The organism is Neobacillus niacini (assembly GCF_023715785.1).
In the GTDB taxonomy this organism is placed as follows: Bacteria; Bacillota; Bacilli; order Bacillales; family Cytobacillaceae; genus Neobacillus; species Neobacillus niacini_E.
The window spans coordinates 115,343-576,715 of the sequence record NZ_JAMBOX010000001.1; the positions used below are offsets into that span (position 1 = coordinate 115,343).

At 43.2% G+C, this 461,373-nt stretch carries 416 protein-coding genes, 9 pseudogenes and 2 riboswitches (2 of these 427 only partly in view); of the genes and pseudogenes, 134 read left to right on the forward strand and 291 right to left on the reverse strand.

The window, feature by feature from the left end:
* Positions 1-101 carry the 3' end of an HXXEE domain-containing protein gene (locus tag M3234_RS00620; RefSeq protein ID WP_285858177.1) on the forward strand. 319 nt of this gene lie to the left of the window's left edge, so 101 of the gene's 420 nt are visible here — the last part of the coding sequence; its start codon lies off the left edge, out of view; its stop codon occupies positions 99-101.
* Positions 102-123: 22 nt separating this feature from the next.
* On the opposite strand, the gene M3234_RS00625 is transcribed toward M3234_RS00620, so the two are convergent.
* The 21 genes from M3234_RS00625 to M3234_RS00725 form a co-directional block, all read right to left on the reverse strand.
* Positions 124-288 (reverse strand): hypothetical protein, encoded by a 165-nt coding sequence (locus M3234_RS00625; RefSeq protein ID WP_262302820.1) that lies wholly within the window; start codon positions 286-288, stop codon positions 124-126.
* Between the two features lie 51 nt (positions 289-339).
* Complete coding sequence (locus M3234_RS00630) at positions 340-720, reverse strand: hypothetical protein (protein WP_262302821.1); 381 nt, start codon at positions 718-720, stop codon at positions 340-342.
* A gap of 50 nt (positions 721-770) precedes the next feature.
* Entirely contained in the window at positions 771-1,166 is a 396-nt protein-coding gene (locus M3234_RS00635) for a beta-sandwich lipoprotein (protein ID WP_262302822.1), read from the reverse strand.
* A gap of 26 nt (positions 1,167-1,192) precedes the next feature.
* Positions 1,193-1,705: a DUF5651 domain-containing protein gene (locus tag M3234_RS00640; protein WP_262302823.1), complete on the reverse strand. Its 513-nt coding sequence runs from the start codon at positions 1,703-1,705 to the stop codon at positions 1,193-1,195.
* A complete protein-coding gene (locus M3234_RS00645) occupies positions 1,702-2,100 on the reverse strand; it encodes a hypothetical protein (protein WP_262302824.1) in 399 nt (132 codons plus the stop codon). Before M3234_RS00645 ends, M3234_RS00640 begins: the two co-directional genes overlap by 4 nt.
* A 3-nt stretch (positions 2,101-2,103) precedes the next feature.
* Positions 2,104-3,789 (reverse strand): hypothetical protein, encoded by a 1,686-nt coding sequence (locus tag M3234_RS00650; protein WP_262302825.1) that lies wholly within the window; start codon positions 3,787-3,789, stop codon positions 2,104-2,106.
* 2 nt (positions 3,790-3,791) lie between these two features.
* Complete coding sequence (locus M3234_RS00655; protein WP_262302826.1) at positions 3,792-4,025, reverse strand: nucleoside triphosphate pyrophosphohydrolase family protein; 234 nt, start codon at positions 4,023-4,025, stop codon at positions 3,792-3,794.
* Positions 4,026-4,077: 52 nt separating this feature from the next.
* Positions 4,078-4,566 carry a DUF669 domain-containing protein gene (locus M3234_RS00660; RefSeq protein WP_262302827.1) on the reverse strand — a complete coding sequence of 163 codons (489 nt, stop codon included), beginning with the start codon at positions 4,564-4,566 and terminating at the stop codon, positions 4,078-4,080.
* Positions 4,566-4,877, reverse strand: coding sequence for an organic solvent tolerance protein OstA (locus tag M3234_RS00665; protein WP_262302828.1), 312 nt, complete (start codon positions 4,875-4,877; stop codon positions 4,566-4,568). The genes M3234_RS00660 and M3234_RS00665 overlap by 1 nt, the downstream gene beginning before the upstream one ends.
* Complete coding sequence (locus M3234_RS00670) at positions 4,877-6,739, reverse strand: AAA family ATPase (protein ID WP_262302829.1); 1,863 nt, start codon at positions 6,737-6,739, stop codon at positions 4,877-4,879. The genes M3234_RS00665 and M3234_RS00670 overlap by 1 nt, the downstream gene beginning before the upstream one ends.
* A complete protein-coding gene (locus tag M3234_RS00675) occupies positions 6,736-7,017 on the reverse strand; it encodes a VRR-NUC domain-containing protein (RefSeq protein WP_262302830.1) in 282 nt (93 codons plus the stop codon). Before M3234_RS00675 ends, M3234_RS00670 begins: the two co-directional genes overlap by 4 nt.
* Entirely contained in the window at positions 7,018-7,335 is a 318-nt protein-coding gene (locus tag M3234_RS00680) for a hypothetical protein (protein WP_262302831.1), read from the reverse strand. It lies immediately after the preceding gene.
* Positions 7,336-7,563 (reverse strand): hypothetical protein, encoded by a 228-nt coding sequence (locus tag M3234_RS00685; RefSeq protein ID WP_262302832.1) that lies wholly within the window; start codon positions 7,561-7,563, stop codon positions 7,336-7,338.
* Positions 7,560-7,841, reverse strand: a complete 282-nt coding sequence (locus tag M3234_RS00690) for a hypothetical protein (RefSeq protein WP_262302833.1) — start codon at positions 7,839-7,841, stop codon at positions 7,560-7,562. The genes M3234_RS00685 and M3234_RS00690 overlap by 4 nt, the downstream gene beginning before the upstream one ends.
* Entirely contained in the window at positions 7,841-8,251 is a 411-nt protein-coding gene (locus M3234_RS00695) for a YopX family protein (protein ID WP_262302834.1), read from the reverse strand. Before M3234_RS00695 ends, M3234_RS00690 begins: the two co-directional genes overlap by 1 nt.
* Positions 8,248-9,477 carry an SNF2-related protein gene (locus M3234_RS00700; RefSeq protein ID WP_262303544.1) on the reverse strand — a complete coding sequence of 410 codons (1,230 nt, stop codon included), beginning with the start codon at positions 9,475-9,477 and terminating at the stop codon, positions 8,248-8,250. The genes M3234_RS00695 and M3234_RS00700 overlap by 4 nt, the downstream gene beginning before the upstream one ends.
* A gap of 73 nt (positions 9,478-9,550) precedes the next feature.
* Positions 9,551-10,057, reverse strand: a complete 507-nt coding sequence (locus M3234_RS00705) for an FmdB family zinc ribbon protein (protein WP_262302835.1) — start codon at positions 10,055-10,057, stop codon at positions 9,551-9,553.
* A gap of 113 nt (positions 10,058-10,170) precedes the next feature.
* The gene (locus tag M3234_RS00710; protein WP_262302836.1) at positions 10,171-10,512 is read right to left on the reverse strand and encodes a hypothetical protein; all 342 of its coding nucleotides are present in this window, start codon (positions 10,510-10,512) and stop codon (positions 10,171-10,173) included.
* Between the two features lie 236 nt (positions 10,513-10,748).
* Complete coding sequence (locus tag M3234_RS00715) at positions 10,749-11,054, reverse strand: hypothetical protein (protein ID WP_262302837.1); 306 nt, start codon at positions 11,052-11,054, stop codon at positions 10,749-10,751.
* Between the two features lie 2 nt (positions 11,055-11,056).
* Positions 11,057-11,251 carry a hypothetical protein gene (locus M3234_RS00720; RefSeq protein ID WP_262302838.1) on the reverse strand — a complete coding sequence of 65 codons (195 nt, stop codon included), beginning with the start codon at positions 11,249-11,251 and terminating at the stop codon, positions 11,057-11,059.
* A 64-nt stretch (positions 11,252-11,315) separates the two neighbouring features.
* Positions 11,316-11,507, reverse strand: coding sequence for a helix-turn-helix domain-containing protein (locus tag M3234_RS00725; protein ID WP_262302839.1), 192 nt, complete (start codon positions 11,505-11,507; stop codon positions 11,316-11,318).
* A gap of 154 nt (positions 11,508-11,661) precedes the next feature.
* Here M3234_RS00725 and M3234_RS00730 point away from each other — a divergent pair, with 154 nt between their 5' ends.
* The 3 genes from M3234_RS00730 to M3234_RS00740 are packed head-to-tail and all read left to right on the forward strand — an operon-like array spanning position 11,662 to position 13,926.
* Positions 11,662-12,081, forward strand: a complete 420-nt coding sequence (locus M3234_RS00730; protein ID WP_262302840.1) for a helix-turn-helix domain-containing protein — start codon at positions 11,662-11,664, stop codon at positions 12,079-12,081.
* A gap of 22 nt (positions 12,082-12,103) precedes the next feature.
* A complete protein-coding gene (locus M3234_RS00735; protein ID WP_262302841.1) occupies positions 12,104-12,541 on the forward strand; it encodes an ImmA/IrrE family metallo-endopeptidase in 438 nt (145 codons plus the stop codon).
* A 35-nt stretch (positions 12,542-12,576) separates the two neighbouring features.
* Positions 12,577-13,926 (forward strand): recombinase family protein, encoded by a 1,350-nt coding sequence (locus M3234_RS00740; RefSeq protein ID WP_262302842.1) that lies wholly within the window; start codon positions 12,577-12,579, stop codon positions 13,924-13,926.
* On the opposite strand, the gene M3234_RS00745 is transcribed toward M3234_RS00740, so the two are convergent.
* The 5 genes from M3234_RS00745 to M3234_RS00765 all read right to left on the reverse strand — a co-directional run bounded on the left by M3234_RS00745 (position 13,847) and on the right by M3234_RS00765 (position 18,949).
* A complete protein-coding gene (locus tag M3234_RS00745; RefSeq protein WP_262302843.1) occupies positions 13,847-14,497 on the reverse strand; it encodes a hypothetical protein in 651 nt (216 codons plus the stop codon). The genes M3234_RS00740 and M3234_RS00745 overlap by 80 nt on opposite strands.
* On the reverse strand, positions 14,475-15,515 hold the full coding sequence (locus tag M3234_RS00750) for a nuclease-related domain-containing protein (RefSeq protein ID WP_262303545.1): 1,041 nt from the start codon (positions 15,513-15,515) through the stop codon (positions 14,475-14,477). Before M3234_RS00750 ends, M3234_RS00745 begins: the two co-directional genes overlap by 23 nt.
* A gap of 453 nt (positions 15,516-15,968) precedes the next feature.
* Complete coding sequence (locus M3234_RS00755; RefSeq protein ID WP_262302844.1) at positions 15,969-16,808, reverse strand: DegV family protein; 840 nt, start codon at positions 16,806-16,808, stop codon at positions 15,969-15,971.
* A 140-nt stretch (positions 16,809-16,948) separates the two neighbouring features.
* Positions 16,949-17,632: a response regulator transcription factor gene (locus M3234_RS00760; RefSeq protein ID WP_262302845.1), complete on the reverse strand. Its 684-nt coding sequence runs from the start codon at positions 17,630-17,632 to the stop codon at positions 16,949-16,951.
* A 174-nt stretch (positions 17,633-17,806) separates the two neighbouring features.
* Positions 17,807-18,949 carry a sensor histidine kinase gene (locus M3234_RS00765; RefSeq protein ID WP_262302846.1) on the reverse strand — a complete coding sequence of 381 codons (1,143 nt, stop codon included), beginning with the start codon at positions 18,947-18,949 and terminating at the stop codon, positions 17,807-17,809.
* A gap of 262 nt (positions 18,950-19,211) precedes the next feature.
* On the opposite strand from M3234_RS00765, the gene M3234_RS00770 reads away from it, so the two are divergent.
* On the forward strand, positions 19,212-19,856 hold the full coding sequence (locus M3234_RS00770) for a YigZ family protein (protein WP_262302847.1): 645 nt from the start codon (positions 19,212-19,214) through the stop codon (positions 19,854-19,856).
* A gap of 129 nt (positions 19,857-19,985) precedes the next feature.
* Here M3234_RS00770 and M3234_RS00775 read toward each other — a convergent pair whose 3' ends face one another.
* From M3234_RS00775 to M3234_RS00835, 13 genes are all read right to left on the reverse strand, one after another.
* Positions 19,986-21,524: an LTA synthase family protein gene (locus M3234_RS00775; RefSeq protein ID WP_262302848.1), complete on the reverse strand. Its 1,539-nt coding sequence runs from the start codon at positions 21,522-21,524 to the stop codon at positions 19,986-19,988.
* Complete coding sequence (locus tag M3234_RS00780) at positions 21,511-21,834, reverse strand: hypothetical protein (protein ID WP_262302849.1); 324 nt, start codon at positions 21,832-21,834, stop codon at positions 21,511-21,513. Before M3234_RS00780 ends, M3234_RS00775 begins: the two co-directional genes overlap by 14 nt.
* A 156-nt stretch (positions 21,835-21,990) precedes the next feature.
* The gene (locus M3234_RS00785; protein WP_262302850.1) at positions 21,991-23,052 is read right to left on the reverse strand and encodes a glycosyltransferase family 4 protein; all 1,062 of its coding nucleotides are present in this window, start codon (positions 23,050-23,052) and stop codon (positions 21,991-21,993) included.
* Positions 23,053-23,206: 154 nt separating this feature from the next.
* Positions 23,207-24,304, reverse strand: a complete 1,098-nt coding sequence (locus M3234_RS00790; RefSeq protein ID WP_262302851.1) for a glycosyltransferase family 4 protein — start codon at positions 24,302-24,304, stop codon at positions 23,207-23,209.
* Positions 24,305-24,628: 324 nt separating this feature from the next.
* Entirely contained in the window at positions 24,629-25,468 is an 840-nt protein-coding gene (gene rfbD, locus M3234_RS00795; protein ID WP_262302852.1) for a dTDP-4-dehydrorhamnose reductase, read from the reverse strand.
* Entirely contained in the window at positions 25,468-26,490 is a 1,023-nt protein-coding gene (rfbB, locus tag M3234_RS00800; RefSeq protein WP_262302853.1) for a dTDP-glucose 4,6-dehydratase, read from the reverse strand. Before rfbB ends, rfbD begins: the two co-directional genes overlap by 1 nt.
* Positions 26,491-26,501: 11 nt before the next feature.
* Complete coding sequence (gene rfbC / locus M3234_RS00805) at positions 26,502-27,062, reverse strand: dTDP-4-dehydrorhamnose 3,5-epimerase (RefSeq protein ID WP_262302854.1); 561 nt, start codon at positions 27,060-27,062, stop codon at positions 26,502-26,504.
* Positions 27,063-27,076: 14 nt separating this feature from the next.
* Positions 27,077-27,955, reverse strand: coding sequence for a glucose-1-phosphate thymidylyltransferase RfbA (rfbA, locus tag M3234_RS00810; RefSeq protein ID WP_262302855.1), 879 nt, complete (start codon positions 27,953-27,955; stop codon positions 27,077-27,079).
* Between the two features lie 122 nt (positions 27,956-28,077).
* Positions 28,078-28,785: a glycosyltransferase family 2 protein gene (locus M3234_RS00815; RefSeq protein WP_262302856.1), complete on the reverse strand. Its 708-nt coding sequence runs from the start codon at positions 28,783-28,785 to the stop codon at positions 28,078-28,080.
* Positions 28,786-28,797: 12 nt separating this feature from the next.
* The gene (locus M3234_RS00820) at positions 28,798-29,634 is read right to left on the reverse strand and encodes a glycosyltransferase (RefSeq protein ID WP_262302857.1); all 837 of its coding nucleotides are present in this window, start codon (positions 29,632-29,634) and stop codon (positions 28,798-28,800) included.
* Positions 29,603-30,838: an O-antigen polymerase gene (locus M3234_RS00825; RefSeq protein ID WP_262302858.1), complete on the reverse strand. Its 1,236-nt coding sequence runs from the start codon at positions 30,836-30,838 to the stop codon at positions 29,603-29,605. The genes M3234_RS00820 and M3234_RS00825 overlap by 32 nt, the downstream gene beginning before the upstream one ends.
* Positions 30,839-30,898: 60 nt before the next feature.
* Positions 30,899-31,516, reverse strand: coding sequence for a YveK family protein (locus M3234_RS00830; protein ID WP_262302859.1), 618 nt, complete (start codon positions 31,514-31,516; stop codon positions 30,899-30,901).
* Positions 31,517-31,577: 61 nt separating this feature from the next.
* Positions 31,578-32,363: a glycosyltransferase family 2 protein gene (locus tag M3234_RS00835; protein ID WP_262302860.1), complete on the reverse strand. Its 786-nt coding sequence runs from the start codon at positions 32,361-32,363 to the stop codon at positions 31,578-31,580.
* Between the two features lie 311 nt (positions 32,364-32,674).
* On the opposite strand from M3234_RS00835, the gene M3234_RS00840 reads away from it, so the two are divergent.
* Both M3234_RS00840 and M3234_RS00845 read left to right on the forward strand, forming a co-directional pair.
* Positions 32,675-33,745 carry an LCP family glycopolymer transferase gene (locus tag M3234_RS00840; protein WP_262302861.1) on the forward strand — a complete coding sequence of 357 codons (1,071 nt, stop codon included), beginning with the start codon at positions 32,675-32,677 and terminating at the stop codon, positions 33,743-33,745.
* Between the two features lie 161 nt (positions 33,746-33,906).
* Entirely contained in the window at positions 33,907-35,268 is a 1,362-nt protein-coding gene (locus M3234_RS00845; protein ID WP_262302862.1) for a DUF6056 family protein, read from the forward strand.
* Positions 35,269-35,322: 54 nt separating this feature from the next.
* Here the strand turns inward: M3234_RS00845 and M3234_RS00850 are convergent, their stop codons facing one another.
* The 12 genes from M3234_RS00850 to galU all read right to left on the reverse strand — a co-directional run bounded on the left by M3234_RS00850 (position 35,323) and on the right by galU (position 54,357).
* Positions 35,323-35,718 (reverse strand): GtrA family protein, encoded by a 396-nt coding sequence (locus M3234_RS00850; RefSeq protein ID WP_262302863.1) that lies wholly within the window; start codon positions 35,716-35,718, stop codon positions 35,323-35,325.
* Positions 35,719-35,757: 39 nt separating this feature from the next.
* Complete coding sequence (locus M3234_RS00855) at positions 35,758-36,735, reverse strand: glycosyltransferase family 2 protein (RefSeq protein WP_262302864.1); 978 nt, start codon at positions 36,733-36,735, stop codon at positions 35,758-35,760.
* Position 36,736: 1 nt separating this feature from the next.
* Positions 36,737-39,265 carry a YfhO family protein gene (locus tag M3234_RS00860; RefSeq protein ID WP_262302865.1) on the reverse strand — a complete coding sequence of 843 codons (2,529 nt, stop codon included), beginning with the start codon at positions 39,263-39,265 and terminating at the stop codon, positions 36,737-36,739.
* Positions 39,266-39,440: 175 nt separating this feature from the next.
* A complete protein-coding gene (locus tag M3234_RS00865) occupies positions 39,441-45,116 on the reverse strand; it encodes a PA14 domain-containing protein (protein WP_262302866.1) in 5,676 nt (1,891 codons plus the stop codon).
* A gap of 285 nt (positions 45,117-45,401) precedes the next feature.
* Positions 45,402-46,337 (reverse strand): glycosyltransferase family 2 protein, encoded by a 936-nt coding sequence (locus M3234_RS00870; RefSeq protein WP_262302867.1) that lies wholly within the window; start codon positions 46,335-46,337, stop codon positions 45,402-45,404.
* A gap of 38 nt (positions 46,338-46,375) precedes the next feature.
* Positions 46,376-47,356 carry a glycosyltransferase gene (locus M3234_RS00875; RefSeq protein WP_262302868.1) on the reverse strand — a complete coding sequence of 327 codons (981 nt, stop codon included), beginning with the start codon at positions 47,354-47,356 and terminating at the stop codon, positions 46,376-46,378.
* A gap of 174 nt (positions 47,357-47,530) precedes the next feature.
* The gene (gene gmhB / locus M3234_RS00880; protein WP_262302869.1) at positions 47,531-48,799 is read right to left on the reverse strand and encodes a D-glycero-beta-D-manno-heptose 1,7-bisphosphate 7-phosphatase; all 1,269 of its coding nucleotides are present in this window, start codon (positions 48,797-48,799) and stop codon (positions 47,531-47,533) included.
* A 30-nt stretch (positions 48,800-48,829) separates the two neighbouring features.
* Positions 48,830-49,474: a D-sedoheptulose-7-phosphate isomerase gene (locus M3234_RS00885; RefSeq protein WP_262302870.1), complete on the reverse strand. Its 645-nt coding sequence runs from the start codon at positions 49,472-49,474 to the stop codon at positions 48,830-48,832.
* 34 nt (positions 49,475-49,508) lie between these two features.
* Positions 49,509-50,540, reverse strand: coding sequence for a GHMP family kinase ATP-binding protein (locus M3234_RS00890; RefSeq protein WP_262302871.1), 1,032 nt, complete (start codon positions 50,538-50,540; stop codon positions 49,509-49,511).
* A 46-nt stretch (positions 50,541-50,586) separates the two neighbouring features.
* Positions 50,587-52,050, reverse strand: coding sequence for a flippase (locus M3234_RS00895; protein ID WP_262302872.1), 1,464 nt, complete (start codon positions 52,048-52,050; stop codon positions 50,587-50,589).
* 42 nt (positions 52,051-52,092) lie between these two features.
* Positions 52,093-53,319 carry a glycosyltransferase family 4 protein gene (locus tag M3234_RS00900; protein WP_262302873.1) on the reverse strand — a complete coding sequence of 409 codons (1,227 nt, stop codon included), beginning with the start codon at positions 53,317-53,319 and terminating at the stop codon, positions 52,093-52,095.
* A 162-nt stretch (positions 53,320-53,481) separates the two neighbouring features.
* Positions 53,482-54,357 carry a UTP--glucose-1-phosphate uridylyltransferase GalU gene (gene galU / locus M3234_RS00905; RefSeq protein ID WP_262302874.1) on the reverse strand — a complete coding sequence of 292 codons (876 nt, stop codon included), beginning with the start codon at positions 54,355-54,357 and terminating at the stop codon, positions 53,482-53,484.
* Positions 54,358-54,656: 299 nt separating this feature from the next.
* Between galU and M3234_RS00910 the strand changes: the two genes are divergently transcribed.
* The gene (locus M3234_RS00910) at positions 54,657-57,269 is read left to right on the forward strand and encodes an Ig-like domain-containing protein (RefSeq protein WP_262302875.1); all 2,613 of its coding nucleotides are present in this window, start codon (positions 54,657-54,659) and stop codon (positions 57,267-57,269) included.
* Between the two features lie 84 nt (positions 57,270-57,353).
* On the opposite strand, the gene M3234_RS00915 is transcribed toward M3234_RS00910, so the two are convergent.
* Together M3234_RS00915 and M3234_RS00920 are read right to left on the reverse strand one after the other, a co-directional pair.
* Positions 57,354-60,089, reverse strand: coding sequence for a bifunctional 2',3'-cyclic-nucleotide 2'-phosphodiesterase/3'-nucleotidase (locus tag M3234_RS00915; protein WP_262302876.1), 2,736 nt, complete (start codon positions 60,087-60,089; stop codon positions 57,354-57,356).
* A gap of 231 nt (positions 60,090-60,320) precedes the next feature.
* Positions 60,321-66,365 (reverse strand): 5'-nucleotidase C-terminal domain-containing protein, encoded by a 6,045-nt coding sequence (locus tag M3234_RS00920; protein ID WP_262302877.1) that lies wholly within the window; start codon positions 66,363-66,365, stop codon positions 60,321-60,323.
* 362 nt (positions 66,366-66,727) lie between these two features.
* Here M3234_RS00920 and M3234_RS00925 point away from each other — a divergent pair, with 362 nt between their 5' ends.
* Entirely contained in the window at positions 66,728-67,351 is a 624-nt protein-coding gene (locus M3234_RS00925) for a hypothetical protein (protein ID WP_262302878.1), read from the forward strand.
* Positions 67,352-67,617: 266 nt separating this feature from the next.
* Here the strand turns inward: M3234_RS00925 and M3234_RS00930 are convergent, their stop codons facing one another.
* The gene (locus M3234_RS00930) at positions 67,618-68,529 is read right to left on the reverse strand and encodes a CPBP family intramembrane glutamic endopeptidase (protein WP_262302879.1); all 912 of its coding nucleotides are present in this window, start codon (positions 68,527-68,529) and stop codon (positions 67,618-67,620) included.
* 346 nt (positions 68,530-68,875) lie between these two features.
* On the opposite strand from M3234_RS00930, the gene M3234_RS00935 reads away from it, so the two are divergent.
* Positions 68,876-69,178: a DUF4359 domain-containing protein gene (locus tag M3234_RS00935; protein WP_262302880.1), complete on the forward strand. Its 303-nt coding sequence runs from the start codon at positions 68,876-68,878 to the stop codon at positions 69,176-69,178.
* Positions 69,179-69,212: 34 nt separating this feature from the next.
* Here M3234_RS00935 and M3234_RS00940 read toward each other — a convergent pair whose 3' ends face one another.
* The 3 genes from M3234_RS00940 to M3234_RS00950 are packed head-to-tail and all read right to left on the reverse strand — an operon-like array spanning position 69,213 to position 72,087.
* A complete protein-coding gene (locus tag M3234_RS00940; protein WP_262302881.1) occupies positions 69,213-70,997 on the reverse strand; it encodes a hypothetical protein in 1,785 nt (594 codons plus the stop codon).
* Positions 70,998-71,012: 15 nt separating this feature from the next.
* Entirely contained in the window at positions 71,013-71,945 is a 933-nt protein-coding gene (locus M3234_RS00945) for a hypothetical protein (protein ID WP_262302882.1), read from the reverse strand.
* Positions 71,938-72,087 carry a hypothetical protein gene (locus M3234_RS00950; protein ID WP_262302883.1) on the reverse strand — a complete coding sequence of 50 codons (150 nt, stop codon included), beginning with the start codon at positions 72,085-72,087 and terminating at the stop codon, positions 71,938-71,940. Before M3234_RS00950 ends, M3234_RS00945 begins: the two co-directional genes overlap by 8 nt.
* A 217-nt stretch (positions 72,088-72,304) precedes the next feature.
* On the opposite strand from M3234_RS00950, the gene M3234_RS00955 reads away from it, so the two are divergent.
* The 11 genes from M3234_RS00955 to M3234_RS01005 all read left to right on the forward strand — a co-directional run bounded on the left by M3234_RS00955 (position 72,305) and on the right by M3234_RS01005 (position 90,244).
* On the forward strand, positions 72,305-74,074 hold the full coding sequence (locus tag M3234_RS00955; RefSeq protein ID WP_262302884.1) for a VWA domain-containing protein: 1,770 nt from the start codon (positions 72,305-72,307) through the stop codon (positions 74,072-74,074).
* Positions 74,075-74,174: 100 nt separating this feature from the next.
* Complete coding sequence (locus tag M3234_RS00960) at positions 74,175-77,567, forward strand: tubulin-like doman-containing protein (RefSeq protein ID WP_262302885.1); 3,393 nt, start codon at positions 74,175-74,177, stop codon at positions 77,565-77,567.
* 97 nt (positions 77,568-77,664) lie between these two features.
* Complete coding sequence (locus M3234_RS00965) at positions 77,665-80,022, forward strand: tubulin-like doman-containing protein (protein ID WP_262302886.1); 2,358 nt, start codon at positions 77,665-77,667, stop codon at positions 80,020-80,022.
* A gap of 15 nt (positions 80,023-80,037) precedes the next feature.
* On the forward strand, positions 80,038-81,312 hold the full coding sequence (locus M3234_RS00970; protein WP_262302887.1) for a vWA domain-containing protein: 1,275 nt from the start codon (positions 80,038-80,040) through the stop codon (positions 81,310-81,312).
* Positions 81,313-81,367: 55 nt separating this feature from the next.
* The gene (locus tag M3234_RS00975) at positions 81,368-82,006 is read left to right on the forward strand and encodes a beta-mannanase (protein ID WP_262302888.1); all 639 of its coding nucleotides are present in this window, start codon (positions 81,368-81,370) and stop codon (positions 82,004-82,006) included.
* A gap of 14 nt (positions 82,007-82,020) precedes the next feature.
* Positions 82,021-83,289, forward strand: coding sequence for a TRAFAC clade GTPase domain-containing protein (locus tag M3234_RS00980; RefSeq protein ID WP_262302889.1), 1,269 nt, complete (start codon positions 82,021-82,023; stop codon positions 83,287-83,289).
* Entirely contained in the window at positions 83,286-86,114 is a 2,829-nt protein-coding gene (locus tag M3234_RS00985; protein WP_262302890.1) for a GAP1-N2 domain-containing protein, read from the forward strand. The genes M3234_RS00980 and M3234_RS00985 overlap by 4 nt, the downstream gene beginning before the upstream one ends.
* A gap of 387 nt (positions 86,115-86,501) precedes the next feature.
* Entirely contained in the window at positions 86,502-88,298 is a 1,797-nt protein-coding gene (locus tag M3234_RS00990; protein ID WP_262302891.1) for a vWA domain-containing protein, read from the forward strand.
* A gap of 270 nt (positions 88,299-88,568) precedes the next feature.
* Positions 88,569-88,925 (forward strand): hypothetical protein, encoded by a 357-nt coding sequence (locus M3234_RS00995; protein ID WP_262302892.1) that lies wholly within the window; start codon positions 88,569-88,571, stop codon positions 88,923-88,925.
* Positions 88,865-89,431, forward strand: a complete 567-nt coding sequence (locus tag M3234_RS29140) for a hypothetical protein (protein WP_285858179.1) — start codon at positions 88,865-88,867, stop codon at positions 89,429-89,431. The genes M3234_RS00995 and M3234_RS29140 overlap by 61 nt, the downstream gene beginning before the upstream one ends.
* 195 nt (positions 89,432-89,626) lie before the next feature.
* Complete coding sequence (locus M3234_RS01005; protein WP_262302893.1) at positions 89,627-90,244, forward strand: LysE family translocator; 618 nt, start codon at positions 89,627-89,629, stop codon at positions 90,242-90,244.
* A gap of 76 nt (positions 90,245-90,320) precedes the next feature.
* Here the strand turns inward: M3234_RS01005 and M3234_RS01010 are convergent, their stop codons facing one another.
* The 7 genes from M3234_RS01010 to M3234_RS01040 form a co-directional block, all read right to left on the reverse strand.
* Positions 90,321-91,613: a UDP-glucose dehydrogenase family protein gene (locus M3234_RS01010; RefSeq protein ID WP_262302894.1), complete on the reverse strand. Its 1,293-nt coding sequence runs from the start codon at positions 91,611-91,613 to the stop codon at positions 90,321-90,323.
* Between the two features lie 258 nt (positions 91,614-91,871).
* Positions 91,872-92,474, reverse strand: coding sequence for a response regulator transcription factor (locus M3234_RS01015; RefSeq protein WP_262302895.1), 603 nt, complete (start codon positions 92,472-92,474; stop codon positions 91,872-91,874).
* Positions 92,471-93,604 (reverse strand): sensor histidine kinase, encoded by a 1,134-nt coding sequence (locus M3234_RS01020; protein WP_262302896.1) that lies wholly within the window; start codon positions 93,602-93,604, stop codon positions 92,471-92,473. Before M3234_RS01020 ends, M3234_RS01015 begins: the two co-directional genes overlap by 4 nt.
* Positions 93,605-93,610: 6 nt before the next feature.
* Positions 93,611-94,348, reverse strand: coding sequence for an ABC transporter permease (locus M3234_RS01025; RefSeq protein ID WP_262302897.1), 738 nt, complete (start codon positions 94,346-94,348; stop codon positions 93,611-93,613).
* The gene (locus M3234_RS01030; RefSeq protein ID WP_262302898.1) at positions 94,349-95,251 is read right to left on the reverse strand and encodes an ABC transporter ATP-binding protein; all 903 of its coding nucleotides are present in this window, start codon (positions 95,249-95,251) and stop codon (positions 94,349-94,351) included.
* A gap of 488 nt (positions 95,252-95,739) precedes the next feature.
* A complete protein-coding gene (locus M3234_RS01035) occupies positions 95,740-95,880 on the reverse strand; it encodes a hypothetical protein (protein WP_262303581.1) in 141 nt (46 codons plus the stop codon).
* A 207-nt stretch (positions 95,881-96,087) separates the two neighbouring features.
* A complete protein-coding gene (locus M3234_RS01040) occupies positions 96,088-96,252 on the reverse strand; it encodes a hypothetical protein (RefSeq protein WP_262302899.1) in 165 nt (54 codons plus the stop codon).
* Between the two features lie 49 nt (positions 96,253-96,301).
* Positions 96,302-96,385: riboswitch (cyclic di-GMP riboswitch) on the reverse strand.
* A gap of 178 nt (positions 96,386-96,563) precedes the next feature.
* Here M3234_RS01040 and M3234_RS01045 point away from each other — a divergent pair.
* Positions 96,564-97,340, forward strand: coding sequence for a M15 family metallopeptidase (locus M3234_RS01045; protein ID WP_262302900.1), 777 nt, complete (start codon positions 96,564-96,566; stop codon positions 97,338-97,340).
* A 132-nt stretch (positions 97,341-97,472) separates the two neighbouring features.
* Here M3234_RS01045 and M3234_RS01050 read toward each other — a convergent pair whose 3' ends face one another.
* The 4 genes from M3234_RS01050 to M3234_RS01065 all read right to left on the reverse strand — a co-directional run bounded on the left by M3234_RS01050 (position 97,473) and on the right by M3234_RS01065 (position 100,506).
* The gene (locus M3234_RS01050; RefSeq protein ID WP_262302901.1) at positions 97,473-98,657 is read right to left on the reverse strand and encodes a toxic anion resistance protein; all 1,185 of its coding nucleotides are present in this window, start codon (positions 98,655-98,657) and stop codon (positions 97,473-97,475) included.
* Positions 98,654-99,316 (reverse strand): 5-bromo-4-chloroindolyl phosphate hydrolysis family protein, encoded by a 663-nt coding sequence (locus M3234_RS01055; RefSeq protein ID WP_262302902.1) that lies wholly within the window; start codon positions 99,314-99,316, stop codon positions 98,654-98,656. The genes M3234_RS01050 and M3234_RS01055 overlap by 4 nt, the downstream gene beginning before the upstream one ends.
* A gap of 252 nt (positions 99,317-99,568) precedes the next feature.
* A complete protein-coding gene (gene gloA2 / locus M3234_RS01060) occupies positions 99,569-99,955 on the reverse strand; it encodes an SMU1112c/YaeR family gloxylase I-like metalloprotein (protein WP_262302903.1) in 387 nt (128 codons plus the stop codon).
* A gap of 398 nt (positions 99,956-100,353) precedes the next feature.
* Positions 100,354-100,506, reverse strand: coding sequence for a hypothetical protein (locus M3234_RS01065; protein WP_262302904.1), 153 nt, complete (start codon positions 100,504-100,506; stop codon positions 100,354-100,356).
* Between the two features lie 170 nt (positions 100,507-100,676).
* Here M3234_RS01065 and M3234_RS01070 point away from each other — a divergent pair, with 170 nt between their 5' ends.
* The 3 genes from M3234_RS01070 (at position 100,677) to M3234_RS01080 (ending at position 104,206) form a co-directional block, all read left to right on the forward strand.
* Complete coding sequence (locus M3234_RS01070) at positions 100,677-102,221, forward strand: S1C family serine protease (protein ID WP_262302905.1); 1,545 nt, start codon at positions 100,677-100,679, stop codon at positions 102,219-102,221.
* Between the two features lie 476 nt (positions 102,222-102,697).
* Positions 102,698-103,549 (forward strand): zinc transporter ZupT, encoded by an 852-nt coding sequence (zupT, locus tag M3234_RS01075; protein WP_262302906.1) that lies wholly within the window; start codon positions 102,698-102,700, stop codon positions 103,547-103,549.
* An 84-nt stretch (positions 103,550-103,633) separates the two neighbouring features.
* Positions 103,634-104,206, forward strand: a complete 573-nt coding sequence (locus tag M3234_RS01080; RefSeq protein ID WP_262302907.1) for a glycerol-3-phosphate acyltransferase — start codon at positions 103,634-103,636, stop codon at positions 104,204-104,206.
* A 136-nt stretch (positions 104,207-104,342) separates the two neighbouring features.
* Here the strand turns inward: M3234_RS01080 and M3234_RS29630 are convergent.
* Positions 104,343-105,879, reverse strand: a pseudogene (locus M3234_RS29630) (YifB family Mg chelatase-like AAA ATPase).
* Entirely contained in the window at positions 105,864-106,502 is a 639-nt protein-coding gene (locus M3234_RS01090) for a transposase (protein WP_262302908.1), read from the reverse strand. The pseudogene M3234_RS29630 and the gene M3234_RS01090 overlap by 16 nt, the downstream one beginning before the upstream one ends.
* A gap of 390 nt (positions 106,503-106,892) precedes the next feature.
* Between M3234_RS01090 and M3234_RS01095 the strand changes: the two genes are divergently transcribed.
* Entirely contained in the window at positions 106,893-107,144 is a 252-nt protein-coding gene (locus tag M3234_RS01095; RefSeq protein ID WP_262302909.1) for a hypothetical protein, read from the forward strand.
* A 127-nt stretch (positions 107,145-107,271) separates the two neighbouring features.
* Here the strand turns inward: M3234_RS01095 and M3234_RS01100 are convergent, their stop codons facing one another.
* Positions 107,272-107,712, reverse strand: a complete 441-nt coding sequence (locus tag M3234_RS01100; RefSeq protein WP_262302910.1) for a ferritin-like domain-containing protein — start codon at positions 107,710-107,712, stop codon at positions 107,272-107,274.
* A gap of 163 nt (positions 107,713-107,875) precedes the next feature.
* On the opposite strand from M3234_RS01100, the gene M3234_RS01105 reads away from it, so the two are divergent.
* Genes M3234_RS01105 through M3234_RS01115 form a run of 3 tightly spaced genes read left to right on the forward strand, consistent with a single transcriptional unit; the run spans position 107,876 to position 109,669 of the window.
* The gene (locus M3234_RS01105) at positions 107,876-108,496 is read left to right on the forward strand and encodes a penicillin acylase family protein (RefSeq protein ID WP_262302911.1); all 621 of its coding nucleotides are present in this window, start codon (positions 107,876-107,878) and stop codon (positions 108,494-108,496) included.
* A complete protein-coding gene (locus tag M3234_RS01110) occupies positions 108,493-109,290 on the forward strand; it encodes a penicillin acylase family protein (protein WP_262302912.1) in 798 nt (265 codons plus the stop codon). Before M3234_RS01105 ends, M3234_RS01110 begins: the two co-directional genes overlap by 4 nt.
* 16 nt (positions 109,291-109,306) lie before the next feature.
* Positions 109,307-109,669 (forward strand): penicillin acylase family protein, encoded by a 363-nt coding sequence (locus M3234_RS01115; protein ID WP_262302913.1) that lies wholly within the window; start codon positions 109,307-109,309, stop codon positions 109,667-109,669.
* 450 nt (positions 109,670-110,119) lie between these two features.
* Here the strand turns inward: M3234_RS01115 and M3234_RS01125 are convergent, their stop codons facing one another.
* Together M3234_RS01125 and M3234_RS01130 are read right to left on the reverse strand one after the other, a co-directional pair.
* Positions 110,120-111,079, reverse strand: a complete 960-nt coding sequence (locus M3234_RS01125) for an N-acetylmuramoyl-L-alanine amidase (protein WP_262302914.1) — start codon at positions 111,077-111,079, stop codon at positions 110,120-110,122.
* Between the two features lie 131 nt (positions 111,080-111,210).
* Positions 111,211-112,044, reverse strand: a complete 834-nt coding sequence (locus tag M3234_RS01130; protein WP_262302915.1) for a YitT family protein — start codon at positions 112,042-112,044, stop codon at positions 111,211-111,213.
* A gap of 284 nt (positions 112,045-112,328) precedes the next feature.
* Between M3234_RS01130 and M3234_RS01135 the strand changes: the two genes are divergently transcribed.
* Positions 112,329-112,865 (forward strand): 5'-nucleotidase C-terminal domain-containing protein, encoded by a 537-nt coding sequence (locus M3234_RS01135; RefSeq protein WP_262302916.1) that lies wholly within the window; start codon positions 112,329-112,331, stop codon positions 112,863-112,865.
* Between the two features lie 12 nt (positions 112,866-112,877).
* On the forward strand, positions 112,878-113,297 hold the full coding sequence (locus M3234_RS01140; protein ID WP_262302917.1) for a VanZ family protein: 420 nt from the start codon (positions 112,878-112,880) through the stop codon (positions 113,295-113,297).
* A gap of 60 nt (positions 113,298-113,357) precedes the next feature.
* On the opposite strand, the gene M3234_RS29480 is transcribed toward M3234_RS01140, so the two are convergent.
* From M3234_RS29480 to M3234_RS01150, 4 genes are all read right to left on the reverse strand, one after another.
* Positions 113,358-113,768 (reverse strand): ADP-ribosylglycohydrolase family protein, encoded by a 411-nt coding sequence (locus M3234_RS29480; protein WP_396953912.1) that lies wholly within the window; start codon positions 113,766-113,768, stop codon positions 113,358-113,360.
* Positions 113,765-114,052, reverse strand: coding sequence for an ADP-ribosylglycohydrolase family protein (locus M3234_RS29485; protein WP_311315615.1), 288 nt, complete (start codon positions 114,050-114,052; stop codon positions 113,765-113,767). Before M3234_RS29485 ends, M3234_RS29480 begins: the two co-directional genes overlap by 4 nt.
* Complete coding sequence (locus M3234_RS29490; RefSeq protein ID WP_311315616.1) at positions 114,000-114,242, reverse strand: ADP-ribosylglycohydrolase family protein; 243 nt, start codon at positions 114,240-114,242, stop codon at positions 114,000-114,002. The genes M3234_RS29485 and M3234_RS29490 overlap by 53 nt, the downstream gene beginning before the upstream one ends.
* A 120-nt stretch (positions 114,243-114,362) precedes the next feature.
* Positions 114,363-114,827: a hypothetical protein gene (locus M3234_RS01150; RefSeq protein ID WP_262302918.1), complete on the reverse strand. Its 465-nt coding sequence runs from the start codon at positions 114,825-114,827 to the stop codon at positions 114,363-114,365.
* Between the two features lie 277 nt (positions 114,828-115,104).
* Here M3234_RS01150 and M3234_RS01155 point away from each other — a divergent pair, with 277 nt between their 5' ends.
* A complete protein-coding gene (locus M3234_RS01155; RefSeq protein WP_262302919.1) occupies positions 115,105-116,406 on the forward strand; it encodes an NCS2 family permease in 1,302 nt (433 codons plus the stop codon).
* 49 nt (positions 116,407-116,455) lie between these two features.
* Here the strand turns inward: M3234_RS01155 and galE (M3234_RS01160) are convergent, their stop codons facing one another.
* Positions 116,456-117,427 carry a UDP-glucose 4-epimerase GalE gene (galE, locus tag M3234_RS01160; protein ID WP_262302920.1) on the reverse strand — a complete coding sequence of 324 codons (972 nt, stop codon included), beginning with the start codon at positions 117,425-117,427 and terminating at the stop codon, positions 116,456-116,458.
* 366 nt (positions 117,428-117,793) lie between these two features.
* Between galE (M3234_RS01160) and M3234_RS01165 the strand changes: the two genes are divergently transcribed.
* Positions 117,794-119,425, forward strand: a complete 1,632-nt coding sequence (locus tag M3234_RS01165; RefSeq protein WP_262302921.1) for an N-acetylmuramoyl-L-alanine amidase — start codon at positions 117,794-117,796, stop codon at positions 119,423-119,425.
* Between the two features lie 294 nt (positions 119,426-119,719).
* On the opposite strand, the gene M3234_RS01170 is transcribed toward M3234_RS01165, so the two are convergent.
* Positions 119,720-120,712, reverse strand: a complete 993-nt coding sequence (locus M3234_RS01170; RefSeq protein WP_262303546.1) for a zinc-binding dehydrogenase — start codon at positions 120,710-120,712, stop codon at positions 119,720-119,722.
* Between the two features lie 228 nt (positions 120,713-120,940).
* Here M3234_RS01170 and tagU point away from each other — a divergent pair, with 228 nt between their 5' ends.
* The 4 genes from tagU (at position 120,941) to M3234_RS01190 (ending at position 126,079) form a co-directional block, all read left to right on the forward strand.
* Positions 120,941-121,864: a polyisoprenyl-teichoic acid--peptidoglycan teichoic acid transferase TagU gene (gene tagU, locus M3234_RS01175; protein ID WP_262302922.1), complete on the forward strand. Its 924-nt coding sequence runs from the start codon at positions 120,941-120,943 to the stop codon at positions 121,862-121,864.
* 124 nt (positions 121,865-121,988) lie between these two features.
* Entirely contained in the window at positions 121,989-122,492 is a 504-nt protein-coding gene (locus M3234_RS01180) for an Lrp/AsnC family transcriptional regulator (RefSeq protein ID WP_262302923.1), read from the forward strand.
* Complete coding sequence (locus M3234_RS01185; RefSeq protein ID WP_262302924.1) at positions 122,489-123,685, forward strand: aminotransferase; 1,197 nt, start codon at positions 122,489-122,491, stop codon at positions 123,683-123,685. The genes M3234_RS01180 and M3234_RS01185 overlap by 4 nt, the downstream gene beginning before the upstream one ends.
* Before the next feature lie 201 nt (positions 123,686-123,886).
* A complete protein-coding gene (locus M3234_RS01190) occupies positions 123,887-126,079 on the forward strand; it encodes a bifunctional 2',3'-cyclic-nucleotide 2'-phosphodiesterase/3'-nucleotidase (protein WP_262302925.1) in 2,193 nt (730 codons plus the stop codon).
* 39 nt (positions 126,080-126,118) lie between these two features.
* Here M3234_RS01190 and M3234_RS01195 read toward each other — a convergent pair whose 3' ends face one another.
* The 27 genes from M3234_RS01195 to M3234_RS01325 form a co-directional block, all read right to left on the reverse strand.
* The gene (locus M3234_RS01195) at positions 126,119-126,571 is read right to left on the reverse strand and encodes a PilZ domain-containing protein (protein WP_262302926.1); all 453 of its coding nucleotides are present in this window, start codon (positions 126,569-126,571) and stop codon (positions 126,119-126,121) included.
* Positions 126,572-126,730: 159 nt separating this feature from the next.
* On the reverse strand, positions 126,731-127,450 hold the full coding sequence (locus M3234_RS01200) for a sigma-70 family RNA polymerase sigma factor (protein ID WP_262302927.1): 720 nt from the start codon (positions 127,448-127,450) through the stop codon (positions 126,731-126,733).
* A 16-nt stretch (positions 127,451-127,466) separates the two neighbouring features.
* Positions 127,467-128,417, reverse strand: coding sequence for a MinD/ParA family protein (locus M3234_RS01205; protein ID WP_262302928.1), 951 nt, complete (start codon positions 128,415-128,417; stop codon positions 127,467-127,469).
* On the reverse strand, positions 128,371-129,489 hold the full coding sequence (locus M3234_RS01210) for a flagellar biosynthesis protein FlhF (protein ID WP_262302929.1): 1,119 nt from the start codon (positions 129,487-129,489) through the stop codon (positions 128,371-128,373). Before M3234_RS01210 ends, M3234_RS01205 begins: the two co-directional genes overlap by 47 nt.
* Entirely contained in the window at positions 129,490-131,538 is a 2,049-nt protein-coding gene (flhA, locus tag M3234_RS01215) for a flagellar biosynthesis protein FlhA (protein ID WP_262302930.1), read from the reverse strand.
* Between the two features lie 68 nt (positions 131,539-131,606).
* Positions 131,607-132,659, reverse strand: a complete 1,053-nt coding sequence (gene flhB, locus M3234_RS01220) for a flagellar biosynthesis protein FlhB (protein ID WP_262302931.1) — start codon at positions 132,657-132,659, stop codon at positions 131,607-131,609.
* Positions 132,659-133,435, reverse strand: coding sequence for a flagellar biosynthetic protein FliR (gene fliR / locus M3234_RS01225; RefSeq protein WP_262302932.1), 777 nt, complete (start codon positions 133,433-133,435; stop codon positions 132,659-132,661). The genes flhB and fliR overlap by 1 nt, the downstream gene beginning before the upstream one ends.
* Positions 133,436-133,444: 9 nt before the next feature.
* Positions 133,445-133,714 carry a flagellar biosynthesis protein FliQ gene (gene fliQ, locus M3234_RS01230; protein ID WP_262302933.1) on the reverse strand — a complete coding sequence of 90 codons (270 nt, stop codon included), beginning with the start codon at positions 133,712-133,714 and terminating at the stop codon, positions 133,445-133,447.
* Positions 133,715-133,790: 76 nt separating this feature from the next.
* Positions 133,791-134,528 (reverse strand): flagellar type III secretion system pore protein FliP, encoded by a 738-nt coding sequence (fliP, locus tag M3234_RS01235; protein ID WP_262302934.1) that lies wholly within the window; start codon positions 134,526-134,528, stop codon positions 133,791-133,793.
* Positions 134,529-134,545: 17 nt separating this feature from the next.
* A complete protein-coding gene (locus M3234_RS01240; protein ID WP_262302935.1) occupies positions 134,546-135,145 on the reverse strand; it encodes a hypothetical protein in 600 nt (199 codons plus the stop codon).
* A 16-nt stretch (positions 135,146-135,161) separates the two neighbouring features.
* Positions 135,162-135,503, reverse strand: a complete 342-nt coding sequence (gene fliN / locus M3234_RS01245) for a flagellar motor switch protein FliN (protein WP_066321088.1) — start codon at positions 135,501-135,503, stop codon at positions 135,162-135,164.
* Positions 135,504-135,535: 32 nt separating this feature from the next.
* Positions 135,536-135,979, reverse strand: coding sequence for a flagellar export protein FliJ (fliJ, locus tag M3234_RS01250; protein ID WP_262302936.1), 444 nt, complete (start codon positions 135,977-135,979; stop codon positions 135,536-135,538).
* Positions 135,976-137,304 carry a flagellar protein export ATPase FliI gene (fliI, locus tag M3234_RS01255; RefSeq protein WP_262302937.1) on the reverse strand — a complete coding sequence of 443 codons (1,329 nt, stop codon included), beginning with the start codon at positions 137,302-137,304 and terminating at the stop codon, positions 135,976-135,978. Before fliI ends, fliJ begins: the two co-directional genes overlap by 4 nt.
* Before the next feature lie 25 nt (positions 137,305-137,329).
* Positions 137,330-138,103, reverse strand: a complete 774-nt coding sequence (locus tag M3234_RS01260; protein WP_262302938.1) for a FliH/SctL family protein — start codon at positions 138,101-138,103, stop codon at positions 137,330-137,332.
* Positions 138,093-139,094, reverse strand: coding sequence for a flagellar motor switch protein FliG (gene fliG, locus M3234_RS01265; RefSeq protein WP_262302939.1), 1,002 nt, complete (start codon positions 139,092-139,094; stop codon positions 138,093-138,095). Before fliG ends, M3234_RS01260 begins: the two co-directional genes overlap by 11 nt.
* Position 139,095: 1 nt before the next feature.
* Positions 139,096-140,703: a flagellar basal-body MS-ring/collar protein FliF gene (fliF, locus tag M3234_RS01270; protein ID WP_262302940.1), complete on the reverse strand. Its 1,608-nt coding sequence runs from the start codon at positions 140,701-140,703 to the stop codon at positions 139,096-139,098.
* Positions 140,704-140,707: 4 nt separating this feature from the next.
* Positions 140,708-140,998, reverse strand: coding sequence for a flagellar hook-basal body complex protein FliE (gene fliE, locus M3234_RS01275; RefSeq protein WP_262302941.1), 291 nt, complete (start codon positions 140,996-140,998; stop codon positions 140,708-140,710).
* A gap of 12 nt (positions 140,999-141,010) precedes the next feature.
* A complete protein-coding gene (gene flgC / locus M3234_RS01280; RefSeq protein ID WP_396953920.1) occupies positions 141,011-141,451 on the reverse strand; it encodes a flagellar basal body rod protein FlgC in 441 nt (146 codons plus the stop codon).
* A gap of 16 nt (positions 141,452-141,467) precedes the next feature.
* Complete coding sequence (gene flgB / locus M3234_RS01285; protein WP_262302943.1) at positions 141,468-141,854, reverse strand: flagellar basal body rod protein FlgB; 387 nt, start codon at positions 141,852-141,854, stop codon at positions 141,468-141,470.
* Between the two features lie 99 nt (positions 141,855-141,953).
* A riboswitch (cyclic di-GMP riboswitch) is annotated at positions 141,954-142,041 on the reverse strand.
* A 173-nt stretch (positions 142,042-142,214) separates the two neighbouring features.
* Positions 142,215-142,595 (reverse strand): flagellar export chaperone FliS, encoded by a 381-nt coding sequence (gene fliS / locus M3234_RS01290; RefSeq protein ID WP_311315617.1) that lies wholly within the window; start codon positions 142,593-142,595, stop codon positions 142,215-142,217.
* Between the two features lie 12 nt (positions 142,596-142,607).
* Entirely contained in the window at positions 142,608-142,958 is a 351-nt protein-coding gene (locus tag M3234_RS01295) for a flagellar protein FliT (RefSeq protein WP_262302944.1), read from the reverse strand.
* A gap of 2 nt (positions 142,959-142,960) precedes the next feature.
* Entirely contained in the window at positions 142,961-144,520 is a 1,560-nt protein-coding gene (gene fliD / locus M3234_RS01300; protein ID WP_262302945.1) for a flagellar filament capping protein FliD, read from the reverse strand.
* Between the two features lie 104 nt (positions 144,521-144,624).
* Complete coding sequence (fliN, locus tag M3234_RS01305; protein WP_311315618.1) at positions 144,625-144,993, reverse strand: flagellar motor switch protein FliN; 369 nt, start codon at positions 144,991-144,993, stop codon at positions 144,625-144,627.
* Positions 144,986-145,912 (reverse strand): flagellar motor switch protein FliM, encoded by a 927-nt coding sequence (gene fliM / locus M3234_RS01310; RefSeq protein WP_262302946.1) that lies wholly within the window; start codon positions 145,910-145,912, stop codon positions 144,986-144,988. Before fliM ends, fliN (M3234_RS01305) begins: the two co-directional genes overlap by 8 nt.
* 62 nt (positions 145,913-145,974) lie before the next feature.
* Positions 145,975-146,805 (reverse strand): flagellar hook-basal body complex protein, encoded by an 831-nt coding sequence (locus M3234_RS01315; protein WP_262302947.1) that lies wholly within the window; start codon positions 146,803-146,805, stop codon positions 145,975-145,977.
* A 67-nt stretch (positions 146,806-146,872) separates the two neighbouring features.
* Positions 146,873-147,316: a flagellar hook capping FlgD N-terminal domain-containing protein gene (locus M3234_RS01320; RefSeq protein ID WP_262302948.1), complete on the reverse strand. Its 444-nt coding sequence runs from the start codon at positions 147,314-147,316 to the stop codon at positions 146,873-146,875.
* A gap of 15 nt (positions 147,317-147,331) precedes the next feature.
* Positions 147,332-148,399 (reverse strand): flagellar hook-length control protein FliK, encoded by a 1,068-nt coding sequence (locus M3234_RS01325; RefSeq protein WP_262302949.1) that lies wholly within the window; start codon positions 148,397-148,399, stop codon positions 147,332-147,334.
* 126 nt (positions 148,400-148,525) lie between these two features.
* On the opposite strand from M3234_RS01325, the gene M3234_RS01330 reads away from it, so the two are divergent.
* Positions 148,526-149,197 (forward strand): glucosaminidase domain-containing protein, encoded by a 672-nt coding sequence (locus M3234_RS01330; protein ID WP_262302950.1) that lies wholly within the window; start codon positions 148,526-148,528, stop codon positions 149,195-149,197.
* Between the two features lie 74 nt (positions 149,198-149,271).
* On the opposite strand, the gene M3234_RS01335 is transcribed toward M3234_RS01330, so the two are convergent.
* The 6 genes from M3234_RS01335 to flgM form a co-directional block, all read right to left on the reverse strand.
* Complete coding sequence (locus M3234_RS01335; protein ID WP_262302951.1) at positions 149,272-153,099, reverse strand: OmpL47-type beta-barrel domain-containing protein; 3,828 nt, start codon at positions 153,097-153,099, stop codon at positions 149,272-149,274.
* 86 nt (positions 153,100-153,185) lie between these two features.
* A complete protein-coding gene (locus tag M3234_RS29145; RefSeq protein WP_285858183.1) occupies positions 153,186-154,790 on the reverse strand; it encodes a flagellin N-terminal helical domain-containing protein in 1,605 nt (534 codons plus the stop codon).
* A 202-nt stretch (positions 154,791-154,992) separates the two neighbouring features.
* A complete protein-coding gene (gene flgL / locus M3234_RS01350) occupies positions 154,993-155,871 on the reverse strand; it encodes a flagellar hook-associated protein FlgL (RefSeq protein WP_262302952.1) in 879 nt (292 codons plus the stop codon).
* A 24-nt stretch (positions 155,872-155,895) separates the two neighbouring features.
* Positions 155,896-157,344, reverse strand: coding sequence for a flagellar hook-associated protein FlgK (gene flgK, locus M3234_RS01355; RefSeq protein ID WP_262302953.1), 1,449 nt, complete (start codon positions 157,342-157,344; stop codon positions 155,896-155,898).
* 15 nt (positions 157,345-157,359) lie between these two features.
* Positions 157,360-157,827: a flagellar protein FlgN gene (locus M3234_RS01360; protein ID WP_262302954.1), complete on the reverse strand. Its 468-nt coding sequence runs from the start codon at positions 157,825-157,827 to the stop codon at positions 157,360-157,362.
* Complete coding sequence (flgM, locus tag M3234_RS01365; RefSeq protein WP_262302955.1) at positions 157,824-158,087, reverse strand: flagellar biosynthesis anti-sigma factor FlgM; 264 nt, start codon at positions 158,085-158,087, stop codon at positions 157,824-157,826. The genes M3234_RS01360 and flgM overlap by 4 nt, the downstream gene beginning before the upstream one ends.
* A 348-nt stretch (positions 158,088-158,435) precedes the next feature.
* Between flgM and M3234_RS01370 the strand changes: the two genes are divergently transcribed.
* Positions 158,436-158,876 carry a PilZ domain-containing protein gene (locus M3234_RS01370; RefSeq protein WP_262302956.1) on the forward strand — a complete coding sequence of 147 codons (441 nt, stop codon included), beginning with the start codon at positions 158,436-158,438 and terminating at the stop codon, positions 158,874-158,876.
* A gap of 54 nt (positions 158,877-158,930) precedes the next feature.
* Here M3234_RS01370 and M3234_RS01375 read toward each other — a convergent pair whose 3' ends face one another.
* Genes M3234_RS01375 through M3234_RS01390 form a run of 4 tightly spaced genes read right to left on the reverse strand, consistent with a single transcriptional unit; the run spans position 158,931 to position 161,456 of the window.
* Positions 158,931-159,707, reverse strand: coding sequence for a flagellar hook-basal body protein (locus M3234_RS01375; protein ID WP_262302957.1), 777 nt, complete (start codon positions 159,705-159,707; stop codon positions 158,931-158,933).
* A 15-nt stretch (positions 159,708-159,722) separates the two neighbouring features.
* Positions 159,723-160,553 carry a flagellar hook-basal body protein gene (locus M3234_RS01380; protein ID WP_262302958.1) on the reverse strand — a complete coding sequence of 277 codons (831 nt, stop codon included), beginning with the start codon at positions 160,551-160,553 and terminating at the stop codon, positions 159,723-159,725.
* 27 nt (positions 160,554-160,580) lie between these two features.
* Positions 160,581-160,985: a flagellar basal body-associated FliL family protein gene (locus M3234_RS01385; RefSeq protein WP_262302959.1), complete on the reverse strand. Its 405-nt coding sequence runs from the start codon at positions 160,983-160,985 to the stop codon at positions 160,581-160,583.
* A 30-nt stretch (positions 160,986-161,015) separates the two neighbouring features.
* Positions 161,016-161,456, reverse strand: coding sequence for a YaaR family protein (locus M3234_RS01390; RefSeq protein WP_262302960.1), 441 nt, complete (start codon positions 161,454-161,456; stop codon positions 161,016-161,018).
* A gap of 83 nt (positions 161,457-161,539) precedes the next feature.
* On the opposite strand from M3234_RS01390, the gene motA reads away from it, so the two are divergent.
* From motA to M3234_RS01410, 4 genes are all read left to right on the forward strand, one after another.
* Positions 161,540-162,331: a flagellar motor stator protein MotA gene (motA, locus tag M3234_RS01395; protein WP_262302961.1), complete on the forward strand. Its 792-nt coding sequence runs from the start codon at positions 161,540-161,542 to the stop codon at positions 162,329-162,331.
* 47 nt (positions 162,332-162,378) lie between these two features.
* The gene (locus M3234_RS01400) at positions 162,379-163,104 is read left to right on the forward strand and encodes a flagellar motor protein MotB (protein ID WP_262302962.1); all 726 of its coding nucleotides are present in this window, start codon (positions 162,379-162,381) and stop codon (positions 163,102-163,104) included.
* Between the two features lie 43 nt (positions 163,105-163,147).
* Positions 163,148-163,324, forward strand: coding sequence for a hypothetical protein (locus tag M3234_RS01405; RefSeq protein WP_262302963.1), 177 nt, complete (start codon positions 163,148-163,150; stop codon positions 163,322-163,324).
* A gap of 175 nt (positions 163,325-163,499) precedes the next feature.
* Positions 163,500-163,637 (forward strand): hypothetical protein, encoded by a 138-nt coding sequence (locus tag M3234_RS01410; RefSeq protein WP_262302964.1) that lies wholly within the window; start codon positions 163,500-163,502, stop codon positions 163,635-163,637.
* 127 nt (positions 163,638-163,764) lie between these two features.
* On the opposite strand, the gene M3234_RS01415 is transcribed toward M3234_RS01410, so the two are convergent.
* On the reverse strand, positions 163,765-164,151 hold the full coding sequence (locus tag M3234_RS01415; protein ID WP_262302965.1) for an FxsA family protein: 387 nt from the start codon (positions 164,149-164,151) through the stop codon (positions 163,765-163,767).
* 147 nt (positions 164,152-164,298) lie between these two features.
* Between M3234_RS01415 and M3234_RS01420 the strand changes: the two genes are divergently transcribed.
* The 4 genes from M3234_RS01420 (at position 164,299) to M3234_RS01435 (ending at position 166,218) form a co-directional block, all read left to right on the forward strand.
* On the forward strand, positions 164,299-164,784 hold the full coding sequence (locus M3234_RS01420; RefSeq protein WP_262302966.1) for a hypothetical protein: 486 nt from the start codon (positions 164,299-164,301) through the stop codon (positions 164,782-164,784).
* Positions 164,785-164,881: 97 nt separating this feature from the next.
* Complete coding sequence (locus tag M3234_RS01425; RefSeq protein WP_262302967.1) at positions 164,882-165,082, forward strand: hypothetical protein; 201 nt, start codon at positions 164,882-164,884, stop codon at positions 165,080-165,082.
* Positions 165,079-165,315: a hypothetical protein gene (locus M3234_RS01430; RefSeq protein ID WP_262302968.1), complete on the forward strand. Its 237-nt coding sequence runs from the start codon at positions 165,079-165,081 to the stop codon at positions 165,313-165,315. The genes M3234_RS01425 and M3234_RS01430 overlap by 4 nt, the downstream gene beginning before the upstream one ends.
* A gap of 207 nt (positions 165,316-165,522) precedes the next feature.
* A complete protein-coding gene (locus M3234_RS01435; protein WP_262302969.1) occupies positions 165,523-166,218 on the forward strand; it encodes a DUF421 domain-containing protein in 696 nt (231 codons plus the stop codon).
* Positions 166,219-166,268: 50 nt separating this feature from the next.
* Here the strand turns inward: M3234_RS01435 and M3234_RS01440 are convergent, their stop codons facing one another.
* On the reverse strand, positions 166,269-166,997 hold the full coding sequence (locus M3234_RS01440) for a polysaccharide deacetylase family protein (protein ID WP_262302970.1): 729 nt from the start codon (positions 166,995-166,997) through the stop codon (positions 166,269-166,271).
* A gap of 242 nt (positions 166,998-167,239) precedes the next feature.
* On the opposite strand from M3234_RS01440, the gene M3234_RS01445 reads away from it, so the two are divergent.
* The 3 genes from M3234_RS01445 (at position 167,240) to M3234_RS01455 (ending at position 169,622) form a co-directional block, all read left to right on the forward strand.
* Complete coding sequence (locus tag M3234_RS01445) at positions 167,240-167,767, forward strand: RNA polymerase sigma factor (RefSeq protein WP_262302971.1); 528 nt, start codon at positions 167,240-167,242, stop codon at positions 167,765-167,767.
* Complete coding sequence (locus M3234_RS01450; RefSeq protein ID WP_262302972.1) at positions 167,760-168,518, forward strand: hypothetical protein; 759 nt, start codon at positions 167,760-167,762, stop codon at positions 168,516-168,518. Before M3234_RS01445 ends, M3234_RS01450 begins: the two co-directional genes overlap by 8 nt.
* A gap of 159 nt (positions 168,519-168,677) precedes the next feature.
* A complete protein-coding gene (locus M3234_RS01455; RefSeq protein WP_262302973.1) occupies positions 168,678-169,622 on the forward strand; it encodes a DMT family transporter in 945 nt (314 codons plus the stop codon).
* A gap of 93 nt (positions 169,623-169,715) precedes the next feature.
* Here the strand turns inward: M3234_RS01455 and galE (M3234_RS01460) are convergent, their stop codons facing one another.
* The 21 genes from galE (M3234_RS01460) to M3234_RS01555 form a co-directional block, all read right to left on the reverse strand.
* On the reverse strand, positions 169,716-170,729 hold the full coding sequence (galE, locus tag M3234_RS01460) for a UDP-glucose 4-epimerase GalE (RefSeq protein ID WP_262302974.1): 1,014 nt from the start codon (positions 170,727-170,729) through the stop codon (positions 169,716-169,718).
* A 193-nt stretch (positions 170,730-170,922) separates the two neighbouring features.
* Positions 170,923-171,054, reverse strand: a complete 132-nt coding sequence (locus M3234_RS29150) for a hypothetical protein (RefSeq protein WP_285858185.1) — start codon at positions 171,052-171,054, stop codon at positions 170,923-170,925.
* Positions 171,055-171,525: 471 nt separating this feature from the next.
* A complete protein-coding gene (locus M3234_RS01465) occupies positions 171,526-177,051 on the reverse strand; it encodes an Ig-like domain-containing protein (protein ID WP_262302975.1) in 5,526 nt (1,841 codons plus the stop codon).
* Between the two features lie 51 nt (positions 177,052-177,102).
* A complete protein-coding gene (locus tag M3234_RS01470) occupies positions 177,103-177,705 on the reverse strand; it encodes a hypothetical protein (RefSeq protein ID WP_262302976.1) in 603 nt (200 codons plus the stop codon).
* A 15-nt stretch (positions 177,706-177,720) separates the two neighbouring features.
* Positions 177,721-179,409, reverse strand: a complete 1,689-nt coding sequence (locus M3234_RS01475; RefSeq protein ID WP_262302977.1) for a serine/threonine protein kinase — start codon at positions 179,407-179,409, stop codon at positions 177,721-177,723.
* A gap of 15 nt (positions 179,410-179,424) precedes the next feature.
* Positions 179,425-180,195 (reverse strand): PP2C family protein-serine/threonine phosphatase, encoded by a 771-nt coding sequence (locus M3234_RS01480; protein WP_262302978.1) that lies wholly within the window; start codon positions 180,193-180,195, stop codon positions 179,425-179,427.
* A 647-nt stretch (positions 180,196-180,842) separates the two neighbouring features.
* Positions 180,843-181,583: an ABC transporter permease gene (locus tag M3234_RS01485; RefSeq protein WP_262302979.1), complete on the reverse strand. Its 741-nt coding sequence runs from the start codon at positions 181,581-181,583 to the stop codon at positions 180,843-180,845.
* 12 nt (positions 181,584-181,595) lie between these two features.
* Positions 181,596-182,318, reverse strand: coding sequence for an ABC transporter ATP-binding protein (locus M3234_RS01490; protein ID WP_262302980.1), 723 nt, complete (start codon positions 182,316-182,318; stop codon positions 181,596-181,598).
* A 180-nt stretch (positions 182,319-182,498) separates the two neighbouring features.
* A complete protein-coding gene (locus tag M3234_RS01495) occupies positions 182,499-182,972 on the reverse strand; it encodes an SPASM domain-containing protein (RefSeq protein ID WP_311315623.1) in 474 nt (157 codons plus the stop codon).
* Positions 182,867-183,199: a hypothetical protein gene (locus M3234_RS01500; RefSeq protein ID WP_262302981.1), complete on the reverse strand. Its 333-nt coding sequence runs from the start codon at positions 183,197-183,199 to the stop codon at positions 182,867-182,869. Before M3234_RS01500 ends, M3234_RS01495 begins: the two co-directional genes overlap by 106 nt.
* Positions 183,200-183,365: 166 nt before the next feature.
* Positions 183,366-183,575 carry a hypothetical protein gene (locus tag M3234_RS01505; RefSeq protein WP_262302982.1) on the reverse strand — a complete coding sequence of 70 codons (210 nt, stop codon included), beginning with the start codon at positions 183,573-183,575 and terminating at the stop codon, positions 183,366-183,368.
* 306 nt (positions 183,576-183,881) lie between these two features.
* Positions 183,882-184,148, reverse strand: a complete 267-nt coding sequence (locus tag M3234_RS01510; protein WP_262302983.1) for a phosphocarrier protein HPr — start codon at positions 184,146-184,148, stop codon at positions 183,882-183,884.
* A 19-nt stretch (positions 184,149-184,167) separates the two neighbouring features.
* Positions 184,168-184,878, reverse strand: a complete 711-nt coding sequence (locus M3234_RS01515; protein ID WP_262302984.1) for an L-ribulose-5-phosphate 4-epimerase — start codon at positions 184,876-184,878, stop codon at positions 184,168-184,170.
* Positions 184,850-185,836 carry an L-ribulose-5-phosphate 3-epimerase gene (locus M3234_RS01520; RefSeq protein ID WP_262302985.1) on the reverse strand — a complete coding sequence of 329 codons (987 nt, stop codon included), beginning with the start codon at positions 185,834-185,836 and terminating at the stop codon, positions 184,850-184,852. Before M3234_RS01520 ends, M3234_RS01515 begins: the two co-directional genes overlap by 29 nt.
* Positions 185,736-186,374: a 3-keto-L-gulonate-6-phosphate decarboxylase UlaD gene (locus M3234_RS01525; protein ID WP_262302986.1), complete on the reverse strand. Its 639-nt coding sequence runs from the start codon at positions 186,372-186,374 to the stop codon at positions 185,736-185,738. Before M3234_RS01525 ends, M3234_RS01520 begins: the two co-directional genes overlap by 101 nt.
* 96 nt (positions 186,375-186,470) lie before the next feature.
* Positions 186,471-186,764 (reverse strand): PTS sugar transporter subunit IIB, encoded by a 294-nt coding sequence (locus tag M3234_RS01530; RefSeq protein WP_262302987.1) that lies wholly within the window; start codon positions 186,762-186,764, stop codon positions 186,471-186,473.
* A gap of 30 nt (positions 186,765-186,794) precedes the next feature.
* Positions 186,795-187,859 (reverse strand): L-ascorbate 6-phosphate lactonase, encoded by a 1,065-nt coding sequence (gene ulaG, locus M3234_RS01535; protein ID WP_262302988.1) that lies wholly within the window; start codon positions 187,857-187,859, stop codon positions 186,795-186,797.
* Between the two features lie 26 nt (positions 187,860-187,885).
* A complete protein-coding gene (locus M3234_RS01540) occupies positions 187,886-189,397 on the reverse strand; it encodes a sulfatase (RefSeq protein ID WP_262302989.1) in 1,512 nt (503 codons plus the stop codon).
* Between the two features lie 6 nt (positions 189,398-189,403).
* Positions 189,404-189,724 carry a PTS sugar transporter subunit IIB gene (locus tag M3234_RS01545; RefSeq protein ID WP_262302990.1) on the reverse strand — a complete coding sequence of 107 codons (321 nt, stop codon included), beginning with the start codon at positions 189,722-189,724 and terminating at the stop codon, positions 189,404-189,406.
* 23 nt (positions 189,725-189,747) lie between these two features.
* Positions 189,748-191,070: a PTS sugar transporter subunit IIC gene (locus M3234_RS01550; RefSeq protein WP_262302991.1), complete on the reverse strand. Its 1,323-nt coding sequence runs from the start codon at positions 191,068-191,070 to the stop codon at positions 189,748-189,750.
* A 22-nt stretch (positions 191,071-191,092) separates the two neighbouring features.
* Positions 191,093-191,533, reverse strand: coding sequence for a PTS sugar transporter subunit IIA (locus M3234_RS01555; RefSeq protein ID WP_262302992.1), 441 nt, complete (start codon positions 191,531-191,533; stop codon positions 191,093-191,095).
* 235 nt (positions 191,534-191,768) lie between these two features.
* Here M3234_RS01555 and M3234_RS01560 point away from each other — a divergent pair, with 235 nt between their 5' ends.
* Positions 191,769-192,716: a formylglycine-generating enzyme family protein gene (locus M3234_RS01560; RefSeq protein WP_396953913.1), complete on the forward strand. Its 948-nt coding sequence runs from the start codon at positions 191,769-191,771 to the stop codon at positions 192,714-192,716.
* Positions 192,717-192,788: 72 nt separating this feature from the next.
* Here M3234_RS01560 and M3234_RS01565 read toward each other — a convergent pair whose 3' ends face one another.
* Both M3234_RS01565 and M3234_RS01570 read right to left on the reverse strand, forming a co-directional pair.
* Complete coding sequence (locus tag M3234_RS01565) at positions 192,789-194,897, reverse strand: BglG family transcription antiterminator (protein WP_262302993.1); 2,109 nt, start codon at positions 194,895-194,897, stop codon at positions 192,789-192,791.
* A 35-nt stretch (positions 194,898-194,932) separates the two neighbouring features.
* Positions 194,933-195,820, reverse strand: a complete 888-nt coding sequence (locus M3234_RS01570) for a LysR family transcriptional regulator (RefSeq protein WP_262302994.1) — start codon at positions 195,818-195,820, stop codon at positions 194,933-194,935.
* 204 nt (positions 195,821-196,024) lie between these two features.
* Between M3234_RS01570 and M3234_RS01575 the strand changes: the two genes are divergently transcribed.
* Complete coding sequence (locus M3234_RS01575) at positions 196,025-196,855, forward strand: sulfite exporter TauE/SafE family protein (protein ID WP_262302995.1); 831 nt, start codon at positions 196,025-196,027, stop codon at positions 196,853-196,855.
* Between the two features lie 96 nt (positions 196,856-196,951).
* Here M3234_RS01575 and M3234_RS01580 read toward each other — a convergent pair whose 3' ends face one another.
* The 4 genes from M3234_RS01580 to M3234_RS01595 all read right to left on the reverse strand — a co-directional run bounded on the left by M3234_RS01580 (position 196,952) and on the right by M3234_RS01595 (position 203,111).
* Entirely contained in the window at positions 196,952-197,911 is a 960-nt protein-coding gene (locus tag M3234_RS01580; RefSeq protein WP_262302996.1) for an aldolase catalytic domain-containing protein, read from the reverse strand.
* A 190-nt stretch (positions 197,912-198,101) separates the two neighbouring features.
* Positions 198,102-201,323 carry an EAL domain-containing protein gene (locus M3234_RS01585; protein WP_262302997.1) on the reverse strand — a complete coding sequence of 1,074 codons (3,222 nt, stop codon included), beginning with the start codon at positions 201,321-201,323 and terminating at the stop codon, positions 198,102-198,104.
* 126 nt (positions 201,324-201,449) lie between these two features.
* Positions 201,450-202,172: a CBS domain-containing protein gene (locus tag M3234_RS01590; protein WP_262302998.1), complete on the reverse strand. Its 723-nt coding sequence runs from the start codon at positions 202,170-202,172 to the stop codon at positions 201,450-201,452.
* A gap of 159 nt (positions 202,173-202,331) precedes the next feature.
* Positions 202,332-203,111 carry a Cof-type HAD-IIB family hydrolase gene (locus M3234_RS01595; RefSeq protein ID WP_262302999.1) on the reverse strand — a complete coding sequence of 260 codons (780 nt, stop codon included), beginning with the start codon at positions 203,109-203,111 and terminating at the stop codon, positions 202,332-202,334.
* Between the two features lie 173 nt (positions 203,112-203,284).
* Here M3234_RS01595 and M3234_RS01600 point away from each other — a divergent pair, with 173 nt between their 5' ends.
* Positions 203,285-203,989 carry a DUF421 domain-containing protein gene (locus M3234_RS01600; protein WP_262303000.1) on the forward strand — a complete coding sequence of 235 codons (705 nt, stop codon included), beginning with the start codon at positions 203,285-203,287 and terminating at the stop codon, positions 203,987-203,989.
* 103 nt (positions 203,990-204,092) lie between these two features.
* Here M3234_RS01600 and M3234_RS01605 read toward each other — a convergent pair whose 3' ends face one another.
* Both M3234_RS01605 and M3234_RS01610 read right to left on the reverse strand, forming a co-directional pair.
* Positions 204,093-205,121 carry an NAD-dependent epimerase/dehydratase family protein gene (locus tag M3234_RS01605; protein WP_262303001.1) on the reverse strand — a complete coding sequence of 343 codons (1,029 nt, stop codon included), beginning with the start codon at positions 205,119-205,121 and terminating at the stop codon, positions 204,093-204,095.
* A gap of 112 nt (positions 205,122-205,233) precedes the next feature.
* Positions 205,234-206,367 (reverse strand): annotated as a pseudogene (locus M3234_RS01610) (glycerate kinase).
* Between the two features lie 406 nt (positions 206,368-206,773).
* Here M3234_RS01610 and M3234_RS01620 point away from each other — a divergent pair.
* The gene (locus M3234_RS01620) at positions 206,774-208,243 is read left to right on the forward strand and encodes a sensor domain-containing diguanylate cyclase (protein WP_262303003.1); all 1,470 of its coding nucleotides are present in this window, start codon (positions 206,774-206,776) and stop codon (positions 208,241-208,243) included.
* Between the two features lie 153 nt (positions 208,244-208,396).
* Here the strand turns inward: M3234_RS01620 and M3234_RS01625 are convergent, their stop codons facing one another.
* From M3234_RS01625 to M3234_RS01680, 12 genes are all read right to left on the reverse strand, one after another.
* Entirely contained in the window at positions 208,397-209,740 is a 1,344-nt protein-coding gene (locus tag M3234_RS01625) for a 6-phospho-beta-glucosidase (protein ID WP_285858186.1), read from the reverse strand.
* A 75-nt stretch (positions 209,741-209,815) separates the two neighbouring features.
* Complete coding sequence (locus M3234_RS01630; RefSeq protein WP_262303551.1) at positions 209,816-210,679, reverse strand: MurR/RpiR family transcriptional regulator; 864 nt, start codon at positions 210,677-210,679, stop codon at positions 209,816-209,818.
* Between the two features lie 16 nt (positions 210,680-210,695).
* Positions 210,696-211,592, reverse strand: a complete 897-nt coding sequence (locus M3234_RS01635; protein ID WP_262303004.1) for an N-acetylglucosamine kinase — start codon at positions 211,590-211,592, stop codon at positions 210,696-210,698.
* Between the two features lie 25 nt (positions 211,593-211,617).
* The gene (locus M3234_RS01640) at positions 211,618-212,703 is read right to left on the reverse strand and encodes a DUF871 domain-containing protein (protein WP_262303005.1); all 1,086 of its coding nucleotides are present in this window, start codon (positions 212,701-212,703) and stop codon (positions 211,618-211,620) included.
* A gap of 19 nt (positions 212,704-212,722) precedes the next feature.
* Positions 212,723-213,055: a PTS lactose/cellobiose transporter subunit IIA gene (locus M3234_RS01645; RefSeq protein ID WP_262303006.1), complete on the reverse strand. Its 333-nt coding sequence runs from the start codon at positions 213,053-213,055 to the stop codon at positions 212,723-212,725.
* A gap of 19 nt (positions 213,056-213,074) precedes the next feature.
* Positions 213,075-214,223, reverse strand: a complete 1,149-nt coding sequence (anmK, locus tag M3234_RS01650) for an anhydro-N-acetylmuramic acid kinase AnmK (protein WP_262303007.1) — start codon at positions 214,221-214,223, stop codon at positions 213,075-213,077.
* A 17-nt stretch (positions 214,224-214,240) separates the two neighbouring features.
* A complete protein-coding gene (locus M3234_RS01655) occupies positions 214,241-214,537 on the reverse strand; it encodes a hypothetical protein (protein ID WP_262303008.1) in 297 nt (98 codons plus the stop codon).
* A 73-nt stretch (positions 214,538-214,610) separates the two neighbouring features.
* Positions 214,611-215,888, reverse strand: a complete 1,278-nt coding sequence (locus tag M3234_RS01660) for a PTS sugar transporter subunit IIC (RefSeq protein WP_262303009.1) — start codon at positions 215,886-215,888, stop codon at positions 214,611-214,613.
* A gap of 42 nt (positions 215,889-215,930) precedes the next feature.
* Entirely contained in the window at positions 215,931-216,236 is a 306-nt protein-coding gene (locus M3234_RS01665) for a PTS sugar transporter subunit IIB (RefSeq protein WP_262303010.1), read from the reverse strand.
* 37 nt (positions 216,237-216,273) lie between these two features.
* Positions 216,274-217,167 carry an N-acetylmuramic acid 6-phosphate etherase gene (murQ, locus tag M3234_RS01670; protein ID WP_285858187.1) on the reverse strand — a complete coding sequence of 298 codons (894 nt, stop codon included), beginning with the start codon at positions 217,165-217,167 and terminating at the stop codon, positions 216,274-216,276.
* A 309-nt stretch (positions 217,168-217,476) separates the two neighbouring features.
* Positions 217,477-218,352, reverse strand: coding sequence for a MurR/RpiR family transcriptional regulator (locus M3234_RS01675; RefSeq protein WP_262303012.1), 876 nt, complete (start codon positions 218,350-218,352; stop codon positions 217,477-217,479).
* 294 nt (positions 218,353-218,646) lie between these two features.
* The gene (locus M3234_RS01680; protein ID WP_262303013.1) at positions 218,647-219,795 is read right to left on the reverse strand and encodes a serine hydrolase domain-containing protein; all 1,149 of its coding nucleotides are present in this window, start codon (positions 219,793-219,795) and stop codon (positions 218,647-218,649) included.
* A 230-nt stretch (positions 219,796-220,025) separates the two neighbouring features.
* Between M3234_RS01680 and glcD the strand changes: the two genes are divergently transcribed.
* On the forward strand, positions 220,026-221,438 hold the full coding sequence (glcD, locus tag M3234_RS01685; protein ID WP_262303014.1) for a glycolate oxidase subunit GlcD: 1,413 nt from the start codon (positions 220,026-220,028) through the stop codon (positions 221,436-221,438).
* Positions 221,435-222,772: a (Fe-S)-binding protein gene (locus M3234_RS01690; RefSeq protein ID WP_262303015.1), complete on the forward strand. Its 1,338-nt coding sequence runs from the start codon at positions 221,435-221,437 to the stop codon at positions 222,770-222,772. The genes glcD and M3234_RS01690 overlap by 4 nt, the downstream gene beginning before the upstream one ends.
* A 20-nt stretch (positions 222,773-222,792) precedes the next feature.
* Here the strand turns inward: M3234_RS01690 and M3234_RS01695 are convergent, their stop codons facing one another.
* The gene (locus M3234_RS01695) at positions 222,793-222,978 is read right to left on the reverse strand and encodes an aspartyl-phosphate phosphatase Spo0E family protein (RefSeq protein ID WP_262303016.1); all 186 of its coding nucleotides are present in this window, start codon (positions 222,976-222,978) and stop codon (positions 222,793-222,795) included.
* A gap of 352 nt (positions 222,979-223,330) precedes the next feature.
* On the opposite strand from M3234_RS01695, the gene M3234_RS29495 reads away from it, so the two are divergent.
* The 13 genes from M3234_RS29495 to M3234_RS01760 all read left to right on the forward strand — a co-directional run bounded on the left by M3234_RS29495 (position 223,331) and on the right by M3234_RS01760 (position 236,991).
* On the forward strand, positions 223,331-225,562 hold the full coding sequence (locus M3234_RS29495; protein WP_311315624.1) for an EAL domain-containing protein: 2,232 nt from the start codon (positions 223,331-223,333) through the stop codon (positions 225,560-225,562).
* 250 nt (positions 225,563-225,812) lie between these two features.
* Complete coding sequence (locus tag M3234_RS01705; protein ID WP_262303017.1) at positions 225,813-226,718, forward strand: Ig-like domain-containing domain; 906 nt, start codon at positions 225,813-225,815, stop codon at positions 226,716-226,718.
* 26 nt (positions 226,719-226,744) lie between these two features.
* The gene (locus M3234_RS01710) at positions 226,745-227,761 is read left to right on the forward strand and encodes a FecCD family ABC transporter permease (RefSeq protein ID WP_262303018.1); all 1,017 of its coding nucleotides are present in this window, start codon (positions 226,745-226,747) and stop codon (positions 227,759-227,761) included.
* A 54-nt stretch (positions 227,762-227,815) separates the two neighbouring features.
* Entirely contained in the window at positions 227,816-228,625 is an 810-nt protein-coding gene (locus M3234_RS01715) for an ABC transporter ATP-binding protein (RefSeq protein ID WP_262303019.1), read from the forward strand.
* A 17-nt stretch (positions 228,626-228,642) separates the two neighbouring features.
* Entirely contained in the window at positions 228,643-229,740 is a 1,098-nt protein-coding gene (locus tag M3234_RS01720; protein ID WP_262303020.1) for an ABC transporter substrate-binding protein, read from the forward strand.
* A 13-nt stretch (positions 229,741-229,753) separates the two neighbouring features.
* Positions 229,754-230,503, forward strand: a complete 750-nt coding sequence (locus M3234_RS01725) for a hypothetical protein (protein WP_262303021.1) — start codon at positions 229,754-229,756, stop codon at positions 230,501-230,503.
* 12 nt (positions 230,504-230,515) lie between these two features.
* Positions 230,516-230,761, forward strand: coding sequence for a hypothetical protein (locus M3234_RS01730; RefSeq protein WP_262303022.1), 246 nt, complete (start codon positions 230,516-230,518; stop codon positions 230,759-230,761).
* Complete coding sequence (locus M3234_RS01735) at positions 230,758-232,002, forward strand: Ig-like domain-containing protein (protein WP_262303023.1); 1,245 nt, start codon at positions 230,758-230,760, stop codon at positions 232,000-232,002. The genes M3234_RS01730 and M3234_RS01735 overlap by 4 nt, the downstream gene beginning before the upstream one ends.
* A gap of 397 nt (positions 232,003-232,399) precedes the next feature.
* Entirely contained in the window at positions 232,400-233,284 is an 885-nt protein-coding gene (locus tag M3234_RS01740) for a DMT family transporter (RefSeq protein WP_262303024.1), read from the forward strand.
* Between the two features lie 239 nt (positions 233,285-233,523).
* The gene (locus tag M3234_RS01745; RefSeq protein WP_262303025.1) at positions 233,524-234,354 is read left to right on the forward strand and encodes an amino acid ABC transporter substrate-binding protein; all 831 of its coding nucleotides are present in this window, start codon (positions 233,524-233,526) and stop codon (positions 234,352-234,354) included.
* Between the two features lie 63 nt (positions 234,355-234,417).
* The gene (locus M3234_RS01750; RefSeq protein ID WP_262303026.1) at positions 234,418-235,080 is read left to right on the forward strand and encodes an amino acid ABC transporter permease; all 663 of its coding nucleotides are present in this window, start codon (positions 234,418-234,420) and stop codon (positions 235,078-235,080) included.
* A complete protein-coding gene (locus tag M3234_RS01755) occupies positions 235,077-235,799 on the forward strand; it encodes an amino acid ABC transporter ATP-binding protein (RefSeq protein WP_262303027.1) in 723 nt (240 codons plus the stop codon). Before M3234_RS01750 ends, M3234_RS01755 begins: the two co-directional genes overlap by 4 nt.
* A 13-nt stretch (positions 235,800-235,812) precedes the next feature.
* A complete protein-coding gene (locus tag M3234_RS01760; RefSeq protein WP_262303028.1) occupies positions 235,813-236,991 on the forward strand; it encodes a M20 metallopeptidase family protein in 1,179 nt (392 codons plus the stop codon).
* 200 nt (positions 236,992-237,191) lie between these two features.
* Here M3234_RS01760 and M3234_RS01765 read toward each other — a convergent pair whose 3' ends face one another.
* The 3 genes from M3234_RS01765 to M3234_RS01775 all read right to left on the reverse strand — a co-directional run bounded on the left by M3234_RS01765 (position 237,192) and on the right by M3234_RS01775 (position 240,343).
* The gene (locus tag M3234_RS01765) at positions 237,192-239,264 is read right to left on the reverse strand and encodes a peptidoglycan D,D-transpeptidase FtsI family protein (protein ID WP_262303029.1); all 2,073 of its coding nucleotides are present in this window, start codon (positions 239,262-239,264) and stop codon (positions 237,192-237,194) included.
* An 84-nt stretch (positions 239,265-239,348) separates the two neighbouring features.
* Positions 239,349-239,840 (reverse strand): CBO0543 family protein, encoded by a 492-nt coding sequence (locus tag M3234_RS01770; protein WP_262303030.1) that lies wholly within the window; start codon positions 239,838-239,840, stop codon positions 239,349-239,351.
* Entirely contained in the window at positions 239,831-240,343 is a 513-nt protein-coding gene (locus M3234_RS01775) for a CBO0543 family protein (protein ID WP_262303031.1), read from the reverse strand. Before M3234_RS01775 ends, M3234_RS01770 begins: the two co-directional genes overlap by 10 nt.
* A 1,133-nt stretch (positions 240,344-241,476) precedes the next feature.
* Between M3234_RS01775 and M3234_RS29885 the strand changes: the two are divergent.
* From M3234_RS29885 to M3234_RS01815, 7 genes and pseudogenes are all read left to right on the forward strand, one after another.
* Positions 241,477-242,984: pseudogene (locus M3234_RS29885) on the forward strand (reverse transcriptase domain-containing protein).
* A gap of 269 nt (positions 242,985-243,253) precedes the next feature.
* Positions 243,254-243,796 carry a signal peptidase I gene (gene lepB / locus M3234_RS01790; protein ID WP_262303033.1) on the forward strand — a complete coding sequence of 181 codons (543 nt, stop codon included), beginning with the start codon at positions 243,254-243,256 and terminating at the stop codon, positions 243,794-243,796.
* Between the two features lie 125 nt (positions 243,797-243,921).
* Complete coding sequence (locus M3234_RS01795) at positions 243,922-244,197, forward strand: hypothetical protein (protein WP_285858189.1); 276 nt, start codon at positions 243,922-243,924, stop codon at positions 244,195-244,197.
* Between the two features lie 111 nt (positions 244,198-244,308).
* Positions 244,309-244,605, forward strand: a complete 297-nt coding sequence (locus tag M3234_RS01800; RefSeq protein WP_262303034.1) for a DNA-binding protein — start codon at positions 244,309-244,311, stop codon at positions 244,603-244,605.
* Positions 244,606-244,757: 152 nt separating this feature from the next.
* On the forward strand, positions 244,758-244,973 hold the full coding sequence (locus M3234_RS01805) for a DUF6366 family protein (protein WP_262303035.1): 216 nt from the start codon (positions 244,758-244,760) through the stop codon (positions 244,971-244,973).
* A 175-nt stretch (positions 244,974-245,148) separates the two neighbouring features.
* A pseudogene (locus tag M3234_RS01810) lies at positions 245,149-245,897 on the forward strand (polysaccharide deacetylase family protein).
* Between the two features lie 402 nt (positions 245,898-246,299).
* A pseudogene (locus M3234_RS01815) lies at positions 246,300-247,479 on the forward strand (IS110 family RNA-guided transposase).
* A 240-nt stretch (positions 247,480-247,719) separates the two neighbouring features.
* On the opposite strand, the gene M3234_RS01820 reads toward M3234_RS01815, so the two are convergent.
* From M3234_RS01820 to M3234_RS01885, 14 genes are all read right to left on the reverse strand, one after another.
* The gene (locus M3234_RS01820; RefSeq protein WP_262303036.1) at positions 247,720-249,372 is read right to left on the reverse strand and encodes a sulfatase-like hydrolase/transferase; all 1,653 of its coding nucleotides are present in this window, start codon (positions 249,370-249,372) and stop codon (positions 247,720-247,722) included.
* 670 nt (positions 249,373-250,042) lie between these two features.
* Positions 250,043-250,291, reverse strand: a complete 249-nt coding sequence (locus tag M3234_RS01825; RefSeq protein ID WP_262303037.1) for a hypothetical protein — start codon at positions 250,289-250,291, stop codon at positions 250,043-250,045.
* Positions 250,264-250,413 carry a hypothetical protein gene (locus tag M3234_RS01830; RefSeq protein WP_262303038.1) on the reverse strand — a complete coding sequence of 50 codons (150 nt, stop codon included), beginning with the start codon at positions 250,411-250,413 and terminating at the stop codon, positions 250,264-250,266. The genes M3234_RS01825 and M3234_RS01830 overlap by 28 nt, the downstream gene beginning before the upstream one ends.
* 11 nt (positions 250,414-250,424) lie before the next feature.
* Positions 250,425-250,835 (reverse strand): MaoC family dehydratase, encoded by a 411-nt coding sequence (locus M3234_RS01835; RefSeq protein ID WP_262303039.1) that lies wholly within the window; start codon positions 250,833-250,835, stop codon positions 250,425-250,427.
* A 161-nt stretch (positions 250,836-250,996) separates the two neighbouring features.
* Positions 250,997-252,337, reverse strand: a complete 1,341-nt coding sequence (locus M3234_RS01840) for an acetyl-CoA hydrolase/transferase family protein (protein ID WP_262303040.1) — start codon at positions 252,335-252,337, stop codon at positions 250,997-250,999.
* Complete coding sequence (locus M3234_RS01845; RefSeq protein WP_262303041.1) at positions 252,321-253,361, reverse strand: 3-oxoacyl-ACP synthase; 1,041 nt, start codon at positions 253,359-253,361, stop codon at positions 252,321-252,323. The genes M3234_RS01840 and M3234_RS01845 overlap by 17 nt, the downstream gene beginning before the upstream one ends.
* 13 nt (positions 253,362-253,374) lie before the next feature.
* Positions 253,375-254,172 carry an alpha/beta fold hydrolase gene (locus tag M3234_RS01850; protein ID WP_262303042.1) on the reverse strand — a complete coding sequence of 266 codons (798 nt, stop codon included), beginning with the start codon at positions 254,170-254,172 and terminating at the stop codon, positions 253,375-253,377.
* A gap of 173 nt (positions 254,173-254,345) precedes the next feature.
* On the reverse strand, positions 254,346-255,593 hold the full coding sequence (locus tag M3234_RS01855; RefSeq protein ID WP_262303043.1) for an ABC transporter substrate-binding protein: 1,248 nt from the start codon (positions 255,591-255,593) through the stop codon (positions 254,346-254,348).
* A 116-nt stretch (positions 255,594-255,709) separates the two neighbouring features.
* Positions 255,710-256,411, reverse strand: coding sequence for an ABC transporter ATP-binding protein (locus tag M3234_RS01860; RefSeq protein ID WP_262303044.1), 702 nt, complete (start codon positions 256,409-256,411; stop codon positions 255,710-255,712).
* Entirely contained in the window at positions 256,404-257,186 is a 783-nt protein-coding gene (locus tag M3234_RS01865; protein ID WP_262303045.1) for an ABC transporter ATP-binding protein, read from the reverse strand. The genes M3234_RS01860 and M3234_RS01865 overlap by 8 nt, the downstream gene beginning before the upstream one ends.
* A gap of 2 nt (positions 257,187-257,188) precedes the next feature.
* A complete protein-coding gene (locus M3234_RS01870; protein WP_262303046.1) occupies positions 257,189-258,190 on the reverse strand; it encodes a branched-chain amino acid ABC transporter permease in 1,002 nt (333 codons plus the stop codon).
* Between the two features lie 3 nt (positions 258,191-258,193).
* Positions 258,194-259,066, reverse strand: coding sequence for a branched-chain amino acid ABC transporter permease (locus M3234_RS01875; RefSeq protein WP_262303047.1), 873 nt, complete (start codon positions 259,064-259,066; stop codon positions 258,194-258,196).
* Between the two features lie 303 nt (positions 259,067-259,369).
* Positions 259,370-260,800: a sigma-54 interaction domain-containing protein gene (locus M3234_RS01880; protein ID WP_262303048.1), complete on the reverse strand. Its 1,431-nt coding sequence runs from the start codon at positions 260,798-260,800 to the stop codon at positions 259,370-259,372.
* 303 nt (positions 260,801-261,103) lie between these two features.
* Positions 261,104-262,282 carry an acetyl-CoA C-acetyltransferase gene (locus M3234_RS01885; protein WP_262303049.1) on the reverse strand — a complete coding sequence of 393 codons (1,179 nt, stop codon included), beginning with the start codon at positions 262,280-262,282 and terminating at the stop codon, positions 261,104-261,106.
* Between the two features lie 239 nt (positions 262,283-262,521).
* On the opposite strand from M3234_RS01885, the gene fabG reads away from it, so the two are divergent.
* Positions 262,522-263,262 carry a 3-oxoacyl-ACP reductase FabG gene (gene fabG, locus M3234_RS01890; protein ID WP_262303050.1) on the forward strand — a complete coding sequence of 247 codons (741 nt, stop codon included), beginning with the start codon at positions 262,522-262,524 and terminating at the stop codon, positions 263,260-263,262.
* A gap of 70 nt (positions 263,263-263,332) precedes the next feature.
* Positions 263,333-264,145 carry an alpha/beta fold hydrolase gene (locus M3234_RS01895; RefSeq protein ID WP_262303051.1) on the forward strand — a complete coding sequence of 271 codons (813 nt, stop codon included), beginning with the start codon at positions 263,333-263,335 and terminating at the stop codon, positions 264,143-264,145.
* Between the two features lie 472 nt (positions 264,146-264,617).
* On the opposite strand, the gene M3234_RS01900 is transcribed toward M3234_RS01895, so the two are convergent.
* The 4 genes from M3234_RS01900 to M3234_RS01915 form a co-directional block, all read right to left on the reverse strand.
* The gene (locus tag M3234_RS01900; protein WP_396953914.1) at positions 264,618-265,226 is read right to left on the reverse strand and encodes a DedA family protein; all 609 of its coding nucleotides are present in this window, start codon (positions 265,224-265,226) and stop codon (positions 264,618-264,620) included.
* Between the two features lie 22 nt (positions 265,227-265,248).
* Complete coding sequence (gene pssA, locus M3234_RS01905; RefSeq protein WP_396953915.1) at positions 265,249-265,758, reverse strand: CDP-diacylglycerol--serine O-phosphatidyltransferase; 510 nt, start codon at positions 265,756-265,758, stop codon at positions 265,249-265,251.
* Positions 265,759-266,036: 278 nt separating this feature from the next.
* On the reverse strand, positions 266,037-266,453 hold the full coding sequence (locus M3234_RS01910; RefSeq protein WP_262303052.1) for a DUF1259 domain-containing protein: 417 nt from the start codon (positions 266,451-266,453) through the stop codon (positions 266,037-266,039).
* Between the two features lie 65 nt (positions 266,454-266,518).
* Positions 266,519-267,127, reverse strand: coding sequence for a lysozyme inhibitor LprI family protein (locus tag M3234_RS01915; protein ID WP_262303053.1), 609 nt, complete (start codon positions 267,125-267,127; stop codon positions 266,519-266,521).
* 240 nt (positions 267,128-267,367) lie between these two features.
* On the opposite strand from M3234_RS01915, the gene M3234_RS01920 reads away from it, so the two are divergent.
* Both M3234_RS01920 and M3234_RS01925 read left to right on the forward strand, forming a co-directional pair.
* Positions 267,368-267,466: a YjcZ family sporulation protein gene (locus M3234_RS01920; protein ID WP_262303054.1), complete on the forward strand. Its 99-nt coding sequence runs from the start codon at positions 267,368-267,370 to the stop codon at positions 267,464-267,466.
* A gap of 44 nt (positions 267,467-267,510) precedes the next feature.
* Complete coding sequence (locus M3234_RS01925; protein WP_262303055.1) at positions 267,511-267,612, forward strand: YjcZ family sporulation protein; 102 nt, start codon at positions 267,511-267,513, stop codon at positions 267,610-267,612.
* A gap of 386 nt (positions 267,613-267,998) precedes the next feature.
* Here M3234_RS01925 and M3234_RS01930 read toward each other — a convergent pair whose 3' ends face one another.
* The 3 genes from M3234_RS01930 to M3234_RS01940 all read right to left on the reverse strand — a co-directional run bounded on the left by M3234_RS01930 (position 267,999) and on the right by M3234_RS01940 (position 271,713).
* The gene (locus tag M3234_RS01930; RefSeq protein ID WP_262303056.1) at positions 267,999-268,514 is read right to left on the reverse strand and encodes a DoxX family membrane protein; all 516 of its coding nucleotides are present in this window, start codon (positions 268,512-268,514) and stop codon (positions 267,999-268,001) included.
* A gap of 281 nt (positions 268,515-268,795) precedes the next feature.
* Positions 268,796-271,030, reverse strand: coding sequence for a YhgE/Pip domain-containing protein (locus tag M3234_RS01935; protein ID WP_262303057.1), 2,235 nt, complete (start codon positions 271,028-271,030; stop codon positions 268,796-268,798).
* A gap of 110 nt (positions 271,031-271,140) precedes the next feature.
* Positions 271,141-271,713, reverse strand: coding sequence for a TetR/AcrR family transcriptional regulator (locus M3234_RS01940; protein WP_262303058.1), 573 nt, complete (start codon positions 271,711-271,713; stop codon positions 271,141-271,143).
* Positions 271,714-272,022: 309 nt separating this feature from the next.
* Between M3234_RS01940 and M3234_RS01945 the strand changes: the two are divergent.
* The 3 genes and pseudogenes from M3234_RS01945 to M3234_RS01955 all read left to right on the forward strand — a co-directional run.
* Positions 272,023-272,142 (forward strand): annotated as a pseudogene (locus M3234_RS01945) (excalibur calcium-binding domain-containing protein); the annotation flags it as partial.
* A gap of 184 nt (positions 272,143-272,326) precedes the next feature.
* Positions 272,327-272,884: a manganese efflux pump MntP gene (locus tag M3234_RS01950; RefSeq protein WP_262303059.1), complete on the forward strand. Its 558-nt coding sequence runs from the start codon at positions 272,327-272,329 to the stop codon at positions 272,882-272,884.
* Between the two features lie 166 nt (positions 272,885-273,050).
* Positions 273,051-273,587, forward strand: coding sequence for a cadmium resistance transporter (locus tag M3234_RS01955; protein ID WP_262303060.1), 537 nt, complete (start codon positions 273,051-273,053; stop codon positions 273,585-273,587).
* A gap of 39 nt (positions 273,588-273,626) precedes the next feature.
* Here the strand turns inward: M3234_RS01955 and M3234_RS01960 are convergent, their stop codons facing one another.
* A complete protein-coding gene (locus M3234_RS01960; protein ID WP_262303061.1) occupies positions 273,627-278,420 on the reverse strand; it encodes an Ig-like domain-containing protein in 4,794 nt (1,597 codons plus the stop codon).
* Positions 278,421-278,885: 465 nt separating this feature from the next.
* A complete protein-coding gene (locus M3234_RS01965; protein WP_262303062.1) occupies positions 278,886-279,401 on the reverse strand; it encodes a DoxX family membrane protein in 516 nt (171 codons plus the stop codon).
* A gap of 296 nt (positions 279,402-279,697) precedes the next feature.
* Here M3234_RS01965 and M3234_RS01970 point away from each other — a divergent pair, with 296 nt between their 5' ends.
* The gene (locus tag M3234_RS01970; RefSeq protein ID WP_262303063.1) at positions 279,698-279,847 is read left to right on the forward strand and encodes a hypothetical protein; all 150 of its coding nucleotides are present in this window, start codon (positions 279,698-279,700) and stop codon (positions 279,845-279,847) included.
* Between the two features lie 66 nt (positions 279,848-279,913).
* On the opposite strand, the gene M3234_RS01975 is transcribed toward M3234_RS01970, so the two are convergent.
* From M3234_RS01975 to M3234_RS01985, 3 genes are read right to left on the reverse strand one after another with little or no spacing between them, the layout of a single operon-like run.
* Positions 279,914-280,654 carry an ABC transporter ATP-binding protein gene (locus M3234_RS01975; RefSeq protein WP_262303064.1) on the reverse strand — a complete coding sequence of 247 codons (741 nt, stop codon included), beginning with the start codon at positions 280,652-280,654 and terminating at the stop codon, positions 279,914-279,916.
* A 16-nt stretch (positions 280,655-280,670) separates the two neighbouring features.
* Entirely contained in the window at positions 280,671-281,447 is a 777-nt protein-coding gene (gene ssuC, locus M3234_RS01980) for an aliphatic sulfonate ABC transporter permease SsuC (protein WP_262303065.1), read from the reverse strand.
* 9 nt (positions 281,448-281,456) lie between these two features.
* On the reverse strand, positions 281,457-282,458 hold the full coding sequence (locus M3234_RS01985) for an aliphatic sulfonate ABC transporter substrate-binding protein (RefSeq protein ID WP_262303066.1): 1,002 nt from the start codon (positions 282,456-282,458) through the stop codon (positions 281,457-281,459).
* Positions 282,459-282,648: 190 nt separating this feature from the next.
* Here M3234_RS01985 and M3234_RS01990 point away from each other — a divergent pair, with 190 nt between their 5' ends.
* Positions 282,649-283,170, forward strand: a complete 522-nt coding sequence (locus M3234_RS01990) for a DsbA family protein (protein ID WP_262303067.1) — start codon at positions 282,649-282,651, stop codon at positions 283,168-283,170.
* Positions 283,171-283,279: 109 nt separating this feature from the next.
* Here the strand turns inward: M3234_RS01990 and nhaC are convergent, their stop codons facing one another.
* Positions 283,280-284,704 (reverse strand): Na+/H+ antiporter NhaC, encoded by a 1,425-nt coding sequence (gene nhaC, locus M3234_RS01995; protein WP_262303068.1) that lies wholly within the window; start codon positions 284,702-284,704, stop codon positions 283,280-283,282.
* Positions 284,705-286,492: 1,788 nt separating this feature from the next.
* Between nhaC and M3234_RS02000 the strand changes: the two genes are divergently transcribed.
* Both M3234_RS02000 and M3234_RS02005 read left to right on the forward strand, forming a co-directional pair.
* Positions 286,493-287,365 carry a hypothetical protein gene (locus M3234_RS02000; protein WP_262303069.1) on the forward strand — a complete coding sequence of 291 codons (873 nt, stop codon included), beginning with the start codon at positions 286,493-286,495 and terminating at the stop codon, positions 287,363-287,365.
* Between the two features lie 84 nt (positions 287,366-287,449).
* Positions 287,450-288,358: a hypothetical protein gene (locus M3234_RS02005; RefSeq protein WP_262303070.1), complete on the forward strand. Its 909-nt coding sequence runs from the start codon at positions 287,450-287,452 to the stop codon at positions 288,356-288,358.
* 291 nt (positions 288,359-288,649) lie between these two features.
* Here the strand turns inward: M3234_RS02005 and M3234_RS02010 are convergent, their stop codons facing one another.
* From M3234_RS02010 to M3234_RS02020, 3 genes are all read right to left on the reverse strand, one after another.
* A complete protein-coding gene (locus M3234_RS02010; RefSeq protein ID WP_262303071.1) occupies positions 288,650-289,165 on the reverse strand; it encodes a DoxX family membrane protein in 516 nt (171 codons plus the stop codon).
* A 264-nt stretch (positions 289,166-289,429) separates the two neighbouring features.
* Entirely contained in the window at positions 289,430-291,637 is a 2,208-nt protein-coding gene (locus M3234_RS02015; protein ID WP_262303072.1) for a beta-N-acetylhexosaminidase family protein, read from the reverse strand.
* Positions 291,638-292,555: 918 nt separating this feature from the next.
* On the reverse strand, positions 292,556-293,104 hold the full coding sequence (locus M3234_RS02020; protein WP_262303073.1) for a DUF3231 family protein: 549 nt from the start codon (positions 293,102-293,104) through the stop codon (positions 292,556-292,558).
* Positions 293,105-293,368: 264 nt separating this feature from the next.
* On the opposite strand from M3234_RS02020, the pseudogene M3234_RS29635 reads away from it, so the two are divergent.
* Positions 293,369-293,527, forward strand: a pseudogene (locus tag M3234_RS29635) (Crp/Fnr family transcriptional regulator); the annotation flags it as partial.
* A gap of 361 nt (positions 293,528-293,888) precedes the next feature.
* Here the strand turns inward: M3234_RS29635 and M3234_RS02030 are convergent.
* From M3234_RS02030 to M3234_RS02055, 6 genes are all read right to left on the reverse strand, one after another.
* A complete protein-coding gene (locus M3234_RS02030) occupies positions 293,889-294,404 on the reverse strand; it encodes a DoxX family membrane protein (protein ID WP_262303074.1) in 516 nt (171 codons plus the stop codon).
* 254 nt (positions 294,405-294,658) lie between these two features.
* On the reverse strand, positions 294,659-296,395 hold the full coding sequence (locus tag M3234_RS02035; protein ID WP_262303075.1) for a CocE/NonD family hydrolase: 1,737 nt from the start codon (positions 296,393-296,395) through the stop codon (positions 294,659-294,661).
* A gap of 431 nt (positions 296,396-296,826) precedes the next feature.
* Entirely contained in the window at positions 296,827-297,513 is a 687-nt protein-coding gene (locus M3234_RS02040) for an ABC transporter permease (RefSeq protein ID WP_262303076.1), read from the reverse strand.
* A 5-nt stretch (positions 297,514-297,518) separates the two neighbouring features.
* The gene (locus tag M3234_RS02045; RefSeq protein ID WP_262303077.1) at positions 297,519-298,445 is read right to left on the reverse strand and encodes an osmoprotectant ABC transporter substrate-binding protein; all 927 of its coding nucleotides are present in this window, start codon (positions 298,443-298,445) and stop codon (positions 297,519-297,521) included.
* Positions 298,446-298,460: 15 nt separating this feature from the next.
* Positions 298,461-299,114, reverse strand: a complete 654-nt coding sequence (locus tag M3234_RS02050; protein ID WP_262303078.1) for an ABC transporter permease — start codon at positions 299,112-299,114, stop codon at positions 298,461-298,463.
* A gap of 12 nt (positions 299,115-299,126) precedes the next feature.
* The gene (locus M3234_RS02055; protein ID WP_262303079.1) at positions 299,127-300,266 is read right to left on the reverse strand and encodes a betaine/proline/choline family ABC transporter ATP-binding protein; all 1,140 of its coding nucleotides are present in this window, start codon (positions 300,264-300,266) and stop codon (positions 299,127-299,129) included.
* A 256-nt stretch (positions 300,267-300,522) separates the two neighbouring features.
* Between M3234_RS02055 and M3234_RS02060 the strand changes: the two genes are divergently transcribed.
* Complete coding sequence (locus M3234_RS02060) at positions 300,523-301,059, forward strand: GbsR/MarR family transcriptional regulator (RefSeq protein ID WP_262303080.1); 537 nt, start codon at positions 300,523-300,525, stop codon at positions 301,057-301,059.
* A 128-nt stretch (positions 301,060-301,187) separates the two neighbouring features.
* Here the strand turns inward: M3234_RS02060 and M3234_RS02065 are convergent, their stop codons facing one another.
* Both M3234_RS02065 and M3234_RS02070 read right to left on the reverse strand, forming a co-directional pair.
* The gene (locus M3234_RS02065; protein WP_262303081.1) at positions 301,188-301,703 is read right to left on the reverse strand and encodes a DoxX family membrane protein; all 516 of its coding nucleotides are present in this window, start codon (positions 301,701-301,703) and stop codon (positions 301,188-301,190) included.
* A gap of 257 nt (positions 301,704-301,960) precedes the next feature.
* A complete protein-coding gene (locus tag M3234_RS02070) occupies positions 301,961-302,422 on the reverse strand; it encodes a hypothetical protein (protein WP_262303082.1) in 462 nt (153 codons plus the stop codon).
* Between the two features lie 290 nt (positions 302,423-302,712).
* Here M3234_RS02070 and M3234_RS02075 point away from each other — a divergent pair, with 290 nt between their 5' ends.
* Positions 302,713-303,198 carry a sigma-70 family RNA polymerase sigma factor gene (locus M3234_RS02075; RefSeq protein WP_262303083.1) on the forward strand — a complete coding sequence of 162 codons (486 nt, stop codon included), beginning with the start codon at positions 302,713-302,715 and terminating at the stop codon, positions 303,196-303,198.
* A 210-nt stretch (positions 303,199-303,408) separates the two neighbouring features.
* On the opposite strand, the gene M3234_RS02080 is transcribed toward M3234_RS02075, so the two are convergent.
* Entirely contained in the window at positions 303,409-305,055 is a 1,647-nt protein-coding gene (locus tag M3234_RS02080; protein WP_262303084.1) for a matrixin family metalloprotease, read from the reverse strand.
* 275 nt (positions 305,056-305,330) lie between these two features.
* Between M3234_RS02080 and M3234_RS02085 the strand changes: the two genes are divergently transcribed.
* Entirely contained in the window at positions 305,331-305,471 is a 141-nt protein-coding gene (locus tag M3234_RS02085) for a hypothetical protein (RefSeq protein WP_262303085.1), read from the forward strand.
* A 411-nt stretch (positions 305,472-305,882) separates the two neighbouring features.
* The gene (locus tag M3234_RS02090) at positions 305,883-306,221 is read left to right on the forward strand and encodes an SDR family NAD(P)-dependent oxidoreductase (RefSeq protein WP_262303086.1); all 339 of its coding nucleotides are present in this window, start codon (positions 305,883-305,885) and stop codon (positions 306,219-306,221) included.
* A 337-nt stretch (positions 306,222-306,558) separates the two neighbouring features.
* On the opposite strand, the gene M3234_RS02095 is transcribed toward M3234_RS02090, so the two are convergent.
* From M3234_RS02095 to M3234_RS02115, 5 genes are all read right to left on the reverse strand, one after another.
* Positions 306,559-307,152 (reverse strand): hypothetical protein, encoded by a 594-nt coding sequence (locus tag M3234_RS02095; protein ID WP_262303087.1) that lies wholly within the window; start codon positions 307,150-307,152, stop codon positions 306,559-306,561.
* 271 nt (positions 307,153-307,423) lie between these two features.
* Positions 307,424-308,368 carry a mannose-6-phosphate isomerase, class I gene (gene manA, locus M3234_RS02100; protein WP_262303088.1) on the reverse strand — a complete coding sequence of 315 codons (945 nt, stop codon included), beginning with the start codon at positions 308,366-308,368 and terminating at the stop codon, positions 307,424-307,426.
* Between the two features lie 50 nt (positions 308,369-308,418).
* The gene (locus M3234_RS02105; protein WP_262303089.1) at positions 308,419-309,282 is read right to left on the reverse strand and encodes an ROK family protein; all 864 of its coding nucleotides are present in this window, start codon (positions 309,280-309,282) and stop codon (positions 308,419-308,421) included.
* A gap of 330 nt (positions 309,283-309,612) precedes the next feature.
* Positions 309,613-311,544: an NAD-binding protein gene (locus M3234_RS02110; protein WP_262303090.1), complete on the reverse strand. Its 1,932-nt coding sequence runs from the start codon at positions 311,542-311,544 to the stop codon at positions 309,613-309,615.
* Between the two features lie 10 nt (positions 311,545-311,554).
* Complete coding sequence (locus M3234_RS02115) at positions 311,555-311,833, reverse strand: RyR domain-containing protein (RefSeq protein ID WP_262303091.1); 279 nt, start codon at positions 311,831-311,833, stop codon at positions 311,555-311,557.
* 145 nt (positions 311,834-311,978) lie between these two features.
* Between M3234_RS02115 and M3234_RS02120 the strand changes: the two genes are divergently transcribed.
* From M3234_RS02120 to M3234_RS02135, 4 genes are all read left to right on the forward strand, one after another.
* Entirely contained in the window at positions 311,979-314,306 is a 2,328-nt protein-coding gene (locus M3234_RS02120) for a toll/interleukin-1 receptor domain-containing protein (protein ID WP_262303092.1), read from the forward strand.
* Positions 314,303-315,295 (forward strand): hypothetical protein, encoded by a 993-nt coding sequence (locus M3234_RS02125; protein WP_262303093.1) that lies wholly within the window; start codon positions 314,303-314,305, stop codon positions 315,293-315,295. Before M3234_RS02120 ends, M3234_RS02125 begins: the two co-directional genes overlap by 4 nt.
* Before the next feature lie 6 nt (positions 315,296-315,301).
* Complete coding sequence (locus M3234_RS02130) at positions 315,302-316,132, forward strand: SH3 domain-containing protein (protein ID WP_262303094.1); 831 nt, start codon at positions 315,302-315,304, stop codon at positions 316,130-316,132.
* Between the two features lie 240 nt (positions 316,133-316,372).
* Positions 316,373-316,567 carry a hypothetical protein gene (locus tag M3234_RS02135; protein ID WP_262303095.1) on the forward strand — a complete coding sequence of 65 codons (195 nt, stop codon included), beginning with the start codon at positions 316,373-316,375 and terminating at the stop codon, positions 316,565-316,567.
* Between the two features lie 154 nt (positions 316,568-316,721).
* Here M3234_RS02135 and M3234_RS02140 read toward each other — a convergent pair whose 3' ends face one another.
* From M3234_RS02140 to M3234_RS02165, 6 genes are all read right to left on the reverse strand, one after another.
* Positions 316,722-317,969, reverse strand: coding sequence for a TerD family protein (locus tag M3234_RS02140; RefSeq protein WP_262303096.1), 1,248 nt, complete (start codon positions 317,967-317,969; stop codon positions 316,722-316,724).
* A 672-nt stretch (positions 317,970-318,641) separates the two neighbouring features.
* Positions 318,642-320,015 (reverse strand): right-handed parallel beta-helix repeat-containing protein, encoded by a 1,374-nt coding sequence (locus M3234_RS02145; RefSeq protein WP_262303097.1) that lies wholly within the window; start codon positions 320,013-320,015, stop codon positions 318,642-318,644.
* Positions 320,016-320,304: 289 nt separating this feature from the next.
* The gene (locus M3234_RS02150) at positions 320,305-323,040 is read right to left on the reverse strand and encodes a beta-glucosidase (RefSeq protein ID WP_262303098.1); all 2,736 of its coding nucleotides are present in this window, start codon (positions 323,038-323,040) and stop codon (positions 320,305-320,307) included.
* An 847-nt stretch (positions 323,041-323,887) separates the two neighbouring features.
* Positions 323,888-324,637: an SDR family NAD(P)-dependent oxidoreductase gene (locus tag M3234_RS02155; protein WP_262303099.1), complete on the reverse strand. Its 750-nt coding sequence runs from the start codon at positions 324,635-324,637 to the stop codon at positions 323,888-323,890.
* A 243-nt stretch (positions 324,638-324,880) separates the two neighbouring features.
* Positions 324,881-326,794, reverse strand: coding sequence for a PhoX family protein (locus M3234_RS02160; RefSeq protein WP_262303100.1), 1,914 nt, complete (start codon positions 326,792-326,794; stop codon positions 324,881-324,883).
* Positions 326,795-326,988: 194 nt separating this feature from the next.
* Positions 326,989-328,167: a DUF2515 domain-containing protein gene (locus M3234_RS02165; RefSeq protein WP_262303101.1), complete on the reverse strand. Its 1,179-nt coding sequence runs from the start codon at positions 328,165-328,167 to the stop codon at positions 326,989-326,991.
* Positions 328,168-328,237: 70 nt separating this feature from the next.
* On the opposite strand from M3234_RS02165, the gene shc reads away from it, so the two are divergent.
* A complete protein-coding gene (gene shc, locus M3234_RS02170; RefSeq protein WP_262303102.1) occupies positions 328,238-330,154 on the forward strand; it encodes a squalene--hopene cyclase in 1,917 nt (638 codons plus the stop codon).
* Positions 330,155-330,277: 123 nt separating this feature from the next.
* Complete coding sequence (locus M3234_RS02175) at positions 330,278-330,820, forward strand: HXXEE domain-containing protein (RefSeq protein WP_262303103.1); 543 nt, start codon at positions 330,278-330,280, stop codon at positions 330,818-330,820.
* Between the two features lie 34 nt (positions 330,821-330,854).
* On the opposite strand, the gene M3234_RS02180 is transcribed toward M3234_RS02175, so the two are convergent.
* The 4 genes from M3234_RS02180 to M3234_RS02195 form a co-directional block, all read right to left on the reverse strand.
* Positions 330,855-332,141 carry a sensor domain-containing diguanylate cyclase gene (locus M3234_RS02180; RefSeq protein WP_262303104.1) on the reverse strand — a complete coding sequence of 429 codons (1,287 nt, stop codon included), beginning with the start codon at positions 332,139-332,141 and terminating at the stop codon, positions 330,855-330,857.
* A gap of 192 nt (positions 332,142-332,333) precedes the next feature.
* Positions 332,334-333,110 carry an ABC transporter permease gene (locus M3234_RS02185; RefSeq protein ID WP_262303105.1) on the reverse strand — a complete coding sequence of 259 codons (777 nt, stop codon included), beginning with the start codon at positions 333,108-333,110 and terminating at the stop codon, positions 332,334-332,336.
* Complete coding sequence (locus M3234_RS02190; protein ID WP_262303106.1) at positions 333,107-334,078, reverse strand: ATP-binding cassette domain-containing protein; 972 nt, start codon at positions 334,076-334,078, stop codon at positions 333,107-333,109. Before M3234_RS02190 ends, M3234_RS02185 begins: the two co-directional genes overlap by 4 nt.
* A gap of 191 nt (positions 334,079-334,269) precedes the next feature.
* Positions 334,270-334,467, reverse strand: coding sequence for a DUF378 domain-containing protein (locus M3234_RS02195; protein WP_262303107.1), 198 nt, complete (start codon positions 334,465-334,467; stop codon positions 334,270-334,272).
* A 223-nt stretch (positions 334,468-334,690) separates the two neighbouring features.
* Between M3234_RS02195 and M3234_RS02200 the strand changes: the two genes are divergently transcribed.
* A complete protein-coding gene (locus M3234_RS02200) occupies positions 334,691-335,572 on the forward strand; it encodes a MerR family transcriptional regulator (protein ID WP_262303108.1) in 882 nt (293 codons plus the stop codon).
* A 38-nt stretch (positions 335,573-335,610) separates the two neighbouring features.
* Here M3234_RS02200 and M3234_RS02205 read toward each other — a convergent pair whose 3' ends face one another.
* From M3234_RS02205 to M3234_RS02245, 9 genes are all read right to left on the reverse strand, one after another.
* Positions 335,611-335,829, reverse strand: a complete 219-nt coding sequence (locus M3234_RS02205; protein WP_262303109.1) for a hypothetical protein — start codon at positions 335,827-335,829, stop codon at positions 335,611-335,613.
* Between the two features lie 880 nt (positions 335,830-336,709).
* Positions 336,710-337,837 (reverse strand): ABC transporter permease, encoded by a 1,128-nt coding sequence (locus M3234_RS02210; RefSeq protein ID WP_262303110.1) that lies wholly within the window; start codon positions 337,835-337,837, stop codon positions 336,710-336,712.
* Entirely contained in the window at positions 337,824-338,543 is a 720-nt protein-coding gene (locus tag M3234_RS02215) for an ABC transporter ATP-binding protein (protein ID WP_262303111.1), read from the reverse strand. The genes M3234_RS02210 and M3234_RS02215 overlap by 14 nt, the downstream gene beginning before the upstream one ends.
* A 425-nt stretch (positions 338,544-338,968) precedes the next feature.
* Positions 338,969-341,641, reverse strand: a complete 2,673-nt coding sequence (locus tag M3234_RS02220; RefSeq protein ID WP_262303112.1) for a penicillin-binding protein 1A — start codon at positions 341,639-341,641, stop codon at positions 338,969-338,971.
* A gap of 340 nt (positions 341,642-341,981) precedes the next feature.
* Positions 341,982-343,142, reverse strand: a complete 1,161-nt coding sequence (locus M3234_RS02225) for an ABC transporter permease (RefSeq protein WP_262303113.1) — start codon at positions 343,140-343,142, stop codon at positions 341,982-341,984.
* A 12-nt stretch (positions 343,143-343,154) separates the two neighbouring features.
* Positions 343,155-344,375, reverse strand: a complete 1,221-nt coding sequence (locus M3234_RS02230) for an ABC transporter permease (protein WP_262303114.1) — start codon at positions 344,373-344,375, stop codon at positions 343,155-343,157.
* 13 nt (positions 344,376-344,388) lie between these two features.
* The gene (locus M3234_RS02235; protein WP_262303115.1) at positions 344,389-345,318 is read right to left on the reverse strand and encodes an ABC transporter ATP-binding protein; all 930 of its coding nucleotides are present in this window, start codon (positions 345,316-345,318) and stop codon (positions 344,389-344,391) included.
* A gap of 138 nt (positions 345,319-345,456) precedes the next feature.
* Entirely contained in the window at positions 345,457-346,146 is a 690-nt protein-coding gene (locus tag M3234_RS02240; RefSeq protein WP_262303116.1) for a response regulator, read from the reverse strand.
* Positions 346,143-347,396 carry a sensor histidine kinase gene (locus tag M3234_RS02245; protein ID WP_262303117.1) on the reverse strand — a complete coding sequence of 418 codons (1,254 nt, stop codon included), beginning with the start codon at positions 347,394-347,396 and terminating at the stop codon, positions 346,143-346,145. Before M3234_RS02245 ends, M3234_RS02240 begins: the two co-directional genes overlap by 4 nt.
* 226 nt (positions 347,397-347,622) lie before the next feature.
* Here M3234_RS02245 and M3234_RS02250 point away from each other — a divergent pair, with 226 nt between their 5' ends.
* Positions 347,623-348,789: a serine hydrolase domain-containing protein gene (locus tag M3234_RS02250; RefSeq protein WP_262303118.1), complete on the forward strand. Its 1,167-nt coding sequence runs from the start codon at positions 347,623-347,625 to the stop codon at positions 348,787-348,789.
* Between the two features lie 54 nt (positions 348,790-348,843).
* On the opposite strand, the gene M3234_RS02255 is transcribed toward M3234_RS02250, so the two are convergent.
* A complete protein-coding gene (locus M3234_RS02255; protein WP_262303119.1) occupies positions 348,844-349,749 on the reverse strand; it encodes an NAD(P)/FAD-dependent oxidoreductase in 906 nt (301 codons plus the stop codon).
* A gap of 265 nt (positions 349,750-350,014) precedes the next feature.
* On the opposite strand from M3234_RS02255, the gene M3234_RS02260 reads away from it, so the two are divergent.
* Positions 350,015-351,406: a VWA domain-containing protein gene (locus M3234_RS02260; RefSeq protein ID WP_262303120.1), complete on the forward strand. Its 1,392-nt coding sequence runs from the start codon at positions 350,015-350,017 to the stop codon at positions 351,404-351,406.
* A gap of 98 nt (positions 351,407-351,504) precedes the next feature.
* Here the strand turns inward: M3234_RS02260 and M3234_RS02265 are convergent, their stop codons facing one another.
* The 5 genes from M3234_RS02265 to M3234_RS02285 all read right to left on the reverse strand — a co-directional run bounded on the left by M3234_RS02265 (position 351,505) and on the right by M3234_RS02285 (position 356,099).
* Positions 351,505-352,164: an AraC family transcriptional regulator gene (locus M3234_RS02265; RefSeq protein WP_262303121.1), complete on the reverse strand. Its 660-nt coding sequence runs from the start codon at positions 352,162-352,164 to the stop codon at positions 351,505-351,507.
* Between the two features lie 52 nt (positions 352,165-352,216).
* Positions 352,217-353,440: a serine hydrolase domain-containing protein gene (locus tag M3234_RS02270; protein ID WP_262303122.1), complete on the reverse strand. Its 1,224-nt coding sequence runs from the start codon at positions 353,438-353,440 to the stop codon at positions 352,217-352,219.
* A 74-nt stretch (positions 353,441-353,514) separates the two neighbouring features.
* On the reverse strand, positions 353,515-353,946 hold the full coding sequence (locus tag M3234_RS02275; RefSeq protein WP_262303123.1) for a PaaI family thioesterase: 432 nt from the start codon (positions 353,944-353,946) through the stop codon (positions 353,515-353,517).
* Positions 353,947-354,309: 363 nt separating this feature from the next.
* A complete protein-coding gene (locus M3234_RS02280) occupies positions 354,310-355,110 on the reverse strand; it encodes a prohibitin family protein (RefSeq protein ID WP_262303124.1) in 801 nt (266 codons plus the stop codon).
* A 389-nt stretch (positions 355,111-355,499) separates the two neighbouring features.
* Complete coding sequence (locus tag M3234_RS02285; RefSeq protein ID WP_262303125.1) at positions 355,500-356,099, reverse strand: DUF418 domain-containing protein; 600 nt, start codon at positions 356,097-356,099, stop codon at positions 355,500-355,502.
* A gap of 221 nt (positions 356,100-356,320) precedes the next feature.
* Here M3234_RS02285 and M3234_RS02290 point away from each other — a divergent pair, with 221 nt between their 5' ends.
* Complete coding sequence (locus M3234_RS02290) at positions 356,321-357,511, forward strand: MFS transporter (protein WP_262303126.1); 1,191 nt, start codon at positions 356,321-356,323, stop codon at positions 357,509-357,511.
* Between the two features lie 20 nt (positions 357,512-357,531).
* Here M3234_RS02290 and M3234_RS02295 read toward each other — a convergent pair whose 3' ends face one another.
* Complete coding sequence (locus tag M3234_RS02295; protein ID WP_066316229.1) at positions 357,532-357,867, reverse strand: L,D-transpeptidase; 336 nt, start codon at positions 357,865-357,867, stop codon at positions 357,532-357,534.
* Positions 357,868-357,937: 70 nt separating this feature from the next.
* Here M3234_RS02295 and M3234_RS02300 point away from each other — a divergent pair, with 70 nt between their 5' ends.
* Positions 357,938-358,138: a hypothetical protein gene (locus M3234_RS02300; protein WP_262303127.1), complete on the forward strand. Its 201-nt coding sequence runs from the start codon at positions 357,938-357,940 to the stop codon at positions 358,136-358,138.
* 153 nt (positions 358,139-358,291) lie between these two features.
* The gene (locus M3234_RS02305) at positions 358,292-359,269 is read left to right on the forward strand and encodes a hypothetical protein (protein WP_262303128.1); all 978 of its coding nucleotides are present in this window, start codon (positions 358,292-358,294) and stop codon (positions 359,267-359,269) included.
* 24 nt (positions 359,270-359,293) lie between these two features.
* Here M3234_RS02305 and M3234_RS02310 read toward each other — a convergent pair whose 3' ends face one another.
* From M3234_RS02310 to M3234_RS02320, 3 genes are all read right to left on the reverse strand, one after another.
* Positions 359,294-359,488, reverse strand: a complete 195-nt coding sequence (locus M3234_RS02310) for a cysteine-rich CWC family protein (protein WP_262303129.1) — start codon at positions 359,486-359,488, stop codon at positions 359,294-359,296.
* Between the two features lie 377 nt (positions 359,489-359,865).
* Positions 359,866-360,267: a VOC family protein gene (locus M3234_RS02315; RefSeq protein WP_262303130.1), complete on the reverse strand. Its 402-nt coding sequence runs from the start codon at positions 360,265-360,267 to the stop codon at positions 359,866-359,868.
* Positions 360,268-360,533: 266 nt separating this feature from the next.
* Positions 360,534-366,356 carry a cadherin domain-containing protein gene (locus M3234_RS02320; RefSeq protein WP_262303131.1) on the reverse strand — a complete coding sequence of 1,941 codons (5,823 nt, stop codon included), beginning with the start codon at positions 366,354-366,356 and terminating at the stop codon, positions 360,534-360,536.
* 281 nt (positions 366,357-366,637) lie between these two features.
* Between M3234_RS02320 and M3234_RS02325 the strand changes: the two genes are divergently transcribed.
* On the forward strand, positions 366,638-367,096 hold the full coding sequence (locus M3234_RS02325) for a staygreen family protein (protein ID WP_262303132.1): 459 nt from the start codon (positions 366,638-366,640) through the stop codon (positions 367,094-367,096).
* 104 nt (positions 367,097-367,200) lie between these two features.
* Here the strand turns inward: M3234_RS02325 and M3234_RS02330 are convergent, their stop codons facing one another.
* Entirely contained in the window at positions 367,201-369,258 is a 2,058-nt protein-coding gene (locus M3234_RS02330; protein WP_262303133.1) for a sensor domain-containing protein, read from the reverse strand.
* 466 nt (positions 369,259-369,724) lie between these two features.
* On the opposite strand from M3234_RS02330, the gene M3234_RS02335 reads away from it, so the two are divergent.
* The 3 genes from M3234_RS02335 to M3234_RS02345 all read left to right on the forward strand — a co-directional run bounded on the left by M3234_RS02335 (position 369,725) and on the right by M3234_RS02345 (position 371,744).
* Complete coding sequence (locus M3234_RS02335) at positions 369,725-370,492, forward strand: helix-turn-helix domain-containing protein (protein WP_262303134.1); 768 nt, start codon at positions 369,725-369,727, stop codon at positions 370,490-370,492.
* A 653-nt stretch (positions 370,493-371,145) separates the two neighbouring features.
* Positions 371,146-371,394, forward strand: coding sequence for a hypothetical protein (locus M3234_RS02340; protein ID WP_262303135.1), 249 nt, complete (start codon positions 371,146-371,148; stop codon positions 371,392-371,394).
* Entirely contained in the window at positions 371,325-371,744 is a 420-nt protein-coding gene (locus tag M3234_RS02345) for a tetratricopeptide repeat protein (protein WP_262303136.1), read from the forward strand. The genes M3234_RS02340 and M3234_RS02345 overlap by 70 nt, the downstream gene beginning before the upstream one ends.
* Positions 371,745-372,201: 457 nt before the next feature.
* On the opposite strand, the gene M3234_RS02350 is transcribed toward M3234_RS02345, so the two are convergent.
* The 8 genes from M3234_RS02350 to M3234_RS02385 form a co-directional block, all read right to left on the reverse strand.
* Positions 372,202-373,128, reverse strand: coding sequence for an aminopeptidase (locus M3234_RS02350; RefSeq protein ID WP_262303137.1), 927 nt, complete (start codon positions 373,126-373,128; stop codon positions 372,202-372,204).
* Between the two features lie 18 nt (positions 373,129-373,146).
* Positions 373,147-373,908, reverse strand: coding sequence for an IclR family transcriptional regulator (locus M3234_RS02355; RefSeq protein WP_262303138.1), 762 nt, complete (start codon positions 373,906-373,908; stop codon positions 373,147-373,149).
* A 213-nt stretch (positions 373,909-374,121) separates the two neighbouring features.
* Positions 374,122-375,390: a M20 family metallopeptidase gene (locus M3234_RS02360; RefSeq protein WP_262303139.1), complete on the reverse strand. Its 1,269-nt coding sequence runs from the start codon at positions 375,388-375,390 to the stop codon at positions 374,122-374,124.
* The gene (locus tag M3234_RS02365; RefSeq protein WP_262303140.1) at positions 375,387-376,337 is read right to left on the reverse strand and encodes a DUF1177 domain-containing protein; all 951 of its coding nucleotides are present in this window, start codon (positions 376,335-376,337) and stop codon (positions 375,387-375,389) included. Before M3234_RS02365 ends, M3234_RS02360 begins: the two co-directional genes overlap by 4 nt.
* A 100-nt stretch (positions 376,338-376,437) precedes the next feature.
* A complete protein-coding gene (locus tag M3234_RS02370) occupies positions 376,438-377,406 on the reverse strand; it encodes an ABC transporter ATP-binding protein (protein WP_262303141.1) in 969 nt (322 codons plus the stop codon).
* Positions 377,399-378,412 (reverse strand): ABC transporter ATP-binding protein, encoded by a 1,014-nt coding sequence (locus M3234_RS02375; RefSeq protein WP_285858195.1) that lies wholly within the window; start codon positions 378,410-378,412, stop codon positions 377,399-377,401. The genes M3234_RS02370 and M3234_RS02375 overlap by 8 nt, the downstream gene beginning before the upstream one ends.
* A 20-nt stretch (positions 378,413-378,432) precedes the next feature.
* Positions 378,433-379,326: an ABC transporter permease gene (locus tag M3234_RS02380; RefSeq protein WP_262303143.1), complete on the reverse strand. Its 894-nt coding sequence runs from the start codon at positions 379,324-379,326 to the stop codon at positions 378,433-378,435.
* A complete protein-coding gene (locus tag M3234_RS02385) occupies positions 379,326-380,288 on the reverse strand; it encodes an ABC transporter permease (RefSeq protein ID WP_262303144.1) in 963 nt (320 codons plus the stop codon). The genes M3234_RS02380 and M3234_RS02385 overlap by 1 nt, the downstream gene beginning before the upstream one ends.
* A 297-nt stretch (positions 380,289-380,585) precedes the next feature.
* Here M3234_RS02385 and M3234_RS02390 point away from each other — a divergent pair, with 297 nt between their 5' ends.
* The 4 genes from M3234_RS02390 to M3234_RS02405 all read left to right on the forward strand — a co-directional run bounded on the left by M3234_RS02390 (position 380,586) and on the right by M3234_RS02405 (position 385,296).
* Positions 380,586-382,202, forward strand: coding sequence for an ABC transporter substrate-binding protein (locus tag M3234_RS02390; protein WP_262303145.1), 1,617 nt, complete (start codon positions 380,586-380,588; stop codon positions 382,200-382,202).
* 165 nt (positions 382,203-382,367) lie between these two features.
* Complete coding sequence (locus tag M3234_RS02395) at positions 382,368-383,456, forward strand: amidohydrolase family protein (RefSeq protein WP_262303146.1); 1,089 nt, start codon at positions 382,368-382,370, stop codon at positions 383,454-383,456.
* 8 nt (positions 383,457-383,464) lie between these two features.
* Positions 383,465-384,640, forward strand: a complete 1,176-nt coding sequence (locus M3234_RS02400) for an amidohydrolase (RefSeq protein ID WP_285858197.1) — start codon at positions 383,465-383,467, stop codon at positions 384,638-384,640.
* Entirely contained in the window at positions 384,625-385,296 is a 672-nt protein-coding gene (locus M3234_RS02405; protein ID WP_262303147.1) for an AroM family protein, read from the forward strand. The genes M3234_RS02400 and M3234_RS02405 overlap by 16 nt, the downstream gene beginning before the upstream one ends.
* Before the next feature lie 733 nt (positions 385,297-386,029).
* Here the strand turns inward: M3234_RS02405 and M3234_RS29500 are convergent.
* From M3234_RS29500 to M3234_RS02420, 3 genes are all read right to left on the reverse strand, one after another.
* Positions 386,030-387,796 carry a DUF5011 domain-containing protein gene (locus M3234_RS29500; RefSeq protein WP_262303148.1) on the reverse strand — a complete coding sequence of 589 codons (1,767 nt, stop codon included), beginning with the start codon at positions 387,794-387,796 and terminating at the stop codon, positions 386,030-386,032.
* Positions 387,797-388,202: 406 nt separating this feature from the next.
* Entirely contained in the window at positions 388,203-389,147 is a 945-nt protein-coding gene (locus M3234_RS02415; RefSeq protein WP_262303149.1) for an aldo/keto reductase family protein, read from the reverse strand.
* Positions 389,148-389,233: 86 nt separating this feature from the next.
* Positions 389,234-391,363, reverse strand: coding sequence for a helix-turn-helix domain-containing protein (locus M3234_RS02420; RefSeq protein ID WP_262303150.1), 2,130 nt, complete (start codon positions 391,361-391,363; stop codon positions 389,234-389,236).
* 594 nt (positions 391,364-391,957) lie between these two features.
* Here M3234_RS02420 and M3234_RS02425 point away from each other — a divergent pair.
* Positions 391,958-393,253, forward strand: a complete 1,296-nt coding sequence (locus M3234_RS02425) for a hypothetical protein (protein WP_262303151.1) — start codon at positions 391,958-391,960, stop codon at positions 393,251-393,253.
* A 471-nt stretch (positions 393,254-393,724) separates the two neighbouring features.
* On the forward strand, positions 393,725-396,031 hold the full coding sequence (locus M3234_RS02430) for a beta-N-acetylglucosaminidase domain-containing protein (RefSeq protein WP_262303152.1): 2,307 nt from the start codon (positions 393,725-393,727) through the stop codon (positions 396,029-396,031).
* 221 nt (positions 396,032-396,252) lie between these two features.
* Here M3234_RS02430 and M3234_RS02435 read toward each other — a convergent pair whose 3' ends face one another.
* The 7 genes from M3234_RS02435 to M3234_RS02465 form a co-directional block, all read right to left on the reverse strand.
* Positions 396,253-396,747 carry an acyl-CoA thioesterase gene (locus M3234_RS02435; RefSeq protein ID WP_262303153.1) on the reverse strand — a complete coding sequence of 165 codons (495 nt, stop codon included), beginning with the start codon at positions 396,745-396,747 and terminating at the stop codon, positions 396,253-396,255.
* A 38-nt stretch (positions 396,748-396,785) separates the two neighbouring features.
* Positions 396,786-397,712, reverse strand: a complete 927-nt coding sequence (locus tag M3234_RS02440) for an alpha/beta hydrolase (protein WP_262303154.1) — start codon at positions 397,710-397,712, stop codon at positions 396,786-396,788.
* A 118-nt stretch (positions 397,713-397,830) separates the two neighbouring features.
* Positions 397,831-398,133 (reverse strand): muconolactone Delta-isomerase family protein, encoded by a 303-nt coding sequence (locus M3234_RS02445; protein WP_262303155.1) that lies wholly within the window; start codon positions 398,131-398,133, stop codon positions 397,831-397,833.
* A gap of 14 nt (positions 398,134-398,147) precedes the next feature.
* Positions 398,148-399,350 (reverse strand): acetyl-CoA C-acetyltransferase, encoded by a 1,203-nt coding sequence (locus tag M3234_RS02450; RefSeq protein ID WP_262303156.1) that lies wholly within the window; start codon positions 399,348-399,350, stop codon positions 398,148-398,150.
* 30 nt (positions 399,351-399,380) lie between these two features.
* On the reverse strand, positions 399,381-401,087 hold the full coding sequence (locus tag M3234_RS02455; RefSeq protein ID WP_262303157.1) for a class I adenylate-forming enzyme family protein: 1,707 nt from the start codon (positions 401,085-401,087) through the stop codon (positions 399,381-399,383).
* Between the two features lie 51 nt (positions 401,088-401,138).
* On the reverse strand, positions 401,139-402,557 hold the full coding sequence (locus M3234_RS02460; protein WP_262303158.1) for a carotenoid oxygenase family protein: 1,419 nt from the start codon (positions 402,555-402,557) through the stop codon (positions 401,139-401,141).
* Positions 402,554-403,564 carry an NAD(P)H-dependent flavin oxidoreductase gene (locus tag M3234_RS02465; RefSeq protein WP_262303159.1) on the reverse strand — a complete coding sequence of 337 codons (1,011 nt, stop codon included), beginning with the start codon at positions 403,562-403,564 and terminating at the stop codon, positions 402,554-402,556. Before M3234_RS02465 ends, M3234_RS02460 begins: the two co-directional genes overlap by 4 nt.
* A 202-nt stretch (positions 403,565-403,766) precedes the next feature.
* Here M3234_RS02465 and M3234_RS02470 point away from each other — a divergent pair, with 202 nt between their 5' ends.
* Together M3234_RS02470 and M3234_RS02475 are read left to right on the forward strand one after the other, a co-directional pair.
* Positions 403,767-405,101: a sigma-54 interaction domain-containing protein gene (locus tag M3234_RS02470; protein ID WP_262303160.1), complete on the forward strand. Its 1,335-nt coding sequence runs from the start codon at positions 403,767-403,769 to the stop codon at positions 405,099-405,101.
* A gap of 131 nt (positions 405,102-405,232) precedes the next feature.
* On the forward strand, positions 405,233-406,465 hold the full coding sequence (locus M3234_RS02475; RefSeq protein WP_262303161.1) for an acetyl-CoA acetyltransferase: 1,233 nt from the start codon (positions 405,233-405,235) through the stop codon (positions 406,463-406,465).
* Positions 406,466-407,024: 559 nt separating this feature from the next.
* Here the strand turns inward: M3234_RS02475 and M3234_RS02480 are convergent.
* From M3234_RS02480 to M3234_RS02495, 4 genes are read right to left on the reverse strand one after another with little or no spacing between them, the layout of a single operon-like run.
* Entirely contained in the window at positions 407,025-408,581 is a 1,557-nt protein-coding gene (locus M3234_RS02480; protein WP_262303162.1) for a PDDEXK-like family protein, read from the reverse strand.
* Between the two features lie 3 nt (positions 408,582-408,584).
* Positions 408,585-409,535 carry an ADP-ribosylglycohydrolase family protein gene (locus tag M3234_RS02485; RefSeq protein ID WP_262303163.1) on the reverse strand — a complete coding sequence of 317 codons (951 nt, stop codon included), beginning with the start codon at positions 409,533-409,535 and terminating at the stop codon, positions 408,585-408,587.
* 13 nt (positions 409,536-409,548) lie between these two features.
* The gene (locus M3234_RS02490) at positions 409,549-410,955 is read right to left on the reverse strand and encodes an SIR2 family NAD-dependent protein deacylase (RefSeq protein WP_262303164.1); all 1,407 of its coding nucleotides are present in this window, start codon (positions 410,953-410,955) and stop codon (positions 409,549-409,551) included.
* A gap of 45 nt (positions 410,956-411,000) precedes the next feature.
* Positions 411,001-411,654 carry a hypothetical protein gene (locus tag M3234_RS02495; RefSeq protein ID WP_262303165.1) on the reverse strand — a complete coding sequence of 218 codons (654 nt, stop codon included), beginning with the start codon at positions 411,652-411,654 and terminating at the stop codon, positions 411,001-411,003.
* Positions 411,655-411,879: 225 nt separating this feature from the next.
* Here M3234_RS02495 and M3234_RS02500 point away from each other — a divergent pair, with 225 nt between their 5' ends.
* Positions 411,880-412,095, forward strand: coding sequence for a hypothetical protein (locus M3234_RS02500; protein WP_262303166.1), 216 nt, complete (start codon positions 411,880-411,882; stop codon positions 412,093-412,095).
* Here M3234_RS02500 and M3234_RS02505 read toward each other — a convergent pair.
* Both M3234_RS02505 and M3234_RS02510 read right to left on the reverse strand, forming a co-directional pair.
* Complete coding sequence (locus tag M3234_RS02505; RefSeq protein ID WP_262303167.1) at positions 412,092-413,306, reverse strand: helix-turn-helix transcriptional regulator; 1,215 nt, start codon at positions 413,304-413,306, stop codon at positions 412,092-412,094. The two genes, M3234_RS02500 and M3234_RS02505, sit on opposite strands and share 4 nt — an antisense overlap.
* Positions 413,307-413,378: 72 nt before the next feature.
* Positions 413,379-413,615, reverse strand: a complete 237-nt coding sequence (locus M3234_RS02510; protein ID WP_262303168.1) for a hypothetical protein — start codon at positions 413,613-413,615, stop codon at positions 413,379-413,381.
* Positions 413,616-413,832: 217 nt separating this feature from the next.
* On the opposite strand from M3234_RS02510, the gene M3234_RS02515 reads away from it, so the two are divergent.
* Positions 413,833-414,795, forward strand: a complete 963-nt coding sequence (locus M3234_RS02515; RefSeq protein WP_262303169.1) for an ankyrin repeat domain-containing protein — start codon at positions 413,833-413,835, stop codon at positions 414,793-414,795.
* Between the two features lie 83 nt (positions 414,796-414,878).
* Here M3234_RS02515 and M3234_RS02520 read toward each other — a convergent pair whose 3' ends face one another.
* Positions 414,879-415,328, reverse strand: coding sequence for a hypothetical protein (locus M3234_RS02520; protein WP_262303170.1), 450 nt, complete (start codon positions 415,326-415,328; stop codon positions 414,879-414,881).
* A 280-nt stretch (positions 415,329-415,608) separates the two neighbouring features.
* On the opposite strand from M3234_RS02520, the gene M3234_RS02525 reads away from it, so the two are divergent.
* On the forward strand, positions 415,609-416,586 hold the full coding sequence (locus M3234_RS02525) for an NAD(P)H-quinone oxidoreductase (protein ID WP_262303171.1): 978 nt from the start codon (positions 415,609-415,611) through the stop codon (positions 416,584-416,586).
* A 307-nt stretch (positions 416,587-416,893) separates the two neighbouring features.
* Here M3234_RS02525 and M3234_RS29170 read toward each other — a convergent pair whose 3' ends face one another.
* Positions 416,894-417,088: a nucleoside transporter C-terminal domain-containing protein gene (locus tag M3234_RS29170; RefSeq protein ID WP_311315619.1), complete on the reverse strand. Its 195-nt coding sequence runs from the start codon at positions 417,086-417,088 to the stop codon at positions 416,894-416,896.
* Between M3234_RS29170 and M3234_RS02530 the strand changes: the two genes are divergently transcribed.
* A complete protein-coding gene (locus M3234_RS02530; RefSeq protein WP_262303558.1) occupies positions 417,055-417,354 on the forward strand; it encodes a hypothetical protein in 300 nt (99 codons plus the stop codon). The two genes, M3234_RS29170 and M3234_RS02530, sit on opposite strands and share 34 nt — an antisense overlap.
* Before the next feature lie 168 nt (positions 417,355-417,522).
* Positions 417,523-417,999, forward strand: a complete 477-nt coding sequence (locus M3234_RS02535) for a GNAT family N-acetyltransferase (RefSeq protein ID WP_262303172.1) — start codon at positions 417,523-417,525, stop codon at positions 417,997-417,999.
* Positions 418,000-418,181: 182 nt separating this feature from the next.
* Here M3234_RS02535 and manA (M3234_RS02540) read toward each other — a convergent pair whose 3' ends face one another.
* Complete coding sequence (manA, locus tag M3234_RS02540) at positions 418,182-419,129, reverse strand: mannose-6-phosphate isomerase, class I (RefSeq protein WP_262303559.1); 948 nt, start codon at positions 419,127-419,129, stop codon at positions 418,182-418,184.
* A gap of 57 nt (positions 419,130-419,186) precedes the next feature.
* A complete protein-coding gene (locus M3234_RS02545; protein ID WP_311315620.1) occupies positions 419,187-420,344 on the reverse strand; it encodes a glycerate kinase family protein in 1,158 nt (385 codons plus the stop codon).
* Positions 420,345-420,425: 81 nt separating this feature from the next.
* On the opposite strand from M3234_RS02545, the gene M3234_RS02550 reads away from it, so the two are divergent.
* The 3 genes from M3234_RS02550 (at position 420,426) to mngB (ending at position 425,932) form a co-directional block, all read left to right on the forward strand.
* Positions 420,426-421,154, forward strand: a complete 729-nt coding sequence (locus M3234_RS02550) for a MurR/RpiR family transcriptional regulator (RefSeq protein ID WP_262303173.1) — start codon at positions 420,426-420,428, stop codon at positions 421,152-421,154.
* A gap of 143 nt (positions 421,155-421,297) precedes the next feature.
* Positions 421,298-423,244, forward strand: a complete 1,947-nt coding sequence (gene mngA / locus M3234_RS02555; RefSeq protein WP_262303174.1) for a PTS 2-O-a-mannosyl-D-glycerate transporter subunit IIABC — start codon at positions 421,298-421,300, stop codon at positions 423,242-423,244.
* 72 nt (positions 423,245-423,316) lie between these two features.
* Positions 423,317-425,932: a mannosylglycerate hydrolase gene (gene mngB, locus M3234_RS02560; protein ID WP_262303175.1), complete on the forward strand. Its 2,616-nt coding sequence runs from the start codon at positions 423,317-423,319 to the stop codon at positions 425,930-425,932.
* Between the two features lie 106 nt (positions 425,933-426,038).
* On the opposite strand, the gene M3234_RS02565 is transcribed toward mngB, so the two are convergent.
* The 6 genes from M3234_RS02565 to M3234_RS02590 form a co-directional block, all read right to left on the reverse strand.
* Positions 426,039-426,590, reverse strand: a complete 552-nt coding sequence (locus tag M3234_RS02565; RefSeq protein ID WP_262303176.1) for an NUDIX domain-containing protein — start codon at positions 426,588-426,590, stop codon at positions 426,039-426,041.
* A 416-nt stretch (positions 426,591-427,006) separates the two neighbouring features.
* Positions 427,007-427,879, reverse strand: a complete 873-nt coding sequence (locus tag M3234_RS02570) for an ROK family protein (protein ID WP_262303177.1) — start codon at positions 427,877-427,879, stop codon at positions 427,007-427,009.
* 65 nt (positions 427,880-427,944) lie between these two features.
* Entirely contained in the window at positions 427,945-429,387 is a 1,443-nt protein-coding gene (locus tag M3234_RS02575; RefSeq protein ID WP_262303178.1) for a glycoside hydrolase family 32 protein, read from the reverse strand.
* Between the two features lie 12 nt (positions 429,388-429,399).
* The gene (locus tag M3234_RS02580) at positions 429,400-430,233 is read right to left on the reverse strand and encodes a carbohydrate ABC transporter permease (protein ID WP_262303179.1); all 834 of its coding nucleotides are present in this window, start codon (positions 430,231-430,233) and stop codon (positions 429,400-429,402) included.
* The gene (locus tag M3234_RS02585) at positions 430,230-431,174 is read right to left on the reverse strand and encodes a carbohydrate ABC transporter permease (protein WP_262303180.1); all 945 of its coding nucleotides are present in this window, start codon (positions 431,172-431,174) and stop codon (positions 430,230-430,232) included. Before M3234_RS02585 ends, M3234_RS02580 begins: the two co-directional genes overlap by 4 nt.
* Before the next feature lie 126 nt (positions 431,175-431,300).
* Positions 431,301-432,686, reverse strand: a complete 1,386-nt coding sequence (locus M3234_RS02590; RefSeq protein WP_262303181.1) for an ABC transporter substrate-binding protein — start codon at positions 432,684-432,686, stop codon at positions 431,301-431,303.
* Between the two features lie 259 nt (positions 432,687-432,945).
* Between M3234_RS02590 and M3234_RS02595 the strand changes: the two genes are divergently transcribed.
* A complete protein-coding gene (locus tag M3234_RS02595; protein WP_262303182.1) occupies positions 432,946-433,938 on the forward strand; it encodes a LacI family DNA-binding transcriptional regulator in 993 nt (330 codons plus the stop codon).
* A 401-nt stretch (positions 433,939-434,339) separates the two neighbouring features.
* On the opposite strand, the gene M3234_RS02600 is transcribed toward M3234_RS02595, so the two are convergent.
* Positions 434,340-435,305: a quinone oxidoreductase family protein gene (locus M3234_RS02600; protein WP_262303183.1), complete on the reverse strand. Its 966-nt coding sequence runs from the start codon at positions 435,303-435,305 to the stop codon at positions 434,340-434,342.
* Positions 435,306-435,470: 165 nt separating this feature from the next.
* Positions 435,471-436,094 (reverse strand): TetR/AcrR family transcriptional regulator, encoded by a 624-nt coding sequence (locus tag M3234_RS02605; RefSeq protein WP_262303184.1) that lies wholly within the window; start codon positions 436,092-436,094, stop codon positions 435,471-435,473.
* A 102-nt stretch (positions 436,095-436,196) separates the two neighbouring features.
* On the opposite strand from M3234_RS02605, the pseudogene M3234_RS02610 reads away from it, so the two are divergent.
* A pseudogene (locus M3234_RS02610) lies at positions 436,197-437,126 on the forward strand (YhgE/Pip domain-containing protein); the annotation flags it as partial.
* A gap of 381 nt (positions 437,127-437,507) precedes the next feature.
* Here M3234_RS02610 and M3234_RS02615 read toward each other — a convergent pair.
* Positions 437,508-437,996: a DinB family protein gene (locus M3234_RS02615; RefSeq protein WP_262303185.1), complete on the reverse strand. Its 489-nt coding sequence runs from the start codon at positions 437,994-437,996 to the stop codon at positions 437,508-437,510.
* A gap of 297 nt (positions 437,997-438,293) precedes the next feature.
* On the opposite strand from M3234_RS02615, the gene M3234_RS02620 reads away from it, so the two are divergent.
* The 4 genes from M3234_RS02620 (at position 438,294) to M3234_RS02635 (ending at position 440,531) form a co-directional block, all read left to right on the forward strand.
* On the forward strand, positions 438,294-439,388 hold the full coding sequence (locus M3234_RS02620) for a mechanosensitive ion channel family protein (RefSeq protein WP_262303186.1): 1,095 nt from the start codon (positions 438,294-438,296) through the stop codon (positions 439,386-439,388).
* A 245-nt stretch (positions 439,389-439,633) separates the two neighbouring features.
* A complete protein-coding gene (locus tag M3234_RS02625; protein ID WP_262303187.1) occupies positions 439,634-439,936 on the forward strand; it encodes a hypothetical protein in 303 nt (100 codons plus the stop codon).
* A gap of 30 nt (positions 439,937-439,966) precedes the next feature.
* Positions 439,967-440,197, forward strand: coding sequence for a hypothetical protein (locus tag M3234_RS02630; RefSeq protein WP_262303188.1), 231 nt, complete (start codon positions 439,967-439,969; stop codon positions 440,195-440,197).
* Between the two features lie 151 nt (positions 440,198-440,348).
* On the forward strand, positions 440,349-440,531 hold the full coding sequence (locus M3234_RS02635; RefSeq protein ID WP_262303189.1) for a hypothetical protein: 183 nt from the start codon (positions 440,349-440,351) through the stop codon (positions 440,529-440,531).
* A 98-nt stretch (positions 440,532-440,629) separates the two neighbouring features.
* On the opposite strand, the pseudogene M3234_RS02640 reads toward M3234_RS02635, so the two are convergent.
* Together M3234_RS02640 and M3234_RS02645 are read right to left on the reverse strand one after the other, a co-directional pair.
* Positions 440,630-441,168 (reverse strand): annotated as a pseudogene (locus M3234_RS02640) (polysaccharide deacetylase family protein).
* Positions 441,169-441,207: 39 nt separating this feature from the next.
* Complete coding sequence (locus M3234_RS02645) at positions 441,208-441,504, reverse strand: YjgB family protein (protein ID WP_262303190.1); 297 nt, start codon at positions 441,502-441,504, stop codon at positions 441,208-441,210.
* A gap of 164 nt (positions 441,505-441,668) precedes the next feature.
* On the opposite strand from M3234_RS02645, the gene M3234_RS02650 reads away from it, so the two are divergent.
* The gene (locus M3234_RS02650) at positions 441,669-441,968 is read left to right on the forward strand and encodes an RNA polymerase sigma factor (RefSeq protein WP_262303191.1); all 300 of its coding nucleotides are present in this window, start codon (positions 441,669-441,671) and stop codon (positions 441,966-441,968) included.
* Positions 441,969-442,267: 299 nt separating this feature from the next.
* On the opposite strand, the gene M3234_RS02655 is transcribed toward M3234_RS02650, so the two are convergent.
* The 10 genes from M3234_RS02655 to M3234_RS02700 form a co-directional block, all read right to left on the reverse strand.
* A complete protein-coding gene (locus M3234_RS02655) occupies positions 442,268-443,095 on the reverse strand; it encodes an aldo/keto reductase (RefSeq protein ID WP_262303192.1) in 828 nt (275 codons plus the stop codon).
* A gap of 96 nt (positions 443,096-443,191) precedes the next feature.
* Positions 443,192-444,178 carry a 2-hydroxyacid dehydrogenase gene (locus M3234_RS02660; RefSeq protein ID WP_262303193.1) on the reverse strand — a complete coding sequence of 329 codons (987 nt, stop codon included), beginning with the start codon at positions 444,176-444,178 and terminating at the stop codon, positions 443,192-443,194.
* A 170-nt stretch (positions 444,179-444,348) separates the two neighbouring features.
* Positions 444,349-445,497, reverse strand: a complete 1,149-nt coding sequence (gene dgoD / locus M3234_RS02665; RefSeq protein ID WP_262303194.1) for a galactonate dehydratase — start codon at positions 445,495-445,497, stop codon at positions 444,349-444,351.
* Positions 445,498-445,541: 44 nt separating this feature from the next.
* Positions 445,542-447,044, reverse strand: a complete 1,503-nt coding sequence (locus tag M3234_RS02670) for a tripartite tricarboxylate transporter permease (protein ID WP_262303195.1) — start codon at positions 447,042-447,044, stop codon at positions 445,542-445,544.
* Positions 447,045-447,059: 15 nt separating this feature from the next.
* Positions 447,060-447,506, reverse strand: a complete 447-nt coding sequence (locus tag M3234_RS02675; protein WP_262303196.1) for a tripartite tricarboxylate transporter TctB family protein — start codon at positions 447,504-447,506, stop codon at positions 447,060-447,062.
* A 98-nt stretch (positions 447,507-447,604) separates the two neighbouring features.
* Positions 447,605-448,612, reverse strand: coding sequence for a tripartite tricarboxylate transporter substrate binding protein (locus M3234_RS02680; protein WP_262303197.1), 1,008 nt, complete (start codon positions 448,610-448,612; stop codon positions 447,605-447,607).
* Between the two features lie 44 nt (positions 448,613-448,656).
* Positions 448,657-449,739: a 2-dehydro-3-deoxygalactonokinase gene (locus M3234_RS02685; protein WP_262303198.1), complete on the reverse strand. Its 1,083-nt coding sequence runs from the start codon at positions 449,737-449,739 to the stop codon at positions 448,657-448,659.
* Positions 449,690-450,343, reverse strand: a complete 654-nt coding sequence (locus M3234_RS02690) for a bifunctional 4-hydroxy-2-oxoglutarate aldolase/2-dehydro-3-deoxy-phosphogluconate aldolase (protein ID WP_262303199.1) — start codon at positions 450,341-450,343, stop codon at positions 449,690-449,692. The genes M3234_RS02685 and M3234_RS02690 overlap by 50 nt, the downstream gene beginning before the upstream one ends.
* A gap of 78 nt (positions 450,344-450,421) precedes the next feature.
* The gene (locus M3234_RS02695) at positions 450,422-451,318 is read right to left on the reverse strand and encodes a sugar phosphate isomerase/epimerase family protein (RefSeq protein WP_262303200.1); all 897 of its coding nucleotides are present in this window, start codon (positions 451,316-451,318) and stop codon (positions 450,422-450,424) included.
* The gene (locus M3234_RS02700) at positions 451,318-452,145 is read right to left on the reverse strand and encodes a sugar phosphate isomerase/epimerase family protein (RefSeq protein WP_262303201.1); all 828 of its coding nucleotides are present in this window, start codon (positions 452,143-452,145) and stop codon (positions 451,318-451,320) included. The genes M3234_RS02695 and M3234_RS02700 overlap by 1 nt, the downstream gene beginning before the upstream one ends.
* Before the next feature lie 295 nt (positions 452,146-452,440).
* On the opposite strand from M3234_RS02700, the gene M3234_RS02705 reads away from it, so the two are divergent.
* Together M3234_RS02705 and xylB are read left to right on the forward strand one after the other, a co-directional pair.
* Positions 452,441-453,640: an ROK family transcriptional regulator gene (locus M3234_RS02705; protein WP_262303202.1), complete on the forward strand. Its 1,200-nt coding sequence runs from the start codon at positions 452,441-452,443 to the stop codon at positions 453,638-453,640.
* 116 nt (positions 453,641-453,756) lie between these two features.
* Positions 453,757-455,250, forward strand: a complete 1,494-nt coding sequence (xylB, locus tag M3234_RS02710) for a xylulokinase (RefSeq protein WP_262303203.1) — start codon at positions 453,757-453,759, stop codon at positions 455,248-455,250.
* A 497-nt stretch (positions 455,251-455,747) separates the two neighbouring features.
* On the opposite strand, the gene M3234_RS02715 is transcribed toward xylB, so the two are convergent.
* The 3 genes from M3234_RS02715 to M3234_RS02725 are packed head-to-tail and all read right to left on the reverse strand — an operon-like array spanning position 455,748 to position 458,656.
* Positions 455,748-457,031, reverse strand: a complete 1,284-nt coding sequence (locus M3234_RS02715) for a TRAP transporter large permease (RefSeq protein ID WP_262303204.1) — start codon at positions 457,029-457,031, stop codon at positions 455,748-455,750.
* Positions 457,032-457,047: 16 nt separating this feature from the next.
* Positions 457,048-457,626 carry a TRAP transporter small permease gene (locus M3234_RS02720; RefSeq protein ID WP_262303205.1) on the reverse strand — a complete coding sequence of 193 codons (579 nt, stop codon included), beginning with the start codon at positions 457,624-457,626 and terminating at the stop codon, positions 457,048-457,050.
* Between the two features lie 19 nt (positions 457,627-457,645).
* Positions 457,646-458,656 carry a TRAP transporter substrate-binding protein gene (locus tag M3234_RS02725; protein WP_262303206.1) on the reverse strand — a complete coding sequence of 337 codons (1,011 nt, stop codon included), beginning with the start codon at positions 458,654-458,656 and terminating at the stop codon, positions 457,646-457,648.
* A gap of 363 nt (positions 458,657-459,019) precedes the next feature.
* Here M3234_RS02725 and M3234_RS02730 point away from each other — a divergent pair, with 363 nt between their 5' ends.
* Positions 459,020-459,724, forward strand: a complete 705-nt coding sequence (locus M3234_RS02730; RefSeq protein WP_262303207.1) for a FadR/GntR family transcriptional regulator — start codon at positions 459,020-459,022, stop codon at positions 459,722-459,724.
* Positions 459,725-459,776: 52 nt separating this feature from the next.
* On the opposite strand, the gene M3234_RS02735 is transcribed toward M3234_RS02730, so the two are convergent.
* Complete coding sequence (locus tag M3234_RS02735; protein WP_262303208.1) at positions 459,777-460,844, reverse strand: Ldh family oxidoreductase; 1,068 nt, start codon at positions 460,842-460,844, stop codon at positions 459,777-459,779.
* A 154-nt stretch (positions 460,845-460,998) separates the two neighbouring features.
* A protein-coding gene (locus M3234_RS02740; RefSeq protein ID WP_262303209.1) for a UxaA family hydrolase crosses the window boundary here: on the reverse strand, positions 460,999-461,373 show its end. The gene runs 783 nt beyond the window's last position; 375 of the gene's 1,158 nt are visible here — the last part of the coding sequence; the start codon falls outside the window, past its right edge; its stop codon occupies positions 460,999-461,001.

Sequence of the window (461,373 nt, forward strand, 5' to 3'; positions counted from 1 at the left end):
TCATACAAACACTCATTTTGAGATCTTATACCCCTGGTCTTTATACGGCTATTGGACTTGTTACACCATATACAATCTATCTATTTTACAGATTAGTATAATTGTATTGCTGCACTGTTTTCGTCAAATTTCTTCAACTTCGCTATGTGAAAAGACCACTGTTTCATTTTCACCTTCGGGTATTCTCACCCTTAATGTGATTGTAGAATCAGTTATTGCAACTAAAGAACCTTCACGACCAAAATACAAATTGTCCTCATTGCAAACCAAAAACTCTCTGATTTCCATTTTAGATCTCTCCTTACTTTTAAATTTGGGTCAATTGATTCGAACTTCGCCTTAATTAACTTTCTTTCGCAGGTCAAAAATGAACGATTGTATTTTAGGTTTATTGAATTGATACAGCTTATCTACTGACCAATACGGAGCGATAATTTCAATACCATCTTCCTTAATTGATAGGTTGCCATTAGCGTCATATTTGCGGTCATAGTATTCATCATAATCCGAGCCAAAGTTGTCGGCTTCCTTTGGTACAATACTTAACCATGCTTCATTAGCTACTTCTTCGATATAATCAGCAAATTCTTTAAATCCTTCTTTTGTAAATTCATAATAAAAACGTTCCTCACGTTCCTTTTTACCATTGCCATTTTCAAAGATGATTGCTGATTTTCGATGTTTAACGACTAAACCGTTATCAAATACTTTAGTTTTCATAAAAATCGCCCTTTCACTACGTCGCATTTTTGTCGTTTGTGCACTGAAATTTAATTACTAGTTTGAAGGTCAATGTCTGGAATAATTGCCTCTGGACGAATAATGACTTTGTAGTGGAAAGGGTCCTCTTTCTTTGCGTCCAGCTGTTCAGCAAAGAAACTCACATTGTCACTTAAACCGAGATAATGTTTTTTGTACTTGTCTTTTCCGACTTTACAAGTAACTGTCATTCTTCTGTCACTGTCACCGTTTCCGAGAGAGCAAAGACCTTCAATGACCAACAAGTCTCTGTCTGTAATTCCATTGAAGAAAACAACCTTTCGTTGAACCTCAAAAGAATCAGCTGACTTTGATAAGTTTTGTGAAACGGTATCTGCTTCAGTGCATCCAACTAGAGCAACAACAGCCGTAAATCCTAAAATTAACATTCCAATTTTCTTCTTCATTTTCATCAACCTTTCGATTTTTGTGTCTATTCCGTATAAGCAAACTTGCAGTTAGTACAGTCAAACCCGCTTTCCGGGACAAAATTATCCTCAAACACTTCGTACAACGGGCATGTATTCCAATCCTTTGTGCAGCCATTACATTTAACCGCCATAATCTCCGAGCACCAATCGTAGAACTGCTGGCGAGGCATTACCGCGTTTTGTATTTTGTCTTTGATGTCCCGATTCACCTTTTGTAGTGTGAAATCATCGACCAATTTAAAGTCATATTTCATCAGTTTTTTGTTGATCTGTTCCTGCTCTTTCTTACTGAGGCGATTATATACAGACATAATAAATTTACTTAAATACGTTTCTGCCATTTTCAAACTCTTATGTTCACCCTTAGTCATGTTGTCCCGTTTGGTCCATTCTTCCCGCATTGTCTGTAGTTTCGGACCATCCATACCCTGATTTCGAATTCCGATCGCCATTTGCAAAACAGAGTTCATAACCAAAAACTGATTTTTTTCTATTGAATTCAAATAGTCTCTCATTCTTCATCCTTCCTTTTTCTATTCTCAAAATATTGCTGCTTTAATTGTTCGATTTGTTCAATGGTCGGCTTAGGATTAATCTGTTGCATAAAATCAGCTAGTTTTTTCTTAAAGAGTTGATGATCTTCGTCCACAAATATTGTTGATTGTTTGCGCTCTAATTCCTTAATCTGTGCTTTAGCCCGCATTAACTCTCCAGTAAGCTCAGCAATTCTACGGACCAAATACTTTTGCAAGTCGGCTGTTTCTTCCAGGGCCATGAGCTCCCAGTTATAATCCTTGTTATTAGCCTGGTCAATTGTGGTTCCGTACTTTTTAAAACCCTTTTCATCCTGTGAATCTATGATTTTGGTAAACTCATCTATAACTATTTGACTTGTTAAAGGTCTGTTCATGATTTACTCCTTCCCCAAAAACGCATTTATCCGTTCATTTGCTAAATCCAAATACCACCAGTAATCTAGCTTCCCAGGTATCGACATCCCGGTTACATCGTCATTGATAATAAAGCAGCGTTCCGGTGTGTATGATATTTTTTCTGGTGATCCATCCTTTACCCTTCGAAGTTCTTTATCCTTCGTATCAATGCTGGCAAAGACCCGGAAAACTTTTTCATGCATACGTTTGGATCCGTACACTGCATGATCATATTTATTGGATATCTTCACGATTTTTTGAAACTTAATAAGGTCCTTGCATCCAAAGATGGTTTCCTCAGGATCTATTCCTTTAACGAACCAATTCACTATCGCTTCATTGACGATAGGAAGGTCATAGTCCAAACTGTTAAGCTTTTTGACATAGGAACCCTTGGATTTATATTTGCCATCGGCATCCACCAAAATATAGTTATTAACGTCCTTTTGAATGACTTTGACAAACTCATCAAACTCGAGCTCCATTTTGGTCCGCTGCTCCCACTCATAGCAGATGTCATCGATTAAGTCATAATCATTATAGTGCCGTAATTTAACCAGGATACCGTCTGTATTGGATTGGATAATGTCACAATAAGGCTCAAGCTTTTCAATTAAATCCAGCAGTAATGTCATACCACCAATACAAACATTGTTGGCTTGTAACGGGTCATAAAGTCCGTTATATTTATCCTTCATTGCTCCGTATGTGCCGTTAATGACGATTTTCAGCGGCGCCTGACGTTTATCTTTGGCAGCCTTATATCTTAGCCTGGTATCACGAATTTCCCGAAATTTTTCCGGATTCTTTACGTTACGACTTAAATATCCGTACTCGATCATTAAAGCAGGGTAATAGCTGGCAACATCGATATTAATAAAGTGACCGGTGCCAAAATAATTACTTCGCGCCCCATGTAGACCGCCCCAGGCAAACAAGTGCGGTACCCCGGCAACCTCTATCTCTAAAACCTTGTTATAGTCCCGATTATCCCAATAGAAATCCAACACTTCGGTATATTTATGGATTTTCAATGTGGGTGGAAAAGTAAAATCGAATTCATCGTGTCTTGGTGTCTGTGGCTGTCTCGCTTCCAGAATGACAGCTGACAGCTGCGCTTTCGTCTTGGATATATTCCGTAAAGGCAGGTTGAACATTTTCAATAGCTCAATTTGGGACTCAAACTCTTCAAGATTGGCCATGAAAATATGCATTGTTTCATGGACATCATGCCGGCAATATCTAATAACGTCTTCAATTTCATCATCTGTCAGTTCTCGATCAATCGTGAAATCTACCGAGGATTCACGAATATCATGACCTTGAAAACCTTCCAGCTGCTTCAATGACCTTAATTTATTGGTCATCACATCGTAGTTATAAAGCTGTATCTTCCAGAAATCCTTGTAGAATTTCCATCCTGGCTCCCGTTTATTGATAATCCACTCGTTAATTTTTTGAGGTGTAAAACCACAAATTATAGCTTTCAAAATATATTGGTCATAGTGCCGACTGTTATAGCCAATCCATATATCGGATTTATGTTGATTGTAGTAATCTATTAACGCTTGAGTATTATTCACAAAAACCTTTTCCGATTTTGTGTCAGTATCCGTTATGACCACTAACCAATCATATTTAAATACCTCAAAGTCGTAGAAAAGCATTTTCAATCACCTTTTAAAACTTGTTCGGCCATTCTTATACACGATGCTGCTGTATCAATTAATTCTCGGTAAACACTATCCATATCATTTTCCTGTAAAGCTTCAGCCACTTCACCGGCTTCTTCCATAATAGTGATAAAGCGCATTGGAAGTGGTAATTTGTTTGGATGGAGGCGATCCTGTCTTTCACGCTCAAGGTTAATATCGTTAAAAATTTTGGCCCTTTGTTCATTCATATTTGATTCTCCTTAAAACAAAAGGGAAGGTCAGAACCTCCCCTTTATTCAATTATTCAACTTCAAAGACTTCCTCGATTTCTAACGTGGTGTATCCCTTTTTATCAGTGCCCTTTACAATCAGGTACTCAAATTGCCCGTCAATGTCCTCGTGGATGTCGAGAACTAGGTCAGCATAATCTTTAAATCCGGTAAATTTAACATCTTCCTTTTTGCAATCCCAAAGGGACCGGAGCATTTCATTATTGCGGTGTACCTGAAATCCAAAAGCACTATCATTTTGCGGCTGCATTACACCGTTGTAGAAAATACGTTTATTTTCATATTCGCCGGCCACGACTTTAAATTGAATTTTTAGCATTGGGTCACCTTTTTTAGAAGTACCCAGTTCCATCTTTTCTACTTCCACTTCATATGAACCATCGGGTAGTTCCTCGAAATTGCCACCGCCATTTTTTTCAACTTCTTCAACATCGGATTGCAAAGCCTCTAAATCTACCTGCTTATCAAACTTGCTCCAATCAAACTTATTTTCTGCCATTATTCTTCATCCTCCTCATCTTGATTTACAGAAACGGTGCCATCCTGGTTAACGGAATATTCGATTTGGCCCTTAGGTGGTTCTTCAGCTGGTGCAGGCTTCTTAATTGGTTTAGATTCCATAAATTCTTTTGGTGTGTCATAGCTGAATGCCAGGTCAACCAAGAAATATGTGCCTAATTTATTGTGCTTTTCGCTAATTTTGAAGGATGTTAGATAAACATCATCCTTCGCTTCTTCAACGATTGATTCTGCCTCTTCACGAGTGTCAGCGTAATGCTGCTCTTTTACATTTAGCTCTTTAATTGCCATTATTCCTCACCTCTGTTTCTACGTGTCCTACGAGTACGGGCCGGCTGTTCTTCGGTAGCAGTATCTTCCCCAGGAGGCGTATCTTCTCCCTCTACAGCCTTACGTTCCCGGCGTTTACGCTCACGCGGTTTTTCTTCTTCAGCAGGTGCTTCTTCGGATTTCCGTGATTTGCGTTCCCGCTTTGGTTTTTCTTCCTCTACCGGCTGTTTTTCATCAACCACTTCTTCAGATTCCTGATTATCTTCTCGGCGGCGTCTGGATCGTTCAGGCTTAGATGGGGAATCCGATTTCTCAGTTCCTCCACCATCTGGAGCAGATTGGGGTTCTTCAGTTTTTACCCGACCGGTACGCTTGTCCTTTTTCTTGGTTGATTTCCCTTCCTGGGCAGCTTTTAACTCTTCGATAAATGCTTCCATTTCTAATGGAATAGTTTCAACTTGGAAATCGAAACGACCACCACCAAAAACGTTTTGCTTCTTGGCCAGCTGCAGGAATCTTTCATCCTCGGAATTTACGAAAGCACGTAATGTTAAATCCACGGTACCCGTAAGGAAATTGGCAACCTTATCATTGATGTTCGGCTTGAATGTGGTCCGCTTAGAACCGCCTTTGAGAGTGATTTCTTCAACTTTTTCTTTGCTGATATAAATGATTTGGTAACCCAATGCTTTTAAACGCTTCATAGCGTTATTAAACTCGGTAGTAACCTTGGACCATCCTTTACCATAGGAACCATCTGATTCATGCTCCCATCCGTTTTTCTCGAAAACGTAAACCCGGCAGTGTTCATAAATGTCCTCTACAAGGTCCAGAGCAACAGCTTCAAAATCATTTTCTTCTGTTTCTAAATCGGAAATCGTTTCAAGGAAAACATCCCAGGCCAATTTACGGGTTGTCACGCGGCCAGACTTGGTGACAACATCCTTAATCGGTTGTACTGGTGCTGTGGTATTATCGGTATTACCATCCGTGTTAAGGAATAACACATTGTCCACATGATCCACAAACGTACTCTTTCCAACATATGAATCTGCATAAATCCAAAAGTCCGGATTGGTGTCAATCTTGCGCTCGCGGCGCTCATTTTTCGGTAGTGCCATTACAATCTCTCCTTTTTCGTTATAAATAGCTTCCAAGTAATTTGGTGCAAAACGCGGGTTGCAGCTGAAGCACTTCCCGCTCGTGTTTTTCGGAAAATCCTTTGCTCTTTCGATATCGGTAATTTTATTTTTGAAATAGACTGTTTCCATTTCGTCGAAAGTGATAGGCACTAATTTAACCTCTGAATCGGCTACTGCCTGTACAATCCTTTTCCGAAAATGGAATAGATCCTCGTTGTTCTCTTGTTTTAAAGTGGTCTTTGGAACAAACAAGTATGCTAATCTTTTTACATCAAATCCATCTTGCTCCAGGTAATCTTTGTAGATATGCAGCTGGCCGGATTCGAGATAATTCTTAACGTTGTTGGAATACTTGAAATCCATTACCATACAGGACCCGTCTGGTGCTTTCAGGATTAAATCGACAAATCCAAGATAATTTGGAAAATCTAGTTTGTACTCATGGATAAACTCAAATTCTCCAAAGTTTTTATTCAAGAAATCTTTAACCTTAGGAATCAAGATTTCGAGCTTCATTGCTTCTTCAATTATCCGATCAGTGCAGACCGGGAAGGAATTGTAATACTCCTTTAAAGCTGTTTCCACATCAGTTTCAATTCCAGTATGGAGAGCATGTCCAATAATTAAAGGGTTATCAGCATCATACTTAGGTAATTCTGTCAGCTGATCAATGTATCTCAGCTTAAAATGATACGGACAGTCATTGAATAGTGACACTCGGCTGTAGCTGTACTGGGTCACTTAAACCACCTTTCTTTCCAGGCTTCAAAATCCTTAGGCCTTAAAATATAAGCCTCACCACCCGAATCCTTTATTTTCTGGATGTTATGTAGTTGAAGCTTGGTAGGTTGTCCAACATCCGTTTTTAATTCAATTCCATGAAAAGTTCCATCGATGCATGCCAGTATGTCCGGTATGCCCTGTTTGGTGTACTGACTGCCGGCCCAATATTTAAGGTGCCAAGCATTTTTTTGTTTCAGAAAATCCATGACTTTCTTTTGAAAGGCTGATTCACGCATTTACTTCACCTTAAACATCACGTAGGCTTTTTTATTGGTCACTTTCGGATAATCTTCCAGTAGTTCCCCGTACAATGCCGGCTCTTTTTCTTGAAGCTTTTTCAAATCAATCGATTTAGAAGAACTGGCAGCAACCCTGGTGATTTTCAAAAACTCATTATCAATAGATTTAATTTCGTGCTGATCCATTGCCGCTTCTAATTCAGCTTTCAGGTTCTTTTGCTGTTCGGTTAATTGTTTAATTTGCTTTTCAGCCGCCGCAATACCGGCCATTACCGCTAAATACTTATTTTCAAACTGAACTACTTCATTAGACATTTATTTTTCCTCCTCAATTAAGTTCCAATGGATAGAATCAACATTCTCCAAAAACACAACTTTGTTATCAACAATGAAATATGCATTTTTCTTGTCTAAGAGTGGTATAGATTCGAAAACTTCAACTAACGCTTTGATTGTTTCAACTTTTGATGAGATTACAGACTCCCCATTACTAAAAGTGAAACGTATAAAATTTTTGGTTTGTGGTACTGCCGGCGGTTTCACTGGGCACCATCCTTTTTATCTCTGGCTTCAGCCAATCGTTCAGCTGCGGCTCGTTTTTGTTCATCGGACATCATACGCTCGGCCCTCATACCCACCTGTTTCTCGGTGAGGACACCTTTAACACAAATCGGCTTGCCATCTTCCTCTTCTATGGTGAATAATTCTGTGATTTTACTAAGTTTTCGAATGTGTTTTGGAACATTGGAGTAAACGTTCCATGTCCCTTTTACAGGGTCGAAAACCAAACAGGTTTCTTGCTCTTCTCGGGAATATGCCATTAATGTTTATCCTCCAACGGTTCAATAGTTTCTTCCAGCAATCCCGGATTTTCAAACTTATTCCCAACAATTTCAACCAAATGTCCATAAGAGGGATTCCAGTAATCATCAAGGAACATGTCCCCCGCCATAAATCCACCACAATCGAAACGCACTTCATAGAGTTCATCTTGGGCAACCTTTATAATGTCAGATTCAAAGATCTCTTTTCCGTTCTTATCCTTCATACCGGTGTATTGCATCAGGTTAAAACAAAGTGTACCTGGAATAGTACCTTCTACATCCGGAAACTCTTTATCAAAGGCAAAATCAAAACCATCATTACCGTCATAACTAAGGGCGAGGTTTTCTGGTAGAACCATCTTGTTCTCTCTTTCAAACCAAGCCCGAAACTTAGACTCTCGACTCACGACATCTCCTCCTTCTCAAATAAGGCATCCGTATAATCTTTCCGTTCTTTCAGTACTTCAAGCATCCGCCATTCAATGGATCCATCCGTCAGCAGATAATAATAGAAACATGCTCTATCCTGCCCAATCCGGTGGGTCCGCTTTTTTGATTGCTCGAACAGTTCACTCTTATCGGTCAGGGAGAAATACACAATCTTATTGGATTTCTGTAAGTTAAGCCCCATGGCACCGGCTTGATACTGTATCAAAGTCACTGAATTATCATGCTGCTCGTATGCAGTAAGGTCCTTTAAATCACCGTTAATTGTCGATACAGGCTTATCAATCATGTCTACCAATGCTGCATACTCTTTTTTGAAGTTGTAGAAAATAATGATGCGGTCATTGGTGCTGTCGATTAGATCCTTCACATACTGAAGCTTGTTGTCGTTGTAAACCCCCGCCAGCTGACGCAAGTACAACTTCTTACTGGTGGCCGTATCCCCAATTAACTCTTCGCCGTTCAAGGTTACAATGCTATGCTGTTTAAATTCCTTGTACTGCTTGGTAGTCGGAATCTTAACCGTCACATCATTGACTGCCGGTAAATTGAAAACTTCCTCGGTCTTCATAAACACCGCGCCATATTGCTTTAATTTGGCTTTCAAGCGGTCCACATTTTTGTAACCAGTGATCTTATATTGCTGATTCCGGTCATCCCATTCCTGGACAACAAACTGCTTCATAAATAATTTCTTACTTATCCCCCACCCAAGAAGATGCAGCTGGGACCACAACTCTTCATACTTACCACCAGTAGGAGTACCCGAAAGCAATATCACGTTATCTGCGCTCAATTTCATAATGAATTTAGTGCGATTTGACGATTCATTTTTAATCATTGAAGATTCATCCAACATGAGTGTGAAGTGTTTTAATTTCAATAATTCAGGGCGTCTCCAAACCTTGTCGTAGTTGATGATTAAAACCGACTCAGGTGGGATTTTTTCTATAGGCTGTTGGTCGAAAATGATTACCTGGTATTCTGGATAGAATGTTTGGAAGTGTTCCATCCAATCTTGTATTTTTGACTTTTGACAGATTACCAGATTATAAAGTTCATTGAGCTCCCACATTTTCTCGCTACCTACGAAAGTTTTCCCAAGTCCCATATCAAGGTAATAAGCGACACGATTTTTGTCGTACGTTTCATCTAGTGCTCTTTCCTGATGTTGGAATAATTTAATGATTATCACCTCGATTCGTGCTATAGTGAGAGTGAAATAAGTTTTACTTTAGATCCGTGTTGCAGCACGGGTCTTAATTTTTTCTATCCGACCTTCTCGGCCATTTTTCAGGCTCGACTTTCCTCTGCTCTTTGATGTAGTTGTTTAACGTAGATAAAGTAATTTTTAGAGCATCCGCAATATAACTTAACGGTATACCTTGCATAAACAATTTATGGAGGTATTCTGTGTCCACTCCGTCTATGATTCTGTTGCTTTGTTTTTGTCTAGTTTCTAAGCTCTTTTCTTTCGCTTTTGAATATTGCATTTCAGAAACATTAACAAGGCCTGTACCACTTGGCTTATCGGTCGGAACAATCGGATTCTTTTTGACATATTCTGACCGTTGTCCCTCCGTCATCTTCCAGGTGTGGACTCTTCCGGCCGGCAGAATTATAGTCATTTCTCCTGAACCAACATCACGGATATCTTCATCTCCGCAATTTGGGCAGCATATTTCTGACTGATCTTCAAATGCCTGTTCCACCGCGAATGAAAGAACGCAATCCTGGCATTCGTAAACGTGATATAACTGCTTCATTTTTTTACTTCCTCCTTGCAGCATATAGTGCCATTAATTTTTGCTGAATCGTCATGGCCAACCATTTCTTTGGTTTAATTTTCACGGATATCACCTCCTTTAAATGACCATAATTAACAATTGATTCCTTTGATTTGGATGTTTAATAGATCAAGAGTTAGACGAATTCCGTCCATGTGTCCCGAGTGATATTCGGTTGCAGGATACTTTTTCTTGAATACTCCCTGATCCTGAAAATGTTTTAAAAGTTTCTCCTCTGGCCCCGGCTCTACCTCGTAACCTACATACAGTGCCCGGCAGACAGTATCGATATCCAAATCATTTAAAACGGAACGCTCACCCTCCCATAAATCTTGGGAATGCCATTGAACAACATTTGATGGGACCCCACCGCTAATTTCAAGAGCACTTTCCAACGCCTGAGCTTCTTCTTTCGACAACATGACTTTTTCCATTCTTTTTCTCCTCCATTTTTAGATTAAATGTTTGCTAGTTTTCACATTTTTGATAGTGCTTTACAGGAATCTAGTAAACTCGACAACATTTTTCGCGGTGATTGCCGAAAAAAGTGAGGTTTCTCAACCTCGGTTATTGCTGTTATTAAGCTGATCCGTGTAAGCTACCTCACACTCGATGCTGCAGAAATATTTAAAGGCATATGTCTCTTTACCGCACTGGAGACACTTGTTCATTAGAAAAACCTCAACGTAATAGCTTCCATTGCTAACTTTTTGTTATTTTCATCCAGATAATGCATGTCGGAAAGGTTTACCTTATTCCTTTCGTTGAAAAGGTGTAGTGCCAGGTTAAGCATGAATTTCTCGGATCCCGACCATGGACCAGCTTCTTTTTTAAGCGCTGCTATTTTGATAGAACCACCTTCAAGGTTAAAATATTTGGTAGTAAAAACACTTTGTAGCTTATAGTGATTTCGAAATAGATGAATAACACCTTTCCAGTACCGATCCGTAGCAAGATGGCTTGGTATAGTTGCCACTTCTAACCCTCCTTTAATGTGAGAACCGTTACGAAATGTTCTCCCCTCTTTTCAACCCTCCGGTCATACTTTTTAGTAATTGCTGATTTCTCTTTTCGAATACCCCAGGCACCAGCTGCATTGATTAATTCGGATAACCCGTGAGGAACCGGAACTGAATGACCGTCTACTGACATTCCTGTAATTGTTATGTTCATGTATCACCCAACCTTATTTGTGGAAAGATAACCTGTTGAGTTACCTTCTCATTTTCCGAGAAATTTAATTCAAAAAAAATGACGGATCAACATCCAACCCTTTGCAGATTTTTCCCAAGTCCTCAGCTGATATTTTAGTCTCACTGTTGATAAGGCGATAAAACCTCTTTTCTTCAATCTGGACTTTATCTGCAACGAAGTTAAACTTAAGACCATTTTTTTCAATATAATTTCTGATTTTTTCATTGATGCTCAAAGTCTTTTACCTCCTTTCTCACTTTCTGAGAACCTTGTGTGTTAAATATATATCTCATTTTCTGAGAAGTCAAGAATAATTTCAATTTTTATGAGAAAATTTTCTTATTTTTTGAGTAACGATGCTAAGATGTTCTCATAGGGAGGGAATATCATTGTCAACATTAGGGGAACGTTTAAGAATTGCTCGCGAGAAAAAAGGTTATACCCAAACAGAGGTATATCGTCGGACAAACATAAATAATAAAACATTAAGCCGTTACGAAAACGATGGTAGTGAACCTGATTTGGAAACATTACAACTTTTATCTCAATTATACGAGTCTGATTATGAATGGTTAAGCACTGGTAAAACATCTTCCTTCACAAATAAAGATGAAATTGACATTGCCAAAAGAATGGAGCAAATCCGTAAGGATCTAACCAGTGAAGATGGTCTTCTTTTTAATGGGGAACCGATGAGCGAGGAAGCTGTAGAATCATTTCTGGAAGCAATGGAAGTTGCCGTCCGCCAGACACAAAGGATTAACAAAAAGTACATTCCTAAAAAATACAGAAAAGACGATAACATCTAGTAGGGATGCGGGGTCGATTACGTTGAGCTGGATTAAAGACAGAGTAGCTAACCTAACAAGGAAATATAAAACGAATGATCCGTTTGAACTCGCATCAATGATGAACATCCAAGTGATTCCACATAATTTCCACGAAGAGATTAATGGGTTTTACAAATATGATCGAAGAAATAAATACATTTTTATCAACTCTAATCTAAGCGATGAAAACCAACTTTTTGTATGTGGCCATGAATTAGGACATGCTGTATTGCACCCTAGAGCAAACACTCCGTTTTTAAGAAAGAATACATTCGTTTCAGTTGATAGATTAGAAGTTGAAGCGAATAGATTTGCTATTGAACTATTAATTAACAAAGATTATCTAACTGAAAGTATTTCAATCTATGAATTAACGAGACTATGTGGGATACCAAATGAACTAGCTTATTTAATCAAAGCTAATTTTTTTGGTAAATAAACCAAACATACATTCTTAAATGAGGAGAATTTACAATGAGAGCTGCATTATACATCCGTGTTAGTACGCAAGAGCAGGTCGAGAATTATAGTATTGAATCACAACGAGAACGTTTAGAAGCTTATTGTAAATCCAAAGATTGGATTGTTTATGATACTTTTATTGATCCTGGCTACAGTGGATCTAACACTGACCGTCCAGCTTTGCAGCGATTACTAAGTGATTTAAAAAACATCGATGTTGTTGTCGTCTATAAGCTGGACCGTCTATCTAGGTCACAAAGGGATACCCTTGATTTAATTGAGGAACATTTCCTAAAAAACAATGTGGAATTTGTATCCATCACAGAGACACTAGATACATCCACACCGTTCGGAAAAGCCATGATAGGTATTTTATCCGTCTTTGCCCAACTTGAACGTGAGACCATCGCTGAGCGCATGAGGATGGGCCTAATTAAACGGGCAGAGGAAGGATATTGGTCTGCCGGGGGAAATTATGATCCCGCCGGGTATGGGCTTCGTGACGGTGAATTATATATCAAGGGGGACGAAGCTGCACATATTAGAGCAGCATTTGATTTGTATGAGCAATATCATTCTATAACAAAGGTTCAGACAGGTTTAAAGGAATTAGGATTCCCGGTATGGCGGTTTAGAAGGTACAATGATATTCTTCGTAATCGTTTATATATTGGTGAAGTGAGTTTTGCAGGAACCTGGTACAAAGGCCGACACAAGTCCATCATAAGTAAAGAACAGTTTACCAGGGTACAAGTGCTTTTATCCAGGCACAAAGGCAATAACGCTCATAAAGCTAAACAAAGTTTATTGTCAGGTCTCATAACCTGTGGGGATTGTGGGGAAAATTATATAACTTACCAAGCAAGAGACAAAGTTAAAAAGGATAAGTATTACCGGTATTACCTGTGCCGGGCCCGCCGTTTTCCATCTGAATATGATGAAAAATGTATGAACAAAACTTGGAATTATTCAAAACTGGAGGCATTGGTTATTGACGAAATTAACAGCCTGATAATTGACAAAAAAACAGATAATAAAAAAACGAGTAAAATCGACTATGATAAATTAATGAAAAAAGTCGATGAAAAAATGGAGCGCACTCTAGCTCTGTATGTAGAAGGAAAAGTGCCAGTTGCGTTATTAAACAAACAGGTAAATACACTTGAACAAGAAAAAATCCAATTACAGATTCGGAAAGATAACCAGAACAAACAACTAAATAATTTTACTGAACAGGAATTAAACCAATACTCCATTGACCTCTTATCAGCAGACTTTCCAACTAGACAAGCCATTGTTCAAAAGTTAATAAAGCAAATCGAGATCCACGACGAAAACGTAGAAATCGCGTGGAATTTTTAACACAAAAAATTATGTATTCATTTCCGGCCACGCAGACGGCCCATACTAGAAGCTCCTGTTTGTTTAAGATGGCTTCCACCACTTTGTCCGACGCTGCTTGCTGCCCTTTTGAAAGCGTACCCTGCCAGTCCATGATTTTTAGTGGCAGCATGGTGTCAGGCACTGGGCCATTCCATCCGAAGAGCGGCGTGCATTCGCTTATACGCCCCATCATGAGGCAATGGCGGCAATAGAGACAGGTCTCACCACACCGTGCACAAGGGTAGACTGCGAACCATTGTGGGTCCTTGTTCCCGCAGCGGGTGCAGATTGGCTTTTTCCCGTTGTAGTCAATGCCTTTGCGGAATGTAATATACCCATTTTCATAATGATCCTGAAGATTGTCGTGTTGGAATGGAATGTCGTCCAGGAGGAATTGTTTGCCGGTAAGGAGCTTTTGAAGGTCATGATTATATGGATAGTTCGAATCTGGCGGCGGTTGGGGGATTGCTGGAATTTGTGAGATTTTGAGCGAATCCTCCGTGAAGAATTTTTGCATGATGAGCTTGTTATTTTTTATTATAAAACGCATGGGGCACCTCCCTACCCGACTTTAGGGAAGTTCTCTCAGATAGCACAGGGAATTCTATTGAATGAGGAAAATATAAACGGCCCCTTTTGCTGCCTGAGGAGGGCAGGTTTAATTGAAAAAGAAGTTTTTGAGCAGTATCAATAGTTGGAATGTGTAGGAAGCTCCGGCATTCGGTATTGGTAATGGATGGCTTTATTAACAGAAAGTAATCTCTGACTCCTGCAATAAAAGCATCGTTTGAAATGAAATCACAAACAGGACAATGCCACTTTCTTCTTTTAAGGTAAGTCATTGGGATGTGAAGACATTTAGGGCAGCAAACTCCGGTTCGAATGTCGTTGCTCGAAAGGGAGTATTCTTTTAAAATATCAATTTTCATGGGACTGTGGTTGCTAAAAAGGAATTTTGCAAGATCAATGATAGTATTGTCGTTTACTCGTGGCTGGGTATACGTTTTTTCCAAACCTTCTATTTTGCTAAACAAATCCCTGCCTTTGCAGACTTTTTCTAAGGTTCTGTAGTCATTGGTATTAGTTTTTAAAATGGTTTTAGTACTGCTGAAAAAAACAAGGTGATCAATCGGGAGAAAATTCAACCCGTTTGCGGCAAGAATTCCGCCTAGAAGTTTGCACAGCCGCTTCGCTTGAACGCGGGGATCCTCAAAAACATCCTCTGTTCCATCATTGTTGTATCGAATTAACTGGTTAAATACATTATCAAACAGTACTGTTCCTTTAATATTTTTAGCTTCAATTATGAGAATGTAATTTCGAGTGATAAGCAGAGTGTCAATTTGAAAGTGGATGCCGTTGTGTACTAGCTGGAGGTCGTGAAATATGTAGTATTTATCGTGTGGAAGTTGGTTTACGAAATGGCTTAAAATCAGTTCACCTTTGTAACCGGCTTTTATCTTCGCAATGTCTTTTTCAATATCCGGTAATTTGTAATGGCCCGGAATAATACGAATTTTTAAAGCTTCGGTCAGTATTAGCCATAGCGGAACTGGAAGGTCCTTCATTAACAAGTATCATCACTCCCTAAATTTCGGTTAGGTATATTTTATTATTTCTTGATAAAATTGTCGAATTTTAACACAAATTTAACTGGCCCGGTGGGGGAGAAATGGATATTCGCCGAATTGGTGGAGTTATTCGCCGATTTGAGTCCATTATTCGCCGAACTCTATAAGTTATTCGCCGAACTTCATGAGTTATTCGCCGAACCATGTTTTTAGATTACCTTTTATAAACACTTCCCCCTAATCATGGGGCTTAATCGGCTATTCGCCGAATTAGTGGAGTTATTCGCCGAACTGAGTCCATTATTCGCCATACTCTATGGGTTATTCGCCGAACTCCAGTAGTTATTCACCAAACCAAATTCCAGAAGATTACTCTCCCAAAAAACGCACCCCCTGTTACATACAAAAAGCCAGGCACAGCAGCCTGGCTAAAAGGTAAACTCTTAAAAACTATTTCCTCATCCACCCCATGCCCATGGCACCTTCCCCAAGGTGGGTGCCGATAACAGCTCCAAAGTAGCCGATAGAGAAGTCAACGTTCGGGTACTGGGCCGCAAGCTCGGCCTTCCACTCCTTGGCTTCTTCCTCGCGATTGGCGTGGATAATGACAGCCTGGTAGCGACCGCCTCCCATAGCATCCTCGCCGAGAAGCTCCTCAATTCGCTTCATTGCTTTTTTCCGGGTGCGAATTTTTTCAAACGGGACAATGACCTTGTCCTGAAAGTGCAGGATGGGTTTCACTTGCAGCAAGCTACCGATTAGCGCAGCAGCACCTGACAGCCGTCCGCCACGCTGCAGGTGGGCCAAATCGTCGACCATAAAATAAGCCCTTGCCGAGTGCTTCAACTCTTCCAACCGAGCGATAATCTTCTCGGGCTCCACATCGTGAGACGCCCATTCCGCCGCCTCAAGGGCATAAAAGCCCTGAACCATGCAGCTGACTTCCGTGTCAAACGGATATACCTTGATGCCTTCTACCATTGTTCCGGCCGTGATGGCACCTTGATACGTCCCGCTGATGCCGCTCGATAAATGAATGCTGATGACGGCATCGTAATCTTCAGCCAACTTCTCAAATAATTCGACAAACTGGCCGATTGGCGGCTGGGACGTGGTCGGCAGCTCCTTTGTCTTTACCTCTTCATAAAATTGCTGCCACGTGATATCGACTTCTTCCTGATACGGTTGGTCGCCGAAAATCACATTTAACGGGACCATATGGATGTTCCATTTGTCCCGTATTTCTTTCGGTATGTACGCGGTACTATCCGTGACAATTGCCGTTTTCATATATAATTACCATCCTTATTTTTTACGAAAATATGTCTGTAGAATATTGTATATGAAACAGACATAAAATGCATTCTTTTCCACAGAAATCGAGCAAATAAAAAGGACACGCTATGTCCGCGTGCCCCTCTCAACCATATTTAGCGTACTTCCACCCAGCCATTTTTAATTGCAACAACTACGGCTTGGGTGCGGTCGTTGACGTTCATTTTTTGCAAAATGTTAGATACGTGGTTTTTAACTGTTTTTTCACTGATATATAACGATTCGCCAATGCCGCGATTGCTTTTCCCATCTGCCAGCATTTGCAATACCTCGCACTCGCGGCGTGTCAGCAAATGCAATGGACGGCGGATTTCTACGGTTTGGCCATAGGAACCCCCACGCGAAACACCTGCGGCAAGCTTACGGTATTCATTGACCAAATTATGGGTCACCTTAGGATGCAGATAAGAGCCGCCATCAGCCACAACACGCACCGCTTCAATCAATGCATCGGCATCCATTTCCTTTAGCAGATAGCCGCATGCCCCGGTTTGCAGGGCATGGGTCACATAATTTTCATCGTCATGAATGGATAGTATAATAACCTTTGTGTCCGGATATTTTCCAATCAGCTCTCGAGTTGCCTCGACGCCGTTCATTTGCGGCATATTGATGTCCATGATGACAACATCGGGACGGTGTTCCTCGACCAGCGTCAATGCCTCACTGCCATCATCGCCCTCGGCCACAACCTGGAACGATTTCTCAAACTCTAATATTCTCTTAACACCTTCTCTAAAAAGCTGGTGATCATCAATAATAATAATTTTGGTTGTCATGTGTAACTCCCCCTAATCTGTTCAAATTTCCCATTGGAGTAAGTGTTACGGATCGATAATATTTTTAAAATGAATGGTACTCGGTGCCTGACACCAATTACTGACTAGGCACAGTGTTAACCGTGCCATCGGTGCCTGACACCGCCATCAAGAAACTTTTTTTAAAAAAATTTGTTAAGAACTTAGCGGAACCTGGATGTGGACTGAGGTGCCCTTGCCGATTTTGGAGTCGAAGGTAATTTTCCCCTCCAGCAATTCGGCACGTTCGCGCATGCCAATCATCCCGAAGGAGCCTTCCTTCTTCTTGCTGGTATCAAAACCGATGCCATTGTCCTTGATCAGCACGTTGACCGTGGTGTTGGTGATTTCGAGTTTAACCTTGATTTGGCAGGCATTGGCATGTTTCAACGAGTTTTGTACGGATTCCTGAATCAGGCGGAACAGAGCTACTTCATACTTGGCCGGCAGCCGGCGCTCCTGTCCAATATTTTCAAATTCAATGCTAGAGTTGTTATGATATTCTTCGATGGTGCGCAAATACTTTCTGAGAGTAGGAACGAGCCCCAAATCATCGAGAGCCATCGGACGCAGGTCGTAAATAATTCTGCGTACTTCATATAGGGCGGATCGCACCATTTTTTTAAAGCTTTGAATTTCGGCAAGTGCCTCATCGCCTCCCCGCTCCCGATATACACGTTCCACCAAATCGGAGCGGACAATCACATTGGCCAGCATTTGCGCCGGTCCATCGTGAATATCCCGGGAAAGCCGTTTGCGCTCTTCTTCCTGGGCTTCTATCACCTTCAGGCCGAGGTCCTGCTTGGCTTTTGCCGTTTCAAACGCTTCGCCAAATTGTTTCAGGTCACTTTGCAAATAATTCATCACGACACTAATTTGCGAAATCAGCTGCTCAGCCCGTTCAATCGTTTGATGTATGCTGTTCAGCCGGCGCTCAAGCTCATCGCGTTTTTCCAGCAGCTGCTTTTTGTACTGGAGATTGATCGATAGGTCCATTTGCAGCTGATGCGCTTTTTCGTATGCCTCACGCACCTCTTCTTCGGAATACTTTTTAAAATTCATGCTTACTTCCGAGAGTTTGTGCCTTGCTGCTTTGACCAGTTCCTCCAGCTGGGTACCTTCCTCGTTAAGCTTCACCATCACTTGCTTAATCGAAGCCAGTTCATTAGTAATGTTGTCATAGTCCTGACGACATTGTTCGCTGATTCGGAAGATATCACTTTTGCTGACCGTGACCGTATCAAGCATTTCCTCGCGGATTTCATCGATCGATTTAATGTTCATTTGCATCATTTTCATAACGGACTCCTCCGGGTCATTCATTTTCCCTTTAGGTCTTTAACATACTTTACCACTGTTTCAATTTATTGGCTAAGGTTAAGACTCATTTTTGCAGGCCATTACCTCATTTTCGTAAAAAAGTAGTATACTTATTATACTAAACTACTCCCTTAAACCTATGAATGTGGTTTTATTAACTATATTTATTATATCATTCGAACTTTACACCTATATTATAGGTATATTACATTAATTTTTTTTAAAAAAGAAAGGAGATCACATGCTGCCCCGATATCTAACGGTAAAACAAACCGGTGAACATGAAATTGTTATTCAAAAATCACGATTTATTGCCCATATAGCTAGAGCAGAAACAGAACAAGCGGCCCAGGAATTCATTCAGGCGATAAAAAAGCAACACTGGAACGCCACCCACAACTGCTCGGCCTACCTTATTGGCGAGCACGACCAAATCCAAAAGGCCAACGATGACGGCGAACCGAGTGGAACCGCAGGCGTCCCGATCTTAGAGGTGTTAAAAAAGCGAAACCTCAAGGACACAGTCGTCGTTGTCACCCGCTATTTCGGCGGGATCAAGCTTGGCGCAGGTGGCCTGATCCGCGCTTACGGAAAATCGACATCAGAAGGTCTCGAGGCAGTCGGTATCGTCGAAAGGCGACTAGTACAAATTATGCATGTAAAAATCGATTATACCTGGCTTGGGAAAATCGAAAAGGAACTGCGCGCCTCCGAGTATACAATCAAAGAAATTCACTACTTGGATGTCGTCGAAATAGAAGCCTACGTTGATGAAAATCGCATTCAGGCCTTCATCGACTGGATGATTGAATGTACCAACGGCCAGGCCAGTTTCCAACATGGCGATACGGTTTACCTTGAGGAAGACTTTGTAAGATCCCCATAGGTTTCTTTATGTGAATTATAGATGGACTGAATAAAGAACACAATTGGGAAAAAAATGAGATTTAACATAAAAACGAAGAATGTAGAAAATACCAAATAAGGGCTCTCAAATTAGAGGCCCTTTTAAGTCTTACTTTTTTGCTTTTTTCATTAATTCTAAGTAATCACTTTGCAAAATAGTTGTATTGTAAAATTTTGAATTTTTCCCGAGTTCTACATCAAGATGCTTAACCCCTGCTTCTTCCGCTAAAGTATTTCGATTGGAGAATAAATTTGTGCCCAATCCTAGCCGGTCCCCCTCTATTTCGACGCCAATGCTGGCTAAGATTGTCGGAAACATATCTAATTGCGTGAACAATCTGTTTTTAGGATTTATCGGCTCGATTGCCGAATTAATAAAGGCATTATAAATAGTTCTCTCATAGCCATCATAAATATGGGACTTGAAAAATTCGGGGTCCTGCATACTATGATGATCCCCCGTGATAATTATTGTCGTGTCCTCATAAAAATGCTGATTTTTCAGCCAAGATACAAATTCAAAAACTTGCTTAGAGGTATGGGCAAAGACATTTTCGTACTGACTTTCGAATAAGGTCTCCGTCCCTGTCTCTACATAGCCATCCGGGAAATGTGTGTTGGCTGTTAAAAAGGTAAAGTTAAATGGCTTATCCAAACTTGCCAAATGGGTTATTTCCTCCTTAGCCCAATCAAATAAACGAGAATCTTCAAATCCCCACCAAACTTTTTCACTTTCACTCATTTTTCCCTCATCAATCGCAGTGTAATAATCAAACACTTTATGGTTCCCATGTTTGATATAATAATTATTGCGTCCGCCAAAGCTAGCATCTGAACCAAACATTACCTCTTGGTTATAGCCTTCCTTCTCCAAGATATCCCCTAAGGTATAAGCACCGGCTAAAAAGTTATCAGAATTCGTATACTCATTTCCATGCCCGGGAATTTTTAATGGAATACCGGATGTTGTAGAAATAAGTCCAGCAACTGTCCAGCCTGTACCATGGGTAGGGAGGGCACCTCCAATTTTATCGGAATTAGAGAAATTAATATTTTCATTCGCTATACTTTCTAGCTCCGGGATTACAGTGTAATCCCATCCCCCTCCGCTATTCTTATCAATAAAAGTGCTTTCTGCGGATTCTATATATAAGATGATTAAATTCCTTTTATCTTTAGGAAATGAAATCGAAACGTCTTTTCCATCTACATAATGGTCATCTATTATTGATGAATAACTTGTTAAACGCTGGAAATAATCATGCACACCCAACAAATAGTAAGCAACCATCAAAGATAAAATCAACATTATCGATGAATAGGCCAACTTAGGTTTAATCGGTAGTAATGTAACACTGAAGTTTTTATCTTTATATTTCACAACGATAACATTTTTTCTTTTAAAGGGTTTAATCGGGATTAATAATAAAATAAAGAAAATTAAAAATGGCATTAAGCTTTTTATAATGGCATTAATGACTACATCAATCGAAGTTCCTTTAACTCCATTAAAGAGATAAAAAATCATTTCATCCATATTTTGGGTTGGAAAATTAACTTTAATATATATCGTTGCTGAAACTAATAAGGAAGTTAAAAACAAAAAGAAAACTGCCACTGCACTATTAATTACTTTATTTTTCTTCATCTTTTATGGACACCACTTTAAGATTAATGCTAAGGTTTAATTCAAAAAATCGATATACAAATGCAACTATAATGGCTACACCTGTTGCAAGAACACTATATTTCAGAGTAAAAGCAGGTGTAAAGATAAAGAGCAACGTTTTTTTAAAGTAAATTAAAACAGCGTAACAAATACTGTTCGTAATCATCATACATAATGCAAGAAAACCTAGCCCATTAAAAAAATGCGTATTTTCCGGCACCACTTTTGAATAAAGTAATAAAGCTATAACTGAAGGCATAATTAATGCCATTACCTCGTTAAAAGTCATAATTTATCCTCCAATTAAAAATATTTACCCCTTTTAAATAACTCTATATTTTTGTTAATTAAATATTAAGAATGTAAATCTTATTTTAAGACAAATTTATATTTTTTCAAAGGTAAACTATGGAAACGGATATTTTTTCAAAAAAAAGAGAGAACATTATTCTCCCTTCGCTATGCCTGTTCTTAATATTTGTAAAATGTTGAGAATTGGTCGGTAATTTCTCCCGACCAGCCCAATCTTTTCGGCTGTGATTTCAATTAGTAAAATGAGAATCGCGATTAAAATGAGTGCTCCGCCGATGCGTGCTTGGGAAAAAATCAAGGCAACCATACCAAAAAAAGCAGACATTGCATATATCAGAAGAACCGTTTGCCGATGGGAATAACCCATTCTCATCATACAATGGTGCAAATGCTGCTTATCAGGGGCGCCCAATGGTTTTTTATGAATAATCCGTCTCAAAATCGCAAAGAAAGTATCAGAAATCGGAACGGCCAAAATAATAACGGGAATGATAAGCGAAATGAAGGTAACATTTTTAAAGCCAAGGAGAGATAAAACTGAGATGATATAGCCTAAAAAAAGAGCTCCTGTATCCCCCATAAAAATTTTTGCAGGATGGAAATTATAAATTAGAAAGCCCAAAGTGCTGGCAATGACAATTAGTCCAACAGTTGCCACATAAATGTTCCCCTGAAGAAATGCAATACCTGAGATGGTGATCAATGCTATGGAAGACACCCCCGCTGCCAACCCGTCAAGGCCGTCAATTAAATTGATGGCGTTCGTGATTCCTACAATCCACAGAATCGTAAAAGGAATACTTAAGAGGCCAAATTGAAGTTGAGCTCCAAATGGGAGGTTGATAAACACAACCTGCAGATCTCCCCAAAAAACGACCGTACAAGCTGACGCTATTTGACCAATAAGCTTATAGCGTGCAGGCAATTCAAGAAGGTCATCCAAAAGACCAGTGATGATGATAATTAGACAGCCAGCAAGTATCGCCAATGAAAACTCGTTTACTGGACGCAGGATGATTAAGCCTATTAAAAAACTAATAAAAATAGCCAAACCGCCCAGTCTAGGCATTACAGACTGGTGTACCTTCCGATGGTTAGGCCTATCTGTAGCACCAATCAAAAAAGCAAATTTTTTTATAAGTGGCGTAATGATAATCGAAAAGGCAAAACATACTATCAAGGTAAGAAAAAACATAGAAATCCTCCTTGTTTTAAGTTTGCCCAGTTACAAGGAATAGAAAACACTATATATGTTGTAAAAAAACTGAAGTCTTTAAATGTTTTTTGAATTACTTTTAAAAATATCACCAAAATAAAAAAGAGGGTACAAAACCCCCTTTTTAAAATGTTTACTTATTACGCATACTTGCCGGTCTAAATCCTTGAATCAGTTTTAGTAGCGGCTTGTAATCTTCTCGTACAAGACCAATTTTCTCAACGAAAAGCTCTATAATAATTAATATTGTTATGAGAATGATTACTGACCCACGAATTGTTGCTTGTGAAAATATAAATCCAGCTAGTCCAAAAATGGCACTCATTGCATAAATCATTAAAACTGTCTGTCGATGAGTGTATCCAGATCTTAGCAAACAATGATGTAAATGGGATTTATCAGGAGCAGATAAAGGCTGCTTATTCACAAGTCTGCGGATAATTGCAAAGAAAGTATCAGAAATTGGAACTCCAAGGATAATTACTGGAATAACCAGTGACATAACCGTAACACTTTTTAGGCCTAACAAGGAAAGAACACTTATTAAGAATCCTAAAAACAAAGCCCCTGTATCACCCATAAAAATCTTAGCCGGATGGAAATTATAAATAAGGAACCCTAGGGTAGAAAATGCAGCAATTAATGCTATAACTGTTACATATGGGTTACCAGTCATATAAGCTATTCCTGCAATAGAGAATAAAGCAATTGAAGAAACACCGCCTGCTAAACCATCTAATCCATCAATTAAATTGATCGCGTTGGTAATGCCAACAATCCAAATCATGGTAAACGGTATACTAAAGATTCCAAAATCCAACTGTCCTCCGCCAAATGGCAGGTTAATGAACTCTACTTTAATATCACCGATAACGATAATAACTAGAGAGGCAAGTATTTGTCCCAGCAGTTTTACTTTCGCTGAAATTTCCTTCACATCATCAATTGCTCCGGTAAGGATAATGATAAAACTGCCGAGTATCAGGGCTACGTGTACATTTCCAATTGGGTTTATCAGCAGCGTATTAAAATTATCGATTGGCTGAATAATCAATAATCCCAATATAAAACTAATATAAATAGCCAATCCACCTAAGCGGGGCATAATTTTTTGGTGAACTTTCCTTTGATTTGGTTTATCAGTAGCGCCAATTTTAAAGGCTAATTTCTTTACTAACGGTGTAAGGAAGATCGAAGCACAAAAACACAAAAATAAAGTTAAATATAACATATAGACCCTCCGAGTTTTTACATGGTCATTTTTATTAACACCTTGAAATTTTTATTTTTTCAATGAATAAAAATGCCAAATTTCGATAAAATACTCCTAATGGATTATAGCACAGTCTTTGTATCAATGAAACTATTAATTTTGCCATCGTCTGGAATTTGCAAGAAAAGATGGTTCTTATGTACAAGCATCCAGTCTAATGGTAAATGACTTAACCTATTATTTAGACGAAACATTGTGAAGAAAGTTACCTACTTTTTATAAATTTTAAAAAAAGAAAAAGGACACATTAATGTTACCACAATGCGTCCTTTTTTTTCATTCTCAAACTTCTTTTAAATATGCAGTTAAGGCATCTTGCCAATTTGGCAGAGGCGTAAATCCTTGCGCTTCAATTTTCTTCTTGCTTAAAACCGAATACTTCGGCCTTGCGGCTGGCCTTGGGAATTGCTCAGTTGTCAGCGGATTGACCTTCACATTCAGGCCAGCCTGTTTGAAAATTTCTACTGCAAATTCATACCATGAGCAGACGCCGCTGTTTGTGGCATGATAAATCCCGTACTTTTCTGTTTCCATAAGTTCCACCATGAATTTAGCCAAATCGACAGTATAGGTTGGCGAGCCCACCTGATCATGAACCACACCAACTTCACCGCGTTCTTTGCCAAGGCGAAGCATGGTTTTCACAAAATTGTGGCCATAGGCACCAAAAACCCACGCTGTCCGGACAATAAAGAATTGCTCCAACAGTTCCTGGACAAATTCTTCTCCAGCTAACTTCGTTCTTCCATATGCCCCTAACGGCTTTGTCGGGTCGTCAACCTCATATGGTTCAGTGCCTGTACCGTCAAACACATAATCTGTACTGATATACAGCATTTTAGCGCCTATTTGCTTGGCTGCAAGGGCCAAATTCTTAGTCCCGAGTCCGTTGACCCGGTAGGCTGTTTCTTCATCCGCTTCCGCAGCATCCACATTGGTATAAGCAGCGCAATGAAGAATGACGTCCGGCTTCACTTCAGCGATAAACGCTTGTACATCCCCTTCAATCGTTATATCTAAGTCATCGCGGTCAGTACCAATGGCTTGATGGTTTTTTCGCTCCAATTCCAGGAGTACATCCTGCCCTAGTTGGCCTGCAGCACCTGTAACTATAACTTTCATTATTCTACACCTAGTCTCTCGCCATATTGGGATTTGAAATAGTCCTGGTATTCACCAGAAATGATGTTTTCCCACCATTCACGGTTATTTAAATACCAATTAATTGTTTGTTCAATGCCGGTATCAAAATTATACTTTGGCGACCAGCCCAGCTCTGTGCGCAGCTTTGTTGCATCAATTGCGTAGCGGCGGTCGTGTCCCGGACGATCTTTTACAAATTTAATCAGCGATTCAGGCTTGCCAAGATGCTTAAGAATCGTTTTGACAATGTCAATATTGGTCCGTTCGTTATTGCCGCCGACATTATAAACCTCGCCATCACGGCCCTTATGTAGGACAAGGTCAATGGCCTGGCAGTGATCTTCCACGTGCAGCCAGTCACGGACATTCAGTCCATCGCCATACACCGGAAGCTCCTTGTCATTCAAGGCATTGATAATCATTAACGGAATCAGTTTCTCCGGGAAATGGAATGGTCCATAGTTATTGGAGCAACGGGTAATATTAACCGGAAGCCCGAATGTTTCATGGTAAGCACGAACCAACAAATCAGCTCCTGCTTTACTTGCACTGTAAGGGCTGTTTGCTGCCAATGGCGTTTCTTCTGTAAAATAGCCTGTTTCACCCAAAGTTCCGTATACTTCGTCCGTTGAAACCTGAAGGTATTTTTTAACTCCAAAGGATTTCGCCGCATCCAACAACGCTAAAGTTCCTTGAATATTCGTTTGCACAAAAATCCCTGGGTCGGTTATGCTGCGGTCAACGTGAGATTCCGCTGCAAAGTTCAATACATAATCAAACTTCTCTTCCTGGAAAAGACCCTGAATAAAATCACGGTTAGCGATATCGCCGCGGACAAACTTGTAGTTTGGTTTATTTTCAATATCCTTTAAATTCTCAAGGTTGCCTGCGTACGTTAATAAATCCAAATTGACAATCGTATATTCCGGGTATTTATTTACCATATAGCGGACAAAGTTGCTGCCAATAAAGCCAGCCCCGCCTGTTACTAATAACTTCATATTCCTGCCTCCTATTTTTCAAACACAAAGTTAAGATGGGATGCATCCTTTAATCTTGGATGCTTTGTATCTTTTTCCGAAAGGATTGGATTGTTGGTTGGCCAATCAATTCCCAAATCCGGGTCATTCCACAGAATTCCGCCGTCATGCTCAGGTGAATAATATTCATCAACCTTATAAGCAACAGTGGTGTCAGGCACCAATGTGCAAAAACCGTGCGCGAATCCCTTTGGGACGAGCAACTGGCGTTTATTTTCGGTACTAAGGATGACGCCTACCCACTGACCGTAGGTAGGAGACCCTTCGCGGATGTCGACTGCAACATCATAAATCGCACCCGTAATACAGCGGACTACTTTTGTTTGAGCCTTCGGATTCAGCTGGAAATGCAAACCTCTCAAGGTACCGGTTGGTGCTGACAATGACTGGTTGTCCTGAACAAAATCATAATGCAACCCCAGTTTTTCAAACATTTCTTTATTATAGCTTTCCATAAAATAACCGCGGTGGTCACCGAAAACTTTCGGTTCCAAAATCTTTACACCAGGTAATTTTGTATCAATGATATTCATGAATCCGACCTCACTTATAAATTACTTGTCTGATTCGCAATCTTAATCAGATATTGCCCATATTGATTTTTCTTCAGCGGCTCTGCCAATTCAATAAGTTTCTCTTTTGTAATATAGCCCATCTTGTATGCAATCTCTTCAAGACAAGCAATTTTTAATGATTGACGCTTCTCTACTGTTTCAATAAATTGTGATGCTTCTAACAAGGAAGCATGTGTACCGGTATCTAGCCAAGCGTAGCCGCGGCCTAGCAGCTCTACACTCAACTCGCCCATTTCAAGATAGGCTTTATTAACGTCGGTGATTTCCAATTCACCACGTGCGGAAGGCTGAATGCTTTTTGCAATGTTAACCACCCGATTATCGTAAAAATACAATCCGGTTACTGCATAATTTGATTTTGGAACTTCCGGCTTTTCTTCAATAGAAACAGCTTTTCCGTTCTCATCAAACTCCACTACGCCGAAGCGTTCAGGATCATTGACATAATACCCGAACACAGTTGCTCCTGTTTCACGGGCTGCAGCATTTCTTAGTAAATTTGTTAAGCCATGTCCATAAAATATGTTGTCACCAAGAACTAAGGCAACATTATCATCGCCGATAAATTCGTCTCCCAAAATGAACGCCTGTGCTAATCCCCCTGGATGTGGTTGAATCTTGTATGTAAAGTTCATACCCAAATCTGAGCCATCTCCGAGAATTTGTTCAAATCGCGGTGTATCCTCCGGTGTCGAGATAATTAAAATGTCCTTAATCCCAGCCAGCATTAATACGGATAATGGGTAATAAATCATCGGTTTATCGTAGACAGGCAAAAGCTGTTTGGACACTACCCTTGTTAACGGATAAAGTCGCGTGCCGCTGCCGCCCGCAAGAATGATACCTTTCATAAAAGCCAACTCCTCTTTTTAAGATAAACGGATAAAACCGTCAAAATATTCCTACCCCATTATAAGGAAGGATGCCTATAAAAGCCAAAGCCGTACAAAAATGTAACAAAAAAGTTATAATATTAACGTTTATAGCCCATTATTGCAGAAATCGTCCGCAGTCTTCCTCTAATTTGCACTGATAACGGGCGTTTTTTCATCCCAGTAACATTGCCGCCATGTCGGACGTATTTCATTAACGGTTTTTTGATGAAAACAATTTTCTTCTTTTTCAACAAACTGACAAGGGCTATCCATTGGTCATGCATTTCAATAGTGGATGGAAATGGTAAGATGTCAGACACTAGTTCCCGTTTAAAGGCCATAAAGGCCCCGGTATAGGCGTTTTTTAAAATATTCCCAAAAATTCCTTGGTTTATGTTGTTATGATTATAATCATTCCATGAAGGATTTAGGATGTTTAAATCGCCATCAACAACATATGCATCGTGGACCACAAGATCAGCCTGCTGATGTTCAAAAGCAGCCAGAACAGTTTTCACTTTAACCTCTTCCCAGATATCATCCTGGTCACACAGAAAAAGGATATCCCCTCTCGCCAAGGATATCGCCTTTTCAAAACTCTTAATTGCACCCAGGTTTTTTTCATTCACATAGACCTTTATCCGATTCCCATAAGTATCCTTCACAACCTGTACAGTCTGATCCTTTGACCTATCATCCACCATAATAATTTCATCATCCTGTTTAAGCTGCTTTATGATGGAATCGAGTTGCCTTTTTATGAACTTTTCACCATTATATGTTGCGATACAAACAGATATATTCATGGAATAGCTCCTTTAAATTGAAAACAGCTTACGAAGCGTGTACATGGCAATATGTTTATTTTTCACGATTAAAGCCTGCTTTAAGAATCTTTTCATTAGCTGTTTTTTGTAGGCTGGAAACAAATCCTTTTTATAATTTTTATAAAACTTTACTTCGGAATTAATAATGCTTTTATAACGGTTTAATGAAACCTTGCTGTAATCCATCACGGATAAATCATGCTCAAGCGTTGTATCCATAAGGAAAACTTTCTTTCCCTTTGCATAGATTTCATAAAATAGCCAATGGTCTAGATAATCTAGAGGGAATTCCTCATTAAAACCGCCAATCTCGTTTAAAAATTCGATCCTTAGAAGCGTCCCAGAATTAATAGCCATAACCGGTTGCTCTTGAACCCCCGGTTTTGGCCTTTCCATCTGAAGTGGACGTAATGAATGACTGAAGACGGGTGAAATCATTGTATTTGCACTATGAATTTCAGGCACTACCGCCACAATGTCCTTTGGTAATTCAGGCAAATCTAAAGCTTGCTCGATAAAATTTCCAGTTAAATTTGTATCATGGTCCAAAAGAAGAAGCCACCCGCTTCCATTTTCTTTCGCTTGTGACCAAGCAAAGTTATAGGCTGCTGCTATTCCTAGATTTCTGGAGTCATGTTGATAGATTACTTCAATTCCTTTGAAGTCGGCTAAATCAATAACTTGTTTTTCGGGGCTATTATCATAAATAACAATAGAAATATTTTTAAAACTAGCACTGTCTTCGTTCATAGCATTTAACAGGGAACGAATTGTAGTAGATTGATCTATTAAGGTTTTATACACCACTATTACTAAGGTTATCTTCATCACTAACAGCCTTTGGAATGAATTTTTTTTCACTAAACAGCGTGAACAACAAAGGATAAACTAACTGAAAGCTTAATCCTGTAAAGGAAAACATATTGCTAAAGGTGGTAAAAACAAATATGGAATTCATAATCGCAATTCCAATAATCATATAATCACTATTCAGCTTTTTCAAAAGCAAGATATAAAATAAGGCGAATACGAAAGCGAATATCGTATAAAATGTGATTCCCACCCAGCCCAGCAAAACAAAAGGCTGCGCAAAGGCTGTCGATACGTTTAACTCTGGAGTTATTTGATAGCCAGCGGGAATAACCATATTATATAAAGGTACTACCCTTTTACTAATAAAATCCGGCAAAGTCTGGGTTATAGTGAAAACAAAAGTATCGTAAAAGTTCACATCTTCCTCAAAGGTAAAATTGTTAATGGTCTCCTGAAGATTGGCAAGCGGGGATGCCAAATAGATATAGCCCCAGAAAAACTCCTTCGGGATGACAGAGTCTTTAAATTCATTAGTTGCCCCGCCTATTTGCAAGAAAAGGCTATTATCAAACAGGGACGTATTCGTTTGATAAGAATTGTTAACCCTCATATTTCCCAAAACACCAAACAGATATAGACCGATGACCATCAAAACCGTCAATCCGGCAATTTTGTTAAACGTAATTTTAGATTGATATTTAATCAAATAAATGAATACACAGCTCATTAAGATAATGAGCAGCATCCCTCTATTTAATATTAAGATTGACGGGACTAAAGTAAGGATAAATAGAACTAAAGATATTTTTCTCCGCTCCGACTCGGAGAGGACAATTTGAAATAAATAAAGCGAAAAAAACGAATTAAACGTAACTAATAAAACATGAAAAGTAGGTATTCCAAACTCAGTATAACTAAGCTGAGTATTTGTGAACATGGCTAATAAAGGGAAATTTCTATGATATAAAAATTCCAATAAATACCCTGTTAATACTCCGTAAGTTACAAGTTCCAAGTTTTTCTTGTACTTAATATTATTAAAGGAAATGATTTTCTGTTTAACGAAAATTCTTCCCAGAAAAAAGGCCACTGCCATTGAACTTCCTAAAAATAGGATTAACGGTAACCCTAAATCCGGAAACAGGTTTGACCATCTAAATAGGTAAGCGATCAATACAGCAAGGAAGGATAGTATATAAATAAAATAAGGATTAATCAAACCTCAGTGTGCCCCCTTTCCAACCTTTGAATTTAGTACTGCCGAGAATATGGCATGCTTCTAAGCTTTATTTGATGGTTTTAAAAAATAGAATAAAACAAGTGAAAGAAAAACGCCGAGAATTAATCCGATAATAGTTCCCATTACGGTATTAGCATTGGTTCGTGGAACATTGGTAAATTCATTCTCTTGTCCTTTTTGCGCTTTTACTACTATGTTTACTTTTTCAACGTCTAAAAAACTTCCAATTTCCCGTTTAAAAACGTCCGCAACTCCATTTGCGATTCTTGTTGCTTTATCGGGATTATTATCGCTAACAGTTATTTTTATGAGATGGGAGCCGTTTTCATTGGATACCCTTACTTTACCAGCCAAGGTCTTAACATTGTCTTTTAGTTTCAACTCTTTCTTTACAGGACCAAGTATAGCATTAGTATTAATAAGGGTTTGGGCAGTATTCAAGAAACGAACCGTCTCATCTGTCTGATTAATAATCGTATTCGTTTCATTCATTAACGGTTTAATCAACACCAGTGAAGAAGCTTCATATGTTGGAGGCTGGGCTTCACTAGTCAGCATCCTTCCAGAAACACCCCCTATTAATCCAAGAAGTATAATCAACCAAAGATATTTTTTTAAAACTTTAAGTAAATCAGCGATATAAGTTGTCCCTTCCATTATGTACCTCCAAGTGAAATAGTATCATTCATAACTTAAGCCATCGCAATATTCTCTTTCTCTAAAAAAACCTCCATCCCCATTTATTAAAATACTTGAACATGGATTCGATGAAAATTTTAAAAAGCTTCGAGTTTTTATGTGCACCTCGTTCATAATAATGGACGACATCGGAAAAAGGCGTATAGACAATTCGTTTATTCCGCTTTCTTAGTTCCAAACATAAGTCATAATCCTCAAAATACATAAAATAGCGGTCATCAAAACCATTGACTTCTTTAAAGTCTTCCCCCCGCACCAGCATAAAGCAGCCTGAACCAATCCTGATATCGACATATCTGTCATTTGGTATATCTCTTAGTTCATATGATGCGAGTCTTTTGGAAAACATTTTTTTGACAAATCCAAATGGAACAAAACGTAAAAAATAATCAAATACAGAAACCCTATTGCGCATTAAATGCTGTTGAGTTCCATCCGAGTTTAAAACCTTTGGTACTAGCATGGAGATGCTTGGATCGCTTTCCATATCCTCCAGCATTTTTATCAGGTCCGCTTTTACCAAAATAATATCCGGATTGAAAATCAGGAAAAACTCTTCGGAGCATTTTAACAGATTATAATTATGTCCAAACCCAAAACCATTGTTTTCATGGTAAAAGGTGATTTCTACAAAATCCGCATATTCCTTTAACCGTTCACGATATTCAGGAGTCGAATGATTGTCAAAAATCAGGAAACGAAATTGGCTGTCCCGGCCAAATTCTTTTTTTAGGTTGTTTAGCACCTCAAATATATGCTTGCTATTATAGGTCACAATACTAATTGCAACTTTTGCTTCAGCCATTGATCCACACTCTTTCATTTAACTAGTGATAGGAATTTCTCCTTAAGTGTAACAACTTTTTTCCGTTTTACGTCTTCTCTTTGTATGTATTTTTTGCAAAATATATCGAATCATTCATTACCTTGATAAGGAGCTGACAATATAAATGAGGAGTCATTCCCATACCAAAAATAAATTATAACATCATATTGTCAGATTTTGTACTTTTATGGTGGATTTTTTTGATTTCCAGTTGAACAATGAAACATCGGATATTATAATTGGGGTTATGGTCATGTATTAAAATAATCCTTATAGAAGGGAATTTATATATGCAAAATACTAGATTAGGAAATAAAAAGAAGAAAAAGAAAATATGGCTTCGTCTCTCTTTGGTCATTGTCTTTTTCTTACTTATCGGCGGCGGCCTTTATTTTTATAATGTCTATACAAATGTAGCAAGTGCAGTCAACAAAATGAATAAACCGATTCACAGAGAGGTCTCCAAAAAAAGGGAAGCGAAGGTTGAATTTGAGCAAAAAGACCCAATTTCCATCTTAATGGTTGGTGTCGATGAACGGGAAGGTGACGGCGGGCGCACCGACTCCATGTTAGTGTTAACGGTAAACCCTGAAAACAAAACTACTAAGATACTAAGTATCGCTCGTGATACCCGGACAAAACTAATCTACCCAGACAAACCAACAAAGACTAAGATTGACAAAATCAATCACGCCTATGCTTTTGGTGGGATCGAAATGAGTATCGAAACGGTTGAACATTTTCTGAATATACCAATTGACTACTATGTTCAGGTAAACATGGAAGGGTTTAAAGATATTGTCGATGCAGTTGGCGGTATTGATGTAGATAACCAAATTGCTTTTGAATTGGACGGAGTATATCTGAAAAAGGGCCCACAGCATTTAAACGGTGAAAAAGCATTACAGTACGCCCGTATGAGAAAAGCTGACCCAAAAGGTGATGCTGGCCGTCAGGAAAGACAACGCGAGGTTATTTCGAAAATCATCGAACAAGGAAAATCAATTAAGACGTTAACTAATTACGATAATATTCTTGGTGCTCTTGAAAATAACATTAAAACAAATCTCACCTTGGAAGATATTATTGGAATTCAAAAAGACTATAAGCCTGCAGCAGATACAATTGAAAGAATTGAAATCCCCGGCGACGGCATGTTGACCAATACTGGCTGGTTTTTCTTTGTCAGCGACGAAACAAGACAACAGCTTTCAGACCAATTACGGGAACAATTGGGTTTGCCATCTCAACCTGTTGAAAAGTATAATTTAGGTGCCCAAAATAAGAATGATAGCAGTAATAATAAAAATACAACCAAAAAAGTAGAAACTGATCAGTTTATCGAAAGTGATCAAAAATAATTTATTCATTGCCTTTACCAGTTTAAAATTTGGTAAAGGCATTCTTTATGAAGGAGACCATTTCTCAAATGATATATTTTAAAAAACGTTTTTTTTAGTATAATAACATATTATCGCAGCAAAAGTTTAAATTGTATTTTGAGAACAGAGAGGGGACATAAATGATTTCACTTAAAAGAATCTGGGCCTTCCCACTTTTATATTTTTTTGTTTATTTATACCACCTGGTCGTCACAAAGTATCAAGGGGATGACATTATTTTTTCAAAGGTTTCTAATGATATGACGATCACCCAATGGTTGTACACCCGATATATGGAATGGTCTTCAAGGATTTTTTCGGATGCCATGGTTTATTTTATATTAGGCGAAAGAGTATGGTTATGGCGAATCATTAACCCTTTGCTATTGATTTTTTTGGCTATAGCCATAGTCCGAATTTGGAAAAGGAATTTCTCCTTTCTGGAAGTATTAGTCGCTTTGATGTTGATTGGATTCTTTGCGCAAAATGTATTAAGCTCCGGTATATTCTGGATTACAGGCTCCATAAATTACTTGTGGCCGATTGCCTTTGGGATGCTGGCGATGATTCCATATGCCGATAAAGTTTTTAGGGATGAATCTGAATCGTTGAATAATAATTTCCTATTCAGTTTGTTTCTTATCATTGGATTTTTAGCTTCAATCGGAAATGAACAAGTCTCTCTTTGTATTTCCTGCTTTGCGATTTTAAGCCATTTTGCATTATATTGGCGGCATCAAAAACAGAATAAGAAATTAATTATTATGACGATTTGTATGGTTATAGGGACTAGCTTAATGCTTCTTGCTCCAGGAAACAAGGAGAGATGGATTCAAGAGGTGGCATACTGGTTTCCGGAATTTGAAGATTTATCACTTAAAGACCATCTTTATTTAGGTACCGTCTGGGCATTTGAAAAAGTGTTTTACGATATGAAATATCTCGTGATGTTGCTTTCTGTCATTACACTGATTCCCTATTTCCAATCCAAACAGTTTAGGAATAATCGGATACTTAAAGTTTTTGCGATTTTCTTTATGCTTATAGTATTGGTCAACATTTCTGAAATTGGCAAGGAACTGCTATATAACTTTAAGGCTATTAAAAGCTTTGACTTTAGCGCCAATTTATTAGCGATTTTTACTGGGAATGCCTCGTTTGTGTCAGCCGTTTTTCCCTATGCATTTTGGACAGCATTCAGCTTGATGCTGGGCTATCTGACGATAAAAAATTCCCAATACAAATTATTTATCCTTATTAGCTTGCTTGCCTTTACTGCCACGCTTATGGTCATGTTCTTTTCTCCTACGATTTATGGGTCTGGAAATCGCGTTTTAACTGTCGGTTCCACCATTTTGGTTCTGTTAATAACAGGAAAAATTTTAGAAAATAATTTAATCCAAAGCTGGTTTTATGTATTCCTTTTAGCATGCTTTCCAATCATTAACCTTTCGCAAATGTTATATAAATGGCTCCAAAACGGATTTAATCCATTCCTGTAAAAAAAAACTGACCCGAGTGGTGTGTTTCACTCCTTGAGTCAGTTTTTTTCCGCCTTAATTCTCGGTTTTAAAAACAAAAAGTTTACTAGCAAAAAAGTTCATTACAATCACGACCACGTTAGCGGCCACCTTAGCAAATACATCATCCACCTTAAGCCATTCCACCAGCAAAATCATCATGCCGATATCGATAAAATAAGATAACAGACGGAAAAATACAAAAGAAACAAACTCCTTTGCAAGAATTGCAACCCCCATTCTTCTGCTATTAAAAACATACAGTTTGTTTGTAATAAAAGCAAAAAGGACGGATAGCACCCATGCAATGGTGGTAGCCCATTTATAATCTATTCCCATGAATTTCACTAGAATGAAGTAACTGACAATATTAACAAGAGTCGTTAATACCCCAAAAACGAGATAACTGATAACTTCTTTTTTATTCTTCATACTGACACCGTTAATGGATTCCTTTTCGTTGGAATTGGTCTATCTTTTCACCAATACTTTTCTTGCTTTCTCCTTGCTTTGAGCCGGATTCAGAGAGTGTTCTTTAATGATATAATTCGGCCTCGCTTTTACTTCGATAAAAATTCTTCCGATGTACTCCCCAATTATCCCAAGAAAGATGAGCTGGATTCCCCCAAAAAACAACATAATTGAGACGATCGATGCATATCCGCTTACAGGGTTGCCAAATAACAACTTTGAAAAAATGACATAAAACATATAAACAAAGGCAGATGTCGCAGTGAACAAACCAAAATAAGTAGCCCAGCGCAATGGGGAAATGGTAAAGGACACTATTCCATCAATGGCGTAATGAACCAGCTTCCAAAAACTCCAGCTCGTACTCCCAACTGCTCGTTCGACATTTTCAAATTCAATACACTTTGACTTATAACCAACCCACATGAATAACCCTTTAGCAAAACGATTCCGTTCGTTTAACCGAAGAAAGCTATCCACGGCTTTTCTATCCATTAAACGATAATCCCTAGCGCCATCTACAATGTGGACATCGCTCATCACATTAATTAGCTTATAGAATTGTTTCGCAAACCAACTTCTTAAAGGAGGCTCTCCACTCCGGGTAGACCTTCTTGTGTAAACAACATCATAGCCGCCGATTTCCCAGTCCTCTACCATTTGAGGCAATAATTCGGGAGGATCTTGCAGGTCCACATCCATCAATACAACTGCATCGCCGCGTGCAGCCTCAATCCCTGCCAGCATTGCTGCCTCTTTACCGAAATTCCTGCTGAAGCTAATATACCTTACATTATATTCTCTATTGCTCAGCTCCCTCATTTTCTCTTCTGTTAAATCCTTGCTGCCATCATTTACATAAATAAATTCATAGTCAATGTATCCAATACCCTCAAGCACAGGTTTAACCGTAGCGTAAAATAATTCAACTGATTTTTCTTCATTGTAGCAAGGGACAACAATGGAAATTAATTTCAAATTATACACCTTCTTTTTTAAAAATCTTTGTCCAGACTAAATAGCAAACCAGCATTCCTGCAGAAAAAATCAATGATAAATAAAACACAGTTGGTGAATAGGTCAATTCCAGCTCGTGGCTGCCTTTAGAAAGCGGGACACCTAAAAACTCACCAAGTTTTACACTATCGACTTGCTTCCCATCAACTTTTATTTTCCAATTGTCATCATATGGAATCGATAAAAATAATACTTTATTATCTTTTACTTCAATATTTCCGGTAATCTTCGTATTGGTAAAATCAGCAATCTGAAAAGTGCTTTGGTTTATTTCTTCAATACGTTTTCCCAATAAAGTATAATTTAATGTATAAAATTCAGGTTGAGTTACGGATTGAGTATCGTCGGAAAACTCAAACCTGACTGTTATTTCCTGCTTTTCAAATGTACCAAGGTCGACGAAATTTAAAAAATCCATTTTTGCCGATTCCAATTTCTTTCCTTCTAAAGATACAGAGTATAATTGCCCAAAGTTTTTATAGTCTTCATCATTTAACTGTAAATAAATTTGCATTAAATCTTTTATATTTAGCTTATATTCGATAAAAGCCTGATTCTTTGGGTTTATCTTAGTAAAAATCTTTGTTTTCGGATCGAAACTCAGATTATTCGCATCAACCAGTTCAGCAGAATATTTTGAGTAATAGGAAGAATGCCCATTATAACTGCCTATTAAGGAATTTTGTTTTTCCATCCAATTTAGTTGATTGCCCAATGATGTGAATTGTTCCTCGTTTACCATAAATCCTAAAGGCAAACTATAATTATTTCGATAGGCTTTAACTTTCCCCTCCTCAAATACCTTTGTATAGATTCGTTCATCTTTTGGATTAAGACTTATTTTATAGCGGAATCCAAACATTACATCAGAGACAAAGATTCCACTTCTCATATTAACCGCTCTGGTATGGGCGGTATAGCCTAGTGAACTTAAAAAATCATTTAGTCTTCCATTCCCGGTTGAGGAATATATGTTCATGCCATTATAACGATATCTTAAAGATTCATTTTCCGTTGAAATCAACTCTGAATTAACTCTATAAAGTTCCTTATCCGTTTCCGCAATATGATTGATTACATGTTCATATGCGGGATTGTGCGCCTCATCCCACTGATCTGGAGCTGATGCGACAGTGTAATTGCGAAAAATCAAAAATGAATTACTTAATAAATCGACAGCGATAACACAAAGCAATAAAATATTGACCAAACTATTATATTTGAATTGGACATTTGTCATTTTGATAACCAAGATAATAAAAACGGCTGTCAAAATGAAGATATTAACATACATTTCGGTTACTGTAAAAAAGTTAGGATCTAAAATTTTATTTAAAAAACAGATAAAGAGTACATTAAAACCATATATTTTCACTAAATGAGGCAGCATTTTTCTGTCTATTGCAATGAACGATTTTACTGATAAGACTATCACATAAAATGAAATCAAAAATGCAAAACGATAGAAAGCGCCATTAGGAATTTCAAAAAGGTGCCAGATAAAATTCAATAAATTGCTTGCTATGCTTATGAGCAAAAAGCTTAGCAGCACTAAATGAGCCATTCTTTCCTTTAATGAATACTTACTATTTAAAAAATAAAGTGGAACTAAAAGAATGACAATAAGTCCGGCATACAAGCTTAAATTTTGGACTTCAGTTGTTCCAATAAAAAACTTTTGATAGATATCAATCGGGTTGAAACTAAAGCCTCCGAGATTGTGATCAGTACCGCCATAATTGTTATTTTTTATTTGAAGATAGGTTGGCAATAAAATAAACATCGAGAAGCAAACAGCCAAAAAAACGCTCGAAAAGAACAAAGTGAATTTCTTTACGATTTCTCCTTTTGAAAAAGTCCCTAAATAAATGTGTAGGACAAAATATAGAAATATAAAAATTCCTGTGGCATATGAGATATAGAAATTCGAAATGAAAAGGATCGTTAATGTAAATAAAAATAATTTATACCGATTGTTCCTTAAAATTTGATGAACTGAGAAAATTAACAGCGGCAATAAGTAGATACTATCCAGCCACATCGGAAGAAAATAATAGGTAATAGCAAAAGACACCAATGAATAACAAAGAGAAAAACTGAAATTTACCGTTCCTCCCAATCCATAAACTCTTTTCAACATAAAACTTATGGTTAGTGAAGCCAAACCTAATTTAAGCAAATAAATGAAAATAACACCCTGGGGTATAAAATCCCGTGGAAAAAAAACAATCAAAATAGATAATGGACTTGACAGGTAATAACAAAAGGTTGGCCAAAAATTAGTCCCCATCCCATAATTCCAAGCATAGATGATACTCCCCTGCCCATGGAATACATCGTAAAGGTGCGTGTAAAACAAGTTGATCTGATATGGAAGGTCTATGTACCATATCGTATTAGGGCCAAATGGGATAATCTTCAATAAAAAAAATGCAATAAGTACTATTGCAATTGGTGAAAAAAACAACAACAGTGGATAAATCCTTTTCATCTGACAAAGTTCTCCTTTATGAGCCATAAAATATTTTATTTAAATGTAATTTTGAGCATCCTTTCCGTCAATGTCGAAAAATGTAGCAATACATGACCTATTTTATTATAAAAAGTCTTTCCTAAATAGTCAAAAGACGATTAATGCCCCATCCGTTAAGAATGGGGCATTATGTTTATTTATTGATAAAATTATAAAACTCTTGGGCAAAGTAACCAATCTTGGATGCCCATGCTTCATCAGATGCATACTGATGCCAACTATTATCGAACCGCATGTTATCAATTGTTGGTTGATAAAAAGGCAAGACTGTATCGGTATCCCCATCACGGATAACATAATTCTTTCGAATCCATGAAGCTCCCGCAATGATTCCGCCCTCAGGAGTGGTATAATCATATGCTCCTTCTGCAGGCTTTGAATCAATGGCACCAATACCATAAAAATTATATTTGGACTGCACAATTGTTGAAGTGCCCCAGCCAGTTTCAAGACCAGAATGGGCCAATAAATAGACAGCATTTAGGCCGCTTTGCTCTTGGGCGATTAAATAGGCATATCCCATACCTGTCATAACTGACTTTTTGCCCTGCGTCTTATAATCTATAAATCTATTGATTTGATCGGCTGTTACATTCGCCTTCGTATTAAGAGGAGTAAAAATCGTTACTTGGTTCGTAACTGTACCTACTTTATCAAATTCATATTTAATTAAGTTATACCCCTTATTTCCTTCAGCAGTCGTAATAGCTCCCCAAATCCAACCTCTTTGACCTGCTTCCGTCTCAATATAATACCAATCCGAATAAGCGGACCCAGGGGTTGTAACACGTTCCAAGACGCGGACTTTAGCTTTAGCAGCAACAAAACCTATATTAGCGCTCGAATTAGAGGCCTGACTCCTTAGCGTTCTGCCGTCCTTAACTAACCAGAAATCATCCATTAGATTATTTTCTAAGTAGTCTTTATGGACCCAGCCTTCTCTGCCATCCGGCGTGACAATTTTTGCCGCATAGCGGTTTTCCTCTAATAAATACACGAGGTCACCGTAACCTAACTCAAAATATCTGACATAGCTGCTGTTATAGAAGGTTAGATGCTTTGTATAATCGGCTAATTCATCAAAACTTCGATAAACCGGCAGGTTAAATGAAGATACTAACTTAGCATTATTAGCAGTTAGATTCAGGATATCCACTTTTAATTCGGCAGCACCAGTATTTTCATAATACTCAACTTCGATTTCATGGTAGCCGGCACCAAGTGTTACCCTTGTTTCCTTATCATTGAGACCATCGACCCATGCATCGATTTTTACCTGCCCATCAACTTTTACCCTAATCCCGTCATCAGAACGAGTTTTGATTTGGTATACGCCTGTATTGAAGTATGCCTTTTTTACAAATCTCGCTGTAAAACCATCTGCCGGAATTAATCGGTGTGGCTGATTATTGCCCCAATAATAATTAATATTTTGAATTGGGGTTTGCGCCCCATTCCCGCCTAATATCAACGGATTCCCAGAAAAGGTTTTATTAGGATATAAATATCCAATCCATTGATCGGTATTCATGGCTTCATTTAATGGCTGAAGGAAAACTTCCAGCGCACTATTATGGTAACTATCATAATATTGAACCTCTATCCAGTGAATATTCTTTTCATCTGGATTCGAAACGTTCCTGTCCTGAATTGATATTTTGATTGCATCTTCCTGATAATCACCAAGTGTCCATCGATCAAAAACAAGATTTCCGTCAACAAATACCTTTATGCCATCATCCGCTTTGGCACGCAATAAATAATCCCCTGCAGGAAGTCTTTTGGCAGTACGATATTTGGCGGAAAAATTATCCGAAGGGACAATTCCAGGTATAGGGCTTCCCTCACCATTTGATTCAGACAGTGCTTTATATTGCCCTACAGGAGAAATGACTTTTGCACCTGCTGGCGTCCCGGTTAACGTTGTATTTGGGTAATAGTAAGCAACCCATGAATCCAAAGGTAAGATATTTGAATTAATAAATGCTTCCCCTGTATTTTCATAATACCTGGTGATGACTTCGTGATTTCCGGATGGCAGATTCAGAAGAAGAGCCTGATCTAAAGCACCCGAAGAGTCTGACCATCTATCAATTACCGTATTTCCATCGACCTCTACCTTTACGCCATCATCGGCCAAGGTTTGGATGAAATAGTCCCCGCTATTTAGATATTGTGATTGATCAAAATATGCTTCAAATTTATCGGTTAAAAATCCAACAGGGCCTGCTGCACCCCAGTTGTAATTAATCTGATTGGCAGAAGAATAAAAGGCCTGAACAGAGCTAATCTTTTGATAATCAAAGGATAAGAAAGCATCCCCTGTATTTTCCATATATTCTATTACCAGGGTATGTTGGCCGCTAGACAAATACTTAGCCACTTTTTTCATTTCTTTTACATCTTTATTTTGCCAATTATCAAGTATTAATTCATTGTCCACGAACACCTTAACACCATCATCCGATTTAACCTTAAATAAATATGTGCCCGCTTCGAGCTGAACTTTTTTGGTGAATTTCCCTGAGAATCGGTCTGATGGTATAGACTTATCGGGAGAACCGCTTCCCCAATTAAAATCAATTTTTGAGATATTGGCAGCAGAATTAGCTCCACCAATAACGATTGGGTTTCCTGAAAGGGTCATATTTGAATAAAATTCTCCAACCCAGGTATTGTCGATCACCTTTTCAAATGGTTCGAGGAAGAATTCCAAATTGCTTATATGGCCACCTTCATAGTATTCTACCTGAATCCAGTGGACATTTTCTTGACCAGGTTTGGTATCTGTCCTGTCCGCGATTTGAATCTTCGTCGCATCTTCCTGGAAGGTTCCCGGACCCCATCTGTCCAAAACCAATTTTCCATCTACGTAGACACGAACGCCATCATCCGCTTTGGCACGCAAGATGTATTCGCCTGCTGGGATGTGTTTGGCGGTCACATAACGAGCAGAAAATTGGTCGGGCTGAAATCCAGGAACCGGGCCACCTAGTCCATTATCCTCTGATAGCTTTTTCAATTCCCCAACCGGTTCGAGGACCTTTGCAGCCGTTGGCACCCCCGATAAGGTAGTATTTGGATAGTAGTAAGCAAGCCAAGAGTCAAACGGAACCACATCAGAATAGACGGCTGCACCGCCTGTGTCCTCATAGTAATGCGTCTTTACTGTATGCTTGCCTTCTTTCACACCCAGCCAAAGGGCTCGATCAATATCCCCTGAAGAATTACTCCAGCGATTAATGAGCCATTGACCATCCACTTCCACTTTTACGCCGTCATCCGCCAGTGTTTGAACGAAATAGTCCCCGCTGGAATACGTTCCAGATTGATCAAAAACAGCTGTGAAGCGATCAGACGGCAATCCGCTTCCCGGGCTTCCATTGCCCCAGTTATAATGAACGGCCTTCCCTGCTATGGTCGGAATGCTGATAAAGGGTTGATAATTAAAGGATAAACTTGCCAAGCCCGTGTTCTCGTAATACTCAACCGTGATGGTATGAGAACCCTTTTCCAATGTAGCCTTCCCAGTCCTTAGGTCTCCTCCTGCTTCTCTCCAGGAATCTATCACAACCTTATTATCCACCAAAACCCGAACACCATCGTCCGCCCTTGTTTCAAAATGGTACATTCCTGCTTCAAGCTCCACCTTTTTTGTGAACCTTGCCGAAAAGCGGTCCACTGGGAGTGAAGGATGAGGCGAAGATGATTTCCAATCAAAAGAAATATTGGAAAGTTTATTGGCAGAAAGGTTTCCTCCTACAATTACCGGGTTCCCTGAAAGTGTCATATTCGGATAGTATTCTGCAACCCAGGTATTGTCGAATGCCTTTTGGAATGGCTCAAGGAAGAATTCCAGTTTGCTAATATGACCACCTTCATAGTATTCTACCTGAATCCAGTGGACATCCTCTTCTCCCGGTTTAGCATCTTTCCTGTCCTCTACCTGAATCTTAGTTGCATCCTCTTGGAAGGCCGCTGGACTCCATCTGTCCAAAACCAGCTTCCCATCTACATAGACTCGAACACCATCATCCGCTCTTGCACGCAGGATATACTCACCTGCCGGGATGTGCTTGGCAGTAACGTAGCGGGCTGAGAATTCATCGGCTTTAAATCCTGGGACCGGACCATTTAGGCCATTATCCTGATACAGCTTTTTCAGCTCACCAACCGGTTCAAGGACCTTCGCTGCTGTTGGAACTCCCGACAAAGAGGTATTTGGATAGTAGTAAGCCAGCCATGAATCAAACGGGACCACATCGGAAAAGATAGCCGCTCCGCCAGTTTCCTCATAGTAATGAGTTTTGACAGTGTGCTCCCCATCTTTGACACCTAACCAAAGGGCCCGGTCAATATCCCCGGAGGAATTGCTCCAGCGATTGATTAACCATTTTCCATCGACTTCTACTTTTACACCGTCATCCGCTAGTGTTTGTATGAAGTAGTCTCCGCTGGAATAGGTTCCTGACTGGTCAAATAGAGCCAAAAACCGATCCGCCGGCAACCCGCTTCCAGGACTTCCATTGCCCCAGTTATAGTGAACAGTTTTTCCGACTTTAGTTGGGATGGTGGTAAACCGATGATAGTCAAAGGATAGACTAGCCAAGCCAGTGTTCTCGTAGTACTCAACTGTAATCGTATGAGTTCCCTTTTCCAGCTGCGCCTTCCCAGTCCTTAAATCTCCGCCTGCTTCCCTCCAGGAATCAATCACAACCTTGTTGTCTACCAAAACGCGAACGCCATCATCTGCCCTTGCTTCAAACTGATAGAGTCCTTCTTCAAGGTCCACTCTTTTTGTCAATCTGGCAGAAAAGCGGTCCGCGGGCAGTGAAGTGTGCGGCGAGGAAGACTTCCAATCAAATGAAATATTCGGCAATTTGTTTAGAGAATTATTTCCTCCGACGACTACCGGATTCCCTGAAAGAGTCATGTTTGGATAAAATTCCGCCACCCACGTATTGTCGATTGCCTTTTGGAATGGCTCAAGGAAGAATTCCAGTTTGCTAATATGGCCGCCTTCATAGTATTCTACCTGAATCCAGTGGACATCCTCTTCTCCCGGTTTAGCATCTTTCCTGTCCGCTATTTGAATCTTCGTTGCATCCTCTTGGAAGGCCGCCGGACTCCATCTGTCCAAAACCAACTTCCCATCAACATAGACTCGAACACCATCATCCGCTTTGGCACGCAAAATATACTCACCTGCCGGGATGTGCTTGGCCGTAACGTAGCGGGCGGAGAATTGATCGACTTGAAATCCCGGGACGGGACCACTTAGTCCATTATCCTCATAAAGCTTTTTCAGCTCACCAACCGGCTCAAGGACCTTCGCTGCAGTTGGCAATCCCGACAGAGACGTATTCGGATAATAATAAGCCAGCCATGAATCAAATGGTACCACATCGGAAAAAACAGCCGCTTCGCCAGCTTCCTCATAGTAATGGGTTTTGACTGTATGCGCTCCATCTTTTACACCTAACCAAAGAGCCCGGTCAATATTCCCGGCTGAATTACTCCAACGGTCAATCGGCCATTGACCATCCACTTCCACCTTCACACCATCATCAGCCAGTGTTTGAATGAAGTAGTCCCCCCCGGCATAATTGCCAGACTGGTCAAATATGGCCGTAAAACGGTCTGCCGGTATCCCTTTGCCCGGACTGCCGGTTCCCCAATTGTAATGAACAATTTTACTGGCAGGCGGTTTAAAGACTGCTTCTTCCGCTTTTGAATTAGTCGGCATTCCGATGGTAAGATTAAAAGTCAATACCCCAGCACCGAGACATTTTATTAAGTTATGATTCAACTTTTAAACCAACCCCCCTTTTGGATCACTAGCTTAATAGATACAAACAATTGTATCTTAATGCATAATACCATATTTTATGATAGTTTTTGACCCTAATTTATCTTTTCTTTCAAAATGTGACAAAAAACTTATTCTATTAGAAGGATAAAATCTTTCTAAATTAGATATAAAACTATATCCCTGAAAAAATATATCACAATAGTTTCAGTAGCAAAATGTAAATATTTTTCCATGTAGATAAATAAAAAAGCCCCCTTTTATAAAAAGGAGACTTCGCAATTTTTAAATTAATTTTACAAAATGTGACCAGGTTTTCCTAAAAAACGCAAGATACTCTTTAAAGGTTAGATTATACTTCCTTTTAAGCTTTTTCAAGATTGGGGTTAAGGCACGGTCGATATAAATAACAAATAAGAGGAATACATTTAACTGATAAATCTTTGATAAGAAATACATCTCGCTCTTTAACATTTCGGTATCCACAAACAGGTTGTCTTTACCCGTTGTTAGTCCATGGTGATGAACGATTTTTGCTTCGGGTAAATAATAAGCTTTATACCCCGCTTTATACATCTTATGACTAAGGATATCTTCTTCGTAGTATAAAAATGTATGTTCATCAAACCATCCAATTTTCTCGAGCATTTCCCCTCTTGCCATAAAGCAACAGCCAGAAAACTTGTAAACAGGGATAGGGTCATCTTTAATGGAATCCCCAGTTAAATAATAGTCAAGATGATACTGCCTTTTCCGTTTTGCTGAGGCAAAATTGCTTAGTTTTGTATTATACAAAAAATAGTCGCTTGTTGATATTGGTTTTAAAGACGGTAAATTTTGCAATTCCCCTTCGGGTGATAAAATGTAAGGAGCTGCTACCGCAACATCTGGATTTTTTTCTAAAAAGGAACACATACGGTCGACACTTTCCTCTAAAAAAATGACATCATTGTTGGCGATCGTAATGAATTCATGTCCATCTTTGATCGCTTGTCTGATCCCCATGTTATTTCCCCTGGCATATCCCAAATTTTCCGATTGGATGACAATTACATTTTTCCGATCTTTGAATTGTTGTTTAAGATTTTGATAGGAATCATTTAAAGATCCATTATCCACTATATAAATGGTATAATCGTGTTTACAGGTTTCAAAAATGGACTCTACACATCGAATGGTCAATTCCCATGTATTGTAATTCAAAATAATAAAAGCATTCATCTTTTCAACTCCAAAGCAAAGTAAGGTTATTCCTACTATTATAATGCCTTCTTGATTTTATCCCAATAAATTCGATAAAACCTTACCAGGATTTTCGGCGAAATGACCGCAGCAGCCAACAGAATTTTTTTCTTACGATTATAGCTTTCTTTAGATAATAATGCTCTCAATTTTTTGCGGTCAACGTCAATTAAATATTGATAACGATTCTTTTCACTTTGAAAATACTTCTCGATATTGATGTACAACATCAAGCCAGTTAAAAACCATTCAGCATACACTTCATTCGCTATTTCAGGATAGTTTTGAAGATAGAATAAATACATATCCTTTCTCACTTCATATTCGTCCAAACGCTTTTTGGAAAAGGTTTTTCGCATGGTGCTTTTTTCGTTATAACGATAATGATATAATGCCTGTCCGGTATAGAAAATTCTTTTTGCCTCGTTCATGATTCGGTAGGCAAAATCCATATCTTCGAGAATATATCCTTCTTTAAACCAGATACCATTTAATAGTTGCCGTTTATATATTTTATTACACGGACTAAAGGAAAGTCTTTCATTTAAATAAAGCTCATGCATAGCTGCACTGCGATCAAATAACTGGTCGGATGTATTCATGCTGTAAAGGTGACTGTCAGCTTTCCTGTCATACTGGATAAAATTGCACGCCGCTATGTCTGAATCTGTCTCGATTGCTTTTGTGTACAGGACATTGTACATATCATGATCGATCCAATCATCGCTGTCAACAAATCCAAGGTAGTCTCCTTTGGCAGCTTCAATCCCTTTATTTCTCGCAGACGACTGACCACCGTTTTCCTTGTGTATGACGATAATTCGGTTATCCTTCTTCGCATATTCATCACAAACATGCCCACTGTGGTCAGTCGAACCGTCATTCACTAGAATAAGTTCAAAATCGCTAAACTTTTGGCCCAAAATACTTTTTATACAATCATCAATAAAATTTTCTACGTTAAAAACCGGCACGATAATACTAATTTTAGGGTTCATAATTTTTTCTCCATTTAAATCACTTTACACAGAATAATCTTGTTCGAAAGAGCCATAATAAGATTATTTTTCCCATAACATTGTATATTAATTCTGTTATGAATGCACACGTTTCCTATATTCTTTTTTGATTATACGATAAAAGCCTTACCCCAAAATGGAGTAAGGCTGTTTTCATTCAGGCAGCACCTTATTAATTGCCTCTAGCATATTTTTTGCTGTTATATCTGCTGCCAAGCTATGGCTGTCTTGAAGCAATACTGTTTTGCAGCCAGCAGCTTTACCGGCTTTAATATCATTCTCGGCATCGCCTATCATATAAGATTGGCTTAAGTCGATATTGTATTTTTCTGCCGCTTCGAAAAATAGGCCTGGCTTCGGCTTCCGGCACTGACAGACGATTTTATATTCGACTCGCTCCCCCTCAAATCCTTTATCAGGATGATGCGGGCAATAGAAAAGATCGTCAACATACGCTCCTTGTTCACCAAGAAGAGTTTCCATTTTATTATGGATTTCCTGCAGTTCTTCCAGCGACACTTCACCGCGGGCAATAACTGGCTGATTGGTGATCACAATTGCTAGGTACCCGCTATCATTAATGACCTTGATTGCCTCAGCGGCTCCGCCTATCAATTCAAAATCATCGATATTAGTAAGAAAGCCCTTATAAACGTTAATCGTGCCATCGCGATCCAAGAAAATCGCCCGCTGTTTATTAGCAAGGTTCTTTGCCTGAACCTTGCCTGACTCTATATCGTTTGTAACTGCGTAATATCGGTCTGGAGTGCCCATATCTTTTACATATTCAGGTGAGTCATAGGCAAATAAGTTTCCCGTTTTTATCAGAGGCTTTAAGACCTCCCGATCAAGGTCCACCTTTTTTAAATTGGTAAATAACTCAAGTACATGGGGAGACAGCATATGAAGCCCGGCATTTACTCGATTTTTATACCAAAGCCGTTCATCTTCCTTATGCAGCCAGTTCGTGATTTTTGCATTCTGGTCGGCAAAAATAACTCCACTGTCATATGGATGGCTATTGGGATGGGTAAATAACGTGGCATCTCCGCCTTTTTCCTTATGGTACTTAAAAAACCGTTTAATATCGATATCGAAGATAATATCGCCATTTATTAAAAGGAAATCCTCTGTTAATTGATCCTTTAAAAGGTACAAAGCACCCGCTGTGCCCAAAGGCTCATTTTCTTCTACATATGTTATTGTAATGCCAAATCCGGAGCCGTCGCCAAAATAATCCTTGATCACATGTCCCAAATGCCCAATCACGAGAATGATTTCCAAATAGCCTTGGCGCTTAAGGGATTCGATTTGATACTGCAGTATGGGCTTATCCAAAATGGGAATCATTGGCTTCGGAACTTCCGAATTGATCGATGCAATTCTTGTTCCTTTACCGCCTGCCATAATAACGATTTTCATATTTTTATTCCTCATATTCATGTATTGGCATTACTCGCCAAAGAATTCACTTTCCAAAGCCAAACAGATCGTATGGTAAACAGGCAAATGTAGCTCCTGAATTTTATAGGTTTCTTTTTCTGGAACATTGATTAACACATCGGAAAGAGCCTTCAGCTTGCCACCTGTATCTCCAGTTAAGGAAATGACCTTAACACCCTTGGCTTTTGCTACTTCACAAGCATAAATGACATTGCTGGAATTCCCTGAGGTACTAATAGCTAACAGGACATCTCCTGGCTGCCCATACCCATAAACCTGTTGGGCAAAAGCCAAATCCGGAGCCATATCATTTGAATAGGCAGTAATTAAGGATGTTTCACTGACTAAAGAAATCGCAGGCAAGGCTCCTTGAAGATTTTTGCAAATATAGTCTGAATGTTGGCTTACCTGCTTAATTTTTTCCTGTTCTTCATCGCTTAATTTACGCGGAAGCACAAAGGCTTTCATTAATTCCCCAACAATATGAATGGCATCAGCCGCACTGCCGCCATTCCCGCAAGTTAGAAGTTTATTGCCGTTTTTATAGCTTTCAATCAACAGTTGAATACTTTCTGAAACAGCTTCCGAACAGCTTTCAAGAACGGGATAACGTTCCACTAAATTTGTAACAAACATTCTCGTCGATTCTTTCATCGGTCTTTCCTCCGCTCTTCTTTAGGATTTACTTCTATTGGATTTTCCAGCCCAGAGTTCCATCTTTGAAAAATTGTGTCGTGACTATTTTTCCTTCAAAGCGTTCCAAAGCTCTAATGACATCGAGCCTTTTAGCAGGATTGACATAGAACATAAAGAAGCCGCCGCCGCCTGCACCGGAAAGCTTTCCGGCGATTCCGCCTGCATCGATGACCGCATCGTAAATTTCCTCCAGCATCGGGTTGCTGATAACATCCGCTGTAGTCTTCTTGGCAGCCCAACCCTGATTCAGTGCTTCGCCAAATTTTTTAAAATCGCCGACTAATACCGCTTCTTTCATTTGATAGGCGACATTCTTCAACTCAAGTAATGCCCGCAGCTTTTTATCATCATCCTGGACAGCTTTAATTTGCTGATTAATAATGTTGGCCGATTCTCTCGATTTTCCGGTATAGAAAAGAACCAATGAATCCTCGAGCTCATTACGGATCCAGTTTTTGATACGAAGCGGATTGACGATAACCTTATCATTGGCCTCAAACTCGATAAAATTAAATCCACCGAACGTAGCGGCATATTGGTCCTGTTTTCCCCCAGCCAGACCCAAGTCTTTACGCTCAATTTCCCAAGCCAAATGGGCAATATCATATTCACCCAGTGGCAGGTTCAACCATTCGACATAAGCTTTTAATATAGCTACTACCATCGTTGATGAACCGCCCAAACCGCTGCCGACAGATGCTTCATTATACGTTGTCATCTTAAACGCCGATGGAAGCTCCCCATACATCTTCCTGATTCTGCGATACACACCAAGATGCAGCTTTAACGGACTGTCAATTTCTCCAGGTGCCAACTCCTGATCATGATTGATTGATTCCGTTACCTGCATATCTTTCGCTTCAAAGGTAATGGTATCGCCATCTGTCGTTTCAATCGTACAATAAGCAAACATGTTAATCGTTACATTTAATACTACTCCGCCGTATTCATCGCAAAATGGCGATAAATCGGTGCCTCCCCCTGCAAGTCCGAGACGAAGTGGTGCTCTTGAACGGATAATCATATCAAATTTCTCCTATTCTTTAGATTTTTTTCTAAAAAGATTATGTTTAATGGGCTTTGGAAAAGCGTTTAAATATACCAACCAATAATGGGTTTTTAAATAATAAGCAAATGAGTCCATAGGTTACCGCGCCGGCCGCTACTGAAATAAGTACCTGCAAGAACGTTCCCTGAACAAATTGGATGACTCCCCATACGACTCCGGCCATACAAAGGCCAGCGATGAGATATTGATAGACATAACCGAATAATTTCTTCCCCTTAAAATATTCGCGTAAAAAGTATATTTGCAGACTCATGGCCAGAATCTCGGCAACCAACGTTGCAATGGACGCACCGATGACACCATATTTGGGAATGAAGAAAAGATTCAACACGAAATTGGTTATCGCGCTTGCAGTAACCGAGATTACCAATAACCGCTCGCGATTACTCGGCACAAGAATCTGCATTCCTGTCAAATTACTAATACTTGTCAATAAAATAATCGGAGCCAGAATCTGCATCGGAATTAGCGCCGGCAAGTAGGCTTCGCCGCTGAATATGAGGATAATCGGCCGACTTAACAAGGATAACCCGATCACTGCCGGAATCGAGAGAAGCAGAACAAAGTTAAGCGACTTTTTGATTAATTCATCAAACTCTGATTCCCTGTTCTCGTTAAGGTAAAAGGCCAGCCTCGGCAGCAATACGGCTCCAAGCGAGGTGATTAGCATGCCGACAATCTTGATGATTTTTACAGCAGCCGTATACAAACCAACAGCAACATCGCCTTTGATAAATCCCAGCATGACGCTGTCCAGATTGGTATAAATATTGACTGACAGATTTAACGAAAATATAACCAGGATTGGTTTCATATGCTTTTTAAGATCCAGTTTGCTCTTTTCAAACCAATTGATATATTTTCGTGAATTAATAAAGTTTAATATATATGATCCGCTGGAAGCAATGATCGTTATCATGGCATAGTTTACATAATCACCAGAATCTTTTACAAATGTGAACAGTAATATTAATGAAAGAATTTGAAAGGCAATGCTTCTAATCGTAATATAGGTGTACTCCTCAAGAGCACTATACAGCCATTCGACGCCAATTGCAGCAGCAACGATCTGGATGCTGCAAATCAACAATAACATGCGATAGCCACTAAAATGAGGAATCAGCCATAATGCCAGGAATAATAATAAATAGGCTAATATTGAAAAAAATAAATTAATGGTAAACAGTTCTTTTACTAACTTCGTAAGTTGGGATCGATCATTCCGAAGCTTTGCCGCTTCTCTGATCCCATATGTATTGATACCCAATGAGGCAAATAATAAAAAATAGCTGACTACCGATATCGCAAAATTGACCTTTCCAATCCCCGACGGCAGTAACACCCTTGAAGCATACGGGAAAGTAATCAGCGGAAAAATAATCAGCATCAATACTCTTATAAAATTCAGGATAAAATTTACCTTTAAGGATTTCTCTTTTGCCATTGTCGCACCGTGCTTAATCATTAAATTTTATTCCCTGTCAGGACCAGCCTTCAGGAAACAAGTTCATTGGGCTGCCAGATTTCTTACTCGTTCGAGGAACTCTGCCGCAGACTTCTCCATGTTAAATTGCTCTTTAATGAAGCCTTTCATATTTACAGTCAGTTGGTCGATGTCAATTTCGCCATTAATGATTTTATTAATCGCTCTTGCGTACTCCTGTGGTTCGGTACAATGTAAATAATGTAAACCATCTTGGGCAGGGATTCCCTCGATGCCAATTTCATTGGTTAATGTCGGAACACCCGCGGACAAGGTTTCGAGTATTTTCACCTTGATTCCCGCTCCCAACACAAGTGGTGCAGCCGCACAGAGACAGCTGGAAAAATAGGTTGACACGTCATCGACAAAACCCGCAATTTCCACTCGTTCACTTGCATATTTTACTAGGCTTGGATGAGGGTTGCCGCCAATGACGACAAAACGGGCTTCTTTATCAGCGATTTGGTCCAGCACATTTTCGATAAACCAAATAGCGCTTAAATAGTTCTCCGGCCTGCTCATAGCCCCGAAAAAGATGATGTCTTTTGTGGCAGCTTTTCGTTGAACGGCTGTCATATCCATATAATATGGCACGATGACATGCAACTTCTCCCCGTCGAACCCATGCTGCTCCAGCAATTGCCTATCCTTCACATTGTGGGTAACGACAAGATCACAAATATTATGTAAGACATCCAGTTCGCGTTTCTTCATCTTATTGTATTTATACTTTAGCAGTTGTTTCTTTAATGGATGTTTTTCATACTGATATTTTCTTTCATATCCCAAAAACGTAACGTCATGCTCACTGGCAACCATTTTGGCATCGGGATAAATCTTTCTTATTTTAGGAGCCAGCACGACCATTTGGGTCCACTCCAGTAAAATAATATCTGGATAATAGCCGTCTTCTTTCATTTGTTTCATAACGGAAATGACCCGAAACGCTTCGTAATTGGAAACAATATCAGCATACCGATTAAAAGGATTATGTTTAGATTCAAGATCGATTAGCCTGCGAAACAGCTTTTCTTTCACTGAAGGGTTCTTATAGATGAGTGTATGCTCAATTTGATAGGCATCCAGATCGATTTTCCCTTCATCCATTTTATTATAAAAAGAAATCAGTCTTACCTTAAATTCGTCAGATTTATGAAAGTATTTCAAATAATAATTATGTGTTTTTCCACCTGCATGTCCGACCTTATCATAAGGCGCATATGGCGAAACAACTAACATATTTTTCTTCATTCTCAACCTCCAGTGGCCGAATATTCGATTGGCATAATCAACTGATATTATATGCTTTCTTTGATTTATAAGCAACAATCGACATATTTCTTTCACCTTTTTACCAAACAAAAAGGCTGAGCTATGTGATTGGAATCGAATAGCTTAGCCCTTCATATTGTCTTATCGATTTATTTCAAGCTGTTTTGCGATAAATTCCAATAAATCTTCCCTTAATTCTTCCTTTTGAAGGGCGAATTTGATTGTCGTCTCGATAAACCCGAGCTTTTCCCCCACATCATAGCGTTCCCCTTCAAATTCGTAGGCAAAAACACGCTGAATTTGGTTTAGTTTCTGGATGGCATCGGTTAGTTGGATCTCTCCGCCCGCCCCAATTTCTTGCTTTTCTAAAAACATAAATATTTCTGGTGTGAAAATATAACGGCCGATAATAGCTAAATTCGATGGAGCTGTTCCTGATTTTGGCTTTTCGACAAAATTCCGAACTTGATAAGAACGGCCATGCTGTTCAATTGGATCGATGATGCCATAGCGGTTCGTCTCCTCTTCCGGAACCTGCTGAACACCTATGACGGAGGAATGGGTCCGATCGAATTCATTTATTAATTGTTTCAAACATGGTGTCTCCGCTTGAACAATATCATCACCGAGCAAGACGGCAAACGGTTCATTCCCAATAAAATTCCGGGCACACCAAACGGCATGACCGAGCCCTTTTGGTTCTTTTTGTCTTATGTAGTGGATATCAGCCATTCTTGATGGCTCCTGAACCTTTTCCAAAAGGTCAAATTTTTCCTTGTTAAGCAAGGTTTGTTCTAGTTCATAGGCATAATCAAAATGGTCTTCGATCGACCTTTTACCCTTACCGGTCACAATGATAATATCTTCAATTCCCGCTTCGATCGCTTCTTCCACTATATATTGAATCGTCGGTTTATCCACGATGGGCAGCATTTCCTTCGGCATTGCTTTGGTTGCAGGCAAGAAGCGGGTCCCAAGGCCAGCTGCAGGAATGATGGCTTTTTTTACTTTTTTCATGATTATTCATCCTTTCTTCCTATAATCAACTTAGCAAAAGGTGCTTTTCAGCTAATAGATTCTAATACTAACGGAGAATAGAATTACGTTTTTACTAAAATTATTCCATAACAAATTGGAATAAACAAGCATAAACAAAAATGATAAAAATTTTATGGGTCTTTGTTTCGACGAAAAACGGCAACTTTCTTCTAACTTTGTAAAGAAATTGTAAAAATTTGAGAGTAAGATATTTATTTTTTAATAGAACAATAGTATTATATATGGGATTAATAGATTTGTAACGAAAGGATGGAGAAATGAAATTATACCCAAAAATTGCCGCCATATTACTTGCAGGAATAGTTACGCTATTTTTCGTTAACATTCCAGTGTTTGCTACTAATTTGGCGCCAATAGGAGTTATGGATACACCAGGGAACGGGTCTACTGTGAAAGGACAGGTAGAGGTCAATGGTTGGCTTCTTGATGGAAGCGGTGTTGCTAAAGTAGAGATATTAGTGAATGGCAATGTGGCAGGTCAGGCAGCTTATGGTGCCCCAAGACCGGATGTCCAAAATGCCTATCCACAGTACAGCAACGGAAACGCCGGTTATCATTTTACCCTTGACACATCCAAATTTAACGATGGGACTCATACTGTTTCAGTCAAATCAACCTCAATAACCGGGCAGGTCACTACATTGCCTGGAAAGCAAGTTACATTTGCCAATGTCAAAGGCTATCTGGATAGCCCGAATCCCGGCGCAACCCTTACAGGTACTCACAACTTATCGGGTTGGTTATTAGATTCTGGCGGAGTGGCGAAAATTGAAGTATTGGTGGATGGCAACGTTGCAGGTCAGGCAGCATATGGTGCCCCAAGACCAGATGTCCAAAGGGCTTATCCGCAGTATAACAATGGGAACGCCGGCTTTCATTATGCACTTGACACCACCAAATTTAAGGATGGGACTCATACTATTGCCATTAGAGAAACATCCATGGGCGGCCGTGTTACTACATTGCCAGGAATCACGATCACGACATCAAATGTCAAAGGGATTCTCGACAATCCAGCTCCCGGCTCAACCCTCAATGGAACTCATCAACTATCAGGCTGGTTTTTAGATGCAAGTGGAGTGGCCAAGATTGAAGTGCTTGTGGATGGCAATGTGGACGGCCAGGCAGAATATGGCGGCTCCCGTCCGGATGTACAAAAGGCTTACCCTCAATATAACAATGGTAACTCCGGTTTTTATTATTCCCTTGACACTACTAAATACGGAGATGGCAGCCATACCATTGCTATTAGGGAAACAGGTGCGAATGGCATTGTAACAACATTGCGTGCAGTTACAGTATCATTCTCTAATATAAAGGGATATGTGGATCAGCCGTCATCCGGGGCCAACCTTAATGGAAAAAGCAATAAAGTTTCCGGCTGGTTCTTGGACGCAAGTGGTGTATCAAAGATTGAGGTGCTGGTGGATGGAGTTGTCGCTGGGGAAGCCGTTTATGGAGATGAACGGTCTGACGTAAAAAGTGCCCATCCGCAATTTAATAATGGAAATTCCGGCTTTCATTATCTTTTGGATACCACAAAGTTTAGCAATGGACCCCATTCCATTACGGTCAGAGAAACCGGAATGAATGGTCGAATGACTTCTTTACAAGATATAAAGGTTACCATTTCGAATGAAGTGAGAGGCTATTTGGATAGTCCTGTATCAAACTCCCGTGCAAAAGGGGTAACGAACGTAACAGGCTGGTTCTTGGATCCAAGCGGCGTTTCGAAAATTGAAGTATTGGTAGACGGACAGGTCGTAGGTGAAGCCGTTTATGGGGATGAACGGTCCGATGTAAAAAGAGCGTTTCCTGAATACGACAATGGAAATGCCGGCTTCCATTATTCTCTCGACACCACCCAATTTGCTGATGGCAAACATACGGTTACGATCAGGGCAACGGGTATGAATGGTCAAATAATCACCTTGCCAGAAAGTTCTGTTACGATTGAAAATTTTAAAGGTTATTTGGATAGTCCTGCTCCGAGTACAATCCTGAGAGAAAACATTAATGTTTCCGGCTGGCTACTGGATTTAGCTGGAGTGGAAAGCATTGAAATATTAGTGGACGGTGTAGTGGTAGGCCAAGCGGATTACGGGAAGGCAAGACCCGATGTTCTGAAAAAATATCCAGAATACAACAATGGAAACTCAGGTTTTCAGTATACACTTGACACCACCCAATTTCCGCAGGGTCGGCACATGCTGACAATTAGAGAAACAGCCAAAAATGGCCGTGTCATGACCTTGTCCGATATGACTGTCATCTTTAATCAAGCTAAAACTGTATTCTTAGACCCCGGACATGGCGGATCCGATCCTGGTGCCACATTCGGCAGCTACCACGAAGCGGACTTAAACCTGGCTGTTGCGAAAAAGGTTCAAGCACTATTGGTCAATCGAGGCTACACCGTTTATATGTCTCGCAATAATGATACGACGGTTGCATTACTAGATCGACCGAAAATGGCAAATGATTTAAAAGCAGATATTTTTGTCAGCATCCATACGAACTCAGGCCCAAGCTCGGCTTCGGGAATTGAGTCATACTTCTATAAGTATAATCCAGATTATCCTTCAACCATTAATGGAGATATGCATAATAATCCTGAAAGAATTGCTAATAGCATGAGATTGACAAGCTTAATTCAGGATAATATGGTCCAGTACACCGGTGCGGGGAATCGTGGAACGGATGGGGCTTCATTTGCAGTAATTCGTGAAAGTGCCATGCCTGCTACATTGCTAGAGATGGGTTTTATCAGCAATTCCACTGAACGGCAAAAATTATTTACCGATTCCTATCAAAATTCGTTGGCTAAGGCCATTGCTGATGGAATTGATGAGTACTTTAGAATCTATTAAATTATCTATTTTGTTATTTAAAGAAAAATGGATTTCAATAAAAACAGCCTTATTCCTCAAGGAGTAAGGCTGTTTTATTTTCACCTAAGCTTGCACTCTACGTCTCTTCATAAAGAATGTTACCCCAGCCGCTACAATCAGCAAGCCAAAGAACAAGTAGTTATAGGCATCTGTTCCTGTGTTTGGCAGCAGTTTGCCGGAAATAGTCTTTGGCGCTCCTTTGGCAGCATTGGTATCAGCAAATACGCCGTAAGTACTGAAGTGAGTGGCAGCAGCTGTAACCGTTCCTGCTGCAGCATCGTATTTGCTGTCGGCAAGGACTTCCCACTTCTTGGTTGTTTCATTATAATAGAATACTTTGACCTTGGACGGGTCGGTGCCTGCAACGTCTCTGGACGCGACTTTAAAGGTTAAGTTCACCTTTTCACCGCCAAAGTCATGGAGTGTTGTTGTACCGGCTTGAATGGCGAAGTCATAGACCGGGCCAATCGAGCCTTCCGCTGTCTTCTTCGTCATCGTAATCGTCACATTTTGACCATTTGCTTGCTGGGCGATTAATTTTAATAAAGCAGCTGGAAGTTCTGTTTGGACATCGCCTTTGTTCACTTGCAGCACGTTATTGTTTTGCGTTAACTGGTTTAATACATCTGCAGTAAGGGTAACCTTTAGTTCTACTTGGCGTTCCGCATCTTTAGGTGTTACCGCAAGGACAGCGCCTTTTTTCAATCCGGCAATATCCTTGGTTTCCACTTTCACGGACATTGATAGCTTGTTGACGTCGACAGTTGTATCCGGTTCTAAAACCTTTGTTCCCGGTAAAGACACATCCAGCTTAAATGATCCCCAAACACTGCCGTTTGCATCATTAAAGGTTTCCAGGAACTTAATGTCGGAAGACTGGGATGCAAAGGTTTTGGCCGCCTCATCCGGTGAAGACTGGAACTTAACTGCTACATTATTGTTAATTGGCGCGATTCTCCAGTTCATATCGGCAGACGGATTAATGGTTCCCTTTGATGAGATATAATCCATTAGGATTTGACGGTTTTCGTCAGGCGAATCCACAACAATTTTAGCGATACCGCCGACAAGGCCAGGGAAGTTTCCGCCGCCGCTTGCACGATAGTTATTTGTGACCACAACAAACTTTTGATTTAAATCAACTGGCTTGCCATCCGGCATCGTGAAATTGATAATCCGGCTTGCGTTGGCATTGATTAACTTACCGTTCAAATCATATTTTGCCGGCTTTGTGACATCGATCTCGTATTTGACCCCATCAATGACGTCGTAGTTAAACGTTTGGAAATTATAATCGATGAGCTCCTGCACATCTGTTTTATTCGGATCGATTTGGTTAAATTGTGCTGCTGACATTTCCAGCCAATCCTTAACTTGGGCACCGGTTAACTCGACTGCTTTCAAGGTATTTGGATAGAGATAGAGGTCATTGGCACTCTTGATTGATAAATCGCCAGCGGCAATATTGGTATAGTCGCTTGGTCCCTGACGTCCTGCTTTAAATGGTGCGCCTGCTGAAAGAACCGGTACGCCTTTATAGGCAGGAAGCTTTTCGGCAATCCATTTTTCCACATACTCTTTCTGGGCATTGTTTACAATTTGAATTGTAGGATCGTCTTGAACACGGGCAAAAAAGCTGTATAAAGGTGCAGATGTTACGCCAATTTTTCCACGCACGTAAGTAAGTGTTCCTTCATGGGCATCTTTTACCGCATTTACGATATCTTGATTCGTAGATACAACGGGTACCTTTACCTTATCTACTGTTTTAAAAATTGGACGGTTGGCAGATTCAGATTGGGTGACCTTCCATTTTCCATCGATTTTTTCTAAGGTAAGGTCCATAACACCCAAGTTATTTCCCCAGTACCCAGCCTCAAGTGCCGGGACATTATTGATGTGACCCTTGGCATTATCAATTCCGTTTTTCCCATTAAAGGAAACGTCACCAGGGAAGGTTAAATGGGCATGTCCGAACATGATGGCATCAATACCGGACACTTTACTTAAAGAATAAACTGCATTCTCAGCATCTTTTTGGCCATCAACGGCAATATCGCAGCCAGAGTGAGCGATGGCAACAATAACATCGGCACCTTCAGCCCGCATTTTCGGAATAAACTTATTAGCGGAATCGACAATATCCTCTACCGTTACTTTTCCGGTTAGGTTATCCTTGTCCCACTGCATAATTTGCGGCGGGGCAAAACCGATGACACCGACTTTAATAATCTGATCATTCCCGTTTTCATCTTTTACAGTCTTATTAATAATTTCATAGGGTTTAAAGTAGTTCTTCCCTGTATTTGCATCATAAATATTAGCGTTAACGACCTTGTAAGGGGCTTCTTGCAGAGCATTATTTAAGAAATCCAATCCATAGTTAAATTCGTGGTTTCCGACAATCCCCGCATCATAGTCTAATAGACTCATAGCCTTAAAAACTGGATGAATCTCGTCTGCACCCAACTTTTTGATCTTCGCTACATAGTCCGCAAGCGGATTTCCTTGGAGCAAGTCCCCTGCATCAAACAACATCGAGTTCTTTGCTTCCGTTCTAGCTGCATGAATAAGTTCCGCTGTTCTGGCAAGACCGTATTCAATCGTTGGCTTGTCTTGATAGTAATCATAATCCATTACGTTTGCATGCAAATCAGTCGTTTCCATCAAACGCAATTTTACTGCTGCTGAATCTGTTTCTCCCTCCGCACTGGCAATTGAACCAAATGGAGACAAGAAGGTACTGCACATCAGCGCTGTTACGGCAAGCTTGCTGACTAGGCCTGCTTTTTTCTTCATGTAGGATCACACCGTTCCTTTTATATTTTTTACAGACAAAATGTCATTGATTCATAACATATAATGTTGGTAACGCTTCCATATATTAGAGTGAAATGACGTTTTTTGACTGCTTTTCCATTATATAGTCAAAAATTCACGAATGAAAGAATTACTTTTAAAAAATTCCTATTTTATGAATCTTTTTTCATAAAAACAGCCTTACCCCCGAAGAGAGTAAGGCTGAACCTATTAAGCTTCTAATTTGCGTCTTCTAATAAAGATAGTAACGCCTGCTCCGATAATCAGGATTCCAAGTAATAAATAGTTATATGCATTCGTTGCTGTATTTGGAAGCGCATTGCCGCCTTTGGATGCATTCGGATTAGAACCTTTCGCATCAGTAGCCGGAGTTTGCTTTGTATCTGCTGCTTCCAGTACACCAAAGGTACTGAAGTGATCGGTAGTGGCGGTAATTTTGCCATCTTTATATTCGCCGCCGACCAATTCCCAAGCCTTCGTTTCTGGATTCCAATAGAATACTTTGACTTTATTTGGATCCTTCACTAATTTAGGGTCAACAGCGAAGGTCATGGTGACTTTTTCGTTAAACTTGTGATATCCAGTACCATTGGATTTGATTGAGAAATCATAGGCAACTAAAGCATCCTGTCGATTGTCTTTCTGCACTTTAATTTCTGTTTCACCATCAGGCAAAATAGATGCCGGAATTTTAAGATCTACCACTTCATTGGAAATCACTAAAGTTGCATTTGCTTCTTTAAGTTTCGCAATCGTTTCTGAAGACAATGATACAAAGATTGTATTGTTCTTCGCTGGAACTTTAACGATAACCGTAGCTCCATCTTTTAATTCTTTCAAATCATTTGGAGTGACTTCATACTTATTGCCATTCCCTGCCTCAGGAGTAACCACTACAACTTGAGGCTCTTCTTCACCTGGTGTAGGTTCTTCTTCACCCGGTAGTGTGTTAACATCCACGATTCTACCTTCAATCTTAGTTGGGATACCTTCACTACCGATATCTAGTAAATGATCACGGAAGTTTTCCCAATCGGAAAGACCTAAATCTGTTACACGGCCTTCTTCATAGGCTTTTGCGAATACACCATAGCCGTCTCCACCCTTAGCTGTAAAGGCGTTCGTTGCTACCGTGTACTTCACGTCGTCTTTAACTTCTACATACTTGCCATTTTCATTTAAATACGATACGGATACAATACGTTGTCCTGCTGGTTTCGTAGGATCAAATACTACTTTACCACCGGATACATGTAAGAAGCCGCCGTTTTCCGCTGGGTATTGACCAAGGGAGATTTCAAATGCCTCCTTCAACTCTGCACCAGTTACATCCATGGTAGCCAGCGTATTATTAAATGGAAGCACTGAAATTACTTCGCCAACAGTGATTGGTCCAGCATCGATTGCCGCACGGATACCACCGCCGTTTTGCAACGCCATAATGACATTTTTTCCAGTGAAGGATTTTGCTTTTTCAAGCATTCCGTCCGTAATCAAATTACCTAGGATTGTTTCGTTTTTACGTACACTTGGTTTTGAATTATCGCCATTTGTACGTGGGTTATCCAACGCAACTGGAGCATCTACTCCGATTTCCTCATTGGAAACTTTATCAACTTGTTCTTTAAATGGTTTTAAAACTTCAACAGCTTCCTGATCCTCGGCAATCTTGCTGTCGATAGGAATCAGTTTGCCGTCATGCTTAGTGATAACCCCATTTTTATTGAACACCACATTAAGCTCACCCAAGTTACTGTTCGAATTACCGGTTTGAACGATGACAGTAGGAGTTGCATCATTAGCTACAACAACAGGTTTTGACAGTGTGGTATGGCTATGTCCGCCAACAATGATGTCGATGCCTTCTACTTTCTCTGCAAGGACCAAGTCATTATCAACAGCTGCATTATCGTCATAACCAATATGAGTCAATGCGATGATTTTGTTAACACCTTTTGCTTCAAGAGCTTGTACGGCCTTTTGGGCTTCTGTTAAGTAGTTTTCAAATGCAATGGAACCTGGGCTTGAAATATCAGCTGTTTCTTCCGTTGTTAAACCGAAGATACCAACTTTTTCACCATTAAAAATCTTGACGATTCCATTGTAAATTGCACCATTTGCATAGGCAGACTCAATAGAATCATGGTAGATTCCCTCAAATTTAGAGTCTTTGGAGAAATCTACGTTTGCACTAACGAATGGGAAGTTAGCACCCTTGATAAAATCAACCAATTTCTGATGGCCATCTGCTGAAGAACCTAGATCGAATTCGTGGTTGCCGAGTGTCATTGCATCAATACCCATCAACTTCAACATAGCCAAATCTGCTGCACCCAGGAATTCATTGAAATACAAGGTTCCAGTGAATTGGTCACCAGCGTGAAGAAGAAGTGAGTTAGCATTTGCTGCCCTAATCTCTTTCACTTTTGTGATTGTCCGAGGCATGTCTTTCAAGTTAGAATGAACATCATTTGTATGCATAACAGTTAAGGTAAATACATCCACAATTCTTCCTTCAGTAGAAGTTGGAATGCCTTTGCTGCCAATGCTCACTAAATGATCTCGTAAGTTTTCCCAATCGGAAAGACCTAGGTCTGTTACACGACCTTCAGCATATGCTTTCGCAAATACGTCATAGCCGTCGCCGCCCTTTGCAGTAAAGGCGTTGGTTGCAACAGTGTAAGTCATATCGTCTTTCAATTCAACATATTGACCGTTTGCATCCAAGTACTTTACAGATACTACGCGTTTACCAGCTGGTTTCGTAGGATCAAATTCTACCTTACCACCAGCGATATGCAAGAAGCCGCCGTTTTCTGCTGGATATTGACCAACGGAAATTTCAAATGCCTTTTTCAGTTCAGCACCTGTTACATCCATAGTTGCCAGAGTGTTATTAAATGGAAGTACTGTGATAACTTCACCGACAGTAATTGGTCCCGCATCAATGGCTGCACGAATACCTCCGCCATTTTGCAATGCCATAATGACATTCTTACCAGTGAATGATTTTGCTTTTGCAAGCATGGCATCTGTAATCAGGTTACCAAGAATTGTTTCGCTTTTACGTACGCTTGGTTTCGTATTATCACCGTTTGTACGTGGGTTTTCTAATGCAACTGCAGTTGATACGCCGATTTCTTTTTTAGAAACAGTGTCAACTTGTGCTTTGAATGGTGCCAAAATCGCTTTTGCTTCGGTATCCTCGGCTTGGGAGCCGATTGGAATTAATTGGCCATTATGGGATGTTACCACACCATTTTTGTCAAACTCTACGTCCAATACGCCCAAACTATTATTCGAGTTACCAGTTTGGACGATGACGGTAGGAGTTGCATCCTTTGCCACTACAACTGGTTGTTTCAATTCTGTATGGCTGTGTCCACCTACAATAACGTCAATGCCTTCTACTTTTTCGGCAAGGAGTAAGTCGTTATCGATTGCTGCATTGTCATCATAGCCAATATGAGTTAAGGCAACAATTTTGTTAACACCTTTTGCTTCAAGAGCTTTAACTGCCTTTTCTGCCTCTGTCAGGTAGTTTTCAAACGCAATGGAGCCTGGGCTTGAAATATCTTTTGTTTCTTCTGTCGTTAACCCGAAGATTCCGACTTTCTCCCCATTTACTTCTTTAATGATTCCATTGTAGATTTGTCCATTCTTGTAGTTAGAAGTAAAGGAATCATTTAAAAGGCCATCGAATTTAGCATCTTTCGAGAAATCAACGTTTGCGCTAACAAATGGGAAGCTAGCTCCCTTAATAAAGTTAACCAATGCTTGATGGCCTTCTGTAGAAGAACCAAGGTCAAATTCATGGTTACCGAATGTCATCGCGTCAAATTTCATTAGGTTCATCAAGGCTAAGTCTGCTTGACCATGGAACTCATTGAAATACAAAGTTCCAGTAAATGCATCCCCTGCATGAAGCAACAGTGAACTAGGTTTTTCTTCTCTCACTTTTTTCACAGCTGTTACAGTCTTTGGCATGTTATCCAAGGCAGCATGGGTATCATTCATATGCATGATGGAGAGAGAGAAAGGTTCTTTTGCCGGTTTTGTCAGGTCAATTTGCGCAATTACCGGATCATGATCGCTTACACGTCCGTGCATTGGTGTAAATGGCGAGTTCAAGTGAACAATATCAATTTCGGAACGACCTGCCAAGTTGTTGCTGACAAGCATGTGATCAAGCACCTGAGAGTTTCCTTGATATGTGTAGGTAAATCTTTCTGGTGCCGGAACTTTTTCAATTAGGTTTGTTAATTCATTGCCTTTTAATGCTACTAACGGATTCGAAAATTCGAAGTCGTTCAAGTCACCCATGACCACGATGTTTGCATCCGCATTTTTGCTCTTTACATCTTTAATAAAGCTGTTGACTACTCCGGCAATCTTCATTCGCTGAACTTCACTGCCAAGAGTTGGCGGCTGAGTTTTACCGAAAATCGGAAGGTCTCCGCCCTTAGAGTTGAAGTGGTTGTTAATGACAATGACATCTTCGCCGTTAAAAGTAAACTCTGCAGCTAATGGCTTACGGCTTGATGAGAAAGCTGAATTTGTCGGATCAATTCTACCAGGGTTCAAGGTTAATGAACCATTCCGATAACCTACCGCTTCGGTTGAACCGCCTTTTGGTGCTCCTGATTTCAAGGAAACACGGTCAGGATTGTAAATATAGCCTACACGGATGTTACCGTTAGGAGCGCCACCATCCTGGTTGTTGACAGGCTCGATATCAGTCCATTTGTAGGTAGGGCCGCCTGCTGTTTTAATTGCATCGATTAAAGCCTGATAGTTTTGGTCAGCAGCTGTGCCACCTGCTGTTTCGCCGTTATTATCCTGAACTTCAACTAAGCCGACAATATCAGGCTTTTTCAGGTTGTTCACGATTGATTCAGCAATTTTGGCTGTTTTCGCTGCATCGGCCTTTGTATAGTTTTCCATATTGTAGGTAGCAACAGTCAATTTGTCGCTATCCTTGACAATATCGGTTACTTCCCGCTGATAGGCACTTTCGACCAATTTCGGAAGAGCATTTTTATCAGTCAGAAGTTTGTAGTTTTGGAACGTATAGGTGATGACACCTGTAACCGTTCCATCGTAGCGGTCCCCAGTTTTCACCTTGATTGTTTCATCTTTTGTTGTAAACAAGAGCGGAAGGCGTTCCGGGTTCATGTTGTCTTTCGTGATGGAGATTCCGCCTGGAGTTGTATATGGCTTGCCGTCCACTTTACCGGCGATAACCGGAACTTCGCCATAACGTTGCGGCGCGACTGCAGTAGGATTTTCAATCGCCACACGCATGCCTTCGATACTTTCCCAGAAATCAATTCCGTCTTCTTCTGGATCAAATTTGGCAAACTTATCGTTATCCACCACTTGAGTTGGTGGGTGGATATCTTTGCCGATGACAAGCGCTTTTGGCAACTCGTTGCCGCTTGAATGAACAGTAACGTTTCCGCCGGTTACATTTGCGTCAATTTCAGTCGTAGCAAGGTCTGTTTGCAGCATGTCACTGTAGCCTTCAAGCACCCATTCCTTTACCAGACCGGATACTGAGACAAGGTCGCCCACTTTCACACCGTGAGTCTTTTTGTAAACAAGGATACCTTCGGACGTATTCGGATTATTATCAGGATTTGGATCTTGAATATAGAAGTTGCTGGCATCCTTAACGAATGTAACAACTCCGACAACGCCTGTAACATCTTTCCCTTTGTATGGCGACTCGTGGCTTTCACCCTGAATGGCACTGATTTTGATGCCATCAGTCGGTGGTTCTGTCGGGTCTATTGGAGGGTCAACCGGTGGGTCAACAGGGCCACCTTCTCCATCCACAAAACTGATTGCACTAGGAGATTTTAACCCTGGTACTGAAAAATAGGCAGTTAGTGTTCCACTTACAAAAACGATTTTTCCTAGATTGGTTGGATTCGACTTAAGACCAAATTCCGCCCTAAAGTCACTAGTTATTTGAACAGGGAGAATCTTGGTTGGATCAGTTTCGTTTTGATTGTCTGCAATACCAAAATTAAAATCATCTGGATAATTAGAAGTAATATAATTTGTCCCTGATTTTGCATAACCAACTATATACCCCTTCACAGTAGCCGATCCCGAGTTGTTGGCAATCGCCTGCGCTACTGTTATGTAGTTCTCAGCCGCACTTGCATGATGGAGGTACGGTAACACGTAGCTTGCTAATAAAGTAAAAATAGTTGCTAAAATAAAGAGCTGTTTTTTAACGATCCTCAAACTCTACGCCTCCTAATTTCGAATGTTTATACCTTTGCTTGTGGGTAGTAAACAAACTAAATAGGCATCACCTCTATGGAGATTATTTTTTTCTAGGACCTTGGATGCGTTTCCAATGCATTTTAGACAGCCTGTTTTTCTATAAGGCAGCCTAGAAAAAGTAAAGTAAATCACTTACTATTTTAGTATATACTTCCCTTTCAATCTACAAGATTTAACAAAATTTACGAACAATTCATCCTTTTTTTACATCGGTAGTCTTTAATTACCCAAACTCATCATTTCTTGGGAAATAAATGGTTTTTTTGTCATCTTTTGTAGTAGAATAAAAGTAGTTCTATTTTCTATCGGAGGTGATGAGGATGCTGACTACAGCCCAGCAAAAAGTCAAGCAGGAACTTGAAGAGCTAAAGGCTAACGGCTGCTATCACCGTCATGATGAAGAAATTATTGTTGTTCCTCCTAAAACTAATTTTTCGGTGATTTTTACGGTAGTTGGGGTTGGTTTATTATTCTTAATCCTTGCAATAATCGTGATTATATATAGGGCGCCAAATCAAAAGGAATTGAATGAATACATAATAAAAGAGCAGGAGTATAACCAAGAAAGCATGAAACTTATGGTTGGGGCTTACGATGGAGCTGACCAAATAGATATAGGCAGGCTTAAACTCGCTAATGCTAATCACGCGGACCTGGTGCTGAATGTAAAAAAAATGCCGGTACCTACTGGATTAAAAGCGCATAAACAGGATTTTCTTAGGGTAATGGAGCAGCGTGCGGCGATTCTTACCATGATCACCGAGAGTAAAGCTGTAAATTATATTCAGCTAAATAAGTTACTGCTGGAGCTGGACATCAAACAGGAAATGGCGAAGGAGAGTTTGTTGAGGGAGTTTGACCGGGAAAAAGTGAAGTATAAGCTAAATGAGGATGGATCCGTTCAATATTGGATTAATCGGGAGTCCCACCAGTTTGGCTGGTAGGCTTGTTTTGCATTTGTAGGCATTTTATTTGGTCTACGTGACTGTGGCCATTCTATTAAAAGTTTGACAGGGCTTATAGGACGGGGCTATGTTACCGGGAGTACTCTTTTTCCAACCTGACGGGCTCATAGAAACCCTCTATGCTACCGCAAACACTCCTTTTCCAGCCTGACGGGCTCATAGAAACTCTTTATGCTACCGCGAACGCACTTTTTCCTCCTTGACGGGCTCATAAGAATAGGAGCGGCCTATGCCGCTCCCTTCTATTATTCCCCGATTTGCACAGCCCCCTCAACCTTCTCCACCTGAACCACCCTACGTTTTTGCTGAATTTTTTCTAAAAGAAATAGAATGCTATAAACAATTAGGATGCCAAAGGCAAACAGTTCGACGGCGTTATCGATATAATACCAGGACAATGTGGCCATGATGTCGTACAACGAGTGGACAAGGACGGTCAGCCACAGGTTGCGCGTCCATAACAGAATCAGCCCAAACAGAAGGCCCATGTTGGCAAAGGTGACAATGGCGCCGATTCGTACCGGCCATGATTGCTCGCTGTCCAATGTATGGTCAACCCCAAAGAGAATCGATGTGAAGAACAAGGCGGCCATCACAAAGATGTCCCTTCGGCCGCTCTCCCACCGCCCGCGGAATAGCCTTTTGCAGACGACGAGGAACAGGACGATATAGGCGAGGCGCCACACTTCCTCAAGCCCGGCCATCGCATCGAGGTAGATATCCGAGCCAATCGTATCAACCCTGTCAATAAAGGACCAAACCGCCGATTCTTCAGGATCCGGAGCCTTCGCCGTTTCATCCTCATACGTCTGCATCTCGGTGTAGTCTTCGACATACTCCCCATAATCATCACTAAAATCGTTGTATATCACGCTTGAATAAATGTTAATACTCGCACTTCCAAAAAAGAAAATCAGGAAAGCGCCTGTGAACTGTAGCGTCAGCTGCCGCTTTGTCTTTGGACGTACCACACTGCTCCAAAGCCGGCGGTGCAGCTTGATTCCGACAAAAATCGAGGCGACCATGACAGCATCATAGAGGGTGCTTGCCAGGGAACTGAAGCGGGTTAAGTAGAGCAGTATTTCGGCTCCAATGGTTACGACCAAAAGCGCTGCCAGCAGCTTTTTCGATATAGAACTTGTTAAATTATTCGTCATTAAACGTCATTCCCCGCTTTAGTAGTATGGTCGACGGATTTCGCGTTACCGGCTAAAAGTCACAGTCAGTATCCCAAACCCGTTTAACACAATCAGGAATAATAAACAGGCAATCGCCCACTTCCAGATTCTTTTCACAAGGCTATCCCCATTTCATTAACAGACTCAATTTTAATAGTAATAATTTAACATATTCACAGGTAAATAGCATCCAAATATTGTTTCCAACTTTGCATCAAAAACTACCCCCACCACATCGTTTAAAATAGTATTTTCTCGGCGAAACTGACATATGTTAGTACAAGCAGTCGATGTGAATTTATTTTGTATAAAAGGGGCTCGGAAAATGAGGCGTTTGTTGTCTATTATTCTTGTTGTTGCGGTGATATTTATCTTGGCAGCGACCAATCCTGAACGGTCGGAGTACATCGAGTGGATTAATCATAAAACGATGGATCAATCGTCCAACTTTTTTGAAAAGGGATTCCTTTCCGTTGCGGGGAAGACCATTTTTGATGCAGGTACAAGCCGTAAAGATTATTTTTTATTTTCCGTTTACAAAACCGACTTTTCAGAAGTGGGGTTGGGAAAAATAACGTCGATCGGGATCTTTAATCAATTTATTGCACTGCCCTCTTCAAAGGAATAACGAAGGCCAGTCCGATAAGACTGGCCTTCGAATTTTATTCTACTTTTTCCACCTGAAATACCGGTACCTCAATAGGTTCACCATAGGAATCGGTAATCGTCTGATAACTGTTAAAAACGCCAATCACAGTGTAACGATTGTAGTTCGTGATATTCGTCAGTTGGCCTTTTAACAATAGATATTGAGATTCATATTTTCTGGTGGTGAAATTATAGGTTTCCGATAGTTTTATTAATGGGCCATCAGCAGTTTGCGTAGCACTATAGGTCGTAAATCGAACCTTTTGACCATAATAATTTTTGATATCCTTTGCAGAAATATCAATATAATCCACCTTGATTTTTGAAAACTGGAATCCGCCGCTGTAGCCCCGTTCATAATAGGCGAACTCCCCTGCTCCTTGTCCAACAGGGTTCTCGAGCAAAATAGATTCCTTGGACTCAATTGTCAACGAATCCGCTTCTACATCCAAAATTTTAGAAACAGAATTGTTTACTACTTCATACGCCATATATCGGTGCTTTCGGGACGATGACTTTGCGTCAATGAATAGAACCGGAACATCAGTCAAACTAAGGGAACCTTGGAAATCAAGCTTGTTAACCGTTAAAGTCTCCCCAAAGTTGCCGCCCGTCGTGACAGACATCTCTTCTTCACCGTTCAACTTGCCGAAATAAATGAGGCCTTCCTTGGAAATGGCCGCGACCGCGCTGTCTGCCCCCCACTTATTTCGTGCATTGACGAAATGAGGGAATTCCTTATCCGGATACAGACGCTTCAGCACGCGAATCGGCTCAAATTTATCCCAGGCCAAGTTGGCGCTCTTAATTAACTGTTCTGTATCTTCAAGCGGTCTTAAAGCTTCATAGAGAGAAATAGCTTCTTCATATTTATTTCCCACGGTAAGCTTGTCTGCTTGGTTCAGTAACTCATTCTTCCTCTTTTCAATCCAAGGGAAAACTTGGGAATCAGCCATCTCCGAAGACAGATCTTTCACTGTTTTGGCTTTTTCAGCAAATAGAGCGTATTCCTTCTTGTCAAAATCCTCCGTCATCACCTTTATTAAATGGGTTTCGAGCGCAGTCTTTAGCCATAAGGAATCAATGGAAAACTGCTTTAACATGCTGAATTGCCGATTTCCCTCATCAACAAGTTGGAAGACCCCGTCGTTCTCGGTGATCATCGCTTTGATTATTCCAGAATAATATTTTTGGAATTCACTTTTAATCAGCTCTGTCTTTTTAGAATCTCCCCCGTAGTACTCAGACGGAATCAAATTCAAATCTTTATGAATCTGTTCCTCCTTCTCATCATTGCGAAGGCTGGAGGTCAGTTTGGCAAGCTCGGCTTTTTTAATTGCTGAAAAATAGGTGTTCAAATCCTTATCAAGCTTTGTCAAAGTGAGCATTTCTTCGTACATGTCTTTTTGAACAGCGGTGCCGCCCACCCATTTTTCTAGATGCTCCTGCCAGCTGTTATATGTATCGGCCAATCGGGGCAAATCCTTCTCGTTATAATAATCACCCGCTTTTTTATCCAACTCTTCCATCGTTTCGCGAATCGGCGACAGGACCCCGAGGATCTGATTAATTTCCTTGTTATGGTCGGAAATGACAACATTCAGCTTGGCGGCGCGGAACTTCTTTTCAGCAGCCACTAAATCTCCGGAACGGTACAATTTCATTGCTTCCTCATAAGTAGCGATTTTCTCGTGGGCCAACATAATTTTTCCGCCTACAAGCACAAGTAAAAACATAAGCACCAATAGGAAAAAATTGCGCGACATATTAACTTTGCGATAAACGGTCAGTTTAAACATATGCAGTAGTCCTTTCTACGAAACAAACCGCTTAAAATCGGGATCGTAATTGTATTTTGCGGCTACCAGCCCTCTGGTTTTCAGGCCGAGGCTGCCCCAATTTTCCTCCGGATTGGAATGAATAATGCTGCAGAGCCTAAGCAGCCGCTCCTTTGGAAAATATTCAAGAAATTCCTCAATAAAATCGGCAAATTCAATAATGTAGAGCTTCATCCTTAACGCCGTGCCGGCAACAGAAATCAGTGTTTCCATTCCAAAATCCGTGACAATCGAAGCGCGATGCTGAATGAAGTAAGCGATCGACTTTTTCGTCATCAGCGTACGGTTTAGTTTGATTGCTTCGAGCGCATATTCTACAAAATCCCGATCGTAGCTTGTCGGAACAAGGGTTTCGAGCTCTAGCTCCATGTCGCTCCGGAGAATAATGTGATTCAGAAGCTTAACACTGCGATTTTTCACCTTGTCATTTTCAATAAAATCTGAGATTTCGCGAAGCTTTTCATAGGCAGAAGCAAGTCGGCCTTCTTCTGCATCGTCTTTTGCCAGATTACTGTCAAAACCGATTCCGTCTTTAATTCTTTTAAAATCGCTGCGAAGCAGTTTTCTGAGTTGAATAAAATATTCACTTTTCATAAAGATAGAGGTGATAAGACAATAGCTGAGGCAAAAGACTAACCCCGCAATAAGGGAATAGTACATCGATTTCATAGTCGGGGCGAACACAATTCCCAGGCTGACGAAGATTAAAATCCAGATGGCTTCGGTAAACAATTTATTTTTAAAAATGGTTTTTACCAGACTTTCCACGCCAATCCATTCTGTGCCGCAGGTTGGACAGCTCTCATCCGCAAGGACGGAATAGCGGTTGCATTTTTTGCACATTTTGAGCTTTTGGAAATGATATTGGGTCCGCTTTTTCTTTGTCAGCTGGACTGCTTGTTTAGCCAATGGAATCACCTTCATTTAGTTTGATTGCCAGTTCTTCATCTATCCCTTGAAAGTCGTCGCCAAGCCTTTTATTTTTCATTAATTTATAGAGTTTCCAAATTAAAATCAGTCCCAGTAAGCAGGTAAATACTGTGATATACATCTTGCTTCCCCTTTTTGCATGATTTGATTTTAGTAATTTTCGCCTATGAAACAACATGTTTTTCCATAAAATCCATTAAATTAAATTATAATAGGAAAATTTTGATATTAAAAGAAATATATTTAGGAATATACTAGGAGCAGTGGTAAAATATTAGTAAGTATATTGAAAATATTGTCATCATTTCAAGAAATTTGCCGGTGGGGGTTCGACACGAATGTTTAAAAAATGGATAAGCAGTTTAATAGTATTCCTTTTCCTTTCTTCGACTTTTTTCTCAGTCGCTACATATGCCAAAAGTCCCTCAAACACCACTTCCCGAATTGAAGGGATGCTGGTCGTAGACGTCAGCAACTCGATGAAGAGCAGCGACCCTAACAATATCAGCTATGAAGCGATGAAAATGTTCATTGATATGGCGTCACTAAAGGGCGACAAAATTGGCGCGATTGCCTATTCTGACCATGTCATGCGGGAAAAAGCACTTGTCAAAATTAATTCGGAACAGGATAAAAAAGCTTTAAAGGAATTCATCGATACACTAAATACATATATGTATACCGATATCTCAGCCGGGGTTAAAGAAGCGGTTACAGTGCTCGACAGCAGTCATGAACAAGGCTACTTTCCATTGATTGTCCTCCTCGCTGACGGGAACAATGAACTAGACCCAAATAAATCCAGAACGCCAGAGCAGGCCGAAGAGGATTTAAACAAGGCCGTTGCAGCTGCCAAGGAAAAAGGCTACCCGATCTATACAATCGGCCTAAACGCGAATGGCAAATTAAACAAGGACGCCCTGACAAACGTTGCCTCCAGCACCAACGGAAAATTTTTCGAGGCAACCTCGCCGGACCAGCTTCCTGACATCCTCAGTGAAATATTTGCGAACCATCTTAAATTAAAAATTGTGCCAGTAAACGAATTAATCGGAAACGGGGATTTTCAGGATGTCAAAATCAACGTGCCCAACGAAAATGTCCTGGAAGCCAATATTTCCTTGATTTCCAGCCAGCCTGTGGAGGTAAAGCTGGTCGATCCGTCCGGCAAGGAAGTGGCGATCCCTTCCGACCAGGTCCTGCTTTCAACATCAAGGACCTATACATTGGTAAAGCTTCTCAAACCCGTTCAGGGTGATTGGACGCTCAAGGTAAAAGGGGTTCCCCAGGATAAAATTGATATCAATCTCGTCTTCAACTATGATTTGCAGCTTAAACTGGCACCGCTTGCCAAGCAAAGCTACAAAGCTGGGGAAACGGTCAAGATTGATGCGTTCTTTGAAGATAACGGTACCGCAATTGCAGATAAAACCATCTATAATTCTATGAAAGCGACCTTGTTTATCAAGGATCTTGATACAGGAAAAACGGAGGAAGCCCCCCTTACGGCGGGCGATAAAGGGTTCTCTGGAGAGTTCAAGCTTGGAAAAGCGTCCGGCTATGAAGTGAAGGTAAAAGCGGAGGATAGCAGCTTCTTCCGTGAGACAGATCCGCAAAAAATCACGGTTCAAAAGGCAGCTGCTGCGCCTGCGGTCAAACAAAAGCAGGCCGATGAAAAACCATTTCCTTGGCTCTATGTAGTGGGCGGAGTCATTGGCGCCCTAATCCTGGGGGCACTTATTTACTTGCTGTTAAAATACTTGGCTCAGCAAAACAAAGGCTTCAGCGGTCAATTCGTCGTTGAAGTAAGGGATGAAGATACCGGTGAGCGGAGTAACCCGCAGTACAAGAAGCTAAAAGGCTTTAAAGGAAAGTTCCAGCTGCATCAGCTGCTATCGCTATCGCCTGAATTTGCCGAAACGGGGCAAATCATTTTTAAACCGGGTGCAGGTGACTCGCTCATTATCATCAATCATTCCAATTGCACGATCGAAAAGGGCGGCCGGGCCATTGATGCCAAAAAGGGTCAGCCAATCAAACGCAATGACCGCCTGCGCATCGTGTTAAAACAGGTGAATAAATCGGTTTATCTGGAATATATCAGCTAAGTAGGGAATCGGTGCTTCGTCACCATAAAAAGGAATCCTAACCATGTTTTTTTTCGTCTTAAATATATAGTCATTTTTCAGCCAGGGAGGAAAAGATTGCATGAAAGCAAGTGTGAAAGAGCATATTGAACAGCTGGATGTCGCAAGAGGCGGAGGGATTATCTCCGAAAAAATCCGCGTTGACACAATTGATAACCCGATGCTTGTCATTGGGCTTGGCGGCACAGGCATTGACGCCCTGCTGCGTTTGAAGTACCAGGTTAACCGCCGGTTCAAACTGCCTGAAGATCCACTATCCAAAAAGAAAAAGGAAAAACCAAATAATATTGAGTTTTTGGCGTTTGAAACGAACGAGCATGACCGCAATAAGAATTACAACGGGATTCGTCTCGATCCAAATAAAGAATTCGTCCTGTTATCGAATCCCGAGATTGGCAGCGTGCTGTCAAACCGCAGCACGATGGAGCCTTACATAAAGGAATGGCTGTCACCGGAATTGTCAATTACCGACGGTATCAGCGGCGCCTCTGGGATACGCCAGGCAGGCCGGCTATTGATGTTTACTAAAATTAATCAAGTTGTCAAAACAATTGAAAATAAAATTAATGCCGTCCTTGAGGGGTCAGGCAAGAAATTGTACGTCTTCCTCCTCACCGGGCTGTCCGGCGGAACAGGAAGCGGCTGTTTCCTTGATATTGCCTATATCGTCAGAGGAATCATGGATAAAAAATTCGGTTCCAAAGGTGCCGACAGAGTCAATATTCTTGGCTACCTGTTCACACCTGACGTGAACCTGTCCAAGAAGGGCATCAGCTACCACACGGCCGAATATATCGAGAAAAACGGCTATGCGGCCTTAAAAGAATTGGATTACTGGATGAACTGTGATGAACGAAAGGAACGCTTCATTCAGAAATATGGGACGATGCTGTCGGTAAACTCACAGCTGCCGCCATTCAATCTCTGCCATTTAATCTCTGGGACCAACCTCGAGGGAAAATGGCTTGAAAATGCTTATGATTACTGCATGAACGTCACGGCAGAGAATATTACCAACTTTATGGCAAGCGAGGATAAAGGCTCTGGCGATGAGTTTGCCATCCATGACTATATCAGCAATATCCAAGCCAATATTGCCAGTATGCATAAGCCGTATCCTGCCAACTATCAATACAATATTATCGGGGCGTCCATGGCGGAAATCCCGCTTGAGGAAATGACGACCTACCTCGGTTACAAGCTGTTTGAAAAAATGGATAATATGTTTGAGACACGGCCTTCGCAAACCGATGTTGACCAATTTGCCCAACGGCTGCGGATTGATCCCGAATCCCTGCACCAGCGCTATAATGAACGGGTGCCCCAGCCTCTATCAGGCTACGAAAATAGCGAGCGATTCTCGTATAATAACGTGATAAAAACATCGGTCACCAATATTGACGAAGAATTAAACCGAGAATATCTGCTAAGAGCGAAGGAACAATATCGCCGCTGTACGAACCAGCTGCCAGGCCAGATGATCGAAGAGTTCCGCCGGCAAATGGAAAAAATGTTCCTGCAAGGGGATAAGGGGCCGATCTACTCGTCCCGCTTAATCTATTTTAAGGACCAGGCCTGCTTATTGGCGAATATAAAAACCTATATTCATAACTTAGAAGCCCATCTTGAACAGCTGCCGGCGGCCATCCAATCCGAGCAGGATTTTGCGTACAATAAGCTCGAGGATGCCAGAAGCGCGTTTATTTCAAAGGATAAGAAAAAGAATGCCTACATTGGGGCAAAGCTTGACGAATTCGATAAACGGGTTGAAAAAGAACGCATTGAAGAAATGATCCAGTTTTATGAGGATTTGTACCAGCAGCTTAATAACTTGAACAGCAAAATTTATGTGGTGTACAAGGAAATCCTTGACGCACTGCGGACTATTTTTAAACAGAATGCCAATATCCTGGTTAATGGGACCGAGGTACGCGAGCAAAATAACGTCACCTATTATTGGCAATTGGTGAATGTTCCGGATGTCGCTAAAGAAATCCAGAGCATGTTTGATTCCAAAGATGGAGAATTGCTCATCCAGGATTGGGCGCAAATGCTGCTTGAAAAATCAGCAAATTGGATCAACGAGGACGATGTCGATATCGTCGGCAGCGTTTCTGAATTCCTGAGCGACCAGTTCGGCGGCTTGATTACGAAATCAATGGAGGACTTCCTGCGGCTTAAGTTTGGTGAAGATATGCCAATCGACCGGATTATCGATGAAAAGATTGCAGGCCGCCTTGATCATGATGCCCTGCCGGTATTCCACCTTGCTGACAGTCACGGCTCCCTCCACTTCCCAGAGTGGGGCTTTGTCTCCGTCCCGGTTAAGGCGCCAAATATTCTTGCCGGACTCAAAAGCTACCAAAGGCACTCCATCAGCGGGTCCAAGTTTACGATTAAAGAAAGTGAGCTGAAAAACCGGATTTTCTGGTTAAATACCAAAAACGGAATTCCATTGTATTCCTACTCACCGCTTTCACTTTATGAAGCATCGTACGAAAAGACGATTTTGGAAAAAGAGGGCGTGGGCCGGCACCTTGTGCAAAATGCAAACGAAAACTGGGCCTTCCTTCCGTCTCCGATTCCGGAAAAATCATGGGGAGATACGTACCGAAACGAACGTCTGCATAATTACAATTCCGGGATTCGCGCTTTGTTTGACCAGGCGATGGAATTCAAAGTCATTAGTGAGAAGGATTCCGATCAAGGCACGAGTGCCCGCTATCAATGCCATTTTACAAAGGAATTTAATATGGACGAATTATTCGCCCAATACGAGGTTGATCCAAAGAACATCGACAAAGCGAGCCCTGGAAGCTTGAAGCAGCTATACCGTCTGCTGAAAGACATGTTGAATGGCGGCATGGAAGTAGATGGCGCAAGCGATATTTTCGGCAGCACCAACCTGGAAGTCGCCAAGGAAAACTTCATCCGCTCTCCTAAGCTGATTGAGAAAGTAAAGCTTGAGGTTAAAAAATACAGCCTGATCAAAGAAAAGATGGAAGATATTCAACAATACATGGCCTCCCAGGATGAACGCGAGGCTGCCTTGAATCAATATATTCAGGCGATTTATACGAAAACGATTAAGAAGCGCGGCGCTCTTTATGTATATGATAAAGAGATTGAGGAAGACGCTTGGGAGCCGTTTATAAACTTGATGAAGACGACCAAGTTTGTCGAATTTGAACTGTTTAATGCGTTCAAAGGCTTAAATCAAAAGAAGAAGGATCAGCTGGAGAAGAAATCAGAGCAGCGCAGCAACGAGATGATTAACCAGGAAAATGCGACGGAGCTAATCGCCGCATTGGAAGAAATGGCTGCCACCTATGCCAAGGAAAAGGAAGCTCTCGACTATGACTGGCAGGATCTCGCCAATGGTGAAGAACTCTACGAATTCTATAAGGATATGATGATCAAAGTCAACGAGATGCTGAGACAATTGAAATCTTAATAAGAATAAACTGGCCACATGCAGAATCTGCTTGTGGCCGCCTCTTATCACATGACTATTTTTTAAACAGGGTTTTTCTACAGGGAGGAAAACAGCCTTGAAGGAACTTTTACAGAAATACGCCATTACATTTTCGAATGAGCTGGAAAAAATGACACTGGAGGAAAATGAACAGCGAAGTGTCAACCATCCGGTCGTCTTCCTGTTCTTGGGTGACCAGGTCAAAGATGCCATGACATCGATTATGCAAATTAATGAAGAAAAGTGGCATAACAGCTCAGGTGTGTTATATTTCCATGCCTATCAAACTGACACCATCACCCACGAAAACGTGTTATCCATTCAAGTGCCGGGAAAAGGGTTTGAACGCCAAACGATTCGCAAAAACATGTACGAAGCGTTTACAAATGACGATGATAAACTGATTGAACTTAACAAAGCCTTCCGCAAACTATCGGTGAAAATTGCAGAATACGGCAAGGTTTATTCCTCGTTGATCAAGATCAATCTCTGTGTCGTAACCGCGATTAGCGACCCGGCCAATATCCTGATTCAGGAAATAACCCTGCTATTAAAAAGCATTCTTCAGGAGTCCTTTAAAAACGTCGAGGTCGATTTATACGGTTTGCTGAAGGAACGGCAAGACGAAAATAATTTCGCCTTCTCTACCTCACTTGGGATGAGCTTTTTAAAGGAATTGGATTATTTCCAAAGCAGCCACTATTCGTTTGAAAAGGATATGCAGTTGACGGAAGATCACTTACGCCTGCCGGTGATTCATGCCCCTTCTCCGCTCTTTGATATGGTCTACCTATTGAGCGATAAAAATGAAGCAGGGTTAATTTCTAGTGAAGCCTCACAACTAAACTACGAAATTATTAGCAACTTAAACCTATTAAAAAACCGGAAAATGATTACCGACTACCATGAAAAGATGGACAGCTACAACCATCAGGATTTTAAAAACGGGATTAGGGGGAATTCTGTTGACCCGGTGTACGCCTCAGCAGGGTTTGCCAAGGTCACCCGGCCCAATAAAGCAATTGCCCTGCATGCCGCGAGTTACTTTTTCCAGGAGTATTTACGTAGCTTAACGGAAGCAAGCGATGAAAAGCCTGACACCGTTCTCACCTTATTGGAACTGTCGGAATCCCATTTTCAAAAACAATACCAGAACCTCCTTCCATCGAGCGATAAGCTTGATGATATGAATGGGTTAATGGGTGTCACTCATTCCTATCAGGCGATTAAAAAAATGTCGGTTCGCGATGCCGAGTCCCATTTATATGAAGGCGTTACCCAGAGATTCTTTGCCGTTAACTTTGAAGAGCCTGTCCGCGAGCATCTGCAGAAATTAAATTTGAAGCAGCATATTGAGCGCTGCCTCGATGAAAACATTATTAACAATGAAAAATACGGCCTGCACTGCGCCTATTTATGGACTTCAGAAGCTTCAGGCCAGGGAATCAGTGTAATGAATGAAATCGGCCGAATGCTGCGTGAAACGAAAAGTGAACGCTTGGAGGTCGAAGCTCGGCTCGAGCAATACTATCAACAATTGGTCGATCACTGTGACTTCAAAAAGAGCTTGCTGCCTTTTTCGGATAAGAAAAATTTGGCCAGCTTTATACAGTACTTTTTTGAAGCGGTTTATGGTGCAAAGCATCAGCTGTTGAGGCTGGAAATCAAGCAGGCCATCCTCTTGCAATACCTAGAGGTGCTGCAGCAAACACATCTCTCCCTCCGCAGTAAAATCGAGCTTATCAATCAAGTAGAATCACAGCTGAAACAAGCGGCAGCCGAGAGTCTATATGATACAGACGATTATTTGGATAAAAATATCGCCGAGTACTATGCCGGGATTATTAAGACAATAACCGGAAAGCTGAGAGACCAACGCGGTGCTGCTATCCTTTCCAATGAGCGGTTTTTTGGCAACCTGCTCAGCATTTTGGAAGGCGGTGCCAACGCGCTGTTAGAAAAATTGCTTTCTATTTGTAACCGCGAAGTCTTAACCCAACCTGAATTTCACCGCAGCTTTGAGGATGAACTGCTGGAAAGGGCCAATGTCGCCTCCGATTATGCTAATCAAGAGATCCTGACAAAGGACGATTTATTTAAGCAATTGTACCAGCGTCTATACGAAAACTCGGCCATCCAAATCGAGGTGTTCCACTATTCACAGGAACACCGTTATGAGGAAAAATACTTCTTCGGCGATTTTTACAGCAAGTTTATGAATTTTGCCTTGGAAAAGGAACAAGAAACACGCCATTTCAAGGTTGGATGTGCCCATGAGAAGGATTCCAGCGGGGTTGAAAAATTAACACTGATGGGCGGATTTAAACTAAAAGACCTCATGTATTACCAACATGGTGAACGGTACTACAAGACCTACTCCGAGAATGGTTATGAGTTCCATGCGGAAGCCATGGAAACCCACACTACACAGTAAGGAGACCAAAAAATCATGCCTGTCCGTAAATTTAGTTTGCTTTTCTTTATTTTTAGCATCATCGCCGGCGTTATCGGGGCCCTGCTCGGTGAATGGTTACTAGAGTCCTATTATGGGATTTGGCCCAACCTGCTGTTGATTGGTGTCTATTTTGGCCAGTTGGCCTTTCTCGCGGGACTCTTCTGCCTGCTGGCGGAAATCATCTCGCCGGTCATTAACGGCCAAAGCTGGCGGCGGGAATATACCGGGCTGTCATGGAAGGTGCTAATCCCTTCTACACTGGTCATGCTGTTTGCCGCAGGTCTCTTGTTTCAATTCTTATATTCTGTTAATTTTTCAAATATCAAACCACCGGATGATCTTGTCGTCGTGTTGGATATTTCGGGCAGTATGAATGAAACGGATCCTAAGCATGAAAGCTTAAAGGCAGCCGGCGAGCTGATTTCCACGATGAAACCAACCAACCGGGCCGCGATTATTTCCTTTAATGACCAAGCCTTTGTGACAAAGCCGATGTTTAACGTAAATGACAAAACGGAGAAAGCGGATGGTATTGCCGCGGTCAATAGTCTTGACTATAACGGGGACACCGATATCGGCAATGCCTTGGATACCGCGATGCAGGAGATTGATGCCAATCAGGCAGGCCGCAAACCGATGGTGATCCTGTTTTCAGACGGGTATAGCGAGCTTGACCTAAACGCAGTGCTAGAGCCCTATCAAAGCAAGGATATTGCCATCCATACCATCGGGATGAGCCAGATTGACAGGAGCGGCGCCCAGCTGCTTAAATTGATTGCGTCTAATACCGGCGGTTCTTTTTATGATGTCAAAAACGCTTCACAGTTAAAAAATATCTATGAAAAAATATATCTGGAAAATCAAGACCGTTTGCTTGTGGCGGAACGGCACGGTGTGTTCAAAACAACCCTCTGGCTTTCCATCCTCCGGGTTGTGCTTGTTACCTTCATCGGCGGACTGTTTGGCTTAGCCCTTGGAATCGTGTTTGACAACCGTTTCCTGGCAAAAAGCTATTCGATTACCGGCTTGATTATGGGATTGGTGGCCGGACTCGTGCTTGAGCTTGGCTTGCAGGATTCCGCTGCCCTATCCGGGTTCTATTACCGGCTTGCTGCCGATATTCTGTTAACCGCAGCAACAGGCCTTGGTACTTTGTTCATTCCGATTCGTGAAAAATTTTCAGGCGGGGTCCCGTATCCTTCCGGCAGAACCAATGTTTCGCTTGGCGGTTCGTCCAAAAGACGAGATCCGCTCAATAAAGGATTTTAACGGGGCCTCTCGCCCTTTATAACCAACTAGAATTCAAGATTGTGGGTGAAAGCTGGTGAACTGGGAATCGATACCATCTGATAGCTATGAAATAAAAGATATAAAAAAAACAGTAAGAGATTCAGAGCTTCATTTATCATGGTTTTGGCCAAATGAAATCGATTTTGTTTATCTTTACAAAACGTTGGCTGAAAAGCAAAAGCCCGTAAGCGAACTGCAGAAGGCCGATTTGCGGCTATACACACGGGAGGAATATAAGGCCAACCAAGGATATATAGGCAGAGTCGATGCGATTGGCCAATATGCCTACCGCATCTTCCCCTGCCAAAAACGTGATGGGAAACTGATCGTTTTTGCCCAGGAAAACGACCACAATCTCATGTATGTAACAGGGGCCAAGGCCAAGATTTATTTTTCGATTGATTATAAAAATAGATGGTTCAGTTCAAAGAAAATGGTGAAAATGTCGATTATGACAGAGATTCCGCTTGAAAAGGATCTGTTGGTTTATGTGAAAAAGCGCGGCAGCACTCCGACTTCGATTGAAGATGGAACCCAATTCCCGTTTATCCGCGATTTTGCATCAGGAGAAAATGAGCAGCCCGAAATAGAGATTGATAAAGATGAATACATTCGAATCTTTTTTAGCAATGGCAAACAATCAGCCCAGAGCTTTGAGCTGATTCCAAAATAAGGAGAGACCTTGAGATGTTCGGACTACTAAAGAAAATGTTTGGAGCAAAACCAGCAGAAACAATCAAACTGCCATACTATGATATTGTTTGTCCTTACTGTTTTTCAAAATTCCACCATGAGGACGTCGTATTCCGCGCGTCCCATCACCGTGATGATGATGAGGCCTTAGCACTTCAGGAGGATGAAGTGTTAAATAAATACCGAGCCAAATTTGGGCTTGCCCCGATTGATGAACTCGAGGCGGTCATCAACCCGGCGACCATTCCGCAGGAAAACAAGATTTACACGAACAATGTACTGATGGGCGTATCGGACAAATATTCCGAGGTGACCAAGAACCGGCTTTGCCCGAGCTGCCATAACGAGCTGCCGATCACGGCCGGCAAATATCCGAGTAACATCATTTCGGTTGTCGGCGCCACTTCTGTCGGAAAATCGGTTTATATTACATCGTTGATTCATACGCTGCAGCGTGTAACGGCGAGTAATTTTAACGCTGCCTGCATTCCGCTGAATAATTCGATCAGCAGACGATTCAGGGATGAATATGAAGTACCTTTATTTGAAAACGGGAATCTGTTTGAATCTACTGCAAAGGAAAAGCGTCAGGAGCCGTTTATTTTCCAATTTGTGTTTAAGGATGAGGACAGAGCTCCGTTAACCCTTGTATTCTTTGATGTCGCCGGCGAAGGTATGACGAGCAAAGAATACCTGCAGCTGCATGCATCGCACATTAAAAACTCGGCCGGCATTCTGTTCCTTGTTGACCCGATGCAGATTCGCGCCATTCGTGAAAAATTGCTGCACCAAATGGGCGAAAATCCAGGGAAAATCGTGGGCTTGGCCGATGAGCCGCGGGAGGTTGTCGTGTCTTTGTTCGAGGATTTCATCGCCCATCAGGAAAACAGCAAAACCGATATCCCAACGGCCATCGTTTTAACAAAGAGCGATTTACTATCAGCGCTAAGCTCCGAGGATGGCGAATATATCCGATCCAACAGCAATGTGTTCCGCAATGTGACACACCGGGGCTTCCTTAACCTTGATGAATTTGACAATATCAATGGGGAAATTCGAAGATTCCTTGCAAAGGTAGACACCCCGTTCGTCGATGCTGTTGATGTATATTTTAGAGATACTTCCTATTTTGCCGTGTCCGCGCTTGGAAGCAACCCTGTCGGCCAGCAGGTGAATGGAATCATCAGTCCTGTCCGTGTCGACGAACCATTTGTTTGGCTGCTCTATAAGCTGGGATTTATTGAAGGGAGACATGAGCAATGAGCGGGAACATTCAACAGCAGCTCTATACCCGAGAGCGGGGCGGGATTTTCAGCACCTCCGACGGCTATGATACGATTGCCATTTCCGATGGGCTTGATAAATCGTTTGTAAAAAAGTACCTTCACCCCTTTTGCTTGTATTCCGCACCAAAGTCGTTAATGGCAAGCAAACAAAAAGATGCCTCCCTTTATCCGGAGGCGGTCACCCTGTTCCAGCCGGAAACGGGTGACCTTGTCATTGGACAAGCTGTGTATGTACCAGCAGATTTCACCGGGGAGCGCAGTACATATTTTATGCATAACTATGTCATTCCCGCGAGTATGAAAGAGGAATGGCTAAAGAACTCGACTAACCTTTTTCAAATAACTGAATTTGCCACTTCCTATGACGTGGAACTTGGAAAGGTTATTCCTGAAAAAGATGCGATTGGCCATGGTCAGCGCGACATTCTTGCTCTGAAAGACGTGCTGCTTGGCAGATCAGGGATTTCCGAAGCCCAGTTCAAACAGCTCCTTTTCGCGGTATTGACTTCGATTGCGGGCAAGAAAAAGGTATTTATATCCTTACCTACGCCGCTTGAGGACTATTCGAAGGATGCGCTTCAGCTTTTAGAATTGATCTATGTTTATTTGCCCTATGCCCACAGGCGCAGATTAGGGGCAATGACGTTCACGAGCGAGCCGGAAACGAAGAATTACATCCATGTGATGTTCTTTGAGCCCGGGACATTAAACTATGCCGACCGCTCCATCGAGAAGCAATTCATTTTCGATTTTGCTGCCGGCCGAATCTCCGGGGTGGAAATCGAGGGCCAAAAACATGAGTATTTGGATTTGGCAATGGAGGCATTTGCCCATTCCGAACGGATTAATCATTTCATGACCTTTGCCGAAGGGGCTTTATCCGGACTGCCTGACGAGCAAAAGCTTGAGCTGTCAAGCTATTATCAATTAACCGACCTGTATTTAACCCTGGTTGACAGTGACGCATCCATTTATCAGCGAAATAAAATTGGCTTTTTGTACAGCCTTGAGAAGTTCCTGCGCGTAAATCATGAGAACAAGCCCGATTTGGTTGCGTTATTTTTAAAACTCATTTCAGAGGAAAAATCAGCAACGGACCCAGCCATTGTCCTGGATTATGTCCACTCGGTATTGGAGATTAACAAAATCGTCCGGCATGAGGAACCGTTGTCCTTTGTACTGCGGACGCTTTCTGCACATCAGACGACTCCGTTATTCCAAAAGCTGTGGAAATTGCTGGAGCAGGACAAGCCTTCTCATCGGGCAATTGTATTATTCATTAAGGAACGTCACGAATATGAATCACTGCTTGGACAATATCTCGAGGAGCGTTTCCAGCCATTAGTCCGGGTTGAAGAAATCCTCAATGAAATAAAAGCGCTGCTGGCAGCGCTATATCTGCTTGATATTGAGAAATTCAAGTCCGTGGCAATTGAAAAATTGGAAGCATCGATTAAGCTTAACCGAAATCCGTTTAAGGCTGTTGAAGCAGTTAAAGAATTTTCTCTTAACGTTCAGGAACCGGAATTGGCCAGTTTTAAGCAAACGATGTTAGTCAAGGCGATGATCGTTTTGCTTAACAACATCCGTCCCGATGCGCTTTCTACTCAAGATATTATGGCGTTCGGGAGGATTTTTACGAATATATCCTTCAAGGATATGAAGGAAGGACCAGCAAAGGATCGTTTTCGAATCACCGAGGTTCTGTACCAATTGTTGAGTAATCCGTCCCAGGCTGAATTTGTCAATCTTAAAGCTTTAAAACGAGGTGAACGGGAACAGGTAAGGGAAATTGTCCAAAGGCTGCTGCGGACCAAAATCACGACTGAACAATTACCCCTGCTAACCATGGCCTACCAGTCAGAGTTCGATGATGTTGATTATGGCGGGCTTTTCAGGCATCTTGTTCAATACGGTGATGACAAAGCAATGCTTAGCTTTATTAGAACGAACTCAAGACCATCCGGGATGAACCAGCAATTATTCCAGCGTACTTTAGTAAACTATCTGGTTAATAATGAAAAATCGATTTGGAAAAAGAAAGAATATCGAAATGAACTGAAGCAAATTAAAAGTTTAAGAAGTATTATAAAAAAAGTAGAATGGGAAACTGCCAATCCTGTTGTGAAATTTTTAAAGCAGCATGGTATCAAACTGGGCATCGCATTCGTGATTCTTGGCGGTGTGGGCAGTGCCACCTGGTTCGGCCTCGACTATTTATTAAATAAGGATGAGAAGCCTAAGGTTGCGAAAACTGGTGGTAAGGCGACGGAGAAGAAAAAGCAGGAAAAACCAGCCCCAACGGAACCGGCTGTTTTCGGACTGAATTCCGAAATCTTTAAAAAATGGACTCCCGGGGTGGACGGTGACCAAACCATTGAATTAAGGTATCCAGATCAGCAGTACAAGTTCACGTTTGGCCCGAAACAACCAAGGGGCGCATTAATAGATGATAAGGGGAACCCACACAAACTTTCATTAAATGTTCAATCAGAGACTAGTCCTTTTGAGCAGAATGACGCTTTAAAGAAAGGATTTTCCATTTATGCTGCACCGTATGATTTTAATGAGGACAAAACGGATGAGTTGGTCATCACAGCAACTGGCGGGACAGAAGGATCCTATATTTGGGTTTATCGGTTCCAGGCCCTTGTTAAAGAAGGCAACCATCCGCTTGAATTACTCTCCTTCAAACAGAGCTCAGCTGATGTGAAGCTCCAAGGGAATTCGCTAATCATACAAAACGGTGAAAAACCCGAAACGCATTTATATCCTTTCCCGGCGAAAGAAACCAATAATTAGTAAGCATTTCTGAAAAGCATTCCTATTTTGGAATGCTTTTTATGTAGCAATAAAGCGCGGCTTTAATTGGCTACCTTACCTGGATTTACTGGTTGATTTCGGTAGCCAATAAACCTTATTGGCTACCCTATTTAAAAAGATTATAAATTTCACCAAATTCTAATCACTAATAATAAAATTCATTAGAAATTATTGGCAAAAGGAAGTTGCCCTTTTAAACCTGCCTTTTGAGTCTCCCGCAAAAATTGTCGATAAATTATCCCATAGTTTTTGACAACTATTTCGGGAAATCCACCGTATGGATGATAAAATGTATTATATATAGAACAAATAAAAATAATTTAATGAACAAGAATAAAAATGATGTGCTAGTGGGGGTGTAAATAGATGCGAAAAAGGTTGGTTACTAGTTTCACAGTTTTTATGGTTGTTTTTTGCATGATCAGTTCCTTTCAGGTTCGTGCTGAAGGAGATGCGGATGTGACTTCGAGGATTGAAGGGGTCCTAGTGGTCGATGCCAGCCGCTCCATGCTGTCGAGTGATCCGAATAAGCTCAGTAGCGAAGCGATGAAGATGTTCGTGGACATGTCTTCCGTCAAAGGGGACAAGATTGGCGTCATCGCCTATGGGAATAATGTGGAAAGCAAGATGGAAATGGTGAAAATTCAATCGGAAGGTAATAAACAAAGCATTAAGAATTTTATTGGTTCGCTGTCGGCGAAATATCCGTACACCGATATCTCGACTGGGGTAACGGAAGCGATCAGCTTTTTGGATAAGGGTCATGTGTCAGGGTACGAGCCGCTTATTGTTGTGCTTGCCGATGGCAACAACGACCTTGATAAAACCAAACCGAAAACAAACGAGCAGGCCGACGACCAGCTGGCCCAGTCAGTCGTGGCTGCCAAGGCAAAGGGCTACCCGATTTATGTCATTGGTCTAAATGCCGATGGCAAGCTGAATAAAGAGTTGCTGCAAAAGATTGCGACCGGGACAAATGGCAAATTCTTTGAAACGAATAACGCCAATGATCTGCCGGGAATCTTGAGTGAAATCTTTGCCGCCCACTTAAAGCTGAAAATGGTGCCTGTACAGGATGTAGTCGCCAAACCGGAGTTCCAGGATGTTCCGTTTACGGTACCAAATGAAAATGTACTCGAAGCCAATATTTCGCTCATTTCAGAGAAGCCGGTGGAAGTTAAGCTTGTGGACCCTTCCGGCCAGGAGCAGGCCATCCCGTCCGATTCGATTTCGTTAACCAAGTCCAAAAACTACTCGATGCTTAAGCTGATTAACCCAGTCCAAGGTGACTGGATTTTAAAAGTGAAAGGTTTTCCTGAGGATAAAATTGATATTAAGATGGTATTCAATAATGACTTGCAGCTAAATATGGCCCCAATTCCGAATACGATGAAAGCTGGCCAAACAGTTAAGGTTGAAGCGTTTTTCGTGGAAGGCAGCAAGAAAGTGGTGAACAAGGACCTTTATCAATCCTTGAAGTCTGTATTGCTCGTTAAGAATCTAACCTCAGGAAATACCGGGGAAATCCCGCTAACTGCTGGCGATAAAGGATTTTCAGGGGAGTTTAAGGCGGGGGATTCAGGAGAATTCGAGCTGGTGATCAAGGCAGAGGGTGACAGCTTCTTCCGAGAGACTACGCCGCAAAAATTTTCGATCCCTGCAGGAGCGACTAGGAGCAAGGCGGAGCCAGTAGCTGCGGATGTGAAGCCCACTAGGGAGACTGACCCATACCCATGGATTTATATTGTGGCAGGTGTGGCGGCCGTGTTGCTGTTGGGAGTTTCGACATTCTCGTTTGCCTCGAAAAAACAGCGGGCCAAACGTGGATTCCACGGGAAAATCGTTGTGGAAATCACAGACGAAGACAACGGAGTCAGCACCGGCCCGAAGGTGCAAAGATTCAAATCGTTAAAAAATGAATTCCATTTACGCCAGTTGTTTTCACTGAACCCAGAATTCTCAGAAACAGATCAAATTACCTTCGTCCCACTGACTGACAACACCCTTCTGCTGCTCAACAAATCGAAATGCACCATAGATATCGGAAGCGAACTCATCGATGCCGAAACAGGCCACCGCCTGCGCCGCAACGACAAACTTCGAATTAAACTGCCGGAGGGAAACAAAGCTATCTACATTGAAAATATAAGTTATGGTGCCTGAAACAATCTCTAACATATTATTAGAAAAAACTCCTAACCGAATTTTTTCGGTGAGGAGTTTTTTCGGTGAGGAGTTTTTTATTTGCTTTGATTTGTTGATATATGGGAACAGCTTTTTAAAATAGGCATATTTTCTAGATACTCGTCCGAACTCATTTACAGCCTGCTTCATAGGATACAGAAGGTTAAGGATAAGGAGGGAAAGATTTGAGCAGAGAATATAGCGGATTTATCCCTGACGATCACGATCTCGATGATGTCGAAAACGTCGGTGAAAATAGATGCTCGGAGTGCGGGCACGATAAATGCAAATGCCATAAAAAAGACACGTGCTCTGAATGCGGCAAGAAAGAATGCAAATGCCATAAAAAAGACAGGTGCTCTGAATGCGGCAAGAAAGAATGCAAATGCCATAAAAAAGATAGGTGCTCTAAATGCGGCAAAAAAGAGTGCAAATGTCATAAAAAAGACGGGTGCTCCGAATGCGGCAAAAAAGAGTGCAAATGTCATAAAAAAGACGGGTGCTCCGAATGTGGCAAGAAAGAGTGCAAATGTCATAAAAAAGACGTGTGCTCTGAATGCGGCAAAAAAGAGTGCAAATGCAATCAAAAAGTTAATGTTAAAGTAAATGTTAACTCAGCTACCGGGGCTACTGGGCCTCAAGGGCCTACCGGGCCTCAGGGACCTAAAGGTAACACCGGCGCGACTGGCCCTGCCGGACCTCGTGGAGCGACTGGGCCAGGAGGCAGCACGATCTATTTAGCGACAGACCAGCAGGTTGGCAATAACGATTTTGTCGGGCTCGGGACTTCCCAAGGAGGAGCACCTGGTTTTGCAAGAAGTAATGTCGTTATAGCACAAAATGCAACCATCACTGGTTTAGTCTTCAGCATTCGCAATTTTAATTTGCGGGCTGGAGAAACAGTAACAGCTACAATATATACAAGTGATGCATGTGCAGCTAACCCTCAGGCAACCAATATTTCAGCAACCGCGGGCCCAGGCTGTTGCGGCATCGGGACTGGCAGCGTTCCAGTTACCCAATGTCAATTAGTGTCTGTCAGAATCACCACCAGTTCTGGTAGAACCCTTCCAAATGGCGTCGCCGCAACCATCATTCTAAGCATTCCTTAAGTTCGCGAAATGAAGCGTGCTAAAAATAGTCGTGCCCCGGCACGGCTATTTTGTTTTCAAAAAACATGCTCCAGTATGTCTTGCTTTTTTTTAAAAAAACTACTGCCAATCCGGACTTTCTCCCTTTACCGCATTACAATATTCAGACTATTATGATAAAATGACATTACTACATTTTTCGATGGGGCGATAACATTGCTATCGTTTATTTTGGTTGTATTAGTATTATTTCTTATCCCTGGCCCGGCGGTTCTGTTAACCTTGACGCAAACAGCCAAAGGCGGCCGGATGGCGGGGATCATTACCGGTATCGGCATAGCTGTTGGCGACCTGATTCATACTGTGGCCGCAGTACTTGGACTGTCCGCAATCCTGATGACCTCTGCGCTCGCCTTTGAAATCGTGAAATATCTGGGAGCGGCCTACCTCATTTTTCTTGGGATTAAATCATTTTTACAAAAAGCAAAAAAGCTGAGTGAACCCGCAGTAAAAACCAAAACGGCTGCCACATCGTTTCGCCAGGCCCTGCTAATTGAACTGCTTAACCCGAAAACTGCGCTGTTTTTCCTGGCTTTCCTCCCGCAATTTGTCCGCAATGACGGAACGCCGGTTGTGCTGCAATTGCTGATCCTCGGGCTTACTTTTGTATTAATGAGCATTATGTACACAACCACACTTGCCTTGCTCACCAGTTCGATCGGGGAACGGCTTTTTTCCAAGCAAAACAACAAATTCTCACGCTGGCAGGGAAAAGTCGTTGGAACCGTTTATATCGGACTTGGCTTACAGCTTGTCCTGCAAAACCAGAAATGACCCCCCATTCGCATTGCAGCTTTATAGATAGCTAAATAATTAGAAGGGTGAGCGAACGTAACTCCCCCTTCTTTTTTTAAAAACTGGCTACACCGAAACATTGAAATCCCAAGCTCTCCAGCTCGGCTTTATCCAACATATTTCTGCCATCAAAAATAATTGGTCGCTTCATAAATGACTTTAGTACCGCCCAATCGAGACGCAGGTACTCGGGCCAGTTGGTAGCAATAACCACTGCATCCGCCCCTTTAACAGTTTCCTCCACTGTTTCGCATTGCTGAAATTTCATTGTTCCACCACTCTTGAAATGCACCACTGGGTCGTGGGCTTTAACTTCCACTTGTTCAGATGCCAGATGCTCAATCAAAACTAAACTTGGTGACTCCCGGGTATCATCCGTATTCGCTTTAAACGCCAATCCAAGTACGGCAATTGTTTTGTTTACTAGCGGCTCTCCCATGGTCTGTTTCATTTTTTCAATAAAATATAATGGCTGTTCATTATTCACTTCCACTACTTTTTCTAAAACGGATAAGGGGCGGTGATTGTCCAGCGCTGTTTTCAGCAAAGCATTGACGTCTTTCGGGAAGCATGAGCCGCCGTAGCCCAGTCCGGCATGCAGAAACTGCGTGCCAATGCGGTGGTCGAGACCGATCCCCTTCGAGATATCCATTACATTTATCCCGAGTACATCACAGAGCCTTGCTATTTCATTGATAAAGGAAATTTTCATCGCGAGGAAGGAATTGGCGGCATACTTAATCATTTCCGAGGCTTTTGGGTGAGTTTCGATAATTGGACAGGAGAAGTTCTGATATAATTCCTTCATAATAGTTCCGGCTTTTGCGCTGGTCGTGCCAATGATAATGCGGTCGGGATGAAGCGCATCGCGAACAGCAGACCCTTCGCGTAGGAACTCAGGGTTGGACACGACATCAAACGGAATTGGGTTCGTTTGGTTTGCTTCAATCCACTCCGCAACAAGCTCTGCCGTTCCGACCGGTACCGTACTTTTCGTGACGATAACTTTATATTGATTCATATAGCGGCCGATGGCTTCGGCAACATTTTTTACATAGGTAAGATCGGCACTTCCGTCTTCCCCCATCGGGGTTCCGACGCAGATGAAAATCACATCATTTTCTTTGACCGCGGATTCGGTGTTTTTTGTAAAAGTAATTTGACTGCTCTGGACATGCTTAGTTAGCAGTTCTTCAAGGCCGGGTTCATAAAAATGCAGACTGCCGGCTTGCAGTGCTTGAATTTTTCGATTATCAAGGTCAAGGCCGGTGACCTGATGTCCCATTTCGCAAAAAATTAGCCCGGTGGTTGTCCCGACATACCCTGTTCCGACTATTAAAATATTCAATTGTCATTCTTTCCCCCTTTTACGCTTAGCAGGGAATAGGACCGGCTGTCCGGGCCTTGTCCTCCCCTTTTTAGTTATTATATTCAAAACTAAAAGGGATGGAAGGTTATCCGACCAGAACGTGCGGGAAATGGGCTGCCAAAATCGAAACCCCCATACAAAACAAAAAAAGGACCAAAACAGGTCCATTTTCGTCCTCGTGTGGAGGACAAATGTCCACGAGTGGTGCCTGACACCATTACTAACATCACCATAGGTCTAAAGCCAGCCTTTTTGTTGGGCGATGGCGGCTGCTTCGGTGCGGTTTTTGGCGCCGAGTTTGTGGATGATTTCGGAGATGTAGTTGCGGACGGTGCCGGATGACAGGTACAGTTCGGCAGTGATTTCTTTTGTTGTTTTTCCTAAGGCGGCGAGTCTTAGAATCTCTTGTTCTTTTAGGGTTAACGGGTTTTCCTCACGGATGACGTCAATCGCCAGCTCCGGGCTGAATACGCGTTTCCCTGCCATTACCTTACGAATTGCCCCAGCCAAGTCGTCAATTTCCCCGTCTTTAAGCAAGTACCCATGGACGCCGATTTTTACCGCACGTTCGAAATAACCAGGGCGGGCAAAGGTGGTAAGAATAATCACCTTGCTGGCCGCTGACCGCTTCACAAGCTCTTCTGCTACCTCTAGACCGTTCAACAGCGGCATTTCAATATCCATTAAACAAACATCAGGCGAAAGCTCGAGGATGGATGCCAGTGCTTCCTCCCCGTTCATCGCCTGGCCAATCACCTTCATGTCAGGCTCCAAGTCCAGCAGTGAACCGAGCGCACCCAACAACATCCGCTGGTCCTCCGCTATAAATAAAGTAATCATACCGCTGCTCCTTCCTTCTTAATAATCGGCACGTCAATTTCTAAAACGGCTCCATTTTGGTTGTGCAGCAGCAACGTCCCATCAATCAGCGCCAGCCTTTCTTCTATTCCCTTCAAACCGTTGCCAAATTTCGTATTCTTGGATGGTATCCCCATCCCGTCATCACGGATGACAGCCTTCAGCTTTTCCGCTGATAGCTGAATAGAAATCGAACAGTGCGACGCTCGGCTGTGCTTCACTACATTCGTCGCTGCTTCCTTCATGCACATACTGATCATGTTTTGGGTAAATGGCGGGATCCTTGAAAAATCAATATCCCCATCATATTGATACGTGATGCCGGCAGCCCGTAAAATCTGCTGGATTTCGAGCAGTTCCTCGGGAATCGTAATTGCACGCATATCGGTCACAAGCTCGCGCACCTGCTTTAACGCGGCCCTTGAGGTGACCTCCATTTCCTTTGCCTCTTTCCTTGCCCGTTCTGTATCAACAGCAATTAAACGCTGGACCAGTTGGCTCTTTAACGTCAGCAGCGACAGGGTGTGTCCGAGGGTATCATGAAGGTCGCGGGCAATCCGAACCCGCTCCTCACGCTTCACCAGCTCTTCAATTCGCTGATTCGCCCGGTCAAGCTCCTGCTCTAGTTCCATCCGCCGGCTTAAGCTGCGGATGCCAAACGGCGAAATAAGCATGATGATAAGAAACGGAACAAAATACAGCAGCTCTGATGGCGTAAAAAACTGCTCTGTCCGAACCACATGGATAATGAATGGAAACATCGTCACGAAGGCCAGGCAGAACAGCCCACGCCGAAACACCTTTTTATCTCGAGACCAGCCAATGAAATTCGCTGTAAAGAAGCCCAAAAAAACGTGATTTAAATTGTAGAACATCGTAAAGATAAACAAGATGCCTAGTTGGACCGCCAGCCAGTATGAAAATCCTCTTTTTTCTATTAAAAAATATAGCTGCCGGTACGATACTAAAAAAAGCAGCACCATCCCATAGCCAAACAGCTGCTTCATCCCTGCTTCCTTCGTCAAATGATAGATCGGGAACCCAAAATAGACGAGAAACACGTAGGGGAAAAGGCCGTATTTTCTTGGGAAAATGCTGAATGATTGTTTCATCGTGAATCACACCACTTCTTGTTTTCTTCTAATATAGTTTGATAGTAGCATGAACAAGACCAAATAGGCGATAAGTAACATCATATTTTTCCAATCCGGTAGACCGCCGCGGACAATTTCCCATGCCCCGCTGCCAAAGTTATAGGACGGAAGCCATTTGGCGATCGCCTGCATCATCTTTGGCATCACCTCAAGCGGCATCCATAAACCGCCGGAAACCGCGAGCACCATATACAGCACATTACTAACGCCCGCCGCAGTTTCCACCTTCTTCATTAACCCAATCAGGGTGCCAAGGGCGAGGAAGGGAAGCGAACCCAGCAAGATCCATAAACCGCTCATTATCCATTCAAGAACTGTCAGGGAAACATCGTTAATCAAGGCACCTGCAATAAAAATAATCACAATCGAAAATACATGAATCACGCTTTGGCCGACCATTTGCGCTGCAAAATAAACGGTGTTTGACAGCGGAGTCGTCCGGAGGAACGTTGACCACCCCTGGGAGCGCTCCTGAACCAATCGAATACCAAGCGTCATCATCGATGACCCCATCACACTAAATACCGTCATGGACATTAAATAATGGGCCTGCCACTCTGACTTATTCGGAATATTGGAATTTACTAAATTAGTAAACACATAATAAAAGATAATCGGCATAACCAGTGACCAAAAAACAAAATAACGGTTTCTCAATATCCTGATAATTTCTACTTTGCATTGAATTTGAAAAGTTTTCATTTAGATGGCCTCCTTAGATTCACCAGTCAGTTGCTCAAACGCTTCTTCCAGCTTGCCCCGTTCAATTTGAATATCTCTTGCGCCAATTCTCTCTTGAAAAAGCAGTTCCAGAATCCGGTCTGTATTGTCCGTATGGATGTAGACGCGGTTATTTTTTCGAAAAATATCGGTGATTTCGCTATGTTGATATAATTTTTCCAATGACTTTTCAGGATCGACCACAAAAGAAACGGACTGCTTGGTAATACTGGCTTTGATTTGCGCAGGCGTTCCGTCAGCGGCAATCGCGCCGTCTTTAAACAATAAAATCCTGTCTGCCGCATCATCAGCTTCCTGTAAATAATGAGTAGAAAAGATAATCGTTTTTCCTTGATCGGCCAGTGTCCTAACAGTTTGCCAAAAGCGTTTCCTCGAGGTAATATCCATGCCGACTGTCGGTTCATCAAAAATGATTAGTTCCGGGTTTCCCGCAAGTGCCAGCGCAAAGCTGAGCCGGCGCTTTTGTCCGCCAGACAATTTTTCCGCGCGTGTTTTTAAATCTTGTGGTGTCAAACCGGTCAGCGCGATGAGCTCCTGAATCGACAAAGGCTGCGGGTAGTAGCTTCTGATCAGCTCAAGGATCTCGTTAACCTTCAAGCCCTGCATCACACTGACCTCCTGCAGCATAGTCCCGATTTTTTCCCTAACCTGTTTTTCGTGAGGAAGCAGGTTAAATAAACGCACCTCCCCGGATGTTGGCTTTAGCAGCCCTAAAATCATCGAGATCGTCGTGGTTTTCCCTGCACCGTTCGGCCCAAGAATCGCCACCACTTCCCCTTTTGATATGGAAAAACTTACATCGTCCACAGCCTTTTTATGTTGAAATGACTTTGTCACATTATTGACGGTCACTATTTCATTCATCTTTCCAGCACCTCCTGATTTCTTACTTTCATTGTAAGCCGGAACGACTTGGCTTTTTAGTAAGCATTGTCATCAATATCAGGTGACATTTGTCATTTCTTCCGGCGGTGTAAACCTAAGGTGGATCGGTTTGGCGAAATAAAGTCAGGAATCGGCAAAATACCTCCCCAGTTCCGCGAAACTAGTCCAGGAATGGGCGAAAATACCGCTTAGTTTCATCCCAATTTGTACGTCATAGATCATGTTGATGAAAGAAGGAGGTTGTATCCACAACCCGATATGGCTATCCAGAGTTTATTAACAAGTTATTAACAGTATCCACAAGGTTATCAACAAATTATTAGGAGTTGTTAACAACTTTTGTTGAAAAGATTAATAACAGAATTTTTAATTACCAACAAACAGCAGGACGTTGTTCACAGTTCACATGGTGTTATCAACATCTTATCCACATACCCACTATAAAAGGCCTGAATAAATTTCAGGCCTCATTGCTGATCCGTTTTTTCCACGATTTCCTTTAACTCGCCGGCATCGCCTTTGGCATTGATGATTTCAAAGATTTGATTCAAGCCTTCACTGATTTTCTCGTCCTCATTTTTCAGGGATTTGCCTTGATTTTTTTTCAAAAAAACCCTCCTTTTTACCTTTAGAATGGCCATTTTGCTGATGAATAATTAGTATTTCCACTATAAAAATATTACTTTGCTCACTAATTCACAAAAGTTTATTAAAGTCACTAAGGACGGACATGATAAGCAGTAAGTCACATTAATATATAGCTAACAAAAGGCGCCAGGTTTTGTACCCCGGCGCCTTTTGTGTTCTGAGCCCGGCTATAGTCTCGTACCGAGCTCAATTACTTTACTAGTATGGTAGATGGCTTTGACCTTCAACTTCTTTCGTAAATCCTCGCACAAGCAGTCCTGCTGAAGCAGCTCATGATGGCGCTGCTGCAACAAATGATAATAATATTTTCCCTTTAACAACATTTTCAACACATGAAACCCTCCTCCATTTTGATTGACATAAATCGCAGGAGTATTCGTGTTCGGTAGCTGGCTGGCATCGTCCTGGACTTTAGCCCCTTTAGCTTTGCGTCACCACTTTTCAATGGTTTTGCCGTTTCGTACGATTTATGTGTTATAGCAAATATAACCAAATCAGCAGGCTTGTTAAAGAGTCTCCAGACCTAAATTTTCTGAAAACTGCCGGTTGTCTAGCTTTACTGCTGTTGCCATGGCTCAATTTATTTTTTCGGCTGTTTTAAAGTCCTCCCTTCCTGTCCATGCTGTTAGCAGATGGACTTTTTTTGAGAAGGAAGTATGTTATGAAAAAAGTATATTCCGCAATCTTGAGCTTTATTGTTATTTTTTCATTGTCGGGCTGCACGGGCTCGAGCCCGCATTATTTAGATATTAATCACCGAAAACAGGCTAACCTGCCCCCCGCTCCGGCAAAACCTGAGTATGCTAGCAATAATAATGGCAAGGTCAAGGTGGTCACCGCCCCGGATACAGTTCCGGTTCTCGTCAACAAACAAAATAAACTACCTGACGATTATCAGCCGGTTGATCTGGTCGATGCGGAAATTCCATTTATTTTTAAAGAGGACTCACCGAAGCGGAAAATGCGGGTTGAGGCCGCCGCGGCGATAGAGAAATTATTCGCGGCCGCTAAACAGGAAGGCGTAGAACTGCTGGGCGTTTCGGCCTATCGCTCGTCTGCGACGCAGGAGGCATTGTTTAATTACTATGTGGACCGGGATGGCTACGAAGCTGCCGCCACCTATAGCGCCCTGCCACGGACAAGCGAGCACGAAACCGGCCTGGCCATCGATGTCACCGGCGGCAATGGAAAATGCGCCGCCGAAGATTGTTTTGGCGGCACACCAGAGGCGAAGTGGCTTGAGAAAAACGCCGCCAGATACGGGTTTATCATCCGCTATCCAAAAGGCAAAGAAGCCATCACCGGCTACCAATACGAACCGTGGCACCTCCGCTACGTTGGAAAACCCATGGCCAAACAAATCATGAACCGCGGAATCACCCTTGAGGAGTACTATAATGTCATGCCGGTAAATAACTAGAACATGACAACTTGTGAGTACATAGCACTATTTCCATCGTGCAAAGTTAGCGAATGGTGCCTGACACCGATCGCAATGTAGCCAACATGAAAAATTTGTAAAGCCCACCGCTTTTTGGCGGAGGGCTTTGATTTATTTGCCGCGAATTTCGAGCAGTTTGAGTTTGAGGTCGTTTTCCATGGCGGCGAGTTCTTGTTCGGCGATGCGGCGCTTATGACGGCCTTCCTCTTGAATGCGCAAGGTTTCCTCGAGTGTAGAGATGAGGTTTTCCTGCGTTTTCTTCAGTGTTTCAATATCGACAATGCCGCGCTCGTTTTCTTTGGCGGTTTCAATTGTATTCGTTTTTAGCATTTCGGCATTTTTCAAGAGCAGTTCATTGGTCGTTTTTGATACCTGCTTCTGTGCCTCGACCGCATGTCGCTGGCGAATCAGCGTCAACGCAATCGCCACTTGGTTTTTCCATAACGGAATCGCCGTTACGATCGAAGATTGGATTTTTTCCACAAGGGCCTGGTTTGTGTTTTGAATCAGGCGAATCTGCGGCGCACTCTGAATCGTGATCTCCCGACTTAGCTTCAGATCATGGAGGCGCTTATCCAAGCGGTCGGCAAATTGAATCATGTCGTTGACTTCCTGGAACTTCATTTGATCATTGGTTGACTGCGCTTCCTGCTTCAAGCGTGGAATTATTTTTTCATGCATTTCCTCAAGCTTGATTTCCCCTGCTGCAATATAAACATTCAGTGCATGGAAATATTCCTTGTTCGTTTCGTAAAGCTGCTCAAGCAGTTTGATGTCAGACAAGAGCACGTTTTTACTCCGCTCGAGCTTCACGCTGATGCGGTCGATTTGCGCCCCGGTTTTCTGGTATTTGGACAAGACCTCCTGAAGCGAGCTCGAGATTTTACCAAACATCCGTCCAAGAAAGGAGGGCTTGCTTTCCTTCAACTCGTCCGGATTCACTTCATTCAAACGCTTCATGAGGTCAGCGATAATATCGCCAATTTCGCCGACATCCTTCTTCTGGACATGCTCAAGCATTTGATGCGAAAAGGATAGAAGTTTTCCTTGGGCTTGGGTACCGTATTGAATCATCGCCTGATGGTTGGTCGGGTCAATTTGTTCCGCTAGCTGCAGCGCCTTGGCACGGTGTTCCTCGGGAATGACATCAATTAATTTTACCGGTCGTGCCTCACTTGTCTGTGGGACCGGGCTTTTGGCCAGCTGCCGTTCGGGCTTGTCGCCGAACGGGTCAGCAAGAATATCATCTAAAAAGTTACCGCCTGTTTTGTTCAAGTTGAGATTGTTTTCGCTCATTTCTTTAACCACCTGTTCTCTTCGGGTAATTTAAGTTCCTTTTGTTTATTGATTGTATGTTTTGCGACATCAATTTCAAAATTGAGGTGATCGACATCATTGGAAACGACCTGGTACAGATCTTCTTCTAATACCCTGGTAAGCTCATTCAGGGTTTGCCTTGTTTCAATTAACGACTGATTGATTTCCAGGCTTTTTTTCGGCTGGGATATGAGAAAATTGTATTTTTCGGTCAGCTCGACGACTGAATCCAAATGAGAAAAATAAAACGGCTCAGCCTGGTAAAAGCGTTTTGGTTCCTTGGCCGCCATCTTTTGAATCTTTTTCGTAATCCTTAAAATATCAATTCGCTGCTTAACCGAGTTAAGGTCACGAATCGTAAACAGCGATTTATTCAAGCGGCGGATTTTCTTATTGGCATCCGCAAGGTTTTTTTGAATGTATCGATATTCTTTTCGTGTCAGCCCGTGCTTTTTCAAAAAGCTGGATGACATGAACAACCCTAAGACGACATGGGTGAAAAAGCCGCCGGCAAGTGCTAGTGCAATGGACGGGAGGAAGTTCACATCAAAAAAGAAGAAGCTGATAAAGCCCGTGAAAACGGTAACCGGAATGGCCACAAACGAACGGACAATCAACGAAAGGACAGGGTTCATCATAATCGACTCCTAACTAAAAATCCTTGATATTCATACGAATAACTCGGAAGAATGTTTCATTTTAATGGAAGTCACCACCAGAAAGTTATTTCCATTTATTACTTCCACAATACACCAAAAAACTCCTGCATGCTATAGACCACGAGCGGAAAGAAATCTACGACCTGAGACCTATTTGTACAGTGTGGCGGGTCAAGCAGGCAATGCAAAAGGGTGAGAATCATGGTTGTTCTCACCCTTTTGCGTGGCTTTTTAATTTTCGTAGAGTTCGATTGGCAGACCGTCGGGGTCAGCGAAAAAAGTGAACTTCTTGTTGGTATATGGATCATTACGGATCGGCTCAACCTTGATTTTGTGTAAAGTAAGGTGTGCAACCACTTCCTCGATGTCGGCCACGGCAAACGCAAGATGCCGTAACCCCGCCGCTTCGGGATAGCTTGGCCGCTGAGGCGGATTCGGGAAAGAAAACAGCTCGATCTGATAGTGATCATTGACTTCTAAATCAAGCTTGAAAGAATCCCGCTCCTTCCGGTAAACTTCCCTGAGAGGATTCAATCCCAGGATTCTCACATAAAAATCCTTCGATTTTTGATAATCTGAACAGATGATAGCGATATGGTGGATGCTCTTTAACCTCATAAAAATACGTCCCTTCCCTTTAAAGATTCGGAAATTTTCCGGACCCTGTTGTAATAGGTAATCCTAATAATACCAGATAATCTTTTAGGGAAAAAACCTTGTCATCTAATAACTTTAATGGTTGTGGGAATTCTTGATGGAGATATTCATAAAAGAAGTTGTTAACGGTAAAAACGATGCTTAAAGAAATGGGGTTTCTTTTTAAAATTTGAATGGTTTCATAATAGTCGTACAGGGGAACTCCAGCGATTGCCCCCATTTCCGGAACGATTCATAGGAGCATACTGGGAGCTTGGACTCCTTTGTCCACCGGCAACGTTCCGTTTTCGTGATGCCCAAAAATTCTTCCAACGCTAATGGATGCAGCGCAAGAACCTCGGGATATTTCCTGATTATGTTTAATTGCAGGTGCTCATTTCCTCGATTTTTTCAATAAAAAGGGCGACTAACTCAGGCTTCTTCAACTTTGAAAGCGAATCCCGGCTTGAAACTAGTTCCGCTGCCAGTTGATCTTTGTTAAGCCTTCTGACAAGCATTTCGTCTAAAAACAATTCAAACACCTCCTTTTTTCAGAACGTTTGTTCTGTTTATTTCATCATACTCCTTTTGTTTTGAAAAAGACAAGCGATAACATTTTCTCGTACAAATTCCTTTTATCCAACCCCCGAATATATTGCCATTGTCAGTTTTTTAAAAAAGAATCTAAGAGGTGAAGCATGCTTTGAAGAAAAGGGCCCTGTTTACGATACCGCTCAGTTTGCTGCTGATTGCGGCGATTGTTGCCTCGTTTTTCCTCATTAATATCAAACCGGCCACAGGCGATGTGAAGCAAGCCCAACGGCTGAACGAATACACAAAACCCGCGGTGGTACGGATTATTGATTACGCTGTTGTACAGTGGCAGTTTCTCGACTACAACCCCGATGTTCAGGCTGTTTTTGAGCGGCTTAACTATCAAACTTTAATTGGCGGCTCCGGCTCAGGTGCCGTTATTAGCGCGGACGGATATGTCGTCACCAACGCCCATGTGGTGGAGTTCGGAAAAATGGAGGACCAGGCAGTTGCCGATGCCGCTTTTGAGCAGCTGGTAGCCATAATGGCGGATTACTTCCAGGTAGATTTCAACGAGGCCTTCGATTATTTGGTTGCCTGGACCCAGTACACAGGAATACAGAAGGCGACCAAGGTGATTTTGCCCGGCGGCGATGTGCTTGATGGAGAAATAAAAAGCTACGGGGCGCCGATTAATGAAGGGAAAGATGTGGCAGTTGTAAAAATTGAGGGGAAAAATCTGCCGACGATCCCGCTTGGAAAATCCGATGACATCGAAAGCCAGCAGGACATCTGGGTCAGCGGCTACCCTGCAGCAGCGGATTCCGACCTGTTGTCTCCAGATTCATCGCTTGTTTCGACGATGAACGCGGGACAGATTTCCGCTACTGATAAAAAGACGGAGCAGGGAAGCCCGGTTATTCAGATTAACGCCGCGGCAACCCACGGCAACAGCGGCGGTCCGGTGATTAATGAGGACGGTGAAATTATTGGGCTGTTGACGTTTAGGGGCGACACGGTCAACGGTCAGGAGGTTCAGGGCTTCAACTTTGCCGTGCCAGTCAACACGGTGACAGAGTTTGTTAATCAGGCCGGTGTTAGGGACACAAAGAGCGATACGGACCGGCTCTATAAGGAAGGGCTCGATTTATATTGGGGCGGCTATTATAAGCATGCTTTGGAAAAATTTGAGGCGGTACAGCGGATTTATCCGAACCATTCCGAGATCAAGGAGTATATTAGCAATTCCGAGAAAAAGATGGGCGACAGTAAGACATTGTGGGCTGACTACGCGATGATGTTCTACATCGGTGATGGCGTTGCCGGGCTGCTTGTGCTGATTTTGTTGGTGTTTACTTTTGTTGGCGGGCGGTCAAAGGGGCAGGCTGGGACCGCGGTGTTATCTGGTGCCGGGGTTCCGATAGCTGGAGTGGGCACTGGAGTTGAAGTTGGTGCAGGGGCTGCCGGGACCGGAAATGGAGCCGTGGTTGGGCCTCAGACGATGCAGGTACCTCCAGTGACGCAGACCGGAACACAGCAGCAGGAGCAAGTACCGCAGCAAGGACAGATGCCGCAGTCGGGGCATGCACCGCCAGCAGCTGCAGGACCCGAAACGAACATTGCCGACCTAAACAAAGACGGCAAAGTCGACATCCAAGACATCCTTCTCGCTCTAGAAGAACACCAAAAAAGGCAAAAGAAAAAGGAGGAATAAAGGAAAACTATCCAATTGGCGAGTCCGATAGGCTAAAGGATGAGGCATAGTTGAATTTTGCTTTACGGAAAAGCTGGCTCATAAGCTGTCAAACAAACCGACCGCTTATGAGCCGGCTTTCTTATTGAAGTTGTCAATCGAGCACAGGCGCAGAAGCTCGAAACTTGGAATTATAAGTTATCGACAATGAAAACATTGAATGTCCTCCCCAGATGGACAAAACGGGCATTTTGTCCACGGCTGGTGCCTGACACCATTATTGACACCATTATCAAAACGATTTTCTGTTAATATCCGCTGTTGATGTGGTACCATATTGACAGCGTTTATATTGTCCTATGTTCAAATTCTTTCCTAGAGGAAACTTTTCTGGGTTTGTGCATATAAAAGGATAACTGAATAATTTTTAGAATGTTATTGGTGAGTCAATGAGTCATTGATAAAAGACAGCCAATTTATTGGGAGGGGGGACGAAGGTGACTGAAAATCTGTTATTGGCATTTGGCTTGACCTTGTTTGCGGGTCTGGCTACGGGAATCGGAAGCCTTTTGGCGTTTTTCACATCTCATACAAATACAAAATTCCTGTCGATAACCCTGGGTTTCTCCGCCGGTGTCATGATTTATGTGTCGATGGTCGAAATCTTTGTGAAAGCCAAGGTCGCACTCGTAGATGCCCTAGGAACGGTTCCGGGGAACTGGCTGACAGTAGGAGGCTTCTTCGGCGGAATGCTGTTGATAGCGGCTATTGATAAATTTATTCCAAAACAGTCCAATCCGCATGAACTAAGAACGGTGGAGGATATGTCCTCTAAAGGAAATGGCGGCTCCAATGGAAACGGGAACAGCGGGTCGCTTGCACTCGCGGATAAAAAGCCTGATTTATTAAAAATGGGGACTTTTACCGCGCTGGCAATTGGGATTCATAACTTTCCAGAAGGTATCGCCACCTTCACCTCAGCGCTACAGGACCCAAAACTCGGGATTGCCATTGCCGTCGCTATTGCCATTCACAACATTCCTGAGGGAATTGCGGTATCGGTGCCTGTCTATTTTGCCACAGGCGATAAGAAAAAGGCGTTCCGGCTCTCGTTTCTATCAGGCCTGTCAGAACCAGTCGGAGCATTAGCCGCCTACCTATTCTTGATGCCGTTTTTGAACGAAGTAATGTTCGGCGTCATCTTTGCCTCCGTTGCCGGAATCATGGTGTTTATCTCGCTTGACGAACTGCTGCCGGCCGCAAAAAGGTACGACGAAGCGCATTTATCAATTTACGGCTTAATCGGCGGCATGGCCGTGATGGCTATTAGCCTGCTGTTGTTTATTTAAACAATTAAAAAATCCCCTTCATTATCGTTTCATAGGTTGATAGAACTTGGCGATTTTAAAATATCATATTAGGCAGTGATGTAAATGATTTGGGTATACTGGATGTTTTCCTATTTGCTGGGGAATATCCTGTTTGGCTTCATTATCACGAAGTTTATTTTTCAACAGGATATTAGAACTGGCGGGAGCGGCAATGTCGGGGCAAGGAACGCCGGGCGGCTTTACGGTAAAAAGGCTTTTGTCCTTACCTTTCTGGGCGATGCGTTAAAAGGAGGAGCCGTTGTGCTAGCCGGACGTTATCTTGGGCTTTCGGAGCCTGTACAGTTGGTCGGCCTGGCACTTGCGATTATCGGACATATAAAGCCAGTTGTCCTTGGATTTAAGGGCGGTAAAGGAATTTCCACCTTTATAGGAGGGATACTCGCCTTCCAGCCCCTCGTGGCACCATTCGTAGTGCTTGCATTTTGGCTGCTCTACCCGTTCACCAAAAGCTTCACCCTTGCCGGCTTGGGGTCGTTCCTTGCGATTCCTGTTGTCCTGTATGTTTGGGGGGAAGGCTGGGCCAGCTGCCTCATCGTGTTGGGCATACTCGGATTACTGTTTCTGGCACACTCGGAAAATATTAAAGAAAGGATGAAAAAAAGTAGGTTTCTATAAAATGCGGACCTACCTTTTTTTGAACTTAGCAGGAGTAGGGCCTTGTTTCCAACCGTCAGGGAGTGTCCGCCCCACGTGGACAAATTACGTAACTTGTCCACGGCTGGTGCCTGACACCATTACTAACCATTTTCAATCACACGAAAACAGATTCTCTTGATAGCTCTGGCCGATTCAGCTTAATCGCTTCCTCGATGCTTCGGTCAGTTATGTGCGGGCTCCCCTCCAAGTCGGAAATGGTGCGGGCGAGGCGAATGATTTTGATTTGGGTCCGGTTGCTCATGCCCTCTTTCATTAAAAGTTCCTGGAGGGTCCTCTGCTGGCTGCAGCTTAACGGGCTTGTTTTCATCAGCATATCATAAGGAACTCGGCCGTTGGGGATTTCCGCCCCGTAGCGGGCGTACTGCCTGGCACGAGCATGTTCCACCCTCGAGCGCACCGCCTGGGACGATTCCCCCTCCTGTGCTGTCCCCTCCTCCACCGCAAAATCCACCGGACCCAAACTCAGCTTGAGATCAAACCGATCCCGCAACGGACCGGATAGTTTATTTTGATAAAAATGAATCTGCCTCGGCGAACAGGTGCAATAATGACGGTTAGAGCCGGCATATCCGCATGGACAAGGATTCATTGCCGCCAGCAAAATGAACGATGCCGGGTAGGTTATCGTAGCATGGGTTCTGCTGATGGTGATGGATCCATTTTCCAAAGGTTGTCGAAGCATGTCCAGTGTCTTTTTTGAGAACTCCCCCATTTCATCGAGAAATAACACGCCATGATGAGCGAGCGAGATTTCTCCCGGCTTCGGGTACTGGCCGCCACCGATAATCGAGACGCCAGAGGCTGAGTGATGAGGATTGCGAAACGGCGGAACCCCGGCCTGCGGGTGTTCCACCCGGCTTAGCTGGTATAGGCTCAGTACCTCAAGCTGAGCCTCTTTCGATAAAGCCGGCAAAATGGATGGAAAGCTCCAAGCGAGCAAGCTCTTCCCACACCCAGGCGGTCCGGTCATCAGCACGTGATGCCCCCCGGCAGCGGCAATTTCAAGCGCCGCCCTTGGAAGTGGAATGGCCGATGATTTGTTGAAAATCGATGGTATCCGCACTGGTCTCGCGTTCCTCGGTTTTTTTTTCAAAAAAGGCCCTTGATCCTGAGACATGAGATCGCCCGGATAAATGGCCAATGACATCCTGCAGGGATTCGACATAGATGATATCCATCTCGGTAAAATCAAGCTGAGGCAGCTGAGCATCAAACGGTATATAGAGACTTCGCACCCCAAGTGTCTTTGCTGCGAGGACAGCCGGCAGCAGACCCTCGACCGGCTGAACCGCTCCATCCAGTGACAGGGCGCCAACGAATGCAGTATCAGCAGGAATAACGGCTTCCAGCTCATGAAGGCAGCCCAGCACGCCAATGGCCATCGGCAGGTCAAACATCGAACCCATTTTCTTTTGGTCGGCCGGGGAAAGATTAATGGTGATTTTTTGCCCATGAGGGGTGTAGCCTAACGACCGGAGCGCTGCAATAATCCGCTCCTTCGACTCCTTGACCGCGGCATCAGGCAGGCCGACAATTTTAATCGAATCATTGCCGGCATGTGAACTCACCTCAACATTCACCCGATAGCCAGCCATTCCCTTTAAGCCTATGCTTGTTACCTTTGCCCACATGATGACCTCTCCCCTTCAATGAAATAAATCTTGCCGTCTTCCCAATAAAATTTGTCCGTGTAGCGGGATCTCATATAATGCCGGTAGGTCTCGGTTGGGGGCTCCGGAAAGTAGGATAAAATTGGCCGGGGATCGACGAGAGGGTTCGGGCCTGAATTTGGACGCGAGTCAACTTTATTCTCAGCGAAAGCGTAGGCGCGGTAGCTGCTCCACGGATAATCCTCAGGGGTGTCCACCATCCCGGCCGCAACCGGGTTCAAATGAATGTATTTGCTGACATCAATTTCGTATTCGGGAGAATTCAACAGTTCCGCGCCATATCGCTTTTCGAAAACATGCCCGGAGAAATCGTACTTTCTGTTAAAATACTTGGCATACTTGGTGTTGAGATGCTTCATGATGGTGCTGAGCGGGGTCTCCAGCGTTTGCAGCTGAAGATGCGTGTGATTCGACATTAAACAATAGGAATGGAGAAAAAACGGGTAGCGGCTCTGCGTTTCCTGAAGCAAGATAAGATACATCCCAAAATCCTCATCCTCAAAAAACAACTGACTCCGGCGAATCCCCCGGCTCGTCACATGAAACTTTGCCCCCTCAAACCATAATCGAACACTGCGAACCAAATCGACCACTCCTTCACTAATTTAATAGGATTATAAGTTGGGGTTATTACCATTGATACCGTGGCATACCACATATTGGTGTCAGGCACCAATCGTGGACATTTGTCCTTCTGAGGTGGACAGTTGGTTGTGAGTTAAGTCTGTGAGGTAAAGTGTGGGATTGCGATAGATTGCGATTGTGGAGGTTCTTTGGCTGACTTCTTTATTATACTAAGAAAATAGAGCCAGGTCGCTTTGGAAGCGGGAGTTAACAAAATGTTCAAATTGTCGATAAAGGACGACTGAGGGTCACTGTAACCCTTTCGTAATGAATAAATAGGCCAAAAGGGTCATATTTATTTTACAATACAGCGCAGATTAAATCTCACCGAGGGAGGAAGGTCTCTGAAAGTGGTTAGGTTGTTACAACGTTTGCTAGGTGTTGTCCTGCTGGTATTCGGCATTTATCTAATTTTTGGAGCGGACCAATTCTATGGGGTTCTGCTCATCATACTGGCATTCTTAATTTTCCCCAACGTCAATAAAGGAAAACAACGGTCCTACAGCCATGATTATGACGGCCGGGATTACCACCATGATTCTGCTTTTGATTCGGGCGGCTCGGATGGCGGCGGGGATTCAGGTGGCGGCGGCGGGGACTAGACCGGATTTTTCAAACGAAAAACCCCCGAATCCCTGCCATCGGGGGTTAATGCCCTTCAACCACTTTTTGAAAAAACAGCTCCTCTGACCTCCGGCACCGGAGAAAATCGCCACTGGCATCTGACCTTCATTTATTTTTCATAAAATAATACAAAAACCAAACCGCATGATTCTGCTCATCGGCCGCCGATCTTCGGAATAAGTCCTTAACAAACGGGTCCGTCGCCTGATCGGCAATCTCCAGATAAAAATCCACCGTTTTCTGCTCATCCACCAGGGCAAACTCCAATCCCTTGGCATACTTGTTCGGACATTCTTCGGCAATCTTTGCCTGCGGCGGTCTCCCGGTCAAGCCCTGATACAGCTGGACAAAGTTCTGGTAATGCTTGACCTCATCCTGTCGAATTTCTAGGATTTGTTCCCGCTCCGCTTTATTCCCTGCCAAATTGGCCAATTTCGCATAACAATCAATTGCACTATATTCACCATTAATCGCTTTTTCAAGGTCACTAATGAACTTATTAGATTGCCGGGCCATCGCATCCAGATAATTGGTAAAGGGGTACATCTTGAGCCTCCTCCTCGATTTTTTTCTCATTGTATATCTTATGGAACGGATCCTCTTTGGGTTCTTGTCGAAATATTTCCCGTTATCCTATCCGTACAGTTACATTTTTTACACGTTGTGTGCGTTATAGTGGACGTGAATCTATTAAAAAGGAGGCCTTTTTTTGAAAAAGAAACGCATTTTATCGGTCCTTTCCACCACAGCTTTGGCGGCAAGTCTATTCACTGTTCCGGCGCCGGGACTTGCCGCGTCAAAATCTCCGCCCACACCGCAAGCGTCCGCGTCCTATCAAATTGAATCTACCAAACTATTTAACCCTCAAGGGCATGAAATTAAGATTGTCAGGGATTCTTATGGGGTGCCGCACATTTATTCCGAAACCGACGCTGCCCTATTCTTTGGAGTCGGCTATGCCACTGCTGAGGACAGGCTTTGGCAGGCGGAGCTGTCAAGGATTGTCGCAAACGGGAGGATGGCGGAATTTTTCGGGGGAACACCAGCAAATCTTGGACAAGACCAGGTGATTCGCCGTGACGGCTACACCGACGAAGAAGCGCTGGCCCAATTCGCCAAGCTGCCGGACTATGTAAAACGCGGGCTGCAGGGCTATATTGACGGGATCAACCATTACATAGTAACGACACCGGCGGCAGCGCTGCCTCCCGAATTCCGTGGCATTAAACCAGCCAAATGGACAATTGTTGATTCATTAAAAGTCCAGCAGTTGATGGTGCGCCGATTTGGAGAGAGCGGCGGCGGTGAAATGAGCACTTCGATCGCTTGACCAAGCTGCAGCAGAAGTTTGGTCCCGAAAAAGGCCTTCAGGCTTTCAACACGATCTTTTTGAAAAATGACCCGGATGCTCCGGTTTCACTTCACTCTAAACCGGATAAATCCGTAAAGAAAGCGGCAAAGCTGGTTCCTGCCAAATTCCCGAACAGCGAAAAGGTCGCTGAGCAGCTTGAAAAGGAACAACAGATGAAGCTGGATATCGAAAAAGCTTATGGCTTCCCGCATAAGGGTGGTAGCAATGCCTGGGTGGTCAGTCCGTCGCGCAGTGCAACAGGCGGAACGCTTCTCCTCGGAGGTCCGCAAATGGGCTTTTCTGCACCGCAAATTGCCCATGAAATCGGCATTCATGGCGCTGGCTACAATTCCGTCGGGATGGCATTCGTCGGTGCCAGCCCGATTCCACTCATCGGCCGTGGCAATGATTTTGCCTGGACAACCACAACCGGAATGGGCGACCAGATCGATACGTTTGTTTTAAAAATAAACCCTGCTAATCCAAATCAATACTGGTATAAAGGTAAATGGACCGATTTTGAAGTCCGTACCGAAACGCTAAAGGTGGCCGGTGGCAACGCGATTCCACTCCCGATTTATCGCAGCGTCTACGGACCGGTTGTATATAAGGACGCTGGTGTAGCCTATACCCAGAAACGGGCCCACTGGGGCCAGGAAATTGAAGCGATGGTTGGATTTTATGATTTCAACCGTGCCAGCAATGTAAAACAGTTCGAGGCAGCGACGAAAAAGATTCCAACGTCGCACAACTCATGTGCTACAGGCCGATGATGGAGAGTTGGGGAGCATGTATAACTTCCTTGGTGAACTGGATTTACAGCAAATGGTTCGGGACGGCCTGCAATATGCTGTGGAGCATCCTGCTAAGGAACATGCATGCAAGCCGTTGGATCAATGGCTGACTACAACTTCAAAAATAAAATTCGACCAGCTCGGCGCCCGTGGAGTTGAGCCGATCCTCAACATGAACCGCGGGACCTACAACCAAATTGTCGAGTTTTCCAAGGTCCAAACCAAGAGTGTCAACATCCTTCCGCCAGGCCAAAGCGGCGATCCGCGTTCACCGCACTTTGATGACCAAAGATTGCTTTATGCTAACTGGGAGTACAAACCGATGATTCTCGACCTAACCAAGCCTAATAAAAAGTAAAAAAAGCCCCCTTCGAACATTTATGTTTAAAGGGGGCATTTTTTAAAGAGATGGTTCGTAGACGGTTTCTGGAATCTTTTCATAGTCTGCTCGGTTCAAATTCTTTACAGAGCCATCAGCAACACCGTTCAAAATGCCGTAAAGTCCAGTTTCCACTGCTTTACGAGCTGGCCTTTCTTCTTTTGCCCTAGGCTGTGGCTTTGGCCTCTTACTTCAAAGAGGATAAGCTGTTTATGATATTTACGAAGATTTAGTCATTAGTGGAAGTTGGGAAATATCTGAGGTTATATGAAGAAAAACAAAAAAGAAAACGATCGTTATTAGCTCTATTAGCGACAGATGTCTTTCGAAAAGTTTGGTGTCCGCCCCACGTGGACAAAAAAGCCAATTTGTCCACATATGGTGCCTGACACCAATAACACTATTGACACCATTACTACACTTTACACATTATTCCTCTTTGTAACGTGCATATTGGAGGATTCCGTCTGCGACGTCCCTGATTAATTTAGTCAGGTAGTCTCTGTCGGATAGTTTTTTGTCTTCGGCTGGGTTGGTCATGTAGCCCATTTCGACGAGGGTGCTGGGGGCTTGGGACCAGTTGAAGCCGGATAGGTCGTTGCGAAATTTGACCCCGTTTACTTTCACGGCCGGATTCTTGGCGGCTGCCTCGATGATCATTTGTGAGGCCTTCAGGCTATCCTGATAGATTTCTTTGGTATATGGACTGTTTGCCGCCGGCGTTAACACTGAAAATCCGCTGACGGTCGGGTCCTCTGCCCCATCCGCATGAATTCGAACGAACAAATCGGCCTTATTTTGGTTGGCGATTTCCGCTCGCTCGCGGTTGCTTATATTGACATTATGGGTCGTCCTTGTAAAAATCACCTGTACCCCATTTTTCTCGAGCATTTCCCCCAAAATGAGTGAGGCCTCCATTGTCAAGACGTATTCTGGCTTTCCAGTGGCAACCCCTGTTGTGCCGCCCGAAACCTTGATTTTCGTTTCCGTGGCATTCGGGCCTACCGGCTCCTTCTCCAGGTTAGCCCTCAACTGGTGTCCTGGGTCTATGACCACCACAAAGCCGTTATTATCATTCGTTTTTTTGGTTTCATCGGAAGCTCCCGGTTCAGGAACAGCAGAATCACTAGTCGCTGGAGAATCCTCTATCTTAGCAGCAGCCTCTTCCACACCAGCTTGTTGAGAAGTGTCTTCCGATGGGCCTTTTTCCGCCACATCATCGGCCTTCTTATTGGGTTTTGCTGTCTTCGCCACGTCAACCTGAGTTGCAGCATTTCCGGTATTGCTATCTTTTTCCCCGACTTTACTAGCATTAATAAATATATAAAACGGAAACAGCGCCAGCAGTATGATGATCACGATTGCTATCTTTCCTTTATGCAGCCTCACCTTACCAACCCCAGTAATTAAATTCTCGGTAATACATATATTCGACAGAATTCCCGTTTATCCTACCCATTTCGCAAAATAATTAGCATAAACGATTTTAACTGACACATATCTGTCATAGTAGTTAATACCTATCCTGCTTTGTACCCCTTGCCCATCATTTCATGGACATTGTGAATCGTCACGTAGGCCTGCTCGTCGATTTCGTGAATCAAATTCTTCAGCTGGACGATTTCCTGTTTATTGATCACGATGTAGAGGAGTTCCTTCTTCTGGCCGGTATAGCCTCCGTGGCCGTCCAACACGGTGAGGCCGCGCGACATTTTTTCCGTAATCATCGCTAGCACCCGGTCAGGCGAATTCGAAATAATTAATACCGCGACCCGTTCATCCAGCCCCTCGACGATGAAATCGATCGCCTTCGCCCCGACAAAGACCACCAGCAAGGTGTACATCGTTTTTTCCAAGCCAATGATAAAAATCGATCCCGCGACAACAATGATGTCGAGAAGCAGCATCGCCTTGCCAATGCTCCAGCCAACATACTGGTTGGCGAGCTTAGCAAGGATTGTCGTTCCGCCCGAAGAGCCCCCGGCCCGGAATATCAAACCTAATCCCACACCGACCAACAACCCGGCAAACAGCGATGCTAGCAGCAAATCGTCGGTCAACTTTTTCCCGATGCCCTCTGTTAAAAATAAAAACCCGGAACTGGATGCAATGGAAATGAGGGTATAGATAAATGCTCTTTTTTCAAAAAATTTGTAGCCAACCACAATAAGCAGTGCGTTAATGACGAAATTCACGACCCCCGGGGACCATTGGAACAAATAATAGGTGATGATGGTGATCCCTAAGATGCCGCCTTCGGAGAGTTGATTTGGTATTGTAAAATAATTTACACCCAATGCAAAAATGAGCGCACCGATCAAAATATATAACAAGTCTTTTACTGTTTTATTCATAGTTGACTTCCTTTTTTATTTATTATTCTATAACAATACTTAAAATTGTCTACACCTCCCACTCGCTATAGCGGCGGGTCTTTGAGAATCATCGACCTTAAGCTGGAAAAAGTTCGAGGCAAATGGTCGGGGGCAGATTCGCAGTCTTCGATTCGGGGAATCTATGAAGATGTGAAAGATTCCGCTGGAAAAACAGTGACGAAAAGGACAAGAGCCAGTTGCATCTATCGTTAAGGCTGTTACACCAGACCACTAAGCAACAATCAAATACGTGAATACCCCAATTGGCAAAACTACCGATGACATGCACAGCTATTTTGCTCTGGTCCACCGGGTTTAAGTACACGTTCACCTTTGATGATGCTACGAAAACCGGCAAAGTCGTCAAAATCTTCCTTCTGGACGGTAGTAAAATTAATCCGAACAAAGAGTATTCTGTCGTCGTGAACAATTATATGTACGGAAATGCCAAATATGGCATTGGTGCACTTTCAACAGGGCTCGAAATTGGTCCTGAGGATTTACAGGCAACTGTGGACTTTGTAAAGTCACTTCCAAAACCTTTCGAATACACTGTGCCTTTGGAGACGAGTCGAACACTGGCGTTACAGTTCCCTGGAACATCGCCAGCGCCCAATTGCCATCGGCATATCTCCGTTCCTATACAAAAGAGTGCAAAACGATACACACTCAGGTCATTAATAGTTGCCCCAATTGAGGATGTCCGTCTGTGGAGGACATTTGTCCACGATTGGTGCCTGACACCAATACTCATCTTTCCAAGGTATAAACCTGTTATTCCGGGTTTAGAATGTGGGTGAGGTGGTGTTGGAATGCGTTGGTTGTTGGTTTTGGTTTGGGCGGGGGCGATTTTTGTTCTGACGTGTAATGCCAGTTTCCGCGGCCTCGTTGAGTCGGGGATGGTTCGGTTTGAGTGGGACCCGCAGCCGATGTTTGGCCAGTTGCTTGATCCATTGCCTGAACGGATGAGCTCAGACTTCCTGATGCAAAAGCTCGGGCATATTACCGCATTTTTTATTCTGACTGCCTTACTGCAAACAAAGCTACAGTCAAACAAGGTGATCCTGTTAGTGGCGATCTCCTATGCGATTCTCACTGAGTTACTTCAATTATATTTTGCTCGTGACGGAAGACTATTCGACGTAGGTTTTGACACGGTAGGGGCTTTGTTAGCACTAGCTGCAGAAAGTCTTTTTACGAAGCTGGGAGCACGACAATCTATTCAGAAATAACCCACTTAAAAGATGAAGCCAACCAATTAATGGCTGGCTTTTTTTAATTGACTGGGTTCTTTATTGATTAACCAAGTTTGCTAATTGAGCGGATAATTGTTGTAATTCCTGTTTTCCCAATAAGTTATTTACAAATTCTTTCGGGATTTGATCAAATCCGAAGGCCAGACCGGCCAATCCCCCTGCGATTGCGGCAACGGTATCGGTATCATATCCCTCATTTGCAGCGCCAATAACAACAGCCTCGAGCGTCTCACTGGTCAGCATCCAGTACAACACCCAGCGCATTGTATTTACGACAAATCCGTCCGGAGGGCACGCAGGCTTCTCATTAGTTAACGCCGTTTCATAAATCGTTTCCCGAATCTCGTCTTTAATCGCTTTCTTTAAATCTTTACCTTGGAGAACATGATAAGCAATCCGATAATAAATGACACAGGCTTCGTCGGCCAGTGAATCGTAATGGGTCATTTGAGACTGCTGTCTTGTGATTTCTTCTTTCTTTTGGAGGTCCCGAAAGGCAAGGGAAGGGCAACCGGCAGGCACCGCATTAACGAACCATTACCGGCTGATTCCCCCCCTAGATACTGGTCATGGGCTTTTCGGGCAGCCGCAAACCAATCGCCGTCATAAATCGCAAACACCGCACGGATAATGTTGCCGATATCCTTTGGGTGGGTGCCATACCATTTTAAAAATTCCTCACCGATGGCCAGCACCGGGTCTTGCGGATTGTGGAGGATGCCCTTTGCCACACACAGCCAGCGTCATCGCCGTATCGTCGGTCGTTTCTCCTTTTTCAAGATGCCAGACTCCTCCGCCGATGATTTCCTTCAGGGTCCCGTATTTTCTGGTGATTTCCGCTTTTGTTAGAAATTCCGTCGTCCCCCCCAAGGCATCGCCAATTGCCAGACGAAATAAGGCCCCTTTTATTTTATTTAACATTGCTCCAAACTCTAATCTTTTATTTGATTTGGCACATTTACATTTAAATTTCCCAATTTTGATTCTTCATTGTTAAATTCGGGATAATCGGCGATTTTCCCTGCCATTTGGCACGCAAGCCTACTGATTATAGTCCCACATAATTTTCCACTCATCTTTTTCTTCGACAACAAAAACCTCCTGCATGAGGTCAAAGTTCCCGTATTTGCCTTTATACGTTTGCGTGACGGGGACTTTGTAGACATTTTTCATCGCAGGGCCATCCTTGGAGATTCTCCACTTGTCCAGTTTTTCTGCCTCGCCCAATGTATAAGTGAAGGTTTCGACCCCGAAATGATTCATGAATACGTGAGCGCGGTCCTGTATGTAGTCGCCTTTTGTGAATTTCTTCCTCATGGAGGAATGAAATAAATCCCATGAGTTGGAGAAATCCCCCTCCTGTTCATAACGATAAAACTCATTCACCACATCCACCGCCTCCCCTTCAGAAGAAACAAAGACACAGCGAACCAGCATGGCCACAGCAGCAAACACCAAAGTCCCTAAAATAATCCCCTTTAATAGAATAGACCTTCTTTTACGCATAACAATTCCCCTTTACCGATAATCACTTATTACAAACAATATGAAACCTCATGTCCAAATAGTCTCCATTTCCACTTGCGGTTCTAAATGCGTGCCGGGATGGTGTCCGCCCCACGTGGACAAAACCGAAAAATTGTTCACGCGCAGTGCCTGACACCCATGGAACGGTATACATCGTAGAAAATGGGAAAAATAAATTTAGATATTGAAATTCGAACAGAAAACGAATATTATTATAAAGTCTTTTATATATTGTTCGTGTTTTGGAGGAGCTATTATGTTTAAGTTGAAGGAAAACCAAACGAATGCGAGAACGGAGGTTATGGCGGGGATTACGACGTTTTTTACGATGGTGTATATTGTCGTGGTTAACCCGGTGATTCTTGCCGATGCCGGCGTCCCGTTTGAGCAAGTCTTTACTGCAACAATCTTGGCCACAGTGATTGGTACGCTATGGATGGCACTGTTCGCCAATTATCCGATCGCCATCGCGCCAGGAATGGGGCTTAACGCCTTTTTTGCCTATTCCGTCGTAGGCGGAGGGCAAAATATCAGCTATCACACGGCGTTTGCCGCTGTGTTCGTCGCCGGTTTGATCTTTGTGATCTTGTCGCTCACTCCCCTAAGGGAAAAATTAATTGATGCCATCCCTGATAACCTGAAGCATGGGATTACTGCAGGAATCGGCTTATTCGTTGCCTTTATCGGCCTGCGACTGACAAAGGTGATTGTCGCCGACCCTGTCAATCTGGTCAAACTTGGCGATCTCCATGCGCCATCTGCTATTCTTACCATCGTCGGGTTGGCCATCACCCTGATTTTAATGCTGCTGCGAGTCAACGGAGCGATATTTTTCGGAATGATTATTACGGGGCTGATCGCCTTTTTTACCGGTCAGCTATCTTTCGATAAAGGCTTCCTGTCGTTGCCATCCCTCCCTGAGGGGCTTATTATCGCCAATCCTATTACAGCCCTTGGCGATGTCGTTCAGTACAGCCTGTATGCCGTGGTATTTTCGTTTATCCTGGTAACGATTTTCGACACAACGGGAACGATGATTGGCGTAGCCAACCAAGCCAATCTCATGAAAAACGGCAAGCTGCCGCGCGCGCGTCATGCACTGCTGTCGGATTCCATTGCAACCGCAATCGGAGCGATGTTCGGGACAAGCCCGACAACGGCTTACATTGAATCTACGTCCGGGGTTGCGGCAGGAGGCCGGACAGGATTGACTACCTTAACCGTTGCCGGTCTATTTATTCTTTCCGCTTTCTTTGGGCCGCTTGTCAGCGCTGTTTCCGGCATTTCAGCCATCACCGCACCAGCGCTGATTATTGTCGGCAGCTTGATGATGGGCAGCATCTCCAACATCCGGTGGCATGATCTCGACGAAGCATTTCCAGCGTTTTTGACGATCTTAGCGATGCCGCTGACCTCCAGCATCTCAACCGGAATAGCCCTAGGGTTCATCAGCTACCCTCTACTCAAGCTGGTCAGGAGAAAATGGAGTGAGGTCCACCCACTGGTATATGTTTTTGCGGTGTTGTTCTTTATTCAATTGGCATTTTTACAGCACTAAAAAACAGAAAAAGTCCAATTCGCGACCGTAGTCGAATTGGACTTTTTCTTTAATATTTCTGATTTTGATGCCAGTTCCAGGCGTCGGAGATGATTTTCTCTAGGTTTCTTTCTGCCTTCCAGCCAATCTCCGAGTAGATTTTCGCTGAGGAGGCGACCAGTCTTGCCGGGTCGCCGGCACGGCGGTCGGCCAATTCGACGTTGGCCTTCAGCCCGGTCACCTTCTCACAAGTTTCGATGACTTTCTTCACGGAATAGCCAAGGCCGTTACCTAAGTTGTACATCTCGGCAGACTTTTTCCCAGAAAGGAGCGCCTCAAGGGCAAGGATGTGTGCGGATGCCAGATCGGTAACATGGATATAATCACGAATACAGGTACCGTCCTCCGTATCGTAATCGGAACCGAAAACAGCGACCTTCTCTCGTTGCCCTAATAACTGCTGCAGCACAATCGGAATTAAATGCGTTTCCGGGTCATGGCTTTCCCCAATCGCGGCCGATTCATGAGCCCCAGCGGCATTAAAGTAACGCAGGATTATATAGTTTAAGCCATAAGCCTTTGAAAAATCAGCCAGCATCCGCTCCACCATCAACTTCGAATGGCCATAAGGATTGATTGGCGCTGTTGGCGTCGTTTCATCAATGATATTTACAGTCGGAATCCCATATGTAGCAGCCGTAGATGAAAAGATAAAGTTTTTTACATCGAATTTCATCATAACTTTTAATAGAGTTAAAGTCGATGCCACATTATTTTCGTAATATTTCAATGGATCGACCACTGACTCGCCCACCAGGCTATTCGCGGCAAAATGCATCACCGCTTTAATCGGATAGCTTTTAAAAATCATTTCCAAATCGTCTTCGCTGCCCAGGTCTCCTTTTACAAAAATCGCCCGGCGATCAATGGCCTCAGCATGGCCGGTTGACAGATTATCCAGGATCACAACTTCTTCCTTTTCAACTAATTCCTTCACAAGGTGGCTGCCGATGTAACCAGCCCCGCCAATCACCAGAATCATATTGCATTTCTCCTTAAACCAGATTCATTTCCCTTCCATATTATATCATTTTCAATTCGCCGCTTCCCAAATTGGGAATTTGACAATATCCTCCAATCATATAATTACCATACGTCAGGAACAAATTTCCCCCAGCACCCTGTCCATTTTCCTGCTATAAAGGTAAATAAAAAGTAGGAGGTACTGTTAGGTATTAATTCCTGTTTTTACAGTGGCAATACATGCCATGGTGCCTGACACCCTTGCCACTCTTGGCATTGTCAGTATCTAACAAAGGGGGCCTGACACCGCGAAGCCCAATCGGCCCGAACCTGTTACCGATTTTAGCCATACGATAATATGTATATTAGAAATGGAGGAGATGAAATGAAGATTTATTTGGATCCAGGCCATGGCGGCACTGACCCTGGTGCCCAAGGTAATGGTCTGAATGAGAAAGACGTTACGTTGAATATTGCGCTAAAGCTGCGTGATATATTGATTAATGAGTACCAAAATGTCGATGTCAGGATGAGCCGTACCGGCGACACCACCAAAAGCCTGGGCCAGCGGACAAGCGATGCCAATGCCTGGGGCGCCGACTTCTATCTGTCCATCCACATCAATTCGGCCAGCAGCGCGGCCCAGGGCTATGAGGATTATATTTATAACGGACTTTCTGATTCATCGTCTGCGGCGAGGTACCAAGCGGTCATTCATGAGGAGGTAATCAAAGTGAATGAACTAGCAGACCGTGGCAGGAAAAAGGCTAACTTTCATGTGCTCCGTGAGTCTAAAATGCCGGCGATGCTGTCGGAAAATGGTTTTATCAGCAATGCCCATGATTCGGCATTGATGAAACAGGATGCATGGCTTCAAAAGGTGGCTAGAGGACATGCGAATGGATTGGCGCGTGCCTTTAACCTGCAACGAAAAGCTAACCCATCAACTGCGCCAGCTCCAGCACCAGCGCCGACTCCTGCACCGGCTCCAGCAAATACGGTTTCCGGTACCCTATACAAAGTGATGGTAGGCTCATTCCACTCCAGGGAAAATGCAGACGAGCGTGTCGCACGGCTTCGTTCATTAGGGCATGATGCTTTTGTAGTGACAACCACCATTTCCGGTTCAACATGGTACCGTGTCCAGGTGGGGGCTTTTACAGACAGGGAAAACGCCGAACAGCGCCTCAAGATCATGGAAATTGCCGGCTTTACTGATGCGTTTATTATTGTTGATAATAGCAGCAGTGGTGGTGGAGGCGGAAGTACCGCTAGCAGTGGAAGCAGTGGTGGAGGCGAAAGTTCTGCACCGATAGCAGGGACCGGCACAAACAACGGCTCGGGCGGAAGTTCTCCAGATGTCGGCACTGGCACTAGCACCGGCACTGGCGGCGGGAATGGCCCAACGACAGGGTCAACGGTAGGAGCGAATGGTGATGCCGTTACTAACCGCGGCGAAGGTTCAGGAAGCATCCCCAAACCGCAGAACACACCTGTTAATTCTATTTTCGGTCCAACCCTACTGTCACCGGAATTTATGGACCGTTTTGTTAGAACCGTTAACCCAGATGCTCCAAAACTCGCTAACTATTATTTAACCTTTGGTGAATACTACGGAATCAAGGGTGATATTGCCTTTGCCCAGGCCATCCATGAAACAAACTTTTTCCGTTTTACCGCAGTTGTCAAACCGGGACAGGACAACTTTGCCGGCATCGGTGCCACCGGGCCTGATAATCCTGGAGCAAGCTTCCAAACACCAGAAGAAGGCGTTCTTGCCCACATGCAGCATTTATACGCCTATGCCACAACAAGCCCGCTGCCAAACCAATACCCGGTCGTCGACCCTCGGTTCCATCTTGTCCCACGAGGCTCAGCGCCAACTTGGACCGGACTAAACGGAAAATGGGCAGTCCCCGGCACAACCTATGGCCAATCCATTCTAGACCTCTACAAAAGAATGGTCCAATTCTCGATCCAAACACTCGAGACAATCCGCGGGGAAGTGACCGGATAACCAGTTCGGTACGGTAAATACGGTAAATTTCCCCTTCCGCCCACAATTCCCATTAATAGGGAAATGGTGTCAGGCACCACAAAAAGACAAATCCCCCAATTTGTCCACCCTACACGGACAAATGCCAAATTTTTATGCCTGGCACCGAAATTTTTCATTGGGTGGTGTCACGCCCGGACGGGGGGCGGGCTTGGTACATATTTTGCGTTTGTAGGTGATGTCGGGGCTAAGGGAAAGACGTAGATGTATATAACAGCAAAGCCGCCACTCACAATGAATGGCGGCTTTCGTTATTTATCCAATGTAAAACCCTATTTTTCCGAGCTGCTCAGCGTTTTCCATTCGTTTGAAAGCCTCGCCAAACTCCTCTAATGAATACATCCGGTCTACTACCGGCCTGATTTGATGCTTCTCCACAAATTCCAGCATCTCGCAGTATTCCTCACCGCTGCCCATTGTCGAGCCAAACAGGCGGTATTGGCCATAGAAAAAGTCACGCAGGTTGAATTCGACCACATCGCCCGCCGAGGCGCCGAACGTCACCATCGTGCCGCCCGGGCGCAGCTGCTTCAGCGACTTGTTAAACGTTGCTGCCCCGACACACTCAATCACAAGGTCCATCTTCTCGCCGCCAAGCGCCTGCTCCCAGTCTTCATTGCTGTCAAACGCCCGGTCAGCCCCTAGTTGAAGCGCCTTTTGACACTTTTCCGCAGAACGGGAGGTCACATACACAGTCGCACCGGCCGCTTTGGCGAACTGCAATAGCAACGTCGCAACACCGCTGCCGATGCCCGGGATCAGCACCTTCAACCCTTCGCGTACCTGCCCCTGCGTAAACAAGGCCCGATAGGCGGTCAGTGCTGCCAACGACAACACCCCGGCCTCTTCCCACGTCAAATACGCAGGCTTCGGTGCCACATTTTCCGCGGGTACGACGACATGCTGTGCAAACGTCCCGTGGAACGGCAAACCTAAGATTTCAAACCCTTGTGGCGGCGCATCCGATTTTTCCCTCCAGCCAAGGCTCGGATTCACCAGCACCTCATCGCCAATCCCAACACCCGTAACGCCTGCTCCAACGGCATCGACGACACCGGCTCCATCGGAACCTATCACAAGTGGCGGGTCGGTCGGCTTATGCCGAACAAGCACGAACAAATCCCGATGGTTGAGCCCTGCTGTTTTCAGTTTAACCCGTACCTCACCTGCTCCTGGCTGGAACTCCTCAATTTCCCGGACGGCCACCCCCTGGAGGCCGGCTTGTCCTTCATGAACTACTGCTTTCATAATAAAAGTCACCCCTGTTTTCCCGTAAAAATTTTTCAAAAACTATGTAATAATTCCATAATACTCTGAAAAATAGGTTTTTTAAACCTTAATCTGACTCCCAAGATCCTTCAATTAATCGCTCTCGATTTCACCAATACTAAATTCCCATCCATTTTCTGTATCCATTTTCCCAGTTTTCTGCTATTCTATTCAATGAAAGTCTGTATTTTATTGGAGGACAAAAAAATGAGAAGCAACAAAAAGAACCGCAAGTGGCTGAAGGTCACGGGGATTATTCTATTATTATTAATTATTGCCGGTGGAGCTTATGCTTTTTCTGTCTATAAATCTTTTAAAACTGCTGTTGATACGATGCATCAGCCGATTGAACGGAAGCAATCTGAAAAACGCGAAGAACCTGTTGCTTTCCACGAAAAGGATCCTTTTTCTGTTTTATTGCTGGGGGTCGATGAACGTGAAGGCGACAAAGGGCGTTCCGACTCGTTGATTGTTCTGACGGTAAACCCGAATAACAATTCCGTCAAAATGCTAAGCATTCCGCGTGATACCCGGACTGAAATCATCGGCAAAGGGAAAGACGACAAAATCAACCATGCCTATGCGTTCGGCGGCGTTCCAATGGCCATGGATACGGTTGAAAACTTCCTTGATATCCCAATCGATTATTACGTCCAGATTAATATGGAAGGCTTTAAAGATATCGTCGATGCTGTTGGCGGGGTAACTGTTCAAAATGACCTTGATTTTACCGACGGCGGGGTCCATTTTGCCAAAGGTGAAATTACCCTTAACGGCGAACAGGCGTTAATTTTTTCAAGAATGAGATATAACGACCCTAGAGGTGATTTTGGCCGGCAGTTAAGACAGCGGCAGATCATTCAAGCAGTAATCAATGAAGGGGCAAGCGTTTCAAGCTTGGCCAAATTCTCAGATATCTTCAATGCTTTGGGTAAAAACGTCAAGACCAACCTCACCTTCGGGCAAATGATGGACATTCAAAAGAACTACAAATCGGCCGCAGGAAACATTCAACAAATGGAAATCAAAGAAACCGGCACAAAGATCAACGGTATTTATTATGGTTTGGTCGCCAAGGAAGAACAGCAAAGAATTCAAAACGAATTAAAAGCGCAATTAGAGCTTCAATAAGCAAAGAGAGAGCGGATTGGTCAACCCACTCCGCTTTTTTTTCGTTCCATGGGTGACATTGATGCGATGCGGTAGTAAAATCAACAATATGAAAAAATTCGAACATTATAAGGGGTGCGTAGCAATGAAGTTAACAAGTGAGGAACTTGAGATTTTAAAAATTATTGAAGAGAACCACCGCCTGCCAATTGAGACGATTGCGATGATGGCCATGACCAGCGAAGAGGAAGTACAACGCACGATTAAGAAATTGGAAGACGTAAAAATCATCATGAGCTATCCAACGTTAATCGATTGGAGCAAGGTCGAAGGCCAGGAAGGCGTGGTCGCGATGATTGATGTCAAGGTAACGCCCAAGCGTGGCGTCGGCTTTGATGAAGTGGCAGGAAGGATTGCCCGCTTCCCTGAGGTTTCCTCCCTCTATCTGATGTCTGGCGCCTACGACCTTTCCATCACCGTTGAAGGCAAAACGATGCAGCAAATTGCCAGCTTCGTCTCGGAAAAATTATCGCCGATCGAAAACGTCGTATCGACGACGACTCATTTCATGCTGAAAAAATACAAGCATGACGGCGTGATTTTTGACGACGGCGACGAAAAAGACCGGAGAATGGTGGTTACACTATGAAACACGATTACGCCAGTTATATTTCCGACACCGCAAAAGATCTGAAGCCGTCGGGGATTCGCAGGTTTTTCGACCTTGCCGCTCAAATGGAGGGCGTGATTTCCCTTGGGGTCGGTGAACCGGATTTTATCACCCCTTGGGGCACTCGTGAGGCCGCCATCCTGTCGTTGGAGCAAGGCTATACGTCCTACACCGCCAACCCAGGGCTTTTCGAACTGCGGCAGGAAATTACGAACTACCTAGATTCACGGTTCGGCGTTCAGTATGATCCGAAAAATCAAATCATTGTCACCATTGGTGCGAGTCAGGCGATCGACCTCGCCTTCCGCGCGATTTTAAACCAAGGCGACGAGGTGTTGATTGTTGAACCGGCGTTTGTGTCGTACGGGCCATTGGTCGCGATTGCCGGGGGAACCCCTGTGCCCGTGTCCACCATTGCCGAGAACGGTTTTAAGGTAACACCGGAGCAACTCGAGTCTGCGATTACTAACCGCACAAAAGCGATTCTCTTGTGTTCGCCGAATAATCCAACCGGGACAACATTGAACAAAGCGGAGCTTTCGGCGATTGCAAAAATCGTTGAAAAACACGACCTCATCGTCGTGTCGGATGAAATATACGCGGAGCTGCTCTACGAGGATGAGCCCTACACAAGCTTCTCCTCTGTTGAAGGCATGTATAAGCGGACCATCTTGATCAACGGTTTTTCGAAAGGCTTTGCGATGACCGGCTGGCGCCTTGGCTTTCTTGCTGCGCCAAAGGAATTGGTCGAAGTGATGCTGAAAATCTTTCAATATACGACCATGTGCGCGCCGCACATGCTGCAGCATGGCGCTCTGGAAGCCATGCGCAACGGCTACCATGAAGTTGAAGCGATGCGGGCGAGCTACCGCCGCCGCCGCAACTATGTCGTCCAGACGCTGAACCAAATCGGCCTGGATTGTCACACGCCGGGCGGGGCCTTCTACGTGTTCCCGTCGATCAAATCGACCGGGCTCACTTCAGAACAATTCGCTGAGGAACTGCTGATGCAGGAAAAAGTCGCCGTCGTTCCAGGAAGTGTATTCGGGGAAAGCGGTGAGGGCTACGTCCGCTGCAGCTACGCAACCTCGATGCAGCAGCTACAGGAGGCGCTGAAGCGGATGCAGCGGTTTATTGAGTCGAGGTGTCCCGTTATCCGTACAACTCCATAAATTATCCTTTTTGGTCGCCACCTCCCTTGTGGAGGCTTTTTTTATTCCTCTAGCACCTGTCCTTTATTCACTTCCACCGTTCCTCATTTTCGACATTACTTACCATTCTGAGTTCTACCACAAACTATATTGTAAGAATAGTAGAAAAGTAGTATAATTTCAAAGCACTTGAAATTATTTGTCGAAGGGTGGAGAACATTTGTGTCGAAATTTAGAAAGCGCTTCCTTATCCCCGTGCTGAGTGCCTTGCTTACGGCTTCAACGCTTGGGGGATTATTCCCTGCTAATGCAAAGGCGGAAGGTGAAGCTGCTGTGGGAAAAACAGCATCCCTACGAATATTGGAAACGACCGATTTGCATTCCAATATTATGCCGTACGATTACTATCAAGGGGTAGGTAATCAAAAATTCGGTTTAGCTAAAACGGCTACACTGATCCAACAGGCCAGAAAAGAAGCAACCAACTCGATGCTGTTTGATGCAGGGGATTCCATTCAAGGAAATCCGTTGGCAACATACGCAGCCAAAAACCTCAAGGGCAACGAAGTGCATCCATTGTTTAAAGCGATGAACACACTCGATTATGATGCCGCGATTGTCGGAAACCACGAATTTAACTACGGTCTTGACTATTTGGACCGCGTGTTAAAAGGTGCGGAATTTGATGTCATCAACGCGAACGTATACCGCGCCGATAATGGCAAGAACTATTTTACACCTTATAAAATTATTGATAAAACCATCAAGGATGATGCCGGTCAAGAATCTGTCCTTAAAGTCGGCGTCATCGGCTTTGTCCCACCGCAAATTTTGAACTGGGATAAGTTTTATCTTGATGGCAAAGTGACGGTCGCAGGCATTACAGAAACGGCTAGAAAATTCATTCCTGAAATGAGAAAAGAAGGCGCCGACATTATTGTCGCCATCGCTCACTCAGGCTGCGATATTAAAGAAGAAGATTCTGCCGAAGCCGAAAATGCGGTTTTCCAATTAACAAAGGTTCCCGGCATTGATGTCATGCTGTTCGGACATGCCCACAAAGTATTCCCTAGCAGCAGCTTCAAAGACATGGAGGGAATTGACCATGTGAATGGTTATATAAATGGTGTACCTGCTCTAGAGGCAGGCAAATGGGGCGACAACTTGGGCGTACTTGATTTAAAACTCGTCCAAGATGAAAATGGCAAATGGACCGCTGACAAGCCTGCCTCCAAATCAACAGTTAGACCTGTTGCTGTCGATACTGCGCTGGATCAAACCATTGTTGACGGTGTAAAGGACTACCACGAAGCGACTATCCGTTATGTGAATGAAAAGATTGGCGAAACAACCAAGCCGATGTACAGCTTTTTCTCAAGAGTAACGGATGATGCTAGTTTACAGCTTGTCAATCAAGTCCAAATCGATTATGCAACAAAATGGCTGACTGCCAATAAACCAGAATTGAAGGATATCCCTGTAATTTCGGCCATGGCTCCGTTCAAAAACAATACCAATGTGGCTGTTGGGGACCTTTCAATCAAGAGCGCAACCGATTTGTATAATTTTGACAATACGATTAAAGCTGTAAAAATGACTGGGGCCCAAGTGAGAGAATGGCTGGAATTTTCAGCATCCTCATTTAACACTATTGACCCTGCGAAAGAGGATAGCCAGGAGTTACTTGATACCAAATTCCCAGGTTACTTATTCGATGTCATTGATGGAGTCAAATACCAAGTCGATGTTACCCAGCCGAGAAGATACGACTGGAGCAAGGGTGCATTAGAGAATGCTTCTGCGAACAGAATCATTAATTTCACAAATATGGATGGCACTCCGATTAAAGATGACCAGTTATTTATTGTCGTGACTAATAACTACCGCGCCGGCGGCGGTGGTAAGTTCCCGGGCTTAGTAGATGGCAAGGCGGAACTCGTTCTTGACTCTACTGATGAAATCCGTGATATTTTAATGGATTATATTCGAGCAAAGGGTGTCATTTCTCCAGCAGCTGACCAGAACTGGTCGATTGCGCCGCTGAACGAAAAAGTGACCGTTACCTTTACTGCTCCTAACGGCGGGAAACAGTATCTTAACGAAGTGAATAATATTAAGGCTCTTAATCAAGAAGCAGATGGCTATGAAACTTATCAACTAGTATTTGCAAGTGCGGACCAACCGCAAAACCCGGGTACTCCAGGTGACCAAACACCTTCCGAAGATTCGGGAACACCTACTAAGGATGCCGGCACTGTATCAGGTTCAAACGGCAGCCAAAATACCGGAAGCGTGCCTGCACAAAGCAATAAACTTCCAAACACTTCAACAAATATGTTTAATCTTCTTCTATTTGGACTGCTGTTGGTGGCAGCCGGCGGGGGAATGTTATTCCTAAAAAGACGAAGAGCATAAGTAAAAACCATTATTAATCGAATGAGATATTTTGAGCCCCTAGTCCAAGGATAAGGGGCTCTCTTCGTAACCCAGCAATTTGTTTAAAAACGACCGGGTTTGTTCTGGGGTTTCAAAATGGGCGCCATACTGATACAATCCATCAGATATCACTTCCGTCCAGATGATCAGACCGGGAATATGGATTTTTTCTCCCAAGAACTCTGAATCAAATGAAAAAATAATTTCCTGATTGAGCTCTAAATGCAAGTTAGATAAAAACCTTAATCCGCCCGACCCAAGATTTTCAATGATGACCTCAATATTTTCCAAGTCTGCATCTACATTTAGCAGCGTCAGCTCTGATTCTATTGGAGATGGAATCTTTATTCGAAACGAATTGGCGTGATCGTGACTGGTTATTTCCTTTTTTGGAGTACTTACATACTCTTGATCATGTTCTCCCGCCCTACTCGGGGCATGCACTACAAGTTCAAACACCTTTAAAGCCATTCTAGTTAATCCCCTTAATCTTTTTTTGAAGAATACAAATAGAAATGTAATCTAAGTAAGTATTTAATATTAGTAACGGTCATTTTTGGTCAGTTGAATAGTCCTTTAGTCATAGATTTTAACAAAAAAAAGTGCCCAAACCTAGTTTTTTGGACACTCTCATTCGTTTTCAAGATATTCTTTTTCAAAGGCTTGCTTTAACCGTTTGATGATTTTCATATGAAGCTGGGATATTCGCGATTTGTGCAGTCCGAGAATTTGTCCGACCTCACTCATACTTAAATTCTCGTAATATATGAGCGAGAGAATGATCCTTTCCTTCTCCGGCAATTCGTCGATGAGCGACGTTAGAAGCTCGCTGCGCTCTTTTTCTACTATTAATATTGACTGTTCGACAACAGCATCATCAGAAAGCAAGTTAATCTTTAATGGGTTTTCATCCCCGTTATCCACCGGCTCGTCTAACGAGGTTTGTTTTTCAAAGGAAGCCTTCATGAGGATGTCTTTGCATTCCTTTTCACTGATTTGTAAATAATCACTCACTTCCTTAAGTGAAGGCTGCCTGAAAAACTTTTGCTCTAAATATTCGAACGCCTTCATGACTTCCTTTTCTTTTTTCCTTAACGTTCGTGAGAGTGGATCGTTGCGGCGAAGCCCATCATATATTTCACCGCGAATCCGCTGGGTCGCATAGGTTTCAAACTTTACATTTTCACGCTTATCGTATTTTCGGAAGGCGTCCAATAAACCCATCATCCCAAACGAAAGCAGTTCATCCTCCTCGACATGGAGAGGAAGGCTTCTCTTTGTATGCTTAACGATTTTGTGAACTAATGGAAGATAACGGTCAAATAACTCTTCTTCAAACTGCAGATTCAACTTTCCTTTACCTCCCCTAGATTCTGACGAATTGAGACATCTTTTGGATAAACCCTTTGATACCGCCTGCTGCAACTGGGCGCTGACCGCTATTCCCATTTAAATAAATCCCCGTCAAATCCTTCATCCATTTGGCGGCATGGGACTTCGGATAGTTTAAGTAAAACGGCTTCTGATCCAGGACAGATTGAAACACGAGCCCATCATTCGGTAAAAATCCAAGAATATCAATCTCTTTATCTAAAAATCGTTTGGTCACCGTCCGCATTCGGCCGGCTATCGCCATTCCTTCCTTGGAATTGGCGACACGGTTGACCACTAACCGTACATCCAAGCATGAATTCTGGAGATGCAATATTTTTATCACCGAGTAAGCATCGGTAATCGCCGTCGGTTCCGGTGTGGTGACAAGGATAATTTCATCCGCGGCCAAGTGGCAGCGCTGCGATTCCTTTGATAATCCGGCACCGGTATCGAACAAAACGATATCGGCGTATCCCTGAAGTTTTTCCAGTTCCTCAAACAAGTAATTGGTTTCGGCATCGCTTAAATCCAAAATTTCCTCAAATCCGTTCCCGCCAGAAATCAACTCCAGGCCATTTGGCCCCGTCTCTAGCACGTCCCAAATGCACTTCCTCGACTTCACCATATCGATCAGATGATATTTCGGCGTCATCCCCAGCAAAACTTCTTGGTTCGCCATACCAATATCAAAGTCAATCAGGACAACCTTCTTTCCTGACTCACTTAGGCTGAGGGCAAAGTTTAACGCAAAATTTGATTTGCCGACACCGCCCTTGCCGCTTGTGATGGAAACGACCTTTGTGGATTTGTCCTTTTTTTGTGTTGATATGGTCGTGCTATCTCTTCCCATGCTCGAATCCGAAACAGCTGTTGTTGCTTTTCCCTCGTTGCCACTATTAAAATGCTGATACAATTCTCTCAGCCTTTGTGCTTGATCCTGCATCCTCATCGACTCCCATTATCTTTTTCGCCATATACTCAGGCTCTGCCAGCATGATGTCTTCCGGAACACCTTGTCCTAAAGATAGAAACGATAACGGATAGGGGTAGTGATACACTAAATTTAATGCGGCGCCATAACAGGTGCTTTCATCCCACTTTGTCAGGATCACTTTATCAATTTGAACCGATTTCATCTTTTCAATAATTTGCTTCATGTCCTTCCACCTCGAGGTCATACTGAGCACCAGGTGATTTTCCTGCTGAACAGGCTGGGATAACAGCTTATTCATGTCCTCGACATATACCTCTTCAAGATAATTACGACCTGCCGAGTCCATAAAAATCAGCTGGCAGTTGTGCAGACGGCTTATGGCCAGCGCCACCTGATCCGGGCTTTCGACCACCTCAATCGGGATATTTAAAATGTTGGCATACGTCTTTAGCTGCTCCACTGCAGCAATCCGGAAAGTATCGGCCGTTAAAAAGCCGACCTTCTTGCGCTGATAGAGCACCTGCCGGGAAGCAAGCTTGGCAATCGTTGTTGTTTTTCCGACTCCAGTAGGGCCCAGCAGGGTGATCATATTCACATTTGGATCGAGCCCATCGGCAGCGATGCCATCCTGAAATAGCTTCGTGATTGTCAGGAGAACGATATCTCGAACCTCTTGTTCGGTAAAATCCTCCACCGCAGGCATTTGCGTGAGCACTTTTTTCTCAATAAACCGGATGACTTCCAGGTCAACCTCTTGGTCCTTTAACCGTTCCAGCCATTTCGCGAGCTTTCCCTGAGCTGGACCATCGCTGCTGTCTTTTGAAAAATTCTCCAACAGCTTCTCCATATTGGAAAGACGCTTTAGCACTTCCGTTTCCGTTGGTTCTTCATTTTCCGCGGCCTTTTTCTCCGACACCTCAGAAGCGGCAATCACTTCTAATTGCTTCCGCTGGAAAAAGCCGAAAAATCCGCCTATTTTAATCTCTTTTGTATTCAAGATCACTGCGTTTTCCCCTAGCTCTAGGCGAATCTGCTGGACGGCCTGCGGCAGTGAATCGACGATATATCGTTTAATCTTCATTTAGGCAACCACCTCAACCTGTTGAAATTGAACAACGCCAATATTTTGCACCTCGACATCGGATTCGAGCTCGTTGAACGAAATCACTGGAATATCGGCATTGATGCGCTCGACTATTTGCTTAAGATACATCCGAATAGTGGGTGACGTCATGATCACCGGCTGAATTCCCGCGCGTACCACCTGTTGAATCGTGTCATTTAAGGAAGAAACGAGCTGCTGAATCGTTTGCGGATCGAGTGATAAATAAATGCCTTGCTCGGTTTCCTGGATACTTTCGGTAATCACCTTTTCCACACTGGCACTTACTGTAATCACTTGAATCATTTTATTAACTGCCAATTGGCCGGTAATTTGCCGGGATAAGCCCTGCCTGGCATATTCGGTCAAATAATCCGGATTTTTGGTGAAAACGGCCCAATCGGCCAGTGTTTCTAAGATGGTCGGCAGGTTTCGGATGGATATTTTTTCCTTCAACAGTTTTTGAAATACTTTTTGAATTTGTCCGATTGATAACAGCTGCGGCACCAATTCCTCCACTAAAGAAGGGTAATGCTCCTTTGCCTTATCGATGAGCTGTTTTGTTTCTTCCCTGCCTAAAATCTCATGCGCATAGCGTTTAATCGTCTCCGCGAGATGGGTCGTAATCACCGAAGAGGCGTCGACAACAGTAAAGCCGAACATTTCAGCCTTCTGCCTCATTTCCTCACTAATCCATAGCGCCGGCAGTCCAAATGTTGGCTCGGTTGTTTCGATTCCAGTGATGCCGTGGTCCTCATCTTCTGGCGCCAGCATTAAGTAATGGTTGAGAAAAATCTCCCCGCTGGCAATCTCGTTTCCTTTTAATTTGATGACATACTGATTGGATTCGAGATTGACATTATCGCGGATCCGGATAATTGGAATGACCAGACCGAGTTCCAAGGCAATCTGTTTGCGGATGGCAATCACCCGGTCTAAAATATCTCCGCCTTGGGATACGTCCGCTAACGGAATCAGCCCTAGGCCAAATTCGAACTCTAGCGAATCGACATGAAGCAAATTAAGGACATTTTCCGGACTATTCTCCTCTTCCATCGGCACCTCGGCGATCTCATCTAATTCTTCGGCCTCTTTCTCCTTCGCCTTTTGCATTTTATAGGCCGCAAGTACAAGCAAGCCGGCAATACTCCATGTTAAAAAGATGCCAATTGGGGTAACCAAGCCGAATAACGCGATACAGCCGGCCACAACATAAATCAGCTTCGGATAATTGAATAGCTGACGGGTTAAGTCATCGCTAAGGTTGCCGTCGGAGGCAGCGCGCGTGACAATAATCCCGGTGGCCGTTGAAATTAACAGTGCCGGAATTTGGCTGACAAGCCCATCACCGACGGAAAGCAAGGTGAACGTACTCGCTGCTTGGGCAAAATCCATCCCCATCATCGTCATCCCAATGATAAATCCACCAATAACGTTAATAAACAGGATGATGATCCCGGCAATTGCGTCCCCTTTGACGAATTTGCTGGCCCCGTCCATGGCCCCGTAGAAATCAGCCTCATGGCCGACTTTTTCACGCCGTGCCCGGGCATCTTTTTCACTTATAAGGCCGGCGTTCAAATCGGCATCAATGCTCATCTGCTTCCCCGGCATCGCATCCAGAGTGAAACGTGCTGCCACTTCAGCGACACGTTCCGATCCTTTCGTAATGACCAAAAATTGAATAATAATCAAAATTAAAAAGATGATAAAGCCAATGACGGGATTCCCGCCGATGACAAATTCTCCAAACGTTGCAACCACCGTTCCAGCATCCCCATGCGAAAGAATCGAACGCGTTGTGGATACATTCAACGCCAGCCGAAACAGCGTCGTTAATAAGAGCAGCGAAGGAAAAATAGAGAAATCTAAAGGTTCCTTCGTATTCATTCCCACTAATAGAATGGTGATTGACAGCGAGATATTTATAATCAACAGAATATCTAATAAAATCGTAGGCAAGGGGATAACCATCATGACAACAATCAATAAGACGCCGAGCAATACGGAAATATCTTTAAATTTCATCTGTTCACCTTCTTTCTCGGGGTCAGACCCCCGTTGTGTTCATTACGGTAAGCCAGCGGGTCCTTCCCCTAGAACCTGCCCTTCAACCGATACACATAAGCAAGAATTTCGGCGACCGCTTTAAATAAGTCCTCTGGGATTTCCTGGCCGATTTCCACGGATGAATAGAGAGCGCGGGCCAACGGTTTGTTTTCTGAAATGATGACGCCGTTTTCTTTGGCCATTTCTTTAATCTTCTGCGCCATAAAGTCAACACCCTTAGCGATGACAACCGGCGCCTTCCCGGCATTTGCATCATAGGAGATGGCGATGGCGTAGTGGGTTGGGTTCGTGATGACAACATCAGCTGTTGGCACGTCCTGAATCATCCGGTTCATCGACATTTGCCGCTGCAGCTCACGAATTTTTCCTTTCACAAGCGGGTCCCCTTCGCTCTTTTTGTGCTCATCCTTGATATCCTGAATCGACATTCTCAACTTCTTTTCATGGTCATATTTTTGAAAAATAAAATCGGCAATTCCAATGACCACATATACAATCGAAGTTACGATCCCAAGTTTCACGATTAAGTTAAACAGGTATCCGACCACCTGTGCCACATTCATTTGGGGGAAATGCAGGATGGTCATGATTTCCTTTTTTAAAAGAAAATAGGAAACCAGCGCCATCACTGTAATTTTGATGATATTTTTCAACAGCTCCACAACAGAGCGCATCGAAAAAATCCGCTTAGCCCCTTCGATTGGGTTCAATTTTTTCAGGTCAAATTTAAAGTTTTCGGCTGTAAACAAGAAACCGATTTGAATATAATTCGAAAATAATGCTGCTATATATGACACCAATAAGATCGGCACTACCATTTTTAACGATAGCAGGCTTAAGTCAGTAAAAAGCTGCTGGATATTTTCAGGTGATAAACTGACCGTTAAATAGGAAGAAAAAAGGTCATGAAACAACAGCAGCAGATTGACTCCAACCGTTTTTCCATAAACAAGGAGAAATAGAAAAAACGCCAGCAACATAAGTGAAGAAGAAAATTCAATACTTTTGGCTACCTGACCTTTGTTCCTGGCTTCCTTCCGTTTCTGGGGGGTGGCTTTTTCCGTTTTTTCTCCGCTCATCAAGACGCCCCCATAATCCGAATCATTTGGTTGAGTGATTCGCTCATTTGTGAAATCAAGGTATTTAGTAATAAGAAGAAACTCGGAAGTGCCAACAGCAAAACAATAAAATGGACACCGATTTTCACGGAAAATCCGACTACCATCAAATTGATTTGCGGTGACGTTTTCCCGATGATGCCCAGCACTAAATCAACCAAAAATAACGTAAAAACGATCGGTGCCGCCATTAAGAAGGCAATCACAAAGGAGTTCTTAAATGTTTCCAGCATGAGTGTGGAGATTCTCCCGTCCAGCAAGGCCGGAACTAGCGAGTCGACTGGAATCCATTGATAGCTGTAAAGAACTCCCTGAAGCAGCAAATGATGCCCATCCACCGCTAGAAGAAACAAGGTCGCCAATACATTTTTAAATCGCCCTGTTAAATTTACATTTGCACCCGATTGTGGGTCGTAAACCGCACCCATCGCAAAACCTGCCTGGAGATCAATGAACGTTCCCGCCAATTGAACGGCATAAAATAGAACAGAAGCGATGAATCCCAAGCCTAAGCCGATCATCCCTTCCTTGATTAGCAACACAATAAAGTTGCCTGAGAATGCCGGAACCGGGGCCGGGGCAATGGCTACTGCTACGAGAACGGCAAGAAAAAAGGACAGGCCGATTTTAAACGGTGCAGGAATCGTCCTCATCATGAAGACTGGAACAGTGATAAAAAAACTGCTGATACGCACTAAGATAAGTAAAAAGGCCGGAATTTGATTTAGCCATTCCATTTTGCTCCCCTACCCGGCATATTGCGACAGATTGGCTAAGATGTTTTGGGTAAAGTTTAATAGATGCCGCAGCATCCATGGCCCAAATAACAATAATCCGGCAAACACCGCTATGATTTTCGGGACAAACACAAGCGTTTGCTCCTGAATTTGGGTAACGGCTTGAAAAATACTGATAACCAGGCCGACAATCAACGCGATGCCCAAGATAGGTGCTGCCACCAGTATCGTGACAAACACGCTCTGCTTCGCTACTTCATATACCATTTCCGGTGTCATGATGTTGAAAACCTTCTTTCTCTATTGGGGTCAGACCCCCAGTGCGTTTATACGTAAACCGATGGGGACTGACCCCCTAAAAGCTGACCAGCAACGACTTGACGATTAAATGCCAGCCGTCTACTAAAATGAATAATAGAATTTTAAATGGGAGAGAGATAATCACCGGCGGGAGCATCATCATCCCCATCGCCATCAAAATACTAGATACAATCATATCGATGATGAGAAACGGCAAAAAGATCATAAACCCCATTTGAAAGGCCGTTTTTAGTTCGCTAATCGCGAATGCTGGCACAAGAACGGTAATCGGGATATCTTGAATCGTTTTCGGTTTTTCGCTTTTTGTATAATCCAAAAATAAATTTAGGTCCTTTTCTCTTGTCTGCTTTGCCATAAATTCCTTAAGCGGCTTGCTGGCAGTGTCAAAGGCCTGCTCCTGCGAGATTTTGCCATCGATAAACGGTTGGAATGCGTTTTGGTTGATGTCCGAATAAACCGGTCCCATGATAAACATCGTCAGAAACAACGCCAGACCAATAATGACTTGATTGGGCGGCATTTGCTGGGTGCCTAACGATGTCCGGACAAACGACAACACGATGACAATTCTCGTAAACGAGGTCATCAGCAGCAAAATGGCTGGCGCCACCGAAAGAACGGTTAATAATAGAATGATTTTAACTGACGAGGCTACTGCCTGCGGCTCAGAGGATGTATTCAAACCGGGTATCGGTGAGTTGAGCGCAGCAAAGCCGACATCATGAAACATGAAAAACATGAAAGGTATAAGAATTGCGATTTTTTTTACCAACTGAATCTCCGCCATTGTTAGTCTTTTAGTTTGTTGATCGGAATACTCGATTGTTTCACTTGATTCATTTGGGTGATGAAGGTCTGTTCCCAGTCCTCGGTCTGCGATTTTTTTTTGAAAAAAGAAGGCAGGCTAAGCTTTTGTTTACTGTCCGTTTCCTCCACAAGCGACTGCAAGATCAGGTCTTGTTCCTGTCCAGGTTCAACCGTCCGCAGCAGGCGGACCTCATTGCCGATTCCTAAAATATATAAGGTTTTCCCGATCATCAGCATTTGCAACGAGCGATTCGAGCCCAGCGGATATCCTCCCATTGAATGAAACGGGCCTTGTGACGGGATATACTTCGATCTTGCTTTTAAAAATTTCAAACAGAGCAGCAAAAGAATGATAATCGCCGCAAATGAAAAAATGAATTTTAGAAAAGACGGGACAAGTGATGGCTGTGTCACAGTTGTCGGAGAAGTCCCCTGAACGGCGTCCGGATTTGTTTTGTCGTTGGAATATGCATCATATACCGTATGGCCTTCCTTTCCAAACGCCACTTTCTCGTTGGAGAGCGATGAGAAGGACAGCACGATGACAAAGGCCAGGATGACTTTCTTTACTACTGGTTGCAAGTGACTCACCTCTAATTTAATCGTGCATTCTTTCTTCGCGTTCCTGCTTGGAAACGATATCGGTGATCCGAATCGCAAACTTTTCATCGACGACGACCACCTCGGCCTCGGCAATCCCGGAACCGTTGATGACGACATCGACGTGTTCGCCGGCAAGCTTGTCGACTGGAATAATGACACCTGGTTTCATTTTCAAAATCTCCTTCACCCGCAGCTGGGTCTTACCTAGCTCGACAATTAATTGAAGGTTTACATCTTCAATCGAATGAAGTTCATTTCCGCTGGTTGTTGATTTCGTTTCTTCAAATAGAGGGGCAAATTGGACCGCTTTAATTTGTTTTATTTGCTTTTCACTCATAAACATGGACTCCCTCTCTGCTTTCTTGTAAACTAGTTTTTATGATGAAAATACCGAATGACCGCCATCTCATCCAACACGCTTTGCTCTTCGCGCTTAAGATTCTCGGCGTAGGCATCATAGGATTTGTCCCGCCACGTCGACCACATTTTTTCCTCTTGATTTTTTGCCAGCAGCAATTGATTCTTCAAAGCAAGCTCTCGCGTCAAATTTTCGACCTTTGTTCGCTCCCTCTCGATTTGCTTGTTAAGAAAAAGCAGATATTGTTCGCGTTCCTGAATTTCCGTGACCGTCAACGACGTTCGCATAGAAGTCTGGTAATCTCGCAAATAACTCTCTTTTCTTTTCACAAGCTCCAGCAGCTGTTGTTCGGCGAGTTCCTTCGTTTTCCTCGCCACATTCATCTCATTTAAAGCCGATTCCTTTTCTTTTTCCTTCATCGTTAAAATTTTTTCAAATCGAAATTGGAAACTCATTCAGCCATCACTCCAAATTGTTGAATCATTGTCATTATTGCTTCATCTAAATTGGACGTTTCATTGACCCCTTGCTTTAAAAAGCGGTCTATCCAAATTTTGTACTTAATGGACAAATCAATTTCGGCATTCGTTCCTTGTTTATAGGCACCGATTTTTATTAAATCCTCTGCCTCCTGGTAAACAGCCATATACTGTTTTATTTTTTCTGCGGCGTGAAGATGCTCTGGAGTCCCGATATCCTTCATCACCCGGCTTACGCTGTTTAGCACGTTGATGGACGGGAAATGCCCGAGCTGTGCCAGCTTGCGGTCGAGCACGATATGTCCGTCCAGGATGCCTCGTGCAGTATCGGCGATCGGCTCGTTCATATCATCGCCGTCGACCAAAACGGTATAAAAAGCGGTAATTTCCCCCTTTGGTCCGGTTCCGGCCCGTTCCAACAGCTTCGGGAGCATCGCGAACACAGATGGCGTATAGCCTTTCGTTGTCGGCGGCTCGCCAATCGCCAGGCCAATCTCACGCTGTGCCATCGCATAGCGGGTAACCGAATCAAGCATCAGGTTCACGCTTAAGCCTTGGTCGCGGAAAAATTCCGCAATGGTCGTCGCAATGATGGCCCCCTTAATCCGAACTAATGCCGGCTGATCGCTCGTAGCCACAATAACGACTGACCGTTCCAAGCCTTCTTTGCCTAAGTCACGCTCGATAAAGTCCAGCACCTCGCGGCCGCGTTCGCCGATGAGACCGATGACATTGACATCGGCGCTGGTGTTTCTGGCAATCATGCCTAGCAGCGTGCTTTTTCCAACACCGCTCCCAGCGAAAATGCCAACCCGCTGTCCTTTTCCGATAGTGAGCAGCCCATCCAGCGCTCGCACCCCGACACTCAAAGGGGTACGGATTCTCGGCCGCTTCAATGGGTTGGGCGGGTTGTTGTTGGTGTCCACTTCGATTAACCCTGACGGCAAGGGACTGTCATCCATCGGTTTACCTAAGCCATCGAGTACCTTGCCCAATAATTCCATGCCTACCTTGACTGTCAGCGGCTTTCCGGTTGACACCACCTCACAGCCCGGACCAATCGAAACTAGCTCACCTAACGGCATCAATAACACCCGGTTCCCCTTAAAGCCGACCACCTCTGCCTCTAACGGCTGTTCCGAGGAGGAGGGATAGATAAGGCAAACATCGCCAAGCTTTACGTCAGGTCCCTGTGATTCGATGGTTAGGCCAATAACCTGCGTGACCTTCCCGTTAAACTTAATCGGATTGATCGTCTGCAGCGTTTGCAAGTATCGCTCAATTTTTAATAACTTGTTCATCCAAAATCATCCCACTCGCATTTGACTATTCGCTTTCAACAGCTTGTTCATAGGCATCATCCCGTAATGTTTTCAATAAGGCCTGCTTGATTTCTTTCAGCTGGACATCGATTCTGGCGTCGATGCTGCCGTAGGAGGTTCGAATCACGCAGCCTCCTTCCTCAATCGAATGCTCCGGTAAGATTTTCACCTCGACCTGGCCTTCGACCGATTCCAGCAATTGCTGGCGCTGATTTTGCACGAACTCGTAATCCTCCGGGCTGACACAAATCGAAATCATGCTCCGTTCATTGGAGTACAGTAAGCTTTGCTTAATGAGGTGAATGAGGGTTTCCGGATTCGCTGCCAATTCCTTTTGAATCACCTTTGCCGCCATGTTTACCGCCAATTCAATGACAAACGGTTCGGATTCTTTAATAATGCTCTTCTTCTCTTCATACGCTTTATCCAATACTTCCTGCGCCAGCCCGATTCGGCCGGCATAGTCTAGTTGGGATTGCTGCAGCCCTTCGGCATACCCCTCATTGAAGCCCCGGCGTTTGATTTCCTCAAGCTCCTGCATGACCTTTTCCTGTTCAGAAAGCTTCCATGCTGCCAGCTCCTGTTCGGTTTTTACTTTTTCTGCGGCAGCTAATTCTTGTGCCTCACGGATGATTTCAGCTGCCCGCTCTTCTGCATCTTGTAAGAGTTCCTCTGCAAAAGGGCCGGAGTTTAATGATTCGATTTCTTTTTTTACAGCCAAGTACTTTGTTTCGACAACCGGCGATATCGACGTTGCTTTAAAAAGATTAGATGACAACTTCTTCTACCCCTCGCCGTTCAATAATGATCGAGCCTTCCTCTTCAAGCCTGCGGATGATTCCGACAATCCGGCCTTGTGCTTCTTCTACTTCCTTAATGCGGACAGGACGATCGAATTGACTTTGCTCCTCAAGCATTTCGACGCGGCGTTTCGAGATATTTTTAAATATGGCATCCTTTAGGTCATCGCTGGCCATTTTCAACGCTAGGTACAAGTCCTCCCCATCAACATCGCGCAAAATCCGCTGAATCGAATGGTTATCAAGAAAGGCAATGTCCTCAAACACAAACATTTTTCCTTTGATTTCTTCAGCAAGACTGGAATTCCGCTGCGATAAAGCCTCTAAAATATGCTTTTCGGTGCTGCGGTCGACACCGGTAAGGATATTAACAATATTGTCAATGCCGTTGTTCACGGAGTAATCCTGAGACGTTGTCGTCGACAGCTTTTCCTGAAGCACTTCCTCAACCTGCCGTACCACCTCAGGGGAAACGGTATCCATCAAGGCAATTTTGGTGGCAATTTCCGCTTGTTTTTCCGGTGAAAAAGCTGCAAGGATGGCTGAAGCCTTTTTCGGTTCCAAATAAGAAAGGACAAGAGCGATTGTTTGGGAATTTTCATATTGCAGCAGGTTTAAAATTTGTACGGGCTCAGCCCGTTGCGCAAAGGAAAATGGTTTCTTTTGATTCCGTTCCGAAGATCTGTTCAGCATCTCCTTGGCCTTCTCCTCGCCAAAGGAAAGAGCGAGCACATCCTTGGCAAAATGTTCACCGCCGGTGGAAACCACCTGCCGTTCCGAGGCAAGATTGAAAAATTCATTCAACACATCTTCCTTGACCTTAGTGTCAATCCATTGGAGATGGGCAATCTCCTTTGTAATTAATTCCACTTCATCCTCATTCAATTGTTTCAAAATCGCAGACGACTCCTCTTTTCCTAAAGCAACCAATAGAATGGCGACTTTTTGAATTCCCGTTAACTTTCGCATGTTATCCCTCCTTTTCTTCCTTTAACCAGTACCGCAAGAGGTCCACAAATTCCTCGGTATTTTTTCCGGCCAGCTCGGATAATTCCTTTTTGACTGATTCTTTTTTATTTAAAGCGGACTCGAATTCGTCAAGCTTTTTCACTTCTAAAAATTCCGATGCCAGTTCAAGCTCGTTTCTCTTTTTCCGTCTTATTAATGCCGCGGTAACAAGACCCCCTAACAGCAACGCCAAGGCCGCTGCGCCAATCCATATATAATTGAGATAAGAATCCATTGTTGGCTCGTCCGCTTGAGCAGGCGCCAAATCCTTCTTACCGGCAAACTCGCGAGGAAACACAGTGATTCGGTTATTAAGGTCGGCTTCTGTTAAGTTGTTATTGTCTTTGATAGCCGTTCGAACCACATTCGCGAGGATGTTCCGGATATTTTCCTCAGTTTCCGGTGTTAAGGACGCCGGATTTTTTGGATTCGGCGGCTCGACGCCGATGTTGATCGTCAAATCCTCGATGGAATACGGGCTTTCGACCATTTCCTTTGTAATCCGGTTCACCTCATAATTGACACGGTTTACTTTTTCCTCATAATCATTCTTACCGGTGCTGCCGCTAGCGGCGTAAGCCGGAACATCTCCTTCCCCGGTTTCACCAACACCCCCTGGGACGGCACCCTCGCCGCTGTAGCTTTTTGTTACCTCTTCGACACTAACGGCAATCCCTTTATCCTCATTCAACGGTTCGACCAAGTTTTGCTGGGTCTTCACTTTATCGAAGTTCAGCTTCACAAATGTTTGAACCAGCACCTTATCTTGTCCAAGCATGGTGCCAAGCAATTGCTGGATGCTTCGCTGAATATCCGCTTCGATCTTCTGCTTGATATCCCGCTGGGTTTCATAGCTTTCCACGCCTTCAAGGGCAGCATCCTCGGAGTTGGTCAAACCTAGGAGCTGGCCATTTTGGTCAGTAATCACGATGTTTTCTTCCGGCAAGTCGGGGATACTCTTTGACGCCAAATGGTAGAGTGCCTTAATTTGCTTTTTTTCCAATTCATAGCCTGGTTCGAGGTCGACGATAATGGAGGCGCTCGCCTTTCCTTCTTCCGCCGGCCTGATAAATACACTTTCCTTTGGAAGAGTAATCATCACCTCGGCATGTTCCACTCCGCTTATTTTCGTCATTAAATTGGCTAATTGCCCTTGAATGACTTCCCGCTCAATGGCGTCTAGTTCACGGTCAGTGACCCCGAACTTCAAATCCTTCGTCTGCTCGGAAAAACTGATCGGGCCGCCTTTCGGATAACCCGCCGCAGCCAGATTGACCACCAAGTCGGTTGCTTCCTCTTTTGGCACGAGGATTTGCGTGCCATTGTTTGTGATTTCGTAATCGGTAACGCCTTGCTTCTCCAAAACTCCCTTAATTTCGCCGATTTCCTTTTGGCTTAAAGGATTGGCATAAAGTGGCACCAGGTTGGGTTTGGCCATAAAGAAAATCGTTAAACTTAGGATGGCGGCCAACAGGATAAACGTCCCAATATACAAAGTTTTATTTTTTTTACTCGCATTCTTCCAAAACTGCGAGAATTTTTCCTTGAAATCGGTGATTTTTTGATTCATTAACCTATACCTGCATTCTCATGATTTCCTGATAGGCTTCAACGACTTTGTCCCTTACCTGAGTAGTCATCTGCAGCGCGATTTGTGCTTTTTGCGCAGCAATCGTGACATCATGAATATTTTTAATTTCCCCTGTAGCCACTTTTTCCGTCATGTTCTCCGACTGGACAATCGTTTCATTAGCTTTCTGGAGTGCCTCACTCAATGTCGTAGAAAAAGAGGTCGAAGCAGTCTGTGTCGGTTGATTTTTTCCTATAAATGCAGTTGGATTCGAAAACAGCTGATCAATTCTCATTGGTTAATCTCCTTATTTACCAATCTCTAAAGCCTTCAATGCCATATTTTTTCCTACATTAAAGGCCGTGATGTTTGCTTCATAGGCGCGCGTTGCACTCATCATGTCGACCATTTCCTTTGTGATATCGACATTGGGCATCAGCACATAGCCGTCTTCACCGGCATCCGGGTGGGTCGGGTCATAGACTGGACGGAACGGAGTCTTGTCATCTACGATTCTTGAAACCTTAACACCACCCGCATTCATTTCATCATTTAAAAATTGACTGAACGGGGATCCCCCAGTCCCGTTTGCCTGCACCTCGACCATCTTTCTGCGATAAGGTGTCCATACCCCATCCACCAACTGCCCTCTCGTTGTCGTGGCATTGGCGATGTTAGAGGAAATGGTATCCATTTTCAAACGCTGCGTCGTTAAGGCAGAGGCACTATTGTTTAACGATTGAAACATTGACATGACGACTCACCTACCTGGTTCTAATGGCTGTTTTAAGTAAATTTAATTGTTCTGATACTTGGGTTGATAAGGTTTGATACCAGATGGAGTTTTTGGTTAATTCCGGCATTTCGCTATCAACATCCACTCCATTGCCGCTGTTTTGCATTATGTACGGCTGGGTGGTCATCATAGGCTGACTATGTACAGATGTACCGATTGGAATATGTTTTTGGTTCGTTCTTGTTCCGGCAAATCCAGAACCCGAAAGCTCCTGTTTTAAAATTTCTTCAAAGATGACTTGTTGAGGTTTGTAGTTAGGAGTGTTTACATTCGCGAGATTGTTAGAAATCGCATTGTTTCGTAAGGCACTAGCATCTAAAGCACCCTTTAGGATATTAATGTTTTGCAACATCATGTGTTCCCCCTTTTCGTCATTGGAATATTTTTCTACTCATTTGACCGACAAAAAAAAGACCACTCCGAAGAATAGTCTAATGGGGTAGATTATGACTTCTTCGGTAACTGGCTGGCATGATCAATAATTGATCGAAGCCCCTATAGCTTTGCGTCGCTGGATTTCCCCAGGTTTGCCTTTATCGGATTGTGTTTGTCGCTTTGGAATGCATAAAAAATGTCGAAATTTGCCTATGAAATTAATATTACAATGATTTAACTTTTATTACAATGGAAAATAACCAAAAAGAACTACTTCACAAAAAATTTACACATTTGATTTTGAAAAATAATCAAAAAGACCTACTTAACAAATAAATTGTTAGGTAGGTCTTACTATTTTCATAGCTTCCTTCCATGTTTCCTGCAATTCTGTCAACATATTCTGCACCTCTCGCAACAGCTGCTCATCCTTTTTGGTGTTTGCCTCTATCAATCTTTGTTTCATGTAATCATAGAGGAGAATTAATGACTTGGATACTTCGATATCCATGTCGAGTGTCACCATCAATTCACTGACAATCTTCTGCGCCCGGATAATCCGGTCATTGGTTCTTTCCCAATCCTTTTTCTCCATTGCCATTCTTGCCTGAAGGATAAATTTAATGGCCCCGGTATACAGTAATAGCGGCAGCTCTTCCTTTTTGGCAAATAACACCTGATTGTTTTCGTAGGATTGATAGGGGTTGTTTACTGCCATCATCTTTTCACCCTTTTATTTTCTTTTGTCATAAAACACTCCACTTGGAGCAACCGCCGGCTCCCCGTACTGCTGTTTGATGTTTTTCTCTTTTTTGACCGCCTGAATCGCTGAAAGTGCAATTTGCTTCTCTTTGGTTAATTTCTCCATGAGCTTTTGATCTAAAGGCTTGATTTGCCGGAGCATTTCTTGGATGTCGCCGTTCACCAGAATGCTCCCATGGCACTGGTCAAGTTCATTTATTGTTTCAATGCATTGTTGGCGTTCTGCCAGCAGCTGTGTAATCTGTTCAGCTGTTACCTCCGCCAATAGTCTTAATGTCAGCTGATGGTACTTAGTCAACAGTGCCTGCTTTTGTTGATGCAAGATTACATTCCACCGCCCATTTGCTGCATTAACCAGCTGCTTTGGGTATTCGCTTTTTGGATCGCCTGCTCCATTGCCGTGAACTGCTTCCAATAATAACTTTCTTTCGTTTGCAGCCGCTTCTCCCAGGAATCGATTTGCTGATCGAGCCGATTGAGGGCCTTTGATAAATAGGAATCACTTGAAAAACCAGCGGCCTTGGTGATATCCTTCATCGTCTCGTTCAACTGGTCATACATTCGCCATGCAACTCCGCTATTTTGAAACTCTTCTGTGTTGTTCACGGTATTATTGGCAGCTGGGCCGGTATCGTGCTTTTTCGAAAAAAGTCGAGCAACATCCTCAATATTGTTTTCAAGAGCAGCTTTTAATTTTTTTTCATCAATGACCAACTTGCCATTGTCGCGGTAATTGGTGCTTGGCGCAATGCCGATTTCCGCTAACGTATCAAACTGGCTGTTCATCACGGCAGCGTCTTTATCGCTAACCTTGGCATATAAGGTTTGCCGCATTTTATCAAGGGCGGAAGCGATGATCCGGTCACTGGCCAATATCCCGCTCTTGGCCTTCTCCTCCCACATTTCGATTTCCTTCTCCTTCATGTCCTTCTTCTGCTCATCTAACAAGGGGGCAAAACCCTTTTCGCGTTTTTCAGTCGTTTTGTCGCGAAGCGCTTTAATCGTTTCGTTATATTTATCGACAAAACCTTTGATACTGTCAAAAATCGACTCGACATCGGCTCGTTTCGAAATAGTTACCGTGCTCCCTGCTGGAATTTCGGTCTTTAGGTTAAAGGTCACCCCATCGTACGTAAACTTGTTGCTGGTAATGGTAAGAGGCGTTCCGTTAATGATAACCTCTCCAGGTGTGGCGTTGACGCCTGAGTTCCCGATGGCGCCTGATAAGTTTCCGGCTGCAAAATCATTTTGCGACCCGCTGATGGTGCCGGCTGCGATATTGAATGGGTTTGCCCCATTAGACAGATTAGCGATGCTGATTCCCGTTGCGGCGTCCTTCGATGTAAAAATAATCGCGTTGTCGCCGCTTGAATAGCTGGCTGTGACTCCTGTTTTTGCGGACAGGGCATTGATTTTCGTCAGTGAGCTTTGAATCGTGTCCGTGCCGTTCAGTTCAATTGTTTCGTTATTTAGGGTAAAACTGAAGCCCTTCCCGGTACCCAATTCTGTTTTATCATTCGCCACTCCCGCTGCGGCAAATTTAACGGAGGAAGGAGTTCCCGGCTGATACAGTTTGGCAGCGGAAATCACGTACTCACTTCTGCTCGGCTGACCGGATAAGGAAACCTCCAGCTTATTCGCATCCGATGAAGTAAGCTTGCTCTGCTGAAAGGTAGATTGTAATCTGAGCGCCTCCATCGAGGAGCGCAAATCAAGAAATTTTGTGTTTACATCGCGATAGGCATCCATTTTCCACTGAGTTACCGTCTTATTTTGGATGACTTTATTTAACGGGATTCTTTCCGCGTTCATTAATTTGGCCACGAGCGATTCGGTATCCATTCCAGATGCCAATCCGGAAAACCGCAGATCGTTACTAATCATAAAGCGAAGCCTCCGATCGTTTATCTATATTGGTTAACGGCATTTTCGACAGTAGTGTTTAGTTTTTTGGAATAAAAAAAGGCCTGATATCGGCCTTTTTTCGGTTAATTAATCGTTTTATTTAAAATTTCGGTCACGCGGATACCGAAATAATCGTCGATGACGACGACTTCGCCTTTGGCGACAATTTTGCCGTTAATCAGGACATCGACCGGCTCGCCCGATACGCGGTCCAGCTCGATAATCGAACCCTGCGAAAGCTCCAGCACTTCGTTAATTTTCTTTTTCGTCCGGCCGAGCTCCACCACAAGCTCTAATGAAATATCCATGAGCATATTCAAATTGACCGATTCTTCTTCACTCTTTTCGGGTTCATCGGGCAAATCCTGAAAAACAAATGGCTTCGTCTTCGATTGATTTTCTCCTAATAAAGCTTCAAGCTCTTCTCGTGAAATTTTCCCATCGTTACTCATGTTTTTTTCCCTCTTTTTCTACAACAGTTTCAATTTCCGCTGCCAGCCGCGTCTTTTTAACCCCCGGCTTGACCAAGAATTTCACTTCTTTTCCGACCATCGCCTTTAACGGTTCATCATAAAGCTGGTTGAGTTGGATGACATCGCCGACATTTAACGATAAAAATTCCTCAATGGAAATCTTCGAGCGCCCCAATTCCACGCTTAACGGGATCTCCAGCCCTTCAATTTTAGACTTTAACAACTTTGATTCCTGCTTGTTCTTGGCATGACTGCGGGGTGAAAACAATTGATAGGATGATAGCTTCGGCAAAAACGGCTCAAGAATAATGTACGGGATACAAATGTGCATTTGCTCCGTCATATCACCGATTTTTATCGTAAACGCGATGACAATCACGGTTTCATTGGGAATCGCAACCTGCAAAAACTGCGGATTGGTTTCAATGTCAATCACCTTCATGTCGACATTCATGAGATCTTTCCACGATTTCTTTAAATTTTCCACAAACCCTTCGAAGAGCTTATGAAGAATATTTTGTTCAATTTGTGTTAACGAGGCTTTTTCCTCAGTAGAAACTGCGAGCTCCCGGCCTCCTAAAAGACGATTGATAATCGCAAAAGCCATTTTCGACTTTAATTCCATGATCATCCGGCCCTTTTCGGAGGTTTCAAACACGTTTAAAATCGTGTACGCCGGCAATTGCTTGATGAATTCCTCATAAAGCATTTGATTGACCGATACCACTTCCACCTGGACAATGGTTCGTAATTGCGTGGAAATCGCGGACGCAAGCTGGTAAGCGAAATTATCGTGAATTCTCGTTAATACCCGCACCTGTTCCATTGATAAGCGTAGCGCCTTTTTAAAATCATAGACTTTCACATCATGGTTGTTCTGAACAATTCTTTCTTTCATCGTGTAGATTCCACCGCCGTAAAGAGCTGCAACGGGAAAACTAAGCTATTTTCCCTCACACTCTATCGTTTTAAATTCACTAGTTCTTCTAAAATTGAATCGGATACGGTAATCACTTTGGCATTCGCCTGAAAACCGCGCTGTGCAGTAATCATTTCGGTTATCTCTTCGGAAAGATCAACATTCGACATTTCCAGCTGGCCTGAAACAATCTGACCAGCATGATTAAATTCTCTCTTGTCAATCAAGTCCTCAATGCGTGGTGCGGTAAAATCATTATTCATTTGCGCATTGCCTGTTAATTCATACAAGGAACCGCCCACTTTTTTCAAACCGCCCGGATTAGAGACAACCACCGTGCCTAGAGTTGTAATCTCATCGGAAGTGCCTGCAGGAGTGACCCCTTTGATAACCCCATTATAATCAATTGTGTAAGAAACATAAACATCCGTATCGATTTGGATTGGATTTCCTTCGAAGTTGAGCACTTTATAGCCTTGCGGATTGACGAGGTTGCCTGCTCCGTCAAGAGTGAAGTTTCCTGCTCTCGTCATGTATTTCGCATTGCTGTCGTTTTGAACAACGAAAAATCCATCTCCATCAATATATAAATCGGATGAAAGGTTGGTCGTCATTGGGCTGCCAGGCGTGTGCATCGTATCAATGGCCGCTGTTTTCACACCGAGCCCAATTTGCACCGGATTGGTTCCACCTGAACCGCCGGCAACCGGCGAAGAACTGCCCCGGACCGTTTGGCTTAACACGTCCTGAAACATGATTCGGCTTTTCTTATAGCCGACTGTATTCACGTTGGCAATATTGTTACCAATCACATCTAATTTATTTTGGAACGCCTTCATCCCTGATACACTTGAATTTAATGAACGCAGCATTTGTCATACCTCCGAGTAAAATTTTTATGGTAGTTGTTTTGTTTTTTGCAGGAACGATATTTTGCGTTTATCCATTTTGCGATGACGTGTCTTTCGCGGAAACGATCGTTTCTACAGGAATCTCTTGGTCATTTATTTGGTAGAAAAATTGAGTCCCCTTCTTGATCACCCCGATCACCTGGCCACCCTCTGTCAGGCCGGTATCGGAATTCAGCCAGGATACTTCCTTGTTGATCATATGGGAATACTGGCTGATGTCGGCGGTTTGCGAATGGGCGAATTGATTAAAGGCTTGATTCAGATTGGACATTTGTTCAAGCATGCTGAATTGCGCTAACTGGACAATAAATTCTCGGTCCTCCATCGGCTGGGTTGGATCCTGATTTTTCAATTGGGTGGTAAGGAGCTTAAGAAACACATCCTTGCCTAACGGGTCGCTCGTTGGCTTCGTTTGTTTGCTTGTCATGCCGGCAGCTGTCTGCATGCGGGTTTGAGTATCGATAGTTGGCACGTTGCTAATCTCCTTTTATGCAAGAATGTTGATGCTGGTCTCGGACCCTTTATGAAGGTACGTATCAATTGTGGTATGGCTTTGATAAAATTCATCACGATTGGGCTTCTTGTTGGCAAAACGCCGCTGATGCTGCTCCTGTCCTGACTTTCCTTCCGGCTGGGAAAAACCGCTTTGCGGCATTTGCCCGCTGCTTTCACTTTGAGCAATCTCGATTTTATCGATTTGAAACCCTTGCTGCTGCAGGGCGGTTTTTAATACTGACACTTGCGATTCCAGCATCTCTTTCCCGTGAGCCGTTTCAGCTGTAATTTGAGCGAAGACCTGCCCCTTTTCAATTGTGATTTTTACGTCAATTTCGCCGAGGTGTTCCGGGGTCAGAGAGAATTTCGCTTCCATCAACTCGGTGGACTTTGTATGATGTTTCAACAGCCCGATGACCTCTGTAACAAACTGTTCCCTTGTAATTTTCGATGATTGGGAAGTGGAAGTTTGCTCCGGTTCCTGTCCGGGCGTATGTAATGATTGAAAAATGACCTCTTTTCCGTGGAACTGCCGTTGAAAATCAAATTCGTTCTCGAATTTCGGGATAGGCTGTTGCGCGCTTGTCGACTCGGTTCCCGGTTTTAGAAGATTCGTAACAGCTGTTTGGTTAGTGCCGGATTTTTCAACGGTTTGCTGTTGATTCGGGTTTTCTTGTACCTGCGCCATTTTTTCGATTGACTTGAAAACATCCGCTGCTGGTTTCTGGATGTTCGGTTCTTTATTTTGCACGAATGGTACTTGATCCTTAGCTGTCACTGCTTTGGTTTGAAGCTCTGTTAGGTTATCAGGCTGGGTGAAGATGAGGCCCAGCAGATCCTCCCGCATTTCTTGGCTCTCTTCTTGAGCAGGTTCGGTTTCCGCCGTTTCAACAGCCAATATGGGTGAAAAAAGGTCTTGGGCAGTATTAGATCCCGTCCCATTTTTCAACTGATTCAACAGCTCGATAAACGCAGCGGCATTTGGTTGATCCGTTTTTTGATCGCTGCTTTTGTCCGATATGATTTGTTGGGTTGTGCTCATGGATGCGGCTGGAATCACAAATGATGCTCCCTTCTAGCAAAAGGTTCTATTTTTCAAAATAAAAATAGTCTAGTAACTAATCAAATTTTCATTTTAGCCGATATAAAGTAATATATGAATAGATTTCAATTTACAGGAGTATGAATGATGACGTATAATCCGATTTCCACAGATTGGTTTAAAAATATGGCCTTATTTTCAATTTCAAGGAGCCTTGTCGGCAAGGATACCACTCCGGTTCCAAACGGTGATATGTTTACCTTTATGCTGCAGGCCCTATTAAACGGGCAGTCTGCGAATGCTAGCGAAGCTTCTCCGACCGGGAATATCGTTTCTGGTAATGCCTCGATGGTTAACATGATAAAAGATTATACCCATCTAGTTGGCAGCAATGTTACTGCGGCATTGGATTTCACCGATAGTTCGGGTGCTAAGCTAGATTCCGTGCTTAAAGGCAAGTTAGCCGGCATGGGTGCCAGTTTCATGGAAGCCGGCAGACAATATAACATCAATCCCAATCTGCTCGCCTCCATTGCGATGCACGAAACCGGGAACGGCTCATCCAGAGCAGCCAGCGAGAAAAATAATATCGCCGGGATGATGGGCAAAAATGGCCTGCGAAGCTATGATTCTGTTGCCGACAGTATCTTCGATATGGCGCGGAACTTAAGAAAAAATTACTTGGATAAAGGTTTCGACACCATTGCCAAAATTGGCGGGAAATACGCCCCAGTCGGCGCCGCCAACGACCCAACCGGGTTAAATAACAATTGGGTCAAAGGCGTAAACAACTTTTACTATTCGTTAATTTCATAACCTATGAAGAGGCTGCCCCTTTGAAGAACATCATCTTGGGCAACCTCTTTATTTTTTTGCTTGTGAAACAGGTCTTATCTGAAGTTGAGGACAGTTTTCTTCATTTTTTGGAGCATTTTGTCCCCAAGCAAGCTTATTGAGAACACTTCTTCCGATTTTTTGGATGGTTGTGTCTTCAAGACCCCTTTTTGAGGACACTTACTCTCGTTTTTATTGGGCTTTTTATCCTCAAGAGCCTTTTTTGAGGGCACTTCCACCCGATTTTTAAATGATTCTGCTTTCAAGTGCCCTATTTGAGGACACCTCCACTCGTTTTTATGGGGCTTTTTGTCCTCAAGAGCCTTTTTTGAGGGCACTTCCACCCGATTTTTGAATGGATTTGTCCTCAAGGGGCATATTGAGGCTTCTTTATGTTTTTTGGAAGGTTCTTTCCCCAAATTAGTTTTTTTTATTACTTTTACGGTCGTGCTTCCGACAACAAGGTAACCGTCAACGATGGCGCGAAACTCTAGATATTCTTCCTCCTCATCCCAAACAAAATCTTCACGGTTGAATTTGAATTGGCCTTTTTTCGCTTGGTTCTCTAAGCCTTTACTATCGTTATTGGCAGGGACACCGTTTATTTCTGCTGTCGATAAATCCACTTTTGCAAAGCTATATGGTTTCGGCAGCGTGACCTGAACAGTAAACACGCCTTTGTTGCCATTGATTACTTTCGGTAAAACTTCAATCGTGGCCTTAATATAAGCGGAAACGGTTTTAGTCACAGTCGTTTTTAAGCCGGCATGATCGACGGCTGTAATTTTAATCGTATTAACCCCCGGTTTATCAAGAGTGACTTTACCAGTGGTGTTCACAATGCCATTGACTTCCACAATTGTCTCTTTGATGCCGGATAGATTGTCGGTAGCTTGGTAATTTAAATCTAGAACGGCTCCAAGGGCATAATCCTTTGCAAAATCAGCTTTTATCGTCGGCGCGGTTTGATCGATTTTCACTGTTGCAGTTTTGGTCTCTTCCACATTACCTGCCGCATCAACACTGTAGAAGGAAACCGTATGGGTGCCTTCTTTTTCAACAACAAAGCTTGTGCCTTCGACAAACTCAGAGCCATTGATAGAGTAGTAGGTTGCTTTGACGCCGCTTAAATCATCAGTTGCGGTTAGCTCTACATTCACTTTTTCGGTATACCATTTGTCCTCAACATTGCTTACGGTTGTTGGTGCAGCTTTATCTGTTTTCACTTCAATTGTATGTTTTTCTTCAATATTTCCAGCATTGTCGACGCTATAAAAAGCAACTTGATTTACACCTTCTTTATCGAGTACAAAGCTAGTGCCTTCCGCAAACTCAGAGCCATTGATAGAGTAATATGTTGCTTTCACTCCGCTTAGATCATCGGTTGCGGTTAGCTCAACATTTACTGCATCTGTATACCATTTATCCTCAACATTGCTAACAGTTACAGGGGCGTTTTTATCTACTTTCACTTCGACAGTTTGTTTTCCCTCAATATTTCCGGCATTGTCGATACTGTAGAAGGTAATCGTATTGACTCCTCCTTTATCAAGCACAATGCTGGTTCCTTCCTGGAAGTCAGCGCCATTTACGGAATAGTACGTGCTATGGACACCAGAAAGATCGTCAACTGCCGTCAGTTCAACTGCGACATCCTGGTTGTACCAGTCGCCGGTTGTGTTGGCAGTGGTTGTCGGTGCTTCCTTGTCGATTTTGACTTCGACCGTTCTCACTTCTTCGACGTTGCCAACATTGTCAACACTATAGAACGAAACGCTGTACACGCCTTCTTCTTCAAGAGCAAAGCTTGTACCTTCTGCAAATTCTGAACCATTTACAGCATAATAGGTTGCCTTCACTCCGGACAGGTTATCCGTTGCGGTTAATTCAACATTCACATCTTTGTTATACCAATAAACACTCGTATTAATAACTGTTTCGGGAGCTTGTTTATCGACCTTTACGTCAACTGATTTGACTTTTTCGACATTTCCGGCGTTATCCACGCTGTAGAAGGAGACCGTGTGTACACCTTGTTTATCAAGAGTGACGCTTGTCCCTTCAACAAAATCGGTTCCGTTAATGGAATAATAGGTGCTCTTGACGCCGCTTAAGTCGTCAGTGGCAGTAAGAGTGACTACCACATCCTCTTTTGACCACTCCAGATTTGTCTCTGCAGCCGTAACAGGCGGTGTAACATCGGAAGCTTTTTCGATATCAACCGTAACGGTTGCATAGTCGATCGATTCGGTTCCGTCATGAGTGACTGGGACGATCAAGTACTCGTGGGTGCCTTCTTCTTCAGGAGTCGGTACTGTATAGGTTGGATCTTTTGTTGTTCCGACAAGGACACGCTCGCCATCCACTTCTTTATAAACGTTATAGGAAGCTGCTTCTTCTACCGGTTCCCATGAGAGATTTATCTTATCGCCTTTTACTTCGGGTTTACTTGCTTCTGGTGCTGGTAATACTGGCACGACCTCCGCCACAACAACATTTGAGTAGGATGATTTTCCGAAACGGTCGGATTTTGCGACCACTGTATATTCGTGTTTGCCTTGTTCTAAATCTTTAGCCATATAACCCGTTTTAGTAGTAGTGCTAATTAGGGTCGGTTGGCCATCTATTAATTTATAAATCTCATATTCATTTGCATATGGTACGGAAGACCAGCTAATAATTGCACTATTTGCGGTATCCATATTCAGGATAGTCCTAGGAGCCTGTATTTCAGGAAAATCAACCGTTACATCATATTCCTTTGGTGCAGATTCACCAAAACGGTCACTAACTGAAACAATTTCAAACGTATAATCCCCTTCAGGAAGATTGCTTAAATAGTAAGAACGACTAGTTGTCGTAGCAATGAGGTCCTTTTGATCACCATTAATTTGATAAACCTTATAATTTGTTGCATATTTTATGGATGACCATGACAGAAATAAATCATTTCCATTATAGAAATAGGAATTGATTTGATCTGGCGGAAGTATTTCCGGATAATCGATTAGCACATTGATTTTACTGCCTTCCTTCGATTCTCCAAATCTGGAGCTATAGGAAGTAACTTCAAAAACATTTTCTCCCTCAGGAAGGTTCGAAATATATTGTCTTATATTTACCGTAGTGGCAAGAAATTCCCTTTCACCATTAACAATTCGATAAATATTATAGGATTCGGCATATGGAGCCTCTTTCCAGCTTAGCGTTGTATTATTAACGTCATAAATATAAGACGTTAAGCCTTCAGGCCCGGACATAATCGGGTACACAACGTTTACAACAAAGGAGCTTGCTCTTGATTCACCATACTTATCGTTGTAAGAGGTTAACGCGTATTCATGCTGCCCCTCTGAAACATTGGTAATTGTTTTGCTCAACGTGGTCGAAGTAGCAAGTAATTCCCTTTGCCCATTTTTCACTTCGTAAATTTTATAGCCATTTGCAAACTCAACAGCATTCCATTTTAACGATACATCATTACCGTTATAAATAGTTGATGTCATTCCATTAGGCGGCTGCATTTCAGGATATTTAATCGTAACTTCGATCGTAGTTGATAACTGCGACTCTCCAGCACTATTAGCGGCTGTAATTGCATAGGTATGAGTCCCTGCTGAAACACTTGGAAAATAGCGATTTAGATTCGAAGTTTGACTTAATTGAACTTTTGCTTCACCTTGAATCTCATAGACTCGATAAACAGATGCTCCACTAACAGCGTCCCATCTTAAAATGACATTATCAAGCCCATCGAGAGTAAAGCGCACATTTGTCGGTGCATTCGGGATACTGGCGGCTAATGCTGATGTAATCGGTGAAAATAACTGCAATAGTAAAACAGCCAGGACCAACCAAGAAAGTTTCTTCTTTAATTTTTGCATACCCTATTCTCCTTATCTTTCATAGATAGCCTAAAAAGAAGTCCCTTCTTTTAAGAGACTTCTTTTCAATTTTAAAAAACTAGTTCTTAACCACGAAGAAGCTGTAACACACCTTGAGGCTGCTGATTAGCCTGAGCCAGCATTGATTGAGCTGCTTGAGAAAGAATGTTATTTTTCGTAAATTGCATCATTTCATTTGCCATATCAACATCTCTTAAACGAGATTCGGCAGCCGTTAAGTTTTCAGATGAAGTTCCAAGGCTGTTGATGGTATGCTCTAATCGGTTCTGAATAGCACCTAGCTTAGAACGTTCAGACGAAACAGTGCTGATCGCTTTATCTAAAACATTTAAAGCTTTTTCAGCGCCAACTTCACTCATTAACGAGATATTTACACCATCTTTCTTAAGTCCAAGAGCCACTGAATCCATTGCGTTAATACCGATTTCTAATGTCTGTCCGGAGTTGGCACCTACATGGATGGAAACGGTGTTGTTGGCAGAACCTACTGTTATCGTAGAGACATCGCCTGTAGCAATAGTGTCGTTAAAGGATAATTGCAGGTTAGAAACTTGAACCACAGAGTTGGAACGAACTGCAATTCTGCCATCGCCTTTGCCCGCTGCACCGTCGCCGTTAATATCTACTTTCGCAATAAAGTCATCCTTGTTCCCGGCAACCTGGATTTGTTGAAGTCCGTCATTCGTTCCGCCATTCATTTCTTGATTGAATGAAGTACGGACAATTCCTTCTGATGATGAAGCTGTGATCGTAATGGTACTAATATCATTGGCAGCGCCGGATTGTCCAGTAATCACCAACGAGTTAGCTGATGATGCTGCTAAGTCAAGACCTAAAGCATCTGCGTCTGCTGTAGCAGCACCGCCAGCTGTATCCACTGAAACAGATGCTGCACCTAGTGTATTTTTAACCGATGCCATAAAGTCATCTAGAGTACTTTCAGCTGTTACCACATAAACTGAATTCTTCACCTCGCCGCCAACAACTGCGGATAGAGAAATTTCATCTCCTACTTGGAGACCATAGTTGCTAGTGCCATCGCCTAGGTTAGTTAGTTTAGTTCCCCCAGTAACCTGTGCAGGCGTTGTACCATTATGATCCATTAATGTGCCAGTCTGCCAAATGGATGCAGTCGCTGCAGCTAAAGGACCAGTAGTTGTTACCGTTGTAGTTCCTGCTGCTGCTGTGGAAGAAGCAACGACATTTGCAACTGCTCCTCCTGTTGATTGAGCAAATTTAGCAGTTTTTGAGATATCACCGTTTAGAATCTTGAAGCTGTTGAATTCTGTATCGTTGGCAACACGGTCGATTTCATCGATGAGTTGGTTAACTTCTGTCTGGATATTTTGTTTGTCTTGTGTTGTCGAAGTTCCGTTGGCAGCTTGGTTAGCAAGCTCACGAACACGCTGAAGAATGCTGTGTGTTTCGTTCATTGCGCCTTCTGCTGTTTGGATTAAGGAAATACCGTCTTGAGCGTTACGAGATGCCTGATCCAAACCGCGGATCTGCGCTCTCATTTTTTCAGAGATTGCCAATCCAGTAGCATCGTCAGCCGCACGGTTGATACGTAAACCTGATGATAATTTTTCCAAGTTCTTAGATGCTGCGTTTGAGTTTGCACTTAATTGGTGGTAAGCGTTTAGTGCGGAAATGTTATGATTAATTCTCATATCTTTCTTTCCTCCTATTTTTTCAAAAGTTTTGTTATTACCTTGCTACTAATAAGTAACGACATTATTTGCGGAGTGGAGAGTGGCTAGAGAAGGTTTTTTCGATATTTTTTCTCAAAATAAATAGGCTACTTACATTTCCTGCCGACACATAAAAAAAAGCACCCCGCATTCCACGAGGCACCCCTATAACCAAACTATATTAACGTAAAAAATCCACCAAAGTAGGCTGGATCGCCTTTGCACCTGACGACAGCGCTGCATTCAAAATCGTTTGCTGAGTAGTGAAGTCAGTGATAACTTTTGCCAAATCGGCATCTTCCGCTTTCGAAAGGATTTTTTGGGTTGTCAGTTCCGTCTCATCCAGGCGATTGACCATCATTTCCAGACGGTTGACATTGGTCCCCACGACAGAACGGTGGGCCAAAAGGTTGTTGAGCTGCTTATCCAATGTGCCCAAGAGCTGTTCGGGATTGTTACCCACTTCCAGTTCACCGGCAATTTTTTCAACCGTTTCGATTAAACTCAGGCCATCAGCTGTAAAATCAAAAATTTCCGTCCCGTTCACATTGACGTTCATGTAGATGCCTTGGCCGACGTTCCATGACAACGGATTGGGATTGCTATTCACAAACTTCCCATCCTGAAACGGGGCCGTGTCGGTATCCGTTCCAGAAAACAAAAAACGGTCGCCGATTTTAGCGTTGGCAATATCGCTGATTTCGCCAATCAGCTGTCGCAATCCTACTGCAATTGTCTGCCCCGATTCCTGATTATTCACGCCATTGCTGCCTTGAACCGTCAGCTCGCGCGCTTTTTGCATCACCTGCGTCAAGTCGTCCAAGGCTTTATCCGTTGCTTCGAGCCAATTCAGCCCATCCTCGGCATTCCGCTTGAACTGCTCGGTTTCCACCAGCGCCGAGCGGTAGGACATAATTTGAATCGACTTCACCGGGTCATCCGACGGCTTATTAATTGCCTTGCCGGATACGATCTGTTCCTGATACTGACTTAACGAACGATAATTTTGCTGGATATTCCGAATCATTTGCACACCCAGCATTTTTTGTGTAATCCGCATGACTTACTCACCCCCGCTCAAAAATTAAATACCAACTCGCCCAGTTCCATTAATTAATTTATCAAGAATTTCATCCATCACGGAAATGTAGCGGGAAGCGGCATTGTACGACTGCTGGAACCGAACCATATTGATCATTTCCTCATCAATCGAAACCCCGGAGACGGATTGACGCCGATTTTCTGCATGCTGCACCAGCAAATCCGCGTTATTCTCCTTTTGCATCGCCTCTTGCGTTTTAATCCCGATTTCACCGACTATCGTCCGGTAAAAATTATTCAGCGTGCCTGATTGATTGGAAAAAGACAGGCCTTTAAATTTCAAATCATTCAGCATATTGGCGTTTTGTGCATCCCCAGTGTTTGCCGCTTGTGCTGCTGCAATTTTATTTAGCGAAGCCACAATCAACGGATTAACGGTAATATCACCAGCCGTTGTAGGAGAACCGCTGCCAGCCTTGGTCACAAAAAACGGAATTTGCTCAAGAGGGGCAGTCGGGTCATTTTTTCGATTTTGGATATCATCCAAGTTCATCGCGTTGACGCCCGCATGGATGCTGTTGACCTCTTGGCTGAACATCGTTACCATTTCATTGATTTTTGCCATAAAGGAAGGAAGGTCTTGCGTTAACGACTCCACCATTCCCGCGATTTCTCCGGACTTCAGCGTAATGCTTTGCCCGTTCAACTTCGGCTGGTTACTGGCGCTGTCAAACGTTAGCGAGAAGCTTTGGTCCCCATTGACCAAATACTCCTGGCCGATGTATAAATCGACCATGCCATTGGCCATAGGCTTCACTTGAATGTCAGCCATTTTTGAAATCCGGTCCACCAGCAAATCCCGTTTGTCCATTAAATCGTTGGGCTGCTGCCCGGAAGCGATCATTTTTGCGATTTGCGTGTTTAACTCACTAACCTGTTTGGTCAGATTATTCATTTCGGTCATTTTTGTAGTGATATTATTTTTTATATCAAGGCTTACATTGTCAATAGAATCTGAGATTTGATTAAACTGATCCGCCAGCGCCTGACTGTTGGAAAGCACCACCGCCCGGGCCGCCAGACTGTCAGGCTCCTTCGACAAATCCTCCCACGACTGCCAAAAGCGGTCGAACGCCGCCTGCAAACCATTATCGGTAGGCTCGTTTAACGTCTGCTCAATTTTTGCAAGCGTATCCTGCTTGACACTCCAATATCCGAGCTGCTCATTTTGCGTACGAAACTGGCCATCTAAAAAAGAGTCCCGGATGCGGGTAATTTCCTTTGTGTCAACACCGGTTCCCAGCTGATACGGGCCTTTTCCGGCATTCATCCCCGGGTAGGTAAGCGGGTTGGATGCTTCGGTGATGGCTTTTTGCCTTGTGTATCCTTCGGTATTGGCATTCGCGATATTGTGGCCGGTGACACTTAGTGCTGTGGACGATGCAAAAATGGCCCGTTTTCCTAGTTCAATCCCGTGAAATGTTGACGTCATCTGGCATCCTCCCTGTTACACCTTTGCGTCGAAAAAGCTTCTTGACGCGTTTGACGGCGTGTACTGTTTCGCCGAATAGGTCAGCGGTTGTTCTTGTTTTTGTGTGAATAGCCCGAGCATGCTGTTGATGTACTGCAAGGACGACTCAATGAGCTGCCGGTTTAAATGGTTCTGCTGCTCTAAGGCTGCTAATTTTTCTTTGAGTTCGGTTTGATAGTTTAGCAGTTCGCCACGTTCTTCGGCTGCTTCCGCTATTAACTCACTCAATGTCTTTGATTGGTAAGCGATGGTTTCCTGCTGGCGTCGTTCTTCAAGCTGGCTGATCTCTTTGATTAACGCAGATTCTTTTGGAAAAATCGCAAGAAGCTGCTCGGAGTCTCCCTTGATAAGTGCTGCTTGTTTTTCCTTTCCGACTACGAGCAGTTTCTCATAAACGGTCATCATTTCTTGTAAAATCGTTTTTAACGGCTCGGACGATGTCATTTTTCCGACCCTCTGTCCCAGGATTCCAGCAACTTTTCGGCGATTTTGCCGCTGTCTGCTTTGTAGGTGCCGTTTTCGATTTGCTGCTTCAGTTCCTGGATTCGTTTTTCGCGTTCTGCACTGATTTTTTCCTGTGCCGCCGGAGAAAACTCGATTTTGTCCACTTGGACCTTTTTGCTCACGTCCGCCTGCGGCGCTTTGTTGACATGATTTTGATAGGATTGATACGCCTGAATCCGGTTGAAATCATTAATTTTCATATCGACCAGCTCCTTTCTTTTTTCAAAAATATCTATTCTGCAAGTTGAAAATTGTTATCCGCAAGTTGGATGCGCTTATTCGCAAGTTAGGCTCCGTTATTCGCAAGTTGGATGGTGCTATCTGCAAGTTGGAGGCTGCTATCCACAAGTTAGACGTCGGTATCCGCAAGTTGGGCGCTGTCAACCGCAAGTTGAACCCTGCCATCTGCGAAGGTGGATGCCGGTATCTAACCAGTAATCTATATAATCTAATAACGGCCCAATCACCAAAAGTGTTTAGCCCCCTTTTCATATTTCGTGCTTGGTGGTAAATTTTTTATATTGGAGAAAAAAGATAAGGGGAAGAGTATGACGTATTTAGTCCTTGCCATATGTATGGCGGCAATATTCATTATCTTGGTATTAGTAAAAAACATTTCGCCAAAGAAAACAAAAACCCTGCCGAAAAAGCCGAATCGACGGACAGCATTCCGGCTGAGTCTCTTGGATCAGGTTTGCTGGTTCCACGATTCTGCATCTGAACAGCCGGTTTACAAAGGGGCCATCCGGGACATCAGCATTACCGGGATGAAACTTCACTCAAACCTGGAATTACCGGATATCAACGAAATAACAGTAGAATTTGAAATGGGCGAGTTCTTTGTGTTAACCGGACAAATCAAACGGCGAAAGCTTTTGGAAAACGATTTGTTTGAATACGGAATCCATTTCAACCCGCTGGACCCGAAAACGGAGCAAACACTTTTTAAGGTGCTCTGGGACAAAAGCAAAGAAAAGATCGTTGTATAAGAGAAAAGAGCCATGACGGCTCTTTTTTTGTTTGGACTTAAGCGCACCCCGCCCTTAACTCCTAATAATCCCGTTGGCAATCCCCATCATCTGGTCGGCGAAGGAGACGGATCTGGAATTGAACTGGAAGCCGCGCTGTGTCGTGATCATATCCGTGATTTCTTTGCTCAAGTTGACATTGGAGCCTTCAAGATAGCCCTGATGAATCGTTGACGTCGTATTGACTAAAACCTCATCAGCATTCCCGGTAAACCGATAGACATTACCACCCTCACCAATCAACTTTTGCGGATTGACAAAATCGACAATCGCAATTTGCTGGTTCGTAGACGAAACCATGCCATTCCCACTCACAGCAAATTCGACCCCATTCGGAATCTCCACGGGACTGCCGGTTTGGTCCAACAAAAAGCGGCCATCCGCATTCGCCAGTCGATAGGTGCCGTCACCGGTTGGACTTTGTTGAAAGGCGCCGTTCCTTGTGTAGAAAACCTCGGTACCATCGCCATTACCGACCCGAAAAAAACCAGTCCCGGTAATCATGATATCAAAGGGGTTGTCGGTTGCTTTGGCCGCCCCCTGGTCAAGCGCCAGCTGTGAGCTGCTGACATGCGTGCCAAAACCGAGGCGGATCCCATTTGGTGTCACCCGGCCGAACTCATGTTGGACAGCTTTTTGATTTTCGATGGAAACCGCCAGATTTTCTTCGAAGGATGACTCTCTTCGTTTGAACCCAACTGTTTCTGCATTGGCCATATTATTTGAAATGGTATCCAATTTTTTTTGATAGGCGTTTAAGCCGCTTGTGGCAATATAAAGCGATGTATTCATGGTTCAAACTCCTTTTTACACTCGTCCAATTGAATTTAACAGCTCCAGTGAACGATCATAGGCCTGCAGCACCTTCTGATTCGCTTCATAAAGCCGGACATTTTCCATCATGCTGGTCATCGTCATCGTCGGGTCAACGTTTGATTTTTCTATCATCTTCTGATGCAGCGTGGCACCAGCTGGCAATTCGGCCAACAATGCCGGAGTGTCCCCTTCCAGCCTGAAGGTTCCGTTCCCTTCCTTGATCAAATCATTAGGATTTTCAATTAACACCAGACCAATTTGGCCGAGGATCTGGCGTTTCGCCGGATCATCCGGAAACAGGATGATTTCCCCTTTTTCACTAATCGACACATCTCCGCCAGTGCCAATCTCAATCAGATTTCCAGCCTTGTTTAAAACGCCGAACCCCTCCGTCGTCCGCAGCTGTCCCGCTTCATCGACCGTAAACCGACCGTTTCGGGTATAGCGAGTTTCCCCAGCAGCATTCGTTACCGTAAAAAACAAACTTGGTTTTTGGCTATTTTGCAGTGGAATCGCCCTGTCATTAATCGCGACATCAAGTGGGTTGTCCGTACTCACTAAATCCCCCTGCAGAAAGCTCGAGATATTTTCCTGCACATAAACACCCTGCTGCATCGAGCCAATCCAGGAATAGCCCGGCGGATTCGGGCTGTTTTTTGAATCATTGATGCGCTCTAGCAGCATTTCAGGAAAGGCCCGTAACGTGGAGTCCACTTTCTTATAGCCGGGCGTTTCAATATTCGCCAAGTTATTCGTTAACGCCTCCTGCCGTCTTTGCAGCGCAATCATGCCGGAAGCGGCGGTATCAATCCCTCTAAGCATTGTCATTCTCCTTTTCTCGTAAAAAATTTACTGGATTAATAGTTTCGTCGTGTAAACATTAATAATTTTCCCCTGGGAGAATCGTTGATTAAGACGGTCCTTCAATTTCTGCTCAATGCTTGCAATGTCCTTGAAATCTTCTTTGTTCGATTGCGAAAGGAGTTTGATAATATCGCTCTCAATGATTGGGACCACTTTTTCCGACTGCTTCTTCGTTTTCTTGGAATCTAGCTCAATCGAAAACCGCACCTGAATCAAGTTGTCGGAATTAAGATTGGTGCTGATCGGCTCGGTTTGAATCGTTTGCTCGGCCAGCCGGTCGAGCGTCATTTCCTTGGTGGTACCGGGGTTCTTTTTGAGATATTGATAGCCAAATAGGCCACCGGCAGAGAGCACGGCAAGAATAGCGCAAATCATTACAAATCTTTTCACATGTGTTCACCCTTTACTCCGTGTCGAATGTCACAGATACAAGTCGATTAATAGACCTTTGATTTCCCCTATTTTATCTAATAATCGAATATTTGCATCCTCTTTTTCCAAAATTCCCTGTGAAAGCTCCAACAACTGCCGATCAATTTCTTTAATAATTTTTAGCCTTCTCCCCCTATTCATTGGCGTAAAAGATGCCGTTACTTCTAAGGAGAGGCCAAATTTCACCACTTCCTGCAAAAAAACTTTAATCAATTTTTTATAGCGCTGCAAATCGGCTAGGGTTCGCGAGCGCACTAATCGTTCTCCCTGCTTTTGGATGCCGTCCATGAGGGTGGTTAGATGCTCTTTTGCAAATTGGGTTTTTGTATCTTTCAAAATCTGTTGAAAAGAGGCTGAATCGACTTGTTTTGTTTCTTTTGGAAAAAACATTTTTTCGTTACTGACACCAAAGCCTTGACTGACTTTCAAAGGGAACACCTGCCAAACTCAGTTATTGTCGATAATTGTAAACATTATAAATTTTTACTAGAAAAAAGAAAAGGGGAAAAATCATGACGACATTAATCGGACTTGTACTAGCTATTGTTTTTATCGGTGTTGGCATGGTGCTAAAAGGCGTTTCGTTTGAGGCCCTTGCGAACCCTGCTGCCTTTTTAATTATTTTTGGCGGAACGATCGCTGCCTTGTTCGTCGCGTTCCCGCTGAGTGAACTAAAAAAATTCCCAATCCTATTGAAAATCGCTTTTTCCGAACCAAAGCTGCCGACAAAGGAAGCGGTCATCGAGATGATGGTCGAATGGTCGATGGTTGCCAGACGAGAAGGAGTATTGGCTTTAGAGGATATCTCTGAATCGGTCGATGACCCATTTTTAAAAAATGGATTGGAAATGATTATCGACGGCAGTGACCGCCGCCAAATGGAGGAAATCCTGTTTGACGAACTAGAAGCTACGGCAGAAAGGCACAAGGCCGGCAGTCTTATCTTCAGTCAAATGGGGATGTACGCTCCGACACTGGGTGTTCTGGGCGCAGTGGTCGGATTAATCGCGGCCTTGGGAAATTTGCAGGACATGGATAAGCTCGGGCACTCGATTGCCGCTGCGTTCATTGCTACGCTGCTCGGGATTTTCACCGGCTATGTCCTATGGCACCCGATTTCCAACAAACTGAAACGCATTTCAAAAAAAGAACAGGACCTAAAAATCATGATGATTGACGGCTTGATGGCGATTCAAGAAGGTCTGACCCCGAAATTAATCGAAAGAAAAATGACCGTATACCTGCCTGCAAAAGCACGGGGCAAGAAAGAGGAAGGATTTCGTGAACAGGCGGAAACGGCATGACGATGAAGGAGACCAGTGGAGGCACTCGATTACAGGAGGTATGACCGGTGAAGAAGCGGAGGCTGCAAGACCATGAGGAACATATCGACGAAAGCTGGCTAATTCCATACTCGGACCTTTTGACCTTGCTGCTTGCCTTGTTTATTGTGCTGTTTGCTTCTGGCAGCATTAACACAGAAAAGCTTCAGCAAATTATGATTTCGATGAATATGGCGATTAATGGGAAAGACAGCAGCATGATTTTGGAGGACACCGCTGGGGCAAATGCCATAAAACCAATCGATAAAAGCGGCAACGGCCAAAGTAAGCTTGAGGAAAATCAAAAGCTGCAAAGCCTGATGGCTGATATCCAAACCTATATCGAAGCGCGGGGTTTGGAGAATGTCATCACCATCCAGGACGAGCCTAAGGGAATCAAGCTATCGTTAAAAGACGTCATCTTGTTTGAGTCGGGCAGTGATGAATTAAAAGGGAATTCGTTGACAATTCTCAGTGATTTGCTTGATTTAATAAAAGGTGTGCAAAATCCGATCAGCATTGAGGGTCACACCGATAACGTCCCGTATACCGGATATAGGTTTCAGTCAAACTGGGAACTATCGGCGGCGCGCGCGTTATCCGTGCTTTATTTTTTTGAGGGAAATGGCATTCCGTCCGGTAAACTGCAATTTGCCGGATTCGGCGAACAAAAGCCCATCTTCCCAAACGATTCGGACGAACACCGCCAAGTTAACCGAAGAGTTGACATCATTATTCTAAAAACTGAACAGTAATACACGGACTAGGTTGTTTAAGTGAAGGGAGTGGATAGTCAGAATGAATTCATTTATGTGCAAAATTAAAAACGAGTGGCACTACTTTCGGATGCGGTATCACGAACAGCTTCTTGAAAGCTGCTTAGATCAACATTTAAAAGGGAAAATCACTAAAAAGATTTCTTACCATAAAACACGGTGCTATGCTGGTGCTGCCCACAAACTTGCCGAGGATTGAGACCTACTAGGAAGGAGTCTCCAATGGCTTTTGAAAGGGTGAGAAATTTGTCGAGAAATGACGATTTTTATTTTAAAAACAAGCTCTGAATAGTATAATGTTTTTCGTCCTATAAAAACATCATGATCAAGATAAGATTAATAAATAACATAAATCACCAAAGGGGAATGGAAAGATGGCAAAGGGATTATGGCTGACACCAGAAGAGGTCCTTCAGCGCAAGAAAAGAAAGAAGACGATAATCAATGGGGCAATCCTCTTGGGCACCGTCCTGCTCAGCACTGTTGTGACAATTCTGGCAAACAGTTTTTAATATATTGAGAAATTTTGAGCCCCTAGTCCAAGGATTAGGGGCTCTCTTCGTAACTCTTGGCGGCTGACACCCGCGGTCTTGAAACGCAAAAACCCTTCCCTGTATGAGATGAGTTTTTCAATTCGATTCAATTAATAATCTTGATATTCCCCTTCTGGATTCGTTTTCGGATGAAATTGGCAATCAATAGTTTGAAAAATTTCCTAGTCGGTGGGAACAGGATCAAAAAGCCGGCGATATCGGTAATGAATCCTGGGGCGAGCAGCAACGTACCGCCGACCAAGATACAGATTCCGTCTAGTAAAGCCTGTCCAGGAATTTGGCCCATCGTGATCTGCTCCTGGACCCGGCGAATCGTTTGCAAGCCTTCCCTTTTCGCTAAATATGTCCCAAGAACCCCTGTCAAAATAATCAGCGATAAAGTCGGCCAAAAGCCGATGGTTTTCCCAGACAACAGCAGTACCCCGATTTCCGCCGCAGGCACAACAACAATCAATATGAAAAGTAAGCGCATGAACGCCACTCCTTCTTAGCAAGGATAATTCCATTATAAAGTTCTATTGAAAATATTGCATCTTACTTCCTCAGCCTGTCTCATCCCCCGACCTGAATAAGACCCGCCTTTTCTTCATATAGTTAGAAGAGGAGGGGGGAGTTATTCATGTTTGAATTTTTTTCGAAAAAGAAACGAAAAGAAGATAACACCAATTCCCTTCTGCTAAAAAAATTGGACCGTGTGATTCAGCTTTTGGAACAGCAGCAGACCAGGGCTGCCCCCGAAAAAAACATCAACCTTGAACATGTGCAAATCGACCATTTGGAAAACATCATTTTCCGGCTAGACAACATCGAAATCGACGAACTAAGCGGCAAATTATTGATTGGCACCAACATAAGCGGCTCGGAGGATTTTGCCGCATCGATTATTCAAAAAGTTGACAAGCAAGCTTGGAAACAGGAGGCAATGGCCGATGCCACCCCTGATGGAAATATGTCCAAAGAGCACACAGCAAAACGCAAAGCAGAAAAATCTACGACTAAGCACAAGGCCAATAAACCGTCTGCTGAACACATGGCCGAAGAGGCTCAGGCCGTGACCGGTTTGACCAAAACCAAGAATGGCTTTCGGTTTCGCAACGATCCCTGAAATGGCCTTTGCGTTTTATCAACCTTTATAAATCCTCATCCCATGGTGTCATTCGCCCAAAAACTGAATATGATAATCCTAAAGGGGGTCGCCTTCAATGCAACTTACTTTAGGCACAATCACGATTACGAAAACCGGCCAGTCGGCAGGCGTTTTTTTAGGAAAAACGAACACCCTTAAACAATTTCACAGCGTAACTGTCCGTGACGAAGTAGTCGGCAGCCTGACCGGAGATGAAAACGCCGTCACGAATAGCAGTTGGGTCAAAACGAAAACCAGGAAGGATGAAAGCCTGTGACCTCCCCGATTTTGTCCCCCACTTTTCATATCGGCAGCATTAAAATTGGCAGTATTGAGGCGGCATCGTGCTTCAGCATCGGCAACAACTTTATTGAAGATTTTAAGAGCAGCAAGAAGCATAACCAAGGCCTCGGCAATATTCATGGCAACTCCAACAATTTCGCCCATTCCAATGCCGCCCTCACAAGTTCCGAGGCAGAAAAACCTCCCGAAAAGCAGAAAGCCCTTTGATGAAGGGTTTTTCTTTTTGAAAAGGGCTGGAAACGTCCTCTACCGCAAGGTCTTTTCGCCGAATTTGTGCATATTTCGCCGTATCCATGGCGTATTTCTCCGATTTTCCACTCTATTTCGCCAAACCTTATTTTCAAAAAAAACGTCCAATTGGACAGGTTATAATCTCCACTAGAGCGGGGCAATCTAGTCCAAGGAGGTATGCCTATGAGTATGATCGAGGTTTTTGCCCGGGCCGTTGGTGCGTTCATCGTGTTGTTGCTGTTGACACGGATTATGGGTAGGAAGCAGGTATCAGAGTTGACCTTTTTCAATTATGTCACCGGGATATCGATTGGAGCGATTGCCGGTACGATGACCGTTGACCCCAGCTTGAAATTTTCCACCGGACTGGTTAGCCTTTTAACATGGTGCGGACTCACGGTGTTGGTTGGATTTATTGGTCTTAAATCCAAAACGCTTCGAAAAATCACCCAAGGGGAGCCGGTCATTGTCATCAAACAAGGAAAAGTGCTCGAGCATACATTAAAAAAACTACGCCTCGATATGGATGAGTTGCAGGCTTTGCTGCGCACAAAAGATGTCTTCTCCATTGAAGAGGTCGATTATGGGATTATGGAAACAAGCGGTGAATTGACCGTTCTCCTGAAGGAGTCTAAACAGCCATTAACACGGCAGGATGCCATCGCAGAACCCAAACAGCCGCAATTCCCGATTCCGTTTCAGATCATTTCAAACGGGGAAATCATCGAAGAGAATTTACAGCAATATAACCTGAGCAAGGACTGGGTACACCAACAGCTGGCCCAATCCGGGACAACGCTCTCCAATGTTTTTTATGCGGAGCTGCAGCAGGATGGAAGTTTGTATATAGATAAACGGGAAGATCAGTTGCTTCATTGATAAAAAACGGGAAACCGTCCCGGTTATCGCGAACAGCTTCCCTTTGCAAGTTATTCCACCATCTTGGCAAATTCATCGATTGTTGTTGAGTTTTTCACATAGATCCGCGGGAGATAATAGCGTTCATCCTTCATTCCTTTTGGAGTAAAATGCTCTGGTGTCGTAGTGATCCCAAAAGAGTAATATTTTTTGGTCTCCTCTACCACTTTTTTACTGAAGCTTCCATAGGGATAACTCAGGGCAATGACGGGTTTTCCCGTGATTCGTTCAATTTTCTCCTTTGCATCCTTTAGTTCATGAGAAAAGTTGGTGACCTTTGTCAAATCGGGGTGCGTGGCGGTATGGGACTGAATCGAAAAATAGCCGGATTGGGCCAGCCTTTTTAAATCCTCTGCCGACAACCGGTTTGAGCGGCCGATAAAGTCCGAAATGACAAAAATCGTGGCGGCAGGCGAGAAACGCTCGGTTCTCAAGCTTTGAAAAACCCGAAAGGCATTAAGATTATTTTTGTACCCATCATCAAACGTAATAAAAATTGGCTTCTTTACCTTGTCCATTTCCTGCCATCGTTCGAACGTCAGCAGCGTAAAGCCATGGTCACGTAAATATTTCATCTGCATTTCAAAATTTTCTGGTGTTACATATAACTCTTTCGAACCCGTTCCTTTGTATTCCGCAATCGAATGATAAACCAAAATAGGTACCCCTTGCTGTGCGGATACCGGTGATGCCAATCCTAAATAAACAAGACTTAACAGCATAAATATATATTTTTTCATGTCCCCTACCTCACCTCATCGGATATTTCCCTTATGATTCCCCAAACAAGAAAAAATTTGAGGTGACTACAGTTTTTTCATGCCTAACGGTCCTTTGTCCTATTGAGACAATCCCCAAAAAAGAAAAGCGAACCTCCGTGATGAACCGGGGTTCGCCTTCTATTAAAAAAATTTACTAGAAGGCAAACTTTTCCCAGCCTTTTCTGGTATATATTAGTGAAAGGCAAGGAGGGGAGTTTTCGGTGGATTTAAAACGGGTACGAAAGTTGAAAAGTGGCGATAAGAAGGAATTTAAAGCTTTTTACGATGAGTATGTCCATAAGGCACTTGGAGTAGCTGTTAACATAACGAGAAACAAGGAAATGGCCAAGGAGGCCGTGCAAGAGACGTTTATCCGCGTGTATAGATATATCGGGCAATTCGATGAAACGAAACGATTTGACCCATGGTTTTTTCAAATTGTCATCAATGAATGCAATCGGCTGTTGGCCAAGGAGGCGAATGTCACCCGCCTCAATCGCTCAATTGGCGAGGCCGAGGAATTTGCCTCAGCTGAAAAACAACACCGGGAGTTAAAGGAAGCGATTGCCGGTCTCCATGAAATGTACCGGGTACCGATTATATTGAAATATTTGCAGGGCTTTACGGAAAAAGAAATTGCAGAAACGCTGAAGGCCAATCAAAACACCATCAAAACCAGGCTAAAAAAAGGCAAAGAACTGCTACGGAGTGCACTGGACGAAAATGTGAGGGGGAATCTGCATGGCTAGATCATTGGACGAGCAAATCAAACAGGCGTTGGAAAGTGAGACCGTATTTTCAGCAAAGGATACAATGGAAATGTGGAACGCGATTGAGGGCGAGCTTTTTGAAAAAGAAACGAACAGAACCGGAATAAAGCCGGCAAAACAAAAGCGAGGCAAAAAACGAATCGTCCTGTTTATGGCCGTAGCAGCATCATTGCTCATTGCCTTTGGCACACAAACGTCAACAGGCAGCGCGATGATTGACAAGGTGAAATCGATATTTGCGCCGGAGAAGGATGTCACGACAAAAATTGAAGGTTCCGATGAAGAAACAAAATTAAACCTTCACGAAGGAAAGAAAGCCAAGTATGTTTTATACGTTGATGAGGCGCGCTACAAATTCTTGACCGGAGAAGCATCAGATAAAGTCGTGTTAAAAGAAGCGCTGCCTGAAAAATATCCATCGGTGGAAATGGAGATCAAACAGGTGGAAAATAAGGAGCCAGGAGCGGCTATTGAAGAGGTAAAGGCAACACTCGCGAAAGAATACGGCGGAATCCTGCGCACCGAGGAAGTGTCCTACCCAATGAAAGCAACATTGGTTACAGCAAAAGGGAAAGGGACCGAGTGGAACACCCCGCTCGCCAAAGTCTACGTCATGAGCAACGGTGGCAGCGGCAGCTTTGTCATCACCCAAACCCTGTTCCTCGAAGCGGAAGAGGGCCACGGCGCACGATTTGACGAAATGCTGAAAGAGTTCTATATCGTGGAGTGACCACGGGAACGGCAAGGCCACTGAACAACGCTGTTGATTATTATCATCAACAGCGTTTTTTCATGTTTCGAGTCTGCTTCTACCCTTTTCCGTGTTATAATAGTAGCTTAATAATGTCCATTTTGATGTTTAGTTATTAAGAAAGGAAGAACCAAAACGATGAATCAGCACCAACGACCAATTCCTATCGGGCTTCCGTTGACCATTTCAATCATCGCCATCTCGTTTTCGGCTATTTTTGTCAAATGGTCGGATGCGCCGGCATCTATATTAAGTATGTATCGCATGTTGTTCGCCAGTCTTCTGTTAACGCCGGTGGTCTGGCGCTATCGCCATGAATTCCGGCGGATCAGCCCAAAAAATGGAGCGCTGTTATTTTTATCGGGCGTTTTCCTCGCCCTCCATTTTGTCCTGTGGTTTAGCTCGTTGAAGTACACAACGGTCGCCAGTTCCACCATCATCCTGGCGTTGCAGCCGCTGGTTTCATTAATTGGCGGGTTTTTCCTGTTTAAGGAACGGACAACCACATCCGCTTTGGCCACGATGGGCATCGCTATTGTTGGCGCCGTGATGATTGGCTGGGGTGACCTTGGCCATAGCGCCGCGGCCATCAAAGGAGACATCCTATCATTTTTGAGCGTCATTGCTGTTGTGGGCTACCTGTTTATCGGCCAAACCATCATCAAACAATTTACCCATTGGATTTACAGCTTTTGCGTGTTTTTCAGCGCATCCATTGTGCTGGTGGTCTATAATTTGGTAATACAAGCCCCGATGACCGGGTACCCTGCGAAGGAGTGGGGCATTTTTCTGTTGCTTGCCATCGTTCCAACCGTTAGCCACGTAATCAATAACTGGCTGTTAAACTACGTGAATGCGACCACGATTTCGATGAGTATTTTAGGAGAGCCCGTCGGTTCCACGATTCTCGCCTACTTCCTTCTTGGCGAGGGGCTGTCCGGCTGGCAGATTTCCGGTGGCTTGCTTGTGCTTTTGGGGGTATTCTTCTTTATCAGCAAAAAACAACGCCCTGCACCAGTGGAACTGGAACCTGACGCAGCCATCTTAGAACCGCAGGATTCGAATCTGCAAAAGGTTCAGTAGGTTTTTTAAAATTAGTTACGAGGCTAGTTCTAATTCTTAAAGCTCAAATAAAAAGCACAGCTCAACTGGCTGTGCTTTTTTGTGTGCCGTCGGCTACGCTTCATACCCATTCGGGTTATTTTTTTGCCATTTCCAGGAATCGCGGCACATGTCTTCGATGCCCCGCTCAGCCGCCCAGCCCAGTTCATTTTTTGCCTTGGCCGGGTCTGCATAGCAAACCGCAATATCCCCTGGACGACGATCAACGATCTTATAAGGAATGTCCACTCCAGAGGCTTTTTCAAACGCAGCAACAATCTCCAAAACGCTATAGCCTGTCCCTGTTCCCAGATTGTAGGCTTCCACACCGGTGACATCCATGACTTTTTCTAACGCTTTTAGATGTCCGTTGGCCAGGTCGACCACGTGGATATAATCCCGTACTCCCGTGCCATCGACAGTCGGGTAATCATTGCCGAAAACCTGCAACTGTTTCAGCTTTCCGACCGCGACCTGGGTAATAAATGGCATTAAATTGTTCGGGATCCCGTTCGGGTCTTCGCCAATCGTACCGCTCTCATGGGCCCCAATCGGGTTGAAATAACGCAACAAGGCAATGCTCCAGCTATTATCTGAAACATATAGATCTCGTAAAATCTCTTCAATCATTAACTTCGTGCGGCCATATGGATTGGTGGCACTCAGCGAGAAATCCTCGGAAATCGGCACCCGTTCCGGCATGCCATAAACGGTTGCGGAAGAACTGAACACCAGCTTTTTCACACCGTACTTCGCCATCACCTCGCATAGAATCAACGTTCCGGTGATGTTATTGTGATAATAATGAAGCGGAATCGAGACCGATTCGCCGACCGCCTTTAATCCGGCAAAATGGATAACAGCCTCAATACTGTTGGCCGCAAAAACTTCCTCCACGCCATTCCGGTCAAGCAAGTCCACCTGATAAAATTTAAAATCCTTACCGGATATCGCTTTAACCCGATTTAAAGATTCTATTTTACTATTGGATAAGTTATCTAAAACAATGATTTCATGTCCAGCACTGAGCAGTTCCACACACGTATGGCTGCCGATATAACCGGCCCCGCCGGTAACCAAAATCGCCACTAACGGATCTCTCCTTTTTATACACTCTCTTTTAATGATAGTAACATAAAATACTTGACAAGAGAATGAAGCAGATGCACTTGTTTAGCCCAATCAAAGATCTTTTAAAAATGTACCTTGTTGAAAAAATAAAAGCGAACCACCCTTGATATTTTACTAGGGTTACGGTTCGCTTCATTATATTAGTTATATATTAAAACCATATTCTTTTATTATAGTCATAATCATAGGATTCCACAGTCTCTTCATCTACTGTTAGCGGGGTAAGTTCTTCACTAGGCTCTTCCGGCTTGGCATTTTGAAGTAGTCCAATTACTAGTTCCATTGTTGAATCCCCTTTCCTATTATCTACTATTATTATACTGCAAACGTTTTCAATTGTCTTGTAATTTTTCCACTTTCCAGTTTTTTTCTCAAAAGACTAAAGAACTAAGTCAATTCCCCTATTAAAGTAGTAAATATGTATATTGTTTGATATTTATCGTGAAGATAGGTTAATAGTTGTTGAGCTGCATCCTCTTTCATACAGCCAGTGCCCCCCGCTATCATTAAGATTGAAGAAATCGTTATCAAGGCCTTTTTTAGCTTCATTTCCACATCATCCTTTTTTCAGCTTATGTATCTTCAAGACGAACTGAACGGTGATGCCGTTCCCGACCCAAATGCATCAATGAGTGAACCTTGTTAAAACATATCTCCCGGTGATTTTTTAAGGCAAGACGATTGTAATCGCCTTGCCCCTATCAAAAAGTGTTACGATCAAAACCGTTCTCTACCTAAATCACCTAAATGGGTGTTAGCTTGCCTGTTTTTCGACATCTGCCAGCTTCTTCTGCCTGCGGTAGAGGACGAGTGCTGTAATAGCAATCGCCAGGCCGCCAATACCGCCGATTGATCCGGCGAACAGAGGCGTATTGTTATACCAGCGAACAATCGGGTTTGTCGATACAAGAATATCGTTGACTTCTTTCGTCAGTTCGTTTCCTGCCGCATCGACCGCGACCATCTTCACATGTTGCTTGAAGTTTGAGCTCTGGATATCAAATCTGAAGTTCTCCCCGTTCTGTTCATGCTTCACTTTTTCCCCGTTCAAATAGAAGGTTGCACCCTCAAGAACAAGATTGTCTTTGACAGAGACCGTGGCTGTTTTCGTCTCCAGCGGATACTGTTCGCCGCTTTCGATATCAATCGGAACAATCACCGGAGCCGTCTTGTCGATTCCAAAGGAGATTTCGGCCTGCTTCTTCTCATCGATATTTTCATTGACATTTCCTGCTGCATCCTCTGAGTATAGAGCTATCGTGTATTTGCCATCGCCGGCAAACAAAGCTTTTTTAATGACGTACTTGTACTGGCTCCACTGGCCGCTGCCCCCTGTTTCAGTCACTGTATAGTCTTTTCCTTCCACTAAATCGGAAGGAGTGCCGTTCTTGGTCATTTTGACATGAATACTATCCTGTTTTAGGCTGTCCACGTTCGTTTCAGTCAGGATGACATCCATTTCTTTCTGGACATACTTGCCGTTGATAGTTTTCAAGGAATCATCAAAAGCATAGACGGAGCCAAAACGGTTGACGGAAAAATGAATGGTCTGGGTTGATTCGTTTCCGGCAAAATCCGTAAGCGTTGCTGTCAACGTGTAGAGATCGTCGACTTCTTTTTTCTTCTCAAAATTGTTAAACGTAAATACCTGGCCGTTCGGTCCATCGGTATAATCACCGTCAAGCGCAACAGCCCCGCGATTGGCGCCTGTCAGCTTGATGGATACGGCATTCTTATTAAAGTTCGTATCGGAGAACGAAACGATCGGAATCACATCGCCATTATTGGCCGTTTGATCCCCAACCCCTGTAATCGAAAGCTGCGGTGCTGTTTGGTCGATTACGAACTCTTCTGCCTTATAGTCGGCCGCCTGGTTTCCGGCCATATCAACAAAATCAATGTCAAAGCTGTACTTGCCATCGGCACTATATTGGATGACAGCCGTATGGACATCGCCGCTTCTTGACCAGCCACTGGCGTTCGGGAAGCCTGCCGGATTGCCATTATCGGATGCGCTGCCGGTAATCTTCACCCGGCTCGGATCAAAGTTATGCTCGGTAATCGAGATGGTCGCGGTTCTGCTTGCCTTGTAATAGTTGCCGTTGGCTGCGGCATTATTGTTGTAAGAAACCTTGATGACAGGAATGGTTTTATCGATAGTAAAACGATCCTGAGGAACAGCAGGTGCTGCGTTGCCGGCGTTGTCCTTGTACTTGATATCAAAGGTATAATCCCCGTCGGCTGTGAATTTGATGGTGGCCGTATGTGTCGTCTTATCAGGGTCCTGTGCATTAACTGCCGTAGACCAGCCCACTAACGACGGAATCGTGCCATCGGTATTGGTAATGTGGTATTCCACATCTTTCGCGGTAAAGTTCCGCTCGGTCACGACAATGGTTGCGGTCCGGTCAGCCTTGTAGTAATCAGGATTCGCCGGATCCGCGGTATTGTTATCATAGGTCACCTTAATCGTCGGCGCCGTTTTGTCGATGCTGAATTTTAGTTCCTGTTCCGTTGTGTTTCCAGCCCGGTCGGTGATCTTTGCTTTTACTTTAATGTCATTGCTATTGTGGCTGACGGTAATGGTTTTGCTCATTTCTGTCACAAGGTTGTGGTCCAGCTTATCCTTGCTCCAGCCAGCGTCATGGCTGCCCGGTAAGAAATTCCCGTCACCCGCGATTTCAAGCTTTCCATATTGATTATTGGCTCGGTCATATGGCGCTTCTACCCACCATTCAACCTGCTTGAGACCTGAATACGTATCCGTCACAGTCAGCTTCACATTGACATTATGGCTGTAAAGCTCGAGGTTGTTGTTGTCCTTATATTTTGTTTCCGCTTTTTCGAATGTGATATGGGTTTCTTTTGCGTGCTGCGCTTCATCTTCAATAACCGTACCGGTCGGTGTGACAAACTCACTAGAGTTATTGACATTGTCCGTTGCTTTTGCAAAAATTTGCCCTTTAAAAGAAGCCGGAACGGTAAAGCTGAATGCCTCTGTTGTCGGAATCCCGGCAATCCCATCCACAGCCGAGCTTTCGATTTCTGCCAATGTACCATCTGCAGTAACAGCATAAGTTTTGCCCTTCTCGTAATCTTGCAGATAGATGGTCAGCGATTTGAGTCCACTTGTGGCATCAAAGTCGTTCTGCTCATCGAAGTCCTTGGCTTTGACGGTAACCGTGATTGGCTTTTTAAAGAAAAAGCCGTACTCGGTCAGTTCAACAGAGTTGGTGAGCGATTCGGTTGGGTTGACATTCTGCTTATCGACAGCAAAATCGAACTGAAAGTCATTCTTATCCGGGCTTTTTGTATCTTTAAAAATAGTTTTCGAGGTTGCGAAACCATTTAAGGCGTTATCAACCGTCTCTACATGAATCGTGTAGGTCCCTTCCTGATCAATGGCAATTCCCTCATCATTCGTATGAATCGGTTTGATATTATCTGTGACCATGGTTGCCTTTGTTTTGTTTTCGTAAAAATAATACGGGTCATCACCGTCGTTAATGACAGTACCGTTCACGTCAATTTTGACAGCATTAACGCCTGAATCGGTATCCTTCGCTTGAACATCAAACGTGACGTCGCCGCTATAGTATTCTGCGCCGGTCTCAGGGTCCTTATAGTACGTTTCGCCAGTAAACGGAGTTATCTTAATCTCCGCTTCCGGATTGGTTTTTTCAATCATCACAATCCCGCTGTCGCCAGATTGGATATTCGAATTTAAGCTAGTGACCAGGTAAGGCTCTTGATTTTTGTTGCCAACATTGTCGGTCACTTCTACCTGGAAGGTTCCCTTGAAACTGTCTACATCAAGTTCAAATTTCTTTTCTGCACTTGAACCGGTTTTCGTTAAGCTGTCTTTCATGGCAGGAACAGCGATCGGCTCAGCCGTTCCCTCTTTTACCGCCTGCAAGACAACATCCTTGATCCCGGAGGCATCGTCCTTCACTTTGACAGTGATGTCGATTTTCTTATTAAAGAAGGTTCCAAAAGTTAAGAAATTGAGTGTTCTGGCGATACTGCCATCGTTAACGACATCAAACTCGACATTTTCCAATTCTGGCGCCGTTTCGTCAATTACGATTTTCTCTCTTTGTGTGGCGGCGCTATTTTTATTGCCGGCATTATCCTCGACATCTACTGAGAACGTGTACTCTCTTCCCTTATTTTTCAGCGTGCTGGTGTCAATTGGTTCGAGAACCACTGTTGTTTTCCTTTCGGTTGCATCAGAAAAATTCTCCGATTTTAATTCTTCGTTGTTCAGTTTAACCATTACTTTCCGAACACCAGATTGCTGATCTTCCGCTTTGACATTCAGCTTCACATCGGAACGATAATATTCCGTATCGCCATTGATATATGGCTCTTCTTTTGCATCGGAAGCTACTGTTATTTCCACATTTGGCTTGACTCGGTCAATCACGAATTTAGCATTGCCTTCTGGCTCGACATTATCATCTGTGACCTCATATTCTTCTTTATTGTTGACGTTATCGGTCACTTCCACGGAGAACGTGCCATCGAAACTATCATCGTTAAGCAGGAAGGTTCCAGTTGCAGTTTTTTGATTTTTGTCATCAAATTTAATTTCATTCAGTTTATTAACAGTTTTGCTTGAATCCCCCTGATGGGCAATTAGCGAGATATCTTTTATGCCTGACGCTTCATCCTTGGCCTGAACTGTCACCTTAATCCCCTCATTAGCGAAAAATCCTAATGAAATAATATTAATGATCTTAGATACAAGGTCATCGTTTACCTTTTCTACCTTTACCGGTCTGCCTTCCGCAAGGGTTGGGGCGGTTTTATCGATATTGATGGTGACATCTCTCACAGAAGATGGATTTCCGGCTTTATCGACCGCTCTTATCTTGTAAATGCCAGATTCATCGGCCGAAATCGGGTAATTTTTTTCTGTCGTATTAAAAGGAACATCCACAGTCGTTGTTTCTGCATCCTTACTGTAATAAACTTTTTCAATTTCAGAGGAATATGTTGCAATCAGTTTCTTATTTTCAAAGTAATCCTGCTCTGTGTTGGTAATCGTAACAGGAATCTTCACTGCCCCGCTGTACCAATCGATCCCATTGACGGTGGTATGATTGGGACCCTCCAATACAGGTTTGTTCACAGCCGGGTTTTGGGTATCGAACAAGATTAAGATATCTTCAGGCAAGCTAATTTTTCGCTCACTCTTCTTTTTATTGCCCATTTTCACTTTCATTTCCTTGATCGAGGTATTACTCGTGATCGTATACACGGAGCTTGACTTTGGTTGAGACTTGTCGGAAGTAGTGAGTAATAGATTTGTATAATCCGGCTTTGGAGAAACCGTTACCTTCGCTCCGTTGGAAAACACGTAAATTTCCTTTTTGGGATCTTTATATACGTGTGTTCCGGTTGATGCGGCAATCGTTACATATTGATCCCATGGGCCTTTCAATACCTCAAGCTGTTTAAAGCTAACCTCAATCGTGGTATCCCCGGTAATACCGGTGACAGTGTAGGTGAAACTGTCGTCGTTGTCAACAAAGCCATCGTTGATGACGGTTTTAGCCCCATCCTTGGTAACTGTTAACGAATCGACCGTATAGTCGAAATCAGGAACCATCGTAACGGTAACATCGCTGCCTTCCTCAACCTTCATGGATTCTCCCTCATTGATTTTGCCATCAAGAGTCACTTCACCATTGTCGCTGGCAAGATTGGTCACAGTGTAGCTGTTTTTTTCGAATTCCACCTCCACTGTGACATCTTCCTTTACTTCAGGAGCAGTGAATTCGAAGTCTTTTGTTGCATTCGTGTATTGGGCTGGAATTTCAATCGGCACTGTGCCAAAAGTGATGCTTTGGACATGGTACGTTGGTTCTGGCATTACCTTGAACTCCGGTGTAGACCCTTCCTTCACTTGTTCCACCGTACCGCCGCTCGAAATAATTTTGTCGCGATCCAGCACTTTACCTTGTTTGCTGTCATATTGAAAAGTCAGCGTGAAGGTGTTAGCCGCATTGTCCGGCTCGGGATCCTCAGGTGCCGGTTCAACTGGTTCTTCCTCACCATCACCTAGGGCAGGATCCGTTTCTCCTGGCGGCTCCTCATCAGATTGATCCTGTGGAGGCTGCTCCACTGCAGGTTCCTCTGTCACAAGTTCCTCTGTAGGTTCACCTTCCGCAAATGCATTCGTAAACACACCAAAAGGTATGTTGTAGGTCACCAACAAAACCGCAAGGACAATCGCCAACATGCGGGCAACCCTTGATTTCCTCTTTCTATACATGCTTCTCTCACCCCGAAGAAATAAATTTATAAATGTCTTCTTCCCCTTTGGCTAAATGACTTCGTTTGTATGGACAATCTCGATATCCTTTTCTACCTTAAACACAAAAGCCGGCTCGGCCTCATTTTCCAACAAAGCAGTGGCAGCTAATATGGTTGTTCCATATGACAGGATTTCTGTCTCTTCGGAAAGAAGAACAGTTGCTTCAGGAGCATGACCTTCGGAAAGCAGCGCGGTTGATTGAGAAGCTTCATGATTGCCCAGCAGTACGGTTGAATCGTTGCCCCCTTTTGGCAAAAGCTCCGTAGACAGGGCTTCGGCAGCGATCAACTGAGTTTCCTCTACTTTAGAGTTTGTCTTCCTGAACTTTCCTGTCAACCCTCCGGTTCTGTCCATTTTCGCTAATCCCGCCGTACGTCCCAGCCGCTTTGACTCCCTGTCGAGACGAAAGGCTTTCGGCTGGAGCCGCTTGTTGTCCGCACCTTTGTTATGTTCGCGAATCTCCTTGATTTTTCGCGCTGCTGTTTTTCCGCTTAGATCCCCAATAATGGCAAGAATGTTCATCTTAAAAAACATAATGATCGCCACTACAAACAGAACTCCTGCAAGGGAGTATCCGATGATGGAGATTTTTAGCCAAGTCGCTGCATCCATTCGAATTCCCCCTTCCTATGAATTTCTAAACGCGGTTTCAATCGCTTTTTCGGTTGGCTCAATGCGGTTGATCACATCATTTTTGATCAGCTCCGTCTTTTCGGAGGTAACCGCAACATTATTCGTGCTTTTCTTGACGGAATCGACAACAGCGCGAATATCATTTTCCTTTATGCCATCGAGCTTCAGCTTCCGGGCATACATCTCTACCGAAAACATCGTTAATTTGTAGAGTTCTAGTTTGACAATCTCACTTTCATCCGGATTCTCTTCAATCATTTTTACAAGACTTTTGATATTTTCCCAGTACGGCTTGTATTTGCCCTGATCAGACGCTTCCTCAATCTGAAGGGTAATGTCCTGATTAAATTTGCCGATGTCTCGGTAAATCGTAGCCATTTTATAAAAATTGCTGGTCTTATCTCCGTACTTAACGGCATCGTCAAACCATTGGACCGAGCTTTTCATTCTCGTAATCTGGTTGTCGCTGTTTTCTGTTTTCCCATAATCGTAATAGTACCAATAGGCTTTACCTACCTCGAAGGCAAGATCGGCATACCCGGGAATTTCACGTATTTCAACGAGATGGGCATTTATTTTCTTCTTGAACTGTTCTTCTTCTTCGACCGTAAAGGCGGCATCATTTTTAAACGCGTCAATCAGTCCGACATAGGCCGTTTTTTCAATCGGCTTGATGTCAATCGCCTTTAAATAGTAGTTAATTTTATGACTGTCGGCTGAAGCCTTTTCAGCCATCTGAATATGGCGATAGTAATCGTCATTGTCGGTTTGGATTTTCATGGCCTGACCGGTAATGCCCACGGCCAAGCTTAACAGGGCGGCCCCGGCGACCAGGCTGAATTGACGGAGTTTCTTCTTTTGTTTGTTGCGATAAAGGTCATCCATTTCTTCATAATGATTCAGCGCATAGAGCAGCTCAGCACAGGATTGGTAGCGGTCGTCTGGATTTAGTTGGGTGCATTTTTGAATGATTTTTTCCAAGCCGCCGGATAATTGCGGATTCCAATGGCGGATCGGATACAACTCATAGGGAGGTTCACTTGGGTTTTGGCCGGTGACGAGATGATAAAGCGTGACCCCGAGACAGTAGACGTCCGTCCTTGGGTCCGTTTGCCCCTTTCCGCCGAACTGCTCCGGCGCGGCATAGCCTTTTGTTCCCAAATTGACCGTATCAGCCAGATTTTCCTCTTTATATTCTCTGGCAATTCCGAAGTCTATTAATTTTAAATTGCCGTCAGGCTTCAGCATGACGTTAGCCGGCTTCATATCCCGGTAGATGATAGGGGGGGTATTCGTATGTAAGTAGTCGAGCACTTCGCAAAGCTGCATCGCCCATTCAATCACTAAATCCTGAGGCTGGGCGCCTTCCTGGTCCAAAATCTTGCTCAGGGGCTCCCCTTCGATATAGTCCATGATGACAAAAATAACATGCCCATCATCGATAATATCGACAATCCGCGGCAAGGCCTGATGGTCAAGCATCTTGATCATGTTCGCTTCAGCAATCGCGCTCTGAATGACGACCTCATTATGTTTATCTCTGGCTTTTTTTTCAATCTCTTTGACGGCCCATTGTTTGTTCAGACGTTTGTCCATCGCCAGATATACCTTTGACATTCCGCCCTTGCCAATGAGCTTCAGTATTTCATATTTCCCGTCTATAACAGACCCTATTGCTGCCAAAAGAAATCCCCATCCTTACGAAATTTTAACAAGCAATACAGAGATGTTGTCAGTTTCCTGCCTTTGCTTATTAAGCGCCACCAATTCCTTGGCTTTTTGCTCCATCATCGTTTCATTGGTTAATGCCCGAGGCGCGAAAAGGGAGTGAATCTCGTTTTCGCTAATCATATTGCGAAAACCATCGGAACAAAGCATAAACACCTCTTCCGGTTCGGGTGTTCCGCTTATGAAATCGGGTTCCAGCACTTTTGATGCGCCGATGCATTGCAACAGAACATTCCGTCTCGGGTCCCGTCTTGCCTGCTCGGGCGTTAACGTACCGCGCCTTATTTCCCTGCCGACCACCGTCTGGTCCTCTGTCATGACCTCGAGTTTATGATTGGAGATTCGATAGGCCCTTGTGTCGCCGACATGACCAATGAGCATAAACTTGGTGTCAATCAACAGCATGGCGGTTAAGGTTGTGCCAAGCTGAATGTTTACTCTCTGCCCGTACTCGGCAATTCGTTGATTTTGCTCATGAATGATACGCTCCCAATCAAGCTGAAGCTCGTGAAAACTTCCACTCACTAGCCTTGAAGGAAGCTCGTTGTCAAACCAATTGGAAAAAGCATGGATGACACTGGCACTGGCAACCTCTCCTTTGGCAAGCCCACCCATGCCATCACATATGACGGCTAGCACAACCTTTCCAAGCGAGGTTTGGGCCACTTTCAGACATAAACTATCCTGATTTGTTGCTTTTTTATTTCCGATATCTGTATGTACTGCAGTTAACACTTCCATATTTTACCTTCCTATAGTTATATAGAATGAAATGCTTTAAACCGAGAAAAGACCCCAGTTTACTATGCATAAAGACCTGGGTGGTCCGTGTTAGTCTCAAAACGGTTACATAGGCCATGAATTCATCTTTATGTATCGTAAATTTCCATGATGGATTGTCATATTAGATGTCGGTTGGATGAATTTTCTCCATCCGTCAAATGATTGGTTGGTATCTGCTAAAGTACTGCTGGATGAATTTTTCCACCAAACCGATTTTACCATTAAATTGCTAGTTTTTGTTCGTGAAATAGACAAAATAGTCTGAAAGTCCCTTTAGCTCGAAGTTTTAGGGATTGGCAAATGAATAATGTTGACTGTTCTTGGGGAAGCTTGCAACGGGATAGACTATACAACACGGTGCACGGTTTTCTCGGTGTGTGTGCGTTTGCTCTTGAAGACAAAAACGTGAGGAAAATAAGGAAGAGTGTCTTCTATGAGCCCTATTGAGGACAAATCTGTTAGATAAATAAGGAAAAGTGTCTTCAATAAGCCCTATTGAGGACAAAATCAGAGGAAAAATAAGTAAATGTGTCTTCAATAAAGCATTCTTATTGCATGTGCGATGCACACTCCAAAAAAAAGAAGCAGGGGAACAGCTCCCTGCTTCACGTCCAACGGAAAAATTTCGTGCCAATCAATGTCGAGACCACCAGTATGCCTCCCAAAACGGCGATATCCATTACAGCCCCGGCGGTGAACAGCGTTCCGTTCCAGCCATCGCGCAATATATTTACGACATAGGTTAACGGAACCGCTACGGCCATTTTTTGCAAAATGTCAGGCAGTGATTCTAACGGAAGAGTCGCTCCCGAAAGAAAAAACATCGGATACATCGCAACCATCGCTATGCCCAATGCGGTTTGCATCCGCTTCGCAAGGCTTGAAACAATAAAGCCAATCGAAAAAAACGTCACCGAGCAAAACGTCAACGCCAGGAAAAATTCAAACGGATTTGGCGTTAAGTCTGCTCCGAAATAAAACTTGGCAATCAGCAGGATTTCAATTGCCCCTACATAAATCGCCAGGAAGCCTTTGGCAATTGTGGCTGTAAAAATGGCATTTTGTTGCAAGGGAGTGCCCATTAAACGCTTGTAGACCCCTTTTTCCCGATCAATCACAACCTGCAGGCCCATCGAGAAAAACGCGGTGGTAAAAATAATGATCGAAATCATCCCTGGAATATACGCTTGAAAATAATCCAGGCCGCCCTCGTAGGTATTGGATTTAAACATCAAGCCAAACACGACAAAACTGACAGCCGGCACAATAAACGTAAACAGCATGGCCAATGTTTCACGAAAAAATAACTTCAATTCCATTTTCGTATGCGTCAATAAGGTATTCATCTACACTCCCCCTTACGCTTCGACCGCAACCTGTAAATAAACATCCTCCATCGTCCCCTCTTCGCTTAACAAAGAAGAGATTAACGACTTCGGACGATCACAGGCCACTAGCTTTCCTTTTTTAATAATCGCAATCCGGTCACAATGCTTTTGCGCCTCATCCATATAATGAGTCGACAACAGAATCGTCTTCCCCTCCTGACGATAACGGTTGATACATGCCCACAACTCGAGCCGTGCTTGCGGGTCCAAACCGGTTGTCGGTTCATCGAGAAAAATGATATCCGGGTCATTGACGAGGGCCAGCGCAAGCGACGTCCGCTGCTGCCAACCGCCGGAAAGGTTTTTCACATACTTATTCAAATAAGGCCTTATCCCCAATGTATCGATAATCTCCTGCAAGTCCCGCTTTTTATCATAGTAGGAACTGAACAATTCCAACGCTTCCTTCACCTTAATCCGGTCATATAATGCGGTTTGCTGGAGTTGAATCCCAATCCGCTTTTTGATTTCCTGCGCATGTTCCTTTATATCCATCCCTAGAACTTTTACCGTCCCGGAATCAGGTCTACGAAGCCCCATCATGATTTCTAGAGTAGTAGATTTACCAGCGCCATTTGCACCGATGATTCCCATGACTTCTCCCTTTTTCACAGTCAGGGAAATTCCATTCACTGCTTTCGTATCTCCATAGCTTTTATGTATGTCTTGTAACTCAATTACCGTTCCTTCCATCTTTATCCCCCTTATCCCCCATGCTCATACGTTTCCAGTTTATCATAAAATAGTAAAATATTACTATCAATAATGTTTATTGTGTGTAAATTAAGCATGAAATTTGAGGCAAGTATTTTGACTTTTTTTAGATAATAAAAAGGACCGTCCCTTGCCAATCCTTTTTGGGGTTTGGAAGTTTTATTTAATTTTTGAAATTAATAAAGTTTCGCAGCACTTCTTGAACTTTTTCCGGCTGCCGCAAAGACAGAGTTCATTCCTTCCCGGCAATGGAGCACCTGCCGATTTTGCTTTATTAATTCTGCTTCTCTTGATCGCAGCAGCGAGTTTAAGCATTCTGCCATGTGCATAGCGGTACACCTGTTTATAACTTTCACAAAAAAATTCGACACCCGTATGGTTATTTTCACCTATGCGGTTTCTTGGGCATCCTCCATGACATAAATGAAGTAATTCGCAGGACTGACATTGTTCCGGAAGAGATGGCTTTTTCGATAAAAACTGCTCCATTCGTTCATGGTAAAGAATACTTTCTAGAGAATCGTGTCTTATATTTCCCAATTTATATTTTTCATCAATAAAAAAGTCACACGGATAGGCATCACCGTTTTGTTCAAAGACAATTGTTCTGGACAGGTCTTTTGATGGATACAGGCTTCTGCTTGTTTATGAAGATAGACAGCAAGCATATTATCAAAGAAGCGAACAGAAATTTCTGGATTTCCATTGTTATGCCAAATGTCAAACACTTCACACAGAAAGTCACCATATTGTTGGGGCGTAATCAAATATTTCCCTGACTGGATTGGATTCTGTGATTGAAAATCCATACAAGGAATAAATTGAATAAAGCCGAAGCCCTGACTTTTGTAGAAACCCATTAATTCTTTTGCTTAAAAATATTGTTTTCGTGTAAGACAGTTAATATATTAAACTCTATATTTGCCTCTTTTAAAAATTGGATGCCTCTCATAATGGACTTGAAACTGCCTTTCCGTGACCCGGTTATCCTTCTGGCATCGTTTATTTCCTCTGGACCATCCAAACTTACCCCAACCAGAAAATTATATTTTTTAAAGAATTCGCCCATTCCTGATCAATTAAGGTGCCGTTTGTTTGAATGGCGTTACCAATAATCGTATGATTAGGTGCGTATTTTGCTTGGAAATGAACCACTTTCTTAAAAAAGTCAATTCCCGCTAACAATGGCTCCCCGCCTTGCCAGGCAAACGGCACCACTCCTTTTTTTACGGCCATAACTCACGGATAAATTTTTTTAAGACATCGTCTTCTATTCGTTCTATTTGATCTGGCCTTCCATTACATCTGCTATAATAGCAATAGTCACATGCGAGATTACAGGCCTCCGATACTGTTTTCCACATAACACTTGAAATCTTTTCACCCGCTGCGAATTCTCCCACTGCCATCTTTGTCCACTCCCTCAGGATGATATATTCAATGCTAGAAGATTCTTAAGAAAACGTATATGACTTGAATCACTGGAATTGATAAAAGCAAAAAAAGGAATAAGGTCGTGTTAAACCCTATCCCCTTTTTCAATTATTGCCCGACGCCTTCTTTCACCACTGTATTCACCAGAGACGTAATGACGTCCTCTTCATCTGAGCCCGATGCAACAATTTTTATCTCGGCTCCTTTTGGAATTCCAAGGGACATTACGCCCATAATGGATTTTAAGTTTACTGACTTCCCATTGAACTCAAGGTTTACATCCGAATCAAATTTCGTGGCTTCCTTAACAAGGATGGTGGCTGGACGAGCATGAATCCCTGCTGGATCAATGACCTTCATTATTTTTTCTGCCATCATTTAACCTCCTCTTCCATTACACCCTTTGCCCATAATAAGCATTGGGGCCATGTTTGCGATAATAATGCTTATCCAATAGATAATTTGGGATTGGCTTTCTTTCTTTCATTAATAGCTCGGAGAATAAAGCCATTTCCGCGACTTCCTCTAGTATAATGCTATTCATAACGGCTGCATCCACATCTTTCCCCCATGTAAATGGGCCGTGTCCATTCACGATCGCCCCTGGAACAGCTATTGGTGAAATACCTCTTGAAGTAAAGGTTTCAACAATCACGCGTCCAGTTTCCACTTCATAATCTTTTAGAACCTCTTCTTCTGTCAGTTCCCTCGTGCATGGAATATTCCCATAGAAAGCATCCGCATGAGTCGTGCCGTAAGGAGGGATATCCCTTCCGGATTGTGCCCACTCGACCGCATATTTAGAGTGGGTATGGACGACTGCGCCTATTTCCGGAAACGCCTTATACAGGACAAGATGTGTCGGTAGGTCGGAAGAAGGGGATAAATTCCCTTCTAATACCCTTCCATCCAAGTCCGTAACAACCATTTGATCGAAAGACATTGTCGAATAGGAAACCCCGCTGGGTTTAATGACGATAATACCTTCATCACGGTCTATCATACTTACATTTCCCCAAGTTAATTTCACTAACCCCGCCTTTGGCAAGGCAAGATTTGCTTCAAGTATCTTCTTCTTATATTGCTTGCAAAAACTTGTTTCCATAATCAAATCCAGCCTCCTTTAGGATTGGGATCAAGAAATCCAAAGCCTTTCTTATTTCGCCTTCGTAATCATTGGATTTTTCAGACCACATTTCAATCAAAAATGGGCCATTATACTCAATTTCTTTTAATGTATGAAAACAACCAATAAAATCGACACATCCCTGACCAAAAGGAACATCTTTAAATTTGCCAAGATTTTTATATGAAACGGGAACAGTATCCTTTAGATGAATGGCAGCAATTTCATTTTTGCCAATCCGTAACTCCTCGGCAGCGTCATTTCCCCATGCCGATAAGTTGCCCAAATCAGGATAGACATACAGCCACGGTGAGTCTACTTTATTCGCTATTTTAATATACTTTGAAATAGAATTGATAAAGGTGTCATCCATAATTTCAATGGCAAGGATGATCTGCTTTTCTGCGGCCCATTGGCAGCTTACGATTAAATTTTCAATAAAAAGTTGTCGGGTCTGTTGGCTTTTAGCCTCATAGTAAACATCATATCCAGCTAATTGAATAACACGGACTCCCAAATCATGTGCTAAATCAATGGCCTTTTGCATAATGGTTAGCCCATGAGAACGGAGGTTAGGGTCATGCGAACCCAAAGGAAAACGACGATGCCCGCTAAGACAGATAGATGGCACGGAAATGCCAGTTTCCAATTTTGCGAGTAAAAATTCTTTCTTTTGTTGTGATGTCCAGTCAAGGCGGTCTAATCTCTCATCCGATTCGTCAATAGACATTTCAACAAAGTCAAATCCCAAGCGTTTCGCAATTCGTAACCTCTCCAGCCAGGAGATATCTTTTGGTAAAGCTTTTTCATAGATCCCGATAGGGTTCATAACCTTCTTACCCCCAAATCCGTTCAATCTCAGCTTTAAATTCTCGAGCTGCCTGCTTTGGATCGGCGGCGTCCCTAATGCTTCTTCCTGCAATGAAAGTATAAACATCAATGCCTTCAAATAGTTTTAATGTCTCGACTTCCAATCCGCCTGTCACGGAAACTTTAAATCCCATCTCCACTAATTGTTTGATTTTATCTAAATCAGATTCACTCCAGGTTAAGCCGGATAACAGAGCATCACGGCTTTGATGGTAAACAACCTGTGTAAGACCTGCTTCCTTCCACTGACGTGCATGGTCAAATGTCCAATCGCCATAAAGTTCAACCTGCAAATCCTTTACCTCTTTTAGTGCAGCTTTCATGGTCGGAATGGTTGCAGAACAAATAACCGTCATCCAATCGGCACCGGCATCTGCACAATTTTTGCCGACAGTGGCTCCTGCATCTGCACATTTTGTATCCGCTAGAATGATTTTATCAGGATAAATCGCTCGCAAGCACCGGACAGCTTCCATTCCCTCCGCAAGGCACAAAATGGTTCCAGCTTCTACAATATCAACCTCATCACCAACTTTTAATATAGAGGAAATGGCATCACTTAATGTTGTATTATCCAATGCAATTTGTAAGTTAGGTAGAGACATAATGAAAATCTCCTTTTATAGGATATTTATTTCAGATTATTCTGAATATTTCTTGTGGCAACAGCCCACCTTTCATAAAGTAGACTGTTGCATGTATTAACGTAGGATATTGACTTCTTTGAACCAGTTCTCTAATTCCAGTTTTAATTCGCGATCATCCATAACATTTTGCAATGCTATGATAGGCACCCTGTTTATTGGTTTAATATCATTGGATAAATTTGCAGGGGTCACGATTAAATCAACGTCATGCTTTCCCATATCATTTAAACTGCAATGATAAACCTGATAGTTAAACAACCTCAAGTCATTTAATATTTTTTCAATTTTATATTTTAGGATAATACAAGAGCCAATACCATTTCTTGAAACGACTAGTATATTTTGCATTAACATACTTCCTTATAGCTGCAATTTGGTTTATAAAAAGGACGGAAATGGTACATCATTTTCTCTTGAGAATGCATCATCAAATCCTCTTGGATAATGATACTCTAGGTCATCCTTGTTGTCAGGGAATACAAACTTCCCGCCAACCTGCCAAACATATGGTTTAAACGAGTATTTTAACCGGTCTTTTTTGCTTTCCCATAATAATTGGAGCTCTTTCGGATCGGCTTGGAAATTAGACCAAATATCATAATGGACAGGAATGACAACCTTTGCATTTAAGGATTCTGCCATTCTTAGCATATCTACAGAGGTAACCTTATCGGTAATCCCTCTTGGGTTTTCACCATAAGCGCCCAAGCAAACATCAACTTGATGCTCATTTCCATGCTTTGCAAACATATTGGAGTAATGGGAATCACCAGCATGGTATAAGCTTCCGCCAGGTGTTTTAAATAAGTAGTTAACAGCCACTAAATCCATATCTTGGGGCATTTTCCCTTTCAATACTACATCATCGTCCGCTGTAATCAATGCCGTTCTGTCAAAAGCCTCTAGAACAACGACTTCTACATCCTTGATTTTAACCACGTCACCTGGTTTTACGACTACACATCTATCGGCAGGCACTCCCCAGTTCTTCCAAATTTCCACAACGGCTTGGGGACCAATAAATGGAACAGACTCATCACAATTTTGCAGAACCGCTGCAGCTGTATTGATATCAAGATGATCGGAATGAAAGTGAGTGACAATTAATGCATCCAAATTCTTAATGGCAAAAGGGTCGATGACAAATGGGGCTGTTCGTAAATTAGGCTGTAATTTTTGAACGCCGCTCATTCGCTGCATCTGATGGCCTTCTTTCATCCATTTGTTCTTACCGGTCCGCTTTCCTGTTCCACACCATAGATCAACGAGAATATTGGCCTTTCCTTCAGTCTTTAGCCAAATCCCTGTACAGCCAAGCCACCAGGCCGCAAAGGTGCCTTTTTCAACGATTGTTTCTTCAATTTCTTCATTCAACCATGTACCCCACTCAGGGAATGTGTTTAAAATCCATGATTCGCGGGTAATATCGTTTACATTCGCCATCTATCTCTGCCTCTCTAGTATTGTATTTATTTATGTGAAAAATTTACTTTAGACTCTTTCTCAAGCCCGATTCTTTCATATTGCTCAGGTGGTGCCTCATTCTCGTCCATTAAAGTTAGAAGCTTTTCAACCATCATTTCCTCAATTTCTTTGTTTTGAATCGGCTGTACCTGATGCGGATCCGCTTCTAAATTAAACAACATCGTTCCCCAATCATTCACCTTGTATTTGTCTTTTGCCGGAATTTTCAACACCTTAAGACCCTTCGTAAAAGAAAAGCCGTCTACAAATTCAGCCTTTGATAGTTCTGATACCGAGAAAAGGTTATGCATGTGCATGGGCATTAATGTGTAATTGTACAAATCGTTAATCTTTTCAGGCAATGCCGCTCGCATATAAACATATTTCCCATCCGATACATTGACATGCCCGCTAAAAACGCCATACAAGCATGCTTCCCGCACTGGAGTATCATCCACAATGGTTTGTTTCAAAGGCTTTCCTTCCATATCTTTAGGGATGTCTACCTGAAAGAACTCCAGTAAAGTTGGTGCCCAATCAATCAACTGGACAAGGGATTGTCTTTTTTCATCACTGGCTTTTGCGCGAGGATCATAAACGAAAAGCGGTGTATTGGCAACCTCATTGAAATATGGAACTTGGTTTTTCCCCCAGTACTGATGCTCACCTAACATAAATCCATGGTCAGTGCCGACAATTAACATCGTGTCTTCCCACATGTTATAACGGTCCATCAAATCCAGCACTTTACCTAAATTATAATCACACATCGTAACCAACGCCTGATATTGCCGGCGCACATGATTAAGTTCCTCTTCTGTTTCCCCATCTAGCTTTCCGCGTGGCCAATCATAATGCCTTCCTTCATAGTGATGGTCATAAATATCCATATAGTGGTCCATCACTTGAAATGGCTCATGCGGATCAAAGGTTTCGATTTGAAGGAGCCAGTTGTCTTCTTTCCAGTTGGTATTAATGAATTCACAACCCAGGTCAAATACTTTTGTCTGAGGCTGATCCTTCTCCCTTTGAATATACTGTCGATTCACCCAATCATAGCGCCAGAGGCTGGAAGTAGCGGTTCCTTGCTGATTGCTTGGAACACGGACTACTTCCGGTATATGCGGTTCACTAACCTGGGCTTTCCAATGATCGCCCTCTTGTCCTCTGACAATCTCCCAAGAGGAATATCGATTATGGTAGGTTGAGCCGCCATCTTCCCAATAATGCAAATGATCGCTAATAAGATGAGTATAAACACCAGACTTTTTTAACAATTCCGGCATGGAATCATCAAACGGCTCAAGAGGTCCCCATTCCCTGTGCAGAAAATTCTTTCTACCTGTGTGAAGTTCTCTTCTGGCTGGAATACAAGGCATACTTGAAACATAGCTATTTTCAAAGGTTACGCCCCGTTCAGCCAATCGTTTGAAGTTCGGTGCGTATGTTTCTTCATTTCCATATGGCGGAAGATAATGCTTATTCAAACTATCAAACAGTACTACGATTGCTTTCATTCAGAATTACCCCTTTACAGCATATTGGTAGTGTTCTGTTACAATCGACTGGATTTTGTTTCCAATGCCCTCTCCATCCATCATATTTTCAATCTCAATGACATGCTTGCCTCTGAAACTATCTAAATCCACAATATCCATTAGCTTTTTATTAACTGCGACAATATCAGCCCAGTTTACATATCCGCCTACCTCACCGGCAGCAGCATGTTCTAAATTCGCTGAAATATTCCGCGCTTTTAATGCTTTAGATGTGACTGCTTCCAACATGGCACTGCTTCCTACTCCATAACCACAAACAAATAGAATGTTAATTGAATCTTTCATTTTAATGCCTCCTATTTATTTCATTAGGCCGCGTAAGGACCCATACCTAACAATTTAGCAATTAACTTTAATACTTCTGTTGCTGCTGGCCATACAGTTGAAAAGTCAAACATACCTGACCAGCCGACACCATCTGGGATACCCATAAGCGTTATGGCCCACACACTTCCAAAACTCTGAATCAATCCAAGTAAGATACCACAGACCATCGTCGATTTATAACCGCCAAAGCGGTTTGCAATCACCCCAATTGGGCCGCCGGCGAAGAACAAAGGAACAAATCCAGGAATGACCATAATCGGGCTCTTGAATACCAAGAGTAATCCCATTGCCATTAAAGTTCCAAAAGTCGTAAAGATAAACCCAAGTGTTGCCGCATTAGCGGAGAATGGGAGCAAGGCCGCAACATCAATCGCAGGCACCGCATTTGGAATCAGCTTTTCTTGTATTCCTTTAAACGATGCACTAATTTCCCCAACCATCATCCGGACACCTTGCAGCAAAATCACCATGTACATGGAGAACTGCAAACCTAATGTGATAATATAAATCAGCCAGTTTTGGCCGCCTGACATCTCTTCGATCTTTGGGATACCAATGGTCAACAGGAATCCACCCGTGAAAATTGTCATGATAATCGAAATGGCAGTAACGTTATGGTTAAAGATAGATAACCAGCCTGGAAGTTTAAGATTTTCTGCATCTTCCTTTTCCGGGTCGCCAAACCAATGAGCAAATTTAGAGAAAAACCAAACCCCAACGTTTTCATTGTGGCCAATCGTGAAGCCGGCATTATTCGTTGCCTTGGCGACCGCATTAATTGGTAATGTCGTAGAGAACGCCCAATAAATACCTAACAAAATCCCTGATAATATAATGGCCGGAACCCATCCAATACCAAGCCAGTAAGAAACGAGCCATAATAATGCTTGCGAATGAGCAACTCCAGCGTTACCAGTCAAAAAGATACCTTTTGCCTTCGTATATTTTCCAAAAAACACAAGTATCAAGTTAACGAAGAAAGCGATAACAAAAACATAACCAACAAATCCAAAATTATTCCCCAACGCTTCTTGAGTCGTTGCTTTCATCGCATAAGAGTCCATTAAGTACCCTTTTATGCCGTATTCCTTACTCACAGCATCAACTATTGGCTTAAATGTTTGTGAGAATTGATTGCCGCCGAATAATACCAGCAGCAAACCTACTGCCGCACTCACAGCCCCCGTAATCACTTTAACAGGTGGTTTTTTACTTAAAGCGTAACCAACCCCGACTAATAAACCAATGATAATGGCGGGTTGAGTTAAAAACTCTTTAATGATGTTAAAAATAGTTTCTAGCATGAATCCACTCCCCAATCAATAATTATCCAATTAACTGCAATAACTCGTTTTGATCTTTAACACGATAAATCTTTTCAAATACTTCTTCTTGAGAGAACAAAGTGGCGATTTGCGGTAACGCATTCCCAAGATGGTTTTCATTACTTGTCGCTGCCAAGCACACTAGAATATCTACCTCTTGGTCTCCGGGAAACATGACAGGAGATGATAATGTAACAAAGCTAAATGAATCTTTCAGGACATACTCACCCGGTCTGGCATGGGGCATGGCCATTTTGGGGCAAAGGATATAATAAGCCCCCATTTCTTCTGTCGACATAATAATCTCGTCATAATATATCTCTGTGACTGCCTTTGATTTGATCAACGGTTCCACAGCCAGCCGAATCGCTTCCTTCCATGTAGCGGCTTTGGCATTTAGCACTATCGATTGATTTTCAATTAACGATTCTTTTAAGTCCACTCTTTTACCCCTTTCCCTAAAAAACGATTTAGACTGCGAAACTTTCGAAAAAACTACCTAACAAAGAAAACGTTTTCTTATTTGCCTTTATTGTAACACTGTATAAATTTTTAAAAAGTACGGAATATTCCCACTTGAGGTGTACAATGGTTGACTTTTTATTTTCAAAATTTTTGCTAAAATAGTAGATACCATTGAAAAAAAGATATTCTATCAATCAAAGGAGTGATACCCAATGAAGAAAAGCTGCTGTCTTCCAGCAAATCAGAACCTCAATCAACACCGTACAAAGGCTTCGGTACTACAGGCCAAAGCATCGGAACCGCGGAAATTAAACCGGATGATATTGTTGCCAGGTGGGACCTATGATATGGGATCTGCATTCGATGATGGCTTCCCAGAGGATTTTGAAACTCCTATAAAAACAGTCACCGTCAGTCCGTTTTATATCGATGCGTATGCGGTCTCAAACGCGGAATTTAGGGAATTTGCAACGGATACAGGTTATGTGACCGATGCTGAAACATTTGGCTGGTCTTATGTTTTTCACCTCTTCCTGCCAAACAGCGTGAAAGCCGCTTGTCAATCGCCTAGGCAAACTCCATGGTGGTTTGCTGTACCTGGGGCATATTGGGCCCATCCGGAGGGGCCGCAGTCGAGTATTGACGGCAGAGAAAATCACCCGGTTGTTCATATTTCCTGGAATGATGCCAATGCGTACTGCCAATGGGCCGGCAAACGACTACCGACAGAAACGGAGTGGGAATATGCCGCGCGTGGAGGACTTGTTCGGAAACGATACCCTTGGGGAAATGAACTGCTCAAAGATGGCATCCATCAATGTAACATTTGGCAGGGGAGATTTCCGTTTGAGAACACGGAAGATGACGGATTTATCGGGACTGCGCCCGTAGATAGTTTCGCCCCTAACAACTTCGGACTTTACAATACTAGCGGAAATGTGTGGGAATGGTGCCAAAACAATTTCCATGATAAGTTTGCCAACCCGGTGGCATCCTCTCATTTCATGTTACATGCACAAACCTATAAAGCGATTAGAGGCGGCTCTTATCTCTGTCATGACTCTTATTGCAATCGGTACCGGGTCGCTGCTAGAAGTGCCAACACCATTGAAAGCTCTTCAGGAAATATGGGATTTCGCTGCGCGGCAAGCATTAACTGACCCAAAATCAAAAAAATAGTGTGCTCATTCCAAGGAGTGAAGCACACTATTTTATACCAATCTAGCAATAGCTTATTTTACACGAGTCATAATTTCATGAAACGCCTCTGTGATGTCTTTCCCTTCCAGTAACTCCTCAAGAAATCCGCCATTTAACAGCTGATCCAATTCAAATAATAGCGGGACATGGGTCATTTTTTCCTCAGTAGCCAATAAAATGATGAATCGGACGTCCAAGAATGGTTCCTTCTCCATCAGAAAAGTATTTTCCGTATAAAGCATGCTGATTCCAGGTTCATAGGATCCATTTCGATAATCCGTATGCAACAATAAAACGGACGGATAAATAAACAACAGTCTATTTTTATCCGCTATTTCCCGCTTAATTTGTTGAATATATCGTTCATTGATATGCCGTTTCTTTAATAATGGAACACTTAAAATATCAACTGCCGCCTCAATGGAATGGATATGATTGACATAGAAGATATGCTCTTCATCAAAAACATCTGTCAGACTGACAGCCCTGCTCCTAGAAACCTCCACCCACTCTCCTAAAAACATCCCTTCGATTTGGGCAATTTTTTTATCGAGTGGCATGTTATTCTGCGATAATATATCGATTAATTGCTGCCTGCGGTTCAATTGCAATGCCGATCCCTTGCTAATATTAAGAATGCGCTCCTTATCTTCATTCGACAAAATTGGCTTGACATAAATTGTTTCGCCGGTGGCATGAACATAACTTTGATCGGTAGTCAAACAATAGTTAACCGGTTTAGAAAAGGCTAATGCGTCCTTGCATGTCAAGACTGCCTCAATGGCAGCATCAGGCAATAACTGTTTGATCTGTGTCTCCAACAGCGACGTGTATACGCTTGCATAATCAGATACAATCAGAATCTTAAAAGGTGTTTTTTTAGATTGCTCTCTCAGTATACCTTCCTCAAAGTAGAGCGCTAGACTGGCGATTTCATCATCCGTTAATCTGTGGATAAACCGATTCAGTTTTGGATTTTGGGATTTAAAAAGGCCGATTACTTTTTTAGTTAATAAATAGACCTTTTTATATTTTGTCATCACATCTTTTAAAGATAGGTTCGTATGGAAAAATTCAAATTCATGCCGATAGAACAACACTTTCAGATGTGTTTGGACATTTTCGAAGAGCCGGTCTTTATCTTTAAAGTAAATGCCTGATATCGTCTGGAACGATGCGATCAAATCAGTTGTGATGTTGGCAATTTCCTCAAAGGATTTGCTTTTATAGTGGGTATCCGAATTCTTCTGCGCACACAAGAGAAGCATCCCATAAAAGACCGCCTCTTCATCGTCAATTGGCTGCTTGACAATTGTTTTGTATATTTCTAGTAACGTGCATGCAGCCTTATACTCTTTTCTCATTTTCACCACTTTCTTCTGGCGATTGGTCCAATGGATCCTATGGCCACGAAGTGACCGGATCAAATAGATGATTGAGGTTTTCGCAAGCAGCTTGACATCCTGTTCAGCAATTGTTTTGTTGAGAATCTTTTCCGTCTTTCTGATGCATTCCGAAAGCACCCTCGTGGCATCAGAAAAGCTATCAATTGCCCAGCTTGAAAAATCATACGACATTTGGTCGAGGCAAAACATAAACGCCTGCGTGTTCTGCTTGTACCCCATTTCTTGAATGATCTTGAAAATAATCCTCCTGCGCACAAACTCGTCAAGATCGACATAATATCCTTGCTTCTTGTTACTCTTTAATTCCAGCCCCTTTTCATACTGGGAGACCTTTTTCTTTATATATTGAATATCTGTTAATATCGTCGTTCGCGAAACCTGCATTAGATCGATAAAATCCTGTATATACCAGGACTTACCACTTGCCATGATTAACATTAAGATAACTTGTCTTCTCTCATCCGTTGTGAGAAAATAATCCCCACTAACTGAATTTTCCAGCCACTCGTCGACTTTTTCCATTTGTTCCAGCGTTAAAGAGAGACCTTCACTTTTCGAACGGTTAACCGGTTCCAACCCTTCGCTAGCAAACATGTCATCTACTTTTTCCAAGTAATAGTAGATCATTCGCCTAGACAAATTAACAGATTCCGCCATCTTAGATATATTTGTTATGGTCTTGGAGGTATTCAGCACCTTTAAAAACAAGCAAAACTGTCTGTCTAATTGAATCATAGGACTACCTCACTTTTCTCTTCGATGAAATTGGCTCAATTGCTTTTCCGAATAAATTCAACAAAATAATGCAATCCCGTCTTTTTGAACCGATGATTTTTCTGTACCATCCATAAATCTCTTGATAAGTAAAAGTTGGCAATTTTTATTTCCTGTAGGGTGCCATATGTTAATTCTCGGGAGACTGCCAGTCTAGGTAAAATACTTAAACCCAGTCCAGCCTCTACAGCACTTTTTATCGATTGCATACTGCCCAATTCCATTGTGCTCTCAATATGCTCAAGGATTCCGTATTCCTTTAACGCATTTTCGACAATAAGTCTTGTACCGGAATCGGACTCCCGCCAAATCATCTTTTCTTCAGATAACTCCTCAATATTGATTGTTCCCCTCTTACCTAACCGATGATTGTTCGGTGTCACCAAAATAAGTTCATCCTCGGCAAATTTTTCGATAATGAATTCCGTATTTTCAACGCCACTTTCAACAAGTGCGATATCAATCTCGTTGTTTTCCAGCTTTGCTATCATCGCCGGGGTATTGCCAATTAGAATATTAAATTTAATTTTAGGAAAGCTTCGTGTAAAACCGCTAAGGATAGCGGGTAACATATACTCGCCAATCGTTAAACTAGCACCAACATTCAGAATACTTTCCTCGCAGCCTGTTACTTCCTGAACCGCCTCGACTGACCTTTTCAGGTATTCGACGATTTCCTGTGCATATGGATACAAAATTTCCCCGGCTTTTGTCAGTTTTAATTTGCCATCCGTGCGTTCAAATAACAATGCGCCATACATTTCCTCCAACTGACGGATTTGTCTGGTCACTGCCGGTTGCGAAACATAGCTTAAACGAGCTGCCTTACTAATACTGCCTTCATCCACCACTAGACAAAACATTTTCAGACTGTCTAAATTCATTTCGTAGAATTCACCTTCAATGTAAAATACATTTTTAATAGTCTAACAGGAATCCGATACACTATGCTTCTTATTATAAAACCTGTAAATCTTCCCTGGGCTATTCCTTTTCGTTATGGCCCATAAAATGTTTTGAATTTACGAGCCCAGGTTCATTTGTTAGCTTAGTAGTATAGTAATTTCATAAGGAAAGGAATGACTTCCATGGAAATTCCCACGGGTCTCCTGCTCTTGTTTATCGGCATATTGGCTTCAGGATATGGAACGATTGTGGGGGCAGGAGGAGGTTTTTTATTTGTCCCTGCCCTCCTGCTTATTTTTAAAATGGACCCACAGGTCGCAGCCGGGTCGGGTTTGGCTATCGTATTGATCAACTCCCTTTCCGGAGTTCTTGGTTATTCCAAGCAACGGAAAATTGATTACCGCAGTGGTATAACGCTGGGAATGGGTGCACTCCCGGGTTCGATTATTGGTGTGTGGCTGTTGAACATGTATTCCTCGGTTTTTTTCTACTTTGTTTTTGCAAGTTTGCTAGTCGCCTTAGGAATATTTTTGTTGACGAAAAACCTTCCTGCTCCTTTATCGAAAAAGCAAGCTTTGCGCGTACAAAGCGATGAGGGCATCGATTTGATTGAAGCGGATTGGTCTTCCCAGGCAGCAGCTACAATCGAAGCTCCCCGTCTGCAGGTAAAATGGCTGGTTCCACTCGGTTTCCTATTAGGGATATTATCCAGTTACCTTGGTATAGGCGGCGGATGGCTGCTAGTCCCTATTTTAATTTACGCCTTTAAGGTACCGCCACATCATGCGACAGCCACATCGATCTTTACCTTGTGTTTGTACACAGCTGTCGGCGTGTTTACGCAAATTTTTTATGGCAATATCGATTGGATTACCGTATTCTGGGGAGGATTTGGTGTCATAATCGGCTCCCAACTGGGAGTGGCGCTCTCTAAAAAAATACCGGGTAAACTAATCATTCAAATGCTTTCATTCCTATTAGTAATCATTGGAATCCGAATGTTTTTCACATAATAAACGCCATTTAAAAAAAGAACCGGGGTCGCTTCTGCCCCGGTTTTGCCGCGTTAACCACTGTTCGCACAAGACGAACCCTGTGTATCTTGCTTCCTATTTCTGTGCTTGAGCGATTGTGGCCTCCGGTGTGGTGACTTTGTCATAAAAATCAACGAATCTGTCTCGGTCCGCGCTGTCACGGTAGGCCATGGCTACACGGGGGTGCTCATTTAGAACGCCGGAAATCATGTAAGGAATGATGTAGCCCCACTCCCATCTTTGGCGCATTTCGAGCATGTGCTTTTCAATGACGCCAAGCACGGGCTTTAGCTCATATCTCGAATTTTTAACGTAGCTAAGCAAAAGCTCCGTATGGCAGTTGCCAGCCGCCCGGCCCATACCATATACAGATGAGTCAAGGAATGTAACCCCATTTCTCATCGCACTGATTGTATTGGCAAACGCTAGCTGCATGTTGTTATGCGTATGGATGCCCAACTGTTTATTGGGAATCATGGAGGCAAATTTCTTTACTTGGTACTCAATATCCATCGGGTCCAGACTCCCAAAAGAGTCCACAATGTACACGACATCCACCGGGCTGTTCTTCACCATTTCAAATGCTTCGATGAGCTGATGTTCCGGCACACTGGACAGAGCCATGATGTTAAGGGTGGTTTCATAGCCTAAGTCATGGAACATTTGGACAAGTTCCAGCCCCTTATCAACCTCGCGGATATAGCATGCCACTCTGATCATATCCAAAACACTTTGTTCGCGGGGCAGGATATCGTTTGGATCAACACGTCCAATATCGACAAGTGCCGACAACTTCGTAAATTTTTTCACGGGGATGATTTCCTTCAGAAAATTATCGTCAAGAAATCTCCATGGATTAGGCTCTGTGGCATTTAGAAGCTTCGAAGAATTTTTGTAACCAATCTCCATATATTCAACACCGGCTTCACTTAAGCCATTATACAGGTCCTGAACAAACTCCACACTGAAATCCCAATTGTTCACCAAACCTCCATCACGAATCGTACAGTCTAGAATTTTGCTACGTTGTCCCAATATTATCATTCTCCCTTTTTATCCTGAATTTATCCTCTATTAAGAAAATTCACTTATTGAGGTTATACCACTTATGTCGGATGGTGTCAATTTAAGAACAGGTTATATTTTTTGCGAGATTTGTAGATTTATTTGCGGTTTTCGCACTTTTATTTGCGCACTTCGCTATTTTATTTGCGAGATTTACTTTTTAATTGTGCCCTTCCCCCATCGGCAGCCTTAGATTGACGGTGGTGCCTTGATTTTCTATGCTTTCGAACGTGATGGTTCCGTTGTGCTGGCGGATGATGCGGAAGCAGATCATCAGCCCTAAGCCGGTTCCTTTTTCCTTGTTGCTATAAAAAGGTTCGCCTAGTCGCTTGATGCGTTCCTCGCTGATGCCGATGCCGTTGTCGCTAACCTGAATCAGCAGCTGGTCACCAGCCCCATCGGCTTGAGCGGTAATTTTGATGAGTCCCTTTTCCCGTGAATCCAATGCTTCCATACTGTTTTTACATAAATTCAGCAACACCTGCTTGATTTGATTGACGTCGCACATAATCGACGGGAGATTAGGTGCCACTTCCAGTACTATTTCTACATTCTTTAGATTGGCTTCCGATTGGATCAACGTCTTCACCTCTGTCAACAAGGTAAGAACGCTTACCTGTCTAGGTTGGATTTCCTGTGGTTTCGCCAGTGAAAGGAATTCCTTGATGATCTCTTCTACCCGGTTAAACTCCGAAAGCACAACATCAAAGTACTCTTTACGGATGATTCCTTGCTGAAAAAGCTGGATAAACCCTTTAATAGAAGTCATCGGATTTCTTATTTCATGGGCAACACCTGCAGCGAGCTCGCCGACCAATGACAATTTCTCCGATTGCCATAACCGCTCTTCCGCCTGCCTTGCCTTGGTAATGTCTTTTCCGACTACCATGACATGCGCCACTTTTCCATCATCACCAATGACCGGCGTCGCGGCGCAGTCAAACAGCCGCCAATCCCCATTGGCATGAAGCAGACGTAACTCTGCTTTAGAATTGGATTTTGTATGAATCGCCTCTTCAAACCGCTTCGACATCATCGGAACATCCTCCGGATGGACAAACTCCACTGTACGATTCCCTTCAAAAATCTGGGGTGAATAACCAAGTACTGATTGATGGGACGGAGAGGCATATAAACATTTTCCTTGAATATCATACAAATTAATCAGGTCAGTCATATTCTCGGTGATCAATTTGTATTTATTTTCACTGTCGACCAGGGCCCGCTCCATTTTTTTCCGCTCCGTGATATCAACACACGAAGCAATGACCTCCACCACTTCCCCGCCCCGTTTGATGGGACTTAACGCAGCAAGGTAGGTGAATCCATTTACCTCTCCTTCATAAGAAACATGTTCCTCCCCATTCCAGGCCCTTTGGTAGAAGACTTCCTTCTCCTTCGCGTAATCTTCAGGAAAAATATCCGTTAAGCATTTTCCTACCACCAGACTTGGATTAAGGCCAATCCGATAGAGCAATTCTCCGTCACATAAGGTATGAATGAATTGACCATTGATTTTTTTAAACTTAAACGTCATCCCTTGTTGAAAACGGATGGTCTCATTTAATTCCTCTCTTGCGGCGCGCACCAGTTCCTCCGCCCACATTCGTTCATTGACATCCTGGGGTAAGCCGAACATACCGACCACCTGCTGGATATGGACGGCACGCCGCTCCAATTCGGCGGCCGGAACAGGCTGGGTAAAGAAATAACCTTGGCCCTCATCACAAAGATATTGCTGCAGAAAGACGAGCTGCCCCTTTGTCTCGATCCCTTCGCCCACTACGCTCAAATTCAAATTATGCGCCATGGAAATAATCGTTTTGACAATCGTCTCATCGCTGGCATTTTGCTGCAGACTTTGAACGAAGGACTGATCAATTTTCAAGGTATCGACCGGGAATTTTTGCAGATAGTACAACGAACTGAAGCCTGTCCCAAAATCATCTATACTAATCCGCACACCGAGCTTTTTCAACTTATGTAACGTTTGAATCGTCCGTTCGATACTAGCGGTCATGCTTTCGGTAATTTCCAGTTCCAAAAATTGCGGGTCCAACCCGGTTTCCTTCAGAATACGGGCCACGGTTTCATCCAGATGGGATTGGGTAAATTGCCTCGGGGACAGATTGACAGAGACGGTTGTGTTGAAGCCCTGTTGCCGCCACGTCTTTCCTTGGCTGCAGGCCGCTCGCAGCACCCATTCCCCAATTGGAATAATTAACCCCGTCTCTTCGGCAATCGGAATAAACGTCTCCGGTAACACCAGCCCCAACTCTGGATGATTCCAGCGGATTAACGCCTCCACTCCAGTTATGTTTCCTGTTTTTAAATTCACTTTCGGCTGATAGTACAGGGCAAGTTCCTCGTGCTGGAGTGCCCGATGAAGGTCCATTTCGATTTTCAAAGGATTAATGATCGAATCCTGTTCATCTTGCGAATAAAATTTAAAATTATTTTTCCCATCGTTTTTGGCATGGTACATAGCAAAATCCGCTTTTTTAATCAAGGTTTCCTCTGTATTCCCATCTTCCGGGAACAGACTGATGCCGATACTGGGGGAGGTAAAAATATCATAGTCTTCGATTTGGAACGGCTCACTAAGAACCTCCAATATTTTTCTGGAAACGAGAGAAGCCACCTCCCGATTGGCGTCTTTTACGATGATGATAAACTCATCCCCACCCTGCCGAAAAACAATGTCCTTGTCATACAAACAGGCCGTCATCCGTTCAGCGACTTCAATTAATAGCTTGTCTCCCGTCGAATGGCCGAGCGTATCATTGATGACCTTAAAACGGTCCAAATCCAAAAACAGTATCGCGACATGCTGCTTGTTCTTGGCCGCCAGCTCCAATTCTGCAGGAAGGGTCGTATTTAATTTGTTTCGGTTTGGCAGACCGGTTAAATAATCATGGTAGGCCATATGCTCATTTGCTTCTTCGATTTCCACCTGCTTGGTGATGTCCTGTGCGATGCCGAATACACCATTGATTTCCCCGTTAACCATGATGGGAACAATTGTCACACTCAAGTGAAGAATCGAACCATTTCGATGCCTCATCGATGTCCGAAAGTTTTGTGGTGCACCTTGCTTGCACAGCTCAAACCGCTCCATCGTTTCCGGAAGTTTTTCAGGGACAATTAACTGTTTAAAACTAATCGGCGTTAATAATTCATCTTTCTGATAACCGGTAAATTGCTCACTTACAGAATTGCAGCTGATAAACCGGCCCTCCAAATCGATGGAGTAGACACTGTTTGCACTGTATTCAAAAAGCGACTTGTAACGTTGATCATTCAATTCCAATTGCTCCAGCAACTGTTTCTTCTCCATATCGAGCATGGCCCCCGCCCCTTTATCAATTAAAACGATTCCCATTATTATACTTTTCCATATAATCTGACATTATTATACTACCATTCTTTGTAATAAAGTAGGGGGCGTTTTTCTGTCTCTAAATGGGCAATAAAAAGGAGGCAGGAGAATGATCCTGCCCCACAATGGTTAGTCTAATGCGTCGATTTCCACCAAATCCCAGGATGTGACAATCGCCAATGGCTTTTCATTAAGCTTCCCTGTATGAGTGATGATGACTGCCTCAAGCTTTTGGTTGTTCAAATGATATTTTTCAAAAATCTCCTCAACTTCAAAAATATCAATCTCTTTACTGACAAACTCGACGAGGGAATGCCTCTTTTCCGAATAAAGCTCTTCCACCTTTACGTCCTCAATCTGGATGGTATTGCCGACGAGATGGCGGGCAAACCAGTGAATGATTTCCTCTGCCGTCAACAGCCACTTAAAGCCTGTCTCATCATATATGGGAAAAATCGAGATAGACCGCTTTTGAATGACCGTCAAGATGTCTGTTATTTTTGTACTCTCATCGTAATAAAGTACCGGCTTGGAAGCAATCGAATAGGCCGATTTCGGCTTCAGCAGCTGGTCGGCAATGTGCTCAATTTTTTCCACGACAGCCTGATGCGGTTCGGCAATATAAAAGCCTAACTCCACCTTGTCATGAACAATCGAATTTCTTAGGCGCGCATACATTTTTAAATCATGGTAGTATTTGCGCAGTATGGAATAATGGCGAAACCCGCTGCTCAGCAAGGTCGTGAATTTATCCGATGGCTCATCCTTTATATTTCGCTGCAGCCAGTTATGAATCTGGTTAAACGCTACCTCAAAACGTTCAGATAATTGTAAATCCTGTTGTAGTTTCATGCTCCTGTACCTCCGTGAGGCTTTTCTACCATTTTACTAGAATATTGCGCATTGAGACAATCTGTACTTTATTTAATAAGGAGACAACCCGGTTTGTCCTCAAGATGTCTAATTCCAGGACACTTCTCTAAAAAAATGAAACAGAGAATGGTCCCTGCTTCAAAGTAACCCCACCATTTTCAACCCATGATAAATGCCATTTTCTCCAACCGATTTTGTCACGAATCTTGAAACCCTCTTCACCTCGGGATGGGCATTGCCCATAGCAATACTGTTTTGTACGAAAGACAGCATGTCAATATCGTTTAATCCGTCGCCGAAGGCATATACGAGGTCTATTGAATAGCCTAAATGGTTCATGACAACTTCACAACCTTTTGCCTTTGAGCCGCCTGCCGGATCCACATCAACCGCTAACGGATGCCAGTGAGTAAACCGAAAATCCGTAAACCTAGCTGCATAGGAAGCCGTTTCATGTTCACGAAGAAACAACATCGATTGGATGATATCCCTTCCTTGATAGTAATGAGCATCATGGATGATAGGAACAGCTAATTTATCGGGCTGCATACATTCAATTAGATCATGATGATGCGGGTCGCTGACCCCAATCCCAAAAGGATCAACATGCACAATCGGATGGCCGTTCTCCTCAGCAGCAGCAGTAAGCCTCTTTAATGCCTCTTGATTTAATGGATTTTTATGAATGATTTGGTCCCCAAAAACGGCAAGCTGGCCATTAAAACAGACATACGAATGAATATCCAGTTCGTTCCTTATATCGTCAAACATGAACGGTGCACGTCCTGTGGCAATGACCACATCATGCCCAAGCTCTTTTAATTGGGCAATCCCTTCTTTTGTGGACGTGGGAATGATTCCATCACTATCAACCAAAGTGCCATCAATATCAAAAAAAATCAACTTTCTCTCCGCCACGCCAAAACTCCTTTCGGCTCTAAAGTATCAGTATATCAATTATACATGATTAGGAGTGAGTTTTTTGGGGGAGAATCAGGTTTATTGTGAAAAAAGATGATGCAGTTCATAGATACAAAATAATGAACGAGGAATACTAAGGAGTAATCTATTATAACCGGGATGTGTCTTGTATGGATTTTTACTATGGACAGCCAACACTGACGGCGCTTCAATGGGCCCTTCGGGCTGTCGTATCCTTTTTCTTTTTGGTGATTGTAGCCAGACTGTTGGGCCAGCGGGCAATCTCCCAACTAAGAGTCCTTGATTTTGTCATTGCCTTAGTTATCGGAAATCTCATTGCCCATCCCCTATCTGACGAAGAACTCGGGCTTAAAGGCTCGGTCATCACGACTATTGTTTTGGTGATTTTATACCTTTCAGGAGTTTTTCTCATCCTGAAATGGCCTTGGTTCCGAAACATGGTTAACCCCAAACCAATCACCATTATTAAAAACGGGAAGATCTTTTATAAGCAATTAATGAAGGCCAAAATTTCCATTGACCTTTTGATGGATGAATTACGGAAAGAAAAGGTGGAGGATATCACAAAGGTAGCCTTGGCCATATGGGAAGCCGATGGCAAAATATCCGTGTTTTTGGATCCCAACTATCTACCCCCTACTTCACAATCGTTACAAATCAAAACCAATGGTTTCGAGATGCCAAGGACGATTATCAAGGAGGGAAAAATTATCGCCAAGGAGTTAGAAGAAATCGGCAAGACAGAAAGCTGGCTGGCGTCCAAGTTAGCAAGTCTCTATCAGACTGAGGTGAAGAATGTCCTGCTCGCAACAATTGACACGAAGGAACAATTAAACGTGTTTTTATATCAATAAAGTGTAGCGGCCTAAGCAAACACTGTGTTGCTCAGGCCCATTCCTTTCGCTAGAAAAAAGCGTCCTGCTTGCCGCAGAAACGCCCCAGTTCTTTAAACCACATTTACCCTTTAGGAACCAATGCCTCTAATATCTCAAGTTCCCTTTCCCTTGAAATACCTGCATTTAAACTGCTTTCATTCCTTGTCTGCATCCAACCATAAACTTCTCGAATTGTCTCTTCCAATGGCCGAAAGGAAAGGCCCGCGTCCACTGCTTTTTCGATATTGATAGAAAAAGAGCCTCTCCACGGTTCCGTTTCCCCTTCTAATGGGTAGTGCTCGGGAATCCACAGAGGCATGTCTGTCCACGGCTGCACTTTATGATCCTTTAGAAATGCTTCATCCACCCAAACCCATTCGCACTTGCTATTCGCTTCATTCATACAGGTATTTAACAGCTTTTCCATTGTTATTTTTTCATCAGGGCCCGTCACATTAAACGTCCCAGCTTTTCGTCTCTCGGCCATATCAAATACCCATGCCGCAATATCCTTTACATCAATCAACTGAACAGGACGGTTCGGCCGCCCGGGCACCAATACTTTTCCGCCCTGGGCCACCCGCTGAACCCAGTACGGCAGCCGGTCCGCGTAGTCGAACGCCCCAACAAGCTGTCCTGCCCGTACCTGCAGAACACATCCCGGCCACTGCTTCTCCGCTTCCGCTTCACAAAGGACCTTCAACGCACCGTAATGCTCATAAGGAGAAACAGCCCCTTCTTCAACGGCCTTCAATTGATCCGCCTCAATCGTTTGCAGGTGATAGTCTTCGCTAATTTGTTCTGGAATCCAATCCTTATAAACGGAGATACTTGAAATATACGTATAGTGCTGGATGTTGGCCCCGAGTACTGCCGCCATTTTTTCAAGCTGCGAGGGAACAAATCCGCAAGTGTCCATGACGGCATCCCACTGACGATTTTTCAGAAGGGAGAGATCCCCATTTCTGTCCCCAATCAGTTGTTCCACTTCAGGAAATGTCGCTTGATTGGTCCCGCGATTAAATAAGGTCAGTTCATGCCCTCTTTTTAATCCTTCTTCCACCAACGCCCTGCCTAAAAAACGAGTCCCGCCTAAAATCAGAACCTTCATCCTGCTCCCCCATTTCGCCTTTTACTTAATATAACGATTTTTTTCCGTGAAAAGATACGGGGTATGAAAAAGTAAAGAGCGCTACAAACAAATTGCAACGCTGTATTCCGCCCTATTTTCTTATTTTCAATACCCGACAAATATTTTCTGCCGCAAAGGCCAAATTGGCTTCCCCATTGTCGAGTGCTTCTTCTAAAGAGGTAACTCCCTTTAAGATGCCGATAATTGCATGAAACCCGTTGTCATATAAAGATTCTACTCCGTCGCCGATCCTGCCGGCAAACGCGATGACTGGGACATTATGTTTTTTGGCAACAGTGGCTACTCCGTATGGCGTTTTGCCAAATAAGGTTTGGCCATCGATACTGCCTTAACCTGTAAAAATGAAATCGGCTCCCTCGACTTGTCCTTCTAGCCCGGTGTACTCGATGACGAGGTCGATTCCTCTTTTTAGCCCGGCATTTAAAAACGCCATCAGCCCGGCACCAAGTCCTCCGGCTGCTCCTGCGCCAGCCGCTCCGGCAATATCCTTGCCCAATTGCTCCTTTATGATTTCCGCGTAATGCGTCAAGTTTTGATCTAACAAGGTCACCATCTCAGGCGTTGCGCCTTTTTGTGGTCCAAAAATCGCTGAAGCCCCGTTAACGCCGATTAACGGATTGCTGACATCACATGAGACATCAATTTGGACGGATGCAATTCGTTCGTCCAGCCCGCTCACATCAATCGTTTGCAAACGATTCAGCGCCCCGCCGCCAAACGGCAATTCCTCACCAGTTGCATCCTTAAAGGAAACACCGAGAGCTTGGAGCATTCCGGCCCCGCCATCATTTGTGGCACTGCCGCCAATTCCGATTAAAATCCGGCTTACTCCTTGATCCAGCGCATGTTTGATGAGCTCACCTGTTCCATAAGTTGTCGTCAATAATGGATTGCGGTCCTCCGGTTTGAGCAATTCCAAGCCGCTGGCACTGGCCATTTCGATGACCGCCGTTTGCCCCTCACCCAAAAGGCCATATTCAGCCATCACCTTTTCACCCAATGGACCCACAACCTCAACCTGAATCATTTCTCCATTTGATATACTGACCAGAGACTCTACCGTACCTTCCCCGCCATCGGCCATGGGAACGATCACACATTCCGCATCAGGAAAAACCTTCTTTATTCCTTTTTCCATTGCAAGGGCAGCTTTCTTCGCCGACATACTTTCTTTAAAAGAATCCGGTGCCAGTACAAACCTTATAGTTATCTGTCCTTTACAGTTAATCTATCAAAATCAAAATATATAGGATAATATATTTATAACATATACCCTTACGTTGTTGCGTAAAATGCTTCATATGAGCTTTTAGGGAGTAAGTTTTACGAGGTGAATATGAAAATGAGAGATTTTCACTGCTGTGCGACATGCCAGCATTTTAGGGCGGAGAAAAAAGAGGATGGAATGAAGTACTACTGCAGCCGCTTGGGGTATGAAACAAAACCAAACTACCAATTTAATTGCTGGAATCCAAAAGAAAATATTATTAAGTTAATGAATAAGACCCAAAAGGACAAATTTAAATAACAGTTCGCCGCCGGCCGTGACAGGTTGCATTTTGCAATGCTAAAATACAGGTGAGAATTGGTTATAAGGGATGGTCCTTCTGATGGAGTTAATGACAAAAAACGCTGTTGGTGAAAATGTTATGGAGCAGCAATTTACTCAATATAACGAAAACCTTTTGTACGAGCGAATGAAGCTCGTTTCCTATATGCTCACCTTCACTTACCCCTGTTTTTTCATAGTGGACTTTTTCCTTTTGGCCAAACTGAACAACCCGATTTACAAAACTACCCTTTCTGCAATCCATATCATCGGGCTGGTAATCTCCCTTATCTTTCTGCTGCTTTACCGCCGCAGAAAAGATACCGCCAAAATGCCGATTATTCTCATCTATTTATTTCTGTACTTATTGATAGGCGCCGTCTCTTCGATTAACAGCCAGCTTAATAATGGTAATATCTATGCTTATATTATTATTTTATTAGCCGCTGCAGTGATCTTCCCGGTTCAGGCAAGACATCAAACAGGCCTTATTACAGGAATTCATCTTTTTTTCATTTCAGGTTTGTTTTTTCTTGAAAAAGATCACTTTACGTTCATAATCAAGCTGGTGAATTCAACAGGTGCCGCTGTCATTTCATTGACAATTGCGCTCGCCTTCTATACATTTCGTAAACATAATTTTATCAGCGATTGGAAACTAAAGGAGAATGAAGAGAGTTTTCGCAAATTATTTCACATGAATCCCAATCCATTAATCCTATTCAGCCTTAAAACCGGCAAGATTTTGCTCCTCAATCAGCATGCAATTGAATACTTTTATTTGGAAAATAATGATAGTACAGGGCTAGATGGATGGTTCATGCTGACAGCCCCTGAGGAAAAACAAGCCATATTAAATAAGCTTAAGGAACATCAGAGCGTAAAAAATTATTTGCTTAAACATCAGGTTACTGAGCATAAAACGAGTTGGTATATGATTAATATTGAACTGGTGAATTACTTGGGGGAGAGCTGTGTCCTTATCGGAAGCACGGACATTACGATTTTAAAGGAAGCGGAAGAAGAGCTATATCATCATGCCTCGTTTGATCCCCTTACCGGTGTCCTTAACAGAAGGAGGGGAATGGAAATCCTTGCACAACAACTTATCGACAGAACCTCAGAATTCATCGTCTGTTATATCGATATTAACGATTTAAAGCTGGTAAATGACAATTACGGACATGCTGCTGGGGATGACCTGATCATGACTTGCTGCGAAACGATTAAACGGCATGTTAGTGAAAGAGACGTCCTTTTCCGCCTTGGAGGGGATGAATTTGTTATTGTTTTTCATGAAAAAGAGTTGGCAGACGTAAACGGGGTCTGGAACAGCATTAAAAGTGATTTTAAGGAAATGGTTATGGCCAACCAAAAGCCATACCCGATTTCAGCCAGTCACGGTTTCTATCATTATAAACCAGGAACCGTCATCAGCCCTGAGGAAATCCTGCAACTGGCAGACCAAGAAATGTATAAGGAAAAATTCGAAAAAAAAGTAGATTCAAATTCATATAGTTACGTCAAATAGCCCCCATCGTCAAGGAGGGGGGCTATTCAACGTTTATTCACAATGATCATTTTTGTCTTATCTCTAATGATGTCAATGATTTCTCTTGTCTCATCCAGGTGTTTGACGGTCCCCTGCTTCAATCTACATAGGAAGATACAATCCCTGCTTCACCTATCTGTATCCGGCTTCTCCAGCATTTTGAAAAAACTGCGGGAGAAACTCTTTATGGGCTTCCAGCATGTCATCCAATACGTTTTTGGCAATTTCATCACTTGGTACGAGTGGATTAATGCAAAGCGCCAGAAGCGCTTTTTCGTATGATCCTGTAACTGCAGCCTCTGCTGCAACCCGTTCAAATGACTTGATTTGCTGGACAAGGCCATTTACTTCTACCGGAAGTTCGCCAACAGCAATCGGTACCGGACCATCCTTTGTGACGAAACAGTTCACTTCAACCGCTGATTCAGCCGGAATCCCTGTAATTGCACCATCGTTTCGGACATTTAATGTTTGAATATCACCTTTATCATTATAAATCGATGAAATGAGATTACAGGCCGCATCGCTATAATAGGCACCGCCGCGCTTTTCCAATTGCGGCGGTTTGATGTTTAGGTCAGGGTTTTTATATAGCTCAAATAGTTCCGCCTCAAGCCTTTTTACCACTTCAGCCCTTGTTTTTCCGGTTTTAAACGATTCTAGTTCTTCTTCTAAAATCTCTTTTGTTTTATAGTAATAGCGGTGGTATGGACAAAGCACAACCCCTAATGATTTTTGAAACTCCGGAAGCCATGGAAGCGGGGCAATATTCCGCATCGTAATTTGCTTTTCCGGGTCGGCTAGAATTTCAATTACTTCTTTCGTCTTGTTGTCACCGTCAATATAGATATTTAGTCCATAGACAAGATGGTTCAATCCGGCAAAATCGATCTGAACCCGTTCCGTTTCTACACCCAGCAGCCTGGCAATGGTCATTCGGACATTGACTGGAAGATTACAAACCCCGACAACCTTTTGATGCTTGCCATAGCGCAGCAAGGCCTCGGTAACCATTCCAGCGGGATTGGTAAAGTTAATCAGCCAGGCATCCGGACAAAGCTCTTGCATTTCTTCCGCAATCTCCAAAAGAACCGGAATGGTCCGCAGCCCTTTAAAAAGCCCGCCGGCACCATTGGTTTCTTGGCCAATAATCCCGTGTTGCAGCGGGATTCGTTCATCCTTAATCCGGGCATCCAATTGACCTACACGCATCTGTGTCGTAACAAAATCCGCTCCCTTTAATGCCTGGCGACGATCAAGGGTTAAATGAATGTCCATTGGAACACCAGCTTCTTCTACCATTCTTTTGGCGAGATTTCCGACAATCTCCAATTTCTCATTTCCTTCTTCAATATCCACTAACCAGAGCTCCCGAACAGGCAGTTCATCATACCTCTTAATAAAACCTTCGACTAATTCGGGTGTATAGCTTGAACCACCGCCAATGGTGGTAATTTTAACTGCCTTTTTCATCATGCTTCCTCTCTTTCGAAAAACGTTCAAGAATAAACCTGTCCTGATCTGAAATTTTTCACGAAACTTTTCCAGCCATTAATTGTTTTTTGTTTGTGTATAGTCCATGACAGAGTTTCTCGAGTTGACAATCTTTTGAATACTATCATCGAAGTATTTCGAGACGTAGGCGTAAAAGATGATATCGATTGTTAAAAACTGAGCAAACAATGAACTTGTTGCTGCACTGCGAAATTGCGCTTCCGGTGCATGAACATGGTGTAAAGATACGTCAACACTTTTCGATAGTGAATTGCTGCCAAACCGGGAAAGTCCAATCGTTAGGCAGCCGAATTCTTTTGCAATCCCGGCCATTCGCAATACTTCCGGTGTCTCTCCGCTATTTGAGATGCAAAAGAATATCGAGTTCGGCGGTGAATTGGACAGCATGGCGGCATAAATATGGGCATCCTGATGCACAATGACCGTTTTCCCGAGCCGTGACCATTTTTGCATAATATCATCAGCAGCCAGTGAGGATGCCCCCACACCATATACATACATGACTGTTGCATTCTTGATAGATTCGATTGTTTTTTCGATGATTCCCCCATCTAATTCCTTCGCTGTTTCTTTAATAACCTGCACAGAGTTCGAAACAATTTTTTCCTTTATGGTATGGATGGTCTCATTTGGCTCGATATCATAAAAGCCGCTTATAAAGGAATGGGAAGTTTGCGATGATAATAACACTTTTAGTTCCGAGAAGCCCGACACCTCGATCGAGCGGCAAAGCCGAATCACAGCGGCGCTTGAGGCTTTGGCATTTGCTGCTACCTCATGTACCGACATGCGGACAATATCTCTGGAATTTTCAAGGATATACTGAGCAATTTTTCTTTCTGAGTTTGGCAGCCTCTCCAGAACACTTTCAATTCTGGCTAAAATATTAACAGTCATCAGCATCTCCTCTCATTCTTCACTTCATTATTTTCTTTGCTAAATAGTAGCAGCCCAATGTAGAGGACACTTCATCAAGGATCAATTGAGCTTCCGGCAATGTTTCCATTATTGTATTCAGAAAGGCTTTCTGCACGAATGGAATTTTTGTTAACACGCTGCCTTTGACCGCTATCTTTATCAACTCAGGGAAGGGAAGCTTATGATAAGCAGCCAAGGTGAGGTGTGCTAAATGAATTCCGGCTTCATGAAGAATACTTTGGGAAACCGCATCACCAAAGTGGGCCTGTTCCACAATCAACGGTACGATCGCCGCGATTTCGCCCTTGGAAGATTGATAGACAAACTTCTTAATATCCATTCGCTGATTAAGCCCAAGCTTTGCTAAAATTTCCTTCGTCAAGGAGCTGCAAGGGCGCTGCTGGTCTTCCTCGATTGCGATTTTTTTCAATGCCTCCAGAGCAATCCAAAAACCGCTGCCCTCGTCACCCAGAAGATGCCCCCAGCCTCCGGCCATTTCTACCTGGTCGGCAAATTTGGCGATACTGACTGACCCCGTACCTGAAATGGTTAAAATGCCATCTTCACCTTTAAGCAATGCAGCATGGGCAATGAGGCCATCGTTGACGATGGTAAACGGCAGGCCAAAGCTGCGCTGCAGGGCGTTTTGAAGCGGATGAGTGTTCGACAGACCGCCATAGCCGGCAAGTCCCAAATAAAGATAAGCGCAATCCTCCCGCTTTAATGGCTGCAAACATTGCCCAATCGCATCCACGATATGGGCAATCGCCTGATCTTGATTGACAAGGAGATTGCCAAATCCCGCCATCCCTTGACTCATTACGTGTCCATCCAAATCATAGGCGGCAGCTTCCGTCTTCGTCCCCCCGCCATCCACACCAATAAGGTATTTCAAGATGGATTCCCCCTTCAAAAAATCGCTACCTTACACTAAATTGAAATTTCCCCCAAGGCTGTAAATAATCGAGCAGAAAAATTTCTTCCTCGGCAATCCGGCCAACGACATTTGTCTTTCCCGAGTTCTCCATATCTTTTAGGGCAATTTGCAATTCGCCCTTATATTGGCCGTAAAGCTCATTTTCTATTAGAATATCACCTCGGCGGATCGCTGGTGTATAGGTCGGCTTAAATTCTTCCTGTTTATATTTTACACGCGATTGTGTCGATCTGATAAGGTAATCGGATACATCTCCTCGATAAAAATGAAATTCGTCTAAAACGATTGTTCTCTCAAGTTCGGTAATCGTATCGAAGAGCGCAGCTTTAAACGTAAGCATCTGCGGGTTTATTTCACTTAAGGCCTTGATTTCGGCCTCAGATGCATAGGCATTGGCAATCACGACATCATCGATTAGTCCTGTGGCAAATAAATGTTTTGCTTGCGTTGCAATCGGCAGGTCCCGATGCATTTCGAGCGTGCACAATCCCTCGGTGACAGGCCACGGTCCAAAAGTGGCAGCATGGGAATTAACAAACGCAGACGTTCGTACATTGTGGCGTTTAAATAGTTCCGAGCAAGTGACAAAATGAGCATAGCTTAACCCGGCATAACGGTGCGGGTAGTAATTATGCGAGCCAATCAAGTTTTCCACATTGGGCTGATAGGTCATGATGTTATCCAAATATCTTGTCGCATTGCTCATATTGATTTCAATTTTTAATCCATAGGGGTTATGGGTCATGATTGATTCTTCATTTCCCGTAAACCCCATATCCAAACGGATGCCGTAGGCACCCAATTCGGCAAAGAACGATAAATCATTGTAAGAAATGCCTAAAGCTCCGAAGACACGCGGCGCAATATCGACCATGACCTCCATACCTAATTCATTGGCAAAGGCGATGGTTTCCTTGAACTTCCTCATTATTTCTTCTTGATCGCCATTGATTGATAATAAGCAGGTAAATACCTTTTTAAAACCGTACTTATGGGCTAGGGCAATATAGGCTTTATCCTGTTCGACTGTTGTATGCTCCGGGTAGATTGAAATACCTAATTTCCTCATAATAAAGAAGACCTCCGTTTTACTTCTGTTCAGGCGCTAATTTTTTGATAATCCGAATCATATGCTCAATTAGCTTTTGTTCGCTGATCGCTGTCATTAAGTGGTCTTGGGCATGAATCATCAGCAGTGATTTTTCTGTTGGGTTCCCATTTAATTCATTTTGAATTAATTTTGTTTGCGTTTTATGCGCCTGATTTAATTCCGCTTCTGCCTGCTTAATGAGATCTTCTGCCTTGTCAAAATCAAATTCTTCTGCTGCTGTAAGGGCTTCATATGCCAACCCTCTTGCATTTCCGCCATGTGAAATAATTTCAAATATCTCCATTTCATTAGATTGAATCTCTGTTGTCATTTGTAAACTCTCCTATCCTTTAATATGGTACGGGGGTAATATTTCCTAGAATAACAGCCCGTTCGGCACCTGTCGCACTGGGAACATTGCTTGGTTTTCGATTGATTGTCTCATTTGCCAAAATCGCAAAAGCAATGGCTTCCTTCGCTTCAGACGAATAGCCGAAATCCTCCTGCGTGTAAACTGGGCAAACATCCTTTAATTCTGCCTGCAGCATCTCAATCAGCTTGCCATTATAGCTTCCGCCGCCTCCGACAATGACTTCGTCTATTTCTGTTTTTGGAAAAATAAACGTCTTGTAATTTTCGGCAATTGATTTTGCTGTAAACATTGTTAAGGTCGCCACGAAATCTTCCATTGGGATATTCGGAAATTCCTGGATCAATTGGTGAACGAATGACACACCAAATAGTTCCCTTCCCGTTGATTTTGGCGGCGGTTCAAGCACAAACGGGATACTCATGCATCTGTCCAGCAGCTCCCGATGGACGTGACCACGTTTGGCAATTTCTCCGCCACGATCATAGGGCAGGTCAAAATACTTTTGACAAATCGTATCGATCATCATATTTCCAGGTCCTGTATCAAAGGCGGCGATTTCATCTATACTGGCCTGTTTCGGGATGACCGTCACATTGCCGATTCCGCCAATATTTTGGAGCAGTCTGGACTTTTCCTCACTTCGATAAAGGATGAATTCCGTGAACGGCACTAGCGGGGCCCCTTGTCCACCTGCCGCCATATCCATAGTCCGGAAGTTTGAAACCACCGTAGTCCTTGTTTGATAAGCGATCACTGCTGGCTCCCCAATTTGAAGGGTCGAAGGAACGAATTTTTCCGAATTGCTTGGCTGATGATAAATCGTTTGGCCATGGGACCCGATCGTATCCAGCTTCTCTAAAGGAAACCCGGCCTTTTCACAAACGGCCTTCACCGCTTCTGCAAAAATCTCGCCCAAGCGAAAATTCAACGAACAAATTTGTTGACTATTCGATGTTTCAATCATGAGGGCCTGATGAATTTCCTCTTTTAGCTCATTGGAAAATGGGATGGAAATGAATTCGACTAGTTTAACCTTGGATGCCAAACCACTTTTATCAATACTTACCAATGCCGCATCCACGCCATCTAACGACGTTCCCGACATCAATCCAACAACATATGGCATCTCCCTCACCTCTAACTCTATAAAAATACAATCAAATAACAAATTACCAGACAAACAGCCAATAGTGCCGAAAATAGCATCGCCATTTGTTTCTTGGTTTTAAATTTACCTTCAATCAGCACGATCGCTCCCGTTAATCCGCCGCTAATTCCAAGTGAATTGATTAAATATAAGGCTAATTGTTTGTTAACACCAAAGAATCCAAGGATCGGATTAAAGATAAGATTAAAAACAAGAATAAACCCGAAAAAGAGAAAGGCGCTCTTGTAGCTAAAAAAGTGCAATTTAGGTGTTGGAACTGGAGAAGTATTCATGTTCATCCCTCTTTCTTTCTTTTTTAATAGAGAAAGGAGCCAGGAGCAAATTGTCCTGAACTCCTCTTTACACTTATGCTGCTGATGATGACTGCTCTTCCAATTCTTGTGCTACTAATTTACTATCATACATTTTAAAGAATGGCAGATAGATTAACACGGATAATGAAATATTTACAAGGACAAGAACAATGGCTCTCCAATCGCCTCCGGTTGACAGGTAAGCTCCGATCGGGGCTGGCAATGTCCATGGCACCATAACATAAGTTGGTGTCACCAAACCGACTGATGTGGCAATGTAGGCAACCGTAGTCGTGACTAAAGGTGTAATAACAAACGGGATAATTAATACTGGGTTCAGTACGATTGGCAGCCCGAAAATAACCGGTTCGTTAATGTTAAAAATACTTGGAACAATCGTTGTTCTACCCAATGCTTTGCTGTATTTTGATTTTGCTGTCAGCAGCATCGCAATAACCAAGCCAAGTGTCGCGCCGGAGCCGCCGATCCAGATAAACCATTGGAAGAAGGTTTCCGGAGCGATATGCGGAATCGCCTGTCCTGCTGCCACAGCTGCAGAGTTATTCGCCAAATATACTTCCCACACAGGGCGGGCCACTGCACCAACGACAGAAACACCATGAATACCAAAGGACCAGAAGAAAGTAATTAAGAATACAGGTATAATGACGCCGAAATATGAATCGCCTGCTTTAACAAGTGGTGCAACCGCTTTATCCACAATCGAGTGCAAATCAACCTTAAACACTACAGTTATAAAAGTCATAACAGTTAAAACCAACACGACAGGAATTAACGCTTCAAATGACCGCGCTACCGATGTAGGAACGGAATCCGGCAACTTGATCATGATTTTTTTCCGATTACATAGACGCAATACCTCTACCGAGAAAATCGAAACAAGCATGGCAACGAATAATCCATGTCCGCCCAGGTTGGTCATCGGCAACACAAAACCGACACCTTCCATCGATTTAATGCCAATCGTAAATAGGAAAGAGGCTGTCGATAATAATCCACCAGATAATGGATCAATCTTGTAGCTTGCCGAAAGGCTGTAACCGATTCCAAAAGTGATATATAAGGTCATAATAAACATCGTTAAACGATATGGAATTAATATTTCAGCTATATGCTTCTTTGCCCAGAGCGCTATGGCGGTATCTGCACCAACTGGCGGGAAAGCAATAATTAGAAAGATACTACCGAAGATAATAAACGGCAACGCGGCTACGACACCATCACGGATCGAACGCAAATGTTTTTGCTCAGATAATTTGGCCATTGGCGTAGAAAGATATTTCTCTAAAAATGCCACAAACTTGTCCATGTTGACTTCTCCCTTATTGTTTTTTGTCTCTAGTTAGATCGTTTATTTTTTAAGTTCTTTGACAGCTTTTAATAATGCCGGTCCACCAAGGGGGCTATAGGCTTGAGGTGGAATTAACTGACATGGGACACCCGCTGCATCCGCAGACGCCTTGAATCCGTCAAAACGATGCCTTACTTGCGGCGCCACCATTGCTACATCCCAGCCGTTTTGTACTTCTGCGTCAAATTCTTGAGTTCCAACGGCTAGAACCTCCATCGCGATCCCGTTTTTCTCCGCTTCTTTTTTCAGGGCATTGACTGCAATCGCACTTGACATCCCACCTGAGCAAACAAATAATACTTTCATTTTTCAACCTCTCCTTTTCCTTTTTGTTTGTATTTATTTAAATTGCATTTCTAACAAAACCAGATGCTTCCTCTAATCGTTTCATCGCTTGGTCATAGGATTCATTTGTTAAAATCATGACAATGGCCACTTTCGCTTGACCGTTTGCTTTATTCAAGTAAGCCTCCGCCAGTTCATATTGGCAGCCTGTTGCCTCCATGATAATTCGCTTTGAACGTTCGATAAGCTTTTCATTCGTTGGCTGGAGGTCAACCATCAAATTGCCATACACCTTGCCGATTCCGACCATCGAAGCAGTCGAAAGCATATTGCAGATAAGCTTTTGGGCTGTACCAGCCTTTAATCTCGTTGAACCAGTCAATACCTCTGGCCCAGTGACAACCTCAATCGCAATATCGGCGATTTTGCCTACTGCTGAATTCTTATTGCAGCTAACAGCAATTGTTCCGGCACCGATATGCTTAGCATATTCCAACCCGGATAAAACATACGGCGTCCGGCCGCTGGCAGCAAGGCCCACCAAGATATCTTTGTTGGTAAACTGAATTTCCTGCAAATCACGTTTTCCTAGTTCCCGGTCATCCTCAGCACCTTCGACCGCTTTAATAAAAGCTTGGTCACCGCCGGCAATGAGTCCGATTACTTCTTCAGGAGGGGTATTAAAGGTTGGCGGACATTCGACAGCATCTAGCAATCCAATTCTGCCGCTTGTTCCCGCTCCCATATAGATTAATCTTCCTCCATTTTTGAAAGCAGCAACAATCGTTTCTACAGCCTTTGCAATACTTGGCAGCTCCTGCTTCACCGCGTGAGCAACCTTCATGTCTTCCTTGTTCATCACCTCCAACAAGCTAAGCGCATCCATTTGATCCAGACGCATAGTTTCTTCATTTCGGCATTCTGTTGTTAAATGCTCTAACATTTCTATCATCCTTTTATTTCTCAGTTGTTGTCGATATGTGTTACCGCTTTCTTGAAATCAGTATAACACTGATGAAATTATATTTCAACATATTTATTATTCTATGAAATAAAGTTTCACAAAAAAGCCATTCCTCGCCTCTTATACAGGATGATTAGAATCCCTATCACTTTGAAATTATTGGCCTTGTCATAGGGTTAATTTTTGTTAAATTAGTAATAATTTTTGTTTGTTTACGGGCGCCAAGATCATCGAATAACGTCAAATAGCCCCCCGTCACCTTGACGTGGGGGATATTCGACGTTTGTTTGATGATTATTACTTTTTTCTTGGTTTAATATTATCTCTAATTATTTCAATGATTTCTCTTGTTTCATCCAAATGTTTGACGGTTTCTTCGTATATCTGTGAGGCGACGCACATAAATAAGATGTCAATGACATGAAGCTGGGCGATTCGTGAGGAGGTCGCACCGCTTCTGAAGGTGGGTTCTCTTGTTACGGATGTATAGAGCCTGATATCGGCTTGGTCCGAAACCAATGACGAACCATATTTCGTCAGGCTAATTGTTTGGGCGTCTTTTTTATTGGCAAGCTCAAGTATTTTGGCCACCTCATATGTTTTTCCTGAGAAAGAAATGCCGACCACCACATCCGTTGGTTTGGCATTCGCGACCATGGTAGCGGCAATGTGGAAATCTTGAAACGCCGTTGCCTTCTTAGCAATCCGCAAAAACTTCTGCTGGGCATCCTGCGCAATGATACTGGAAGCGCCCACACCAAAAAAATGAATCATTTCGGCGTTTTGACACGCTATTTTAGCCCGCTCGAGTGCTTCATGGTCCAATAATTCCGCCGTTTCATGTATCGTTTGAATACTATTATTGGTCATCTTTTCAATAATGGATGCGGCCGACTCGTTTGGCTCAATATCGCGGAAGCCAGGCGCCTTACTTTTTTGCAAATCCCCGGCGATGCGAAGCTTCAGGTCCTGAAACCCTTTTAAGCCGAGTGACTTGCAAAGACGGATGACAGCGGCACTGCTGGTTGAACTCCGCTTTCCCAGTTCGCTGGCTGTTAAAGAAATGGCCTCATGCGGGTTTTCCATAATATATTTGGCAATCTTTTTTTCGGATGGAGGAAGGTCACGATGCATTTCTGACAGCATCACAAGCCCTCCGTTCATGTTTGACATGGGCATCAACTCTCTTATTTCGTGTTGTGTTTTTGTTTAGATTGGCTTTTTCATCACATGGACACTGCGGGTAATCTCAAAACCTGTTCTTTTATAAAGGTATCCGACCGAGCTTTTTTGGCCTGTCCACAGGAACCAGGTGCCATGCAGCCCTTCGGAGCGCATATTCTTCAAGCATTCATGCAATAAAATTTATCTCTAAACCTTTTCCTTGTTTATCAGGATCTACACCAAATGGGCCGAATCGGTCGGGAATAGGTGAATTTTCTTGGTCATGTCTATTTTCCCCTTGGTTCATTGAAAATACGAACGAATGATGTTGTGCAATCTCGGCCGCAGCCGGAGTATGTGATCCTTCCTGCCAAAGTGAACCCGATTTGTCAGCAAGATGACATGCAGGCGGGTCTCCGGGTCAAACCAGATGCTCGTTCCAGTAAAGCCTGTATGGCCGTAAGAAGTCTCAGAGAAAAGATCGCCGCAGCTTGAAAAATTTGAACCTTTTAAGATCCAGCCCAAGCCCCTCAATTCCTGGCTGGACGGTGAATAATTCCTTCTGGCGATTTTTAAAGAAGACTCTGATAAAATGCGGTTGCCTCTATAAACACCCTCATTTTCAATCATCGAGGCGTAATTCGCCAAGTCATGAATCGTCGAGAATAAGCCGGCATGGCCGCTGATTCCGCCCATGCTTTCGGTATTCTCATCATGAACAATTCCATGCTTATAGTCATTTAGTTTGGCACTATATTCCGTTGCGGCATAGCGTTCCCGTTCAAACTGGGGGCGAAACCCCGTTTCCTTCATATCCAGCTTGTCAAACAATTCTCTTTTGACATACACTTCAAACTGTTCTTGTGTAACCGCTTCAATTAATTTGTACAGTGTAATGAATCCAAGATCGCTGTAAATGACTTTCTCCCCGATTGCTGCCACAGGCTGCTCCTGGTAAATCCGCTCCAAAATCTGTAGTGTTGTTAAATTCTCGCGAAAGTATTCATAATGGGCGGCAAGTCCTGACGTATGGGTCAATAAATGCTTAATGGTAATTTCCGATTTCCCGTTCTGCGCGAATTCCGGCAGGAAATGGGCAACCTTGTCGTTAAAGTGCCACACCCCAGCTTCCATGAGCTTTAGGACAATCGGCAATGTTGCAACGACCTTTGTTAAGGAAGCCATGTCAAACACTGTATCCAGCTTCATCTGCTCCTTTGCCGGGTTAACGGCCCGAAAGCCGACCGCCTCTTGCAGCAGCGTTTCCCCTTGATGCGAAACATGGATGACCGCTCCGGGAATGTGGTTTTGGTCAATTTCACTTTGAAGAAACTCCAGAACTTGATGTCTCATCAGCATCACTTCCCTGCTTTGCACTAGCGTAAACGTTTCCAGATGCATCGGCAATAACGCCTTTTGTCTTCGTTCCGCCTCCATCAATCCCAAGTACATACATAGTATTCACAACCCCTAAGAAATTTCATTGTTTTTATACCTTTATTATACACCTGTGAAATAATATTTCATTATTTTTCATTATCAATTAAAACATTATGTTGACTAGTCTATTTTATATTTCCTATAATTTAATTGATTCATAGAAGTCAATCGGGTGGGGTCGTCAGTCTGGCCTCCCCTGTTTTTTAATAGCTTTATAAATACGCAATTAGGAGGAAAAAAGCATGCTTGCCAACGAAGTGAAAGAAAAACTACTCGAAATTGTGACAGCCGAAAATTTTGCCGATTCCAAAACAGAACGCCTCGTCTACTCATACGATGCCACGCCAAACTATCAATCCCTGCCGGATGCCGTTGTCAGCCCGAGAAATACAAAAGAGATTTCCGAGATTGTCAAGATTTGCAACGAGTACAAAATACCGATTGTCCCGCGCGGCTCGGGGACCAATCTTTGCGCGGGAACCACCCCGACTAGCGGCGGAATTGTCCTCCTTTTTAAACATATGAACAACATCCTCGAGCTGGATGAGGAAAATTTGACGATCACCGTTCAACCCGGTGTCATTACGCTGGATCTCATCAATGCTGTCGAGGAAAAGGGACTCTTCTATCCTCCTGACCCAAGCTCCATGAAAATTTCCACAATTGGCGGCAACATCAACGAGAACTCCGGGGGCTTGCGCGGGCTCAAATATGGGGTTACCCGTGATTATGTGATTGCCCTTGAAGTCGTCCTGCCAAATGGCGACATCATCCGTACCGGCGGAAAGCTCGCCAAGGATGTCGCCGGATACGATTTGACCAGGCTGATGGTAGGATCGGAAGGGACGCTCGGGATTATCACGGAAGCGACACTGAAGCTGATTCCAATGCCGGAAGCGCGAAAAACAATGCTTGTTCATTATCAAAACCTAGATGCCGCCGCCAAATCGGTGTCGAAAATTATTGCCAATAAAATCATTCCAGCCACCCTGGAATTCCTCGATCAGCCTACGTTGAAGGTGGTCGAGGATTTTGCCCGCATCGGCCTGCCGACAGATGTCGAGGCCGTTCTCCTCATTGAGCAGGACGGCCCTGTCGAGGTAGCTCAACGGGATATTGATAAAATCGCAGAAATTTGCCGCCAGGAACAAGCGGTTTCTGTAAACATCGCGACATCCGAAGCAGAAGCGGATGCGTTACGAACAGCACGGCGCGCGGCCCTTTCAGCAGTCGCCCGGTTAAAGCCGACAACGATTCTAGAGGATGCAACCGTTCCGCGTTCTGAAATTGCCAAAATGGTGATGGCGATTAATGAAATCACCAAGAAATACCAACTGACGATTTGCACCTTCGGACACGCCGGCGATGGCAATCTCCACCCTACCTGCGCCACGGATGCCCGGAATCACGAGGAAATGGAACGAGTCGAACAGGCTTTTGCCGAGATTTTTGAAAAAGCCATCGAATTAGGTGGCACGATAACCGGGGAACACGGGGTCGGCGAGATGAAAGCCCCATACCTGGAATGGAAGCTGAAAAAAGAAGGAATCGCGGCCATGAAGGCGATTAAAACGGCGCTTGATCCCAATAACATCATGAATCCAGGCAAAGTGTTTGCCAAAGAAACAAGAAAACGAGTGGTGGTAGCAAGATGACAACGGTAGAAGAACAAACAAAGATTCAGGAACAATTTAAACGGCGAATGGATGAGGATGAATTATTAAACTGCATGCGCTGCGGCTTCTGCCTGCCATCATGCCCGACCTATATTGAATCAGGCTTCAAGGAGTCCCATTCGCCCCGCGGCAGAATTGCCCTCATGAAGGCCGTCGTGGATGGGGTGATCGAACCCGATGAGGACTTTGAGCGGTCGCTTGAGCTGTGCCTCGGCTGCAGAGCGTGTGAACCGGTTTGCCCATCCGGCGTCCGTTATGGGCATTTACTCGAAGAAGCGCGGGACATTATCAATCAAAATAAGAAACATTCTTTGCCGGCTAGGATCGTCCGAAAAACCGTGTTTCACGGGTTATTCCCGCACCAGAACCGGATGCGTGGCGCAGTTGGCCTGCTCGGATTTTACCAGCGTTCCGGTCTGCAAGCCGCGGCAAGAAAGGTTGGCTTTTTAGGCCTATTGCCGGACACGCTTGTTACTATGGAAAAAGTCCTGCCAAAAGTGCCGACCATGAAGGAAATGAAACATCGCCCGAACCATTTGCCGGCGATTGGCCAGCAGGTACATCGGGTCGCGTTTTTCAGCGGCTGTTTAATGGACACGATGTTTTTGAAGACAAATGATGCGACCACGAAGCTTCTGCAGCTAGCAGGCTGCGAAATTGTCGTGCCGCCAAGCCAAACCTGCTGCGGCGCCCTGCATGGTCACAGCGGCGAGAAGGCGTCTGCCAAGGAACTCGCCAAACGAAATATTGCGGCGTTCGAGGACCTGCAAGCCGACTTTATCATTACCAATGCCGGGGGCTGCGGTGCATTTTTAATCGAGTATGATCACTTGCTCAAGGACGACCCCGAATGGAGCGAACGGGCCAAGGCCTTCACGGATAAAATAAAGGATATTTCCGAAATATTAGTCGCGGTCGGGTTTCATGAAAAGGTGAAATTGGCATTACCGCAACAGGTCATTGCCTATCAGGATTCCTGCCACCTGCGGAATGTCATGAAAACCGCGGCCGCTCCAAGAATCCTGCTTCAATCGATTCAAGATGCGGTATACAAAGAAATGAAGGACGCCGACCGCTGCTGCGGCTCTGCGGGCATCTATAACATCATTGAATCGGAATCGTCGATGGTCATGCTTGATTATAAAATGACTCAGGCCAAGGCTACCCAGGCCACCACTATCGTCACCACAAATCCGGGCTGCCTGCTGCAAATGCAACTCGGAATCGAAAAAGAAGGATTGAGCTCAAAAATGAGAGGGGTCCATATTGTGGACTTATTAATAGAAGCAGTGAAACATGGAGAGCGTCTTTAAGGGGGGATCCTACAGCTCTCTTAAATATGAAAAAAGTGGTTAGACATAACCTGATACTTTACTATATACTCATCCAATTTTTTACTGAGGGCCACTGTTTTTTTGCTGGTTAGCCCTTCCTGCAAGCCGACATGGATCATTTCTTTTTTTAGTCTATTAATAATGGTTAATAGTTCCAGATGATTTTCATTATGGATTTGTAGCATGGGTGGAATTTGCTCCTTTAGTAGTATACTTTTACTAATTTAACAAAGTTTAGGAGATAAAGTCAGTGATTTTTACCACAATCTACTTTTAAATTTTAGTAAAATAAATTCTAACCAAAGGGCAGAGAAGCCGCGTCCTCTGCCCTTTAAATATCTCCCCGATTATCTCATGTTTCCACACTTCACACTGCATAAAAACTTTAGCCGAATGCGGTCTGACCCCATTGTGACACCACTGTGACTTTAATCATATGAAATGAAAATTTTCAGATATATCATGATTCTATGAAACGATCAAACAAGAAGTGGTTTTATCGATTTTCCAACCAAAAAGCTAGAGATTTTAACAGAGATTGAGCATCTGAGGAAGGGAATGATTCTCTTGGGCATGAATAAAGGACGATCTGCGAAAGAGACGATCCTGGAAAGCCAAAAGTTGGACCAAGCCTTAAACGAATTGGCCCGTGAAGGGAAAACAGCTAGCATAGACTTTAATAAAATGAATTCAACTATATATAAAGAAGCGTTATTATTAGTGACCAATCTCAATGGAGAGATTATTTACCTAAATGAAAAATGCAGTGTTTCTCTTGGATACGAGATCCATGAATTGGTTGGTCGGCATACACGGATATTTAAAACTGGACTCCATTCCAAAGATTTTTATCGAGACCTGTGGGAGACCCTTCTCTCGGGGGAAAATTGGCAGGGGGAAATTACCGCAAAAAAGAAAGACGGTTCGACCATTTGGAATTTTATGGTCATTTCACCTTTACTGAATGAACATAACAAACCATATCAATTCTTAACCATTCGTTTTGATATAACCGATAAGAAAAATTTGGAAAGGAACATTCTCCTAAAGGAGCGGCAATTACATTCCTTATTAGAAACTTTGACCCAAACCGATGTAGGCACGATTGACCAGGATGGGGGAATTTTATATTTAAGTTCGGCACTCGAAGACATCTTGGATTATAAAATCTCCGAGGGGCTGGGACTCAGCCTGTACGACTATATTGAACCTGCTTCACTGCCTGAATTTAAACAGTCGATTGAAGAACTGAAAAAAACACCAGGGAAAACAACTTCTATTGAAGTAAGGCTGCAAACGAAAAATGGTTCTGTCCTTTCATGTGAATTCACAGCAAAGAACTACTTACAAGACCCAGTCCTTCAGGCGATTGTGTTTAATTATCGGGACATAACAAGACAAAAACAGTTTGAGCAAGAACTTCAAAAAATGGCTTATTGCGATTTATTAACAGGGGTATGGAACGATCGGCATTTTGAGGAGACCTTAAACACGGAGTTGAACTTTGCCACGAACTTGGCCATTATCGTGGCAGATCTCGATGACTTAAAACATATCAATAGTACGTTTGGACGCACAGTCGGGGACCAATTGCTGAAGGATGCCGCCATTAGAATCAGCGACGCATTAAAAAATGGTAGCCTTCATCGACTAAATGGAGACCGATTTATTTTTGCCATGAAGGACCTTGCAGATGAAAACGAACTGGCCAACTCCTTGCATACCCTAGTTTCTGCCGTAAACAATCAACCATTCACCATAAATGGAACCGAAATTGATCTTAGCGTCAGTATCGGAGCGAGCGTGTTTCCTGATTCGGGGGAGAGCAAAGAGGATTTAATAAAAAACGCGGAAATGGCCATGTACCATGCCAAGAAAAATGGGAAAAACCAATATCAAATTTATTCTCCTGCAATGAACGCTAACCAATATAGGGATTATATTTTACGAAATGATTCGAAAAAAGCGTTAGCAAGAAATGAATTCCTTGTCCACTTGCAGCCGCGTATGGATGTGAAGACCGAAAAGATGGTATCGGCCGAAGCGTTAATCCGCTGGAACCATCCAAAATGGGGATTGATCCCGCCGGTTGAATTTATTCCAATAGCGGAGGAATCCGGATTTATTATCCAAATTGGTGAATGGATGCTTCGAAAAATTTGTGATGATTTAAAAAAATGGGAACAAGAAAAATTACCGATAAAAAAGATATCGATCAATTTCTCCACCTTGCTGCTGCACCAGCCAAATTTTGTTGCAACGGTTTGTGACATCTTGAATGAAACAGGAGTTGACCCCTATTATCTTGAATTTGAAATTACCGAGTCGGTATTGATTGAAAAGGAAGACCAGGTATTAAACACATTAACGGAGATTAGAAATTTAGGCATATCTATTGCGCTGGATGATTTTGGTACAGGCTATTCTTCCCTCAATTACTTAAGGAAGATCCCGGCCGATACCATCAAAATAGATAAAAGCTTAATTGACCACATTAACCATGACAGGGTGAATTTTGAAATTATTTCTTCCCTGATTTCCCTCTGCCATAAGCTAAACAAAGCAGTTGTAGCTGAGGGAGTGGAAACCAAAGAGCAATTGCACTTGTTACAAGAATTGCAATGTGATGAAATCCAAGGCTATTTTTACAGCCGTCCCGTTGCTGAAAAAGAATACATCGAATTTTTAAAGCAGGATAATGGAGCCACCGCCCCAGTAAGATATTTACGGATTATAAAAGGGAACCAACAGGATGTCCCGCCAAGCTAAAGGGGGGGGTCTGCCCCCCACTTACCCTTCTCTAATAAATGACAAATATCCCATCAGAACCGTCCCCATGGTCCACACCAACAAAACTTGACACTACAAAATTAAACCAAACAAAACTCAACAAAACTTAACGATTTGTGACAATTGTCCTAAAACCATTGCAATCATATAGGTATATTTTTTATATTGGATATAATGGTAAATCCAAGAAAATTCTACCCATTTTTTACAAAGGACGTGATGTTAACTTATGCTAGTGAACCTTAAGAAAACTAGATTAATAAGCCTACTTTTCTTTTTCCTCATCGTAGGCCTCTTAACCGGCCAAATCGCTTCTGCTGAAGGGGATGGCACTGGCGGCGGAAAGAGTGAACCGTTGTCCCTGGTTTCCTCCTCCATTCAAAATGGTGCCACTGGGGTACCGCTAAAACCGGAAATCAAGCTGACCTTCAGCAAAAACATTGTCAACATGACCGTGAGCGACAATAACAGGAAATGCTTCTCGTTGCTTAGCGAGACCGGGGCCGCCACTCCAATCAAAGTCATCTTTGTCGACGATCAAATTAATCCTGAAGGCAGGGACGATGCAGTCATTGTTCCAAATGACAACCTCTCACCAGGGACTACCTATACGCTGGTGATTAGTTCAGCCCTTAAATCAAAAAGTGGGGCTACAACCGGCAAAGAAACGAAAATAACCTTTACAACAGAAGGTTCAAAACCAGCAGCGGCCAACACCACTCCGGCATCACCAGCTCAAACGCCAGCCACACCTGCACCGGACAGCAGCAAAGCAACCCCGGGTACAACCAGCACAACCGGTTCAGTACCGGCCAACAATACTGCGAAAACGGCAAGTCCTGATGGGCAACAACAACAAGAACAACAGCAATCGACCGAGACCCAAGCTGCCACAGACACCGCTGCCGTCGAAACCCAGCCAGTTTCCGCAGACATGGAAGAAAAAGAACCGGCTAATGAGGAAAAGGCAGAAAAACATGAGCCCTATACAGCAGCGAAATCCTCTGCCTCCACAGCCGAAAAGCAACAAAGCGATGGAACAAACTCTCTATGGCTGATGACGGGGATTGTCCTGCTGATCGTGATTTCCGCCGGAACCATTTACTTTTATAGAAAAAAGAAACTAGCAAAATAGGAAACATCTCTCTTTGATGGAAGCAGGTGGACTCAATCAAAAAGTCAATAATCTTCATTAGTTTACTGCTGGCGCCGCTCGCAGCCATTTTCATCTCCCTGCTGTTGGGTCGCTATCCATTGGCACCGACAACCGTGATGGCTGTCATCTTGAATCACCTCGGCATAACCAGCTTTGGCACGCCGGATACGGCTGCATCCATCGTCATGAACATCCGGCTGCCCCGTTCCATTTTGGGAGCCCTCGTTGGCGCAAGTCTTGCCGTCAGCGGCGCGGCGTTTCAAGGTGTGTTTAGAAATCCGCTGGTCAGCTCAAGCATCCTCGGCGTCAGTCCCGGGGCCGGCTTTGGCGCGGCACTAGCCATCCTGATTTTCACTAATAATAGTCTGATGATTTACGTGTTCGCCTTCGGATTCGGTATCTTGACCGTCCTATTAAGCTATTTGATTGGCAGAAGCTACAACACCACGCCGGCCATCATGCTAGTCCTCGGCGGGACGATTGTCTCCTCCGTTTTTTCGTCGCTCATCTCGCTGGTGAAATATTTGGCCGACCCTACCGACCAATTACCGAAAATCACGTTCTGGTTGATGGGCAGCCTGGCGTCTGCCAGTTACCGCGATATTATGATTGCCGGCGTGCCGATGATGCTTGGAATCGGCGGACTTATTGCAATACGCTGGCGCATCAATATTTTATCGATGGGCGATAAAGAAGCCCGGGCCCTAGGCGTGAACCTTGGACTGCTGAAAGGGATTCTGATTACCTGTGCCACTCTGGCAACAGCCGGGGCCGTTTGTGTCAGCGGCACTATTGGCTGGGTTGGATTAATCATCCCCCACATTGCCAGGATGCTTATCGGCAATGACAACCGGCTACTTATCCCGGTCAGCCTGTCGCTGGGGGCCTGTTACTTGATGCTTGTCGACAATGTATCAAGAATCCTTACCGGTTCGGAAATCCCGTTGGGAATCCTGACCGCCATTATCGGTGCTCCATTTTTTGTCTATTTATTAAAAAGAAAAGCTGGGGGCTGGGCGTAGTGCGGTACTCAAAAATAGTGCCCAGCTAATGGAAGGAAGGTGGAGGGCCGAACCATGTCACTCCTAAAAATTGAAAACGCAAGCTTTCAATATGGAAAGAGCACAATTTTTCAAAATATCAGCTTTGAACTGGGGAGCGGCAGCATTTTTTGCCTGTTTGGTCCCAATGGCTGCGGCAAATCCACGTTAATCGAATGTATTTTGGGTTACTTAAAGCTGTCGGGCGGCAGCATTCTATTAAACAACCAATCCATCAGTTCCTATCGGCCGGCGGAATTAGCCAAATCGATCAGCTATGTTCCGCAAAGCCATGCCAAGAACTTTCCCTATACGGTAAAGGATATTGTGTTAATGGGCAGGGCGGCCTATACCGGGACGTTTTCAGCACCGTCCGCAGAAGACATCGCTATCGCCGAGTCTGCGCTTGAGTCAATGGGATTAACGGCCATCAAGGACAAGCCGTATACCCAATTAAGCGGCGGCCAGACCCAGTTGGTTATGCTGGCCCGGGCATTGACCCAAGAAACCCCGATTATTCTGATGGATGAACCGACCGCCCATTTGGATTTCCGCCATGAACTGATTATTTTGGAGACCATCGTGAAGCTAATTAAGGAAAATAATATATCTGTCGTGATGGCGACTCATTTTCCAAACCATGCCTTTTATTTCGAGAACAGCGGCATCCACACACAGGTGGCGCTGATGAACAATCAGGCATTGGAAGCGATTGGCTCTCCAGTCGAAGTTTTAACTGAAGCTAACATGCTAAAGACGTTTAAAATTCACGCCAAATTAATGACTGCCCAAACCGCTGGCGAAAAACTGGTCAGAGGGCTCATCCCAATCGAAGTATCTTCCTAGGAGGTGATTTTAAAAGTATGAAATGGAAAAAGTATCTTTTCCCTGTTGTTCTTTTATGTTTGGCCATTTTATTAACCGCTTGTTCGGGTGCTGGCACCGCAGCGACCACCGAGCAGAAAGATGGCAACCAGACGATAACGGTCATTGATTATCTTGGCCGGGAGGTGACAATCCCCAAACAGGTAAATCGGATTGCAACGCTTTATGCTTACACGGGGCATGTGGTCACAATGTTGGGTGAAGGCGAGAAAATAGTGGCGGTCAATAGCGGCTTGCAGCGAGACAATTTATTGGTTGAAATGAACCCAGCTATCGAAAAAGCAGCCGTCCCTACCCGCAATGGGAAGCTTAATATCGAGGAACTGGCCGCCAGCAATCCGGACCTAATCTTCATTCAAAAGTCAACCGCAAGGGATCAGGGTGAAACAAGAAAGCTGGACGAGTTGAAGATTCCTTACCTCGCGGTCGACTTCAACAGCATTAAGGAGCAGCAACAATCAATTGAAATGATTGGGAAAGCGATTGGCCAAGCGAAAAAGGCTAAGCAATACAATGAATTTTATAACAAAGTGATTGCCGAGGTGTCGGAAAAAGTGAAGGACATCCCTGAAAAAGACAGGGTCAGAGTCTACCACTCCGTCAACGAAGCCACGAGAACGGATATTGCAGACTCGTTGTCGGCCGAATGGATCAAAACGACGGGAGCTATAAACGTTTCCACGGGCGAAAACCTAAAGCTGATTGAGAACAAATCCTTTGCCAGTTTGGAGCAAATTCTGCTTTGGGAACCGGATGTCATCATCGTGAACGAAGCCGGGGTTGATGACTATATCCTAAACAGCCCCCAATGGCAGACCTTAAAGTCTGTAAAAAATAAACAAGTGTACTTATTGCCAAATGGCGTTTCCCGCTGGGGACATCCGGGCGCATTGGAAACGCCGCTGGCAATTCTCTGGACAGCAAAAACGCTGTATCCGGATAGATTTAAAGAGATAAATTTGGAGGAGGTCACCACAAAATTTTATCAGGATTTTTTTAACTTTAAACTAACACCTGAGATAACCGAAAAAATTTTATCAGGAAAAGGCATGCGTATTCCTAAAGGGAATGAGTGAGAATGGAGGAGATATGATGAAAATCCTATTATGTATTGATGATACCGACAATATTGACAGCAAGGGCACTGGTTCAATTGCGCAGGAGATTGCCAGTTTAATAGAAGCGAATGGCTGGGGAACCTGCGGGAGGGTAACCCGCCACCAGCTGCTGGTCCATCCGGATGTCCCGTATACCTCTCATAACAGTTCGATGTGCTTTACCGCCGACATCAATTGCGACTCGCTTGAATCTGTTAAAGCGGCAGCAATCCAACTGCTAGAAAGGGAGAGTGCGGAAGGGTCTGACCCAGGTCTTTGCATCCTTGTCCCTGAACAGTTGCCGCAAATTCAGCAGCACGAGCTCGTTCAATTTGGCCTTAAGGCGAAACGCGAAGTGATGACCAAGCAGGAAGCCTATGGGTTGGCAGAATCTTTATCGGTCCATCTGTCCGAACACGGCGGCACCGGACAAGGAGTCATTGGCGCTTTGGCAGGAGTGGGCTTGCGGTTAAGCGGCAATGACGGCCGCTTCAAGGGGAACCATAAACTTCGTTCCGACAACAGGACCGTGCTTGTCAAAGAAATCCTCGACGATACAACAATTGAGCTTGTCCGAACAGAGGATGGGTTCGCACTTGATTTGGCCGAAGAAATTGTCCTTGGCGAAAAGTTAAAAAGTGTGTTCCTCAACCATCAATCCGTATTGTTAGTGGAGCCGGCAGAAATCGATGGCGTGCAAAAATGGCAGCCTTGTTCGGGCGGTACGCTAAAAAAATATTAGCAGGAGGGGCATATGACTTATATCAAGGTACATAACGGAGGGAAAATCTTCGTCGGGGATGCAGCGATTGCAGAAGTCTATGCGGCCGCAGTCTCCCTGGCATCAAACTGCACGGCTTTTCAAATGGACGTGGAAGACGAGATTGTCTATGAGGATGAGACGACCTGCTACAACTGCCGTTACCGCCGCTGGCATCCGGAAGGGTTTACGTGTTATAAGCAATTTCCAAATTTGCTTTTAGAGGAGAAATCAGAATGAGATATTTTAAAAATTTTATGGCTACCATGTTGGCACTTCTATTCCTGTTTGGTACCTATTCGTTGACATTTGCAGCTGGAGACGGCAGCGGATCTGGCTCTGGTTCCGGGTCCGGGTCTGGTGGTTCCGACGGCGGTTCCGATCCTATTACCTTTGTTGGGGCTTATTTAACTTCCATTACAAATAATGCTTCGACAACAGGAAAAGACATTAATGAATATAATAATGTGGATCCGAAGGCAATCATCAAACTGGTCTTTAATAAGAATGTGGTAAGCAATTATGAAACAAACAAGAAAGCCATCACCCTTACTGATTCACAAGGAAATAGCGTCGACATCGACGTTAGCATAATCCCTGAGGACCACAATGCCGATGAAAAACGTCACATTTTTATTAGTCCAAAACAGCCTTTAACCCTTGGTGGAACCTACTCGATTACGATGAAGGCTTCACTGACGGCCAATAATGGTTCGACTCTAGGAGAAAAGAAGACAGTATCATTTAAAGTTAAAACTGAAACTATACCACCAGAGTTGACAATTAGTTCACCAGCTCAGTCAACTGTAACAAATCGGGACAAAGTTACGGTTTCCGGCACTACCGAACCAGGCAGCACCGTAAAAATTAATGGTTTAGATGCTGCTGTTGATGAGACTGGAATGTTTACCAAGGATGTGGCGCTGACTCCTGGATTAAATAAGCTCGTTGTGACCGCTACGGATGCTTCCGATAATATCACTAGTAAGGTACTTGAAATTACCTATGACCATAAAGCAGAGTTGACGATTACTTCGCCAAAAAACAACATGGTAACCAGCACTGATAAACTGACTGTAACAGGCAGCAGCGAGCAGAATGCAGTTGTAACAGTAAACGGTACAGTCGTAAAACTCGATGCCAATAATGCGTTCAGTCATGAATTGGTGCTGGCGAAAGGATTAAATACGATTACGGTTACCGCGACCGATGCAATTGGCAACACGTCTACATCCGAATTTCAAGTTACCTATGATCCAAGTGCAGGAAATACGCCGGTGAATACTGGCGGCGGTTCGACGCCAACAACGGCTGATACAAAGGCTGCTGTAACTGCACCAGTCAAGGCAGCAAATACCGGCAACGAACTTCCAGCCACCGCATCGAATATGTTTAATCTCATGGCAGCTGGCACGCTTCTGGTCCTACTCGGTGTTGGGCTGATTCTCTATCCTAGATTGCGTCAGCTAAAGGGTAGATAATTAAATATCTTAAGCAATCAACAAAAGCGCTAGATTGGTTTAGCGCTTTTGTTTTTCTTATGAGACATCCCTTTTTTCAACAAATTGTTTCCCCTCTCCAAACTAATCAAACGATTGATTAAACAGGTTCGGAGCCGTGCCACTAGTGGCTTTTCAATTCCGATACTATAAAAAAGCTTGTCGGTCAAACAAACGTTTAATTGGAACCGCCCAAAACGTTGATAAACGGGCATTTATGCCTGATTCATTCTGAGAATTTTGATGAAAACTGCTACATTTTGGCGGGCTGTTTTTTGTACGGGCTGAAGATTTTAAATGGGAGTCTGACCTCTTGTTCATTATATTGTATACTAATACTTAGTAAATTTTTAAAAAATAGGTTAGGAGATACAAAGATATGTGGTTTGTTTTTGCCGTTACCGCGGCATTTTGCTTTGGGTTAAGGGGCATCCTTTATCAGTGGACATCACAAAGACCGATTGACCGCAATTTGTTGCTGTTGGGGGTTTATTTATCGGGAACCATTATTACGCTGGCCAGCAATCTGTTTGTCCAACAGCCGTGGTCAACAGCGGCATGGCTTGGAGGCATGATGGGGTTATTTTCGTTTATCGCCAACGCCTCGATGTATAAGGGGTATGCTGTCGGCAAGGCCTCCATCGTCGCTTTGTTCACAGGGCTGCCTCCGCTTGTGGTGATGATCGTGGCCTACATACTCTGGCAGGAAGCTCTGTCGACATGGCAATTCGCGGCGTTTTTCATTGTTTTAATCGGCATCCTTTTAATTAAATATTCTCAAAATCTGAAGTTCAGCCAGCTGCAAGGGATTCAGTGGGGAATCATCACCATGCTGTTTTTCGGCTTTACGGACGTGTCCGTTAAACAGGCAACGCTGGCCGGAGCATCTACATTGCCTGTGTTAACCGTCATGTTTGCCACAGGCAGCTTATTATTCGGTATCTCATGGTCCGTGAATAAATACCGGGAAAAAGCAATCTCACCTATCGACAAGGAGTCGCTCACTCCATCAGGGAGCTGGACCATGAAAAAAACGTTATGCTGGGGCATGATAGTTGGAACCACAAATGCCGCGGGAATGATGCTCATTGTTCCTGCCTTTCGCGAGGGGATCACCGGAATTGTCTCCGCTATCGTCGCCATGAACGTGGCCTTTGTCATTTTATACGCCCGGTTCTATTTGAAAGAAGCCTGGACCCATCGTGAAGTGACCGGACTCGCATTAGCCTTCGTAGGGATATTGATTCTCCGGATCGCTTCCTAACTCGATTGGAGGCAAAAACGAAGCAGGGAAACTGCTTCCTGCTTCTCGCCTATCCTATTTTCTCAAGAACTTTAGTTCTGCTAGCCATCGGCATGTCCTGGCTAGTTTTTTTTATTAAAAAAATGGTAATCTAACAAAACTCTTGCATTATCCCTATTATTCTAATAAAATAATTTTTATGAATCACTTTACTCTGATAAACAAATAAAGCACTAAAGCCAACTGAGGGGGAACCAATCATGAAAAAGGCCTTTACAATACTATTCATTGTTGCACTTGCTGTGATGGCTGCGGCTTGCGGTACTCAGCCGGATTTACCTGATACATCGAAAAACACCAAGGGTGCAAAGGCATCCGGAAGCGATACACTGGCACAAATAAAAGAAAAAGGCGAAATCACCATTGGGATGGATGATACACTCCCGCCGATGGAATATCGCAATGATAAAAATGAGCTGATCGGTTTTGATATCGATTTTGCCAATGCACTTGCAAAGGAACTGGGAGTGAAAGTGAAGTTCGTTCCATCGGCATGGGACGGAATTATCCCCGGCTTGGATGCGAAACGGTTTGACATCATTCTCTCTTCCATGAACGTAACGGATGAGCGAAAGAAAAAGGTTGATTTTGTGGAATACTTTGGCGTCGGACAGATTTTAGCCGTAAAAGCTGGTAATCCTTTAAACATCCAATCCATTGAGGACGTAAAAGGCAAGGTGGTCGGTGTCCAATTGGGTTCAACCGGTGAAACAGCGGTCAATTCCATCGACGGGATTAAAGAAGTGAAAAAATATGATTTGACGACCGATGTCTTCAATGACATGGGACTAGGGCGTGTAGATGCTGCGGTGATCGGCGAAGTCGTGGGCCGTTATTATATGACGACCAAACCCGGGGTATTTGAAGTGACAGGAGAAGCCTTCAATGTCCAACCGATGGGAATTGCCGTTCGCAAAGGCGATACCGAGCTCAAGGACGCATTGGAAAAAGCAGTCCAAACCGTTGAAGACAATGGAACCTTAAGTAAAATCAGTGAAAAATGGTTTGGATCTGATATTACAAAACAATAATACAAATTGGATAAATCGGCCGTCCGATTTATCCGTTTTATTTTCACAAGGAGCGATATCAGCATGAACGAGTTTTTATCCTTTAGCGCCACCTACCTGCCGTACCTGCTGCAAGGTGCGTTAGTGACAATAGAAATTGCCGTCATCGGCGTAATTTTTGGAAGCATCATCGGACTACTTGTCGGACTTGGACGGGTGTCATCGAACCCGCTGCTGTCCCAAATAAGCCGCTTTTATATTTGGGTGATCCGCGGCACTCCCCTGTTGCTGCAATTATTTGTGATCCACTTCGCGATTCCATCCGTATTCAGTGCCCTGACGATGCCGCCGTTTGTTTCCGCCTGCATTGCCTTATCACTGAATGCTGCCGCTTATATCGCGGAAATTGCCAGAGGCGCGATTCAGTCAATTGACAAAGGACAAATGGAAGCGGCGAGATCACTTGGATTAAGTGCGGGCCAAGCGATGAGACGCATCATCATTCCGCAAGCCTTCCGCCGGATGCTCCCACCTTTAGGAAACGAATTTATTGCACTCATTAAAGAGTCCTCTCTTGTATCAACGATTGCCTTATATGATTTGCTTCGGACCGGCCAGCAAATCATCAGCAGCACATACCGATACATGGAAGTCTTCCTATTGGTCGGATTAATCTACTTATTCTTGACGACCATCATGTCCTATATTGTTGGAAAAATTGAGAAAAAGGTAGGTGCATACGAATGATTTCATGTAAAAACATCATAAAGAAGTTTGATAAGCTGGAAGTTTTAAAAGGCATCGATTTAGACGTGGCGCCCGGCGAGGTTGTTGTCATTATTGGACCTAGCGGCTCGGGGAAAAGTACATTCTTGCGCTGCATCAATCGTTTGGAAGCCGCCGATTCCGGTACCATTACGATTAATGGTCAAGCAGTAGAGTACAAGGAATCTTCATTAAATAAACTACGCCAGGACATTGGCATGGTGTTTCAGCAATTTAACTTATTTCCTCACATGACCGTGATGGAGAATATTATCGAAGCCCCTGTTTTACTAAAAAAAATGACCAAAGATGGGGCAAAGAAAAAAGGGTTGGAGCTTCTTAACAAAGTCGGACTGGAAGAAAAGGAAAATGAGTATCCGAACCGCTTGTCCGGGGGACAAAAGCAACGGGTGGCGATTGCCAGGGCGTTGGCGATGGAGCCAAAAATCATGCTTTTTGATGAACCGACTTCTGCCCTTGACCCTGAATTGGTCGGGGAAGTACTGACTGTGATGAAGAAGCTAGCGAAGGAAGGCATGACCATGGTCGTCGTCACCCATGAAATGGGCTTTGCTAGGGAAGTGGCCGACCGTGTCATCTTTATGGATGGAGGTACGATTATTGAACAGGGACCTCCGGAAGTTATCTTTGAAACACCGCAGCATGACAGGACCAAAGAATTTTTAGGACATTTAAAATAGGAGACGAACCATAATGAAAGAACTATCTGCATTCCTCGATGAAAAAATAGACTCCCTGTTTCCGAAACTAGTAGAAATCCGCAGAGAGCTTCATATGTATCCTGAGCTCAGCAACGCGGAGTTTCAAACGACGGAACGCATCAACGGATGGTTAAAGGAATTTGGTATCGCGCCAATTCCCTCAGGTTTAAAAACAGGAACAGCTGCCGAGGTGACCGGAAAAGAACAGGGCCCGACGATTGCTTTACGCTCGGATATTGATGCACTGCCAATCCAAGAGGCATCTGACCTTCCCTTCCGCTCAAAAATCGATGGTGTCAGTCATATGTGCGGCCATGATGTCCACACTACGATTGCCTTAGGTGCAGGAATCGTCCTGCAAAGCTTGCGCGACATCCTGCCGGGAAATGTCCGGATTTTGTTCCAGCCGGCAGAAGAAACCGAGGGCGGAGCCGTTTCGGTCATTGAGCAAGGATTATTGGAGGGCGTCAAATCGATTATCGGCCTGCATAACTCGCCAGATCTTCCGACGGGAACCATTGGGATCAAAGAAGGCTTCTTCATGGCCAGTTGTGATGATTTTACGATTACAATCAAAGGTAAAGGCGGACATGCTGCGTTGCCGGAAAACACCATCGACCCGATTGTGATTGGCAGTGCTGTTGTCAGCCAGCTTCAAACGATCGTCAGTCGCACCGTTCCAGCGAAAGAATCGGCCGTGGTCAGCATCGGTGCCTTTCAAGCAGGAGCCACCAATAATGTCATCCCCGATCAGGCGATTCTGAAAGGAACGGTTAGAACCTCGAATGAAGAGGTACGACAAAAGATTTATCGAACGTTTAAAAATGTCGTGACCAATACGGTAACCGCACACGGTGGCGAGGTAGAAATCGACTATCAATTTCTGATTCCGGCTGTCGTGAATGATCCGAAGATTACCGAAGTGGTTCGCTCCGCAGCTGTTTCCATTGTCGGCGAGGAACAGACGCTTCTTGCGGAATCAACGATGGGCGGCGAGGATTTTTCCTATTATCAAAAAGAAGTCCCCGGATGCTATGTATGGCTGGGCTCAAGAAATGAAGAAAAAGGCATCATCCATGGCTTGCACCACCCTGAATTTATGGTCGACGAAGAAGCGATCAAAATCGGCGTAAAATGGATGGTTCTATCTGCTTTTCGATTATTGCAGTAACCGAAACTTTTTATTTGCGGGTTTTCGCTGTTTATTTGTGCTTTTGCTATTATTATTTGCGCCAATCACTAGTTTATTTGCGATTTTTACCCTTTTATTTGCGCTTCCAGTTTGCACGTCATAAAAGGAAAAGGAAAAGGCCAGGAGAACCATGTCTCCTGGCCTTTGCTTTATGCTCTGATCTTGATAGTTTAATAGCCTTATGGCTGAATGGGATCAACCTGCACTCCGTTTTTCAAATCGTAATACGCCTTCATAATACCCTGCCCGATTTTTTTGTTGACCGGATGGGAATCGGTCCGGGTAAACGGCACCACGATGGAAAAGGCGATCTCGGGATCATTGAAAGGTGCATAGCCGACCAGTGTTAAATTGTAGGTCGGGATATCCGTGATGATCCGTTTCTTGACGGCATCATAATAGAAGGATTCCGCAGTCCCCGTTTTTCCTGCAAGGTTGTAGGAACGATACGGCTCTACCGAAAAGTAAGCAGACGCGGTACCGCCATCCTGGTACACCCTTCTAAATCCTTCCTGCACCCGCTTAATTTGGGCGGGCTCCATATCGAGTTGGTTCAGCACCACCGGTTCCACCGATTTATACACAGGACCGAGCTCATCGTCCGTGCTGTGTTCGCGAATTTCTCTTACGATGGTCGGCTTGACTCTTTTTCCATCATTGGCGATGGTGGAAATATATTGGGCCAGTTGTATTGGCGTATAGGTATCAAACTGCCCGATTGCAAAGTCGAGCGCTTTACCTTGAACGGAAGTATCCCCAAGTAGGCCGGACGCTTCATTCGGTAAGTCGATTCCGGTCTTGACACCGAGCCCAAACTGGTTGAAATAATACCGGAACGTTTTAAAAACCTCCGTGCTTTGCGGCAGCTTCATATTGGGACGATAGTCTGTCCCCATCATTTTTATTGCCGTTTTAAACATATACACGTTCGAAGACATTTTTAGGGCGGTCAAATCATCAATCAAGCTCATGTTCGTATACGAACTTTTCGTCGGTGTACTTTGAATATGAAGGGGTTCATCAAGCAGCGAAGTGCCCGGTTTGATGGCGCCTGTTTTGTAACCGGTTAAAACTGTTGCGCCTTTAACCGACGATCCGACGGCATAGGCAGAGGTAATCGTTCCCAGCGCATAATCCGTGACCGTCCACCCCCCATCCTTCTGCTCAAGCTTTTTCCCGGCCAGCGAGAGAACTTCCCCTGTCTTCGGGTTCATCATCACCACAAAAGCCCGGTCGAGGAAAGGCCCGCCGCCATTATTTTTGGCCTCCAACAGTTCATTGGCCAAAACCTCTTCCACCCGTTTTTGTAATTCCATGTCAACCGTCAGCACTAAGTCCTTCCCTGGCTTTCCTTCACTAATGACCCGATTTGATACGACATTTCCGGCCGTGTTTGTCTTGTATTGCACTTTTTCCTTTTGCCCTTTTAGCACATCTTCATAAAATAACTCAATCTGGCTTTTTCCGACCCGGTCATTACGGCTGTACCCTCTAGGAAGATAGTAATCTAGCTTATCCGCGGGCAGTCCTTCCTTTGAAGACGTGATATTCCCCAAAACAGAACGGAAGATGTCGCCATTCGGATATTCCCGGTTCCAGTCCGTCACGACATCCACGCCGGGCAACAGGTCGAGATTCTCGCTAACGACAGCCAGTTCCTCCATTGTCACATTTTCATTTTTTACGATTTGCGGTGTGAGGGTATAGCCGCCCGCCATTTCGCGATAAATCGCGGCAACCTCAAGCTCAGCTTCATCGATTTCAGCCAAATCGGTTTGCGGATCAATTCTTTTGATCTGCAGTTGGTATAGCTCTTTATTGGTCAGTTTTTTATCGGCTAATTCCTTGGCCGTGAGTTTTTTCTTTGCTTTTTCCGGCCGCGTCAGGATCCAATAATCCTTTAAATCCCGCTCGGTTAAACGATCGGTTTCTTTATGTATGAGTTTGGCCAGTTCCTTAGCAACCTCGAGAACTTTTTGATTGGATATATTGACATCTCTTGTATAAATAATAGTATTGACCGCCAGATTGCTGACGATGGGCCGTCCGTATCGGTCATAAATCTCCCCGCGTGGAACAGGATTATTGACAGTAATGTTTTCCGTCATGGAAATCTGTTTTTGATAGTCTTCACCATAGACAATTTGAACAATACCCATTCTAAAAATAAGCGTAGAAAAAAGCAAAAAAACGATCACAAACAGAATATTGACCCGCAACAACGTGCGTTTTTTCTCTTTTTTGCTGGTCATCCAACCGCCCCCCATTTGCTGCACAAAGAAGTTTACAAAATTTCCCCTTAATAACATATAGACGTTTGAGGGGGGGAATTGGTTTCAATTTTTTTCCATGTTGATTGACTTTTTTTGGGGTGATTCCGCTTTAAAGAACCAGCGATGAAAGATTCGAACTAGCTCAAGGGTTAAATAGACCGAAATCAAGGAAACATACCATTTCCAATGAACGTATGTAATAAGGTCGGTGTATTTTTCAAAAATAACCTCTGAAATAATGCTGACGGTAATGATGCTCGTTGTATAAAGGCACCGTTTCCAACGGCTGCGTCCAACTGGGTAATACAAAACATAAAATGCACTGAGGACAGGATAGACTAAAAATTCAAAGGTGAAGCTCGTTTTATTAACCGAAGCAAATTCCCGGACGGGGTATTGGATTAAATTCAACTCCGCCACAAGCAAACCAAGGGACCAGGTGACAAACTGCTGAAACATAGCAATGATACTCGCCTCATGCAGGCGCTTTTTGGGCAGCAAAATCAAAGAGAAGATGGTGATAGACCAGATGGCATAAAGAAAGGTCATTTCCATTGCTGTGGGCCCTCCGATACATGATGGGCTTGGCTGCTCATGGACCTCATAAACCAGACCATGTATTGCCTTAATAGCCAAAATTCAAAGATAAAATTAAAAAAGGTCCTAATCAGCTGCTCGGTAATTTCGCCGTTCATAATTCCTGTAAACTTGTCCAAAAGGTACATATATAAAAGGATGATTCCGACAAATAATAGGTAGTGAAGAATCACTTTTCGTTTTCCGGCTTTTTCAGGATAGAAGCGGTGAAAAACAACGGCCAGAGTCGGATAAAATGCAAATTCCGAGGTAAAGCTAATTTTCGTTGCATGTTCGAAAAGGCGGACTTCTGTTGATAGGAGACCGAAGGCCGTAAGAGTAATACTAAACATCCATGTTAATGCCTGAAAAAACAAAAACACCGCCACAAACTCCCGGATTCTTGCTTTGGGAATCGCTAAGAACAGCGTAATAATCGAAATAACCCAAATCATCACGATGATAAAATAATCAAAGCTCATAATCTTGCCTCCTATTGAACGAAGCAGGTGACGGTTTTCACTTCTTTAAAAATAACTACAATTCGACATTGTTCGACTCACTAATCAAATTGTTTCCCATGCCAAAGGGAATTAAACATCAAGGGCCACGATTCCCTCATTCTGCATCAAAATCGGTCGCATTTTTCGGTTGGGGGATCAGGTTAAGCACTTGCTTCAATAAATAGACGGAAGAATTCCGCTTATTTAGTAATTTTTATTAAAAAAAGCTTAAATAGACGGAGATATTCCGGCTATTGAATCAAAAAATTTAAAAATAGGGTTTTTTTCTCGCATAAGCGGAAAAACTCCGCTTATTCTCCCCGAATTGACCCTCCCTTCTCCATTTAACCGGAAAAACTCCGCTTATTTTTTGCTGGTGGTTACACGATTTAAAGACATTCCTAATAAAAAAACCCGCCAATAATTACTTAACGGGTTTACTTAGAGGTGCAAACATAGTAAAACACATAGGAAAACGCACTTGAATTCACAATGTAATTCACAGGGCGTTTTTTACTGATTTATCAACATTTTAGCGAGTTTCTGTCCTCTATTTCGCCCTTATTCACATAGTAATTCACAGGGTATGAAATAATTATTGTAGGGTGTGTGAATTCTTTGATGAATATGGTGAGGATGCGAAAACACCTAAAAGAAAATGGTTAAGCTGACGAACTTCTGAATGTACGGGTTTTTACCTGCAATACATAGAAATGTGTATATCACCAAATTGTGAGGTTAGCTGTGGGTGAGTAAGAATAACTAATATAAAAATCCATGATACATTACAGGCGTATGAATGCTAACAGGCTTACAGGAAGCACCTAAGTTCATTCTATAATAGATATAATTCAACATTGTAAGCTGATAACGTGGAGGGCTTACTCCCTGTGAACCGTTGGCAAGGAAAGCAGTAATGATATTAGTTACTGTATAACTTGCCTTAATATCGGTGAAAGTGGTGGCACAGTACCAATGAAATGTCTAATCCACATGGAGGGATAGCCACTAGACATGAAGAATCATTCAACCATGTAATGCAGATTTTTATCGATTAATAAGGTTCTTGTGAGACTAAAAGAGGTTTAATTCCGAAAGGAGTTGCCGACTTATTGAAACGGAAAAAGCTGAGGCACAATGAGTATTATAACTTGCAGGAGTGCTTTGACGCTCTGTACGCTCAAAGTGTCAGTGGTAAAAAGTTTTATGGATTAATAGAATTGATGAGTTCTGATGAAAACATTCGTCTTGCCTATCGCAATATCAAAAGAAATACAGGTAGTAAAACGGCAGGAACTGATAATCTTACGATTAAAGATATTTGTCATTTACTGGTGAAAGATGGAATAAACACGGTTCAATTCATGTTTAAGAACTACAAACCTCAAATGGTAAGGCGAGTGTTTATTGAAAAAGGGAACGGAAAACTTAGACCCTTAGGGATTCCAACCATCTGGGATAGAATCTTCCAACAGTGCATTCTACAAGTATTGGAGCCCAAATGTCGTTCTCAATGAACTTGATTGGTGGATAAGTAATCAATGGGAAACATTCGAAAGCAACTTTAAATATAAGACCAGTGGAATCAGGTACCAAGGACTTAAAAAATCTGGGTTAAAAGAATGCTTTATCGTCCGTTATGCGGACGATTTTAAAGTTCTGTGCAGAACTCGTTCTCAAGCAATCAGAATGAACTATGCCATAAAAGACTTTTTGAAAACAAGATTACATCTTGAAACCAGCGATGAAAAATCAAAGGTAATTAACCTCAAGAAAAACTCTTTCGAGTTTCTCGGCTTTACTTTTAAAGTAGTAAGAAAGGGAAAAACTAGGTTTGGTTATGTAGTCCATTCACATATGTCTAGAAAAGCAAAGACTAATACCTCTAATAAAATTAAAGAAGCAATTAAAGTAATCCAGAAGAACCCTTGTGTAGAAACGGTCTGGCATTTCAACACAGTTGTAATGGGAATCCAAAACTACTATTCCGCAGCCACCCAAATTACAACAGATCTTAATGAGTTAAACTTCTATCTAAGAAAAACACTATATAATCGTTTAAAGATTTTTAGAACAGATGCGAATTTTCATGAGATGACAAAAACTCTACAAAAAAGGTACAAAGGTTACAAATCGAAACTATACAAAATACAAAGTATGGTATTTGTGCCCATATATGCCCAGAAGCATAAAACAAACTTATGCTTTTCGCAGGAAACATGTAATTATACTGCCGAAGGTAGGGATAAAATCCACAAAAGTTTAAAGGCAGTTAGCAAAAGGGTTTTATTTTCAATCATGAAAAACTATATTCCAAATCGGTCAATCGAATACAATGACAATCGAATAAGTAAGTTTATTGCTCAATATGGGAAATGTGCGGTAACAGGAGTGGAGCTTGGCGTCAGTGATTGGCACTGCCATCACAAGAATCCCTATCACCTATCAAAAGATGATACATTCTCAAATCTAGTGATACTCCATGAATCAGTTCATCGCCTAATCCACCTTAAGGATAGTGAAAAGATAAAGAAATTAATCAAAGCCTTAAAACTTACCAAAAAAGCAAAAAGAAAAGATAAACGAATTTCGATTACAATGTAAAAATGAAGCCATATGATTTCGGAAGAAAGCCATCAATCTAAACAATACATAGAATTGAATGAATTGGATTAGTTGGAACGCCGTATGCGGTGAAAGTTGCACGTACGGTGTGAACAGGGGGAAAAGGTGGCGATAACCTCAAAGCCTTACCTATCTGTATAAAGAATAAATTTTTAGCTTGTTCCACAATCGGGCCATTATCTTGGGTAACTGAGTTAATAGTGTTTGGATATTGACGGTACGTTAAAATAAATATATAAAAGATTTATGTTAGGGGGGCTTTTCTTGCAAGCATGTACAAAAAAGGAAGTTTATTCTTGGATTAAATCGATTGCATTTGCTGTAGTTATTGTGTTTATATGCCGTGAATTTATCTTTGCACCAGTGGTTGTTAAGGGTGAATCCATGGAACCTACATTTGAAAGTAATAATAGGATTGTAGTAAGTAAAACAAGCTCAATAGAAAGATTTGATATGATTGTTTTCAAAGCACCAGATAAAGATGAACAATATATTAAAAGAGTAATCGGCCTACCCGGGGATAGTGTAGAAATGAAGGATGATGTACTTTACATTAACGGAGAGCCATATGAGGAACCTTATGTGAAAAGAAATAATAATATCGAATTAAGTAAGGTTACTGGTGATTTTACACTAAAGGAACTTACCGGAAGTAAAAAGGTTCCAAATAGTTATTTCTTTGTTATGGGTGATAATCGATTGAAAAGCAAAGATAGTAGAGATTTTGGTTTTATTTCGACTGATTCGGTTATTGGAGAAGTAAAGTTTCGATTTTATCCGTTGCAAAAAATCGGTATGCCCAAATAACATAATACTGCTGAAAACAATTATTCTATTAACGGGCGCATTTGTGTAGCAAAAAATGCGCCCCTGTTACATATGAGCGCTGGATTTTGAGTAAGGATTTTTGATTGGAAATAGGAGTGATTACATTGAACGAATTTATAATTATAGGGGGCTTGGTAGTAATAATCTTTACACTTATTGCTACTTTTTCTGGCAAACTAAATTCCCTTGAAGCTCGAATTAAAAGTCTAAAATGCACATTGGATCAGGTTGCTGATCAAGTGAATGTGCCTGAACACCCCATAAATGAAAAACTACGTGAGCTAGTCAAAGGGGGGAAAGGGGTTCAGGCTGTTAAGGAAGCAAGGCAATCTTTGGGACTTTCATTACTTGAAGCGAAACAATACGTTGATAAATTATAGTTTCAGTTATGCCGTTATCGGGCGCTATCCTTGGACATGGATAAGCGCTCATTTTCCATTTAAGGGCCATTTAGTAGAATAACATTATATAAAAATTAGGGGGATATCAACATGGAATTTGATTCTATTTGGATAGCTTTAGGAATTGCTGTTGCAGGATATTTTATAGGTAATGGACTGAAAAACTTTAAGAATCCGGATGCTAAAGGCCTTAGTGAAATCTTTGACGAAGATGATGAACATGAATTGATAAAGGAAAATGATGTACATCACTTTATGGGGATATCGAAAGAAGATGTAAAGTTTTTAACTCAGGAACATCCAGACATACCACATATTATTATAAAAGATAAGATATATTACCCTAAAGCGAAATTGCGTAAATGGTTAACAAATTTAGGAGAGTAAACAAGTATTCCATAAACGGGCGCTTACCTTGAATAAGAAAAGGCCCTTTTTGCGTTTAAAGGGCCATTTAATTGAATAAGAATTCCAAACAAATCTGGATGCTTATGGTAAAATCATTAAAAATGGTTGTTTAATTTACTGGGGGTTTTTAAGTGAATGATAAGCAAGAAACTCCTGAACAAAAAAGAGAGAGAGTAAGACAAGAGGAATTGAAAAGAAATCCAACGGGTAGTATGAATGATGCTTTTAATAGAGCAAGCAGTGGTGGTCTTGCAGATTTAGTAGGAAGTTTGGGCTGGAAAGGGACAGGGATACTTATCCTAGTAATCATAATAGGGTTTATTGCTGCATCATTCTTTTTTAAGTAAAGGGCGCTTTTCCGAAATAAGGAAAGCGTCTCTATTCATGAAAAGGTCCATATAATTCACTTTATTTTATTTATCGAAGGTCATCAATAATTAAGATTCATTAGTTTCTCTTAAATAAATCAGATGAAAGCTCCATAAACTACTTTTACTTATATTAGTTAGGAGTATAGATTAAATGAAAAAATTATGGGTAATAATTCCTTTTTTATTGATCCAATTATTTCTCTGTCAATCTCCTATCTTTGCCATCACTAGAAGTCGTGAATTTTACGAAAAAACAGGAAATGTCATTTGGGAAGTAGACACACAGGAGAAAATAGTTGCCATTACTTTCGATGATGGCCCTCATCCAATATTTACTCCTCAAATACTTGACATCTTAGATAAATATGATGCGAAAGCTACTTTTTTTGTAGTGGGTAGTAAAGTCGAAAGTACCTTAGTGTTTTAAAAAGGATGCATGAAGAGGGACACGAAATTGCTAATCACACGTATCATCATATTTATAAAAGGAATATTACTGTTTCTAAATTAACTTCTGAATTAGAACAAACAGATCAAATTATCGAGCGTATCATAGGGAATAAACCTACTCTCTATCGTCCTGTAGGAGGTCTTTACAATGATTTAATCATTAATACAGCTGTAAAAAATGACAAGCTAGTGATTATGTGGTCATGGCATCAAGATCCAGAAGATTGGAAAAGACCTTCAGCCAGCAGTATTTCAAACAAAATAACAAAAGGAGTAGAACCAGGAAATATCATTCTACTCCATGATTGGATTGGTAGCCAACAAACTCCATCGTCTCAAACAGTAATAGCGTTAGATAACATTATGGAATTTCTGTACAAGAATGGTTATAAATGTGTGACAGTATCTGAGTTACTATTTCTTCAACAGAAAATAGTACCGGACATATGAGCTTCTTAGGAGAAATCATTTACAAAAAATGAACAAATTACAGGATTGAATACCTAAGATTTAACCTCACGGTGATTCTGTATGGTCTGGTAGGTGTCTCCCTGATAAAAAGTCCTTAAAAAGCCAGTCACGATCTTCATTTATAGGGCGCTTTCGTATTATAAGGTCAACTAGTAGTTATACTGGTTGGCCTATTTTATATGGGTTATGCTTTAGGTAGTCGGGGTAGGACGATCGGGCGCGTGGGACCCTGATCCCGTGCAGAATAATGTCCACCTCCTACTTGTAAAAACATGTTTGAGGCTGGTTGGTGCAATTGACCCCGAATAACAAGCGAAGCTATGAAACTACAAGATACTTAGGAGCTGCCGGCAAATACAGTAAAAGGAGATGTGATAAAGTATGGATCCAGTCATTGGTCTGGATGTCGCAAAAGGAGAAAGTCAAGTCCAAGCTTTCTTGGCAAGGAAGCAACCTTTTGGAAAAACCTTTAAGTTTAAGCATGATACCAATGGTTTACGTGATTTTTATGTATTTTACAAGGAGGTCAAATTAAACGCTGAAGCAAATCCTGTGGTGATTTTTGAGTCTACTGGACACTATCATGAACCTGTACTTCAGTATCTTGAGGAGAGGAGGATAACTTACTATTTAGTAAATCCAGTGATTTCTTATGAAGCTAAAAAGAGTAGTCTTCGAAAGGTTAAGACAGACCCAGCAGATGCTCGACATTTATACGAACTCTACTACAAAGAAGATTTAGAAACATTTCACCGAAAAAATGTTCAAACCATGAACTTACGTAATTTATCTAGACAATATGATTCACTAACACGTAATTACGTACAGTTAAAGCTGCAGTTTCAAACGATTCTTGATCAAGTTTTTCCTGAATATAAGGGCGTATTTGGGGATTTGTATTCACGGGTATCTTTAAAAACCTTGCTTTTATATCCTACTTCAGAAGTAGTTTTGAAGGCAACAACAGATGAAATGGCGAAGATGATGCATAGCCTAGGAGGAAAACGTTCCTATGAATGGTTTTTGGACAAGGCGAATAAGCTTCAGGAATCAGCAGAACGAAACCCTTTTAAGAAATTTATTGACCTTAAAGATGTACATCCAAATGCTTCTTCAACAAAGAGAGTTTCTTTCAATCCTAGAACAAGAGATTAATGAATTAGCTATGCAATTTGAAGAGTATGAGATTCTCCGTTCTATACCGGGAGTTGGCTGTAAGATTGCGGCTACGATTATCTCCGAAATAGGGGAAATTAAGCAGTTTAGTCATCCTAAAAAGTTAGTGGCGTACGCAGGTATTGACCCTAGAATCTATCAATCAGGTAAGTTTACAGCTACCATAAACCGTATCACGAAAAGAGGCTCTACTAAGCTAAGACAAGCTTTATATACAGCCGTTCAGTGTGGATTAATTAATAATCGAAACACCAAACTTAGAGAGTTTTATGACAAAAAAAGAAGTGAGGGAAAACCTCACAAAGTAGCAATAATAGCCTGCGCCAACAAGCTATTACACTGGATTTATGCCATTCTTAAACACAAAGAGAGTTTCGAACCATAAAATCACCATTAATTAACATAACTTACAAAGACTTCAAAATCACTCTATTGAAGTTTGTTTGTCATGCCTAAATTTATTATAACATGATTAATTTTAATACTCTAAATGAAAAGTGTTGACTTATATTAGCTGGTATTCTTGAAGAGGAATTGTGCCTTTTTTAGTAATAGGGCCACTTAACCGAATAAATGTTTTGGATAATAAGAGTGGCTGCATAGGCTTGCAGCCACTCTTTGATTGTTAACACCCTTTCACCCGGTCCTCGAAAGCTAGATAATCCGCTATTGCCTGCCGCTGAACCGGTTGTAAGAACCGTGGTAGGGGACGCCGCAGTTCGGTAGCAACCGCGTCCTTCAGTTGCTGATACAGGTCGGCAAACAACTCCGGTTCCGGCATGGGGCCACCTGGAGCATTGTTAGTCACTTCATCTGTTCCATACTTTGCATAGTCATACAGTTCATACTCCTGCCCATCCGTGGTGATCTGAATCGTGCCGGGCGTCCAGCGGCTGTATACACCTAGCTTGGCATATTTAGTGCGATACCCTATTACGTGGGTCGGAATTGGGCGCCGCGGCAATGGCTCTGGTAGCTGTACTTGGCTGATTAGTGTATCGCAATACGGAATGCCAAGTTTCGGTCCTTCTTCGGGAATGTCCTCATCGCTGGTGTGAAGGATATAATTTCTTCCCTTTGCACAGCGACTCCCAAGCATCGAGGCTAGGTCGGCACGCCCTGACCATTGGGCGTACTGGGGTTGGTCACGCCACTTGTTGTTGCCAGAAGCAAAGGTAAGCAACAGCGGTAGAATGTCAACATGGGAAGTAAGCCCGTCCCGGGTTGTGCCAGCTTGATCCGGTGGCATAAACATTCCGGTAGGATCCTTTACATAGAGGGGGATATGGGTGCTACTCTCATACACCGCAAACGCCTTGCCACGTAGACCGTTTGCGCCTCCATACTCGCCGTGATCCGATGTGAAAACCACGATGGTATTGTCAGCGTACTTACTTTTCTTTAATGCCCTCAGCACTCGCTTAATCTGCCTATCGACATACTGCGTGGCGAGATAGTAGAGATCGAGCAACTGAAACCACAGCTCTTCAAAGTCGTGCCCATGATATGGCATCTCACCAAAGACCTTGTCGCAAATAAGGGCCCATGCTGCCTGCGCCGTCGGTTTATTTTGCAGGAAAAGTGCTTCTGGCCACCTCTCGAAATTAGCCGGCAGTGCCTCGTGAAACTCTTTAATAGGTGGTGGGCATTTCTCTCCTGGTACATCCTTTGTCCACTCTGGAAACCACTGGACGTCATGCGGGTTGACCAAACTAACTGTTGTACACCATGGATTTGCATGGTCATAACCTTTTAGCCAATGGATAAACAGGTCAGCAATTTCCGGATCCTTTTCCAAACCTTCGCCTGGGCCACCGTTAGGGGAAGGACACGGAAGGGCATCCCTTTGGAACCCATATCGATCTAGGGGGCAGGTATTGGACAGATGCCATTTGCCCCACCAGAATGTGCGGTAGCCATAATCGCACTGCAGAACGGAACCCCAGGTAGGGAAATCCGGGTTAAGGTCTGGTGTAGGGGGCATATCTGATACAAACCCATCGGTATTGGTCAGAAACATGCCGTTCTGGTGAGTATAAAGCCCAGTTAATAGTGCCGAGCGCGAGGGGGAACAGGCGGTTGCCGCAGCGTAGTGCGCATCGAAACTGACTGATTCAAGGCGTAGCTTTGCCAAGTTCGGTGCCGCCCGATCCAGAAGTTCCTGATTGAAGCTGCCCTGGGGAAATCGAAGTTGGTCAACCAAAATGACAAGAATATTTGGCCGTGCCCGACGTTCGTTTTCTTCGGAGCAATTATGATGGTTGCCGTGGCGGTTCATGATCCTCCCCCCTATCAGGAAAAGTACTATAGTTGCAATTGAAATTACACGAAAACATATACATAGAATCGCTTGGTTCATACATCCATTTCTGTCTCAAAAAAAACCTTCTTTCTTTGTAATAAATTAGGACTATCCTTTTCCCCACCCTTCGGGTTCGTGGCAGACCATATCCAAGGCAATATCGATTTTATTTACTTCCTTGCTGGTCATAATTTGTCCTTCTTATTTTCGGATTTGAATTTAATATATGTTTAAAGGAAAGTTGTCGCTTGTACATTTGTCCGCTTGTGAAAATTATTTATCGGTTATCCAAAAGGTCATGACATTTCCACAAACAGGCGCTTTTCTTGAATAAGAAGGCGTCTTTTTATATACCCCTACACGTGAGTGATTATATTTTGTTAAGAAAAAAATTGTGAGTTTTTTCACTTAACTAAAGGGGGCATTAGTTAAATAAGATAATAAAAAAGGCTTGGAGTTGAAAACAACTCTAAGCCTTTTTGCCTGTGAAATATACTGTGATTTGTGTTGTGAAATTCTGTGGGATTAGGACTGTGATTTAACGTTTTGCACCTCACAAGTAAACCCGTCAATAATTACTATGGCGGGAGTTTTCTCCATATTTTTAAGAAAAGCACCTCAAAAAGGTCCCAGACTTTATTATCAGCTAAGACACCAACCTTTTTAATTCTTCAAGATCAATTTCCTCACTATAATCGACGCCTTCGACTTCAAACCCATTAAGCTGGAGGAATTCCTTTTGGAAGACATCCAAAGCGGTTAATTCGCGGATATTTTCCTCATTGATCCTACTTATGAGCGCGGTCACTTCCCGTTGAACAGCCTCGCGCATTTCCCAGTAGTCAGGGCGCAGTCTCCCTTGCCCATCTAATTCCCTGCCAGTACCGTACAACATCTCGGACCTTCGAATCGGCCCTGCGCTCTGACATAATCTATTTGTTGTTTAATCATCTCCCGGCAGCCGTATGGGTGGGCGGCGCGAGAGACGTTTCCTTTTAATTTTGCTTCAATAATCATTATGAATCCTCCTAGTCATGTTTCGGCGGGTTGACCTTTGCTTTTCCTTCTGTGACAATGACCCCGTCTTGGTTATAGCAGATGGTGTTTAAAACAAGTATGACGAACTTTCCTTTATCGATCATATCCGCCACTTCCACCTCCGCCGTGATCGTATCCCCGATTCGCACCGGTTTGACAAAGGTAAGCTCCTGCTGCAGGTAAATCGTGCCCGGCCCAGGCAGCTTCATCCCTAACACAGCCGATATAAAGCCGCCGCTTAACATGCCATGGGCAATCCTTGTTTCAAAAGGCGTGCCTTTCGCAAATTCCTCGTTGGTATGTGCCGGATTTAAGTCGCCGGTTATGCCGGCAAAAAGATACACGTCTGTTTCGGTTACGGTTTTTGACATTGATGCTTTGTCACCGATTGCAATGATCATTATAACATCCTCCTCTTCATCTTGCTCAACATTTCACAAGTGTATTTTTTAAATAAGAGAAGTCCAAGAAGCCGCACCATCTAGCGGCGCTTTTCATTTGACCTCTCTTATCGACAAATTTAGGTATGTTCCGGCGGTGACAGGCACCGCCAAAAACATCCCTACCAAATCCCAAGCTCTTTCGCTTCTGCCCGTAACGATTCTCTAAAATCAGGGTGGGCAATGCCAATCAGCAGTTCGACGCGTTCGCGAATCGAGGTTCCTTTTAGATGCGCGACACCGTATTCCGTCACGACATAATCGACGTCGTTGCGGGATAGCGATACGGTTGCCCCGTGGGCGAGTCTCGGCACGATTTTCGAAATCGTTTTACGTTCGCTGGTACCCGGCACCCTTACATTCGCGGTCGAATACAGCGCGATAAACGATTTTCCGTCCTTCGATAATTGCGCGCCAATCGCAGTATCCGCCTGGCCACCAGTGCCGCTAAATTGGCGGTGGCCTAGCGATTCGGAGCAGCACTGGCCGGTTAAATCGATTTCCAACGTCGTGTTAATCGAAACCATTTTGTGGTTCTGGCCGATGACATACGGGTCGTTAACATAGCTTCCATTTAAAATCATCACGCCAGGATTATCATTAATAAAATCATACAGCTTTTGCGTACCAAGGGCGAAAGTGGCGACCATCTTGCCCGGCCAAAGCGTCTTGCATTTTCCGGTAATAACGCCGGCTTCAAACAGGTCGACCATGCCGTCGGTAAACATCTCGGTATGAATGCCGAGGTCTTTTTTATTAAAAAGCTCCGCGGAAACAGCGTTCGGAATCCCACCTATTCCCAGCTGGATCGTTGAGCCGTCATCAATTAATTCGGCGATTTGCTTCCCGATGACCCGGTCCTTTTCGGTCGGTTCCGGCGACGGGAAGAGCGGCACGTCATAGTCGGCTTCGATGATGTAATCAATTTCGGAAATATGAACAATCGTATCGCCAAACGTTCTTGGCATATTTGGGTTTACTTCCAGGATGACAATGTCGGCAGCCTGGACCATTTCCTTCTCATAGGTAGCGCTTAAAGACAAGGACAGATAGCCATGTTCGTCCATAAGCGAGGCCGTCCCGGCAAAAATATTCGGATGGCGGTGCCCATTTCGCTTATTGCCCGCAAAATGAAGATGATTCGGGATAAACGAAACTGTCCCTTGCCCATGCATTTTCCGCATCGCCGGTGTATAAAACCAGCCCTCATTGACAAAATGGTCTTTATACGTCGGATCAGAGAAATACGGATATTCGAGAATCGGCAAACAGGTCGAAACCCGAATATCCGTCGCCCGCTCAGAAACCGTATGGAGCTTGGATAATAGACTTCTTGGCTCCGCCGCAGCCAACGCCGAAACGATATGATCGCCCGTCTTGATCAACGTCAACGCTTCATCGACTGAAATCTGCTTAGCATCATAAATGTCCTGATATTTATTTTCTCTAGTTAACGTTAACATCGTCTATCGGCCCCCATTTGATGACATTCGCGGCCCAGGCGTAGCCAATCCCCGCGGAAATCATGGAAATCACCGTTCCGTCCTGCACCTTGCCTTGCTCTAGCGCCAAATGCAAGGAGAGGATTTGGTCCACCTGGCCCAAATGTCCATAATCGCTTAAATAAATCGACTGGTCCTCGGTCAGCCCCAGCAAATCCAACAGATATTTATGCATCGAGTATTTAAAATGAAGCACGGCAAGGTACCCCAGTTCTTCTTTGCCAACCCCGGATTTTTCAAACGCGCGGTCGATGCAGTGAATCCAGTTTGGCATAGACACATCATTTAAGCGGTCCTTCATATGCTTTTCGTCAAATAATCGTAGTGACTTATAGGCTTCGTGAAGGTTTTCTGCTGTAATCGGCTTTTCGGTGCCGCCGAATTCCACCCCGGCATCGCGTGCCATCGTTCCGTCCGTCACGATATGAGAGCCCAACAATATATTCCGTCCCAAGTTCCTTTTTAAAATAATTGCCCCGGCGCCGGCGGAAAGATTGTACATCATTGACATCGCCCGGTCGGTGTAATCGACAAAATCCCCATTCCGATAACCGCCGACAATCATTACCGTATCCAATTCTTCATCGGCGATCATCATATCCTTGGCAATCTTCATTGCGGAAACTGCGGTACAGCATCGCTGCTGCATATCAATGCCCCACGCATTGACAGCGCCGATTTTTTCCTGAATATAGATGGCCGTGGTGGTGAGCGGATACTCCTTCCACTCCTCGCCAATCGAGATGACCAGGTCAATTTCCTTTGGGTCAATGCCTGTATTCTCAATCGCGGCAAGTCCCGCCTTGACCCCCATTTCCTGTGTCCCGTCACCTTCGCCCGGGACCCGCTTTTCCTTGATTCCCAGTTTGTTCATAATCGCCTCTTCCGTCCAGACACCCTTTGTGGCTTCTGAAATCTCTTTCGCCGTCATTCTTGGGGACGGTAGATAAATGCCTGTGCCTAAAATGCCAACATGAACAGTCATGCCATTTCCCTCCTTAAACTGTCAAAAAATTGATAATCAAACGGTTCGTCACATCCGGTTTTTCCATCAAAAATAAATGGCCTGTTCCCTCAATGATAATTTCTTTCGAATTTGGGATTTTTTCATGCAGCAGCCTGGCATTCCCACAAGGAACAACCCGGTCGCCGCGCCCGGCAAGAATCAGGGTTTTCGCCCAGATAGTATGCACCCTCGTTTCGCTATTGAACGACGCCCCTGCATATAATTGGCGCTGATACGCATGCTTCGGCTGGGGATTCTTCAGCTGCTGTTCAATAATGAAATCAATAATATCCTGATTTTCAGGCAAGGTTTCCAGATTTAACGCCGTGGAAACGGCATATTTTGCTTTTTCAATCGAGCCGTCTTTACTGCCGCCCTGCATCATGATATCAAGCGTCTCCTGCGGAATCGGGATGCTGTTAGGCCCGCCAAACGACGTACTGCAAAGGATGAGCTGATCGACCATCTCCGGAAATCGAATCGCAAATTCTTGGGAAATAAAGCCACCCATGGAAACGCCTAAAATATGCGCCTTCTCGATATGCAGCGCCCGCAATACCTCGGCTGTATCCTCGGCAAACAATTGGATCGAATACTCCATCTCCGGCTTGTCCGTGTACCCGACACCGCGGTTGTCAAAGACGACAACGGTAAAATGCTTGGCGAGCTCCTCCACCTGCCGATGCCACATCCAGCTCGCGTAGCCCAGGCCTTCAAGCAACACAAGCGTCGGCCCGCTTCCATGAATCTCGTAATAAAACTCTATTCCATTTGCCGCTATTTTAGGCATAAGCGCATGTCTCCTTCGACCGATTCCCTTAGGCAAGTTTACGGGAGATCAGTGTTGTTTACTGTCGAAAAATCGGACAGTGTCCTAATATCCTACATTTTGGTCCTCTATTTGAATAAGGCCCTCTAAAGGCCTGGAAAATCAGCCTTTAGAAGCCCTTATACAATTCAGAATCATTTAAATTCTGTATAATCCGTTTTTAATTCAAAAATAAAGGCGCCTTTGTCGTTCTTTGTTACTTTGCTTAATGCCATTTTCGTTACGCCTTCACGTTTGCCTTTGACATAGCTGATTTCAGGGGCCAAGCCATCAGTAAACGTCAACCCATTCATCGCTTTAATATAACCTTCCCAAGATAGGTTGTCGCCGGCTTCCTTTAAGCCTGCCACAAATGTTTCAGCCGCTACCCAGCCAGCCATTGTATAAGCGTTGATGACCTTTTGGTTCGGGAAGTATTTAGCCATCGCATCCATTAATGGTTTTAGCTTTTCAGGTTTTGCATCGACCCAGCCCATAACATGGAGGTTCTCAATCACGTTTGGAGCCCCTGGTGCCGCTAAAGCCAAGAAGGAAGCATCTGCATTGGAATAAGTGGTAATCATCGGAACATTGAAGTTTACTTTTTCAAATTCTTTTAAAATGCCTGTTGTCGCACCAGCCAAGCTGTAAACGATCACAACATCCGGGTTCAAGCTTTTTGCTTTTTGCACGGGTACTGTAAAGTCTGTGTCTGCAGCACCAACGGCCAATTTGCCTTCTTCCTTAAGCAAGCCTGATTTACCAAGCTCTTTTAAGCCTTCTGCAAAACCTTCAACGCCATCGCGGCCAACGTCGTCATTTTGATAGATGACCACGACGTTTTTCGCCTTAAATTCTTCAACAGCATATTTCGCCATTAATTTTCCTTCATAGTAATAGTTCGGCTGAACGGGGAAGAAGTTTTCGCCGGATTTGGTTAGCTGCTTCGCACCAGAGCCAAAGTAAACGGCTGGAATTCCTTCATCCTTGACGATGCTTTCTGTCGCCATGACGCCTGGTGTTCCTAATTGGCCGACAACCGCAAACACTTTGTCATCATAAACGAGCGATTCCATTGCTTGAACGGCTTTGTCCGGCTTAAATTCATCATCTTTTTTCACCAGTTCAATTTTACGGCCATTAACGCCGCCATCGTCATTGACTTTATTTAAATATGCTTCCATGCCTTCAAAGTACGGAGTGCCGATAAACGCTAATGCGCCAGATTGCACGCCGATGGTTCCAATTTTGACCGAATCTTTTGTAACCCCTTGGGCCAATTCCACTTTTTCTTTTTCCTTCGCCTTGCCGCTAGTGCTCTTTTCACCTGAACAGGCTGTCATAGAAAAGAGAAGGACGAAAATAAATGCTAGTGATAAACCTTTTTTCGAATAATTCCTCATGACTTTGACTCTCCCTCTACATGTATATTTTTTATAGTGCATCTAAGCGTTTCGCTTAGGGAATGCCGATTGGTTATACTGCATCGAATCTGCTTGCTTAAGAAATGCCGTTTGGGTTAGTGGCCGCCTAAATAGGCTTGCTTAATTTTTGAATCATTTTTGATCTCGGCTGCCGGCCCATGATGAATCACTTTTCCGGTCTCCAAAATATAGGCATAATGACTGATCGACAGGGCCTGGTTGGCATTTTGCTCCACGAGGAAAACGGTCGTTCCCTGCCCATTAATCTCTTTGATGATGGAAAAAATATCTTTCACAATAAGAGGAGCTAACCCCAACGATGGCTCATCCAGCAGCAGCAGCTTCGGTTTGGCCATTAAGGCACGGCCAATCGCCAGCATTTGCTGCTCTCCGCCCGACAACGTCCCGGCATCCTGCTTTTCCCGTTCTTTTAATCTCGGAAAATAGTGAAATACTTTTTCCAACGATTGATTGGCCTCTCTGCTCTGGGTGTAGGCGCCTATTTGCAAATTTTCCTTTACGGTCAGTTCAGGGAATACCTGCCGGCCCTCCGGTGATTGGATGATCCCCTGCTTGACCACCTTATCCGGTGATTGCCCGGTCAAGTCCTTGCCGTTAAACGCGACATTTCCCTTTTGCGGCTTGAGCAAGCCGGAAATCACTTTTAAAATGGAAGTCTTTCCCGCCCCATTCGCCCCGAGCAGGGTAACAATATTTCCTTCTTTAATTTCCAACGACACATTCTTGAGCGCATGAATGTATCCGTAATAGGCATCCACTTTTTCAAGCTTAAGCATGGACCTCATCCTCCTTACCTAAATACGCTTCTTGTACGGCAGGATGATTTTGAATCTCGTTCGGTGTGCCCTCGGCAATTTTCTTTCCAAAATTGATGACACAGATTTTTTCACAAACCTCCATCACCAGGTTCATATCGTGCTCGACGAGTAAAATCGTGACTTCAAACTTGTCACGTATCTTTTTAATCAAATCCGTCAAGGTTTGCGTTTCACTATGGTTCATCCCGGCCGCCGGCTCATCAAGAATAATCATTTTCGGGTCGGACATTAACGCTCGGCCTAATTCAATCAGCTTCATGACGCCGTATGGCTGAGCCGCCCCCGGTAAATGCTCAATCCCGCGAATCCCAAGGAAATCCATGATCTCCAGGGCCTTATCACGAATCCGCTTTTCTTCCCTTTTAACGGACGGAAGCCGCAGTCCTTGTGCAAAAAAGCCGCCCTTGGTCATGCTGTGCTGCCCGATAATCAGGTTTTCAAGAACGGTTAGGTTTTTAAATAACTCTACGTTTTGGAAGGTACGTACCAACCCGATATCCACCATTTGATGAACCTTGTAATTTAATAGATTTACATTTCCTTGAAAAGTAAGCTTACCTTGGTCTGCCGTATAGAAACGGCTGATACAGTTGAACACGGTTGTTTTCCCGGCACCGTTCGGTCCAATCAGGCCATAGATGCTTCCTTTTTCCACCGATAAGCTTAGGTCATCAATCGCCTTTAGACCACCAAAGCTGATCGATAGATTCTCGACTTGTAGTATTGGCTCCATGGTTATCCCTCCATTTCCTTCGGTATCGGCTGCTTCTGCCGTTTAAGCAGTGATGCTTTTATCTGGGTGCTGATTCTGGCAAGACCGTACGGGAAAAATAGGATGACTAACACAAGCGCAACACCGGTAAAAATGCTGGCAACATTTTTAATATTCTGAAGCCACTCAATATCCTTAACAAATTCCGGGATAAACACGATAAACGCCGCCCCTAGAACACTTCCTGGGATTGAAGCAAGGCCGCCGATTACCACCATTGCCAATAGATTTAACGAAACATCAATGCCCCATTGGTTCGGCTCGGTAAACCGGATCAAGTGAACATATAACGAACCGCCAATCCCCGCATAAAATGTGCTCAACGCAAACGCGATTAATTTGTATTTGAACAAGCTGACGCCCATCGCCTGGGCCGCATGCTCGCTGTCACGCATCGCGATTAACGCCCGGCCAGTTTTTGAAGATAGTAGATTATGAGCAAATAAGATTAACAGGACGCAGACAATGACCACTAACACAAAGAAATGTTCCCGCTCCCGTAACGCAAAGCCGAAGATCTCCGGCGTAACCGCTCGTGCCCCGGAAAATCCATTCGTGAAGCCAATCCATTCTTTAAAGGTCTGCTGCAGGGCGACGCCAAAGCCCAAGGTAGCAATCGCCAAATAGTGACCTTCCAACCTGAGCGCGACTAGCCCCAGGATGAGGCCGACGACCATCGGGATGACACCAGCTAACAGTAAACTGGCTAAAAACGGTAATTCAAAGTTGGAGGTGAAATAGGCCGATATGTAAGCCCCCAGCCCCATGAACGCGGCATGGCCAAGTGAAATTTGTCCGGCATAGCCTAGCAAAATATTAAATCCGATGGCAACGATCGCATAAATCACAATCAGATTTAACATCGTCAACGTCGACCGGTCCATATCGGTTACGAGCGGAATCATCGCCACGATCAGTCCAGTCAGGATATAGAGAAATGGTTTGTTCTGTAGTATTCCCTTCACGCGTTACACCTTCTTTCGGTGGACTTTGCCGAACAGTCCTGTCGGTTTGACAATTAAGATGATAATCAATAAGGCATAAACAATGACGGTTTTCCATTGCAAGGAAATGTAATAGCCTACCAGGTTATCAAATACCCCGATGACAAAGCCGCCGACAACCGGTCCGACAAACGAACCGAAGCCTCCCAGTACCGCGGCGATAAACGATTTCAAATGGACCTCCGCCATCATCGTCGTCGAGACGTTCGTTGTTGGGGCAATGAGCACGCCGGCAATCGCCCCAAGAACGGTAGCGATAATCCATGACAAGGAATACACCTTGGAAACCGGAACTCCCATCAATTTCGCCGTTGTTTCATTTTGCGCCGTTGCCCGAATCGCAATGCCCATCAACGTGTTTTTAATCATATAGAATAGGATTGCCATGATCACCAGTGTGATCGAAATGATAAAGATTGCATTCGGCTGTATGATGACCTCGCCAATGGTCATGTTGTCCATCGTTAACGCCTTGCGGAACGGATGCATATCAATGCCAAAAATCGCCGAAGCCAAGCCGTTAAAAATCATGATGAGGCCAAGGGTGATAATCATTTTGCTGACGAGCGTCGCTTTTGAGGCCGGCCTGATAAAGATCCGTTCTACTAAAAACCCTAAAACGACAGCAAACACAATCGCCCCCAAAAACGCGACCGGATAGGACATCGTTTGTTGAAATAGCGTAAAGGCGATAAAGCTGCTGAACATGGCCATTTCGCCCTGTGCAAAGTTAATGACATCGGAGGTCCGGTAAATCAGAACCAACCCTAATGCGGCTAAGGCATATAAACTTCCTGTCTCCAACCCGGCGATGACATTTTGAAAAAATTCAACCATTAGGAATCCTCCTTTTTCTCGTAGTATGTAATATTGAATTTTTTTTGATTTGGTAATCCTTCGCTTATTTATGATGCAAGTTGCGTGCCAACTTTTATAAACGCTTTCATTTTTTTAAAAAACAGGGGCGAAATTTGTTGATTATTGTTTAAGAACCCTGTTGTATAAAGGGCTGGGCAATTGTGAATGCTTTGTTAACGAATAAAAAAAAGACTTTGATGTGGTCAAAGTCTTTTTCATTTATTCGTATTGGTTGAAAACGTTTTCCATTTAAAGTGTCCGATTTTCCGACAGTGTTTGTTTTTACGACAAAGAGTCCTCCAAGTGGTACTTTTCAATCTTGTCATAAAGACTGGATCGGCTAATCTGCAGCGTTTCCGCCACTTTCACCTTATTATAGTTAAACTCCTCCAGGCAATTCTTGATGACTTCCTTTTCCGTTTCCTCCAAAATGCTCTTCAGTGTCTGGCCTTTCGCCAATTTTTGCGATCTTTTTGAATTCGTGATGTTGTATGGCAAATGGACAGTCCGAATCGTATCGGTATCGGTTAAATTGATGGCCCGCTCCAGCACATTCTCGAGTTCCCGAACATTACCTGGCCAGCTATAGCGGAGGATGTGGTCCATCGCATTTTTCGAAATGTGGCACACATAGACACCGAGCTGTGAGGACAGCTTATCCAGCAATTTCATCGCAATTGCCGCCGCATCGTCCTCCCGCTCGCGGAGCGGCGGAATTTCAATCGACATGACATTCAGCCGGTAAAATAAATCCTCACGGAATTGGCCCTCGGCCACCATTTTTTCAAGATTTTTGTTCGTGGCGGCAATCACCCGGACATCAACCGGAATGGTTCTCGTCCCACCGACCCGCTCGATTTCTTTTTCCTGAAGGACACGGAGCAGCTTCGCCTGCATCGCCAGCGGCATGTCACCGATTTCGTCGAGAAAAATCGTTCCATTATTCGCCAGTTCAAATTTTCCCAGCTTCCCGCCTTTTTTCGCGCCAGTAAAAGCCCCTTCCATATAGCCAAACAATTCCGATTCGAGGAGCTCAGCGGGAATCGCCGCACAGTTTACCTTAATAAAGCTTTCATGACTTCGGTTGCTCGAATGATGAATCGCATGGGCAAACAATTCCTTGCCAGTCCCGCTTTCTCCGAGAAGGAGCACATTGGACTTTGTCTGCGAAGCCCTTCTTCCCATATAAATCGCGCGCACCATCTTCTCGCTCGTACCGAGGATGTTTTCCCAGCTGTACTTCGCACCCTGAATTTGAACAAGCTGTTCCTTGGCATAGGACAGCGCACTTTCGAGCAGCTTATTTTTTTCAATAATATCCTTAAATTCCTTAATTTCTTGAAAAAGCAGCATGCCAAAACCATAAACAACCTCATGGTTTTGATCGAGGACCGGAATTCGGTGAACAATCGCCGTCTTGCCGTTCTTAAACTTATGCTTCCAGGCAATTTCTGACTTCTTCGTTTTGAACACATACGGAAAGCGCGAAAATTCATCCACTTCGAGGACGGGCTTGCCAATAACCTCATCTTTCGGAAACCCCAAATAGTCGGCAAAAATTTGGTTAATCATTCGAATTCTTGTATCTTTATCAATTAAAATAATCGGAACGCCAATCGGATCAAAAATCTTTTCGACAGTATTAAGAAATTGGTCCGAACCCAATATTTCTAAGTCTACAGTCGTGACAACATTGGAAACTTCTAAACTCATAAAGCGATGACCTCCCTAACCAGGACTACCTCCTTCTATTGTATAGAAATTCAGGGTGTTTAGGTAGGGATAATTTGTGACTAAAAAAAGGAGGGCCGCAATGATGGTGCGCCCCTCAGGTTGTCGGGAAAGGGTAATTTACTTTTTCTGAGCTATTGAGGACACTTCCTGCGTTTTTTCAATGGTTTTTTGTCCTCTATCGACGCTATTGAGGACACTTTCCTCTGATTCTTTGCTCGAATTGTCCTCAAGGGTTCTTCGACAGCAAAAAGGGTCACAGCCCACGCTGCGCCCCTCCTAATTTTATCTCTCAACAATCAGCGAAATCCCTTGTCCCCCGCCAATGCAAAGGGTGGCAAGGCCCGTTTTTGCGTCCCGTTTCTTCATTTCATATAGTAAAGTAACCAAAATTCTTGCGCCAGAAGCCCCAACCGGATGACCCAATGCAATTGCCCCGCCGTTAACATTGACCTTGGATGGGTCGAGTTCCAAGCCCTTCATGACGGCCAGCGATTGCGCGGCAAACGCTTCATTGGCTTCAATCAAATCAAGGTCTTCAACCGTCAGATTTGCCTTATCTAATGCCTTTTTCGTTGCCGGCACCGGCCCGAATCCCATAATCTTCGGATCAAGTGCAGCTGATGCATAGGATTTTACCGTTGCCAGTGGCTCAATCCCGAGTTCCAGCGCTTTCTCTTTGGCCATGAGGACAACCATCGCGGCACCATCGTTTAGTCCAGAGGCATTCCCGGCTGTGACCGTGCCATCCTTTTTAAAGGCTGGACGCAATTTCGCCAGCTTTTCCGCTGTTGTTCCCGGCCTAGGGTATTCGTCGGCAGCCACGACCACTGGCTCGCCTTTTCGCTGCGGGATGCTGACCGGTACAATTTCATCGTTGAATCGTCCCTCCTGTTGGGCAGCTACCGCACGGCGCTGGCTCTCAGCCGCAAAGGCATCCTGTTCTTCTCGAGTAATGCCCCATTTTTCAGCGATATTTTCAGCGGTTATTCCCATATGAATATCGTGAAATTTATCAGTCAGCGCATCGTAGATTAACGAATCTACTACTTCCTGATGGCCCATTTTCATTCCCCAACGAGCATTTTGAAGTAAATATGGCGCTTGGCTCATGCTTTCAATTCCACCAGCCAGAATCACATCGGCATCACCAACCGCGATAAACTGCGCTCCCATCGTAACCGTTCTGAGGCCAGAACCGCATAGCTTATTAATCGTCATCGCCGGTGTTTCTTCCGGCAGCCCTGAATAAATCGCTACCTGACGGGCGACATTTTGCCCTAATCCCGCTGATAAAATATTTCCAACCAGTACTTCATCAATGATGTCAGCTGAAATGCCAGCCCGTTTAATCGCTTCCTTCGCCGCTGTCACGCCCAGATCCACCGCTGACACATCCTTGAAAGCGCCTCCGAAACTGCCGACAGGCGTTCTCGCTGCTCCTACAATAACTACCTCTCTCATAAAAATCCCTCCATTAAGTAAAAACTCAATTTACTATATTGCAATAATCGTACCAAGTTGGAATATCGCGACTGGCCCGGTTCCACGCCCTGCAAAACTGTCCGAATTTCAGACACTGTCTGATTTTGTCGACAAAACACGACAGCAATATGACCTAAAATCCTGTAGCCTTTGGTAAAATCAAATTGGCATGATTCTTGCGAGATAAATAAATGACTATTCATTTTGGAGGGATATTTATGAGATTAGCAGAAAAGGTAGCCATTATCACTGGAGCAGGAAGAGGAATTGGCGAAGCAACGGCTCTTAAGTTTGCCAAGGAAGGGGCAAAAGTTGTCGTTGCGGATGTGAACAAGGAGGATATTGACCAAACGGTTCAAGCCATTACCGAAGCTGGCGGGGAAGCAATTGGAATGGTTGTCGATGTAACCAATGTGGAGCAGGTAGAAAACATGGTTACTGAAACTGTCCAGCACTTTGGAAGCGTTGACATTGTCGTGAATAATGCAGGAATCACAGCTGATGCCCAATTGATTAAAATGGAAGAAGCCCAATGGGATCGCGTAATCGATGTTAACTTAAAAGGCGTCTTCAATGTGGCGCAAGCGGCTGCCAAGCTCATGAAGGAGCAAAAAAGCGGCGTCATTTTAAATGCCTCCTCCGTCGTCGGCTTGTACGGAAACTTTGGCCAAACGAACTATGCAGCCACCAAGTGGGGTGTCATCGGGATGACAAAGACGTGGGCAAAAGAGCTTGGCCGTTTCGGTATCCGTGTTAATGCCGTGGCACCAGGATTTATCATGACACCGATGGTTCAAAAAATGCCTGAAAAGGTACTCGATATGATGAAAGGGAAATCTCCGCTTGGCATGTTGGGTGAGCCGGAAGATATCGCCAACGCCTATACCTTCTTGGCTTCAGATGAAGCGCGTTATGTCACCGGAACTGTGCTAAGTGTCGATGGCGGAGTGGTACTGTAATAGATTTTCTGGGGGCTGAATTGATTTTTTCGATTCAGCTCTTTGCCTATTTTTTCAGGAGGTGTGAGAGATGCCACTTTTGAATATTAACGGTAACAATCTTTATTATGAAACCTACGGTAATCCAGATGCTCAGAACACGATTATGTTTCTTAACGGCGTGATGACGACCACGACCAGTTGGGCGTTGTATTACCCCTTTTTCGAAAAACTTGGCTATCGGATTGTCCTTCATGATTTCAAAGGCCAAATGAAATCGGATAAGCCAGAAGGGCCTTATACCTTTAAAGAGCATGCTGATGATGCCAAAAAGCTGTTAGAAGAATTGGGTGTGGAAAAGGTACACCTTATTGGCACGTCATACGGCGGCGAAGTGGCCATGAGATTTGTGATTGACTATCCAGAGGCGGTTGCGAGCTTGGTACTCATCGATGCAGCTAGTGAAGTCGACGAGATCAGCAAACTATTTGTCGAAGGCTGGAAGCACTTGGCCCAGCAGCAGCAAGGCGAAGCCTTTTTCTGGGGCGCCGTGCCTTCCTTATATGGCAATGCGTTTGTTGCGAAAAATATGGACTTTCTGGCGGAGAGAGCGAAACTAATGAATGATATTGAGGCCAGCTATTTTGCCGGCCAAGTGAATCTGTATGAAACGTATGTGAATGATTTGAATTTGACCGGAGATCTAGGGCGGATCACTTGTCCGACGCTTGTCGTCCTCGGTGAAAATGACCTGCTCACACCGCGGAAGTTTGCGGACATGTTGGTTAAGAACATCCCAAACACCGAATACATGATTATTCCGGAATGCGGCCATGTCACAATTTTTGAACAGCCGGAAGCATTGAAAACTGCGATGATTGGGTTTATTTTAAAGCATAGTTAGGCAGACCGCCTCTCCAATAAGCTCCTATTGGCGTAGTTGGAGGGGCTTTTTTACGCCGTTACTGCTCCTATAACCTCTATAAGCGTAGTCGAACACGCCTTTTTACGCCGTTACTGCTCCTATAACCTCTATAAGCGTAGTCGAAGACGCTTTTTTACACCGTTACTGCTCCTATAACCTTTATAAGCGTAGTCGAAGACGCTTTTTTACGCCGTTACTGCTCCTATAACCTTTATAAGCTTAGTCGAAGACGCTTTTTTACGCCGTTACTGCTCCTATAACCTCTATAAGCGTAGTCGAAGACGCTTTTTTACGCCGTTACTGCTCCTATAACCTTTATAAGCGTAGACGAACACGTTTTTTACGCCGCTACTGCTCCTATATCCCTTGATAGAACATGGTTGGTAACTACCGATTTTAAATAACTTTTTGGATAGGAGACTTTTTTTATTTCTGTGTTGGAACAGGAGTTTCAGTTTCTAAAACCAACTTGCTTACTCTTTTTCTTCCAGAAATAATAAAAAATAATGAATATGATGAAAATGAACGAAATTAAATAAATACTATATTTTGATACATAAGCTTCAACTTGTTTCCAATCTTTCCCTAGTTTCCTGCCTAAAGTAATGAAAGTAAAAGTCCATATGAATGCCCCAGTATAGGCAAAAACTAAGAATTTTCTAAAAGGGTATTTATTTATGGCTGCGATGTAAGCCGTAAGGTGGCGGACTCCAGGAATGAAATAGCCAATTAATAAAATTGTCGGTCCGATTTTTTGGAACAAATTCTTTGTCAAATTAATTTTCTTCTCAGTGATATGAAATTTGGGACCAAATTTTTTTAACAAAGGTAATCCAAACCTATAGCCGATATAGTAGCTAAGGGAGATTCCTCCTGCGGCACCCGTAAATGCACTTAACAAAGACATTATATATTTTAATTTATCTTGGTAGACATTGTAGCCAACATATGTTAAAAGAACCTCATCAGGTATCGGAAGACCAATAATACCACCAATTAACACGACAATGATTCCCAAATATCCAAAATGCTCGATTAGGAAATCTATATGCTTCATCATTAATTCCCACCTAAGTAATAAATTAAAGTTTTTTAACTTTAATGGGGCTTACCATTAAAACAGCTAGGGTTAAGGTAATCCATGCATTACTATATGAAAAGAATCCCATTGCAGCGAGTGGCAATCCAGCCGCTGGAATAGGCAATCCTCTAAAATAGCCAATGGTTGGTTTTACATTAAACTTAGCCAATCTTAACGCACCCATTATGGGGAAAAGGATAAATGCCAAAGAAGTTGAAATAGACGGTGTCGCGATTGTATGGAATAGAAGCGCTGGAGCAACACCAAAACTAACAATATCCGCTAAGGAATCCAATTGGACACCCAATTCACTGTTAACTTTTAATCCTCTAGCAATTCTTCCGTCAAGAAGATCAAAAATAGCTGAAAGGAAAATTAATATGGAGGCTACATGTAAAAAGCCGCTCATATTACAGGTAATGGAAAGAACACCGCACAATAAATTTCCCATTGTAAATAAATTGGGGACCGCTTTTGCTACTTGACTAAACAAATTAATTCCTCCTGACATTAACGATTCCACCCATTTAATTAGCATATTTCTATATATTCTTTCGAAAATTTTCAAACGACAACTTTCTGAAATCTGAATGTTTTATTAGGGGAGAATACAGTTTTAATTTATATCATTAACTTGCCCAATTTGATTGAGGGACCATTCTTGAATTCATTGCAAAAACGATGTCCCCAAGGTCCTACTTTGGCCATGAAACGGCGGGGGTCTCCCGTAGTTGGAGGGGCTTTTTGCGGCCAAGGATAAAGCCAGGAGACTGTAGTGTCCCCTGGCTTTCATTCATTATTTCCCTGTATCGGGTGGCTTGTTAATGTTGTAAAAGCGTTGGCCACTTTTCTCGCAAAGGAGAGAGGGGGTTCAACCGATTGAATATGAATATACATCAGATTGGGCTGGGTAAATATCCAGTGATTATGCAAGGCACTCACTATTAATCCTTGACCCACAACAGATTTCGAAAAATTTGGGATTTCCTGTTCAAGTAATGTGATCTCCCCAAGGTTTAGTGCATGGCCGTTTGCATCCAATGACTCAAAGGAAATTCCTACTGGTAAAACGGAATGACTGGGCCGGCCTTGGATATGAACAGGAAAACTTCGCTTTAAGCTTACCGAACAGCCATTTTTTGTCATTTTAGCTTTTCCATTTAATATTTGGGCAAATTGGTCTCCAAGCTGCTTGATGTCATACATATCATTAGCCCCTTCCACATTCTTTTTAGATTATATTCATGTGGGTTGCGGGGGCATTCCTATGATTACTTCATATAGTCTTCAACTAGTTCAAAACATCTTTCCTCTGTAAGGTTGTTCTGAACCGCTACATATTCTAATTGTTCCATCGTACCGCCTTCAAATTTTAGAGAGGCCGCTTTTGCAGTACGATCTCGATAATCGATCCATTCCCGTTGTTCTTTTCTTAGTTGTTCCATCTCTTCCGAAGGAAGTTGCTCCTTTAGGACGCCATAAATCTCATTTAACAATCCATCCCAAACGTCGTACAGATCTCCTTCTACCTTTTTTAAAGCGAATGTTGTGTTGTCTATCGGATTATTACGCATCTCGTCCATTTCTTTTTTCGTAGCATTTAATTTCTTGAGATAATCTTCCTTTAGACTCGCTGTAGTCTTCGTTGATACGTTTTCCTCTTTTTTTGGTGCATCTACTTTTTCGTTTGTTTTAATATTTTCTGCTTCGGTAGTATCATTACTGTTTTCTGTATTAGTAGGAGTATTTGGCGATTCTGCTTTTTGAGTTGACTGGCTGCCCATCGCAGCACTTGAATCGTCTGATGATTTACCACAAGCCGCCAAAATCATGAATACCACCAATACCATTCCCATTAAAACATTTCGATTATGATTCATTTCAAGCCTACTTTCTCTATCATTCTAAACCTTTACGTTATGTACATTCTTTCACAATAATCAGTATATTTCAATCATTTTAACCTTTGTGTGATTCCCCGAAAAACCTTGGTTTAGGGCCACACGAACAGCCCTGTTGTCTTTTTTGAAATTTTTTCAAAATAATGATGGTTGTCCAATCTTCTTTTGTCTTAAGAAATATATATATATCGAGGGGTTGTCCAACAAGTTGACCAAAGGATGGTGAGGAATATGTACGGATATGGCGGCAGCAGCTTTGTATTAATTGTAGTGTTGTTCATTCTATTAATTATCGTACTAGCTAGCTTCGCTTATTAACCATTGTGAAGCTTGAAATCTGGACAAGAAGGGTGGTGTTAAATATGGAAGAGCGCAGAAGAAGCCATGTTAGTAATTTTGCTTTAATCGTAGTATTGTTCATTCTCCTGGTCATTGTTGGAGCGTCTTTTATGAGCGGCTACTAAATGAGGGGCATTACTGAGTGAAAAAGGATGGATTTGGTGAATCTGTCCTTTTTCCTGATAAATTTTTTAGGGAAAGGAGGTTGTGTGCATGTTTCCCTTTCCTGACGGATTTAGAAGAAGACCGTTCTTTCCCATTGAAATTGAAATTGAAATAGAGCGAAGAAGACGCATTGAGTTCGAAAGAAGAAGACGCTTTGAGTTCGAAAGAAGAAGACGCGGTTTCCTCTGATACGGTCAACTTCATTTTATACGCCAGCCTAAATCTCCAAGCAACCACTAGACCTCTCTTTTGGAACGTTTGCATTTACTGCAGACGTTTCTTTCCGTGTGTGGCGGTAAAATTCTTGCAGAAAAAAAGCCAGGGAACGCGTCCCCTGGCCTCTAATTTATGCAGTTGTTCCTGATGCGCCTTTGTCAGTGTTTACTTTTGCAGTCTTGCGGATGAATGGAATCACCCAGCGGTCCAACCCGTAACGGCCGGCGTTATAACCTGCAGCTAGGATAATGAAGCCTAAGAAAATGTCTGTTGGGTTATGAGATACGGTACCAGCCAAGAAGAATGAGAAGTTCATCACTAAACCGAAGAACATGGCGGCTGTCGTTAAGCAGCCTAATAGTAAGCCTAAACCAATTAGCGTTTCACCCCAAGGAACGATGACGTTAAAAATATCTACATTTGGAAGTGCGAAGCCTTTAAGGAATTCTACATACCAGCCGTAAACGACGGCGCCATCAGGACCTTTTACAGGATTAGCGGTTACTCCCTTTAAGAAACCAGAAGCATCGAACCCGCCAGTGATTTTATGAAAACCGGCTGTGAACCAAGAATACCCAAGATATAAACGAATCACTAGTAATAGTGCAGCTGAAATCTTATTTTCTCTTAAAAATTTGTTAAACATTTTTGTTTCCCCCTTATTTTTGTTGCTTCGTATTAATGTTTGCTCCTTACATTTACAATATATAGCATTCTCTCTGTTAATAACATAGTCATAGTGTTAAGTTCACAAAGTGTTAATAATGGTTTGACAAATATTTGAACGAGTGAGTAAACGGCGTTTGATTAGTAAAAAAAGGGGGGGCTCTAGCGCCCCTTTTTTCATCTACAACATCACCCATCTATTCCTTAGGACAGAAAAATGGCAGGAGAACACTGTCCCCTGCCTTTACATTTCCCTCTGCCTCACGCTGCTCGTTCAACAGCTGGGACTAATGTTTTACCTTTTATTTTCATTTTAAAGTAACCTACTGTCACCAGCATGAACCCAGCCATATAGGCTAACAAGATGACATTGTTGTGCCACATATAAGCAAAGTTACCACTTGAAATGACCGCCTTAAACGATTGAACGGAATAAGTCATAGGTAATAAAGCATTAATGGGCTGCAGGGCATTTGGAATTAATTCGAGCGGGAAGGTTCCTGCACTCGTGGTTAATTGTAAAATCAATATAACAATCGCAATGAAACGGCCAGGGTCTCCCATCGTTGTAACCAGCATTTGAATGAGTGCCATAAATACATAGCTGGTAATGAGGGAAGTCACGAAGAACAAGGGAATGCTGGCGACTTCAATTTTTAAGACAGCCAGTATAATAAAGTCTACTAAAATAGCCTGTGCCAACCCAACCAGCGCCAGTACACCAAATTTCCCCAAAAACCATTGAAGTGCATTTTTCGGCCTAACTGCCGGCTCTTTAAGAGCAAATACAATCGACATCAGCAAGGCCCCTACAAATAACCCGAGGGAGATGAAATAGGGAGCAAATCCTGTACCATAATTTGGCACTTTATTGATCTCCTGCTTGTCGACCGCAACGGGTTCACCCATCATATCATACGTGTCATCATCGGCCTGAACAGAGCCTGCTTCCTTGGCTCCTTCCGCTAATTTAGCGGCTAATTCAGTGGAGCCATCCTTCAACTTGACTGTCCCATCTGCTAATGTTTTGGAGCCATCTGCAAGTTGTCCAGCCCCAGCTTGAATTTGTTCTGCCCCATTCTCTATCTGACCCATACCGGCCGATAAATCATGAGTCCCTTTGTTCAAATCTTGGGAGCCTGTGTATAGTTGATTGATCCCCTGTTGCAAGCCAAGCTGACCTTTATTAATTACCCCAAGCCCTGCAATGAGTTGATTAAATGCCGGGGAAGTTTGTGCTTTTAACTGATCCTCAAGGCCGGTGGTTGCGCCCAGTAATTGCTGATTGAGCTGCGTTTTAAATTCGCTGAAGCCTTGATTTAGGCCAGAGTCTATTTCTTGCTTTAGCTGCGGCTTTAAGTTGGAAGTAAGCTGCTGCTGTAACTGTTGCTGCAATTCAGCTTTTGTTGGAGCCTGTTGTTTCGCATCAGCGACAATTTGCTGCACAGTCTCAGCCGGAATTCCTTTTTCAATTAAAGCTGCGGCTAACTCCTGCATTTGCGAAGCTTGCTGATTGATTAATTGATTCGCCAATTCCTCCGATAAGCCTTGGGCAATGCCATCTGTTAATCCAGCTGTGAGTCCCGATTCCAGCTTTTCCTCAAATTGATCGATACCTTTATTTAATTGATTAGCATTTCCGGCTAGTTGCCCAGTGATTCCAGCAGCAATCTTCTCAGGCAGCTCTGTTTTCATTTGCTCCATGCCTGCTTGTGCAGATTTTGTCCCTTCAATTAGTGCCGGAAGCTTTGCATGAATTTCACCGAGACCCGCTTGTACTTGCTCGGTACCTGTCGCTAAGGTCTTTGACCCTTGCGTAGCGGTTTGAATTCCTTCGTGAAATTCAATTGATTTCGATGCTAAGACTTCAAGATTTTCTTTTAAAACCTTTGCCCCATCAGCAAGCTGGACTGCACCATCCTTCAATTGACCAGCACCATCACTTGCCTGATTCAAACCATCCGCCAGTTCCGCTACTTGATCGAACATGGTTTCAGCATAGGTAGCAGTTATTTTTTTTGAGATTTCCGCTTTTATTTCTTTCATCGCTGTTTCCCCGATTTGACTTGACAGAAAGTTTGCTCCTTCATTTGGAACATATTTAATTTCCAGCTTTTCTGGCTTGTCATCCAACAAGGTGGTCGCATTCGCCGAGAAGTTTTCGGGAATCTCGACCAAAATATAGTAATCCTGCTCCTCTAATCCCTTATATCCCGCTTCCTTCGAAACGGTACTAAACTTAAATGAATCACTATCTTTAAGATTATTTACCAGCTCTTTCCCAAGCTGCAGCTGTTGTCCTGCAAATTCTGCACCTTGATCCTGATTCACGATGGCTACAGGCAAATCGGACATATGGTCATATGGATCTAAAAATGCCCATAAAAACATGCCTGCATATAACACCGGAACAAACGCCACGGCTAAAATTGGAATAAGAATTTTTCGGTTCGATAGGATCAATTTACATTCTGCTAAAAAAGACGAACCTTTCATTACTATAAAGCCTCCTAAATATAATTGACCAATTTGTTCAAATGGTCATTTTTGCGAAAATAGTAAGGGTGCTCCCATTCGAAATAAGAGAACCCTTTGTGGGACTTCCATTATTTTGATAAGCCATTAAAAAGGTAAAGTTCAAAAAGCTTTGAAATCTCTTCTTTATCTAGGGGCTTATGGCTTCGTTCCCAATCAAATATCAATGCCACATAAAGCTTTAACATGATAAAGGCAGTTATTTCAGGATCACAAGGTTCAATTTCCCCACGATCGATTGCTTCTTGGATAATCCCTTTCATATAATGAATAATGACTGTTTCCACTCGTTGAACGACTTCAACAGCGGCTTGGGTGCCAATTTCTCGTTCTTCTTGAAAAAGCTTAATCGTTAATTGGTGCGATTTCCGAAATTCAAGGAGATCGAATAACACCTGATTGGCATTTTCACGAAACGAATTCTGTTTGTTAAATGCTCTTTCTGCTACTTCCTTCATGTCGTGCAGCATGGTTTTGATAATATCATCGAATAATTCTTCCTTATTCTTAAAAAAGGTATAGATCGTCCCTTTGCCCACATTTGCTAATTTGGCAACCTGGTCCATTGTCGTCGCTTTGTACCCGAATAAAGAAAAGGACTTTGTCGCAGCATCGACAATTAATTGTCTTCTGTCAATTGTCACCTCTTACACCTCACTTTCCGTCAGTTTGACCAATTGAGGAATTTAGTCATTTTTCACAAAAGAAAATATAACATATTAATTAACTTTTTACAAGAAGCTAAAAAGAGATTTCTTCTCATGTTAGGGGCAATGGTTCTCTGGCTAGGAAGTACCGCAATACTTCTTTCAGATAAAAAAGAGACTACAGTACAGGCATCAGAAGAAAAAGTGAAAGGCAAAACTGATGCAAAGGAAAAAGCAAAACAAGAGGCGGAAGCTCAGGCAAAGGCACAGCAGCAACAAGCCACATCGACTACCTCAGGACAGACATCGTTTGCAAACTGCACTGAACTGAATAAAATATATCCAAATGGAGTTGCATCAGACCATCCCGCTTATAAATCGAAAATGGACCGGGATAAGGATGGCTATGCTTGTGAAAGAAACTAATAGGCTCAAGGGCAAAAAAAAAAGAGATTGGGGCTCCAATCTCTTTTTTTATTTTTGCAATAATAGCAGGGAACGTATTAAATCCTGCTTACATAGCATATGTATTAGGACATGCTGCGTGTACTTTTGAAACGGTTATTTAATCTCATTTTCCAATCGGTTGTAAAGGAGGGAACGAATAAAGTTGGATTGGTTCAGTTCTTTCTTCATATTAAATTTGATCGGAATAAGTACAAATATAGATAATATCGGCGTTGGAATGGCCTATGGGCTTAAAAAGATGAAAATACCTATTTGGTTTAACCTGATCATTAATGCCATTGGATTCTTTACTACAATCATTGGGGTATTTTTAGGCTATGTCATTTCACAATTTATCTCTCAAAAGGAAACTGGGCTGGTATCTTTTTGTATATTGTTCTGCATTGGAGTATTCACCATTTATAATGGTTGGTTTGTTTCTAAAAAAAGAGAGATTAAAATACAAAAGCTTAATATTCGACAGGCTATTTTACTAGGATTTACACTTTCCATCACAAACATTGCTAGCGGAGCTGGGGCAACGGTTGCATACAATTCGGTTATTTGGTCAGTAATCTTTAGTATTACTGTCTGGGGTTATATAGCGATATGGTTTGGAAATTCTGTTGGAAATAGAGTATTCTCAAGTATCTTGGGTCATTACTCTCCACTGATTGCTGGGTTTATTTTAATTATTATCGGATTTAAGCAATTATTTTAACCTTTGTTGAAACGCCCACCTTTAGACTGCCATTACCACTCTTCTTCGATTAGAAGGCCATTCATTTAAAGTCTTTAATAATTTAACGACCATTTATTGAAAGGATAAAGCTTAGTGTATGGTACCTCTTATTTTTTCATCGATCGTTTTTTTTGCAGCAACAAACATGGATGACATTTTCCTCTTAATGACCTGGTTCTCACAAGCAAAGACAACAGAACAGAAACGCTTTATTGTGGCTGGACAGTACCTGGGTTTCATTCTTATTCTAATCATAAGTTTCATTGGAGCATTAGGGACCTTACTCATTCCTAAAGCATGGATCGGTCTACTTGGATTCATTCCAATCTATTTTGGAATACAATCATTGATATCTTTGAGCCAAAAGAGGAAAGAGCATTCTATTCGATTTATTTGGTTAATAAAAACTGCGACAGTCACATTTGCTAATGGGGTTGATAATATCGGTGTCTACATTCCTTTCTTCTCAGCCAATAGTTTGTGGAAAATTATCATGATTGTGTTTATCTTTTTAGTACTTGTAGCAGTCCTTTGTTTTGCAGCCAATACCCTTGTACATCAACCGTTAATAGCTCAGACTTTAGAACGCAATGGTCACATTATTGTTCCCCTTGTCTTAATAGGTCTAGGTATTTTTATTTTGGTTAAACACGATACGTTTAGTTACGTTTTTAACCTCTAATTAACCAGCCCCCAAATGTTGGGGGCTGGTCCTGTTTTCTTATTCAATATGTTCTTTGCGACGCCATAACAGGGCAAGTCCGAGCACGATGATCGTTGCAGCGGATAGCAACCAATTAAACATATTAGTGGCGGTATTTGGCAGCGGAGCAGGCGCATCCTTTTGAACTTTTGTCAATGAGGCTTTTGCCTGCAATAGTGATTTGAACGCAGCGTCCACTTCCGCTTGTGTTGCCTTGGAATCGGCCAGAACAGATTTCGCCTTCTTTAACGCTTCTTGATAGGCCTTCCAGCTTTCCGATGTATAGTCTTTCTCTTTTAATCCGCCCGATTGATCGGTTTCTTCCACTAACTTTGATTTGTCCACGGTTAACGCCTTACGGGCATTCTCTAATGCCTCTTTAGCCGCATCCACCTCTTCTTGAGTGGCTTTTGGGTTGTTGACCACCTCTTCGGCTTCCTTGAGTGCTTTTTCATAGGCATCCCAGCTCGGCTTGGAGTAGTCTGAAGGCTCTAGGTCCTCTGACAGACCGATTTCGATTTTTAAATCCTTCGTATAGACGAGCGCCTCATACGCTTCTTTCAGTTTAGCCAAAGCATCGTTCACCTCAGCTTGGGTGGCTTCAGGATCGTCAATTACTTCTTTAGCCTTGTTGTACGCTTTTTTAAATACGGACCAGGATTCTTTCGTGTACTCGCCTTCCCCTAAATCCTTGTTCGTGATGTCTTCCCTTAGGTCGACCAAGGCCTGCTTGTCAACGACGGTAAACTGATGGTACTTGACAACATCCGGGCGGCCGGCCTTTGATGCAGACACTTCGACTGTGTACTCGCCTGGTGCCAGTTTTTCCTCGACGTTATAAGTCCAGGTGCCATCCGCTTGGATGGTAATCTCAGCCTTATCGACAATCACCTGATCACCGTCAGGGCCCGTAATCGTAATGACGCCGTGCTCGGCACCAGCATCGACGGTCCCTTCAATAATTGGGGTCGTATCATTGGTGATGCCATTTGGCTTGTCGATTTGCAAGGCATGGCCGAATGGGTCCTTCGCCTCGAAGCTGAAGTCTTCGACGGCCGTACCATTTTCCTCATCGCCGATAAGGTTGGCGCTTCCTGCTGTTTTGCTATACGTCACTCTGACCTCTGCGTCACTGGACAGCTTTGTCCCTGCCGCCATCGTCAGTTTCACTTTGTTCATCTTGCCATCCGCATCCGGAGATACCAATTCGGCCGCGATGACACTAACTTCCTGGCCGTCTACTGTCACGGTAAAGCCTTCCGTTACGTCTTGTGTGCCATCGGCAAACATCACATTTTTATCAAACGATACCGTGATTTCAGCATGGCCATGGTCGAAAGTGGCATTCACTGGTTTCGGCTCGATTTTTTCAAGGGCATCCCGTTTATCCAAAATCATTGCCAACGCTTGGTCGACTTCTGCTTGGGAGGCAGTCGGGTTTTGCAACACGGCCTCAGCCTCTTCAAGTGCGTCAGCAAATTCATCCCATCCGGAGCGATGGTTGCTTTCTTTTAGTAATTTCGCACTAGTGGCGGCATCTTCCAAGGCGGTCTTATCGACGACCGTGAAAGCAGCCGATTTTGTGACACTTCTGCCTGAATCGGCATCCGTTGCCGTCACCACCGCGGTGTAGCTGCCTGGATCGAGTGCTTGAAGGCCTGTCCAGTCATCAAAAATCCAGGTGCCGCCGCTCAGCGTCGCTGTTGCATCGCTGACGAACTTCTTGTTACCAGAATTAACGATGGTGATTGTCACACGGTCCGCATCCGGGTGGACTTGGCCGGTAAATAACGGGGTGCGGTCGTCGGTGTTGCCTTTCGTTGCAAGGATTTGCAACCCCTTGCCAAATTCGTCTTTTGCCGTAATCACAAAATGCTCGGCGGCTGTGCCATTCTCCTCATCGCCAAAAAGGTTTGGTGTGCTGTCCGGTGTATATTCCACCGTGACAGTTTTCGAGTCACTGTCGAGCGGTTCAGCCACGGTTAACGTTACTTTGTCGCCATTAACAATCGCGCCGTCCACCTCATAATTTGTTTTTTCCACTGTAACGGCAAAGCCTTCAGCCGGATTCGCATCGTTCAGCTTTACATTTTTATTAAAATCAACTGTAATTTGTGTTTTGCCATGCTCATAGGTGGCCGGATTCGTTGCCACCGGCGGATGTTTTTCAAGAGCAGCGCGCTTTTGTACTAGCTCTGCTAACACCTCATCCACTTCCTGCTGTGAGGCCCTCGGGTCCGCTAAAACATCACGAGCCACTTCAAGCACTTGTTCGAATTCATTCCAGCCAGCACGATAGTCGTCCTTGATAAAACCAGCCACTTCATTCGCTTCCTGTTGAAGCAATGTTTTGTTCACCACTGTGAATGCAGCTGATTTCGTGACATTTTTTCCTGTGGCAGCAGATTTCGCGTTGACCTCGTACGTATAGGCACCATAAACAAGCTCATTGCCTGCTGGCACGTTATAAGACCAGCTTCCATCGCCACTTAAAAAGGCCTGTCCATTTGTAACAACCTTGGAGCCTTTGCTGTCGTGGATTGTCAGGGTCACTTCGGTTGCCGATGAATGAACCGTACCCGTAAAGGACGGGGTTTTGTCATCGGTATTGCCTTTTGTCGTTTGGATTTGCAGCGCCTTCCCGAAATCGTCGACCGCATGAATCCTAAATGGCTTGTCAGCAGAGCCGTTTTCCTCGTCGCCAAACAGGTTAGTGTGGCCGTCTGTCTTGTATTCCACGATCACCTCATTGGCATCACTGTCGAGCGGCTTGTCGACGGTTAAGATGACTTTATCTCCTGCAGCCGTTGCTCTAATGATGTTGTAATCTGTTCCATCGACGGTGACGACAAAGCCTTCCGCCGGATTAACTGACGTCAGCTTGACATTTTTATTAAAATCAATCGTGATTTGGCTCTTCCCGTGTTCAAATAACGCGGGATTGGTTTCCACCGGAGACCATTTTTCAAGTGCCGCCTTCGCTTGCTGAAGGATTGCTAAGGTTTGATCAAGCAATGCCTGGTCGGGATGGGATCCATCGGCTGGATCGGCAACATCCTCGAGTACTGCTTTGGCCGCCTGCAAGGCTTCCGCAAATTCAATGTCTCCGTCTGAACTGTCATCAGCCCAGCCTGACTGATAATCAGCCTCATTCAAATTTTTAACTTGATTGTAATAATCTTCTAATGGGGTTTTATCGACAAATGAGAACGTTGATGCTTTCTCATTTGAAACAGCTCCGCCTTTAGCGGCTGTCGCTTTAATCGTGTATCCGCCTTTGATTAAATCATTGGCAAGTTTAAACGACCATTGGCCGTTTTCATCTGCGGATATAGTTTTGGAGACCGGCTGGTAACCCGCTGGGCCCGTCACCGTTACAGAAACAGTCGTACCAGCAATAGATGTGCCGGCAATTGTTCTCTGGGTTGCGTCGTATAAAACAGCCCCATTTGCCGGTGTGACAACGGTTAACGCCGCCTCCAGCTCGCTCGCGACTTCAGTCTTTGTCCTCATCTTGATGGTTAAATCACTGTCTGCAATCGCGCTCTGCTGACCTTTACCATTTACAAGTGTGATTTTCACTGGACGATTGCCGCTGTATTCTGAGTTTTCATAATGCACAAGCTGGGCAATCGCATCAACAACATTAGCAATCACATGACTGCTAATGATCCGGGCATTATCAATCCGTAATGTAGCCCCGAGGATTCCGCCATCGGTTTCATCGAACGATCCGGATACAAACCGGAATTGATAGGTACCGTCACTCGGGATGGTTCCCATCACATTGGTCCATGGTTGATCCTTACCCCGGCCGTACAGAATTTCGGTATGTTTCCCATCTTGATCAACAATAAATCCGTATACCTCATAATCATCGTAATTACTCGTATCATTCGGAACCGTAAACGCTCTCCAGTCAAAGCTTAATTTATCACCGGCTTTGGCTTGGAACGGTGTGCTCCAGGCATCGACGCGGAAGACACTGCCATATTTCACACTGTTTTGATCGATCCGGCCAGTTTTAAACCCTAATTCTAAACTCGATTGGCCTGTGTAGGTTTTTCCGTTGTCCTTCGCCAATCCCTTCACAAGCGTTCCCGGGCTGTTCAATAGTGTCTCTTGGCCTTCCACCGTTCCAGGGCCATCCCTATTGATGTTGGCATAATTGACATCTGTAATATATGTATAGGCATTTCCGGGACCGGTTGCTGTATACTTGCCGTTTCCATTACTCTGAAAACTGCTATAGGCTCGTACTCTCTGTGGCGTTGATTGGGTTTTGGCGGCCAATGGGCCCAGCCAAACTTGGTTCACGGGCTTCCCAATCGGACCTGTACTGGTCGTATGAATGGTCCAATCTTGAACTTCCCCATTCAAAAGCGGTTTTTCAAAATTGCCGTTAGCCAGTGGGGCAGATAGATCAATTTTCAGCGCCTTGCCCTGTCCGTTTTCCACACTGTTTAAAGAAGCAATCGGAACACCCTCGAGGAGGATTTGGTCTCCTCTCACTTCAAGGATTGACCCATCCGTTAATGTGACCTTTTTGCCATCCGGTATAAATAATCGTTCCGAAGAAACATAGGGACTAGTAATCTCAAACTTTAACGTTCCTTCTGCAAATGTTTCTCCCGATTGCGGAATTAGTTTAAACTCAGGTGCCACTTGCACTTGCTCGCCAATCAACGGATCATAATCGATATCGTTCAACATCTCGGCAAATGCCGTTTGGGTACCCACCCCTGATAAAATAGTCCCACTTAAAAGAAGCAAGGCTAACAGGGCCGCGATCTTAGATTGAAGCTTCCTCATTTGTTCACTCCCTTATTTGTCATCATTTTGACAACTACAGAATCTTACCGGAAATATAGGAAAACCAACCAGTTATTCCATAAAAATCGCCATTATAGAAAAATTGAATACTACCAATCTACCCCCTAAAATCCCTTATAATTCCTCAATTTTCAACAATTTACAATTAAAAATATAACATAAGTGTCACAAGACTGCATCAACTATTTTTCAATTAAATGGAAGATTAATAGGATAAATTACCCTGAAACGTTGTAAGAACTAGCGTGACATTTATCCTTGCAAATGAGGAAACTTTCAATTATACGAGCGAAAATAAAGACAACCCGAGAAATAAAAAGTAAAAGCGTAAAAACCTTTTCGGTTCATACGCTTTTTGTTTTGGTCGCATACAGCACAATGGACTCGATAGCTTACATGGTTTAACACAAAAAAGCCAGGGGAACGTGTCCCCTGGCCTTTCCTTTATGCCGCTGTTCTGGATGGTGTCTTGTCATTGCCTAGTTTAGTAGTTTTGCGGATGAATGGAATCACCCAGCGGTCTAAGCCGTAGCGACCAGCGTTGTAGCCTGCTGCCAAGATAATGAAGCCTAAGAAGATGTCTGTTGGGTTATGAGATACGGTACCGGCCAAGAAGAATGAGAAGTTCATCACTAGCCCGAAGAACATCGCCGCTGTAGTTAAGCATCCTAATAGTAAACCTAAACCGATTAATGTTTCGCCCCAAGGAACGATGATGTTAAAGATATCTACATTGGGAAGTGCGAAGCCTTTAAGGAATTCTACATACCAGCCATAAACGACGGCGCCATCAGGACCTTTTACAGGATTAGCGGTTACTCCCTTTAAGAAACCGGAAGCGTCAAACCCGCCTGTGATTTTATGAAAACCGGCTGTGAACCAAGAATAACCGAGATATAAACGAATCACTAGTAATAGTGCAGCTGAAATCTTATTTTCTCTTAAAAATTTGTTAAACATTTTAGTTTCCCCCTTTTAATTTCTTGCTCCGTATGAATGTTTGCTCCTTACACTTACAATATATAGCATTCTCCCTGTTATTAACATATCCACAGTGTTATGTTCACAAAGTGTTAATAATGCTTTGACAAATATTTGAACTAGTGAGCAAACAGCTGATCTGTTGTTCAAAAACGGGGGATTCCTTCATTTTCGGTCCATTCTCCTTTATATTTTTGATAAAGAGATCAGATTGGAAAATAATTGATCAGTCGCCATTTGGTTAAACTAATTCAAAGAAACTAGGAGGCCAGCACATGAGCAAAGAGGAATTTTTAAAAAGGGCAGTAAAAAATATGGATAGAGACGTGGAATACCAATATTTCAAAGCTGGTGATTCCAAGAGAGTGAAAATTTCTGATGGGGATAAAGAATCTGGTTCTGATACTGAAGGAAGGTTTAATTAGTAGTTGGCAAAAAACAAGGGGTACCTCACCACCCCTTGTTCATCAATAGCAAATTACCTGCTCCACTTAAGTATGCATAACCCGCCGAATAACCTTCGTTTCCAGTTCGGAAACATGATGGTCCTCTCGTTCCCTTGGTCGTTCAATCTCGACGGGAAGGTCCATGGCGATTTTACCCTTTTCTAGCAAGAGAATGCGGTCGGCCAGGGAGATGGCTTCGGCTACGTCATGGGTGACAAGAAACGCAGTGAAACGGTGTTCGTTCCACAACTTTAAGATAAGCTGGTGCATTTCCAAACGGGTAAAGGCATCCAATGCGCCCAGCGGCTCGTCAAGCAATAACAGCTTTGGCCGGCTGATTAACGCGCGCGCCAGTGATACCCGTTGCTTTTGTCCACCCGATAAGACGTGCGGCCACTCATTTTCACGGCCCTTCAGCCCCACCTGCTCCAGCATCTTCAGGGCTTGGTTTCGCTTTTCTTCCTTCGATAATGACGCCTGATCATTCAGGCCAATTTCCACATTTTCGACCACCGTCATCCATGGCAGCAGCCGCGACTCCTGGAACATGACCCGTACCTCCGGATTGATCCCCTTTATCCTCTGCTCATTTAACTGAATTTCCCCCGTTGTAGGTTCATCCAGCCCTGCCAACAGCCGCAAGAACGTACTTTTCCCACAGCCACTTCGGCCGACGATGGAAATAAATTCGCCTTGCTGCACGGTCAAGTCGAGCTTCTCGAGCACCGACACACTGCCAAATGATTTCGAAATCTGCGTGACCTGAAGACCTGCTCCCTGTTCCATGTGTTTCACCTCAAACCTATTTCTGTTTTGCATAACTTGGATGCCATTTCAACGTCTTTTCCTCAATAACCTTCGCCAGCACATCGGCAAGCTTCCCGAGCAGCGCGTAAATAATAATACTTAAGATGATGACATCCGTCTTCATGAACTCCCGGGCATTCATCGCCATGTACCCAATCCCAGAATCGGACGCAATGGTTTCGGCCACAATTAACGTTAACCACATCAATCCGAGTGCATAGCGCAGGCCCACGAAAATCGATGGCAGTGCCCCTGGCAGGATAATTTTTCGAAAAAGCTCCCAGGAACGAAGTCCATACACTCGGCCCATTTCGATTAACCCGCGGTCAACAGTCCGAATCCCGTGATAGGTGTTCACATAGATCGGGAACAGAACCCCGAGCGACACAAGAAAGATCTTGGCCGTTTCGCCAATTCCAAGCCAAATGATAATCAGCGGAATCAACGCCAAATGCGGGACATTCCGAATCATTTGTATCGTCGAGTCAAAAAACTTGCCGGCAAACGGAAATAACCCGTTTATCAATCCTAAAATAAACCCAATCCCGCCGCCGATGAGCAGCCCGACCAGCGCCCGGTACGTACTAATGCCGAGATGGTGAAGCAGGATGCCGGACTGCAGTTCCTCTATGAATGTTTGAACGATGACGGTCGGTGCCGGAAATAATCGCGACGGGATCCATTCACTGCTTGAAGCGATTTGCCACAAGATCAGCAGCAGCAGTGGCAACACCCACGGTACGATTCCTTCCATTGTCTTATTTTTCTTCATTGCTCTCCCCTATTTCACACTTTCCGGTAGCCATTCAGGATTTTTCGTAATCGAGTCGGAAACGGAAATTTCTTTTTCAATTAAGCCTTCTTGCAAAAAGATATCAGCAATATCCTGCTGTTCTGCGGCTACTTCATCGGTGATTTCTTGAACACCAAAGGTACGGCGGTCAATCGTCGTTTCTAACGCCTTCACCGGAATGCCTAGAGCATCAGCAAGCATTTTTGCTACTTCTTTCTTATTCTCGTTTGCCCATTGATCAGATTTATTTAACTCTTCCAAGATGGTTTTCAACACATCACTATGATTCTTTGAAAAATCTTTTGTTGCGAAAAGATAGGTCCGATTGTTTGTATACCCATCTCCGTTAATCAAGATTTTTGGATTGACGTCGTCCTGCAGTACCGCCAGGAACGGATCCCAAAAACCTAAAGCATCGACACGTTTTGATTCGAACGCGGCACGACCTTCAGAGGCATCCTTAACCCAGGCGAACTCTACGTCCTTTGTGGATAGTCCCTCTTTTTGCAGTGCTTTCATGAGTAAGTAATGGGAATTCCACCCTTTACCAATCGCAATCTTTTTCCCTTTTAAGTCCTTCACCGATTTGATAGTAGTATCGCCTTGAACAATAATGGCCAGACCTTCCGGGTTTGGATGCTCGGAAGCAACGTATACAAGCGGCATACCAGATGCTTGGGCAAAAACGGCGTTCGCATCGGCGGCATGGCCGAAGTCAATATTATTGGTGTTGAGCGCCTCCAGCAAAGCGCCACCTGTCGGCATTTCCACCCATTCTACTTTTATATTTTTCTTTTCCAAAGCTTTGTCCAGATTGCCGCGGGATTTTAGGATATGTAAGACATTCCCTTTTTGAAATCCAATTTTGACGGTTTCTGTTGATTTAGCCTCTCCACCTGTTGCTTTTGAAGAAGTTTCTGTTTTTTCGCCACAGGCTGCCAGCACAAAAACCACGAGAATGGCGATGAGCCAATTGATTCCTTTCTTCATGTTGTTTCCCCCTCCGTTTTAATTGTTGAAAAATTTACAACATTACCAAATTATAAATATTACAATTTAGTAAGTCAAATAGATTTACTCGGATTTAGACAGTAAAGTAATAAAGTTGACAGAAAAAGTAGGAATTATTAAACTTGATAAAGTTAGAAAATTTAATTTTTATAGAAAATGAGGATGGGACATGACAAATCAAGTGGAGAATGCTCAATTAAGCTATGGCAAGAAGGATGCACCGGTAAAGGTAGAAGTGTTCTTAAATTTAGCTTGCCCGTATTGCGCCTCGTTTTTTGCGATGGCGGAAGAGGTCCTGCCGGAGTACCTGGAAAACGGCCAAGTCCAGTATATCGTCAAACATTATGACAAGCCTCGGGAAATGCTGCTCATTGGGGCCTTAATCAACACGCATCTCAATTATGAAAATCCGGATCGAGTAAGGGAAATCATGAAGGAATTATTTGCAGAGCAAAGTACGTGGGACAAGTGGACAAACCACGAAATCAAGCACATGCTCGAAGAAAAATATGGGCTAAAAGAAGAACCGGAAAACATCGACACCAGCCTAAACGTCATCGCTGAAGCGATTCGCCGCGGCGTAAAAATGGTGCCAACCGTCTTCATCAACCACAAGGAATACCAATACCCAACTGAAATCACCGCCGCTGAACTCAAAGCTGAAATCGAAGCGGCATTGAAGCAGGCTTAAGCGGACGTGTGAACCACCGGGACGGTTCTCCTTAAATTTGTGCAACAGAATCGTCCCCATGGTTTAACACGAAAAAGCCAGGGGAACGTGTCCCCTGGCCTAGATTAATTTAGGCTTCAAGAGGTTTGATGGCTGTTTTGTTTTTCTTAGGGTATTCATACCTTTTCATTGTTAACCCTGTAATTCCATAGAATAACGAAATCAATGGTGTCAGGAAGGCTAGGAAGCAGAATGGAAAGTATACACCTGTTGCCACACCTAGCGCACCTGCAGTATAAATACCACTACCAGTCCAAGGAATTAATGCTGTTCCCTGCGTTCCTGTATCTTCGAGTATCCTGGAAAGATTTTCAGGCTTCATATTTAATCGTTCAAAAATAGGTTTCATTAACGTACCGCTCATAACAATGGAAAAATAAACAGCCCCACCAATCGCAAGCGTGGCGTAGCTAACAAGCACCGTCACAAATACAAGCATTCCCGTATGTTTAATTTTATGAGCAAAGGAAGCAATGAGAGCTTCTAACACACCTGACTCTGCTAACATACCCCCCAAGCCAAGCGCAAATAGGAATAAGGCAATCAGGCCAAGCATGCTGGTCAATCCGCCGCGCTGCAGTAAACTGTCCACCAACTCAATCCCTGATTCAACCGCATAACCACTATAGAGAATGTTAAGGGTTTCCTTAAAGCTAAACCCTTGATAAACCGTGGCAATCACTCCGCCAACTATTGCAGCAATAAAGATGGAAGGAATGGCCGGTTTTTTCAAAATCAACAATCCGATAAGAACGATAATCGGAATCAACGGGATAATCCCCAAGTGGAAGGTTTGATCCAGATAGGTCGTTAATTGATTAACGCTCGCGGTATCAACAGTCGATGCATTATACTTTAAACCAATCACAGTGAAAATGACTGCCGTAATTAAATAAGCGGGTACTGTCGTCCAAAGCATGTGCTTGATATGTGTGAATAAATCCGTTCCCGTCACAGCTGGAGCTAAATTGGTAGAATCTGAAAGTGGTGAAATTTTGTCTCCGAAATAGGCCCCACTAACAATTGCACCTGCCGTTAACCCAACAGGCACCCCTAAAGTGGACCCAACCCCCATCATGGCAATTCCAGCCGTACCTATTGTTCCCCACGATGTACCTGTCGCCACTGAAACAAGTGAACAGAAAAGCAGCGTCGTGACTAAAAAGAATTGAGGTGTTACCGCATGAATTCCATAATAAATCAAGGTTGGCACTGTACCAGAAGCAATCCATGCACCGATTAAAATACCGACGGTTAATAAAATCAGCCCAGGCTGTAACGCCTTACTCATCGATCTCAACATCGATTTTTCAACTTGTTTGTAGGTAAAACCTAACCTCATCATAAACGGAATGAGCACAAGTATACTGATAAACATCAGGATTTGAATCGGTGCATCAAAAATTAAAATCCCAAGTGAAATAACAAGAATTGCTGCCATTAACATGGCAAGGGCAAACAGAAAAGACGGTTTTCTTCTAATATCGGGTTCCAACAAACCACTCCTTGCGTATAGTTTTGATGTTCATGAAATTTTATTGTGATGAGTATCCATTAAAGCTCGTGTAAAACGAAAGGGGGTAAAAAAGGACAACTCGGAGACTCCCTAAAAACACGACCAAGTGGTCGGATGCCACTTCCGTTTACCACGTTTTTAAAGGATACTATACATACTACAACAGATAAAATATTCTGTAAATTCCCGTATATGCTCATAAACCAGGAAAATCCATACTGACCATATTTGAGAATGACTCACCTGACAAATTCATAAAAATGCTCCCTTATCCTCCAAAATGAAGCAGGGGACGGTTCTCCTGGCATTTGTTCCACCAAAAGCGTCCCCATGTTTCACTCACCTAAAACGAAAAAGCCAGGGGAATGTTCCCCTGGCCTTTCCTTTATGCAGATGATTTGGTTTTATATATTTACACCTGTCATTATATTAGCCGGAATAGCCATTTATTTTTACAAAAAATCTGGGGCGACTTCTCCCGATGAACGAACAGCTGATAAGTTAGAGGAATATCCACCAGAAAATCCTTTCGGACCCTATTTTGGACCTTAAAATGATTCAAATACAACTTTTCAAAGACAATATGAAGGACTGTAATGAAACGGGTAGCGTTCAATAAGCTAGTTAATTTGGATATTAAAAGTGGCTCAGGTGAACTGAGCCCTAGATTTTCGAGAAAGGGTCTTTTTCTCGGCAATTTTTTATTTTATCGGTATTTGAATTGCCGATTTTATTTTAAAATTGCCCCTTCTAATCGCCTTGTCATTTTCCCCAGACACGTCATAAGAGGCGCTCTTATAACGCGTTCGCTTTGATTTTTTCCATAAACACGTCATAAGAGGCGCTCTTATAACGTGTTCGCTTTGATTTTTCTCCATAAACACGTCATAAGAGGCGTTCTTATAACGTGTTCGCTTTGATTTTTTCCCCAGACACGTCATAAGAAGCGTTCTTATAACGCGTTTCCTTTGAATTCTTTCACAAACAAGTCATAAGAGGCGTCCTTATAACGCGTTTGCTTTGATTTTTTCCACAAACAAGTCATAAGAGGTGTCCTTATAACGCGTTTCCTTTGATTTTTTCCTTAGACACGTCATAAGAAGCGCTCTTATAACGCGTTTGCTTTGATTTTTTCCCCAGACACGTCATAAGAAGCGTTCTTATAACGCGTTTCCTTTGAATTCTTTCACAAACAAGTCATAAGAGGCGTCCTTATAACGCGTTTGCTTTGATTTTTTCCTCAGACACGTCATAAGAAGCGTTCTTATAACGTGTTCGCTTTGATTTTTTCCCCAGACACGTCATAAGAAGCGTTCTTATAACGCGTTTCCTTTGATTTTTTCCTCAGACACGTCATAAGAGACGTCCTTATAACGCGTTCGCTTTGATTTTTTCCACAAACAAGTTATAAAATACGCCCTCATAACGCGTTCCTTTTGATTTTTTCCTCAGACATGTCATAAGAGGCTAATAAGGCTGTCGAGAAGTTTCTCGACAGCCTGTGGCTCAGGTGAACTGAGCCCTTTTATTTTTAATTGCAAAAACAGATACAAAAGGCGATACAGATTTGACTACATTTTCGGGTTTTTGTGATAGGAAACGGAACCCGTTAACCACTTATGCCCCCTTTTCATGCAGGAAAATCGAATCATTTTTGTAGGAGAAAAGTTTCGTTTCTTGCAAACTACTAAAAAATACGTCAAAAAGTGTATATTCACCTCGAATCCTGTCAATGAAAATGTCGATAAGAGGAAAGGGGGTGAGACAATGCACTTCCGTTATTTTCTTATACCAGCTCTTATGATGGGCGCCGCCCTATTTTTGCCAGGTAATGCCCTAGCCGAGAAGAGCGATCAAAATGGACGGTTACATTCCAATAAGGTCATCGTACAACCTTCCGAAGCAAAAAAGAACCCAGCTGCACGAGCTAACGTTCCTGTAAATGTTGAAAGGCCTAAACCAATAGAAAAAACGGTATCGTTGCCTGAACAAGCGAAGGCAGTTAAACAGGTTCCTCCCCATGCCGCTTCTAAAAAGGCCGTTGCCCCTCAAGCTGTCAATGAAACAGTAAAAGCTTTGCCAGCGCAGGCCAATGGGAACGGATATGGTTTGTCAAACATAAAACAAGCCGAAAATCCTCAAGGCCCGGAGAAAAAGGACGATGTCCAGAAAAAAAACAGCGAGATGGAACCAGAACAACTAAATGATATGGCTGAACCCCCTGTTCAAGAGGAAAAGGATGAAGTCGAAGCGACAAAACTTGAGCCTCAGATGGAAGAAGACATATCAAATAATAAGAACGCGGAGAGTATCGAACCGCCTCCGTTGCCCGTTCCCACGGAAGAGGACAAGGCTCCTTCCAGCGAGGAACAACCACTGCCGCCTGTCGATCAGGCCCCGATCCCGAACCCGACACAACGTTCACCCAATGCCGGCGGCTCAGCAAACGACCGGGTTATCACGGGAATTGGTACAACTAGTTTGGTAGATAAGTGGTTTGAATGGAATAAGTACTTTGAAATGAAGCTTGTCCAACCATTCCTTTCTCGTTATGCATTACTGAATACTCAATGGGTGAACGCCCCGCCTTCACCGCCGCCGCAAGCAGCTCCTTTTTTAAAGACCGTTAACCGAAGCTAGATGCCACGGAATACGAAAATTAAAGGAGCGAATTGGATCATGAAACATTATTTAAACACTAATAAAATTATGAAATCTTTTGTATTGGCAGGAGCAGTATCGTTTGGCGTTTTTGCCGGTGCACATTTTACCGAGGCAGCTGGGCCTGATAAGGGACACAACGTTCATGTAAAAGTAGAGCATACAGTGAAGGCTAACGGGAATGGAAAGCAGCATCCTGGACTAGCAGCCAAATCTCAAGCGAGTGTAAATGCCAGTGAAACCGCAAAAATGCATGCTAATCCAAACTCAGCCGTACTCGGCAAGATTGGAAAATTAGGAGGAGCGGAAACAGAGGAAACGCCGGCACAAGAGGCTCCTGTTGAAGAACCTGTTGCTGAAGAGCCAGTCATTGAGGAAGCTCCTGTGCAAGAGCCTGTTGCTGAAGAGCCGGTCATCGAGGAAGCTCCGGTACAAGAACCTGCAGTGGAGGAGAACGTTGACGTCAATACGGAAGTTACTGTAGAAGAGCAAGGTACGGAAGTTGAAATTGAAGATGAAGACGCTCAGAGTGAGGATTCGCAAGCGACAGAAGCTGATGCTGAAGCCACTACAGAGGATGCCGAAGATGCCGGAGAAAATTCTGATTCAAAGAATGTCGTTGATGAGCATAAAGGAATCGTAAACTCGAAAAATGAAGATGATGCAGATTCAGACGAAGACGAAGATGAGACAGACAAAGATCCTGAACCGAAGGTAAATCCTTCAGTTGCAAACAAAATCAACTCACAAGCTTTCGAACATGCAAGTGATACGGGCAAAGCTCATGCGAATGCAAATGCAGCTGTCCATGCTTCTGGAGAAGTTTCTGATGAAGTTGTCTCTGAAGAGGAAGTTGAAGTAGCTACTGAAGTGACTGTGGAAGATCCTACTGAGGTTGTGGCGGAAGAATCTACTGATGCTACAGTAGAAGACGACGAAGCAGTTGAAGCTGAAACTGTGGTAGTTGAATAATTTGTATCTTTGGGGAGTGTGCCACTGGCTAACCCCTTAAATAGATGCAATGCCCGACTAGCTCACTTCTGCTAGTCGGGCATTTTAATGGGTAAAGCCTCGTATTCCCATATGCTAGAAGCAGATACTACACTCTCTCTTTGCCTTGTTTTTTTGAGAAAATCACCCTTTTATTTGTGATCTTCCCATTTTATTTGCGCCTCCAATTTCCCGCCTGTCCGTACTAAATACTGACACATCACCAAAACTAAAAAGCCAGGAGAACTCTGTCCCCTGGCCTTTGCTTTTGCTTTATGCAGCTGATCCTGTTGTACCTTTGTCAGTGTTTACTTTTGCAGTCTTGCGGATAAATGGAATCACCCAGCGGTCCAATCCGTAACGGCCGGCGTTGTAACCTGCAGCTAGGATAATGAAACCTAAGAGAATGTCTGTTGGGTTATGAGATACGGTTCCAGCTAGGAAGAACGAGAAATTCATTACTAGGCCGAAGAACATGGCCGCTGTAGTTAAGCAACCTAATAGTAAACCTAAACCGATTAATGTTTCGCCCCAAGGAACGATGACGTTAAAGATATCTACATTTGGAAGTGCGAAGCCTTTAAGGAATTCCACATACCAGCCATAAACGACGGCGCCATCAGGACCTTTTACAGGGTTAGCGGTTACTCCTTTTAAGAAGCCGGAAGCGTCAAACCCGCCTGTGATTTTATGAAAACCGGCTGTGAACCAAGAATACCCAAGATATAAACGAATGACTAATAGAATGGCAGCTGAAATCTTATTTTCTCTTAAAAATTTGTTAAACATTTTTGTTTCCCCCTTATTTTTGTTGCTTCGTATTAATGTTGCTCCTTACATTTACAATATATAGCATTCTCTCTGTTATTAACATGGTCATAGTGTTAAGTTCACAAAGTGTTAATAATGGTTTGACAAATATTTGAACAGGTAACCAAATGGCAGTTTTCCAAATACTAAATGCTGATTAAAATACAAAGCCCGACCAGCTCCATCCGCTAGTCGGGCATTTTTTTCGTACTAAACTTCCTAATTAAAAGAACGTCATCTTGGTCACTGTTCAGCAGGCGGCGTAATCAGCACCTGCCCATTTTCAACCAGAACCTTGGCGCCGAGAACGGCGTTAACATCAAGCCAGTTCCGTTCCATCCAGTTGCTGTTGTGGATGCTGAGGACATAGCCGTTTGCAGGGATGGCGGAATTGTTGCCGCCTCGTTTTACGACAATGCCCTCGACAACCGTTACTTCATAGCCGTATTCATTGGTTCGGGTGGTTGCTCCGCGGTCAGGAGTAAACAGGATCAGTTGATCGGCCCCGCGAGTTTTGTTGGTGCCGTCCAGTTTCCTTGATTTCACATGCTGACCCCAGATTCCTTGGACTAGGAACGGCCTCAGCGCGGTTTCGCCTATTTTTTGCGGGATGGCGTCAATACTTTGCAGCATCGTCTTCAATTGCTCTCTGTACTGCGCGGCCGCCGCCGTATCAGCTAACTTTTCAGCTACAGAGGCTTTCACTGCCAGCTGGCCGGCCGCTCCGTATAGTTCAATTTTTTCCAAATAAGGCTTTGTTTCGGTTAAAAACTTCCGATTATCGAGCTGTTCGCGAAGTTGCTCCGGAGCTTTCTGCAACTTCTCAAATTCCTTCAAAAGCTTGCTCGCCGCATCTTCCGTATCATCTGTCCCGTACGCCTTCCAGAACGCCTCAATCAAAGGTGTTAGTGTCAAAGAATCTTTCCCCGAAAGCGTGGATGAAACGGAATTCTCTGCAAAAGTACGCAATGCGCCTGCGGCCTCTCCTCCAAACGACTGAATACTGCGCTCCCAAGAATCCAATGGATGATAGTCAGCCGGATTCCAGGAGTAATCGGCGATCGTAAATAATGGAATTTTTGACGCCTCGGCTTCATTCATCGGATTCGCTGTCAAGCCGACCATTCCGTGCGCCGTCAAATCCGGAGCCCGATTTTCGAGTGGACCGAGGAAGAGTCGACTCCGTTCAAAATCATTGACTGGATAGTTATCCCATAACAACAAATCATGTTGAAAAATATCCCGAACCTGCTGGGTTCCTTCTGCGGTAACATGCGCGGAAACCACATCGGGACCAGTCCACATCACGACTGTGTCCTTATCGAGCAGCTCGGCAAAGCGCTCGCGGTAGGAGTTCGTTTGATTGCCGGCATAATCGGTCGGTACGGTAATCAAACGCTCAGCCCCTTCATGGGTTTCGATAAATTCCTCAGTAAAACGATTAAGCAGATGCGCGTGAGCTGCGGCAATCGGGTCCGCATCGACGCCAAATTTGCTTCGATCCTGTTCGCAGTATAGCGTCTTATTGATGTCATCAAGGAAAATCGCATAGGAGGTGACGCCCAACTCCCACATTTTTCCCATCTTTCCCTTCAACAGTTCAAAATCCTGCTCGCCAGAATAGCAGATCGATTGACCCGGAGACAGCGAGAAAGTAAATTTCACATGGTTTTCCTTGGCCCTGTCAATCAGTTCCTTGATTCTGGCCACTTCTTGCTCCGGGTATGGCTCGCGCCAATGTTCCCGATGGTAGGGGTCATCCTTCGGTGCATAGATATATGTATTCAGCTTATTGTCCCCATAGAAATCCAACTGATTTAATCTGTCCTCATGTGTCCAAGGCGGCCCGTAAAAGCCCTCGATCGATCCGCGAATCGGCATTTCCGGCCAGTCCCGGATTTGCACCTCGGGCACCCAATCTCTACCTTTCCTGTCCTGGATGATTTGTTTCAACGTTTTCGCTGCATAATACGTTCCTGTCTTGTCTTTTCCGGCTAGAACAATTTGCTTCTTCCCTTTTTGAGACGATGCAAGCACGTACCCATCATCCTTCAACGCTTGCGGCCCTTCAATCCCAAGCCGCTTTAATACAGATGCAGAATCCGGATTTTCCGTAGGTCCGCCAATCCAAATTGTGACAGGGGTATTCACCTTCTCACCTGGATTGAACCACTCAATCCGCTTCACCTCCGCCGCTTCGAGTGCTAGAACTACTTCGTTAATCGCTTGCTCATCGGTGTCCTTACCGGCCACGATCCCTACTACTGGCGTCAGCGGAAACCCGTCGCTATTCACCTTTAGCTCCTGCGGAACCGGGTTAATCGCCAGCTTCCGTGGATTTTCTGCCTTAGCCGCTGAAACCTGGCTTATTCCGGTTGGCAGCGCCAGTGGCAGGCACAGCAAAACCGTAAAGCAAATCAACAGTACCCTTTTCAAAAAAAACATCCCCATTAAATCCTCCTTTGTTTGCTAGTTGTTGATAAATCTATATAGAAATATTTCTATCAACCAATTTTCACAGATACCACCGTGTATGCGGCGGTTCCAGAACCCTAGGATTTGCTAGTTCGTAGATGTTTTTTATACATAGAAAAGGCATGGCGATAGATAAAGAGGTTTTTTAAAAGAGTCCTCTTCATTTATCACCATGCCTGATCGGGTCAGTAACATGTGATGCCTATGTAAGCTGTTACAGTCATTATAGCATTGGTCCTTTTAAAACATAACGTGCCGAAAGCAGTGTTTCCCAGTACATGGAAACGGTCCTTTCGGCTCACGAGTAATATAAGCAGCAGTATGAGATACGCCCACACTGTGGGGGATTGCTTCGATGGTTTTCGCTAAAATGTTGCGCTAAGCCAACCTAATCGGACGTTTGAATAAACAGGGGTAAATGCTCGCTACTAAAGGATTCATCCTTACGGTATTTGAAAAATCCTTGGCAGTCAGACAAACGATTAAGTGAATTGGCTATAAACGTTGGCAATTCAACATTTCTGCCTTTTTACGAGCGGAAAATTTGATGAATGTTAGCATATTACGGCTCCCCCTTTTTGGCCGTTCAAACCCAAACCCTTCGATCTATCAAATTCCGACACCATCCATTCCAGGCTCCCCCAATTAAACGTTTAATTAATACTTGAATAAAGGTTGATTTAATTGGTTTTCTAACTGTTTACTGCAGAATTTCTTGTCGTTTAATCAAACGATTAGTTAGTTTTATACCCGAACCTTACTATCTTTGGACTTTATTTATTTACTGCTGCGGAAAATGTCAATTTCCTCTTTTTCAGTTGCGGAACCCTTATAGGTAAAGAAGGCCTTTAGACCTCCGAACACATAGGAAGTAGAAAACCTTCCCCTGCTTCCTTAGCTTTCTGGAATTCCTGGCGGGATGTAGCTCGGCGGAATGTTTAGCCAGCCACGGTTTTTCATCAAGCGTTTAAGTTGGGCCATGTATTCCATCAGATGGACTTGTATTTCGAAAAATAGGAGTCCCACATCGGTACGAACGGACTGGCTTGCTGCTTGGGCACAAAAGCTGATAGAAGTAACGATTTTCACCGAAATCAAATTGACCAGTTCCTTCTCTGTTAATCGAACTCCCTCCGGAATCGAATCAGGATTCGAATTAGGCTTAGGAGAGCTGACCGAAGGCATCGACACCCCTTCTTTTTTTAGAAATTCTTCAATCTTCTTTGTATCCTGTTTACTTGAATGATAGGCAGCTGTTATTGCATGTTTTAAATCCTTGTCACCTGTTGAATTCAAACACACTTGATATAGCATGTGGGCCTCGTGAAACGCTGTATATGCCGTCCACAGGGCCATAACTTCTCCAACATGCAGGTGTGGTTTCGGATCTTCATCCACAAAGTCCTTGAAGATTGCAGTTATGGTTTCAAGTACATTCCCCATAAGATCCCTCTTTTCGAGTAATTTGGTATTATTTTTACCAAAAAGGGGAGAAATATTTAAGCATTCCTCGCGTTAGGCGCCCCTGCTGCCATGACTGCAATAAATGATACGAACCTTTTCGCCTACTGAGTCCCCCTTCATCACCTGTCCCCAGTGAGTTCATTGTCCCGAAAACACTGTTGACGCTAATCAAACACCCTACATAGAAATGGCTACTAAGCACAGAATAAAAATTATATTAAAAAACAAGGGAGTTGAACAATCATGATTGTTAAATTTCTTAGGGAAAGCATAACAGCTGCTGGCTTGTTATTATTAATACGTTTGTATTTGGGATATAGTTGGCTTACGAGCGGATGGGGGAAACTTTCTGGTGGGTTTGATGCAAGTGGTTTTTTAAAAGGGGCCGTAGCAAATCCAGTAAAAGGCACAACCCCACAGATATTTTAATGGGAATCGTAATTATGGTTGCAGGCTATAATGCCGGCAGATTCGGATTGGATTACTTTATCAATCGACGTCTGCTAAACAGAGAAGGCAGAAAATTATCAACTGATAAAGTATAAACCTTAAAAAGAGGGTGCTGAGGGCATCCTCTTCTCTCATTGGACCTGTGTATGTATTTTTATTTGCGCGTTTTCGCTGATTATTTGCGCGAATGCCACTTTTATTTGCAATTTTCTCCAGTTTATTTGCGGATTTTCCCTTTTTATTTGCACCTCTTTCTGGCAATCACATCACAAAAACTAAAAAGCCAGGAGAACTCTGTCCCCTGGCCTCTAATTTATGCGGTTGTTCTGGATGTATCTTTGTCAGTGTTTAATTTAGCAGTCTTGCGGATGAACGGAATCACCCAGCGGTCTAAACCGTAACGGCCGGCGTTGTAGCCTGCAGCTAGGATAATGAAGCCTAAGAAGATGTCTGTTGGGTTATGAGATACGGTACCTGCTAGGAAGAAAGAGAAGTTCATTACTAGACCGAAGAACATGGCCGCTGTTGTTAAGCAACCTAACAGTAGACCTAAACCGATAAGTGTTTCACCCCAAGGAACGATGACGTTAAAAATATCTACATTTGGAAGCGCGAAGCCTTTTAGGAATTCTACATACCAGCCATAAACCACGGCGCCGTCAGGACCTTTGACAGGATTAGCGGTTACTCCCTTTAAGAATCCGGAAGCGTCAAACCCGCCAGTTAATTTACCAATACCTGCCGTGAACCAAGAATAACCGAGATATAAACGAATCACTAGTAATAGTGCAGCTGAAATCTTATTTTCTCTTAAAAATTTGTTAAACATGTTTGTTTCCCCCTTATATTTTCTTGCTCCGTATGAATGATTGCTCCTTACATTTACAATATATAGCATTCTCCCTGTTATTAATATGGTCATAGTGTTATGTTCACAAAGTGTTAATAATGGTTTGACAAATATTTGAACAGCCTGCCAAATGCACTAATATTTAGTGTGATCGCTTCCGTTTTCCGTATTTTATTGGTGAATGCAAAAAAGCCCGACTAGCTTCTTTTCTGCTAGCCGGGCTATTGAACTTCCTACCGAATGATTGGCAGCATGATATAGGAAGGATAGGCAGCCCCATGATAAACGGTTTGGTGGGCAACCTTATACTCGCTGCTTGTGATCATGGTTTCACCTGTGTTTAGGTTTGTGTCGTAGCGCGGGAAGTTGCTGGATGAAATTTCAACACGGATGCAATGGCCTGGGAGGAATACATTGCTAGTCGGCCATAATTCAATCTCATATGGTACAATTTCATCCTTAATCGATTCTCCTTGGTTCTTCCCGTTTCGGTATTGTGCCCGGACAATTCCGTCCGTCAAATTATAGGCTGTTCCATCCGGGTGAACATCGACTAATTTCGCCGTAAAGTCGGTATCGACTGCATCCGTCTTTGCCCACAGCTTTACTTTGACAGGGCCCGTCACTTCAAGAGCGTCTTTCAACGGCTCAGATGTATAAACCAATACGTCTTCCCTTTCCTCCAGTTGACGCTGGTCCTTGGGGCCCATGGTTTGTACACCGGCATACAAGGTCCCTCCTCCATTGGTCGGAACTGGATTCGATGGATCGTAAACAAAGGTATCCGCCGGTTCTTCCTTCATCTGCCGCTCGACACTTAACGTGCCGTCACCAAATCGGGTATTAGCTTGACCGCCACTATGTAGATAATAAGGAACATACGTGGTTCTCGCCAACGGCCATTCCCACTCGTCCCGCCACTCATTGACCCCCATCACAAACAACCGAATCGGCGCAGCGTCCGCCGTCACCGTGTCTTCCCCCTTCAACCAATGATCAAACCAGCGAATATGTAAGCCAGTTAAATCGTCTTTCCCGTCAATCCAGTCTCCGGAGGATTGAAGACCAAAATTCCGTTCGCCAATCACCGAGCTAAACACACCATGGCCCCACGGACCGATGATTAATCTTTGCAGTCCTTGGCCATTTTTTTGAAGTTCCGTAAAATTTTTTAATGTAGACGGCAAAAGATTATCATACCAGCCGGCAATGTGATAGGCAGGAACGTTAATCTGCTGGTACTTGTTCAGAATGCTCATCCGCTCGCCCATTTCCTCCGTCACCTTGCCTTCCAGCAAGTCAAAGAAATAGCCGGCGGCTCCGAGCTTCTTCAAGGGCGGCCACTCCTGAATCGGCTTGTACTTATACCACTCCTCGATTCCGTTATAGAAATCGGCCATTTTTTCCATCATCGCCGCATATTCGGCCGAATCGCCATATTTTCGTTTCAACTCCTCTGGGGCAACCGACTCCAGCGCCCATGTTTCTGAGGAAGCAACGAGAAACTTCCCGCCGCCATCCAGCGAATTATTCCGCCAATCATTTAATGTCATCGCCGGGACAATCGCCTTCAAGTGCGGCGGCTGCTCCGTGGCGGCCAGCAATTGCGTGTACCCATAGTAGGACAGGCCAAACATTCCAACCTTTCCATTGGAGTAAGGCTGCGCCGCGGCCCATTCCACCGTATCGTAACCATCCTCGGCTTCATTTAAAAATGGATAAAATTTGCCTTCGGAATGAAATCGGCCCCTGACATCCTGAATAATCACGACATAGCCATTCCGGACCAGCCGATTGGTATCAAGATAACGATGCGAATAGAACGGGAGATCCTTATTATAGGGAAGCCGAGTCAGCAGCACCGGGAACTTCCCCTCCTGATTGGGACGATAAATATCACCATACAGCGTCACCCCGTCCCGCATCACACAAGGCACATTTTTCTCTACTATGATTTGATCGATTGCCAATTCAAAAACCCCTTCCGTATTTCTTTTAAACTGTTATCACTCCATGTTGAATTTCACAGTGTTTGAAAAATAAACGGAAGAATTCCGTTTAAATTGGAAACTACTAATTAATGCCCTAAAAATAAAGGGATTTTTCCGTTTATCTTATAAAAATGTTTGGATTTTGTCTTATTTAGAACAGTTAACCGGATATCTCCGTCTATTTCCGATTATTAGGCATGCTCTAGATACATTAACCGGATATCTCCGTTTATTTCCGATTATTAAGCATGCTCTAGATACATTAACCGGAATATATCCGGTTATTTCTGCTTCTTAAGCTTGCTTTATATACGTTAGCCGGAATTTCTCCGCCTATGAATTCTCCTACCTACACGAAAATCAACAAAAGTCCATCCGCAGAACTACACGGGATGGACTTCTCACCTGGCCTAAGCGGCCTGTTCTTGGATATTGTTCTTCAGACTGCCTTTTCGCTTTTTAATCGGTGACAGCTTTCTTTCCAGCCAGCCCATGACCAAATCGGCCAAAACTGCCATCAACGCGGTGGGGATGGCGCCTGCCAGAATAATCGCTGTTCCGTCCGTCACATTGGTGCCGCGCAGGATAATGTCGCCCAAACCTCCTGCACCAATAAAGGTCCCGATGGTGGCAATCCCGATGGTGATGACCAATGCGGTTCGAAGTCCGGCCATAATCACGGACATTGCCAGCGGCAGCTCGACCATCCACAGCACCTGGAACTTCGTCATCCCCATCGCTTTACCCGATTCTAGTAACGCATGGTCGACATTGCATATTCCTGTATAGGTGTTTTTAATGATCGGCAACAAGGAATAGAGGAATAAGGAAAAGACAACCGTATTTGTGCCAAGTCCCATCACCAGCATCAGCACAGCCAGCATCGCCAGTGCCGGAATTGTTTGGATAATATTCGCAAGCGAAATGACCCACGTGCTCAGCCGATTGTATCGGGCAATGACAATACCAGTCGGGATGGCGACAATCGCAGCAAATAGGACGCCATAGGCCGACATCAGGAAATGCCGGTAAAACTCATGCCAGACGTAGGCCCCATTTTGCGAATAGTAATAAATAAGATCCTGAATCGTCTCCATCCTCCTCACCCCTCCCCTTCAAAATAATCGTGTTCTTCTAAAAATTCCTTCGCAACAATCGCCGGTTCCTTCATTTTTCCGTCTGCCTCGTAATTCAGTTCCTGCATTTTTTCAGTACTGATTTGGCCAGACAGCTTTTCAAGGATGCTTTTCAATTCTGGATGTGCCTTTAAGGCATCGTTGCGGGCGACAGGTGACGTATCATAAGGAGGGAAGAACAGCTTGTCGTCCTCCAACACCTTCAAATCAAATGCCTTGATGCGTCCATCAGTGGTATAGGCAAGAACGACATCCATTTTTCCGTTGGCTGCCGCTTGATACACCAAGCCAATCTGCATTGGGAAAGTTTTGCCGAATTCAAAGCCGTACTCGTCAACAAAGCCCTGATAGCCGTCCCCTTTCCGCTTTAACCAGGCATTGTCGACACCTAATTTCAAATCGGAAACCAATGGTTCCAAATCCGAAACGTTTTTTAGGTTTTCTTTTTCCGCCAATGCTCTCGTCACTGTAAACGCGTAGGAATTCGCAAATCCGTATGAAGGAAACCATGTTTGGTCAAAGCGTCTTTGAAATTCACGTTGGACAGTCGCCAACGCCTCCTCAGGGTCTTTGACCGGCTCCATCGCTAGTGCCCCCGCAAGGTCTGTTCCAGTGTAACGTGTTGCCGAAATATCGATATCCCCATTCATCATGGCCTGATGCTGAACAATCGAGGATCCTAAATTATTTACCATTTCCACTTTTGCATCGGTGTAATGTTCAATCATCAAACGAACGATGTTCCCCATAATCTGGGACTCCGAAGACCCCAGTGTGCCCACCTTAATGGTGTTAGCAGCACCTCCGCTCAAACCAGGCAGGGAACAGCCGCTCAGGGCAACAAACATCGCCAGCATGATGACCATCACCAAATGTGTTTTCTTTTTATACATACATGCGCCCCCTCCCTAAGCTGCTTCTCTCATCTTTTTCATTCCTGCAGGGGTTACCCAACCTTCGACTTTGCCCAATAAAAGGTCGGTCAATAACGCTAAGATTGTGACCGGAACCGCACCAGCAATAATGAATTCGGGCTGATAAAGGTTCAAGCCGCTGAAAATATAATCTCCGAGACCCCCTCCGCCAATAAACGAAGCTAAGGTGGCCCAGCCAATTAAATACACAGTGGATAAGCGGATTCCTGCCATGATGACCGGAATCGCAAGCGGCACTTCCACTAACCGAATCCGTTCCCATCCAGTCATTCCCATCCCGCGGCCTGCCTCGAGCAGGCTCTTCTGCACGCCACTTACTCCCGTATAAGTGTTTCTCAGGATAGGTAGGACCGAATAGAAAAAGAGGGCAATAATAGCCGGGGTTTTCCCAACCCCTAAAAGGGGAATAAAGAATGCAAGTATGGCGAAACTTGGAACAGTTTGTATTACCCCTAATACCCCCATCACAAATCCTGCCCCTTTCGGAAACCGCGTCAGCGCCACTCCGAGAGGCACAGCAATGAGAATGCCCAACAATGCGGCAATAACCGAAATATATAAGTGCTCCCATGTCTTATACAGCATTTCACTGCCATTTGTGCCAAAGAATTGGAGAATTGTATCCATTTGTCTCCCCTCCTACCCTATTTTTGACAAGTCATCTACGCCCCAAATCGAATCATAGACAATATCTACTAAACTAGCTCTTGTAACAATCCCGACAAGACGATGTTTGTCATCGACAACTGGGACGTATTTCATGCCCATTTTTAAGATTTTACGGATAGTATCACGGACAAGCGCCCGTTTACTAACGGTAAAAATTTCTGTGTCCACGACCTCTCTAACGAAGCTTGCCTTTTTCCGATTTTGGTCAATCATTTGGACATCAATATACCCTTGCAGCACCTTCAACTCATCGACGACAAGCAAGGAATCGACACGATGCTGCTTCATTAATTGAATCGCTTCGGAAAGCGTCCGTTCCCCAGTAATGGTGATTGGACTTGGATTCATAATTTGGCCGACGGTTTGGATATTCGGCCTTGCCTGGACGAGACGGTCTTTGCCGATAAACTCCTCGACAAATTCATTGGCAGGATTGCGCAAAATTTCATCAGGTGTGTCACATTGAACAATTTGCCCGTCCTTCATAATCACGATTCGATCGGCCAATTTCAGGGCTTCATCCATATCGTGCGTAACAAATACAATCGTTTTATCCAGCTTTCGTTGCAGTTTTTTAAATTCTTCCTGCAGGGATTCGCGGGTAATCGGGTCTAATGCGCCAAACGGCTCATCCATCAAAATCAGGGGCTGATCTGCTGCCAAGGCGCGCAGGACGCCAATCCGCTGCTGCTGGCCGCCGCTCAATTCATGCGGATACTTTTCTAAATAATCGGGTGTCATGTCGACAAGCGTCAGTAATTCCCGGGCCCGGGTACGGCGTTGTTCTTCGGGGACTTTTAATAATCGTAAAACCAAGGAGATATTTTCTTGAATGGTCATATGCGGGAACAAGCCAATTTGCTGAATGACATAGCCGATTTCCCGTCGCAGCTGGACCGGGTCGCTATCCATAATGTTAACACCATTAATAAAAATCTTTCCTTCGGTTGGTTCAATCAACCGGTTAATCATCTTCATCGTCGTCGTTTTTCCGCATCCGCTCGGTCCGATAAAACAGATGAATTCCCCTTTGCTAATTTCCAAGTTGAGATCATGAACCGCCCGTTTCCCTCCTTTATACACCTTTGAAACATGGTCAAATTTAAGCAAATAAAGCACCTCCAATAATATGAAATATGAAAATTATATAAATTCAGTATAGCGTAAAATTTGTAAAATAAAAAGTTTATAAATTGTATTAATTGCTGAAAATGCATAAATTATATGAAATATATAAGGTTTTTTGTCACTTTTTCTTAAAAATTCTCCCATTTCCTCGTTGTTTCTGAATGATATTCCTTTTCAGCTTTTACGAAAAGTGTGATATAGTGGCAAGGTAGATGGGTAATTGGAAGGGTGAGTTCTTTTGGTTGAACAGCCATTAGAGAAGATTAAACGGATCGAAGAGCAGTTCGTGGAGAAAATAGCCGATAACATGCAAACTTACGGGGTTACAGCTACTGTCGGGAGAGTACTCGGTATCATATATATGAATCGAAAACCAATGACATTGGATAATTTATCTGAGGAGACCGGGATGAGCAAAACCCGGATGAGCCAGGTCGTCCGCGAGATGGTCGATTTCAATATTGCCGAGAAGGTTTTTGAAAAAGGAGTCCGCAAAGATTTATATAGTGTAGAGCAGGATTATTATCAAACCTTCATTTCGTTGTTTACCTCCAATTGGCGAAAGGCAATCCAGAAAAACAAAATATTTGAGAAAAAGATGGCCGCTGAACTGCAAGCTTTGCTTGAAACCGAGGCATTAGATAAAGATTTGGAACAAAAGATTCATATACTATTGAAGGAAACGAAGGAATGGCACGATTATTATCAATGGTTGGCCGAGCTGGTTGAATTCTTTGATAGCGGAGAAATCTTTAATCATGTCCCAAAGCGATAGGGTCGGATAAAGCACTAAGTCACAGCGCTTTTCACATTTTTAATTGCGATTCCAGTTTGACGCTTTCAGGTGACAGGCGCTGGAGGCAAAAAAAAGCCAGGAGAACCGATGTCCTCCTGGCTTTTGCTTTATGCAGCTGATCTTGTTGTGTCTTTGTGATTGTTTAATTTAGCTGTCTTGCGGATGAACGGAATCACCCAGCGGTCCAATCCGTAACGACCGGCGTTGTAGCCTGCAGCTAGGATAATGAAACCTAAGAAGATATCTGTTGGGTTATGAGATACGGTACCGGCTAAGAAGAAAGAGAAGTTCATTACTAAGCCGAAGAACATGGCAGCTGTCGTTAAGCAACCTAATAGTAAACCTAAACCGATTAGTGTTTCGCCCCAAGGGACAAGGACGTTAAAGATATCTACATTTGGAAGTGCAAATCCTTTTAAGAATTCTACGTACCAGCCGTAAACCACAGCGCCATCAGGACCTTTTACAGGATTAGCGGTTACTCCTTTTAAGAATCCAGAAGCGTCGAACCCGCCAGTGATTTTATGAAAACCTGCTGTAAACCAAGAGTATCCAAGATATAAACGAATGACTAATAGAATGGCAGCTGAAATCTTATTTTCTCTTAAAAATTTGTTAAACATTTTTGTTTCCCCCTTATATTTTCTTGCTCCGTATGAATGTTTGCTCCTTACATTTACAATATATAGCATTACCCCTGTTATTAACATAGCCATAGTGTTATGTTCACAAAGTGTTAAAAATGGTTTGACAAATATTTGAACAACTCGCCAAATGCACTAATATACAGTGTAATCTCGTTTGTTTTCCTCATTTAATATGGTGATTAAAAAAAGCCCGGCTAGCTTTAATCCGCTAGCCGGGCCTTTGTTGCGTTCCCTTAAAGAAACCTTCCAGTGCCGCTCTTTGCTAATCTCTGAGAAACTCTTCCTAACAAAGTGATCCCAATGATGAAAGGAGTTGTCCAAGAGTTAATGATACTAATCATAGTTAAGCTCCAGAAGCCCCAGTAGTATACGGTGTATAGCGAACGTACAAGTCCCAATATTAGGATGACGCTTGACGTGGCGAAACACAGTTTAGGCAATCGGTCTAAGAGGGACTTCCGTTTTTCTACGAAGTCTTTTCTGCGGCGAATCCAGTCAATCCAATGCTCCAGCAGCCATACAATCGACCAGCTTAATAACGGCACTTTCATAATGTATCCGTACGCAGTCTGGGTGGCAGGATCTTGCAAGATATTGCTGCCTACCATTAAATTTAGTACTACAGCTAATCCGATTGCCACAAAGAACAGTACAGCCATCCATGTAAGAACGACCGACACATTAGCCAGATTCATTTATTATACTATAAGGTTTGGTCTCTCAGTTTTTCCGTTTACCCAGTCCTTCTAAAAATTTGTCTCTATCAGCCCCCCTTCTAGGATAAAAAATGTAAATTCATATAGAAATTGTCCCAAAATCACAAAAACGACCTCAAAAGTGGATTTTCAAGGCCAAAACTGACGGTTTGCCGCCGTAATGCTGTTCAAAAGCGAAAAAGCGTCATTCGCTGGAATTGGCGATTCCCGATATGGTAGAGGTACCCGGGAATACATGGAAAAGCGCGCTTTCCTGAAGGGATCTACCTTTGGAAAGTTTTGAACAATTAGCGGAACAGTACAAGCCGATGATTCACAAAATCATCAACTCGCTGCATATTTTTAGAAACCAGGATGAATTCTATCAAACCGGCCTCATCGCCCTCTGGGAGGCTAACAATCGGTTCGACCCGAGCAAGGGGAATTTTACAAATTACGCCTATACTTTTATTAAAGGCAGGCTGTTGTTGCAGCTGGATAAAGACATAAAGCAGTATCGCCGGAGTATTTGCCCAAGTGAGGAGTTTTGGGAGAATACAAGTGAATACTATACAGACCAACCATTAGAAGCAGAGATGCTGCAAACCTATTGTGAAGCATTGACGCCAAACCAACGAAAATGGGTATTTTATACGGTGATCGATGATCTGTCAATCAAGGAAATGGCTGAAAGGGAAAATGTCTCGGTGTCGGCGGTGAAGTTGTGGCGTTCGGGGGCGAGAAAGAGGATGAAGGAATTAGAGATGGATGAATAAACCGGGACCTTCCTAGGTTAAAAGCAATCTCTATTTATTCCGTAATGTGTCGTAACAGGATCTCGCGGCGGGATTGGCAAAGTCCCAACCTTTTTAGAAGGCTGGGACTTGAATACCTTAACAGGATTCGATCATTTGATGAACCGCCTTTAAGCTTGGAAGGCAGGTTGGTTTTCTTGTGTTCTACAAAATTTTACGGACACGTCCTTGTCAGAGGGTAGTCCAGTAGATCGTATTGTCGCCATCTATCCCCTTCCAAGCCATATGTGTAAAACCTCCTGTATCGAACACCGTAGGTCCCTGCGACGTGCCAACATTGTTCACCCTGATTTGGCCGGTAAATTCATTCCCGTCATAAAGGCTGAAGTAAATTCCCTGGTCGCCCGGAATCCCTTTCCATGCGAGGAGAATGCGATTGCCTCGTACGGTAGCAGAAGGGCCGCTGCTGCTGCCAATGTTTCTCCAAACCCCGCCGCTTGTCTCGTTGTCGATGTAAGCAACAACCCTCTGCGGCTGCCAGATCGCCCCCGGGCCGTTGTCCAGCCAAGAGTAATAGACATTGCGATCGCCCTCGACGCCTTTCCAGAACATGTAAAGCCGGTTTCGGAACGCCACTAGTGCGGGAGAGGCTGATGTACCAACACCTCGAATTTGTTGCTGCGGAGTCCAACCTTCTCCCGTAAAGGTTGACCAGTAAATACCTTGATCGTTGCGAACACCCTTCCAAGCCATTCGGATGCCGCCAAAATTGGCCAGTGCCGGCCTGTTGCTGGATCCGACACCGGCAATCCTTTTCTGGGGAGTCCAGCCGCCAATTCTTTTGGTCGCATAATAGAGTCCCTGGTCGTCCCGGACCCCCTTCCATGCCATGAAAAGCCCGGACGAGTTCGAATCTAGCTTTATAGTTTCGAGGGCCGGGCTGTCCGAGGAGCCAATCCCGTCGATTTTTTTTTGGGGAGTCCAGATATTGTTGACCAACTCAGACTCGTAGATGCCCTGATCGTCGCGTGATCCCTTCCATAACATGTGCAAGGAAATGGAAGAAGAGGTGAAGTTCCAGCTGGCAGTCGTACCGAGCGCCGGTCGATCGCTGGTGGCACGGTCCCCGAGCTGAATCTGCGGACGCCAACCGTAAAGATTACGTAGGGCGTTTGCGCTTTCCGGATCAATTGCCGAGATACTCAAATCGTACGGATACATCACCGACGCACGGCTGTTCGAATGGGATAATCCAAGTATATGACCAATTTCATGCAGCGCAACTGAGAGTAGCTTCTCTCTCGTCCAGTGCTCGGCGCTGTCAAAATGGAGCCGGCCTTCAGGAGGGTAGGCCCCGGTAGCGAGCACTCCGCCCTGCGAGCCGAACCTGCTGTAGAGCTCGGTGCCGCCGAAGCGGATCTGGATGTTACCGCCGTTCGGAACAGGGGTAAATACGAAAAATGAATTTACTGCCTGCCATTGGGCAAAGGCAGCGTTGATAGTAGCGGTCACATCGGCGGCGGATAGGTTGCAGCCGGTTGGGTTGATGGAGTAGGAAAGCCTCCCGCTTTGCCAACGGCCGCCAGGTGACCCATACGTCTTAATTTGAATACTGCTCATCGATTCGCTCGGTACGTCGCAGCGAGGCCTGCTGATGGTATCGTTGATGTATTGAATATGGCTGGATTCGAGGTCCCGGACCTTCCAACTCGCCAGACGGTCATGATTGACAATCCCGTCCTTCGGCAAAACATCCGTCAGTGCCTCTATGACCGCAGGAGGCAGTTCATCGTCATGGTTCAAATCCCGTACATCGTCGGTGTTGATTAGACCGTGCTTGACTAATTGACCCTGCAGTTCTCGAAAATTTATCGGCATCTTAGATCCTCCATTCTATTGTGTTAATCCAAGGCTTCTCAATATCTCACGACCAAAAAGAGCAATTCTAACAAGCCGAAACGTTTTTTTGCGATAGATATCCGTGAATTCGGACGTATTTTTGTTTTTTCACTTTAGTCACTGTGGCTCAGTCTTAATTATATTTAACATAACTTCCTGTTAGTACTTTTAGCATGGCTTGTGTTTCATTAATTTTGGGTGAGAATTTTGTCAGAAAAGCAGTGGAAATCAATTGGGAGCTAAAGGAGGAGGCTTTGGAAAAAGGTGAAGGAAGGCAAAGGAATCGCAAATACTGGGGCAAACTGAACATAGAGATGCCCTACTTTTTAGGACTGAAAAGGGATGCCTTCTATACCAAGGCATCCTTTTTGTTTAATCAATACTTAACCAGCTAGCATTTCTCCTTTCATATTTGATTCTTCACTTTCCACGTTTGCCTTATCGGATTTAATAACGAACATACTAATAAAAATCGCAATCGTGAAGAAAGCCATAATGACATATAATACCATGTCATAGGATTGTCTTTTTTCTAGAATAAAAGCACTTAACTGATTGCTGGTAAGTCCCACCAATGCCCAGGCAGATAAGGCCAATCCATGTATAGTAGAAACACTTTCTAAACCAAAGCGGTCAGATAACAATGGCGGTAGAGATGAAAAGCCGCCACCGTAACCTTAATAACAAAGCTTTTCATGCAAAGATTGAACAACTTCCCAGAAAACCATTTAGAATTTCATACATTTAACCTACATATGAATGTTTAATGGGGTCATTTTACATAACAAAAAAGTTGGGGGAATGGTATGAAAGTATTCAATAAAGTCATTGTGGTAACAGGTGCTGGCGGAGGGATTGGGAGAGAGCTCATTCGCCAGCTTTTAGAAAGAGGAGCAAAAGTCGCAGCCATTATCCACAAATCCGGGCTAGAGGAAATGGAGTCATTCGCGACCGTCTATAGCGACAGGATTTCGACAAACAGGGCTAATATTGCGAACAGAGATGATGTGGAAAAGCTGCCAGACGAAGTGATCGCCGCTCACGGATGCATAGATGGAATGATAGGGGCTTTTGTTTACGATTGCAAACTTCGTTGCTGTCGTTTCGACTGGGGAACCGGGAGGATCGGATTCTATTATTCTTAGCTATTTAAGCGGCAGTTTTTGTTTGAAATGATTCCTTTAACAAATGATTCCATCGACTAATAGAATATGTAAAAGTTTAATCGAATTGACTCTCTATTTAGCTGCTGTTATCGAAAATTATTAAATAGAGAGAAACGCTGAAATATCCATATCCCAGCGTTCTTAATATTTAGGCTATTTTATAAAAGATTGTTGCTTTTCCATGTGAAAAATTCCAAGTAAGCTTTCTATGCGACCCAACTTTTATAAAAATCATCGTCCCAGGCGCATAGAAACAAACAACAAATTTTACGAAAACAGCCAATATTTATTATAAAACAGGTATTCTACCACGTTTTTAACTTGGTGATACGGCACTGTCTTTTCTGTAAAGACTTACACCAAGATAAACAAGTGCTAAACCAAGTAATAGAGAATTAAGGGGGACTCCTGCAACCGGTACAAACTCAAAAAATGGTGATACTGCAAAAACTAAGCCACCAAGAAAAGGAAGTTTCTTTGACTTCATTATATTAATTCCAATTAAGATTACACCTATAGCATATACAAGAAATGAAAGGACCATACCTTCGATTAAAGGTGATTCCGGAGGAGCTGATAACACATTCGGGGCTATTTTATTGATGTAGGGGTTAACAAATAAACCAAGATACTTCATTCCAAGTGAAAGTATTGTACCTGTTATTCCAATAATAAAACTAAAAGTAAGAAACTTTCCGCTCGAATTTAAATGATATAAATAAAAACCGATTAACGCAAAAAGCAATAATATTGCCCCGAAATAATCAAGGTAAATAGGAATATAATAAGGAGCCGAGCTATAATCTCTTTTGAAAAAACCAAACGTAAAAAGAACCCAAGCCACAAAAAGAAAAAGACCGGAAAGTAATGTTAACACACTGTACAGTTTAAAACTTTTTAAACTGGCCATCTGTTTTCCCCCTTTTGATCATACTTGAGTTAATATATGTTCAAAAAAATTTGGTTGTTACTCAAGATGCTACAAATATTGAATTAAAAAATTCGCTCTAAAAGACAAATCCTTCTATGGTTACAAATTGGCCTTCATCCACGACATTTTCCTACAACTTTTCAAAAAACATCCTTTATCTATTATTGGCAAAAAAAGAGCCATGCTGCTTAGCACGACTCTCATCGTTTACCGCATTAATCTTTAGCTGAGTGGGGATTTGACCCCTATATTACGTGTGCGATACGATTACTTCACATTCTCCGTCTATTTCAAATGTCCCAAAGCCAACAGGGATAATTAGGTTAGTGCCTTTATTCAAGTCATACTGCTCTCCCTGATGCAGGAGCTGGCCATTACCCCTGATGACACTTAGAAGCAAATACTTGTCATCAAATGAGAAAGGCTCCTGCCCTTTAATCTCCCATTTATAAACGGTAAAAAACTCCGAATCGACAAAGGTGGTAACCACGGCATTTTTGCGTTCTTCCACTCTTGGCTCGCTCACAGAATCATGATGCGGCACCGTTGTGACATCAATCGCTTTCTCCAGGTGCAGCTCACGCAGATTCCCTTGCGCATCACGGCGGTCATAATCGTAGACACGATAAGTGGTATCCGAGCTTTGCTGGGTTTCTAAAACGAGTGTCCCTTCACACAAGGCATGAATCGTTCCACTCGGGACAAAGAAAAAGTCTCCGGGCTTAATTTTCACCCGGCGAAGCAGCTCGTTCCAGTTTCCCGCCTCGATTTGCGCTACCAGCTCCTCCCTCGATCCTGCGTTATGGCCGAAAATCATATCCGCATCTTCTTTGCAATCGATGATATACCAGCACTCCGTCTTGCCTAGCTCCCCATTTTCATGGACCTTTGCATAAGCATCATCAGGATGCACCTGAACGGACAAATCCATATTCGCATCTAGAATCTTCGTCAATAACGGAAAGACTGGCTGATCTGGGCGGCCAAACAGTTCCGGATGCTCTCTCCAAAGCTGGTCCAACGTCATCCCGGCATACGAGCCGTTTTCAATCACAGACGGGCCGTTCGGATGGGCTGAAATGGCCCAGCATTCCCCTGTATGTTCATTCGGTATCTCGTATCCAAACTCATCATGTAATGCTGTCCCGCCCCAAATTCGCTCTTTAAAGACAGGTTTTAAAAACAATGGCTTCAAAACAACAACCTCCTACATTTCCAATTAACTTCAACTAGCACCTCGTGCCATTATTTGCTTTTCAAGGACCGTTGCGCCAAGATCAACGCCCCGGTGATTCCGGCTTCATCACCCAATCCCGGCCGAACTATATAGCTTGAAAGCTCCGGTAATGATACGTACCCCTGCAACAGTTCTGGCAAATATTTGTAGATGGAGGTGAATACTTGCTCTTGGTGACTTACTCCACCGCCAAGGATAATTTTTTTCGGAGAAAGAATCAGAATGTATTGCATGATGGCTTGTGCCAGGTAGTAGCCTTCCAAATCCCAGACTTCCGCCCGCGCCGCCAATTCAACGCCTTTGACTCCCCAGCGTTCCTCAATCGCCGGCCCTGCCGCAAGACCCTCCAAGCAATCATGGTGATAAGGGCACCTGCCCTGATAAGGATCATCCGGATGGCGCCGCACCAGGGTATGGCCCATTTCAGGATGCGAAAGCCCTTGAAGCAATTGTCCCTGGACAAATGCTCCGGCACCGATGCCAGTCCCGACCGTTATGTATAAACAGCTGTCCAGTCCTTTTGCGGCACCGAGGCTAGCTTCCCCTAATGCCGCGGCATTGACATCTGTATTAAATCCGACTGGAACAGCAAACGCATCCTTCATCGCTTGGACAAACGGATAATCCTTCCACCCGATTTTCGGAGTAGATGTAATAAAGCCGTATGTAGGACTTTCCTGATTGATATCAATCGGTCCGAATGAACCAATCCCAATCGCATCTACTGAAAAGTTTCGAAAAAACTCGATGACCTTCCCCATTGTTTCCTCCGGAACAGTGGTAGGAATCTGAGTCCGCTCTACAATATTTCCGTTTTCATCGCCAACAGCACAGACAAACTTTGTCCCGCCTGCTTCAATTGCCGCTAACATATCGATTACCTCCAACTATCTAGATTGTGTCAAAAATCAAATCCTTTTAGAAGCACACCATTCCAACAGCCTGCATTTCCTACTTTTCTTTAAAAAACCCGGTCCATCCACAATATAAATTAGAGTTCCCCATCCTTACTATACCAAACATGCAATCAAATGGAATATTAGTTCCTTTATCCATTCAATTTTCCCGATTTTCTTGCTCAAGATCCACTTTTATTTGCGATTTCGCACCCTATTTGCTTACTGATTTGCACCTTTATTACCTATCTCACCCAGCCCTTATCTCCAGCGCTCTGCATAGCACGATGCTTGGCCGCACTCATATTAGGAGGAAGCCGAACCAACTTCCTCCGCCCTCACAATCACAAACCCTGCGATTTCCATCGTTTCATATAACTTGAGAACAACGTCACGATCATACTGCTTATAGTCTTCCTCTCGAATGGCACTGACTCTGTCCAATTCCTCGTAAGGTACGATGCAGCCGTGTAGCTTTTTCTCCAAATCGACGACATCATCCTTAGTTACGTGCTCCAGCGTGTCCCAACCTCTTATATAATGAAAGGTATTCCAGCGCTGATGTTCGACTGTGGCAATGGCTTCTTTTTTACTTGAGGCGATCTCTTCGAATTCAGGAGAAGTCAATATCTGCCTATTTCCCACCTGATCCTTTTTCACAGCCTGCAGCCCCAAGAGCATCAATTTGACAAATGCATGATTGAATTGATTGCGGTTTGATTCTTTCTTGAAGGTTGAGAGATCCTCCCATGTTTCAGGAGTTTTACCCGACTCTTCTTCTTTGACCTTTTGATAGCCCTTATGAACCTCTTTGGCAAATTCCTCCTGACTGTCGTTAATCACATTGTCATAATCAAGGACAGATTGAACCTCCCCAAACAAATGCAACTTACAGAACTTCGATTGATTTTCTTGAAGCCACTCACTGATTTGTCCTTCTTCACTCATTTTTAAATAAATCGGGATATGCGGAATCTTCCTTGTTAATTCAATTCCTTCCTTCAAATCCTGGAAGTCATCCTTCAAACATATAAAAATATGAGTGAACTCGCTCGAAGATTGCTGAAGATATTCATAGATGGAATTAACTTCGATATCGAGCTGCTGAAACTGGATGTCAACGAACTTTTGGCTTTTTGGATAACTATCAAACCAAAGCTTTTGGACTTTTGGTGCCTCTTTATCCAGTACCGTTATTTTTAGTAGCTCGGTATTCATAAAATGGGAACGTTCAACAGCTTGAACGGCCATATGCCTCCCAGTTTGTCCAAATCCAACAAAAAGCAAATGCAGCGGCTGACCCGTTTTCTTTCTCAGCCTATCCTCATACCCGTCATATAAAGGGTAATCATCGAGAATTTTTTCCGCCGCCAAACGGTATAAATTAAATGGCTTTATGGTCACTTTTTTATGAATCGCTAAATCCTCTTCCATTCCCTCAAACAGTTCATAAAATTGATTATGAACGAGATGCAAGATGACCTGCTTGGCCCGTAAGCGAGACCAGTCTTTCCCTACAAACTCATCTAAAGCAAGAATCTCATTTAAATTCTTGGAATCATCCTCATGGAAAATAATAAACACACTTGCTTGAAGAAGCTTACTCTTTTTGTATAAAAGCGGGTTCCCTTGGTTTCCAATAAACACGATGACCCCCAAACTTTGTAAATACCTTTTTTGAGATTCAGAGATATCTTCTGTTAAAAGCATCACCTGTTTATTTTGCTTTCTTAAGTTTTCGATCAGTGCTTTGCTATGCCTGTTATATCCTGAAATGACGATATGCCCTCCAAAAGTCCCGTACCACAGAAGCTTCATGGATTGATTAAAGTAGGTATAAACAAGCGAAAACACGGTGGAAATCGTACAAGCAGCAGCTGTAAACCGTGCCAATTCTATAGCGAATGGATATTGAATAAACTGACCTGCAGTCACTGGAAAAACAGGATCGACATCTAATAGAAACAAGCGGAAAGTCGAGTATATGGCATTCACTAATGAATAATCACCATCCGCTAAATATCTAAATCCGTAAAACCCTGCCGAAATAGCAATTAGACCAAAAAGCACTTGAAGTCTATTTTTTGGTATCACGCTTAAAAGTAAACCATATGTAAGAAAAATAATAGTTAATATAATAGAAAGAACACGATCTGGGGTACTTAGCTGGACATGGCAAATCCATGTGGCAGCCACCATTAAAACAGCAAAAATATAATAATAAATGATTGATTTCATAATGAGCCCCCTACTTAATGGTGTATCCCAGAGATAAGATTGCTTTTAAGGTTTCCATCATGGTGTTACGGTCGTAATCCTTATCCTCTTCCGTAAGTTCCTCATACGGAACGAGATTCGGATGGGTTTTTTTCTGATCGTCTCGATACTCACCATGAGTCCATCCTTGCTGAATTCGTTGAGCCGCCCACACCTCGTGGACATTTTTCGCCAAGATTTCCCTTAATTCGAGGATTTCCTTTGGTAAGTCAATCATTGAAGTATCAATTGGTTTTGGGTTATAAGTCATACTTTTATCCTTCCCGATACTATTTTTCACTCATATCTTACCACAGAACGACTCCATAACTGTATTTACAAAGAAAATTATTAATAGTATTCTTATAGTAAAATAGGGAAATAGACCTGTTTATTTTAAGAAAAGGTGAGAGAAATTGGGAGAAATCTTTATTAGCTATTCGACAAAAGATTCCAGAGTCGCTGAACAGCTGTATACTTCGTTAAAGGATCAAGGCTTCACCTGTTGGTTTGCCCCAAACGATGTTCCTCCTGGTGGTGACTATGCCTCAAGAATTACTCAAGCCATCAATCAATTTCGTTATATCCTTGTGATTGTTTCCCAAAATTCCTGCACATCTGAGCATGTTCAGAGCGAGGTCGCCTTAGCGGCACAAAACAAGAAGGTCATTATACCCTTCCGAATAGATGATTATCTATCTGATTGGATGAGATACTATATCTCTCGCGTAAGCTGGATTGAAGCAGATCCTACAAACATGGATACTTCGATTGAGACGTTAATTCAAAAGATTAAAGGAATGGATAATCTATCTGAAAGTCCTGTACACTCCCACTACGGGAAATCCAAACAAGAGGTGAAGAGCTTAAAGGGCTCCTCTACTCAAATTTATCAAATTCAAAAACAGGAGATCGATAGAGTTCAGCACCTTTTTTTGCCTGATCCAACCTTTGAGATGGGGAAGGCACTACTTGGAGAGCAAAGACTCCTCATCTTACATAGTCATCAGCACACCGGCAAATATACAACAGCTTTATCCATATTAAATGAGCTCGGGGTCCAAGCCTTAGCGCAAATTTTCCCTGCCATTACGGAAACCGAGCTTTTAAAGGTTACATACGAAGAAAATACGGGTTATCTCATTGATAACATTACCCCTGACACGTTAAAGTCATTAAACTCTTTTTCTTTGAAAAAGTTGAGCGAACACCTACAGAGTTTGGGCTCCTATCTGGTCATTACCACGAGTGAGCAACCAGAGCATCAGGAGTATTCGATTCAGCATCGGAAACCACTGAATACCTATCAACTGCTCGAGAACCATTTTACTTTTTATAATAAAACGAAAAAAACAACTGAGGACTTTGAAAACCTCATGAAGGAAAGCCAGATCATCGATTCGATAGGGAATGATTTTCTGCCAAGAGATGCCGAAACATTGGCGCATAAACTGATTGAAGTCCTTACGGGGCAACAGACCATCGAGCAGTTCCTGCACTCCCTAAAACAAAATGTTGAACAAAGAATACGTCATTGGTTTGAAAAAGAACGAACGATTGAGCAATATGCCTTGATTACGGCTCTAGCCGTTTTTAACGAATACCCCTATTCCCAGCTAGAAGTAATCGTAGATGAATTAAAAAAATGTTTGCGTGTAGAACTTCAATCCAATAAGGAAGAGGAGCAAGCCCAAGTTTTAGACCTTTCCCTTTCTCTTTCCCACCAGCTTGAGGCGGTTGGTGCAGAGAGGTATGATGGATTCTCTAATTCGAATATTGGAAAAGTAAAAGATACGTACATCCGCTTTAAAACGAAAGAGGATGCAAATGCGGTTTTGCGATATGTTTGGCACTACTATCCTAGATTAAGAACAGCGCTGTTGGTTTGGTTTGAGCTCCTCCTAGAGAACAGCAACAAGCAAATCAATATGCGAATCACGAAGGCATTGGCGTCCCTATTCCAGGATGACACTCTTTTCATCATGAATCATATCCTTCAAGATTGGGCGAAGCACAAAGAGCCTTATTATCGCGTATTAGCGATTAACCTTTTAAACGAGCTAGCTGAGTATAAGGAAAACCTTGTGGTAGTCGATAAGCTCCTTCATCATTGGGCTTCGTTGAGCAATAACGATCGACTTCAATGGACTGCCGCGGCGGCGTATGGAACTAATCTAGGAGTCTATCTATTCCCAGATTCTTTTACCAATCTGGCTGCCATTTATCATATGAATGGTAACCGCTTGGGGGATGTCGTATTAGACAGCATTAGCAGCCTATTTTTATATGGTCAGCACGACCCTTTCTATTATCAGGCCGTCCCTTATTTATTCGATATTTGGCTAAAAGAAGCTCCGCCTGAAAAAAACGAAAAGCATCAATTTTATGACTTGTTTTTTGCCATTTTAACCTACATTGATGTGGATTCTTTAAAGGTTCTCCTTTCTGAAAAAGAAATTGGCGTGGACATTCTCCCCAGCATGCTGAAAGAAGGACTGAGCCACTGGAAAACGAGAGAATTTGCATCCCTGATCATAAAACATATTTTTCAAGAGGCTCATAAGGATTCTTCTTTACAGGAGCCGCTTCGACTATTTACATTTTCCTTGTTGGTCAAAGGGGGTTCCGCTCTAAAGGAAACCATTCTAACCATATTAAAAGAAATTCTACAAGAGCCGTACCGAGAGGCAGCAGTTCCGATTGTCACTGAAATCATCAAACTAGAAAGGAAGAAATTGAAATGACATTTGTTCTTGGGACCCAAGAGATTAAGAGCCGTTTATTTGCCGAAAAACAACCGATGGCCACCTCAGATATGGCCTTTGTTTACACGAATGCGAATGGAGACATGATTCCGGTTAAATCGGGACAGAGGTTAAGCCGAATGGAGGTTAAGTCTGAAAAGCTCACAAAAATGTACAGGGTAGAATTAACACCGAAGATGTTTGAATTTCAAAAAGAATTCGCTTCTGCTGAAGTCGTGGAAACTTTTATCATCAATGCTACTGTCCAGGTAAAAGTCGATGACCCAGTCCTCATCATTCGAAATGGAGACCACAACTACAAACAGCTTATCGACAAGCAGCTTTATTTTGAAGTGGCAGATCTTGCGAAAAAATATGATATCAACCAATACCAGGGATTGAAATTTGATATTGAGGGACTCCGTAATGATGCTCGATTTACTCATTCGATGGAAAGCATTGGGCTTAAGCTTTTAGATGTCAAAGCCACAGTCGAATTAAGCGCCAAATCGAAAGCACATCTTGAAAAATTAAAGCAGTTAGAAAAAGATACGGCCTATAAACACGCTGAAATTGAAAGCAACAAAGGGACAAAAATTAAAGAATCCCAATCAAAGAATCAGGTTCAAAATGTGGAAATGGATAATCTACAGCAGCTATTAGAAATGTACGGTCCAGATGGTGCACGTATTGCTTATGCATCAAGCGATCAAGAGCGTATGGTGATCATCCAAGAAATACAGGAGAAACGAGATAGAGAACAACGTGCAAGACAAGAAACGATTAATGGCTATTTAAAGGATGGATTAACTCCAGAAGAGATCGAGAAAATCTTGAAGTTGACCTCCCAAAGCAGCGCTCCTGTGAACCCATTGTTAACATCGGCACCACAAAGCCAACCAGTCGCGCATTTACAACAACCGCAGGAGCAAAAAGAAGAAGACCCGCTATTAGCCGAGTTAAATAAAGTACTGGAAAAAGGAGAATAAAAAATCATGCCGGAGTGGATGACGAACCTATTTGATTCCATGATGAATCTGGTTTATAAATTGTACATAGTGCTCATGGGCTTATCTGCTCCTATCAGAATGGCCGTCTTAATTCTAATCGCCTTTATTGTTTTCCCCTATGCGATCAAGTTGCTAGTTTGGCTTGTGCACTTTTTAATAAAAAATGTCATTAAGTTTTTGGAAGCAGCCTCAAACAAAATGGGCAGTATGACGATCAACAGGAGAAAACAAGGGAAAAACCCCGTCCCAGGTATTGGACTGATTGATGCACTTTTTACAGGATTGGTTTCCCTTGGGACGAAGCTAAGAAATAGCATTCAAAAGATTCCTGCCGTGAAGCCGAAAACAAAGAAAAACTATAAGTGGGTCGCTGCATTATGTGTCATTGGATTACCTCTTTGGGGACTCATGGACCCAACTGGAAAAGTTGGTACAGCGTGGGCAAACTTTGAAGGAAAACTGGTGATTGAGCATCTTCAGCCACTGGGGTACGACCCTGGAACATATAAAAGCTTAGAACTTGCTTCCTCGAAGATGAAAAATTCACTTGGCGAAAACAATGAGTCTACTGCTTCTGCCAACACAAATTACTATATAACACCGAACGAAAAATCTAAGAATGGTGTTTATGTAAGAGAAGGCCCGAGTATCAATGCAAGTGATGTACATGTCCTTCCATACGGTGAATACGCACAATACCTGGGTGAACAGCAAACCGACGGAGAAGGCCGTACGTGGTACAAAGTGCAAATTAACGAAACGTTAGCTGGATGGATCAGTTCTAGAGTAGTGGATATTTATGAGAATAAGCAATAGTTGTCGTTGATGACAGTATAAGGTAAGATGTTCCAATCACAATATCGTTTAGAATATAAAATGGAGCTCAACATATCTAATGATAGTTGGCTCCATTTTCTTTTTAAATTATAGATTTACGATTTCAACTATAATAGAGAGAATCGAGGAAAAAGGGGATTTATCCTGAAATATGATGAGCCAACGACCAATACAAGCGTTGCCTCTAATGCATTGGCACTTCAATATGGAATCTCCGTCATGCTGTTTGAAATGCGCGGAATGGCAGACCATTCGTATGAGCCGTATGTCCATGGCCAGAAGTCGAACGGACACCTCATTAAGCAAACCTTTACGGCCATGGATGCTACTGCCAATGCCATCGCAAACGGGTCTATTTTAACAGCGGACCCAGCGGTTTACGATAACCTTCCGGAGCAACACTACAGCTATTAAAAAATTTTAAATTATATATGGAGCAATTCTCAGCTTTTTTGAAAAAACAAAGGAAGCTACCAATTAATAAATCCCAAACGAACAGGCTGCTCCCTGTTAAGGAACGCAGCCTGCTATTCGATAATATCTATTTCAAAAAATTACTATTCCCTGTCTACTTATAATCATTTACTGGCCCTTTATCCATGATCACTTCTACCATATTTGAAGGCCCCATCTTAAGTTTGGGCCTGCGCTCTGAGTTGCGCTTACTATAAAGCTCTAATGGACTTATGATCACTCCATCTGGTGTATTATGAAGGATTCCGGGCACACAGGTGTAAATGGTATCATTATTATTTGCATTCTTGGAGGATATCGTAACGGAGGTTCCTCTATGATTATCGATACTCATCGACACCTTGTATCTATAGAATGAGCCGGTTCCATTTGACTGAGCAGAATAAACGACAGGGACCACTGCAAGAATATCATTATTTAACCTCAATTTAATGACTTCTGTTTTCATTGGTCCATCGTTTCGCCCAACATCCCCCATATGTTCCACTGCCCCATTGCCAAACTGTCTGAGGGGAGGAGTTCCCTGCGCCCCAAACATTGCTACATCTACCTGCCTGCCGTCCTTTGTATAGACCAAAGCATAGATATCGTAATCTGTCCCTGTCTTCCAAGATACGGCAGCGGTAATTTCTGGTGTTTTTTCAATTAAAACTGGCTTTTGACCCTTGTCGAGACTTATATTCCCTTTTACTTTTTCAAGGCTGAACGTCGACACGACCGTTTGGCTGCTATTATTTTCAGGTACTGTAACGGTTTTAATAGGTTCTTTTGGTACTTGTTCAACCATCGTTTTGGGTTCAGGAGGACTTATTTGCTCCTCAGACTCAACCTCAACACCATAATTTCTACATAAGCCTTCAAGGCCAGAATCAAATCCACGCCATATGGATTTTGCCTTGGTTTGGGCATTCCTTACATATAATTCTAATACGACGATTCCATTCTCCTTTGCGAAACTATATGGGGATAATTGGATACTGTTGTTATCCGTAAAGATTTCTGCATTTAAATTCTTTACATTTGAAAAACCCGTGCCATTATCCTCCGTAAGCGTAATCGCTATTTTAGTAATACCTTGAGGAACTTTACTCATGTCAAACTCAAGTTTATGTACTTTTGTATCCCCCACGTTCACTGGCGGTAAAAGGGTTGCTACTCCAGAAGAGCTCGTTGGTTGATTATAAAAGATAATTCCGCTATCTCCTTGTACCTTATCCGCATCAGTTAAAAGGAAAGCTGTTAGGGAAATATCGGTCGTATGAGAAATTTCATAGCTGACAGTCACATGACCTTTTGGAGAACTTAAAACCGTGTTTGCTCCCATCTGAAGCATTTGACTCATCTAAACCATTCCTTCCATATCTATGTACTGATTTTATATTGCCTTATCATAACTTTTACTTACAAAAAATTAAAAACTACACTTATTTATGGTACCGTTCACCGTAACGATTTAAGTGTAGCAAATAAATTTTTAGCAGCATAGTGATTACAATCTTTATGAAAGTCTATATAGCTAAAGGTCTCGGTCGATAATAATTTCTTTAAACTACCGACGTGCTGGTTTGAATGGGCTCGGTCGATTAGAACCTTTTTAAACGACCGGCGCGCTCGTTTTTCAATGGGCTCGGTCGATTAGAACCTCTTTAAACGACCGGCGCGCTCGTTTTTTAATGGGCTCGGTCGATTAGAACCTCTTTAAACGACCGGCGCGCTCGTTTTTCAATGGGCTCGGTCGATTAGAACTTCTTTAAACGACCGGCGCGCTCGTTTTTCATTGGGCTCGGTCGATTAGAACCTCTTTAAACGACCGGCGCGCTCGTTTTTCAATGGGCTCGGTCGATTAGAGCCTCTTTAAACGACCGGCGCGCTCGTTTTTGAATGCTATCGGTCGATTTAGACCTTTTATATGTGCCTAAAAACAAAAAAGGTTACGAAAACAGCTAAAAGAGCTAATCAACACTTGTCGATTAGCTCTTGCTATTTATGGTAAGGTTCACCGTAACCGCTGAGCCTACCGGCTCACCTCAATCCCGTCGGCCACCCGCAGCTCGGCTCCGTCTATACCATCCACGACGTTTTCGACCATGCTGAGGTCCTTCCCGGCATCGATCCTGATGCCGTTGGACGTCTGTCGAATGATATTGGACTCAATCCTGATGCCTGAGGGGATTCCTTTGCCCCGTCCGTCAGCACCGCGGTCCTTACTGAGCCGGATCGCCCAGAACCCGTCAGTCCCTCCAGTGACGCGGTTACCGCGTAGCTCCGTGCCTGGGCCATTTCGGACCTCAATGCCGACCTTGGAATCTTCCCCGGCGGTGATCCTGTTGTCCTCGATGAGGGTGTCAGGAGTTCCCAGGATAACAAGGATGCCCTGGCGGTTTCCAATTAGGTTATTGGAGTGCACCCAGTTTCCAGGTCCTGAGGCATCGTGCTTGTTCTTGGACCCACCGGAATTGCCCAGCGCGATACCCGCCTGCTGCCCGCCGATGACCGTGTTGTCCCGGATCTCATTCAGGTATTCACCCTCTCCGTGCAGGTCGATGGCGTCTAGGTGGCTGCCGACGATGGTGTTATCTGCCACGAGATTGTTGTGTGTGCGGAACTGCAGCAAAATGGCGTGCCGCAAATGCCTGCCATCAAAGGTATTGCCGATGACGACGTTGTGCCGGGAATCATTGGCGGCATCCGGGTCGTGCTGATCCACTGAGCCCTCGATCGCAATGCCGTAGCCCTGGCCGCCGGGGCCGACCGCAGTTGCCTCACTGATGTAGTTTCCAGAGAGGGTCACTTCACGGCTGGCCTTGACGGAGATGCCGTGGCGCTCGAACTTGCGGATGCCCAGATTCTTCACCAGGACCCGGGAGCTGGCCTTCCCTTCTCGGGCTCCGATGTAGATCCCATACATCGGGCCGCCTCCCGCGTTGCCGTTATCGGGGTCATCGCCGAGTGGACCGCCATGACGGGAGGTAATGGTGAAGTCAGCAACGATGACGTCGCGGACACCGGAACCGCGGATTACACGGCTGTCATCCTCGCCATCGAGAGAGGTCAGCAGTACGGTGCGCTCTTGGCCCTCGCCGCGTAGGTCTACGCCACTGCGCAACACGATGTTTGCCGACTTGTCGGCTGGATCAGTGGAGCGCAGGTCATATGTGCCGGCCGGCAGCAAGACCTCGTCACCCGGTTTAGCCGCGTCCAAGGCCGCTCGGATGGCTGGTGCGTCATCGTCTGAATCCGGATTCGGATCTGCCCCGAAGTCGGTGACGTCCAGGGTCCTGCCCGTACCCGGATCCGGTGTCGACACCTTGATTGGCTCGCCAGACCGGTCTACCAAGCCGGGGACCTGCCAGTCGCCGTGCTCGGACGGGGCTGGTTCCACTTTCACGGCACCATCTCTCCCGACCGGCCCTTGGAATCCCTCGTTCGTGCATGCGGTCAAGAAGACCACCAGGACAAGGGTTAACCACCACCAATTCGCCGGACCTCGCCGGCTGTTCTGAACCGATTCCTTCATCTGACCTCTCACGTCCTTCCTTAACTCTTTTTGTCCCATTGTTACCTATAGAAGTGTCGAGAAAAGGGATGAGCCCGCGGGCCTCGGCTTAATCCGCCGAGCACGCGGGCTCACACCTTAGGAATGCCTGACGCGACCTCTACTGGGCTCGTCGACATCATCACATGGCCCAGTGGCCAACCATTAGAAGTTGGTTCCATTGATTCCACGGTTTCCATTGATTCCGGTGGTTCCATAGGTTCACTTGGCTCCATCGGTTCTGTTGGTTCCATAGGTGCACTTGGCTCCATTGGTTCCGTTGGTTCCATAGGTGCACTTGGTTCCATTGATTTCCTTGGCTCCGTTGGTTCCATTGTTTTCCGTGGTTTCCATAGTTCTTATGTTTCTCCTGTTTTCCATGGTTACCGTTGTTTTCTTTGTTTCCATTGTTTTTGTTATTTCCGGTGTTTCCGTTGTTTTCGTTATTTCCGGTGTTTCCGTTCCCTTTGTCCTTGCTGTCATCCTTGCTGAGCTTGAAGTTCAACGGAACGTCTTTTTCTAACGGAGTATCTGCAGAGGAACCACCGACATGCACGCGGTACTTTCCGTCAGCAGTTGCCCACTCACCGTCAGCCCAGTTCGCTAGGTTGTCCGGGTCTTCCGGAACGAAATAGGAGAACGGGTGGTTCGCGTCAGCTTGGTTAATCCGTACAGTCACCTGCTTGCTCTCACCTGGCTCAAGATAAAATTTCTCGAAGTTAACAAGACGCTTGGTCGGCTGTCCCGCCTCATCCGGCAGGGTCAGGTAGACCTGTGCCGCTTCTTTGCCGGCAACGTCACCAGTGTTTGTTACAGAGAATGACACGTCAATACCGGACAACGAGCCGTTATTGCCTTTGCCTTCACCACGGACCTTCTTCACCTTAAGATCGTCATACTGGAAGGTCGTGTACGACAGGCCGTACCCGAATGGGAAGAGCGGCTTCACGTCGTTAGCCTCGTACCAGCGGTAGCCCATCTCAAGACCCTCGGTGTACTTGGCGATTAACTGGTCGGAACCGTTCCCGTACGGGCCAGGGCCACCTGGCTTGCCGGTGTCTTGACGAGTTCCGGGGTACTGTTCCTCAGTCGCAAATGCGGCCTCACGCTCGGTGGCACCAAACGTCATAGGCAGCTTGCCGGAAGGATTGACCTTACCGTAGAGCAGATTAGCGACGGCATTACCATCCTCCATACCTGGGAACCATGCCTGGAGAACTGCAGGAACCTTATCCAGCCACGGCATGAGAACCGTACCGGAAGTCTTCAGAACCACAGTGGTTTTCTCTGCGTTATCCTTCAGGACTGCGTCGATCAGCGGCTCTTGCTCCACCCAGTTCTCTTTGTCCGGGTTCTTGTTAAGATCGATAGCCGGGAAGCCCAGGGTATCGCGGTCCGCGGTTTCATGCGGGTTGTCGCCGACCATCAGCAGTACAACGTCTGACTCAGCGGCCAGCTTGGCTGCAGCCTCCGGGTCACGTCCATCATTATAGGTAACTTTGGTATCGTATCCGAGCTCCTTGATGACATTCTCTAAGCCCTCTTTTGGTGTTACTGTGTAAGGGGCTTCGACGTTCTCGTTGTTATCCCGAACGGAACGCGGAGACATCTTGGCCTCACCTGCGAACCACTCAACGCCAATCAGCGCGATTGACTTCGGCTCGCCATTCAGTGGCAGGAAGCCATTATCGTTTTTCAACAGCACGGCCCCTTCCTCGGCCATTTTCCGTGCACTGGCGCCGTTGGCCATCGGATCGACGATTTCCGGCATAAACTTGTCATATGGTTCATCCATGTGGCCATACTCAATCATCTTGATATACCGCGGACGAAGCAGATTGTCGATGTCATCCTCAGTAACCTGGCCAGAGTCAAGAGCCTCCTGGATTTTCTCTTGAGTGTAATACTGCGGTGCCCAGTCAAGCTCGACGTTCGTGCCCGCCTTGATGGCCTTGACCGTGTCGTGAATGGCGCGACGGTCACTCATGACGTAACCATCAAAGCCCCACTTATCCCTTAGTGCATCTTGCAGCAGTTCAGAGCTATCACAAGCAAAGGTGCCGTTGACATCCGGGAACGAGCACATAACAGAGGCAGGGTCAGCATTCTTGACGGTCATCTCGAACGGCAGCATGTAAAGCTCGTTCATTGCCTTTGAAGGAACCTGGACACCCATCGTCCATCGCTCAGTTTCCTGCTCATTGCCAGCCAGGTGCTTAAGCTGGGCCTGTACACCCTGTTCCTGGATACCTTTGACTTGCTCAGTTGCCAGAGTACCCGTCAAGTATGGGTCCTCGCTGAAGTACTCATAGTTTCGTCCATTGTATGGGTGACGAACAAGGTTCATGCCCGGTCCGAGCAGCACGTGATGCGCGAAGGCCCGTGTCTCCTCGCCGAGAATTCGCCCGGCTTCATAGTTCAGCCCGCGGTCGAAAGTTGCGGCCATGGCTAGTGTTGATGGAAGGCCAGTCGCGATCGGGTCATTGCCACACGATCCGCCCTTTACGCCCGTACCGCCGTTGGTCATGCGGATTGTAGGAATACCCAGTTCCTCAATCCCACGGATTTGTCGGCCGGTGTCCTGCCACTCACATCCCGGCAGCGTACCCTGAGGCGCGAATTCGCCGTTCATATATTTGCTAGTGCCGCCCCTCTTGATGACGACCGTATCACCTTTGTCGTTCTCATTGAAGCGAGAGATGGCAATTTGCTGGATCTTCTGTTCCATCGTCATCGCATCGAGAAGCAGCTCGGTGCGCTCCTCAGCAGAGAGCTTGGTGTTCATCCAAGGTCTGGTCTCTTCCGCATTAGTAGGAATGACTAATGAAGACATGGAGATCAGTGCTGTCATAAAAATTAAAGTAATTCGTTTTATCATTTTATATCTCCCTTACTTTCTATTTGTCTATTAGTAGTTAAATCATTCGGTTTATCATCTTAATCTCTCCCCCTATTGCCGAACTTGTATACTAGTATAACGAAAAACTATTACGCTACAATGAATGGCTAATTACAAAACAGCAACAAAAACTACGAGATTAGTAATGCTCCTAAAGTCCTGCGGCATGTTCAAACCCTGTAGCAGCAATGGTTTGCCAACTTAACAACCAATATGAATGAAAATGAGCATGATTCTAAATATACTGAAGTAGGATTAAAAACTTCTATTATATAAACTTTATTACTATAATATTTAGAAATCCACTCGAAGGTGGCATATTAGGGGCTTATATTATAAAAAACTACCTATTTGCGGAAGGGTTCAGAGTGACGCATTAAAATGAGGTTCTCTTGGTTTTCGTGATGGCTTTCATCTCACTTACTGTTAAAATAGGAGTTTTTCCTCCATTGAGTTACCAAGCAAAAGTAAAATAAGCGGAGTTTTTTCGGTTATATGCAGAATGGAGCTCGTTTCGGGGTAAATAAGGGGAGTTTTTCCGATTATGCAAAGCAAAATCCCCCCTTTTTACGTTTTTTGAGTCAATAGGCGGAATCTCTCCGTCTATTTTAGCTATTTTATGTTTTATTTACTAATTAATCGGATATTCTCCGACTATTTATCTGATCGGGTGTTTAACCTGATCCCCCATGGGTGTAGCTAATTATGGGTACGAAAAACATAATATTTTCATTATTACAGCGCACAAAAATAGTCCACACCTTGTAGATGTGGACTGCAATGTATGATTTATTTGAACTCGTCACTCTTATTTTGAATTTATTACTTATAAAGACATTCCTGCATCAACGACTAGTTCTGTGCCAGTAACTCGACCTGCTTCGTCCGATGCCAGATAAAGTGCACCATTTGCCAGATCTTCTGGCTCCACAACTTCACCTAATGGAATCGTTTCAATATACTTTTTCGCTAGTTCTGGATCATCAAAAATGGCCTTTACCATTGGTGTTCTGGTTGTTCCAGGGATTAATGTATTGACACGAATTTTATCTTTAGCAAGGATTCCGGAGAAGGTAAAGGACATTGTCCGGACAGCGCCTTTAGAACCCGCATATCCTGGATAATCGGTTGGTGTCAATATACTGTTAGAAGCTACGTTAATGATACTTCCACCTTTGTTTTCCCTCAAAAGCGGTACAGCGTGCTTAACCATATAAAAAGTTCCATATGCATTTACTTTAAAAATTTTATCAAATTCCTCAGAGTTGAACTGTTCAGCTGGATCACTTGGTCCTGCATAACCAGCATTATTAACTAAGATATCTAGTTTTCCAAATTTCTCTACTGCAAAATCATTGATATTTTTGGCATTCTCTTCTTTTGAGATATCACCAACGATATACTCAGCTGTGCCTCCAGCTTGTTCGATTTCTTCCTTTACTTGTGTTATACCCTTTTCACTAACATCAGCAAGAACCACTTTTGCTCCTTCTTTCGCAAAGCGCTTTGCTATTGCCGCTCCAATTCCAGAACCGCTTCCAGTTACAATTGCTACTTTGTCATCTAATCTAGCCATTCACAGTCTCCTCCTTGTTGTTTAAAATTAGGCAAAGCGTTATGGTTCTCTGCCTAGTTCTATTATATCTCGAATTCAAAATAAAAGGGTGGAAATGGCCTTGACACCAAAGAAACCATTTTTACTAGAACTAAATGCAATAAAAACAGAATAGCCTTACATGACTACTCATCGAAAACCTAGTTACTTAAATAATAGTACAGCCGCTGAGCATAAACTCAGCGGCTTTATTAATGAGATGTCTTATTTATTTTTTGGCATTTTTGTTACAGATGGCATACCAGAGATATAACCAATACCACCTGTTTTATTAATCCCAATTTGTTCATCAACTGCTTTAAGCAGTTCTTCTTTGTTCACAGCTGTAATGGACTTACCATCTACTTCATCTCCAGGATGTTGGAAATTACTGAAGATGTAGGAGAATCCATTGCGGTCATCAGCAGCAAATAATCCAGTTGCTTCCGCTCCTGCTGGAACAGACAAAATACGATCTAATTTTTTCGTATCAACATTATAAGCCCAAACGAAGTTATTGGTGTGGTTACCACTATCTTCACCAATAAAGAGAGTCCTCATTGCTTCAGAGTAACTTAAGTTATCTGGATTAGCTACTTTATCTACATTTGCAGTGTTTCCATATGCATCAGCTGCAGGAAGGTCTTCCCCTACTACCAATCCAGACATGGATGGTGCTACATACGAGCTCTTAATAGCCTTTCCATTGCTATCTTTTTGGCCGCCCCGCAAGTCCAATTGATAGGTTACTCCAGCTTTAATTTTTGGCAATTGAATATGGTCTGCCGGATCTTTACCAGTTGTGTCTTTTTCCATAGCCTTACTTTGATCAGAAATGGCAAGATATACCTTTTTGTCCTTTTCGTTTAGTGCTAAACCTTCCATTTTGTTGAATTCTGTAGTCGCACCAAGCATGGCAGCATAACGGCGGGTTTCAAGGAAGGCTGCTGCTTTTTCTTTGCCAGGCTTAAGTTTCAGGTACTCCACTTTTCCTTCATTTGCGTATGTTTTAATCGCTGTAAAACCTGCTTTAGGAGCATCTGAAGTTTCAAAAATATCATTGAATGTAATCCCGCTGTCAATCATTTTTTTCACTTCTTTATCCGTTGCATGTCCCAAATTAATCCATTGTAAATCTCCTGAACCACCATTTTCAGTACCTGTTTGTATGAATCTAGCTGCATATAGTGTACCAGATGATAAATCTTTTTCCTTATCAGCTACATACATAAACATTCCTGTATTGCCGCCGTCATCACCGTAAAAAACAGTTTTGTTATCAGGCATTACTTTAGCTAACTCATGAGAGAAACGTCCTGTACTGTAATGTTTAACAACCGATGTTTTCCCATTTTTGCCTACTGTAATTTCAGGAGTGTAGCCATAGAAATAAGGATTAGCCTTTGCTTTATCTCCAAAATAGAATCCAGCGAATGTTTCAACTTGACTTCTTACTTTCGAAGTTGAGTCTAAGAACAGACGTGCATCTGGTTCGTACTCTTCAGAACCTAAGTGTGTATTCCATGGAGATAATGATCCATTACATGGAATCCAAAGCCCATTTACATCCGAAAAATCAATTTTTTCTACCTTTACAGGGTTAAGTTCACCTGTTTTTTTGTCCTGTTCCAACTCAGTTAAAGACATAGATGCTGGAACTAACCCGTATGCTGATTTACCAGCAGCATCAATCGTTTGATATTCATAGTGTGTAACCATATAAAGTTTGCCGTTAATCGGCATTAATAAGCTGTTTGAATCCGGAGCATCAGAGACAAAGTATTCTCCGTTTGTGCCGCTAGGATCCTTAATTGGATTTCCATTTACATCAATGGGTGTACCTGCAGGAACTTTTTCACTTTTAACGGTTGCTACCTTATCCTCTGATTTAAATAGATAGTTGTAAGACAGCGGAAATGTTTTGACTTTCCCATTGATATATTTCACATCAACGGTTGCATTTGTATATGTTTTGACCATGTCATCAATAGTTGCAGGTGCTTCCATTCCATTGAATCTAACAGATTCTATTTTACTATTTTTCGGAGAAGCCGCAAATGCCGGTGTTACGGCTGGAATGGAAATAGCTAATGCTAGTGCTACAGTTGCCCCTTTTTTCACAAAGTTCTTATTCATCATCTAATAAATCCTCCTAATAGATTTATAGTGTACTGTTTAATTAAACCAGAACATTGTAAACGGAATATTAACCTTTTGTATGTTTTTTATTATAACAAACGACAAATTTTTACATTTATATAAAAATAAGGAGATACCGTTCAATCTAAATTGAATGGTATCTCCTTATTTTTTTGAGCCACCGCTCATATTGATTATTCTTCTTCTCGTAACAGAAGGGCTTCCTTCGCCATAACCGCAAGTTCAATGGTTTCAAGGGTTTTGCAATAATGAGTTAAAATCTCTTCATTCATACTGACTTCTTTATGAATATAATCCAGAACACGCCAATCTTCAAACCAATCTCCGCTCTCGGCATCTTCATGATGGATATTCGGCCAGGCGTATTTTAAGGGTGGGCTGTACAGCCGCTCGGCCCCCTTTCGCAACACACAATTCTTGACCCGTCGTTTATAAAGGGATCGGGGAAAAGATTCATTTATATCATTAAACAAATCAGGCCAATAATCTTTCCGTGAGCCAGTGTGAGGGCAGTTATGCGCCCATTCCAAGACCCCCGCGAGAATCTCTTCACGAAGAAAAAGCAGAGAATACAAATTTTTTCCGAATAAAATTCTTTCGTCAAGCGAAATGAATTGTCGTGAAGTGGCTCCGACAAGTGATGTTCTCTTCATTTTTCCCCCTGCATAGTAGGGAAAAAGAAGGTTATTCATTCGCAAAAAATCATACATTTTAAAGCTGACCGTACCGGTTACGGTTTTTTTGAAGTGATTATTTTGAATCAATCTTTTTTCCAAATAGCTTTGTTCATTGATCACCGTCGCAATCGCCAACGTATAGCGATCCCCACTGTGCCAAAAATAACGCCACATCGTTTCCATGAAGGTGGAAGCGTGAAGAAAAGGTAAGAGATGGAACATGTCTCGCCTAGCCTTCACACTCAGGTCATAAACCAAAAATTGAGGATACACATCTTGAAAAATCAACCAACTGCCACGTTCCAAAAAGGAAAAAATAGCTTTCTGATCTCTTTCAGGCAGAAGTTTTGTCAGCAAATCCCCTTTTAAATCCGTCATATTCCAGCCGACGTTTCGCGATACCATATGTCCAAGAAGAGCCCAGTGGATTTCAGGATACTGAAGGTAAAACTGAAAATAAGCTTGCGTCCGTGTTACATTGTTTTGGTTAAGTTGTCTCGTCCGTTCTCTTATAAGGTGAATACATTGTTTGTCATATTCTGATAAAGATGGCTGAAGGCTGGAAAATTTCTTTTTCATCTTTTTTTTCAATTCTTTTTTTACATTTGAGAAAGAGTCCAGCAAAACGGCATCATCCTTTTCAAAGTTCCTTTTAACTGTTTCGATTCTCCCCATCAAAGATGCATATTCATATTGCTCATGGAATATGAATACAAAGATGAATATTTGGGAGAGGATGGGTCATATGAGGCAACGGGTATATAAGGAAATGAACAGTATCGCCAATCAGCTTGTCCAGGACCAGTCAGAGGACGGTGCCTGGCGTTATCCTTTCGAGACCGGGATTGCCACAGACTGCAGTATGATTATCTTATTACGGACATTGGAGATAAATGATGAGGAGTTCATACAAGAATTGGTGAAACGCATCGCCGGTAAACAGCAGGAAGATGGATCTTGGAAGCTGTTCCATGATGAGGAAAAAGGGAATCTGACAGCCACTGTGGAAGCTTATTATGCCCTCCTTTATTCTGGCTACCGGAATCGAAAAGACAAGGATATCCTGGCAGCAAGAAGTTTTATCATGGCCAACGGAGGGGCCTCGGAGGTCCATATGTTTTTGAAGCTCATGTTGGCCATAACAGGACAATGTGAGTGGCCGCACTTCCCCATTAATATTGAAGTGATGCTTTTACCAGACTCCTTTCCAATCAATCTTTTTGACCTCTCCGTGTACGGGAGAGCCAACATTATCCCCTTTTTAATTCTTGCCAATTTGAATTTCCGTCGGAGAACGCAAAGATCGCCCGACCTTTCCGATTTATTTCAAAAAAGAGAAGTTCGTTTTTTTTCAGACGACCAAGCAGAAGAGGCCCGCTCGGTGGTCAAATTGATGAAACAGGGGGTTCAGGCGCTGAAATACCATGGAAACCTTCGGGAATTGACATTATATCGCGCCGAAAAATATATGTTGGACCGAATCGAACCGGATGGCACCTTTTTAAATTATTTCAGCTCGACTTCTCTCATGATTTACGCCTTATTGGCAAGGGGGTATACGAATACACATCCGGTGATTACTCGTGCCGTACAAGGGTTAAAAGCGATGACCTCCCGGATTGACGGAGAACTTCACTGCCAGTACACGACGGCTTCGGTCTGGAATACGACTTTAATCAGTTATGCGCTGCAAGAATCAGGCGTTCCCTATTCTTCCAACACAATTCAAAAAGCAAATCATTACATTCTCTCCCGTCAGCATCTCAAATACGGGGATTGGGTCATTCATGAACCGAACCTGTTGCCGGGGGGCTGGGGGTTTGCGGACTTGAACACAATCCACCCAGATATCGACGACACCACAGCTGCACTGAGGGCGATACGCACTTTGGCCCTAGAGCAAGCGGATACCCGGCAAGCATGGGATCGTGGAATAAACTGGCTCATTTCCATGCAAAACAAGGATGGCGGTTGGGCGGCATTCGAAAAGAATGTCGACAAAAAAATATTGAACTTGTTACCGATTGAGGGGGGAAAAGATTTATTGATTGATCCGTCGACGGCTGATTTAACAGGAAGGACGTTAGAGTTCTTCGGAAACTATACCCATTTGGATGATCACCATCCCATGGTGAAACGCGGAATTCGTTGGCTGTTGCGGCATCAAAATTCAGATGGTTCCTGGGTAGGGCGGTGGGGCGTGTATATTTATGGCACATGGGCGGCTGTAACGGGAATGATAGCGGTCGGGGTTTCTCCGAATCATCCAGCGATTCAAAAGGCTCTCACTTGGTTGCGGAACATTCAAAATCCCGATGGTGGGTGGGGAGAATCGTGTAAAAGTGATATTAAAAATTGTTATGTGCCGTTGGGCGAAAGTACCCGCACTCATACCGCTTGGGCACTGGACACACTCATCTGTGCCGCAACGGGTGTTACACCTGAAATTGAAAACGGTGCAGCTTTTTTAGTGGATACCAAAGAAAAAGAATGGACGAAGACCTACCCAAAAGGACGGGGAATGGCAGGTTCCTTTTATCTCAATTATCATTGTTATGAGTATGTTTTTCCACTGATCTCCTTAGCTCATTATCAAAAATTAGCTGGTGGGCAGCTCCTAGCAGGGGTGCCACACAAGGATTTTAACGAAGGATTTGTGTAGACAAAAAATCTCTTGAGTGACCTTTGGCATACTTTTAGATCCTGTCCCATAATATAAACAAACGACTGCAGACGGCAGGTCTTGGAGAAAAAAATCCTACCGACTAAAGGAGGCAGACAAAAGATGCTAGAGGCGCTCCACCATTTTTTCGATCTTAAAACATTAATTTGGTTGTTTCCCATCATTTTTATTTTCCATGACTTAGAAGAGATCATAACCATTGAATCTTCCATGAAGGCATACAAAAACAATCCGAAAAGTAACTTCGTCAAACTAACATTAAGAATGAGGAAAAAACTAGGTTCAACGGCTGCCCAGCTTGCTGTTTCCGCTGCATGGATTTTACTGATCATCTCATTCACTACAGTGATGACCGCCCATTATTCATCTAACGGTGGGAGCTTTCTTTTATTTACAGCCATTCTTCATTTATTTGTTTTGCAGGCATTGATGCATATTGTTCAAACCATCATGTTCAGAGGCTACACGCCTGGCATCCTAACGTCACTGTTCCTCCTGATCCCTTACTGCCTTCTTACATATTATTCTTTAGCTGAGAATGGACAATTGGACTGGCATTTGACCTTTACGAGTCTCCCGGTTAGTCTCATCATGATCCTGATTTTTCTAGTGGGTAATCTCTTAGGCCGTTATTTTATTAAATAACTGGCCCGGACTTTTTTATGTAAAAAGTGATTGCTTAGTCATAAAAGTTCACTTGGTTTCTTCCTCTTTTTTTAGACTTATACAAGGCCTGATCGGCTAATAAAAACAATTTCTCTTGTTCCATATGGATGGAGTTGCCACTAGAATTTGCAGTTGCAACACCAATGCTAACGGTAACAAAACTACTCACATTGGATTTTGAATGGGGAATTTTTAATTCTTGAACATTCTTACAAAGCCTTTCCGCTAAAGATATCGCTTCCTCTTTATTTGTATTTGGCAAGATGGCACAAAACTCTTCTCCCCCTATTCTGCAGACAATATCATTTTTTCTAACGCCTCTTGCCAATGTATCTGCCACTCTAATCAGGCATTCATCTCCCTTTTTATGTCCATATGAATCGTTATATTGTTTAAAATAGTCAATATCTATAACTAATAAAGAAAAGGAAATATTCTCTTTACTAAATTGTTGATACGCCTTTTTAAATTGGCGGTTAAAATACCGGCGATTAAAAATTCCCGTTAATGAGTCGGTATAAACTGTCTTCTTTAATAATTTCTTTTCTTCCTCTAACTCTATTAGTTTCTGTCTATTTTTGGTAACATCTCTGGATACACATATTATTTCATCCGATACTTTATCCGGAGATAAAACCTGTTTATATTTTGATTCGATCCAAATATAATTTCCATTTTTACACCGAAAACGGTATGTAATCGTTTTAATTTCGTCCGTTTTATCCATATTTTCATGAATAGATTTCATTTTTTGGATGTCCTCTTCATGGATGAAATCCCACGGTGATTTTTCCACCATCTCATTAGCAGAATAGCCCAATAAAGATAAATAATTTGGCGAAACGTAAGTGTATTTTCCATCGAGGGTATGCAATGAAATTAAATCGGTCGAGTTTTCAGCAATATGACGATAGAGCTGCTCATTTCTTTCCAACTGAATCTCAGTTAGTTTTCTATCTGTAATATTTACGTGTGAAACAACTGCTCCATTGTCCTGATTTAGTTTAATGGAAGTCACTCTTAATAAAAACCAGCGAAATTGATTGGTAGAATGACAGGGGTATTCATAGTTAAAATGATCCAATCCACCTGTTAGCACTTGCAAAATACCGGCTCGAACCTCTTGAGAGCAAACAATAAGATAATTATTACCAATACCGGTCCTTTGCAAATCCCCGCCATTTTCAATTGAAAAATTTACCCAGGCTTTATTGATCGCTATAATATTTCCTTCTTTATCCAAAACTGCTATATGATCAAGTAGTGCGTCTAAAACCGCCTGGGAGAAATATTCCATCATATCGATATCCTTTCCGTAAGTGTTCTGGTTCGTACAAGAAGAGCTACCTTTGTACTTAATGGTACCATTGTAACAGATTTACGTTTAAAAAGGATATTGACGAAACAGGGAAAATTGCGGATCTTTTCAAGGGTTTCCAACTAAATATCATAATTCGACTCGTGTCCTTCTTCCATTTCACCCCATAAAACCCTATCCTCTACTCACAGCGTTGCGAGCACTAATAGCAGCAAAACTAATAGTAGCAATACAGAATAAAACAATAACAATAAAAGCCTGCCAAATGGCACTTTCCCCCCAGCCATTTATCATGACTGCACGCATGCCTTCAAAGACATAAGTCGTTGGATTGATGAACGCAGCTACTTTCAGCCATTCTGCCTCAATTAGATCATAGGGGACAAAGGTCGTGCTCAGGAATAAAAGCGGGAAGAAGATAAACGTTCCTGCCTGTGCAGCTTGAGCATTTTTGGTTCGAAGCGCAAACCCAACAGAATAGCCCGCAAAAGCCAGGCCCCACCCCACTGCAAGGAGAAGGACAACGACAACTCCTCCGAAGCCAGTTACGACTTTTAGCCCCATCATAAATCCAATCAGCATGATGAGCATCGTTTGAACAAGCAGTTGAAGCATCCCTGCAATTATTGGACCCAAAACAATGGCAAGACGCGATGCTGGTGTCAACAAAAGTCTGGAAAAATAGCCGTTTTCCAAATCGGTGATAAGAGACTGTCCTGCACCGCCTGCACCCCCAATCGCCCCGGAAACAATCGATACAGGCAAAATAAACGCTAAATAACTAGCACCACCAAATGCCGGAAGTTTTGATATCCCACTTAGTCCAGCTTGATAGACAAATAAGAAGAAGAGACTAATCACCATATTTGGGATGAAGGCAAAAGGGTTACGAATCGTATTCAACAAACTCCTTTTGGTAAAAAGCCACGTGTGCTTCACAAATATTTTCATACATGGGACTCCTCTCTCTTTAACTTTTCAGCTTGGATGGTATGACCCGTCAAGTTTAAAAAGACATCATCTAATGAAGGGGGCGATACGTTCAAGGTAATCGGCGTGATGAACTCTTGATCTAACTGACGGATGATTTCTGGTAATTTTGCTGGTCCTTTCTCCACAAACAGGCGAAGTTCCGAACCTGATTGTTTCACCTCACCTTCGAAACGGGCGAGCAACGCTGACGCACGCCTTGCTTCCTCTTCTGTTGAGAAAACTAAATCAATGACATCTGCACCAATAGATGCTTTTAAGTTCTCTTGTGTTCCGGATGCAACAATTTTCCCCTCGTTGATAATCGAGATCCGATCTGCCAATTCATCCGCTTCCTCAAGATATTGGGTTGTCAAAAAAATAGTCGTACCTTGCTCTTTATTTAGTGATCGGATTTCTTCCCAGATGAGTTTTCGATTATAGGGGTCAAGCCCTGTTGTAGGTTCATCTAAAAATAAGACCTTTGGGCGTTGAACAAGGGTTAATGCTAAGTCTAGACGTCTACGCATCCCACCTGAATACTTTCCACATTTTCTATGGGCATCTTCCGTTAAACCGACAAGCTCCAATAATTCGTCCGCTCTTTTCCTCGCCACACTCGACTGAAACCCAAATAATTTCCCCTGAATCTCCAAAAGCTCACGTCCCGTCAACTGAGGGTCAATTCCCGTTTCTTGCAGAGCCACTCCAATCACGCGCCGTATTTGTTCCGGCTCATTCATGACATCGAAACCGGCAATTTCGGCTCTGCCCGATGTTGGTTTTAATAAAGTGGTGATCATCTGGATCGTGGTTGATTTACCGGCGCCATTTGGACCAAGGAAAGCAAAAAACTCACCCTCTTCTACACTGAATGAAACCCCTCTTACGGCTTGCACATTTCCTTTAAATGTTTTAACCAAATTCTCCACATGAATCATTGATTTCATTCTAAGCGCTCCTCGTTTAACAAGTTTCAAGCCTGAAAATAATAAAGCAAACCTCTAACCAATTTATATAGGTCAGTTAGGTAATTTAGCATTAAAAATATAACTTTTTTTAAATAGATGGTAAAAAAACAGTAGCTGTAACATGACAGCTACCGAAACTCCTAATCGATCTCATCCCATTTTTTAAACGTTTATTTTGAAACCTTCGATAAAAGACTAATACTATAGATAGCTGCAAGGCCAACAAGGATATATACAATTCTTGCAAAGAGACTGTCCATCCCGCCAAACAAGCCTCCGACCAAATCCCATTTAAACAGTCCGACTAATAACCAATTTAAGCCACCAACAATAACTAATACTAAAGCAATAAGATTTAAAGTTTTCATCTCCATTACCCTCATTATAGTTTTTGTATAACTTACTGTTAATATTATACAAATACTATACATAAAGTGCAATTGTTTTTTAAAATTAAAAACATTTAGATTAGAACTTATTTATAAAGGCAATATACTACGTAACCTTGGACTTACGGCATCCTCACACTGGTCCCCCTTGAATCATGTGTAGGTTTTGTATAAAATATGTATAACTATAGTGAGGTGATGGATGATGTACAGTATAAAAAAAGTGTCTGAATTACTCGACATCCCCTCTGTAACAATAAGAGCCTGGGAAAATAGATATCATGTAGTCAATCCGATGCGAACGGAAGGTGGACACCGCTTATACAGTAAAAAAGATATTGAAACCTTAAAATGGTTAAAAGAACAAACGACAAAGAATCATATGAAAATTAGTGAGGCTGTCCAACTTTTAAATCAGTCAACATACAAGCCTATTGAAACCACACCCATTAGCCGTTCTCATGAGAATCTAAAAGCCAAATTGTATCAAGCGCTCATTGAAATGGATACCCAAGAGGCTAACGATATCATTGAAGTGGCTTTTTCAATGTTCGAATACGAATATGTCTTCAATCACATTTTGGCAGAATTACTGTATCGAATTGGTGATGACTGGGAAAATGGCAAAATTACTGTTGCTCAAGAACACTTTGCTTCTCAATTCGTCATGAACCGGTTTGCTCAGTTTTTAAGAATTCTACCCGTAAACAGGTCGCTGCCCAAAATCTTAGCTTTTTGTCCGGAGGGAGAAGATCATCACATTGGACTGATGCTATTTAGCCTGTTTCTGCGAAAAAAAGGACATGAAGTGATTTATTTAGGCCCGAATACACCTTTCGATGGTTTATTGGATGTAATGGAAAACAAGCAACTTTCTATCATTGCCATTTCTCTTACCAACCCCGCTCATATCGAGAGGGTTGAAAGATGGATTCAAGCTTGTTTAAAAACAAATACCCATTTAAGGTTTGTAATCGGTGGTAAAGGTGTTCTTAGAAGTCAGCAAAGAGATACACAATCCGTTTCTTATTTTACTGATTCAGATTGGGAATCATTGTATGAATCAAAATTCGCATTAGAATAAAAAAGCAGGACTGTTTATCAGCCCTGTCATTTACTAATTTACAATAATGCATCCGCATTTTTTATACCTTTTAAAAGCTTATCCGTTAATTGAAGCATGAACCGAATCCCTTTTTGACCATATCCAAATTGGTTTAAGGTTCCGATGAGATAAGCATCCGTCGCAGGATGGTAAAACAGAAACGCACCGGTAGAGCCAGCATTCCCCCAAGAGTTAAACTTGGCTGGCATTAACACAGGAACCGTTTTTATGTTCATCACTCCATACCCATAATCGATTCCTAAAAAGAATTTACCGCAGTCTTTTTTTCATTTTTTCAAGCGTTTCTTTCGACTCAGCGGCTTTCGGATTGTCAAGAAAGTTTTCTTTGAGTCTTATATCGACCGAGATCAAGAAAAATCCAGGAGTTCGGTCGTTTAGAACAGCTCTTATCGACCGAGACCAAAGAAAATCCAAGAGTTCGGTCGTTTAGAGCGGCTCTTATCGACCGAGACCAAAGAAAATCCAAGAGTTCGGTCGTTTAGAGCGGCTCTTATCGACCGAGACCAAGGAAAATCCAGGAGTTCGGTCGTTTAGAACAGCTCTTATCGACCGAGACCAAAGAAAATCCAAGAGTTCGGTCGTTTAGAACGGCTCTTATCGACCGAGACCAAGGAAAATCCAGGAGTTCGGTCGTTTAGAACGGCTCTTATCGACCGAGATCAAGAAAAATCCAAGAGTTCGGTCGTTTAGAACGGCTCTTATCGACCGAGACCAAGGAAAATCCAAGAGTTCGGTCGTTTAGAACGGCTCTTATCGACCGAGATCAAGAAAAATCCAAGAGTTCGGTCGTTTAGAACGGCTCTTATCGACCGAGATCAAGAAAAATCCAAGAGTTCGGTCGTTTAGAACGGCTCTTATCGACCGAGATCAAGAAAAATTCAAGAGTTCGGTCGTTTACAAGCACTCATTTCAACCGATACAAAGGACTTTCAAAATTTATAATAGTTACTAAACTAGTATAATAATTTAAAGGAAGTAGAAGATGATAATTCTGGTTCAGAAAGCTGTTTTTTAGTAAAAGATATTACTAAGCATGGCTTTATCATTCAGTTAGACTTTGAATTCTTCCTTTTTATAGTCATATCCATTATGAAGTCAATTCCAGTATGCCCAAAGTGCGATTGCCGCGAGTGGAACGAGCCATGTGGCGGTTAGAGAGCGTTTTTTGGCTTTGGCGATGATGATTTCCTTTTCAGTTATGGCCCCAAGATTCCTTGTGAAAGGATGGCTGATGAAGGTCTTCCAAATTCCTTCTTGTATTTTATAGCCTGCAAACAGAATGAACAGGAACACAATAAATTTTACTTTTGACGGAATAATTGTCATTCCGTTGAATGAAATAAAAAGGAAGTACAGATACAGCTTCAACTGCCTGCCTTTGCGAATATGCCATTTCCAGTACATTTCCGTCATCACTTTTTCAGGAGACCGCTCAGAAAAGATAGCCCTCGAATTCTTATTTAGAAACGGGTATTTGCGCACCCTCTGAATGCCTTCAATTTCACCGGACTGCCTCATAAATATGGCTGCCCATTTCCACTTCTCATTCCGTTCCCGTTCCGCTTCAGCGTGGAAAAATCTTACTGGACAGTTTTCCTCTTTTAGCAAAAAAACTAACATTGCCAAAATAAACACGGTGGTGCAAATAAAAATAATATACGGGCCAAATATAGAATAAAACCCTGTACTATAAACAATAAATGCCATAATGGCAAAAGCCCTGTACCACCATCTCAGCCCCCGCAGCAAAAACCACCTAGATGCCAACTTTATAAAGAGGCTCCAAATGAATACATAAAAATAAATGATGGTGACGAAAGGAGCAGAGAGTTGGTAGCCTACTTTAAAAATGGGCAATATGTAAAGAATTAGCAAGGCTGTCTCCAGACTAGTCTTTAAAACCGTATACCATTTTCCAGCTTGAATAAGAGTTTGATAGTATTTGAGATTCTGAATAACAAATAATTCATCAGCACGCTCAATATACGTTCTTACGGGAGAAAATTGAAAGGCAAAAAACAAAATCATTCCAAGCAAACTAACATTGGTAAAAGATGTCCAGGCCGGAGGGGCTTGCCAAAGCTGAAAATCAATCACGCCAAGCGCAATGATGGCCGGAACCACAATATACAAAAAAACCGTCCAATCTATCACCAGGCCAAACGCGCTCAGCTGAAATTTGACCTCTCGCTTATTTCTTCTTATATATTCAACCCAAGCCATGGTGAAGATCCTCATCAATTAGATAATCAAAACAATCCAGCAAACTTCCGCCTGGCAGCCGGCACTTTGTTTGAAGGTCGACAAGCGTGCCTTGCGTAAACATTGTTCCTTTCGATAGCAGAATGAACTTGTCGCAAAGCTTTTCAGCCGTATCCAAAACATGCGTACACATTAATATGCCAGTCCCTTTTGACCGTTCGACATCCATCATCTGTAATAATAGTTTGGTAGCACGCGGATCAAGCCCAATGAAAGGCTCATCAATTATTAACAGTTCAGGAGAAGGAAGCAAAGCCAGAATAAGCATGATTTTTTGCTGCGTTCCTTTCGATAAGCTTTGCGGCAGCTGATGAATAAACTTCTCAACACGAAAAGTTTTCACCAATTCCATCGCTCTCTCCTTCCAGTTCGGAATTTCCCGCATGACACCGCTATATTCAATCTGTTCCCAGACTGTCAACTCATCATAAAACACCGGCCGTTCCGGTACATATCCATACGCGTTATCCTTTGAACGGAGGGTGATTTCCCCTTCCATCCAAGAAAGCTGTCCAAGAATAGCCTTAATCGTTGTGCTTTTGCCAGCGCCATTTTCCCCGATCAATCCAACAAGCTCGCCCGCTTCGACCGTAAAGGAGACATTCTCAATGACACTTTCATCTGCGCTATACCCTGCCTTTTGCAGTTTAACTATTAACCGATCCATGGTGTCCATCCCTCACCTTATTACCTTTTCTATACGAATAATAATAGCACTTAAATAATTCCTTGGTAAAAGGGGTAACTCACCCCGTTTGGACCCGACGATTAGACTTCATAGCTGGTAAAGAAAGTTCCAGTGTAATACAGTTTGTTTAAAGCGTTAGATTTTTAATATATCAACAAGCAAATAACCTTCAGCAACAAAAGTCCGCTTTTTGACTTTTATAGCCGAAGGTATTTGACCCCGAGGGGCTAGGCGCTAGAGTTGGATTCAGAAAACTATTATAGTTATCCATCATAAATCAATTTTATAAATTCCTTAACACTAAAAAAATGCCTGTCACTCCCCAATAATATCGTTAATTTCGACAAAGTTCGGGTGATGACAGGCCCTTTTTTTAGACGGTCTCCTTTACTGATTACCTAAGGTTATTGATTTTTTTTCGTGTCTCCATTCCCTGATTCTGCCTCTCCGACATTCCCATTGTCATTATTGTCACTCTTCTCTTTGTTATCTACTGTAACAGAAGTGGAAGTTGGTTCACTCGTTCCCGTATGATTGGAAGCCACTACCGTAATGACATACTTTTGCCCTGGCTGTGGATTGCTTATCGATGCATCCGTACCTGGTGTTGTGATCAATGTTTGGGTGTTGCCATTTACCGTATACATAACGGTATAGGTTACATTTTGTGCATTGTCCTTATTGTGTTTCCAATCGATGTTAATTTGGTTCGATTTTTTATCATATTTAGCCTTCAAATCTTTTGGACTTTTTAGCACTTCAACATTTCCTTCAACCGTTCCTTCAACCGTTAAGGAAGCAGAAGCGGCATCACTCTTGCCACCTTCTGTCACAGCTACCACATTAAATACATATGGCTTCCCTTTTTCCGGACTTGGCAGCACCGCTTGCCTGTCACTCGTTGGTGGAAGGTTCGTTGTGTTTCCATCCACGGTATAAGAAACCTCAAAGGTGGCTGCGGAGTCAGTTTCAGAACTGTAATTCCAAGTTAAAACAATTCTGTCTGAAGCTTCATCGTAGACTGCCTTCACATCTGTCGGTTTATCAGCCTTTGGCGGCTTCGGTTTTTCCCCGCCTTTGACGTAGTATTCGTTGCCGGATTTTAGAACACTTTTTGGTTGTTTAAATGTCTCCTTGCTTGCATCTACCCGCGACAGGATGGCTTTAAATACTAATTTAGAAAAACTCGCACTCTGACTTCCTAAAAAGTCATCTTTTGACTTTGTTTCGGTGTAGCCGGTCCACACCGCACCGGTGTATTGCGGCGTATATCCGACAAACCAGGCATCCCTGGTCGCATTACCCGGCAGACCATATTTGGCGATTGCCGACTTGTCGAAGCTAGTCGTTCCTGTTTTGCCCGCTAAATCAAGACCTGGAATATTGGCCATCTTCCCTGTGCCGGAATCCACGACCGTCCGCAGCATATCGGTGATAAGGAAGGCTGTATAATCCTCCATCACTTTCTTTTTATCTGAAGCCAATTTCTGTTCTGTTCCATCCGCAAAAATAACTTTTGAAACCGTATAGGGTTCAATATAAAAACCGCCATTCCCAAATGCGGCATACGCACCGGCCATATTCAGCGGGGATGCTGCATCAATGGCACCGATGGCATTCGATTCAATTTCCTTTTGCTTATCTGAAATCGGGAAACCAATACTATTGGCAAAATCGGTCGCATAATCTGCTCCTACTTCTTGATACGTTTTTAACGCCGGAATATTCCGCGACCATGCCAAGTGATCCCTTATCGTTCTACTTCCAGCATAAGAACGGTTGGCATTGCGAATCGGTGTCCCATTCGAGTATTGGTATGGTTCATCCGTTAAAACGTGCCCGGTCGACCATTGGAATTTTTCAATGGCTGGGCCGTAATCCAAAATCGGTTTAATCGTCGAGCCAGGATGGCGTTTAATCTTTGTGGCATAGTTATAGCCCCCGGCTTGATAATTTCGACCGCCCCCGATGGCTTTGATCGCACCTGTTTGCGTATCCAAAATGACAACGGCTGACTGTAATCTTTCATTATCTGGAAATTGGATAATCTCATTTTTAGATAGGACATCTTCGGTTATTTGCTGGATTTCCGGGTCAATGGTTGTATAAATTTTCAATCCGTCTTCAAAAATATTTGCACCTGTTTTGGTTTGAACTTCCTGAATCACCGTATCTACAAAAGCCTGGTATTTGTTGGTTTGCCTTTGTTGAATATGCAACGTATCGGCAATCGGTGTGCTTTGTGCCTTCTTCATATCCGCTTCAGAAATGTAGTCGTGTCGATTCATATAGTTAAGAACCATATTTCTTCGTTTTTCTGCATTGGCTAGGTTACTTTCAACAGTAGGAATATAGTTATTTGGGCTTTGCGGAATCCCCGCCAGCAGGGCCGCTTGTTCGAGCGTTAATTGATTTAACTCATCAGGACCCAAGCCGAAGAATCTTTCTGCCGCTTTTGCCACCCCATAAACGTCACTGCCATATAGATTTTTATTAAAATACATTTCAAGGATTTGATCTTTAGAAAATTTTCTTTCTAATTGAACGGCCAAATACCATTCCTGCACCTTTCGAGTAATCGTTTTTTCAGTTGTTAAAAATGAATTTTTCACAATTTGCTGGGTGATTGTGCTTCCGCCTTGAGAAGTACCAGAAGTGAGATTTGTCCCAACGGCAACAAGTGTCCGTTTCACATCAATCCCGTGATGCTTGTAAAAACGGGCGTCTTCCGTTGCTAAAACCGCATTTTTTAGGACATCCGGTATCTGCTTTATTGAAATATCATCCCGCTTTTCGGTACCGATCTCGGCTATTACAGTTTTCTCATCTGCCGCATATACTTCAGATGATAATGGATCTTTCAATAGTGTTTCGTCAAACTTTGGTGCATCTTTGATGATCCATAGAAAAGCACCAGCGCCCACTAGGAGCATAACCAACCCCAGGGTTAGACAAATATAGAAAACTTTTTTCCATGCGATTTTTCCACGTTTCTTGCTCTTAGGCTGTTTTGAAGCTCTTTGCTGCTGCCCTTGGATTTTTTTCCGCTCTATGCGAGAACGATAATCTTCTGACATGTTTCGTATACCTACCTTTTTTATGGCTTCTATAAAACTTCTGTTTTTTCTATTATCCCATGATTAATTAATTGAAAAAATGATCCATTAAAAAATCTGCCTTGTTCACCCATTATACGAACTATTATTACCCAACAGCACGACTTTTTTCAACTTTTGCGATATTGTTTAATAAACTTGGTACAACTTTCTTTTATAGTACGGCACATAAAGTCTAGGTAGAATGATTATTGGAATAATGTACAAAAAGCGGCAAGCCCCTAAGGTGAAGGGCTTGCCGCTGTCTCTAAAACTGCTGTTTTTTGTACTATAGTATTCTAGGTATGGACAATTTCGAGTTTTACTCATAACGTACTCTAGAAATGCCCACGGCCATAAATACCGCGGCAAATCCGAGCAATATTCCAATGGACCCAAGTACATCAAGTAAAGTTCCTCCATGAGTCATAACCGTTTTAAATCCTTCCATCGCCCAGTACTGAGGCACAAACAGAGCCATCTTTTGCATGAAATCGGGCACTAGCTCTATTGGCCAATAGACACCACCAAGCATACATGTTGGGGAGATAATGATGATTCCCATTAGCATTTGCTGCTCTGCTGTTTTCACGAATCCCGCTACCATCAATCCAAGTCCAATGGCACATAACAACAGCGCAGATACTAAGCAGAACTGAGCCAACAAATTCCCCCATACAGTTCCGAATATAAAGTGCGAAGCTGTCATTAATATGGCCATCTGCAGCCATCCGATGATAAGAAAGGAGAGCATATAGCCACCCATGATGTTAAAGCGTGATGAAGGAGTAGAGAGCAAACGGTACCATACACCGATTTTTCTGGCTTCCAAGATTTTACCTGTTACAATCGTTAATGTAATCATGAGAAACAAGATGACAAATCCTACTAATCTCTCGGATTGATTGTTAGAACGATCGAGTGAACTTCCTTTTGAAATGTTCTTAGCGTCGACCGTTATTAAATTTGTCCCTAATGCAGCAGACATGCTTTGATAGCTCGCCGTCAAATCTGCCCCCGTACTATTGGGATTCACCAAGTAAGCAGCTTTTATTTTAATGGATTCCTGTGCCATGGCATTATCAATCATTTGCCGAATAGAACCGGCTATACTTAAATCTGGTCCATGCCGGAAGGCTACTTCTGGTTTCTTACCATTGAAAAGCTGCCCAGCAAATCCTGATGGAATCGTAATCATTCCGGAGATGCTTTTATTACTTAATTGTTTCTCTGCCTCGCTTCGTTCCATTAACTTGATGTCTAACCATTCTTCCTGCCCCATCTTCTTCACGAGTTCCTGAGAGATTGCCGTTTTATCTTGATCGACCAAGGCAATTTTGAACGAAGTGGCAGCATTGTTTCCACCTACTCCAGCAAATAAAAAAGTGAAGATGAGCGGCATCATGAACATGAGTATATAAGATGAAGGTTTCTGATATACACGTGCGATTTCAAATGTACTAATTGACCATATACGTCCCATTCTATTCTCCTCCTACTGATAACGTAAACGCAAAGTTCCAATGAGCAGTGTTACCGTTCCGATCGCTAGTAATACAACACTGGGCAGCAGCAATGCTTGCCAGGTAGTACCGCTCATACTATCGATAAAGCCATTTAATGCCCAAGTATTTGGTGTGATATGTGCGATCTTCTGCATGAAATCCGGGAATACGGTGATCGGCACCATAGAACCACCTAGCGCTGCGAGAATTTGTACACCAAGTCCCGAGATCGTCTCGACTGCTTGCTCATTTGCGATCATAGCCGCGATCATCATTGACAAACCAGATACAGCAATGGCATACGTCAAGCCTATGACAATGCTTTGCAACACATTTTCTCCCCAGTTTACTCCAAATGCAGCATTCGTAGCCCCCATAAAGATCAGCAGTTGAAGAATGGAGAAGGCAAGTGTCCCTACATATTTCCCTAGTAAAATACTCGTTTTGCTTGTCGGTGTGTTCATTAACCGTGCCAATGTCTCTGTAGAGCGTTCATTAATGATCATTTTTGCTCCAACGGTTGCATTATAAAGCAGGAACATAGCTAACATCGCGGCAGCATAGTACTGCATGCTGGAAACTGCCTTTTTTCCAATCGGCTGGTCTACGACAAAGGAATCTTCACTTCCTGCTGCCTCACCTAATTGACCGATTACTTCTGCTGCAAGTGATTCAAAATTGACAGAGACGGCTGCTGCTGTTTGCTTTGGATTGGCCAACTGCGTTGTGACCTCTTTAGAAGCCTTAGCTACAGCTCCCACACGATTTGCATAGGACGTAACAATCGAGCGTACAAATTGCGAAATCAATGGTTTTCCTTGATCTTGCAGTACTTCTAGCTGCGTCGATTCTGCTGCCCCTATTTTTTGGCTAAAATCTTGAGGGATGATCAATCCCACATCATTTTTTCCTTCGATAACTTGTAATTCTACTTTTTCTTTACTGGTAAACGAATGGATCGTTATATTTGACGCTAACCGTTCGTTCTGCAGCACGTCTTCAATAAGGCGAGTGCCTATTTCTCCTGCATCGGCATTGTATACCGCAATCGTCATCTTTGGCATGGAATTAGTGTCATCAGTCAACACTCCGTTCAGCGCCGTACCTAAGATCGCTGTAAGCAGGATAGGCAGAAATAAGAAGAGCGCCATTCCTTTACGATCCTTCAAGCGAATTTTTATATCTTTCCACGCAATAATCCATACTTTCATTACTGACTCCTCCTTAGTCTCTTAACGTGCGTCCGGTTAATTGCAGGAAAACAGATTCCAGATTCGGTTCCTGAACATCAACGGATAATACTTGTAATCCCGATTGTACGACGAGGGCGACCGCATCACCCAAAGCTTGTCGTGCATCCGAGGTATAGATCGTGATCAGTTCGCCGTCTGCTTTCACGCTTTGCACATTTTGAATGGTCCCTAGTGTATCAATTAATTCTGGACTACTTACATTTACTTTAATTTGAATGGAAGTCGCTCCCACTAATCGATTGCAAAGCTCAGCTTTTGTACCAGATGCAATGACCAGGCCCTGGTCAACGATGGCAATTCGCTCGCACAAGTACTCGACTTCCTCCATGTAGTGGCTCGTATAAATGACCGTCATACCTTCTTGGTTCAGCTTCTTAACAGTTTCTAGAATATGATTTCTTGATTGTGGATCGATTCCAACGGTAGGTTCATCCATAATCAGTAACTCTGGTTTATGCATGAGAGCCGCTCCGATATTAATACGACGTTTCATACCCCCCGAGTAATTTTCAATTTTCTCTTTTGCTCGGTCCTGTAAGCCTACGATTTCCAATACTTCTTCCGTACGCTTCTTTGCTTCCACTCTGCTCAGGCCATACATCCGACCCCAGAAGTACAAATTCTCTCTTGCAGAGATCGTCGGATACAAAGCAATATCTTGTGGAACAACTCCTATCTTACGTTTGACTTCCATCGGATTTTTGTTAATGGACACTCCGCCTACGGTTACATCTCCGCTGCTGCTCTCAATCAGTCCGCAAATCATCGAGATGGTCGTTGATTTTCCTGCACCGTTTGGACCCAGCAATCCAAAAGATTCACCTTTGTTAACTGAAAATGTAACACCCCGAACAACTTCACGATTTCCAAAGCTTTTCTTTAAATTATCTACTTTTAACAATGTCAGCACCTCTTTTTTCTTGTTCTGTTACGTTCAGTTTACCTGATTCGATTACTGCTTCCATCTATCGGAAGGGAGATTTTGACCATGCAAAAAAGCGACCCTTTAGGATCGCTTCGGATGTGACTATGCTAAAAGTCATGTATCAAAAGTAGTGATGCCATGTCGGACGGCAAATATGGCCGCTTGTGTCCGGTCGCGTAACCCAAGCTTCGTGATGAGATTAGATACGTGGTTCTTTACCGTTCCTTCCGATATAAATAGGAGTTCTCCAATTTCACGATTGCTTAGCCCATACCCAAGCTGCTTTAAAACCTCCATTTCGCGCTCTGTCAGCCCCTCTGGGATCTGAAGGGGTAAAGAAATTAGACTAGCGCTAGATGAAGCAGCTTCTCCCTGTCCTTCGGTTCTTCGTTTCAGTTCGGCAAAAACTTGTGCGGTTAAGTCGGGAGGCAATACGACACCACCTGCTTGTACGGTCATAATCGCTTGCACGATCATTTCAGCGGGCATATCTTTTAGCAGATATCCACTTGCTCCTTCGTTTAACGCATCGAAGATCAAGTCACTATCATTAAATGTAGTCAAGATAAGCACCTTGGTTTCTGGCAGATGTTCACGAATGAGACGGGTCCCCTCCACACCATCAACTCCAGGCATACGAATATCCATCAATACGAGATCCGGCTTTTCGCGTTTTGCCGCTTCCAAAGCCTCGGCGCCGTTCGATGCTGTACCGACTACCTCTATCTCCTTCGTAAGACTCAGGATGGTTTTCAAGCCATCTCGCATCAATTGTTGGTCATCTGTAATAATAATTCGAATCATGCCTCTGCTCCTCCATACGTCCAAGTTTTCGTTTGTATCGGAATGGTGATCTGCACACGAAACCCCTGGCCCTCTACACTTTCAAATTGGATGGATCCGCTATGTTCCTGCAGCCGTTCCCGCATATTGATGAGACCAAATCCCGGTACCACTTCCGCCGCACCATAGCCATTATCTACGATCATAATATCAATTTGATCATCATTTGTATGCAATGTCACCTCAGCTTCTGATGCATTGCCATGACGTTTGGCATTGGTCAACGATTCTTGAATAAGGCGAAAAATCATTGGTTGCAACGAAGTTGAAATCCGCGTGAGATCACCTTGTACCCGTAGAGACGTTACCATACCAGTCATGTCTGAAAAGTCTTTCATTAACTTTCTTAGCTTATCTGTAAGCGTGAGATGGATTCCTCCTTCGTCACGAAGTGCGCGAACAGACAATCGTACTTCCTGTAACGCCGATCTGGCTAACTCTTCACAGCGGTTTAATGTATCTTCCGCCTGTTTGAGATCGTGTTGTTGCAGCATGCGTGCTGCTTGGAGCTGGACAATCAGGGCGGTCATTGTATGTCCAACGGTATCATGGATGTCACGAGCAATTTTGTTCCGCTCACTCGCAGCAGTCAGGTCCTCCACTTGCTTTGCATAAATCCTAAGCTGATCATGTGTATCTTGAAGCTCGGAATGAGAATGAACCAAACTTTCATATTGCTCCGCTATTTTTGCTCTAGCTTTAAATAAATAGCCTACCATAATCCCTACAAAACTAGAATTCAACACAAAGCCAAGATTAATTAACATATCCATAAACCGGAAATGCCCTGTGTGCAAATAGTTGAGAGTCCAGAGATAAGTCCAGACGATTGCAAACAATAAGCTGGCGATTAGAATGATTCTTCGGTTATTTGTAAAGATTAGCAGCGTAATGCCAATAATCCCAAAATTAATTTGATAGAGTGTCAGAGTTGGAAAGATAATTCCAAAAGCGATGGTTACGATAAAATCAATACTTGTCCACAGGAGGTGATACTTCGTCGTTCGCTTATTAAAATGAAGAAAGTGTGTAAGTGTATAAACAAGCATTGCAGCTATTACGAAAACGATTTTCCAGTACGCAATAGCTTCATTGGTGAATATATAGCTTCCCCCTATGAGAAGAAACATAATTAACCGTAATTCTCGCATGAAATAAAAGGTAATCGGAACATCTTTCCGCTGCTCTTCCCTGAATTCCCACAATCTCATAATCCCATCTCCTCAACTAATAGCCTGCTGCTTCGACACTTGAAAATAAGCGTACCGCTTGTTTGAAGTCAACCCCGTCCGCTGATACTCTATCAATTGTTTCTTAATTCGATAATCGCTTGGCATTCCCCTTTTTTATGCTTTCGTTTTTTTTGTATTCCTGATGAATTTTTTTCAAAAAATGGTATATTTTAATAGGTGCGTATCATTAAAAAGGAGTGTTTTTATGATAAAGAAAGCTGCAAAAATAGTAGCAGTTATGATCATTACAATTCTGATCATTGCAAGTATCGTAATAGCCATAAAAGTAGATTTTTCAAATCCAGCGGACTTAGAAAAATTTGTCCATAACAAAATGAATAAAACAAATGTACCTGGCGTTTCAATTGCTATTATAAAAGATAATAAAATTGATAGATATATCAGTTATGGCAATGCGAATATTGCCAAAGGATTAAAAGTCAATCAAGATACGGTGTTTCAAATTGCCTCACTTTCAAAAGTAGTCACAGCCACCGCCATTATGCAATTGCATGAAAAAGAGAAATTAAATCTCGATGATGATATAAACAAGTATCTTCCATTTTCAGTTGTCAATCCAAATTTTCCAAATGAACCGATTACAATAAAAATGCTGCTCGACCATACTTCTGGAATACAAGACAATTGGGATGTACTCGACAGTCTATACACGATCGATAGCGGAGGCGGAGACTCCAAAATTTCAATTGGTGAATTTTTCAAAGGATATTTAGGAGTAGGAGGAAAGTGGTATTCCACTGAAAAAAATTTTACAGAAAATAAACCTGGAACAACTTTCGTTTATAGTAATGTGGGATACGGCCTTTTGGGCTATATTATAGAACAAATTAGCGAACTCCCATTCAATCAATATACAAAAAACAACATTTTTGAACCACTGGGAATGTCAGAGTCAGAATGGTTGCACAAGGATATGACAACAGAAAACTTCGCATCGCCTTATGATAACCAAAAAGAGCTGCCTAGATATTCTTTCCCAACCTATCCTGATGGTTCATTAAAAACAAACGTAGTAGATTTCTGCAAATTCTTAGTAAGCATGTCGAATGATAGCAACACAATATTAAAACCAGAGACCATTAAGGAAATGTTAACTCCCCAATCAAATGATGGAAAACAAGCCTTAGGTTGGAGTTATTCATCTTTAGATGACATTTTCATGAAAAAGTTAAATAACGGAAAGATCGTTGGCCACACAGGTTCAGACCCTGGTGAATTTTCAATGGCACTCTATAATCCGGAAAAAAAGAACGGCTTGGTCATATTTATGAACCAACAAATGGGATTAAAATTACAAACGATAAATATTTATTTTATGATTAAGAGAATGGTAAACGAAGCTGATTTATAAAATAGCAAAGAGCCGATTCAAGAAATAATCTTGAATCGGTTTATTTTTTATATCTTACTGAACAAACCCATCCATTAAACTCTTATGTATCCAAATAGCGGCCGCTGAACCTTCACCCATAGCGATTGTCACTTGTTCCGAATGAGCAACCACATCACCCGCTGCCCATACATTGGGTATATTCGTCATTTTGGTTCGCGGGTTGACAACAATATGGTGATTTTCAAGAAGTTCTACCCCTAATTGCTTCGCAAGGTTCGATTTCACTTCATTGCCCCCGAACGCAATAAAGCCGCATTCGCCCATAATTCTTTTTCCGTTTTGCAGGATAAATCCTTGTGGATAAGAATTTTCTGCTATGACCTTTTGGATGGTTTCTTCAACATATTGAATCCGATGAACCTTGAGTTCGTTTAATAGGTGTTCTGATACCTCGATCTGTTCATGATTGATATAGGTAAGATCTTGTGTCCAATAAGAGAGGGTTAGGGCCATCCTGGCTCCCACATTTCCCGCGCCAATCACAATCGTACTTTTATTCATCACTTCATAGCCATCGCAATCTGGACAAACATACACGTTTATACCCAGACAGTGCAGAAGCTCAGGAAATGCAGGGATCCTGTCCATTATACCGGTTGCCAATAACAATCGCTTTGCTGCATATTGCAAACCGGTTTTTACCGTGAGCTGAAATCCCTTTCCAACCTTTTCAACACTGTCAACCACTTCGGATTTAAACTCTACTCCCAGTTTTTCTGCTTGTCTTTTTCCAAGCTGACGCAGTTCATGACCACTAATACCATTGGGCCAACCCAATATATTATTGTAACTCTTACATAATGTTGATCGGCCATAATTTGAATCAATAACAAGAACTTTATGTTTATACCTGCCCAATTGAATCGCTGCTTGAAGACCAGCAATACCGCCACCTACAATAATACAATCATAACTCACAGGTGCATCCCCTTTCTTTGACCCTTTACATAGAAAGGATTTTCAACCTTAATTTCCCCTTATTATCTTAAAGTAAAAGTGCATTGCCATCGTTTTTGGATAAATTCCTTTTTAAACCTAATCTGGGTGACCCATAGGATAAAATGCCCAACCTATATTAGGCCGAAAGGTTATAGGTACAAAATTCCAGTTATTATACAATAAAATGGATGTGCTTTTGGTATCCAACTGGGATTTGAATGAGTAAGGGGGAATCAAACAAAAAATGCGGGTTCAAAAAGTGATGACAGGGTTGGTCATGTTGATGATGGTCTTTTTCCTGGCGGCCTGTGGTTCAAACGAGAATAAAACCTCGGCCGATGCAAAAAGTGGAGAAACGGCGAAAAGCAAGAAAGCCGACAAAGGGAAAAGCAACAGTGACAAGGACGAAAATAATGGGGACATAGCCTCGACTGTTGAGGAAATTGCCAAGGAGAAGGCAGGTAAATTTGCTGGCAATGCCTATAATAAAGCGGTGGTAAACCGGGCATTAGATGAAAAAAGCTTTCAGGATAAGGACAGCTTCCAGGTCTACAATACGCTGATTGGACTCCTCGGCGAAGGGCCGGAATACAAGGAGCTGATCCAGTTTGCAGAGGACTTCAATCCCAATGTGGAAACGGCCTTGACGAAAACGCCTGAGGAGAAAAACTTGGAAAAGAGCGGTGGTGGAACAGCAACCGGTGCTCCGAATATCTCGATTTTGCTCGATGCAAGCGGAAGCATGGCCGCGAAAATTGGCGGCAATACGAAGATGGACTTGGCCAAAGACGCGATTAATCAGTTTCTTGGTTCCATGCCCGAAGGCTCCAATGTTTCATTGCGGGTATACGGGCACAAAGGAAGTAATAGTGACGCAGATAAGCAAGTCTCCTGCGAAAGCACCGAATTAGTCTACGAACTACAACCTTATAACCAAACGGGTTTCAAGGATTCGCTCGGTCAATTCCAGCCAACCGGCTGGACACCAATAGCGAAAGCTATTTCTGAATCGAAGAATGATTTTGGCGAAGCGGGCAAACAAGGGCAAAACATTATTTATGTGGTCAGTGACGGAATTGAAACCTGTGAGGGCGACCCAGTGCAAGCAGCGAAGGAGCTTCACGATTCCAATATCAAAGCAGTGGTCAATATCATTGGCTTTGATGTCGATCAAAATGGCCAAAAACAATTAAAGGCGGTGGCCGATGCAGGCGGCGGTAAGTTCGAAACGGTCCATACGGCGGATGATTTCAAGCGCGTTTGGGAGCGGGAGAGAACCCGGCTTTACAATGAATGGAGTGCCTGGAGCGCGAAAAACTATAATGAAGTATCCGCGGAAGTATCAAAGAAAATCAATACTCTTTATCAGAAGAAGTCCAATTTTTCCAATTTAGTTTATGACGAAAAATCACGCATGACCAATGCCATCTACTATTTGAGGCAAAAGGAACAAATCTCCCCTGAAGTCAGGGAAGAACTCGAAAGCCTGGCCCAGCAACGAAAACGAATTCTAGAAGACTATGTGAAAGACAAGTACAAGGGTCTCATCGACCAAATGGAAGCTGAAGGCAGACGAATCAAGAAAGAAATCGAAGAAAAAGGCAAGGAAATGAAGGATAAATACAATAATAATTAAGAAGCAGGAAAGGGGTTCTTTGTTTTCTTTACAAACAGAGAACCCTCCCCTCCTTCCCTTTTTATCCGTACCATGGGAAACCATGATTATAAAAAATGTTATTTTTCACGACATGATCTAATAATCTCAAGGTATTGGGTATCACCTAACCCATAATGCTGGAATTCCACTATTAATTTAGTTACAAGCTCTTCTTCTGATACATCTTGGCACTTTTTAATATAAAGAATGAGATCACTATCTTTGTTAAGATAATTCAAATATAATTCAATTCCCCTTTTTAAAGTGTCTGGAAAGATAGACCTTGGAAGCTTTTTTTGAATCAACACTTGTTTATAAATCAGATAATATCCCTCAGCCTTCAAGGTAAAACTGTCCTTACGTTCAAACTGATCACCGACTATATGTAGTTCAATATCCCCCTTATAATCTGTCAGGTCCAACCAGGCAAGAATGGTAAGAATATTGATTTGACAAAACATATCAGCATCAAACCACATTGAAATGTGGGTGAAATTTTTACGAAAGAGAGGCGTTAATGGTTTTAGAGTGATTTCAGTATATTGTTCAGGTGTCACGTGATGAACCTTAGCACGTATTTGGGTGAATTCATCTGAAAATAGATCATGACAAGTGTCTCCATAACACATAGCCTCGTTAAAAGGAATCATCAATTCCCCTTTAAGAAAATCTGTTGTTTTAAAATAATGATACATGGATTGTCCATTTAATAGATGTAACGTCCCTTTTTGATTCATAACTATAACTCCTCATAATTTTTTCCAGCCCTGCTACGAGTATCCGGCTTTACTAACGACTTCCATTCTTTTTTCCAACTTTAATAGATATTTCTTTAAAAATAGCCGGCCAGCTATCTACATTCCCCTGCGATTTACCGGTTCGTAAAATGACGATATTATTTTCCGGGGACATGTATAGGTACTGTCCATACTTTCCCATCGCAAAAAAGTCTAGACCCCCCTTATTATTCAGTGTACTATACCACATGTATTTATATCCTATATTACTATTTTCTAAGAATGAGCCTTTATATTCATCATTATTTAACGGAAAATCACTACGTGTAGAAAGCTTTATCCATTCTTGATTTAGTATATGCTGCCCATTCCACGTGCCTTCATGAAGTAACATGCTGCCTATCTTAACAAAGTCAATCGCTTTGAAATTAATACCGCTCTCCATTTTTTCAAAACCTGTGATTTTACTATCTAGACTCCATGAAGCATTATGTTCAGCTCCGATTTTATCCCAAACTTTCTGTTCAAAATATTCCGCTACATGTTTCCCCGAACTCCGCTCCAGTATGATGCCAAGTAATAAGGGATGATAATTGTTATAATGAAATTTATCGTGGTATTTTGTCGTCAGCTGATGATGACTCAACGCTAAATGACGTAAATCAGGCATATAATACGTTTTGGCATCGTCACCAAACCAGATATTTCCTTCCTCATAGCTGATAGTTGAACGCATCAAAAGCAAATCTTCAATTGTGATTTTTTCCATATTCGTTCCTTTGAACTCGACTATATAATCAGCAATGGACTGTTTTTCACTTTTAATATAACCATCTTCAATCGCCATTCCAATTAACAAAGAATCGATTGACTTGGCCATTGAAAAAGAGGTATTAACAGTGTGCTTGTCATATCCGTTGTCATATTCTTCAAGCACTACCTTGTCGTTGTGGACAATAATAAATGAGGTGGTATTGGTTTCCTTTAGAAAGGTATTCAATGGCTTCTTTCTGCTTTTTCCACTAAAGGTATAGTCTATGGGCATGGTTTTTAAGGATCCATCCAAGTCATATTTGTAAGTATAGGGCTGAGAGCTTTTTTGAATCATCCGCTCAGGAAATACTTTGTAATCCATTACATCCGAATTTCCATTTACTATGGTCCTAAAAACATATTGTGGGGAAAATTTCATGGAGGAAACGAATACAAGTAGAATGGAACAGATCAAGGAAATGATTAAGAAAGAAAGGAATAGCTTGATCGTTTTTTTCTTCATATGACCTCCTAATTCACAATCCGAAGAATTTAGCAATAATAGACAAAGAAGAGCCAGGGGGAACTGTCCCCTGGTCACTTGTCGTAGCGATAGAATGTGCCCGTGGTTGTGCACAATAACTCGCCTTCTTCATTCCGGACGTCCGCTTCCATGAATGAAATTTTATATCCTTCCTTCTTATAACGAGCCGTGGCAATCAATTTTCCGGACTTCGTTGCTTTAAAAAAAGAAGTCTTCAATTCCAGCGATACATACGGCGCTTCCTTCAGCCGAAAGTTTAAATGACCCATCGCTGTGTCAGCGAGAAAGGTAAAAATGCCGCCGTGCACGATTCCAGACGGGTTATACATAATTTCAGTTACCGGACACGTAATGGTACATGTCCTTGCCTCATCATCATAATCAAACTCAAACTGAAGCTGCTTGAACATGAATATACTTTCTGGTTTGATGGCGTATGTATCGTATGCCTGTTCCATCTGTGCCATAAATTCTTGCTTGTTCACCGATCATCCCCCCATTATTAAAAATCCCGTGTGTATATCATATCATATTTTTCGGAATCTTTAGAATACATTATCGAGTATGGTAAACAAGAGAATCTGTGACGCATTTTGTATCGACAATCCGGTTTTAGGTCTAAATAAATGCTGAGGGGTCGCTCGAAAAAGCCTTAAGCTATTTGGTTGTATCGCAACAGCCAAAAAGCCAGGCGAATGCCTGGCTCAGGTAATTTCCCTTGCTAAATTCAAGTAATCAGTTCGAAAAATGTGCCAAATCCAGCCGAACTCCCTTTGAAAACACCTATTTTTAATGGGATTCCATATCGACTGGCAAACTCAAAACAACGAGTAGACCCGCACCCCCGGTCACTTCCCAAACCCATTAACATCGATAAATGGAGTGGCGCCTCCGGTGACGTTCGGGAGACGGCCATCCCATTTTTCTAGGGCCTTCTCTTGGACTTCGATTTGTTTCAGTTGGATTAATTCCGGGGTGACTTCTTGTTTCTTCAGCCGCAGTGCTTCGGCCTCGGCTCCTGCTTGTGCCACTTTCTGCTCCGCTTCAATTTTGATTCTCTCGAGATCCCGTTGGGCGCGCAAGGCATTTTGCTCTGCCGTTTGTTTCGCTTCGATTGCCTTATTAAATTCTTCACTAAACGCAAATTCCTTAATATTGATATCCTCCAGCAACATGAAGTATTTCGTTAATTTATCCGCCAGCATATCTTTCACTTTCGCGGATACCTCAGGACGCTTCGAGATTAATTCCTCTGCCGTGTACTGTGCGGTAACCGCCTTAAGGGCTTCGGCGATGGCGGGGTCCACAATACGGGAGCGGTAATCCATACCAATTTCCTGATAGAGCTTATTGACCGCTTCCGGATCGACCGAATAGTTGACCGCTACCTTTGTCGTCACTATTTGAAGATCCTTCGAGGCTGCCGACTGCGAGCTTTCCTCCTTTTGGACCCGAACCTCAATCTGCTGAACGGATTGGATAAACGGGATCCTAAAATGAAGACCCTCCGATAAAATGGTCGGTTTAACCTCTCCCAATTGCACCAGCACGCCCCTATTCCCAGCTTCGACAGTAGTGACCGAAGAAAACCCCACAACGACAACAATCAGCGCAATGAGTCCAACAATAATCGATTTTGAATATTTCACATAAATAGCCCCCTTTATATATTTCTATTATTACACAAATATGAAATCAGGAAGTACTTTATACATTTATACATGAGGGGGACTTGCCCTTATTAAATGCAATCGCAAATAAAATCGGGTTTTTCGCAAATAGAATGTTTATTTTCGCAAATAAACGAGCGAAAAGCGCAAATAAAAATGGGAGGGATTTCGTTCGTACAAAGAATCGCAAATAAAATCGGGTTTTTCGCAGTTAGAATGGTCGTTTTCGCAAATAAACTCCCCACATTTCCACAAATAAACGAACAAAATCCACAAATAAAAATGGAGCGGAATTTCCACCCCATAAAAAGATTTCTATTTTTCAACCAATACCGTAAAAAATCACTATAAACGCCCACCTCAGCTGGCTATCGGTCCACGGAAGAAGTACTGTTCCGAATGGCAAACCCAAGCAGAATCCACGTGATGCTCCAGATTCCGAGAAGGATGGGCGATGGATTTCCGTTCGGGATAATAAAGAAGATTATTTGGAATGGAATCATTGCTACGTAGTACACCCCAACAAACAGCGGCGCCACCCGATGCCATCCCGTTAGCCTTTTTGCAACAAACACGGCAATTCCCAGCATCAGCATACCGACGCCGACCAGTAAGGCACCTACGGGATAAAAGAACTCCACCTCATACCCTACAATGTATTTTGACAAAGTAGCTGCCAGATAAGAACAAATCCCTAGGAGGGTGATTGCCGTTCCGATGAGTCCGACCCGCCTCATCCGGCCGCTCCCGCTAGCACGGAGCATGAGTAGGCCCAACGGCCCGCACGCCATGCCCAGCAACATCGGTAAAGGGATTAGTAATCCAGTGACGATTTCAGGTACCGACGCCTGCAGCTCTTCAACGCTAACAAGCACCACCCATAGCAGCCCACCGATGAGGCACGCTAGGCCAGCGAAGCGAATGCGCCCCGCCGATACTTCCGGTCTTGCTTGGTTGGGTGGCTCCACATTACTTTCCATAAAATTCACTCCTTCGTTTTGATAACAGGATACGCATCCGTTATTTATTCGGTGAATCGAAGGAACTATTCCTTTTTTACTATCTATATGCCGCTTTCGATACGGAAAGAATGAAGAAGTATTTCAGGAAACTTGAAATAGTTTTTTAAAAAATGGAAAAAATAAATCCGTCATGATGCAAATAGCCTTGGAAGGCGGTCCTTTACACGATGGGTAAAATAAAAGGTAAACTCTGGACAAACCAATATGTCATTATTATTTTATTGTCTTTAGTCATGTTCGCTTCTTTTTATATGATTACAGCTGGTTTCCCTATTTTCGTATCAACCATTAGTAAAAATCCTGCGATAGCAGGAACAATGACCACGACCTTAATGGTCGCATCTTTAGTTACGCGCTTCTTTGCGAGTGTTATTATCCAAAAGGTCAATATGAAATGGCTTCTGATTATTTCTCTCCTTTACTTTTTGGGTACAATCGGTCTTACTTTTGTAAACGACTCCATCGGATTTTTAATCTTCATTCGAGCCCTACAAGGTATTGGATTTAGCATGCTTACGATTTTAGTCTTTACGATTTCAAGTCAAATTGTTCCTAAGTCTCGGTTAGGTGAGGGCATTGTTTTTTTCGCCATGTCTACAAGCGTTGGGACGACAATGGGGCCGCTCATTGCCATTTCATATCTTGCCCATTTCTCCTTTCGGTCGATGATGCTGTTAACGCTCGGGCTTATGACCTTTTCATTGGTCTGCAGTTTTTTCACAAAAAATCCGGTTAAAAAAGAACAGGAAAGTCCACAGGGGGCAAAGAAAGAACCCTTCTATAAGTACATGTACGATAAGCGTGTTCTTCTTCCATGTATCTTAGTATCGTTGAATTATATAGCCATTGCAGGAACCGTCAATTTTGTGGGGGCGTTTGGGAAAGAGATTGGTGTGGGCGGAAGGATTTCACAGTTTTTTATCGCACAAGGGATTGCCATGGTCATCGTTCGGGCTTTTTCTGGTAAAATTTTTGATCGATTTGGCCACAGAGTCCTTATTATCCCAGGTGCTATTTCAGGGACTGCAGGTTTGGTTCTTTTAGGTTTTTCTACTAGTATGGTGAGGGTTTGGGTTTCAGGGGCATTATTCGGAATTGCGTATGCCATCATCCATCCAATCATACAGGCTTGGGCATTAACGCTTGTCCCACCTGAGAAAAAAGCAACGGCCAATTCAATGCTTCTTATTTTTATCGATTTTGGGTTGGCCATTGGTTCAGTAGGTCTCGGGTTCTTAGCAAAAAGTGTTGGGTACGGCATGACGTTTAGTTATTCTGCAGCCTTTATGGTGATTATTTTGTTAGTGTATTTGATGGGAAGCAAGAAAACAGGGACATTCAAGGAAAAATCATCCTAGTTTGTTACATAGCATTATGATTATTTATGAATAAACACTTGGGTACCAATTTGAACTCTTGATGATAAGTCCAGAACATCATGATTAAACATTCTAATACATCCATGGGAGACATTCTTACCGATAGAGGATGGGTTATTGGTTCCGTGAATGCCATAATGAGGTTTTGACAAACCCATCCAAAGCACACCAAATGGTCCGCCGGGATTTCTTTGTTTATTGATGATCGTAAATGTCCCTGTTGGGGTTGCTGTCAACATTTTTCCCACTGCTATTGGGTATGTTTTTATAAGCTTATTACGATCAAACAGTTTTAATTGATGTTTTGATAGGGATACGTCTATCCATCTTGCCATGAAGTTCACCCCCATTTTTTTGAATATTGATTGCACAGTTAATTAGTTTGCCACCGGACCGGTGCCATGAATGGTACAGCAAACATTAGTGGTGTGGAGTCAGTGTGAAAAAAGTGAGTATAGTGCGGATGATGGTGTGGCGGTGGTGGATCATATTGACTTGCAAACGCTTGAGGTGGACAATATTGGCACGGACAGCCGACCCATCCCCCATACGGAATACCAAAAAGCATATGATACATTAGACCTCCTCCTTAACCATTTGCCCTGAATCATCATTAGTCTATGCAAATTCGGCATCTGCGGCTTAGTCGAGTGCCTATTGGGGAACTAAAAGACTTTATTTTTAGTAGTCCAAGATGTAAGTCCGCAATTGATGAGAAATAATCTGTTAAGTTAAATATTAGTGTAAGAAGTAGGGAAAATGTCTAATAGAGAGTTTCTAAAAGACAAAATGGATGTTGAAGTAGAAAATGTGTCTAATAGAAAGCTTCTAATAGACAAAACGGAGGCAAAAAGTAGGAATCTGTCTAATAGGAGGCTTCTAATAGACAAAATGGAGGCTAAAAGTAGGAATCTGTCTAATAGGAGGCTTCTAATAGACAAAACGGAGGCTAAAATTAGGAATCTGTCTAATAGGAGGTTTCTAATAGACAAAATGGAGGCAAAAAGTAGGAATCTGTCTAATAGGAGGCTTCTAATAGACAAAATGAATGCTAAAAGTAGGAATCTGTCTAATAGGAGGCTTCTAATAGACAAAACGGAGGTTAAAATTAGGAAACTGTCTAATAGGAGGCTTCTAATAGACAAAACTTTTGGACCAATCAATCTTTATATAGCAAGTATTTTTTTACCTTTATTCATTATACATTTGTGGAAATTGGCATTAAGCACCCATGAATTTTATGTAATTGGACTAACCTTTATTGTATTAGTCATATTGTTGTTTCATCCAGATGCAGGGCAAGTAACCGCATTTGCATGCGCCACTGCCATTATTTTTTGGAAAAAGATAAATAATAGGATGATAAAATTATTTACGCTAACACTTATAACTACTATGGTGATCGTATCTTGGATTTTTCTCGATAATTTAGCACCAGTGCCTTATGTAGAGAAGATTCTCTTTTTAGCTGCAGACATGGGAATAGTCTGGTTCGTCTTAGGAGTTTTGTCTCTCCTATTGTTAGTAGTTCCATTCTTTTTTATCGGCAAAGTATCGATCGTATCTCTATCATTAGGTGTTTATTTTCTACTAACCATGATTGTAACTTTCTTTGGGAATTTTCCAATGCCCATCATGGGATATGGAGTATCACCAATTATCGGTTACTTAATTGCTATCACTTGGCTTAAAAACATAAAAACCACGATTTTTAATAAAAGAATCGTGGTTTTTTAACATAATCATTTCATCGTATATTCCCTAAACTTTTTGTTTTTCCTGAAATTTAATTAAACATTTTTTACATATGCAATCTACTCGTATGCTTTCAACAGGAACTAATTCAAAGATTTCTTTAGGAAATTCCTCCTTATCGCACCAGCAATTGCCGTGTTCTCCAGCTCCAGACATGCATCCATTAGCTTCCCCGCATATAGGGCAATATTTATTTGCCAATTAAAAATCCCCTCCAATTACGGCACAATAATCGTCTTTTGCTATATTCTATTTCTTCTTTATTCTACCTTAGATTTTACTTTCTTAGATAAAAGACTTAACAAACTAGTATAAAAATGAATATAAAATCAGCATCCAAAATCTCGAGGAAATAGCGTTTTACAATAGATGTTGTTCATCACTATTTTTAAGTAAATGTGGTTTCTATTAAGAAAGATCAAAAAATATCTTTATACCAATGAAAAACACCTACTAAAATTTCGCTAGTAGGTGCGTTGTTTTTTATGTCTGGTTAACTTAACGGCTAAGGGTCTGACTCCGAATACGAATGAAAGATAACCTACTATCCCTTTGTTGGTTTACTACTTTTTTCAAATTTATTGTTGTACCATGTAAGCAACTTCCCAATAATGCCCATCCATGTCCTGATAACTCCTATAGTACATAAAACCATGGTCGATTGGTTCACTTGCTGCGGTGCCGCCTAATGCAATGGCTTTATCAACGATTTCATCCACTTGTTCCCTGCTGTCAGCGGACAAAGCAAGGAGAACCCCTGGCGTTTTCATTGGATCTGGTAAATCTCGTTTCGTGAACGTCTTAAAGTAGGATTCAACCAGTAACATGGCATATATATTTTCACCAATAATCATGCAGGCTGCCTTTTCGTCCGTGTATTCAGGATTGAAGTCATACCCGATTCCCTTATAAAACTCCATTGATCTCTGCAGGTCCTTTACCGGCAAATTCACAAATATATGCTTAGATTGAAGAGCCATTTACTACACCCTCCTTTTCTCCTTTACCACCTAGCTGTATCATTTGACCAGTTTTACGCCTCATCCTTTTTCACTCCTTCAGAAAAACTAATTGATATATTCGCGAGTCTAACGCTATTATTTTTTACCACTCTTAAAAATTATTCTTCGACAGCACAAAATCTCCTCCCTATTTTCGCCAAAATTTTCCAAGATATACTTCAAATAAAAAAGGACAAAGGGTTGGTTCTTCTCCCTTTGTCCTTGTTGCTTAGTATTTCCCCAAATTATCTTCTTCCCACTCGCTGAATACGGAGCATGGCACCTCCGAGAATCACAATGAGCAGACCAGCAAGCAGCCAATTGTACATACTTGTGGAGGTCTCAGGCAAATCTCCCCCTGTCGCCGGCTTCTTGGCAGGATTTACCACTAGATCATCAGGCTGGAAGAGGGCAAAGGTGCTGAAATGGTTCGTCTTGGCGATTACTTGGCCGCCTTTGAATGTCCCACCGACCAATTCCCATTCCTTCTTTGCTTCATTAAAGTAGTGTACCTTTAAAAGCTCCGGATGGGCATAGCCATTGACAGAAAAGCTAAGCTCAATCTCATGGTTAAACTGATGGATCATGGTGTCTCCCTGCTTAATTGTGAGTTCATAAATCTCCCCTACCGCCAACCGGGAAAAAGGAATGTTTGCAGAATTCTTATCCACCCTCGCTATGCTGATGGTAACGTCTTCCATATCAGCAAAATTGGCTGCCGGGATGCGCATCTGGACATCCTTGCCTAAAATTTGAATGCTGGCGTGTCTCTTGATTAAAGTTGCAATCTGTCCCGCAGTCAGTTTGACCACTTGATTTCGGGCCCGGTTCTCTTTTAGTTCGAATAGAAGCGTACCATTTTCATCCAGCAGGTCCACTTCCTCATCAGGAACCGTTACAATCGTGTCTGTAGCCTCAGGTATTACCTTAATCACCGGTTTTAGGCGAATCACTGTAATATTATACGTTGTGGTTTGCCCAGTTTCCGAAGTCACTTCAATGGTCTGAAGGTTTCTCCCCGTTTCAAGCTGCACCGGTTCAGTTTCCTGGCCACTCATGATTGGTTTCCCGTTCATTTTTACCGTTGCCTTCGGATACGCCGCTGTTGGAGTGAAGGTCATTTCCTCCACATTGTTCACAACATAAATGGTATACTGAGTTTTTCCCGGTGTGAAAGCAGGAGCCAGGCTTCCAACACTGCTTGTTAATCCGCTAAGAGTGGCGTCACTTGAGAGAATACGGACAGTGGCCCTCATAACAGCTGTATGCTTACCGTCACTTACCCCAATCGAAAGCACATGAAGTGCCTTCTCCTTTGCGCTTAACCTGGAAGAATTCGCTACAGAAATTTCCCCAGTCGTTTCATTTACAGCGAAAATGCCATCATCATTCCCGGACACAACGGAATACGTAAGCCCATCTCCGTCATCATCATGAGCTTCAGCCATCCCCACTACTGTGCCGGCTGCGGCTGTTTCCTCAATGGTAAAAGAGGTGTCCTCCACCACCGGTTGATTGTCATTGACATTATTCAGGTGGATCGCCACCGCTGATTCCACCGTATGGATGCCGTCACTTGTTTGAACGGTCAGGGCAAAGCTTTTTACTTTTTCGTAGTCCAATTTCTCAGCATCGGCGACCCGGATTGTACCCGTTTCACTGTTTATACGGAAGGCTCCGGACTCATTGCCAGCTGTAATCGCGTAATGAAGCTGGTCCCCATCGGCATCATCGCCCGTTACAGTACCGACCGCTGTGTCATTCACGGCATTTTCATCAATGTCGAATTTCGCAGCCTCGACCACCGGCGGATTGTCATTCAGATTATTGACTCCAATCGTCACCGTCGTTGCGGCCGAATGGGTGCCATCACTTACCTGAACGGTCAGTTTAAAGCTTTGTACTTTTTCATAATCCAGTTTTGTCGAATCCGCTACCGTTACTTCACCAGTATCTTCACCAATCGCAAACGCACCGGCTTCGTTTCCTGCAGCCATTTTGTAATGCAAGGAATCGCCGTCTGCATCATGGCCCGTCACTGTACCGACAATCGTTCCGTTTGCCTTATTTTCATCAATGGTAAAAAGAGCGTCCTCACTAACCGGGGCATTGTCATTAACATTAGTCAGGTTGATTACCACCGCTGCATTCGCCGTATGGAGGCCGTCACTTACTTCAATAGTCAAAGTAAAGCTTTGTACTTTTTCATAGTCCAATTTTGTCGAATCCGCCACCGTCACTTCACCAGTGTCCTCATCGATGGCAAATGCACCGGCTTCATTTCCGGCTGTGATACTATAATGCAATGAATCTCCGTCTGCATCGTGGCCGGTAACTGTACCGACAATCGTTCCGTTTGCCTTATTTTCCTCAATGGTAAAATGAACGTCCTCGCCAACCGGTTTATTGTCATTCAAATTATTGATCCCAATCGCCACCGTCGTTGCGGCTGTATGGGTGCCGTCGCTTACCTCAACGGTTAAAGTAAAGCTTTGAACTTTTTCATAGTCCAGTTTTCCGGAGTCCGCCACCGTCACCTCACCAGTGTCTTTATCAATTGTAAACGCGCCCAAATCGTTCCCAGCGGCGATACTGTAATGCAATTTATCGCCGTCTGCATCATGGCCCGTTACTGTACCGACGACAGTTCCGTTTGCGCTATTTTCATCAATGGTAAAATGAGCGTCCTCGCCAACCGGCGCATTGTCATTGACATTATTCAGATTGATCACCACCGCAGCATTCGCTGCATGGAGACCGTCACTTGTCTGAACGGTCAGTGCAAAGCGTTGAACTTTTTCAAAATCTAATTTCCCGGCATCCGCGACACTGATTGTTCCCGTTTCACTATTTATGCGGAAGGCCCCGGACTCATTGCCAGCTGTAATCGCGTAATGAAGTTGGTCACCATCGGCATCATGACCCGTTACGGTGCCGACCGTCGTGCCAGATGTGGCATTTTCATTGATGACAAATACCGCATCATCGACAACCGGCTGATTGTCATTCAGATTATTGACTTCAATCGTCACCGTAGTTGCAGCCGTATGGTCACCGTCACTTACCTCAACGGTTAAGGTAAAGCTTTGAACTTTTTCATAGTCCAGTTTGGTGGAATCCGCGACAGTCACTTCACCAGTGACTTCATCAATCGCAAACGCACCTGCTTCATTCCCGGCTGTCAGCTTATAGGAAAAGACACTTCCTTCATCCGCATCCGTTGCCGTAACGAACCCAACCGATGTACCCGCTGCCGAATTTTCGTCGATGTTTTTCGTAAAGCCTTGCGGTACAGGCTGATGATCATTCACATTATTTACATTGATTGTAATGGTAGCAATATCGGATTCCATACTTCGGAACAAAGCCTTAATTAAATCGTAAGCTTGCGGAGCCTCTGTATCCAAGGCTTGCACCCTTAATTGATAGACGGTTTTCCTTTCATAATCCAGTTGATGACTATCGGCTACCGTGATTTCCCCAGTTGAAGCATTGATGGCGAACGCACCATCTTCATTGCCGGAGAGGATTTGGTAACGAAGAATATCTCCATCAGCATCACTTGCTATAACCTTCCCAACCACTGTCCAATTAGGCGCATTCTCATCGACGTTGAATACGGCGTCTTCAGCAACCGGCTTATTGTCATTTAGATTATTTAAACCAATCGTCGCCGTAGTTTCAGCTGTATGAACACCATCGCTTACTTGGATGGTTAAGCTAAAGGTCTTGATGGTTTCGTAATCAAGCTTGACGGAATTCGCGACTGTCACTTCACCGCTACTTGGGTCCATCGCAAACGCCCCATCCTCATTCCCCGCTGTAATCCTGTAGGAAAAATGGGTATTGGCATCATGATCCGTTGCCGTTACTTTGCCGACAATCGTTCCATTGGCCAGATTTTCATCAATTGTTTTTGTAAATCCGTGGGCAACAGGGCGGTTATCATTCAAGTCATTGACCCCGATGGTAACCGTCGCCGTTGTTTGATCGACACCATCACTGACTTCAACAGTTAAGGAATAGTTTTGTGTAGTTTCAAAATCTAATAAACTTCCATTTGCGACCGTGATTTCGCCGCTTGCCGCATTTATTTTAAAAATGTTCTCGGCATTTCCGGAGAGAATCCGATAGGTCAGCGCTTGGCCATCGGGATCACTCCCACCGACATTTCCGACAACTGTCCCATTGGCGGCATTTTCATCAACTGAAAACTGGAGATCCGCTGCTACTGGCGGGGTATTCCGATTGACCTTCACGGTATAAGTTACCGTGCTCCCGTCCTGAGCTGTCACAATAATCGGAATGCTATTCTTCCCAACTGTTAGACTAATTGGCGGCGATTCCTGTCCGCTTTTCACTACATTTCCACCCACTGTTACCGTGGCATTGGCATCTGCAGTTGTTGGGGTAAACCGGATTTGGCTGGTGCTATTCGGAACATCGAGCGAATAGTCCTTTATCAATGTTTGAAAAATCGGATTCAAGACCCCTGGATTGGCTGTTAAATTGGCCAAATTCGCATTATTAGAAGGAGCCGCTTTCTGAACCGTGACCGTATAGGTCTTTACGGTTCCATCCTGAGCCGTCACCTTAACCGGAATCAGATTAGGTCCTGTCTGTAAGGTAACATCGAGTCCGACTCCACTCGGCACGGATTGATCGTTCACCGTGATCGTAGCAGTCGAATCCGCAACCGTTGGGGTTACAGTGATTTTTTGAACATCATAGCCTACAGATACGGAATAGTCCGTTGTATCTGCTGAAAATCCTGGCACCAATGCTCCGGGACTAACAGCCAAACTGCTTAAATTCGCATTACTGGAAAGCGGCGGTGCAAAGTTTAAGCCGAAGTCGTTGCTTGTCCCATATAAATACGTCAAGTTCCTTAAATTATTGTCCTCCATCACAATCATGATATTGCCAGATGGATCCATTTCAGTGATTAGTTCCGAAGGAGAACTGCTCATTAACTGGGAAGAAACTTCCTTAGTTCCCTTTTTCCACGTTCCAGCATCTTTCACCATCGCGAAAAACGTCGCTGGGCCTCCTGTATCTTTGTAGAAGATGACATAAGGCTTGTTATTGATGACACTAGTTTTGAATGGGTAACTAATCCCGTCGTTAGTAATGACTTCTTTGGTCCAAGTACCTGACTTGTTGGTGAGTAAATAATTTGTATAGGCATCATCAGAATAGGAGAGATATATTTTTCCAGAGGAGTCGACAACAAAAGGTGCGGCATAATAGTTTTTCTTATCTGTTTTTGAATCAATAATCTTCTCATGCGCAACAGGAAAGTTTTGATCACTTACTTTCTTGTGCGTATAATAGACATTTCCATAGTAATCATTTTGATTATCTTCTTTGACGTACGTGATGTGAATCGTATTAGTCTGATCAATCTGAATTTGCGGTTCGTGCACTTCATCAATCGAACTGGTTCCACTGACAAGTTTATTGATTACCCATGATCCGGATTGATTAGTCGCATAGTGAACTTCATACTTTCTTGGTTCATTTGCGTCATTGTACACGTAAACGATATGGGCTTTCCCATTTGCATCAAAAGCAATCTTCGGATCGTACATGTTTTTCCATCCATAAGGATCTTGAGCGCTCTCAACCTTCTCAAACGACCAGCTGCCATTTTTATAAATACCATACTTTACGCCTCTATCACTGGTCGTACCTGAACCCCTGTAAAATAGAAAAGCTGCATAAATGGTATTGTTACCGTCAATGGCAACATCCGAAACTCCCGCGTTAAACCCACTATCTCCTGATGCAGCTGCGGTTATAGCGGTTAGTTCCTTCCATTGGTTATTCTCCCATTTCTTAATCGTAATCTCATTCATGCCTTTAACATGAGATAAATAGAGATCACCGCTTGGACTAGTAAATAGATTACTATTCGCCCAGGTATTGCTGGTATATTGGTGTACGAGTCCTTCTACCAATGTACCGCTGGCCGCATAACTACGCTGCGTAGCACTAATTGGTCCAGCAATGACAAGCTGTAAAAAAAGGACAAATGCAACCAATCCTTTGAAACTTACAATCTTCAAAAACCTATTCCCCCTTCCAAACCACAAAATTAGTGAAAAAAAGCGACTTTGCCAAAATGGTGAAAACTTCATATGACAAATATCACTCTTTTTCTACCTAATTATTTACTAAATTGGTGTTTTTGACAACTTTTTACATAATTTTTTTGAATTACTGGGTAAATTGGAATTTCAATGTCTTAAAAAGAAATCTAAAGAGAATGTCCTACCCTTCCCTTCACTCACATATTTATGAAAGAGTCCTTTCATGGTAAAAAACTAATATTAAGGGAGTTGATGGCATGAGCCCATTTAATCCTGAAAAATTATTTGTGACGTACAGCACTGGAGTGACCGCCACAGAACCAGTGATTCCACGACGTTACACTCTCACTCACTCTGATTCCACTGGAGATCTTTTTTTAACAATTGGAACGCATTATGCCTGGGGAAAAATAAATCCAATGCGAGACGAAGTACTAGGCGAATGGAAGCAAGATGGGAGTTCGTTATATTATTCTGTTTATCTATATATCGATCAAGGTGAATATAACGTAACAGCAGCAGCCAAACGTAATGAAATATTTAGACGCGAATTGCCACTGGCGTTAACCGCTATTCGATACGGTGACCGGGTTTTATTCGACACCTACCCCGCTCTAAATCAAGCCTTGATCATCATTCACTTTCAATCATCCTATCCTCAGTTTGCTAGACAAGAAGGTTGGGGGACTTTCTCAAATTATATATACCGAGCATGATTTAAGATTGTATATCATCACCTAACAGAAAGATTACTGAGAAGGGTCTGCCTCCAACACCTAAAAATGGGGCCTTGATGCTTGGCCCCTATTTTTTAAAGAATCTAATTATAGAGTGCTAATAATTTTTCTATTACTCTTTCGGAAACAGGCTTGCTCAATAAGAAACCTTGAACTTGATTACATCCATACAGAGACAAGATAGTGAGCTGTTCTTCTGATTCTACTCCTTCTGCAATCACATTCATGTTTAATTCGTGTGCTAAATTAATAATATATCTTGCTATAGATCCGTGGTTTTCCAATAATTCCCTTGTGAAGCGCTGATCAATTTTAACCGTATCAATTTGAAACTTTTGAAGGTATAAAAGGGAAGAATAGCCCGTGCCAAAGTCATCTAAAGAAATTTTTATTCCCTCTTTTTTCAATCTCAAGACCCCTGATGCAAAATGTTCCTCATTTTGGATCAGGGAACTTTCCGTAATCTCTATTTCTAATAAATTAGGATCAACATTGAATTCTTTGATTATTTGCAAAAGTGTGTCATCCCAGTGGCTTTTCAGAAAAAACTTTGGTGAGATATTGATGGAGACGGGGACGAGTTTTACATTATTTTTTTCCCATTGTTTGATCTGATTACAGACCGCACGAAACGTCCATTCTGTAAGTTTAAGAATTAAATTACTTTCCTCTGCCACTGGAATAAATTCACCTGGCAATGTCAATCCATGCTGGTATTGCTTCCACCGAACAAGGGCTTCCAAACCCACTATTTTTCTATTCCGGGTGTTAAATTTCGGTTGATAATACATCAGAAGTTCATTTTTATTGAACGCTTTTCTTAAATCTTTTTCTAGGTTATATTGTTTCAAGAACTTTCGATTCATAGCAGTAGTATAAACTTTATAGTTATTCTTTCCAGTTGATTTCGCCCGATATAGAGCACTATCAGCCTTCCTTATAAGGTCTTGATTTTCTTTTTCACCTTGAAAATAAGTAATGCCAATGCTGGTGCTAATGAATAGCTCATACTGATTAATATGAAAAGATTCCTCAAAGGAATTAATGATTCTATTTGCAATCGAAATCACCTTTTTAGAATTTTCTTTTGCATATTCAATGACCAGTAAGAATTCGTCTCCTCCAATTCTCGCAATAATGTCGTTCTGGTCAATTATGCTTTTTATTCTTTTGGAAACTTCAATTAATAACTGATCACCGATTAGATGTCCAAATGTATCATTAATTCGTTTAAATCCATCTAAATCCAGGCACATCACGGCAAATGTTTTATCATGGTGGGATTGAGAGTATTCTTTTACAACATCCTTTAATACCTTATCGACCAGTCGCCTATTCGGGAGATCTGTCAAATAATCATAAAAGGCTAAATGATTCATCTTTTCCTCATATTTTTTTTGCTCTGAAATATCTTTCATGATTCCATTTAGACGAATTAAACGGCCGCTTATATCCAAGTCTGGAATGGTTTCATCTCGTACCCATCTTATATCACCATTTTTATGTTTAATCCGGTAATCGGCCTTTATTTTTTTACCTTCGATTAATTTCTTTTGTTTACTTGTATATAAATCCAGGTCCTCTTGGAGGATTAAATCTTCCCACCTTATTTCTCTTGTCTCAAATTGCTCCGCATTGTAACCACAGATTGATTTAATGCATTTAGAACAAATAATTTTATTGTTTATTAGATTTTTAGACCAAATACTGACATTTAAAGAACTGGCATAATCTATCGCTTGTTGTAAAAGCGGCTCCTGATAAGAACCATCTGCCACATAGCCAATTAAGCGAATAACCAGGCCATTCTCATCAAGGATGACATTAGCGTAAAGGTCTATCATATATTCTATATTGTTGTTTTTAATAATCCTCCATTGGTCATGAAAGCCACATTTTTCATCTATCGATTTATGCACTTGATGAATAAATCGACCACGATCATCGGGATGGATTAGGTTATAAACCAATTCTAATGTAGGCACTTGATCTCTATCTAACCCAAAGATTTCATAGGCATTATCGGACCAAAATGCCTCATCTTCTATTACATCATAATCCCAAATACCAATATTGAAGATATCGATGTTAAGGCTGCTATCTGTTAGAATTTGATTTTGACCAAGCTGTTCAATTCCCATTTTGAATCTCCTGTCCCATTGTATTTCCTTTTATTCATTTTTACATAGTCTCGTTTTTAAAGGTCTACCCTTTTCAAAATAGAGGTTACTTTTTCATGAAACGAATAAGTCCTTGTGAATATTTTAATTTATTTACATGTCGAGAAATGTTGCAAACTGCAACATTTTGTAGAAATTCCCGCCTTATTTCCACTAGAGAGGAAGTGTAAATGCTGTTATTTCTAGTTCTTATTGCCTATTAATAACAAACAATTCAAAACAAATGTGGCATTTAGCAACATTTATACACGTGTATTGTTTGTTATACTAGATGAACTGAAATTCCATTAGTATCCAAAAAATCCAAACATGTAGCATAGTAAGCCTTTACTTCTTATGCTTATATTAAATGTATACAATCTTAAAAATGTTATTTTTAAATAATAATAATAATCTGGTGTGATCAATTCTAATGGTGGGAGAAAGCATGAAGAGAGAATGGTTAATCAAACTTAGGAAATCAAAACAGATGACACAAAAGCACATTTCCTCTGCTGCTTTTATAGACAGGGCTTACTATGCACAAATTGAAAGTGGAAGACGCAACCCAAGTATTAATGTGGCAAAAAGTATTGCCCGTGTATTAGGGTTTGATCCAATGGAATTTTTCTCAGAAGACTTCAATCCATCACTTAAAGATTATCATTCACCTAAAGTAACCATTCTAAATCCACCTACTACTGAGGCTTTTAATAATAGGACAGGTCTAATCCTCTACCTTTTTAATAACTTGGATGTTTATTATCAACATGCAAATACATTTTTACTTTCAGGAGTTAAAAATGGCAGGCATTGTTTTCTTTTTGATCTTAAAGAAAACTTGAGGATTTACGAACAAAATTTCAATAAAACCTCTGATAAAAACAAGGATGAGCACGTAACATTTATTAGCCTGGAGGAATTTAGTGAAGAAGATGCGATTAATAGGCTAAATTCATTATTAACAAAGGATGAAAAAGAAATTAATGTATGGGTAAAAGGAAATCCAAATTATTATGGTTCCTTATTAAAAAACTATTTGACCAATCATTCTTTGTTTGTCGTCTCATACAATAGCACGATGATCACAGCAAGCGCCCATATCGAATTGATGAGAAAATATCCGTATCTAATGACCGATAGGGAGATGTTAGATTCACGCTTATATAAAACAGCCACAATCTTACCTTCACTTTACATTCAAGAGAACTTATAATGATATTCCTTTAAAATTTTCAATGAAAGGAATGATAAATTTTGAAGAAAATTCTTCCACTTACAAAATATATTAATGTTCCTGACACCGCGCATATATTATATCTATATAACAAAAAAAGAGATATATCTTAAAAACTTAATGGCTTTTATAAAAGCAGGCATTTACCATAATCATCACATTATTATAATTGAAAATGCTTTTGTATATGTTGAAGCAGGTAAATTGATTCGCCAATTATTCTCAAAAGAAGAACAGAAACAAATTGAGTAAATCATTGAAATCCCATAGACAAAAGAATCGTCCCCATGGCCTACCCATGAATCCTCAAAACAGGCATTTTCGCCCTTTAAAAGGCATTCGTTAGTAGTTATAATTTTCCGTAAATAATAGTTTCGCATGTTACTGATTCGATCAGGCAGGGCGGTACGTGTGAAAAGGACAGGTCTTTTCATTGTGTTTCCCTGCCTTTCTACTGTACCACTATTTCCCACACTAGGCTTGGACAAGCTTTTTGCTTTTTAATATTCTCCATCAAGACATTCACCCAGCGAATTTACCCAGAAAGGAGACGGGGCGGGGGTATAGTTGAAAGTGATTAATGGTTAAAAATACTTATCTTAACGGCAACTAAAAATGGAAGAGATATTTTTATGATTAAATGGAAAAGCAAATGGGGCTTGGTACTTGCTTTAGCAGGGACCATCACAGTATCATCCGCTTTTGCGGCGCCTGGTTTCAAAGAGGCCGAAGAAACCAATCCGAATCCGGTTATAGCACCCATTAAAACAGATGAACCTACCTCTTATCGAACCAATCAGCTAGAAGAGCGATGTACTATTACTGGCATAGCGGTGATCTCAAGCAGGCGGAAGAAGAAATTTTTAAAGGCATTACTCTGAAAGGCAAATATGATGTGATCGAAGCAGCTTATAATGAGGCCGTCAAACTGGACCCTCATAATTCCGGCCTCAAATTCTCGCTGGCATCCACGCAAATTATTCAAAAGAAAATCCCGGAAGCATTGCAGACCTACCAGCAGATCCTGAATTTGAACCCTGACAACTATAATGCAAACCTGCTATACGGGGTTTATTCCAAAGTAAATGGGGATGAGAAAGCGTATAAAGCGGCCATCGCCAATTTAAAACGGCTCGACGCCCAATGCAAAAAACAGCGACCGGTCGTTCACGAATGTGGTTTACTTGGATTACGCATCAATCGAAGAAGCCCACAATGTAACCAAAGATGAAACGCTGGTCATTTATCGCGACCTAATGAGAGCTTCCGGTATTTGGCAATATCCGGAGAAGCAAGCAGCAATCATAACAACGTGGTACAGTACTGTTTATCCAATGGAATCGATATGCCACAAAGTGCATATTTTATAGCATTATTTCGAGGCCAAAGTAACATGGTAATGCTAGTGCGGACATCAATTATATGGATGAAGGCGAATCCGTGGTCGATGTGGCACTAGCTGAGGGGCATAAAGATATAGCTTCATATTTAAATAGACCTGGCGGTTGTAAACACAAAGGGCAATAGGGGCCTCTCTCGAAAATGCATCAAAACTATATTTTTGCTCCGAAACATTCAAAAAGCCAAGCGAATGCCTGGCTCAAGTTATTTCTCTTGCCGCATTCGGGAAATCTGCCTGAAATAGTGTGCCATATCCATCCAAGCTCCCTTTGAAATATCTAGCTATTTCAAATACCCAGTGTCCGGCCATCAATCGTTACGACAGGGTCTTTTATGACGCAATCAATATGGACACCAGCTTCGTTTGTTCCACCGAAGGGTTTGTTACTGCCAAATGCGATATGGACAGTGCCAAAGACCTTTTCATCTTCAAGGACATTGCCAGTCAGACGGGCTTTTTTATTGGTGCCAATCCCAAATTCAGCGATTATCCGGCCATTTCCTTCACCCAATAAATCCAACAGCCGTTTGCCGTCATCACCAGAAGCATCTTTTAATCGTCCATTTATAAGCGTTAACGTAACAGGTTCTTTCAAGACACCAATTCCCGCAATCGACCCATCCACGACAATGGTCCCATTAGCGGAGTCTTCAAGTGGCGCAATATAGCTTTCTCCAGAAGGAAGGTTACCGGATTCACCTTTTTTGCGAAAAATTCCGGTACTCGGAATCCCGTTTCTTCCTTTTATGGAAAAGCTTAATGTTGCATTCCCTTTTTCAATGGTAACCTGTTCCCCTGCATCAAGAATTTTACAATAATAATCGGTCAACTGCTCGACCTCTAAATAGTCGGCTGTAATCGCACCTTCTTGCAGCATATCCAGCGTCACTCCCGGCATCGTAGCCACACGTGCACCATGGGCAGAGGCTTCCTTTCTTGCACTAGTATGAGTGAGAGAATGACAGGTAATACAAAGGACTACCTCCGCTGTCTTCATGGCCTCAGCCACTGTCCGAGGCGGCTCCTCACCAGATTTGCTGCGTGTCTTCATTTTCATTAGCTGTGTTTCATTTCCTGACGCAAGCCCAGCTTGATAAAAAATCTCGGCAATTTCTGCCGATTCCGCATCTGTTACAATTAAAATCTGCTCGTTTTCCTTCAGATTCAAATTCTGGTTCAAAATTGATTGTGCAACCTTTATCAATGCATTCATGCTAGTTCCTCCATGTCCTTACACTCTTAAATTCAGTTGATATCTCCGAATAATCTCACCAATTTCATCCCGTGTCACTCTTAAAAGCGGGAGGTACTCCTGGATTTTTTCATCGGTCATTCGATAAATCGGGCCGGATACGGTGACAGATCCAACAATGTCACCGCCATCAAATAATGGAACCGCGATGGCAATGACATCTGCTGTATACTCACCCTGGCTTTTGCCCCAGCCTTCTTCCCTGATTTTGCGGAGCTCAGCTCTAAGCTCATCCGGGTCCGTCATGGTTGTATTGGTGTATTTCACTAATCCGTTTCGAATAATCGATTCCGTCATCTCATCAGGCAAATAGGCGAGAATGGTCCGATAGGATGCGCCAACATATAAAGGTGCCCTGCTTCCAGCAGAGACGGAGAACTTTACTTTATTTTCAGGTTCGACGACTTCAAGCGTGACAGCTTCATCGCGGTCCAATACCGTCAGAAAAATCGATTCCCCTGTTTCGTCCCTTAACCGTTCAAGGATCGGGCGGATTAAACTATTCACATTTAAGCTCTCATACATAATCATGCCAAGTTCCCAAGTCGCATATCCCAAGGAATACTTTTTGGTTGTTTTGTCCTTTGAAATAAATCTATTTTTTTCTAAGGTTTCTAGAATCCTATAAATATTGGTATGGTTCATACCAAGTTCATTTGCCAGTTCTCTTCCACCCCAAACCGGCTTTTCTCTAGTAAACATCATTAGCACTTTGAGTGCCAAATCTAACGTTTTTAACATGAGGAATAAAGTCCCCTTTCCACAGGCAATGGTGAGCGTTTTCAAAGTAAGTCGTAACTAGCTTTATTACATATTTAATCACAATAAAATGCAAGTGTTTTATCACAATAAGAAACAGTTATTCCTCTAAACTGTAAAGGGAAAAAGGGCTTAGAGGAATAACTGCTATCAAAATCCTGGGCAGCGTGTAGTAAGGCGCCGCCGGTATCTGAATTATTGTTCAAACAGAAAATCAATGACCGCTGCGGCGTAAACCTTGGCACAGCGAACGATATCCTCAACGCGAACCCTTTCGTTATAGCCATGGATGGTCGGTAAATAGGCTGGTCCGTATTGAAGGACCGGGATGTTGTAATCTCTGAAGTGGCGCGCATCGCTGCTCGCCCACTGCATCACGCCGTATGCCTCTTCGCCGGTCACATAGGAAATGTTGTCGACGATGGCCTTACACACCGGATCGCTCGCAGGTGTATAGTTGGCATGGCTGCGGAACCCGAATGGGCGGATTTCATAGCGGATGCCCAGTTCATCGAGGTTCTTCTTTAAGTAGGCTGTTACCTCATCACGGGTCACCCCGAATGGCAGGCGGCAATCAACCTGAACCTTACAGCTTTCAGGAATAACGTTGGATTTTGTTCCGCCTTGGATGGTGCCAATATTGACTGTGATTTTTTCTAAAACCGGCTGGAACCTCTCGCGCTCTTTTTCAACCTCACGCATATACTTTTTGGAAACATCGATTAAGCCTTGAACCTCTTCAGGAATCGTAATTTCGAGATCCCATAGGGTTCTGATTTTTTCAATGGCTGCAATGGCATCGGTGATGGCATTGTTTCCAGCCAACGGTGACAAACTACCATGGCCGGGCTCACCGAATACCTCAAGCTCGAACCAGTACGAACCTTTCTGTCCGATGGTCGGATTTAGCCAGGAGGAAGGCTCGGCAATCAATGCGCCATCCCCTTTAATCAGGCCGTTTTCCAGTAGCCAAGGGACCCCGAACTCACCGCCGGTTTCTTCATCGGGAACGATGGCCAGTGTCAGCTTGCCAGGAAGCTCGACATGAAGGCGTTTTAATAAGGCGTAAGCAAAAATAATTCCGCCAAGGCCAGCTTTCATGTCGCTCGCGCCGCGGCCGAGCAGCCAGCCGTCTTTCACTTCACCGGAAAATGGATCAAAATCCCACTTTGACAGATCACCTGCCGGCACAACATCGGTATGGCCGCAATAGATAAGATGCTTGCCCTCGTCCTGGCCAATGCTGGAGATAAGGTTAAACATTTTATCAGTCGATTCATGCCAATCGGTTTTCAAGTCAAATTGTGCCAGATAATCGGCAATAAATTGTGAGATTTCTGTTGAGTCTCCCGGAGGGTTTTCACTTGGAATCTTTATTAAGTTGCTGCACAGTTCAATCAATTCATCCTGTCTGGCTTCGACTTCATCGATTAATTGTTGTTTTAATGCAGTTAAATCAGTCATCCTGCCGTCACCTGATTTCCTTTTGTTTGTAAATGCGTCATTTTCCCATATAACTGCTCTAAGCGGCTGAATTCTTCCGCATCATAGAAAGCACACTTATTTTCGCCGTAAAGTTTAGCCACTTCGATCACAAAGCGGACAACCTGCTCTACATCTGTTGGATGAGTTGCACCAGTTCCGCAGCCAGCTACTGCCGTTTCCGTCGTGATGGCTACACCGACTACCGGGCTCTTGGTTGCAACCGCAGGCTGGAGAATGCTATTAACATGGTATACACCGTTACCATACGGAGTAATATCCTGTGTCGTAATGGGCAGGGTAACTGGCAGAATGCCTGCTGATTGGGTGTAAACATGCAGTAAATCAGTGCTGATTTTTAAAATATAGCCTTCCTTGACAGTTGGTGTGATCGCGAAGCCTTTATGATTGGTGATCATATTGCCTTTGGTGGTATCGATCGATAGAATGGCGTCCATTTCCTCAGTCACTTCATGCTGGTTCATCGCGAGGATGTCGACCGGTGAATCCATGAATGGAACAGGATCATGCGGCAAGGTTGGCGCAGTCGGACAAATGTGAGTCGTTAGGATGACATCGCCTTTCAGGCGGTCGCCTTTGCCGGCCATATCCAATAGTTTCGCTGCCGCGGCAACACAGGACAGTGCTCCATCGCCGTCAGATACAAAGCCTTTTACCTCCGGACGGGCACCGATGCCGCCGAGACGGCCGATAATGCCTAAAGTAGGGGCATCTCCCCCCGTGGATTTTCCATCTTCACCTGGGACGACGATTTTGATGAAGTCAGTCGAGCCTTTTTTTCCTTCAACCGTTTCAACGGTAATTTCACCATAGGTCGAGATGGCCTCAAGGTGTTTTTTAACATCCTCTCCTGTTACATGAACACTATCTAACACTTCCAATAATTCCATTACATGCTTTAACGACATAGTATAAAACCCTCCGATTTATAGTAAGTGTGAGTGTGGGCATCGACACATCTCGGTTGATGCCGACAAAACTCAGGTGGTGCCTGTCACTGTTCGGTTTTTAATAGAGGTGACAGGCTACCGTCTGTTTACTTTCGTGTTGTTTTAGATGCGGTACTTTTGTTTTGCAGCTTTCGGTTGCATGCGGACAGCGCAGGTGGAAATGACAGCCGGATGGCGGGTTCACCGGACTGGGCACATCGCCTTTTAATAGAATCCGTTCCTTCTTTTCATATGGACTTTCCTTTGGCACCGCCGACAGCAGTGCTTTCGTATACGGGTGGAGCGGGTTTTGGTAGATTTCTTCGTACGTGCCCATTTCCACGATTCTCCCCAAATACATGACGGCAATTCGGTCACACATATAGCGGACCACATTTAAATCGTGCGAGATAAATATATACGTAAGCTTGAACTGTTTCTGCAAATCTTTTAATAGATTAATAACCTGTGCCTGCACCGAAACATCCAGGGCAGAGACTGGTTCATCGCAAATAATCACATCGGGGTTTAACGCGAGCGCGCGGGCGATATTGATCCGCTGGCGCTGCCCGCCGGAAAATTCGTGCGGATAACGGTCAGCATGGTAGCTGCTTAGTCCGACGACATCGAGCAATTCATAGACGCGCTCCAGACGCGACTGCTTCGTACCGACGTTATGAATTTCCAGTGGCTCTGCAATCAGCTGTTTTATCGTTTTTCTCGGGTCCAGTGACGCATAAGGATTTTGAAACACCATTTGAATGGATTTTCTTGTTGCGCGGATGTCCTTTGTCCCCATGACCGCCAAATCCTGGCCATTAAACAAAACCTTGCCTTCAGTAGGGCGGATCAATTGGTTAATCAGCCGCGCCATCGTTGACTTGCCGCAACCGGATTCACCGACAATCCCGAGCGTTTCGCCACGGAACACCTCAAAGTTGACACCGTCGACAGCTTTGACGCTTTGGGTTGATTTTTTAAACGGAAGCGCGGACTGGATCGGAAAATGCTTTTTCAAGTTTTCTACTTTAATAATCGTTTCAGCCATGATAAGCCTTCTCCTTTCTCTCCAGCCGAGTCGCTTTTGTTTGGAAATGGCAGGAGGCAAAATGGCCTTCCTCAACTTCAATCAGCTCCGGCTTCTGCGACCGGCAGAGATCCTGTGCATAGGAGCAGCGTTCGGCAAAGTGGCAGCCCTTGATCTCCTGGCGCAAATCCGGCGGCGTCCCCGGAATGGCCGACAGCTTCTCCTCGTTGCCGATTTCACTCGTAATCTGGGAATCTAATAATCCCCACGTATAGGGATGAAGCGGATTATCAAAAATCGCTTTGACACTGCCCGATTCCACGGTGTTTCCGGCATACATGACAATCACCTGGTCGCACATTTCCCAAACGACCCCTAAGTCATGGGTAATCATAATAATCGACGTGTTAATGGTATCCTGAAGATTCCTCATTAAATCCAAAATTTGGGCCTGAACCGTCACATCAAGTGCCGTTGTCGGTTCGTCGGCAATTAACAGCTTTGGATTACAGGCAAGGGCGATCGCAATCATCACCCGTTGACGCATGCCCCCTGAAAATTCATGAGGATACATATCGATGCGCTTTTCCGCCTCCGGGATGCCAACGAGCTTTAACATGTCAATCGCGGCCTGCTTGGCTTCTTTTTTTGAAACCTTACGATGCGTGCGAATCGATTCCATGATTTGGTTTCCAACCGTAAACACGGGATTCAAGCTTGTCATCGGATCCTGGAAGATCATCGAAATCTCATTGCCTCGGACCGCGCGCATTTGTTTTTCCGATAGCGCCAAGAGGTCTTTCCCGTCAAACTGAATTTTCCCGCCGGCAATTTTTCCGGGAGGGTTTGGAATCAGCCGTAGCAGCGCGGTGGCCGTCACACTTTTACCGGAACCAGACTCCCCGACAATGCCGAGCGTTTCTTTCTTCTTCAAGGTAAAACTAACGCCATTCACAGCTTTCACAACAGAAGATGAAGAGCGAAAATGCACTTCCAAATCATCAACTTTTAATAATACATCTGACATTGGCATTCACCTCCTAGCTTCTACACTTTCATTTTTGGATCGAGGGCGTCTCGCAGCCCGTCGCCGAATAAATTGATGCCAAGGACTGTAAGCAAAATTGCAAACCCGGAGAAGGTTGCCATATGAGGGCTCAAGACTAAAAAGTCTTTTCCGTCCTTTAAAATACTGCCCCATGATGCAGTCGGAGGCTGGACGCCCAGTCCCAAGAAGCTGAGCGCAGCTTCCGAAATAATCGCACCGGCCACGCTCATCGTTCCATACACAATTAACGGAGCCGTACAGTTTGGCAAGACATGTTGAAAAATAATTCGCCCGTTTGTGGCGCCAAGCGATTTTGTTACTTCAATAAATTCCTCTTCCTTCACACTAAGAACCTGGCCGCGGACAATTCTCGCAAACCCCGGAATATTGGCAACCCCGATCGCGATGATCACGTTTAACAAGCCTTGGCCTAACACGGTCATTAATGTAATGGCTAAGAGGATAAACGGAAAAGCGAATAATCCATCCATCGTCCTCATGATGATGGAATCAAGACGTCCGCCAAAATAACCGGAAACCAGTCCAAGCAGCGTGCCGAAAAAGGCGCCGAATACCACGGCAGAAACCCCGACGATCAAGGAAATCCGCGCCCCATAAACAAGGCGGCTAAACAAATCCCTGCCATAGTTATCGGTTCCCAATAGATGACCTTCAGAGCCGGGTACCGCAAGGGAATTGGCCACATCCATTTCGTTCGGCGGATGCGTAGCAATCCACGGGGCAAAAATGGCGATAACGACCATGATGAATGTAATGGACAGTCCGATTGCGGCAAGGCGGTTGCGAATCAGCTTTTTAAATAAACCTGCCTCTTTTTTCACCTTGTTATTTTGCGGATTGGCAGGAGTGATGGAAGTTTCAACTGCAGCCATTATTTTGTCCCTCCCTTGCTGGTGAAGTTAACGCGCGGATTTACAACCTTATACATAATGTCTACAAATAAATTAACGAGCACGAAAATCACGGCGATAAACAGAACCGTTCCTTGAACGACAACAAAATCTCGCTTATCAATGGCATCGACAATTAAACGGCCCATCCCCGGCCAGCTAAAAATCGTTTCTGTCAATACGGCACCGCCAAGCAAACTGGAAATTTGCATACCGAGCACCGTTAAAAGCGGCGTAAGCGCATTTTTGAACGCATGCTTGCAAATAACCCAAAACTCACCCAACCCTTTGGAACGGGCAGTTTTAATATAATCCTGCGAGATGACCTCAAGCATGCTCGAACGGGTAATCCTCGCAAACGTCGCCATTGGAATGGTTGCCAGCGTAATGCTCGGCAGCACCAGATGCTTCAAATACGTGATCAGCCCCTCATCCATCGAGCCCATACCGGTTGCCGGGAACCAGCCCAAGTTTACACTAAAGTAAAGAACGAGCATGACCCCTAGCCAGAAAATCGGCATGGAGACACCTATTAAAGACACGAGCATAACAGAATAATCTAATAGAGAATTTTGTTTGGATGCAGATATAATCCCCGCAGGAACACCAACCATAAACGCAATAATGAGAGCACTGATTGCTAGAATAAGCGTATTCGGGAACCGATCCATAATTAATTGGATAATTGGTTCATTATACGTAAGCGATACGCCAAAGTCCCCGCGCAGCAAATCTCCAATATAGTTTAGAAACTGTACATATAACGGAGCATTTAATCCAAGGCTTTCTCGCAAAGCTTCTACTTCCTCGACACTGGCCTGAGGCCCAAGCATAACCGCTGCCGGATCCCCGGGAATTAATCGGGTAATAATGAAAACAATCACTGCAACAACCGCAATCGTCGGCAGAAGATCAATCAGCCTTCTAATAATATACTTCCCCATAAGCTGCCTCCCTTTTTAAAAATAATTGTTTGCTAGATGTAGAGTTATAAGTGGAAAAATGAAGTTTCACCATTCGAAACAACTGAACCGCCATTTGAACCACTGTTTCAGTATCTGAATTGAGAATTAGTTTACCATTGGCAGAAAAGGTTGTAAATAAGGAAAAATCAAAACTTAACATATTTTTAAAAAAGTTAAAAAACTTATTTACTGATTATTTACAATATGATAAAGTATTTTTCAAAGTTCAATATTTGAAATGCCGTTTCACAATCTGAATCAATTGGGGGAGAAATCATGAAAGGTAAACGTATTAGCCGTTGGATGTTTTTAGTAGTCGCCTCTCTTGTATTGGCACTTACCGCCTGTTCATCAGGATCGAATTCAGGGACTCCATCTAAGTCTTCTGGAGAAAAATCTGCAGACGCAGGCAAGCCTCAGGATGGAGGAGAATTAAAGGTCGGTCTTTCGGCCAACCCAAAAACGATGGACCCGATTAAATATACCGGAGTCTATGAATCTCAGGTGATGCGCTCAGTTGCCGATACATTGGTCGCGTATAATAAGGAACTAAGCGAATTTATCCCTGCCCTTGCGACAGAATGGAAAGTATCTGATGATATGAAGGTTTATACCTTTACATTGCGTGACGATGCATACTTCCAGCCTGGCGAATATCAAGATGGACGCAAAATGACGGCGGAGGATGTAAAGTACAGCCTTGAACGTTCAGCGAAAGAATCCGCGATGAACCGCCTGCGCGGTGTTGAAAGCGTAGAAGTTACCGGAGAAAACGAGGTTGCGATTCATTTGGCAGAGCCAAATGCTGCGTTAATGCCAATGTTAACCGATGCCGGTAACGTAATTGTTCCAAAAGAAGAAGTAGAAGGCTGGGGTGACCAATTCGGCAGCCATTTAGTCGGAACAGGTCCATTCCAAATCGCAAGCTGGGATAAAGATTCCCAAGTCAAGCTTGTTCGCCATGAAAAATATTGGGGTGAAAAGCCGCATCTTGATGGAGTCGTTTTCAAAATTATCCCTGATCCAAACATGATGGTAAACTCTTTACGCTCCGGTGATATTCATATCGGTATGGACGTGAAAGGACAAAACCGTGAACTTGTGAAGCAGGATAGCAAGCTGGAACTTCTTTCAAAACCAGCGCTTTCGTTAACTTACTTAGATCTGAACAACAAAAAAGGGCCGACAGCGGATCCAAAGGTTCGTGAAGCCATTTATAAAGCAACGGATGTCGAGGAAATTGTAAAAGGCGTTAACAAATGGGGCGGAGCCCAAAAGTCGTTTATGCCGCTTCCGCCAGACTCTTGGGGATATAGCAAAGATCTGGAAAAACTCACACCGACTTTCGATCCAAAAGCGGCGAAAGAACTTCTTGCCGAAGCCGGTTTCCCAGATGGCTTTAAAACTGAACTTTATCTGGCTGAAGCCCGTGTACCATACGGAACCATTTTCCAAAACCAAATGAAAAAGAACCTAAACATTGATGTTGAACTAAAAGTAGTAGAATGGGGAACCTATAGCGATACAGTAGCGAAGGGAAATGCACCGATGTCAATCGGCGGCTGGACATGGTATCCAGATCCATATTTCTTCTTATTCCAGCTGTACCACACAAAGCAAATTGGCGCACTTGGAAACGGTAAGGGCTACTCTAACCCAGAAGTGGACAGCCTGTTAGACAGAGCTGTTTCTGAAACGGTCGATCAAGGTGAACGTGCGAAGCTGTACCAGCAGGCACTGGAAATCATCTTGAAAGATGTACCGCGCATTGAGTTAGACACCGTGGATGCAACTGCAGGTATCAGCCAAAACGTCCAAGGATTCGATGTGTCACCAGACTTTTCCTTGCAAATCGTGAATCCAAATGGCACGAATGTTTGGTTGAAGAAATAAAACTGACTTTAGACGGGCGAGTCATCTAGAATATCACTTGCAGATTGCGGCTATCTGAGACAGTGATGTTTGAATTAGCCGCCAGCCGGATGGGGCCCAATCCAGAAAAGTAGAGATGCTGCATCTCTACTTTTCTTCTATTCTATTGGAAAGAAGGGAATGCAAATGGCGGTTACCGCTATTAAAAATGCAAATGTATATCAGGAGGCAACCGGTGAGTTTGCTGTGCAAACGATTTTAATAGAAGAAGGCCGGATTTTGAACGTCCTCTCCACCCATGACGATGTTCCGGAAACCGATTGGATCGATGCGGCAGGACTTTATGTAACGCCAGGGTTCATTGACACCTGCTCGCAAATCGGCTTAAAGGAAACCGGGATTCGCTGGGAAGGAAATGACGGCTATGAGCCCGGAGAGGAAGACGGGTTCACATTTCAGGTCGCAGATGGGATTTATCCGTTCGATCAAGCGTTTAACGATGCGATTGCCTTCGGTGTCACCACGGTCCATATTGTTTCGGGGCCAGAAGCTGTGGTCGGCGCCCAAACGGCTGTTATTCATACTTCCGGAAAAACGGTAGATGAAATGATCATCGTACCGAAACTCGGGTTTAGTTTTTCCATGGGGGATGTTCCGAAGAATGCCTATTGGGAGCAGACGAAGACCCCCCTCACCCGAATGGGAATTGCGTTACGGATCCGTGAGGCACTGAAAAAAATCCAAAGTACGGAAGGCCTCGAGGACAATCCGGTCTTTATTCGCGCGCACCGGGCCGATGACATTGCCACAGCGTTTCGCATTGCCCGAGAATTCAAGCTTCCGATTGTGCTCGTGCATGGAACGGAGTATCCGTTTGTCGGGGGCCTTCCGGCGGACCAGGGTCTTACAGTTGCCGCCGGGCCATGCTTTCAGCCGATAGAGCGCGGCGAGCTGAGGCATCTTGATCCGGAACTGTATGGGGCGCTGTTTCATGCGGAGATACCGTTCACCTTTGCCACCGACCATCCCGTTGCCTCGGTGACGCATTTGCAAAAGGAAGGCGCACTGGCATTGAAGGCAGGCGTTCCCGAGCGGGTCATTCTGAACGGGCTGACCAAGGATGCGGCCAAGCTATTAAAAATTGACCACCTAACCGGACGGCTGGAACCAGGGCTGTTTGCCGATCTTGTCGTATGGAATAAGCATCCTTTGGACTTAACGGCGCGGGCTGTTCGGACGTTTATTAAAGGCAAAGAAGTATACAGATGGGAGTGAGTCAAAAGATGGTAACGGTTTTTCGCGGAGCGACGATTTTAACAATGGATGAAAAAAATACGGTATTTCGGAACGCCGACCTTTGGGTGCAGGACGGGAAGATTGTGAGAGTGGGCGTTAGCTCGGAGATTCCTGCGGATGCCGAGGTGATTGATGCAGAGGGGCAAGTCATTACCCCCGGGTTGATTGATATCCATACGCATGTCGGGATTTGGGCCGAAATTGATGAACGCATCAATGATGCCTGCGAATACTCGAGCCCGTTCACCCCGTTGATGTCTGCGCTTGACGGCATCAACAACCGCCACTTTTCGTTTCAGCAGGCCCGCAAAGGCGGCGTGACAACGGTTCAGACCGGGACTGGTAGCGCCAATCCGATTGGCGGGATATGGACGATTTTAAAAACAGCCGGCAGCTCACTGGAAGAGATGATTGTCGTGGAGAAAAGCGGCTTGAAGGGCGCGCTTGGGGAAAATCCGAAGAATGTCTTCGGCCAGTCCTATAAGAAAACGCCGCAAACAAGGATGGCAGTAGCCCAGCTGATTCGCAAGGGATTTCAACAGGCGCTCGAACTGACTGACGCCGAGCGTGCGGCGGCTCTAGAAAGCGGAACAGAGCTTGCCCCCTTTATCGAGGTGCTCGAAGGAACCATGCCGCTCCACCTCCACTGCCACCGCGCGGATGATATCGCCACTGCGATTCGGATTGGCAAGGAATTTGGCGTCAAGCTTAGCCTGGAACATTGTACGGAAGGCCACATGATGCTAGAGGCGATCAAGGAAAGCGGCGCCAGTGTCACCTTGGGGCCATATATGCTGCCGGCAACGAAATATGAGACGCGGAACTTAACGCCCGAAGCGCCAAAGCTGTTCCATGAAGCTGGCATCCCGTTTGCGATCATGACCGACCACCCGTTTATCCCAATCCATTATTTGATTTTATGTGCAACCGAGGCGGTTCGTTATGGGTTAGATGAAGTGACGGCATTGCGGAGCATTACAAGTCAAGCGGCGAAGCTTGTCGGGATTGACGACCGGGTCGGGTCGCTCGAGTCGGATAAAGATGCGGACTTTGTCATCTGGTCGCATCATCCATTTGAAAGTCGTGCGAATGTGCTGGCTACTTATATTAATGGAAACAAAGTGTATGATAAGGAGCTGGAACCGACATGGCGCCGGCAATAGGGGTCATAACCATTGGCCAAACGCCTAGAGTGGATATGATTCCCGCCATCAGCGGCTTTTTCCCACAAGGAACCACCATCATTGAAAAAGGGGTTCTTGACGGTAAATCGGCTGAGGAAATCATGGACCTTGCCCCTGAACACGGGGAGACAACCTTGGTGTCCCGGCTGCGGGACGGAGGAAGTGCGGTTATGGCAAAGGAAAAAATCCTTCCAGTGATCCAAGGGCTCATTGATGAGTTGAATCAGGAAGATGTTTCTTTGATTATTCTTGCCTGCACGGGAAAGTTCCCGCTTTTTAAAAGCAAGATACCGATTGTCTATCCGGATCACCTGCTAAACCATGTGGTAAAGGGCTTATTTCATGATGGACTAGTAGGAGTGGTCGTTCCTCTCCCTGAACAAGCAGAATCAATCATGTATAAATGGAAGAGCGCCGATTTTCTTGCCATACCGATGGCTAGCTCGCCTTATTCTTTTCAAGAGGATGCATTTATAAAGGCAATCCAACAGCTTGACCAGTTTCCAATCAAAGCGATTATTCTCGATTGCATGGGATATACGGAAAAGATGAAACAAATGGCCAGGCTGTATACATCTAAACCAGTTGTCTTATCTCGAAATATGATATACAAGACAGCTGGGGAAATTTTTTAATGAAGCAGGGGGGTGTCCCCTGCTTTTCCTAGTATATGTACGGAACTTCTTGCGTAAAAAGAATCGCAAATAGTCATGTAGGAATATACATCATTACCATTATTTTTGGCCCTTTATCATACGGAGAATTCCAATGACAATCTTCGGTGTTTTACGTCAAATTGTTGATCGCGGGCAACCTAACCAAACGTTGGCTTAACTAGCTTTGAAGCATTGTCACTGGTAGTTTTTTTTATCCACTATCATAAAAATGCTTGTCGACTAGACAAACGTTTAAGTACATTCATTGGAAACGTTAAAAAATAAAAGTTTCCTGCCTCATTCTCGCAAAAACTTTGTTGAAGCCTGCCTGAAAAAAGGCAACTCATTTCCGGCATGTTCTACACAACCTGCCCAATCCGATTATTCTCTACATAATCCGCCTTTGCCAATCCTAGTTAAACGTTTGGATAAGGGCCACATCAATCTTAATTTATCTGATTTTTATACTCTATTCCGCCCAAAAATTTGTCATTTAATCAAACGTTTGGCCAGTTTCAGAGTAAACTCTGCTCGTGACTGTATTTATATCTTTTACAACAGAAGAAGAATGTCGAAACCTTGTATTCAGCAAATATACTCAATAGCCGCGTTGGCATCCGTCAATAATGAACTCAATACTGCCAAAAAAGAGCCATGCCTCATAGCACGACTCTAACACTTCACATCAATAATTTGGGGTCCAACCCTAAAATCATTGAGTTCTTCTTACTCGTTTAAAATACATGAATGCACCTGCTAGAATGAAAAGACTACCCACTAGAAGCCAGTTATATAGATTCGTAGCCGTATCTGGCAGCGGCCCTTTCGCGTCGTCCTGCTGTGAACCTCCTGCATTTTCTTTTTGCGGTGAGGCCGCCGCTTCTTTTGCTTTCACTTGAACGATGCGTGTGACTTCTGCTTTATTGCCGGCACTGTCCGTTACACGATACACAAGGTGATAGTCGCCAGGCTTATTGGCATCTACTTGACCAGTCACCGTCACTTTATCGGTCAAATCACCATCGACATTATCCTTGGCGGTCACGCCTGGGTCGGTAAACGTGCTTCCTTGCTGGATGGATAGTGGGTTATCGCCCAATAACGTGATCACAGGACCAGTTTGATCGACTACCTTAACGGTCCGTGTAGCTTCCGCTTGATTACCTGCTTTGTCCGATACACGATAGACAAGCTGATAGTCACCTGGTTTGTTAACATCGACTTGACCTGCCACCGTCACTTTATCGGTCAAATCCCCATCAACATTGTCATTGGCGGTCACGCCCGGGTCGGTAAATGTACCTCCTAGTGGAATCGTTAACGGGTTGTCTCCCTTCATGGTAATGGCCGGCGCAACAACATCCTTCACAACCTGGGAGGTGGATAAAGCGAGTACGCTGTCTACTGGGCCGCCATCACTTCGAATAATTCCCTTAACCGTAAATTCATAGGTTTGCCCGACAGCCAAACCTTTCACATCATAGGTCGTTTCGTTTTTGGTTACCTCCGCAATTGGCTGATCATCCTGGAAAATACGATAGCCCATTACATCACCAAATACCGCTGGCCAGCTTAGCCCAACAATTCCATCCCCGGTTTGTGCTGCCGTTAGTTTTGGCAAATTGACGTTTACTGTACCAAATGGAGTGGTGCCTGTCTTTAAATCCAAAGCAAAGCTGCCCTTATTCCAAACATCAGGATTGATGAACGCAAGAACAGCCGCGACCCCATCCTTGGGTGAATCGGTATTTGCCGCTAGCCCATTCGGATTATCGCTATCTAGTAATGTATTGATGGCTGTAGTACTCGTCTGATGAGTTTCATATATATTTGCAAATTTTTCAAAGAAGCTATGGTCTACTTGGTAGTTTCCAAAAATCGTAGAAGTTGAATCGGAATGATTCCATCCTGGTTGATCGGCGTTAGGATCTGGCATTTCCGCAAGAGGACCAAAAGGGATACCCCAGAAAACATGATCAAAATCGTAAAAGATGACATTATTTTTCGGGCTTGCTTCACTGACAAACACATGAGTGTATCCATCCACATTTTTCTGTTGTTGATCCATAACGTTAATAGATACCACTACTTGATTTGGATTCATAGGATTAATCAATAGATTCCCGACAGATGCACCGGCCGGTATTTTGGTCGGACGGCCAACCTCGGTATCCATATCAAAATAGTGCTCGAAAGGTCTATCTGTTCCTACACGGTATCTAGGCACCCAGAAAAGCGACTGGCCATTCTGCGATGACTCGATAAATCCGCCTACCGTAACAGACTCATCAACCTCCGTACGGATATTGTCTTCATTACTTACGTCTGTTCGTGAGGTCGTCCCATCCTCATTTTGCAAATAAAACTTTTCTTCGCTCGTAAGCTCTCCCCTAAAAACCGCGGTACACCCCGATAGAACTCCTAACAGAACCAAAACACTAATCATACTAATAAACTTTCTTCTCTGTTTTCCCTTCACACGCATACCCCTTTACTAATTAATACAAGATAAATTTCGTATATGTTACCATTTTTTACAAACAATACTATAATTTTACACAACTATTAGACTATTGTATATAAAATCTGACAAATTCCGTGAACTGCTTGGTTTTATTTGCGTGTTTTCGGCGTTTATTTGCGCAATTGCACTTTTATTTGCGTTAACCGCGATTCGTTACAGCGATCGGTTTTTATTCGACACTTACCTTCATCATTATTCACTTCCGATCCGCCTATCCTCAGTTAGCTAAACAAGAAAATTGGGGGACTTTCCAATACTATTTATACCGAACATGAATTAACAGAAAGATTATTGAGCTGGGGGCTGAACCCAATATCAGAAAAAGGGGCCATGATGCATGGCCCCCTATCTTAAAAAATGACTATTCTAAAATGCCCTCGATTTTTTGAATAACCTCATCTGAGAGTTGAACGTCGACTGCTTTCACGTTTTCCTCCACTTGACTTGGTTTACTTGCACCAATTAATGTACTTGAAACATTCGGCTGTCTTAAAATCCATGCCAAAGCAAGAGTAGGCAATGTGATTTCCAACTCACCGGCCAACTTCTCCAGTTGGTCCACTTTTCCAAAAATCGTCTCATTCAGCATTCTTTTCATAGAACTATTAATGGATTCGTTTGATGCCCGACTATCTTCAGGAATGCTATTACCCTTGTATTTCCCTGTCAACACACCTTGAGCCAGCGGAGAAAAGACCACCTGTCCTACGCCGTATTTTTCGCTCACAGGGATGACTTCTTTTTCAATATAACGGTGGAACATGTTATATTGCGGTTGGTTCACCACAATCCGGTCTAGCAAAAATTGATCTGCCACACGAATGGCTTCTTCAATTTGGGCCGCGCTCCATTCACTAACACCCGCATAGAGGATTTTCCCTTGACGAATCAAATCATCAATGGCCCTTAAAGTTTCTGTAACTGGGGTTTCTTTATCATAGCGATGGCAGTAAAAAATATCGACATAATCTAAGTTCATTCTCTTTAAGCTGGCATTTACTTGTTCGATTACATGCTTTCTGGATAAGCCACGGTCATTAGGCCCATCTCCCATTGGCCAAAATGCTTTTGTTGTAATCACATACGACTCACGTGGATACTCCTTTAAGGCTTGAGCCATCACGCGCTCACCTTGACCACGCTCATATACATTGGCAGAATCAAAAAAGTTGATTCCTAATTCGTACGCTTTATGTATCGTCTTTTCAGCCACACCATCTTCCACTGATTTCCCATACGTTAACCAACTGCCTAAACTAATTTCACTTACTTTTAAGCCGGTTTTTCCTAATCTTCTGTATTTCATTTTCATCATTCCTCCCATCCCTGTAAGGGTTTTCTTACTCAAAAAAAGTATATGTTTTCTAAAATGAAATATCAATTATTGATATTTTAGAACGATCCTCTGACACCATCGCCTTGTTTCTCTCTTAGTAATGAAAACAATTTTCTCCTCACGACATCTATATGCTTTTTCAATCGTTGACTTGCGATTGGAAGCACTTCTAGAGGTGTAAGATGCGCATATTCCACCGATATGAGATGGTCCAAAAGTTGAACTTCTTCTACAGACCAATTTTCTTGAGCTGACTTAATTTGTTTAAATTCCTCTTTATATTGCTTTGGCGCTTTATTATACCAATAGGATTGGCAAGCAGTGGCTGAGATTCCAATTTTCTTAGAGACTTCATCCAGTGTTTCCATTAACCCCCGTCCTTCTCGCGTCCCCTCCAGTATTGATGAAATAAGGATTCTTGCCTTGTCTTCCGTCCAATGATAAGTATGTGGATCATTAGGTTTCTTCGTTTTCTTTATTTCACTTTTTTTAACCAACTGTTCCTTATTTTGCATTTTGAGCTTCTCCCGTCTAGAAGCTTCTTCCTTTATTTTGGCGACATCATGCCTGCATTTGTAGGACCACTTCATATACCATCGGTTTTTGCACTGTTTTCCGTCCATGCCAATTTCCTTGATTCCATCGCGAAAGATTTCATCAAATTTCTTCCCTTGCATTAACCCGTCAAGCACATGCTTTACCAAAATTTGATCCATCGTATCAGTCCAACCATTATGCTTGGAAGATTCTTTTTCTGAGACCTCTTTTTTCTTTTTATAGGAAGCCACAGCCTTTTGTTGAGACTGTAAATAGTTTTCTAAATCCTGCTTGCGGACCATCCAACTATTATTTCTTTTTTGTGCTTTTAACTCCCCAGTCCGGATCAAATGTTTGATTGTCCGAATGGTCGGAGCGATGCCCCTTCCGTTTTTGGAATGATTTTTAATAAATTCACTTACTTCTTGCAAAGTAAGCTCTTCGGCGGTTGATTTCTGTTTACTCTTTGCAGGTGTCACTTTTGGAGGTGGAGCAACAGCAGGTTTTGTCTCCAGTTCTGCCTCTTCCTGAACCTCTGTTGCCTCAAGGTAATCCAATAGATTTTGTTTCGATACGACCCAAATATCCCTGATCCGCTGCGCCTTGAGAACCCCCTGGTTGATGAGAATCTCAAGAAGTTCTACAGAAATCTCACCATCCTTAATATCCTGAATAATCTTAACGGCATCCTCTAATTCAAATAGAGTACCTTCATCAAACTCATCAAGCAGACCTTTATTGCCTGCAGCACCTGATTCGGTCCCTCTTTGCTGCTTAGCAACTAATTGAGCAAGATCTCTTCGGAGTTTTACACTGCCCCTTAAGTGATAAATATAGGAGGATAGCAGTTTTTGTTCCATGGATGGTTCCTCGAAATGCGACCCATACCGGTGATACTGCAGCCAGTGATAAAACAGTTCGGTGGCTTCAAAAATATACAATTTGTTTAATGGACCATATGGCAGGTGGACATAAGTTTTCCATTCCTCCGCCGCTAGTATTCTATAAATGATTTGATAGGGATTGCCCTCACCTAGCTTTATGGCCATTTTTAGTTCAGGGGCAACTAGCAATGCCTTTGAATGGTCATAAGCGGGCTGCTTCTCTCCCTTTCCGTTGAGCCAATTCCGGCCGCACCAGGCAAGATAACCAGGCACCGAATCCTCCTGTTTTTTGAGAAATCGTTCATACTCCACTCTCTCCTGTGTACGCTCACGAGGAATGGGTACAATCGGATAATCCTCCACCCTCACACGAAGTAATCCTTCATTTAAGAGGATAACGAGGAGCTCCCAAGAATCGTCCTTATGCTCAGGCGTATCAGAACCCGGACCATAAAATAACGTCTCCAGATACTCCTCCGACCAATGAAAGCACCCTTCATTGATGACTTTGGAATAAAATTGTTCCTTTTGCTCCACCTCATACTCTTTCGTCAGTCGGTATTCTTCCGTTTGCCTAAATTCATATTCAAATTTAATCCGGGAAGCAGCATCCCCGCTCTTCACCACACAAAACGCATTGCCCTTCTGTAAATTTTGATAGATGAACGTTCCGCCCAATTGCTTAACCTTTTCACGAAATCCTTTATACTCTTTATCCGTCATATCATCTATTAAATGATAGGTACTATTTAAAGACCCTTTCAAAAAAAACACCCCTAACACATTCAGACCGTTAAATAAAAGATTATTAGTCAAATATTACTGTTCCATAAATATTTTAACTTATTATTACCTATTATTTAATAGATTGAGTTCCAATCCTATGAACTAGGCAGCAGCGGAATTGTCTTTGATATGAAGTGTCTGGGTTATCAAATGGCGGTCATGTCGCGTTTAGAACAAAAAGTGACAAAAACGTCTTTGGTGTTTGAAATAAGTGGAGTACTCTTTTTTTTAGTCAGATTGGGAGCCTATTAAAGAGTGCACCGGATTATATTTAATAATATGCAGGGGGCATTCCCCCGACTCTTGTCTAAAATGATAAAGGATAATGAGACTAGCACCCTCTTAAAGTATCCAGATGCCCTCCTGCTTTTATTAACTCCAAAAAGCATGCAGTATCTGTATCACCCACTTTTAACAAGTAAGTAACCTTTTCGCTAATACTTTATGAATAGGAAATTATACCCTTCATCTCTTTTTGAGGCACGAAAAGTAAATCTCGATCCCTCCCTCTATGGAGATGGCCCGAAATGGTATAATAGTACAAAATAACCACTAAACAGTGAGGTATGATAAATGAAGAAGTTGCGAATTCCTAATTGGGTCGTTTTTACTATCGTTGGTTCCATCATTTCCGTTGCCATTAGTTATGAAATCTACCATTTTAAAAGCACGACAAGTTTAGTAGAGTTTACCATCACGGTAGTGGGCCTCGTTGTTTCCTTTACAGCCTTCATTATTGCTATGAAAACCTATTTGTCCATTGATAGCGTCAATGTGCTAACTCAAATGGAAGGGAATGTGCTAGAAAACGAAAATTATGTCACCCCGTTTACCTATTTATTAAGGCAGTATGATATGGAAGATTCAAAAAGTGCCAGTGAAAAAGTGTACGAGCAATTAACAGAGCGGTTTGGAAGAAATTCAAAAACAGCGATTGAATTTGCTGCCAATTTACAATACTTTATCGATATCATCGTTTTCCTACCCTACCTATTTAACCAACGGGATGAAAATCGCAATGAAAATATTCAAAAAATGACCAAGCTGTTGGACTTAATTGATAAAAAAAGGGATGCACTTCTATCGATTAGTACAGGGAATTTACTTTTAATCGAGGAAACCGTCAAACTAATTAAGTCGATTGTTGACTATCAAAAACTGGAGCTGGCTGATACTTTCAACATCCTGGATGTACGGGGAACTTTGTTAAAAAACTCTGTTACGCAAACGGTCTATTTTAATTATTTGGGGTTATTTTACTACCAAAGAGCTAATTCCATTCTTCGGAAAAAGTTTGGGTTGGAGCAGACCGACTTCTTTTCCATAGACGGAATTAATCAGGTAAAGCAAAAGCTTGATTTATTATCAAGCGAAGAAAAGGAATTATTTACGATGTATCTAAAGGAAGCCAAGGATTCTTTCAAAAAAGCAATGGAGCATAAGCATACTGACATGATGTGGGAAGGCTTTATCAAGTATAATGATGCCCGATCCACTTATTTATTGAAGCTTATATTAAAGAATGAAGAGATTGATTGGCTGTCGAATATGAATGAGGGCCTAATAGCCCGGAATCGATTGACGATCCTCGCCAAGGATATCCTGGCAAAAAAGGATTCGACCTATTTGCTAGAGGCGTTCACGTTCGAAAAATGTTTGGCCGGATTGGTTAAAATGAATCTCTTGATTGCAGAGGGCAAAGACATCACTGATAACTTTAATCAAATTAAGTACGAGGCCCCTTATTATAAAGGGATCCTGGAAGACCCTCTATTAAAAGAACCATACTCAGGCATATTTAACAAAGTCAATTCTTATCAAGAGGCAATCATCAACCATGTGACCTCAATTACTAGAGAAACAGCCTAGTCTAAAGGCATTGACATTTTGCAAAAAAAAGCACAGCTAGCAAGTTTGAGCTAGCTGTGCTTTTCTGTGACAGACGGACTTTTGGTTTATCTCTCATGCCAGCGGAACCCTCCCCATAGTCTGTACCCTTCCCCCTTTGGTCCCGCCACCAAAATAGGCCCTCCTACCCTTTAAAATGCTTACATAAATCCCTATAATATTCTGTAAATAATGCTTTGCGCATGTTACTGATTCGATCAGGCAGGGCGGCACGTGTGAGAAGGAAAGCCTTTTCATAATGTTCCCCCTGTCTTTTTGTTGTTGTCCCAGTTTTCACGAATCCCCACACTCCGCTTGAACAAGCTTTATGCTTTTTCAAAATACCTCACCTAGAACCTTCACCCACGGAAAATGACTGAAAGGAGGCGTAAATAACAATCCTATCTTATCGACTTCTATTGCAATGAAAAATTAAAGAAAGAGGTGGTATCCATGGCAAAAAAATTGTCTAAGGCTGTCCTGTCCGTATGTCTAGCAGCAGGATTGGCCGCTCCCTTCGATTTTCAAAAAGCTAGTGCAGAGGAAACTGGAGTAAACTACAATCCTACCGTTTCCCCGATTCCGAAATACATGAAAACAACTGCACACGGCTTCCCTTTAAATCCAAAGGCAGCCTTGGTAACTGAGAAGGACACCGACCCTTCGGCCATCGCTGAGGTCAAGGAAACGTTAAGAAAATCCGGCGTCACCAAGATTGTCGAGAGCGACATCACGAACCCATCACTGCAGGCACCGATCATTATTTGGCTGGGCGAATTTTCCAATGAGGCAGAAATCAAAACCATCACCGAGAAAACCGGCATCAAAGACCTCACCCTAAACAATAAAGAAGGCTATCTCATCACCTCCAAGCAAGGAACCGAAGCCAAAAAGCACATTGTGATTTCCGGAAAAGATGATGCAGGCACGTATTACGGCACTCAGACCTTTCGGCAACTGATTATGGAAAGGCCTGGCACCGATTGGATTCCGGAGGTTGAAATCAAAGACTGGCCAACGATGCCGATTAGGGGCGCAATCGAAGGCTTTTACGGCGAGCCTTGGTCACACGAGGACCGCCTCAGCCAATTGGAGTTTTACGGGGAACATAAAATGAACAGCTATATTTATGCCCCGAAGGATGACCCGTACCACCGGGACAAATGGCGCGAGCCTTATCCGCAGGGAAAAATAGCTGAGATTGCTGAGTTGGTGAAAACGGCCCATGATCATCACGTCACCTTTACGTTCGCCATATCACCGGGGAATACGATTACTTACTCCAGCGATAAGGACCTGCAGGCGTTAATCGACAAGGCCCAAGCGATGTGGGATGTCGGAGTTCGCTCCTTCGCCCTGTACCTTGATGATATCGACCCTAGTCTCCGCTCACCGGAAGACCGGGCAAAGTTTGGCAGCGATGCCAACCCGCCTGCCGCCGCCCAGGCTTACCTATTGAACCGGTTTAATGATGAATTTATTAAAAAGCATGAAGGGGCCGAGCGGTTAATTACCGTGCCGACCGATTACTACCAAGCGGGCACCACCCCTTACCGGACACGATTCTCCGCCCTTGTCCAACCCGACATTGTCGTGCAATGGACAGGGATTGGCGTTGTCGCACCAACGATCACAACTGAAGATGCCGACCGGATTCACGGCATTTTCAAGCATGACCTGTTAATCTGGGACAATTACCCCGTTAACGACTTTGACCGTAACCGCTTGTTCCTTGCGCCATTAACAGGAAGGGATGCCGGCCTGACACCGGAGCATGGTGTCATCGGGTTAACCGCCAATCCGATGAACGAGGCAGAGGCATCGAAGATTCCGTTATTTACAGTTGCAGACTATACCTGGAACCCAGAAGCATATAATCCAAATGATTCTATGGTTCGAGGGTTGAAGGAATTCGCGGGTGCAGAGGCTTTTGAACCATTAAAGTCGTTTGTCGACGCGTCCTATTCCACAAGTCTCAATGGCAACAAAGAACCGTATTCGGAAAAATTAACCCCGTTGATCAAGGAGTTTTGGACAGCAGCTGACAGCAATACTGGACTGGAAGTGGCCTCCGCTACCCTTTTACATGAATTTCAGCAGCTGAAAAACACCCCGGCTGAGCTTCAAAAGTCTATCAACAATCAGAACTTCTTGAAGGAAGTGGACGGCTATCTAAAGAAGATGGAACGGTACGGGGCAGCAGGAGAGACGGCAGTTAATATGGTTTTGGCAGAAAAGAAAGGAGATGAAGCAGCAGCATCTGCGCTGAGAGCAAGCCTGAAAGCGAACTTGAATGAGCTGAATCAGCTCCCGCAAAAATTAAGCCTTGGTGTTCTCGGTGCCTTCTTCGACCGGGCGCTCAACGGCATGAATTTAGCGGAAGGAAAAACTGCTACCGCTTCTTCTTCTGAGGTAGACTGGCTCACACCAGACTTGGCGGTCGACGGAAATAACAATACCCGATGGGCTTCGCTTTACACGGACAATCAATGGCTGAGCGTCGACCTTGGGCAGAATTATACGATTAATAAAGTGGTGTTAAACTGGGAAGCGGCCTATGGAAAGCAGTATAAAATTCAAGTTTCACAGGACGGCAGCCAATGGACCGATGTCTATACCGAGCTAAATAGCAATGGCGGTACCGACGAAATCGACTTCCCAGCTACACAAGCCCGTCACGTCCGCATGCAAGGAATCAAACGCGCCACCAGCTGGGGCTACTCTCTGTACGAAATGAAAGTATTTAACGTGCATCAGTAAAAGGGAACTAGGGACGGTTCTTTTGCTTCCGCGAGAACCGTCCCCTGCTTCACCTATCACACGCTTAATAAAATTCAAAGAGATTCCGGAAGGTATAAGGATCACTGCTTTTTGCATCAAAACTTGGAATAAAGTTTTTGAAACCATTAGGTCACCACTCCTATCGGCATTGAAATCATCTATTAATGATTAAAAAAGAGCCATGCTGCTTAGCAAGACTCTCATACTTTATCTATTTTAACTTTAGCTGAGTGGGGGTCTGACCCCCGAATTGAGATTTCTCTTTTTTCTATTTCTTTACGAATAGGTTCTGGGATAATTGTGCTTTTCTTTGCGGTCTTGTCCATCATTACCAATGCTCCGCGTCCTGTGGCAACTAATCTATGCTCGCGGGAAGATTGGATGTAATATTCCAAATCCATGGACTTCTGACTAAGCTTGGCTACTCGTACCCCGACTACCAGAGTATTTGGAAAAAATGCTTCTCCATGAAAATGACACACTAGGTCCGCCGTTACGGCTCCTATATTTTCTTGATAGAAGCCTAGACACTCTAAGAATTCTGCCCTTGCCTGTTCAAAATACACAAAATAACTCGTATTATTAACATGACCCGACAGGTCCGTTTCACTGATTCGCACCTTTATTTCTGTTTTAAACTTAAAGAGCTTCAGCCATTCATCCAAACTGGGCTCAATATACGAGGCTCTAGCCATATTCCCCCTCCTACTCAAAGAAGCGTGAATTTCTACTATTAAATCGGAATTGGTGATTCCTTTAAATGCCTGGCAAACCAGTGCGCAGCTGCCCCGCTGGCTTCCGAAAACGTCTCTCCGTTATAGACATCAAAATGGCCGCCTCGAAGCTTTACGATTGCTTTTGGTTTTTTCGCTCTTGTTTCGAAGGCTTCAATGGCCATATCCGGCGGGGTTATTTTATCATCCATGGCCACAATCATCAGCAATGGCGTTGGGGAAATCAAGTCAATTAAGCCGGCGGGATTATACTCCAGATATTTTTCCATAGACTGCAAGGTAATTTTGTTCTCCCAATTTGGAGCTGCCGCTTCTTTCGTGCCCATAAACCATTTGTAGCATTCAGGATGCGGTTGTGCTGCTGGCGTTCCATCATTTGAGACAACTTGAATGTATTGTTGTACACCAGTTTGATAACGGGATTCGCGGTCTTGAATTAAGTTCCCAATAAGTCCCTTCATTTTTTCCGGGCCATTTTTCCGCTCGGCACTGCGCCAGCCGTTAATGGTCGGTACTTGGGAAACAACCGCTTTCACTCTCTTATCAATGGCGGCAATATGCAGGACGTGTCCTCCACTGTAGGATGTTCCCCAAATGCCGATTTTCTCTTTATCGATTTCCTTCACCGCAGATACCCAGCTAATGGCATTTCGATAATCCTCAATTTGCTGATGAGGGTCCAAATGCTGCCGATGATCCCCTTCACTCTCGCCAAAATTACGATAATCAAACACAAAAACTGCCAATCCTGCTTCACAAAACACTTCCGCATAACGGTCCAAATAGGCCTCTTTTACTAAACTAAAGCCATGCGCCATAATAACCGCTGGTACTGGATGCGAGGCGGATGCATGGCTGGGAAGATAAAGCCAGCCCTTGCACAAAAAACCTTCGCTAGCGAAAGCAATATTTTTCCTTTCCTTCATATCAAATCCTCCTATGTGGTGATTTCAAAGGACAAAGAGGTGGCATCATTCCGCATAGACATTTACATGCCTTGTTTATTCTATCGATGTCAAAACCGTCCCTCTGGTCCTTCCCTGCCTATTTCCAACGGTTGCCGACATCAATGGCAAAGTCCTCATAGGGGCGGATGGGGAGCATTTCTTCAATTTCTATATACTCGGACAGTGGCAGTCCAGCCATGAAGGTTCGATCCAATTCGTCATGAGAGGAGGCATCATAAATGAGAACAACCTTTCTTTGTCCAGATATCTTATAAGCCCCGACGATTTTCTTTCGCTCAATCGCTTTCAAACAAAGTTTTGCTTCTGCCTCCCATTTTTCCCATAACTCATCCATGGAAAGATCTTTTTGAATCACTGTAGCCTTGATTAGAAATAACAAATAAAACGCCCCCTTTAAACTACTCTTTCAATAATCAGTGCCGTGCCAACTCCGGCGGCTCCGCTTATGGCGACAAGTCCACGCCTCTGATTGCGTCTTTCCAATTCGTCCAGCAACGTACAAATGAGCATGCCTCCTGTTGCCCCAAGTGCATGTCCCATAGCAATTACTCCTCCGTTTGGGTTCAGCTGATCCCTCTCAAGGCCAAAATCACGTTGGAATTTGATTACCGTCGCCGCAAAGGCTTCATTAAACTCAAACAAATCAATATCCTCGATTGTTAACCCGGCTTTTTTCAGAACCGCTTCTGCTGCCTTTTGTCCTCCGCCTAATAAGAAGGGGTGATCCGCCACGTTTGTAGAAGCTACGATTCTGGCTCGCGGTGTCAGCCCCAGCCTTTTTCCTTTTTCCTTCGAACCGATGAGAATCAGGGAGGCTCCGTCCGCTAAGGTAGGAGAATTCCCGGCATGATGGAGATGGGAGATTTCCTCGACATGCTGGAATTCCAGTTTGATTTGGCTCTTCATGCCTCTTACATGTTTTTCGGAAAAAGAGGGCTTTAAAGCAGCTAATTTCTCCATGGTGGTATCTGGACGAATGAGCTCATCCTTGTCTAATAATTCTTTAGAATCGTGATCATAAACAGGGATTAATGAACGATCGAAAAAACCCTGCTGATAGGCATGTTCTGCCCGTTCATGCGATTCGAACGCATATTGGTCTAGGTCCTCGCGTGTAAATCCCGACAAAGATGCCATAAGATCAGCCGCTAGCCCCATATGGATAAAATTTGTTTTTGTCGCAACCTCGGGGTCAGAAAACCACGAAGCTTCATCAGAAAACATCGGCACTCTTGAGGAAGACTCCACACCTCCGGCAATAACCAGCTCATCCATTCCTGCCTTCACCTTGGCAGCAGCAATCAAAACCGCATCCAACCCAGATGCACAATATCGATTGACCGTCATCCCGGGAATGGTATTCGGCAGTCCAGCAAACAAAGCTGCCACCTTGGCAATATTGCCCCCTTGTTCGCGAATTTGGGTCACACATCCCAAAACAATATCGTTCACTTCCTTCAAACTCAACTCATTCCTGGCCTCCAGCGCATGGAACAGCTGCGACACATAGTGGACAGGGGCCATTTCGCGCAATGATCCATTATTCTTCGTTGCTCCGCGGGGTGTCCGAATCGCATCATAAATATATGCCTCCATCTTTTCCTCTCCCTCCTTTTTCACAAACCGTCATTCAGGAACGAGTTCGCCCTTCACCAGCTCACGGAGCTGATTCTTCATGATTTTCCCGACTGGATTTCTCGGCAGCTCCTTTAAGACTAGTAATCGTTCCGGTAATTTATAGGAAGCAATTTGCTTCTCCCGTAAAAAGGTCACGAGCTCCTCCAGTTTGATGTCGGCAGATTCCTTCGCCACGATACAAACACATACATTCTCTCCCATAATCGGATCCGGATAGGAAACAACCGCTACATCTGCGACTAGTGGATGGCCTTGGAGCAATCCTTCCAGCTCCTCAGGCGAAATCTTCAGCCCGCCGCGGTTAATCACATCCTTTACCCTGCCAACCACTCGATAATATTGATTTTGATCCCCGGTAATTTCAAAGAGATCTCCCGTACAAAAGAACCCGTCTTGATCGAATGCGACATGATTGAGTTCTTCTCCTTTCCAGTATCCGGAAAAGACACTGGCTCCTCTAATTCGCAACTCACCAGGATGATGAGATTCTGTAATTTCCTCTCCTGTCTCCGTATCCATGAGCTTGCTTTCTATTCTTTCGGAAATTCGATTGTCCCAACTGATCCCTTTCACGCCAAATCTCGGAAAATATTTCGCACGTCGATCCGGCTCGGGAATATCCGTTGGACTGCTTAAAAAGGCTGCCCCTTCGTTGGAGCCGAAGTAATTGATAATATCCACCCCATGCTTTTCCTTCCAGCCGGATATCATCCATGCGGTCAAAGGTGCAGAGCCGGTCCCTACGACTCGTAAGGAAGAGATGTTCTTGCCGTTTAGGAAGGCTTCATTTTTTAGCATCATATTTAACAGCGCCGGTGGGATTAGGGTGTAGGTAATGTTCTCGTGCTCCACCTGCTGTAAAAACGATGGTAAATCGAATGGGTGATGCAGCACGAGTTTTCCACCTGATAACAACCATGGAATCAGCATGCCGCCGATTCCGGCCATATTCACCATCGGAAAGGTTAACAAAATGTGGTCCTCGCCGGTCAACTGGGCAGCATCCACCGTCGCATAAGCGCTGATAAACCATTCATTATGACTTCTTGGTACACCCTTTGGTTTTCCCTCTGTTCCAGATGTCCAGCAAATCGTAAATATATCATCCGCCGTGACCGCAATTGTTTCACGGTAAGCTTTCAATCTCGTAAACTCTGATTTACTTTCGTCCCGCAGCGGAACCGTGCCACTAGAAACCTGATCCCCATATACAAACACATGTTGAACCGACGGGATTTGTTCTTTAATCTTGACATGCATGGAGGCATATTCGCGGTTATTTATTTTATCCATCGTTATAACCGCTTTTGCTCCTAACAATTCCAGCTGCCGGGAGCATTCGTATTCGCGGAATTGAATTGGAAAAGGACTTGAGATTGCCCCTACTCGCAAAACGGCCAAATATGTGATGACCAGTTCTACAATATTCGGCAATTGAATCGCCACAATATCATCCTTGCCAATGCCATTTTCAAGAAGGATTTCTGCTACCGTGTTCACTCTTTGCTCCAACTCTTTATAGGTCAGGCGCAGCGTCGAACCGCCGCATAGTGCCGGACGGTTAATCGGATCGACAACCGCAGTTTTGTCCGGACATTGTTCCACAAGCTGAAGAAAATAATCCTCGATGGTCGCAGTTCCCCACCAGCCTTTTTCCACATATTCCTTTATTCGCGCCTCTGATGATGGAATCATAAATTTACCATCCTCCTATTTTTCATTTTGTTCCTGGGGGCTTATCCCAGGTTACGCAAAAAGCTTGTTACCGTTGATCCAGGTGGCATGGAATCCCATTGGAATTTTCTGCGGGATTTCAAGTCTGGCAATTGGGCCCAGTTCAAACTGCGCCGCATCCATGATAATGAGTTCCGATTTATCCTCTCGCTCATCATAAACATACGTTACAAAATAACCATCATCCTCGTTTTTGGCATTAGGTTTTGGTGCATAGGCTCCCTCATTGCCATAACGCCCTTCTCCAAACATATATTTAAGTGATTTCCCCGTCCACGTATCATATTTGACAACCCCGTTAAACTTCATTGTTTCACTGGAATCGATATGAACATTGTAAGAAAAGCGCGATTTCTGCCCAATATAATCAAGATTGATCACCGGAAACTCCGTGTTCATATCACATAACTCGCCCTCTTTCACTTGCCCTGTTTTCAAATTAAAACGCCAGTAATGGAGCTGTGCATCGAGACGTAGAAAGGCTAGCATTCTCTCAATTGGCCCCCCCTCCTTTGAACTAGGAGGCATAGGCTCTTTGACCCGGCATCCCGTTAATACAATCTCCTCTCCCTCTTCCCATGCATTAATCACATGGTAAATATAGCAAGGACTTGCTTCAAACCAGCGAATCGTATCAGCTCCGCCATAGCGTGGGATAATCCCGAAGCGGCTTGGCAGATCTCGGAAAAATTTAACACTGTATCTTCCTAATTTTGCTGATTCAGGGTCGTTAAATAACGGCAGATCCATCAAAATGGAATAATTTTTCGTAATGGCCATATCATGCGGCAGCCGAGGTCCCGGAAGCTCAATCGGGGCAAAATGCGTCAACTCACCTGCCGCAGAAGCCACGCCATACATCATGTACGGGTACACATTTCCATAGTCAAAAAAGATGAATTCCCCCGTTGCTTCATCCACTTTCGAATGGGCGGAAATATTGCACGTCAGTTTCCCGCCAAAATCTTCTACTCCAATAGTCTCCAACGTCCTGGCATCGACTTTATAAGGCTGGCCTGACCGATACCAAAGAGTCAGCAAATTATTGTTGTGAAAGACCACATCCGTATTGGAGGTATTTTTTTCTTTTTCGAAAAATGGGTTTTGTTTTTTATTTTCCATTAACCCTGCCCAGATTGCTTTTCCTTCGATGGCTTCATGCTGGAAAGCCTTGGTCTGGATATAACGGTTGCGATAGCTGACTTTTCCATTTTCAAAATACACCGCATGAAGCATCCCATCACCATCAAACCAATGATAACGGCCCTTCGGCTCATGCTTGGGATTAGGGCCATTTCGCACGTAAGCCCCATAAATATCCACTGGTACCTTTCCCTCTATGACTTTCAGCTCATCCACATAAATTTCATCTTTAATGGGGCTATACAGGCTATCGGTATTATATGGATTTCGATACGTTGTCTCGATCATAGTTTCAATTCCTCCCTTTCTCCGCTTTCCGCTTGCAGCCATTCATTTGGTTGAAGAATATCTGAATAGGCCTTCCTGTATTCCTGTTTGAGCTCTTCAATGATTTCTCCTGCCGGTTGTATATTTCCAATCGTACCCACGCCATGCCCGGCTGACCAGATATCTCTCCAAGCTTTTGTATCTCCATGCGGATTGTCAAAGTTAATTTCTTTTTTAGCAGATAAATTGTTTACATCAATTCCAGCTCTTTCAATACTTGGCCGGAGCATATTCGCATATACACCGGTGAAGGCATTGGTCTGGATTAAGTCCTCATGCGTGGCGTCAACGAGCATCTCCTTATATTCTGGGTTCGCCATGCTCTCGCTGGCAGCAATAAACTTAGTCCCCATGTACACGAGATCGGCTCCTAATGCCTGGGCCGCCACTATGCTTTTTCCTGTAGAAATGCCTCCTGCCAGCACAATCAGTCCATCCCAAAATTCCCGAACGGCATCGACAAATGCAAAGCCAGTCACAGATCCGGTATGGCCTCCTGCCCCAGCACTTACCAAAACCAACCCATCAACCCCCGCTTGGGCTGCTTTTTTGGCGTATTTGACGGAATTTACATCCGCAAACACAAGCCCCCCGTAGGAATGAACGGTTTCAATCACTGGGATTGGGCTCCCTAATGCAGTGATGACGATTGGCGGTTTAAATTTTTTAAGTAACGCAAGCTCTTCCTGCAGGCGCTTATAACTTCGATGGGCAACGATATTGGCTGCCCAAGGGGCCACCTTTTTATTTGGATTCCTTTCTTTGTACGCCTTTAATTCCGTTGTCAGACGGTTCATCCATTCCTCCAGAATTTCGATAGTACGAGCGTTCGGTGCAGGGAAAGAACCAATCACACCATTTTTACAACAACTTAAGACAAGCTCCGGTCCTGATACAAGAAACATCGGGGCGGCAATAACCGGCAATGCCGTGGTTTCAGTTAACCACTTGGGCAACCTTTGACTCATATACAACGACTCCTTTTCTCAAGATTAGCCATTTTCTGAAATGGTTCTTGCAAGTTATTAATGCAAGTACCGTGCCAATAGTAATAATTCGCCGAATAATTAAATTATTTTGAATTTATAAAGGGAATTCACAGACAATTGATGAATATTATAATCAATCGATGAATTTATTCATCAATTTCGATGTAAGGAGGGTTTCAGTATGCTCAATTTATACAAGCAGGTGTTTGATTCTACCTTTGACGGCTTATGTATCATCGATGCCAACGGATATGGCATCGCCATCAATAAGGCTGCTTGCAGAATTTGTTCCTTTTCAGAGTCGGAATTTGTAGGGGGAAATGTAAAAGAGGCAGTAAAAAATGGCATTATCAGCACGTCTATTTCTCAAACCGTGCTGAAGGCCAAAAAGCCGATTACACAAGTAGTTAATATAAGAGGAACGGATGTGTTAATTACTGGAAGCCCGATTAAAAATGAAAAAAATCATATTACGCATGTGGTGTTAAATATTCGCGATATTGGAGAATTAAACAACCTTAAGATCGACCAATTACTCTCCATCGCACTGAAAAGAAAGCATCATTTTAGCGATAGCATGAAGGTTCATGAAGAGTTCCAGATTGATGAAGAGGTCATTGCTAAGAGCCCTTCCTTCCGCCGTATTCTTTCCATCTGCGCTAAAATCGCACGTGTCGATACAACTGTACTCATTTATGGTGAATCGGGGACCGGCAAAGAGGTGGTGTTAAATTCCATTCACAGGCTCAGCAACCGCTCCAACAAGCCGCTAATCAAGGTGAATTGCGCGGCCATTCCCCACAATCTGCTGGAATCTGAGCTTTTTGGCTACGAAAAGGGAGCCTTTACAGGGGCGGACAGCCGTGGGAAACCTGGGTTATTTGAACAGGCAGACGGTGGAACCATCTTTCTTGATGAAATTGGCGATATGCCACTCGATTTGCAGGTCAAGCTCCTGAGGGTGCTGCAAGATTTTGAGATTACCAGAATCGGCGGAAGAAAAAGCATTAAAATCAATGTCAGAGTGGTATCGGCCACCAATAAAAACCTAGAACGGCTTGTGGCAGATGGCCAATTCAGACAAGATTTATTTTATCGCTTAAATATCGTACCAATCCATATTCCGCCATTGCGGGAAAGAATCGAAGATATTGCACCCCTGGCCTACCATTTCCTGCAAAAGACCAATAAAAAATATGGATTAACCAAGAGATTTGCCGATGGGACGCTCCATTTATTTGAAGAACACAAATGGCCGGGCAATATTCGCGAGATGGAAAATTTAATTGAGCGGTTAGTCGTGACCATCGATCACGAAGAAATTCAATGGGCCGATCTTCCATTCGTTCACCCGTCTGAAGGCACTCCGCTTCAACGGCCCTTGAAAAAAATTCTGCAAGAATTGGAGAAAAAAATCATCATGGAAAAATTAGAAGAATTCAAAACAACCCGTAAGACAGCTGAAGTCCTAGGCATTAGCCAATCCGCACTGGTCAAGAAGCTGAAACGGTTATAACTTAGTGGCCACCTTGTGTTCAAGAATATCTACGCACGGGAGACGGGAGACGGACCGCTTCATAAATTTTTGGCATAAAAATTGCATCTCTTATTTGCAGGAACTATTTTTTTATAAGGGGGCAGTAAAGCATGAACACGTCGAAGGTTTATGTACTAGGCGGATATCAAACCGATTTTTCAAAAAATTGGGCGCGAGAAGGAAAGGACATCTTTGATCTATTAAAGTCCAGTGTCGAGGGGGCACTGCAGACGACAAACATTGATCCAAGTGAAGTGGACGTTTGCCATATAGGGAATTTTATCGGTGAGCTTGGGAGTAACCAAGGGCAGCTGGGCGGATTATTTGCGTCCATTCACCCCGCTTTCTCCGGTGTTCCGGCAAGCCGGCACGAGGCAGCTTGTGCATCAGGCAGTATTGCCATCCTGGCAGCAGCAGCCGAAATTGAAGCTGGCCGTTATAATTTAGCGTGTGTAACAGGAGTAGAATTGCTGCGAAATGTATCGGGTGAACAGGCAGCCAATAACTTAGGGGTCGCCTGTTGGACAGGGCGGGAGGCACAGGACGCCACCTATCCTTGGCCTTATTTATTTGACCAGTTAATCAATGTGTATGACGAGCGTTACGGCATTCGTTACGAACACCTGGCTGAAATTGCAAAAATAAATTATGCCAATGCAAAGCGAAACCCAAATGCCCAAACACGAAACTGGCAATTCAATGAATATAGTTTTCTTGAAAATGATGAACATAACCATGTGATTGAAGGCCGTGTCCGCCGCCAAGATTGCGGCCAGGTCACCGATGGCGGGGCCACCATCTTTCTCGCTTCCGAGAATTATGCAAAGATGTATGCCGAGCGCCATCAGCTGGCATTAGAAAACATCCCGGTCATTAAAGGCTGGGGCCATAAAACAGCACCCATGCTGCTCGAAGATAAGATAAGGGAAAGTGCCCAGAATCGATATGTGTTTCCACATGTCCGTAAGGCCATCGAGGACATGTTTGCCAGAGCAGGGCTGAGCGGCGTCAATGACATCGACGCAATTGAAACACATGACTGCTTTTCTATTACCGAATATATGGCCATCGACCATTTCGGTATAACCGAACCCGGTGAAAACTGGAAAGCGATCGAATCAGGGGACATTGCCTTGGGCGGACGAATCCCCATCAATCCAAGCGGGGGCTTAATCGGATTAGGGCACCCAGTCGGTGCAACAGGAATACGTATGGTGCTTGATGCCTACAAACAGGTCACCGGCATAGCGGAAAACTACCAAGTAAAAGATGCAACAAATGTTGCCACCTTAAACATCGGCGGGAGCTCAACAACCACAGTTTGTTTTGTGATCGGCAGATAAAAGCGGGATTTCACGTTCCCTATTCCGCCTAAAATTTTGTCATCCAACCAAACGTATGTCTAGTTTATGCCCGAACATTACTCCCATCTGGATTTATACAAGATCTGGCAGAGGAATGTCAAAATAATCCATCATTGAGTAACCAGTAATACTTAAAACAAGCGGAAGTTTTCCGGTTAAACTGCTGAATAGAGCTCGGTTCAGGGTATATAAGCGGATTTTTTCCGATTAAGCAAAGCAAAATTACCTTTTTTCACGTTTTTCGAGTCAATAGTCGGAATCTTTCCGTCTATTTAGGCTATTTTCTGTGCCAATCCCTAATTAAGAGAAATTTCTCCGCTTATTTATCAAACTCGCTTTAGCGCCTCATGAACTTGTACAATTTACAGGTGCTTTAATGAAAAAAAGAAAATTTTAAAAAGGCTTAAAGATATCTCTAAGCCTTTTTGACTGTGAATTTATGTGATTAGCTATTTGATTCGGTCTGTGATTGCCGTTTTGTACCTCACAAGTAAACCCGTTAGAAACATGGGCACGGTTCCCGTTCTTCTCCCCCAGGTTACTCCCAAAAATCCTTAATCGCCTGTATAATGATTTCTTGGTCATTTCGTAACATCCCATATAACTCATTCATTTTCTGAAGGATTTCTTCAGTATTCTTCCAATCTTTCACAGGAAGTTGTTTCCTAATAATCTGTCCTACATCCGTATCATTAGGATTGAACTCGGTATTTTCCCTAAAAAATTCAACAAACTTTTTCCGTTGCTCTAAATGTACATCTTTAAAGCGGCCAACTTCAAACTTAAGGGAGATCGAATTATTTTGCCGGTCAAAGATTAGCGGGCACGGGTAATCAGAATACCAATTTTCTAAGGTTAGACCGTTAAAGTTTTGTATAAGTTGATATTCTTTTGGATAGCAGAAAGCTCCTTTGGCAACATCGTGCCGGTCTTCCCGGTAAGTTAATTCAGGGTGCTGATCAATAAATTGATAAAATGTCCTTTTAAAATAATCCACATCTCCATGCTGTTTGATATATTTGGAAATATCCTTATATTTTCGAATTAAGTCATAGAGCTGTTTGTTTTCCAAATACTGTAAATTCATTTCTCCTTCCTTGCATGTAACAATATAATTAACTTCCCTGCTATACTCTCGATATAGCTCTTCACACACCTCTTTATGGTCCGACTCCTTTACCGTCAACTCTCTTAAATTGCAGAGATAGTCATTGATAAAACTATATACTTTATCACTCATCTGTTCCTTTTTTAGTGGAAGAAGATTGCTCAATAACTGATATAAAGATAGATACCTATACTCAAAATAATAGTTTTCAGATGGCTGCTCATCTTTTAAAGTTAGATAAATGGGCAGGATGTCATACCCTGGATATTTTTGAACAATCGTATCGTAATATATTTTTAGCTGATTTACCCCTTCTGTTGAGTATATTTTATTTTCAATGAAAACCACCATTTTATGAAGGTGTGAAACCATCACTAAGTCAATATATTTCTTATTGCTCCCCTGATATGATTCAATAGTATATTCTCTTTCTACTTCTAAATCATGAAAACTATTGAGGAAAATACTTGTTTCAGTGACGTTGAACAAGCCTCTCCGTTGTATATTTTTATCCAGATTTAAAACTTCTAACACCATTTTTTTAAAAAGAAAATCCCCCAAATGATGGTTTTCTTCAGGACTCAGCAGCCAGCCAAGCACATTGGAATGCCGAATCTCATAATGTTTGACTCCCAAGACCTTAAAAGGGTTAAACTCATTAACCGAAGCCATAAGCTTTTCTAATCGGTAATTATTAATCACAAACCCCGTAATCATTCTTAAATCATCAATTACCAAATTTATTACCCCACTCTCTACTAATCTCAAATTTATTCCAAGATCACTTTTTAATATCGTTAAGCACTGCAAGAATTTACCTAACAGCTTCTGGTAGACAGTGCGCCAGGCTTCTCTGGTTTTCCGTTGCTTCGCAGCGACTAATTCATCCTCTACTATTTCAACTAAAGACTTTTGCTTCCTGAACCCGCCAGTTACCCATTCCCCGCTCCAGCCACAGTCACATGGAAATGTCTTTTTTATTAACATGGGCTACTCTCTCCCTGTCTCTCCCGGCCCATTAAGCGATAACTCATAAAGTCCGTTTGCAAAGTCCTCAATCAGCTCCAGCTGGACAATTTTTTCTCTCCAGCCTGTTGGAATCGAGGAGATCCCATAATGGGCTCCTGCCAATTGACCGTAAATCGCTCCAGTCGTATCAGAGTCCTCCCCCAAATTAACGACTTTTAGTAGGCCCTCTTTAAAATCATCCGTCAGATAAAAGGCCCAGAGTGCAGCCTCCAATGAACGTACGACATAACCGCTGCCAGTAATGACAGGTGGCTGTCGGTGCTTGAAGGACCCTTCTGCCACTTCTTTAATGTTGGGACTTAATGGCCTTCCGGTTTTATTTTCAATCAATTCTCCAAATGTGCGAGATAAAAGTTCGTCTTTTTCCATTCCATTTGCCGCGCTAGCAATCAACGCACCAAAGTAAAGGCAAGCATCTACCGCTTCCTCTGCTTGATGAGTGGTTTTTGAACTTTCCCCCGAATAATAGATGGCTTGCTCCATATTGTCTGACCAAAGCAAAGGAACAGGCGCTAACCGCATGATCGACCCATTGCCCGCACTATAAGGATCCTCTGAACCGCTGTAGGGCTCCCCTGTCTTCAAAAATCTGGATAATGCATCCCTCGTTGCATTCCCAATATCAAAGCATCGACCAATACTGCTCAGATAACCATCCTCATACCAGCGAACATACCGCTGCATTTGGTCCTCCGGATGAAACCCCTTGCCTGCAATTAAGCTATCGGCAAGGCATAATGCCATCGAAGTGTCATCCGTCCATTCACCCGGTTTTAAACGAAAGGGGCCGCCGCCATTCATATCAGTTACAGGCGCAAAGGTGCCGGGCGGGCTGAATTCCACAGCAGCGCCAACACAATCTCCTACAGCCAACCCGACAAGACTTCCTAAAAATCGGTCTCTTTTATTCATCTTGATCCCTCCATTAATTGTCCAGAAATTCTAACTCATCGTCCTTTTCGTCGACTTTAAATTCGTTTTCTACATGCCTGCAAATCCCAGAAATATTTCCTTTCAGCACTAAATCAAAACGCTCCTCACTACTTACATCAGCGTTCAGGTAAACCAACCTTGAACCTTCCTTTTTGCTTTCCAGCAATTGATTAAATGGGGTCACCTGTAAGGACGTGCCGGCAACAATGATGAGGTCGGCCTTGCGGATAGCGGAATTCGCTCTGTCCATACTCTTTACGGGGTCGCCAAAAAAGACAACATCCGGTCTGAGAATCCCGCCACACTCACATCGCGGAGCCTCCCCTTCTCTTAATACACGGACAAGGGGGTAGGATTTCCCGCATGAAGGACAATAGCACTCGCGGATATTCCCATGAAATTCGACCACATCGCTACTCCCCGCTTTTTGATGCAAGCCATCCACATTTTGGGTAACGATGGTTACTTCCTTATCCAACTGCTCCAACCACCTGAAAAATCGGTGCCCCTGATTGGGCTCAATTCCCTCAATCGCCGCTAACAGGCTTTCGTGATTTTTAAAAGGCATGATTGGATTTAAGGTTTCTACTAATAGTTCATACATTCTTGCCCAGAACCGGACCGGATTGGCTTGAAATGCCATTTCATTGAGATCTTCTAATATGGAAGGGTCCTTTTTCCACATTCCGACAGCGGCCGTGCGGTAATCCGGTATTCCGCTCATCGTACTAATACCGGCACCAGTCAGGACTGTGATTACTTTCGCCTGTTCAATAAATTGTTCGAATTGGCTAACCGAAGATTCGTCTATTTCACTATCTATCCGAATCTCTGATACAACATCTCTCGCCAGGCTTCTAACGGCATATGTTAATCCTTTTTTCAATTCGATCTTGGCTTGTTCCGACAATGGGGCAAAAGGGGTTCCGTCTGGATGGTAGGCTGGGATTTTCCAAAATTGACTGTCTAATGAGGGCAATTCATTGATGGTGTCCAGCAAGCGGGTTGAAACGCTACCGGATTGACTTTTTGAGGCTATGGCATTCGTCGCTCCATTTTGAAAAATAAGGTTCCAGGCTTCATGGTAGGATACTCCTTTGATTCCTTGTGTACGTGCATCTTTAATATAGTATCCGATTCCGCCCAATAGATTTCGGTAGCCTGGTGCGTCGATGACTCCTAAAATCTCATAGGAATTTTCCGAACTAGAGGCTACCCCAGCCACCCGCTGCCAGCCAGGTGTTGCTTGTTTTTCTTCCATGTATTCACATAAGATAAACTCGCCATATCGATTTTGATGCTTCATATCGATAATCTTGTATTTTCCTTCAAATCGCGAAACGATATCTCCTTCTCTTTTGTAAAAATCTTCCTTCACCCATAATACTTTTCTTGGCATTTCATCACGCTCCTTTAGAAAAATCTTCCCCCTCAAAAAGGGGGATTAGCTTGCTTCTTCTATGTACCAGCCCAATGCTGACTTTTGAAAGTCTGTTAGCGTATGACTTAAATTATTGTCCTTCAAATAACGGTCTGTACATGACCTTAATTCATACTGAATGTCTTCAAATCTCCGACCTGATGTTTGAATTCCGACCGATTGAGCCTTTTGGATCAGCGCAGGAAAGTACGCGATGGTGGTGAACAAATCATTAAATAACATCAGCTCGAATCGGCTGGAATATAACCTTGGTCTAGGACTAAAACGATTTGGAGATTTGTGCACATAATACTGTAAGCTGTTCCGTTTAATTTGCCTTAATGTATTATCAGTCCGCTCTTTATGCACAAGAGAAAACAAATTCCTTAACCGTTTCTGACCTCCCACTGTTCTCACTATACTTGTCAGATTATCCTCAATCCCAGGCAACGGAATCGCCATTGGTGCGGCAAATGCATCTGGACCCTCACCAAATAAATAGTCGTGGACAAAACCAATGTTGCAATTTTCATCCTCGAGCGGCAGTTCCGCTATTTTTTGTTTTATAGAGTCCATCGTTGCTACTGCTTTATTTTCCAATTCTATTAATTTAGGTTCCTTTTGTAATTTTTGCGTATAAACCTGATAGGCTTTTTCAATCACTTCATAGTTATACATAATCATCCTCCATCTAAAGTCATGTTGTAGGTAATTTTTACTAAATATATTTATATATTACCATAAACTAGCAACCTATTTAGCGAAGTCTTTCCTCATTTTTCCACATCCTCAACGAAATCCCCCCTTGAAAACTTTATATAAAAATTATACTTACACCCAACGACCAAATAGGTCGTTCCAATTTTTTAAGATGAACTTAGTAAAAATAAGGAGGAATGTTTCATGAGTTGTTGGGGGAAAAATCAACGAGTATGCGCAAGCTGCAGATATTGGTGTGGAAGCCGAGAAATCGACTTCAGCGCCAGTCATTTTCAGGCGTTAGACTCAAAAGGTCTGTGCCAAGGACCTTCTGGCAGTTTTCGTGGAGTAGAAATGGGGGAAGGCTCCTCCTGCCCGGCTTGGGAGCCATTCCGTGATGATTCAACCACTCGCTATTAAGCAAGTGGTTGACGCTTCGCGTATAGTTCATACATCTTCGCTATCTTCTCGCTCACTCTTTGGCGCAATTCCTGAGGCGCCAGCACTTCCACATGCTCCGCCTGCTGCAGGATCCAAAACATGATTCCGTCATAGCCATTGACTTCAACCTCGACGTCCACCCAGCCTTCTCGTGACGGAGATGGCTGATGAACGAGCGGAAAGGCCCGATACAAATATTCCAGGATTCCCTCTGCCACCCTAAGTTTTACAGTTTGAGGGGGCCCAGAAAACATCTGGAAAGATCGGTTAACTTGCCCCCCCACCTCTATATGCGGTTCCTCCAGCCGGAACCGCTGCGGGGTCACTTCCAAATCCTTGATTCGGTCAAACCTCCAGGAAACAGGATCACTGTACGGAGCATCCTTTTTCTTTGCCAGCAAATAAAAGAGGCCATTATGAAACGACAAACTGTAAGGAATGACTTCCCGGTGTTGTGATGTACCATGTTTTTCATAATGGAACGACAAGATCCGCTTGCGTAGAATCGCGTCATATACTGTTCTTATATAAGTCAGGCTTTCGTCCGTTGCAATGGGTTTATAATGAAAATGATAGCTGTGAAGAAACCGGCGGACCTGTCTCTGTTCCTCTTTAGATAGGAATGGAAGAAGCTTTTCTTCTATTGATTTGACTTCTTCTTTATTCAACCCCCTGGCAGCATATAAAATCAGCATAACGGCCAAAATCTCTGCTTTCGTTAATGCTTCCCCCTCCAACGAGGAAAGTCGGTACACTTGATCAGCAGCGTCATAATCAACGGTTTGATCACTACTCGCAAAAAAGGTTCGCAGCTTTCTTATATCCCTGCCGATTTGTTCGTCTCCGATACGAAATTCCCTTGCTGCTTTTGATTTTACAATGTCTTCCCCCTGTAGAAGCCGTTTGTATAAAGAAAGCATCCGATGCTGGGGGTGGATTTTTCGATTTCTGGCCTCGATAATCTTTTCGGTAAAACCAGGCTCAACATAGGTGGTTTCATAGGTGGTCCATTTATAGCTTTCTAATAGTTTGACAGCACCCTCCCATTCCATTTCTTCGTCTGATTTTTCCAAGAGCGAGCCATCAATGCGGTCATAAAGCTCAACCCAAAACACATCAGGGTCTGGGACACCTTTTAACACAAGTCTTTCATTTTCATTTTGTAATCTAATAACAGAAACAGCCTTCATCACGTCACCTCATTTATTTTAATCGGAGGAAAAATATACTGATTTCCCTGTTAATAACAGGGAAATCAGATTTTATAATTTTAGAATCTGATTTTTCAATTTCGAATGAAAATCTTGCTTTAAAACGGTTTCTGTATATTTCTGATTAATCTCCAAAACAATAAATTTTGGATGATCAACACATATAACGGTTGAAGATAAATAACCATATTTTTTAGGATCTAAATAACTTCTTTCAACTAAAAATTTCAAACCAACTACAATTTCAAATTTACTTTCATTCTTCTTTTCTTTTAAACAATTAAACATATTTTTCCTCCTCATATATTTAATTTTTTACATAACAACACAAATAAGCCCGCCGGACACAGATTTCCTGTGTTCGACGGGCTTAATAACCAAAATGAAATTATAGTTAAATATTACACCGTTTTCCTAATTTTGTAAAGACCTTTTTCTCGAACCACCTTTTCGGTTGTCCTTATCTTTTATACTACATTTATTAAATAAGTTAGGGGTTGAGCAAATGGAGTATAAGATATTCTGGAAAGCAATCCAAAAAGGGCACATCGCGCTTGCGCAACAGCTTTTTCCTTATCTTACTTTTAGCCAGGCAGAAAAGGGGACCATTTTCCAAGCTGCCCTTAAGGACAGCAACTATTTTTATATATTCTTAATCGACCAACTCACGGAGGAAGAGTTAACTCCATATTTGCACAAAGCCCTTCTGGCATCCCATGAAGAGGCCGTAGCGCTCCTTTTACAAAAAGGAGCTGACCCCAAAATGCCAACTCAATACGGAGAAGTCCCATTAAGCCTGGCCATCAAACCACAAGGAACCAGCATAAAAATACTGAATGATTTGATTGATTATGGCGCTGACATTTTTCAGGAAAACAGACACAAGGGAACCCCTTTGTTAAAAGCAGCGAGTTTGGGCTTAATTGAAGTTGTGGACTTTATCGTTCAAAAAGGGGGTGAACTTAATGAAGATGTATTATCCAGGGGAGCAAGCAACAATCATGTCAACGTGGTACAGTACTGCTTGGCGGGCGGGATTAAGGTGCCGCAAAAAGCCTATTATATGTCATTATTTTATGGTCATGGTGATATGGTCAAGTACCTGACAAAGGTCGATCGGCAGCGCTTTACAGCTAATTGCCTCTATAACCCACTTGTGATTGCAGCTAGTAACGGCAGAAGAGAAATACTTGAGCTTTTTCTAAAGAAAAAACTTCCCGAAGAACGGAATGAGCGAGTAACCCTATGTTCAACAGCATTAATGGCTGCGGTTGAAGCTGGACACGGACACCTTGTCCAAATGCTACTGGACGCCGGGGCGGACATCAATTATATGGATGAGGGAGAATCAATGGTCGATGTGGCACAAGGCGCAGGGCATAAAAATATAGCTTCTTATTTAATTAGACGTGGCGGATGCAACCATAAAGAGGTATTTCATAAAAATGTACATCAATTTATTCAATAATAATAGGAGAAGAAAGCTATTATAACTATAAATCAGACTAAAATGGAGTATCCGGGTTACTCAACCTTCGGATCCCCCCATTACTATATTTTTTTCAAAAACAGTGATTTCTCGATGTATTTCAACAATTGGTTGCTTATAGGTAACCTAATTAAACGATTGGATAACAAGATACCAAGTCCCGCCACCGTTGGCTTTTTTATTTCACTATCACCAAAATACGTGTCGGCCAGACAAACGTTTAAGTATAATGATTTGAAACGTTGAAATCTAAACGTTTCGTAATCATTTCCGGGGAAAAGTTTGATGAATATCGCCGGATATTGGCGGCTAATTTTGTTTGGTACCAATTCAACCTCTGAACTCCGACCATTTCCTCCAATATCTGCATCATTTCCCCCAATCAAACGTTTTAAGTGAATCCTCCAGAATCGTTGTGAATACAACATTTCCGGGCTAACATTCTTGTGAAAATCTTGATTAAAACTCCCACATGCAGGAGAGCTGGGAAATTTCAGGGAGGTGCCGCTCATTTATTTTTCTTTTGAACGAGTCATTAGCGCTAAACGAATGAACCCATTATGCCGTTATTAATGGTATATAAGCTTAATGAAGATAAGCTTCTTTAAGATCTCCCTTTAAAATATAGATATGGATGCCCTCGAGGATTGTTTTCAGACAGACTTGGGGGCTATTTTTTTATTTAATATTTTTGAAAAAGGAACTCCTTGCGGTGACGGACAAAGGAATCAACCAAACCTTTTGCTGAAAGATTAAAGAAGAGATACAATTCCTATAAAAGGGGGTCCATATATGAAGGCGATAACGGTAAAACAACCCGGCGGTGCAGAACAATTACAAGTTGGGGAACATGAAAAACCAATCCCAAAGGACGGGGAATTATTAATTAAAGTAAAGGCAGCAGCTGTTAATCGGACAGATATCGTTACGAGGAAAAGCAGCTCGAGTTATTTGACCAATCCGATTTTAGGTGTCGAAGTGGCTGGAATTGTTGAAAAAGCGGGCGCAGGTGCTAAAACAGCAGTGGGCACGCGTGTTATGGGACTTGTGAATGGCGGAGGTTATGCGGAATACGTCTCGATGCCGGATGACAGAGCGATGGTGATTCCAGAAAACCTTTCATTTGAAGAAGCCGCTGCGATTCCTGAAGTATTTTTGACTGCTTATCAAACGTTATTTTGGATTGGCCAATTACGTGCGGGAGAAACCGTGTTGATTCATGCTGGCGGCAGTGGTGTCGGAACAGCAGCGATTCAGCTTGCCAAACAAATCGGACAAGCGAATGTCATTACAACAGCCGGATCCAAAGAGAAATTAGAGTTTTGCCGGTCATTAGGTGCAGATGTTTGTATAAACTATAAAGAACAAAATTTTGACGAGGAAGTATTAATGGCTACCAAAAATCAAGGGGTCGATTTGATTCTTGATTTCATTGGTGCATCCTACTGGAACAAAAATCTTGCCAGTATAAAAGTAGATGGACGATGGGTGTTAATCGGGATTTTAGGTGGGGCAGCAATAGAAAAATTCAATTTAATGGATGTCATGTCAAAACGGATCCAGCTGACTGGAACGCTGCTCACTCCAAGAAGCGATGAATACAAGACAGCACTCACAACTGATTTTTCCTCTAAAGCCATGGAGCTTTTTCGCACGAACAAGCTTCGTCCCATTGTTGATCATGTATTTCTTCTTGATGATGTCCAACAAGCACATGAACATATGGAGAGCAATAAAAATATCGGAAAGATTATTTTAAAGGTAGATTAACAGCTAATCATTTGCTTAATGGGGGCGGTTTGAATCTTCGCTGACACGAAGTTTGCAAACTGGTTTCGTCTTCTCCATATTGATTTGCAGGTATGAGAATTCATAGGCGGAGAATTTCCGGCTAATGTATATAGGGGGAGCTTAAGAAGCGGATTTAAGCGGAGATATTCCGGTTAATGGCTCAAAATATGGCAAAATCCGTGGATTTAAAGCAATTAATCGGAAAAACTCCCCTTATTTTTAAGGAAATATGGGTATTTCCCAATTTAGCCGGAATTTTTCCGTTTATTTTTCATACACGGTGAAATCAACATATAAGCACCAGCTTCATTGCCATAGTCCCTCCGGCACTGACTGCCTCAGATAATGGAATCCCCATATTAAAAGCAATTGGGACAAAGAGATAACCCAATAGTGGCTGGAAAGAAATGCTGAACAATAACTGGTATAAGGGGGATGAATTTAGTGATGAATACCGTAAAAGCGAAATTGAAAATCGCACTTGAGGATTGGGAAATGATGAAGAAAGCTTCTGAGGATGACAGTGAAGAATGTGCAGAACGGTTCGAGAGGCACTTTTATGAATTCATTGATGAATTAAAGATCTGGTATCTGCATTTGGAACAACCGCCAACCACTATAGAAGAGGCCGAAGATCTAATCGAAGTAAGAGAAATCATGGAACTCCTCCCTTCCCCGCTTGAGCTCAACTTTTTAACAGAACTAGAACTCATTATCGAGGGTGAGGAGCGAGTCCAGTATGATTAATCGCAGCTCAGGATATTCCGGGTAACTATTCTCCTAAAATTTGTCAATTAACCAAACGCATCTCTAGTTTTCCATAAAATGTAGACAATTCATTATATGAAAATAGTAAAATAACGTAGTTATGCAGCATAAAGACAGTCGCAAACGACGAGCAAAAGGTGTGAACGTATGAGGTTAATGATGTATTGTAAGACAATCTATTCGGATCGCCCGCTCCCTTTGCCACCGGGCTTTTCCATTCGGACATTTCGACCAGGCGATGAAACGACCTGGGCAAAAATTGAAACACTAGCTGGGGAGTTTGCAACCGTAACGGAAGCTTTACAACGCTTCCACAGTGAGTTTCACGGATATGAATCCGACCTTCAGCAACGTTGTTTTTTTCTTCAAAATCCTGAGGGAGAGGCGATAGGGACCATTATGGCCTGGTACGGGGAGTATCAGGGCCGCAAAATCGGACGAATTCACTGGGTGGGAATTGTCCCGGATTATCAAGGGAAAAAGCTAGCAAAACCGTTATTAACCTATGCCTTAGCTGAGATGAGCAAGTACCATCAAGAAGGTTATCTAACCACACAAAAAGATAATGAGAGAGCCATTCGTCTATATGAGGCATACGGATTTTATCCCATTGAAACCGCCTGAGCAAGGTGGATTCAATGGGTTTTACCTTATAATGGATCTACAACCCGAACATTTCCTACAAGAACTGCCGCCTCTTACCCTAACCAAACGTATGTCTAGTATCTGCCCGAAACCCTACTCACCCCTGGATTCACATAAAAAAGCGCAAGGACCTTTATTCAGACCCTTACGCTCTTTGGTGATTACGTATGCGACACGATTAATTCACAATCCCCGTCTAGGTTAAACTCCCCAAAGCCGACAGGGATAATCAGGTGCGTACCTTTCGTCAAGTCATACTGTTTTCCCACATGAAGCAGCCTGCCATTCCCCCCAATGACACTTAATAGCAAATACTGGTCAGCAAATGAAAAAGTCGCCTGACCCTTGATCTCCCACTTATAAACCGTAAAGAACTGCGACTCCACAAAGGTGGTAACCACTGCATTTTCCCGTTCCTCCACCCCTGGCTCGCTCACAGAATCCTGATGCGGAACCGTTGTAACATCAATCGCCTTCTCCAAGTGCAACTCACGCAAGTTCCCTCCAGCATCGCGGCGGTCATAATCGTAGACACGGTAGGTGGTGTCCGAGCTTTGCTGGGTTTCCAATACGAGCGTGCCTTCACACAACGCATGAATCGTCCCACTTGGGACAAAGAAGAAGTCGCCCGGTTTGATTTTCACCCGGCGCAGTAAGTCGTTCCAGTTCCCCGCCTCGATTTGTGCTACTAGCTCTTCCCTCGAATCCGCATTATGCCCAAAAATCAGATCAGCATCTTCTTTACAATCGATAATATACCAGCACTCGGTTTTGCCCAATTCCCCATTTTCATGTACCTGGGCATAAGCATCATCGGGATGGACCTGAACCGACAAATCCATATTCGCGTCCAAAATCTTCGTCAATAACGGAAATACCGCTTCTTTGGGATGCCCAAACAATTCCGGATGCTCCTGCCACAGCTGGTCTAGCGTCATCCCGGTATACTCGCCGTTTTCAATCTCAGAAGGACCATTTGGATGGGCAGATATTGCCCAGCACTCACCGGTATGCTCATTTGGTATCTGATATCCAAATTCCCTTTCTAAGGCCGTTCCTCCCCAGATTCTCTCTTTAAAAACTGGTTTTAAAAATAATGGTTGCAAAATGAATACCTCCAACGGATTTTTAACATTTCCCTTAACTATTCCTGTCTTAGAATAAGATTATTTTCCGCTAAATCCTTGAACCAACCCCAAAACTCTTCCTAGCTGCTCCGCGGTTCTTCGCAAATTCTCCCTGGCCACCTTCGGGTTCATCGCTACATCCAAATCCACCGGGCCGCCGACCACAGTAAAATATGCCGCGATTCCCGACTCATACAAGGCAGGATTCCCTTCGGATACATCGCCCGCCAAGGCAATCACAGGAATCCCGTGTTTCTTTGCCATTTGGGCAATCCCTGCCGGAGCCTTCCCCATCGAAGTTTGTCCGTCAAGCTTGCCCTCACCCGTGATGACGAGATGGACACCGTTAAGCTTCTCCTCTAAACGGGCCAGCCCTAGGATCAACTCAACGCCCGACTCTAACTCTGCCTGCAAGAACCCGGCAAATGCTGCTCCCAATCCGCCAGCTGCACCAGCACCCGAAATCCCCTGCAAATCGATGCCGAACTGCTCCAGCACGACATCCGCAAACCGCCGAAGGCCTTGATCCAATTCTTCCACCACTTCAGGAGTTGCTCCTTTTTGCGGTCCATAAATATAAGCTGCCCCGTTTGTACCATATAACGGATTATGGACGTCACAGGCCACCCGTAACCTTGTTGCCCTCACCTTTTCTGGAACGGAACCAGCGTTAACCTTGTTAATATTCTTAAGCTCAGCCCCGCCAAATCCAACAGCAAGACCTTCCTGATTGAAAAATTGGAACCCTAACGCCTGAAGCATTCCAACACCTGCATCGTTGGTCGCACTTCCGCCAAGTCCAATAATGACTTCCTTGCATCCGTTGTCAATCGCATCCAAAATCAACTCGCCAACGCCATATGATGTAGTATAAAGAGGATTCCGCTGCTCCACACTTACTAACGGGAGGCCGCATGCTTCGGCAACCTCAACCACAGCCGCCGTTCCGCCGCCTAAAATTCCGTATCTCCCCTTAACCGCCTTACCAAGCGGACCGGTAATCACTTTTTCTACAAACCTGCCGCCCGTAGCATAGACTAACGCCTCGACGGTTCCCTCACCGCCATCCGCAACGGGTACCGTCTCAACAACAAAATCCATGCCGGTGCGGCCAAAACCTTCGGCTATGGATTGATTCGCTTCCATTGACGAAAGGCTTCCCTTCAACGAATCCATTGCCACTAATACTTTCAACACATGAATCCCTCCTGATTTCCTTGATGAAAATCGTCAACTCTCTGCTATAATAAAAGGACTGAATATTCCGGGGTGAATACAATGCGATTTGAAGATCGCTTACAAAAATTTGAATATAAGTTAAATGACACAGATGACCAAATTATCGAATATATCCTGCAAAACAAGCAGGATTTCGTCCGCCAATCCATTCAAAGTCTGGCGGCCCATTTATATACAGTCCCGAATACCATCACCAGACTATCCAAAAAGCTAGGTTACGATGGTTTTTCCCATCTTAAAAATAGTATTAAAGAAGAACTAGAATCGGCTATTATCGCAGAAGAGGACAGTTCCTACCATTATATCCAACGCACATTTGAACTGATTGACAAGAACCGGATCGAAACCGCCGCTAAAATGATTCACGAAGCCAAGCGCACACTGTTATTTGGCGTCGGAGACATGGCGATATTCTGCGACCTGTTGGTTCGCAACTTACGTGTCGTTGGAAAAAAAGCTGAATTCTCCATCCATCGCCATGAAGTCATTCATATAGTAAATGAAATGAATCATCATGATGTTTTGGTGTTAATGAGCCTGTCAGGGGAAACACCACAAATTCTTGAGATCGCCAATATTGCCAGCCAAAGGGGGATTCCGATTATATCGCTGACGCACTTTAATCGGAATTCATTACAAGAAACAGCCTCAGTCAATCTTTACTGCTTTGCCCCTAAAAAAGAAAAAAACGGCTACAACATCACCGACAGAACACCCGTGATGATTGTTCTGCAACTATTATCTCAATATTATTGGGATCATTTTTAAAATTGTGTAAAAATACACATGTATCCGCTTAATTGAATTCTATCTGTGTAAAAATAAGAAGAATCGCTCTTCTTATTTTTTTTTTGATAGGATAAAGACATCAAATGAAAACACTTTCAGCAATGATAGAGGAGGGAAACACGATGCAATTACAAGCACTTACCTCACCAAGCCTGATTAGTACTGGAAAGACCTTTCAATCAAAGAAAGAGGCGATTCAGTACCTAGTGAAACAGCTCGGTGAAGCGGGCAAACTGCATTCCGAACAAGATTTTTACCAAGCGGTTTTAGATAGAGAAAAACTGTCTCCGACAGGCTTTGAAGGCGGACTGGCGATACCGCACGGAAAGTCAGTAACCGTTAAGGAGGCGGCCTTCGCCATTGCCACCCTGCAAAAACCGTTAACTGATTGGGAGAGTATCGACCCCAACAATCAAGTTCAACTCATTATTTTATTGGCAATTCCAGAGACAGAAGCGGGGTCAACCCATCTTGCTTTACTTTCGGAATTCGTCAAGAGATTGTCAAACGACGCCTATAAAAACAGGCTGCTGAACGCAAAAACGAATTCAGAGTTATTCCAGCAGCTGGACAATACGGAAGCCCCGACTGAAACCAAAACAGTGAAAAAATCAAACAAAACCGTATTAGCGATCACCGCTTGTCCAGCCGGAATTGCTCATACCTATATGGCCGCTGAAGCATTAGTCAAAGCCGGAAATGAACTTGGCGTGGATGTCTTTGTGGAAAAGCAAGGCGCTAACGGGATTGAGGACCGTCATACCACTGCTCTTTTGAACAAAGCAGATGTTGTTATTTTCGCCAATGATGTGGCCATCAAGGACGAGGATCGATTCGCTCACTTGCCCAAAGTGAAAACATCGGTGGCGGCGCCGCTCAGAAACGCTGCAGGCCTCCTTCAACAAGCATTGGAAAAGGCGGAAACGACGCCAAAGAAAAAATACAACCCGTCGCAAGTGGCTGACTCTTCCTCTAATGAGGGCGGAGAGAAATCATTTAAAACGGAAATTAAGGACTCCATCTTAACAGGTATTTCTTATATTATCCCGGTTATTGTGGCCGGCGGAATGACATTGGCTGCGGCCGTGTTAATCTCCCAAGCCTTTGACCTGCAAGAGGTTTATGCACAAGAAGGCTCATGGTTATGGCTATTAAGGCAACTTGGCGGCGGGCTCCTTGGACAATTGATGGTGCCAATCTTAGCCGCCTATATGGCCTACTCCATCGCAGATAAGCCGGCGCTTGGACCAGGTTTCGCTGCCGGTGTCGCCGCCAACCTAATTGGTTCCGGATTCCTCGGCGGGATGCTGGGCGGTTTCTTAGCCGGTTTCTTCTTAAAGTTTTTAAAGAAAAAAATCCAGCCAAAAGGCACATTTGCTGGGTTCATCAGCTTCTGGCTGTACCCGGTTGTCGGAACACTTGTCGTTGGCTCCATCATGTTATTTGTCATTGGAAAGCCCCTTGCTTGGATCAACCAAGGGTTAATCGATTGGCTCGGCAGTCTGTCCGGTGCAAATGCACTTATCCTAGGAGCGATTCTTGGCGCCATGGTATCCTTTGACCTCGGCGGTCCGGTAAACAAGGCGGCCTATACCTTCTGTATCGGTGCAATGGCCAGCGGAAACTTCATTCCTTACGCAGCATTTGCTTCCGTAAAAATGGTTTCAGCCTTTGGAGTAACAGGCGCAACCATCATCGGGAAAAAGTACTTTACAAAACAAGAACAGGAAATCGGGAAACAGACATGGCTGCTTGGTTTGGCCGGAATCACGGAGGGAGCCATCCCATTCATGATTAACGACCCGCTGCGGGTAATCCCGTCCTTAATTGCCGGTTCTGCTGTAACAGGTGCCATTGTTGCCTACTTTAACATTGGTCTGAACGTTCCAGGCGCAGGGATTTTCTCGCTCGCCCTTCTACAAGGCCAGCAAATGCTGCTTGCCGCCACTATTTGGTTAGGTGCCGCATTGCTTGGGGCTGCCATTTCGATGCTGCTATTAATTGTCACTCGAAAAAACAAGCTTAAAAAAGAACAGAATCAGATTGCCGCGACACAAGAAGCGGCTTAAGAAATAGATAACAAAAAATAATATGGTACCTAGCGAACAACTCCTAGGTACCATAAATATTTGGAGGACATCATGAAAAAAGTTCATATTGTACCCCATATGCATTGGGATCGAGAGTGGTATTTTTCAACAGAAGAATCTCGAATTTTACTGGTAAACAACATGGAAGAAATCATGGACATGCTCGAAAATAATCCAGATTATCCATACTATGTTTTAGATGGACAAACTGCCATCCTAGAAGACTATTTTGCCGTGAAACCGGAGAATAAAGAACGTGTAAAAAAACTAGTTCAAGAGGGGAAATTGATTATCGGCCCTTGGTATACGCAAACGGACGAGATGGTCGTCGGCGGCGAATCGATTGTTCGGAATCTGTTATATGGATTAAAGGACACAGAAGAATTCGGCCAGCCGATGATGATTGGCTACCTTCCTGATTCTTTCGGACAGTCATCGCAAATGCCGCAAATTTTAAATGGCTTTGATATTAAGTACTCGATTTTTTGGCGCGGCACCTCTGAGCGCCATGGCACAGACAAAACCGAATTCTATTGGCAAAGTGATGATGGCTCAAAGGTACTGGTGCAGCTGTTTCCACTAGGCTATGCGATTGGAAAATACTTACCGGAGGACGAGGAGAAACTGCAGGAGCGTATCGATAAGTACTTTACGGTTCTCGACCGCGGCGCGACAACAGACAACATCATTCTTCCGAACGGGCACGACCAAATGCCGATCCAAAAGAATATCTTTACGATTATCGAAAAATTGCAGCGTTTGTATCCAGACCGTGAATTTTTCCTAAGTAAATACGAAAATGTTTTTAATGAACTGGAACAAAATCAAACCTTGCCCACCATCCAAGGGGAATTTTTAGACGGTAAATACATGCGCGTCCATAGAAGCATCTATTCAACCAGAATGGATATTAAGGCAGCCAATACACGGATTGAAAATAAACTGACCAATATCCTTGAGCCGTTAGCTTCGATTGCCTATTCATTAGGATTTGAATACCACCATGGCTTGATCGAGTTAATTTGGAAGGAAATCATGAAAAACCATGCCCATGACAGCATCGGCTGCTGCTGTTCCGATAAGGTTCATCGTGAGATTATGAACCGCTTCTTCCTGGCGGAGGAAAAGACGGATCAACTGATTGAATTCTACAAGCGCAAAATCACCGATTCCATTCAAACGGAACGGAAGGAAGATCGCCTAACAGCGTTTAATCTGCTTCCATATGAACGCAAAGAGGTGATTACGACAACAGTCGTGACCAAGCTTGATTCATTCACATTAGAAGATCCTGACGGAACAATCATCCCATTTGAAGTATTAAAAAAAGAAGTACTGGACCCAGGCTTAATTGACCGCCAAATCGTTCACTACGGAAACTATGATCCATTTTATCAATATACGATTCAATTAAAAGATTCGATTCCGGCGATGGGGTATAAAACGTATTTTGTAGTCGGAAGCGGCGATGAAACTCAAATGGCCCAAACCCTTGTAGAAAATGAAACGGTGGAAACCGACCATTATGTGGTCTCCGTGAATCCAAATGGCACCTTAAAAATTTGGGACAAGCAGCTTGAGAAGGAATTTAACGATGTTCTTCGTTTGGAAAACGGAGGCGATGATGGTGATGAATATGACTTCTCTCCACTGGCGGATGAACAGTTAATCTATAGTGACAAGGCAGAAGCTGAGGTGAAAATCTCCCAAAATGCTTACGAGGCACTTATTGATATCCAATTGCAGCTTGATGTACCTGGGGATTTAAATAAGCGAAAAAACGGTAAAGTCGATCGATTTGTCGACGTCCATTGGAAGGTTAGAATCCCTAATCATCAGCCGTTGATCAAGGTCGAGGCTGAGATTCAAAACATGGCGAACGACCATCGTCTTCGCGTCTTGATTCCTACTGGCATTGCCTCAGCCTTCTCTGTATCGGACAATCAATTCGGATATATTAAACGGGATGTTTACGATGCGGCCATGGATGTGTGGGCTGACGAAGATTGGGATGAGCGCCCGGATTCGATTTATCCAATGCTATCCTTTGTCGGCTTATCAGATGAGAAACATGGAATCAGTGTGGTTACGAATAGCACAAGGGAATATGAAATTATTGGAGAACACTACGATACGATCGCCATTACACTATTCCGCAGTGTTGGGGTGTTGGGTAAAGAAGAAATGCTAAGAAGACCTGGGCGTCCGTCCGGTATTAAACTGCCGACACCTGATTCACAAATGATTGGAAAACTGCAGTTAGCCTTTGCTATCACAACACATAAAGGCTCAACCACAACAGCTAACGTAGCAAGGACGGCTAAGGAATATACAACACCGATCCAGACCTATAATAAAATTCCGTATAACGCCATGAAGCTGAACCCAAGCGGGCTGCAGACACCGACAAGCTTTAGTTTCCTTCAAGAAACGAGCCCTAACGCTGTCCTAAGTACGCTGAAAAAGGCAGAAAAAGAACCGAAGTTTGTTTTACGTTTCTATAATCCAACGGCAACGGAACAACAAAGCTCGTTCACAGTTAACCGTTCCGTTGGCGAAGTCTCGGAAGCAAATTTGAATGAGAAAGCAATTGTTCCATTAAAGCTGGAAAAAAATCAATTCACTGTCTCCTTAAAGCAAAATCAAGTAAAATCAGTATTATTCTAATCCGATATAAACAAAGGCAAGGGAAGCTTCCCTTGCCTTTTGTCACTTATTAATACATACAGTACGTTGCGGATGATGACGAAGCCCTCAAACTATCACCGTTCGGTCAATCCGTCATAAACTTATAACGCAAGATCGCCGCAAGGCCGGCCCCATGCTTGAAATCCCCTTTAACCACCAGGTCCTTCAATTCTTGCATCGAAATCGTATGTAATTCGATTTGTTCACTGCTTTCCAGCTTCTGCTCGGTAGGAGTTAAGCCGGCTGCCGCAAACAAATGGATTTCTTCCGTGGTTGAGCCCGGTGATGGAAAAAAGCTTCCCAACTCAAGCCAGTGCTCTGCGACGTAGCCCGTCTCTTCCTCCAATTCGTTTTTCGCCGCTTCGATAGGTGAAGATCCCGACTCGATCATTCCGGCAGGCAGTTCCCATTGCCAATTTTTCAAGGCATGCCGGTACTGTCTGATACAAACGACCTCATAATTTTTCGTAATCGGAAGAATACAGACTCCCTTTGAAAAATCCAAATAGGAAAAGGTCTTTTCCTCCCCATTTGGAAGAACCACCTGATCAACGGTAACTTCAAAACGATCTACCATTTGCTTATTCGAACGTGTAATTTTCCACATTTTTACATACACCTCATCCTGATCACTCACTCCTCCTAGGATAATCCTTTTTGGAGATAGAATCAAAATGTAAGGCCTATTTGCCTGTTCGAATAGATATTCTCTTTGGCTCTGTTATAACCGAATGTTGATTCCTCTGTGTTTAAAAAAATAAACGGATAAATTCCGTTTATATTGGGAAATACCCATATTTCCCTAAATATAAAGGAAGTTTTTCCGCTTATATCTTCTAAATCACTGGATTTTGTCTTATTTAGAGTAGTTAAGCGGAAATTCTCCGTTTATTTCCACTTCTTAAGCCTCTCCAATATACATTAGACGGAAATTCTCCGTCTAAAAAGCATGGCGAATTCCCTTAAGGATTACCATGCTTTCTCGTAAGTTATTTAACCTATTTTTCCACTTTTCGCACTTCAAAAGAAAACCCGTTTACTTTCATACAGTACTCAATCTATAACTGACCCATGGGTTTCTCTCGCCAACAGCAGGCTGCCCATAATCCCTGCATTGTCGCCAAATCCCGGGCTAACAATGTAGTCGTTCAACTCTGGCGTTTCCACATAATTGTTAAGCAACGCCGCGAACGCCGCCCGAATCAACGGAAATAATTGCGTTTGTTTCATGACACCGCCGCCCAGTATAATTTTTTCCGGACGTAAAATCAGTGTGTAGTTTACAAGGGCTTGGGCAATATAGGATGCCTCCATTTCCCACACTTTTTCATTGCTTGCCAATTCACGGCCGTTTATTCCATATCTTCCCTCAAGCGCTGGTCCAGCCGCAAGCCCTTCAAAACAGTCCTTATGATACGGGCAATGGCCTTCATACTGGTCCTCCGGGTGTTTTCGGACGAGTAAATGGCCCATTTCCGGATGAGAAAATCCTTCTAAAATCTCCCCGTTCACAACAGCGCCGCCACCGATTCCTGTACCGATCGTCAAATATAGGCAGCTGCTTGACCCAACAGCACTGCCCTGTTTGAATTCGCCATAAGCAGCTGCGTTTACATCCGTGGTAAATGCAACTGGGACATGATACCGGCTCTTAATAGCACCAACAAAGTTGAAGTAGTCCCATCCGGGTTTTGGGGTACTAGTAATATAGCCGTAAGTTTTGGATTGCTTATTAATATCAATCGGACCGAACGAACCGATTCCAATCGAGGATAATTCGTAGGAATCAAAAAACTCAAACACCCCCTCCAATGTTGCCGCTGGGCTAGTCGTTGGAATGCTGACTCTACTGATGATCTCTAATTGCTCGTTGCTGACGGCACAAACAAATTTTGTGCCCCCCGCTTCAATGGCTCCGAAGTACATCGTTTTTCCTCCTGATTCATAATAACGATGCGACCCTTTCAGTAAGGGCCGCATTCACTCATAAATTAACCACGAAACGTCTCATACCGTACTTCTTCAAGCACCGTTCCGCTGCCTGCAATCGAAATATCCGTTCCTTTATTTTGGTCATAGGCGGTGAAGCTGACAACTTTCTCACCTGAATTGACAAACAGTTCAACAGAATGAAGATCGAGATAAAACTCTAACGTTTTCTCGCTTCCGGACGCTCCAAAGCAGTCTTCCACCACAATCGGTTCTCTGCTCCCATAATCCGATAAGATAACCAGTTTATTATTCGCACTATCGACCTCAACCCGTGTAGAATTCGCTTCATTTTTATTCAATTCGATGGTAAACTTCTGGGCATCGTCCGCCAACGCAACCTTTAAATAGCCCGCCTCTTTTCCAACAATCTCCAGTTGCTCCTCGACCACCACATTTTCATAGAGTGCCGATAGAGCGAAATTCGATCCGCGGTCAATAAATGGCCGCTGGTGCAAATCACCATTCTTAATGGTTAACTGCCGAGGAATCGACATCATGCCATTAAAGCCGTATTCTCTTGGCGGTGTTGTCTGGTGCCAGCGGTGCATCCAGGAAATTAATAAGCGTTCGCCGTTTTGCCCCTCTGTCGATTGCGGAGCATAAAACGTCTGTCCATGGTCAAGGAGTCCCTTTTTCTCCGGCTTGAACACTCCCTTTTCAAAATCCATTTCCCCGATTACATAGGAGGTCTTGTTTTGGATTTGCTCGCTGAACTCAGGGTCACATGGCATTTCGGAGAATAATAGGACATATTTGCCATCCATTTCAAAAAGGTCAGGACATTCTAGTAAAGTATTATCCTCAAATTTGGTCTGAAAAATGGAAGAATGAAACTCCCAATCTAACAGATCCTTCGATTTAAACATAATAATTTCGCCGCGCCGCTCCACATTTCTTACTGACAATACACAGTAATACGTGCCAGCTACCTCCAACACCTTCGGATCGCGGAAATCACAAATCAAATACCCTTCCGGCAATTGCTTTTCCCCAATAGCCGGGTTTAATGGATATTTTTCAAAATGGACACCATCGCTAGAGTAGGCAACACACTGGCGTTCGGAAATTTCCGCTTCATCGCGGTCAAAGCCGATATTCGGATCAATGTGGCCAGTGTAAATCAGATATAGCTTTCCGTCTTTTTCAATCGCACTGCCGGAAAAACAACCATGCGTATCGTAAGCCTTATCATTGGCCAGTGCGACAGGGAGGTATTCCCAGTTCACAAAATCCTTCGTTTTCGCATGGCCCCAATGCATGGAATCCCAGACAACGTCATACGGATTATATTGATAAAATAAGTGATAGTATCCTTGATAAAAGATAAAGCCATTCGGATCATTCATCCAACCAATTTCCGGCGAAAAATGGTAGTAAGGCCGGCTTGTGACTTTCGCTTTATTTTGCTGTATATACTCGTTTGCTTTTTGTAGTCTGTTCATTGCGCACCTCTCTTATTTAATACCGCTACTCATCGACCCTTCGACGATATATTTCTGGAAGAAAATATACAGGATAACAATCGGAATCGTTACAATGGTCAATGCTGCCATCATATGGCTTGTAAAGATGTTATACGTATCACTGAAAACAGCATTCAATGCCACTTGGATTGGCATCAAGTCTGAATTCGACAAGGCCATGACCGGCCATAGGAAGTCGTTCCATGAAGCCAGGAAAGTCAAAATGCCAACCGTGACGTACATATTCAAGCTGGAAGGGATGACAATTCGGAAGAAACAGCCAAGTTCGCTAAGCCCATCGATTTTTCCGGATTCAATCAATTCACCAGGGAAGGACAGGAAATGCTGCCGGAATAAGAAAATATTCATGACATTCACGATAAATGGGAGCAAATAGCCTGGAACGGTATTGATTAAGCCCATTTCGTTTACGACAAGGAATAATGGCAGGATGGTTGCTTCAATTGGAACAATCATCAACGCGATAATAAAAATGAGAATGCCGTCCTTAAACGGGAACTTAAACCTGGCCAAGGCATAACCTGCCAAAGAGTTAATTGTCAACCCGAAGACAACCGTGACGGAGGCATAGATCAAACTATTTCCGACGTTTTTAAAAATATTATATAAACCTAGTAATTCCGTATAGGATTTCAAGGACAAGTCCGAAAACCTTGGAATAATGGCAAAAATGCCGCCAATATCTCTATAAATGACCTCGTCAATTTTAAATGAGGATAGAATCATCCAAAGGAGCGGAATCATGAATTGTAAAGCGACGGCGACAGCCAATACATAAAAGAGTGATTTCTTGACTAGTTTCATGCTGCCTTCTCCTCTCCAAACAGCCTTTTAATCCCAATAGAAACAATGATCAAAAAGACGGTAAACACTAACGTGATCGCGCTGGCATATCCAACATTCCGGTGGCGGAATCCGTACTCATAAATATATTGCAGGATGGTCATTGTAGAATAATCCGGACCCCCGCCCGTCATCACCATTGGTTGAACAATTAGTTTAAACGCTTGAATGGTCGTTGTAATCACCAAAAACATCGTAATTGGCTTTAATGAAGGAATCGTAATATACAGGAATTTCTGCAGCCCATTCGCCCCATCAATCTCAGCGGCTTCATAGATTTGGTTGTCTATGTTCTTTAGCCCCGCCAAAAAGATCATCATCTGGTATCCACACCCGGACCATGCAGAGATCACCACGATCGTGTACATGGCTTGAGAAGAGCTCGTGAGGAATGGTTGCTTCGAAATGCCGATATTCGCCAACATTTCATTAATTAAGCCCGATGTCGGATTCAACATAACGGTCCAAAGAATAGAGATGACAACTAACGATAAAACAGCCGGAGAAAAATACGCTGTCCGAAATAGGCCGACACCCTTAAATTTCTTATTGACGATCAAGGCTAGGCCAAGCGCCATCGCAAGCTGCAGCGGCACGACCAAGACAACGAATTTGATCGTGTTGAGGAAGCTTTGCCTTAATACGTCATCCGTCAGCATCCGCTTGAAGTTTTCCATACCAGTAAATTGTTTAGCGTCCGGCTTTAATAAATAATAATCAGTAAATCCATAGGTAAACGCTAGAATAATCGGAAGCACAATGAATAAAGTGGCAAGTACCAGTGCTGGGATTAGGAATCCATAGGCAGCGGCGACCTCACCTTTTTTATAGTGATTACTTTGCCGATAATGCTCCGTAGTATTTCTCACTTGCACGAACCGGCTTAATTTTAATTTTTTCATGGTTTCACATCCCCTCTATTAAATCAAAACTCGCCGATTGGCAAGCCTGATAGGACGAAGACAGTGGCGCAGTTGAATGATGTGTGAAAAAGAGGTGAGGTCATCCCCACCTCTTTATTTAAAAAACTACTTCCGATATTTCTCTAGTTCTTTATCGATTTTCTTTGCGGCATCGTCCACGTACTTCTTGATTGTCGCAGAATCCGTTGTTTTATTTTGTGCAATTTTCAATAGAACATCTTTTGCAAATGTTTCAGAAAGATATGGGTATCCCGGAGATACAGGACGAGCCTTATTGGTGTTTTCAACCTGGTACTTTAATACGGACCATGCTTCATTGTGATAAAGGTTGTCCGTATTTGTATCGATTTCGGAAATAGAGTTGATTCTTGTTGGAATCGATCCGTTTTTGTGATAGTACTCTTTTGCAGCTTCATCGTTTGTCAGCCATTCCATGACTTCAACCACTTGCTTGATGCGTTTTTCATCTTTCTCCTGACCATTGCGGACGAATGCCCAGCTTCCGGATGGAGTATAGAGGCCATCATAGTTCTCGCTCATTTTTGGATAACGAACGGTTCTGAACTTTAGGTCAGGATAGTTGTTGATCAATTCATTGACATACCAGAATCCACTCACAGATAGAGCTGTTTTTCCAGAATGGAATGCTTTTTCAGACTCTGAAGCAGTAGCAAGGGCAGGCTCTTTAAATAATTGAGCATATTTTGTTAAAGCTTCTACAGATTTGCTGCTGTTAAAAACTCCATCAACGGTTAAACCGTCTTCATCCACGATATTGGCGCCATTCCCCCAAAGGATTGGTGTGTAAAAATAGGTTCCAGTTTCATAGACACCATTTGAAACATCCGTTAATAACGTGCTGACTGCGGTTTCATACTTGGCAAATGCTGGGTCGTTTGATTTCTTAGCAAACTCGTCAATTTTTCGGGCAAGTGTCACAAACTGGTCCCAAGTCCAATCTTGATCCTTGCTAGGAATCAACGCCTTAATATCATCAGGCAATGCATTGATCATATCTTCGTTATACATGATGGCAACACCAGAATCAGAGTAGCCCATTCCGTATAATTTGCCATCCACTGTACCCTGGTCAATGATCGCTTGTGTAAAGCCTTTCTCAAAACCATCACTTAAATAAGGATCTACTCCACCAATAACGCCAGAATCTGCATAAGCCGCAATATCCGGACCGTCAAGGGTGAAAATATCAGGCATGTCGTTTGCTGTAATCGCAGCATTCAGTTTATCAATGTAACCTGAGCCAGCTCCGGCACGGGTAATATTTTGGATTTCTACTTTTGGTCCATCAGGATGCTCTTTGTTATACTCCTTAACACGGTCCGCAAACATTTTTCCCTCTGGGTGATCAGCTGCCGCTTGTGTCCAAATCGTTAGTTTACCAGCTTTGTCACCATCTCCACCTTTAGAACTACATGCCGCTAGGGAAAGGGCTAGGACTAAAGCAGCCATTAACAAGAATATCTTTTTCATACTTTCTTCGAACCTCCCTGAATTGAATATTCCTTGAATACGTATTCACGTCTTACACTTAAAATGGTAACTCCTAAGATTTCATCTGTCAATATTTTTTTAAAACGTTTACAAACCTTTCTTTTAAGGGTAAAATGTTAGTAGATTGAATGGATGGTTTGATTGAATCATGTGAATATCTCACGAATACGTATTCCGCATCTCCAAAATATGTGAATATATAAAGAATACGTATTCAGTGGTGAAAGGATTTTTATATATGAAAATAACGATGAAAGAAATCGCCAAGCTGGCAAATGTTTCTCAATCGACTGTATCGAGGGTCATTAATGGAAACAAAGGCGTCAACGAAGAGGCGGCCCAGCGGGTTTTGGAAGTCATTGAAAAAGTTGGATTTATCCCGAATAAAGCAGCGCAAACACTAAAAAGGAGCAAGTCGCACATTATTGGTGTACTGCTTACAGAGACGTACAACCCCTATTTCGTTGAATTAATTGATAAGTTAGAGTCGGAGTCCCGGAAGCGGGGGTACAATATCCTGTTGCATGTATCTAACCGCAATCCCATCGTCGAGTGGGAAAGTGTTCAAAATTTTATCGCCCGTCAAGTGGACGGGATGATCATTATTCCATCTGGGGAATACAACATCGAACGGATTAGCAAGCTTCCGATACCTTCTATCGTAATGACGCAAAATTGGAAGCCGATTGACAGTATTGGCCTTGACCACATACTGGCAGGAAAAATGGTGGCAGAAAAATTTGTCTTATCCGGACATAAAACTTTTGGGTTCGTTGGAACGGCCCCGGATGAAAAATTTCTTGGTTTCAGCAGCGGATTGCAGGAAAACGGCGTGGAATTTGCAGATAAAAATTATATCGTTTTACAGGAAACTTCTACGAACAACTTTTTAATACGACGTGATATTGATGCGTATTTGGAGCAAGCTGGGGGAACGGTTGATTTTACTTGCTGCTTTGCAGCGAACGATATCATGGCCCTTGAGTTCATGAGGGCCATTGAAGATAGAGGGATGAAGGTTCCAGAGGATATTTCAATTATCGGTTTTGACGATACGTATCTCGCTAAAATTATGGGGATTTCCAGTGTTCATCAGCCGATTGAAGAAATGGTCAATACGACGCTTGAGCTTCTTTTAGACCGCGTCGAAAATGAAGTTACTTCTGAACCGGTGCAAATCAAGCTGAACCCGACTCTTGTTGAACGCAGTAGTTCGAATCTAAAGAAATGAAGCTGGGACGGGCGGTTTTGTGCCTCATATTTCCTTACTGGAATGATGCATAAAAATCGCCCCCTTTTTGCGTACCACGGGATTTTTCCCTTGTCTCGGCCACTATGAGCCTTTCATAATGACCGGGTCGCGATAATATTCTACAATCTGTTGCCCATGTGCAATCTAATTGGACGTTTGTTTAAACAGGTTCAAATGCCTGCTGCTAAAGACTTTTTCTCCTCCATTTCCCCCAAATGGCTTGTCAGTCAGACAAACGTTTGGTTAACATGTGCCACAACCATACTCACGACTGAATATATATTTATTTTGGCAGCAGAAGATTGTCGAAATCTGATATTCAGCAAATAAACCAAAATGAGCCATGCAAAGGTTCCCATATATACGGCAGTCGCTGCCCCTTATGGAAGTAATAAGATTTTACCCGTACTTTTTCGGCTTTCTAGATAGCGGTGAGCTTCTTGTCCATCTTTTAACCCAAAAGTGGTCGGCTCCGATACTTTTACTTTTCCTTCCTCTATCCATTTAAACAGCTCTTTTGATCGGGTCACTCTTTCTCCCTTAGAAGTGAGAACATTCCAAAGGTCTCCCCCCGTTAGAGTTTTTGAGGTATCCATCAACATTCGGGGATCAACCGGTGCCGGATCTCCACCTGCCATCCCATAGAATACAACGGTACCACCGATGCGCGTAACAGCAAAACTGTCCATGAGTGTAGAGCCGATTGATTCATAAACAACGTCTACCCCTTTGCCGTTCGTTGCTTCCAGAACTTTCTGTTTCCAGTCATCTTTGTACTGGAAAACCAAATCCGCTCCCACTTTTTTTGCCGCTTCCCCTTTTTCCTTGGAAGAGGTTAAGCCTATTACCTTACCACCAAGAAGCTTTACCATTTGAACAAGAAGCTGCCCGACGCCTCCGGCTGCTGCGTGTACTAAGACAACATCATTCTTTTTTACAGCATAGCTATCCCTTGTAAGATAATGCGCAGTTAGCCCTTGAAGGAGTATAGAGGCAGCCTCATTAAATGAAACGGATTCTGGCAAAGGGATCAATTTTTCATATGGAACAGCTACCAGCTCTGCATTGGCAAATGGAACATCAGCAAATGCAACACGGTCTCCTGTGCTTATGCCTTGCACGTCTGCTCCTACTTTTTCTACCATTCCGGCACCTTCATACCCTAAAATATAGGGAGGCTCCCCGGAAAGATGATAATTTCCTTTCCTTCTATAAATATCTGCAAAATTTAGGCCAATTGCTTTCATTCTTACAAGAATTTCATCCGGACCGATGACAGGATCCATGACTTCGCCATATTCCAGGACTTCCGGACCTCCAAATGTGTTAAAAACAAGTGCTTTCATATAGATACCTCATCTCTAGGGTTGATTAATAACTGCAATACTAAGGTGGGACAATACAATCAAAACTATGTGGATATCACTATCCCGTTTCGAAGGTTTTATTTCTGCATTGTATACCTGTTCCATTTTAAAATCACTTTCTTTTGCTTCTGATGGGATTGTAGGTCACCCGTTGTTTTTTAACCCGGCAGCAAAGAGGGGTCCATTAACTGTTATGGTTGAAAGAATTTGAGCCATTTCTTGAGGAGATTCTTTCATGCCACTATCCAACCATTGTTGAATGACTCCGATATGGGCAGATGCAACGTAAGAAGCTAAATATCTACCTGGTACAAGGAAATTTTCCTCCTTTAAAAGTGCATCTGGGTTATTTCCAAACATTGTTTTCCACATAAACTCTTTCAGCCTTGTTTGAAAGGATAAATCCCCTTTTGGACCTAACACGGCTTTCATAAATCCACTATTTTCATTGAGATACTCAAATATTAAGACTGCAAGAGAAAATGGAGCTAACGTCGGTGAGTTCGTTTCGAGTGCGGCCACTACACTTGGAAAATTCTGTTTTGCAATACTGGACATTTCAAGCATGATTTCTTCTTCGCATTTTGTCATTAAATCAAATTTGTCTTGATAGTGCGCATAAAATGTACCTCTATTTATTTTTGCTCTAGTGGTTATGTCTTTAACCATAATGGCCTCGAACCCTTTTTCATCGATTAGTTCTACTAGTGCATCTCGAATAGATTCTTTTGTCCGAATGACCCGTAAATCCGTATTACTTTCCCGCAAGTTACTTCCCCCTCGATTTTATCCAACACATTTGTAAAAGGTGTTCCTTATCCAACACATCCGCCATTTTTGATTATTGAACAGAACTAGTCTCCCCTTTAAAAGGGAGTACAACAAGGGTTGGATCATCAAAAATATTATGCAGCATTGATCATTCCAAAAAACTTTAGTGCGAAGCAAGCATCATTACGAACGCCAGCTCCTTCTGCACCAGAAGTACAAATATTGATCAATCAGGGAATGAATACGGCCGCTTCAACGATGGCAGGACAGGTCTTGAATGGAGTAGTGGACAATATGAACAACACTGTCCGCAAACAACTGCTTGATGGTTTTGAAAAACAGGGAGCAACTTTAACGGCAAAACAGGCTGCAAGCCTTGCAGTTCCAATCGAAAAGAAAATCACAAATGTCAATGAAATTGGCACCAATAGTGCTAACGGAAATTCTCCTATATCCTTGTTTCAGCCATTATGGATGGCAAGCTTGGCTAGTGCAGCGATGCTCTTTATAGCGGTTAGCAAATTGCCGATCAGCAGTCGAAAGGAAAGCCTAAACTCAAAGGCAGGGCAAATTTTGATGACTGCTATTGTATCACTAGTTATTGGATTCGGTTTTACCTGGATAGCCGAGGGCATGGTTGGCCTGAATATTCCCGATTTCCTTGATACAGCCTTATTTTTAACCATTACGTCATGTAGCTTCATCCTAATGATTTTAGCTGTACTTTCGTTAGTGGGGATTAAGGGTATCGCGATCTTTGCGTTAATGCTATTCTTTGGGGGACCTTTACTGGCAATGGCACCTGAAATGATGTCTCCATTTTATCGAGATTGGATTTACTCTTGGCTGCCAATGCGGTTTATGATAGAAGGTCTGCGGAAATTATTCTTCTTTGGTGAGGGATTAACCTGGAACACTCCTGTTTCTATCCTTGTTTGGATTGGATTGGCAAGCATTTTAGTCATACTGGGTACTGCTCTAAAAAGCAAGAATTTTAAGGAAGCAGTATCTGATTCTCGAAATATGTAATAAGCAATTCGATTTTGCAAATAAAAGCGGAAAATCTGCAAATAACCGCTCCATTTTCGCAAATAAAACCCATAAATGTGCAAATAAAGGCATAATTTTCACCAGTATCCCTTTAAAAAGGACCCTTCCCCATTAAAAAGAGCGCAAAACATCATCTGTTTTACGCTCTTTTTATTTTATTTTGAGAAAAATCCTTAAATAAAAGCACGTAACCGCATGAAATAGGCGAGATTACCTTCAGATAATCTCGCCCGATTCTTCAATATCATTTTTCTTCACTTAAAATAGATTCAGTTTGCTAACTGAGTTAAGCCATGAAATAAAATCTGAGAGTACAAAAAGCCGACAGGTGCCAGTTTTACATTGGCGATTTCAGCTTTTTTAAGCGTTGATTGCTTCCCATTCTTCTTTGCTAGGACCGTATACGCCAGGAACCTTCAAGCCAGCTTGTCTTATAAGGACAGTTAATTGTCCACGATGATGAGCCTGATGTTGAATTAGCAGACGGAAAACAGCCTGAACTGGCATGTCCATTCCAAATAAATTCACCATCTTGTTCATTTCTTCATCCGAAACCTGTTCAGGAAATGCTTGTGTTAACCGCTGACTTACTGTTTTGTAGGTCTCGCTGATTTCAGCAGCCGATTTTGGTGTTTCTTTTTGAAGATCAGGTACCTCGAATTTTAATCCTACCTGTGAAGGAAAGTAAAAAACTGCACCAGTAATGTGCCAAGCCAAGCTTCCAATGCTGTATAATCCTGGAGAAACTTCTTGATTCAACGATTCATCTGTCAGCACATCCAGCACTTTTTGGGTAACATCCGCTTCTCGTTTCCATTCGTTTAAGAAATCATTTACTGATGTAAACATTCCATTCCCTCCTTGATTTAGCAAATCAACCATTTTTTTAAACAAGTTTTTCATATCCATTGTATCATGCTCAGCTCACTATTTGCTTCTCTCAAAAGGCTTTTTGCATTCATTATTGGCTACATTCGGTCAAAATCGCGAATACTAAAAGGAGTCCTTAATAGGATGTTTAATTTTTGCAAAATTGCATATGATCAATTACTTTATTGTACTACATATTCAACCAAATAAAGAAAGCTGAAGATGCTAGAGGAACAACTAATTTTTAATTTGCGAATGATTAGGAGATCAATCGTTATGTCATGGAAATTATTCTTTACATATGAATTCATAAAAGATATTCGATTTTCAGTAGGCATCTTTTTGCTGTTCTTACTTTGTCGGAAGATATTTGCCAAGTATTTCATTGCTCTGATATTAAAATGGAGTCGAAAAGAAAATCATCCTTTTATCTCTCACATGTTTTTATCATTCGAAAAACCCATTCAGTGGTTGTTTCTTGTATTAGGAATTTATTTATCCGCTTGGCAACTCCCTTATTTTGATCATACACATCTGTTATTTGTGAAATTAGTAAAATCCGCTATTATCCTTCTTGTCGGTTGGGGGTTGTTTAACTTATCATCTTCCTCTTCGCTTATTCTTGCAAAACTTAACGAAAGATTCGACTTTGAAATTGATCAAATACTGATCCCTTTTTTGTCTAAATTATTGCGAGTTATTATTGTGATTGTCATCTTGAGTGGGATTGCAGCAGAATTTAATTATAATGTTGTTGGTTTAGTAGGAGGTTTAGGATTAGGCGGGCTTGCATTTGCCCTGGCTGCTAAGGATGCAATCAGTAATTTATTTGGAGGCGTCATCATCATTACAGAAAAACCTTTTACCATTGGAGATTGGATTTTAACATCTAGCGTAGAAGGTACAGTGGAGACGATTACGTTTAGAAGTACAAGGATCCGAACATTTGCCCAAGCACTCGTAACAGTACCAAATGCAAAATTAGCAAATGAAACAATAACAAACTGGAGTAAAATGGGGAAAAGGCGGATTGTGTTCAATTTAAGTGTAACGTATGAAACACCCAAAGAAAAGTTAGAAGCTGTTATTAAAAAGATGGAGCAGATGCTGCAAACTCACTCTGGCATCCACCAAGACACAGTCGTAATTAAGTTTGATAAATATGGAGCAAATGGGTTAGACATTTACATTTATTTTTTTACAAAAACAACCGTCTGGATCGATTTCTTACAAGTAAAAGAAGAAATCAACTATAAAATAATGGATATCCTTGATCATGAAGGGGTTTCCCTCGCAATACCTAATAGAAAGTTATATATAGATTCAAAATCTGAAGAGAATGATAAAGTTAGATGGGAGTTTTTAAAGTGAAGTACCTAAATTTTACCACTATGATTCATATTTTATCGCGTTTTAACAAGATGAAGAGAGTGTCCTAAAAGTATAACTTTTAGGAGCACTTCCTTTTTGTTATTTTTCGAACCATTTGTAGTTCAATTAACGAATGTGATAGTCCTAGAAGGATTATTGCTAATTTTTGTTGAAGTTATTAAGCTAACGGACAGGTTAACTCTAGAGGCATTTAATAATTTTTGATTTGTTATGGAGTTGAGAAAATGGAAGTATTAATTTACACATTTATTTTGTTTGTTATCCCGTTTATTTACCAAAACAAAATTACAGTATATTTTTATATGAAAAGTAATTCTTTATTGGCGGCAGTATTTCTCACTAGTTTAGTTAACTTAATTCTTTACTCTGGCGGCATTATAGGATGGACGTATTATAGTTTTAACGCCGATATAGGATGGGATATTGAAAGTTTAATATTGAGTGGGGTAGTATTTACAATCCTTGTTTTTATAACAAATTTATTTATAATGATTATTTATTTAAATGGAAAAAAAGCACTTAATTAACCGTTAAGGCAAAAAAAGGAGGTATAAAAGGTGGACTTATTACTATGGATAACTATTGGTTTCATAATAATCGGATTTGTTGTTCTCATTTCTATGAAAAAAGGTATGGAAAGTAAGCTCGCTTTTATAACAGCAAATATGGAAGACGAGGAAAGTTCAAAAAAAGCTAAATCCATAATTTGGTGGATAGCGAGTGCCACAGCTTGGGGAATAGTGAGTATGTTTCTTATTGTTTGGTGGTTTCATAATCACTTTGGATAACTGTTGGTTTCAAATGTACTTAAAACAAACGGGGTGCGTTACTTTAAGATCCGGCTGCCATTCCGGTGGCCATTTTTTATTGAAATAAAGGGCCTTTAACGAATAATACGTGTTAAGATTAAAACAAAATATAAATCAAGGGGTGTTATGTATGTCTAAAGATGTTATTGCCATAGTAGCCATAGTTTCTTTTGTAATATGGATTGCGGTTTCCCGAGAAGCTGTAAAACCTTCAAAAGAGATAAATTGGCGAAAAATGATAACCTTACTGTTTGCGGGAACTTTATCAGCATTAGTTATAACCATTACGCTTTTTCAAAACCTGCCGTTTTAGTTCCGTTAACGGGTGCTTATGATACTGCCGTTTATTGCATTTCTTAATTGCCAAATATACCCCAAACAAAAAAACAAAGGAAGCAGAGAACCTGCTTCCTATTTGTATGGATCCGTATTTAATAAGGTAGCTGCATCGACGATTTCAAATCCCCTAAGTTTTAATTCTTTAATAATGGTCGGGACAGCCTTGGCTGTTTCCGTTTTATCATCGTCACTGTGCATCAGGATGATGTCCCCGTTCCGGACGTTGTCCAGGACGTTTTTTTGAATATCGGCTTTCTCTTTCTGTGACCAATCCAGGGTATCGATGGACCAAATGATAATGACGGAATCTTGCTCTTTTGCTGCGCTGATTACCTTTTCATCCATATCCCCATAAGGCGGCCTGAGCAGTGCCGGCGATTGGCCGATCACCGCATGGATTGCTTGTGATGCTTTCAGTAAATCTTCCCGCAGCTCTGCCTCCGTTTCCTTTGTTAGCTCGCGGTGATAAAAACTATGGCTTCCAATGATATTTCCGTTATTGTAAACCGTTTTGACAACATCGGGATTTTGCTGGACCTTTTGACCAATAAAGAAAAAATTCCCCTCACATTTTCTTCTTTCAAAGCTTCAATGATTTTGGGCGTATTGATCCGGTCGGGACCATCGTCAAATGTAAGAGCGACCCTCTTTCAATCAGGACCATTCACATATACATCATGGGAAAATTTCTTCGGAAAATGGAGGATTTCCTTTCGCCATTGCCTCATTTTTTCCCACGCTGAGGCTGAAAGATTTTTGGAGTTTCCCTTGATAGAAAGGAGATAAGGCCCAGCTGTATTAGTTTGTTTAGTCGGGCTGTATACGGCAATATGATCCACTTTCCCTGATTGATTGGATAGGATCCATTTTAATTGAAAATCCTCATTCAGTTTATACATGATAATTTTTTCGTTTCCATTGGTGGTAACCCTTGTTGGGTCTCCCATATATTTTTCTCCTATATATTTAATGCCAATGGAAAAACTATTATAAAAGATTCGTTGATTACTCATCGATTGCCCAGATTGATCAGTATTTCAGTGAACATACCCATTTTTAAAAAAATCATTTCCCTCCCTGTAACAATCCGGAACCGTCAGACGTTTTTATTATGGCACAACAACCAGCCGGACGGAAAGGAAGGTGCCAACACATACCCGGAAAAGAGAATCAACAAAAAGATGGTGTCCTAAAGTCCGTGGAAGAGATATGCGAGGCAACATGGAAATCGGTCTACAAATTCATCTACTATAAAGTCCAAAACCGCGAGGAAGCAGAGGATATCACACAGGAAACCTATGTGAAGGCCATGGCCAATATCCCGGGGGAAGCATACAGCCCGAAAAATATCGAGCTTTTTTTGAAAACGGTCGCTTTCCTGCATTTGTTGCCCAGGTATTTGTCAGCCTGAAGCTTTCTCCTGAAGGGATCACCGGGGATTACCCAATTAAGACGGAGGAGCTGAAAGTAGTACAAAACAACGGGAAAGATGCACTCATTGAGGTAAGCAGTCCGCTTTCGCCGATTAAACGGGTTTACCTACAACGTCTTGTTAGACAAGACTCCATGGGAATCTGGACGGTTGTCAGCTATGACCCGGCAGATAAATAAAAAGAAAAGACAATGGTCAAACGTCCATTGTCTTCTTTCAAAGGAAGCAGAGTCTGTTCTCTGCTTCCTCCCCTGCTTCCTAAAGAACGGTACCTTGGATTAAAATTTAAAATTGTCGGGGTCGGCTCCCGTACGTTCGTTTTTGTTTAGTAAGTTGATTCGTTGCATGTCATCGTCAGTTAATATGAAGTCGAAGATGTCGGCGTTTTCGATGATACGGTGTTCTTTGATTGATTTCGGGATGGTGACGACGTTGTTTTGCAGGTCCCAGCGCAGAATGACTTGTGCGGGTGATTTTTGATGTTTGCTGGCGATGCTGACGATGGTCGGGTCATCCATAAGCTGTCCTTTTTTGAGCGGAGACCATGCCTCGAGCTGAATTTCCTGCTTCTCACAATACTCGCGGAGTTCCACTTGTGTCAGATGTGGATGATATTCCACTTGGTTGACGACAGGCTTAACCACACAATCCTGCAGTAAATCTTCTAAATGGTGAATTTGGAAATTACTCACGCCAATAGCACGAATTTTCCCTTCTTTATAAAGCTTCTCTAATGCCCGCCACGTGTCCTTGTATTTCCCCTTTACCGGCCAATGAATCAGATAAAGGTCAAGGTAGTCAAGGTCAAGTTTTTTTAGACTAGATTCGAAGGCTTGCAGTGTGGATTCAAAGCCTTGATCGGAATTCCATACCTTCGAGGTAATAAACAATTCTTCTCGTGGGACACCCGATCCCTTAATCGCCTGGCCTACACCAACTTCATTATCATAGAATGCTGCCGTGTCAATGCTGCGGTAGCCGTGTTTGATCGCGGCTTTGACAGCATCAATGACAACCTGGCCATCTTCCACTTTAAAGACACCCAATCCTACCCAAGGCATTTTTACACCGTTATTTAATGTAGTTGTATCCTGCAAACTATTCATCCTTTTTCTTCCTCCTCTTAGTAAAAATAATAGCTTTCACTCTTCTGGAAATTACGGGCACAAGCAAAACCACTAACCCCTACGTTTCCGAAGAAGTTACTTTTCAAATAAACAGCGCAGTTCCGGAACGACGTTTTCAGGCACACCGCGGGTGACGCCTGCCACCAAGTTTTCCGCCGCCTTCATCGCCATGTCAAATCTCGTCCTGTCTGTAGCGGAACCAATATGCGGAAGGACCACGACATTGTCCATAGTTAACAGCGGATTGTCCTTTTCAATCGGTTCTACCTCAAATACATCCAATCCGGCCCCGCGGATTTTGCCTTCCTGCAATGCGGCAATCAGTGCCGTTTCATCGACAACCTGGCCCCGTGAGCAATTAATGAAAATCGCAGAAGATTTCATCTTGTTAAACTGCTCTGCACCCATATAATGATAGGTTTCTGAAGTCAGCGGCAGCATCATAACCACAATATCGGCACTCTCCAATAATGAATCCAACTCTCGATACTCGATGCCATACTGTTCCTCAAGCGCAGGTTTTCTTGTATGGCTGTGGTAAAGAACATTCATCTCAAATCCTAGCGCTGCTCTTCTGGAAATTTTTTCACCAATGCGCCCCATTCCAATAATCCCGATCGTGGCGTGATGGACATCCTGGCCATAGAAATAGGTTTCCGGTTTGGTCTTGTCCCAGTTCCCTGCCTTCACGAGATTATTAAATTCCGAAATTCTTCTGGACGAGTCAAGGATTAACCCGAAAGCCAAATCGGCCACTGCCTCATCAAGGACATAGGGCGTATGTGTTCCCACTATACGGTGCTCCTTCATGACTTCCAAGTCAAAGGTATCATAGCCGACCGCAATATTACTGACGACTTTTAACCGGGGCGCTTTTTCTAAAAATTTCTTCGTAATGACTCCTTTTGGGGTCAACAGGCCATCGACATCTGCCACTTCCTCAAGCAGCACCTCGTTCGGTATCTGTTCCGTCTTCTCCCACATCCGATAGTCACAATATTGGGCAATATACTCTTCCACTTCTTTTGGAATCGGCTTCGCGATAAAAACTTTTGGCTTCATACACTCATCACTTCCTTTACTTATTTCAGGGCTGTTCCATATCAATAGAGGCGCTTATTTCAGCGCCTCTTACCGTCTATAAGATGTCTTCCTGATTAGGCCAGACGACTTTGGCATTTCTACATTCCAATCCGATCTATCCGCGCCGTACACCGGACGCCTATACAAAACTACCATTCTGCGATACTTCCATCCTGATGGCGCCAGACGGGATTTTTCCAGTTATGGCCGAGTTCAGCCTGTTTGCGGACAAATTCTTCATTAATTTCAACACCCAAGCCCGGACCCTGGGGAATAGCGACATAGCCATCCTTATATTCAAATACTGCCGGATCCTTAAGATAATCCAGCAGGTCGCTGCCTTGGTTGTAGTGAATCCCCAAGCTCTGCTCCTGGATAAAAGCATTGTGGGAGGTGGCATCGACGTGCAGACACGCCGCCAGCGCAATCGGCCCTAACGGACAATGCGGAGCAAGGGCCACATCATAGGCCTCTGCCATCGAAGCGATTTTCTTGCACTCGGTAATTCCTCCTGCATGGGACAGGTCCGGCTGAATAATGTCGACATAGCCATCAGCAAGCACAGATTTAAAGTCCCAGCGTGAGAACATCCGCTCTCCCGTCGCAATCGGAATTGAAGTGTTGCGCGCCACCTCACGCAATGCCTCATTATTTTCTGCCAACACCGGCTCCTCAATGAACATCGGACGATACGGTTCCAATTCTTTAGCCAAAATTTTCGCCATCGGTTTATGTACCCGACCGTGGAAGTCTATCCCGATCCCGACATAGTTTCCGACCGCTTCCCGGATGGCTGCGACCCGTTCCAGAACCTGGTCGATTTTTTCATAAGAATCAATATACTGCAGCTCTTCGGTGCCATTCATTTTAATCGCGGTAAAACCAGCATCAACGACCGCTTTGGCAGCTTGTCCAACATCGGATGGACGATCACCGCCGATCCAGGAATAGACCCGGATTGAGTCACGGCAGGCGCCGCCCATTAATTGATAGACAGGGGCATTATAATACTTCCCTTTAATATCCCAAAGTGCCTGATCGATACCGGATATGGCACTCATCAGGATCGGACCGCCCCGGTAAAACCCGGAACGATACAGCATGTTCCAATGATCTTCAATTCGTAACGGATCTTTACCCATCAGGTACTCCATCAGTTCTTCCACACAGGCCTTTACCGTGGAGGCGCGGCCTTCAATGACCGGCTCCCCCCAGCCAACGATGCCCTCATCCGTTTCAATTTTTAAAAATAACCACCTTGGCGGAACCTGAAACAGTTCATAACTGCGGATTTTCATCGTCCAACCTCCTCCTTCATTCTGCTGATCAGACAACCAGTCTGTTATGATTGAACCTTATGACTCTCCGAACCTTTTCCCCGTTTCATCAGCTTGTTAAATAATGGTGCAAATAACGTAATAATCGCGATAATGAGGAGAATTGCCGAAATCGGTCGGGTGAAAAAGATACTGATACTGCCTTCAGACATCACCAAAGAACGGCGTAAATTGCTCTCCATCATCGGCCCCAAAATTAAGCCAAGAATAAGCGGAGAAGCCGGAAAATCATAGCGCTGCATGAAGTAACCGATCACGCCCGCTGCAAACATAACCAAAACATCGAAGTAGCTATTCCCTAATGAATACGCCCCAACCGTACAAAGAATCAAAATAATCGGAGTCAGCACGGCTTTCGGTACATAAAGAATTTTGGTGAACAACTTGATTCCTGGCAATCCGATGATCAAAATTAATAGGTTCGCCAGTAGCATCCCGATAAATAATGTGTACACAATCGGGCCGTTCGCTTCAAATAGCATTGGGCCGGGCTGCAAGCCCTGTACCATTAATGCTCCTAATAGCACCGCCGTAACCGCGTCACCGGGAATTCCCAATGTCAGCAGCGGAATCATGGCGCCGCCGGTTACACTGTTATTGGCTGATTCCGGGGCGGCTACACCTTTTAGCTCCCCTTTACCGAATCCTTCTTTATTTTTCGAAAAACGCTTGGCTTCATTATAGGCAACAAAGGCCGAGATATCGGCACCGGCACCGGGAATCATCCCGATAAATGTACCAATTCCGGAGGAACGAAGAATCGTCCCGATTAATGTCTTAAATTCGCTCCATTTTAGCTTTACTTTTTCCACCGTAAACGACAGCTTACGAGTGGAGAAGATGTCTTCCATTGACTTAAAGGCTTCAGAAGCTGCAAAAAGTCCAATCATGACAGGAATAAAGTTGATGCCTCCGGTCAGCTCCATCTTGTCAAACGTAAAGCGGGGAATTCCGACCATCGGGTCCAAGCCTATGGTGGCAATTAACAATCCAATAAAGCCGGTAATAATCCCTTTTACAACCGATTTTCCAGCCAAACTCGAAATAATCGATAATCCGAATAACGCAAGCGCAAAGGATTCCGGGGCACTGAATTTCAGCGCAAAATTCGCCAATTGCGGTGCAACCAGGATTAATACGATAACACTAATCATACCGCCAATCGCCGAAGACAACGTTGAAACCGTCAACGCTTTATGGGCCAATCCCTTTTTCGCTAAGGCATAGCCGTCAATCGCCGTTGCCGCTGATGCCGGTGTTCCCGGGGTATTGAGCAAAATCGCCGTCAACGAACCGCCATACACGGAACCAAAGTAAACCCCGACCAATAATAAAATCCCAGTGACCGGTTCCATCCCAAAGGTAACCGGCAAAATGACCGCTACCCCCATCGTTGACGTTAAGCCAGGAAGTGACCCGATGGCAATTCCAAGGACCGTTCCTACTACGAGAACTAGTAACACTTGCCATTGAAGGATATTTGATAAACCATCCAGTAATAAATTCATGTCTGTCACCTCCAGTTATGAAAATAGGGAACCTGCCGGGATCGCTACTTTTAATAGTTTTTCAAAGCAAACGTAAATGAATAACACGGTCCCAACCGGAACAGAAATAAGCAAAATATAATTGCGAACCTTGGAAAATAGTAATAATCCGACCACAAGCAGTGCAGTGGAAATATAGAAACCAATCACGGGAATAAGAATCAGGAAAACCAAAACAAACACCATCGAGATTACGGCATACCCCAATGTTTTCTCGTTCTCCTCTTCTTCCCGCTTTTTTGCCATTAACCCTTGAACAACAACAATTCCGCCTAAAATAAACAAGATGGCTGCATAAATCCGCGGCATCACAGCAGGGCCGATTTCTTCCAGTTTCACTTTTGGAAATTGATAGGTTTGCGCATAGAAGAAACCTGATACAAGCATGATGAGTAAACCGCTTATAATATTTGGCAATTTCACTTTTCTTCACATCCTTACAAGAGAAGTCCCGCTGTACGGACTTATATCAAAATAAAGATTGGGAATGGTCCCAATCTTTATTTTGTTGAAAAATAATGTTACTTACTTAATCCAATATCTGAAAGAATTTCTCCAAATTGCTTATAATTGTCATCCATAAACTTCTTAAACTCTTTGGAGTCTTTCAATTCAATTCCCAAGCCGCTGCTGGCCATAAACTTGGTGAACTTTTCATCTTTGGCTGCTTTCATGAATGCATCTTCAAGCTTGGCCACGATGTCATCAGGCGTATCCTTCGGAACCGTTAATCCTCTCCAGGTACCGACTGGGTCAACATCCAAACCGGCTTCTTTAAATGTCGGTACATCCGGAATGATATCGGAACGTGAATCGGACATAACCGCTAATGTTTTCACTTTACCGGCGTCAAGCTGCGCTTTTACTTCAGCAGGGCTGACGGTTACAGCATCAACGTGGCCGCCGACTAATGCAGTAACGGCTTGAGCGGCCCCTTCAAATGGCACATGATTGAACTTTACATCCGCTTTCTTGGAAATACTTTCAGCCGCAATATGCCAAATGGATCCGGTACCGGAGTTTCCGACCTTCACTTTTCCTGGATGTTCTTTCGCATAGGCAATAAATTCTTCCAGGGTGTCATATGGTGCATCTTTCGGAACAGTTAACGCTGCCGGGTCGAGGTTGATTAACCCAATCGGTTTAAATTGATCATGACCAAGCGGGGATAGTCCCAAATGCTTATACATCGTTAATTCCACGAATACCATTGTAACAGTGTATCCATCTGGCTTTGCGTTGGCCCCTTCCGTCATCCCGACAGAGCCGCTGCCTCCTGGCTTATTGACAACACCGACAGATTGACCCAAATATTTCTCAATATCTGCTGTCAATGCGCGGGCTGTAGCATCGGTACCGCCTCCTGCAGAACTAGGAGCAATTAACGTAATTGGTTTAGTGGGATAATCGGATTTTTTGCCGGCGGCTTTTTTCTCAGTACCATTCGATGTGTCGTTACTGCAGCCAGCCATGGCAAATACTAACATGGCAATCAAGAAAATGCCTACATGCTTCATTGATTTCTTCATTCTAATTTCCCTACCCTCTTTAGTTTTTATAAAAGTGTGCGCTTTCATTTAGGGGCGCACAATTGTTGCTGCTTTGAAACAATGGCGATTGCTCCTAAAACCAGGGAATTTTCCACCTGTGAGTCGGTTGCTTCCAAAATGGTCCAGCCGCGATTGGAATAGTTTACTAGATGGGCAAATGCGCTTCTTAACGGATTCGAGCCCCCGACAATGACCCAGTTCCACTCATTATCTTCGTTTATGGAATGAAACAGCGCCTGCAAATCATTATAAATCACTGCACCTACTAAGTAATTCGCCCTTTGATTGGGTGTTAGGTCCGTAAATAAATGAAGTAAGCGGACATGGTAAAAGCTTCTTGTCAATCCTTGCCTTCTGGCTGCTTCAAACCCGCGCTCGAGCATGTCATAATCCACTTGCTCAATCAGATTTTCTCCCAGCGAATCCGAGAGAATCGTCTGCTTCTGCAGGGCATGAAGCGTTTCGCCTCCTAAAGTCGATACGCAAAAGGCGAGCGACTGATCATCCTCTACTGCCACAAACTTGGTATGGGAACCAGGGAGGACCATAATGCCCTTGCCAGTCACATCAAATTGCTGCAGAAGACCGAAGGATTCCACTTCCTCTCCGCGCATAACATCAAAATCATTTATCCCTTGCAGGGCGTCATTACCGCTATGGGTGACCGTGTTTTTCATCCCCGGAATAAAGATGCATGGGATACGAAAGAATTCCTCAAGCTTCATTACTTCAGAGCTTTGTGCGAAATCCTCGGCACCCGCCGGGCTTCCAATATGCGGGACTTCATGAACCCCGAGGTTCGAGGTAATCATCCCTGATGCTGCGATATACGTAATCTCATCTGGCAGCAGCCGGTTTCTCGTTAATACTCTCTCAATCCCCGCTTGTAACTCGCGAACGAGGTTTTGGTTGGTTCCAGAAATGGCAGTGTCCTTCACACCAACACGGACCTTTTCGGAATCCATTACTTTTTTAGTCTTACTATCTATTAATCTGATTCTGGAATTCGTGGTTCCCGAATCAATAAGGATAGCCTTCACATTCAACACCGCTTTTCTACTGAAGAATTCCTTTTGGTGATTGAACACTTTGAACGATTTCGACAAAGCTTGCCGCCCGTCTTTCTATTTCTGCAAAATCACCTTGCTGTACTAGTTTTTCATTCACAAGCGTACTGCCAATTCCTAATGAGCTTGCTCCTGCTTTTAAATATTCGGCCCCATTATCCAGCGAAATGCCGCCAACGGCCATTGTTTGGATAAAAGGCAATGGTCCCTTTAGGTCAGCAAGATATTTTGGACCGACTGCCCGGATGGGAAAAATCTTGACCATCTTGGCACCATACTCATAGGCCGTTAACGCTTCGGTTGGCGTAAACACGCCCGGAATGACCGGAACACCGTAGCGATTGGCTGTTTCAATTGTACCTTTTTTTAAGGTTGGCGAAAGCAGAAAGCCCGCACCAGAATGAATTGCCATTCTGGCCGTTTCGGCATCGAGTACGGTACCTGCACCGACAAGCATCTCCGGAAACTGCTCCCTAATCATTTCGATGCCCTTAAGTGCCCCTGGTGTATTCATGGTGACTTCTACGGCACGGATGCCTCCAAGATAGAGGCTTCGAACAATTTTTTCAAGACCTGCTGTAGAGTCGCTGCGGATAATGGCGACTAGTTTGGTACTGCTGATTACTTCTAATGGTGAAACCACCCTTCCATCCCCTCCTCTTGATCGAATCTAGGGCAACCCGCCCGGCTGCAGGCAGCTCCGCTAAAGCTTCACTCGGGTTTAAACCCTTGCACCGGCGAGTGCCGATTCCAAAACCGTTCGTGCCACACGTTCATTCTCATGAACGGACTGTTGTTCCGTTCCGCGGACCTCGACAGCGATCCTCAGACTGTCAGCGGTCAGCCCCAGTTCCTCCGCTTTTTGCAAAAGGCTGCGGATTCCGCTGACATCCAGGAACCCAGGCTTGCCGATTGGGATATGGTGATCGCCGTATAAGGTATCGGTTGGATCGAGGACAGCATTGGAAAAATGAATTTGGCCAATAAATTCACGGGCCAGGTGCAGCGCTTGAGTAATATCTTCTCCGTTTAACGCCGCATGGGCCGTATCAAATCCCAATCCAATATTGGAATAGGATTCTCTTACTCTAGTAAATAATGCGACGGCCTCATTTGTCGGTCCGAGGAAACGTTTTTTATGCGCATCCCGGTCAAGCGGCTCAACCAAAACCTTCATATTATATTGTGCCGCTTCCTCACAAATTTCACAGAGACTGAGATAAAAGCTTTCCATCGCTGCCTTCCGTAAGTCAGCACCCGGGTCAGGCCCGCTGATAAATGCAATATTGGCGGCACCGCATTCTGCGGCAAGATACATGCTATCTTTCAACTGCCTGACTGACGCCAGTCTGTTAGTCGGATCAATCGCCGAGACATCCAGATTTTTCTCGTTAATAAGCGATGTCAGCCACTGGGTAACAGTCAAATCTTGCTGTTCCGCCATGTCACGGATTTGCTTTCGTTCCTCTTGGTCAAATCCATAGCCAATTTCAACCGCCCGGTAAAAGCCCTCGGAAGCCACTCTATCCAGCAGCCGGGCCGTAAATCCCTTTTCAAGACAATACGGATGATATATCTCCGATATCAGCAGTGACGGGATAAACAAACCGTTTCCCATTATAATCGGACTCCTTTGGCAATTGGCTCCAGCTCTTTTCGCACATAGTCACCGATGTTCATGATGGCGTTATCCGGATTGGCCGAGGACTCTTTCGTTTCTTCCTCTACCATGATCCATCCGTTGTAACCGTAGTCTGTCAGTGATGCAACGATGGCTGGAAAATCAATTTCACCCTGCCCCATGGTCTTCCACTCCGGCTTGAACGAGGCATCTTTAAAATGGACATGCTTGATAATCGGCAAATACCGTTTTACGATTTCCACCGGATCCATCCCGCCAAAAGCAATATGTCCGGCATCAGGTGTATAGCCTATGTATCTAGTATCCAGCTCTTCGAACAGCAGGGTGTAGTCCTCTTCAACCCGGAAATAAGAGGTTGGCGGTGAGCTTGGATGAAACGAACAAACAATTCCCTGATCATACGCCCGATTGGCAAGAGAATTGGCACACTGAATGATTTCTCTTTGTCTCGTTAGCAGGTTGACCCGATTCGGGCCGACCCTTGGAGCGACATTCAACAGGGCATTCGGAAAATGCAGTAAATAGCTTAAATAATAGTCGGCCAGTTCCCGTTCCTGCTCGGACTCCTCACTGCCCAGCCAGCTGAATGGCAGTGTCAACGCAGCCAATTCGAGTCCGTGTTCATCCAGTTTTTCTTTCAACTGTTCCGGTGCGCTTTTGAACTTGCCTAGCAAGGATACCTGGACATCAATCCCCTTAAAGCCGGAATTTTTTACCACAGAAATAATATGGTCCAAATAATCGGTTTCTTTGTCATAATCCAATTCCCAGGTTGAGCCGTGGCAGCCAAATCGAATCGACATGAATCTCTCTCCCCCTTTGTCATTTTTATAATAGTTGGAAGTTTCTATCTTAAAAGCGCTTTCTTTTCATATAAAAAAATAATATGCTTCTTCCAACCTAGCAAAGTTCGTCTTTCACACAGCTACTTAGTTTGTCCATAGGATGAACTAAGTATGCTTCTGTCAGAATAATAACACAACGAAACTTTGTTTGTCCATAGGATAAACAAAGTTTGCTAAAATCTTTTTTTCGCCTTATAATGTGAGCAAGTATACAAGAAAACAGCGCACTAGAATAGGGTAAGAAGGTGAAAAAATGGCGGTAACGGGTGATCAATTCCTCGTAAAAGAAATAAATAAAACCGTAGTTTTAGAGGCTATTAGACGGCACGCTCCTATTTCAAGAGCCGATGTGTGCAAAATCACCGGCCTCAATAAAGGAACGGTTTCCAACCTTGTCAATGAATTGCTAGATAGTCACTTCGTATATGAAACAGGTCCAGGTGAATCAAGCGGCGGCCGGAAACCTGTCATCCTGATGTTTAATAACTGGGCCGGATTTGCCATTGGCGTCAACCTGAAGGTCGACCTCATTTCCGCAGTGCTAACGGACCTGCAAGGAAATATTATCGAGCGCAATGAAACGCCGCTTCTGACAAACTCTCAAAGTGATATTTATCAGAAGTTAAAACAATCCATCGAAGGCCTTATGGCAAAAACAAGTGAAAGCCCTTATGGAGTAGTCGGGATTGGCATTGGATTTCCAGGTACCATCGATGATGAAGGAAATGTACTTATTGCACCAACGCTAAAGTGGAAAAATGTCCCGCTGCAAACGATGCTGGAACGCGACTTTTCGATTCCGATTATCATCTACAATGAAGCGCGGGTCGGAGCACAGGGAGAGACGGAATTCGGCTTAGGCAAAAACTCGGCGAATATGCTTTATATTAGTATCGATAATGGAATCGGAACCGGGATTATGATTGACAAAGAACTGTATAAAGGGCATCTCGGATTTTCCGGTGAAGCGGGACACACAACCTTCGATATTAACGGGGAGCCTTGTGAATGTGGCAATGTCGGGTGCTGGCAACATTACGCCTCCGTCAGGCCCCTGTTAAAGCAGGCTTTACTGCTCGAAGATATGAAAGAGCAGCTGCTGCGGGCCGGAAAATCACAGCCAGATATGGAGCTGCTCGTCCAGCTGGCAGAAGAGGGACATATGGGAGTCCGCCAGCTTTTTTCAACGATTGGCACCAATATTGGCATCGGCATCAGCAATCTAGTCCGGATTCTCAATCCGGAGCTAGTCATTATCGGAGGATTGATGGCAGTAGCTGAACGATGGCTGATCGATTCGATTACCGAGACGGTAAAGCAGCGGGCTAGTCTTTATTATGAACATGAACTCGAGATCCGCTTTTCTCAGCTTGGGAGCGATGCTACGGTATTAGGGGCAGCCTCCCTTGCTATTTCGCAGTTATTTAAAAAGACACGTGTTACCGTGAATTAATCGGTTTATATTTTGGGGAGAAGATCGGGTTTTCTCGGAGACTCCTCTGTATCCGAGCTCGCCCGGCGGTGCGGCGCCGTACACTCATCCCCTCTTTGGAATGGAGGCGGATCACAATGAAATACGTAATGGGAATCGATTTGGGAACTGGCAGTGTGAAGGCCATCCTGGTTAATCAAACTGGCAGAATTATGGGAGAAAGCTCATGCGCTTATCCCATAATTCAAAAAAAATCAGGCTATAATGAACAAGATCCCGAACTATGGGTCACTCAGACAATCGCAGCAATGAAAGAACTGATACAGAAATGCAATGTTCACGGGACAGATGTGGAAGGGATTAGTTTTTCCGGTCAAATGCACGGGCTTGTTCTGCTTGATCAACACCGCCGGGCCCTTCGCAATGCGATTTTATGGAATGATACCCGAACGACTGAGCAGTGCCACCAAATCCAGCAAGCGCTGGGCGGCCGGCTCTTGGGCATTACAAGAAATTCGGCGCTGGAGGGCTTTACCTTGCCAAAATTATTATGGGTGAAGCAGCATGAACCGGAAATTTTTCAGCAGTCAGACGTTTTTCTCCTGCCTAAGGATTATGTCCGCTACCGCTTGACCGGTCAGCTGGCCATCGATTATTCAGATGGTGCCGGGACGCTGTTAATGGATGTGGCCAACAAGACATGGAGCAAGGAACTATTGCAAACCTTTGACATCCCGGAACATCTTTGTCCTCCTTTGATGGAATCAACCGGATTGGCGGGCGGACTCCTTCCCGAAATGGCCAATAAATGCGGGCTTTCACCGGAGGTCAAAGTCTTTGCCGGAGGGGCCGATAATGCCTGCGGCGCTGTGGGGGCAGGCATTCTGTCACCAGAAGGAACATTGTGCAGCATCGGCACATCGGGCGTGATTCTTTCCTATGAGGAAAACAGAAATGTCGATTATAAAGGGCAGCTGCACTTTTTTAATCACAGCCAGCCTGACGCTTTTTATGCCATGGGTGTGACCCTTGCCGCGGGGCATAGTCTTACTTGGTATAAAAACACCTTTGCCAAAGAGCAAACCTTTGAACAATTACTGGCGCCGATTGAGGAAATCCCTGCCGGGGCGGGCGGTTTGTTATTTACTCCCTACATAACCGGAGAACGGACTCCACATGCTGATTCCACCATCCGCGGAAGCTTTATTGGCATGGACAGCGCTCATACACAGGCCCATTTCACCCGTGCAGTAATTGAAGGGATTACCTTTTCGCTGCGAGAATCACTGGAGCTGCTCCGCAATACCGGCAAATCGATTCATACCATTGTCTCGATTGGCGGCGGCGCCAAGAATGACACCTGGCTGCAAATCCAGGCCGATCTCTTTGGAGCCGAAATTGTACAGCTTGAAAGTGAACAAGGTCCAGCACTCGGCGCGGCTATGATTGCCGCAGTGGGCTGCAACTGGTTCTCCTCACTGGAAGAATGCGCCCGCACATTTATTCATAAGGGAACACCCTACCAGCCAAACAGCCGACAAACGAACATATATAACGACCTCTTTGAGCAATACCAAAGTATCTACCGCCAGACACACGAACTCAATCAGAACCTGGCAAAGTTTAGATGAGCGAATTACCATAATGCACAAGGCCCAACTAGCTTCCATTCGCTAGTTGGGCCTTTTTACGTGGCAAGCGCGATCCGTGGTGTTGACAGTTTTCCCCTGTCGCGTACTCCAAACAGTATTTCCCTCTTTACAACCGACCAGTCAGTTACCCCAAACCTACAAGCAAAGGAAGCAGAGAACCTCCCCTGTTTTCCCAGACAGATTTCGATGTTTTTCCTTAAAGTGTTTCCTTCAACCAAATCAATCAATCGTCTGATTAAACAGGTGTGATGCCTTGCAGCTTATGGTTTGTTGTTTTTCATGTCATAAAAAAATTGTCAACTAGACAAACGTTTGGATTAATCCATCCAAATCGTTGGCAAATCAAGGCCTTCACCCATTCGTCGGCATAAAAAATTTGCTGAATTCGCAAATAAAGGCAGCGCTAATAAAAAAGGAGAAGTGCGCGAACACTTCTCGCAGCAGCCGCTTCCACTCAGGCTGACGGCTGTCCAGGTTTAATTCCCACCTACCCAAAACATCGATAATGACGGGAAGTAGGTAATAATTAAGAGGTCAACGACCATGACGACGATGAAGGGGATAACCGATCGGACCAGTTTTTCATAGGAAACATCGGCGATTCCTTTTACGACGAAGAGGTCTAATCCTACCGGCGGTGTGATCAGTCCGATGGATAAATTGACGACCATGATGAGCCCAAAGAAGACCGGATCGATGCCTGCTGCTAGTGCAATGGGCAGCAAGAGTGGTGTCAATATGGTGATCGCAGCAGATGCATTTAGGAAGCAGCCCGCGATAAAGAAGATCACTGTGAACATCAGCAGGATGAAATAACGATTATCAGATAAGCCCGTTACTAGGTTAACAAGCAGCTTTGGAATCTGTTCGGCAGTCAGCAGCCAGCCAAATAGGTTGGCAGCGGCAATAATAAAGACTACCATCCCCGTCATTTTTCCTGCTTTAATAAACGCCTCAGGGATATCCTTCCAATCCATATCCTTATAAACAAATTTATTGATAATGAACGCATAGGCGGCAGCGACTGCACCTGCCTCCGTCGGAGTAAAAATACCGCCCCTTATTCCAAAGATGATGATTAATGGAAGAATTAGGGCCAATATGCCTTCAAAGAAGGTCTTTTTAAAAGAGGAGAATTCAAACTTCGTATTCTCCTGAGAATAGTTGTTCTTTTTTGTAAGCCAATAGTTTAGCATCATAATCGACAAACCAATTAAGATCCCTGGGACAATCCCAGCCGTAAACAAATCACCAATCGAAACGCCTGCGGTTACCCCGTAAACAATCATGGGAATGGATGGCGGAATGACGACGGCGATGGTTCCTGCACTCGCTACCGTAGCAGCAGCAAATCCTTTATCATACCCTTTTTTCTCCATCATCGGGATCATCATCTTACCAACAGCAGCCGTATCGGCGGCACCTGATCCAGAAATTCCCGCAAAGAACATACTGGTCAGCGTCGACACCTGCGCTAAACCGGCACGCAGCCAGCCAACCGATGCAAAAGCAAATCCTGCAATCCTTTGTCCCATACTGCCAGACATCATAAATTCGCCTGTCAGCATGAAGAAGGGAATGGCTAGAAGTGGAAAAGAATCTACAGAGGTTATTAATCTTTGAGGAACGACTTCTAATGGAACATAATAGATGCTAGTTAAAAAGCCGGAAATGGATGCTAATATTAAAGAAATCGCTATGGGAACACCCAGAAACATTAATAAAAACAATATAACCAGGACAACAATCGCTACTGTCATTCATCTTCCTCCTTCTTTAAAATAGTGGGGGATTCTCTTTTGCCAATTCTACCTGAACCATCTCATCCTTTTTCTCTACTCCAGATACCAAATGAAGTATGGCAACAAAAGAATGAAGAAGACAGATAAGCGAACAGACGAGAACGGATCCATAAATCAGAGTCATATTCAGTCCCATCGAAGGGGATATTTGCTGACTGGTAAACTTCAAGATTCCCCAGCCATAAATAATCAAAAATAAAAATACAGCGGAGTTGATCAATTCAATGAGGACTTGCAGCTTACCTTTTAATTTTTCGGGCAAATAATGAAGTAATATTTCCACCTGGGCATGTTCCTTGCTCTTATAGACAATTCCGATTCCTAAAAAGACAATCCAGACAAACATGTAACGAATCAGTTCTTCTGCCCAGCTTAAATTAAATACGGAAAAGTCAACCATTGGAAGCAGCTTTTGCACGATGGAACTTTGTAACACGAACCGGGAAAATACTTGATAAACAGCAGCCACGAAAGCAATAACGAAAAAGACAATTAACAGAAATTTACTGGCTTTATTCACTTTATGACTCAGTTCTGCCATAAACCCTTTCATTGAATGCACCTCCACATGCCTATTTTAAGCTTTCTATTTTTTCCAGCAGGTCTTTTCCAATGGAGCCTTCAAACTCTTTGTATACAGGTTTCACCGCTTCTCTAAAGGAATCTAAGTCGGGGGTTTCCTCTATTTGCATATCAGTATTTCGCAGGTCTTCAAGCAGCGTTTTTTCATCCTCTAAGGCTGCCTTTCTTTCATATTGAATCGCTTCTTTGGAAGCTTTTGTGATCACCTTTTGCAAATCCTTTGGCAGTGTGTCGTAGGTTGTTTTACTCATAATAAAAACAGCTGCGTCATAATTGTGGGCGGTTAACGTCAAATACTTTTGAACTTCATTAAATTTATTCAAGTAAATCTGCGCAAGCGGGTTTTCCTGGCCATCCACCACATGCTGCTCGAGCGCTGTATAAAGTTCCCCAAACGGTACAGGGACAGGAGTTGATTTCAGTGATTTAACAAACGAAATATAAGGTGGAGATTCCTGGACCCTAATTTTCATGCTTGCTGCATCTTTAGCTGTTTTAATCGGCCTTACATTATTGGTCATATGTCTCCAGCCGTTTTCCATAAAACCTAAATTCATTAGCCCCCGATTGGCCAAATCGGCACCGAGCTCCTCACCTATTTCTCCATCGAGAACCCTAAATGCATGCTCACGGCTTTCAAATAAATAGGGTAAATTCAATACATTAAATTTCGGAGCAAAATTAGTCACAGGAGCAACAGAACCAATGTGAAAATGAATCGAGCCAATTTGGGCTCCCTCAATCTGGTCCCTCCCGTTGCCTAACTGACTGCTAGGGAAAATATCAATTCTAATCCTCCCTTTTGATTCCTTCTCCACAAACTCTTTAAATTTTAACGCTCCCTTATGATAAGGATGAGTTTCAGTCTGCAAATGTCCGAGCCTTAAAACATACTCTGCATCAGATCCTTTACTTGTTGCCTTACTGGAGGTGCTGGAACAGCCGGTAATCATGAATAAACAAGTGAACACGATAAGAGTGAAGACAGAAGTTCGTTTCATTATCTAACCTCCCTATCATTTTGTAAGCCTTTTCATCTTTCTTAAAAATTAACTGTTAATAGTATGTACTCCTCCCCCCCTATTATGGTTCAGTCACCCAACCACTAGTTTAATTATATTTCAATTTTCACAAAAATCAAATATTTTTTCTATAAAAAAAATATTAATTGCTTGATAACAGTTAAAATGGTTTAATAAAAGTAATATGGTTGGGTCACTGAACCAATAAATCTTATAATAGTGATAAAGCCCATTTACATTCAATTTACACAATGTTTAAATAAGGTTGAGAACTAGTATAAATGTACTATATTTATAAAAATATAAGGTGCGCTTCAATTTTTCGAGAGGGGAAGTAATTAAGTGGAAATTAGCAGAAAAGGGATTTCTGAACAGGTAGCAGACAGTATTAAGAAAAAAATCCAGGCCGGAGTTTACCAAGTTGGGGAAAGAATCCCAGGAGAAAGAGAGATGGGGATCGAACTTTCCGTAAGCAGGAATACGGTGAGAGAGGCCTACAAAATTCTCGAAGCCTATGGATACTTACAAGTGAAGCACGGTACCGGCGTTTTTGTTGCATCACCCGAACATCAAATTCAAAAGGTGACAGAAGCACTTTTTGTCTCCACTGAACACATAAAGGACTTTTTCTCTGTCCGCAAAATTCTCGAAGAATGGACAGTAAAGTGGGCAATAGAAAACTCAAACGAAGACCAATTTACCGAGTTAGAACAAATTGTGAATGAAGCAAATGAAATGGTCAAAGAAAAGATCGATTATAAAAAGCTGGGAGAGCTGGACCATAAATTTCATATCACCATCGCAAAAAACTCAAATAATGTGGTCTTAAACGGGATTATGAATTATTTAATTGACTTATTGTCTGAGTCACGAAATAAATCCATTCAAATCCCCGGCCGGGCCTTACAATCTGTTCAAGAACATACGCAAATTTTACAAGCAATCAAACAAAAAAATTCAGAGTTAGCGCAGCAATGTATGAAGAACCATCTAGAAAGCGTAGAGCGTTCCATTACCGAAAATGCAAATGCTTTAACTGAATCATAACCAAGATGGCTGTTCTTCACGAGAGTGAGAACAGCCTTCTTATAATTTGATATTAGATCTTTTCTAAAGAAAGCGGCAGCGGAAACGGAACATTATACTCTTCCCCCAGCCTAATGAGTTCCTCTTCGATACTAGACGATAAGTCAATTCCTGCTGACCGGCGCTGCTCCCTGTCTCTTTTTCTTCTTTCTCCTGGATATCTGATTTCAGTCGTTCCTGGTGCTTTCGGAACCTCCTTCATCTCTGTTAACAAATGTTCCAGCGACTCAAAAAACGTGGATAGATGCATAAACTTTTCGATATCCAGCAATAAGAAGAAATGACCGACATTGGCGCCGCCCGACTCCGCTTCATCATAAATATTTTTCACATAAGGACCAAAAGCGGCTCCGGTAAGAATCCCCGTCAATATTTCCACAGCTAAAGCCAGAGCCGCCCCCTTCGCTCCACCTAATGGCAGGACAGAACCCCTTAAGGCTGCTTTTGCATCATTGGTTGGAAACCCAGCTTCGTCAATAGCCCAGCCATCAGGAATAGGATTTCCCTGCTTGGCGGCTAAAATAATTTTTCCCCTGGCGACAATGCTGGTCGATAAATCAATGATTACCGGCTGTTCATTCCCAGTCGGAAAACCAAACGCTATCGGGTTTGTACCAAAAAAAGCATGTTTGCCTCCCCACGGAGCGATTCCTGGGGGGGAATTGGTGAATCCGATACAGGCAAGGTTTTGCTCACAGGCAAGCTGGCAAAAATAAGCGGCTGTACCAAAATGATTGCTATTTTTAATCGCAATCGCAGTCATTCCGCTTTGTTTAGCCATTTCTGTTCCTTTTAAGATGGCCTGGTAACTCACCACATGGCCAAGACCATTATCTCCATCAACAAGTAAAACGGAGGGGGTAGTCTCGGTCAGTTTGATAGCAGGATTCACATTAATCCGCTGATCGTTGAACCGTTTGACGTAGATGGGAAGCCGGCTGATGCCATGGCTGTCAACACCTTCAAGGTTTGCCTTCACTAATGAATCAACCACGACAATGGCATGCTCTCGGTTCATTCCCACGCTTACCAGCAGGTCTTCACAAAAAATCCTTAGATTACTTTCTCCGTAGGTTCCCATTCGTAAACTCCTCAACGTTAATTTCTACTAACCTTGTCTATTGATTTCCGATTCAATCAACAGCTGCCAAAAAGGCAATGCCGTTAACATAGACTATAAAAATCATCTCAAAAAGGGAACTCCCTACGCATAGCTATGTGTAGGGAGAAGAGAGTTACGCACTGCGATATAGCTTTGTCATAACAAATTCACGATGGCCCAATGCCTCGGCACTAGTAAGACGGCCATTGACGGTACGGCAAATCATTTCCATTAATTGATCGCCTGCTTCATGCAGCGAGATACTGCGTGATAGCAAACCTTGCACATCGACATCGATATGCTCACTCATGGTGGCAGCCGTGATAGGGTTAGCCGTAATTTTTACAACCGGCTCGATTGGGTTGCCAATAATATTCCCTTGGCCAGTAGGGAATAGGTGAAGGACAGCTCCCCCTGCTGCCATTAAGGTGATACATTCTGCAGCGGCAGAAGAAGTATCCATGAAATAGAGTCCCGGTCCATTTTCTGGTTTTTCCGCAGGATCTAG

Coding starts and splice junctions, on each gene's coding strand:
- M3234_RS01990 (WP_262303067.1), top strand. CDS start 282,649: ATGACAAATCAAGTGGAGAATGCTCAATTAAGCTATGGCAAGAAGGAT.
- M3234_RS02460 (WP_262303158.1), bottom strand. CDS start 402,557: ATGATCGAGACAACGTATCGAAATCCATATAATACCGATAGCCTGTAT.
- pssA (WP_396953915.1), bottom strand. CDS start 265,758: ATGTCAGGAGGAATTAATTTGTTTAGTCAAGTAGCAAAAGCGGTCCCC.
- M3234_RS02260 (WP_262303120.1), top strand. CDS start 350,015: ATGCGGGTTCAAAAAGTGATGACAGGGTTGGTCATGTTGATGATGGTC.
- M3234_RS02095 (WP_262303087.1), bottom strand. CDS start 307,152: ATGGCCAGTTTAAAAAGTTTTAAACTGTACAGTGTGTTAACATTACTT.
- M3234_RS01585 (WP_262302997.1), bottom strand. CDS start 201,323: ATGGGAATCGTTTTAATTGATAAAGGGGCGGGGGCCATGCTCGATATG.
- M3234_RS00870 (WP_262302867.1), bottom strand. CDS start 46,337: ATGAATGCTTTTATTATTTTGAATTACAATACATGGGAATTGACCATT.
- M3234_RS01675 (WP_262303012.1), bottom strand. CDS start 218,352: ATGTCAAACATGAACGGAGGGCTTGTGATGCTGTCAGAAATGCATCGT.
- M3234_RS01715 (WP_262303019.1), top strand. CDS start 227,816: ATGTCACTCCTAAAAATTGAAAACGCAAGCTTTCAATATGGAAAGAGC.
- flgB (WP_262302943.1), bottom strand. CDS start 141,854: ATGATGTTGCAAAACATTAATATCCTAAAGGGTGCTTTAGATGCTAGT.
- anmK (WP_262303007.1), bottom strand. CDS start 214,223: ATGCCATATGTTGTTGGATTGATGTCGGGAACGTCGTTAGATGGCGTG.
- M3234_RS00885 (WP_262302870.1), bottom strand. CDS start 49,474: ATGAAAGAATCGACGAGAATGTTTGTTACAAATTTAGTGGAACGTTAT.
- M3234_RS02575 (WP_262303178.1), bottom strand. CDS start 429,387: ATGAACAGACTACAAAAAGCAAACGAGTATATACAGCAAAATAAAGCG.
- M3234_RS01745 (WP_262303025.1), top strand. CDS start 233,524: ATGAAAAAGGCCTTTACAATACTATTCATTGTTGCACTTGCTGTGATG.
- M3234_RS02385 (WP_262303144.1), bottom strand. CDS start 380,288: ATGGGGAAGTATATTATTAGAAGGCTGATTGATCTTCTGCCGACGATT.
- M3234_RS01880 (WP_262303048.1), bottom strand. CDS start 260,800: ATGAGTTTAGAAGTTTCCAATGTTGTCACGACTGTAGACTTAGAAATA.
- glcD (WP_262303014.1), top strand. CDS start 220,026: ATGCTTGCCAACGAAGTGAAAGAAAAACTACTCGAAATTGTGACAGCC.
- M3234_RS01415 (WP_262302965.1), bottom strand. CDS start 164,151: ATGCGCTTACTTTTCATATTGATTGTTGTTGTGCCTGCGGCGGAAATC.
- M3234_RS01410 (WP_262302964.1), top strand. CDS start 163,500: ATGGCAAAGGGATTATGGCTGACACCAGAAGAGGTCCTTCAGCGCAAG.
- M3234_RS01370 (WP_262302956.1), top strand. CDS start 158,436: ATGACGTATTTAGTCCTTGCCATATGTATGGCGGCAATATTCATTATC.
- M3234_RS02225 (WP_262303113.1), bottom strand. CDS start 343,142: ATGGGACGTATATGGTCAATTAGTACATTTGAAATCGCACGTGTATAT.
- M3234_RS02450 (WP_262303156.1), bottom strand. CDS start 399,350: ATGGAGGCATATATTTATGATGCGATTCGGACACCCCGCGGAGCAACG.
- M3234_RS01840 (WP_262303040.1), bottom strand. CDS start 252,337: ATGTTAACGTTAACTAGAGAAAATAAATATCAGGACATTTATGATGCT.
- M3234_RS01775 (WP_262303031.1), bottom strand. CDS start 240,343: ATGAGCTTTGATTATTTTATCATCGTGATGATTTGGGTTATTTCGATT.
- M3234_RS00640 (WP_262302823.1), bottom strand. CDS start 1,705: ATGAGAGACTATTTGAATTCAATAGAAAAAAATCAGTTTTTGGTTATG.
- M3234_RS02720 (WP_262303205.1), bottom strand. CDS start 457,626: ATGAAAGGGTTTATGGCAGAACTGAGTCATAAAGTGAATAAAGCCAGT.
- M3234_RS01335 (WP_262302951.1), bottom strand. CDS start 153,099: ATGCAAAAATTAAAGAAGAAACTTTCTTGGTTGGTCCTGGCTGTTTTA.
- M3234_RS02585 (WP_262303180.1), bottom strand. CDS start 431,174: ATGAAAAAATTAAAATTAAGCCGGTTCGTGCAAGTGAGAAATACTACG.
- M3234_RS00910 (WP_262302875.1), top strand. CDS start 54,657: ATGAAATTATACCCAAAAATTGCCGCCATATTACTTGCAGGAATAGTT.
- M3234_RS29490 (WP_311315616.1), bottom strand. CDS start 114,242: ATGTTAAATAAAATAAAAGGGGCCTTATTTCGTCTGGCAATTGGCGAT.
- M3234_RS01640 (WP_262303005.1), bottom strand. CDS start 212,703: ATGAGGAAATTAGGTATTTCAATCTACCCGGAGCATACAACAGTCGAA.
- M3234_RS02300 (WP_262303127.1), top strand. CDS start 357,938: ATGGTACAGCAAACATTAGTGGTGTGGAGTCAGTGTGAAAAAAGTGAG.
- M3234_RS02475 (WP_262303161.1), top strand. CDS start 405,233: ATGAACACGTCGAAGGTTTATGTACTAGGCGGATATCAAACCGATTTT.
- M3234_RS02490 (WP_262303164.1), bottom strand. CDS start 410,955: ATGCCAAGAAAAGTATTATGGGTGAAGGAAGATTTTTACAAAAGAGAA.
- M3234_RS01695 (WP_262303016.1), bottom strand. CDS start 222,978: ATGCTACAAATCCATAATGAAAATCATCTGGAACTATTAACCATTATT.
- M3234_RS01130 (WP_262302915.1), bottom strand. CDS start 112,044: ATGAATAAAACAGTAAAAGACTTGTTATATATTTTGATCGGTGCGCTC.
- M3234_RS01440 (WP_262302970.1), bottom strand. CDS start 166,997: ATGAAAAAATATATATTTATGCTGTTAAGTCTTGTTTATTTAGGATTG.
- M3234_RS02430 (WP_262303152.1), top strand. CDS start 393,725: ATGGCAAAAAAATTGTCTAAGGCTGTCCTGTCCGTATGTCTAGCAGCA.
- shc (WP_262303102.1), top strand. CDS start 328,238: ATGAGGCAACGGGTATATAAGGAAATGAACAGTATCGCCAATCAGCTT.
- M3234_RS01660 (WP_262303009.1), bottom strand. CDS start 215,888: ATGGACAAGTTTGTGGCATTTTTAGAGAAATATCTTTCTACGCCAATG.
- M3234_RS00675 (WP_262302830.1), bottom strand. CDS start 7,017: ATGCGTGAATCAGCCTTTCAAAAGAAAGTCATGGATTTTCTGAAACAA.
- fliN (WP_066321088.1), bottom strand. CDS start 135,503: ATGAGTGAAAAGCAAATAAAACAAATTAAAGCGGTCCAATTTGCCCCT.
- M3234_RS01900 (WP_396953914.1), bottom strand. CDS start 265,226: ATGATGAAGCATATAGATTTCCTAATCGAGCATTTTGGATATTTGGGA.
- M3234_RS01590 (WP_262302998.1), bottom strand. CDS start 202,172: ATGAAACTACAACAGGATTTACAATTATCTGAACGTTTTGAGGTAGCG.
- M3234_RS02340 (WP_262303135.1), top strand. CDS start 371,146: ATGATTAAATGGAAAAGCAAATGGGGCTTGGTACTTGCTTTAGCAGGG.
- M3234_RS01515 (WP_262302984.1), bottom strand. CDS start 184,878: ATGGAAACAAGTTTTTGCAAGCAATATAAGAAGAAGATACTTGAAGCA.
- M3234_RS01015 (WP_262302895.1), bottom strand. CDS start 92,474: ATGATTACTTTATTTATAGCGGAGGACCAGCGGATGTTGTTGGGTGCG.
- M3234_RS01960 (WP_262303061.1), bottom strand. CDS start 278,420: ATGAGGAAGCTTCAATCTAAGATCGCGGCCCTGTTAGCCTTGCTTCTT.
- M3234_RS01920 (WP_262303054.1), top strand. CDS start 267,368: ATGGTGAGGAATATGTACGGATATGGCGGCAGCAGCTTTGTATTAATT.
- M3234_RS02150 (WP_262303098.1), bottom strand. CDS start 323,040: ATGATAAAACGAATTACTTTAATTTTTATGACAGCACTGATCTCCATG.
- M3234_RS02400 (WP_285858197.1), top strand. CDS start 383,465: ATGGTAACGGTTTTTCGCGGAGCGACGATTTTAACAATGGATGAAAAA.
- M3234_RS01360 (WP_262302954.1), bottom strand. CDS start 157,827: ATGACATCGTCCGAGCCGTTAAAAACGATTTTACAAGAAATGATGACC.
- M3234_RS02040 (WP_262303076.1), bottom strand. CDS start 297,513: ATGGAGACGATTCAGGATCTTATTTATTACTATTCGCAAAATGGGGCC.
- M3234_RS01730 (WP_262303022.1), top strand. CDS start 230,516: ATGACTTATATCAAGGTACATAACGGAGGGAAAATCTTCGTCGGGGAT.
- M3234_RS01165 (WP_262302921.1), top strand. CDS start 117,794: ATGAAGATTTATTTGGATCCAGGCCATGGCGGCACTGACCCTGGTGCC.
- M3234_RS01935 (WP_262303057.1), bottom strand. CDS start 271,030: ATGAAAGGTTCGTCTTTTTTAGCAGAATGTAAATTGATCCTATCGAAC.
- M3234_RS01740 (WP_262303024.1), top strand. CDS start 232,400: ATGTGGTTTGTTTTTGCCGTTACCGCGGCATTTTGCTTTGGGTTAAGG.
- M3234_RS02200 (WP_262303108.1), top strand. CDS start 334,691: ATGATGTACAGTATAAAAAAAGTGTCTGAATTACTCGACATCCCCTCT.
- M3234_RS02715 (WP_262303204.1), bottom strand. CDS start 457,031: ATGACAGTAGCGATTGTTGTCCTGGTTATATTGTTTTTATTAATGTTT.
- M3234_RS01465 (WP_262302975.1), bottom strand. CDS start 177,051: ATGTATAGAAAGAGGAAATCAAGGGTTGCCCGCATGTTGGCGATTGTC.
- tagU (WP_262302922.1), top strand. CDS start 120,941: ATGAGAAGCAACAAAAAGAACCGCAAGTGGCTGAAGGTCACGGGGATT.
- M3234_RS01195 (WP_262302926.1), bottom strand. CDS start 126,571: ATGGCTTTAAAGGTGTTTGAACTTGTAGTGCATGCCCCGAGTAGGGCG.
- M3234_RS01865 (WP_262303045.1), bottom strand. CDS start 257,186: ATGGAGCCAATACTACAAGTCGAGAATCTATCGATCAGCTTTGGTGGT.
- M3234_RS01755 (WP_262303027.1), top strand. CDS start 235,077: ATGATTTCATGTAAAAACATCATAAAGAAGTTTGATAAGCTGGAAGTT.
- M3234_RS02110 (WP_262303090.1), bottom strand. CDS start 311,544: ATGAAATCAATCATTTATTATTATATTTTTGCTGTTTTAATGGTGGCT.
- M3234_RS02125 (WP_262303093.1), top strand. CDS start 314,303: ATGACATTTGTTCTTGGGACCCAAGAGATTAAGAGCCGTTTATTTGCC.
- rfbC (WP_262302854.1), bottom strand. CDS start 27,062: ATGAATATCATTGATACAAAATTACCTGGTGTAAAGATTTTGGAACCG.
- M3234_RS02535 (WP_262303172.1), top strand. CDS start 417,523: ATGAGGTTAATGATGTATTGTAAGACAATCTATTCGGATCGCCCGCTC.
- M3234_RS02185 (WP_262303105.1), bottom strand. CDS start 333,110: ATGAAAATATTTGTGAAGCACACGTGGCTTTTTACCAAAAGGAGTTTG.
- M3234_RS02600 (WP_262303183.1), bottom strand. CDS start 435,305: ATGAAAGCACTTGTTTTTAACACATTTGGAGGTCCGGAAGTCCTGGAA.
- mngA (WP_262303174.1), top strand. CDS start 421,298: ATGCAATTACAAGCACTTACCTCACCAAGCCTGATTAGTACTGGAAAG.
- M3234_RS02635 (WP_262303189.1), top strand. CDS start 440,349: ATGTCTAAAGATGTTATTGCCATAGTAGCCATAGTTTCTTTTGTAATA.
- fliI (WP_262302937.1), bottom strand. CDS start 137,304: ATGAACAAGTTATTAAAAATTGAGCGATACTTGCAAACGCTGCAGACG.
- M3234_RS00705 (WP_262302835.1), bottom strand. CDS start 10,057: ATGAAGCAGTTATATCACGTTTACGAATGCCAGGATTGCGTTCTTTCA.
- M3234_RS01970 (WP_262303063.1), top strand. CDS start 279,698: ATGAGCAAAGAGGAATTTTTAAAAAGGGCAGTAAAAAATATGGATAGA.
- M3234_RS01180 (WP_262302923.1), top strand. CDS start 121,989: ATGAAGTTAACAAGTGAGGAACTTGAGATTTTAAAAATTATTGAAGAG.
- M3234_RS02010 (WP_262303071.1), bottom strand. CDS start 289,165: ATGTTTAACAAATTTTTAAGAGAAAATAAGATTTCAGCTGCCATTCTA.
- M3234_RS02495 (WP_262303165.1), bottom strand. CDS start 411,654: ATGTATAACTATGAAGTGATTGAAAAAGCCTATCAGGTTTATACGCAA.
- M3234_RS02510 (WP_262303168.1), bottom strand. CDS start 413,615: ATGTTTAATTGTTTAAAAGAAAAGAAGAATGAAAGTAAATTTGAAATT.
- M3234_RS02645 (WP_262303190.1), bottom strand. CDS start 441,504: ATGGGAGACCCAACAAGGGTTACCACCAATGGAAACGAAAAAATTATC.
- M3234_RS01915 (WP_262303053.1), bottom strand. CDS start 267,127: ATGAATCATAATCGAAATGTTTTAATGGGAATGGTATTGGTGGTATTC.
- M3234_RS02355 (WP_262303138.1), bottom strand. CDS start 373,908: ATGTTAAAAACGTTAGATTTGGCACTCAAAGTGCTAATGATGTTTACT.
- M3234_RS02465 (WP_262303159.1), bottom strand. CDS start 403,564: ATGAGTCAAAGGTTGCCCAAGTGGTTAACTGAAACCACGGCATTGCCG.
- M3234_RS01725 (WP_262303021.1), top strand. CDS start 229,754: ATGATGAAAATCCTATTATGTATTGATGATACCGACAATATTGACAGC.
- M3234_RS01820 (WP_262303036.1), bottom strand. CDS start 249,372: ATGAACCGCCACGGCAACCATCATAATTGCTCCGAAGAAAACGAACGT.
- M3234_RS01510 (WP_262302983.1), bottom strand. CDS start 184,148: ATGGCAGAAAAAATAATGAAGGTCATTGATCCAGCAGGGATTCATGCT.
- M3234_RS00835 (WP_262302860.1), bottom strand. CDS start 32,363: ATGGCTGAAGCAAAAGTTGCAATTAGTATTGTGACCTATAATAGCAAG.
- M3234_RS02130 (WP_262303094.1), top strand. CDS start 315,302: ATGCCGGAGTGGATGACGAACCTATTTGATTCCATGATGAATCTGGTT.
- fliN (WP_311315618.1), bottom strand. CDS start 144,993: ATGAGTAACGATGGGAAAATTTCACGAGAAGAGCTTGAAGCTTTATTA.
- M3234_RS01450 (WP_262302972.1), top strand. CDS start 167,760: ATGGCTAGATCATTGGACGAGCAAATCAAACAGGCGTTGGAAAGTGAG.
- M3234_RS01545 (WP_262302990.1), bottom strand. CDS start 189,724: ATGAAAGATTCAATTAACATTCTATTTGTTTGTGGTTATGGAGTAGGA.
- murQ (WP_285858187.1), bottom strand. CDS start 217,167: ATGATAGAAATGTTAGAGCATTTAACAACAGAATGCCGAAATGAAGAA.
- M3234_RS01520 (WP_262302985.1), bottom strand. CDS start 185,836: ATGTTTATACTTTCATTGCAGGAAGAAGCATTAGGGACGCCGCCGATC.
- M3234_RS02595 (WP_262303182.1), top strand. CDS start 432,946: ATGAAAATAACGATGAAAGAAATCGCCAAGCTGGCAAATGTTTCTCAA.
- M3234_RS00625 (WP_262302820.1), bottom strand. CDS start 288: ATGGAAATCAGAGAGTTTTTGGTTTGCAATGAGGACAATTTGTATTTT.
- M3234_RS00950 (WP_262302883.1), bottom strand. CDS start 72,087: ATGTATATCACAGTATTTACCTGCTTACTGGGACTGATTTTAATTTGG.
- M3234_RS02270 (WP_262303122.1), bottom strand. CDS start 353,440: ATGAAGAAAAAAACGATCAAGCTATTCCTTTCTTTCTTAATCATTTCC.
- M3234_RS01490 (WP_262302980.1), bottom strand. CDS start 182,318: ATGGAAGGAACGGTAATTGAGTTACAAGACATACATAAAAGCTATGGA.
- M3234_RS01540 (WP_262302989.1), bottom strand. CDS start 189,397: ATGAAAGCAATCGTAGTACTGTTTGATAGTTTGAATAAGCATTATCTT.
- M3234_RS01835 (WP_262303039.1), bottom strand. CDS start 250,835: ATGATCATTGCAATCGGTGACAAAGCATCAATGTCAAAAACCGTAACC.
- M3234_RS02305 (WP_262303128.1), top strand. CDS start 358,292: ATGTCTAATAGAGAGTTTCTAAAAGACAAAATGGATGTTGAAGTAGAA.
- M3234_RS02670 (WP_262303195.1), bottom strand. CDS start 447,044: ATGAATTTATTACTGGATGGTTTATCAAATATCCTTCAATGGCAAGTG.
- fliF (WP_262302940.1), bottom strand. CDS start 140,703: ATGAATCAAAAAATCACCGATTTCAAGGAAAAATTCTCGCAGTTTTGG.
- M3234_RS02195 (WP_262303107.1), bottom strand. CDS start 334,467: ATGAAAACTTTAAATCTTATTGCTTTAGTATTAGTTATTGTTGGTGGC.
- xylB (WP_262303203.1), top strand. CDS start 453,757: ATGAAATACGTAATGGGAATCGATTTGGGAACTGGCAGTGTGAAGGCC.
- M3234_RS02590 (WP_262303181.1), bottom strand. CDS start 432,686: ATGAAAAAGATATTCTTGTTAATGGCTGCTTTAGTCCTAGCCCTTTCC.
- dgoD (WP_262303194.1), bottom strand. CDS start 445,497: ATGAAAATCCGCAGTTATGAACTGTTTCAGGTTCCGCCAAGGTGGTTA.
- M3234_RS02440 (WP_262303154.1), bottom strand. CDS start 397,712: ATGAAGGAAAGGAAAAATATTGCTTTCGCTAGCGAAGGTTTTTTGTGC.
- flgC (WP_396953920.1), bottom strand. CDS start 141,451: ATGTTTCAATCGTTAAACAATAGTGCCTCTGCCTTAACGACGCAGCGT.
- M3234_RS00770 (WP_262302847.1), top strand. CDS start 19,212: ATGCTGCCCCGATATCTAACGGTAAAACAAACCGGTGAACATGAAATT.
- M3234_RS01765 (WP_262303029.1), bottom strand. CDS start 239,264: ATGACCAGCAAAAAAGAGAAAAAACGCACGTTGTTGCGGGTCAATATT.
- ulaG (WP_262302988.1), bottom strand. CDS start 187,859: ATGGCGAATGTAAACGATATTACCCGCGAATCATGGATTTTAAACACA.
- M3234_RS02480 (WP_262303162.1), bottom strand. CDS start 408,581: ATGTTAATAAAAAAGACATTTCCATGTGACTGTGGCTGGAGCGGGGAA.
- M3234_RS02325 (WP_262303132.1), top strand. CDS start 366,638: ATGAGCCCATTTAATCCTGAAAAATTATTTGTGACGTACAGCACTGGA.
- M3234_RS00720 (WP_262302838.1), bottom strand. CDS start 11,251: ATGAACATAACAATTACAGGAATGTCAGTAGACGGTCATTCAGTTCCG.
- M3234_RS02220 (WP_262303112.1), bottom strand. CDS start 341,641: ATGTCAGAAGATTATCGTTCTCGCATAGAGCGGAAAAAAATCCAAGGG.
- M3234_RS02380 (WP_262303143.1), bottom strand. CDS start 379,326: ATGGCTGCAGTTGAAACTTCCATCACTCCTGCCAATCCGCAAAATAAC.
- M3234_RS02160 (WP_262303100.1), bottom strand. CDS start 326,794: ATGATGAATAAGAACTTTGTGAAAAAAGGGGCAACTGTAGCACTAGCA.
- M3234_RS01655 (WP_262303008.1), bottom strand. CDS start 214,537: ATGAATACTTCTCCAGTTCCAACACCTAAATTGCACTTTTTTAGCTAC.
- M3234_RS01455 (WP_262302973.1), top strand. CDS start 168,678: ATGAATCAGCACCAACGACCAATTCCTATCGGGCTTCCGTTGACCATT.
- M3234_RS01850 (WP_262303042.1), bottom strand. CDS start 254,172: ATGCCTAAAATAGCGGCAAATGGAATAGAGTTTTATTACGAGATTCAT.
- M3234_RS01330 (WP_262302950.1), top strand. CDS start 148,526: ATGATGACGTATAATCCGATTTCCACAGATTGGTTTAAAAATATGGCC.
- M3234_RS29150 (WP_285858185.1), bottom strand. CDS start 171,054: ATGGAACTAGTAATTGGACTACTTCAAAATGCCAAGCCGGAAGAGCCT.
- M3234_RS01895 (WP_262303051.1), top strand. CDS start 263,333: ATGCCACTTTTGAATATTAACGGTAACAATCTTTATTATGAAACCTAC.
- M3234_RS01115 (WP_262302913.1), top strand. CDS start 109,307: ATGTATAACTTCCTTGGTGAACTGGATTTACAGCAAATGGTTCGGGAC.
- fliR (WP_262302932.1), bottom strand. CDS start 133,435: ATGGAATGGCTAAATCAAATTCCGGCCTTTTTACTTATCTTAGTGCGT.
- M3234_RS01080 (WP_262302907.1), top strand. CDS start 103,634: ATGATTTGGGTATACTGGATGTTTTCCTATTTGCTGGGGAATATCCTG.
- M3234_RS00820 (WP_262302857.1), bottom strand. CDS start 29,634: ATGAAGATAACCTTAGTAATAGTGGTGTATAAAACCTTAATAGATCAA.
- M3234_RS01665 (WP_262303010.1), bottom strand. CDS start 216,236: ATGAAAGTATTATTTGTTTGCTCAGGTGGGATGTCAAGTGCGATTGCA.
- M3234_RS00635 (WP_262302822.1), bottom strand. CDS start 1,166: ATGAAGAAGAAAATTGGAATGTTAATTTTAGGATTTACGGCTGTTGTT.
- M3234_RS00830 (WP_262302859.1), bottom strand. CDS start 31,516: ATGGAAGGGACAACTTATATCGCTGATTTACTTAAAGTTTTAAAAAAA.
- M3234_RS02135 (WP_262303095.1), top strand. CDS start 316,373: ATGCTGTTTGAAATGCGCGGAATGGCAGACCATTCGTATGAGCCGTAT.
- M3234_RS00650 (WP_262302825.1), bottom strand. CDS start 3,789: ATGCTTTTCTACGACTTTGAGGTATTTAAATATGATTGGTTAGTGGTC.
- fliD (WP_262302945.1), bottom strand. CDS start 144,520: ATGATTAGTAACGATCTGCGGTTTTCCGGATTGGCATCTGGAATGGAT.
- M3234_RS02330 (WP_262303133.1), bottom strand. CDS start 369,258: ATGGGAATTGAACAGCTTGGTCAAAATCAAATTCTAACAGATAGCAGC.
- M3234_RS02725 (WP_262303206.1), bottom strand. CDS start 458,656: ATGAAACGAACTTCTGTCTTCACTCTTATCGTGTTCACTTGTTTATTC.
- M3234_RS29145 (WP_285858183.1), bottom strand. CDS start 154,790: ATGAGAATTAATCATAACATTTCCGCACTAAACGCTTACCACCAATTA.
- M3234_RS00980 (WP_262302889.1), top strand. CDS start 82,021: ATGTTCGGACTACTAAAGAAAATGTTTGGAGCAAAACCAGCAGAAACA.
- M3234_RS02360 (WP_262303139.1), bottom strand. CDS start 375,390: ATGACTGATTTAACTGCATTAAAACAACAATTAATCGATGAAGTCGAA.
- M3234_RS02105 (WP_262303089.1), bottom strand. CDS start 309,282: ATGTTAGCGGCAATTGAAGCAGGCGGGACAAAGTTTGTCTGTGCTGTT.
- ssuC (WP_262303065.1), bottom strand. CDS start 281,447: ATGAAGAAAAATAAGACAATGGAAGGAATCGTACCGTGGGTGTTGCCA.
- fliG (WP_262302939.1), bottom strand. CDS start 139,094: ATGCGAAAGTTAACGGGAATTCAAAAAGTCGCCATTCTATTGGTTGCT.
- motA (WP_262302961.1), top strand. CDS start 161,540: ATGACGACATTAATCGGACTTGTACTAGCTATTGTTTTTATCGGTGTT.
- M3234_RS01055 (WP_262302902.1), bottom strand. CDS start 99,316: ATGATGAACCCTGTCCTTTCGTTGATTGTCCGTTCGTTTGTGGCCATT.
- M3234_RS02525 (WP_262303171.1), top strand. CDS start 415,609: ATGAAGGCGATAACGGTAAAACAACCCGGCGGTGCAGAACAATTACAA.
- M3234_RS02485 (WP_262303163.1), bottom strand. CDS start 409,535: ATGAATAAAAGAGACCGATTTTTAGGAAGTCTTGTCGGGTTGGCTGTA.
- M3234_RS02180 (WP_262303104.1), bottom strand. CDS start 332,141: ATGATGGAATATTTCTCCCAGGCGGTTTTAGACGCACTACTTGATCAT.
- M3234_RS00785 (WP_262302850.1), bottom strand. CDS start 23,052: ATGTTTTTTCTTACCTTGATAGTATGTTTTGCCTTTTCGATTATCATT.
- M3234_RS00915 (WP_262302876.1), bottom strand. CDS start 60,089: ATGAAGAAAAAAGCAGGCCTAGTCAGCAAGCTTGCCGTAACAGCGCTG.
- M3234_RS01315 (WP_262302947.1), bottom strand. CDS start 146,805: ATGCTGCGTTCATTAAATTCAAGTGTATCAGGGATGAAGGCGTTCCAA.
- M3234_RS02000 (WP_262303069.1), top strand. CDS start 286,493: ATGCACTTCCGTTATTTTCTTATACCAGCTCTTATGATGGGCGCCGCC.
- M3234_RS00970 (WP_262302887.1), top strand. CDS start 80,038: ATGCCTGTCCGTAAATTTAGTTTGCTTTTCTTTATTTTTAGCATCATC.
- M3234_RS01680 (WP_262303013.1), bottom strand. CDS start 219,795: ATGTACTTGGGATTGATGGAGGCGGAACGAAGACAAAAGGCGTTATTG.
- M3234_RS00780 (WP_262302849.1), bottom strand. CDS start 21,834: ATGACTTTTAACGAGGTAATGGCATTAATTATGCCTTCAGTTATAGCT.
- M3234_RS00815 (WP_262302856.1), bottom strand. CDS start 28,785: ATGAATATATCTGTTTGTATCGCAACATATAATGGTGAAAAGTTCATA.
- M3234_RS01155 (WP_262302919.1), top strand. CDS start 115,105: ATGTTTAAGTTGAAGGAAAACCAAACGAATGCGAGAACGGAGGTTATG.
- M3234_RS01380 (WP_262302958.1), bottom strand. CDS start 160,553: ATGCTTAGAGGGATTGATACCGCCGCTTCCGGCATGATTGCGCTGCAA.
- M3234_RS01825 (WP_262303037.1), bottom strand. CDS start 250,291: ATGTTGTACGGTACTGGCAGGGAATTAGATGGGCAAGGGAGACTGCGC.
- M3234_RS02065 (WP_262303081.1), bottom strand. CDS start 301,703: ATGTTTAACAAATTTTTAAGAGAAAATAAGATTTCAGCTGCCATTCTA.
- M3234_RS02395 (WP_262303146.1), top strand. CDS start 382,368: ATGGCGGTTACCGCTATTAAAAATGCAAATGTATATCAGGAGGCAACC.
- M3234_RS00845 (WP_262302862.1), top strand. CDS start 33,907: ATGATTTCACTTAAAAGAATCTGGGCCTTCCCACTTTTATATTTTTTT.
- M3234_RS02315 (WP_262303130.1), bottom strand. CDS start 360,267: ATGGCTCTTCAATCTAAGCATATATTTGTGAATTTGCCGGTAAAGGAC.
- M3234_RS02570 (WP_262303177.1), bottom strand. CDS start 427,879: ATGTACTTCGGAGCCATTGAAGCGGGGGGCACAAAATTTGTTTGTGCC.
- gmhB (WP_262302869.1), bottom strand. CDS start 48,799: ATGAAAATCGTTATTATGGCAGGCGGTAAAGGAACAAGAATTGCATCG.
- M3234_RS01690 (WP_262303015.1), top strand. CDS start 221,435: ATGACAACGGTAGAAGAACAAACAAAGATTCAGGAACAATTTAAACGG.
- fliS (WP_311315617.1), bottom strand. CDS start 142,595: ATGATGGCAGTAAACAACCCCTATCAATCCTACGAAAACAATCAGGTG.
- M3234_RS00895 (WP_262302872.1), bottom strand. CDS start 52,050: ATGATTAAGCACGGTGCGACAATGGCAAAAGAGAAATCCTTAAAGGTA.
- M3234_RS01720 (WP_262303020.1), top strand. CDS start 228,643: ATGAAATGGAAAAAGTATCTTTTCCCTGTTGTTCTTTTATGTTTGGCC.
- M3234_RS01470 (WP_262302976.1), bottom strand. CDS start 177,705: ATGGATGCAGCGACTTGGCTAAAAATCTCCATCATCGGATACTCCCTT.
- M3234_RS01505 (WP_262302982.1), bottom strand. CDS start 183,575: ATGGCCGTAAAAAAAGGAGTGGTGCCGTTTGCCTGGCAAGGCGGGGAG.
- M3234_RS02365 (WP_262303140.1), bottom strand. CDS start 376,337: ATGTCGTTAAAGCATGTAATGGAATTATTGGAAGTGTTAGATAGTGTT.
- M3234_RS00925 (WP_262302878.1), top strand. CDS start 66,728: ATGCTGACTACAGCCCAGCAAAAAGTCAAGCAGGAACTTGAAGAGCTA.
- M3234_RS01185 (WP_262302924.1), top strand. CDS start 122,489: ATGAAACACGATTACGCCAGTTATATTTCCGACACCGCAAAAGATCTG.
- M3234_RS01560 (WP_396953913.1), top strand. CDS start 191,769: ATGAAGAAAAGCTGCTGTCTTCCAGCAAATCAGAACCTCAATCAACAC.
- M3234_RS01570 (WP_262302994.1), bottom strand. CDS start 195,820: ATGAATTTAGACAGTCTGAAAATGTTTTGTCTAGTGGTGGATGAAGGC.
- M3234_RS02050 (WP_262303078.1), bottom strand. CDS start 299,114: ATGGATACAATTCTCCAATTCTTTGGCACAAATGGCAGTGAAATGCTG.
- M3234_RS00850 (WP_262302863.1), bottom strand. CDS start 35,718: ATGAAGAATAAAAAAGAAGTTATCAGTTATCTCGTTTTTGGGGTATTA.
- M3234_RS00660 (WP_262302827.1), bottom strand. CDS start 4,566: ATGGCAGAAAATAAGTTTGATTGGAGCAAGTTTGATAAGCAGGTAGAT.
- M3234_RS01955 (WP_262303060.1), top strand. CDS start 273,051: ATGGATGACATTTTCCTCTTAATGACCTGGTTCTCACAAGCAAAGACA.
- M3234_RS02165 (WP_262303101.1), bottom strand. CDS start 328,167: ATGGGGAGAATCGAAACAGTTAAAAGGAACTTTGAAAAGGATGATGCC.
- M3234_RS00960 (WP_262302885.1), top strand. CDS start 74,175: ATGAAAGCAAGTGTGAAAGAGCATATTGAACAGCTGGATGTCGCAAGA.
- M3234_RS01025 (WP_262302897.1), bottom strand. CDS start 94,348: ATGAAAACTTTTCAAATTCAATGCAAAGTAGAAATTATCAGGATATTG.
- M3234_RS01600 (WP_262303000.1), top strand. CDS start 203,285: ATGGATTTTTACTATGGACAGCCAACACTGACGGCGCTTCAATGGGCC.
- M3234_RS02140 (WP_262303096.1), bottom strand. CDS start 317,969: ATGAGTCAAATGCTTCAGATGGGAGCAAACACGGTTTTAAGTTCTCCA.
- fliJ (WP_262302936.1), bottom strand. CDS start 135,979: ATGAGTTTCCAATTTCGATTTGAAAAAATTTTAACGATGAAGGAAAAA.
- M3234_RS02045 (WP_262303077.1), bottom strand. CDS start 298,445: ATGTATAAAAAGAAAACACATTTGGTGATGGTCATCATGCTGGCGATG.
- M3234_RS00630 (WP_262302821.1), bottom strand. CDS start 720: ATGAAAACTAAAGTATTTGATAACGGTTTAGTCGTTAAACATCGAAAA.
- M3234_RS02090 (WP_262303086.1), top strand. CDS start 305,883: ATGAAAGTATTCAATAAAGTCATTGTGGTAACAGGTGCTGGCGGAGGG.
- M3234_RS01925 (WP_262303055.1), top strand. CDS start 267,511: ATGGAAGAGCGCAGAAGAAGCCATGTTAGTAATTTTGCTTTAATCGTA.
- M3234_RS00740 (WP_262302842.1), top strand. CDS start 12,577: ATGAGAGCTGCATTATACATCCGTGTTAGTACGCAAGAGCAGGTCGAG.
- M3234_RS00860 (WP_262302865.1), bottom strand. CDS start 39,265: ATGAAAAGGATTTATCCACTGTTGTTGTTTTTTTCACCAATTGCAATA.
- M3234_RS02175 (WP_262303103.1), top strand. CDS start 330,278: ATGCTAGAGGCGCTCCACCATTTTTTCGATCTTAAAACATTAATTTGG.
- M3234_RS02370 (WP_262303141.1), bottom strand. CDS start 377,406: ATGGCTGAAACGATTATTAAAGTAGAAAACTTGAAAAAGCATTTTCCG.
- flhA (WP_262302930.1), bottom strand. CDS start 131,538: ATGAAATTTAAAGATATTTCCGTATTGCTCGGCGTCTTATTGATTGTT.
- M3234_RS02435 (WP_262303153.1), bottom strand. CDS start 396,747: ATGGCTAGAGCCTCGTATATTGAGCCCAGTTTGGATGAATGGCTGAAG.
- M3234_RS01645 (WP_262303006.1), bottom strand. CDS start 213,055: ATGACAACAGAGATTCAATCTAATGAAATGGAGATATTTGAAATTATT.
- fabG (WP_262303050.1), top strand. CDS start 262,522: ATGAGATTAGCAGAAAAGGTAGCCATTATCACTGGAGCAGGAAGAGGA.
- M3234_RS01575 (WP_262302995.1), top strand. CDS start 196,025: ATGGAAATTCCCACGGGTCTCCTGCTCTTGTTTATCGGCATATTGGCT.
- M3234_RS00665 (WP_262302828.1), bottom strand. CDS start 4,877: ATGGCAATTAAAGAGCTAAATGTAAAAGAGCAGCATTACGCTGACACT.
- M3234_RS02350 (WP_262303137.1), bottom strand. CDS start 373,128: ATGAATGCATTGATAAAGGTTGCACAATCAATTTTGAACCAGAATTTG.
- M3234_RS02250 (WP_262303118.1), top strand. CDS start 347,623: ATGATAAAGAAAGCTGCAAAAATAGTAGCAGTTATGATCATTACAATT.
- gloA2 (WP_262302903.1), bottom strand. CDS start 99,955: ATGAGGTTAAAGAGCATCCACCATATCGCTATCATCTGTTCAGATTAT.
- M3234_RS02375 (WP_285858195.1), bottom strand. CDS start 378,412: ATGTCAGATGTATTATTAAAAGTTGATGATTTGGAAGTGCATTTTCGC.
- M3234_RS01140 (WP_262302917.1), top strand. CDS start 112,878: ATGCGTTGGTTGTTGGTTTTGGTTTGGGCGGGGGCGATTTTTGTTCTG.
- M3234_RS02425 (WP_262303151.1), top strand. CDS start 391,958: ATGAAGAAGTTGCGAATTCCTAATTGGGTCGTTTTTACTATCGTTGGT.
- M3234_RS00765 (WP_262302846.1), bottom strand. CDS start 18,949: ATGAAAATGATGCAAATGAACATTAAATCGATCGATGAAATCCGCGAG.
- fliQ (WP_262302933.1), bottom strand. CDS start 133,714: ATGACACCGGAAATGGTATATGAAGTAGCGAAGCAGAGCGTGTTTGTC.
- M3234_RS01750 (WP_262303026.1), top strand. CDS start 234,418: ATGAACGAGTTTTTATCCTTTAGCGCCACCTACCTGCCGTACCTGCTG.
- M3234_RS02080 (WP_262303084.1), bottom strand. CDS start 305,055: ATGCCGATAAATTTTCGAGAACTGCAGGGTCAATTAGTCAAGCACGGT.
- M3234_RS02655 (WP_262303192.1), bottom strand. CDS start 443,095: ATGAATAGTTTGCAGGATACAACTACATTAAATAACGGTGTAAAAATG.
- M3234_RS00790 (WP_262302851.1), bottom strand. CDS start 24,304: ATGTTATATTTAACTTTATTTTTGTGTTTTTGTGCTTCGATCTTCCTT.
- M3234_RS00710 (WP_262302836.1), bottom strand. CDS start 10,512: ATGGAAAAAGTCATGTTGTCGAAAGAAGAAGCTCAGGCGTTGGAAAGT.
- M3234_RS01375 (WP_262302957.1), bottom strand. CDS start 159,707: ATGAATACATCGCTTTATATTGCCACAAGCGGCTTAAACGCCTATCAA.
- M3234_RS01625 (WP_285858186.1), bottom strand. CDS start 209,740: ATGATGAAAAAGGCAGTTAAAATTACCACCATTGGCGGTGGTTCAAGC.
- flgL (WP_262302952.1), bottom strand. CDS start 155,871: ATGCGGATTACACAAAAAATGCTGGGTGTGCAAATGATTCGGAATATC.
- M3234_RS00775 (WP_262302848.1), bottom strand. CDS start 21,524: ATGAAGAAAAATAAAGTAATTAATAGTGCAGTGGCAGTTTTCTTTTTG.
- M3234_RS01525 (WP_262302986.1), bottom strand. CDS start 186,374: ATGTCTCTACCTAACTTACAAATTGCATTGGATAATACAACATTAAGT.
- M3234_RS00940 (WP_262302881.1), bottom strand. CDS start 70,997: ATGTTTAAACTGACCGTTTATCGCAAAGTTAATATGTCGCGCAATTTT.
- M3234_RS02515 (WP_262303169.1), top strand. CDS start 413,833: ATGGAGTATAAGATATTCTGGAAAGCAATCCAAAAAGGGCACATCGCG.
- M3234_RS02500 (WP_262303166.1), top strand. CDS start 411,880: ATGAGTTGTTGGGGGAAAAATCAACGAGTATGCGCAAGCTGCAGATAT.
- mngB (WP_262303175.1), top strand. CDS start 423,317: ATGAAAAAAGTTCATATTGTACCCCATATGCATTGGGATCGAGAGTGG.
- M3234_RS00840 (WP_262302861.1), top strand. CDS start 32,675: ATGCAAAATACTAGATTAGGAAATAAAAAGAAGAAAAAGAAAATATGG.
- M3234_RS02155 (WP_262303099.1), bottom strand. CDS start 324,637: ATGGCTAGATTAGATGACAAAGTAGCAATTGTAACTGGAAGCGGTTCT.
- M3234_RS00655 (WP_262302826.1), bottom strand. CDS start 4,025: ATGAATGAACAAAGGGCCAAAATTTTTAACGATATTAACCTTGAGCGT.
- M3234_RS00955 (WP_262302884.1), top strand. CDS start 72,305: ATGTTTAAAAAATGGATAAGCAGTTTAATAGTATTCCTTTTCCTTTCT.
- M3234_RS01760 (WP_262303028.1), top strand. CDS start 235,813: ATGAAAGAACTATCTGCATTCCTCGATGAAAAAATAGACTCCCTGTTT.
- M3234_RS02550 (WP_262303173.1), top strand. CDS start 420,426: ATGCGATTTGAAGATCGCTTACAAAAATTTGAATATAAGTTAAATGAC.
- M3234_RS02520 (WP_262303170.1), bottom strand. CDS start 415,328: ATGAGCGGCACCTCCCTGAAATTTCCCAGCTCTCCTGCATGTGGGAGT.
- M3234_RS02735 (WP_262303208.1), bottom strand. CDS start 460,844: ATGGGAACCTACGGAGAAAGTAATCTAAGGATTTTTTGTGAAGACCTG.
- M3234_RS01420 (WP_262302966.1), top strand. CDS start 164,299: ATGTTTGAATTTTTTTCGAAAAAGAAACGAAAAGAAGATAACACCAAT.
- M3234_RS00760 (WP_262302845.1), bottom strand. CDS start 17,632: ATGACAACCAAAATTATTATTATTGATGATCACCAGCTTTTTAGAGAA.
- rfbA (WP_262302855.1), bottom strand. CDS start 27,955: ATGAAAGGTATCATTCTTGCGGGCGGCAGCGGCACGCGACTTTATCCG.
- M3234_RS01845 (WP_262303041.1), bottom strand. CDS start 253,361: ATGACTGTTCATGTTGGCATTTTAGGCACAGGCATTTATCTACCGTCC.
- M3234_RS01930 (WP_262303056.1), bottom strand. CDS start 268,514: ATGTTTAACAAATTTTTAAGAGAAAATAAGATTTCAGCTGCACTATTA.
- M3234_RS02215 (WP_262303111.1), bottom strand. CDS start 338,543: ATGGATCGGTTAATAGTTAAACTGCAAAAGGCAGGGTATAGCGCAGAT.
- galU (WP_262302874.1), bottom strand. CDS start 54,357: ATGAAAAAAGTAAAAAAAGCCATCATTCCTGCAGCTGGCCTTGGGACC.
- M3234_RS00930 (WP_262302879.1), bottom strand. CDS start 68,529: ATGACGAATAATTTAACAAGTTCTATATCGAAAAAGCTGCTGGCAGCG.
- M3234_RS00990 (WP_262302891.1), top strand. CDS start 86,502: ATGCGAAAAAGGTTGGTTACTAGTTTCACAGTTTTTATGGTTGTTTTT.
- M3234_RS01050 (WP_262302901.1), bottom strand. CDS start 98,657: ATGAGCGAAAACAATCTCAACTTGAACAAAACAGGCGGTAACTTTTTA.
- M3234_RS00750 (WP_262303545.1), bottom strand. CDS start 15,515: ATGAAGGACCTTCCAGTTCCGCTATGGCTAATACTGACCGAAGCTTTA.
- M3234_RS02660 (WP_262303193.1), bottom strand. CDS start 444,178: ATGAAGCCAAAAGTTTTTATCGCGAAGCCGATTCCAAAAGAAGTGGAA.
- M3234_RS01020 (WP_262302896.1), bottom strand. CDS start 93,604: ATGAAACAATCATTCAGCATTTTCCCAAGAAAATACGGCCTTTTCCCC.
- M3234_RS00690 (WP_262302833.1), bottom strand. CDS start 7,841: ATGGCATATTCCCGAGAAGAGCAAGAAACCTGTTTGGTTTTCGACCCT.
- M3234_RS02700 (WP_262303201.1), bottom strand. CDS start 452,145: ATGTCGATTCGATTTGGCTGCCACGGCTCAACCTGGGAATTGGATTAT.
- M3234_RS01565 (WP_262302993.1), bottom strand. CDS start 194,897: ATGATTCAATTAGACAGACAGTTTTGCTTGTTTTTAAAGGTGCTGAAT.
- M3234_RS01965 (WP_262303062.1), bottom strand. CDS start 279,401: ATGTTTAACAAATTTTTAAGAGAAAATAAGATTTCAGCTGCACTATTA.
- M3234_RS02470 (WP_262303160.1), top strand. CDS start 403,767: ATGCTCAATTTATACAAGCAGGTGTTTGATTCTACCTTTGACGGCTTA.
- M3234_RS01770 (WP_262303030.1), bottom strand. CDS start 239,840: ATGGAAATGACCTTTCTTTATGCCATCTGGTCTATCACCATCTTCTCT.
- M3234_RS02020 (WP_262303073.1), bottom strand. CDS start 293,104: ATGGGGAATGTACTTGAAACCATAACTGCAATCTTCAAGGACTTTGTG.
- M3234_RS29480 (WP_396953912.1), bottom strand. CDS start 113,768: ATGACCCATTACGATTCACTGGCCGACGAAGCCTGTGTCATTTATTAT.
- M3234_RS01800 (WP_262303034.1), top strand. CDS start 244,309: ATGGAATTTGATTCTATTTGGATAGCTTTAGGAATTGCTGTTGCAGGA.
- M3234_RS01170 (WP_262303546.1), bottom strand. CDS start 120,712: ATGAAAGCAGTAGTTCATGAAGGACAAGCCGGCCTCCAGGGGGTGGCC.
- flgK (WP_262302953.1), bottom strand. CDS start 157,344: ATGACGTCAACATTTCACGGGATTGAACTAGGAAAACGGGCCATTTTT.
- M3234_RS02015 (WP_262303072.1), bottom strand. CDS start 291,637: ATGGGGATGTTTTTTTTGAAAAGGGTACTGTTGATTTGCTTTACGGTT.
- M3234_RS01875 (WP_262303047.1), bottom strand. CDS start 259,066: ATGGTTGAATTTTTTCAAAATGTCATCGCCGGGTTGGAGACAGGAAGT.
- M3234_RS00900 (WP_262302873.1), bottom strand. CDS start 53,319: ATGAAGAAAAATATGTTAGTTGTTTCGCCATATGCGCCTTATGATAAG.
- rfbD (WP_262302852.1), bottom strand. CDS start 25,468: ATGAAAGTTATAGTTACAGGTGCTGCAGGCCAACTAGGGCAGGATGTA.
- M3234_RS02580 (WP_262303179.1), bottom strand. CDS start 430,233: ATGAAACTAGTCAAGAAATCACTCTTTTATGTATTGGCTGTCGCCGTC.
- M3234_RS01210 (WP_262302929.1), bottom strand. CDS start 129,489: ATGAAGATTAAACGATATATCGTCGATTCACTGCCGCAGGCCGTCCAG.
- M3234_RS02245 (WP_262303117.1), bottom strand. CDS start 347,396: ATGAGATTGTGGGAATTCAGGGAAGAGCAGCGGAAAGATGTTCCGATT.
- M3234_RS00935 (WP_262302880.1), top strand. CDS start 68,876: ATGAGGCGTTTGTTGTCTATTATTCTTGTTGTTGCGGTGATATTTATC.
- M3234_RS00890 (WP_262302871.1), bottom strand. CDS start 50,540: ATGATTATCCGTTCAAGAGCACCACTTCGTCTCGGACTTGCAGGGGGA.
- M3234_RS01855 (WP_262303043.1), bottom strand. CDS start 255,593: ATGAGGAATTATTCGAAAAAAGGTTTATCACTAGCATTTATTTTCGTC.
- M3234_RS01705 (WP_262303017.1), top strand. CDS start 225,813: ATGCTAGTGAACCTTAAGAAAACTAGATTAATAAGCCTACTTTTCTTT.
- M3234_RS01500 (WP_262302981.1), bottom strand. CDS start 183,199: ATGGGTTTCTACAAAAGTCAGGGCTTCGGCTTTATTCAATTTATTCCT.
- M3234_RS02680 (WP_262303197.1), bottom strand. CDS start 448,612: ATGAAGAAATCAATGAAGCATGTAGGCATTTTCTTGATTGCCATGTTA.
- M3234_RS00645 (WP_262302824.1), bottom strand. CDS start 2,100: ATGAACAGACCTTTAACAAGTCAAATAGTTATAGATGAGTTTACCAAA.
- flgM (WP_262302955.1), bottom strand. CDS start 158,087: ATGAAAATTAATGATTTCAACCGGATTCAGGCGTATCAATCCTATCAA.
- M3234_RS02240 (WP_262303116.1), bottom strand. CDS start 346,146: ATGATTCGAATTATTATTACAGATGACCAACAATTGATGCGAGATGGC.
- M3234_RS00680 (WP_262302831.1), bottom strand. CDS start 7,335: ATGTCTAATGAAGTAGTTCAGTTTGAAAATAAGTATTTAGCGGTAATG.
- M3234_RS01605 (WP_262303001.1), bottom strand. CDS start 205,121: ATGAAGGTTCTGATTTTAGGCGGGACTCGTTTTTTAGGCAGGGCGTTG.
- M3234_RS01860 (WP_262303044.1), bottom strand. CDS start 256,411: ATGCTTAAGCTTGAAAAAGTGGATGCCTATTACGGATACATTCATGCG.
- M3234_RS02695 (WP_262303200.1), bottom strand. CDS start 451,318: ATGGGAAACGGTTTGTTTATCCCGTCACTGCTGATATCGGAGATATAT.
- M3234_RS01030 (WP_262302898.1), bottom strand. CDS start 95,251: ATGAATGAAATAGTGACCGTCAATAATGTGACAAAGTCATTTCAACAT.
- M3234_RS02335 (WP_262303134.1), top strand. CDS start 369,725: ATGAAGAGAGAATGGTTAATCAAACTTAGGAAATCAAAACAGATGACA.
- M3234_RS02230 (WP_262303114.1), bottom strand. CDS start 344,375: ATGAAAGTATGGATTATTGCGTGGAAAGATATAAAAATTCGCTTGAAG.
- M3234_RS02615 (WP_262303185.1), bottom strand. CDS start 437,996: ATGTTTACATCAGTAAATGATTTCTTAAACGAATGGAAACGAGAAGCG.
- M3234_RS01150 (WP_262302918.1), bottom strand. CDS start 114,827: ATGCGTAAAAGAAGGTCTATTCTATTAAAGGGGATTATTTTAGGGACT.
- M3234_RS00985 (WP_262302890.1), top strand. CDS start 83,286: ATGAGCGGGAACATTCAACAGCAGCTCTATACCCGAGAGCGGGGCGGG.
- M3234_RS02405 (WP_262303147.1), top strand. CDS start 384,625: ATGGCGCCGGCAATAGGGGTCATAACCATTGGCCAAACGCCTAGAGTG.
- rfbB (WP_262302853.1), bottom strand. CDS start 26,490: ATGAAGTTATTAGTAACAGGCGGGGCTGGCTTTATTGGCAGCAACTTT.
- M3234_RS02530 (WP_262303558.1), top strand. CDS start 417,055: ATGAATACCGTAAAAGCGAAATTGAAAATCGCACTTGAGGATTGGGAA.
- M3234_RS02705 (WP_262303202.1), top strand. CDS start 452,441: ATGGCGGTAACGGGTGATCAATTCCTCGTAAAAGAAATAAATAAAACC.
- M3234_RS02115 (WP_262303091.1), bottom strand. CDS start 311,833: ATGACTTATAACCCAAAACCAATTGATACTTCAATGATTGACTTACCA.
- fliM (WP_262302946.1), bottom strand. CDS start 145,912: ATGAAAGAAAGAATTGTTCAGAACAACCATGATGTGAAAGTCTATGAT.
- M3234_RS01480 (WP_262302978.1), bottom strand. CDS start 180,195: ATGGAAGTGTTAACTGCAGTACATACAGATATCGGAAATAAAAAAGCA.
- M3234_RS02625 (WP_262303187.1), top strand. CDS start 439,634: ATGGAAGTATTAATTTACACATTTATTTTGTTTGTTATCCCGTTTATT.
- M3234_RS00745 (WP_262302843.1), bottom strand. CDS start 14,497: ATGCGTTTTATAATAAAAAATAACAAGCTCATCATGCAAAAATTCTTC.
- M3234_RS00755 (WP_262302844.1), bottom strand. CDS start 16,808: ATGAAAACGGCAATTGTCACGGATAGTACCGCGTACATACCGAAAGAA.
- M3234_RS01620 (WP_262303003.1), top strand. CDS start 206,774: ATGGAGTTAATGACAAAAAACGCTGTTGGTGAAAATGTTATGGAGCAG.
- M3234_RS02070 (WP_262303082.1), bottom strand. CDS start 302,422: ATGAATCTGGCTAATGTGTCGGTCGTTCTTACATGGATGGCTGTACTG.
- M3234_RS01100 (WP_262302910.1), bottom strand. CDS start 107,712: ATGTACCCCTTTACCAATTATCTGGATGCGATGGCCCGGCAATCTAAT.
- M3234_RS02505 (WP_262303167.1), bottom strand. CDS start 413,306: ATGAAGGCTGTTTCTGTTATTAGATTACAAAATGAAAATGAAAGACTT.
- flhB (WP_262302931.1), bottom strand. CDS start 132,659: ATGAGCGGAGAAAAAACGGAAAAAGCCACCCCCCAGAAACGGAAGGAA.
- M3234_RS02620 (WP_262303186.1), top strand. CDS start 438,294: ATGTCATGGAAATTATTCTTTACATATGAATTCATAAAAGATATTCGA.
- M3234_RS01485 (WP_262302979.1), bottom strand. CDS start 181,583: ATGAATACCTTATTGACGCATACGAAAATGGAATTGAAGTTATTTTTT.
- M3234_RS02415 (WP_262303149.1), bottom strand. CDS start 389,147: ATGAAATACAGAAGATTAGGAAAAACCGGCTTAAAAGTAAGTGAAATT.
- M3234_RS01830 (WP_262303038.1), bottom strand. CDS start 250,413: ATGATTATTGAAGCAAAATTAAAAGGAAACGTCTCTCGCGCCGCCCAC.
- M3234_RS00875 (WP_262302868.1), bottom strand. CDS start 47,356: ATGAACCCTAAAATTAGTATTATCGTGCCGGTTTTTAACGTAGAAAAT.
- M3234_RS02265 (WP_262303121.1), bottom strand. CDS start 352,164: ATGAATCAAAAAGGGACGTTACATCTATTAAATGGACAATCCATGTAT.
- M3234_RS02650 (WP_262303191.1), top strand. CDS start 441,669: ATGGCACAACAACCAGCCGGACGGAAAGGAAGGTGCCAACACATACCC.
- M3234_RS02345 (WP_262303136.1), top strand. CDS start 371,325: ATGTACTATTACTGGCATAGCGGTGATCTCAAGCAGGCGGAAGAAGAA.
- galE (WP_262302920.1), bottom strand. CDS start 117,427: ATGATTCTGGTGATTGGCGGGGCTGGTTACATCGGCAGCCACCTTGTG.
- M3234_RS01405 (WP_262302963.1), top strand. CDS start 163,148: ATGAATTCATTTATGTGCAAAATTAAAAACGAGTGGCACTACTTTCGG.
- M3234_RS01550 (WP_262302991.1), bottom strand. CDS start 191,070: ATGCTAGAAACTATTTTTAACATCATTAAAGAGTTTTTAACTCAACCC.
- M3234_RS01425 (WP_262302967.1), top strand. CDS start 164,882: ATGCAACTTACTTTAGGCACAATCACGATTACGAAAACCGGCCAGTCG.
- M3234_RS01885 (WP_262303049.1), bottom strand. CDS start 262,282: ATGAGAGAGGTAGTTATTGTAGGAGCAGCGAGAACGCCTGTCGGCAGT.
- M3234_RS02210 (WP_262303110.1), bottom strand. CDS start 337,837: ATGGCTTGGGTTGAATATATAAGAAGAAATAAGCGAGAGGTCAAATTT.
- M3234_RS01735 (WP_262303023.1), top strand. CDS start 230,758: ATGAGATATTTTAAAAATTTTATGGCTACCATGTTGGCACTTCTATTC.
- M3234_RS02290 (WP_262303126.1), top strand. CDS start 356,321: ATGGGTAAAATAAAAGGTAAACTCTGGACAAACCAATATGTCATTATT.
- M3234_RS02030 (WP_262303074.1), bottom strand. CDS start 294,404: ATGTTTAACAAATTTTTAAGAGAAAATAAGATTTCAGCTGCACTATTA.
- M3234_RS02205 (WP_262303109.1), bottom strand. CDS start 335,829: ATGAACATAAAAACGGTTCCTGTGTTAATGCCAGCCAAGTTTAACTCT.
- M3234_RS01910 (WP_262303052.1), bottom strand. CDS start 266,453: ATGTATGACATCAAGCAGCTTGGAGACCAATTTGCCCAAATATTAAAT.
- M3234_RS01530 (WP_262302987.1), bottom strand. CDS start 186,764: ATGCAAAATATACTAGTCGTTTCAAGAAATGGTATTGGCTCTTGTATT.
- M3234_RS02190 (WP_262303106.1), bottom strand. CDS start 334,078: ATGAAATCAATGATTCATGTGGAGAATTTGGTTAAAACATTTAAAGGA.
- M3234_RS02295 (WP_066316229.1), bottom strand. CDS start 357,867: ATGGCAAGATGGATAGACGTATCCCTATCAAAACATCAATTAAAACTG.
- M3234_RS01985 (WP_262303066.1), bottom strand. CDS start 282,458: ATGAAGAAAGGAATCAATTGGCTCATCGCCATTCTCGTGGTTTTTGTG.
- M3234_RS02455 (WP_262303157.1), bottom strand. CDS start 401,087: ATGATTCCATCATCAGAGGCGCGAATAAAGGAATATGTGGAAAAAGGC.
- M3234_RS01205 (WP_262302928.1), bottom strand. CDS start 128,417: ATGCAGGATCAAGCACAAAGGCTGAGAGAATTGTATCAGCATTTTAAT.
- M3234_RS02390 (WP_262303145.1), top strand. CDS start 380,586: ATGAAAGGTAAACGTATTAGCCGTTGGATGTTTTTAGTAGTCGCCTCT.
- M3234_RS01975 (WP_262303064.1), bottom strand. CDS start 280,654: ATGGAACAGGGAGCAGGTCTTCAGGTCACGCAGATTTCGAAATCATTT.
- fliE (WP_262302941.1), bottom strand. CDS start 140,998: ATGAGAATTGATCAGCTGTTTTCGAATCCAACTGCATTTATAGGAAAA.
- M3234_RS01435 (WP_262302969.1), top strand. CDS start 165,523: ATGAGTATGATCGAGGTTTTTGCCCGGGCCGTTGGTGCGTTCATCGTG.